403 protein-coding genes, 4 tRNA genes and 10 pseudogenes (1 of these 417 running past the window's edge) are annotated in these 455009 nt (G+C 61.5%); 219 read left to right on the top strand and 198 right to left on the bottom strand.

All coding sequences use genetic code 11. The features are described from left to right. Positions 1-103 precede the first annotated feature (103 nt). Positions 104-754, top strand: coding sequence for a YoaK family protein (locus GKZ68_RS05685; RefSeq protein WP_173111802.1), 651 nt, complete (start codon positions 104-106; stop codon positions 752-754). Positions 755-818: 64 nt separating this feature from the next. Then, positions 819-2447 (top strand): S8 family serine peptidase, encoded by a 1629-nt coding sequence (locus GKZ68_RS05680; protein ID WP_173111799.1) that lies wholly within the window; start codon positions 819-821, stop codon positions 2445-2447. A 4-nt stretch (positions 2448-2451) separates the two neighbouring features. Here the strand turns inward: GKZ68_RS05680 and GKZ68_RS05675 are convergent, their stop codons facing one another. From GKZ68_RS05675 to GKZ68_RS05620, 12 genes are all read right to left on the bottom strand, one after another. After that, on the bottom strand, positions 2452-5067 hold the full coding sequence (locus GKZ68_RS05675) for a DUF5916 domain-containing protein (RefSeq protein WP_173111796.1): 2616 nt from the start codon (positions 5065-5067) through the stop codon (positions 2452-2454). 155 nt (positions 5068-5222) lie between these two features. Next, complete coding sequence (locus GKZ68_RS05670) at positions 5223-5897, bottom strand: hypothetical protein (RefSeq protein ID WP_173111793.1); 675 nt, start codon at positions 5895-5897, stop codon at positions 5223-5225. Between the two features lie 45 nt (positions 5898-5942). Continuing rightward, positions 5943-6812 (bottom strand): DUF4097 family beta strand repeat-containing protein, encoded by an 870-nt coding sequence (locus GKZ68_RS05665; RefSeq protein WP_173111790.1) that lies wholly within the window; start codon positions 6810-6812, stop codon positions 5943-5945. Positions 6813-6913: 101 nt separating this feature from the next. Next, positions 6914-7696 carry a DUF4097 family beta strand repeat-containing protein gene (locus GKZ68_RS05660; RefSeq protein ID WP_173111787.1) on the bottom strand — a complete coding sequence of 261 codons (783 nt, stop codon included), beginning with the start codon at positions 7694-7696 and terminating at the stop codon, positions 6914-6916. Between the two features lie 141 nt (positions 7697-7837). Beyond that, positions 7838-8716 carry a HEAT repeat domain-containing protein gene (locus GKZ68_RS05655; protein WP_173111784.1) on the bottom strand — a complete coding sequence of 293 codons (879 nt, stop codon included), beginning with the start codon at positions 8714-8716 and terminating at the stop codon, positions 7838-7840. 54 nt (positions 8717-8770) lie between these two features. Then, positions 8771-9322 carry an RNA polymerase sigma factor gene (locus GKZ68_RS05650; protein WP_173111781.1) on the bottom strand — a complete coding sequence of 184 codons (552 nt, stop codon included), beginning with the start codon at positions 9320-9322 and terminating at the stop codon, positions 8771-8773. A gap of 192 nt (positions 9323-9514) precedes the next feature. Beyond that, positions 9515-10663: a hypothetical protein gene (locus tag GKZ68_RS05645; protein WP_173111778.1), complete on the bottom strand. Its 1149-nt coding sequence runs from the start codon at positions 10661-10663 to the stop codon at positions 9515-9517. Continuing rightward, positions 10645-11880, bottom strand: coding sequence for a M56 family metallopeptidase (locus GKZ68_RS05640; RefSeq protein ID WP_173111776.1), 1236 nt, complete (start codon positions 11878-11880; stop codon positions 10645-10647). Before GKZ68_RS05640 ends, GKZ68_RS05645 begins: the two co-directional genes overlap by 19 nt. Before the next feature lie 7 nt (positions 11881-11887). Next, positions 11888-12316 (bottom strand): BlaI/MecI/CopY family transcriptional regulator, encoded by a 429-nt coding sequence (locus GKZ68_RS05635; RefSeq protein ID WP_173111772.1) that lies wholly within the window; start codon positions 12314-12316, stop codon positions 11888-11890. Between the two features lie 145 nt (positions 12317-12461). Then, positions 12462-12836, bottom strand: coding sequence for a dihydroneopterin aldolase (gene folB / locus GKZ68_RS05630; RefSeq protein WP_173111769.1), 375 nt, complete (start codon positions 12834-12836; stop codon positions 12462-12464). Positions 12837-12986: 150 nt separating this feature from the next. Beyond that, positions 12987-14033, bottom strand: coding sequence for a DivIVA domain-containing protein (locus GKZ68_RS05625; protein WP_173111766.1), 1047 nt, complete (start codon positions 14031-14033; stop codon positions 12987-12989). A gap of 112 nt (positions 14034-14145) precedes the next feature. After that, on the bottom strand, positions 14146-15096 hold the full coding sequence (locus tag GKZ68_RS05620; protein WP_173111763.1) for a WD40 repeat domain-containing protein: 951 nt from the start codon (positions 15094-15096) through the stop codon (positions 14146-14148). 81 nt (positions 15097-15177) lie between these two features. Between GKZ68_RS05620 and GKZ68_RS05615 the strand changes: the two genes are divergently transcribed. After that, positions 15178-15864: a 4'-phosphopantetheinyl transferase superfamily protein gene (locus GKZ68_RS05615; protein ID WP_173111760.1), complete on the top strand. Its 687-nt coding sequence runs from the start codon at positions 15178-15180 to the stop codon at positions 15862-15864. Positions 15865-15926: 62 nt separating this feature from the next. Next, complete coding sequence (locus GKZ68_RS05610; RefSeq protein WP_173111757.1) at positions 15927-16493, top strand: redoxin domain-containing protein; 567 nt, start codon at positions 15927-15929, stop codon at positions 16491-16493. 28 nt (positions 16494-16521) lie between these two features. Here the strand turns inward: GKZ68_RS05610 and GKZ68_RS05605 are convergent, their stop codons facing one another. Together GKZ68_RS05605 and GKZ68_RS05600 are read right to left on the bottom strand one after the other, a co-directional pair. Continuing rightward, positions 16522-17406: a transglutaminase-like domain-containing protein gene (locus GKZ68_RS05605; RefSeq protein ID WP_173111754.1), complete on the bottom strand. Its 885-nt coding sequence runs from the start codon at positions 17404-17406 to the stop codon at positions 16522-16524. A 117-nt stretch (positions 17407-17523) separates the two neighbouring features. After that, positions 17524-17706 (bottom strand): hypothetical protein, encoded by a 183-nt coding sequence (locus tag GKZ68_RS05600; RefSeq protein WP_173111751.1) that lies wholly within the window; start codon positions 17704-17706, stop codon positions 17524-17526. Positions 17707-17842: 136 nt separating this feature from the next. Between GKZ68_RS05600 and GKZ68_RS05595 the strand changes: the two genes are divergently transcribed. Together GKZ68_RS05595 and GKZ68_RS05590 are read left to right on the top strand one after the other, a co-directional pair. Beyond that, complete coding sequence (locus GKZ68_RS05595) at positions 17843-19165, top strand: family 1 glycosylhydrolase (protein ID WP_173111748.1); 1323 nt, start codon at positions 17843-17845, stop codon at positions 19163-19165. 91 nt (positions 19166-19256) lie between these two features. Beyond that, entirely contained in the window at positions 19257-19994 is a 738-nt protein-coding gene (locus tag GKZ68_RS05590) for an SDR family NAD(P)-dependent oxidoreductase (RefSeq protein WP_173111745.1), read from the top strand. A 275-nt stretch (positions 19995-20269) separates the two neighbouring features. Here the strand turns inward: GKZ68_RS05590 and GKZ68_RS05585 are convergent, their stop codons facing one another. The 4 genes from GKZ68_RS05585 to GKZ68_RS05570 form a co-directional block, all read right to left on the bottom strand. Next, positions 20270-20638 (bottom strand): hypothetical protein, encoded by a 369-nt coding sequence (locus GKZ68_RS05585; protein ID WP_173111742.1) that lies wholly within the window; start codon positions 20636-20638, stop codon positions 20270-20272. Between the two features lie 46 nt (positions 20639-20684). Then, the gene (locus tag GKZ68_RS05580) at positions 20685-22313 is read right to left on the bottom strand and encodes an acyl-CoA carboxylase subunit beta (RefSeq protein WP_173111740.1); all 1629 of its coding nucleotides are present in this window, start codon (positions 22311-22313) and stop codon (positions 20685-20687) included. Positions 22314-22407: 94 nt separating this feature from the next. Beyond that, complete coding sequence (locus tag GKZ68_RS05575; protein ID WP_173111737.1) at positions 22408-23418, bottom strand: MlaD family protein; 1011 nt, start codon at positions 23416-23418, stop codon at positions 22408-22410. Between the two features lie 142 nt (positions 23419-23560). Then, positions 23561-24412, bottom strand: a complete 852-nt coding sequence (locus tag GKZ68_RS05570) for an N-acetylmuramoyl-L-alanine amidase (RefSeq protein WP_254244175.1) — start codon at positions 24410-24412, stop codon at positions 23561-23563. 109 nt (positions 24413-24521) lie between these two features. On the opposite strand from GKZ68_RS05570, the gene GKZ68_RS05565 reads away from it, so the two are divergent. Next, positions 24522-27533 (top strand): putative LPS assembly protein LptD, encoded by a 3012-nt coding sequence (locus GKZ68_RS05565; protein WP_173111734.1) that lies wholly within the window; start codon positions 24522-24524, stop codon positions 27531-27533. Between the two features lie 51 nt (positions 27534-27584). On the opposite strand, the gene GKZ68_RS05560 is transcribed toward GKZ68_RS05565, so the two are convergent. Together GKZ68_RS05560 and GKZ68_RS05555 are read right to left on the bottom strand one after the other, a co-directional pair. Continuing rightward, positions 27585-28121, bottom strand: a complete 537-nt coding sequence (locus GKZ68_RS05560) for a 2'-5' RNA ligase family protein (RefSeq protein WP_173111731.1) — start codon at positions 28119-28121, stop codon at positions 27585-27587. Positions 28122-28244: 123 nt separating this feature from the next. After that, positions 28245-29387 (bottom strand): hypothetical protein, encoded by a 1143-nt coding sequence (locus tag GKZ68_RS05555; protein ID WP_173111728.1) that lies wholly within the window; start codon positions 29385-29387, stop codon positions 28245-28247. Positions 29388-29520: 133 nt separating this feature from the next. Between GKZ68_RS05555 and GKZ68_RS05550 the strand changes: the two genes are divergently transcribed. The 4 genes from GKZ68_RS05550 to GKZ68_RS05535 all read left to right on the top strand — a co-directional run bounded on the left by GKZ68_RS05550 (position 29521) and on the right by GKZ68_RS05535 (position 33895). Further along, the gene (locus GKZ68_RS05550) at positions 29521-31695 is read left to right on the top strand and encodes a hypothetical protein (RefSeq protein WP_173111725.1); all 2175 of its coding nucleotides are present in this window, start codon (positions 29521-29523) and stop codon (positions 31693-31695) included. A 178-nt stretch (positions 31696-31873) separates the two neighbouring features. Continuing rightward, a complete protein-coding gene (locus GKZ68_RS05545) occupies positions 31874-32605 on the top strand; it encodes an intradiol ring-cleavage dioxygenase (protein ID WP_173111722.1) in 732 nt (243 codons plus the stop codon). A gap of 80 nt (positions 32606-32685) precedes the next feature. Continuing rightward, the gene (locus tag GKZ68_RS05540; RefSeq protein ID WP_173111719.1) at positions 32686-33216 is read left to right on the top strand and encodes a hypothetical protein; all 531 of its coding nucleotides are present in this window, start codon (positions 32686-32688) and stop codon (positions 33214-33216) included. Then, on the top strand, positions 33191-33895 hold the full coding sequence (locus tag GKZ68_RS05535; protein ID WP_173111716.1) for a hypothetical protein: 705 nt from the start codon (positions 33191-33193) through the stop codon (positions 33893-33895). The genes GKZ68_RS05540 and GKZ68_RS05535 overlap by 26 nt, the downstream gene beginning before the upstream one ends. 26 nt (positions 33896-33921) lie before the next feature. Here the strand turns inward: GKZ68_RS05535 and GKZ68_RS05530 are convergent, their stop codons facing one another. From GKZ68_RS05530 to kdpC, 10 genes are all read right to left on the bottom strand, one after another. Next, positions 33922-36357: a bifunctional YncE family protein/alkaline phosphatase family protein gene (locus GKZ68_RS05530; RefSeq protein WP_217275316.1), complete on the bottom strand. Its 2436-nt coding sequence runs from the start codon at positions 36355-36357 to the stop codon at positions 33922-33924. Between the two features lie 101 nt (positions 36358-36458). Beyond that, a complete protein-coding gene (locus GKZ68_RS05525) occupies positions 36459-38222 on the bottom strand; it encodes an ATP-binding protein (protein WP_173111710.1) in 1764 nt (587 codons plus the stop codon). A 94-nt stretch (positions 38223-38316) separates the two neighbouring features. Then, complete coding sequence (locus GKZ68_RS05520) at positions 38317-39486, bottom strand: sensor protein KdpD (protein WP_173111707.1); 1170 nt, start codon at positions 39484-39486, stop codon at positions 38317-38319. Between the two features lie 30 nt (positions 39487-39516). After that, on the bottom strand, positions 39517-39849 hold the full coding sequence (locus GKZ68_RS05515) for a YnfA family protein (RefSeq protein ID WP_173111704.1): 333 nt from the start codon (positions 39847-39849) through the stop codon (positions 39517-39519). A gap of 14 nt (positions 39850-39863) precedes the next feature. Beyond that, entirely contained in the window at positions 39864-41036 is a 1173-nt protein-coding gene (locus tag GKZ68_RS05510) for an outer membrane beta-barrel protein (protein ID WP_173111701.1), read from the bottom strand. 59 nt (positions 41037-41095) lie between these two features. Further along, on the bottom strand, positions 41096-43078 hold the full coding sequence (locus GKZ68_RS05505; RefSeq protein ID WP_173111699.1) for a KUP/HAK/KT family potassium transporter: 1983 nt from the start codon (positions 43076-43078) through the stop codon (positions 41096-41098). Positions 43079-43246: 168 nt separating this feature from the next. Beyond that, a complete protein-coding gene (locus GKZ68_RS05500) occupies positions 43247-45235 on the bottom strand; it encodes a KUP/HAK/KT family potassium transporter (protein ID WP_173111696.1) in 1989 nt (662 codons plus the stop codon). Positions 45236-45282: 47 nt separating this feature from the next. After that, a complete protein-coding gene (locus GKZ68_RS05495) occupies positions 45283-46728 on the bottom strand; it encodes an outer membrane beta-barrel protein (protein WP_173111693.1) in 1446 nt (481 codons plus the stop codon). A gap of 89 nt (positions 46729-46817) precedes the next feature. Continuing rightward, the gene (locus GKZ68_RS05490; protein ID WP_173111690.1) at positions 46818-48161 is read right to left on the bottom strand and encodes an outer membrane beta-barrel protein; all 1344 of its coding nucleotides are present in this window, start codon (positions 48159-48161) and stop codon (positions 46818-46820) included. Positions 48162-48197: 36 nt separating this feature from the next. Beyond that, positions 48198-48758: a potassium-transporting ATPase subunit KdpC gene (kdpC, locus tag GKZ68_RS05485; protein WP_173111687.1), complete on the bottom strand. Its 561-nt coding sequence runs from the start codon at positions 48756-48758 to the stop codon at positions 48198-48200. A 31-nt stretch (positions 48759-48789) separates the two neighbouring features. Here kdpC and GKZ68_RS05480 point away from each other — a divergent pair, with 31 nt between their 5' ends. Then, positions 48790-49380: a hypothetical protein gene (locus GKZ68_RS05480; protein WP_173111684.1), complete on the top strand. Its 591-nt coding sequence runs from the start codon at positions 48790-48792 to the stop codon at positions 49378-49380. Here GKZ68_RS05480 and kdpB read toward each other — a convergent pair. The 3 genes from kdpB to GKZ68_RS05465 form a co-directional block, all read right to left on the bottom strand. Continuing rightward, entirely contained in the window at positions 49349-51397 is a 2049-nt protein-coding gene (gene kdpB, locus GKZ68_RS05475) for a potassium-transporting ATPase subunit KdpB (protein WP_173111681.1), read from the bottom strand. The genes GKZ68_RS05480 and kdpB overlap by 32 nt on opposite strands. Before the next feature lie 118 nt (positions 51398-51515). Further along, complete coding sequence (gene kdpA / locus GKZ68_RS05470; RefSeq protein ID WP_173111678.1) at positions 51516-53216, bottom strand: potassium-transporting ATPase subunit KdpA; 1701 nt, start codon at positions 53214-53216, stop codon at positions 51516-51518. 53 nt (positions 53217-53269) lie between these two features. Further along, positions 53270-53383 (bottom strand): potassium-transporting ATPase subunit F, encoded by a 114-nt coding sequence (locus tag GKZ68_RS05465; protein WP_217275315.1) that lies wholly within the window; start codon positions 53381-53383, stop codon positions 53270-53272. A 719-nt stretch (positions 53384-54102) separates the two neighbouring features. Between GKZ68_RS05465 and GKZ68_RS05460 the strand changes: the two genes are divergently transcribed. Then, positions 54103-54414: a hypothetical protein gene (locus GKZ68_RS05460; protein ID WP_173111675.1), complete on the top strand. Its 312-nt coding sequence runs from the start codon at positions 54103-54105 to the stop codon at positions 54412-54414. Positions 54415-54417: 3 nt separating this feature from the next. On the opposite strand, the gene GKZ68_RS05455 is transcribed toward GKZ68_RS05460, so the two are convergent. Continuing rightward, complete coding sequence (locus GKZ68_RS05455) at positions 54418-55791, bottom strand: sigma-54 dependent transcriptional regulator (RefSeq protein ID WP_173111672.1); 1374 nt, start codon at positions 55789-55791, stop codon at positions 54418-54420. A 226-nt stretch (positions 55792-56017) separates the two neighbouring features. Between GKZ68_RS05455 and GKZ68_RS05450 the strand changes: the two genes are divergently transcribed. Further along, positions 56018-57925: an ABC-F family ATP-binding cassette domain-containing protein gene (locus tag GKZ68_RS05450; RefSeq protein ID WP_173111669.1), complete on the top strand. Its 1908-nt coding sequence runs from the start codon at positions 56018-56020 to the stop codon at positions 57923-57925. A 79-nt stretch (positions 57926-58004) separates the two neighbouring features. Here the strand turns inward: GKZ68_RS05450 and GKZ68_RS05445 are convergent, their stop codons facing one another. Together GKZ68_RS05445 and GKZ68_RS05440 are read right to left on the bottom strand one after the other, a co-directional pair. After that, positions 58005-58913 carry an alpha/beta hydrolase gene (locus GKZ68_RS05445; RefSeq protein ID WP_173111666.1) on the bottom strand — a complete coding sequence of 303 codons (909 nt, stop codon included), beginning with the start codon at positions 58911-58913 and terminating at the stop codon, positions 58005-58007. 164 nt (positions 58914-59077) lie between these two features. Next, complete coding sequence (locus GKZ68_RS05440) at positions 59078-59395, bottom strand: cupin domain-containing protein (protein ID WP_173111664.1); 318 nt, start codon at positions 59393-59395, stop codon at positions 59078-59080. A 131-nt stretch (positions 59396-59526) separates the two neighbouring features. Here GKZ68_RS05440 and GKZ68_RS05435 point away from each other — a divergent pair, with 131 nt between their 5' ends. Further along, positions 59527-60867, top strand: coding sequence for a DUF5103 domain-containing protein (locus GKZ68_RS05435; RefSeq protein ID WP_173111661.1), 1341 nt, complete (start codon positions 59527-59529; stop codon positions 60865-60867). A 241-nt stretch (positions 60868-61108) separates the two neighbouring features. Beyond that, the gene (locus GKZ68_RS05430) at positions 61109-61357 is read left to right on the top strand and encodes a hypothetical protein (protein ID WP_173111658.1); all 249 of its coding nucleotides are present in this window, start codon (positions 61109-61111) and stop codon (positions 61355-61357) included. Positions 61358-61431: 74 nt separating this feature from the next. On the opposite strand, the gene GKZ68_RS05425 is transcribed toward GKZ68_RS05430, so the two are convergent. Continuing rightward, complete coding sequence (locus tag GKZ68_RS05425) at positions 61432-62256, bottom strand: polyphosphate kinase 2 family protein (RefSeq protein WP_217275314.1); 825 nt, start codon at positions 62254-62256, stop codon at positions 61432-61434. Between the two features lie 176 nt (positions 62257-62432). On the opposite strand from GKZ68_RS05425, the gene GKZ68_RS05420 reads away from it, so the two are divergent. After that, positions 62433-63434, top strand: a complete 1002-nt coding sequence (locus GKZ68_RS05420; RefSeq protein ID WP_173111652.1) for a membrane-binding protein — start codon at positions 62433-62435, stop codon at positions 63432-63434. 83 nt (positions 63435-63517) lie between these two features. Then, positions 63518-64342: a DNA-formamidopyrimidine glycosylase gene (gene mutM / locus GKZ68_RS05415; protein ID WP_173111649.1), complete on the top strand. Its 825-nt coding sequence runs from the start codon at positions 63518-63520 to the stop codon at positions 64340-64342. 163 nt (positions 64343-64505) lie between these two features. Here mutM and GKZ68_RS05410 read toward each other — a convergent pair whose 3' ends face one another. From GKZ68_RS05410 to GKZ68_RS05390, 5 genes are all read right to left on the bottom strand, one after another. Continuing rightward, positions 64506-64808 carry a hypothetical protein gene (locus GKZ68_RS05410; protein ID WP_173111647.1) on the bottom strand — a complete coding sequence of 101 codons (303 nt, stop codon included), beginning with the start codon at positions 64806-64808 and terminating at the stop codon, positions 64506-64508. Between the two features lie 14 nt (positions 64809-64822). After that, positions 64823-66229, bottom strand: coding sequence for a radical SAM protein (locus GKZ68_RS05405; RefSeq protein ID WP_173111644.1), 1407 nt, complete (start codon positions 66227-66229; stop codon positions 64823-64825). Between the two features lie 16 nt (positions 66230-66245). Further along, complete coding sequence (locus GKZ68_RS05400) at positions 66246-66809, bottom strand: hypothetical protein (RefSeq protein ID WP_173111641.1); 564 nt, start codon at positions 66807-66809, stop codon at positions 66246-66248. Positions 66810-66850: 41 nt separating this feature from the next. Then, positions 66851-67609 (bottom strand): prolipoprotein diacylglyceryl transferase, encoded by a 759-nt coding sequence (locus GKZ68_RS05395; protein WP_173111638.1) that lies wholly within the window; start codon positions 67607-67609, stop codon positions 66851-66853. A gap of 162 nt (positions 67610-67771) precedes the next feature. Then, on the bottom strand, positions 67772-68770 hold the full coding sequence (locus tag GKZ68_RS05390) for an aldo/keto reductase (RefSeq protein ID WP_173111635.1): 999 nt from the start codon (positions 68768-68770) through the stop codon (positions 67772-67774). Between the two features lie 96 nt (positions 68771-68866). Here GKZ68_RS05390 and GKZ68_RS05385 point away from each other — a divergent pair, with 96 nt between their 5' ends. The 6 genes from GKZ68_RS05385 (at position 68867) to GKZ68_RS05360 (ending at position 71656) form a co-directional block, all read left to right on the top strand. Beyond that, positions 68867-69346: a hypothetical protein gene (locus tag GKZ68_RS05385; protein ID WP_173111632.1), complete on the top strand. Its 480-nt coding sequence runs from the start codon at positions 68867-68869 to the stop codon at positions 69344-69346. Positions 69347-69445: 99 nt separating this feature from the next. Continuing rightward, a complete protein-coding gene (locus GKZ68_RS05380) occupies positions 69446-70129 on the top strand; it encodes an SCO family protein (RefSeq protein ID WP_173111629.1) in 684 nt (227 codons plus the stop codon). Positions 70130-70209: 80 nt separating this feature from the next. Then, positions 70210-70644 (top strand): cytochrome c, encoded by a 435-nt coding sequence (locus GKZ68_RS05375; protein ID WP_173111626.1) that lies wholly within the window; start codon positions 70210-70212, stop codon positions 70642-70644. A 39-nt stretch (positions 70645-70683) separates the two neighbouring features. Continuing rightward, on the top strand, positions 70684-71022 hold the full coding sequence (locus GKZ68_RS05370; protein WP_173111623.1) for a hypothetical protein: 339 nt from the start codon (positions 70684-70686) through the stop codon (positions 71020-71022). Beyond that, positions 70965-71576 carry an SseB family protein gene (locus GKZ68_RS05365; RefSeq protein ID WP_173111620.1) on the top strand — a complete coding sequence of 204 codons (612 nt, stop codon included), beginning with the start codon at positions 70965-70967 and terminating at the stop codon, positions 71574-71576. Before GKZ68_RS05370 ends, GKZ68_RS05365 begins: the two co-directional genes overlap by 58 nt. After that, the gene (locus GKZ68_RS05360; protein ID WP_173111617.1) at positions 71516-71656 is read left to right on the top strand and encodes a hypothetical protein; all 141 of its coding nucleotides are present in this window, start codon (positions 71516-71518) and stop codon (positions 71654-71656) included. Before GKZ68_RS05365 ends, GKZ68_RS05360 begins: the two co-directional genes overlap by 61 nt. 99 nt (positions 71657-71755) lie before the next feature. Here the strand turns inward: GKZ68_RS05360 and GKZ68_RS05355 are convergent, their stop codons facing one another. Next, positions 71756-72310: a DUF2062 domain-containing protein gene (locus GKZ68_RS05355; RefSeq protein WP_173111614.1), complete on the bottom strand. Its 555-nt coding sequence runs from the start codon at positions 72308-72310 to the stop codon at positions 71756-71758. Between the two features lie 133 nt (positions 72311-72443). Between GKZ68_RS05355 and GKZ68_RS05350 the strand changes: the two genes are divergently transcribed. Together GKZ68_RS05350 and GKZ68_RS05345 are read left to right on the top strand one after the other, a co-directional pair. Next, positions 72444-73427, top strand: coding sequence for a YihY/virulence factor BrkB family protein (locus GKZ68_RS05350; protein WP_173111611.1), 984 nt, complete (start codon positions 72444-72446; stop codon positions 73425-73427). Between the two features lie 53 nt (positions 73428-73480). Beyond that, a complete protein-coding gene (locus tag GKZ68_RS05345; protein ID WP_173111608.1) occupies positions 73481-74917 on the top strand; it encodes a DEAD/DEAH box helicase in 1437 nt (478 codons plus the stop codon). Between the two features lie 26 nt (positions 74918-74943). Here the strand turns inward: GKZ68_RS05345 and GKZ68_RS05340 are convergent. The 5 genes and pseudogenes from GKZ68_RS05340 to GKZ68_RS05320 all read right to left on the bottom strand — a co-directional run bounded on the left by GKZ68_RS05340 (position 74944) and on the right by GKZ68_RS05320 (position 80375). Then, positions 74944-77132, bottom strand: a pseudogene (locus GKZ68_RS05340) (GH92 family glycosyl hydrolase). 155 nt (positions 77133-77287) lie between these two features. Beyond that, on the bottom strand, positions 77288-77860 hold the full coding sequence (locus GKZ68_RS05335) for a GDSL-type esterase/lipase family protein (RefSeq protein WP_254244174.1): 573 nt from the start codon (positions 77858-77860) through the stop codon (positions 77288-77290). Between the two features lie 74 nt (positions 77861-77934). Beyond that, positions 77935-78375 (bottom strand): annotated as a pseudogene (locus GKZ68_RS21915) (hypothetical protein); the annotation flags it as partial. A gap of 6 nt (positions 78376-78381) precedes the next feature. Further along, complete coding sequence (locus tag GKZ68_RS05325; protein WP_217275313.1) at positions 78382-79170, bottom strand: sialate O-acetylesterase; 789 nt, start codon at positions 79168-79170, stop codon at positions 78382-78384. Then, on the bottom strand, positions 79086-80375 hold the full coding sequence (locus GKZ68_RS05320) for a beta galactosidase jelly roll domain-containing protein (RefSeq protein WP_173111599.1): 1290 nt from the start codon (positions 80373-80375) through the stop codon (positions 79086-79088). Before GKZ68_RS05320 ends, GKZ68_RS05325 begins: the two co-directional genes overlap by 85 nt. Positions 80376-80546: 171 nt before the next feature. Between GKZ68_RS05320 and GKZ68_RS05315 the strand changes: the two genes are divergently transcribed. The 9 genes from GKZ68_RS05315 to GKZ68_RS05275 all read left to right on the top strand — a co-directional run bounded on the left by GKZ68_RS05315 (position 80547) and on the right by GKZ68_RS05275 (position 88496). After that, positions 80547-81857, top strand: a complete 1311-nt coding sequence (locus tag GKZ68_RS05315; protein ID WP_173111596.1) for a sugar MFS transporter — start codon at positions 80547-80549, stop codon at positions 81855-81857. A gap of 25 nt (positions 81858-81882) precedes the next feature. After that, complete coding sequence (locus GKZ68_RS05310; RefSeq protein WP_173111593.1) at positions 81883-82902, top strand: glycoside hydrolase family 43 protein; 1020 nt, start codon at positions 81883-81885, stop codon at positions 82900-82902. Between the two features lie 10 nt (positions 82903-82912). Then, positions 82913-83296 (top strand): low molecular weight protein tyrosine phosphatase family protein, encoded by a 384-nt coding sequence (locus GKZ68_RS05305; RefSeq protein ID WP_254244173.1) that lies wholly within the window; start codon positions 82913-82915, stop codon positions 83294-83296. A gap of 27 nt (positions 83297-83323) precedes the next feature. Beyond that, positions 83324-84361, top strand: coding sequence for a UDP-3-O-(3-hydroxymyristoyl)glucosamine N-acyltransferase (gene lpxD, locus GKZ68_RS05300; protein ID WP_173111590.1), 1038 nt, complete (start codon positions 83324-83326; stop codon positions 84359-84361). Between the two features lie 157 nt (positions 84362-84518). Next, the gene (locus tag GKZ68_RS05295; RefSeq protein WP_173111587.1) at positions 84519-85916 is read left to right on the top strand and encodes a bifunctional UDP-3-O-[3-hydroxymyristoyl] N-acetylglucosamine deacetylase/3-hydroxyacyl-ACP dehydratase; all 1398 of its coding nucleotides are present in this window, start codon (positions 84519-84521) and stop codon (positions 85914-85916) included. Positions 85917-86031: 115 nt separating this feature from the next. Next, positions 86032-86838, top strand: a complete 807-nt coding sequence (gene lpxA, locus GKZ68_RS05290; RefSeq protein WP_173111584.1) for an acyl-ACP--UDP-N-acetylglucosamine O-acyltransferase — start codon at positions 86032-86034, stop codon at positions 86836-86838. After that, positions 86838-87458 (top strand): ATP-binding cassette domain-containing protein, encoded by a 621-nt coding sequence (locus GKZ68_RS05285; protein ID WP_173111581.1) that lies wholly within the window; start codon positions 86838-86840, stop codon positions 87456-87458. The genes lpxA and GKZ68_RS05285 overlap by 1 nt, the downstream gene beginning before the upstream one ends. Positions 87459-87466: 8 nt before the next feature. Continuing rightward, a complete protein-coding gene (locus tag GKZ68_RS05280; RefSeq protein WP_173111578.1) occupies positions 87467-88027 on the top strand; it encodes a Uma2 family endonuclease in 561 nt (186 codons plus the stop codon). Positions 88028-88139: 112 nt separating this feature from the next. Continuing rightward, entirely contained in the window at positions 88140-88496 is a 357-nt protein-coding gene (locus GKZ68_RS05275) for a hypothetical protein (RefSeq protein WP_173111576.1), read from the top strand. An 82-nt stretch (positions 88497-88578) separates the two neighbouring features. On the opposite strand, the gene GKZ68_RS05270 is transcribed toward GKZ68_RS05275, so the two are convergent. The 3 genes from GKZ68_RS05270 to GKZ68_RS05260 form a co-directional block, all read right to left on the bottom strand. Further along, positions 88579-89643, bottom strand: a complete 1065-nt coding sequence (locus tag GKZ68_RS05270; protein ID WP_173111573.1) for an aryl-sulfate sulfotransferase — start codon at positions 89641-89643, stop codon at positions 88579-88581. Next, complete coding sequence (locus GKZ68_RS05265; protein WP_173111570.1) at positions 89574-90107, bottom strand: aryl-sulfate sulfotransferase N-terminal domain-containing protein; 534 nt, start codon at positions 90105-90107, stop codon at positions 89574-89576. The genes GKZ68_RS05270 and GKZ68_RS05265 overlap by 70 nt, the downstream gene beginning before the upstream one ends. 174 nt (positions 90108-90281) lie before the next feature. After that, complete coding sequence (locus GKZ68_RS05260) at positions 90282-91091, bottom strand: DUF4197 domain-containing protein (protein ID WP_173111568.1); 810 nt, start codon at positions 91089-91091, stop codon at positions 90282-90284. 116 nt (positions 91092-91207) lie between these two features. On the opposite strand from GKZ68_RS05260, the gene GKZ68_RS05255 reads away from it, so the two are divergent. From GKZ68_RS05255 to GKZ68_RS05185, 15 genes are all read left to right on the top strand, one after another. After that, positions 91208-92473, top strand: coding sequence for a competence/damage-inducible protein A (locus tag GKZ68_RS05255; RefSeq protein ID WP_173111566.1), 1266 nt, complete (start codon positions 91208-91210; stop codon positions 92471-92473). Positions 92474-92611: 138 nt separating this feature from the next. Next, entirely contained in the window at positions 92612-93961 is a 1350-nt protein-coding gene (locus GKZ68_RS05250) for a phenylacetate--CoA ligase family protein (protein WP_173111562.1), read from the top strand. A 147-nt stretch (positions 93962-94108) separates the two neighbouring features. Continuing rightward, complete coding sequence (gene paaE, locus GKZ68_RS05245; RefSeq protein ID WP_173111559.1) at positions 94109-95185, top strand: 1,2-phenylacetyl-CoA epoxidase subunit PaaE; 1077 nt, start codon at positions 94109-94111, stop codon at positions 95183-95185. Between the two features lie 111 nt (positions 95186-95296). Next, positions 95297-96247 carry a 1,2-phenylacetyl-CoA epoxidase subunit PaaA gene (gene paaA, locus GKZ68_RS05240; RefSeq protein ID WP_173111556.1) on the top strand — a complete coding sequence of 317 codons (951 nt, stop codon included), beginning with the start codon at positions 95297-95299 and terminating at the stop codon, positions 96245-96247. Between the two features lie 64 nt (positions 96248-96311). Beyond that, positions 96312-96599, top strand: a complete 288-nt coding sequence (paaB, locus tag GKZ68_RS05235; RefSeq protein WP_173111554.1) for a 1,2-phenylacetyl-CoA epoxidase subunit PaaB — start codon at positions 96312-96314, stop codon at positions 96597-96599. Positions 96600-96610: 11 nt separating this feature from the next. Then, complete coding sequence (gene paaC, locus GKZ68_RS05230) at positions 96611-97405, top strand: 1,2-phenylacetyl-CoA epoxidase subunit PaaC (RefSeq protein WP_173111551.1); 795 nt, start codon at positions 96611-96613, stop codon at positions 97403-97405. Continuing rightward, positions 97399-97914, top strand: a complete 516-nt coding sequence (paaD, locus tag GKZ68_RS05225) for a 1,2-phenylacetyl-CoA epoxidase subunit PaaD (protein ID WP_173111548.1) — start codon at positions 97399-97401, stop codon at positions 97912-97914. The genes paaC and paaD overlap by 7 nt, the downstream gene beginning before the upstream one ends. An 80-nt stretch (positions 97915-97994) precedes the next feature. Next, positions 97995-98777 carry an enoyl-CoA hydratase-related protein gene (locus GKZ68_RS05220; RefSeq protein ID WP_173111545.1) on the top strand — a complete coding sequence of 261 codons (783 nt, stop codon included), beginning with the start codon at positions 97995-97997 and terminating at the stop codon, positions 98775-98777. Continuing rightward, positions 98778-99941: a 3-hydroxyacyl-CoA dehydrogenase NAD-binding domain-containing protein gene (locus GKZ68_RS05215; protein WP_173111542.1), complete on the top strand. Its 1164-nt coding sequence runs from the start codon at positions 98778-98780 to the stop codon at positions 99939-99941. Next, on the top strand, positions 99938-100378 hold the full coding sequence (locus GKZ68_RS05210) for a PaaI family thioesterase (protein ID WP_173111539.1): 441 nt from the start codon (positions 99938-99940) through the stop codon (positions 100376-100378). Before GKZ68_RS05215 ends, GKZ68_RS05210 begins: the two co-directional genes overlap by 4 nt. Before the next feature lie 6 nt (positions 100379-100384). Next, the gene (gene pcaF / locus GKZ68_RS05205; RefSeq protein ID WP_173111538.1) at positions 100385-101593 is read left to right on the top strand and encodes a 3-oxoadipyl-CoA thiolase; all 1209 of its coding nucleotides are present in this window, start codon (positions 100385-100387) and stop codon (positions 101591-101593) included. 139 nt (positions 101594-101732) lie between these two features. Next, positions 101733-103796, top strand: a complete 2064-nt coding sequence (gene paaZ, locus GKZ68_RS05200) for a phenylacetic acid degradation bifunctional protein PaaZ (protein ID WP_173111535.1) — start codon at positions 101733-101735, stop codon at positions 103794-103796. 132 nt (positions 103797-103928) lie between these two features. Beyond that, a complete protein-coding gene (locus GKZ68_RS05195) occupies positions 103929-104687 on the top strand; it encodes an enoyl-CoA hydratase/isomerase family protein (protein WP_173111531.1) in 759 nt (252 codons plus the stop codon). Positions 104688-105096: 409 nt separating this feature from the next. Then, positions 105097-105765 carry a porin family protein gene (locus GKZ68_RS05190; RefSeq protein ID WP_173111528.1) on the top strand — a complete coding sequence of 223 codons (669 nt, stop codon included), beginning with the start codon at positions 105097-105099 and terminating at the stop codon, positions 105763-105765. Positions 105766-106041: 276 nt separating this feature from the next. Continuing rightward, a complete protein-coding gene (locus GKZ68_RS05185; RefSeq protein WP_173111525.1) occupies positions 106042-106344 on the top strand; it encodes a hypothetical protein in 303 nt (100 codons plus the stop codon). Between the two features lie 64 nt (positions 106345-106408). Here GKZ68_RS05185 and GKZ68_RS05180 read toward each other — a convergent pair whose 3' ends face one another. Both GKZ68_RS05180 and GKZ68_RS05175 read right to left on the bottom strand, forming a co-directional pair. After that, on the bottom strand, positions 106409-106846 hold the full coding sequence (locus tag GKZ68_RS05180; protein WP_173111522.1) for a hypothetical protein: 438 nt from the start codon (positions 106844-106846) through the stop codon (positions 106409-106411). A gap of 85 nt (positions 106847-106931) precedes the next feature. Continuing rightward, positions 106932-107333: a hypothetical protein gene (locus GKZ68_RS05175; protein ID WP_173111519.1), complete on the bottom strand. Its 402-nt coding sequence runs from the start codon at positions 107331-107333 to the stop codon at positions 106932-106934. Between the two features lie 322 nt (positions 107334-107655). Between GKZ68_RS05175 and GKZ68_RS05170 the strand changes: the two genes are divergently transcribed. The 3 genes from GKZ68_RS05170 (at position 107656) to GKZ68_RS05160 (ending at position 110111) form a co-directional block, all read left to right on the top strand. Then, positions 107656-108087: a hypothetical protein gene (locus tag GKZ68_RS05170; protein WP_173111516.1), complete on the top strand. Its 432-nt coding sequence runs from the start codon at positions 107656-107658 to the stop codon at positions 108085-108087. A gap of 162 nt (positions 108088-108249) precedes the next feature. Further along, positions 108250-109743: a dihydrolipoamide acetyltransferase family protein gene (locus GKZ68_RS05165; RefSeq protein WP_173111513.1), complete on the top strand. Its 1494-nt coding sequence runs from the start codon at positions 108250-108252 to the stop codon at positions 109741-109743. A gap of 152 nt (positions 109744-109895) precedes the next feature. Continuing rightward, on the top strand, positions 109896-110111 hold the full coding sequence (locus tag GKZ68_RS05160; RefSeq protein WP_173111510.1) for a hypothetical protein: 216 nt from the start codon (positions 109896-109898) through the stop codon (positions 110109-110111). Between the two features lie 17 nt (positions 110112-110128). On the opposite strand, the gene GKZ68_RS05155 is transcribed toward GKZ68_RS05160, so the two are convergent. The 3 genes from GKZ68_RS05155 to GKZ68_RS05145 all read right to left on the bottom strand — a co-directional run bounded on the left by GKZ68_RS05155 (position 110129) and on the right by GKZ68_RS05145 (position 115743). Then, a complete protein-coding gene (locus GKZ68_RS05155; RefSeq protein WP_173111507.1) occupies positions 110129-112180 on the bottom strand; it encodes a S9 family peptidase in 2052 nt (683 codons plus the stop codon). 281 nt (positions 112181-112461) lie between these two features. Further along, the gene (locus tag GKZ68_RS05150) at positions 112462-115092 is read right to left on the bottom strand and encodes a valine--tRNA ligase (RefSeq protein ID WP_173111504.1); all 2631 of its coding nucleotides are present in this window, start codon (positions 115090-115092) and stop codon (positions 112462-112464) included. Positions 115093-115161: 69 nt separating this feature from the next. Further along, positions 115162-115743 carry a hypothetical protein gene (locus GKZ68_RS05145; RefSeq protein ID WP_173111501.1) on the bottom strand — a complete coding sequence of 194 codons (582 nt, stop codon included), beginning with the start codon at positions 115741-115743 and terminating at the stop codon, positions 115162-115164. Between the two features lie 62 nt (positions 115744-115805). Here GKZ68_RS05145 and aat point away from each other — a divergent pair, with 62 nt between their 5' ends. Continuing rightward, complete coding sequence (gene aat / locus GKZ68_RS05140) at positions 115806-116459, top strand: leucyl/phenylalanyl-tRNA--protein transferase (protein WP_173111498.1); 654 nt, start codon at positions 115806-115808, stop codon at positions 116457-116459. Positions 116460-116615: 156 nt separating this feature from the next. On the opposite strand, the gene GKZ68_RS05135 is transcribed toward aat, so the two are convergent. Continuing rightward, positions 116616-116966 carry a 4Fe-4S dicluster domain-containing protein gene (locus GKZ68_RS05135; protein WP_173111495.1) on the bottom strand — a complete coding sequence of 117 codons (351 nt, stop codon included), beginning with the start codon at positions 116964-116966 and terminating at the stop codon, positions 116616-116618. A 132-nt stretch (positions 116967-117098) separates the two neighbouring features. On the opposite strand from GKZ68_RS05135, the gene GKZ68_RS05130 reads away from it, so the two are divergent. Then, positions 117099-118115, top strand: a complete 1017-nt coding sequence (locus tag GKZ68_RS05130; RefSeq protein ID WP_173111491.1) for an acyl-CoA reductase — start codon at positions 117099-117101, stop codon at positions 118113-118115. 95 nt (positions 118116-118210) lie between these two features. Next, positions 118211-118516 (top strand): hypothetical protein, encoded by a 306-nt coding sequence (locus GKZ68_RS05125; protein ID WP_173111488.1) that lies wholly within the window; start codon positions 118211-118213, stop codon positions 118514-118516. 13 nt (positions 118517-118529) lie between these two features. Here the strand turns inward: GKZ68_RS05125 and GKZ68_RS05120 are convergent, their stop codons facing one another. The 10 genes and pseudogenes from GKZ68_RS05120 to xerD all read right to left on the bottom strand — a co-directional run bounded on the left by GKZ68_RS05120 (position 118530) and on the right by xerD (position 131015). Next, positions 118530-119399: a nucleoside phosphorylase gene (locus GKZ68_RS05120; protein WP_173111485.1), complete on the bottom strand. Its 870-nt coding sequence runs from the start codon at positions 119397-119399 to the stop codon at positions 118530-118532. 114 nt (positions 119400-119513) lie between these two features. Next, positions 119514-120455, bottom strand: a complete 942-nt coding sequence (locus GKZ68_RS05115) for a rhodanese-related sulfurtransferase (protein ID WP_173111482.1) — start codon at positions 120453-120455, stop codon at positions 119514-119516. 102 nt (positions 120456-120557) lie between these two features. After that, positions 120558-121190: a NeuD/PglB/VioB family sugar acetyltransferase gene (locus GKZ68_RS05110; RefSeq protein ID WP_173111479.1), complete on the bottom strand. Its 633-nt coding sequence runs from the start codon at positions 121188-121190 to the stop codon at positions 120558-120560. Between the two features lie 38 nt (positions 121191-121228). Continuing rightward, positions 121229-122542, bottom strand: a complete 1314-nt coding sequence (locus GKZ68_RS05105) for a hypothetical protein (RefSeq protein WP_173111476.1) — start codon at positions 122540-122542, stop codon at positions 121229-121231. Then, entirely contained in the window at positions 122539-123855 is a 1317-nt protein-coding gene (locus GKZ68_RS05100; RefSeq protein WP_173111473.1) for a DUF2851 family protein, read from the bottom strand. The genes GKZ68_RS05105 and GKZ68_RS05100 overlap by 4 nt, the downstream gene beginning before the upstream one ends. 98 nt (positions 123856-123953) lie before the next feature. Continuing rightward, positions 123954-124598: an outer membrane lipoprotein carrier protein LolA gene (locus GKZ68_RS05095; protein WP_173111470.1), complete on the bottom strand. Its 645-nt coding sequence runs from the start codon at positions 124596-124598 to the stop codon at positions 123954-123956. A 119-nt stretch (positions 124599-124717) separates the two neighbouring features. Next, entirely contained in the window at positions 124718-127666 is a 2949-nt protein-coding gene (locus tag GKZ68_RS05090; protein WP_173111467.1) for a DNA translocase FtsK, read from the bottom strand. A gap of 634 nt (positions 127667-128300) precedes the next feature. After that, positions 128301-128471, bottom strand: coding sequence for a DUF6044 family protein (locus GKZ68_RS22585; protein ID WP_367949224.1), 171 nt, complete (start codon positions 128469-128471; stop codon positions 128301-128303). Between the two features lie 23 nt (positions 128472-128494). Continuing rightward, positions 128495-130024: pseudogene (locus tag GKZ68_RS05085) on the bottom strand (DUF6044 family protein); the annotation flags it as partial. Positions 130025-130115: 91 nt separating this feature from the next. Continuing rightward, a complete protein-coding gene (xerD, locus tag GKZ68_RS05080) occupies positions 130116-131015 on the bottom strand; it encodes a site-specific tyrosine recombinase XerD (RefSeq protein ID WP_173111461.1) in 900 nt (299 codons plus the stop codon). 74 nt (positions 131016-131089) lie between these two features. On the opposite strand from xerD, the gene GKZ68_RS05075 reads away from it, so the two are divergent. From GKZ68_RS05075 to GKZ68_RS05040, 8 genes are all read left to right on the top strand, one after another. Further along, positions 131090-131611 (top strand): type II 3-dehydroquinate dehydratase, encoded by a 522-nt coding sequence (locus GKZ68_RS05075; protein WP_254244172.1) that lies wholly within the window; start codon positions 131090-131092, stop codon positions 131609-131611. A 179-nt stretch (positions 131612-131790) separates the two neighbouring features. Then, positions 131791-133887, top strand: a complete 2097-nt coding sequence (locus GKZ68_RS05070) for a T9SS type A sorting domain-containing protein (protein WP_173111458.1) — start codon at positions 131791-131793, stop codon at positions 133885-133887. 48 nt (positions 133888-133935) lie between these two features. Beyond that, positions 133936-135039 carry an aminotransferase class V-fold PLP-dependent enzyme gene (locus GKZ68_RS05065; RefSeq protein ID WP_173111455.1) on the top strand — a complete coding sequence of 368 codons (1104 nt, stop codon included), beginning with the start codon at positions 133936-133938 and terminating at the stop codon, positions 135037-135039. 81 nt (positions 135040-135120) lie between these two features. After that, entirely contained in the window at positions 135121-135576 is a 456-nt protein-coding gene (locus GKZ68_RS05060) for a ribonuclease H (RefSeq protein WP_173111452.1), read from the top strand. 26 nt (positions 135577-135602) lie between these two features. After that, positions 135603-136163 carry a hypothetical protein gene (locus GKZ68_RS05055; protein ID WP_173111449.1) on the top strand — a complete coding sequence of 187 codons (561 nt, stop codon included), beginning with the start codon at positions 135603-135605 and terminating at the stop codon, positions 136161-136163. 277 nt (positions 136164-136440) lie between these two features. Further along, positions 136441-136935 (top strand): GyrI-like domain-containing protein, encoded by a 495-nt coding sequence (locus GKZ68_RS05050; protein ID WP_173111446.1) that lies wholly within the window; start codon positions 136441-136443, stop codon positions 136933-136935. After that, the gene (locus GKZ68_RS05045) at positions 136932-138074 is read left to right on the top strand and encodes an acyltransferase (RefSeq protein ID WP_173111442.1); all 1143 of its coding nucleotides are present in this window, start codon (positions 136932-136934) and stop codon (positions 138072-138074) included. The genes GKZ68_RS05050 and GKZ68_RS05045 overlap by 4 nt, the downstream gene beginning before the upstream one ends. An 8-nt stretch (positions 138075-138082) precedes the next feature. After that, on the top strand, positions 138083-138805 hold the full coding sequence (locus GKZ68_RS05040; RefSeq protein WP_173111440.1) for a tRNA1(Val) (adenine(37)-N6)-methyltransferase: 723 nt from the start codon (positions 138083-138085) through the stop codon (positions 138803-138805). On the opposite strand, the gene GKZ68_RS05035 is transcribed toward GKZ68_RS05040, so the two are convergent. The 3 genes from GKZ68_RS05035 to GKZ68_RS05025 are packed head-to-tail and all read right to left on the bottom strand — an operon-like array spanning position 138800 to position 141866. After that, positions 138800-139495: an ATP-binding cassette domain-containing protein gene (locus GKZ68_RS05035; RefSeq protein WP_173111437.1), complete on the bottom strand. Its 696-nt coding sequence runs from the start codon at positions 139493-139495 to the stop codon at positions 138800-138802. The genes GKZ68_RS05040 and GKZ68_RS05035 overlap by 6 nt on opposite strands. Next, on the bottom strand, positions 139479-140489 hold the full coding sequence (locus tag GKZ68_RS05030; RefSeq protein WP_173111434.1) for a hypothetical protein: 1011 nt from the start codon (positions 140487-140489) through the stop codon (positions 139479-139481). The genes GKZ68_RS05035 and GKZ68_RS05030 overlap by 17 nt, the downstream gene beginning before the upstream one ends. A 3-nt stretch (positions 140490-140492) precedes the next feature. Beyond that, a complete protein-coding gene (locus GKZ68_RS05025) occupies positions 140493-141866 on the bottom strand; it encodes a saccharopine dehydrogenase C-terminal domain-containing protein (RefSeq protein ID WP_173111431.1) in 1374 nt (457 codons plus the stop codon). Positions 141867-142007: 141 nt separating this feature from the next. Here GKZ68_RS05025 and GKZ68_RS05020 point away from each other — a divergent pair, with 141 nt between their 5' ends. Continuing rightward, entirely contained in the window at positions 142008-142532 is a 525-nt protein-coding gene (locus GKZ68_RS05020) for a cytidine deaminase (RefSeq protein ID WP_173111428.1), read from the top strand. A gap of 153 nt (positions 142533-142685) precedes the next feature. Continuing rightward, a complete protein-coding gene (locus tag GKZ68_RS05015) occupies positions 142686-143066 on the top strand; it encodes a DUF423 domain-containing protein (protein WP_173111426.1) in 381 nt (126 codons plus the stop codon). A 72-nt stretch (positions 143067-143138) separates the two neighbouring features. Here GKZ68_RS05015 and GKZ68_RS05010 read toward each other — a convergent pair whose 3' ends face one another. The 3 genes from GKZ68_RS05010 to GKZ68_RS05000 form a co-directional block, all read right to left on the bottom strand. Beyond that, the gene (locus GKZ68_RS05010) at positions 143139-143570 is read right to left on the bottom strand and encodes a DUF1573 domain-containing protein (protein ID WP_173111422.1); all 432 of its coding nucleotides are present in this window, start codon (positions 143568-143570) and stop codon (positions 143139-143141) included. Positions 143571-143730: 160 nt separating this feature from the next. Further along, a complete protein-coding gene (locus GKZ68_RS05005; protein ID WP_173111420.1) occupies positions 143731-145164 on the bottom strand; it encodes an ATP-dependent RecD-like DNA helicase in 1434 nt (477 codons plus the stop codon). A gap of 410 nt (positions 145165-145574) precedes the next feature. Beyond that, on the bottom strand, positions 145575-146009 hold the full coding sequence (locus GKZ68_RS05000; RefSeq protein ID WP_173111418.1) for a PaaI family thioesterase: 435 nt from the start codon (positions 146007-146009) through the stop codon (positions 145575-145577). Between the two features lie 71 nt (positions 146010-146080). Between GKZ68_RS05000 and GKZ68_RS04995 the strand changes: the two genes are divergently transcribed. The 4 genes from GKZ68_RS04995 to coaD all read left to right on the top strand — a co-directional run bounded on the left by GKZ68_RS04995 (position 146081) and on the right by coaD (position 148788). Beyond that, positions 146081-146698 carry a DUF4126 domain-containing protein gene (locus tag GKZ68_RS04995; protein WP_254244171.1) on the top strand — a complete coding sequence of 206 codons (618 nt, stop codon included), beginning with the start codon at positions 146081-146083 and terminating at the stop codon, positions 146696-146698. Between the two features lie 33 nt (positions 146699-146731). Beyond that, positions 146732-147238, top strand: a complete 507-nt coding sequence (locus GKZ68_RS04990) for an NUDIX domain-containing protein (protein ID WP_173111415.1) — start codon at positions 146732-146734, stop codon at positions 147236-147238. Between the two features lie 128 nt (positions 147239-147366). Next, the gene (locus GKZ68_RS04985) at positions 147367-148239 is read left to right on the top strand and encodes a DUF3822 family protein (protein ID WP_173111412.1); all 873 of its coding nucleotides are present in this window, start codon (positions 147367-147369) and stop codon (positions 148237-148239) included. An 81-nt stretch (positions 148240-148320) separates the two neighbouring features. Further along, entirely contained in the window at positions 148321-148788 is a 468-nt protein-coding gene (gene coaD, locus GKZ68_RS04980) for a pantetheine-phosphate adenylyltransferase (protein ID WP_173118177.1), read from the top strand. An 86-nt stretch (positions 148789-148874) separates the two neighbouring features. On the opposite strand, the gene GKZ68_RS04975 is transcribed toward coaD, so the two are convergent. Continuing rightward, entirely contained in the window at positions 148875-149369 is a 495-nt protein-coding gene (locus GKZ68_RS04975) for a hypothetical protein (RefSeq protein WP_173111409.1), read from the bottom strand. Between the two features lie 181 nt (positions 149370-149550). Between GKZ68_RS04975 and GKZ68_RS04970 the strand changes: the two genes are divergently transcribed. Together GKZ68_RS04970 and GKZ68_RS04965 are read left to right on the top strand one after the other, a co-directional pair. Next, positions 149551-151182: an ABC-F family ATP-binding cassette domain-containing protein gene (locus tag GKZ68_RS04970; RefSeq protein ID WP_173111406.1), complete on the top strand. Its 1632-nt coding sequence runs from the start codon at positions 149551-149553 to the stop codon at positions 151180-151182. A gap of 91 nt (positions 151183-151273) precedes the next feature. Then, positions 151274-152077, top strand: a complete 804-nt coding sequence (locus tag GKZ68_RS04965; RefSeq protein WP_173111403.1) for a hypothetical protein — start codon at positions 151274-151276, stop codon at positions 152075-152077. 76 nt (positions 152078-152153) lie between these two features. On the opposite strand, the gene GKZ68_RS04960 is transcribed toward GKZ68_RS04965, so the two are convergent. After that, on the bottom strand, positions 152154-152324 hold the full coding sequence (locus GKZ68_RS04960; RefSeq protein ID WP_173111400.1) for a lmo0937 family membrane protein: 171 nt from the start codon (positions 152322-152324) through the stop codon (positions 152154-152156). Positions 152325-152532: 208 nt separating this feature from the next. Between GKZ68_RS04960 and GKZ68_RS04955 the strand changes: the two genes are divergently transcribed. Continuing rightward, the gene (locus GKZ68_RS04955) at positions 152533-153420 is read left to right on the top strand and encodes a 3-hydroxybutyryl-CoA dehydrogenase (protein ID WP_173111397.1); all 888 of its coding nucleotides are present in this window, start codon (positions 152533-152535) and stop codon (positions 153418-153420) included. Between the two features lie 112 nt (positions 153421-153532). Next, positions 153533-154072: a peptide-methionine (S)-S-oxide reductase MsrA gene (msrA, locus tag GKZ68_RS04950; RefSeq protein WP_173111394.1), complete on the top strand. Its 540-nt coding sequence runs from the start codon at positions 153533-153535 to the stop codon at positions 154070-154072. A gap of 96 nt (positions 154073-154168) precedes the next feature. Here the strand turns inward: msrA and GKZ68_RS04945 are convergent, their stop codons facing one another. Continuing rightward, a complete protein-coding gene (locus GKZ68_RS04945) occupies positions 154169-155029 on the bottom strand; it encodes a 2,3,4,5-tetrahydropyridine-2,6-dicarboxylate N-succinyltransferase (protein WP_173111392.1) in 861 nt (286 codons plus the stop codon). A gap of 110 nt (positions 155030-155139) precedes the next feature. Here GKZ68_RS04945 and GKZ68_RS04940 point away from each other — a divergent pair, with 110 nt between their 5' ends. From GKZ68_RS04940 to GKZ68_RS04915, 6 genes and pseudogenes are all read left to right on the top strand, one after another. Then, positions 155140-156324: a glycosyltransferase gene (locus tag GKZ68_RS04940; RefSeq protein WP_173111389.1), complete on the top strand. Its 1185-nt coding sequence runs from the start codon at positions 155140-155142 to the stop codon at positions 156322-156324. Between the two features lie 124 nt (positions 156325-156448). After that, complete coding sequence (locus GKZ68_RS04935) at positions 156449-157468, top strand: 3-oxoacyl-ACP synthase III family protein (RefSeq protein ID WP_173111385.1); 1020 nt, start codon at positions 156449-156451, stop codon at positions 157466-157468. A 55-nt stretch (positions 157469-157523) separates the two neighbouring features. Continuing rightward, complete coding sequence (locus GKZ68_RS04930) at positions 157524-157877, top strand: four helix bundle protein (protein ID WP_173111382.1); 354 nt, start codon at positions 157524-157526, stop codon at positions 157875-157877. After that, positions 157874-158566 (top strand): metal-dependent transcriptional regulator, encoded by a 693-nt coding sequence (locus tag GKZ68_RS04925; protein ID WP_173111379.1) that lies wholly within the window; start codon positions 157874-157876, stop codon positions 158564-158566. The genes GKZ68_RS04930 and GKZ68_RS04925 overlap by 4 nt, the downstream gene beginning before the upstream one ends. Further along, a complete protein-coding gene (gene mnmE, locus GKZ68_RS04920) occupies positions 158566-159972 on the top strand; it encodes a tRNA uridine-5-carboxymethylaminomethyl(34) synthesis GTPase MnmE (protein WP_173111376.1) in 1407 nt (468 codons plus the stop codon). Before GKZ68_RS04925 ends, mnmE begins: the two co-directional genes overlap by 1 nt. A gap of 197 nt (positions 159973-160169) precedes the next feature. Continuing rightward, positions 160170-161464, top strand: a pseudogene (locus GKZ68_RS04915) (citrate synthase). 74 nt (positions 161465-161538) lie between these two features. On the opposite strand, the gene GKZ68_RS04910 reads toward GKZ68_RS04915, so the two are convergent. From GKZ68_RS04910 to GKZ68_RS04885, 6 genes are all read right to left on the bottom strand, one after another. Further along, the gene (locus GKZ68_RS04910) at positions 161539-161733 is read right to left on the bottom strand and encodes a DUF4177 domain-containing protein (protein WP_173111370.1); all 195 of its coding nucleotides are present in this window, start codon (positions 161731-161733) and stop codon (positions 161539-161541) included. A 74-nt stretch (positions 161734-161807) separates the two neighbouring features. After that, positions 161808-162188: a hypothetical protein gene (locus GKZ68_RS04905; protein WP_173111368.1), complete on the bottom strand. Its 381-nt coding sequence runs from the start codon at positions 162186-162188 to the stop codon at positions 161808-161810. 368 nt (positions 162189-162556) lie between these two features. Beyond that, positions 162557-164515 carry an OmpA family protein gene (locus GKZ68_RS04900; protein WP_173111365.1) on the bottom strand — a complete coding sequence of 653 codons (1959 nt, stop codon included), beginning with the start codon at positions 164513-164515 and terminating at the stop codon, positions 162557-162559. Positions 164516-164698: 183 nt separating this feature from the next. After that, positions 164699-165280 (bottom strand): 7-carboxy-7-deazaguanine synthase QueE, encoded by a 582-nt coding sequence (locus GKZ68_RS04895; RefSeq protein ID WP_173118175.1) that lies wholly within the window; start codon positions 165278-165280, stop codon positions 164699-164701. A gap of 237 nt (positions 165281-165517) precedes the next feature. Further along, positions 165518-166417, bottom strand: coding sequence for a bifunctional 5,10-methylenetetrahydrofolate dehydrogenase/5,10-methenyltetrahydrofolate cyclohydrolase (locus GKZ68_RS04890; RefSeq protein ID WP_173111362.1), 900 nt, complete (start codon positions 166415-166417; stop codon positions 165518-165520). 110 nt (positions 166418-166527) lie between these two features. Continuing rightward, on the bottom strand, positions 166528-168873 hold the full coding sequence (locus GKZ68_RS04885; RefSeq protein WP_173111360.1) for a mechanosensitive ion channel domain-containing protein: 2346 nt from the start codon (positions 168871-168873) through the stop codon (positions 166528-166530). 96 nt (positions 168874-168969) lie between these two features. Between GKZ68_RS04885 and GKZ68_RS04880 the strand changes: the two genes are divergently transcribed. Further along, entirely contained in the window at positions 168970-169290 is a 321-nt protein-coding gene (locus GKZ68_RS04880; protein ID WP_173111357.1) for a DUF805 domain-containing protein, read from the top strand. Positions 169291-169350: 60 nt separating this feature from the next. Here GKZ68_RS04880 and lepA read toward each other — a convergent pair. Further along, positions 169351-171137 (bottom strand): annotated as a pseudogene (lepA, locus tag GKZ68_RS04875) (translation elongation factor 4). A gap of 384 nt (positions 171138-171521) precedes the next feature. On the opposite strand from lepA, the gene GKZ68_RS04870 reads away from it, so the two are divergent. The 6 genes from GKZ68_RS04870 to GKZ68_RS04845 all read left to right on the top strand — a co-directional run bounded on the left by GKZ68_RS04870 (position 171522) and on the right by GKZ68_RS04845 (position 178379). After that, positions 171522-171929: a heme-binding protein gene (locus GKZ68_RS04870; RefSeq protein WP_173111354.1), complete on the top strand. Its 408-nt coding sequence runs from the start codon at positions 171522-171524 to the stop codon at positions 171927-171929. Positions 171930-172052: 123 nt separating this feature from the next. After that, positions 172053-172655, top strand: coding sequence for a Uma2 family endonuclease (locus tag GKZ68_RS04865; RefSeq protein ID WP_254244170.1), 603 nt, complete (start codon positions 172053-172055; stop codon positions 172653-172655). Between the two features lie 447 nt (positions 172656-173102). Beyond that, complete coding sequence (locus GKZ68_RS04860; protein WP_173111351.1) at positions 173103-176528, top strand: methylmalonyl-CoA mutase family protein; 3426 nt, start codon at positions 173103-173105, stop codon at positions 176526-176528. A 48-nt stretch (positions 176529-176576) separates the two neighbouring features. Next, entirely contained in the window at positions 176577-177422 is an 846-nt protein-coding gene (locus tag GKZ68_RS04855) for a TIR domain-containing protein (RefSeq protein ID WP_217275312.1), read from the top strand. A gap of 179 nt (positions 177423-177601) precedes the next feature. Next, complete coding sequence (locus GKZ68_RS04850; RefSeq protein WP_173111348.1) at positions 177602-177934, top strand: type II toxin-antitoxin system HigB family toxin; 333 nt, start codon at positions 177602-177604, stop codon at positions 177932-177934. 4 nt (positions 177935-177938) lie between these two features. Continuing rightward, positions 177939-178379 (top strand): type II toxin-antitoxin system HigA family antitoxin, encoded by a 441-nt coding sequence (locus GKZ68_RS04845; RefSeq protein ID WP_173111345.1) that lies wholly within the window; start codon positions 177939-177941, stop codon positions 178377-178379. A 15-nt stretch (positions 178380-178394) separates the two neighbouring features. On the opposite strand, the gene GKZ68_RS04840 is transcribed toward GKZ68_RS04845, so the two are convergent. Further along, positions 178395-178688 carry an MFS transporter gene (locus GKZ68_RS04840; RefSeq protein WP_173111342.1) on the bottom strand — a complete coding sequence of 98 codons (294 nt, stop codon included), beginning with the start codon at positions 178686-178688 and terminating at the stop codon, positions 178395-178397. A 131-nt stretch (positions 178689-178819) separates the two neighbouring features. On the opposite strand from GKZ68_RS04840, the pseudogene GKZ68_RS04835 reads away from it, so the two are divergent. From GKZ68_RS04835 to GKZ68_RS04805, 8 genes and pseudogenes are all read left to right on the top strand, one after another. Continuing rightward, positions 178820-179737 (top strand): annotated as a pseudogene (locus GKZ68_RS04835) (M20/M25/M40 family metallo-hydrolase); the annotation flags it as partial. Between the two features lie 179 nt (positions 179738-179916). Further along, a complete protein-coding gene (locus GKZ68_RS22580; protein ID WP_367949201.1) occupies positions 179917-180102 on the top strand; it encodes a hypothetical protein in 186 nt (61 codons plus the stop codon). A 72-nt stretch (positions 180103-180174) separates the two neighbouring features. Then, positions 180175-180996 (top strand): polysaccharide deacetylase family protein, encoded by an 822-nt coding sequence (locus GKZ68_RS04830; RefSeq protein ID WP_173111339.1) that lies wholly within the window; start codon positions 180175-180177, stop codon positions 180994-180996. 62 nt (positions 180997-181058) lie between these two features. Next, positions 181059-181931, top strand: coding sequence for an aldo/keto reductase (locus GKZ68_RS04825; protein WP_173111336.1), 873 nt, complete (start codon positions 181059-181061; stop codon positions 181929-181931). A gap of 96 nt (positions 181932-182027) precedes the next feature. Beyond that, positions 182028-183119: a hypothetical protein gene (locus GKZ68_RS04820; RefSeq protein WP_173111333.1), complete on the top strand. Its 1092-nt coding sequence runs from the start codon at positions 182028-182030 to the stop codon at positions 183117-183119. Between the two features lie 44 nt (positions 183120-183163). Next, positions 183164-184291, top strand: a complete 1128-nt coding sequence (locus GKZ68_RS04815) for an OmpA family protein (RefSeq protein ID WP_173111330.1) — start codon at positions 183164-183166, stop codon at positions 184289-184291. Between the two features lie 60 nt (positions 184292-184351). Continuing rightward, a complete protein-coding gene (locus tag GKZ68_RS04810; protein ID WP_173111327.1) occupies positions 184352-184774 on the top strand; it encodes a thiol-disulfide oxidoreductase DCC family protein in 423 nt (140 codons plus the stop codon). Positions 184775-184861: 87 nt separating this feature from the next. Further along, positions 184862-185233 (top strand): FdtA/QdtA family cupin domain-containing protein, encoded by a 372-nt coding sequence (locus GKZ68_RS04805; RefSeq protein WP_173111324.1) that lies wholly within the window; start codon positions 184862-184864, stop codon positions 185231-185233. Here the strand turns inward: GKZ68_RS04805 and GKZ68_RS04800 are convergent. The 3 genes from GKZ68_RS04800 to GKZ68_RS04790 are packed head-to-tail and all read right to left on the bottom strand — an operon-like array spanning position 185183 to position 188440. Then, the gene (locus GKZ68_RS04800; RefSeq protein ID WP_173111321.1) at positions 185183-186115 is read right to left on the bottom strand and encodes a glycosyltransferase family A protein; all 933 of its coding nucleotides are present in this window, start codon (positions 186113-186115) and stop codon (positions 185183-185185) included. The genes GKZ68_RS04805 and GKZ68_RS04800 overlap by 51 nt on opposite strands. Beyond that, positions 186099-187391, bottom strand: a complete 1293-nt coding sequence (locus GKZ68_RS04795) for a hypothetical protein (protein ID WP_173111318.1) — start codon at positions 187389-187391, stop codon at positions 186099-186101. The genes GKZ68_RS04800 and GKZ68_RS04795 overlap by 17 nt, the downstream gene beginning before the upstream one ends. A 44-nt stretch (positions 187392-187435) precedes the next feature. Then, positions 187436-188440, bottom strand: a complete 1005-nt coding sequence (locus GKZ68_RS04790) for a GNAT family N-acetyltransferase (protein WP_173111315.1) — start codon at positions 188438-188440, stop codon at positions 187436-187438. A 109-nt stretch (positions 188441-188549) separates the two neighbouring features. On the opposite strand from GKZ68_RS04790, the gene corA reads away from it, so the two are divergent. Both corA and GKZ68_RS04780 read left to right on the top strand, forming a co-directional pair. Continuing rightward, a complete protein-coding gene (gene corA / locus GKZ68_RS04785; RefSeq protein WP_173111313.1) occupies positions 188550-189773 on the top strand; it encodes a magnesium/cobalt transporter CorA in 1224 nt (407 codons plus the stop codon). Between the two features lie 84 nt (positions 189774-189857). Next, positions 189858-190055, top strand: a complete 198-nt coding sequence (locus GKZ68_RS04780; RefSeq protein ID WP_173111310.1) for a hypothetical protein — start codon at positions 189858-189860, stop codon at positions 190053-190055. A gap of 77 nt (positions 190056-190132) precedes the next feature. Here the strand turns inward: GKZ68_RS04780 and surE are convergent, their stop codons facing one another. Further along, positions 190133-190981 (bottom strand): 5'/3'-nucleotidase SurE, encoded by an 849-nt coding sequence (gene surE, locus GKZ68_RS04775; protein ID WP_173111307.1) that lies wholly within the window; start codon positions 190979-190981, stop codon positions 190133-190135. Positions 190982-191111: 130 nt separating this feature from the next. Between surE and GKZ68_RS04770 the strand changes: the two genes are divergently transcribed. Beyond that, positions 191112-192836, top strand: a complete 1725-nt coding sequence (locus GKZ68_RS04770; protein WP_254244169.1) for a M14 family metallopeptidase — start codon at positions 191112-191114, stop codon at positions 192834-192836. 80 nt (positions 192837-192916) lie between these two features. Here GKZ68_RS04770 and GKZ68_RS04765 read toward each other — a convergent pair whose 3' ends face one another. The 8 genes from GKZ68_RS04765 to GKZ68_RS04730 form a co-directional block, all read right to left on the bottom strand. Beyond that, a complete protein-coding gene (locus GKZ68_RS04765) occupies positions 192917-193390 on the bottom strand; it encodes a BLUF domain-containing protein (protein ID WP_173111300.1) in 474 nt (157 codons plus the stop codon). An 82-nt stretch (positions 193391-193472) separates the two neighbouring features. Beyond that, positions 193473-194240 (bottom strand): hypothetical protein, encoded by a 768-nt coding sequence (locus GKZ68_RS04760; RefSeq protein ID WP_173111297.1) that lies wholly within the window; start codon positions 194238-194240, stop codon positions 193473-193475. An 80-nt stretch (positions 194241-194320) separates the two neighbouring features. Further along, complete coding sequence (locus tag GKZ68_RS04755; RefSeq protein ID WP_173111294.1) at positions 194321-195544, bottom strand: bifunctional 3,4-dihydroxy-2-butanone-4-phosphate synthase/GTP cyclohydrolase II; 1224 nt, start codon at positions 195542-195544, stop codon at positions 194321-194323. 126 nt (positions 195545-195670) lie between these two features. Further along, entirely contained in the window at positions 195671-196858 is a 1188-nt protein-coding gene (locus GKZ68_RS04750; protein WP_173111291.1) for a glycosyltransferase, read from the bottom strand. 54 nt (positions 196859-196912) lie between these two features. Next, positions 196913-198151 carry a glycosyltransferase family 4 protein gene (locus GKZ68_RS04745; RefSeq protein WP_173111289.1) on the bottom strand — a complete coding sequence of 413 codons (1239 nt, stop codon included), beginning with the start codon at positions 198149-198151 and terminating at the stop codon, positions 196913-196915. 113 nt (positions 198152-198264) lie between these two features. Beyond that, positions 198265-199284: a TrkA family potassium uptake protein gene (locus GKZ68_RS04740; RefSeq protein ID WP_173111286.1), complete on the bottom strand. Its 1020-nt coding sequence runs from the start codon at positions 199282-199284 to the stop codon at positions 198265-198267. A 67-nt stretch (positions 199285-199351) separates the two neighbouring features. Then, positions 199352-201415: a DNA primase gene (dnaG, locus tag GKZ68_RS04735; protein ID WP_173111283.1), complete on the bottom strand. Its 2064-nt coding sequence runs from the start codon at positions 201413-201415 to the stop codon at positions 199352-199354. A 238-nt stretch (positions 201416-201653) separates the two neighbouring features. After that, positions 201654-202325 carry an LEA type 2 family protein gene (locus tag GKZ68_RS04730; protein ID WP_173111280.1) on the bottom strand — a complete coding sequence of 224 codons (672 nt, stop codon included), beginning with the start codon at positions 202323-202325 and terminating at the stop codon, positions 201654-201656. A 289-nt stretch (positions 202326-202614) separates the two neighbouring features. Between GKZ68_RS04730 and GKZ68_RS04725 the strand changes: the two genes are divergently transcribed. Then, complete coding sequence (locus GKZ68_RS04725) at positions 202615-203658, top strand: LLM class flavin-dependent oxidoreductase (protein WP_173111278.1); 1044 nt, start codon at positions 202615-202617, stop codon at positions 203656-203658. A gap of 458 nt (positions 203659-204116) precedes the next feature. Here the strand turns inward: GKZ68_RS04725 and GKZ68_RS04720 are convergent, their stop codons facing one another. From GKZ68_RS04720 to GKZ68_RS04710, 3 genes are read right to left on the bottom strand one after another with little or no spacing between them, the layout of a single operon-like run. Continuing rightward, positions 204117-205715: a TolC family protein gene (locus GKZ68_RS04720; protein ID WP_173111275.1), complete on the bottom strand. Its 1599-nt coding sequence runs from the start codon at positions 205713-205715 to the stop codon at positions 204117-204119. 6 nt (positions 205716-205721) lie between these two features. Further along, positions 205722-207101 (bottom strand): HlyD family secretion protein, encoded by a 1380-nt coding sequence (locus GKZ68_RS04715; RefSeq protein ID WP_173111272.1) that lies wholly within the window; start codon positions 207099-207101, stop codon positions 205722-205724. Beyond that, on the bottom strand, positions 207094-208113 hold the full coding sequence (locus GKZ68_RS04710; protein WP_173111269.1) for an ABC transporter transmembrane domain-containing protein: 1020 nt from the start codon (positions 208111-208113) through the stop codon (positions 207094-207096). The genes GKZ68_RS04715 and GKZ68_RS04710 overlap by 8 nt, the downstream gene beginning before the upstream one ends. A gap of 257 nt (positions 208114-208370) precedes the next feature. On the opposite strand from GKZ68_RS04710, the gene GKZ68_RS22365 reads away from it, so the two are divergent. Then, the gene (locus tag GKZ68_RS22365; protein ID WP_173111266.1) at positions 208371-211364 is read left to right on the top strand and encodes a leucine--tRNA ligase; all 2994 of its coding nucleotides are present in this window, start codon (positions 208371-208373) and stop codon (positions 211362-211364) included. Between the two features lie 175 nt (positions 211365-211539). On the opposite strand, the gene GKZ68_RS04700 is transcribed toward GKZ68_RS22365, so the two are convergent. The 3 genes from GKZ68_RS04700 to GKZ68_RS04690 form a co-directional block, all read right to left on the bottom strand. Then, positions 211540-211872, bottom strand: coding sequence for a type II toxin-antitoxin system RelE/ParE family toxin (locus GKZ68_RS04700; RefSeq protein WP_173111263.1), 333 nt, complete (start codon positions 211870-211872; stop codon positions 211540-211542). Then, the gene (locus tag GKZ68_RS04695) at positions 211862-212104 is read right to left on the bottom strand and encodes a hypothetical protein (protein WP_173111260.1); all 243 of its coding nucleotides are present in this window, start codon (positions 212102-212104) and stop codon (positions 211862-211864) included. The genes GKZ68_RS04700 and GKZ68_RS04695 overlap by 11 nt, the downstream gene beginning before the upstream one ends. A gap of 159 nt (positions 212105-212263) precedes the next feature. Further along, entirely contained in the window at positions 212264-214315 is a 2052-nt protein-coding gene (locus tag GKZ68_RS04690) for a S9 family peptidase (protein ID WP_173111257.1), read from the bottom strand. Between the two features lie 103 nt (positions 214316-214418). Here GKZ68_RS04690 and GKZ68_RS04685 point away from each other — a divergent pair. Beyond that, positions 214419-215992: pseudogene (locus GKZ68_RS04685) on the top strand (amidase). A 170-nt stretch (positions 215993-216162) separates the two neighbouring features. Then, entirely contained in the window at positions 216163-218790 is a 2628-nt protein-coding gene (locus GKZ68_RS04680; protein WP_173111254.1) for a M14 metallopeptidase family protein, read from the top strand. Between the two features lie 94 nt (positions 218791-218884). Here GKZ68_RS04680 and GKZ68_RS04675 read toward each other — a convergent pair whose 3' ends face one another. The 5 genes from GKZ68_RS04675 to GKZ68_RS04655 all read right to left on the bottom strand — a co-directional run bounded on the left by GKZ68_RS04675 (position 218885) and on the right by GKZ68_RS04655 (position 222486). Next, positions 218885-220285, bottom strand: coding sequence for a discoidin domain-containing protein (locus tag GKZ68_RS04675; protein WP_173111251.1), 1401 nt, complete (start codon positions 220283-220285; stop codon positions 218885-218887). A 296-nt stretch (positions 220286-220581) separates the two neighbouring features. Further along, a complete protein-coding gene (locus GKZ68_RS04670) occupies positions 220582-221232 on the bottom strand; it encodes an NAD(P)-dependent oxidoreductase (RefSeq protein ID WP_173111248.1) in 651 nt (216 codons plus the stop codon). Positions 221233-221361: 129 nt separating this feature from the next. Then, on the bottom strand, positions 221362-221790 hold the full coding sequence (locus tag GKZ68_RS04665) for an Rrf2 family transcriptional regulator (protein ID WP_173111245.1): 429 nt from the start codon (positions 221788-221790) through the stop codon (positions 221362-221364). Between the two features lie 12 nt (positions 221791-221802). Beyond that, positions 221803-222162 carry an MmcQ/YjbR family DNA-binding protein gene (locus tag GKZ68_RS04660; RefSeq protein ID WP_173111242.1) on the bottom strand — a complete coding sequence of 120 codons (360 nt, stop codon included), beginning with the start codon at positions 222160-222162 and terminating at the stop codon, positions 221803-221805. Between the two features lie 12 nt (positions 222163-222174). Further along, positions 222175-222486, bottom strand: coding sequence for a DUF6728 family protein (locus GKZ68_RS04655; RefSeq protein ID WP_173109574.1), 312 nt, complete (start codon positions 222484-222486; stop codon positions 222175-222177). 3 nt (positions 222487-222489) lie between these two features. Here GKZ68_RS04655 and GKZ68_RS04650 point away from each other — a divergent pair, with 3 nt between their 5' ends. Then, complete coding sequence (locus GKZ68_RS04650; RefSeq protein ID WP_173111239.1) at positions 222490-223839, top strand: dicarboxylate/amino acid:cation symporter; 1350 nt, start codon at positions 222490-222492, stop codon at positions 223837-223839. Positions 223840-223854: 15 nt separating this feature from the next. Here the strand turns inward: GKZ68_RS04650 and GKZ68_RS04645 are convergent, their stop codons facing one another. Beyond that, the gene (locus tag GKZ68_RS04645; RefSeq protein WP_173111236.1) at positions 223855-224592 is read right to left on the bottom strand and encodes a phytanoyl-CoA dioxygenase family protein; all 738 of its coding nucleotides are present in this window, start codon (positions 224590-224592) and stop codon (positions 223855-223857) included. 84 nt (positions 224593-224676) lie between these two features. Between GKZ68_RS04645 and GKZ68_RS04640 the strand changes: the two genes are divergently transcribed. After that, positions 224677-225144, top strand: coding sequence for a nuclear transport factor 2 family protein (locus tag GKZ68_RS04640; RefSeq protein ID WP_173111233.1), 468 nt, complete (start codon positions 224677-224679; stop codon positions 225142-225144). Between the two features lie 5 nt (positions 225145-225149). Continuing rightward, entirely contained in the window at positions 225150-225677 is a 528-nt protein-coding gene (locus GKZ68_RS04635; protein WP_173111230.1) for a hypothetical protein, read from the top strand. 501 nt (positions 225678-226178) lie between these two features. On the opposite strand, the gene ispG is transcribed toward GKZ68_RS04635, so the two are convergent. The 3 genes from ispG to GKZ68_RS04620 form a co-directional block, all read right to left on the bottom strand. Next, positions 226179-228176, bottom strand: coding sequence for a (E)-4-hydroxy-3-methylbut-2-enyl-diphosphate synthase (gene ispG / locus GKZ68_RS04630; RefSeq protein ID WP_173111227.1), 1998 nt, complete (start codon positions 228174-228176; stop codon positions 226179-226181). Between the two features lie 140 nt (positions 228177-228316). After that, positions 228317-229204 (bottom strand): PAS domain-containing protein, encoded by an 888-nt coding sequence (locus GKZ68_RS04625; RefSeq protein WP_173111224.1) that lies wholly within the window; start codon positions 229202-229204, stop codon positions 228317-228319. A gap of 48 nt (positions 229205-229252) precedes the next feature. Beyond that, positions 229253-229612 (bottom strand): hypothetical protein, encoded by a 360-nt coding sequence (locus tag GKZ68_RS04620; RefSeq protein WP_173111221.1) that lies wholly within the window; start codon positions 229610-229612, stop codon positions 229253-229255. A gap of 298 nt (positions 229613-229910) precedes the next feature. Between GKZ68_RS04620 and GKZ68_RS04615 the strand changes: the two genes are divergently transcribed. Next, complete coding sequence (locus GKZ68_RS04615) at positions 229911-230465, top strand: hypothetical protein (RefSeq protein ID WP_173111218.1); 555 nt, start codon at positions 229911-229913, stop codon at positions 230463-230465. Here GKZ68_RS04615 and GKZ68_RS04610 read toward each other — a convergent pair. The 3 genes from GKZ68_RS04610 to GKZ68_RS04600 form a co-directional block, all read right to left on the bottom strand. Then, on the bottom strand, positions 230462-231394 hold the full coding sequence (locus GKZ68_RS04610; protein ID WP_173111215.1) for a D-2-hydroxyacid dehydrogenase: 933 nt from the start codon (positions 231392-231394) through the stop codon (positions 230462-230464). The genes GKZ68_RS04615 and GKZ68_RS04610 overlap by 4 nt on opposite strands. A gap of 122 nt (positions 231395-231516) precedes the next feature. Beyond that, complete coding sequence (locus GKZ68_RS04605; RefSeq protein ID WP_173111212.1) at positions 231517-231930, bottom strand: hypothetical protein; 414 nt, start codon at positions 231928-231930, stop codon at positions 231517-231519. A gap of 143 nt (positions 231931-232073) precedes the next feature. Beyond that, the gene (locus tag GKZ68_RS04600) at positions 232074-232781 is read right to left on the bottom strand and encodes a hypothetical protein (protein WP_173111209.1); all 708 of its coding nucleotides are present in this window, start codon (positions 232779-232781) and stop codon (positions 232074-232076) included. A gap of 274 nt (positions 232782-233055) precedes the next feature. On the opposite strand from GKZ68_RS04600, the gene GKZ68_RS04595 reads away from it, so the two are divergent. From GKZ68_RS04595 to GKZ68_RS04585, 3 genes are read left to right on the top strand one after another with little or no spacing between them, the layout of a single operon-like run. Further along, positions 233056-233469, top strand: a complete 414-nt coding sequence (locus GKZ68_RS04595) for a 6-carboxytetrahydropterin synthase (RefSeq protein ID WP_173111206.1) — start codon at positions 233056-233058, stop codon at positions 233467-233469. Continuing rightward, the gene (folE, locus tag GKZ68_RS04590) at positions 233459-234139 is read left to right on the top strand and encodes a GTP cyclohydrolase I FolE (RefSeq protein WP_173111203.1); all 681 of its coding nucleotides are present in this window, start codon (positions 233459-233461) and stop codon (positions 234137-234139) included. Before GKZ68_RS04595 ends, folE begins: the two co-directional genes overlap by 11 nt. A 58-nt stretch (positions 234140-234197) precedes the next feature. Further along, positions 234198-235118: a TIGR01777 family oxidoreductase gene (locus tag GKZ68_RS04585; RefSeq protein WP_173111200.1), complete on the top strand. Its 921-nt coding sequence runs from the start codon at positions 234198-234200 to the stop codon at positions 235116-235118. A 7-nt stretch (positions 235119-235125) separates the two neighbouring features. On the opposite strand, the gene GKZ68_RS04580 is transcribed toward GKZ68_RS04585, so the two are convergent. Continuing rightward, positions 235126-235635 (bottom strand): HAD-IIIA family hydrolase, encoded by a 510-nt coding sequence (locus GKZ68_RS04580; protein ID WP_173111197.1) that lies wholly within the window; start codon positions 235633-235635, stop codon positions 235126-235128. 22 nt (positions 235636-235657) lie between these two features. On the opposite strand from GKZ68_RS04580, the gene hemG reads away from it, so the two are divergent. The 8 genes from hemG (at position 235658) to GKZ68_RS04540 (ending at position 243280) form a co-directional block, all read left to right on the top strand. Further along, positions 235658-236989 carry a protoporphyrinogen oxidase gene (hemG, locus tag GKZ68_RS04575; RefSeq protein ID WP_173111194.1) on the top strand — a complete coding sequence of 444 codons (1332 nt, stop codon included), beginning with the start codon at positions 235658-235660 and terminating at the stop codon, positions 236987-236989. A gap of 96 nt (positions 236990-237085) precedes the next feature. Then, positions 237086-237871, top strand: a complete 786-nt coding sequence (locus GKZ68_RS04570) for a polyprenol monophosphomannose synthase (RefSeq protein ID WP_173111192.1) — start codon at positions 237086-237088, stop codon at positions 237869-237871. A gap of 66 nt (positions 237872-237937) precedes the next feature. Continuing rightward, on the top strand, positions 237938-238900 hold the full coding sequence (locus GKZ68_RS04565; RefSeq protein WP_173111189.1) for a TerC family protein: 963 nt from the start codon (positions 237938-237940) through the stop codon (positions 238898-238900). A gap of 51 nt (positions 238901-238951) precedes the next feature. Continuing rightward, positions 238952-239908, top strand: a complete 957-nt coding sequence (gene egtD / locus GKZ68_RS04560; RefSeq protein ID WP_173111186.1) for an L-histidine N(alpha)-methyltransferase — start codon at positions 238952-238954, stop codon at positions 239906-239908. 86 nt (positions 239909-239994) lie between these two features. Continuing rightward, positions 239995-241401, top strand: a complete 1407-nt coding sequence (locus tag GKZ68_RS04555) for an MATE family efflux transporter (RefSeq protein ID WP_254244165.1) — start codon at positions 239995-239997, stop codon at positions 241399-241401. A 106-nt stretch (positions 241402-241507) separates the two neighbouring features. Then, complete coding sequence (locus GKZ68_RS04550; protein WP_173111183.1) at positions 241508-242071, top strand: DUF922 domain-containing protein; 564 nt, start codon at positions 241508-241510, stop codon at positions 242069-242071. A gap of 88 nt (positions 242072-242159) precedes the next feature. Further along, complete coding sequence (locus GKZ68_RS04545; RefSeq protein ID WP_173111180.1) at positions 242160-242492, top strand: tRNA-binding protein; 333 nt, start codon at positions 242160-242162, stop codon at positions 242490-242492. A gap of 36 nt (positions 242493-242528) precedes the next feature. Continuing rightward, positions 242529-243280 (top strand): IS5 family transposase gene (locus GKZ68_RS04540; protein WP_217275360.1). Its coding sequence is split into 2 segments (ribosomal slippage): positions 242529-242861 and positions 242864-243280, totalling 750 coding nucleotides; the frame shifts between segments, so codons are not numbered across the junction. A gap of 20 nt (positions 243281-243300) precedes the next feature. Here GKZ68_RS04540 and GKZ68_RS04535 read toward each other — a convergent pair. Next, positions 243301-243687, bottom strand: a complete 387-nt coding sequence (locus GKZ68_RS04535) for a DUF4296 domain-containing protein (RefSeq protein ID WP_173111178.1) — start codon at positions 243685-243687, stop codon at positions 243301-243303. A 48-nt stretch (positions 243688-243735) separates the two neighbouring features. Here GKZ68_RS04535 and GKZ68_RS04530 point away from each other — a divergent pair, with 48 nt between their 5' ends. The 3 genes from GKZ68_RS04530 (at position 243736) to GKZ68_RS04520 (ending at position 246396) form a co-directional block, all read left to right on the top strand. Beyond that, positions 243736-244650 (top strand): DUF58 domain-containing protein, encoded by a 915-nt coding sequence (locus tag GKZ68_RS04530; RefSeq protein WP_173111175.1) that lies wholly within the window; start codon positions 243736-243738, stop codon positions 244648-244650. A 6-nt stretch (positions 244651-244656) separates the two neighbouring features. Continuing rightward, the gene (locus GKZ68_RS04525) at positions 244657-245607 is read left to right on the top strand and encodes a hypothetical protein (protein ID WP_173111173.1); all 951 of its coding nucleotides are present in this window, start codon (positions 244657-244659) and stop codon (positions 245605-245607) included. An 87-nt stretch (positions 245608-245694) separates the two neighbouring features. Continuing rightward, a complete protein-coding gene (locus tag GKZ68_RS04520; RefSeq protein WP_173111170.1) occupies positions 245695-246396 on the top strand; it encodes a Sir2 family NAD-dependent protein deacetylase in 702 nt (233 codons plus the stop codon). Positions 246397-246448: 52 nt separating this feature from the next. Here GKZ68_RS04520 and GKZ68_RS04515 read toward each other — a convergent pair whose 3' ends face one another. Then, complete coding sequence (locus GKZ68_RS04515) at positions 246449-247144, bottom strand: TIGR02117 family protein (protein WP_173111167.1); 696 nt, start codon at positions 247142-247144, stop codon at positions 246449-246451. A gap of 62 nt (positions 247145-247206) precedes the next feature. Here GKZ68_RS04515 and GKZ68_RS04510 point away from each other — a divergent pair, with 62 nt between their 5' ends. Next, positions 247207-247620 (top strand): hypothetical protein, encoded by a 414-nt coding sequence (locus GKZ68_RS04510; protein ID WP_217275310.1) that lies wholly within the window; start codon positions 247207-247209, stop codon positions 247618-247620. A gap of 10 nt (positions 247621-247630) precedes the next feature. Here GKZ68_RS04510 and GKZ68_RS04505 read toward each other — a convergent pair whose 3' ends face one another. The 6 genes from GKZ68_RS04505 to GKZ68_RS04485 all read right to left on the bottom strand — a co-directional run bounded on the left by GKZ68_RS04505 (position 247631) and on the right by GKZ68_RS04485 (position 253214). Further along, on the bottom strand, positions 247631-248620 hold the full coding sequence (locus GKZ68_RS04505) for an aldo/keto reductase (RefSeq protein WP_173111164.1): 990 nt from the start codon (positions 248618-248620) through the stop codon (positions 247631-247633). A gap of 131 nt (positions 248621-248751) precedes the next feature. Further along, complete coding sequence (locus tag GKZ68_RS04500) at positions 248752-249687, bottom strand: DMT family transporter (RefSeq protein ID WP_173111161.1); 936 nt, start codon at positions 249685-249687, stop codon at positions 248752-248754. Positions 249688-249701: 14 nt separating this feature from the next. Continuing rightward, complete coding sequence (locus GKZ68_RS04495; protein WP_254244164.1) at positions 249702-250103, bottom strand: Uma2 family endonuclease; 402 nt, start codon at positions 250101-250103, stop codon at positions 249702-249704. Beyond that, a complete protein-coding gene (locus tag GKZ68_RS21895) occupies positions 250004-250303 on the bottom strand; it encodes a Uma2 family endonuclease (protein ID WP_254244163.1) in 300 nt (99 codons plus the stop codon). The genes GKZ68_RS04495 and GKZ68_RS21895 overlap by 100 nt, the downstream gene beginning before the upstream one ends. A 76-nt stretch (positions 250304-250379) precedes the next feature. Then, positions 250380-250847 carry an SMI1/KNR4 family protein gene (locus GKZ68_RS04490; RefSeq protein ID WP_173111158.1) on the bottom strand — a complete coding sequence of 156 codons (468 nt, stop codon included), beginning with the start codon at positions 250845-250847 and terminating at the stop codon, positions 250380-250382. Between the two features lie 87 nt (positions 250848-250934). Then, positions 250935-253214, bottom strand: a complete 2280-nt coding sequence (locus GKZ68_RS04485; RefSeq protein ID WP_173111155.1) for an aconitate hydratase — start codon at positions 253212-253214, stop codon at positions 250935-250937. A gap of 197 nt (positions 253215-253411) precedes the next feature. Between GKZ68_RS04485 and GKZ68_RS04480 the strand changes: the two genes are divergently transcribed. Both GKZ68_RS04480 and GKZ68_RS04475 read left to right on the top strand, forming a co-directional pair. Further along, positions 253412-254722: a peroxiredoxin gene (locus GKZ68_RS04480; RefSeq protein WP_173111152.1), complete on the top strand. Its 1311-nt coding sequence runs from the start codon at positions 253412-253414 to the stop codon at positions 254720-254722. 180 nt (positions 254723-254902) lie between these two features. Further along, positions 254903-256354, top strand: coding sequence for a M48 family metalloprotease (locus tag GKZ68_RS04475; protein ID WP_173111149.1), 1452 nt, complete (start codon positions 254903-254905; stop codon positions 256352-256354). Positions 256355-256407: 53 nt separating this feature from the next. Here GKZ68_RS04475 and GKZ68_RS04470 read toward each other — a convergent pair whose 3' ends face one another. The 6 genes from GKZ68_RS04470 to GKZ68_RS04445 form a co-directional block, all read right to left on the bottom strand. After that, positions 256408-257322 carry a hypothetical protein gene (locus tag GKZ68_RS04470; RefSeq protein WP_173109573.1) on the bottom strand — a complete coding sequence of 305 codons (915 nt, stop codon included), beginning with the start codon at positions 257320-257322 and terminating at the stop codon, positions 256408-256410. A 65-nt stretch (positions 257323-257387) separates the two neighbouring features. Beyond that, complete coding sequence (gene gldG, locus GKZ68_RS04465; protein WP_173111146.1) at positions 257388-259121, bottom strand: gliding motility-associated ABC transporter substrate-binding protein GldG; 1734 nt, start codon at positions 259119-259121, stop codon at positions 257388-257390. Between the two features lie 2 nt (positions 259122-259123). After that, positions 259124-259849, bottom strand: coding sequence for a gliding motility-associated ABC transporter permease subunit GldF (gldF, locus tag GKZ68_RS04460; protein ID WP_173111143.1), 726 nt, complete (start codon positions 259847-259849; stop codon positions 259124-259126). Positions 259850-259939: 90 nt separating this feature from the next. Next, positions 259940-260299 (bottom strand): hypothetical protein, encoded by a 360-nt coding sequence (locus tag GKZ68_RS04455; protein WP_173111140.1) that lies wholly within the window; start codon positions 260297-260299, stop codon positions 259940-259942. A gap of 99 nt (positions 260300-260398) precedes the next feature. Then, a complete protein-coding gene (gene gldA / locus GKZ68_RS04450) occupies positions 260399-261307 on the bottom strand; it encodes a gliding motility-associated ABC transporter ATP-binding subunit GldA (protein ID WP_173111137.1) in 909 nt (302 codons plus the stop codon). Between the two features lie 72 nt (positions 261308-261379). Next, positions 261380-262087, bottom strand: a complete 708-nt coding sequence (locus GKZ68_RS04445; protein ID WP_254244162.1) for an SDR family oxidoreductase — start codon at positions 262085-262087, stop codon at positions 261380-261382. Positions 262088-262109: 22 nt separating this feature from the next. Between GKZ68_RS04445 and GKZ68_RS04440 the strand changes: the two genes are divergently transcribed. After that, positions 262110-262889 carry a DUF2807 domain-containing protein gene (locus GKZ68_RS04440; protein ID WP_173111134.1) on the top strand — a complete coding sequence of 260 codons (780 nt, stop codon included), beginning with the start codon at positions 262110-262112 and terminating at the stop codon, positions 262887-262889. A 1-nt stretch (position 262890) separates the two neighbouring features. Here the strand turns inward: GKZ68_RS04440 and GKZ68_RS04435 are convergent, their stop codons facing one another. Next, entirely contained in the window at positions 262891-263604 is a 714-nt protein-coding gene (locus GKZ68_RS04435; protein ID WP_173111131.1) for an SDR family oxidoreductase, read from the bottom strand. A gap of 137 nt (positions 263605-263741) precedes the next feature. On the opposite strand from GKZ68_RS04435, the gene GKZ68_RS04430 reads away from it, so the two are divergent. The 9 genes from GKZ68_RS04430 (at position 263742) to GKZ68_RS04390 (ending at position 271981) form a co-directional block, all read left to right on the top strand. Further along, positions 263742-264431: an ABC transporter permease gene (locus GKZ68_RS04430; protein WP_254244161.1), complete on the top strand. Its 690-nt coding sequence runs from the start codon at positions 263742-263744 to the stop codon at positions 264429-264431. 110 nt (positions 264432-264541) lie between these two features. Then, positions 264542-265354: an ABC transporter ATP-binding protein gene (locus GKZ68_RS04425; RefSeq protein ID WP_173111125.1), complete on the top strand. Its 813-nt coding sequence runs from the start codon at positions 264542-264544 to the stop codon at positions 265352-265354. 165 nt (positions 265355-265519) lie between these two features. Beyond that, positions 265520-266269, top strand: a complete 750-nt coding sequence (fabG, locus tag GKZ68_RS04420) for a 3-oxoacyl-[acyl-carrier-protein] reductase (protein ID WP_173111122.1) — start codon at positions 265520-265522, stop codon at positions 266267-266269. Between the two features lie 8 nt (positions 266270-266277). Next, positions 266278-267054, top strand: coding sequence for a DUF4262 domain-containing protein (locus GKZ68_RS04415; protein WP_173111119.1), 777 nt, complete (start codon positions 266278-266280; stop codon positions 267052-267054). A 164-nt stretch (positions 267055-267218) separates the two neighbouring features. After that, the gene (locus GKZ68_RS04410; RefSeq protein ID WP_173111116.1) at positions 267219-267794 is read left to right on the top strand and encodes a YiiX family permuted papain-like enzyme; all 576 of its coding nucleotides are present in this window, start codon (positions 267219-267221) and stop codon (positions 267792-267794) included. A gap of 58 nt (positions 267795-267852) precedes the next feature. Next, positions 267853-269934, top strand: coding sequence for a VWA domain-containing protein (locus tag GKZ68_RS04405; RefSeq protein WP_254244160.1), 2082 nt, complete (start codon positions 267853-267855; stop codon positions 269932-269934). Positions 269935-270094: 160 nt separating this feature from the next. Then, positions 270095-270361 (top strand): hypothetical protein, encoded by a 267-nt coding sequence (locus tag GKZ68_RS04400; protein ID WP_173111113.1) that lies wholly within the window; start codon positions 270095-270097, stop codon positions 270359-270361. 16 nt (positions 270362-270377) lie between these two features. Next, positions 270378-271043, top strand: a complete 666-nt coding sequence (locus GKZ68_RS04395; protein ID WP_173111110.1) for a pseudouridine synthase — start codon at positions 270378-270380, stop codon at positions 271041-271043. 41 nt (positions 271044-271084) lie between these two features. Beyond that, positions 271085-271981 carry an alpha/beta hydrolase gene (locus GKZ68_RS04390; RefSeq protein WP_173111107.1) on the top strand — a complete coding sequence of 299 codons (897 nt, stop codon included), beginning with the start codon at positions 271085-271087 and terminating at the stop codon, positions 271979-271981. Between the two features lie 29 nt (positions 271982-272010). Here the strand turns inward: GKZ68_RS04390 and GKZ68_RS04385 are convergent, their stop codons facing one another. From GKZ68_RS04385 to GKZ68_RS04345, 9 genes are all read right to left on the bottom strand, one after another. Beyond that, the gene (locus GKZ68_RS04385) at positions 272011-275163 is read right to left on the bottom strand and encodes an efflux RND transporter permease subunit (protein WP_173111105.1); all 3153 of its coding nucleotides are present in this window, start codon (positions 275161-275163) and stop codon (positions 272011-272013) included. Between the two features lie 148 nt (positions 275164-275311). Then, on the bottom strand, positions 275312-276412 hold the full coding sequence (locus tag GKZ68_RS04380; RefSeq protein WP_173111102.1) for an efflux RND transporter periplasmic adaptor subunit: 1101 nt from the start codon (positions 276410-276412) through the stop codon (positions 275312-275314). 67 nt (positions 276413-276479) lie between these two features. Further along, entirely contained in the window at positions 276480-277691 is a 1212-nt protein-coding gene (locus GKZ68_RS04375) for a TolC family protein (RefSeq protein WP_173111099.1), read from the bottom strand. Positions 277692-278068: 377 nt separating this feature from the next. Further along, a complete protein-coding gene (locus GKZ68_RS04370) occupies positions 278069-281176 on the bottom strand; it encodes an efflux RND transporter permease subunit (RefSeq protein ID WP_173111096.1) in 3108 nt (1035 codons plus the stop codon). A 35-nt stretch (positions 281177-281211) separates the two neighbouring features. Beyond that, the gene (locus GKZ68_RS04365; RefSeq protein ID WP_173111093.1) at positions 281212-282303 is read right to left on the bottom strand and encodes an efflux RND transporter periplasmic adaptor subunit; all 1092 of its coding nucleotides are present in this window, start codon (positions 282301-282303) and stop codon (positions 281212-281214) included. A 113-nt stretch (positions 282304-282416) separates the two neighbouring features. Continuing rightward, positions 282417-283403, bottom strand: a complete 987-nt coding sequence (locus GKZ68_RS04360; protein ID WP_173111090.1) for a TolC family protein — start codon at positions 283401-283403, stop codon at positions 282417-282419. Beyond that, entirely contained in the window at positions 283328-284152 is an 825-nt protein-coding gene (locus GKZ68_RS04355) for a hypothetical protein (RefSeq protein WP_173111087.1), read from the bottom strand. Before GKZ68_RS04355 ends, GKZ68_RS04360 begins: the two co-directional genes overlap by 76 nt. Positions 284153-284328: 176 nt before the next feature. After that, a complete protein-coding gene (locus GKZ68_RS04350) occupies positions 284329-285759 on the bottom strand; it encodes an ATP-binding protein (RefSeq protein WP_173111084.1) in 1431 nt (476 codons plus the stop codon). Between the two features lie 19 nt (positions 285760-285778). After that, the gene (locus GKZ68_RS04345) at positions 285779-286462 is read right to left on the bottom strand and encodes a response regulator transcription factor (protein WP_173111081.1); all 684 of its coding nucleotides are present in this window, start codon (positions 286460-286462) and stop codon (positions 285779-285781) included. A 103-nt stretch (positions 286463-286565) separates the two neighbouring features. Here GKZ68_RS04345 and GKZ68_RS04340 point away from each other — a divergent pair, with 103 nt between their 5' ends. Continuing rightward, positions 286566-287687 carry a TlpA disulfide reductase family protein gene (locus GKZ68_RS04340; RefSeq protein WP_173111078.1) on the top strand — a complete coding sequence of 374 codons (1122 nt, stop codon included), beginning with the start codon at positions 286566-286568 and terminating at the stop codon, positions 287685-287687. A 23-nt stretch (positions 287688-287710) separates the two neighbouring features. Here the strand turns inward: GKZ68_RS04340 and GKZ68_RS04335 are convergent, their stop codons facing one another. Further along, entirely contained in the window at positions 287711-288046 is a 336-nt protein-coding gene (locus GKZ68_RS04335) for a tetratricopeptide repeat protein (RefSeq protein ID WP_173111075.1), read from the bottom strand. Between the two features lie 149 nt (positions 288047-288195). Between GKZ68_RS04335 and GKZ68_RS04330 the strand changes: the two genes are divergently transcribed. From GKZ68_RS04330 to GKZ68_RS04275, 12 genes are all read left to right on the top strand, one after another. After that, positions 288196-288936, top strand: a complete 741-nt coding sequence (locus GKZ68_RS04330; protein WP_173111072.1) for an electron transfer flavoprotein subunit beta/FixA family protein — start codon at positions 288196-288198, stop codon at positions 288934-288936. Between the two features lie 128 nt (positions 288937-289064). Continuing rightward, positions 289065-290042: an electron transfer flavoprotein subunit alpha/FixB family protein gene (locus GKZ68_RS04325; RefSeq protein ID WP_173111069.1), complete on the top strand. Its 978-nt coding sequence runs from the start codon at positions 289065-289067 to the stop codon at positions 290040-290042. Between the two features lie 232 nt (positions 290043-290274). Then, positions 290275-290913, top strand: coding sequence for a bifunctional nuclease family protein (locus GKZ68_RS04320; RefSeq protein ID WP_173111067.1), 639 nt, complete (start codon positions 290275-290277; stop codon positions 290911-290913). An 82-nt stretch (positions 290914-290995) separates the two neighbouring features. Continuing rightward, positions 290996-292237, top strand: coding sequence for a pyridoxal phosphate-dependent aminotransferase (locus tag GKZ68_RS04315; RefSeq protein ID WP_173111064.1), 1242 nt, complete (start codon positions 290996-290998; stop codon positions 292235-292237). Between the two features lie 63 nt (positions 292238-292300). Continuing rightward, positions 292301-292978, top strand: a complete 678-nt coding sequence (locus GKZ68_RS04310) for a cytochrome b/b6 domain-containing protein (RefSeq protein WP_173111061.1) — start codon at positions 292301-292303, stop codon at positions 292976-292978. Between the two features lie 66 nt (positions 292979-293044). Further along, entirely contained in the window at positions 293045-293629 is a 585-nt protein-coding gene (locus GKZ68_RS04305) for a TetR/AcrR family transcriptional regulator (protein ID WP_173111058.1), read from the top strand. A gap of 496 nt (positions 293630-294125) precedes the next feature. Further along, the gene (locus GKZ68_RS04300) at positions 294126-297131 is read left to right on the top strand and encodes a SusC/RagA family TonB-linked outer membrane protein (RefSeq protein WP_173111055.1); all 3006 of its coding nucleotides are present in this window, start codon (positions 294126-294128) and stop codon (positions 297129-297131) included. Positions 297132-297216: 85 nt separating this feature from the next. Then, positions 297217-298809 (top strand): RagB/SusD family nutrient uptake outer membrane protein, encoded by a 1593-nt coding sequence (locus GKZ68_RS04295; RefSeq protein WP_173111052.1) that lies wholly within the window; start codon positions 297217-297219, stop codon positions 298807-298809. 39 nt (positions 298810-298848) lie between these two features. Next, positions 298849-299946 carry a phosphatidylinositol-specific phospholipase C1-like protein gene (locus tag GKZ68_RS04290; protein ID WP_173111049.1) on the top strand — a complete coding sequence of 366 codons (1098 nt, stop codon included), beginning with the start codon at positions 298849-298851 and terminating at the stop codon, positions 299944-299946. 4 nt (positions 299947-299950) lie between these two features. Then, the gene (locus GKZ68_RS04285) at positions 299951-301408 is read left to right on the top strand and encodes a CehA/McbA family metallohydrolase (RefSeq protein ID WP_173111046.1); all 1458 of its coding nucleotides are present in this window, start codon (positions 299951-299953) and stop codon (positions 301406-301408) included. Positions 301409-301444: 36 nt separating this feature from the next. Further along, the gene (locus GKZ68_RS04280) at positions 301445-303718 is read left to right on the top strand and encodes a GH92 family glycosyl hydrolase (protein ID WP_173111043.1); all 2274 of its coding nucleotides are present in this window, start codon (positions 301445-301447) and stop codon (positions 303716-303718) included. An 11-nt stretch (positions 303719-303729) separates the two neighbouring features. Then, positions 303730-304296: a hypothetical protein gene (locus GKZ68_RS04275; protein ID WP_173111040.1), complete on the top strand. Its 567-nt coding sequence runs from the start codon at positions 303730-303732 to the stop codon at positions 304294-304296. A gap of 218 nt (positions 304297-304514) precedes the next feature. Here GKZ68_RS04275 and GKZ68_RS04270 read toward each other — a convergent pair. From GKZ68_RS04270 to GKZ68_RS04245, 6 genes are all read right to left on the bottom strand, one after another. Continuing rightward, positions 304515-304605: transfer RNA gene (locus GKZ68_RS04270), tRNA-Ser, on the bottom strand. 76 nt (positions 304606-304681) lie between these two features. Then, entirely contained in the window at positions 304682-305761 is a 1080-nt protein-coding gene (locus GKZ68_RS04265) for an asparaginase (RefSeq protein ID WP_173111037.1), read from the bottom strand. A gap of 50 nt (positions 305762-305811) precedes the next feature. After that, complete coding sequence (locus GKZ68_RS04260; RefSeq protein ID WP_217275308.1) at positions 305812-306588, bottom strand: TatD family hydrolase; 777 nt, start codon at positions 306586-306588, stop codon at positions 305812-305814. Positions 306589-306604: 16 nt separating this feature from the next. Beyond that, positions 306605-307036 carry a GNAT family N-acetyltransferase gene (locus GKZ68_RS04255; protein WP_173111034.1) on the bottom strand — a complete coding sequence of 144 codons (432 nt, stop codon included), beginning with the start codon at positions 307034-307036 and terminating at the stop codon, positions 306605-306607. Between the two features lie 21 nt (positions 307037-307057). After that, positions 307058-308170, bottom strand: a complete 1113-nt coding sequence (locus GKZ68_RS04250) for a glycosyltransferase (protein ID WP_173111031.1) — start codon at positions 308168-308170, stop codon at positions 307058-307060. 48 nt (positions 308171-308218) lie between these two features. Further along, positions 308219-308929 carry a polysaccharide deacetylase family protein gene (locus GKZ68_RS04245; protein WP_254244159.1) on the bottom strand — a complete coding sequence of 237 codons (711 nt, stop codon included), beginning with the start codon at positions 308927-308929 and terminating at the stop codon, positions 308219-308221. 81 nt (positions 308930-309010) lie between these two features. Between GKZ68_RS04245 and trxA the strand changes: the two genes are divergently transcribed. The 3 genes from trxA (at position 309011) to GKZ68_RS04230 (ending at position 312722) form a co-directional block, all read left to right on the top strand. Continuing rightward, positions 309011-309316: a thioredoxin gene (gene trxA / locus GKZ68_RS04240; RefSeq protein WP_173111028.1), complete on the top strand. Its 306-nt coding sequence runs from the start codon at positions 309011-309013 to the stop codon at positions 309314-309316. Positions 309317-309403: 87 nt separating this feature from the next. Further along, on the top strand, positions 309404-311752 hold the full coding sequence (locus tag GKZ68_RS04235) for a TonB-dependent receptor (RefSeq protein ID WP_173111025.1): 2349 nt from the start codon (positions 309404-309406) through the stop codon (positions 311750-311752). A gap of 82 nt (positions 311753-311834) precedes the next feature. Beyond that, the gene (locus tag GKZ68_RS04230) at positions 311835-312722 is read left to right on the top strand and encodes a DUF4249 domain-containing protein (RefSeq protein ID WP_173111022.1); all 888 of its coding nucleotides are present in this window, start codon (positions 311835-311837) and stop codon (positions 312720-312722) included. A gap of 14 nt (positions 312723-312736) precedes the next feature. Here GKZ68_RS04230 and GKZ68_RS04225 read toward each other — a convergent pair whose 3' ends face one another. Beyond that, positions 312737-313567 (bottom strand): purine-nucleoside phosphorylase, encoded by an 831-nt coding sequence (locus tag GKZ68_RS04225; protein ID WP_254244158.1) that lies wholly within the window; start codon positions 313565-313567, stop codon positions 312737-312739. A 77-nt stretch (positions 313568-313644) separates the two neighbouring features. Between GKZ68_RS04225 and GKZ68_RS04220 the strand changes: the two genes are divergently transcribed. Further along, entirely contained in the window at positions 313645-314214 is a 570-nt protein-coding gene (locus GKZ68_RS04220) for a hypothetical protein (protein ID WP_173111019.1), read from the top strand. A gap of 10 nt (positions 314215-314224) precedes the next feature. On the opposite strand, the gene GKZ68_RS22360 is transcribed toward GKZ68_RS04220, so the two are convergent. From GKZ68_RS22360 to GKZ68_RS04205, 3 genes are all read right to left on the bottom strand, one after another. After that, positions 314225-316111, bottom strand: coding sequence for a M1 family metallopeptidase (locus GKZ68_RS22360; RefSeq protein WP_173111016.1), 1887 nt, complete (start codon positions 316109-316111; stop codon positions 314225-314227). Between the two features lie 155 nt (positions 316112-316266). Beyond that, the gene (gene sppA / locus GKZ68_RS04210; protein ID WP_173111013.1) at positions 316267-318045 is read right to left on the bottom strand and encodes a signal peptide peptidase SppA; all 1779 of its coding nucleotides are present in this window, start codon (positions 318043-318045) and stop codon (positions 316267-316269) included. 128 nt (positions 318046-318173) lie between these two features. Beyond that, complete coding sequence (locus GKZ68_RS04205; protein ID WP_173111011.1) at positions 318174-319466, bottom strand: replication-associated recombination protein A; 1293 nt, start codon at positions 319464-319466, stop codon at positions 318174-318176. 162 nt (positions 319467-319628) lie between these two features. On the opposite strand from GKZ68_RS04205, the gene GKZ68_RS04200 reads away from it, so the two are divergent. From GKZ68_RS04200 to GKZ68_RS04175, 6 genes are all read left to right on the top strand, one after another. Beyond that, positions 319629-320552, top strand: coding sequence for a DMT family transporter (locus GKZ68_RS04200; RefSeq protein WP_173111008.1), 924 nt, complete (start codon positions 319629-319631; stop codon positions 320550-320552). Between the two features lie 140 nt (positions 320553-320692). Next, positions 320693-321409 carry an SDR family NAD(P)-dependent oxidoreductase gene (locus tag GKZ68_RS04195; protein ID WP_173111005.1) on the top strand — a complete coding sequence of 239 codons (717 nt, stop codon included), beginning with the start codon at positions 320693-320695 and terminating at the stop codon, positions 321407-321409. 15 nt (positions 321410-321424) lie between these two features. Then, positions 321425-322735, top strand: a complete 1311-nt coding sequence (locus GKZ68_RS04190; protein ID WP_173111003.1) for a deoxyribodipyrimidine photo-lyase — start codon at positions 321425-321427, stop codon at positions 322733-322735. A 45-nt stretch (positions 322736-322780) separates the two neighbouring features. Then, a complete protein-coding gene (locus tag GKZ68_RS04185) occupies positions 322781-323416 on the top strand; it encodes a TetR family transcriptional regulator C-terminal domain-containing protein (protein WP_173111000.1) in 636 nt (211 codons plus the stop codon). Positions 323417-323418: 2 nt separating this feature from the next. Next, positions 323419-324729: an AarF/ABC1/UbiB kinase family protein gene (locus tag GKZ68_RS04180; RefSeq protein WP_173110997.1), complete on the top strand. Its 1311-nt coding sequence runs from the start codon at positions 323419-323421 to the stop codon at positions 324727-324729. 80 nt (positions 324730-324809) lie between these two features. Further along, positions 324810-325673, top strand: coding sequence for a dienelactone hydrolase family protein (locus GKZ68_RS04175; RefSeq protein ID WP_173110995.1), 864 nt, complete (start codon positions 324810-324812; stop codon positions 325671-325673). Positions 325674-325751: 78 nt separating this feature from the next. Here GKZ68_RS04175 and GKZ68_RS04170 read toward each other — a convergent pair whose 3' ends face one another. From GKZ68_RS04170 to GKZ68_RS04160, 3 genes are all read right to left on the bottom strand, one after another. Then, complete coding sequence (locus tag GKZ68_RS04170; RefSeq protein ID WP_173110993.1) at positions 325752-326603, bottom strand: hypothetical protein; 852 nt, start codon at positions 326601-326603, stop codon at positions 325752-325754. A 281-nt stretch (positions 326604-326884) separates the two neighbouring features. Beyond that, the gene (locus tag GKZ68_RS04165; protein WP_173110991.1) at positions 326885-328069 is read right to left on the bottom strand and encodes an alpha/beta hydrolase; all 1185 of its coding nucleotides are present in this window, start codon (positions 328067-328069) and stop codon (positions 326885-326887) included. A 76-nt stretch (positions 328070-328145) separates the two neighbouring features. Continuing rightward, a complete protein-coding gene (locus GKZ68_RS04160) occupies positions 328146-328862 on the bottom strand; it encodes a hypothetical protein (protein ID WP_173110989.1) in 717 nt (238 codons plus the stop codon). Between the two features lie 742 nt (positions 328863-329604). Here GKZ68_RS04160 and GKZ68_RS04155 point away from each other — a divergent pair. The 4 genes from GKZ68_RS04155 (at position 329605) to GKZ68_RS04140 (ending at position 335777) form a co-directional block, all read left to right on the top strand. Further along, positions 329605-332619 carry a SusC/RagA family TonB-linked outer membrane protein gene (locus GKZ68_RS04155; RefSeq protein WP_173110987.1) on the top strand — a complete coding sequence of 1005 codons (3015 nt, stop codon included), beginning with the start codon at positions 329605-329607 and terminating at the stop codon, positions 332617-332619. 20 nt (positions 332620-332639) lie between these two features. Beyond that, positions 332640-334253 (top strand): RagB/SusD family nutrient uptake outer membrane protein, encoded by a 1614-nt coding sequence (locus tag GKZ68_RS04150; protein WP_173110984.1) that lies wholly within the window; start codon positions 332640-332642, stop codon positions 334251-334253. 108 nt (positions 334254-334361) lie between these two features. Beyond that, the gene (locus tag GKZ68_RS04145; RefSeq protein ID WP_173110982.1) at positions 334362-335159 is read left to right on the top strand and encodes a SusE domain-containing protein; all 798 of its coding nucleotides are present in this window, start codon (positions 334362-334364) and stop codon (positions 335157-335159) included. A 162-nt stretch (positions 335160-335321) separates the two neighbouring features. Beyond that, positions 335322-335777, top strand: coding sequence for a hypothetical protein (locus GKZ68_RS04140; RefSeq protein ID WP_173110980.1), 456 nt, complete (start codon positions 335322-335324; stop codon positions 335775-335777). 16 nt (positions 335778-335793) lie between these two features. Here GKZ68_RS04140 and GKZ68_RS04135 read toward each other — a convergent pair whose 3' ends face one another. From GKZ68_RS04135 to GKZ68_RS04125, 3 genes are all read right to left on the bottom strand, one after another. After that, entirely contained in the window at positions 335794-337071 is a 1278-nt protein-coding gene (locus GKZ68_RS04135; RefSeq protein WP_173110978.1) for a zinc dependent phospholipase C family protein, read from the bottom strand. A gap of 59 nt (positions 337072-337130) precedes the next feature. Beyond that, positions 337131-338273 (bottom strand): CaiB/BaiF CoA-transferase family protein, encoded by a 1143-nt coding sequence (locus GKZ68_RS04130; protein ID WP_254244157.1) that lies wholly within the window; start codon positions 338271-338273, stop codon positions 337131-337133. A gap of 79 nt (positions 338274-338352) precedes the next feature. Then, on the bottom strand, positions 338353-339093 hold the full coding sequence (locus GKZ68_RS04125; protein ID WP_173110976.1) for a class I SAM-dependent methyltransferase: 741 nt from the start codon (positions 339091-339093) through the stop codon (positions 338353-338355). A gap of 173 nt (positions 339094-339266) precedes the next feature. Between GKZ68_RS04125 and GKZ68_RS04120 the strand changes: the two genes are divergently transcribed. The 10 genes from GKZ68_RS04120 to GKZ68_RS04075 all read left to right on the top strand — a co-directional run bounded on the left by GKZ68_RS04120 (position 339267) and on the right by GKZ68_RS04075 (position 351686). Then, complete coding sequence (locus GKZ68_RS04120) at positions 339267-340892, top strand: DEAD/DEAH box helicase (RefSeq protein ID WP_173118159.1); 1626 nt, start codon at positions 339267-339269, stop codon at positions 340890-340892. Between the two features lie 364 nt (positions 340893-341256). Continuing rightward, complete coding sequence (locus GKZ68_RS04115) at positions 341257-344253, top strand: pitrilysin family protein (RefSeq protein ID WP_254244156.1); 2997 nt, start codon at positions 341257-341259, stop codon at positions 344251-344253. 192 nt (positions 344254-344445) lie between these two features. Further along, a complete protein-coding gene (gene icd, locus GKZ68_RS04110; RefSeq protein ID WP_173110974.1) occupies positions 344446-345711 on the top strand; it encodes an NADP-dependent isocitrate dehydrogenase in 1266 nt (421 codons plus the stop codon). 94 nt (positions 345712-345805) lie between these two features. Then, positions 345806-346522: a hypothetical protein gene (locus GKZ68_RS04105; protein ID WP_173110972.1), complete on the top strand. Its 717-nt coding sequence runs from the start codon at positions 345806-345808 to the stop codon at positions 346520-346522. 291 nt (positions 346523-346813) lie between these two features. Beyond that, entirely contained in the window at positions 346814-347353 is a 540-nt protein-coding gene (locus GKZ68_RS04100) for a YfiT family bacillithiol transferase (protein ID WP_173110970.1), read from the top strand. A 117-nt stretch (positions 347354-347470) separates the two neighbouring features. After that, positions 347471-348829, top strand: coding sequence for a VWA domain-containing protein (locus GKZ68_RS04095; protein WP_254244155.1), 1359 nt, complete (start codon positions 347471-347473; stop codon positions 348827-348829). A gap of 76 nt (positions 348830-348905) precedes the next feature. Next, positions 348906-349478 carry an RNA polymerase sigma factor gene (locus GKZ68_RS04090; protein ID WP_173110966.1) on the top strand — a complete coding sequence of 191 codons (573 nt, stop codon included), beginning with the start codon at positions 348906-348908 and terminating at the stop codon, positions 349476-349478. Positions 349479-349508: 30 nt separating this feature from the next. After that, on the top strand, positions 349509-349964 hold the full coding sequence (locus GKZ68_RS04085; RefSeq protein WP_173110964.1) for a hypothetical protein: 456 nt from the start codon (positions 349509-349511) through the stop codon (positions 349962-349964). Between the two features lie 18 nt (positions 349965-349982). Then, positions 349983-350471, top strand: a complete 489-nt coding sequence (locus GKZ68_RS04080) for a hypothetical protein (RefSeq protein WP_173110962.1) — start codon at positions 349983-349985, stop codon at positions 350469-350471. 33 nt (positions 350472-350504) lie between these two features. After that, on the top strand, positions 350505-351686 hold the full coding sequence (locus GKZ68_RS04075) for an aspartate aminotransferase family protein (protein ID WP_173110960.1): 1182 nt from the start codon (positions 350505-350507) through the stop codon (positions 351684-351686). 80 nt (positions 351687-351766) lie between these two features. On the opposite strand, the gene GKZ68_RS04070 is transcribed toward GKZ68_RS04075, so the two are convergent. Next, positions 351767-352213 (bottom strand): TerB family tellurite resistance protein, encoded by a 447-nt coding sequence (locus GKZ68_RS04070; protein ID WP_173110958.1) that lies wholly within the window; start codon positions 352211-352213, stop codon positions 351767-351769. Positions 352214-352437: 224 nt separating this feature from the next. Between GKZ68_RS04070 and pfkA the strand changes: the two genes are divergently transcribed. Beyond that, a complete protein-coding gene (gene pfkA / locus GKZ68_RS04065; RefSeq protein WP_173110956.1) occupies positions 352438-353409 on the top strand; it encodes a 6-phosphofructokinase in 972 nt (323 codons plus the stop codon). Positions 353410-353484: 75 nt separating this feature from the next. On the opposite strand, the gene GKZ68_RS21880 is transcribed toward pfkA, so the two are convergent. The 4 genes and pseudogenes from GKZ68_RS21880 to GKZ68_RS04050 form a co-directional block, all read right to left on the bottom strand. Beyond that, the gene (locus GKZ68_RS21880) at positions 353485-353808 is read right to left on the bottom strand and encodes a tRNA dimethylallyltransferase (RefSeq protein WP_254244154.1); all 324 of its coding nucleotides are present in this window, start codon (positions 353806-353808) and stop codon (positions 353485-353487) included. Between the two features lie 62 nt (positions 353809-353870). Further along, a pseudogene (locus tag GKZ68_RS21875) lies at positions 353871-354407 on the bottom strand (tRNA (adenosine(37)-N6)-dimethylallyltransferase); the annotation flags it as partial. A gap of 80 nt (positions 354408-354487) precedes the next feature. Beyond that, a complete protein-coding gene (locus GKZ68_RS04055; protein WP_173110952.1) occupies positions 354488-355111 on the bottom strand; it encodes a glycosyltransferase in 624 nt (207 codons plus the stop codon). Continuing rightward, positions 355012-355620: a hypothetical protein gene (locus GKZ68_RS04050; protein ID WP_173110950.1), complete on the bottom strand. Its 609-nt coding sequence runs from the start codon at positions 355618-355620 to the stop codon at positions 355012-355014. Before GKZ68_RS04050 ends, GKZ68_RS04055 begins: the two co-directional genes overlap by 100 nt. Before the next feature lie 103 nt (positions 355621-355723). On the opposite strand from GKZ68_RS04050, the gene GKZ68_RS04045 reads away from it, so the two are divergent. From GKZ68_RS04045 to GKZ68_RS04025, 5 genes are all read left to right on the top strand, one after another. Further along, positions 355724-358528, top strand: coding sequence for a PAS domain S-box protein (locus GKZ68_RS04045; protein WP_173110948.1), 2805 nt, complete (start codon positions 355724-355726; stop codon positions 358526-358528). A 26-nt stretch (positions 358529-358554) separates the two neighbouring features. Then, entirely contained in the window at positions 358555-359310 is a 756-nt protein-coding gene (locus tag GKZ68_RS04040; protein WP_173110946.1) for a response regulator, read from the top strand. Between the two features lie 60 nt (positions 359311-359370). Continuing rightward, positions 359371-359757 (top strand): response regulator, encoded by a 387-nt coding sequence (locus GKZ68_RS04035; protein ID WP_173110944.1) that lies wholly within the window; start codon positions 359371-359373, stop codon positions 359755-359757. Positions 359758-359868: 111 nt separating this feature from the next. Then, positions 359869-360642 carry an MBL fold metallo-hydrolase gene (locus GKZ68_RS04030; protein ID WP_173110942.1) on the top strand — a complete coding sequence of 258 codons (774 nt, stop codon included), beginning with the start codon at positions 359869-359871 and terminating at the stop codon, positions 360640-360642. A gap of 548 nt (positions 360643-361190) precedes the next feature. Further along, complete coding sequence (locus tag GKZ68_RS04025; protein ID WP_173110940.1) at positions 361191-362762, top strand: NFACT RNA binding domain-containing protein; 1572 nt, start codon at positions 361191-361193, stop codon at positions 362760-362762. Between the two features lie 46 nt (positions 362763-362808). Here GKZ68_RS04025 and GKZ68_RS04020 read toward each other — a convergent pair. Next, positions 362809-362890: transfer RNA gene (locus tag GKZ68_RS04020), tRNA-Leu, on the bottom strand. Positions 362891-363104: 214 nt separating this feature from the next. Here GKZ68_RS04020 and GKZ68_RS04015 point away from each other — a divergent pair. The 3 genes from GKZ68_RS04015 (at position 363105) to GKZ68_RS04005 (ending at position 364732) form a co-directional block, all read left to right on the top strand. Beyond that, positions 363105-363575, top strand: coding sequence for a low affinity iron permease family protein (locus GKZ68_RS04015; protein WP_173110937.1), 471 nt, complete (start codon positions 363105-363107; stop codon positions 363573-363575). 84 nt (positions 363576-363659) lie between these two features. Next, a complete protein-coding gene (locus tag GKZ68_RS04010) occupies positions 363660-364121 on the top strand; it encodes a hypothetical protein (protein WP_173110936.1) in 462 nt (153 codons plus the stop codon). A 26-nt stretch (positions 364122-364147) separates the two neighbouring features. After that, positions 364148-364732, top strand: coding sequence for an MOSC domain-containing protein (locus tag GKZ68_RS04005; RefSeq protein ID WP_173110934.1), 585 nt, complete (start codon positions 364148-364150; stop codon positions 364730-364732). Positions 364733-364808: 76 nt separating this feature from the next. Here GKZ68_RS04005 and GKZ68_RS04000 read toward each other — a convergent pair whose 3' ends face one another. Together GKZ68_RS04000 and GKZ68_RS21870 are read right to left on the bottom strand one after the other, a co-directional pair. Beyond that, positions 364809-365912 (bottom strand): RtcB family protein, encoded by a 1104-nt coding sequence (locus GKZ68_RS04000; protein ID WP_254244153.1) that lies wholly within the window; start codon positions 365910-365912, stop codon positions 364809-364811. 45 nt (positions 365913-365957) lie between these two features. Further along, complete coding sequence (locus tag GKZ68_RS21870) at positions 365958-366209, bottom strand: hypothetical protein (RefSeq protein WP_254244152.1); 252 nt, start codon at positions 366207-366209, stop codon at positions 365958-365960. A 1308-nt stretch (positions 366210-367517) separates the two neighbouring features. Here GKZ68_RS21870 and GKZ68_RS03995 point away from each other — a divergent pair. Then, complete coding sequence (locus tag GKZ68_RS03995) at positions 367518-368477, top strand: hypothetical protein (RefSeq protein WP_173110933.1); 960 nt, start codon at positions 367518-367520, stop codon at positions 368475-368477. Between the two features lie 79 nt (positions 368478-368556). Here GKZ68_RS03995 and GKZ68_RS03990 read toward each other — a convergent pair whose 3' ends face one another. The 4 genes from GKZ68_RS03990 to GKZ68_RS03975 form a co-directional block, all read right to left on the bottom strand. Then, positions 368557-369276: a PD-(D/E)XK nuclease-like domain-containing protein gene (locus GKZ68_RS03990; protein ID WP_173110931.1), complete on the bottom strand. Its 720-nt coding sequence runs from the start codon at positions 369274-369276 to the stop codon at positions 368557-368559. A 144-nt stretch (positions 369277-369420) separates the two neighbouring features. Then, positions 369421-370773, bottom strand: a complete 1353-nt coding sequence (locus GKZ68_RS03985) for a DUF4270 family protein (protein ID WP_173110929.1) — start codon at positions 370771-370773, stop codon at positions 369421-369423. Beyond that, positions 370757-371824: a kelch repeat-containing protein gene (locus GKZ68_RS03980; RefSeq protein ID WP_173110927.1), complete on the bottom strand. Its 1068-nt coding sequence runs from the start codon at positions 371822-371824 to the stop codon at positions 370757-370759. Before GKZ68_RS03980 ends, GKZ68_RS03985 begins: the two co-directional genes overlap by 17 nt. 194 nt (positions 371825-372018) lie before the next feature. Beyond that, entirely contained in the window at positions 372019-373233 is a 1215-nt protein-coding gene (locus GKZ68_RS03975; RefSeq protein ID WP_254244151.1) for an FtsX-like permease family protein, read from the bottom strand. 201 nt (positions 373234-373434) lie between these two features. Here GKZ68_RS03975 and GKZ68_RS03970 point away from each other — a divergent pair, with 201 nt between their 5' ends. The 3 genes from GKZ68_RS03970 (at position 373435) to GKZ68_RS03960 (ending at position 376155) form a co-directional block, all read left to right on the top strand. Beyond that, the gene (locus GKZ68_RS03970) at positions 373435-374529 is read left to right on the top strand and encodes an exo-beta-N-acetylmuramidase NamZ domain-containing protein (RefSeq protein WP_254244150.1); all 1095 of its coding nucleotides are present in this window, start codon (positions 373435-373437) and stop codon (positions 374527-374529) included. 139 nt (positions 374530-374668) lie between these two features. Next, positions 374669-375619, top strand: coding sequence for a methionyl-tRNA formyltransferase (gene fmt, locus GKZ68_RS03965; RefSeq protein ID WP_173110923.1), 951 nt, complete (start codon positions 374669-374671; stop codon positions 375617-375619). Between the two features lie 38 nt (positions 375620-375657). Further along, positions 375658-376155, top strand: a complete 498-nt coding sequence (locus GKZ68_RS03960) for a dihydrofolate reductase (protein WP_173110921.1) — start codon at positions 375658-375660, stop codon at positions 376153-376155. Between the two features lie 70 nt (positions 376156-376225). Here GKZ68_RS03960 and GKZ68_RS03955 read toward each other — a convergent pair whose 3' ends face one another. Continuing rightward, positions 376226-381517, bottom strand: a complete 5292-nt coding sequence (locus GKZ68_RS03955; protein ID WP_173110919.1) for a C25 family cysteine peptidase — start codon at positions 381515-381517, stop codon at positions 376226-376228. A gap of 40 nt (positions 381518-381557) precedes the next feature. Further along, the gene (locus GKZ68_RS03950) at positions 381558-382694 is read right to left on the bottom strand and encodes a PorV/PorQ family protein (RefSeq protein WP_173110917.1); all 1137 of its coding nucleotides are present in this window, start codon (positions 382692-382694) and stop codon (positions 381558-381560) included. Between the two features lie 295 nt (positions 382695-382989). Between GKZ68_RS03950 and GKZ68_RS03945 the strand changes: the two genes are divergently transcribed. Both GKZ68_RS03945 and GKZ68_RS03940 read left to right on the top strand, forming a co-directional pair. Next, complete coding sequence (locus tag GKZ68_RS03945; RefSeq protein ID WP_173110915.1) at positions 382990-383325, top strand: PadR family transcriptional regulator; 336 nt, start codon at positions 382990-382992, stop codon at positions 383323-383325. A 75-nt stretch (positions 383326-383400) separates the two neighbouring features. After that, complete coding sequence (locus GKZ68_RS03940) at positions 383401-386046, top strand: PspC domain-containing protein (RefSeq protein WP_173110913.1); 2646 nt, start codon at positions 383401-383403, stop codon at positions 386044-386046. Positions 386047-386064: 18 nt separating this feature from the next. Here the strand turns inward: GKZ68_RS03940 and GKZ68_RS03935 are convergent, their stop codons facing one another. The 4 genes from GKZ68_RS03935 to gap form a co-directional block, all read right to left on the bottom strand. After that, on the bottom strand, positions 386065-386409 hold the full coding sequence (locus tag GKZ68_RS03935; RefSeq protein ID WP_173110911.1) for a translation initiation factor: 345 nt from the start codon (positions 386407-386409) through the stop codon (positions 386065-386067). Between the two features lie 102 nt (positions 386410-386511). Beyond that, positions 386512-387300, bottom strand: a complete 789-nt coding sequence (locus GKZ68_RS03930; RefSeq protein WP_173110909.1) for a DUF3050 domain-containing protein — start codon at positions 387298-387300, stop codon at positions 386512-386514. A gap of 129 nt (positions 387301-387429) precedes the next feature. Then, on the bottom strand, positions 387430-388305 hold the full coding sequence (locus GKZ68_RS03925; RefSeq protein WP_302052007.1) for a diacylglycerol kinase family protein: 876 nt from the start codon (positions 388303-388305) through the stop codon (positions 387430-387432). A 99-nt stretch (positions 388306-388404) separates the two neighbouring features. Continuing rightward, positions 388405-389412 (bottom strand): type I glyceraldehyde-3-phosphate dehydrogenase, encoded by a 1008-nt coding sequence (gap, locus tag GKZ68_RS03920; protein WP_173110905.1) that lies wholly within the window; start codon positions 389410-389412, stop codon positions 388405-388407. Between the two features lie 283 nt (positions 389413-389695). Between gap and GKZ68_RS03915 the strand changes: the two genes are divergently transcribed. Then, a tRNA-Glu gene (locus GKZ68_RS03915) sits at positions 389696-389767 on the top strand. A 513-nt stretch (positions 389768-390280) separates the two neighbouring features. On the opposite strand, the gene GKZ68_RS03910 is transcribed toward GKZ68_RS03915, so the two are convergent. After that, positions 390281-391033 (bottom strand): LytTR family DNA-binding domain-containing protein, encoded by a 753-nt coding sequence (locus GKZ68_RS03910; RefSeq protein ID WP_173110904.1) that lies wholly within the window; start codon positions 391031-391033, stop codon positions 390281-390283. 32 nt (positions 391034-391065) lie between these two features. Next, entirely contained in the window at positions 391066-392181 is a 1116-nt protein-coding gene (locus GKZ68_RS03905; protein WP_173110902.1) for a sensor histidine kinase, read from the bottom strand. Between the two features lie 250 nt (positions 392182-392431). Here GKZ68_RS03905 and GKZ68_RS03900 point away from each other — a divergent pair, with 250 nt between their 5' ends. Further along, positions 392432-394843, top strand: coding sequence for an outer membrane beta-barrel protein (locus GKZ68_RS03900; RefSeq protein WP_173110900.1), 2412 nt, complete (start codon positions 392432-392434; stop codon positions 394841-394843). A 10-nt stretch (positions 394844-394853) separates the two neighbouring features. Here the strand turns inward: GKZ68_RS03900 and GKZ68_RS03895 are convergent, their stop codons facing one another. Continuing rightward, complete coding sequence (locus GKZ68_RS03895; RefSeq protein WP_254244149.1) at positions 394854-395744, bottom strand: carboxy terminal-processing peptidase; 891 nt, start codon at positions 395742-395744, stop codon at positions 394854-394856. A 32-nt stretch (positions 395745-395776) separates the two neighbouring features. Next, entirely contained in the window at positions 395777-396997 is a 1221-nt protein-coding gene (locus GKZ68_RS03890; RefSeq protein WP_173110896.1) for a PDZ domain-containing protein, read from the bottom strand. A 142-nt stretch (positions 396998-397139) separates the two neighbouring features. On the opposite strand from GKZ68_RS03890, the gene GKZ68_RS03885 reads away from it, so the two are divergent. The 9 genes and pseudogenes from GKZ68_RS03885 (at position 397140) to GKZ68_RS22570 (ending at position 405298) form a co-directional block, all read left to right on the top strand. After that, the gene (locus GKZ68_RS03885) at positions 397140-398081 is read left to right on the top strand and encodes an AraC family transcriptional regulator (protein WP_173110894.1); all 942 of its coding nucleotides are present in this window, start codon (positions 397140-397142) and stop codon (positions 398079-398081) included. A gap of 167 nt (positions 398082-398248) precedes the next feature. Beyond that, complete coding sequence (locus tag GKZ68_RS03880) at positions 398249-399100, top strand: aldo/keto reductase (RefSeq protein ID WP_173110892.1); 852 nt, start codon at positions 398249-398251, stop codon at positions 399098-399100. 81 nt (positions 399101-399181) lie between these two features. Further along, the gene (locus GKZ68_RS03875; protein WP_173110890.1) at positions 399182-400162 is read left to right on the top strand and encodes an aldo/keto reductase; all 981 of its coding nucleotides are present in this window, start codon (positions 399182-399184) and stop codon (positions 400160-400162) included. A 70-nt stretch (positions 400163-400232) separates the two neighbouring features. After that, a complete protein-coding gene (locus tag GKZ68_RS03870; protein WP_173110888.1) occupies positions 400233-400862 on the top strand; it encodes a (2Fe-2S)-binding protein in 630 nt (209 codons plus the stop codon). 4 nt (positions 400863-400866) lie between these two features. Next, on the top strand, positions 400867-401757 hold the full coding sequence (locus tag GKZ68_RS03865) for a xanthine dehydrogenase family protein subunit M (RefSeq protein WP_173110886.1): 891 nt from the start codon (positions 400867-400869) through the stop codon (positions 401755-401757). Positions 401758-401788: 31 nt separating this feature from the next. After that, positions 401789-404128: a xanthine dehydrogenase family protein molybdopterin-binding subunit gene (locus GKZ68_RS03860; protein WP_173110884.1), complete on the top strand. Its 2340-nt coding sequence runs from the start codon at positions 401789-401791 to the stop codon at positions 404126-404128. Between the two features lie 121 nt (positions 404129-404249). Further along, positions 404250-404423: pseudogene (locus GKZ68_RS22575) on the top strand (transposase); the annotation flags it as partial. A gap of 29 nt (positions 404424-404452) precedes the next feature. Then, entirely contained in the window at positions 404453-405025 is a 573-nt protein-coding gene (locus GKZ68_RS03850) for a transposase (protein ID WP_254244148.1), read from the top strand. Positions 405026-405097: 72 nt separating this feature from the next. Beyond that, positions 405098-405298, top strand: coding sequence for a transposase (locus GKZ68_RS22570; protein ID WP_173118156.1), 201 nt, complete (start codon positions 405098-405100; stop codon positions 405296-405298). On the opposite strand, the gene GKZ68_RS03840 is transcribed toward GKZ68_RS22570, so the two are convergent. Both GKZ68_RS03840 and GKZ68_RS03835 read right to left on the bottom strand, forming a co-directional pair. Further along, positions 405295-405456, bottom strand: coding sequence for a hypothetical protein (locus GKZ68_RS03840; RefSeq protein ID WP_173110878.1), 162 nt, complete (start codon positions 405454-405456; stop codon positions 405295-405297). The two genes, GKZ68_RS22570 and GKZ68_RS03840, sit on opposite strands and share 4 nt — an antisense overlap. Positions 405457-405976: 520 nt before the next feature. After that, positions 405977-406231 carry a hypothetical protein gene (locus GKZ68_RS03835; protein ID WP_173110877.1) on the bottom strand — a complete coding sequence of 85 codons (255 nt, stop codon included), beginning with the start codon at positions 406229-406231 and terminating at the stop codon, positions 405977-405979. Between the two features lie 1003 nt (positions 406232-407234). Between GKZ68_RS03835 and GKZ68_RS03830 the strand changes: the two genes are divergently transcribed. From GKZ68_RS03830 to GKZ68_RS03815, 4 genes are all read left to right on the top strand, one after another. Then, positions 407235-407687, top strand: coding sequence for a BLUF domain-containing protein (locus GKZ68_RS03830; protein ID WP_173110875.1), 453 nt, complete (start codon positions 407235-407237; stop codon positions 407685-407687). Positions 407688-407849: 162 nt separating this feature from the next. Next, the gene (locus tag GKZ68_RS03825) at positions 407850-409619 is read left to right on the top strand and encodes a PAS domain-containing protein (RefSeq protein WP_367949200.1); all 1770 of its coding nucleotides are present in this window, start codon (positions 407850-407852) and stop codon (positions 409617-409619) included. Between the two features lie 248 nt (positions 409620-409867). Next, positions 409868-411235 carry a Gfo/Idh/MocA family protein gene (locus GKZ68_RS03820; protein ID WP_173110871.1) on the top strand — a complete coding sequence of 456 codons (1368 nt, stop codon included), beginning with the start codon at positions 409868-409870 and terminating at the stop codon, positions 411233-411235. A 19-nt stretch (positions 411236-411254) separates the two neighbouring features. Further along, the gene (locus GKZ68_RS03815) at positions 411255-412319 is read left to right on the top strand and encodes a PmoA family protein (RefSeq protein ID WP_173110869.1); all 1065 of its coding nucleotides are present in this window, start codon (positions 411255-411257) and stop codon (positions 412317-412319) included. A gap of 258 nt (positions 412320-412577) precedes the next feature. Here GKZ68_RS03815 and GKZ68_RS21640 read toward each other — a convergent pair whose 3' ends face one another. The 4 genes from GKZ68_RS21640 to GKZ68_RS03795 all read right to left on the bottom strand — a co-directional run bounded on the left by GKZ68_RS21640 (position 412578) and on the right by GKZ68_RS03795 (position 414979). Further along, positions 412578-412874 (bottom strand): hypothetical protein, encoded by a 297-nt coding sequence (locus tag GKZ68_RS21640; protein WP_217275307.1) that lies wholly within the window; start codon positions 412872-412874, stop codon positions 412578-412580. A 135-nt stretch (positions 412875-413009) separates the two neighbouring features. Then, positions 413010-413342: a Dabb family protein gene (locus GKZ68_RS03805; protein ID WP_173110867.1), complete on the bottom strand. Its 333-nt coding sequence runs from the start codon at positions 413340-413342 to the stop codon at positions 413010-413012. 209 nt (positions 413343-413551) lie between these two features. Beyond that, positions 413552-413947, bottom strand: a complete 396-nt coding sequence (locus GKZ68_RS03800) for a cupin domain-containing protein (RefSeq protein WP_173110865.1) — start codon at positions 413945-413947, stop codon at positions 413552-413554. 162 nt (positions 413948-414109) lie between these two features. Further along, complete coding sequence (locus GKZ68_RS03795) at positions 414110-414979, bottom strand: sterol desaturase family protein (RefSeq protein WP_173110863.1); 870 nt, start codon at positions 414977-414979, stop codon at positions 414110-414112. A 151-nt stretch (positions 414980-415130) separates the two neighbouring features. Between GKZ68_RS03795 and GKZ68_RS03790 the strand changes: the two genes are divergently transcribed. Continuing rightward, positions 415131-415880, top strand: coding sequence for a TIGR04283 family arsenosugar biosynthesis glycosyltransferase (locus GKZ68_RS03790; RefSeq protein ID WP_173110861.1), 750 nt, complete (start codon positions 415131-415133; stop codon positions 415878-415880). Positions 415881-416063: 183 nt separating this feature from the next. On the opposite strand, the gene GKZ68_RS03785 is transcribed toward GKZ68_RS03790, so the two are convergent. Next, positions 416064-416579, bottom strand: coding sequence for a DUF4112 domain-containing protein (locus GKZ68_RS03785; protein ID WP_173110859.1), 516 nt, complete (start codon positions 416577-416579; stop codon positions 416064-416066). 114 nt (positions 416580-416693) lie between these two features. On the opposite strand from GKZ68_RS03785, the gene GKZ68_RS03780 reads away from it, so the two are divergent. Beyond that, a complete protein-coding gene (locus tag GKZ68_RS03780) occupies positions 416694-417152 on the top strand; it encodes a hypothetical protein (RefSeq protein WP_173110857.1) in 459 nt (152 codons plus the stop codon). Between the two features lie 113 nt (positions 417153-417265). Next, the gene (locus GKZ68_RS03775; protein WP_173110855.1) at positions 417266-418558 is read left to right on the top strand and encodes an NAD(P)/FAD-dependent oxidoreductase; all 1293 of its coding nucleotides are present in this window, start codon (positions 417266-417268) and stop codon (positions 418556-418558) included. A 97-nt stretch (positions 418559-418655) separates the two neighbouring features. Here GKZ68_RS03775 and GKZ68_RS03770 read toward each other — a convergent pair. Continuing rightward, positions 418656-418729 (bottom strand) — tRNA-Ile (locus GKZ68_RS03770). A gap of 140 nt (positions 418730-418869) precedes the next feature. Between GKZ68_RS03770 and GKZ68_RS03765 the strand changes: the two genes are divergently transcribed. From GKZ68_RS03765 to GKZ68_RS03745, 5 genes are all read left to right on the top strand, one after another. Further along, entirely contained in the window at positions 418870-419544 is a 675-nt protein-coding gene (locus GKZ68_RS03765) for an HAD family phosphatase (RefSeq protein WP_173110853.1), read from the top strand. A 118-nt stretch (positions 419545-419662) separates the two neighbouring features. Next, positions 419663-420760 (top strand): site-2 protease family protein, encoded by a 1098-nt coding sequence (locus GKZ68_RS03760; protein ID WP_173118155.1) that lies wholly within the window; start codon positions 419663-419665, stop codon positions 420758-420760. 29 nt (positions 420761-420789) lie between these two features. After that, positions 420790-421431 (top strand): hypothetical protein, encoded by a 642-nt coding sequence (locus tag GKZ68_RS03755; RefSeq protein ID WP_173110851.1) that lies wholly within the window; start codon positions 420790-420792, stop codon positions 421429-421431. A gap of 119 nt (positions 421432-421550) precedes the next feature. Further along, complete coding sequence (locus GKZ68_RS03750) at positions 421551-421901, top strand: hypothetical protein (RefSeq protein ID WP_173110849.1); 351 nt, start codon at positions 421551-421553, stop codon at positions 421899-421901. Positions 421902-422072: 171 nt separating this feature from the next. Beyond that, positions 422073-422822 carry an alpha/beta fold hydrolase gene (locus tag GKZ68_RS03745; protein WP_173110847.1) on the top strand — a complete coding sequence of 250 codons (750 nt, stop codon included), beginning with the start codon at positions 422073-422075 and terminating at the stop codon, positions 422820-422822. Here GKZ68_RS03745 and GKZ68_RS03740 read toward each other — a convergent pair. The 6 genes and pseudogenes from GKZ68_RS03740 to pgk all read right to left on the bottom strand — a co-directional run bounded on the left by GKZ68_RS03740 (position 422817) and on the right by pgk (position 433757). Beyond that, a complete protein-coding gene (locus tag GKZ68_RS03740; protein WP_173110845.1) occupies positions 422817-423560 on the bottom strand; it encodes a LuxR C-terminal-related transcriptional regulator in 744 nt (247 codons plus the stop codon). The two genes, GKZ68_RS03745 and GKZ68_RS03740, sit on opposite strands and share 6 nt — an antisense overlap. A gap of 204 nt (positions 423561-423764) precedes the next feature. After that, positions 423765-424706: a PLP-dependent cysteine synthase family protein gene (locus tag GKZ68_RS03735; RefSeq protein WP_173110843.1), complete on the bottom strand. Its 942-nt coding sequence runs from the start codon at positions 424704-424706 to the stop codon at positions 423765-423767. 694 nt (positions 424707-425400) lie between these two features. Continuing rightward, positions 425401-425652 carry a PID-CTERM protein-sorting domain-containing protein gene (locus tag GKZ68_RS03730; RefSeq protein WP_254244147.1) on the bottom strand — a complete coding sequence of 84 codons (252 nt, stop codon included), beginning with the start codon at positions 425650-425652 and terminating at the stop codon, positions 425401-425403. Positions 425653-425682: 30 nt separating this feature from the next. After that, a complete protein-coding gene (locus GKZ68_RS03725) occupies positions 425683-430968 on the bottom strand; it encodes an FG-GAP-like repeat-containing protein (protein WP_173110841.1) in 5286 nt (1761 codons plus the stop codon). 683 nt (positions 430969-431651) lie between these two features. Next, on the bottom strand, positions 431652-432413 hold the full coding sequence (locus GKZ68_RS03720) for a hypothetical protein (protein ID WP_173110839.1): 762 nt from the start codon (positions 432411-432413) through the stop codon (positions 431652-431654). Between the two features lie 154 nt (positions 432414-432567). After that, positions 432568-433757 (bottom strand): annotated as a pseudogene (gene pgk / locus GKZ68_RS03715) (phosphoglycerate kinase). 194 nt (positions 433758-433951) lie between these two features. On the opposite strand from pgk, the gene GKZ68_RS03710 reads away from it, so the two are divergent. From GKZ68_RS03710 to GKZ68_RS03690, 5 genes are all read left to right on the top strand, one after another. Continuing rightward, positions 433952-436687, top strand: coding sequence for a D-alanine--D-alanine ligase (locus GKZ68_RS03710; RefSeq protein WP_173118151.1), 2736 nt, complete (start codon positions 433952-433954; stop codon positions 436685-436687). Between the two features lie 128 nt (positions 436688-436815). After that, the gene (locus tag GKZ68_RS03705; protein WP_173110837.1) at positions 436816-437577 is read left to right on the top strand and encodes a PASTA domain-containing protein; all 762 of its coding nucleotides are present in this window, start codon (positions 436816-436818) and stop codon (positions 437575-437577) included. 82 nt (positions 437578-437659) lie between these two features. Beyond that, a complete protein-coding gene (locus GKZ68_RS03700) occupies positions 437660-439624 on the top strand; it encodes a T9SS type A sorting domain-containing protein (protein ID WP_173110835.1) in 1965 nt (654 codons plus the stop codon). A 171-nt stretch (positions 439625-439795) separates the two neighbouring features. After that, the gene (locus GKZ68_RS03695) at positions 439796-440236 is read left to right on the top strand and encodes a hypothetical protein (RefSeq protein WP_173110833.1); all 441 of its coding nucleotides are present in this window, start codon (positions 439796-439798) and stop codon (positions 440234-440236) included. Between the two features lie 27 nt (positions 440237-440263). Further along, positions 440264-440563, top strand: a complete 300-nt coding sequence (locus GKZ68_RS03690) for a rhodanese-like domain-containing protein (RefSeq protein WP_173110831.1) — start codon at positions 440264-440266, stop codon at positions 440561-440563. A 72-nt stretch (positions 440564-440635) separates the two neighbouring features. Here the strand turns inward: GKZ68_RS03690 and GKZ68_RS03685 are convergent, their stop codons facing one another. The 3 genes from GKZ68_RS03685 to GKZ68_RS03675 form a co-directional block, all read right to left on the bottom strand. Then, positions 440636-442588 carry an ATP-dependent DNA helicase RecQ gene (locus GKZ68_RS03685; RefSeq protein WP_173110829.1) on the bottom strand — a complete coding sequence of 651 codons (1953 nt, stop codon included), beginning with the start codon at positions 442586-442588 and terminating at the stop codon, positions 440636-440638. Between the two features lie 194 nt (positions 442589-442782). Then, positions 442783-443595 (bottom strand): hypothetical protein, encoded by an 813-nt coding sequence (locus GKZ68_RS03680; protein WP_173110827.1) that lies wholly within the window; start codon positions 443593-443595, stop codon positions 442783-442785. 261 nt (positions 443596-443856) lie between these two features. Beyond that, positions 443857-444513: an ABC transporter ATP-binding protein gene (locus tag GKZ68_RS03675; protein WP_173110825.1), complete on the bottom strand. Its 657-nt coding sequence runs from the start codon at positions 444511-444513 to the stop codon at positions 443857-443859. Between the two features lie 180 nt (positions 444514-444693). On the opposite strand from GKZ68_RS03675, the gene sucC reads away from it, so the two are divergent. From sucC to GKZ68_RS03655, 4 genes are all read left to right on the top strand, one after another. Beyond that, on the top strand, positions 444694-445890 hold the full coding sequence (gene sucC, locus GKZ68_RS03670; protein WP_173110823.1) for an ADP-forming succinate--CoA ligase subunit beta: 1197 nt from the start codon (positions 444694-444696) through the stop codon (positions 445888-445890). A 209-nt stretch (positions 445891-446099) separates the two neighbouring features. Further along, complete coding sequence (locus GKZ68_RS03665; protein ID WP_173110821.1) at positions 446100-447080, top strand: aldo/keto reductase; 981 nt, start codon at positions 446100-446102, stop codon at positions 447078-447080. Between the two features lie 125 nt (positions 447081-447205). Beyond that, complete coding sequence (locus GKZ68_RS03660; protein WP_173110819.1) at positions 447206-447703, top strand: hypothetical protein; 498 nt, start codon at positions 447206-447208, stop codon at positions 447701-447703. A gap of 149 nt (positions 447704-447852) precedes the next feature. Further along, on the top strand, positions 447853-448119 hold the full coding sequence (locus tag GKZ68_RS03655; protein WP_173110817.1) for a hypothetical protein: 267 nt from the start codon (positions 447853-447855) through the stop codon (positions 448117-448119). A gap of 75 nt (positions 448120-448194) precedes the next feature. Here GKZ68_RS03655 and GKZ68_RS03650 read toward each other — a convergent pair whose 3' ends face one another. Together GKZ68_RS03650 and GKZ68_RS03645 are read right to left on the bottom strand one after the other, a co-directional pair. Next, positions 448195-448737: a hypothetical protein gene (locus GKZ68_RS03650; protein ID WP_173110815.1), complete on the bottom strand. Its 543-nt coding sequence runs from the start codon at positions 448735-448737 to the stop codon at positions 448195-448197. Between the two features lie 245 nt (positions 448738-448982). Next, positions 448983-449462, bottom strand: a complete 480-nt coding sequence (locus GKZ68_RS03645; RefSeq protein WP_173110813.1) for an organic hydroperoxide resistance protein — start codon at positions 449460-449462, stop codon at positions 448983-448985. Between the two features lie 717 nt (positions 449463-450179). On the opposite strand from GKZ68_RS03645, the gene GKZ68_RS03640 reads away from it, so the two are divergent. After that, positions 450180-452318 (top strand): TonB-dependent receptor, encoded by a 2139-nt coding sequence (locus tag GKZ68_RS03640; RefSeq protein WP_173110811.1) that lies wholly within the window; start codon positions 450180-450182, stop codon positions 452316-452318. A 32-nt stretch (positions 452319-452350) separates the two neighbouring features. On the opposite strand, the gene GKZ68_RS03635 is transcribed toward GKZ68_RS03640, so the two are convergent. After that, positions 452351-454510, bottom strand: a complete 2160-nt coding sequence (locus tag GKZ68_RS03635) for a hypothetical protein (RefSeq protein ID WP_173110809.1) — start codon at positions 454508-454510, stop codon at positions 452351-452353. A 232-nt stretch (positions 454511-454742) separates the two neighbouring features. Here GKZ68_RS03635 and GKZ68_RS03630 point away from each other — a divergent pair, with 232 nt between their 5' ends. Beyond that, positions 454743-455009, top strand: the start of a protein-coding gene (locus GKZ68_RS03630; protein ID WP_173110807.1) for a hypothetical protein. The gene runs 597 nt beyond the window's last position; 267 of the gene's 864 nt are visible here — the first part of the coding sequence; the start codon lies at positions 454743-454745; the stop codon falls past the right edge of the window.

Raw genomic sequence — 455009 nt, 5'->3', positions numbered from 1 at the left:
GGCTAGCCCCACGTGCTAGCCTGCTAGGGCGCATTTCTTTGCGCAATCGTTGTCGGCAACGTTGCCACTGGCGGCCGTAGCGGCGCGGCACTATCCTATTTCTATGCCAGGCACCTCTCCTACTTCCTCGCACCTGCCCCTGGGCGCCCTGAGCTTCACGCTGGCCCTGGTGGCGCTGGCCGGCTACGTCGATGCCGTGGGCTACCTGCGGTTTGCGGGGCTCTTCGTATCATTTATGAGCGGCAATACCACCTCGCTGGGCGTGGCCATGGCCCAGGAAAATGTAGGCAAGGCCGGTGAGCTCGCCGGCGTAGTGGCACTATTCGTGGCGGGCGTGGTGGGCGGCAGCCTGCTGCACCGCTGGGCCGGCTCGTGGGGCAACACCTTGATTTTATTGGCAATAGCGGCCTTACTGCTGCTAGCCTACACCTGGCCGGCGGCTACTATTGCTTGCCTGGTGCTTGCCATGGGCGCGCTCAATGCCTCGGTGCACGAGGTGGGCCGCGTCAAAGTCAGCCTCACGTTTGTGACGGGCACGCTCGTGCGCTTTGGCACAGGCCTGGCCGACTGGCTCAGCGGCCAGGCCCCGGCCCAGGACTGGCTCTGGCCGGTCATGCTGTGGCTGGCTTTTCTGGCTGGGGCGCTGGACGGGGCGGCGGCTTTGCACCAGCTGGGTCCCCTAGCGCTGCCGCTGGCCGCCGGCCTCAGCCTGGCGCTGGCGACCGGGGCGCGCCGCGTGCGAGGCACCAATTAGGCGGGTTACTAACTGGCGCTTAGCTTCGCGGCCGGCTTTTATTCTTATTCCCAAATCACCGCATATGGCTTCAAGTGCTACTCGTTCATTTTTTCTGCGTTTGGGCCTGGGCGGCGTACTAGCCGGGGCAGCCCTCACGGCACGGGCCCAAGCCGTGCTTACCCCCATTCAGCGCTGGCAGCACCTTGACCAGCAGGCCGATGGCGTGCCCGGCATTAGCGCCGACCGCGCCTACCGTGAGCTGCTGGCGGGACGCACGGCCACGCCGGTGCTGGTGGCCGTTATCGACTCGGGTATCGACTCGGCCCACGCCGAGCTGAAGCCTATTTTGTGGCGCAATGCCAAAGAAGTAGCTGGCAATGGCCAAGACGACGACCACAACGGCTACGTAGACGACGTGCGGGGCTGGAATTTTTTAGGTGGCAAGGATGGCCAGAACGTGGGCTTCGAGCGCCTGGAGCAGGTGCGCCTCTACGCTCAGTTGCGCCCGCAGTTTGAAGGAAAAAAGCGAAAAAACGTGGCGCCGGCCGAGCAGGCGCAGTTTGACCTTTACGAAAAAGTAAAGGCCAGCTACGAGAAAACCCGCCTGACCGAAGAAGAGCGCTACAACCGCCTACGCGGAGCCCTAGCCAGCAACACGGCCATCTATACGCAGGTCAAAAGCGAGCTGGGCGTGCCGCTGCTCGACCTGGAAGTGCTGCGCCAGGCCAGCCTCACGCGACCCGACGTGAAGTACGCCACCCCGCTTTACAACTTCTTGCAAAAGAATAACTTCGCTAGCGCCGAGGTAGCGCTCAAGGACTTGCGCGAGGCCGTGGAGCACTACCAGAACCGGGTGGAGAAGAACCTGAACCTGGCCTATAACCCGCGCCCGCTGGTGGGCGACGACCCCACCAACCTGACCCAGACCGGCTACGGCAACCCCGACAGCCAGGGCCCCGACGCCTCGCACGGCACGCACTGCGCGGGCATTATCGGGGCCGTGCGCACCGACCAGCGGGGCGTGGAGGGCGTGGCCGGGGCCGTGCGCATCATGAGCGTGCGGGCCGTGCCTAGCGGCGACGAGCGCGACAAAGACGTGGCCAACGCCATTCGCTACGCCGTCGATAATGGGGCCCAGATTATTAGCATGAGCTTTGGCAAAGACTTCTCGCCCGACAAGGCCACCGTGGATGCCGCCATGCAGTATGCCGAGCAAAAGGGGGTGCTGCTGGTGCACGCCGCCGGCAATGACAGCCGCAACATCGACACCGATACCGGCTACCCCTCGGCCCGCTACCTCAGCGGCGAGCTCATTCCGAACCTGCTCACGGTGGGCGCCAGCAGCCGCACCAACACTGCCGAGCTGGCGGGCAGCTTCTCCAACTTCGGCCCGCAGAGCGTTGACCTGTTTGCGCCGGGCGTCGATATCTACTCCTGCGCGCCCGGCAACACCTACGCTACCCACAGCGGCACCAGCATGGCCGCGCCGGTAGTGGCGGGCGTGGCGGCGGTGCTCAAGGCTTATTTCCCTCAGCTCACGGCCGCCCAGCTCAAGCAGTGCCTGGTGCAGTCGGCGGTGCCCTACCACACCAAGGTGGCGCAGCCGGGCTCCAAAACGCTGGTCGATTTTGCCAGCCTCTCGCGCTCAGGCGGCATCGTCAATCTCTACGCGGCCGTGCAGCAGGCCGCGCTGCTCACGGCTGCCCACTAGGGGGCTAGGCCCGGCGCCGCGCCCGCAGCGTCAGGTAGTCGAGGTAATACAGTACCTTGATGGACACGTTATTATTGTGCGGGGTATTGGCCACGTTGGCCAGGTTGTCGAAGTAAAGCGGCGTGGCCTCGTTGCCGAGCAGGTAGCTGGCGGTGGCGTCTTTATACACCAGGCTCACCTGCGAGCCGGGCGCAAACCACCACACCAGCGAGGCATCCACGTTGAAGGCGTTGAAGCTCGTGTCGTGGTTGCGCTGGTAGCCGGGCAGCTCCTCCTCCGCGCCACCGGGCCGCAGGCGGGCAAAGTCGAAGTAGCGCACCGCGCTCACGTAGTGCCGGATGCGCATCGTAAACGAAATCCGGTTGGTGAAGGTGTAGTTGGTCGTGAGCGTGTTGGTAAAGGTGGTCACGTTGCGCCGGCCCAGCAGCACGTCGGGGCCCAGCAGCGCGCTGTACGTTTGGTCGATGGGCTGGCTTACATCAAAGCCATCATTGACGTAGCCTACCTGGTTCACTTTCAAGCTATAATCAAACGTGTAGCGAAAATTCAGCTTATCGCTCACGCGGTACCGGGGGCTCAGGGTGAGGCCGAAGCCGTAGCGGCGCGGCCGGTCAGGGAGGCGGTCGTCGAGGGCGTAGGGCCGGATGCCCGCGTTCACATCGTAAGCCAGCTTCTTGCGGTAGTCCGACGAGGCAAACGCGCCCAGGTTAAAGCTGGTGGGCACCCGCACGTAGTAGGCCCCGAGCGGCGAGGTGCGCGGCTCATAAAAATCGTGCTTGAAGAGGTCGAGGTTTACGTTGAAGCCCGTCGTCAGGAAGCTCTTGGTGAAGGTGGTGTTGGCGTTGCCGTAAATACCCGCGTTCTGGTAGAGCAGAGGCTGAAACAGGGCCGAGTGGTACACACCCAGCGAAGAATAGAAGTTGTTTACCTTCCAGAACGACTGGTACTTGTTGTAATTCACGGTGGCCGACTGGCTCACGTTGTTGTTGCCAAACAGGATACCCAGGTCGTTGGGGTTGTAGGTATCCGACTCGATGCCGTGGTCCACGTTCCAGGTCCAGTTGCCCGAAATCTTGCCGTAGTTGAGGTAGTATTTGTAGCCGTGCGGGTCGCTCACCGGCGTTTCGGAGTACATATTCAGGCCGCGCCGCTGCGAATAGTTGAGCTGGCCCTGGAAAGCATACTGGTTTTTCTTGTCTACGAAGCGGAAGAGGCCGGCCGTCACGTTGGCGTCGTAGGTGCTGCCGGCGCGCGTCACGTTGGTGTTGATGAGCGACACGTAAGAATTGTGCGGCAGGCTCTGGTCGAGCACCACGATGTTGTAGTTGGTCAGCGGCTGGGTCAGCACGTCGCGCTGCCGGCCGCTGGCCGAGTCCTGCACCGTGGCGTAGCTGGCCGCCGACACGGCATTAAACACCCCAATGCCCAGGCCCTTGCTGGTGCGCCCCGATACCTTGGTGGCATTGAGCAGGCGCGTCACGCCGGGGTTGTGGTAGAGAAATTCGCCCTTATTCAGGGCGCCTCCCTGCCCGGCTAGCCCCGCCACGTCGTTGAAGCCCAGCGGCTGCGCCCCCACCCGCCGCGAGTAAAACAGGCCGCCTTTGTTGAAAAGCTCGGTGCCCTCAGTAAAAAACGGCCGGTTTTCCTGATACTGCACCTCGAAGGGCGAGAGGTTGAGCACCTGGTTGTCGCTGATAGTCTGCCCGAAATCGGGCACCAGCGTGGCATCGAGCGTAAAGCTCTCATTGATACCCCACTTGAGGTCGGCCCCGGCATTGAAGCTGGTGCTGGTGTTGCGCTTGCCTTGCTCGTTGTAGGGGTAGTGGTTGGCGTAGGCACTCACGTAGGGCGTGAGCGAGAGGCGCAGCGGCGGGTGCAGGTTTTCGAGGTTGGTGAGCTCGCCCCACTGGTTCACGAACCCATCCACCTGCGGCTGAATGGGATTCCAGAAGAACTGCTGGTTATCTTTTTTGCGCTGGCGCATGAAGTTCACGCCCCAGGTTTGGACCGGCGCCGGCGCAAAGCGAATGGCCGAGTACGGAATCCGAATTTCGACGCTCCAGCCCTTGCCGCCGGGCAGCAGCGCCACGCGGCTGTCCCACACGGCGTTCCAGGCACCATCCTCGCCGTTGGCGGGCGAGTAGCGGTTATCTATCTGTACGCCCGTGCTTTGCACGATAAAGCCGTAGCCGTTAAGGTGGTCGCGGTAAGGGTCGAGAAAAATGGCGAAGAAATCGGTGTTGCCGCCGTTGTCGCGCTGGGTCAGCTCGCGCTTGATGCTGTCGGGGCTTACTTCAACTAGCTTGGCACCCACGTACAGCGCCGCATCGTCGTAGAGCACGCGCACTTCGGTGGGCAGGCGCTCGGGCCGGCCGGGGCGCGGCTTGAATTCCGTAAACTGCCCGGCTACGGGGGCCGTAGCCCAGGCCGCGTCGTCGAGCAGGCCATCGAGCTTGACGGGGCTAGCCGTGCGCTGGGCCGCCAGCTGGCGGCGCGGGGTGGCCGTGGCCGCCGGAGCGGCAGGCAGGCTTGTTTGGGCGGCGGCCGGGCTAGCTCCGGCCAGGCAACAGCAGCCCAGCAACAGGCCAAAAAGCCACTGCTTAGCTAGAAAAGAAACCATGGTGGGTGGGTGAATTTAACGGGCAGCAGGGCCATAGACACGGGAATAAGCCCGGCCGTTGTCTGGCACCCTAAGTATTTTTTCAGGCGGTTCGTAGTGGGCCGGGCGCCGGGCCGGCCGGCGCGTTGGCTGGGGTCGGGCCCCAGGGCTAGCCCCTATTCCACTACCAGGTTGTAAACCACGAAGTGGGTGATTTTAAATTTCGCAAACCACTCGTTCACTGGCACTTTACTTTGAATCACGTCGCAATACAGGAGGTAATCGCCAGACTTGTAAGGCAGGGTGTAAACTAAAAACGGCACTTTTTTGCCCACCGGAAACGTATGCGCGGCGGTAGGCTGCTGGCCGGGCACGGGCGGCCCCAGCGACTTCAGCGCTTTATAGGTCCACAGATTTGGGCTCAGGCGGTAGCGGGCGCTTTGGCCGGGCAGGGCCGTGAAGGTTTTTTCGACACCCCCGGCGGCGTAATAAAATTGATTGAGCAGGGTGGTTTCGGTGGCCTGATGGGCAAAGGCGTCCATGGTAAAATTGCCTAGCTTATCGAAGCGCGGCTGCCGGGTGGGGCTGCCGGTCAGCTCCTGCTCGGGGCCAGCCACCCCGTTGATAACTTCTTGGTAGGTAAGGTGAAACCGCTGGCCGGCTAACCCGGGGCTGCGCGCTTCGATGTGCCACTTCTCGACATGCAGTACGTTGGCCATCAACTGGTGCAGCTCGGGGTTGTCAGAGCCGGGGCGGATGGTGATAGTCATGCTGTCGGGCCGGGCGGCGCTAGCCTGCGCCAGCGCAGCAAAGGGCAGCCCAGAATCTAGCAGCAGGATAACGCTTTTCATAACTACTTTCTTCCTGCAATATATTTAGCCATCACCGCCCCAGCGCTAGGGTTGCTTGCGGAAGAAGATGTCGCCGCTCACCGATTCGAGCTTCACCAGGGGGCCGCCACCGTGGCCGTAGCTGCCGTGCAGCTGGTAGCCCACGTAGCTGCGCGCTTTCAGGTTGCTGAAGCTCACGGCCGGGTCGGCGTAGACCTCGCCCGAGATGGATTTCAGGCTCAGCTCGGCGGCCTTGGCAGGCGGCCAGCTCAAGTCCACATCACCGCTGACACTCATGGCCTCTATTGCGCTGCCGCTCACTTGGTTGAGCTTCACATCGCCACTCACGCTGCGCACATTAACCGGACCGGTGAGGGCGCTCAGCAGCAGGTCGCCGCTCACGGTCTTGACAGTGATGGCGCCACCCAAGCCGCTCAGGTCCACATCGCCGCTGAGGGTGCTGATGCGCAGGGCCGCGCCGGCGGGCATGGTCACGTCGTAGTCGATTTTGGCGCAGTAGCTGTACTCGCCCTGGTGGTAGCTCACGGTGGGGCGCAGCCCGCCGGTTTTGCCCGAGCGGGTGTAGCCGCCGTGCAGGCCGCCATTCGAGTTGTTGCGGCTACCGCCTTCACAATCACCTTGGTAATGGCTCTGGCGCAGCTTGTCTTCGTCGAGCTTTTCGACTACGCTCAGCTCGCCGTCGCCTTTTTCCAGCGCCAGGCTGTAGAGGTCGTTTTGGGCATTATCGTTGATGGTGACCTTCGCCTGCACGCTGAGGCTAGCCCCCGGCCGCACCCGAATGGTGTGGGCGTATTTGAGGTCCAAGTACACGCCCTGGCCGGCGGCCAGGCTAGCAGTTTGGGTTACTACGCGCTGGGCCAGGGCCGGGCGCAGGCCACCGAGCAGCAGCAGGGCAGCGAATAAAAAACGATTCATGGTGAAGGAGTTAAGCTCTGATGGATAAAGTAGAAAATACCGTCATCGCGAGCACAGCGAAGCAATGACAAGGCCCGCCCCGTTTTTATGGGGAGCCGCTACTACTTGGCCTTGCGCACAAACACGTCGCCGCTCACCGATTTGAGCGAGAAGCTGGCGCCGCCGCCGTTGGCCCGGCCCTCCACGGTTTGGCCGCCCACGTGGCGCAGGCCGTTGCCCCCGTCGAGATTGAGGTCGAAGTCGGTGTAGATTTCGCCCGAAATCGAGCGCATGGAGAGCGTCACTTTGGCATTGGCGGGTAGTGTCACGTCCACGTCGCCGCTCACCGAGGTAATGGCGCTGGGCTGGCTAGGGGTGGCGCTGAATTGCACCTTGATGTCGCCGCTCACGGTATTGGCCACCACCGGGCCGCTCACGTTCAGCAGGCGCATATCGCCCGAGAGCAGCCGCGCTTCGATGCGCCCGCTCAGGTCGCGGATAGTGAGGTCGTCAGAGCCGCCCATGGGGTCCGAGTTGAAGAGCACATCGGTCTGGCGCGGCACACGCACTGTGTAGTGGCCGTCGCTGTGCGAGGCGCGGGCCACCCGCAGGGTATTAGCGCCCTCGGTCGTCACGGCCAAGCCCAGGTGCGTGTTGTCGACCCCGCCGCTGTAGATGGGGCGCAGGCCAATGGCCGAGGACGGGGGCGCCTCAAAATGGCCGGTGCCCCGGATTTGCAGTTCATCGCCGCTGTAGCCTTCCACCGTCACGTCGCTGCCGCGCAGGTCGAGCACCACTTTGCGGTTAGTAGCATTGGGAAATCTCATTTTAAACTCCTGGGCGCGCAGGGCGGCCGGCAGGGCCAGCCCGAGGGCTAGCAGCGGAAGTAGAACAAACTTTTTCATAAGAGGAGGGCGAAAGAAAAAACCAGGCAGCCAGCAAAGCGCGGTGGCACCACGCTCCCCCACCCGCTGCCAAAACCTGCGCGGTGGGATTTTCCAGAGGCGGCGTGCCACGCCGCTTGGCAATCAGGTAGCTTATTGTTATTAAATCAATTGACCCAGGCCGCTCTCGGCTTGCAGGCGCACGGCGGGCAGGGCGTCGCGCTTTTGGGCTAGCTCTTCGAGCTGGGGCACGGCGCGCTTTTCGCGCAGCGTTACGAGGGCATCGATGAGGGTAATCTGCACGTTGGGGTCGGTTTGCAGGGGCAAGGCCTCCACCAGGGCCGGGCCCACGCGCGGGTCGTTGCGCAGGCGCACCAGCGCCTCGCAGGCGGCCAGCCGCACGTTGGGATTGGGGTCGGTATCAAGCGTGTGAATAAGGGTAAGCACGGCCGGGTCGTTGGGCTCCGTCACGAGGGCCGGGGCCTGGCTCACCAGCTGCAAGCGCTGGCTGGCCGTGGCCGGCTGCTGCCGCGCCGCCGCCAGCTTAGTCGACAGCGTTTGTTGCGGTGGCTGGTCGGCCTGGGCCAGCGGGGCGGCCGGCTGGCCACCGCGCAGCAGCAGGCCCAGGATGGCGCCCACCGCCACCAGCGCCACGCTAGCCGCCACCCGGAGCCACTGCTGGTTAAAGCTGATTTTCTGACTATTAGCCGCCTGCTCGGAAGCCGGAGCGGCTAGCGCCTGGCCACCACGCTGGGCGGTCAGCCCGGTGGGCGAAGCTGCGGCCAGCTTCGCCATTTCTTGCTCCAGCAGGGCCTGAAAGTCGTCGCGCATGGCTAGCGGGGGCAATTCGGCGGGCAGCGCGTCGAGGTCGTTGAAGAGTTGGCGCAGCTCGGCTAGCTCGGCCTGGCAGGCGGGGCAAGCCGGCAAGTGCGCCGCCAGGTGCGCCGCCTCGGGGGGCAGCGGCTGGCCGTCGGCCAGCTCGGGCAGCCAGAGCCGCAGCTCGGCGCAGGCGGGGTCAGTTAGGTGAGAGTTGATAGACACTAGCGTAAGGATAAATTGTGAGGCGGCAAAGAGTAGCTATTTCTAATCAACCTGTTAGCTTAAGTAAATCCTTCTTAACGCATCCAGCGCCCGGTGGGCCTTGACCCTGGCCGCGCCGGCGGTGCAGCCCAGCTGCTCGCCGATTTCGGCGTAGTCGAAGCCCTGGAAGCGGTGCAGCAGCAGCACCTCGCGCTGGGCGGCGGGCAGCAGGGCCAGCGCTTCGTGCAGGGCCTGGTGCTGGTCGGTGGCGGCGCGCTGGGCCTGGGCGGCGCGGCCGTGGGCAGCGGTTTTTTCTACTTCTTCCAGGTCGGCGCTGGGGCGCTGGCGCTGGTAGTGGTCGGCCCACACGTGGCGGGCCAGCTGGTAGACCCAGGCCCGGAAGGGCTGGCCCGGCTGGTAGCTGGCGCGGTAGCGCAGCACCCGCACAAACACGTTCTGGGTCAGGTCCTGGGCCAGGTCGCGGTCGCCGTTGGCCAGCCTAGCCAGGAAGCCGAAAAGCGGGCCGTGGTAGCGCTCAAACAGCCCGGTCAGCTGGTCGAGGTCGCCGGCCTGCACCTGAGCCATCAAAGCTTCGTCGCTGAGCGCAGTAACGGTGGTGGCAGGCATAGGGGCGGCGGTAAAAGAAGGGGAAGCGGCAGGTTTTGCAGGGAGTACCGGCGAGGTAGCCATTCGTTACAGCGAGGAGTAAAATATTTTACAAAAAGTCTAAATCCGGCCGCGGTGGGCACAAAAAAGCGGGCTGGCCATCTGTCCTTCCAGATAACCAGCCCGCTCACCATCAGCCTATTGGCTAAGTGGCTACTCCTCGTTCACGTTGATATTAAAAGTTGATGACTTGCCCTTGCCGCTCGCCGGCTGGCCTAGCAGCTGGCGGTAGCGCGCCACCTGGGCGGGGGTCAGGTCTTTGCCATTCACGCGCCCACCCTTGCCGGTGAGCTGGAAGGAGTAGCTGCGGTCATCTTTGCCGATGAGGCCATCTTGGCGCAAGGCCCCGCGCAGCTTTTCGGTTTTGGGGGCGGGCGGCGCGGGCGGGGGTGGCGGCGCCTGGGGCGACATAGGCCCTAGCGGGGCCAGCGGGGCGCGGGGCGGGCGCGGCGGCCGAGACGGCGTGGGCCGGCCGGCGCGCCCGTCAAGGGCACGCAGCTCGTCCTCAGCGGCGGCAATGCGGGCGCGCAGCTCGGCCCGGCGGGCACTCGATTCGGCCCGGTTGGCGTCGCGCTCGGCATCGCGGACAGCCCGTTCAGCATCACGTTCAGCGTCGCGGACAGCCCGCTCGGCGTCGCGCTCGGCATTGCGTTCGGCGTCGCGCTCCAGCTGGCGGGCATCTTCGCCGCCGGAGTTTCTTACCGTCCCGTTTATCTTCACGCTGACATACCCTCGCTTATTGCGCTCCAGATGAAAGACGGGGTGCGAGGCGTGGCCAGCGGCCGCACTATTCACATCGATGTGAAACTCCCGGACCTCGCGGCCATCCTGCAGCACCCGCACACGGGGGTCTTCCTTATCCAGCTTGCGCAGTTCTTTTTCCATTTCCTGGCGCTGCTCGGTGGTCAGGTCGGGGTTTCGCATGGCCTCGGCCAAGCCCTGGCGGGCGGCGCGCAGCGCCTCATTGGTTATCGCATTAGTCGAAAAATTGAAGCTGAACGAACGGGCTTCCGGCCGTTCGGGGCGGTCGGGCATTTCGGGGCGTTCAAGGCGCTCCAGCCGCTCGATGCGTAGGGGCTGGGCCGGCACGGTAACCACCTCCACAGTGCGCACTTTTTTGGCCCGCTTGGCTTTTTTGCCCGAGGCTTCGGTTTCGACGCGCTGGCCGTCCACGGTCAGGTTCACCACGCGGCCTTTTTTGTCCTTCTCAATTACGACGGTGCTGGCCCCTCCCCGACGCGGCGTTGGCCGCACCCGACGAATGCGCACCTCCGGCTCGTCATTCACCATTTCTGCGCGCACTTCCTGCTGAATTTGCTGAGGCTCGGGGCATCGGGCGTCGGCGGCGCAGGGGGCACCGGCGGCAACGGGGGCGCTACGGCCACCCGGCGCCGGGCCGTATCGGCGGGCGCCGTCTGGCCCGGCACCGTTTGGGTTGGGCGGGCAGCCAGCACTACGCCCGTGCTCAGGCCCAGCAAGCCCAGCAGCGTGAGCGAACCAGCCAGCAAACGCTCGCTCATACTAGGCGCTTGGGGCCGGCCTAGCGCCAGGCGGCGCACTCGGGCTAGCAGGCCACCGCGCCCAGCGGCGCCCGCCGCGGCCAGCGCCAGGCGCGGGGCGGCAGTTGGGAAGGCTTCCAGTTCGGCCAGGGCGGCCAGGGCGCGGGCCACGCGCAGGTCATCGCCGCCACAAAGGGCAGCGGCTTGGTCGTCGCAGCAGTTTTCGCGCTCGGCGCGCAGGCAGGTGGCCATAAACCACACGGCGGGATGGTAGAAGAACAGGACTTCGGCCACAGCCAGGCCCAGGTTGAGCAGGTAGTCGCGGCGCACAATGTGCGCCAGCTCATGGGCTAGCAAGGCTTCGAGCAAGGCCGGGCTCAGGCCCGCCACGGCCCCTAGCGGCAGCAGAATTACCGGCCGTAAATGCCCCAGCACCACCGGCCCGGCCACCCGCGCCGATTCGAGCAAGGCCACCGGCCGGCGCACCCCGGCGCGGCTGGCTAGGGTGGCTAGGCGCTGCTGCCACTCGGCGCCCAGTGCCTGGGTACCGGCGCGGCGCAGCCGGCTAGCATAGAGCAGGCCGCCGGCCAGGCGGCCACTCATCAGCACCAGGCCTACTAGCCAGGCTATTACTACCAGTGGCAGGTAGGCTTCGAGTCGGTGGGCATTGGCTCGTAGCAACGTAAGCGGAGTGCCGGGCGCCATAGCGCTGGCGGTTGCCACTGGCTCGGTAAGCGCCGCAGCCAGGCTAGCCGGCGCGGCTACGGTAGTCAAAGCAGGGCTGGCCACCTCTACCCCCGCCACTACTGGCACGGGCGAGCTTTGGTAGTAAAAGCCAAACGTGAGGCTCACTACCAGCACCAGGCTGGCCAGCGCCCCGGCCGAAGCCGCGTAGCGCACCTCGGCGCGCTGGCGGCGCAGCAGCGGCAGCACGCCCGCCAGCAACAGGGCTAGCACCCCACCCTGCCACACCGAGTGCAGTAGCGCGTAGCCCAGCGCCCGCACCAGTGCGGGCGACAAAACTTCTCTAAGCAGCGGGAGCGTCGTCATCAGTAGCAGGGGTTGAAGGGTTAGCATTCTGAATCTCAATATCATTGAGCAGGCGGCGAATCTGGGCCAGCTCGTCGGCCGAGGTCTTACGGTTGCCCAGGGCCTGCATCACCAGCTTCAGGGCCGAGCCGCCGAAGGTGGCCGCCATAAACTTGTCGAGCAGCAGTCCCTGGGTGTCGTGCTCGCGCACGGCGGCCCGGTACACGTGGCTGCGGCCTTCATCGTCGCGGCTCACCAGGCCTTTTTCCAGCATCAACTGCATGATTTTGAGAGTAGTGGTGTAGCCTACCTCACGGCGCTGGCTTAGCTGCTCGTTCACGGTGCGCACGGTAGCCGGGCCGTGTTGCCAGAGCACCTGCAAAATCTCCAGTTCCGAATCGGTAGGTTTGGGGGGCGCTTTAGGCATGGCTAGCGGGGCGAAAGGTTCCGTACGAAATAATTCGTAGGTCAAAGGTTATACGAGAGACTTCGTACTTACAAAAGCAATGTACGAAATAAATCGTATAAAGAGGCAATTCGCTAATAGTCAGGCTGATTATTTTTCAAGCAACCTACTGCTGCTGGCCCTGGCCGCGCTTGCGCACCAGCGTGACGCGTGCCCGATGGCAGATGCCTCCGAGCGGCGGGTTGAATTTTGACACGCTCACCTGCGCCCGCCGCACCTGCGGAAACTCCTGCATCACGCGGTCGAGGATGCGGTGCGCGAGGTGTTCGAGCAGCCGGGCCGGGCGTTGCATCTCTTCGAGCGTCACGCGGTAGAGCACCTCGTAGTTGACGGTTTCGGCCAGCTTGTCGGAGGCGCCGGCGGCGTGCAGGTCGGTTTTGAGGTGCAGGTCTATGCCGTATTTATTGCCGATTTTCTGCTCTTCGTCGTAGTAGCCGTGGAAGGCAAAAAACTCTAAACCTTCGAGTGCAATCTGTCCCATAAGTAGTTTGTCTGAACCGCGGATTTGTCGGATTCGGGTGCCGAAGCCGGTCGTAGCAGGCCGCAAAAGTAAAGGGCTGCCCGGTGGGCAGCCCTTTAGCGCGCAGCAAATTATGGCGACAATACCTGAATAATCTAACGAATTCTTGGTTTAGATTTCGTCAAAAAACGACTTCTCTCCTACCGGCTCGGGCTGGGCCGGGCTAGCGGCCATGCCGGGGTGCGTCATGGGCTCGGGCTGCTGAATTTCGGGGCGGCTGGGACCGATGGGCGAAATCTCGGGGCGGCTGGGCTCCACGTAGGGCGCGGGCGGCTGGGGCACGGTTTCGGGGCCGGGCTGGTCGATGCGCGGGGCGGGCGCGATGCCGGGGTTTTCGGCCGGGGCCTGCGGGCGCTCGATGTCGGGGGTAGGCGACTGGCCGGGGTCGGGCTGCTGGCCGGGCTTGGGGTTGTAGCCCTGGGGCGCGGCCGCAGGGCTAGCGGCCGGCGCGGCGGGGTGGCTGGCCGGCTCCGGGGCCAAAGCAGCGGCGAGCGGGGGCGCTACGGCAGCGGCCGAAGAGCGGGCGGGGACGGTGGAAACGTTCATGGCGGGAGCGGGACTAGGTTCGGGCGCCGGCGCGTCGGCCAGCCGCTTTACCTGTACGCTCGCTGCCCGCGAAAGGATGGCCGCCGGGGCATTTTTGGGGCGGGCGCGGGCGCGCTCCACTTTTTCGAGGGCATCGGAGGCGAGATGGTGCAGGTCGCGCACCAGCGTATCGAGCTGCTGCTCCAGGCGCTGGCACTCCTGGCCGAGGCCGGTGACCTCCTTCTGCATGTCGGTCACCGTCTTTTCGGCCGTTTGGTAAGCTTCTTCCACAATGGCGCGGGCGCGCTGGCGGGCTTCCGAGAGGGTTTGCTCGGCCAGCAGCTGGGCCTCGCGGCGGCGCAGGTCAGCATCGCGCTGGGCCTGCTCAGTGATGGAGTTGCCGGTATCCTCGGCCGTTTTGAGGGTGCGGTAGAGCGACGATTCTACTTCGCGCATCTTTTGCACGTCCTGCTGGGCGTGGTCCAGCTTGAGGCGCAGCTCGCGGTTTTCGTCGCCCAGGCGCTCCCACTGCTGCGACACCATGCTGAGGAAGGCCTGCACCTCGTCCTTGTCCACGCCCCGAAAGGACTTTTCAAACGTCTTCTGCCGAATATCGAGGGCGGTAATTTTCATAAATTCAGTCAATAATTAACAGTGAGCAATGAGCAGATAATCAGCGAGTAATAAGCATAATCCAGTAGCACGCGCCAGCAATTGTCGCAGCACAAACGCATCGGTTCACTGCTCATTGTGCACTGCTCACTGAGATTTGCCACACTGCCAGGCTGCGGTCATCGCTGCACGAAACTAACCGGTGTTGCGCGCCCGGCCAAACCAGCTTATTGACCGACGTGCCGTGGCCGGCCGCGCGCGCCCTATCCAGCACCCGCAGCAGCGAGAGGCTGGCCGGGTCCCAGAGCTTGATGCTTTTATCCAGGGAGCAGCTGGCCAGGTAGCGTCCATCACCGCTGAAGGCCAAGTAGTTGATGGCATACATGTGGGCTACTACGCTATCCAGCAGCGGGTAGCCTTCGGCAGCCAGGTAGCGGCGCAGGTGGGCATCGCGGCCAGCCGCCAGCAAATGCTGGCCATCGGGCGAGTAAGCGAGCGTAAAAACGGAGTTGGTAGCCTCGACCAGCGAGGTTTTAATGGCCAGCGAGTCGAGGTCCAGAATATACGTCTTCCAGTCGGAGCTACCCACGGCCAGCTCGCCCCGCTCCTCGTGCAAAGCCAGGCAGCGCAGGCTCTTATCGCTGATTCGCAGTAGGTTTTCGAGCCGAAAGTCGTCGCCGCGCAGCACGGCCAGCGTGCCGTCGCCGAGGGCGCAGTACAGGCGCTGGCGGCTCTGCGAATACACCATCTCGAAGATGGCGACCGGTGGCAGCGCCGTGGCGAAGGCCAAGGTTTTGCTCGGCAAATCAATCGCCTGCACGCCCTGAAAATTGTGCCCCAGCAGCAGCAGGCCGCGCGTGGGCAGCTCCAGCAGGGCATACACCGAGTTTTCGACCCTGGCCAGCAGCTCACCGTCGGCATCGGGCCGGGCACTGTTCCAGGCCACTACCATGCCATCGGCGCTGCCCGAAAATACCCGGTCGGCGCCGGGCCGCCCGGCCAGCGCGTACACCGCGTCGCGGTGCCCGGCCAGGGTGCCGATGCGGGTGGCGGTGGGGCGAGGCGGGGGCGTGGTAGCGAGCATAGCAAACGGAGCAGCCCGGGCCGGGCCGCCGCAAAGGTCGGGCTGCGGGCCGGTACTACCTTCGCCGCTGCTCGCCCGTTTATGCCGCTTCATTCGATTACGCCCCTAGCCAGCGGCCCGCTACTGGGCCTCTGGCACCTCACCGAAACGCCCGCCGCCCTCTGGCCCCAGCTGGCCGAGGCGGCGGCCTACGCCCCCCTGCTGCCCGCCCGCGCCGATGGCCCGCGCCAGGCGCAGTGGCTGGCCGGCCGGGTGCTGGTGCAGCTGCTGCTGGCCACCCGCGGCGCACCGCTAGCTATGCTGCGCAACGATGAAAACGGCCGACCTTTTTTAGCAGGGCCGCCAGCACTGCCCGCCGTATCGCTGTCGCACTCGGGCGAGTGGGTGGTGGCGCTGCTAGCCCCGCCCGGTGCGGCCGTGGGCATCGACGTAGAGCTGGTGCGCGACAAGGCCCGGCGCATTGCCCGCAAGTTTCTTAATGAGGAGGAACTAGCTGCCAGTGAAACTATTACCCTAGCCGGCAGCCCCGAAGCCGGCCCTTCCCTGGAGCTGTTCAGCCTGCTGTGGAGCGCCAAGGAAACGCTGTACAAGCTGGCCGGCCAGCGGGGCCTTATCTTCCGCGAAACCCTGCTGCTCGACCTGCCGGCGGGCACCTGGCCCCTGCCTGGCACGCTGCCCGCCCGGCTGCAACTAAACGGCACGAGTTCCCGGCACCAGATTTGTTATCTTCGGCCAGCGGCGGGCTACGTGCTCACGTATTGCTGCTAATTTTCACGTACTTCTTGCGCGGCCCGCGCGGCTTATTTCTTTTGGTTCTTTCTACCCTAGCCATGTCTTTTCGCAAACTTCCGGTCTTGCTCGCGGCGGCCCTGTTGCTGGCCACCGTTACGGTAGGCATTGCCCGTGCCCAGGGGACCGTGGGTGATTTTACGGTGCAAAAAACCGGCGGTGGCAGCACCTCGCTCAGTGCCTTCGCCGGCCAAAAAGCAGTGGTTGTGGTGTTTATGAACCCGGCCTGCGCCTACACCCGCCTCTATCAGGAGCGCCTGGCGGCCCTCAGCAGTGCCTACAGCGGCCGGGGCGTGCAGTTTATGTTCGTCAACGTGCCCATCAACCTCGACACGGCCGAAGGTGCCGGCGGCGGCTCGCTAGCCACCTTCACCGATGAGGGCGCCGCCAGCGCCGCCCTGGGCGTGTCAAAAACCACCGAGGCCGTGGTACTCCAGCCCGCGGGCTCGGGCTTCGCGGTGCGCTACCGGGGGGCTATTGATGATAATCCCCAGATAGCCAGCGGCGTGCAGCAGCATTATTTGCAGCAGGTGCTCGACAACGTGCTGGCCGGCCGCGCCGCCGGCGTGGCCGACAAGCGCGCCGCCGGCTGCCTTATTAAACGATAATGCCGCAGCGCGAAGCCGCAGCTTCGCGCTATTCTTCGTCGTCGGTGTCGGGGCCGGGCTCGTCCTGCTCCAGCAGGATGGCTAGCAGCTGGGCAACTTCTTCGGCCTTAGCGGGTTCCTGCAATTTTTCGAAGCCTACTTGCAGGTTGCGCATGGCGCGGCGCACGATGTCGAGGTGGGTGCAGGGCTCGTAAAAGCTGTCTTGCGAGGTGATGCCGAGCTGGCCCACGTAGTGCTCAATATCAGCCTTCGACAGAATGACACCCCGGTTGTAGCAGTTAATGTAGAAGGGCAGCACCGGCTTGGCGTCGGCATCCTTGTAGAGCTGATAGGTCAGCACAAACAAGTTGGGCAGGTTCACGCCAAACACCGGCAGGTCGAGCCGCTGGGCCACCAGCAGGTAGATAACGCAGAGCGACAAGGGGTTGCCACGCTTGGTTTCGAGCACCCGGTGCAGCATCGAGTTGGCCGGCGAGTGAAAGTGCTGGGTGTTGGCGGCAAACTTGTGATTGCGAAAAATAACGTGGTTGAGCACCTGCACCTGGTCGGCGGGGTGCATCTCGGGGCGCAGCAGCGTCCAGGCCTCGAAGCGCAGCTGCTCAATGGCGCGGTTCAGGGCCTGTAAGTCGGCATCGGGGTATTGGTACGAATTCAGCAGCCACATGCCTTCCAGCAAATCTTGGGCGCCCGAGTCGCGCCACACCCGCAGGCGCTGCTGCAAGCCCTCAAATTGCAGATTATGAATAAGGTCTTCGAGGCGACGCTGCTGCTGGGGGTCGAGGGTTTCTTCCCAGGATTCTTCGAGAAAGGGAATGATAGCCTCACCCAGATTCTGAATTTCGCCCTGAATCTGGGGAGCGATTTCCGGGTCGTCGAGCAGCGAGATAAGCGCTTTGATTTCGTTGGTAGTCATGCAGGCAGGAATGGCCCCTGGCGGACGCCGGGGTCGAATTTAACACCCGCCAACGGGTTTTTTGTTCAGCCAAAAGCCCCGCCGGCCGCCACTGGGCGCCTGGGTCGGGCTTAACCGCTAGCAGGCAGCGGGTTGTTTCGGCCGGCACTGCTTCAACACGCTGCCTAGCGCAGTGCCGGTGAGCGTCACCTTGGCGCTGTCGCCGAAGTGGTGGTGCAGCTGCGGAATGGCGGGGCTGGCGAGTTGCTGCCCGCTCTGGTGGTCGACGCTGGGTAGCCCTGACTTAAGCTGGTAAATCAATTTGCAAATGCTTCATAAATACTTCACGCCCAAAAGAAAGCGCCTTTTTTTCGAGGTTTTCCGTAGTGCTAAAAAATAATTCACTTACTTGTAGGTAGTGCCAGTGCCCTACCCTAGCCCACTCTTTTCCTCTCGCATGGCTGCTTCCCAATTTCTTTTCGCTACCGGCATCGAAAACAGTTATCCCACCATCCAAAACGGCAAAGTGCGCCAGGATGAGATGGAAAAATGCGGCCACTACAAGTTTTGGCAGAAGGATTTTGAGCTGGTGCAGGAGCTGGGCATCGAGTACCTGCGCTACGGCCCGCCCATTCACACTACCTGGCTAGGGCCGGGCAGATACAACTGGGACTTTGCCGATGCCACGTTTGGCGACTTGCTGAAGCGCAACATTATGCCCATCGTGGACTTGTGCCACTTCGGGGTGCCCGACTGGCTGGGCAATTTTCAAAATCCCGATTTTCCGGCGCTGTTTGGGCAATACGCCGGCGATTTTGCCCGGCGATTTCCGTGGGTGCAGCTCTACACGCCGGTGAATGAGATGTACATCTGCGCCGAATTTTCGGCCCTTTACGGGTGGTGGAACGAGCAGCTGAGCAGCGACCAAGCGTTCGTGACGGCCCTCAAGTACATTGTGAAGGCCAACGTACTGGCCATGCACGCCATCCTGGCCGTGCGGCCCGATGCGCTGTTTATTCAGAGTGAGTCGAGCGAGTATTTCCACGCTTCCAACCCCGAGGCTATCAAGCCCGCGGAGGTATTGAATGCCAAGCGCTTTCTGTCGCTGGACCTGAACTACGGCCGCCGCGTGGATTCGGATATGTATGAGTACCTGATGGATAGTGGCATGACGCGCGAGGAATACCACTTCTTTCTGGATAATAATCTGAAGCACCAGTGCATCATGGGCAATGATTATTACTGGACCAATGAGCACCGCGTGCGGCCCGACGGCAGCACCACGGCATCGGGCGAAATATTTGGCTACCACGTCATTACCACCCAGTACCACGACCGCTACCAACTGCCCGTAATGCACACCGAAACCAACCGCTGGCAGGGTCCCGAGGGCGACGAGGCCGTGAACTGGCTCTGGAAGGAATGGGCCAACGTGCTGCGCGTGCGCAACGACGGTGTGCCCATCGTGGGCTTTACGTGGTACTCGCTCACCGACCAGGTAGACTGGGATACGGCCCTGCGCGAAAGCAACGGCAACCTGAACCCGCTAGGCCTGTACGACTTGAACCGCAATATCCGGCCGGTAGGTGAGGCGTATAAAAAGCTTATCAGCCAGTGGCGGCAGGTGCTGCCTACCCAAACGGCCTGCCTGCAAATACCGCTCGTGATGCCTCAGGAAAGCAACGACGCCTGGGCCAAGCAGCAGCAAGCTACTGCGCAGGCTGCTCAAAGCCAGCCCGCAGTAGCCGTCGCCAACGCGCCGCTGCAAGACAACCATTAAGCGTAGCGCGGACTCTGCGAGTCCGCGTAATGCACGACTCCAACCACCTCACGCGCGGACTCGCAAAGTCTGCGCTACACCTCCCCTACTCATGCGCTTTCAGGATAAAGTAGTTATCATCACCGGCGGCGCCAGCGGCATTGGCCTGGCCATCGCCAAGCGGCTAGCCTCGGAAGGCGCCCGCATCGTGCTGGCCGACATCAACCAGACCAATCTTGACCAAGCCGCGCCCGACGTGCAAAAATTCGGCGCGCCCGAGGTGCTGCCTACCATCTGCAACGTGGCCGATGAAAACCAGGTAATCGCCACCGTGCAAGCTACCCTAGCCAAGTTTGGTCGCCTCGACGTGATTATTAATAACGCCGGCCTCATGCAGTTCAAGCCCCTCGAAGAACTCGACGGCGAAGACTGGCTGCGGGTGCTGAGCGTGGATTTGCTAGGGGCATTTTACTTCACCAAGCAGGCGTTTCTGCACATGAAGCCGGGCGGCAATATCGTGAACGTGGCCAGCATCCACGCCATCGCTACCGAGGCGCTGGTGGCGCCCTACGCGGCGGCCAAGGCGGCGGTGCTCTCGCTCACGCGCTCGGCCGTGATTGAGGGTAAGCCCAAGGGCATCCGTACCAATGTGGTGCTACCCGGCGCCATCGACACACCCATGCTCTGGAACAATCCCAACGTAAAGTCAGGCGTCGAAAAAATCAACCCTAGCGACGTGGGCAAGCCCGAAGACGTGGCCGCCATGGTCGCCTACCTGGCCTCGGATGATGCGGCTTTCGTGCAGGGCGCCGAGGTGCGCGTGGATGGCGGGCGGCTGGACCACTTGTAAGGAATCTGCCAATCCATAAATTATAAAAAAAGCCGCTTAATAAGCGGCATTTTTGTAGCTCTTTCATATAGGCTACTACTAGCGCGAGTTTAGGCGCAACCGTAATTCGTGCTCGTTGGTTGGGGCTGTGTCTCCCCTAAAAAGACTTTGCTGCACGACCCTAGCGGCGCCGCTTTGCCTAGCAGCTAGCGCGGCAGTGGAGGCACAACTTCTAGCAATAGTATAGGCACGCGTTACACTGCGCTAAACTCGCGCCAGCTGAGGCGAGTTTTGTATTAACGACGTAACGTATCTATAGCTACTCCTGCAAACTCATTTCTTGAACCACAGTTCATACCGAATTTAATAGCAAATTGCTTTTTCTTTAAAATGAAAAAGGGTTCGTCATTATTCTTGATTAGAGTATCCCCTACTTCTAAAGCACTTATCAATTCGATATATACATTGCCATCAGCCACATATTTTTCCTTTGAGTTATTCTCAGGATTATAGCCGTAAATCTCCATGTTTCTGGGGGTACTTCTGTTGCTTTCAACAACTATATTACATGCCCTACCCATGTAGAACTCATTCTTCACTTCATTACAAGTGAAAGTGCATGAGTTAAGCATCAGAAGGGAAAGCATGTAGTAGGCACCTTTCATCGCAGCAACTGGCAGAATGTAATCAGCAGTTAAAAATAATTCGGTCTCACACCTGAATTACCCCCACATTATACGCCTTCTCAATCGGCGCATGGTTCGCGGCAGAAATTCCCTCGGAAATAACCTTGCGCGTTTCGAGCGGGTCAATAACGGCATCGACCCACAACCGCGCTGCGGCATAATAAGGCGATAACTGCTCGTCGTAACGGGCTTTGATGCGGTCGAGTAGTTCCTTTTCGGCTTCGGGGGTGATGACTTCGCCCTTGGCTTTGAGGCTAGCCACCTGGATTTGGAGCAAGGTGTTGGCCGCCGCGGCGCCGCTCATTACGGCGAGCTGGGCGCTGGGCCAGGCCACGATGAGGCGCGGGTCGTAGGCTTTGCCACACATGGCGTAGTTGCCGGCGCCGTAGCTGTTGCCCACTATTACCGTGAACTTGGGCACTACGCTGTTAGCCATGGCATTCACCATCTTCGCGCCATCCTTGATGATGCCGCCCTGCTCGCTCTTGCTACCCACCATGAAGCCCGACACGTCGTGCAGAAACACCAGCGGGATGCGCTTCTGGTTGCAGTTCATGATGAAGCGGGCGGCCTTGTCGGCCGAGTCGGAATAGATGACGCCGCCCATCTGCATGCCGGTTTTTTTGCTCTTCACGATTTTGCGCTGGTTGGCCACGATGCCTACCGCCCAGCCATCGATGCGGGCTAGCCCGCAGATGAGCGTCTGGCCGTAGAGGTCCTTGTAGGGCTCAAACTCCGAGTTATCGACCAGCCGATTGATGATTTCCATCATGTCGTAGGGCTTGGCGCGGTCGGCGGGCAGTTGGCCGTAGAGCTCGCTAGGGTCCAGCCTGGGCGCGGCGGGCGTGGCGCGGCTAAAGCCGGCCGAGGGCTGCGCGCCCAGCTTGTCGAAGATGTTGCGGATGTGGTCAAGGCATTCTGCGTCGGTGTCGAACTTGTAGTCCGTCACGCCCGATACTTCGGAGTGCATGGCCGCGCCGCCGAGCGCTTCGTTGTCAATGGTTTCGCCGATGGCTGACTTCACCAGGTACGAGCCGGCCAAAAATACCGAGCCGGTGCCGCTCACTATCATGGCCTCATCGCTCATGATGGGCAGGTAGGCGCCGCCCGCCACGCAGGGGCCCATAATGGCCGAAATCTGCACGATGCCCAGGCTGCTCATCACCGCGTTGTTGCGGAAGATGCGGCCGAAGTGCTCCTTATCCGGAAAAATCTCGTCCTGCATGGGCAGGTACACGCCCGCCGAATCGACGAGGTAGATAATGGGCAGCTTGTTTTCGAGGCTGATTTCCTGGGCCCGCAGGTTTTTCTTGGCCGTGATGGGAAACCAGGCGCCGGCCTTCACGGTGGCGTCGTTGGCTACCACCACGCACTGGCGGCCCTGCACGTAGCCGATAACGACGACCACGCCGCCGCCGGGGCAGCCGCCTTCCTCCTGGTACATGCCCTCGCCGGCAAAGGCGCCGATTTCGACCTGCGCTGCGCCTTTATCTAGCAAATAGTCAATGCGCTCGCGGGCCGTGAGCTTGCCCTTGGCTTTGTGGGCTTCGATGCGCTTGGGACCGCCGCCAAGGGCCACCCTAGCCAGCTTCTGGCGCAGCTGAAAAGTGAGTTGCTTGAGGTGGTCTTCGTTGCGATTAAACTCGACGTTCATAACCTAAAAACTGGGTGGGAAAGGGTATAGAGCAAGAAAAAGCCCACCCCTGGCGGGGCGGGCTTCAAAGATACTAGGTGCCCCAGCAGCGGGCTTAGTTGGTCATGGCCGGGGTAGTGGTCACCTTTTTGGTTTCGGTAGTTACCGAGCCATCGGGGTTTTTGGTGGTTTCCTTTTTTGTTTTGTCTTTGCCGCCGCCAAATACCGAGAAGTGCACGTAGCGCTTGGGGTTGGCCTTCATATCCGATATCAGCGCATTGGAGCTAGCGGCCGTGGCGTTCAGGTTGTTGTAGAGCGTGGTATCGTTGATGAGCTTGCCGAGCGAGCCGGTTTTGTCGTTCAGGGCCGTGCTTACGCCCTTGAGCGACGTTTGCGCCTCCGTAAGCGTCTTATTCAGGTTGCGCAGGGCCGGCCCAACGGGGGCAGTCTTAATGGAGTCGGAAAGCTGCGTGAAGTTGTTGGCGATGCGGTCGAGCTTGGCGGTGGTCTTGTTGAGGGCCGCGCTCATGTGGGCCAGGTTGCGGGTAATCTCGTTGATATTTGCCTGGTTAGAGGCAATAAGGCGCTGGAGCGCTTCGGTGCTGGCGCGCGCCCCGAGCAGCGTACCCTGAATGTTGGTTTGCGCGTCTTTATTGAGAAAGCCATTAATATGCGCCAGCGTGGCGCCCACCGTATCGAGCACGGGGAGAGCCTTGGCCTGAAAAGCATCGGCAATACCGATGGCCGTAGTAGTGCGCAGCGTTTCGCCGCCGCTGTACTCCTTGGTGTTGCGGCCCAGCACCAGGGTAATGGTTTTGGAGCCAAGCAGGGAGCCACTGAGGCCAGCCTTGGTCGAGTCGCCGAGCGTGACGCCCTTTTGCAGCTCCAGCGAGGCCTTAATGGAGTTGTTAGCGTTAGGTTGCAGCTCCAGGTTTTTTACCTGGCCCACTTTAATGCCGTTGAGAACAACCGGGGCGCCTACATTTAAGCCGTCAACATTAGGATAGATGGCGTAGTAGGTACGGTCGCTCGACAGTAAATTACTACCACGCAAGAAGTTAAATCCGATAGCCAGAGCTACTAGGGCCACTACGGCCAAGAGGCCCACTTTTATTTCTTTAGACACAGGAAAGTAGATTTTTAAGGCTGAAATAGGCCAACTGCTAGAGGGAGAAATGGCCCCGAATGGTTGCGTCGGCAGGCCTGTTAGTGCCCTTAACGGCAAACCGGGGACGGATGTTAGGCTAGCGGCTAAGCCCAGCCGTGACTCACTCGCCCCGCGTACCTTCCAGGTCGCGCTTATACTCGCGAAACGCCCGGTAAATACCGCCCGCAATGGCCTGTTGGCCAGCCTGAGTATCGAGGTAATTTTCCTCGCTGCGGTCGGTCAGAAACCCCGCTTCCACCAACACCGAGGGCATGGTCGACTTCCAGAGCACCAGAAAGCCGGCTTGCTTCACGCCGCGCGAGCTGCGCCCCACGCTGGTGCGAAACTGCCGGTCGATGCGCTGGGCCAGCCGCAGCGAGTTGGTGATATAGGCGCTCTGAAATAGGGAAAATAAAATGTGCGACTGCGGCGAGCGCGGGTCAAAGCCGTCGTAGCGCTGCGTATAATTTTTTTCTTGCAGAATAACCGAATTTTCGCGCTGGGCCACGCCCAGGTTGGCGGTGGTTTTGTGCAGGCCCATCGTCCAGACCTCGGTGCCGCGCGAACCCTTGGGGCCGGCGTTGCAGTGCACCGAGATGAAGAGGTCGGCGTGGTTGCGGTTGGCGATGGCGGCGCGCTCGTCGAGCTCGATAAACACGTTGGTTTTGCGCGTGTAGATGACCCGCACATTGGGCATGTTTTCCTCAATCTGGTGGCCCAGGTCTTTGATAATGGCCAGGGCCACGTCGGCCTCGTGGGCATCTTCCCCGTTGCAGCCGATGTCTTTGCCGCCGTGGCCCGCGTCGAGCACGACGGTGCGCAGGCGGTAGCGCGCCTCGTCGGCGGGGCACGGGGCGGTGGCCGAGTCGGGGGCCAGGGGCTGCGGGTGCCGGGGGCTAGCCAGCGAATCCTGGGCATTGAGCACCGGGCATTGTGCACTCAGCAGGATACAAGTCAGCGCAATAATCCGCACGTCAGTCGTTGGGGAAAAAACCGGCGCACTGGCAACCCTCGGGCGGGGCAGCGGCCTCTTATCTTTGTGTTAAGCCTCAAAAGTACTTCGCTCGGTGGCTTTATTGAATTTGGTTTTTTCTAACGCACTCTTTTCGGGTATTTTCGGTCGGCGGCGCGGGGCGCTGGCGAGCGTAGTGGGCCTGTGCCTCTGGCTGCTGGGCGGCGGGCTAGCCCCGGCCCTGGCCCAGACGACCGACTCGACCCGCACTAGCCGCAATCCGCGGCGGCCGGGCTCGGTGCCCACCCAGCCGGCGCGCGACCTCATTTACGACCGCAACTCCCCGCAGAGCCCGCCGCCACCCGGCGAGCGCAACGTGGGCCAGCCCGCCGTGCCGGGCGTGTCGCGCAAGCCCGCCCCCAGCCTCACGCCCGACAGCTCCGGCCTGGCCGCCGACACCAGCCGCCGCGTGCGCGACTCGCTCAACGTGGTGCTGCTGCGCCGCCGCAGCCAGGTCGAAACCACCGTAAAGTACGCCGCCAAGGACTCGATTCAGTTCGACGTGACGACCAAGATTGCCCGGCTCTACAACAAGGCCAACGTCGATTATGGCAAGATGAGCCTGAAGGCGGCGCTTATCACCGTCAACTACGGCACCAATACGGTGCAGGCCGCCGGCCGCCGCGATACGGTGAAGCACCGCATGGCCGATTTGCCACTGTTTAAGGATGAGGCGGGCACGTACTCGGCCGGTAAAATCAACTACAACTTCAAAACCAAGAAGGGCAAGATTGCCGAGGTAGTGACCCAGCAGGGTGAGGGCTACGTGCACGCCGAGGTAGTTAAAAAACTGCCCGACAATGACTTCTACGGCCTGCACGGGCGCTACACCACCTGTAACCTGGAGCACCCGCACTTCTACATTGAGGCGGGCAAGATGAAGGTGATACCGGGCCAGAAGGTCATAACCGGGCCGTTTCACATGGTCATTGCCGACGTGCCGCTGCCCATCGGGCTGCCGTTTGGCTACTTCCCCACGCCGCACGCGGGGCGCGGGTCGGGCTTTATCATTCCCACGTTTGGGCAGGGCCAGCAGCGGGGCTACTCGCTCACCAACGGCGGCTACTACTGGGCGCCCAACGACTACATCGGCCTGCGCGTAACCGGCGACTTTTACGCCGGCAATGCCGACCGCATCCCTGGCGGCTACGGCATCGGCACCGAGCTGACGTACCGCAAGCGCTATAAGTACCAGGGTAGCTTCCGCTTTACGTTTGCCAACCAGCCGGTGGCGCCCATCCTGAGCACTACCTCGGTAAATAATGCCGATTATCTGTACTCTAACTCGGTGAATACCTTCTGGATAAGCTGGAGCCACTCGCCCACGCCGCTGCCGGGCGGCGGCGTGTTTTCGGCCAGCGTGCAGGCGGGCAGCTCGTCGTATAACCGCGTGAATACCCTGAATGCCAGGCAGCTGCTGTCGGCTACCTTCAACTCGACCATCAGCTACAGCAAGCAGTCGCGCCGGCTGCCCATCAACTACGCCATTCAGCTCTCGCAAAGCCAGAACGTGCAAACCGGCGTGATGGACTTTACGCTGCCCAACTTCAACCTGGGCGTGGCGCGGCAGTACCCGTACCAGCTGTTTACCAAGCAGTCGCGCGGGGCCTGGTACGAGCAGTTTGCCCTCAGCTACAACCTGGTGGCCCAAAACCGCATCAGCAGCCTGGTGCCGGCCCGCTCGCTTTCGGCCGATGTGCCGCTGCTGGGCGGCAGCACCACGGCCTACAACATCCCCGTGAGCTTTGCCAACGCCGGCCGCCTGCTGCGCAACGCCCAGAACGGCATCCAGCACCAGTTCCAGATTACGCTGCCCGGCTTTGCCCTGGTGGGCCGCCACATTCAGGTGCAGCCCTCCATCAACTACGGCGAAACCTGGTATTCCAAACGCCTGACGTACAGTTATCTGGAGCGCGTGCGGGCGGTGAAGGTCGATACCATCTCGCCCGCCTTCGAGCGGGCGTATTCGTACTCGGCCAACGTTTCGGCCAGCACCAATTTCTACGGCACGGTGCAGTTTAAGGGCGACCACTTCGTGAAGGCCATTCGCCACAAGGTGGCCCCCAGCATCAGCTACGCGTTCTCGCCCGACCTGGCCAGCAACTCACAGTACGAGGCGTTTGCGGGCGGCGCCACTACTTTCGGCAGCTTGCAGTCAGCGTATAACAACCGTATTCTGGACCCGCGCCAGTTTACGCGCTACCAGGGCGTGTACCAGTCGCAGGCCAGCACGCAGCTGAGCCAGGTGGCCTTTACGCTGCAAAACCAGATTGAGATGAAGGTGCGCAACAACCGCGACACCACTGGCACCGACCCGTATAAGAAAGTGAGCCTGGCCGACGGTATCGACCTGGCCATTGCCTACAATTTTGGCTCGGGCCGCCGCGATGCGCGTGGCCGGCCGGTCGATTCGCTCAAGCTCTCCAACCTGAGCCTGGGCTACCGCGTGCAGGTGGCCAAGAAGCTGAACGTGGTGGTAAGCAGCGCGTTCTCGTTCTACCAGCGCGACTCCACGGGGCGTCTCCTCAACCGCTACCTGTTTGAGGGCAACAACAAGTTCCGGCTAGCCCGCCTCATCAACGCCAACCTGAGCCTGGGTTACCAGTTTAACCCCGCCGCCCGGCCTAACCGCAAGAGCAACATTCCGCGCGCCGTGGCCCCTGGCAACGACCCGATACTGGGCTCGCCGCTGCAACAGCAGCTGTATGCCGACTACATCGACTTCGACATTCCATGGGATGCTACGGTGAGCTACACGGCCTCGTACACCACGGCCGGCGCGCCCATTAGGCCCACGCTCTACGGGTTCGTGCCGCTGCTCTCGGGCAATTCCGTCACGGCCAGCGGCTCGGTCAAGCTCACGCCCAATCTGCGCCTGAGCACCAGCCTCAACTACGACTTGGTGCACAACACTTTCGTGTACCCGACCGTCAACTTTACCCGCGACCTGCACTGCTGGCAGATTTCGGGCCTCTGGATACCCGTGGGCCCCTATCGGGGCTACAACTTCACCATCGCCGCTAAGAGCAGCTTATTGCAAGACCTGAAGCTAAACCGGAACAAGACGATTCTGAACCGCTAGGCCAGCGAAGCACCTGCGAACGGGTAAGCTCAGCAGGACGTGTTTTTTGGATTACTGCCCAAACTCAAATACCACCTCGCGCACAAACATATCGCCCTGGGGGCGCAGGATGGCGAGGTTACTGATTTCGAGCTCCAGGTTAAAGGTCTGGTTATTCAGGAATTGCAGCACCGGGCCGAGTAGCTCGGGCGTGGTGTCGTGCAGGGCTAGCGACACGTGGGGCAGCCACAGGTCGGGGGCGCTGAACTTATCGGTGCGCGAGCACAGCGGCGCGGCCAGCTCCAGCACGCGGTGGTGCAGCTGGTTGAGGTGGTCGGAGCGCAGCACCGGGATGTGAATCACGGGGTTATCGCCCGGAAACATGCCTAGCCCGGTAGTGTGCGCCACAAACGGCTTGGTGGTGCGCGCAATCTCGTGCAGCCCCTGCTTGAGCAGCTCCAGGTCGGCGGGCTCCACTATCTGGTAGGTGAGGTGCGGCTCGGGAGTTGCCTGCACGTCAGTCAGTCCAAATTCCTTTTCCAGGCTCTTGATAAGCGCGTTGATGTGGTCGGAAGCCGGCGAGGGCAGCAGCGAAGTGATGGCGAGCATTGGCGGTGGAAAACGAAACGAAGGAGGCACGGCGCGGGGCTAGCCAGCGCTTCGAGCCCTAAAGCTAGCAGGTCGGGCAATTGTTGGGCCGCTAGCGCCCAGGCGCCTGCCTGAAATTTGCAATTAAAACGGTAGCTGCCTGAGGGTAAACTGCTCTACTGGGGGCGTTTTGCCGGCCTGTAGCGCGTCGAGGTGCGAGTAGAGCACGTAGCTGGCGGCGGTCGTGCCTGTAGTGGTGCCAGTGGCCGTGCCGACGGTACCGGGGCCGCTAACCACGCGCCGGGCCAGCGTGGTCGGATAAGGCGACACGCCCCCAATGCTAGCCGTGAAAGTGCCCGTGGTGGTAACGGTGGCGAAGTCGTCGGCCGTCGTCACTTTATACACCTTGCCCTGGGCATTGCAAGAGGCCAGCAGGGTAGTATTGTCGAGTAGCTGCAGGCCGTCGTCGCCGCTCAGGTCAAGGCCCGTGGGCAGCGTGACGGTGGTGAGCGTGCCAGGGACCGTAGTGGTGGTGCCAGCCCCGGTCGTGATTGGTAGTTTGAGCAGCTTGCCCTCATCCGACTTGGCAATCAGCAGGTAGCCGCTCGGGTGATACACGATGCCGTTGAGGCCAAACTTGCCGGCCGGCGCGCTCAGGGCGCTGCTGGTAAAAAACACCGAGGCCGTGCCGTTGCCCGAGGCGTCGAACGCGATTTTATAAATAATCGGGGCGTAGCTGTCCGTCACGTAGGCATTGCCCTGGGCATCGACGGCGAGGTCGTTGGCGAAGTGCGCCGGGTAGGCAGCCGGCGCTACGGCGCCCAGGTCGATAAACTGCGTCACCGTGCCCGTGCTGCGGTTGATGATGGCCATGGCCGCCAGCTTGCCTTTGGTGGCGGCGCTGGTGCGGGCCGCATTGTAGCCGGGGTCCGACACGGCGGCCAGCAGGCGGTTGCGCGAGGCGTCGAGGTTGAGGCCGATGGTCGAAACCAGCCGCGCGTCATCGGCAAAAGTGGAGTAGGTGTAGGTACTGGATGCATTCAGGCTGTCGGCCGTTACCTGCCCGATGCGGCCCGCCGTTTGGGAGCTGACCAGGAAGCGCCCGCTCTGGCTATCGTACTGGGTGCCTTCGGGATATAAGCCGGGCTGCACGAAACTGACAATTTTGGGCAGCCCGGCGCTGGTAGCGGCACCAATATCGCTGTCTTTTTTACAAGCTACCCCCAGCACGAGCAAGCTCCCCCACACCCCTAGCCGGGCCCCACCCAAGATGGAATAAAACTGCATAAAACGAAAATAAACGGGCTTAGGAAAAGCTGAAGCTGGCTGCTGTACGGCAAGCGGGGGGGCCAGGGTTGAGCCAACGACAACCTTAGGCGGGGGCTTTGCCGTTAGCGGCGCAGCGCTTCAGCTTAATCCCGTGCCCGAATCAGTCAGGTCTTCCTCTCCTACCCCGCCCCGCCCGTGGGGCCGGTGGGCACTACTCATTCTGGGCGTGCTGCTGCTGGCCGCGCTGGCCTGGCTGCACTGGGGCCTCGACCCCTGGCTGCGCCGTAAGCTGGAGCAGCAGGCCAGCACCCAAACCCACGGCCAGTATGCGCTCACGGTGGCTAGCCTGCGCACCCAGCTGCTGGCCCGCCGCCTGCACCTGGGCGGCGTGGTGCTGCGCCCCGCCACCCCCACCCTGGCCGACACGCTGCCCCGCCTCACGGCCCGCCTGGCTAGCCTCGATGTGAGTGGCGTGGGCCTAGTAGCCCTGCTGCGCGGCCGCACCGTACCCATCGACAGCCTCACCCTCGACTCGCTGCGCGTAGCTGTAGCCGCGCTGGCCAAGCGGCCGGCTCCGCACCCCAGCCCGCCGCTGTATCGGCAGCGGCCGCTGCGGCTGGGCTACCTGGCGCTGCGCCACGCGGGCGGCACCTTTGGGCCGGCCAACGCGCCTCAGGGCCGGCTGGCCTCGGCCAACGTGAGCGCCCGCGACGTGCTCTTTACGGCGGCTGGCGCGGCCGATACCCAGCGGCTAGCCTTTGCGGCGGCCTGGCGGGTGGGGCTGCGCGGGCCCGTGGGCCGGCTGGGCGGGCACACCATCGCGGCGCAGCGCGTAGATTTTTCCAGTGCGCAGCAATTTTTAGGGCTTGATTCGCTGCGCATTACGCCGCCCGCGCCGGGCCAGGGCAAGCCGGGGGCCGTGCGGGTGTTTTTTACCATGCCCCGGCTGCGGGTGCAGGGCCTGCGGGCCGCTACCTGGCAGCACCAGCACCGCCTGCGGGCCGACTCGGCCCGCCTGAGCGGCCCGCGCCTCACGTTTCGGCCGCCGGCCCAGGCACCACCGCCGCTCTGGAAACTATTGGCGGGCGTATTTAAACGAGCCGACTTGCGGCTCTTAACCATTAATAATGGCTACCTGGCCGTGGCGGGCGTGGCCGAGCGGCCAGCGGTGCGCCACATTTTTGGCCAGGGGCGCAGCCTGCGCGTCGACTCGGTAGCCGAGCAGGCTGCCGCCCGGCGCGTGCTCTACGCCCGTGCCTGGGTGGGGCACACTGGCCGCATCACGGGCACGCTGGCCCCGCCGGTGTACCCGAGCAGCATCGAGCACGCGTTTTTGAACACCGATAAGCAGGCGCTGCGCCTCACGGGGCTGGCGGTGCGGCCCACGCTCAGCCCGGCGCAGCTAAACCGGCGCAGCGGCTACCAGCTCACGCAGCTTGCGGCGCACTTACCCGAGCTGCGCGCGGCGGGCTTCGATTTTCAGCAGCTTTCGGCTAATAGTCACCTGCGCATTGCGCGGGTAGTGGCCGAGCGGCCCTACCTGCGCGTGAGCAGCGACGGGCGCGGCCCCATCAACAAGAGCCCCTCGGTGCTCACGCCCGAGGCCGTGCGCAAGCTGCGGCTGCACCTCGATGTGCGCCGCCTCGACCTGCGCCAGGGTACCATTGCCGCCACTTACCGCAGCCCGCGCACGCCGCTGGTGGGCACCTTTGCCATTAACCAGCTGAACGTGACGCTGCACAACGTCAGCAACGACCCGCGCCGCATGAGCCTGGCCCGCCCGCTCACCGGCACGGCCACGGCGCTGCTTCAAAACCGCTGCCGGGGCGAGGTGCACCTTACTACCTCGCTGCTCGACCCGCTCGGCCGCCAGCATTTGTGGGGCCGCTTTGGCGCCGCGCCGCTGGCCATTCTCAACCCCATTATGCGGCCCACGCGCCTGGTGTCGTTCAAAAGCGGCCAGGTGCAGGGCATTTCTTTCGATGAGCGCCTCGACCGCCAGCGCATTACGGGCACCATGCGGGCTACCTACACCGATTTGCGGTTTGAGTTTCTGGGCTATAAGCAAGGGGAGGTGAAAAAGACCTTGCTGGGTCGCGTCAAGAGCGGGCTGGTTAATGGCCTCATCATTCGCGACCAGAACCCGCGGCCCGGCGGGCGCTTCGTGGTGGGCAAAATGACCTCCGACCGCCAGCTGCAGTTTTCGACCTTCACGGCCTGGCGGCAGGGGCTGCTGCGCGGCCTGCTGCACAGCACCGGCGTGCCCGGCAGGCTAGCCCAGAAATACAGCCAGTCGTCGGACCACGGGCCGCTGCCGCCGCCCTAGCGCCGGGCCTATCGGGAAAATCGGATGGCCTGGCTGCCAACATCGCCTAATCAGCCGGAGGGGCTAAAAGGCGGAATCTGTCGAGCTGGGGCTTTGAATGAGCGATTGGTGTGCAAGCCCGGCCGTGCCCCGGCTCACCTTTGGCGTACTAAACGCACTCATTCACTCGCCCCTGCTCATGGAACGGAAGTATTTCTTGAAAAGCCTGCTGGCCGGCGCCGTGTCGGCGCCCGCGCTGCTCGCCGCCTGCGGCAAAGACAATGCGACGCCCAGCACTACCTCCGCGACTACCGGCACCACGACTACCACTACGGGCGGCGCTAGCAGCTCGAATTGTACGGTGGCGCCTACCGAAACCGAAGGCCCATTTCCCACGCACACGCCTTCCTCCTACGTGCGCTCCGACATCACGGATGGTCGCACGGGCTACAAGCTAACCGCCAAAATCACCATCACCAGTAGCAGCGCCGGCTGCGCGGCGCTGGCCGGCGCGCTGGTCGACATCTGGCACTGCGACGCTGAGGGCAACTACTCCGAATACGGCGGCACGAGTATGCAGAGCACCAGCTACACGGGCGTGCACTTTTTGCGCGGCCGCCAGACTACCGATTCGGCGGGCCTGGTCACGTTCACGAGCATCTTTCCGGGTTGGTATTCGGGCCGCGCCACGCACATCCACGTGCACGTCTACAACGCCAGCGGCATCTCGCTCAAGGTGACCCAGATTGCCTTCCCCGAGGGCACCGGCACGGCGCTGGCCCTCGTGAATGGCTACGCCAAGGGCATGAGCGGCTACACGTATAATAAAAGCGACAGTATATTCAGCGACGACACGGCCGGCATCGAAATCGCCACCGTCACGGGCAGCCTCACCGATGGCTTCGTGCTGACGATGAACATCGCGGTGTAAACTCCAACTGGTTTTGCAGTCGTTTGTCACTGTGCGCGTGGGCTCACAATGACAAACGATTTTTTAGCACTGACTGCCCCATGCCTGCCCGCCGCATCACGCTCTGCTACCGCAAAATCATCGATGCCAGCGCTACCCGGCCCTGGGACAAGCTGGTGCTCGACGATAGCTACCGCGAGCTGCGGCTACAGGCGCAGTATTTCAACCAGGAGAAAAAGTACCGCACCTTCGGCGAGCTGGTGCACTACGTGCCGGGTGCCGACCGCCTGCACGGGCTGGTGAGCGGCGCCATTGTCGGCTATTTGCAGCAGTTGGGCGGCGTGGTGCCCGACGTGCTCGACAACCTGGGCCGGCGCTTTTTGCGGTTCGGGAAATTTCAGTTTGAGTTGATTAACTCCGACCTGCTCGACCCCAGCAAGCACCAGGTGGCCATCAATTTCTTCACCGAGGCGCTGCTGTGGCACGATACCGTGGGGCCCTACCTGCTTGCCTCGCTGGAGGCGGCTGGCGACGCCCCGGCCCCGGTGCACACGTTCCGGCTGCAGCCCTACCTGGCCATTCACGCCATCCAAGAACTCGCTACCGATGCCAGCCCCGACGACGCCCGGTAAAATCTTCCTGGCCGACCAGCGGGGCCTTGTCGAAACTAGCGAGTTCCGCCGCTACTGCACGTTCAGTTTTGGCTTGTTTCAGCACGCTCATAAGCAACCGCTGGGTGCCCTGCTGGCCCTCAATGAAGAGCTGCTAGCCGGCGGGGCCACCGTGGCGCTGCCCGTGGCCGAGGCCGCACACGTGCTGCTGCTGCCCATCACGGGCGTAGTCGAGGTATTGCTGCCCAGCGGCGACCCACTGCCCGTCGAAACCGAGCAACTCCAGGTTTTGACGCTGCCGGCCGGCAGTGCGCTGCGGCTGCAAAACCCCTTCCCGCACGACATTATCCGTATTCTGCACGTGTGGCTGCGGGCCGCCGAGGCTAGCGCGGTAGCCATCGGCCCCCTTGCCGCATTCAGCGCCGGGACGCTGGCCAACCGGCTAGCCCTGCTGCTGCCGGCCAGCCCTACCCTGCCGGTTACGGTCAGCCTGGGCCGCTTCGCGGGCCGCCACGAGGTGGAGTACGTGGTGCCACCCGGCCGGCTGTTTTTCGCCTTTGTGCTGGCCGGCGCCTTCGAGGCCGAGGGCCGGCTTTTACACGAAAGCGACGGGCTAGCCCTGTGGGATGCCCCCGCGCCGGTCGAGCTGGAAGCCCTCAGCAACGACGCGCTGCTGCTGGTGCTGGCGGTGGCGCACTAAGAACCGGTCATTTTACGGGCAACTCCCTAGTCGTCGTCGTCCTTGCGCTTGGGGGTGAGCTGCAAAAACGCGCCCCGGCGCGGGGCGGGCATGGTCGATTGCTCGCCCTTCACGGCTTTCCAGACTACTTCGTTCAGGTCCAGGTCGGGCACGGCGTCTTCGTGGGCGAAGTCGAACTTGGCCGAGCGCTCGGCGCTGTGGTTCCAGGCCGTGTTGCGGGTGTCGAGCGGAATCTGATTGGGCTTGGCCTGGTACTTGACCAGGTTGGGCATGGCCTGAAATACGCCGAATAATGGCCGGGCGGCGGCGTCGTACTGGCTCATGGGCGGCAGGCCCAGGATTAATTCTATGGTGCGCATCACGCCGGCCGTGGTGTAGAGTGTGTGGTCGACGTAGCTGTGCTTTACGTGGGGGCCGATGACGAAGGCCGGCGAGCGGTGCGCATCGATGTGGTCGGAGCCGTTCTGGGCGTCGTCTTCGAGCACGAAAACCACCGATTCGCCCCAGATGGGGCTAGCCGCCAGGTGCTCCACGAGGCGCCCCAGGGCCAGGTCGTTGTCGGCCACGGCCGCCCGGGGGCTCACCTTACCCAGGCGCTGGCCGCTGGTGTGGTCGTTGCTGAGGCGGATGGTATTGAACTGCGGCACGGCGTTTTTAGCCAAAAGCGAGTCAAAATCCTGGGCCCACGCGCGCTCCCGCTCCTGGTCGGTAATGTTCATGTCGAAGCCCGGCGACCGGGGGCAGGCGTGCCCGCGCAGTGACTTGAGCGACGTTTTGGCGTAGTCGGCAAACTCGCCGTAGGTGCGGTACGTGAGGCCCGCGCGCTGGCAGTAGTCCCAAATGAAGCCGTCGCGCGGGTAGGCTATTTTGCGGGTGCCCTCAAAGTCGTAGGTGCCGCCGCGCCCGCCGTAGCTGACGGGCCACGACTTCTCCACGTAGTCGGTGGCGTAGGCGGCAGTGCTCCAGTTGTGGCCGTCGGCGCTCACCTCGGCATTCACGTAAAAATTGTCGAGCAGCACAAACTCGCGGGCCAGCGCGTGGTGGTTGGGCGTCACGCGTTGGCCAAAAATGCACAGCGCCGTGTCCCCCTCGCCCTCCTTCACATCGCCCAGCACCTGGTCGTAGGTACGGTTTTCCTTGATGATGTAGAACACGTGCTTGATGGGCGACTTATCGCCCACGCGGCGCGGCACGGGGTTGCCGGCCTCGCCCAGGGCCAGCTTTTCGCGCGCCGGCGTGAAGGGCGTGTTGTCGTACACCTGCCGGGTGTAGGCTTTGAGCCGCGCCGCGTCGGGCGCCGGAATGCACAGCAGCGTACCCTTAAACAAGCTGCCGATGTACTCAAACTCGCGGTGCGCGCCACCCGACTGGTAGCCGCTGTCGTCGTTCTTGCGCAGCGGGTGCGGCCCGTTGGGATTGGCTAGGCTAGTTAGGCCTTTGCCGCTGGCCACCAGTATTTTGCTGCCCTGCACGCGCACGCAGGTAGGGTACCAGCCCGTCGGGATGAAGCCCCGGCTGGCGCTGCGTCCCGGCTGGCTCACGTCGAACACGGCCAGGCAGTTATTATCGGCGTTGGCGATGTAGAGCGTTTTTTCGTCGGCCGAGAGGGCTAGCCCGTTGGTGGTCGAGCCGGTGAGGCGCGTGGGGTAGAGCGAGGTCGAAATGGTTTCGAGCACCTTCCACGTCTTGGCGTCAATCACCGACACCGAGTTATCGTTGGCATTAGCCACGAACAGGTAGCGGCCATTCTTACTCTGAATCAGCTCGTTTGGGTGGCTGCCGGTGGCCAGCTCGCCGCGCACGCGGCCGGTGGCGCGGTCGTAGGCCAGCACCTTATCGCCGCCCCAGAGCGTGACGTAAACAGTCTTATTATCGGCCGAAAGCAGGCAGCCGTAGGCCTCGTGGCCCAGCTTCACCTTGCTCAGCGTGCGCTTGGTCTTAAGGTCCACGACGTAAAGCGCGCTGTCTTCCTTAGTCACGGTGTAGAGGCGCTGCCCGGCCGCATCCACGGCCAGGCCGGTGGGGCTGATTTTGGCTTTGGGCCAGGCTGGGCCAAGGCGCAAGGTGTCGGGCGCGCCCAGCTTGCGGCCGGCCGTGGGATAGCTCAGGATGATGTTATCGTTGCCGCCCGAGGCGTACAGCCGGTCACCTTTCTGGCCGAACGCCAGCCCGTACCACGCCTTGCCGATGGGCCGCTCATCAAGCAGCTTCTCGGTGCCAGGGTCGATGAGCTGGATGCTCTGCTTGCCCTGGCCGTTGTTGGTGACGGCCAGCAGAGTGCCGCCCGGCGCCAGCTGCATGTTCAGCGGCAGGTCGCCGAGCTGCAGGGGCCGGCCGGCCGGCGTTAGGCTCCAGCCATTGGGCAGCAATATTTTCTCGGCGTGCAGGTTATTGGACGGCCGCTGGGCCTGGGCGGCACCGGCGAGCAGGCTTAGAGCTGCCACGGTCAGCAAGCGCTTCATTACGATTCGGGAAAAAATCAGCATGCTGCAAAGGTCGGGCAAACGCGGGAATTTGGCATTATGCGCAGGTTACGTTGCGGGGCAGTACCCCGCGGAGGTCCTTATCCCGCCACCGGTAGCGTGAAGTGAAAGGCGCTGCCACTACCCAGCTCACTCTCGACCCACAGCCGCCCGCCCTGCGTGGTGATAAACTCGCGGGCAATACTCAGCCCCAGGCCCGAGCCGCCGGTGTAGCCGGCCTTGTCGGGCAGCTGGGCGAAGCGCTGAAAAATCCTGTCGTGGTGCTCGGCCGCAATGCCGGGACCCTGGTCCTGCACCGTCACCTGCACAAACTTGCCGGCCACCACGGCGCGTACGCCGATACCTTCACCGGCCGGCGAGTAGCGGATAGCGTTTGCTAGCAAATTGATAAGCACCCAGGTCGTTTTTTCCACGTCGGCGCGGGCGGGCGGCAGGTCGGCGGGCAGGTCGGTTTGCAGCGTGAGCTGCTTGTGGGCCAGCTGGGCCTGCACGGTAGCCTCGGCAAAGCGCACCACGTCGGCGAGCTGAGTGGGCGCAAAGTTGAGCTGAATACCCTGGCCCGAATCGAGGCGCGACACGTCGAGCAGCTCGCTCACCAGGCGCTGGAGGCGCTGGGTTTCGCGTTGAATGCCCACCGTGATGTCCTGGCGCTCAGTGGCGGGCAGATTATCTTTCTGCAATACCTTCAGACTGAGATTGATGCTTGAAAGCGGCGTTTTCAGCTCGTGCGACACGGTGGCCAGGAAGTTCGACTTCACCTGGTCGAGCTTTTTAAAGTCGGATACGTTACGCAGGGTCAGCACCTGGCCCACAAACTCCGTTTTGTCGGTAGCCTCGTTGAAGGAAACCAGGTCTTGCACCGCGAGGCGGTAAAACGCTTCCTCGCCGCGCTGCGCGATGGTGAGCACCGGCATTTCGGCTACCGCCTGCTCGCGCTGGGGCGCGTCGAGCGGCCTGAGCAGGGTCTGAAACAGGTCGTTTTCGAGCCGCACGGTGGCGGCCGGGCGGCCCACCAGCTTCGCGGGGGGCAGGCCCAGCAGCTCGCACATCACGGGGTTAGCCAGCAGCACGTGGCGGCTTTCATCGAGCACCAGAATACCCTCATCCAGGGTATTGACGATGCTGGCGGCGCGGTTGCGGGCCGTTATCAGCTCGGCCGCCGTGGAGCTGCGAAACTCGCGCAACTCACTCAGCATCCGGTTAAACGACTGCGCCACCTGTCCAAACTCGTCCTGGCTCTCCTGCGGAATGGTCGCCGCGAAGTTGCGCGCCGTGGCGTGGGCCAGCGCCGCGTTGAGCTTGCGCAGGGGCTGCACCGCCGCCTCGGGCACGCTGGCCACGAAGCCCAGCCCCAGCAGCACCGCCAGGGTGATGAAGAGGATGAGGTTGCGGTTGGCGCGCTCGGCATGCTGGTCGGCCAGGTCATTTTTGCGCGTCAGGGCGGCGGTATTCATCGCCATCATGCGCAGGGTCTGGCCGCGCAGCGGCTGCCAGGCGGCGGGCAGGGCCTGGCTATTGCGGCTCAGCGCCTGATTGTAGGCGGCCAGACTCTGGGTGAGGCTGTCCACGAGCTCGCGCTCGCCGGGCTCGGTAATATTGCCGGCCTCCCGCGTGAGGCCCTGGCTGAGCTGGCGCATGCCCGCAGGGCTAGCCGGCGCCTGCCCCAGGGCATCGAGCCCACGCAGCATCTGCTGGCCCAATTCTATCGAATAGAAATTGGCCTTCAATATATTGCGCGAGCTCAAGTCGAGCTGCCGCACGGTATAAAACGCATAGCCGCCGATGCTGAGCAGCAGCAGCAGCATGGCCAGGAAGCCGAGGGTAATCTTGGTTTTGAGGGTCATGAGGGGGGCTCGCGCGCTGGCGGGTGCCTCCCCCGCTGGCCCCCTCCTTTTCGCAGAGGGGCCAGGGAAGAGGCGCTACGTTAGGACAAAAAAATCAATACGTTACCAAATACACATCCACATCGCTCCCGTCGCCGGCCACGGCCGTGAGCAGGTCGTGCGTGACGCCGCCGCGGCTGAGCTGCTGCCACAGGCTTTTCTCGCGGGTGATGCCGCACACGAGCAGGGTGGCCGCTTTTTCCTGCGCCACCCGCCGAATGGCGGCCACGATGTCGTCGTCCTTCACCCGCAGAATCTGGGCGCCCAGCTCCGTGGCAAGCTGGAGGTTATTAAGTAGATAACGCTGCGGGGCTAGCCCGATGCGGTCGGCGCTCTCGCGGCCGGTCTGCACGTAGAGCACGTACCAGGCGGCCGCGCCAAAGCGGTCGGCCAAACGCGAGGTCTTGCGGATTATCTCCTTGGCGGCCTCGTTGTTGGTGTTGATGCAGGCCAGCAGGCGGTCGTCGTTGCGGCGCTGCGGCGCCACGGCCAGCGCGCCGCCGGCGTCGGTTTCGACCTGCCGGCCCAGCAGCTGGGCTACTTCGCGCACGGCTAGCCGGCGCAATTGCAGCAGGTTTTCGGGCTGGAAGAAATTGGCCAGCGCGGTGGGCACCTTGGCGGCGTCGTAGATTTTGCCTTCCTGGAGGCGGGCGCGCAGCTCACCCACGGTCAGGTCCACGTTTACCACCTCGTCGGCCTGCCTGAGAAGCTGGTCCGGAATGCGCTCGGTCACGTCGGTACCAGTGATTTTCAGCACTTGGTCGTGCAGGCTTTCGAGGTGCTGCACGTTCACGGCCGTTATCACCGAAATGCCGTTTTTCACCAATTCCTCCACGTCCTGCCAACGCTTCTGGTTGCGCAAGCCGGGCACGTTGGAGTGGGCCAGCTCATCCACAATCACCACCTGCGGGCGGCGCTTCTCAATGGCGTCGAGGTCCATTTCCTCCACCGCGTGGCCTTTATAAAACACCTGCTTGCGGGCCAGCAGCGGCACGTCGGCCAGCTGGGCCACGGTGTCGGCGCGGCCGTGGGTTTCGACGTAGCCGAGCAGCACATCCACGCCGTGCTGGTGCAGGTCGCGGGCCTCTTGCAGCAGGCGATAGGTCTTCCCTACCCCGGCGGCCAGGCCCAGGTACACTTTAAGCGTGCCGCGCCGCTTCTGCTGCACGAGGCGCAGAAAGCGCTCGGCCGACTGGTCGCGCAGGGCATCGTCGGGGGTCGGCATTGCCTGTAGTTAACTGGTTATGAATAATATTTAAGTTCTAGGCGTGTACAGAATGCACGCCGCGCCTACCAGGCAGAGACAAATGCCCAGCCAGTCGAAGTGGTCGGGTACGACACCCTCTACGCGCCAGCCCCAGAAAAATGCCAGCACAATGAACAGCCCGCCGTAGGCCGCGTACACCCGCCCGAACGAGGCCGTTTGTAGGGTCGGCAAGATGCCGTAGGCGGCCAGCAGCCCGAAGCCCAGGGCGCCCTGCCACCACGGCCGGCCGGCCCGCAGCCACTGCCACACCAAGTAGCCACCTCCTATTTCGAAGAGCCCGGCCAGTAGAAACAGCAGCACCGATTTGAGAATGGCCGGCATAGCGACAATGCTTTTTAAAAGGTAAGCCCCAGCATTGTGGTCACGGCCGCATCGGTACGCTTATAGGTTTTATCCTTGAGGTACACGCTGTTGTGGTCTACAAATTCCTTAAACTCGGCCCGCAGGATGACGCGGGGCACGGGCAGGTAGTCGACGCCCAGCGAATAGCCAGTAGTATAAAGGCCGCCCACGCGGGTGGCCGCCAGCACGCCGCTAGGGTCATGAAAATATTCAACGCGGCCTACCAAGCCGGCCCGCTCCCACAGGCGGCGGCGCACGATAAGCGCCCCCCCCTGCCAGGCATCATAGCCGCCCTTGCCGTCGAGCTTCTCTTGCCAGCCAGTATCGAAGGCACCCGCAATTTTCCACTTCCTGGAAGGGTCGTAGGTGACGTAAAAGTCGTGAAAATAGCGCAGCCGGATGCCCACCGAGTCGGGCACATTGCGGCCCTCGCCCACGAAAGTGCTCGAATTGAGCAGCCACTTGGCGCTGGGCCGAAACTGCACCTGCGTACCCACGGCCTCGTTCTGGTTGCGGTCGCGAATAACCTGCCACCCATTAATGGCCAGCACCGTAAACAGCCACTTCTTGCCCCGGTCGTAGGTGAGCTTGGCGCCGGTCTCGTAGTAGGGCGAGTTGTCGGCCATAATGGAGCGCGTCAGCGTAAGGTCGTCGCGCGAGTTGGGGCCTTCCAGGCCAATGTGCGAGAGAAAGATACCGGCATCGAGCCACAGGTTTTTGGCCACCCGCACGCCGCCCCAGGCTTCGTAAATGTTTTTAAAAACACCCGGCTCGGCGGCGTAGTTGGCATCGGGGTAGGTACCGGTCTGGATGGTAAACGTGCCGCGGACCCGCTCGCCGGTGTAGCGCGCGCCGAGGTAGGCCAGGTTCACGGCAATCTGGTTGTGCAGGTTTTCCGAATAAATAAAGCCGGGCCGCTGCAAGCTCGCCGGGTTATTGAAATCGTAGCCGTAGTACACCCCCACGTAGCCAAAAAACTCGGGCTTGGGGTCGGCCCTGGCCGTATCGGCCGCCGCAGCGGCCGTGGTGGCGGCAGCAGTAGCCGTGGGCGCGGCGGGCGGCGCGGTGGTAGTGGTGCTGGTGGGCGCGGGCGGCGGGGTAGTCTGGGCCAGGGCCAGGCCGGGCAGTAGGCCAGCGGCCAGGAAATAGGGTAAGGAGTTGCGCATAGAAACTAATGGAGCAGTGTGCACCTCACCCCCCAGGGAGTGAGGCACGCCTGATGTGGTTATTCGCGGGTGAGGTGCAGCTCGGGGCGCTCGGGAGTAAGCAGGGGAATGTTTTCGATGGTGAGCGAGGAGTTGTCGAGCCCGAAGCTCTCCTGCTGGCTAGCCCCGAGCCAGCGCAGCACCCCCGCCAGGCGCGCCACCAGCCGCTGCCAGCTGCTCAGCGACTGCGCGTAGGGCAGCGTGCGGTTCAGAATCACGAACTGGAAATCGCCCACCACATCCTGTTCGCGCAGCGAGTGGTAGCGCGAGGTGATGTCGATTTCCTTGTTCTTGACCAAGTCCGTCACCACCTGCCGGAACATGTAGTTGATGGCGTGGTCCACCCGGAAGCCCAGGTGAAACTCGATGCGCACCAAGTCGTCGGGCAGCAGCGTCTCGACGTGGTAGGTGCGCGTGTAGGGCTCGTCGGTCGTCACCACGTGAATCAGGTAGTACACGTCCGCCCGCTTCGGGCTCTTCTGAAAGATGCTGTGCGTGATGCCCCGCTCAATCTGGCTAGGGTCCATCGAGTCGGTGAGGTAGACGAGGTGGGTGGCAAACTTGGGCACCGACTCATCGCGGCTCAGCTCCTTGAGCAGCGGCAGCCAGTCAGCCAGCGGCACGTATTTGATAAAGCCTTCGCGCAGGCGCTGGCCCTGAATCCAGCTCACCATCACGGCCAGCAGCACCAGGCTCATGAGCACGCTCACGTAGCCGCCCTCGGGAAACTTGCGCAGGTTGGCAATCAGAAACGAGCCTTCCACCGTGAAATACGTGAGCAGCAGCAGCCCAATCCAGACCGGGCTCACCCGGCGCAGGTGCAGAAAATAGGCCAGCAGCACCGTCGTCATGAGCATGGTGAAGGTGATGGCCAGGCCATAGGCCGCCTCCATATTCGAGCTTTCGCGGAAGTGCAGCACCACGCCCACGCAGCCCGCGCACAGCAGCCAGTTGAGCGAGGGCACGTAGGCCTGCCCGCGCAAATCGGTCGGATACAGCACTTTCACCTTGGGCCAGAAGTTGAGCCGCATCGCCTCGATAATGAGCGTGTACGAGCCCGAAATCAGCGCCTGCGAGGCAATAATGGTGGCCAGCGTGCACAGCCCGATGGCCGGCAGCAGGCCCCAGCCCGGTATCATGGCGAAGAACGGATTGCTGTCGCCGAGCGGCCGGCCTAGGTGCTGGAGCAGCCACGCGCCCTGGCCCAGGTAGTTGAGCACCAGGCAGATTTTGACGAACGTCCACGACACGTAGATGTTTGACCGGCCCACGTGGCCCATGTCGGCGTACAGCGCCTCGGCCCCGGTGCTGCACAGAAAAATGGAGCCCAGCAGCCAGAAGCCCCCCGGAATGGTGGCTAGCATGTGCAGGGCGTAGTACGGGTTGAAGGCGCGCAAAATACTAAAATCGTGAAACAGGAACTGCACGCCCAGCACCGCTATCATACTGAAAAACACCAGCATGACGGGCCCAAACAGCTTGCCGATAATGGCCGTGCCGAACTGCTGAATGGCAAACAGCCCCACCAGAATAACCAGCACGATGGGCACCGTAGCCAGGTGCGGCCGCAGAATGCGCAATCCCTCAATGGCCGACGACACCGAGATGGGCGGCGTGATAACCCCATCGGCCAGCAGCGCCGCCGCCCCCACGATGGCCGGCAGGTAGAGATACTTGAAATTGAGCCGTTGCAGCAGAGCGTAGAGCGACAAGATGCCGCCCTCGCCATTGTTGTCGGCCCGCATGGCGATGAGCACGTACTTGATGGTTGTCAGTAAGGTAAGCGTCCAGATAATGGCCGACACGGTGCCGAGCACCACGTCTTCGGTCACGGGCCGGCCCTCAAACACGCCCCGCACGGTGTAGAGCGGCGAGGTGCCGATGTCGCCGTACACGATGCCCAGGGCGATGAGCGTGCCGGCCGCCGAGGCCCCGGCTTTCAGGGCCTCGTGGCCGCCGGCCTCGGCGGGGGTTAGCGGGGCGGCGGGAGGAGAAGTTTGCATGGTAAGCGTCGTTCGTCGGTGGAAGTCCGGCACTGGCCGGCCGGGCTTCCTACGGACCTCACCGGCGGAGGTTGACGGCGGAAAGGCCGCCACCGGCCGGCGGGGGCCGGCTACCTGTGCCGTCCCGGGCGCGGGTAACCACCGACTGCTACTCTTTTCATAAGTCGTTCATTTTCTGCTAAGATGTAATTCGGGGCGCTCGGGGGTGAGCAGGGGAATGTTTTCGATGGTGAGCGAGGAGTTGTCGAGCCCGAAGCTTTCCTGCTGGCTAGCCCCGAGCCAGCGCAGCACCCCCGCCAGGCGCGCCACCAGCCGCTGCCAGCTGCTCAGCGACTGCGCGTAGGGCAGCGTGCGGTTCAGAATCACGAACTGGAAATCGCCCACCACATCCTGTTCGCGCAGCGAGTGGTAGCGCGAGGTGATGTCGATTTCCTTGTTCTTGACCAAGTCCGTCACCACCTGCCGGAACATGTAGTTGATGGCGTGGTCCACCCGGAAGCCCAGGTGAAACTCGATGCGCACCAAGTCGTCGGGCAGCAGCGTCTCGACGTGGTAGGTGCGCGTGTAGGGCTCGTCGGTCGTCACCACGTGAATCAGGTAGTACACGTCCGCCCGCTTCGGGCTCTTCTGGAAAATGCTGTGCGTGATGGCACTTTCTACCAGCCTAGGGTTGGCTGAGTCGGTGAGGTAGACGAGGTGAGTGGCAAACTTGGGCACCGACTCATCGCGGTGCAGCTCCTTGAGCAGGGGTAGCCAGTCGGCTAGCGGCACGTACCGGGCCAGCTCCCGGCGCAGACGCCGCCCCTGAATCCAGCTCGTCATTACCAGCAGCAGGATAGCTCCCAGCAGCACGCTTAGCCAACCACCCTGGGTAAACTTGCGCAGGTTGGCAATCAGAAACGAGCCCTCCACCGTGAAATACACCACCAGCAGCAGCCCAATCCAAAAAGCCCCGGCGCGGCGCAGGCGCAGGTAGTAGGCCAGTAAAATGGTGGTCATGAGCATAGTCACGGTCACGGCCAGGCCGAAGGCGGCCTCCATGCGGCTGCTTTCGCGGAAGTAGAGCACCACGCCCACGCAGCCGGCGCACAGCAGCCAGTTGAGCGAGGGCACGTAGGCCTGCCCGCGCAAATCGGTCGGATACAGCACTTTCACCTTGGGCCAGAAGTTGAGCCGCATCGCCTCGATAATGAGCGTGTACGAGCCCGAAATCAGCGCCTGCGAGGCAATAATGGTGGCCAGCGTGCACAGCCCGATGGCCGGCAGCAAACCCCAGCCCGGTATCATCTCAAAAAACAGGTTGCGCTCGCCCAGCGGCCGGCCCAGGTGCTGAAGCAGCCACGCGCCCTGGCCCAGGTAGTTGAGCACCAGGCAGATTTTGACGAACGTCCACGACACGTAGATGTTCGACCGGCCCACGTGGCCCATGTCGGCGTACAGCGCCTCGGCTCCGGTGCTGCACAGAAAAATCGAGCCCAGCAGCCAGAACGCGCCGGGGTTGGCCGTGAGCATGTGCAGCGCGTAGTACGGGTTCAGGGCCCGCAAAATGCTCCATTCCTGGTTCAGGTGCGCGAGGCCCAGCACGGCCAGCATGCTGAAAAACACGAGCATGACGGGCCCGAACAGCTTGCCGATGACGGCCGTGCCAAACTGCTGAAACGCGAACAACCCCACCAGAATAACCAATACGATAGGCACCGGGTTGAGGTCGGGCTTTACCATTTGCAGCCCCTCAATGGCCGAGGCCACCGAGATGGGTGGCGTAATGATGCTGTCGGCCAGCAGCGCCGCCGCCCCCACGATGGCCGGCAGGTAGAGGTACTTCAGCTTGAGCCGCCGCAGCAGGGCGTAGAGCGACAAGATGCCGCCCTCGCCGTGGTTGTCGGCCCGCATGGCAATAAATACGTACTTAAGCGTAGTAAGCAGCGTGAGCGTCCAGATAATGGCCGACACGGTGCCGAGCACCACCGCCTCCGTTACGGGCCTAGCCACAAACACGCCCCGCACGGTGTAGAGCGGCGAGGTGCCGATGTCGCCGTACACGATGCCCAGGGCGATGAGCGTGCCGGCCGCCGTCATGCGGGTGTGCAGCGCGGCGTGGCCGCTCGGCTCGGGCGCCGGAACCGGCACGGTAGTAGAGACGGAGGAATTCAGCATGGCAAGCGCGAAAAAGAGCTAAGTCCTGGTTGCGGCCGGGCCGGCCGCTAGAGCCGGAAGTTGACGGCGAAGATGAGCCGGTTCTCGTAGTCGCGCAGGTCGGGCACGTAGGTGGGGGGCAGGGGCTGGTCGGCGTAGCCGCTGGGCGAGGTGGTGCCGCCCGGCCCGGCAAAGTAGGGCACGTCGGCCCAGCGGTGCAGGTATTCGAGGCGAAACGTGACGAAGTCGCTCGGCATCACGTCGAAGGTGGCCGTCACTTCCTTGGCCGTCAGCTTGCTGGCGTCGGTATTGGTGAAGCCCACCACCGAGGGGTTGAAGCTGAGGTAGCGGCTAGGGTTCTTCACAAACCCTACGCGGGTGGTCAGGGCCAGCTTGTTTTTGGCAAACCACAGGCGGTTGGCCAGCGACGAGCCCACCATGTAGTTGTTCTTGGCCAGCACATCGTTGCCGCCGGCATCGGTGCCGGCCTGGAAGCCGTAGTGCGTGTTCAGGCTGAACGCGGCCTGGGTAATGCCGCGCAGCGGGCCTTTTTTATCCTTGTGGTAGTAGCGCGCCACCACGGAGTTGTCGTGGTGAAAGCGCGTGATGTTGGGGTAGGCCGCCCGGCCCACGGCCAGCGAGTCGGTGCCCGGCCGCGAGTCGTTGCCCACGTAGAAGTTGGCCACCAGCTGCACGTTCTCGCTGGGCCGGTAGTAGTTCGAGTTGCCGAAGGCGGGGCGCTTGTTGTAGGTGTTGTAGGTCTGCCAGCCGTTCATCACCCACAGCTCGGTTTTAAACTTCTTACTAGGGTAAAACTGCGCCCGCGCGCCCTGGAAGTAGAAGGGCGTGAAGTCGCAGACCAGCGAGCGCTGGTAGCTCCAGTTTTCCTGGGTCACGTAGCTTTCCAGGCCGATGTAGCTCATGAAAATGCCCAGCTCCAGGTTCAGGCCGTAAGCCACGTTGAAGTGGTAGCCCGCCGCCGCCTCGCGGATGTACTTGAGGTTGTTGGTGGTAATGCCCGAGCCCAGGTTGGCGCCGTTGGCCCCGATGGTGGTGCCCGTGTTGCGCCCGCGCAGCACCGAGCCGTCGGTTTCCTGCACCACGTTCAGCATCGAGCCCGTTTGCAGCCACAGCCGACCAATGATATTCTTATAGTTCGACTCGATGCCGATGCTGGCCAGCGCCAGCGAAAACTCCTGGGCGCGGCCCGTCACGGCCGAAATCGTCTGGGTGTGGTCGAGGGGCCGGGCGAAGTTGTAGTTGTAGTAGCCATCCAGGAAAGACGTGGCCGTGAGCACGGTTTCGCCGTCCTGGTCCTTAAACTGGAGCGGAAAATACTGCTGGCGGTTCTGGCCATTGACCCAGCTCAAGTCCATGCCATCGAACGGCACTCTAGGGGTAGCGGTGTCCGCTTTGGCAGCGGGATTTTGGGCGGTGGCAGTTTCGGTAGTCTGCGCCAGGGCCGGCGCACCGGCGACTAGCAGCAAAAGGGTAGCAAGGGAAAGATTTTTCACTGGGGCTAAGCTAAACGGTAGCAGGTGGGCAAACAGGGGGTAGGAAGAGTGGGGTTGGGGTAAGATGTGGACTAAGTAAGAACGTCATTTTAAAACCTGACAATCACGTCCATCGCGGCCGTGAACTGGTCCTTTTTCTGGCCATTGTCATAAGGCGCCACGCCGTCGGCATAGGCGCGCTCGTATCGCACTTCGGGCCGGATGCGCACCAGCGAGCTGAAGCTGTGCACTGCCCCCACCGTGTGGCTCGAATAGGAAGTGGCGTAGCCTGTGCGGTTGCCCTGGGGGTCCACCAACAGGTCGTTGCGCACTGATAAATAATCTTTTGCCGAGAGCAGCACCTGAAAGTAATTGACGGCCCCCACGGCGTTGGAGCGGCCGGGGTGCAGGGCGCCCGCCCCGGTATTTTCGTAGAAGCGCCGGCCCGGCCCGTCGATAACGGTGCCGCCCGCCAGGGCATCGTACTGCCAGAGGTAGTAGGCCTCCGTCATCATGTGCACGGTGGGGCTGAAGCGGTGGCCCCAGGTGGCCACGGCCATCTGCAGGTTGTCGTGGCCGTTGCGGTACTCGCCGCTGCCGATGGAGTTGATACCCGCGTACACCGAGTTGGTGTTGCTGCGCGACACCCAGCGGAACATCGCCAGCCCGTTGAGGTGGGCCGAATTGCTCCAGATGGCCACGTCGTTGCCGCCGTGCAGGCCCAGCTCCAGCTGCCAGTACGGGCTGAGCCGGATGGTGGCCTGCGCCCCGCTGAACGTGTAGGGGTCCACGGCAAACATAAGCGAGTGCGAGTAGAGGTAGTTGTCGGGCGCCCACTGCGCCTCAATGTCGGCGGGCGAAATGAAGCGCCCCACCTTCAGCAGCACGCCCTGGGCTATTTTGGGCAGGTAGAGCATGGCGTACACCTGGGTAGGGTCGTAGCCGTAGAGATTGTTATGGGTGAGCAGCTGGTCGCTGAAAATACCCTTGGCGACGGTATAGCGGTAGTCGATGCCGTAGATATTATCGACCAGAAAACCCCAGTCGGCGTGGTCGGTCTGCACAGTATTAGGCTGGCGCTCCAGGCGCAGGATTATCTGGTCGAGCACCACCGTATTGGGCACCACGTTGTAGGCCGTAGGCGAGTTTGAGTCGTGCGAGGTACTCAGGTTGCCCCCGATGCTGGCCCAGCCGTAGATTTTGAACCGACTTTTGCTCAGCCCCAGGGCCTTTTGCAGCGGGTACGCGGGCGCCTCAGCCGGCAGCCCGACCACGGGCGCGCCATCCCACTCCGATACCGGAAACGGCCCCGTGATGGGCGACGGCAGGCAACGGCCATTCGAGCCGTCCACGGTGGGCCGGCCGGGTTGGCGCACGGTATCGGCCAGGGCCTGGGCCTGGCTAGCCAGCGGCAGCGCGCACAGGGCCGTCAGCAAATAATAAGCTAAACGCATGATTTTGAAGCAGCTGAAAGAATAACTGGCACTGGATTAGCGGCCCGGCAGCGCATCCAGCGCCAGGTTGAGTTGCAGCACGTTCACCCTACTGGGGCCGAGCAGGCTGGTTTCGGTGTGCTGCCGCACCAGGCTGGCCACTTGCGCCGGGGCTAGCCCGCGGGCCCGCGCCACGCGCGCCACCTGCACCGCCGCGCCCTGGGGCGAGAGGTCGGGGTCGAGGCCAGAGCCGCTGGCGGTGAGCAATTCGGCGGGCACGTCGGCGCACGCTACGCCGGGGTTTTTCACTAGAAAAGTATCGAGCCGGGCTTGCACTTCCTTGAGGTAGTCGGGGTTGCTAGGGCCTTTGTTCGAGCCGCTGGAGCCGTCGGCGTGGTAGCTGGCCGCCGAGGGCCGCGAGCTGAAATACTGCGGCTTGTCGAAGCGCTGGCCCACGTTGGCGAAGCCCACGAGGCGGCCGTTTTGGCGCACTTGCACGCCTTCGCCGCGGCCAGGGGCTAGCCGGGCGGCGGCCCACACCAGGGCCGGGTAAATGCCGCAGCACAGCACCATCATCACGAGGGTCAGGCGCAGGGCGGGAAGGAATTGGGATTTCATGATTAGTTACTGGATTAAGTAAGTTTGACGTATGCTTGACCTGCCGATTCCGAACAACCAGGTGGTTACCGTGCAGGTAGCGCAGACAACCTTTGCCGTTTTATCGATGCCTGGCAAGCAGTTCCAGATTGATTTTATAGACAAGGCCGAGGCATGCCTGAAGCCGGGGCTGCGGGGAGAGTTTAGCATTCACAAGGAGCATCCGCTGCTGCTGAATTACAACAGCCGTTCGACTACCGTGTACATCAGTTCGCGCCCGCAAGACCCCGAAGGCTTATTAGATAGGATTAAAGAACAAATCAAAGCTGGCATTCAGGGCTGGCGCGATTGGCACCGCGTGATATTCGGCAAAGGAGCTTTCGGAGGGGATTATATACTTCGCAAGAACCTGCTCGATGGGTCTGGAATGCTGTTGGAAGACGTGCCTGTTACGATTGCAGAAGCTGTTATTGTGGCTTGTGCAGAGTATGGTGCATCCGCTTATTGCATTGGTGGAATTGGCGATGTCTCACCAATTGCTCCAGTGTTTCACCTGCTTCTTATCGGCAAAGGCTACGTCATTGCCAAAGACTTCTGCGTTAAAGAGTTGCCTAAAGAAAAACCCCCACTACCAAGTCAATGACCTTGATGCCGATGAACGGTACCACTACCCCCCCTAGCCCGTAGATGAGCAGGTTGCGGCGCAGCAGCGCCGAGGCGCCCACCGGCGTATAGGCGACCCCCTTCAGGGCCAGCGGCACCAGGGCCGGGATGATGAGCGCATTGAAAATAACGGCCGAGAGAATGGCCGACTGCGGCGACTTCAGGCCCATGATGTTGAGGGCGCCCAGGGCCGGGATGGCCACCATAAATAGCGCCGGCACGATGGCGAAGTACTTGGCCACGTCGTTGGCGATGGAGAAGGTGGTGAGCGTGCCGCGGGTCATGAGCAGCTGCTTGCCGATTTCGACTACCTCGATGAGCTTGGTGGGGTCGTTGTCGAGGTCTACCATGTTGCCGGCTTCCTTGGCGGCCTGGGTGCCCGAGTTCATGGCTACCCCCACGTCGGCCTGGGCCAGGGCGGGGGCGTCGTTGGTGCCGTCGCCCATCATGGCCACCAGCTTACCGCCCTGCTGCTCATTGCGGATGTACTTCATCTTGTCCTCGGGCTTGGCCTCGGCAATGAAGTCATCGACGCCCGCTTTTTCGGCGATAAACTTGGCGGTAAGGGGGTTGTCACCAGTCACCATCACGGTTTTAATGCCCATTTTGCGCAGCCGCTCGAAGCGCTCCTGAATGCCGGGCTTGATGATGTCCTGCAACTCTACTACTCCCAGAATGCGGTCGTTTTGGCTCACTACCAGCGGGGTGCCGCCGTTGCTGGCCACCGCGGCTACCTGCTGGGTAGTTTCGTTGGGAAACTCTTGGCCGGCGGCGTTGGCCAGGGTGCGGATGGCGTCGGAGGCGCCCTTGCGGATGCGCTCGCCGCCGGCCAGCGTCACGCCCGAGCTGCGGGTTTCGGCCGTGAATTTGATAGCCTCGCTGCCCTGGGCACGCTTTTGCAGGTCGGCCGCATCCTGGCGGCGCACCTGCTGGGCCAGCTCCACGATGCTCTTGCCCTCGGGCGTTTCGTCGTGCAAAGAGCTGAGGGTAGCGGCCTCTACCAGTTCACGCTCGCTCACGCCGGGCGCGGGCCAGAAGTGCGTCGCCTTGCGGTTGCCGATGGTGATGGTGCCGGTTTTGTCGAGCAGCAGCACGTCGATGTCGCCGGCCGTTTCCACGGCTTTGCCGCTCTTGGTGATGACGTTGGCCCGCAATGCGCGGTCCATGCCCGCAATGCCGATGGCCGAGAGCAGCCCGCCGATGGTCGTCGGAATCAGGCACACAAACAGGGCAATGAACGAGGCCACCGCGATGGGCGTCTTCGAATAAGCCGCAAACGGCTGCAGGGTCACGCACACAATCACGAACACCAGCGTAAAGCCGGCCAGCAGGATAGTGAGGGCGATTTCGTTGGGCGTTTTCTGGCGTGAGGCGCCTTCGACCAGCGCAATCATCTTATCCAGAAACGACTCGCCGGGGGCGGTAGTCACCAGCACCACGATGCGGTCGGAGAGCACCTTGGTGCCGCCCGTCACGCTCGATTTATCGCCGCCCGCCTCGCGGATAACCGGGGCCGACTCGCCGGTGATGGCCGACTCGTCGATGGTGGCTAGGCCCTCGATAATCTCGCCGTCGGTGGGGATAATTTCGCCGGCCTCGACCACAAATACCTGGCCTTTCTGGAGCTGGGCCGAACTCACGCTCGTGAAGCTGCCATCGGGCTGGCGCACCTTGGCAGGCGTGTCCTGGCGGGTTTTGCGTAGCGAGTCGGCCTGAGCCTTGCCACGCGCCTCGGCAATGGCCTCGGCAAAATTGGCAAACAGCAGGGTGAGAAACAGGACGATGAACACCGTGAAGTTGTAGCCGAAGCTGCCCTGCGCCGCATCGGGCTTCAGCAGCAGGCCGATGGTGACCAGCAGCATCACCACGGTGCCGATTTCCACGGTGAACATCACCGGGTTGCGGAACATGCTGCGCGGGTCGAGCTTCACGAACGCCTGCTTGGTGGCCTCGGCCACGAGCGCAGGTTGAAAGAGAGATTGGGATTGGGTTGCCATAACGTTATGTCATCCTGAGCTGGCGAAGGACCTTATCACGCCCGCGCCGCTGGATTTAACTGATTTTGGCGAAGGCAGCCGTGATAAGATGCTTCCTTCGTCAGCATGACCGGAAATTTTAATACAGCGTGAAATGCTCGGCCAGCGGACCCAGCGCCAGGGCCGGGAAGAAGGCCAGCGCGGCGATAATCCAAATCACGAAGAAGACCATGATGCCGAAGGTGCCGGTGTCGGTGCGCAGGGTGCCGGCGCTTTCGGGCACAAACTTTTTGCGGGCTAGGATGCCGGCGATGGCCACCGGGCCGATGATGGGCAGGTAGCGAGCCAGCAGCAGCACTACCCCCGTCGAGATGTTCCACCAGGGCGTATTGTCGCCGAGGCCCTCGAAGCCCGAACCATTGTTGGCGGCCGAGGACGTGAACTCGTAGAGCATCTCTGAGAAGCCGTGGTAGCCAGGGTTGGCCAGCCAGCCGGCCAGCTCGGTGGGGTTGTGGGCGTAGAGGTGGGCCGCCAGGGCGGTGCCGGCGAGGATGAGCAGCGGGTGCAGCAGGGCAATGAGCACGGCGATTTTCATTTCGCGGGCCTCGATTTTCTTACCCAGAAACTCGGGCGTGCGCCCCACCATCAACCCCGAGATAAACACGGCCACGATGATGAACACGAAGAAGTTGAGAAAGCCAACCCCTACCCCCCCGTAGAAGGCGTTGGTCATCATGCCGAGCAGCGCATTCATGCCCGAAAGCGGCGTGAGCGAGTCGTGCATGGCATTGACCGAGCCGTTGGAGGTGACGGTGGTGGTGATGGCCCAGAGCGCCGAGGCCGGCGCGCCGAGGCGCATTTCCTTGCCTTCGAGCGAGCCCAGGCTTTGGTCAACGCCCATATGGCTGATGGCGGGGTTGCCGTGCATTTCGAGGTACACGGTGGGCACTTGCAGCAGCAGGTAGCCGGCCGTCATCACCCCAAATACCATCCAGCCCAGCCGGGGCCGGCGCAGGTAGTAGCCGAAGGCCAGGGCCATGGCAATGGGAATGAGCACGATAGCACCATTCTCCACGGCATTGGTGAGGTAGGTCGGGTTTTCGAGCGGGTGGGCCGAGTTGACGCCGAAGAAGCCACCGCCGTTGGTACCAATTTGCTTGATACCAATCATAGCGGCGGCCGGGCCGCGGCTCACGAACGTGCTGTCGCCCTGCACGGTCACTACTGGCTGCTTGGCCTGCCACGTCATGGGCGTGCCCTGAAAGGCTACCACCAGTGCCACCGCCAGCGAGAGGGGTAGCAGCACCCGCGTGATGCTGCGCACGAAATACACGTAGAAATTGCCGAGCTTTTCGCTGGCCCCTTCGCGCAGGGCATTGAAGACGACCACGCAGGCGGCCATGCCGGTAGCGGCCGTCACGAACTGCAAGAACATCAAGCAGAAAGCCTGCGAGAAGTACGTGGCGCCCGACTCGCCCGAGTAGTGCTGCAGGTTGCAGTTGACGAGGAAGGAGATGGCCGTATTGAACGCCTGGTCGGGCGTCATGCTGGGGTTATGGTCGGGGTTGAGGGGTAGGCTGCCCTGGGTGCAGAGCACCAGCATGGCCCAGCCAAACCACACGATATTGATGGCCAGCAGCGCCAGCAGGTGCTGCTGCCAGGTCATGTCGCGCTCGGGGCGCACGCCGCCGAGGCGGTAGAGCAGGCGCTCGAACGGCGCCAGGAAATCGGACCAGCTTTTATCGCCTCGGTAAATAGTAGCCAGGTAGCGGCCGAGCGGCACGGCCAGCAGCACCGTGGTCCCAAAAATGAGGGCGATGCCGAGTAATTCTTTGTTCATGGCAGTAAGTCAGTGGCGGGGGTGGCCGGCGGCTAGCCGGCGGCCCCGGCCCGTTAAAATTTCTCCGGTTTCAGCAGCACGTAGCCGAGGTAGCCAAACGTGGCGAGGGAGAGCAGCAGCAGGGCGAGCATCATGGCAGCAGCGGGGGTAGGGTTAGATGTTATCAAAAAAATCGACTGACTTGTAGAAGAGCCAGAAGAAGCCAATACCAGCCGTAGAGAGCAGCGGAATCAACAGGATGGGTGTCATAATGGGGAGCGAAAAATGAGGTGGCGAAGCACAGCCGGCTTTTTCTGGCAAACCCCGGCCCAGGGCGCGGAACCGACTCCGGAAATCAGTTAAGCAGCTGGCTACTAAGGATAATTTTTTCTAAAATCATGGCCCGGCCCCAGGCCACCCGCGAGCGGGCACTAGCATTTTGCTAGGGAGGCTGTGCAAAACGCTAGCCCGGCGCGGGGCCGGCTAGGGCAGCCTAGTGGCGGGCGGCGGGCAGCAGCCCGCGTGCAGCGCGATAGGCGAATGCAGGTTGGCGGCCAGCTCCGGAAATTCGGCCGTGAGCAGGTCGGCCGTTTCGCGGGGAGTCGTAGGCGTAGGGATTAAGTAGCGGCCAGCAGCTGGCTAGCCCCGGCGGCAGCAAGCCCGGTACCAAGGCGCTTAGGCCGGCGTCGCATCTTCCCCAAAATCTTTTTGAACAGGCGCTTAGCTTTGGCAATGCTTATGCCGGCGGCCCAGCCGGGCCTAGCGTTTTGCTAGGGCCTTGTGCAAAGTGCTAGGGTGGCGCCGGCCACCAAAGGCCGCTGGCGGGCTGTCCGGCGGGTTTTAAGGCGATTGGCCTCGCGTTGGCAGGGGTGCGCGCGGCCCCTACCCTAGCCGGGGCGTTTGTCTTATGTCCGATTTGTGCACCGAAATAACCCACGCCGCCCAGGCATATTACGCTCAAACCAGCGACTTTCCCCTCACGGCCACCGACTTCTACGACTGGCTGGGCACCTTGCCCGCCGCCCGCCAGGCCGACGTGCTGGCCCGCGGCTTCACCACTAGCCAGTCGGAGCCCGATTTTCTGCGCTACTGCCTCGAATGCCGGGGCTACGCCATGCGCCCCTTCATGGCCGAGCACCTCTCGGTGGCGGCCTACGACCGCTGGGCCGCCCACGGCGAGCTCAACGGCGATTTGCCAATGCCCGCCACGCGCCGCTAGGGTCTACAGCCCGTACTCCTGAATCTTGCGGTATAAGGTGGTGTGCGCGATGCCCAGCACCCGCGCCGCCTCGGCCTTGTTGCCGTTGACTTCCAGTAAGATGCGCCGGATGTGCTGCCGCTCGGCGTTGCGCAGGCTGCGCTCGTCCTCGGTGGCCAGGCTGGCGGGGCCGGGCGCGGCGGCCAGCTGCACTTCGAGGGGCAGGCCGGCCACCTCCACCGCCTGGCCGGGCGGCGTGAGGATGGCGGCGCGCTCCAGCACGTTGCGCAGCTCGCGCACGTTGCCGGGCCAGGGGTAGGCGTGCAGGGCGGCCAGCGCCTCGGCGCTGAGGGCCAGCGGCGGGCGGCGCAGCCGGGCGGCAAAATGGCTGAGGTAGAACGCCGCCAGCATCGGCACGTCGGTGCGGCGGGCCGCCAGCGACGGCACCGGCACCACGAATACGGACAGGCGGTAGTACAAATCGGCCCGAAAGTGCCCCTCGGCGGCTTCCTGGCGCAGGTTGCGGTTGGTGGCCGCGATGAGGCGCACGTTGGCACGGGTGGGCCGCGTGTCGCCCACCTTGATGTACTCCTGGCTTTCGAGCACGCGCAGCAGCTTGGCTTGCAGGCTCAGCTCCAACTCGCCGATTTCGTCCAGAAACAACGTGCCGCCGCTGGCTTCCTCAATCAGGCCCTTCTTATCGGCTACTGCCCCGGTGAAGGCCCCTTTCTTGTAGCCAAACAATTCGGATTCAAGCAAATCCTTGGCGAAGGCCGAGCAGTTGACGGCCACGAACGGCTTGGTGGCGCGCCCGCTGGCCCGGTGAATGGCCTGGGCAAACAGCTCCTTGCCCGCGCCGGTGGGGCCTTCGAGCAGCACCGTGGCCTCGGTGGGCGCCACCTGCCGGGCCAGGTGCTTGGCCGCTTCCAGGGCCGGCGCGTGGCCGATTATCGTCTCAAACGTGTGGCGCTGGCCCACCTGCTTTTCCAGCTCGGCCACCCGGCGCTGGAGGCGGGCCTTGGCCACGGCGCGGGCCACCACCACCACCAGCTGGTCGTCCGAGTCGCCCTTGGTGAGGTAGTCGAAGGCGCCGGCCTTCATGGCGCGCACGCTGTCGGGCACGGTGCCGTAGGCCGTGAGCAGCACCACCTCGGCCAGGGGCGCCTGCTGGCGGAAGCGCGGCAGCAGCTCCACGCCGTGGGCGTCGGGCAGCTTCACATCGCATAGTATTAGCACTATATCATCGGCGTAGTCCCGGAGCAGCGCCAGGCCCCGGTAGGCGTCGGGAGCCTGGAGCACGGCGTAGCCTTCCAGCTCCAGCAGCCGCGCCGTGATGCCGCGCAGGTGGCTTTCGTCGTCGATGAGCAGGAGGGTTTCGGAGCTGGTAGCGTGCGGCATGGTGCAAAGGTGGGGCCGGCCGCCGCAACGCGCCGGGGCCGGGTAGCGCGCATTTTTCGGGCCGCGCGCGAACACCCGGCCGGTCTTCGGCTGTTAGGTAGTGCTCCCGGCACCCGCTTGGGCCGTACCTTTGCCCTGCCGCTAGTGCGCGGGCCGGTGGCTGATTTGCGCCCTTCCCCACGCCCTACATCTTACTTCGCTTTTAGCGGCCGCTGCCGGCCCCGCCATGATTTCCATTTCTGACCTCGACTTTCATTTCGGCTCGCGCACGCTCTACGACGGGGCCAGCCTGCACATCAAGCCCAAAGATAAAATCGGCCTGGTGGGCCTCAACGGCACCGGCAAATCGACCTTGCTGCGCCTGCTAGTGGGCGAGTACAAGCCCGACGGCGGTTCTATCTCGATGAGTAAAGAAGTGAGCCTGGGCTTTTTAAATCAGGACTTGCTGAGCTACGACTCGCACGAGTCCATCCTCACGGTGGCCATGCAGGCCTTCGCTGAGGCGCTGGAATTGCAAAAGAAAATCGACGATATCCTGCTCAAGTTCGAGACCGATTACACCGACGACCTCGTCGATAAGCTAGCCAACCTGCAAGAGCGCTTCGAGGCGCTGGGCGGCTATACCATGCAGTCGAAGGCCGAGGAGATTCTCGAAGGCTTGGGTTTCTCGACCGAAGACTTGCAGAAGCCGCTCAAAACCTTCTCGGGCGGCTGGCGCATGCGCGTAATGCTAGCCAAAATCCTGCTGCAACAGCCCTCGCTGCTGCTGCTCGACGAGCCCACCAACCACCTGGACCTGCCCTCCATTAAGTGGATTGAGAACTACCTGGCTGGCTACGAAGGCGCAGTGATTATCGTGAGCCACGACCGCGAATTCCTGGATGGCACCACCAACACCACCGTGGAAGTGAGCGGCGGCAAGCTGCACCCCTACGCCGGCAACTACTCGTTCTATCAGGAAGAGAAGGTGTTGCGCACCGAGATTCAGCAGGGTGCCTACGACAACCAGCAGGCGGCCATCAAGCAGGCCGAGCGCTTTATCGAGCGCTTTAAGGCTAGCGCCAGCAAGGCCAAGCAGGCCCAAAGCCGCGTGAAGGCGTTGGATAAGCTGGAGCGCATCGAGGCCGTAGCGCCCGACGCGGCCAAGGTGAACTTCAAGTTTACGTTCTCGCAGCAGCCCGGCCGCCACATCCTGCGCATGGAGCACGTGGGCAAAAGCTACGGCGACAAGCTCATCTTCCGCGACACGCACGTGCACATCGAGCGGGGCGATAAAATCGCGCTCATCGGCGCCAACGGCAAGGGCAAATCGACGCTGATGCGCTTGGTGGCCGGCGCCGAAACGCCCACCGCCGGCCGGCACCAGCTGGGCCACAACGTGATTATGGCCTTCTACGCGCAGCACCAGCTCGAAAGCCTGACCATCGATAACGAGATTATTCAGGAGATGAACGAGGCCGGCTCGAAGCGCAACGAGATGGAATTGCGCGGCGTGCTAGGCTCGTTCCTGTTCACGGGCGACGACGTGTACAAGAAAATTAAGGTGCTGAGCGGCGGCGAGAAAAGCCGCGTGGCGCTGGCCAAAACCCTAATTTCAGAAGCCAACTTCCTGCTGCTCGACGAACCGACCAACCACCTGGATATGCAGTCGGTGAATATCCTTATCCAAGCTTTGGAGCAGTACGAGGGCACGTTCATCGTGATTAGCCACGACCGCTATTTCGTGGAGCACGTGGCCACTAAAATCTGGTACATCGAGGATTATCAGCTCAAAGAATACCCCGGTACCTACCACGAGTACGAGCAGTGGCAGGACGAGCGCGCCAAGGCTGCCAAGCAAAATGGCAACGCCGCCCCGGCCGCCAAAGCGGCGCCCAAGCCGGAGCCTAAACCCGACCCAACCCCCACCAAAACGCCCTCGCCCGACCAGAAGAAGGCGCTGCGCGAAATTGCCGAGGTCGAAGCCAATATTGATAAAACGGAAAAGGAGCTAGCCGTGTACGAAAAGCAATTGGCCGACCCCAAAATCTACCAGAATGCCGCCCAGCTTAAGGATACCACCCTCAAATTTGAGCAGGTAAAAAAGGAGCTAGCCCGCCTCACCGACCGCTGGGAAATGCTGGCAGAAATGTAGAAAAGCCAGCTGCGCAAAAGCCCCGTTAGAAACTCATAATTTCTAACGGGGCTTTTAATTGCGCCTCGCCTACGGATTTTTATTTAATTTTTTTATCCAGAAAATTAAAAATCGCCTGGTAAGCATCCGCTAGCTCATTAGCATTTGGGCTGTGCTGCCCTTCCGGCACAAACAGCACTTCGTTTTTCTGCGGCTCCTGCTGGAGTAGGGCCACGAATTTCTCGAAGGTTACGGGCGGAACCTGGTCATCCTTACCACCTTGCCAGATAAAAAATGGCGGGTCGTTTTTATCGAAATAAGTAATCGGCTCGAATTTACGGATGTATTCTTTGGGCGCATACTCCGTGGTTTCCGGGAAAAGCGCGACGCCGATGGCATGCATTACCGGCACGTCGTTGCTGGTAAATACCTTCTCCACCACGTCCAGGCCATCGACTGGTCCTGAGAAATTAATTACGCCGGCAATTTTAATTCCGCTGGCTAGCTTGGGAGAATAAGCCGGGTCGTTGGCGGTCACCGCTACCAGGCTGGCAATGTGCGCGCCGGCCGAAAAACCCGTTACGATTACCCGGTCCAGATTTAAGTGATACGTGGAATTATTAGCGCGCAGAAAATTCAGCGCATACGTCAAGTCTTCGGTGGCAATCGGCACGCCTCTTTTAATGCGGTAGTTCATATTGACCACATTCAACCCCTTTTTCAAGTATGGCTGAATGTAGCGCTCCTCCCGTGACTTGTCGCTGACGTAGTAGCCCCCCCCGTGCAAAAAAACGATGGTGTAGTTCTCTTTTTTCAGGCTTTTAGCCGTCGGCGAGAGATAGATATCCAGGGCTTGTTCTTTATCAGTGCCGTAGGCTACGTCTTTTGTGACCGTGTAGGCCGCCTGCACCTGTGCGGGCGTTTTATCGGGCAGCGCAGCTAACTGGGCAAAGCACGGGCTACCTGAGAGCGCCGCAACTAAACTGAGGCAAAGAAGATTTTTATGCATGGGAATAATAGGTAATAACGCGCCCCGCGCCCAGCCGGGGTAAACCTGCCGAATAAAACAGTTGCCCGCAACGACAACGCACCCCGGAGCACGTTGCTTTTACTTACCCCGAATTCCTAAACAATTTTAAACCCGGGCCTACCTGCTTAATGGCACCGGCTAGCCTATTTGCCCGAGTTCCACACCAGAATGGTGCAGCCGCTCGGGCTGCTGGCCCGGTGCTCGGTGCCGGGCGGGTAATACAGGTAGGAGCCCGCCGGAAATTCGCGGCCATTTTCTACGCCGGGGTCGGTATATACCCCAGCTACCACGAATACTTCATCGGGCGTGCGGTGGGCGTGGCTGGGGTAGGTGCAGCCCGCCTCTATAGTGATGAGCACCCGCTTTTCGCCGGGCTCGGCCCGCAGCAGGGTGCGGCTCACCCCTTCGCTGACCTGCTCCCACACCCGGCCCTGCGGCTCAGTGGCGGCTACTGCTTTCATAATAATTGTATTAAGGCAAATATTTTTTCAGCACAACCAATTGGCCAAATGAAGGTTTGGGGTGAGCCGGCCTGCCGGTAGTGGCCAGGCGCCCGGCTACCACCCACGCGGCTAGCCCGTACTTTCGCCTCATGCGCTTTCGCCTTCTCTCCTACCCTGCCCTGCTGCTGGCCGCCGGCTGCGTGCCGCTCGGTACCCCCATTACCAATCCCAACGCGCCCGTGAGCCAGCAGAAGCCGGCCGAGTACTACGCCGACCGCACCCTGCGCTACCAGGACTACATCTACGACCCTAGCGTGCACTCGGTGCAGTGCTACGTGCCTACGGGCCAGGTTAATGCGATTTTCAATCCGCCCATCGTGCCCATCACCCAGGAGCAGCCCGTGACCCTGGAGTTTGACGTGCTGACCGAGCGGGCGCCGCGCCTCACGGCCAAGCTCATTCACTGCGACCTGAACTGGGCGCCCTCGCAGCTGACGGATATGCAGTTTTTGAGCGAGATAAACGAGTTTACGCTCACCAATTACGTAACCTCGGTCAATACCAAGGTGCCGTATTATCACTACACCTTGCAGGTGCCGCGCGTCAAGCTCAGCGGCAATTACCTGCTGGTAGTGCAAAACCAGGCCGGCGTGCCCATGCTGTCGCGCCGCGTGCTGGTGTATGAAAACCAGGTGGCGGCCGTTATTCAGCAGGGCGTGCTGGCGGGTGGCGTCGAGGCGCGCTACGCCTACCAGCAGCTCAATTTTGTCATTAATTACAGCGCCGTGGAACTGGTGAACCCGGCCGCCGAAGTGAAAGTGGTGCTGCGCCAGAACTTCCGCTGGGACAATGCCCACTACAACCTTACGCCCACTTTCGTGCGCGACGCCGAGCGCCGGCTCGAATACCAGTACATCAACTACGAAAACGCCTTTCCGGGCCTGAGCGAATACCGCTATTTCGACGCGCGCTCGCTCCAGGCCAATGGCCTGGGCGTGGCTAGGCTATTGCGCCAGAGCAACCCCACGCAAGTCGAGCTGCTCGAAGAAACCACCCGCAACGGGCTGGCCTACAACCAGTACGTGGACGCCAACGGCCAGCGCGTGTTCGAGAACCGCGAGTTTGGCAACGGGGCCTATAACGGCGACTATGCCCTGGTCACGTTTAACCTGAAAGCCGCGCAGCCGGCGCCCGGCCCGGTCTACGTGTTTGGCGCGCTCAGCGACTGGCAGCTGCGCGACGAGTTTCGGCTCACCTACGACTCGACCCAGCAGCGCTACACCGGCCACGCGCTGCTCAAGCAGGGCTACTACAACTACGACTACGCCGTGGCGCCCAAGCGGGCCGGCGCCGCGCCCGACGAAGTTTACTTCGAGGGCACCCACCAGGAAACCGAAAACCAGTACGACCTGCTCGTGTATTACCGCCCGCCGGGCACCCGCACCGACCTGCTCATCGCCTACCAGGCCATCGACCTCAACAAACTCTAGAACCATAGGCGGCTAGCCTCTGCCAGCCGGGCCACCCCCAATCCGGGTGGCCCGGCTTTTCCGTACATAGGCCGCTGCACGAACAATTGTTAGCCAGCAGCATTAGCAGGCTTGACAATGCCCGCATTGCTTGCTAACTTGCATTGTTTTCACCTTTTTAGCTTATTCCATCGAGCGATTTTACGCACATTTTTTCTTGCCAATATTTTTAGCTTCTCGCTTATTTTTCGTATCTTTGGCTATGCGTAACACCCAGCTCCCGACTCCCCTGCCCGTGCAGCAGTTTGCCCGCTGCATCGACGATACTGCCCGCCCCGCCGGCTACATCGGCGATTGGCCCCAGGCTGGCCGCGTGTACCCCGTGCGGGTGCTGCCCCATGTGCGCACCGGCCAGGCCCACGTGCACGTACTGGGCTTCTATGCCGAGCGCCCTTACGGCGCTTTTGCGGCCCACCGCTTCGAACCGGTGGCCACGCTCTGGATGAATTAGTACTTGCTTTCTCTTACCTGAAAAAGCCCGTTTTGCTTGCGCAAAACGGGCTTCTTTTTTAACTGGCTAGGCCCCTATTCTATTACTTGGGCAGCTACATCGAAGGTGGCGGCGGGCGGCTGCGGGTTCATTTCGGCCAGGGCAGCTACCACGATTTCGGCTACGGCCTGGTCACGGGCGCGCTTATCATTGGCCGGGATGACGTACCACGGGCATTCGGCCGTGGAAGTGGCGGCTAGCGCCTCCTGGTAGGCCACCTGGTAGGCATCCCAGAGCTGGCGCTCCTTGAGGTCGCCGGGCTCGTATTTCCAGCGCTTTTTGGCGTTGTCGAGGCGGGCTTGCAGGCGGGTGGCCTGCTCCTGCTTCGAGATGTGCAGGAAAAACTTGAGTACCCGCGTGCCATTGCGCGTGAGCAGCTGCTCAAAATTGACAATATCCTGGTAGCGCTGCTGCCAGGCAAAGGGCTCGATGAGGCCGTGCACGCGCGTCACGAGCACATCTTCGTAGTGCGAGCGGTTGAACACCCCAATGTGCCCCCGCCCCGGCGTGTGCTGGTGAATGCGCCACAAAAAATCGTGGTTCAGCTCCTCCGCGCTAGGCTGCTTAAAGGCCGAAACCTCGACCCCGGCCGGATTTACGCCCGTGAGCAGGTTGCGGATGGTGCCGTCCTTCCCACCCGTGTCCATGGCCTGAAACACGAGCAGCACGCTCTGGCGGTGCTCGGCATAAAGCTTTTCCTGGTAGTCGCTGAGCTGGGCGCGCAGCTCTTCGAGGCGTTTTTCAGCTTTCTTTTTGTGGTCGAAAGGCGCATTAGTGGCGGGGTCGATGTCGGCCAAGCGCAGTAGAGTGGCGGGCTGCACGCGCACGGCGGGCGTAGTAGCGGAGGTGGCTGATGCCATAGGAGAAGGATGAAAAAAACCGGCCAGTACCAGCCGCATTCTTAATTAAACGAAAAAGGTGCTTCCTAACGTTGTATTGGTAGCACAATAAGCAGCCCGGCGCTCGCCGCTAGTTCCGTTTTTTGGCGCCGAAATTGCCTTACCCCGCTGCTACCTCCCTGTTTTTCACCATGACTATGCTTTCCCGTTCTTTTCGCCGGCTAGCCGTTGTGCTGGGATTACCGGCCCTGCTGCTGGGCGCCGCCGCGGCCCCCGCCAGCGCCCAGGCCCCGCGCGCCACCGATATGCCGGCCAGCCAGGCCGAGGGCATTATCCGTGAGATTACCGACGCCGTGGGCTTGCAGCCGCGCTTCGAACTGCGCGCCACCACGCAGGTCGATAATGCGGCCGCCGTGGTCTACGGCGGGCGGCGTTACCTGCTCTACAATCCCAGATTTCTGGCGGCCGTGAACCGCGCCGGCCACACCGACTGGGCCGGCATCAGCATCCTGGCCCACGAAATGGGCCACCACCTCAATGGCCACACCCTGCGCGCCGGCGGCTCGCAGCCGCAGGATGAGTTGGAAGCCGACGAGTTTTCGGGCTTCGTACTGCGTCGGCTAGGGGCTAGCCTGGCCCAGGCGCAGGCCGCCATGGCCGCCGTGTCGCCCGAGGAAGGCTCGGCCACGCACCCCGGCCGGGCCCCGCGCCTGGCGGCCATCAGCCGGGGCTGGAGCCGCGCCACGGCCCAGATTACGGCCAGCACCAAGGCGGGCAGCGCGCAGCCTTCGGCCCAGCCGGTGGCCCTGGCGCCGCGCCCGGTGCGGCAATCCAGCGCTCCCACGCGCTACGGGATGGCTAGCGACGATGATGCCAGTAGCGCGGCCGAGGCCTTGGCGCGGGGCGCCAGCAATGAGCCCGTGCGCGTAGTGGGCCAGCTTACCTTTCGCGACAACCCCGACGTACCCTTCTACCTCACCAGCGCCCTGAATGTGGTGCGCCTGGCCGATGAAAGCAGCACCGACGAGACTGGCGCCGTGCGCGAGGCTGAAGTAGTGGGCCACCTGCGCCGCACCGGCAACGCCGCCTTCCCGTTTATCCTTGAAGACGGCCAGCAGCGCCCGCTCTACGTTACGCCCCGCGGCGATGTCTACAACAAGGAAGGCCAGCGCGTGGCCAAGCTGCGCGACCCTTCGTAAGACACACTTGCATTTGTTGAAAACGGCAGGCTAGCGCACACTGGCCTGCCGTTTTTATGCCTGATTTTTAATTTTCTCCCGCAATGCCCGAATTACCCGAAGTCGAAACCTACCGCCGCTTTATCGATGAAGTGGCCGTGGGCCAGACCATTACCGGCCTCGAAGTATTTGATAAACACGTGCTAGCCGTGCCCGAAGATGAGCTGCGCGCCGCCCTGCTAGGCCGCACCATTACCGGTACCAATCGGCTAGGCAAAAACTGCTTTTTAGAGTTAGATAACGGCCGCCTGTTAGTGCTACACTTTGGCATGACTGGCGACATCGGCGCCTACCGCGACGCGCCCGATGCCCCACGCTTCACCCGAGTAGCTTGGCAACTCAGCGATACTGGCTTGAATTTAGCCTTTATCGACCCGCGCAAGTTCGGCCGCATCCGCCTGGCCGACAGCGCCGAAGCCTACCAGAAAGCCAAGAAGCTCGGTCCCGACGCCTTGCAAATAACGGCCGCCGAGCTGCACCAGAAACTCAGCCGCCGCAAGGTGTTCGTCAAGCCCCTGCTGCTCAACCAGAGCCTCACCGCCGGCCTCGGCAACTGGATAGTGGACGAGGTGCTGTTTCAGGCCAAAATTCACCCCGAGCGGCTGGGCAATTCCATCACCAAAAAGGAAGCCACGGCCCTGCACGCCGCCATTCAGCTGGTGCTGACCACGGCCATCAGGCACGAGGCCAATTACCGGCATTTCCCGAAGTCGTTTCTCATCCACGCCCGCGAGTGGGACGACTCGGCCACGCCGGGCACCGATGCACACCTGTTTTGCCCACGCCATACGAAAGTAAAAATCGAGAAATTTTACGTGGGCGGCCGGGCTACGTACATCTGCCCGGTGTGCCAGTCGGCACTAAGTTAACTATTTGTCTGTAAATTACTTATATTCGATAAAAACTAAAAAGAACGTCATGCTGAGCTTGCCGAAGCATCTCTACTGCTTCGTTATTAGGTCATTCTAACGATTCGGTAGAGATGCTTCGGCAAGCTCAGCATGACGTTCTTTTTGTGACAGTGTACACATCTTAATTAGCGGGGGGGCCACCATTGATATCTAATAACTCAAAGATGCCTGCACACGAGCCAAACCCGATGATGAGCACCAGCAACATGCTCAGAAAATAAGGCGCGGGACCAGTTTTGCTAGTAGCATTACCCCAATGCCTTAATCCTAACACAAGGTTTGTCACAACCTGTCCCAGGTAAAGCAAGGCAAACCAGAAAATAGCCGATTCTGTAAGATATATTGCCAGCAAACCTTGCAGCAAAGCTATTGCCAATATAATTAATAAATTATTGCGAATTATGCGCTGTGTGGGCTTATCCATTAGCTTTGGATTAGCTAAATAATTTCGATGCGCTCGCCTCGCAACTCCTCTAGCCGCGCCAGCTTCTCCTGGTCGCGGTAAAAAATATTCATCGTTTCGAACGGAATGATTTTCAAATCCTTGCTCACGATGTGCACGCAGGACTTCTTCACGGCGCGCACGTCGAAATTCCAGGCGTCCATGAATTGCAGAATAATTATCCGGAATAAATTATCGTAGCCCAGATTGGGTGCCGACACCTGCGGCAGGCAGCATAATAATTGGTTGATTTCGGGCACCACCGTATCTACGGTATTGGCGGTGCTGAATAATTTAAGCAGGTGCTGGCGCAGGCGCGGGTCGCGCTCATACACGATGGTGTTGCCGCCGCTCTGGAGCAGGTCGGCGGGCTCGACGTAGCGCGTGAGCGGGAACACCTCGCCGTCGAGCTTCAGGGCGTAGGCCATCGCTAAGGCATCGGGGTTGCAGGGCACGGGCAGCAGGTCGGCGGCCGTGAAAACCGGGCTCTGGTCGATGATGCCCTGGCGCACCTCGGTGAGCGAAAACGAGTCGGTTTCGGGGTTGAAATTATCGAGCCGGCCGGCGGCCTGGGTGGGCTGAAACGTGACGCCGCGCACGCAGCGCTGCTTCAGCGCGTAGTCGATGATGTCGCCCATCTCGTCGTCGTTGAGGCCCTTTTGCAGGGTCACGACCAGCGTGGTGCTGAGGTTGTACTTGTTGAGATGAGCAATGGCCTGCTGGCGCACCTCGCGCAGGTCACGCCCGCGCATGGCCAGCAGCACGTCTTCGCGGAAGGAGTCAAACTGCAAGTACACCTCGAACGCGCCCGCGTAGGTGGCTAGCCGCGCCACAAAAGCCTCATCCTTGGCTAGCCGCACACCGTTAGTGTTCACCATCAAGTGCTTGATGGGCTTGCGCTTGCACATATCCAGAATCTCCCAGAACTGCGGGTGCAGCGTGGGCTCGCCACCCGAAATCTGCACCACGTCGGGCTCGCCTTCGTTGGCCACTACCAGGTCTACCATCGCCTCTATTTCGGCTAGGGTGCGGTGGCGGCCGTGGGTGGGGCTGCTTTCGGCGTAGCAGGTGGGGCAGGTGAGGTTGCAGCGGTCCGTCACCTCAATCACGGTGAGGCAGGAGTGCTGCTCGTGGTCGGTGCAGAGGCCGCAGTCGTAGGGGCAGCCGTAGTGCGTGGCCATGTTGAAGCGGCGCGGCGTCTCGCTGGGCTTCACGTAGTTGCGAATGCTTTTGTAGTACTCAATATCGGTGGCGATGCGCACCTTTTGCCGCCCGTGCTCGGGGCAGCGCTTGAGCATGAACACGTTGCCGTCCTCAAAGACGATTTTAGCCTCAATACGCCGCAAGCACTGCGGGCATAAACTCAGGGTGAAGTCGTAGTAGGTGTAGGGGCGTTCGGGCATAGTAGGCCAGAGTTTATTATTTAGTGAGTAATGGCCTTATTCGGTAAGAATTGTCCGGTAAATCAATAGCAATTGGCTCGCTCCAATATGTTGTGCCAACCTCTTGATTTGTCAACGCCTTAATATTTTCTATATCTTCAAACTTAGTAACTTCTGTAAAGGCGAAGCGAATTTCATTTCTTTTGTCTTGAAATTGTTTTGTTACATCCGTCCAAATAACTTCGTCATTCTTCGCAGTTAGAACTACGAACGTATAAAAATCAACCTCTTGACCTGGCGCTAATTTTATTTCTTCAGGTATAGTCTTATCGCAAGTACGCACAGGAAAAGACATTACTATCTTATTGATTGACCAAGTAGCCCAACCACACGACCAGACGAAGAAAGAACGGGTACTGGCCGTAGCATTTTTAACCGTGAGCTTGACATAGGCGCCATCTTGACCATAAGCACAGTGATAAGTGCCACTACCGGTAAACTCGGCCGTGATTAGCAAAGCTGGCTGCTTCTGACACTCACTTTGAAAACTGTTAAAGCAAAACACTATTGCCAACAGCAACTTTACAATTGCAGTATTCATGCTCTATTACTTGCCTGCTAAATAGTATTGCTTGAAACCATTTATATCGGGCGGTACTTTACAGTAACCGGCCGCACCCACAGCCAAACATAATACCCTAGCCCTGCCACGCACGCCCACTGTATCGCCGTGAGACCCAGGCCCGGCAGCGCCACTGTAGGCTTGAAAAATTCTATTAGTAAGCGAAACAGCAGGTACGCGCTCAAAAATAGCTCGAAGCGGCGGCCGTTAGGCAGTGGCTGACGGCGCTCCAGCAGCCAGAGCAGGCTAGCCAGCAGCATCAAAAACCCGATTTCGTAGAGGTTGGTGGGGTGGCGCCGGACGCCATCGCCAAAATCGATGCCCCAGGGCAGGCGCGTAGCGGAGCCGTAGGTGCCATCTTCAAGGCCGCTGAAGTGGCAGCCGAGCCGGCCGATGGCTAGCCCCAGCGCCAGCGGAAACACCATGAGGTCGCCGCTGCTGCTGGTGATGCCAAGGCGTTTTTTCAGCAGCTCCACCCCTACCAAACCGCCCAGGAAGCCGCCCACGATAGTTTTATTGGTGAAATAATAGAGCCAGCCGCCGGGCGGGTGCAGCAGCTCGGCAGGGTGTTCGAGCAGGCCGAGCAGACGCGAGCCGAGCAGCGCGCCGGCCGCGGCGCCCACGAATATCCACTGCCGGCCCTGGTCGCTGATACGGTCGGCGGTGCGGGCGCGCAGGTAAGTGTAAAAGCGGTACCCTAGCGAATAGGCCAGCACCTCGCACAGTAGATGCACGGGTAGGCGGAAGGAGCCCCAGGCCAGCTCAACGGGGTAGTGCATGGGGCGAAGATGGGGACCCTGTCGAAATAATCAGTTACAAAAGAATGTCATGCTGAGCTTGCTGAAGCATCTCGCTCGCATCGTTGGGGAAGCGACCCTAGCGGTGCGGGCAAGATGCTTCGACAAGCTCAGCATGACGTTCTTGTTTGGCTACTATCTCTCTTAACGGCCCACGGCCGCCATCATAGCCTCGGGGTAGCGGGTGCCGGCGGCGGCCCCGAGCGGCAACAGCTCGTCGAGGTGGCGTAGCTCATCAGCGCTAAGCTGCACATCCAGGGCGCCCACGTTTTCTTCGAGGTATTTCACGCGCTTGGTGCCGGGGATGGGCGCCAGGTCGTCGCCCTGGGCCAGCACCCAGGCCAGGGCCAGCTGGCTAGCCGTGACGCCTTTGCTCTGGGCAAGGTCGCGCAGGTGGCTTACCAGCTTGAGGTTTTTATCGAAGTTTTCGCCCTGGAAGCGGGGCGAGTGGCGGCGGTAATCATCTGGGGCGAAGTCTTCAAACTTCTGGATTTCGCCGGTCAGGAAGCCCCGGCCCAGCGGCGAGTACGGCACCAAGCCGATGCCCAGCTCGCGCAGCGCGGGCAAAATTTCTACCTCCACGTCGCGGCTCCAGAGGCTGTACTCGGTTTGCAGGGCCGAAATGGGGTGCGTGGCGTGGGCGCGGCGGATAGTCTCGGCGCCGGCCTCGCTCAAGCCTAGGAAACGCACTTTGCCTTCCTCCACGAGGCGGCTCATGGCGCCCACGGTTTCTTCGATGGGCACGCTGGGGTCCACGCGGTGCTGGTAGTAGAGGTCAATATGGTCGGTACCCAGGCGCTTGAGGCTGCCCTCGGCCGCCTGCCGCACGTACTCGGGCCGGCCGCTGATGCCGCGCTTGGTGGGGTCATTGACATCGCGCACGATGCCGAATTTGGTGGCTAGCACCACTTTTTGGCGGCGGGTTTTGTCTTCGCTGAAAAAGCGGCCGAGCAGCTCTTCGTTGGTGTAGGGACCGTACATGTCGGCCGTGTCGAAGAAATTGACACCCAGCTCCAGCGCGCGGGCTAGGGTGCGTAGGCTTTCGGCGTCGTCGCGCTGGCCGTAGAAATCGGACATGCCCATGCAGCCGAGGCCGAGGGCCGAAACGGTGAGGCCGGAGCGGCCGAGTTGGCGGGTTTGCATTACAAGCAGGAAATGGTGAACAGTGCGCAATGAACAAGTTGGCTGCCCATTGTTCCCGGCACCTTGCGCACTTCTTACCGACCGTACCTTTGCCAGATGAAAAAACTGCTGCTTTTGCCGCTGGGTGCGGCGTTCGGATTGCTAAGCCTGGGCGCGCTACCCGGCTGCGGAAACAAAACAACTACCACGGCCACCACCGAAGCGGCCTCGCCCACCACGCAGGCCCGCGCCCTCGAAGACAGCCTGCTGGCCCACCACGAGCTAGCCATGAACCAGACCGAGCAGCTGTTTGCCGTTAAGGCCCAGCTCACGGCCGCCAAAGTGCCAGCCAAGGCGCCTATTATGGCCAAGATGCAGGCCGCCGACCACGCCATGATGACCTGGATGCACACCTACCAGGCGCCCGACAGCACGGCTCCTGCTCCGCAGCGCCTGGCTTACCTGCAAGACCAGCAAAAGCAGCTCAGCGCCATTGAGCAGCAGTTGCGCACGGTGCTCGACTCGGCCCAGGCTACGCTAACGCGCGTCACCCACACGCCGGCGGCCACGGCCCCTGCCGCGCCTAAATCAAAATAACCCGCCCCCAGGGCTAGCCAGCGGCGAACGCCCGGCCCGGCTACTTGGTTTAGAAAGTGAGCCGGCACCGGCCACTTCGTTGCCTTCTCCCGATACGCTATGTTTTTAAAATACCTGCCCCTCGCAGGCCTGCTCGCCCTGGCGGCCTGCGGCCCCAGCACCCCGGCCACCGACGATACCGGCATTGCCGACGTGCACATGGATGCCCAGGAAGACTCAACTTCGGCCACCCTGCCCTATCTCGGAGCCGAAGGCAAAAAGCCGGTGCTGGCCTTCAGCCTGCCCGACCAGGAAGGCAAAATAGTTTCGACGAAAAGCTTGGCGGGCAAGGTTTACGTGACCGATTTTTTCTTCGCCACCTGCCCCGGCATTTGCCCCAAAATGCAGAGCGAGCTGCTGCGCGTCTACAAGCAGTTTGCCGCTAACCCCAACGTGGTGTTCGTGTCGTTCACCATCGACCCCGAGCACGACACCCAGCCCGTGCTGGCCGACTACGCCCGCCGGCTAGGGGTAAATGCGCCCGCTAGCACCTGGCGCTTTGTGCGCACCCCCGACCGCCCCGCTGCCTACAAGCTAGCCAACAGCTACCTGGCCGCCGCCGAAACCGACCTGAAAGCGCCCGGCGGCATTGCCCACAGCGGCGCGCTGGCTCTCGTCGATGACCAGGGCTACGTGCGCGGCACCTACGACGGCCTCAATGCCGCCGCCGTCAACCGCCTCATCCGCCAGCTGCCCGTGCTGCTGGCCGAAGTAAATGCCCGCAAAGCCACCGCCGCCCGGTAAGTCAAAACAGTTCACCAAAACGCTGGCCCTTACTTCATTATCCTCGCAAAAACCAGCGCCTGCTACTAGCTTAACTTTCTATGCGCCTCCTTTCGCCAGCGGTAGTTCTTGCGCTGCTCGGCCTGCTAGCCTTGCCCAGCTGCTTCACCAATAAGCAGCACCAGGGCGAGCGCCTCTACGGGCAGCACTGCGCCAGCTGCCACGGCGAGCAGGGCCAGGGCATCGGGCAGCTTGTGCCGCCGCTGGCGGGGTCCGACTACGTGGCGCAGCACCCCGGCCAGCTCGCCTGCATTGTGCGGGTAGGGCTGAAAGGGCCGATTACGGTAAATGGCGTGGGCTACGACCAGCTGATGCTGGGCGTGCAGGACACGACCACCCACCACCAGCTGTCGCCCGCCCAGATTACCAATCTGCTTAACTTTATTGAGAGCCACTGGGGCAACCACCCCGGGCCGGCCGGCCGGCGCACCATTGCCGGCACCGAGGCCGAGCTGCGCGCCTGTGGCGAGCGCTAGGCTACCTTTGATTTCCAACGCTAATCTTTTCTTGTTGACATGGGTCTCTTCGACTTTTTAAAAAACAAACCTGAGTCGGCCCCGGCCACCCCTCCCACCCCGGCGCCCGGCGCCCCCCCGGCCGGCGACGCGGCTGCCCCGGCTCCCAAGAGCGGCCCCCGCTACCAGGGCTCCAAGTACGTGGCCCCGGCCGAGCCCACGCCCCAGATTCCGCCCATGCCCCCCATGCCGCAGGGCCAGGGCCCGCTAGCCCCACCGCCGGTACCCGAGTTCCCATTCGAGCCCCAGAACGTGCTGGAGCACTTGCTGTTGCTAGCCCCGTGGATGAGAATGCCCGCCCGGCCTTCTACCAGGCGCTGCTGCAGGAGCATATTCTGATGGTGCTGGCCCCCGACGAAAACGTGGGCACCGGCGAGGTGCAGCTCACCGAAGGTCAGCAGATTCAGCTGCAGGTATTGCAGGATGGGCGCCTGCCCATCTTCACCTCCGAAGCGCGCCTCAGCGACGGCGGCATGGACGCCAGCACTATCGCCTGGACGCCCATTCCCGGCCAGGCGTTTTTTGCCATGACCCAGGGCCAGGACTGCGTGCTGAACCCCTTCTCGCCGGCCGGCAAGCTGCTGCCCGCCGCCGAAATTCAGGCCCTGCTCACGGGCCAGCTCACCCAGGGTGGCGGCCTGCCCAGCGATGCCCAGGTAACGCTGAGCGCACCCGAGCTGCCCGAGGGCCTGGCCGGGTCGCTAGCCCAGTTTGGCGCCGAAAATGCCGACATCAAGGCGATTTACGTGGCGCAGATGCAGCTGGTGGGCGACGACAGCCAACCGCCGCGCCTGCTGCTCGGCTTCGATACCATCAGCCACGACCCGAGTTTATGCAGCAGCTCGGCCCCGCCCTCGAAGGCCGCACCGGCACGTTCCAGCACGTCGATTTGATGCTGCTCGACCCGACCTCCGACCAGGGCGTGAATCCCTACTTCCGGCAGCCCGAGGTGCAGCCCATTTACTCGGCCTAGCCAGTAGCTGAGCACTGGTGTTGAATACGAAAAGCACGTCAGGCTGAGGGCAGCCTGACGTGCTTTTTGCTTGGTTGAAGCTAGGTTATGCCAAGGTTTTTACGCCGCCACGGTCACTTCTTCGGCTTCTTCGTGACGGGTAATAAACCGCTTGAACAAGGGGCGCAGGGCCACGTACAGCCCCAGCACCACCGGCACCGAGGCGACGGCCCATATCATGAGGGCGCCCAGCTCGGCCCGCCACAGCAGGTGCAGCACGTGGCTCCAGCCGTCTATTTTTACCATGTGCCTGATTTGAGCCATGCTCAGGTGCGCTACCTCGCGGCCCTGCCCGAGCAGGGTAGCCCCCCAGCGCAGAAACGGCAGTAGCAGAATGAGTTGCACCGGGCTTAGCACGTGGCACACCAGCTGCATGGCGGCCACGTTGAGTTTCAGGCGCAGGGCCACGGCCGTGCTCACGAGCGTAGTAATGCCAAACGTCGGCGCTAGCCCAAAGGCCACGCCCAGGCCCGCCGTGAGGGCCAGGCTGCCGGGCGCCAGGCCCGCCTTGAGCAGGCTCAGAAATGGGTCGACCAGCCGGCGCTGAATCCAGGTGCGGGGCGGGGGCTCGGGCACGGCCCGCACCCCGGTGGCGGAGATGGAAGTGATAGTCATGCGTAACTAGCCGCGCGGAGTTCGTGTTAGTAGCGCACCCCGCTGCTGGGTAGGCAGCAGGCCGGGCTGCCCGGCGGCCGCCCTTTGTACCCCGCCGGGCGCAAAATGTTGTCGGCCCGGCGTTAAGTTTCTCATGACCAAGGATTCTTCTTCCGTTCAGTCACCACCGTCGCACCGCTTTCCGTGGTGGCTGGAGCTGTGGCTGCTGCTGCGGCGCGCCGCCCGCGAGCTCGGTGCCAACGACCCGCTGCGGCTAGGGGCGGCCACGGCATTCTTCACCTCCTTTGCGCTGCCGCCCATTCTTATCATCCTGGTGCAGCTGCTGGGCTCGCTTTATTCGGCCCACGGCGCCCGCGTGATGCTGCTCACCAAGCTCGGTGAGGTCATTGGCAGCACCGCCACCGGCCTCGTGGCCCAAACCGTGCACAACGTGGCCCACGCCAGCCGCAACCGGCTCATCACCTGGCTAGGCTTCGCGTTCCTGGTGTTTATCGCCACTACGCTCTTTACCGTTATCCAACACTCGCTCAATCAGTTGTGGCGCGTGCGACCCCGGCGGCAAGTAAGCCAGGTGTCGATGGTGGCGCGCGAGCGGCTGCGCTCGGCGGGCGTGCTGCTGGCCACGGCGGGCCTGTCGGTACTGGCTTTTTCGGCCGATGCGGCCCTGGCGCTCTTCGCCGATTTCGTGTCTGATTTTGACCCCACGTTTGCGTTCTACGTTATCTGGGTGCTCAATCTGCTGGTGAGCCTGCTCATTCTGGCCGCGTGGTGCGGCTTCGTTTTTCGCACCCTGAGCGCCGCCAAAGTGCCCTGGCGGGCCGTGCGGCGCGGGGCGCTGCTCACGGCCGTGCTCATCGAGCTGGGCGAGCGGGCGCTGGGCCAGCTGCTGGTGGGCCGCGACCTGGGGCCCATCTACGGGCCGGCGGCCAGTTCGGTGCTGGTGCTGCTGTTCGTGTTCTACTCGGCCATGATTTTCTATTTCGGGGCCGCGTTTACCTGGGCCTACGCGCACCACGTGGGGCTCGATATCCGGCCCAAGAAAACTGCCGTGCGCTACCGGCTGGTGAATATTAACGAGGAGTTTGACAGGCCGAATGAGGAACTACCCAAAAAATAATCCTTTATTCAGCCTGCCAAATTCCTCGTTTCCGAAAGCCGTACCTTTGCCGGATGCAAGCTGACTCTGCCGCTCCGGCCTCGTTTTCCGATTTCAACCTCTCGCCCGAACTCCTGCAAGGGCTGGCCGAGCTGAATTTCACCCAGCCCACGCCCGTGCAGGCGCTGGTGCTCCAGCCCGCCCTCGACTTGCAGGACGTGGCTGGCCAGGCCCCCACCGGCTCGGGCAAAACGGCGGCCTACGGGCTAGCCATCTTATCTCAGGTTGACCCGAGCGCCAAGGCCGTGCAGGCCATTGTGCTGGTGCCCGCCCGCGAGCTGGCGCTGCAAGTGCGCGACGCGCTCAAGAGCCTGGGCAAGTACCTGCCCGCCCCTGGCCTGCGCGTGGCCGCCCTCTACGGCGGCCACGCCATGCGCGATGAGGTGCAGACCTTGCAGCAAACGCCGCACGTACTTGTGGCCACGCCCGGCCGCCTGCTCGACCACCTCGAAAAGCGCAATATCATTCCTAACCAATTGAAAGTATTGGTGTTGGACGAGGCCGACAAGCTGCTTGATTTGAAGTTTCAGGAGGAGATGGCGACCATCATCAGCCGCCTGCCGCGCCGCCGCCAGACGCTGCTGTTCTCGGCTACTATGCCCGACAAGGTGATGGGCCTGGTGCGCGACTACCTCACCCGCCCCCGCATGCTCACGGCGGCCGGCGGCCTCAATGGCGAAATAACCGGCGATGCCTTGCCCGCCTCCCTCATGCTGCGCGGCCACGTGCTCAATGCCGTGGAGGAGAAGCCGGCCGCCCTCTATCACCTGCTGCAACTGCCCGAAACCGGCCAGACGCTCATTTTCGCCAACACCCGCGACAAGGTGGAGGAGCTAGCCCAGTTCCTGCGGGGCCGGGGCGTGGCCGCCGAGGTGCTGCACGGCAAGCTGCCCCAGCCCGAGCGCGACAAAGCCCTGATGAAGCTGCGCAATAACTCGGCCCAGGCCCTCGTAGCCACCGACGTAGCTGCCCGCGGCATCGACGTGCCCGCCCTCGATACGGTTATCCAGTACGACCTGCCGCACGATGCCGAAACCTTCCAGCACCGGGCCGGCCGCACGGCCCGCGCCGGGGTTGCCGGCACGGCCCACCTGCTAGCCACCCCGCCCGAGCAGGCCCGCGTGCAGGCCTGGCCCAGCGCCCAGAGCGCGCAGTGGGCGCGCCTCAAGCCGGCACCTCTCCCGCCCGCCAATGCGGCCAATAAGCTGCCCCGCCCCGAAACTATCACGCTGCACGTCACGGCCGGTAAAAAACACAAAGTGAGCGCCCACGACCTGGTCGGCGCCTTCGTCAACGTGGGCGGCCTCGAACGCCACACCGTGGGCCGCATCGAGGTGTTCGATTTTTACTCCTACGTGGCCGTGCCGCGCAAGCAGGCGCCCGAGCTGCTCGAAAAGCTCAACGGCGCCAAAGTAAAAGGCGTGAAAGTGCGGGTGACGGAGGTCGCATAGCTCTGCGGGAACGCCAAAAGCCCCGGCTACTTCGCCTTCGACATCGAAAACGGCGCGTCGGCCGGCTGAGTGCCGCGCGCCTTATTAGGCTGCGGCGCCATCTCAAAGTTCAGGGTGGCACCTTTCACCAGCTCGGTGTGGCTGAGCCAGTTACGAGCGTATTCCTGGCCATTGACGGTCAGGTGGTTGATGTAGCGGTTTTCGGCGCTGTTGGCGGGCGCATTCAGTACCACGTCGTGGCCGCCGGGCAGGTGCAGCGTGGCCTTGGGGAAGAGCGGGGCCCCCAGCACGTACTGGTCGGTGGCGGGGCACACGGGGTAGAAGCCCAGCGCCGAAAACACGTACCAGGCCGAGGTCTGGCCGTTGTCCTCGTCGCCGCAGTAGCCGTCGGGCGTGGGGTGGTAGAGGCGGTTGAGCACCTCAAGGGTCCAGTACTGCGCCTTCCAGGGCTCGGCGGCGTAGTTGTAGAGATAGATGACGTGCTGGGCCGGCTGGTTGCCGTGGGCATACTGGCCCATGTTGGCTACCTGCATCTCCCGGATTTCGTGGATTACCTCGCCGTAGTAGCTGTCGTCGAACGTGGGCGGCAGCGTGAACACCGAATCCAGCGTGGCCACGAATTTCCGGCGCCCGCCCATCAGGTTCATCAGCCCCTGCACGTCGTGAAACACCGACCACGTATAGTGCCAGGCATTGCCTTCGGTGAAGGCATCGCCCCACTTGAACGGATTAAAAGGTGTCTCAAACGTGCCATTCTGGTTGCGGCCGCGCATCAGGCCGGTTTGCTTATCGAAAAGCTTACGGTAGTTCTGGCTGCGCTTCGTGTAGAGGTCTATCTCCTTCTGCGGCTTGTGCAAGGCCTTGGCTAGCTGCGCAATAGCAAAGTCATCGTAGGCGTATTCGAGGGTGCGCGCCGCATTCTCGTTGATTTTGACATCGTAGGGCACGTAGCCCAGCTTATTGTAATACTCCACGCCGGCGCGGCCCACGGCCGTGAGCGGCCCGGCTTGATTAGCATCTTTAATGAGCGCCTCGTAGAGCGTATTGGCGTCGGCGGCAGCGGCGGGGCGCACGCACTTGAGGTAGGCATCGGCCACTACCGAGGCCGAGTTGTTGCCCACCATCACGTTGCGATAGCCGGGGCTAGCCCACTCGGGCAGCCAGCCGCCCTCGCGGTAGTCGTTGGCGAGGCCGGCCTGCATCTGGGCATTTTCCTCGGGGTACACGAGGTTGAGCAGCGGAAAGAGCGCCCGAAACGTGTCCCACACCCCCGTATCGGTGTAGAGGTAGCCGGGCCGCACCTCGCCGTTGAAGGGGCTGTAGTGCACCGGCTGCCCGGCCGCGTCGAGCTCATAAAACTTGCGCGGAAACTGCAGCGCCCGGTACAGGCACGAGTAGAAGGTGCGCTGCTGCTCGTCGGTGCCCCTTCCACGGCAATGCGGCCCAGCACCTGGTTCCAGGCAGCTTTGCCCTTCTCTTTTATGGTATCAAAATCATCGTTGCCAAGCTCTTGCAGATTGCGCTCGGCCTGCTCGGCGCTGATAAACGACGAGGCTACCCGCGCCTGCACCTGCTCGCCCTTGCGGGTGCGAAAGCTCACGGCGGCCAGGGCGTGGTCGGCCGTGAGCTCGGTGGCGCCGCTGGCCAGGGCTTTGCCATTGAACACCTGGCTAGCCACGAAGTCGCGGTCAAACTCGATGATGAAGTAGTTTTTGAAATTAGCCGGCACGCCCCGGCTGTTGCGGGTGGTGTAGCCGATGATGCGGTGCTGGCCAGCCAGCACTTTCACCATCGACCCCTTGTCAAAGGCATCAATTACCACATAGGCGCTGTCGGTGCGCGGGAATGTGAAGCGGAAGCGCGCCGCCCGCTCGGTGGGCGTTATCTCGGTGGTGAGGTCATAATCAGCCAAATACACGCTGTAATAGTAGGGCCGGGCGATTTCGGCCTTGTGCGAAAACCAGCTGGCGCGGGCGTCCTCCTCCACCTTGATTTTGCCGGTGCCGGGCATGAGGGCAAACTGGCCGTAGTCGTTCATCCAGGGCGAGGGCTGGTGCGTTTGCTTGAAGCCCCGGATTTTGTCGGCCCCGTACTGGTAGGCCCAGCCGTTGCCCATTTTGCCCGTTTGGGGCAGCCAGCAGTTCATCCCCCAGGGCCGCGTAATGGCCGGATACGTGTTGCCGTTGGAAAATTCGGGCTTCGAGTCGGTGCCCATCAAGGGGTTGACCAAGTCGGCGGGGCTGGGCACGGAGCGACTTTGGGCCGGGGCCGAATAGGTGGCGGCGAGCGCGCTCAGGCCCAGCAGGGCGGCGAAGAGTTTAGGCATAGGAGGCAAATAAAATCATCTGTCAGACGTGAGCGGGCAGGCATTTACCAGTGCAGTGTCTGCTTTAGGTAGGCTGTCAGCTCATTACCAATCAGCTCCTGCTCGGCTAGGCTGGGGTGGGCGCCGCAGCCGCTGGTATAGCTGCGGGCAAAGAAAAAGGCGTCGATATTCGGCTCGCCGCCGGCTCGGGCGGCCGCCACTACGCCCGTGAGGTAGCGCCGCAGCACGGCCGTGAGGCGGGCATCGGCCATGGGGCTGGTGAGGCACACCAGGCGGGCGCGCGGGTAGTCGGCGCGCAGCGTTTTGAGAAACGCCAGGTAGGCCCCGCAAAACTGCACCGAGTCCTGCACACCATCATTCTGGCCTAGGCAAATAGTGACCAGGTCGGGCTGGTAGCGGCGCACGTCCCAGGGCCGGCCGCCCACGCGCAGGTCTGTGGTACCAAATTCCTGGGGCATCAGATTAGGCTTGTTGCAGCAACTGTGTACCAGCCCAATGCCCGACTCGGCGGTGAGCTGCCACTCGGCGCCCAGGGCGCGGGCGGTGCGCGGGCCGTAGGCCTGGTAGGCATTGTGCTGGTCGTACCACTCGCCTTTGCCACAGCCAATTTCGGCCATATCGGCGCCGTAGCCGCAGGTAATGGAATTGCCGATAAACTCGATTTTGCGCGCGGGCCGGGCGGGGGCGGCAGCAGCCGGGCGCAGGTCAGGCCCGTGAACTCGACGTAGCCCTGTCCGGCTTCCGTGTCTTTGCAGATGACGAGCGTGTGGGCGGTGTTGGGCAGGTTTTCGGCCACTACCAGGGTGTTGGTGGGGCCGGTGAGCTTGCGGCGCGACTGCCGGCCATCAACCACGAGCTGCACGTAGTTCTGGCTCTTGCCATTCAGCAGCTCATCAGTGAGCTGCACCGTGCACGACGGCCCCTTAAACCGCACCGTGAGGTAGACGCCCGGCGCCCAGAAGCGCGGCTTTTTGACTTCGCTAAAATCGACGCGGCCGGTATACTGAATGTTCGGGTTGTCGGCGGCAAAGAACCGGGGCGCGGGCGCCGCGTAGCTCGCCGCTGGCCCGAGTAAGCTAGCCAGCACGAGAGCAAGCAGCCTGCATGTTTTTAATATTCTTCTATTCAACATAATACGTTATTTGCGACCAGCCGTACTACCCGGCCAGCTATCGGTGCGGAAAGGCAAGGCCGGCAGGCCTTCGCGGTTGGTGAGGTTGCCACTGGGGTTGTCGGCCCAGTCGTAGCGCACGGCCACGGGCTGGGGCACGGCGGGGTTTTGCACCTCTACCTCGTTGCCCACTAGCTTAGCGGTAGCCCAGTGAAATTTATGGTCGGCACCCGCCACGGCAAAGCCCTGCAAAGCGCCGTCGCCCCGCACCGCCAGGCCGGACCCTAGCTGGGTGAATTTCAGTTTAATGGCTGCCCCAGCCGGGCTCATACCGGCATAAACGGGGCCGCTGTATACCAGCTTGCTAGCGCCATAGGCTATGTGCTCGGCGGCCAGGGCCAGGCGGCGGCCCACCTCTTGCTTGTTGTGGGGGTGAATGTCGGCAGCCTCGCCGATGTCGATGGCGGTGGCCAGCCCCGTGTGCGGCACCTGCAAGGCCAGGGCCTGCGCCTCGCGCAGCTCGGCCCAGGCCGATTCGCCAGGCTCGGGCCGGGCGGCCATGTAGCTGGCCAATTGCACGAATAGAAAAGGCAGCTCGGGCTGGCCGAAGTGGCGCCGCCAGTCGGCAATGAGGGCCGGAAACAGCGTGCGGTACTGCTCGGCGCGGTCGGCGTTGCTCTCCCCCTGGTACCAGATAACTCCTTTGAGGGCATAGGGTTGCAGCGGGGCAATCATGCCATTATACAGCGTGGTGGGCGCGTGCTCGGCCCCACCGGGCGCCGGCGCCGCAGGCTGGTCTTGCGGCAGCAGGCCCACCTGATACTGCCAGGGGCCGGCCAGCGGCAGCGTTTGGCTAGCCCGCGCAGGGCCAGCTCGGCTGGCTCGCCGGTAATACCGCCCCCGCCGCCGGTATCGACCACGCGCACGGCAATGACGTTGCGGCCCGGCCGCAGCAGCCCGGCGGGCACCGGGTAGCTGCGCGGGCGGTCGTAGCCGCTGGCGTAGCCCACGCGCACGCCGTTTACGTAGGTGCTGTCGGCGTCGTCAATCTTGCCCAGCGCTAGCGTGAGCGGCTGGCCGGCCAGGCTAGCGGGCAGGTCGATTTCCTTCCGAAACCACACCACGCCGTCGTAGGTGGCTAGCCCCGGCGAACTTTCCCACGCGCCGGGCACCGGCAGGGTGGGCCAGGCACGGGCGTCGAAGGTGGGCGCGGCCCAGGTCTGGCCACCTGGCAGGTAGCCTTTGTCGTACTGCCGGATGTTGCGCAGCAGCTCGCGCTGCCGGGTTTCGTAGGCGCGCTGGTCGTCGGCGAGGCTGGTGGTTTTGTTGGCGAAGCCGGCTATTTGCGCCCCAAACTCGGGGAAGGTGGCTAGCCCCTCGGCGCTCACCCAGCTTTCGGCGGGCGTGCCGCCCCAGCTGCTCACGAGCAGGCCCAGCGGCACCGGGTATTTTTTGTACAAATCGCGGCCGAAGAAATAGGCCACGGCCGAGAGCTGCGCCACCGTGGCGGGGCTGCACACCTGCCAGCCGCTGCCCGCCACCTCGGCCTGCGGGTGGTAGGCCACGGTTTGAGCAACGGTAAAAAAACGAATATTGGGCCAGTTGGCGGCGGCGATTTCCTGGTCGGCGTGCTGCACCGGCTGGTAGCCGCCGGGGTGGTCCTTCACCGGCATTTGCATGTTCGACTGGCCCGAAGCCAGCCACACGTCGCCCACTAGCACATCCGTCAACGTTATTGTATTCTGCCCTTTTACCGTCACAGTATACGGCCCGCCGGCGGGCGAGGCGGGCAGCGTGGCCTGCCAGCGGCCGCTGCCGTCGGGCAAGCTAGCCGGATAGGTTTTGCCCCGAAACGTGACGCTGACTTTTTCGCCCGGCGCGGCCCAGCCCCACACGGGTACCGGCCGCGCCCGCTGCAACACCATGTGCGAGCCCACCAGCGCCGGCAGGCGCACGGCGGCGTGGGCACGCGACGCGACCAGCAGGAGGCTAGCGGCAAGAATTACGCTTTTACGAAACATAGCTGGGTGGGTAGGGTAATTGTCGGCGCGAAGGTCGGGCTGCCGGACGCATAGTACGCGGCGGCATTTTTTGGCGAATATCGCCGCTAAAACGTTTTTTTCAACCCCCAAGCGTCGCGCCTACGGCTACGGCCAATATCTTCGGGGCTCAATTTCTCCTTTTCCCGCCCTATGGCTGCTCCTATCATCTCTTCGCCGGCCGCCGCTACCGGCCCGGCTTTGTCGGCTGGCCCGGCCCCGCGCTACACCTCGGCCCTGAGCGCCGTCACGACGCTCTTCTTTCTGTGGGGCTTCATCACCTGCCTCAACGATATCCTGATTCCTTACCTCAAGGCCATTTTTCAGCTGTCTTTTGCACAGGCCAACTTCATCAATCTGTGCTTTTTCGGGGCTTATTTTCTGATGAGCATTCCGGCGGGCAAGCTGGTGGCGCGGGTGGGCTACAAGCGCGGCATGCTGCTGGGCTTCGCGGTGGCGGCGGTGGGGGCTTTTCTGTTTTATCCGGCGGCGGCGCAGCGCGTGTACGGGCTGTTTTTGGGGGCGCTGTTCGTGCTGGCCTCGGGCATCACCATTTTGCAGGTGGCGGCCAATCCGTACGTAGCCATTCTGGGGCCGGCGCGGTCGGCCTCGGCGCGCCTCACGCTCACGCAGGCCTTTAACTCGCTCGGTACTTTCCTGGCGCCGCTATTGGGTAGTGCGCTCATTCTGAGCCGCCTGCCCAAGCTCAACACGGCGGCCAGCGCCGCCAGCATCGACGTGACGGCGGTGCAGATGCCTTACCTCATTATCGGCACCGCGCTGCTGCTCATCAGCCTGCTCCTGAGCCGGGTAAACCTACCCCAGATTGTGCCGCCCACCGAAGCCGCCGGCACCACCGTAGATGCCGACTCGACCCGCGCCTGGCACTACCGCAACCTGGTGTTTGGCGTGGTCGGCATTTTTGCCTACGTAGGAGCCGAGGTGTCTATTGGCTCTCACCTCGTTAGCTACCTGGCTCTGCCCGATGTCATGGGCCTCGACCCCAAGTCGGCCGGTGACCGGGTGGCACTGTACTGGGGCGCCGCTATGGTAGGCCGCTTTGCCGGAGCGTATCTGCTCAATAAATTCTCACCGGCCAAGCTCCTGGCTTTTAATGCCGTTTGCGCCGTGGCGCTGGTGCTTATTTCGATTAATACCACGGGTGCTATCGCCATGTGGGCCCTGCTGGCGGTGGGCCTGATGAACTCGATTATGTGGCCCGTCATTTTTCCGCTGGCCCTGGCCGGGCTGGGCCGCCACACCGAAGAAGGCTCGGGCCTGCTGTGCACCGCCGTGGTGGGCGGCGCACTAGTGCCACTGCTGTTTGGGGTAGTGGCCGACCACAGCGGGCTGCGCGCTGCCCTGCTGCTGCCCATGCTCTGCTACGCCTACATCGTGTGGTATGGCCTGCGCGGCAGCCGCCGGCCGGCCGCGGCGGTTACGCCGCCGATGACCTTCGTGTAGCCCTCCGCTAGCCCAGCCCTTGCTTATGTCTTTGAAAAAAGCGCTGCTTTCGCTGGCCGGTGGCCTAGCCTGCCAGGCGGCCCTGGCCCAGCGGCCCGCCCAGCCCGCCGCCCGTGCCGGCAACCCCGTCTTTCCTGGCTGGTACGCCGACCCGGAGGCGGCCATTTTCGGCTCGCAGTACTGGATTTACCCCACCTACTCGGCGCCGTTTAACGAGCAGGTGTACCTCGACGCCTTCTCCTCGCCCGACCTGGTGCACTGGACCAAGCACCCGCGCATCATCGACACGGCGGCCGTGAAGTGGGCACACCGCGCCCTGTGGGCGCCCGCCATCGTGGCCAAGGGTGGCAAGTACTACCTCTTTTTCGGGGCTAATGACTATCACCCCGAGAAGCCCAACGAGCCGCCGGGCGGCATCGGCGTGGCGGTGGCTGACCAGCCGGCCGGGCCCTTCAAAGACCTGCTGGGGCACCCGCTGGTGGGCACCATCGAAAACGGCGCCCAGCCCATCGACCAGTTCGTATTCAGGGACGGCGATGGCAAGTATTACCTCCTTTACGGCGGCTGGCAGCACTGCAACATCGCCCAGCTCAAGGACGATTTTACCGGCTTCGTGCCCTTCCCGGATGGCACCACGTTCAAGTCAATTACCCCCGAGAAGTATGTTGAAGGGCCGCTGATGTTCCGGCGCCAGGGCAAGTACTACTTCATGTGGAGCGAGGGCGGCTGGACCGGCCCCGACTACTCGGTGGCCTACGCCGTGGGCAGCTCGCCGTTTGGCCCGTTTCGGCGGGAAGGCAAGATTTTGCAGCAGGACCTGAAGGTGGGCACCGGTGCCGGCCACCACTCCATCCTCAACGTGCCGGGCACCGACCGCTGGTACATCGTGTACCACCGCCACCCGCTCGGCGACCCCGACGGCAACCACCGCGTGGTGTGCATCGACGAGCTGCATTTTGACAAGCAGGGCCACATTCTGCCCGTTAAAATCACGACTCAGGGCGTGGCTGCCCAGCCACTTAAGCCTGCAGCAACTAGTCGCTAGCCCTTATTTTTTGCTTATCGAAAATTTGCCCGCGCACTCACCTGCCGCGCCCCGCCAGCTCCTGTTCGTTTGTAGCCAGAACCGCTGGCGCAGCCTCACCGCCGAGGGGCTTTTTGCCGACCATCCGCACCTGCTGGCCCGCTCGGCGGGCACCGAGCCGGGGGCACGGGTGCGGGTGGCGGCCGGCCACCTGGGCTGGGCCGACGTCATCCTCGTGATGGAGAAAAAGCACGCTGACCGTCTGCGCGCCAAATTTGGGCCCGCGCTGCGCGGCAAGCCCATCGTGAACCTGCGCATTCTCGATGACTATTGCTTTGCAGACCCGGCGCTAGTGGCCCTGCTGCACGAGCGGCTAGCCGCCTATTTTGGCCAGCCGCTGGCCGCTATCCGGTAAGCGCCCGGCCCGTACTTTTGCCGGCCTATGAAGTTCACCGTTGGTCAGATTGCCCAGGTGGTGGGCGGCGCCGTGGAAGGCGACGCCGAAGCCACCGTATCGAGCCTGGCAAAGATTGAAGAAGCCGGGCCCGGCGCGCTCGCATTCCTGGCAAATGCCAAGTACGAGCAGTTTTTGTACACCACCCGCGCTACGGCCGTGATTGTCAGCCCCGAGCTGCCACTGCGCCAAGCCGTGGCCGCTAGCCTCATCCGGGTGGCCGACCCCTACTCGGCCTTCACTAAGCTGCTCGAGTTTTATGCGCAGGCCACGCGCATGGGCAAGCGCGGCGTCGAGCAGCCCAGCTTTCTGGGCGAAAGCTCGACCATCGGGCCGGGCCACTACCGGGGCGCGTTTTCCTACGTGGGCGAGCATTGCGTCATTGGCGAGAACGTGCTCATTTTTCCGCACGCTTACATCGGCGACCGGGTGCGCGTCGGGGCTAATTCTATTATCCACGCCGGGGCTAAGATTTACGCCGACACCGTTATTGGCCAGCGCTGCGTCATCAAGGCGGGCGCGGTAGTGGGTACCGATGGCTTCGGCTTCGCGCCCCAGGCTGACGGCTCGTACAAGGCCATTCCGCAGATTGGCAACGTGGTGCTCGAAGACGACGTGAGCATCGGCGCCAATGCCACCGTGGACTGCGCCACCATGGGCAGCACGCTCATTCGCCAGGGCACCAAAATCGATAACCTCGTGCAGATTGCCCACAATGTGGAAGTGGGCCAGCACACCGTTATCGCGGCCCAAACTGGTGTTTCGGGCTCGGCTAAGGTGGGCGACTACTGCGTGCTGGCCGGGCAGGTGGGCATTGTGGGCCACATTGCCCTCGCCAACCGCACCACCATCACGGCCCAGAGCGGCGTGCAGAAATCAACCAAAGAAGGCCAGGTGCTGCAAGGCTACCCGGCCTTTGGCCTGAAGGATAGCCAGCGGGCCACGGCCGTGTACCGACGCCTGCCCGAGCTGGAGCGCCGCCTCGTGGCACTCGAAAAAAGCCAGCCAGCGCCGGATAAGTCTTAGCTTTGCACCGGCTTAGTTGTCAGTTGCTAGTTGTCAGTTGTTAGTTACCCGTTGTCAGTAGGACTAGAATAGGCTTAAACTACCTGTTTTTCAGCCGACTACTCACTCGACGCTCACTCGCCTGACAACCGACAACTAACAACTGACAACTCGAAAAATGAACGATAAACAACACACTATCAAGGCCCCCGTGACGGTGCGGGGCATCGGGCTGCATACCGGCGCCGAGGCTACCATGACCTTCTGCCCCGCCCCGGTGGGCCACGGCTACAAGTTTCAGCGCGTCGATTTGCCCGGCCAGCCCCTCGTGGATGCCGACGTTGACAACGTGGTGGACCTCTCGCGCGGCACCACTATCGAGCAAAACGGCGCCCGCATTAATACCGTGGAGCACACGCTGGCCGCCCTGGTGGGCCTGCAGCTCGACAACGTGCTCATTCAGCTCAGCGGCCCCGAGCCGCCCATCATGGACGGCTCGTCGTTTGAGTTTATTAAGGCCCTGAACGAAGTGGGCTTTGAGGAGCAGAACGCGCTGCGCAACTACTACGAGATTCCGGATACCATCCGCTACATCGACAACGCGCGGGGCGTGGAAATCGCGGCCCTGCCGCTGGCCGATTACCGCCTCACGGTGATGGTCGACTACAACTCGCCGGTGCTGGGCTCGCAGCACGCCACGCTCACCGACATCAAGCAGTTTAGCGACGAGATTTCCAGCTCGCGCACCTTCTGCTTTCTGCACGAGCTGGAGCACTTGTACAAGTCGAACCTCATCAAGGGCGGCGATTTGAGCAATGCCATCGTGGTGGTAGACCGCGTGGTGAGCGAAGACGAGCTGGATGAGCTGGCCGCCATGCTGGGCAAGCCCAAGGTATCGGTGAAGAAGGAGGGCATTTTGAACAACGTGGACCTGCGCCACAAAAACGAGCCGGCCCGCCACAAGCTGCTCGACCTCGTGGGCGACCTCGCCCTGGTGGGCCGCCCGCTGAAGGGCCAGATTCTGGCCGCCAGGCCCGGCCACGCCGCCAATGTGGCCTTCGCCAAGCGCATCAAAAAGAAGATGCTGGAGGACCGCACCAGCGCCGTGCCGGTGTATGACCCTAGCCGCGAGCCGGTGATGGACATCAACCGCATTATGCAGGTGCTGCCCCACCGCTACCCCTTCCTGCTGCTCGACAAGGTGATTCACCTCGACGCGCAGATGGTGACGGCCGTCAAAAACATCACCATGAACGAGCCTTTCTTTCAGGGCCACTTCCCCGGCAACCCGGTGATGCCCGGCGTGCTCCAGATTGAGGCGATGGCCCAGACCGGCGGCATCTTGGTGATGAACACCGTGCCCGACCCGGAGAACTATTGGCAGTACTTCCTGGGTATTGAGAATGCGCGCTTCCGCAAGAAGGTGCTGCCCGGCGACACCGTCATTTTTCACTGCCAGCTCACGGCGCCCATCAAGCGCGGCATTGCCAAGATGAAAGGCCAGGCCTTCGTAAATGGTAAAGTGGTGTGCGACGCCGAGATGAGCGCCGCCATTGTGCGCAAAGACAACGTCTGATTTCAATTATCAGTGCGCAATGAACAATTAGCAATGCTGGCTAGCTGGTGCTACCTCGTTGCTGATTGCCAGTTGGGCAGTGATAATTGTTCATTGATAACTGATAATTGAAAAAATGCTTTCTCCCCTCGCCCATATCCACCCCGCCGCCCGGCTAGCCCCGGGAGTTACCGTCGAGCCGTTTACTACTATTTACGGCGACGTGGAGATTGGCGAAAACACCTGGATTGGGCCCAACGTGACCATTATGGACGGGGCGCGCATCGGCGCCAACTGCCAGATTTTTCCGGGCGCGGTGGTGTCGGGCATCCCGCAGGATTTGAAGTTTGCCGGCGAAGTGACGACCGCCCACATCGGCGACTACACCGTGCTGCGCGAGTGCGTGACCGTGAACCGCGGCACCGTGGACCGGGGCCGCACGGTGGTGGGCAGCCACTGCCTGCTGCAAGCCTACGTGCACATTGCGCACGACTGCATTCTGGGCGACCACATCGTGATTTCGAATGCCACCCAGATGGCGGGCCACGTGCAGGTGGGCGACTGGGCTATTATTGGCGGCACCTCGGCTATTCATCAATTCACCAACATCGGGGCGCACGCCTTTATCGCGGGCGGCTCGCTGGTGCGCAAGGATGTGCCGCCCTTCGTAAAGGCCGCCCGCGAGCCGCTCACCTACGCCGGGGTCAATTCGGTGGGGCTGCGCCGCCGGGGCTTTAGCGAGGAGCAGGTCAACGGCATTCACGAGATGTACCGCACGCTGTACCTCAGCGGCCTGCCCATGACCGAGTCGCTGAGCCGCATCGAAGTGGAGCTGCCGCCCTCGCCCGAGCGCGACGAGGTGACGCAGTTTGTGCGCTCGGCCGCGCGCGGCATTATCAAAGGGCCTAGCCGCGGCAGCGTGGCCGAAGAAGGCGCCGACTAATGCGGCTCGATGCCCAAAACCTGGGTCGCCGCTACGGCCGCCAATGGATTTTCCGGCAGCTCAGCCACGATTTTCAGCCCGGCACGGCCACGGCCATCCTTGGCCCCAACGGCGCGGGCAAAAGCACGCTGCTCAGCATTCTGGCCGGGCAGCTATTGCCGAGTGAAGGCCAGGTTGCGTACTCGCTGGCCGGGCAGCCACTGCCCGTGGCGGAGGTGCCGCGCCTGCTGGCTTACTGCGCGCCTTATCTGGAGCTGCCCGAAGACTTTACCCTGCTGGAGCTGCTGGCCTTTCACACCCGGCTCAAGCCGCTGCGACCGGGGGTGTCAATCACCGATTTGGTAGACATCATGTACCTGCGCAAGGCGCGGCACCAGGCGGTGCGCACGTTTTCGTCGGGCATGAAGCAGCGCCTCAAGCTGGGGCTGGCCCTTTATGCCGCCGCGCCGCTGCTGCTGCTCGACGAGCCCACCACCAACCTCGACGCCCAGGGCGCGGCCTGGTACCTGGAGCACGTGGTGCGGGTGCGCGACCCTAGCCGGCTGGTAGTAGTATCGTCCAACGTGCCGGCCGAGTATGGCTTTTGCGACGCCCAGGTGCGCATTACCGATTTTCAATAGCTTGCGCCATGCTTAGCGACGCTGAAAAAAACTACCTGGCGGCCGAGCGGCTAGCCCCGGGCCGCCGCGAATACCTCGACGGCCACATTTTTCCGCTGCCCGAGCCCACGCCCGCGCATACCCTCATTGCCGAGAATACGGCGCTGCTGCTGGCTAGCCAGGTAGCGGGCCGCGGCTGGGCGGTGCTCGGCAGCGAGACTCGCCTGCACGCGCTGGGCGCCGGGCTTTTTACTTATCCCGATGTGGCGCTGGTGTGCGGCAAGGTGCTGCGGCTGGCCGATGGCTACCGCGATACGCTGCTCAACCCGACGGTGCTGGTGAAGGTGCTGCCCCACCCCATGCCGCCGCATTTTCAGGAAGTATTTGAGGCGTATTACGCTATTCCGACGGTGCAGCACGTGGTGCTGATAACGGAGTTTGCGGCGCGGGTGTCGCTGGGCTCGCGCACCGAGGAGGGCGGGCTTGACGTGCAAGGCTTTACCGGGCTGGCGGCCGGGCTATCCATTCCTGATTTAGACCTGATGCTGCCGCTGGCTGAAATCTACCACGGCGTGGCGCTGCGGGCCTAGCCGCTTATTTTTAGGGCGGGCGGGCGTAAGGTCCCAACCCATTTCGGCCCCTTCCGTATCTTCGCCCTACGCTCCAAAATCTCATTTTCTACCCTCTACTGCCCTCTTTGCTATGCGACAGTACGATAACCTGGACGACGACGACCTCGACGACGACGACAATCTGGACACCTTCGCCCGCACGGGCGGCGCCAAAACCCGCGGCACAGGCGAAGACCAGCTTTCGGCCAAATACGCCGACTACCTGATGTGGCGCGACACCGGCTCCTCGCACGACGAGGCGCTCGACCTGGCTTCCATGACGGAAGAAGAATTTACGACCGCCGAAGCGGCCGAAGACCCCGACGGCAGCAGCGGCCTGGGCCGCCTCGACGATGAGGACGACCTCGACGCCGATGAGGACGACGACGACTTTGGCGGCGGCTCGCGCAGCCGGGGCCGGGGCGACGACTACGACAGCGACTACTAGACTACCCAAACTTACTCCTAGCAAAAGAGCCTTGCCAGTGCTGGCAAGGCTCTTTTGCGTTTTTACTGCTGGCTAGCCCGGCTCAGGGGTAAAGCCCCATGCGCTGCGAGCGGTGAAAGCCCCAGCCGTTGGCCGCACTCAAGCTCAGCTCGAGCAGCGGCTGCTTGGTGGCGTAGTCTAGCTCGATGATTTTACCCCCGGTGCCCGTGGTATTGGGCACCTCGTAGCCGGGGCAAAACATAATGTGCTTGACGGCCGGCAGGTACTGCACCTTCGACACGATAGACGAATAGGTATCGGCCCCGCGGGCCGCCCCGTAGGTCCAGATTTGGCGCACGGTGCGGGCCACGGGGTCGATGCGATACTCCACGGCCCGGCTGTAGTGCGTGGTGGCTGTGCGCATGAAATTGCGGTTGGTCCCGTTATCAAACAGCAGCAGGTCGCCATTAGGCATCAGCTGGATGGAATGCTGGTACCAGCTCCACTCAAAATCGGGGTGGTTGGCCGAGCCGGCCACCACGGCCGTATCGGCAATGGCCGCGCCGCTGGCGTCGAGGGGCGTCAATAGCTGCTGACGCAGGTCCTGCCCCAGGTTATTGGGACCCCAGCCCCGGTGCGGCGCCAGCAGCCACTTTACCTGGTTGTCGTAGGTGAGCTTGGCCACGCCCTGGTAGCGGCCCGACACGATAATGGTGTTGTCGCTAGGGTCATAGAGCAAGGCATTGACGTGAATCCAGTCGTTGGGGTCGGTTTCCAGGGCGTGGCGATTTTCATTGAAGGTCTGCTTGAGGTCCCACGCGTGCACGAGCTGGTTGGCGTGGCGGTCCACCTCCACCACGTAGTCTTCCATCGTGGGCGAGCCGTCGGGGTGGGTGCTGCCGACTTTATTCACCGACACCAGGAAATTGCCATCGGGCTTCTCATACATTTCGTGGTGAAAGGTGTAGCCCGGCAAATCCCAGCGGTTGATAATCGTACCATACACATCCACCTCGTACAAGCGGCTGGTCGTTTTGTCGCCGAAGTAGTAGTTACCATTTTGCAGCCGGTTGATACCGCAGTCGTAGAACAGCTGCGCTAGCTCGGGACTGCTGGAATAGTCGAGCAGCCAGCGAATTTCGCCGTAATTGTCGAGAATGAGCGGCATGTGCGGGTTGACGGCGCTGAAATTACTGACCAGCGAAAAGTCGCCCCCCAGTCCGCTGGGGGCGTCCCCTCGGCCACGCTGACGGTGGGCATATTGGCCGGCAGGGGGCCCGTCTGAATGGTGAGCGTCGTATCGGCTAGGGTCTGGCCGGCGGGGTTCACCAGCTGCACATCCACGGAGTTAGCATAGTTGGCATACAATCCCAGAATAGGTACCGTGTGGGTAGTGCCCTCATCGCTGAACTGCTGCACCACGTCGGAGGCTGCGCCGTGGCGGCCGTGAATTACCAGGCGCACGCGCCCGCTCATAGGCGCCTGAAAGGCGAGGCGCGCCGAAAGCGGCGCGTAGCCCGAAGGGTTGAGTACGAGCGTGCCCGCGCCCATCGCTAGCCGCACGGGCGTGGCGACCGTCGGTGCTGGCGCTTCGTCTATGTGGCAGCCAGCAGCCAGTAGCAGCAAGCTCATCTTTAATAAAGATGTAAACTTCATGAAAGCAGCAGATTAAGGTGTGGTATTCACCTTTGAGCTGACTGCCGGCCGAAGGTTTAAGGCTGGATGCGCACGAATAAAAAGCCCCGGTAGCGGGGCTACCGGGGCAAACTTCACTATCAGACAGTTAAGCCCGCATGAACTGGCCAATTATTTTCCGCCGAATACGCGCTTGAGCAAGGCGGTGGACTGCGCGGCCGGGTTTTGGCGAATTTTGGCCTCCTGCTGGGCTAGCAAGATGAACAGGCCATCGACGGTTTCCTTGGTCACGTAGTCGGTGAGGTTGGTGCTGGCCGGCGTCATGAGCGGAATCTTGTTGTAGCGCTCAATGAGCTTGGCGTAGGCCGCGTTGGCCCCCACTTGGTCGAGGCTCTGCACGATGCTCGGGCGCAGGGCGGCGTTGAGGGCGGCTTCCGAGTTTTTGCGCAGCAGCTGGGTGGCGGCGTCTTTGCTGCCGCTGGTCACGAGTGAGAGCGCATCGCTGAGCGTGAGCTGCTGCAAGGCATTCAGAAAAATGGCCTTGGCGGCGGGCGAGGCCGCTTCGGCGGCGCGGTTCATCAGGCTGGTGGCCTGCTCTACGGCCTGCTTGCCCAGCGGCAGCGCCCCGAGCGTGGTGGCCACCAGCTGCGCATCGGGCGGAAACTGAATGCGGATATCATCATTCAGGTTGAAGCCATCGGGCTCGGAAGCAAAGCCCACGGCTTTGGTAATGCCGGTGGTGAGGGCTTCGCGCAGGCCGCTGGCAGCCTCGGCCTCGGTGAGTGGGGCCACGGGCGCGGGGGCCGGGGTGGCGGCCGCCGTGGGTTTAATAGTCGTGGTGGTTTTCTTGGCGGGCGTGGCGGCTTTTACCGGCGCTTTCTTCACGACGGTGGTTTTCCTGGTAGTCGTGGCTTTTTTGGTAGTCTGGGCCAGGGCCGGGGCGGCGCTGCACAGGGCCAGCGCCAGAAGTAGATTTTTCATCGGGCAAAAAAGAAAAAAGGGGAGGCGCAAAACCCGACGGCTCGTATAGCTGTCCTGCAAGCACCCCGCCGCAAAGGTCTTTACAAAACCTTGCCAAACTATTCTATTGCTTTTCGATGGACGTTGAAATTATGACAATCGGCGACGAGCTGCTCTACGGGCAGGTCGTGGATACCAACTCGGCCTTCATGGGCCAGCAGCTAGGCCGGCTAGGCCTGCGCGTGCGCCAGATAACGAGCGTGAGCGACCGCGCCGATGAGATAGTGGCCGCCCTCGACCAGGCCCGCCAGCGCGCCAAAGTCATCCTGACGACCGGCGGCCTCGGCCCCACCAAAGACGACCTGACCAAGCACGTGCTAGCCCGCTACTTTGGCCGCGAGCTGGTGGAGCATGCGCCCACGCTGCGCCACGTGGAGGAAATTTTCCGGCGTTTCAACCGGCCGATGCTCGACGTGAACCGCCAGCAGGCCATGGTGCCCGAAGGCACCGAGGTGCTGCACAACGCCGTGGGCACCGCGCCCGGCATGTGGATTGAGGATGGCGGCACAGTGTTTATCAGCATGCCCGGCGTGCCTTTCGAGATGAAGCGCCTGATGACGGACCAGGTGCTGCCCAAGCTGCAAGAGAAGTTTCAACTAGCCCCCATCGAGCACGTGGTGGTGATGACCGCCGGCCTGGGCGAGTCGTTTCTGGCCGAGAAAATTAAAGACTGGGAAAATGCCCTGCCGCCCAACGTAAAACTGGCCTACCTGCCCAGCCTGGGCAGCGTGCGCCTGCGCCTCACCGGCACCGCCGATGGCCAAGCCGACCTGCGCGGCCGCATGCTAGCCCTGCTGCCCGCCCTGCGCGAGCGCATCGGCGAGTACATTTTTGCTGAGGAAGACTCGCCGCTCGAAGTGGTGATTGGCCAACTCCTAAAAGCCAAGAACTGGCAGCTCGGCACCGCCGAGAGCTGCACCGGCGGCGCCGTGGCCCAGCGCATTACCAGCGTGCCCGGCAGTTCGGCCTACTTCCGGGGCAGCGTGGTAGCCTACGATAACGACCTCAAGGAAAGCCTGCTGGGCGTAAACGCGGAAACCCTGGGCCAGCACGGCGCCGTGAGCGAGCCCACCGTGCGCGAGATGGCCGAGGGCGCCCGCGCCCGCCTGGGCTGCGATGTAGCTCTGGCCACCAGCGGCATTGCCGGCCCCGGCGGCGGCACGCCCCTTAAGCCGGTGGGCACCATCTGCATTGCCTGCGCCACCCCGGCCGGCACCGTGAGCCGGCAAATTAACATCGACCGTGGCCGCCAGACGAATATTGAGTATACCACGCAGGCCGTGCTGATTTTGCTGTGGCAGCAGCTGGCCGGGCACAAGGAAGCGGAACTGTTGAAGATATAGAGTATTGCGCCAGGCTAGCCGGGCCGGAGGCTATTTACCCTACCGGTTGGCTAGCTTGTATTTTTTGCACTGGGCAACAACAAACGTTTGTTAGTTTTGCGGCGTTAATCTGGCTACCACTCCCACCCCAGCCCCGCCATGCTCTTCAATCCTGATATCGAACAGCTGCCGCTGCCTAAGCTGCGCGCCCTGCAAAATACCCGCCTCAAGGAGCAGGTGGCCTACCTGCATGAGCGCGTGCCGTTCTACCAGCGCAAGTTTGCCGAGGCGGGTATCAACCCCGCCACGTTTCGCGGGCTGGAAGACTTAACTAAGCTGGGCTTTATCAAGAAGGCCGATTTTCGGGATAATTATCCTTTCGGCCTTTTCGCAGTGCCCGAAACGGAGGTGGCGCGGCTGCACTGCTCCAGCGGCACCACGGGCAAGGCCACGGTGGTCGGCTACACGGCCGGCGACCTCGCTATTTTTTCCGAAGTAGTGGCCCGCTCGCTGGTAGCCGCCGGCTGCCGGCCGGGCATGAAAGTGCAGAATGCCTATGGCTACGGCCTTTTTACGGGCGGGCTGGGCCTGCACTACGGCGCCGAGCGGCTGGGCCTCACGGTCATTCCGGTATCGGGCGGCAGCACCGACCGGCAGCTGCAATTGCTCCAGGATTTTCGGCCCGAAATCATTTGCGCCACGCCCTCCTACGCCCAGGTTTTAGCCGAGGAAATACAGCGGCGCGGCATCGCCCCGGAGGCTATCAACCTGCAGCTAGCCGTGCTCGGGGCCGAGCCCTGGAGCGAGGCCATCCGGACGCAGGTGCAGGACGGCCTGCGCGTGGCCGCCACCAATATCTACGGCCTGAGCGAAATCCTCGGCCCCGGCATTTCGCAGGAAGACGTGGACGAGCGCGGCACTGGCAGCTACATCTGGGAAGACCACTTTTACCCCGAAGTAGTGGACAAAGACACCGGCGAGCCCGTGCCCGAGGGCGAGCTGGGCGTACTGGTTTTCAGCACGCTGACTAAAAAGGCCATGCCCATCTTGCGCTACTGGACGGGCGACATCACCAACATCTACTACGACCACTCGGTGAAGCGCACCCACGTGAAAATGGGCCCGATTAGGGGTCGGGCCGACGATATGCTCATCATTCGCGGGGTCAATTTTTTCCCTACGCAGGTCGAGGATATTATCAGCGGGCTAGCCCACGCGAGTACTTACTACCAGGTAGTAGCCACCCGGCGCGGCAGCCTCGACGAGGTAGAGGTGAACGTGGAAGTGGCCGGGCCCTTACTACGCGAACTGGGGCTAGCCACGGCCCCGCTCACCGCCGAGCACGTGCAGCAGCACGACAGCCTGCGCCAGCTTCAGGGCCAGTTTGCCAAGAAAATTAAGGATAACATTGGCTTGACCATGCGCGTGAACCTGCTGGGCAGCGGCCAGCTACCGCGCAGCGAGGGCGGCAAGCTGAACCGCGTGCAGGACCTGCGCGAGCTGAAGTAAATAGAATGAGGCAGTCCTAAAATAACGTCTGTCATGCTGACGAAGGAAGCATCTTGTCAGGGCAGCAATACGAGTAAGAGCTGCGCATTCGCACAAACCTGACAAGATGCTTCCTTCGTCAGCATGACAGACGTTATTTGCAAGTAAATGAGCCGGTTCCATTCCTTAAAAATCAAGAGCATCACCCGCGAAACGCCCGACTGCGTGTCGCTGACCTTCGAGGTGCCGGCCGCGCTGCGCGAAACCTTCCGCTACCAGCCGGGCCAGTACCTGACGCTGCGCCGCGAGCACGGGGGCGAGGAGCTGCGCCGCAGCTACTCGATTTCCAGCAGCCCGCTCGATGACGAATGGCGCGTGGCCATTAAGAAAGTGCCCGGTGGCCGCTTCTCGACCCTAGCCGTGGACGACGGGCTGCGCCCCGGCGACGTGCTCGATGTGCTGCCGCCGCAGGGGCGCTTCACGCCCACCCTGCACCCTAGCCAGGCCAAGCGCTACGCGCTGTTTGCGGCCGGCAGCGGCATCACGCCCATCCTGAGCATTGCGCGCACGGTGCTGCTCACCGAGCCGGGCAGCCACGTGTATTTGGTGTACGGCAACCGGGGGCGCAACTCGATTATTTTCAAGGAACAGCTTGAAGGTCTGAAGAATAAATTCCTGGGCCGGTTGAGCGTGTACCACATTCTGAGCCGCGAGCAGGGCGAGAGCGACCTGTTTTACGGCCGCATCGACCAAGCCAAAACCGCGCAGCTGCTGCGCCAGCTCATCCCGGCCGCTAGCCTCGACGAAGCGTTTATCTGCGGCCCCGAAGAGATGATACACGGCGTGCGCCAGGCGCTGACCGAAGCCGGCGTGGCACCGGCGAAAATTCACTTCGAGCTGTTTGCCTCGGCCGGCGGCGCTGGTAAAGCGGCCGCCCCACCCCGCCCGCTGGGCGAAGACGACCAGAAAAGCCAGGTGACCGTGCGCCTCGACGGCCGCGCCTACCGCCTCGATATGTCGTACTACGGCGATACGGTGCTCGATGCCGCCCTGGCCGCCGGCATCGACGCGCCCTACTCGTGCAAAAACGGCATGTGCAGCACCTGCCTGGGCCGCGTTACCGGGGGTACCGCCGCAATGGACGTAAACTACTCGCTCTCAGAAGCCGAAACAGCCAAAGGCTACGTCCTCACCTGCCAGGCCCGGCCCACGTCGCCGGAAGTGACGGTAGATTTTGACCAGTAAAAATACTCGCTCGTCAGGCCGACGCAGGCAGCATGACGGGAAATCAGAAAGAAGTTTTCCTTACTTTTGCTTTACCTAAAACTAACACTTGTTAGTTTTCGTTGTCTGCCCATGGAACCGCTAGCCCTCTCTCCCGAAGAACAGTTTCAGGCGCGCATCGACGCCGACCTCCGCATCGAGCCCAAAGACTGGATGCCCGAGGCGTACCGCAAAACGCTCATCCGCCAGATTTCGCAGCACGCGCACTCCGAGCTGGTGGGCATGCTGCCCGAAGGCAACTGGATAACGCGGGCGCCCTCGCTCAAGCGCAAGGCCATCTTGCTGGCCAAGGTGCAGGACGAGGCGGGCCACGGCCTCTACCTCTACAGCGCCGCCGAAACGCTGGGCACCTCGCGCGAGCAGATGCTGGCCGACCTGCACTCGGGCAAGGCCAAGTACAGCAGCATTTTTAATTACCCCACCCTGAGCTGGGCCGACATGGGCTGCGTGGGCTGGCTCGTGGACGGCGCCGCCATCCTCAACCAGGTGCCGCTGTGCCGCACTTCGTATGGCCCCTACGCCCGCGCCATGGTGCGCGTGTGCAAGGAGGAAAGCTTTCACCAGCGCCAGGGCTTCGAGATTATGCAGACCCTCTGCGAGGGCGCGCCGGTGCAAAAGGAGATGGCTCAGGAAGCCCTTAACCGCTGGTGGTGGCCCACGCTGATGATGTTTGGCCCCAAAGACTCAGAATCACCTAATACTGAGCAGAGTATGAAGTGGCGCATCAAGCGCTTCACCAACGACGAGCTGCGCCAGAAATTCGTAGATATGATGGTGCCCCAGGCCGAGTTTCTGGGTTTGACCGTGCCCGACGAGAAAGTAAACTGGAACGCGGCGCGCCAGGCCTACGACTTTGGCGAGGTAAACTGGGACGAGTTTTGGGCGGTGGTAAAAGGCAACGGCCTCTGCAACCACGAGCGCCTGCAAGCCCGCGTGCAGGCCCACGAGGAAGGCGCCTGGGTGCGCGAGGCCGCCCTGGCCCACGCCGCCAAGCGCAGAACCCGCGAAGCCGCAGCGGCTTAATAACCAATGAACCTAGCGGGGTGCCTGAGGTGCCCCGCTAGGTTTGCCAGAAAGTAAATCACCAATGAATAACTCCGAATGGCCTCTGTGGGAAGTCTTTATCCGCAGCAAGCAGGGGCTCGACCACAAGCATGTGGGTAGCCTGCACGCCGCCGACGCGGCAATGGCCATGCAAAACGCCCGCGACGTGTACACCCGCCGCCTCGAAGGCGTGAGCATCTGGGTAGTCGAATCGACTCACATCCACGCCTCTAACCCCGACGAGGCGGCCGAGTTTTTCGACCCGGCCAGCGATAAAGTGTACCGGCACCCTACGTTTTACAACGTGCCGGACTCCATCAAACACATGTAAACCTGCGGCTTATGCTTCCCACCCAGCCTGAACTAACCGCCGCCCCTACCGCCACCGCCAGCCCGCTGTTTCCGTTCGTGTTGCAGCTGGCCGACGCCAGCCTCATTCTGGCGCATCGCCTCTCGGAGTGGTGCGGCCACGGACCCGTGCTGGAGCAGGATTTGGCGCTGGCCAACATCGCCCTCGACCTGCTGGGCGAGGCCCGCAGCTACTACCAGTACGCCGCTGAGCTGGAGGGCCGGGGCCGCACCGAAGACGACCTGGCCTACCTGCGCCCGGCCGTGGAGTACCGCAACCCGCTGCTGGTCGAGCAGCCCAACGGCGACTTTGCCCACACCATCGTGCGGCAGTTTCTGTTCGATAATTTTCATTATCAACTCCTTAAAGGCCTGCAGGCAGGCCCCGACGTCCGGCTGGCCGCCATCGCCGAAAAATCGGTTAAGGAAGCCGCTTACCACCTCAAATGGAGCTCGGAGTGGCTAATTCGCCTCGGCGACGGCACGCCCGAAAGCCAGCAGCGGCTCAATAAGGCGATTGCCACGCTCTGGCGCTTCGCGGGCGAGCTGACGACGCCCACGGCCACCGAAACGGCTTTGCAGGAAATCGGCCTCGTGCCTGATTACGCCGCGCTGCTGCCCGCCATGCAGGCCCATACCGCGCACGTGCTGGCCGAAGCCACGGTGCCACCGCCTGCTACTCCCTTCCCGCAGCTAGGCGGCAAAACGGGCCGCCACTCCGAGCATCTCGGCTACCTGCTCGCCGAATTGCAGTACCTCCAACGCACCTACCCCGGCCTGACGTGGTAACCGACTCTGCCCCAGCCCCCACGGAAGCCCGCATCTGGCAATTGCTGGAAGAGGTGAGCGACCCCGAAGTGCCGGTGCTCAGCATCCTGGACCTGGGCATTGTGCGTGCCGTGGCGGTGGAGGGCGGGCACGTCACGGTTACCATCACGCCCACGTATTCGGGCTGCCCGGCCATGAGCGCCATCGCCACCGACATCCGGCTGCGGCTGCTGGCCGAGGGCTACAACAACCTAACCATTAAGAACCAGCTCAGCCCCGCCTGGACCACCGACTGGATGAGCGCGGCCGGCCGCGCCAAGCTGGAAGAGTACGGCATTGCGCCGCCTATCGACGGCACAGCCACCGGCCACGTCCTCAACCTGTTTGGCCAGGATACGGCCGTGCGCTGCCCGCGCTGCAAGTCGGCGCACACGCATTTGGTGAGTCAATTCGGCTCCACGGCCTGTAAGGCGCTGTATCAGTGCGACGACTGCCGCGAGCCGTTCGATTATTTCAAATGTCACGCCTAGTTAACCTCGCCCCCTAGCCCACTCTCCAAAAAAGTGGGGGGCTAGGGGGTGAGGTGCTCCCCTTACTACTCCTCCCTCCCATGTCTGACACCGCCCTGCAGTTCACCCTCGCCGATGGGGTGGCTACCATCCGCCTCAACCGCCCCGACGTTTTCAACAGCATCAACAAACCGCTGGCGCTAGCCTTGCAGCAGCGGCTGCGCGAGTGCCAGGCCGCTGCCAGCGTGCGGGCCGTGGTGCTCACGGGTACCGGCCGCGCCTTCTGCGCCGGGCAGGACCTAGCCGAGATAACGGGGCCGAATGCGCCCGACGTGTCGGAGATTGTGGAAAAGCACTACAACCCGATTGTCTTGCTCATCAGGGAGTTGGAGAAACCCGTAATTGCCGCCGTGAACGGCGTGGCAGCCGGCGCGGGCGCCAACCTGGCCCTGGCCTGCGACCTGGTAGTGGCCAAGGAGTCGGCAGCCTTCATCCAAGCTTTCAGCAAGATAGGCCTGGTCCCCGACAGCGGCGGCACCTACTTCCTGCCCCGCCTCGTGGGGTTGCAGCGCGCTAGCGCGCTGATGCTCACCGGCGATAAGGTGAGCGCGACCGAAGCCGTGCAGATGGGTATGATTTACAAGGCCTTCGCCGACGAAGCTTTCGACCAGGAAGTGGCGGCGCTAGCCCGTAAAATGGCCAGCCTGCCCACCAAGGGCCTGGCCTATACCAAGCAGCTGCTCAATAGCTCTTTTGGCAACGACGTGGCCCAGCAGCTGCGCGCCGAGGGCGACTACCAGCTGCGGGCCGGCCACACCACCGATTACCGCGAGGGCGTAGCGGCGTTTCTGGAAAAGCGCCAACCTACCTTCACCGGTCAATAAATGATAACCATCGGAATCATCGGCAGCGGCGCGATGGGCGCGGGCATTGCGCAGGTAGTAGCCACGGCGGGCCACCAGGTGCGCCTGCTCGACCAGAACGCCGCGGCCCTCTCCAACGCCACGGCTAGCATCGGCGCCAGCCTGCACAAGCTGGCCGAAAAAGGCAAGCTGACCACCGAAGCGGCCGAAGCAGCCATTGCCCGGCTGCACCCCACGGCCAGCATGGCCGCCTTTGCCGATTGCGGCCTGGTTATCGAAGCCATTGTGGAAGACCTGGCCGTGAAGCAGCAGGCTTTCAAGCAGGTAGAAGCCATAGTATCGGCCGGCTGCGTGCTGGCCAGCAATACCTCGTCGCTCTCCATTACCTCCATCGCGGCGGCCTGCCAGCGGCCCGAGCGCTTTGTCGGCATTCATTTTTTCAACCCGGCGCCGCTCATGCAGCTGGTCGAGATTATTCCGGCCGTGCAAACCCGCGCCGGGCTAGCCAACGAGATAAGAGACCTGGTAGCCGGCTGGGGCAAGCGCCCGGTGCTGGCCCAGGATACGCCCGGCTTCATCGTGAACCGCGTGGCGAGGCCTTTCTACGGCGAGGCCATCCGGATTCTGGAGGAGGGCATCGCCGACATTGCCACCATCGACTGGGCGCTGACCGAGCTGGGCGGCTTCCGCATGGGGCCGTTTGCGCTGATGGACTTTATCGGCCACGACGTTAATTACCGGGTTACCGAATCGGTATTTACGGCCTTTTTCTACGACCCGCGCTACCGGCCGTCGTTCACCCAGCGGCGCCTGTTTGAGGCCGGTTACTACGGGCGCAAGGCTGGGCGCGGCTTCTACGACTACGCGCCGGGGGCTAGCCAGCCCGCGCCCACCCGCGACCCCGCGCTGGGCCAGCGCATTGTGCAGCGGGTAGTGGCCATGCTCATCAACGAGGCGGCCGAGGCGCTGCACCTGCGCGTGGCCTCGGCCGCCGACCTGGAGCTAGCCATGACTACCGGCGTCAACTACCCCCAGGGCCTGCTGGCCTGGGCCGACGAGCTGGGCCCGGCCCAGGTGCTGGCTACCCTCGACGGCCTCTACCACGACTACCACGAGGACCGCTACCGCGCCAGCGTGCTGCTGCGCCGGCTAGCCACCGCCCACCAGCTATTTCTTTCCGCATGAGTGCTTCCGAAAACCCGGCTACCCAGCCCCACTACGCTGTGCAACAGTGGCTTACTGCCCGCGACCCGTTCAGCGCGTGGCTTGGGGTCATCGTGGAGGAAGTGCGGCCCGGCTACTGCCGCCTACGCCTGCCGGTGCGCCCCGAAATGCTCAACGGCTTCGGCATGGTGCACGGCGGCGTCACGTTTGCGGCGGCCGACACGGCGTTTTCCATCGCCTGCAATACCCACGGCCGCCAGAGCGTGGGCCTCACCGTCACCATCGACTACCTGGAAGCCGGCCAGCCCGGCGATACCATCACGGTAGAGGCCACGGAGGCCAGCCTCAAGCACCGCGTGGGCGTGTACGAGGTCAATATTCGCAATCAGAATGGCCTGCGGCTGGCTCTTTTCAAGGGCACGGCCTACCGCACGAGCCACGAGAACACCGCCGCTTAGTTTAGTATGCATCAGGCTTATATCATCGATGGCGTGCGCACGCCCATCGGCAATTTTGGTGGCACGCTCGCCGTTGTACGCCCCGACGACCTCGCGGCCCACGTCATTCGCGCGCTGCTGGCCCGCCAGCCCGGCACCGACCCGGCCGCCGTGGCCGACGTCATCCTGGGCTGCGCCAACCAGGCCGGCGAAGACAACCGCAACGTGGCCCGCATGGCCGCGCTGCTGGCCGGCCTGCCCCATTCGGTGCCCGGCGAAACCCTGAACCGCCTGTGTGCCAGTGGCCTGTCGGCGGGCATCGCGGCGGCCCGCGCCATTCGCAGCGGCGATGGCGACCTCTTTGTAGCCGGCGGCGTCGAGAGCATGACCCGTGCCCCCTTCGTCATGTCGAAGCCTTCCAAGGCGTTTGGTACCGACTCGCAGCTGGCCGATTCGAGCTTTGGCTGGCGCTTCATCAACCCCCTGATGGCTAGCCAGTACGGCACCGATGCGATGGGCGAAACCGCCGAAAACCTGGTGGACCAGTACGGTATCAGCCGCGACGACCAGGACAAATTTGCCCTGGCCTCGCAGCAAAAAGCCGCCGCGGCCCAGCGCCGCGGCCGGCTAGCCCAGGAAATCGCGCCCGTACCCATCCCGCAGCGCAAGGGCGAGCCGGTGCTGTTTGACGAAGACGAATTTCTCAAGCCCGACACCTCGCTGGAAGGGCTAGCCAAGCTACGCCCCGCCTTCCGCAAAACCGGTGGTACCGTCACGGCCGGTAACGCCTCGGGCCTCAATGACGGCGCGGCTGCCCTGCTGCTAGCCTCCGAAGCCGGCATCCGGCAGCACAGCCTCACGCCCAAAGCCCGCATTGTGAGCATGGGCGTGGCCGGCGTAGAGCCGCGCCTCATGGGTATCGGCCCGGTACCGGCTAGCCACCTGGCGCTCAAAAAGGCCGGTCTCACGCTAAATGACATCGATATTATCGAGCTGAATGAGGCCTTTGCGGCGCAGTCGCTGGCCTGCATCCGGGCCTTCGGCCTGGCCGACAATGACCCACGCCTCAACCCCAACGGCGGCGCCATTGCGCTGGGCCACCCGCTGGGCATGAGCGGCGCCCGCCTGCTGAACACGGCCGCCCTGGAGCTGCACGCGCAGCAAAAGCGCTACGCGCTGGTTACGATGTGCATCGGTGTCGGCCAGGGCTACGCCGTGATTATTGAGCGCGTGTAATTGAACTGTCATGCCGAGCGAAGCGAAGCATCTTGCGTGCTGGCGCCACAATGACTAACCCAACGAAGCGAGCGGGATGCTTTGCTTCGCTCGGCATGACGGTTATCATTTATTCTGATTTTAACAACCCCACCCTGCCATGCCGCCCACCCTCGAAAACTACACCCTTGGCCGCTGGACGCCCGGCGGCTCCGACCCGCACGAGCTACTCGACGCCAGCACCGGCGAGGTCATCGCGCTGGCCAATACCGAAGGCTTCGACTTCGCCGCCATTCTCGATTACGGCCGGCGCGTGGGCAACCCTGCCCTGCGCCGCATGACTTTCCACGAGCGTGGCCGGATGCTCAAGGCGCTGGCCTTCCACTTACAGGAGAAAAAGGAGATTTTCTACGAGTTGAGCTACCGCTCGGGTGCCACCCGCGCCGACTCGTGGATTGACATCGAGGGCGGCATCGGCAATTTATTTGCCAACGCCTCGCTGCGGCGCAAGTTTCCCGACAAGCCGTTTTACGTGGAGGGCGAGCCGGTGGGCCTGAGCAAGGGCGGCACCTTCATGGCCCAGCACCTGCTGGTGCCCCGCGAGGGCGTGGCCGTGCACATCAACGCCTACAACTTCCCCATTTGGGGCATGCTGGAGAAAATCGCGGTAAACCTATTGGCCGGTATGCCCGCCGTGGTGAAGCCGGCCGTGCCCTCGGCCTATCTCACCGAGGCCGTAGTACGCGAGATTATTGCCTCGGGCATCCTGCCGGCCGGCGCCTTGCAGTTGGTGGTAGGCTCGGGCCAGGGCATTCTGGACCACGTGACGTACCAGGACGTGGTCACGTTTACTGGCTCGGCCGCCACGGGTGCCAGGCTGCGCGCCCATCCGCGTATCATCAGCGAGGCGGTGCCCTTTACCCTGGAGGCCGACTCGCTTAATGCCGCCGTACTAGGCCCCGACGCCACGCCCGGCACGCCCGAGTTTGACCTCTTCATCAAGGAAGTGCGCAAGGAGATGACGGCCAAATGCGGGCAGAAATGTACCGCCATCCGCCGCGCCATCGTGCCCGCCAGCCTGCTCGAAGATGTGCAGATTGCCTTAGGCAAAGCCTTGGCCCAGACCACCATCGGCCACCCGCAGGCCGAGGGCGTGCGCATGGGGGCCCTCGCCGGCCGCGCGCAGGCCGAGCGCCTGCGTGAGCAGGTGCGCCAGCTGGCCAAAACCACGCCCATCGTGTACGGCGACCTAGATAACGTGGAAATCCTGGGTAAGGAGCGCGGCGCCGACGCGGCCAAGGGCGCGTTTATTTCGCCCATCGTGCTGCGCAACGACCACCCCTTCCAGCACCTCGACAGCCACGAGCTAGAAGCCTTCGGCCCGGTCGTGACGCTCATGCCCTACCACGATTTAGGCGAAGCGGTAAAGCTCGCCAACCTTGGCAAGGGCTCCTTGGTGTGTTCGCTGGCTACCAACGACCCGCGCACGGCCCAGGAGTTTGTGCTGGGCGCAGCCACCCACCACGGCCGCATTCTGGTGCTCAACGGCGAGATGGCCAAAGAAAGCACCGGCCACGGCTCGCCCCTACCTATGCTCGTACACGGCGGCCCCGGCCGGGCCGGCGGCGGCCAGGAAATGGGCGGCATCCGGGGCGTTGAGCACTTCATGCAGCGCGTGGCCTTGCAGGGCTCGCCGAGCATGCTCACGGCCATCACGGAGGTGTATCAGACGGGCGCCAAGACCGTGGAGTACGACAAGCACCCTTTCCAGCGCTATTTCGAGGAGCTGGAAATCGGCGAAACCTACACCACCCACCGGCACACCGTGACGGAGGCCGACATCAGTGCCTTCGCTGGTATTTCGGGCGATAATTTTTACGCCCACGTCGATGCTACCTCCTTGGAAGGCACGCTCTTCACTGGCCGCGTGGCCCACGGCTACTACGTGCTTAGTAAGGCCGCCGGCATGTTCGTGGACCCGCGCAAAGGCCCGGTTTTGCTCAACTACGGCCTCGACGAGTGCCGCTTCACCAAGCCCGTGTACCCCGGCACCACCATCGGCGTCAAGCTGACAGTGAAGGAGAAAATCGGCCAGGAAAAGCGCGACGAAACCGACATCGCCAAGGGCATCGTGCGCTGGCTCGTGACCGTGACCGACGAAACCGGCGACACGGTGGCTGTGGCTACGATTTTAACGATGGTGAAAAAGAAAAACCAGGAGTAGTCTTCGCTTCAATCCAATATAGAACGTCACGCTGAGCTTGCCGAAGCATCTCTCTCGCACGATACCCTAGTGGCGTGGTAGAGATGCTTCGACAAGCTCAGCATGACGTTCTTTTAAAATAATATTTCCCCGATGAGTACACTCACCGCCGGCCACGTCACGGCCGCTACCGATGCCGCGGGCATCGCCACCGTCACGTTTTTCCACCCGGCCCACAATTCGTTGCCCGGCACCATCCTGGCGCAGCTAGCCGAAACTATCACCCGGCTGGGCCACGACGAGGCCACCAAAGTCATCATCCTGCAAAGCGAGGGCGAGCGCACGTTTTGCGCCGGCGCGAGCTTCGACGAGCTGCGCGCCGTGGCCGATGCGGCGCAGGGGCTGGCCTTCTTCTCCGGCTTCGCGCACGTCATCAATGCCTGCCGCACCTGCCCCAAGCTCATCATCGGGCGGGTGCAGGGCAAGGCGGTGGGCGGCGGCGTGGGGCTAGCCGCCGCCACCGACTACTGCCTGGCCACCACCCACGCCGCCGTGAAGCTCAGCGAGCTGGCCGTGGGCATCGGCCCCTTCGTGGTCGGCCCGGCCGTGGAGCGCAAAATCGGCACCTCCGCCTTCGGCCAGCTCGCCATCGATGCCACGCAGTTTCGCCCGGCCGAGTGGGCCGCCGCCCAAGGCCTCTATGCCGAGGTGCTGCCCGACCTGGCTAGCCTCGACGCGGCCGTGCAGGCCCTGGCCCGGCGCCTGGCCGCCTCCTCGCCCGAGGCCATGCGCGAGCTTAAGCAAGTGCTTTGGGCCGGCACCGACCACTGGAACACCCTGCTCGTGGAGCGCGCCGCCATTAGCGGCCGGCTGGTGCTCTCGGAGTTTACGCGGGCGGCGATTGGGTGCTAGCGCCGAAGCAGCCGCCATCGGCCATCGTTTTGGCTAGCTTCCCGGTGGTAAGGTGGCGGGCGGAGGCGTCGAAAATCTTGCGGCAGGTGCCGCAGGTTGAGCAGAGTTCAGAATGGGCGCAGCTTTCCCCCATTTCGCCTTTTTTCATCACGTAGATGCAGGCGGTGCCCCCGATTTGGGCGAGGCTGCGGGAGATAATGCCTACCGTGCGGCCCTGCTTGAGGGCCTTAAAGCTAGCGGTGAGTTTGCCGAAGAAGCTGATGGACAGCTTTTTTCTATGCGCAGGCGGTGGCCACGGTCATTTTTCATGGGGCAACCAGGCCAATTGGCGCAGTTGTTGGAAGGCGCAATCCGGGGGTACTAAGCTGTTCGTATGCCTCGTTGACCGTTTTTTCACCATTTTTCGCTCATGGCAAAACTCCTTTCCCTGGCGGCTGGGGCCGCCCTGCTGGCGCTGGCCGCCCCTTCGGCCCACGCCCAATCTATCCGCTTCGGCCTGAAGGCCGGCGCAAACCTGTCCAACCTCGCGGGCAACGTTGTCAACCAGAGCCAGTACAACAACCGCTTTGGCTTTCACGGCGGGGTAATGCTCAATTTCGGGCTTGCCAACGACCTGCTGTCGATTCAACCCGAATTGCTGTACTCGCAGAAAGGCTTTAAGTACGCCGACCAGTCGTACACGGTGCTCGGCAACACCTACCGCAACACCGGCAGCGTGCGCTACGATTACCTCGACGTGCCCCTGCTGCTGCGCCTCAAGGTGAGCGGCGTGTTCTTCGAGGTTGGCCCGCAGTATAGCTACCTGATGAATATCTCGACCGACCGCACCCAGACCTACAACGGCAGCGTGGTAGGCACGGCCGGCTCGGGCACCAGCAACCTCGACAACGTGAACCGCAACGAGCTGGGCTACGTGGGCGGCGTGGGCTTTCAGTCGAGCCAGGGCTTTTTGCTCGGGGTGCGCTACAACGGTGCCTTCACCGACTTTGCCAAGGACGGCTACAGCAACAATGACTTTAAAAATGCCCGCAACTCGGCGTTTCAGGCCTACGTGGGCTTTCTGCTCAGGGGCAAGTAATTTCTTGCGTGCTCTTAAAGGCCGCTGCCCCAGCCTGGGCAGCGGCCTTTTTTGCCGGCTAGCCCTGCCCTACACTAGAGGCCTAAGCAGCTTAGCGTCAGCGCCGGGTATTCGCAGTTTGCAGGGGGCAATTGGTCGGGGCCACCGGGGCGGGCGTCTAGTTGGGGTTGGCGCCAGGTACTATTTCAATGCTATCGGCAGTTTAGAGGGCAGCAGCAGGGCGCTGCCGGTGGTGCCTGGCACCACGACTACTACCATTTTTTTCTGTCAATGCACATGGTGCGAATTGCCCTTTTTGCCTGCCTGCTGGGGCTGCTAGCCTCCACCACGCCGGCCACCGCCCGGCCACCCCACGCCAGCTGGCCCTTCTGGTTGTCGCGACCCGAGCGCCACGGTCAGCGCAAGCTAGCCGGCGACTTCACCCACATCAACAAAACCTACCGCAACCATAGCCGCAACGGTGGCGGCGGGCTAGTTGGCTTTCTGCATTCGGGCAACCGGCGCTCGGCGCTTGCTCGCCACCAAAGCCGGCCGCACACCCACCGCGGCGGGCGCAAGCGCACCAGCGGCATTTTTTAGCATTTAAAAGAACAAAGGCCGCCATGCACAGCACGGCGGCCTTTTTTTCTGAGCTTACTGCTGGCTAGCTACCCGTTTTGGTTTTGATTTTCACCTTGCCATCTGGCAGCGGCAGGGCGCCGGGGCCACCCTGGCGGCGGCTGGCCTCCAGGGTTTGCAGCTGGGTGAACTGCTCGGGGGTCAGGATGGCCTTGAGCTGGTCGTCGTACTTGGCCCGGCTAGCCTGCATTTGCGTGCGCATCTGGTCACGGTCGGCAGTGCCGGCCTGCACCTGGCCGCGCATGGCCATCATTTCCTGGCTGCGGGCCAGCAAAATGGGCTGCACCTTCGCCGCCTGGTCGGCACTGAGGCCGAGCTGCTGGGTAAGGTTCTGGGTCTGGCGAGCTGCCACTGCTTCGGGCGTGAAATGGGGGCGGCCGCCGGGCTGGTCGGGTATGGTTTGGGCCGAGGCAGCGGTGGCCGCGAGCGCGAGGGCTAGCAGCGGCAGCAGAAGCTTTTTCATGAGAAAATGAGCAGAGAAAAAGTAAGGAAAAAGAAAAGCCGGGGCCGGCCCTACGCGGGGTTAGAGGCCGGCCCAGCTGAAAGGTTTAGTGGCGGTACTGGGCTTCCCAGCGGGCCCGCTCCTGGGGCGTCACGCGGTGCTTTTGGTCATAGCCATAGTTGTGGCCCTGCTCCCAGCGGCGGCGCTCGTCCATCGTCACGCGGTGGTCGCGGTCGAAGCCGTAGTTCTGGGTGCGGTCGAAGTGGTCGTCGCGGCCCTGGTTGTTATCGGCGCGGTCGTTGCGATGCTGGTCCTGGTAGCGGGCCTGGTTTTGATGGGGCCTCGCACGAGGGTCCTGCTGGTTATAGCCAGCGTGGTTATAATCACGCCGGTTGGGGTCTTGCTGGGTACGGTTATCGCGGTCCTGATTCAAAACAGGAGCGGCGAAGGTGCTGGTGCTCGTGAGCAGGGCAGCGCTGGCCAGGGCGGCAAGCAGAAAAACTTTCATGATAGAAGAGAAAAGGAAGCTGTGCAGAAACCTGGCCGCGCCGGTGGCTTAGGCAGCGGTGGTTAGTTGGTAGGGGCTTTGCAAACGAGCAGCCAGAACTATCATTGGCACAGCCAGTTCAGGATGTTACCTCTCAAACCCCGACTAACGCCCCGATTGTGCCGATAGAGCGGCAGGGTATCCCGACGCTAAGCGCGCCAAACGGTTGGGCATCTTCTCCGTTTTGGCTTGTCGTCCTACTCTTTCATAGCTTGTACTGTCTTGTTGCGCTTCCACTTGAGCAAATGGCCGGCATTAGTATACCTCTTTCGAGGCGGCCTCGGTGGTGGCTGCTCGTGCTGTTGCCGCTGCTGGGACTTATCCTGCCAGCTTTGGTTTTCAACGCCGTAATCTCGTCCAAGCCCTTTCCAAATGTGGAGTGGCTGTGGGTCTTACACCCGCTTGTCTTTGCAGGCTATTTTATCGGAGCTATGCGTTGCTGGCGGTAACAGACTACGACGCTGCGTACCTGTACATCTTTCAAAAAAGCAGCACATGGCAAATTTCACTGGGCGACATCTATAAGCTAGCAGCCGCGAGGGGCTGTTGGCAATTGCACTATCTGGATGAGCAGCAACAAAGGCGAAAGCTGCAACTGGTGCCCCTTGGCACCGGCTGGTTTTGGCCCAACGACAACTCACGTATCCAGGGTTTTATTGATGCCGTGCGGCAGCACAATCCCAACCTGGACGTGCGCCGCGGCTGGCCGCGATAAAGTAGCTGGGCTTTGCGGCGGCCCGATGCTGCTGCGTTAATTCAATTGATAACGCCCCCGCCCGGCCCACCGGTGCGGGGGCGTTTGGCTTCTGCCTACCTTTGTAGCCCGAACCTCCCTCCCACCCCACCCTACGTTTTTAAGACCCCCAGCCCCTGAATTATGGCCCGAGTGGAAATGACGATGCCCAAGATGGGCGAATCCATCATGGAAGGCACCGTGCTGAAATGGCTCAAGCAAGTTGGCGATACCATTGAGCAGGACGAGTCGGTGCTCGAAGTAGCCACCGACAAGGTGGATACCGAAGTGCCCGCCCTCTACGCCGGCACCCTGGCCGAAATCCTGGTGCAGGAAGGCCAGGTAGTGGCCGTGGGTGCGCCCATTGCCCGCATCGAAACCGATGCCGCCGCGGCTCCCGCCCCTGGCGAGAACACCGACGACCTCGAAGAAGCCAGCGCCAACCCGCCCCAGCCTGAGGAAGACGTGCGCCCGCTGCACGAGGTCCCGGCCGGCGACGAGGGCGTACCCTACCTGCCCGGCCCCAACAATCCCGTGTCGGCCCCCGAGCCGGCTAGCCCCGCCCACCCCGTGCAGGAAGGCCGCTTCTACTCGCCGCTGGTGCTCAGCATTGCCCGCGAGGAAGGCATTAGCATGGCCGATTTGGAGCGCCTGCCCGGCACCGGCCAAGACGGCCGCGTGACCAAAAAAGACATTCTCGACCACGTGGCAGCCGGCAAGCCGTCGCTGCAGCCAGCCGCGCCCGTAGCGGCGGCGGCGCAGCCCGCAGGCCCGGCTAGCCCGGCTGCGCCGGCCCCTAAAGCCGCGCCCGCTCCTCAGCCGGCGCCCGAGGCCAAGCCCGCCGCGCCCGCACCTAAAGCCGCGCCGGCCCCCGCCGCGCCCAGCCCCAACGGCCAGGCAGCCAGCAAGCCGGCGCCCTCCGTATCGGGCAACCAGGAGCTGATTGAGATGGACCGGATGCGCAAGATGATAGCGCAGCGCATGGTCGACTCGAAGCGCATTTCGCCGCACGTCACGAGCTTCGTAGAGGCCGACGTGACCGAGCTGGTGAACTGGCGCAACAAGCACAAGGATGCCTACAAGAAGCGCGAGGGCGAAAACCTGACCTTCACGCCCATCTTCATCCAGGCCGTGGCCCGCGCCATCCAGGACTACCCGCTGATAAACGTGTCGATTGACGGTGACTATATCATCAAGAAGCGCGACATTAATATCGGCGTGGCCGTGGCGCTGCCCTCGGGCAACCTCATCGTGCCGGTTATTCACAACGCCGACCAGCTCAACCTCAATGGCCTGAGCAAGAAAGTAAACGACCTGGCCAACCGCGCCCGTCAGAACAAGCTCAAGCCCGAGGACCTTGAAGGCGGCACCTATACCCTGAGCAACGTGGGCTCGTTTGGCAACGTGATGGGCACGCCCATCATCATGCAGCCGCAGGTGGCCATCATGGCCGTGGGCGCCATCAAGAAGAAGCCCGCCGTGATTGAGACGCCCCAGGGCGACCTCATTGGCGTGCGGCACTTTATGTTCCTCAGCCACAGCTACGACCACCGCGTGGTCGATGGCTCGCTCGGCGGCATGTTCGTGCGCAAGGTGGCCGATTACCTGGAGCAGTTCGACCCGAATACGGTTATCTAACTACCTAGCAGCTCGAAAAAAGAACGTCATGCTGAGCTTGCCGAAGCATCTCTACCGCGTCGCTAGGGTTAGTAACCTCAACGGCGTGGTAGAGATGCTTCGGCAAGCTCAGCATGACGTTCTTTAGTAAGTACGCATTAGTAGCAACCCGCATGAAAAATATCCTTTTCATCGTTACCCTAGCCATCTCGCTAGGCCTCATTCTCTTCCTCTACTGGCAGCTTACCCTCACGCAAAACGCACTGAAAGACGCGCAGGTGAAGGTAGAAGCCTGCCAGCAGGTCACCTTCCAGCTGCAAGCCCAGCTGAGCGCCGACGAAAAAAGCGCGGCGGCCCACTCGACCACCGCGCCTTCGGCTTCGCGCTAACCGCCTGGCTAGCCCGCTTATATCGTCGCCTTCGACCCCAGTAGCAGAAACAGGAACGCGTACTGACGTGCCACGTCGTGCAAGGCCTTGAAGCGGCCCGAGGCGCCGCCGTGGCCGGCGTCCATGTCGGTGTGCAGCAGCAGCAGGTGATTGTCGGTTTTGGTGGCGCGCAGCTTGGCCACCCACTTGGCGGGCTCGAAGTACTGCACCTGCGAGTCGTGCAAGCCGGTGAGCACGAGCATGTTGGGGTAGCTCTGACTCTTTACGTTGTCGTAAGGCGAGTACGAAAGCATGTAGTCGTAGTATTTCTTCTCGGCCGGGTTGCCCCACTGGTCGTACTCGCCGGTGGTGAGCGGAATGCTGGCGTCCGACATCGTCGTGACTACGTCCACAAACGGCACGGCCGCAATTACGCCCTTGTAGAGGTCCGGGCGCATATTCACTACGGCGCCCATCAGCAGGCCGCCCGCGCTGCCACCCTGCGCGAAGAGCTTGCTGCTGGAGGTATATTTTTCCTTGATGAGGTAAAGCGAGCAGTCGATGAAGTCGGTAAATGAGTTCTTCTTGTGCAGCATGCGGCCGTCCTCAAACCACTGGCGGCCCAGCTCCTGCCCGCCCCGGATGCTGCACAGCGCATAGGCAAAGCCCCGATTCAGCAGGCTCAGGCGGGCCGACGAAAACGTGGGGTCCATCGAGAGGCCATACGAGCCGTAGGCGTATTGCAGCAGCGGGCCGGTGCCATCCTTCTTAAAGCCTTTTTTGTAGACGATGGTCATGGGGACTTCCTTGCCGTCACGTGCTTTCACAAATACGCGCTCCGTCACGTAGTCCTCCTTGTTGAAGCCCCCTAGCACCGGCTGCTCCTTCAGCAGCGTCAGCTTTTGGGTGGCCATGTTGTAGTCGTAGGTGCTGGTAGGAGTCGTAAACGACGTGTAGGTCATCCGCAGCACGGGCGTATCAAACTCGGGGTTGGCGCCAATGAATGTCGTGTAGGCAGTTTCGCGGAACGGAACCACCTGCCCGATTTCGGTGGCTAGGTTAATCACGCGCATTTCGCGCAGGCCCTCGGCGCGCTCGTTCAGCACGAGGTAGCCTTTAAAAAGCTCCATCTGCTCGATGAATACGTCTTCGCGCTGCGGCACCACGTCTTCCCACTGCGCCTTGCTGGTGTTGCCGAGCGGCGTGGCCATCACCCGAAAGTTGGGCGCCTCCCAGTTAGTGAGCACGTAAAACTCGCCGTTGGCGTCCTGCACCTCGTAGAGGTGGTCGGGCTCCCGTTTCAAAAACACCTTGAACTGGCCAGCAGGCTTATTAGCCTCCAGGTAGCGGTATTCCGACGACAGCGAGCTGTGCAGCGTGATGCCTACGTACTGCCGCGACTTGCTACGCTCAATATTGACGCCGAAGGTGTTATCCTTCTCCTCGTACACTAATACGTCGTGGCTAGGGTCGGTGCCCAGCGTGTGGCGGTACACCTGGTAGGCCAGCAGCGTGCCCACATCCTTTTTAGTGTAGAAGACGGTCTTATTGTCGGCCGCCCACACGGCCTGGCCGGCGGTGTTAGCTATTTTTTCGGGATACAACTGCCCGGCAGCCAGGTTCTTAAAACGCAGCGTATAGAGGCGGCGGCTCACGCTATCGGTGCCGTAGGCCAGCGTTTGGTTGTCATCGCTCACTTCCGTGCCGCCGATGGCGAAGTAGGATTTGCCCTGGCCCATCTCGTTGCCATTGAGCATGATTTCCTCGGGCGCCTGCAGGTTGCCGGCCTTGCGGCAGTAGAGCGGGTACTCGCCGCCGGTTTCGTAGCGGGTGTAGTAATAGTAGCCGTGGTCGCGGTAGGGCACCGAGGCGTCCTGCTCCTTGATGCGGCTTTTCATTTCAGTAAAAAGCTTCTCTTCCAAGGGCTTTACCGGCGCCATCTTCTCATCGAAGTAGGCGTTTTCCTGCTTCAGGTAGTCAAGTACCTGCGGGTTTTCGCGCTCATTGAGCCAATAATAATTATCGGTGCGGGTGCCGTGGGGCGAGACAAGCTGCTTGGGCTTGCTGGCAGCAATAGGCGGATTAGACATAGTGGAAGAGGAGGCCGCCTGCCCTTGCGCCGATGCGGCAGCGAGGGTCGCCAGGCAGCTAATCCAAAGTGTAGATACTATTTTCATATGGACAAACTATTGACTAATAACCTCAAAGAAACGTCAGAAACAGCAATTGCACCGCTTTTTTCTACGTCGGATAAACTACGCAATAAGTGCCAAGCCACCTTCGGCTAGCCTATACAACTTACGCAAAACGCCCGTTTCACCTACCGCCGAGCAGATAAAACGGGCGTTCTGGCAAGCTACACAGCGCTTGTTTACAGCGCCTTCAGCGCCTGTTCCAAGGCAGTAATTTTGCCTTCGGCGTCGGCCAGCTTCTGGCGCTCGCGCTCCAGCACGTCGGGTTTGGCGTTGGCCACGAATTTCTCGTTGCCCAGCTTCTTGTTCACCGAGTCGCGGAAGCCAATGGCGTACTCCAGCTCCTTCTCCACGCGGGCGCGCTCGGCGGCGGCATCCACCTGCATATCGAGCGGCACGAAGAACTCGCTGCTGCCCTGCACGAAGCTCACCGAGCTAGCCGGCCCTTCGGTTACAAAAGACAAGTCGCTGAGGTTGGCCAGCTTGCGCACGAGCCCAGCGTAGGCCTCGATGGCAGCCTGGTCGTCGGTTTTCACCGCCAGCTCCAACTGCTTCATGGGGCCGATGTTCTTCTGGTTGCGCACGTTGCGGATGCCGGCCACGATGGCGAGCGCCTTATCCATTTCCGCTAGGGTGTTGGCACTGTGAGCGGGGGCGGTCACCTTGGGCCAGTGGGCCACGCACACGTAGTCTTTGGGGCCACGCTCGGCCAGCTCGTGCCACAGCTCTTCGGTGATGAAGGGCATGAAGGGGTGCAGCAGCTTGAGCAGCGTTTCGAGGAAGCCCACGGTCGCGCGCAGCGTCTCGGCATCGATGGGGTGCTGGTAAGCCGGCTTAACCATTTCGAGGTACTGCCCGCAGAAGTCGTCCCACACCAGCTTGTACACCGTCAGCAGCGCGTCGCTCATCCGGAATTTCTCGAAGTGCTCGTCGAGCACCGCCACGGTTTCGGCTAGCTTGGCCTCAAACCAGCTCACGGCTTGCGCGTTGGCGAAGGGCAATGAGTTGTCAACCTCCCAGCCTTTCACGAGGCGGAAGGCGTTCCAGAGCTTGTTGTTGAAGTTGCGGCCCTGGTCAATCAGCTTCTGGTCGTAGAAAAGGTCGTTGCCGGCGGGCGACGAAAACAGCATCCCGGTCCGCACCGCATCGGCGCCGAAGTCGCGGATGAGGTCGAGCGGGTCGGGCGAGTTGCCAAGCTGCTTGCTCATCTTGCGGCCCTGCGCATCGCGCACAATACCAGTGAGGTACACGTTTTTGAACGGCACTTCCTTGCGGTACTCCAGCCCGGCCATAATCATGCGGGCCACCCAGAAAAACAGGATTTCGGGGGCCGTAACCAGGTCATTGGTCGGGTAGAAATAGTTGATGTCGGCATTGTCAGGGTCATCAAAACCGTCGAACACCGAGATGGGCCACAGCCACGATGAAAACCAGGTATCGAGCACGTCCTCATCCTGGCGCAGGTCGCTGGCTTGCAGCTCGTTGTTGCCGGTTTGGACGCGGGCCAGCTCCACGGCTTCGGCCTCATTCTGGGCCACTACAAACGAGCCATCGGGCAGGTAGTAGGCCGGAATGCGCTGGCCCCACCACAGCTGGCGCGAGATGCACCAGTCGCGCACGTTCTCCATCCACACCCGGTACATGTTCTTGAACTTGGGCGGATGCAGCTTGATGGTGTCGTTTTCCACCACTTCGAGCGCGGGCTTGGCCAGGTGCTCCATTTTCAGGAACCACTGCAAGCTCAGCTTGGGCTCAATCACGGCGCCGGTGCGCTCCGACGTCTGCACGATGCTGGCGTACTCCTCGATTTTGTCGAGCAGGCCGGCTTCCTGCAAGTCCTTCACGATGTTGCGGCGGGCCGCAAACCGGTCCTGACCCACGTACAGCTCCGCTTTCCCGTTCAGCGTACCGTTATCGTTCAGAATATCAATAACCGGCAGGTTGTGTTTCAGGCCTAGCTCGTAGTCGTTAAGGTCGTGGGCGGGCGTCACTTTTAGCGCGCCCGTGCCGAAGTCTACCGTCACGTACTCGTCCTGAATAACCGGGATTTCGCGGCCCAGCAGCGGGATGCGCACGCGCTGCCCGGCCAGGTCCTGGTAGCGCGGGTCGGTGGGGTTCACGGCCACGGCTACGTCGGCCATCACCGTTTCGGGGCGCGAGGTAGCCACCGTGAGGAAGCGGCCGGGCTGGCCCACCACTTCGTACTTGAGGTGGTACATCTTGGCCTGGGTATCCTTCGGAATCACTTCCTCGTCCGAGATGGCGGTGCCGCCCAGCGGGTCCCAGTTCACCATGCGCACGCCGCGGTAAATCAGGCCCTTGCGGTACAAGTCCACGAACACGCGCAGCACGGCCTCGGTCAGCTTGGGCTCCATCGTGAAGCGCGTGCGGCTCCAGTCGCAGCTGGCGCCGAGCTGCTTGAGTTGCTCCAGGATGATGCCGCCGTACTTCTCCTTCCAGGCCCAGGCGTGGGTCAGGAAATCTTCGCGGCTCAGGTCTTTCTTATTGATACCCTGCTCCTTGAGCATGGCCACTACCTTGGCCTCGGTGGCGATGCTGGCGTGGTCGGTGCCGGGCACCCACAGTGCTTCTTTGCCCTGCATCCGGGCGCGGCGCACCAGCACGTCCTGGATGGTATTGTTGAGCATGTGGCCCATGTGCAGCACGCCCGTCACGTTGGGCGGCGGAATAACCACGGTGTAGGGCTGCTTGCGGGGTTTGGGTTTGGCTTGGAAAAAGCCCTGCTCCTGCCAGCGCTGGTACCATTTGGCTTCAACGTCGGCGGGCGAATAAGTTTTGGCGAGGGACATTAGGTTGGGAGTCTGCTACTAGGGGGCAAAAGTACGGCGGGCAGGGTTGGCTCTAAAGGGAAGTAGAGGTTATGGCTTTTTCCACTGAATAGAATTTACTACTTGCATAAATACCTCTCTATTATTTTTATTAATGCTTTCAGAATGGCTTAATCCTGTCCACAATAGAGAAGCAAACTGTTTATCTTTTTTATAAAAAGCAAACATTTCCACCAGTCTCATATTAAGTTCTTTATTTCTACAATTCAACTCAACCATCTTTAATTCACCATCTCTTTTTACAAAGCTTTTTGAACTAATCATCATTATTTGGTCTTGCCCTTCACTCATATTCACAAGTAGTTCTTTTTCTAATTTCGAAAAAGAGATTGCACCCTTTTGCTGTGCTATTTCAATTAAGACGGTTTCACGCAGTACTGTGTCTTTAGAGTGTGTATTAAGGAATAAGTACTTTTTATCTCTATTGGATGATTGCAAACCTTGCGCTGCAAAATTTAGAGAATCCCAAGTAATCGGAATCTGGACGTTAAGCGCTTCTAAATCGTAATTCTTATAATGGCTAACCCCATTTTCTTGCTTTTGCTTATCTCTTGCGCATCCATTTGCAAGACAAAAAATACAGATAGCCAGCAGCTTATAGAGTTTATTCATATTTATTTTGCTTCAATTTATAGACTAGGCGACCCGCGCAAGTTAGACGCAAAAAATTCTTAATGCCTCTCATCTTCCCCCCGCCCTCCGCCGCGCGCGACGACCTCGACGGCCTGCTGCTGCTCGGCGGCCAGCCCACCGTTGAAAACCTGGTGGCGGCGTATGCGCAGGGCATTTTTCCGTGGCCGGTGCCGGGGTGGCCGCTGGCCTGGTTTTGCCCGCCGCGCCGGGGCATTTTGCGGCTGGCTAGCCTGCACGTGGGCCGCAGCCTGGCGCGGGCGCAGCGGCAGTCGCCGTGGCGCATCAGCTTCGACACGGCGTTTGGGCAGGTGATGCGGGCGTGCCAGGCCCAGCCGCGCCCCGGCCAGGATGGCACCTGGATAACGCCGCAGCTGGTGCGCGGCTACGAGGCGCTGCACGCCGCCGGCCACGCCCACAGCGTGGAGGTGTGGGAGGGCGACGAGCTGGTGGGTGGCCTCTACGGCGTGGCCGTGCTAGGGGTATTTGCGGGCGAAAGCATGTTTCACCACCGCCCCAATGCCTCGAAGCTGGCGGTGCTGGCGCTGGCTAGCCACCTGGCGGCGCGCGGGGCTAGCTGGTTCGATATTCAGCAGCTGACGCCGCACATGGCGGCGCTGGGTGCGGAGGAAGTGTCGCGCGAGGAGTTTCTGGCGCTGCTGGCGACGGAGCAGGACCCTAGCCGGCAGTTGTTTTAAAACCTAATGAAAAAGAACGTCATGCTGAGCTTGTCGAAGCATCTCTCCCGCATCGTTGGGTTCGTAACCCCAGCGGCGCGGGAGAGATGCTTCGACAAGCTCAGCATGACGTTCTTTTTTAAGAAAACGCGGACTCGCAGCGTCCGCCCTACATCCTTATGCCGCCTTGTGCAGCCACTGCTGCTTCTGCGCCAGGCGCTCGCGGCTTTCGCGATGGTCGGGGTCATCGACGCAGCAATCGACGGGGCACACGGCGGCGCACTGCGGTTCCTCGTGAAAGCCCACGCACTCGGTGCACTTATCAGTTACGATGTAATAGTACTCGTTGGAAACCGGTTTTTGGGGGTCGGTGCCGCCGGCCAGCTTGCCGTCGATGGTTTGTACTTCCTTCAGCGTGGTGCCATCGGCCCAGCGCCACTGGGCGCCGCCCTCGTAAATGGCGGTGTTGGGGCATTCCGGTTCGCAGGCACCACAGTTGATGCACTCGTCGGTTATCATGATGGCCATTGCCGTCGTCTCCTTATGCTAGTGAGTAATTTTGCTTGGTCAAAGCTGCCCGGCTGTACGTAAAAGCACGAGCCCTGGCTAGTTCGAACCCCCAAAAGTACGGTTCATTCGGCCTCACTGCTACCCTTTCTTATGCTGAATCACACTGCCCGCCTGGCCGCCTTCGCAGCGCTGGGCCGCCGCCTCGCCAGCCTTTCCGACGACGAGCTCACCGACCTGGCGGCCCGCGCCCGCAACCGTAACGGCTGGTTTGACCTGCCCAACGTGCGCGCCGCCATCACGGGCATCGCCCACCTGCTGGCCGAGCCCGAGCTAGCCCGCTGGGCCGGCCGCTACCCCGCCGAGCCCGCTAGCCCCCGCCAGGTGGGCGTGGTGATGGCCGGCAACATTCCGCTCGTGGGTTTCCACGATATGCTGTGCGTGCTGCTGAGCGGCCACACGCTGCTGGCCAAGCCCAGCAAGGACGACACCGTGCTCATGCTCTGGATTGCCAAAGAGTTGACTCAGATTGAGCCGGCTTTTACCGAGCGCATTCAGTTTGTGGAGCGCCTCAACGCCGCCGATGCCTTCATTGCCACCGGCTCGGATAACACGGCCCGCTACTTCGAGTTTTATTTCAAGAATAAGCCCCACCTCATCCGGCGCAACCGCACCAGCCTGGCCATCCTAACGGGCCGCGAAACCGCCGGGGAGTTAGCCGGGCTAGGCCCCGACATCTTCCAATACTACGGCCTGGGCTGCCGCAACGTAAGCAAGCTCTACGTGCCCGAGGGCTACGACTTTGTGCCGCTGCTCGATGCGCTGCAAACCTGGCACGGCGTGCTCAATCACCACAAGTACCAGAACAACTACGACTACAACAAGAGTATTATGCTCGTGAATGCGGTGCCGCACCTCGATAACGGCTTTTTGCTGCTGACCGAGCGCGCGGCGCTCGTGTCGCCCATCTCAGTGGTGCACTACGGTACGTATACGCAGGAAATCGACCTGCTCGACCAGCTCACCGATGTGGCCGCCCAAACGCAGGCAATAGTGTCGGCGGGCGGGCGCTACCCCGGCTCGTTTCCGCTGGGCCGCGCCCAGAACCCCGGCGTGGCCGACTACGCCGATGGCATCGACACGATGGAATTTTTAGCGGCCGAGCTGTAAACCGAGCTGGCTGGAAGTTGGTACACTAAAAGTGCTGCGGCCTGCGTACTATTGGCATTCCTGCGCTATTATTCACTTACCGCTGCTACTGCCCTATGTTTGCTCCCACTACCGACCAGCCGGTCGAAACCGTTGAGAAAGAGTCTATTCCCAGCCTGCGCTTTTCGCAGGAAGACGTCCTGACCGATAAAACCCAGCTGGAGCGCCGTCGCGCCGATGCCGAGCGCGCCGCCCGCCTCGGCAATGCCTACCACGGCAAGCTCGATATTTTCTTTCAAACCGCCGACAGCCAGACCAAGCGTGTGCAAACCACCGTGTGGAGCGCTCACCCTGAGTACCTAACGCTAAAAGCCGGCATCATGCTGCCGCTACGGGCGGTGTTAGGGTTCGACTTTTATTAAGCTGACCCACGATTTAAATAAGAGCCAGCGTGCGGGCAATAAGTCGGTCCACGACTTCTCCCGCATTTTTGGTAAACTCGCCGGTGGCGCGGTTCGCCACAATGGCGTTGAGGCTGAGCACCTCGTGGCCCAGCAGCTGGCCCAGGGCGTAGTAGCCGGCGGTTTCCATCTCGAAGTTGGCAAGGCGGAAATCCCCCTCGGGGCTTTGGTGGCGAAACTCCTGGAGGCGCTGCATGTAGTCGGGCTGGCGCAGGTCGAGGCGCAGGCGGCGGCCCTGCGGGCCGTAGAAACCGGGGCAGGTCACGGTGTTGCCGATGACCAGGTCGGCGGCTAGCTGCTCGCGCAGCAGGTCGGAGCCGCGCACCACGTAGGGTGCAAAGGGCAGGGCTAGCGACTGCTGCAAGTCTTTGGCTACCTGCGTTTCCAGGCCGGTTTCGACCAGGGGATAAAACTGCATGAGCGAGTCGAGGCCTACGGCGTGCTGGGTAGCCAGGAGCGAGCCCACCGGCACATCGGCCTGCAAACTGCCGCTGGTGCCCAGCCGGATGATGCGCAAACTCAGACGCTCCTCGGGTGGGCGCACCGTGCGCGACATAAAGTCGATATTAACCAGCGCATCGAGCTCGTTCATGACGATGTCGATGTTATCGGTGCCCATGCCGGTGCTCAGCACCGTGAGGCGCTTGCCCCGGTAATAGCCCACGTGGGTCACAAATTCGCGGTGCGCGCCCTCAAACTCGATAGAGTCGAAATGCCGGCTTACCTGCGTCACCCGCGCCGGGTCGCCCACGGTCAGAATGATATCAGAAATGTGGTCGGGCAGCAGATTAAGGTGGTAAATCGTGCCGTCGGCGTTCAGGATGAGCTCGGATTCGGGAATCATGTTACTAATAAGGAATACCTGTCGGGCTGAGCCTGCGCAGCACCTTTGCCAGCACAAAATCGTTTGGCGGTGAGCAGATGCTGCGCAGGCTCGGCCTGACAGACGAGCAGGATGCTAGCCCCGGTAGGAAGCCAGACCCTGCGCGGGGGTATAATGGTTGCTTTGCTTGGGGTAAGTGCCGGTGCCGTCGTAGGGGCGCTTGTCGGGGTGCGCGGCGCAGGCCTCGGAGCAGGCACCGGCCAGCTGCTCACCACAGCTTTCGCACAGTGGCAGGTGGGCGTTGCAGTGCGGGTTGGCGCAGTTGATGAGCCTGGCCGAGGGCTGCTGACAGTGATGGCAGCGCGAAATAACGCTGGGATTCACGCGGTTGACATCTACGGCCACGCGGTTATCGAACACGTAGCACTGCCCCTCAAAGTCTTCGCCGCCGGCCTCAATACCATACTTGATAATGCCGCCGTGCAGCTGGTACACATTCTCGAAGCCCTGCTCCAGCAGGAAGGCGGTGGCTTTTTCGCATTTTACGCCGCCGGTGCAGTACGTCAGAATCTTCTTGTCCTTGAACTGTTCCAGGCGCTCGACGCGCTCGGGAAAGTCGCGGAAGTTCTCAATATCCAGCGTCACAGCGTTTTTGAAGCGGCCGAGGTTATACTCGTAGTCTGAGCGCACATCGACCACCACCACGTCGTCGCGGTCTTTCAACTCCTTGAATTCCTGGGGGCTCAGGTGCTGGCCGGTTTTTTCGTGGGGCCGCACGTGGTGCAGGCTGCTGTGCACGATTTCGGGCTTCACGCGCACGTGCAGCTTCTGGAAAGCGTGGCTAGCCACCTCATCAACTTTAAACTCCAGAGCCGCAAAACGCGGGTCGGCCTGCACGGCGGCCATGTAGGCGGCGCAGGCCGCGCGGGTGCCCGACACGGTACCGTTCAGGCCCTCGGCCGCCACGATGATGCGCCCGCGCAAGTCCAGGTCGAGGCACAGGCGGTGGTGCTCGTCGCGGAACTGCTCGGGGTTTTCGAGCGGGGTATAGCAGTAATAAAGAAGGACTTGGTACATTTTTGAGTGATGAGTTAAAAGTTATGAGTTATGAGTTAGCCGTTGTGAGTGGAGTTCTAGCTTGGAAACTCATAACTCATAACTTTTAACTCATAGCTTCGCTCATACTTGCTTGGCCGGGTTGCCGAATACCGTTTGGCCGGCGGGCACGTCGGCCACTACCACCGAGCCGGCGCCCACGCGGGCTTTGTCGCCCACTTTCACGCCGGCCACCAGCACGGCCCCGGCACCTACAAAGGCATTGGCGCCCACGCTGGCTCCTACCCCAATCTGGGCGCCGCTGCCGAGCTGGGCGTAGTCGCCCACGGTAGCCTGGCCCTCGACCACGGCATTAGGACTTAGCAAAACACCCTCGCCGATTTTGGCGGTGGCAGCTACTACCGCATTGGGGCCCACGTAGTTGCCGTGGCCCAGCTCGGCGTGCGGCGATACGCTGGCCCGCTGGTGGATGCTATTGACGGGCACCACCTCATACTCATCGCGCAGCATTTTGGTGAGGCTACGGCGGCTGGCGGCATCCTCAGTAGCTACGAATACTTCGCACTTTTTGCCCAGCAGCTTCAGCAGCTCACCATCGTCGGTATTGCCCATCACGGGCACGTCGAGCAGCTCGGTGTTGTGCAGCTTGGGGTCGTCGTCGAGCAGGCAATACACGACCACGTCATTCGATAAAAAAGCATCCAGCGCGGCGGTGCCAATGGCTTGCGCGCCCAGAATGATAACGGGATTTTCCATAAGTAGACAAAGGTACGACCGAGGCCAGGGAAGGGCCGCTAGGCTACGCCGACCCACTGCCCTACCCTTTTTAACAGGCGGCGGGCGTAGTCGTTTTGGAGCAGTAGCAGCAGCAGCCACGGCAGTAGCGCCGTGCGGTAGCGGCTCAGGGTGCCCAGGTTGGGGGTACTCAGGCCGATGAAGGCGGCCAGCAGCAGGCAATAGATTATAAGCAAGGCTACCAGCGCAGCCGGCAGCCGGCCGGCCCGGCCGCGCCAAACGGCCACCAGCGCTAGCCCCAGCAGGCCGAGTAGCAGCAGGTTTTCCAGGCCCGCGCCCACGTATAGCAGCTGGCTCGACTCACCCAGCCAGGGCCGGGTCAGCACCTGCTCGGCCGCCAGCGGCGCGTGCCGGAGCAACCCTAGCGGCGTGGGCTGCCAGTCGGCATATTCCAGGTGCGGCCGGCCGGGTGAGGTGCGTAGCCCGTGCTGGTAATTGCGGCCAACTTCATCCATCAAAAACTTTATGCTCAAAACCTTATTGCCACCTATTAGGGCCGGCCCAGTCCCCAGCACCAAGAGCACCAGGAGTCCGCCCACCTGGGCCTGCCAGCCGGCCCCTAGCCAGCCGCGCCGCGTGGCCAAGCGCACCAGGGCAAGGGCAAGGAGCCCACCTAGCAGCGGCAAGGCAAAAAACAAACGTATCCGAACCATTACCCATACTAGCAGCAAGCCCACTGCCAGCTGCCCAAGGCGCCGGCCTAGCCGCAGTGGCTCGCCACTGGGTACGCCATAAATGGCGGGCAGCGCGAGGGCAACCACCCCGGCACCCGCCCCCAGCAGCAGCGTTTCCTTGGTGAGGCCACTGGTCCACCATATTACCGTAGGCCAGGCCAGAAAGGCTATGCCCGCAGCAGCCAGCGAGGCTAGCGGAAAAACCTGCCCCAGCCCGCGCACCAGCACCCAGCAAGCCGCAAAGCATGCGAGGCTCAGGTATAGACCAGCCAGCCAGCCACTGCCACCCGCGGCCAGATTGAGTAGGGCCAGCAGCTTGAGAAAATACAGCGTATTCGACCAGGTATAGAACGAAATTATTTCGCCAGCGGCCTGAAAATGATTACTTTGCCAAAGGGTAAATGCTGCGGCAGGCTGTGCCCAGAAATCATCCACGAAGTACCTGCTTTTTTGCAGCAGCAACCGGGCATCGGGGCCAGGATAATTATTGCTGATGGCCGTGAGCAGCAGCCGCCACGCCAGCGCCGGCAGCAGCCAGGGCCGTAAACCAGGGCCAGCCCGCCGGTATTCGCGCCGCAGCCAATACAGAAAGAAGCTTACTAACAGCGCATTAAGCAGAATCATCAGGCCTAACTTCATCGGCTGATGCGCAGGCGGGGCTCGGCGCCGCCTACCAGCCGCGCGCCGATGGCGCAGTGCAGGCAGCGACGCGGCAAGCAGTACCCCTTATGCAGGGCCAGCAGGCCCTGCGAGTCGGCGGCGGTGCGGTGCTCGAAGCCCAGTTCCTGGTAGAGGTCGGTAAACTGGTTGTGCTCGGCGGGCAACTCGGCTAGTAGCGCTACGCTGCTTTCAACTAGCGCGGGCTGGCCCACGTGCCGGGCGTAGGCCACGCGCAGCGGCACGACTACGTTGGTAATAAGCAGCTCGATACTACTCTTACCCAGCGCGGGCACCTTGCCCGGCCGGCCGGGCCGGAAGTGCTGCCGCCAATAGTCGGGCGCGGGCGCGCCGGCAAAAAACTCGGTGAGCGCCGATACGCTTTGGGCCGTGAGCAGCGCATCAAACAGCGCCGGGCGCCGGTGCAGCAGGCCCACCAGCTGCCCCAGCCGCACGGCCGGAAAGTTGGCGGGCCGCAGGCGCAGGTAGTTCCACTCATGGGCGGCTAGCGCGGCCTCGGCCAGCCCGTATTTGTGGCGCAAAAACTCGTGCTCCTGGCGGCGGTCGGCCAGGTAAGCATCGCCCGCAGTTTCTTCGTTTTCAATCAGAAAGCCAGCTTGCCCAAACAGCAGCGCTTCGAGCTGGCGGGCGTCGTGGCGATGGCGGCGCAGCACGGGCAGCGGCACGGCCTTGGCTAGCCTAGCCAGCGGCTCGCTGTTTTTTTGGAAGCCGAAGGCTGCCATCAGCGCGTGGTAGGTGGTGGCCTCCCAGTCGTGGCTCAGGTGGCCGTGCAGCTCGGCAATTGCATCGGCCTTGCGCTCCACTCTTTCTAATAAGGCGCGCTCCGTCATCATGGTGCGCACGAGCTGGGGCACCTGGGCTAGTAGCGGGGCGCAGGGCAGAGCTGCGGCGGGCGGCGCGGCCACCAGGGCCGCGTAGCGGGCCAGCAGGTCGGGGGCCAGGCGCGGGGCTAGCGCCAGGGCCGGAATGAGGCTGTCGTTGGTGCGGCGCACGTCGGCATCGGCCGTGAGCACGACGTGCAAAACCACTTGGTCGTACTTGGCATCTACTTGATGATTATGCCGTTGCCAATCGGAAGCTCGTAAGTGAATCTCGACGGCACCGTTCCACTCTACCTCGCCCAGGCGCAGGCGGGCATTCAGAAAATCGGGGCCGGCATCGGCATTGCGCTGGCCGGGGCGCAGCACCTGAATTTCCTCCCCGGTAGTGGTGCGCAGGTCAGCCTTGTCGAAATACTGGTGCTGCCAGACGTAGTGCAGAAAATCTTCGCGCATAGCAGCAAATGTAAAACGGAGTGGTACTCCGTTTCTGCGCGAACAACTTGCTCGACGAGAAACGAAGTACCACTCCGTTTTACAGCAAAAAGCTGCTCCTAGCGCAGGTCTACCACCTTTACGCCTTTGTGGGCGTTTTTGTCGAAGGCAAACGACGTGGCCGATACCGGCACATTGGGCTTGAAGTTCTTGAGAGTGAACGTAGTGCGGGTACCGTTTTTCTTAAACGTCTTCACGCTGTGGATGGCGTGGTCGGCCGTGCCCACGATAAGTTGCACTTTAAACACGTCGTTTTTGCGGTCTTCCGGCGATAGTTCAATGAGGTCGCTGGTTACGCCGCCATCCTTGAGCGACTTCACGTAGGTGTACTTATAGCCCTTTTTGTACATAGTGTACATCTGGGCCGGTGACATATCCTGGTTGGTGGGGTCCGACTCGGTGATGTTGACCTCGTTCTCGTTTTTGAGGTAGGTCCAGGTCGTTTTGCCGTCGTTGATAATTTCCTGGCCGCTCGTGGCGAGGTGGTATTTCTGGCCGCTCACGGTCGCCTCGCCGCTCAGGTTTTGCTTGAGCTTGGCGGCAGGGTTTTCCAGCGTTTGGGTAAAGCTAGCCTGAAACGACTTGAGGGCGGTGTACTTAGCGCTCACCGCGTCGAGGATTTTGCCGGCTTTGGGGTCTTGCTGCGCGGCGGCGGGCAGGGCCAGGCTAGCGGCCAGTGCCAACAGGGAGAATTGCTTGGTCATGGGGTAAGAAAAACCCGGCTCAATGGGGCCGGGTAATCGCCTATACGCAAAAGCGGGGCCAGAAGGTGAAGGGAGAATTATCCGGTTGATAATTCTCCCTTCACCTTCTGGCAACTTCTTTATTTAGATAAAGTATTCAGCAGCTGCTCAAGCTGATACTCATCGGGAATGAGCACGGCGCGGGCCTTGCTGCCTTCAAACGGCCCCACAATGCCGGCTTGCTGGAGCTGGTCCATGAGGCGGCCCGAGCGGTTGTAGCCCAGCTTCAACTTGCGCTGGATGAGTGAGGTAGAGCCCTGCTGGTGCAGCACTATGCAGCGGGCCGCTTCGGCAAACATCGAGTCGCGCTCGCTAGGGTCCAGCTCTTCCTGGCCGCTGCCTTCGTCGCCATCGGCGCCGGCCACTTCGGGCAGCAGGTAGGCATCGGCGTAGCCCTGCTGCTCCCCGATGTAGTCGCACACGCGGTCCACTTCGGGCGTGTCGATGAAGGCGCACTGCACCCGGATAAGGTCAGAACCAGCCGAAAACAGCATATCGCCCTGGCCAATGAGCTGGTCGGCCCCACCGGTGTCCAGAATAGTGCGCGAGTCGATTTTGCTGGTCACTTTAAAGGAAATCCGGCACGGAAAGTTGGCCTTGATGATACCCGTAATCACGTTCACGCTAGGCCGTTGCGTAGCCACGATGAGGTGGATGCCGATGGCGCGGGCCAGCTGCGCCAGGCGGGCAATGGGCGTTTCGACCTCCTTGCCGGCGGTCATCATCAGGTCGGCTAGCTCGTCGATTACCAGCACGATAAACGGCAGGAAGCGGTGGCCCTTCTTGGGGTTCAGGCGCCGCTCGACGAACTTGGCGTTGTACTCTTTGAGGTTGCGGCAGCCGGCTTCTTTGAGCAGGTCGTAGCGGCGGTCCATCTCCATGCACAGCGAGTTCAGCGTGTTCACCACCTTCTTGGTGTCGGTGATAATGGCTTCCTCGGTGTCGGGCAGCTTGGCCAGGAAGTGGCGCTCAATCTTATTGAAGATGCTGAGCTCCACCTTCTTGGGGTCAACGAGCACGAACTTGAGCGTGGCCGGGTGGCGCTTATAAAGCAGCGAGGCCAGAATCACGTTCAGGCCCACCGACTTGCCCTGGCCGGTGGCCCCGGCCATGAGCAGGTGGGGCATTTTGGCCAGGTCGGCCACGAATACCTCGTTGGTGATGGTGCGGCCGAAAGCCACCGGCAAGTCCATTTCGGTGCGGGCAAACTTCTCCGAGCCCAGCACCGAGCGGATGCTCACCATCTCTTTCTTGGTATTCGGCACCTCGATGCCGATGGTGCCCTTGCCCGGGATGGGGGCGATGATACGAATACCTAACGCGGCCAGGCTCAAGGCAATGTCATCTTCCAGGCTCTTGATTTTGGAGATGCGCACGCCGGCCTCGGGCACAATCTCATAGAGCGTGACGGTGGGGCCGATGGTGGCCTTAATGCTGGCAATGGTAATGCCGTAGTGCCCCAGCGTTTCGACGATGCGGTCCTTATTGGCTTCCAGCTCCTCCTTAGTTACCTGCGCCTTGGCCACGCCGTAGTCGTTGAGCAGTTCCAGGGTCGGGAACTGGTAGCGCGCGAGGTCGAGCGTGGGGTCGTAGTTGACGTCGGGCATGGCATCGGCGTTCTCGTCCTCGTCGGCCACGGCCGCAATGTCGGCGCCGGCGTTGGGGTCGAGGTCGTCGCGGCTAGGCACCGTTATCTCCAGCTTCTGGCTGGGAGCGCTGGGGGCCGGGCGGGGGCTAGCCACCGCGGGCAGCGGGCCATCGGCCAGGTCGGCCAGCGAAAGCGGCGTGGGCACGCTCGCCGCGACCGGCTCGGCAGCGGCAGCTTCCGGCTCGGCTTCCGGCAGCTCGAACGAGAAGGCCGGCCCGCTAGCCACCGTGGCCGCGGCCACCGGCAGCACCGGGGCGGCGGGCGCTACGGCGAGGGCCGTAGCCGCCCCCGCCTCAGTGAGCGTGGAGCCAGCAGCCGCGGGCTCGTTGGCGGGCGCATTCACTACCTCGAAGCTGGTGCGGGCGGGCACCGGCGCCTTAAGGGGGCCAGGGCGCGGGGCGGGCTCGAACTCAGGCTCGCGGGTGGGTAGCGGAATAGCGGCCGTTGGCTCAGGGGTACTGGGGGAGGACGCTTTAGCCGGGCGGTTGGCCACGGGCGCTGGCGTCAAATTGGCTTCCGCCTCGGTTTCGTCGTCCGTTTCCTCGTCGTCGCTGCTACCCAGGTTGAGGTTTAACGTCGTGATATTGAAGAAAAATACCACAAACATGATGAGCCCGAAAGTCAGCAGCAGCACCGTGCCCCAGCCAATGAGCGAGTCGAGCCACAGGGCCAGCTCGTAGCCGGCCCCGCCGCTCAGCCAGTCGAGGCGGTGGGCCTGGGCTGCCCCCGCCTGCGCCGGGTCGGCGCCGGGCTGCGCCAGCTGCACCACTACGTAGCCCAGCAACGCACTGACCCAGAGCATGGTAAACAGACCCAGCGCCAGCACGTAGCTTACCGAGCCTTTGGCCCGGCGAAATACAATCTTATAGCCCAGGAAAAAGACGATGGGAATGAGCGCGTAGGAAGCCAGCCCAAAGCCCCGGTAAATGAACTTCTCGGCTAGCCAGGCCCCGAGTAGGCCTAGCCAGTTGCCCGATTCCTGGCCGGCTTCTTTTATCGGCACGGTGCCGAGCGCGGCCACCACGCTCTGGTCGGCGCGGCCACTCAGCAGAAACGAGGTGAAGGCAATGGTAAGGTAAAGCGAGCCGAGCAGCAGTCCAAAGCCAATGAGCAGGTGAAAGCGGCGGTCGCGCACCAAGGCCGTGAGCTGGCCGAGGCCGGGCACGAGGCGGCGGGGGCCGCGCGGGGCGGCCGGCACCGGGGGCCGGGCGCGGCCGGCCGGGGCAGTAGCTTTGGCCGGGCTGGGCGCCGGGGTGCTGCCGGGGGCCGGGCGCGGCGTATTGCCCCGCGCCGGGCGGGGCGCCCCGGCATCGGCTGGTGGCCCTGGGCGGTTAGCGGCAGCGGGGCCACCGGGCGGGGTACGGTAATTGTTAGTAGCCATGCGTGGGCAAACGGAAAGGTCAAATCTACGCCAGCAATGCCGGTTTTAGGCCCGGCTGCCTTGAGAGAAACCATAACCGGAACCGCAACCGACCAGGGCGCATTTTCGTCTTTCGCTGACTATTCTTTTCCCTTATTTTCTTACCTGATGCAAATTTTACCCCGCGTAGTGCGCCACCCTAACGGGCAGCCGTATTGCACTACTGAATACATGCCAGCCGAGCGCTGGCTGCGCACCACCTGGCAGGGCTTTATATCGCCCGTCGATGCCGAGCAGGGTGCCCTAACGGCGCTGGAGCCGCTGCAAATAGAGCCAGTGCTTTATCTACTCAACGACAATAGCCAGATTCAGGGGCCGTGGTTTGACTCGGTAGCCTGGCTAAAACGCGTGTGGGCCCCGCAGGCCGCCCGCCTGGGGCTGCGCTACGTAGCCCACGTGGCCCAGCCCCACACTGAGGCCGACCTGGGGGTGATGCTGGCGCGCGACCCATTTAAGCAGCATTTTGAGGTGCAGGTATTTTCCTCCGCTGAAGACGCCGCCACTTGGCTCCGCGAATGCCAGCGCCGCAACGGGCTGCCCGCTGTGGCTCCCGCCATCGCCGATACTACCAGCTCGGCGGCCGCAGCCTAGCGGGCTATTGGCCAGCGGCTTCGTAGAGGTGCAGGCGCCAGTAGGCTTCGGAATCGTCGAACACCCCGAGCAGGCGCAGGCCGCTTGCTTCGGGGTGGGCCAGGCGCACGGCCGAGAATACGTAGCGCCCGCCCAGCGCCCGGAAGGCCGCCGCGTCGAAGGCCAGGTGCTGCACGGTGCGCGGGGGCGCTTGCCGATGAGGTAGCTGCGCCCCAGCTCGGCCGCCATCAGGTAGCAGCGGTTGCCCCAGGCGTCGTAGTAGGTAGCCAGGGCGGGGCTTTTGGCCAGCTCGCCGGCCACGATTGGCCGGAAGGTGTGCTTATAGGGCAGCGGGTAGCTGTTCTGGTTGCTGTCGAGGGTATAGAAGTCGTTGAGTTGCGCCACGGCGGGCGGCAGGCCCAGGCTCACCACCCGGTAGGCGGCGGGCGGCTGCCCGGTTTGGCGGAAAATAAAATTCCTAGCCTGCTTGAACAGCTTGGGCGCCATAAACGCAGCGTAGCTGGGCGCGTCGGCTTTGGGCCGGCCCACCAGGATACGCAGATTATTAATGTATTCCGCATTAAGCGGCAGGGCCACCACAAATTGCAACGCTACCAGCCCGTAGGCTAGCCGGCGGCCGGCCGGCGTGGCCGGCAGTTCGCGCAGCGCCAGCGCCAGCAGGCCAAACCACGTTAGCGACATCAGAAAGTGGAACCGCGTGAGCGTGAACGCGTGCAACAAGGGCAGCTGCTTTTGGTAGAGCATGGCCAGCTGCGGCGCAAACCCGCAAAACAGCGACGCGCCCGCCAGCGCCAGCAGCACCCAACCCACGCGGCGGCGCAGCACCTGCCGCCGCGCCGGGGCTAGCCGGGCCAGCGCCACGCCCACCGCCAGCAGCACCACGCCCCGAAAGAAGGGGCTGGCGTGGTATTGCCCCAGCCAGAAGTAGCGCAGCGCTTCCTTCAGCCCCACCCCTACTCCGTGCGGCAGCAGGCGCACAAAATCAAACTCTTCGCGGTGCGACACGAATTGCCTGGCCACCAGCAGCGAGTAGAACAGCGGCCACTCTACCACCCCGTACATGGCCAGCAGCAGGGCTAGCCCCGCCGCGCCGCGCACGGTGCCAGCCCAGGCCGCCCGCCCGCGCCGCGCCAGGTCGAGCAGCAGCAAGCCACCCCACACCACGGCGATGAATGGCCCCACGTACACAAAAATCGACCACAGCGGAAACGCGGCGCACACCAGCCAGGCTAGCCAGCGGTCGCGCCCCTGGCGCAAATCGAGGGCCGCGCGCAGCAGCGCCGGCTGCCCCAGCACCGTGAGGCCGTAGATGCTGTAGAGCGGCAGCGTGGCCCAGGCCAGCGCCACGGCCGCCGCCAGCCCACGCTGCCCCGGCTGACTTAGGCCGTAGCGGCGCAGCAGCCAGTACATGGCCAGCAGCCCCAGCGCCCGCACCAGCACCTGATGCACGAGGTAGGCTGCCAGCGGATTATCCCGGAAAAGGCTGAATACGAGCACCGTCGCGCTCAGGCCGGGCCGCAGGGCGTTGCGCGGAATGCCGTTCATCACCTCAGGCACCACCACGTCGCGGCCGTAGGCGAAGGCCAGGTGCAGCTTGGTGAGCAGGTACACGAGGCTGATTTCGGTGTCCAGGTTGTCGTGGATGAGCACGTAGCCGTGGCGGCCCAGCAGCAGCACGGGTAATAAAAATAGCAATAACCCTAGCAGGGCAAGGCAGATAGGTTTCAAAGCAGTGGCGCAAACTTTGTAGCTCGCGTCCCCGGGCCGTTAAGGTCGTTTAAGAACGCGAACTACAAAGTTCGCGCTACTGACTCGCTACTCAACTTCTGGGGTGAAACTCAGTAATCACCTGCCGCAGGTAGTCGCGGTCGAGGTGGGTATAGATTTCGGTGGTCGTGATGGAGGCGTGGCCCAGCATTTCCTGCACGGCGCGCAGGTCGGCGCCGCCTTCGAGCAGGTGCGTGGCAAAGGAGTGCCGCAGCGTGTGCGGGCTGATGGTCTGGCGCAGGCCGGCCAGCTCGGCCAGCTTCTTGATAGCAGTGAACACCGTGATGCGCGAAAGCTGCCGGCCGCGCATGCTCAGAAATACCAAATCCTCGCAGCCCGGCTGCACGGTGAGGTGCTGGCGCACGCCGCCCAGGTAAAAATGCAGGTGCTTCACGGCCTCGCGCCCAATGGGCACCAGCCGCTCCTTGTTGCCCTTGCCCAGCACCCGCATAAAGCCTTGCTCAACATACAGGTTCGACAGCTTTAAGTCGCACAGCTCGCTCACGCGCAGGCCCGACGAGTACAGCACCTCCAGCACCGCCCGGCTGCGCAGGCCCTCGCTGGTGCTCAGGTCGATGGCGGCCAGCAGGTTCTCAATATCTGGGTACGAGAGCGTGTCGGGCAGGTGGCGGCCGGCCTTGGGCGATTCCAGCGTGTCGGTGGGGTCGATTTTGAGCAGGTCTTCCATGATGAGAAACTCGTAGAAGGCCTTGATGCCCGACAAGGTGCGCGCCTGCGAGGTGCTGGACAGCCCCAGATCGGTGAGCGTGGCCAGAAAATCGCGCAGCAGGCGCGTAGTTACTTGCAGCGGGCCAGCCTTAAGCTTTTCAAACTCCAGCCACTGGTGCAGCTTGCGCACATCGCGGCAGTACGCCTCCACCGAGTTGGGCGAGAGCGACTTTTCGAGGCGCAGGTACCCGTCAAATTGTTTGATTGCTTGCGGCCAGGTCACGGAGGAAATTTGTTTAGCACCTACTTACTGCCCGCAAAGAACGTCATGCGTGGCTGGCGTCCACGCAGTGAAGCATGACGTTCTTTGCCGGCGTACTCAAGCCCCCTACTTCCTTGAATATCCTTATTCTCAACGGCCCAAACCTGAACTTGCTAGGCCGCCGCGAGCCGCACATCTACGGCACGCGCTCGTTCGACGACTTTTTACCCGAGTTGCAGGAAGCCTTTCCCGACCTCACGCTCACGGCTTTTCAGAGCAACCACGAGGGCGCGCTCCTCGACCGCCTGCACGCGGCCGCCGGCTGGGGCGAAGCCGGCTCGGAAGGGGCTAGCCAGGCCGTGGTGCTGAACGCGGGCGGCTTTACCCACACCAGCGTGGCGCTGGGCGATGCCGTGGCCGCCGTGGCCGGCGCGGGCCTGCCCGTGCTGGAAGTGCACCTGAGCAACCTGGCCGGGCGCGAAGACTTCCGGCACACCAGCTACATCGGCAAGCACTGCGTGGGCAGCATCGCGGGCTTTGGGCTCGAAAGCTACCGGCTAGCCCTGCACTACCTGTTGGGCCAGCGGCCCCGGCCGGTAGGCTTTGGCCGGCGCTAGAACCGGCGAAGGAACAACTTATTCAGCGCATTGCCCTAAAGCAGGATAATGTTGTATTTTAACCCATAACATAAGGCAATTATGGGCAGTTCGTTGGTACTTTTGGTAGAAATCCATTTCTGCGAAAAGTACTGATGCCTCGTTTACTACGTTATGCCGGGCCGGCTCTGTTTTCCTGGTTGTGCATCGCTGCGCCCCAGTTGTTGCGCGCCCAAGGCTGCCTGCTGGCGCCCGTGGCGCTGAGCCAGCGCACCCAGCAGGCGGCGCTGGTGGTGGAGGCCCGCGTGGCCAGCCAGCAGGTGGAGGACCTGAACGGCCACTTGGTGACGCGCAACGTGCTGGAAGTATTCAAGGTGTTCCGGGGGCCGCTGCCGGGCGGGCCGCTGAGCTTGCTCACGCCGGGCGGCACGCTGGGGCTGCGGCGCGAGGAAGTAAGCAGCTCTTTGCAGCTGACTGCGGGCCAGCAGGGCATCTTTTTTTTGGAGGCCGACCCTAACCAGCCGGGCGAGCGCCGAGCCTACGCCGGGCCGCAGGGCTTTATTGGCTACGACCTGACCGACCTCACGGCCAGCGAGCCCTTTGGGCGCTACGCCAGCATTGGGCAGGCGCTGTATGAGGCGGTGCAGGCGGGCACCGGCACTGCGTACCGCACGGTGGCGGCCAATACCAGCCTGGCGGCAGCCACCCAGCTCCGCCGCCTGCGCGCGGCGGCCGGGCCGCTGGCTACTACGGCACCCGTTATCAGCAGCTTTTCGCCCAGCGCCGTGACGGTGGGCACTACTACGGCTACCACCACCAGCCCGACCGGGGTGCTCACCATCACGGGCACGGGCTTTGGCAGCACGCAGGGCGCGGGCTACGTGCAGTTTCGCAATGCCGACGATGGCGGGGCCTCGTACATCAAGCCGCTGGCCAGCGACTACCTCAGCTGGAGCGATACGCAGATTCAGGTGCGCGTGCCGGCGAACGGCACTTCGCCCAGCACCCCGAGTAGCCCGGCCGGCACCGGCGACTTTCAGGTGGCTGACAATGGGGGTGCCCTAGCCACCAGCCCCAGCCCGCTCACGGTGACGTATGCGCTGCTCACCACGGTTTCCAACGGCCAGCCCTACCGCATCCACCTCATCAGCCCCGACAACAGCGGCGGCTACACGCTGCAATACGCCGCTAGCTTCCCGGCCGCAGCCAAGGCGCCGTTCGAGCGGGCCCTGCAAAACTGGCGCTGCCAGGGGGGTATCAACCGCACCATCAGCGCCACGGCGGCCCCAAACGACGTGACCAGTAAGGATGGTGTGAACGTGGTGCGCTTCGATGCCACGCTCAGCACGGGCGTGCTGGGCGTCACGTACCAGTACTACTACGGCTGCTCGGTAAGCAACGGCCCGCTCAACTGGCAGGCCATCGAAACTGACTACGCTTATGCGCCGGTGCCCATTCCGGCCACCAGCACCGCGCCCGCCTATACCTGGAACTACACTACCAGCACTCCTAGCGGCCAGCAGTACGATTTTGAGAGCGTGGCGTTGCACGAAGAAGGCCACGGCGCGCAGCTCGCGCACATTATCTCGGCCACCGGCGTGATGAACTATGCCATCGGCAACGGCCAGACGCGCCGCACGCTCGACACGAATAGTGACATCGCCGCCGGCCAGAACGTGCGCGACTACAGCACCGGCGCCACGGCACTCGAGCGCTGCAACTACGCGGCTTTCACGGCGGCCACCTGCCCGCTGCCGGTGCAGCTCGCAGCCTTCTCGGCGAGCTACCAGCCTAGCCAGGGCACCCTGCTGAGCTGGATTACGGCCTCGGAGCTTAACAGCGCGGCCTTTGTGGTAGAAAGCCAGGACGACCCCGCCGCCGCTGCCTGGCAGGCCGTGGCTCAAGAGGCCGCCGCGGGCACCAGCGCCACCCCGCGCCAGTACCAGGCCCGCGATGCCCGGCCGCTGGCCGGCACCCGCTACTACCGCCTGCGCCAAGTAGACCAGGATAGGCAGGTGACTTATTCGCCGGTGGTGAGCGTGTCGGCCACCGCTACTAGGCTAGCCGCTTACCCCAACCCAGCCACCGGCACGGTGCACCTCAGTGGCCCGCTAGCCCCCGGCACGGCCGCCCAGGTGCGGCTGCTCGATGCCACCGGCCGCTGCGTGGCCAGCGCCACCGGCCCGGCCGGGCAGGCAGCCTTCGACCTGCCACTGGCGGGCGTGCCGGCCGGCGTGTACGTGGCAGAGTGGAATAACGGGGTAAGCCTTAGCCGGCAGCGGGTAGTGGTGCAATAAGGCGCGGGGCGGGGTTTTTTGGGCTAGCCCCGCCCCTACCTTTGCCCTATGGCAACCCTCCCGACTTATACCTTCAATCCTGGCCCGGCGGCCGTGTACCCCGAAGTGCGCCAGTACCTGGCCGATGCTTTTGAGGAAGGCTGGCTGTCGGCGCCGCACCGCTCCGAGCGCTTCACGGCGCTCGTGCGCCACTGCCTCGACCAGGCCCGCCTCAAGCTCAACATCCCGCAGGACTATACCATTCTGTTTACTTCTTCGGCTACCGAGTGCTGGGAAATTCTAACCCAGAGCCTGACGCCGCGCCGCTCGTTTCACCTCTACAACGGGTCGTTTGGGCAGAAGTGGTTTGACTACGCCCGCGCCCTGCGGCCCGGCTGCACCGGCCTGCGCTTCGACATCAACGACGTGCCCGACCCGGCCACGCTGCCCTTCACCCCCGAGGAAACCGACCTGGTGTGCCTCACTCAGAATGAAACCAGCACCGCCACCCAGCTGCGCGACAACTTCATTCTCAACACCTTCAACCGGCTAGGCCCCGCGCTGCTGGCCGTCGACGCCACGTCGAGCCTGGGCGGGCTGGCCCTCAAGTTTATCAAGGCCGACGTGTGGTACGGCTCGGTGCAGAAGTGCCTGGGCCTGCCCGCCGGCCTGGGCTTACTGGTGCTTTCGCCCCGCGCCGTGGCCCGCGCCCGCGAGGTGGGCGACAACGCGCACTACAACAGCCTGAACAGCATGGTGAAGCAGATGCTCAACTACCAGACCACGCACACCCCCAACGTGCTGGGCATCTATCTGCTGAGCCGCGTGCTGCAAGCCCGCGAACCCATCAAAGTCGTTGCCCCGCACCTGGCCGGGCGCGCCCAGAAGCTCTACGACTACTTCGAGCAGGTACAGCCGCTGGGCCTGCGCCCGCTCATCGACAACCCCGAGGCGCGCTCCACCACCGTCATCGGCCTGCAAGGCCCGCCCGCGCTCATCGAGGAGGTGAAGCGCCGCGCCCGCGACGAGGCCGGCCTGCAGCTGGGCTCGGGCTACGGCGACCACAAGGCCACGAGCCTGCGCATTGCCAACTTCCCGGCCGTGCCCGATACCGCGTTTGAAGCGCTGGTGCAGTTTTTCGAAAAGATTAGAAATGAAGAGGTAACGAAGTAAAAGTCGTTTGTCATGCTTCGCAAGCTCAGCATGACAAACGACTTTTATTCTTGCCTTTTTCACAGCCTACCCTTTACTACCTTGATTACCCTCTTCACCGACGGCTCTTCGCGCGGCAACCCCGGCCCCGGCGGCTACGGCACCATCCTGCGCTACGGCCCCCACGAAAAGGAGCTGACCCAGGGCTTCCGCCGCACTACCAACAACCGCATGGAGCTGCTGGCCGTGATTGTGGGCCTCGAAGCCGTGACGCGCCCCGAGATTCCCATCCTGGTCGTGTCCGATTCTAAGTACGTGGTCGATGCCGTGGAGAAGAAATGGGTCTTCAACTGGGCCGCCAAGCCCGACTTCGGCAAAAAGGCCAACGAGGACCTCTGGCGCCGCTTCCTGCGCGTGTACCAAGACCGCAACGTGTCCTTCAAGTGGATAAAAGGCCACGCCGGCCACGCCGAAAACGAGCGCTGCGATGTGCTAGCCGTGCAAAGCGCCCTTGGCAAAGGGTTATTGGTTGATGAGGGATATGAGGCGCTGGGGTAGCTTTTCTAATAAATCGCCTAAGTCTAATGAATCCACTCAAGAACACACTACTAGAATTGCAGTACCAGTATAGCAAATTATTCGTACTAAGTATTCCAAGAAGAAAGTTTGATTACGAGATTTCAGATAGCCACTTTAGAGCTTCCAACACATCTAGAAACACTATTATATCCATTGCTTTTACCGCATTCGCAAGCTTGCTGTTACTATCAGGAATAATTGAACTTTGTAGCAAACCCGTACATAATACCACTGAGTTTGCAGTGGTATTTTTTCTAGCTCATCCAGTCATTGGCCTTCTGGCCTTCAGACAATTCTTATGGTTAACAAATGGCACGGAAGAGTTAATTGTTGAAAATCATCTTATTACATTAAAAAGGAAAGGCACCTTTTGGATTAAATCCAACTCTTACCAGCTTGATAGCATTGACTTTATCCGAAAGTCAGCCTGGGATGATTTACCGCTTTATGATAAAATACAGTTCAATATTAGACTCAATTTATTATTAATTTTTAAAACATCAACAGGTGAAATATCTTTTAATTTTCAAGAGAGAGAAGTATTTTTTTTTCAGCAATTTATTTGAAAACGAGAAACTGTTAGTAGTGGACCAGCTTGTAAGACTTAAGCATCTTTCACAGAAGGCACTATAAATTCGCTCTGCAAGCGCAAGTTTAGCGTAGCGTAATTTATATCTACTTTGCGAAATAGATTGTGCATCCCATAGAAAGAGCCAGCCGAGCGACCTGGCCCCGCCTTGCCGCTGACGCGGCAGTGGAGGTACAACCTCCACACTAAAATCAGTCACGAGTTACGCTGCGCTAAACTCGCGCCAGGAAAAACTCGGTAAACTGAGAATATTCATGCAGCCGCGCTTCGAAACCCTGCCCGAAACCCCGCTAGCCGGCCAGCGCCAGCGCCTGTCGCTGCTGGCCGATACCACGGCCGCCCTGTGGCAGAGCTTCGGGCAGCGGCTGCGGGCGCGGCCGTTTGCCCGTAGCGCCGAACGGTATTCGGTGCAGCGCTACGATGCGACGTATTTTCGGCCATTTCGCCCCGAGGCACTTTTTGAGAAGTGGGCAGCCGTGGCCGTAGCACGGGCAGCGGACGTACCGGCCGATTTGGAGCTGCTGGTGCTGCCGGCCGGCCACTACGCGGTGTTCGACTACCAAGGGCCGGCTAGCGGCGGCCCGGCCGTGTTTCGCCACCTGCTGCTGGAGTGGCTGCCGGCCTCGGGCTATGAGTTAGACGACCGGCCCCACTTTGAGGTGCTCAGCGCGCACTATCGCCCCGATGACCCGACGGCCGAAGAACAAATCTGGCTTCCGGTGAAGCCCTGCCTGGCAAGACCTTTATGAAATCATCTTCCCCGCCTACCGCCTACTACCCGGCCCTTACCGGGCTGCGGGCGCTGGCGGCGCTGGCGGTCTTCTGCTTTCATCAACACCCGCCGCAGCTGGCGCCTGTTACGTCGCTGGCCACGGCGGGGCTGGCCGTGCTAAGCGAGCTGCACATTGGGGTTTCTATCTTCTTCACGCTCAGCGGCTACCTTATTACGCGGCGCTATGCCGGGCAGCGGTTTGGGGTGGCCGATTGGGGGCGGTACCTGGGGCACCGGGTGGCACGCATTATGCCCGTTTATGCGGTGTTGCTCACGGCGGTGTTTGTGGGGCGGCTGGTTAAGATTCACCTGCCCTTCTGGAAGTGGCTGGGGCTCTATTTCATACACTTGTCGCTCGCCAATGGCCTGGTGGAGCGCTGGGCGCTGAGCGGCATTGTGCAGGCCTGGTCACTCTCGGTCGAAGAAGGATTTTACGCGCTGGCGCCGGTAGTCTTCTGGCTAGGCGGGCGCTACGGCCCACGCCGCGCCTGGCCGGGGCTGGCGCTGGGGCTGGCGGCCGTGGGGCTAGGCCTCTACAGTATGCTGCCCGCGCTGGGGTCGCCGCTCTTTATGCTCAAGGGAACGATTTTCGGGCGCCTGACCGAGTTTCTAATTGGGGCCGCTTTCGCCTGGCGCCCGCCGCAGCTGCGGCACCGCTGGGCCACGGGCGGCGGGGCGCTGGGCCTAGCCGCGGTGCTGGGCTTGCTGGTGCTGGTTCAGTACCTTATGCATCATATCAGCCTGGATACGTATCCGGGCGTGGCCATCAATAATCTGCTGCTGCCGGTGGCTACCGGCTGGCTGCTGCACGGCCTCGCGCACGAGCGCACCCGCGCCAGCCGCCTGCTTAGCACGCCGGCCTGGCAGCTGCTGGGGCGGGCATCTTATTGCTTTTATCTAATTCACATGGGGCCGCTGGCTAACGGGCTGGAAGCGCGGCTGGCGCCGCGGCTGCCAGCCCTGCTGCTGCCGCTAGCCCTGCTAGGGCCACTGGTGCTAGCGGCCCTAGCGCTGTATTTTGGCCTGGAGCGGCCGGCTCACCGGTGGCTGCTGGCGTGGTTTGGTCGGCGGGGGCTACCTCACCAAGCAGCCACGCCCGCCAGGCACCAGCTTTAGCCTAACATATGCCCAACGATTATTTTCAATTTCAGCAGTTTCGCATCAACCAAGCCGACTGCGCCCAGAAGGTGAGCACCGACGCCTGCCTCCTGGGCGCGGCGGCCGACCTTTCCGGCGCTACCCGCGTGCTGGATATTGGCACCGGCACCGGCCTGCTAGCCCTCATGGCAGCCCAGCGCGCCCCCGAAGCCACGATTGAGGCCATCGAGATAGACCCTGCCGCCGCTGCGCAGGCGGCGGCCAACGTGGCCGCTAGCCTTTGGGCCAGCCGCGTGGCGGTGCATCCGCTGAGCCTGGCGGCCTATGCGGCCAGCCGGCCCGCACCGTTCAGCCATCTCATTTGCAACCCGCCATTTTTCCGGCGCAGCCTGGCCCCGCCCGATGCGGCCCGCGCCACGGCCCGCCACGCGGGCGAAGGCTCGCTCACGTTTGCCGGCATCTGCGCCTTTGCCGCTGACTACCTGCTGCCGGCGGGCACGCTCACGGTGCTGCTGCCGCCGCCCGAGATGCCGCACTTTGCTCAGGCGGCGGGGGCTAGCGGGCTGGCCGTGCAGGCACGGCTGGCCGTGCGCCACCGCCCGGGCGGGCGTCTCACGCGCAGCATCTGGCAGTTTGGGCGGGCGGCGCCGGCTAGCCCCCGCGATGGCAGCATGGCTATTCAGGAGGCCGACGGGCAATATTCGGCGGCATTCCGGGCGCTGCTGGCGGAGTTTTACCTGGCACTATAGCAGCTCGCGCAGCCGCTCCAGCTTGTCGCCGTGCAGAGCCGCCAGCAGGTCGGCTTCCAGAGTGCCAAACTCGGTGGCCTGGTAGTGGCGCTGCACCCGGCCACCCACCAGCACCGTGGCTTCGTCGGCCACCTCGGTGAGCGTGCCCAGAATGTGCGAGGTGAGCAAAATGCCGGTGCCGCGCCCCCGGAGCTGCCGCAAAATCTCTTTCAGCAGCAGGTTGGCTTCGAGGTCGAGGCCATTAAAGGGCTCATCGAGGAGGAGGTAGGCAAACTCCTGCACCAGTACGGCCAGCAGGGCGAGCTTTTTCTTCATCCCGGCCGAGTATTCGGTGGCGTATTGGTCGAGGGGCAGCTCCAGCACTTCGTTCCAGCCGCGCAGGTCGGGCACCGGCCGGCCCCGCGCCTGCAAGCAGAATTCGACGTATTCGCGGCCCGTGAGGCGAGGGTAAAAGTAGGGCTCGTAGGGCACCAGCCCTGTAATATCGCGCACCAGTTGGGCAGCCTCCGTGGTGCACACAGTACCCGCAAAGCCTCCTTCCACCCCGTAGAGGCAGTTGATAAGGGTTGTTTTGCCCGCACCATTAGCGCCCACCAGTCCGTGAATGGTGCCGGGCCGCAGCGTCAGGCTTACGCCGCGCAATACTTCGTGGGAGCCATAGGCTTTGCGCAGGTCAATAATTTCGAGCATGGGGGCTATGCAATTCGCTAACAGATAGTATCGCCCGCAGTCGGCGCCGACTTTGCCACACCAGCATGCCCGCCGCTGCCAGCATCAAGGGCGGGTAGGCCGGGTGCCAAAACAATCCCAGCCCCACGGCCAGCACCAGCCCCTGCGTAGAGCGAATGTGCGCACTAACCGGGTAAAAGGCATATTTACAGAGAATAAGCATCACCAGCAGCCCCAGCCAAACCAGCGCCCCGGCCAGCATCGCCCCCCAGCCAGCCGCACTCAACCCCAGCAATAGCCAGAATGGCGCCGCCGTAGCCGCCGCGTAGCCCAGTCCCAACGCCAGCCGGCGCCGCACAAGCTGCCGCGGCGAGCGGGCCGCCAGGGACAGCATCGTCAGCGGCTCGGGCGTGCCGTAGCAAGCGCCCACTACCAGCAGCCAGGCAAGCAGCCCCCCTACTGGGGCTAGCGGCGATGCCCGCTGCCAGGTGGCCAGCCCTACCAGCAGGGGCCACAGCCCCAAGGCCTTGGCGGCCCGCATCCCGCTTACCCACTCACAGGCTTCGCTGCGAAACACACTGCGCCAGCGGTGCCGGGTGGCTGCAGCGGGCCGGGCCGGGGGTACCCACGCCACGCCAGCCACCAAGGTCAGCGCTAGCACCGCCGGGCCGGTAGCGTGCAACACCACCAGGAGCAGCGCCACCGGCAGGGCTAGCCAAACGTATTCCAGCGCCAGCCACGGCCGAAACCCGGGCGCGGTCATAAGCAAAAACTGCCAGTCGGCCCGGCGCCGGTGGGCCGCCAGCCCTAGCCAGCCCACCAACAGCGGCACCAGCCAGCACCCCGCCGGGTGCGCGGCCAGCACCACCAAGGCTTGCAGCACCCCTAGCACCAGCATAGACACCCCCAACGCCAGCCGCCACCAGCCGATTTCGCGCAGCAGCCGGCCCAGCAGCCGGAGCCGCAGGCGCAGGTAGGCCACTGGTGGAGCCGGTTGGCGCGAAGCGAGGGCCATAATTTAGGCAAAGAATGGCCCGGTATGCGTTTCTTCTTCCGTAAAAGTGATGCCGTAGTCGGCCGCCAGTTCGTGCAGAATGGGCGCGTAGAGGTCGGCCGTGGTCGGAATGACTACGCCCCGGCCGGCTACCTCGCCGCGCACCAGGCGGCGCACGGCCATGCCCAGCGGCAGGCCCACGGTTTTGGCCATGGCGGTGTGGGTGGCATCGTCGCCGAGCACCACCAACGACGACGTGAGTCGGTAGTTTTCAGCGGCGCGCTCGTAGTCAAACTGATGCTGCATCACTATCATGTCGTGGTCGTGGGGCTGTAACTGCCATTTTTCGGCCAGCAGGTGCTCCAGCAGCTGGGCGGGCGTGGCGTTGGCGCGGCCCACGGGGGTTTGCTCAAAAATGCCGAGCCACACCAGCCGCTGCATTTCGGGGCTATTATGGGCTAACCCCAGGTACTCAGCGGTGAGGGCCGATAGCGACCACCCGGGCGCGGGCCAGTGGGGCAGGTAGCCGGCCACCAGCTCGTACCAGGTGAGGGCGGCCGAGTTGGCCAGGTTCACGCTGTCGTCGGTGAGGCCCAGGCGCACCAGCGCGTGCCAGGCGGCGCAGTAGCCCGGCCGCCGCAGCGTGCCCCGCCGGATGCTGGGAATGTCAGCGAGCCCATACGGCACGCGGTAGTTGAGCGAATCGCGGTTGGCATAGCCCTCAAACGTGCCGTGGCCGGGCACGTGCACTTCTTCGGCCCGGGCAAAGAGCTGCTGATACGGAATGATGCGCAAATGACCGGCTTCCAGATACTTGGCCGTGCCTTGGCCGGCCAGCACCACGTTGCGCGGGTTCCAGGTAAACTTGTAGCGCCACGGGTTATCGCCCTCCGAGGCGGGGTCGAGCAGCCCGCCGCAGTGCGAGGTGAAGCCCGTGAGGCGCCCGCCCCGGCCCCGAATGTGCTCGATGGCCCGCATGGCCGACATGTGGTCGAGGCCCGGGTCGAGGCCACATTCCATGAGGAAAACCAAGCCAGCGGCGGCAGCCTCGGCGTGCAGGGCCTGCACCTCGGCACTCACGTAGCTAGCCGTGGCCAGGTGCCGCCCATGCGCCAGACAGGCCCGCGCCACGGCGGGGTGAAACGCGGCCGGCAGCATCGAGATAACCACGTCGGCTTCGGCCACCAGCAGGTCGAGCCGGGCGGAATTCTCCGCCTCGAAAGGCACGGCGCGGGCGTATTGCGAGTGGGCGGCCAGCACCGGCGCCAGGTGGGCGGGTAAGGCATCGGCCACGGTCAGAAACCAGCGCTCGGCCGGGGCGTGGCGCAACAGGTACTGCATAAGCGCCGAAGCCGAGCGGCCGGCCCCGAGCAGCAGCAGGCGGGTGGGTGAAGTCATGCGGGCAAAAGTACACGGCCTGCCGACTGAAGCCGGCTAGCCGGGTTGGGCCAGCTGGCGCGGGGCTCGCCATTTTTATCCCCGGCTTGCCTATCCCCCAATAAGCCCTTACTTTGTCGCCCCGTTTTTATTCCCGCCGCAATGGCCGCTTCTTCCATCGACTCCATCACTACCCGCCGCGAGCTGGCGCTGCACTACCACGAGCTAGCCAGCCCCGACCAGCTCACGCCCGCCGAGCGCCAGGTGTGGGAGGCCGCCCGGGCCGCCACGGCCCATTCCTACGCGCCGTACTCGCATTTTCACGTGGGCGCCGCGCTACTGCTGGCCGATGGCAGCCTCGTGCAGGGCACTAATCAGGAGAATGCGGCTTATCCTTCAGGCCTGTGCGCCGAGCGCACGGCGCTGTTTGGGCTAGCCGGCAATCGGCCCGGCCCGCCGCCGCTCATCGTGGGCATGGCCGTGGCCGGCCGGCCGGCCCAAGGCGAGTTTGGCCCCGCCCTGCCCTGCGGCGCCTGCCGCCAGGTAATGCTCGAATACGAGGTGCGCCAGGGCCAGCCCATCTGGCTGTTACTACCCAGCGTGAGCGGCACCGTGCTACGATTCGAGCGCCTGGCCGATTTGCTGCCCTTCCATTTCTCGGCCGATGCGCTGCCGCCCCAGGCGTAACATAATGGTCTGCAAGACAGCGCAAATCACTAGGAAACATCATGCTGGGCCTGCCGAAGCATCTCCGCTGCGCCGCCCGGGTGTCGTTCAGCAGAGATGCTTCGGCAAGCTCAGCATGACGTTCTTTGTTAGCGCCTTTCAATTACTACGCTTATGTCTCCCCGCCTTATCCTCCAGCTCGCGGCCCTGCTCGGGGCGCTCACCGTGGCCATCGGCGCCTTTGGCGCGCACGGCCTGCGGCCCATGCTCGAAGCCAGCGGCCGCCTCGAAACCTTCGAAACGGCCGTGCGCTACCAGTTTTACCACGTGCTGGCGCTACTGGCGGTGGGCGTGCTAGCCACGGCGCGGCCCGAGCTGCGCGACCCACTTGATACCACGGCCGCGCTGTGGCTAGGGGGTATTCTGATTTTCAGCGGCTCGCTGTATGCCATCTGCTTCACGGGCATCACCAAGTTTGGGGCGGTGGCTCCCATCGGGGGCCTGCTGCTGATTGGCGGCTGGCTGCGCCTGCTGCTGGCCGTGAGCAAGCTTTAGCCTTGTTCTTAAATAGAACGCAAAAAAGGGGCTAGCCACAACGGCTAGCCCCTTTTTTGTGGCTTAAAGCGCCTACTTGGTCGAAGCCGTGGCCGCTTCTTTTACCTCGCCTACGAGCGAAACGGTGGTGCTGCCACCGGCCGAGTTCGAGTCGATGGTCAGAACTTTGGTTTGCATCCCCATTTTGCCGGCCGAGTTGAATTTGGCCGAGATGGTGCCGGTTTTGCCGGGCTGCACGGGCTCCTTGGTCCAGCTAGGGGTGGTGCAGCCGCAGCTTACGCCGATGTTAGAAATTACGAGCGGCTGGGTGCCGGTATTTTTGAACTTGAATACGTGGTCAACTACGTCGCCCTGCTTGATGGTGCCGAAGTCGTACTTCACTTCCGAAAACTCAATCTGGGGGCCGGCCGGCTTAGCGGTGGCTTTAGCAGGCTTGGCAGCCTGGGCGTGGGCAGCGGTACCCGCAAACGTGAGGCCCAGGGCCAGCAGCAGCATCTTGGTCATGACAAAGTAAAAATTGGGTTATTGGGAGAGAAACAAATTTACGCGATAAGTCGGCGTAGGCAAATCTGCAGCCAAATTAGGGCCGCCCACCTAATAGCCGTCGCAGCCGGGCAAACTCTGATTCAGGCAATTGAATTCCACCCGGCGCAAAAAAGCGGGGCTAATCCTCCACAATTTCGCTGGGCGCGATGAGCCGCTGCTGAAAATTAAGCAGAAACAGCCGCTCCGAGGCCCGCGTGATGGCCGTGTAGAGCCAGCGCGCAAACTCGCCGCCCACCGGCTCGTCGGGCTTGATGAAGCCGTGGTCCACGAATACGGCCTGCCACTGGCCGCCCTGCGCCTTGTGGCACGTCAGGGCGTAGGCAAATTTTATTTGCAAGGCGTTGAGGTACGGGTCTTTGCGCATCTCGGCGTTGCGCTCGGCCTTCTTGGTGAGGTGGGCATAATCGGCCAGAATTTCCTGGTACATCTTCTCATTCTGGTCGCGCGGCAGCGAAGGGCTTTCGGTATGCAGCGTATCGAGCAGCAGCTTTACCTCCAATTCGGGCTCGTCGGGATAGTCTACTAAGCGCACCCTAGCCTGGGCAAAGCGGCAGCCAAACACTTCCTCGCGCCGAATTATCTTAGTGATTTCCAAGAAGTCGCCGTTGGCCAGAAAGCCGATTTCCGAATCCTTGGGCAGCCAGAAGTAGTTGTTGCGCACCACCATGATATAGTCGCCGGCCTCAATTTCCTCCTCAGCATCAAATAACGTGCGTCGGATGAGCTGGTTATACTGGTTGGCGTTGCGGTTGGAGCGGCAAATAATGGTGGTATTCTCGTGGCCGAAATTGCGGTAGGCCCAGCGCAGGCCGTCCTCCAGCTTGTCGCCGCCCATCTTAAACATGTCCTTGTAACCCTTGGTGTGCAGCTGAATATTGGGTGCTTCCTCCCGCAATTCCTCGCGCAACTCCGTGGCATTCACCAAGATGCCCGATGCCTCGGCCTGGCGCATTACCTGGCGCAGTTCTACCCCATCGACCCTAGCGCGGAAGCGGTGAGCCAGCAGCTCGGGGTCGAGGGCCGGGCTCAGGAGCTGGCCCACCGGCGGCAGCTGCGCCGTATCGCCGATAAGCAGCAGCCGGTTAGTCGATTTCTCAAACACGAAACCCATGAGGTCGTCGAGCAGCCCGTTCTCCCCAAAAGCCTTTTCGTCGGAAATCATGGAGGCCTCATCCACGATAAAAAGAGTTTCTTCCTGGCGGTTGGGCTGGCGCGTGAAGCTGAGGCGCTCGCTGGGCGCGCCGCTGGTTTGGCGGTATATCTTTTTGTGGATGGTGCTGGCTGGCACGCCCGCGTAGGCGCTCATCACCTTGGCGGCGCGGCCGGTGGGGGCCATGAGCGCATAGCGGCGCTGCATGCGGCCCAGCCACTGCACGAGGGCGCTCACGACGGTGGTTTTGCCAGTGCCCGCGTAACCGCGCAGCACAAACACCTTGCGCCCCGGCAGCTGGTCGCGCAAAAACTCATCGAGCTGCACGAATAATTCGGCCTGGTCGTCGGTCGGCTCGAACGGGAAATAATCGCGGACGGACGGGAATCTGGTTTTTAACACGAGCTGATAATTTAACCCAGTAGCAATAAGTGCCGCAAATGTGCATCGGCTGGCTACACAATCTGCTAGTGCGACATATATCAGCTACTTTGGCTGCATGAAAAAGGTATTATTGTCTGACCTGCTGCTGCTACCCATCATTTGCCTGGCCTGGCAGTGGGCTGCCATCCCGGCGCAGGTACCCCTGCATTTCTCCCGCAACGGTGCCGACGTAGTAGGGCCAAAATGGGAGCTGGGCCCGCTGGCGGCTTTGCCTCTGCTACTATACCTTCTACTACCCTTACTTCGCCCAGCTAGCCCCCGCGAGCCCTTCCACAAGCAGGCTGGAGTTGGCTTGTCGCTTTTAGGCAGCTTAGCACTAAGTGCCTGGTTCATATACCTGTCGGCACCCAACTAGTACAGCCGGCCGCTCATCCAACCGGCTCCAGCACCGCCATTGTGGCCGAGGCCTTGGCGATGAGCACGTCGTCGCACCACACCTCGGCCTCGCAGAAGTGCAGGCGGCGCCCGGCTTTCAACACCCAGCCGATGGCTTTGATGCGCTGGCCCACGCCGGGGTGCAGGTAGCTTACTTTCAAGTCCGAAGTCACCACGCCCGTGCCTTCGGGCACGAGCGTGAGGGCGGCGAAGCCCGCCGCCAGGTCGGCCATCGTGGCCACCAGGCCGCCGTGGGCAAAACCGCGCTGCTGCTGGTGCTGCACCCCTAGCGGCAGTTCGGCCTCGACGCGGCCGGGCTCGATGCGGGTGAGGTCGGCCCCGATGAGGTGCATAAAGTGCTGGCGCTTCAGCTTTTCGCGAATGCGGGTTTCGAGGTCGGCGCCGGCCGGCAGGTCAACAGAATTCATAGTAGCCCAAAGATACCGGGCTGGCCGGCGTGCGTACCTTCCGGCCACATTTTTGCAGCCCGCCCCTTGCTATGGACCATCTATCGACTATGCAGTACCTCGTGGCCGGCGCGCTGGGCCTGGGGCTGGCCGCGTGCAGCGGCTTTCGGGTGTTTGTGCCGCTGCTGGCGGCCAGCGTGGCGCACCGGGTGGGCTGGCTGCCCAGCTCGCCGGGCTTCGACTGGCTCAGCAGCTGGACGGCCCTGGTAGTGCTGGCTACGGCCACGGTGGCCGAGCTGGTGGGCTACTACGTGCCCTTTTTCGACCACCTGCTCGATACGCTCACTACGCCGGCCTCCTTCATCGCGGGTACTTTATTGATGACTTCCTCGCTCACCCACCTCGACCCCACTCTACGCTGGACGCTGGGCGTCCTGGTAGGCGGAGGGGCGGCGGGCGTGGTGCAGGGCAGCACGGCGCTGCTGCGGGCTGGCTCCACGGCCACCACGGGCGGGCTGGCCAACCCGCTGTTTGCCACCCTCGAAAACGTGCTGGCGGTGGCCGGCAGCTTCCTCACGCTGCTGCTGCCACTCGTGATGGCGGGCTTGGTACTGGGGCTGCTGGTTTTCGTGGCTAGCCGGTGGCGGCGCTGGCGGCAGCGGCGGGCGGGGCAGCCCACCGATTCGCCCATTGAGGGCGGGTTTGCGTAGAGGCTTCACACTATTCTGGCTAGCCCCGACTTTATGCCTGCTGACCCTATTCAAGCAACTGATTCATTGTTAACGCCTTATACAAAAACAGTACGCGTGCGGGTGGGCGGTATTCTGGTGCGCGACGGGGCCATACTGCTGGCGGCCCACCGGGGCTTGCTGCCGGCCGGCGCCACGTTCTGGTCGCCGCCGGGTGGGGGCTGGGCATTTGGCGAAAGCCTAAAAGAGGCCTTGCAGCGCGAATTTTTGGAAGAAACGGGGCTAGCGGTGCGCGTGGGCCGGCAGCTGCACCTGCACGAGTTTCGGCGCGATGAGCTGCAGGCGCTGGAAATCTTTTTTGAAGTACTGGCCGCCGACCCCGCCGCCACCCCGCGCCTGGGCCACGACCCCGAGCACGCTGCCGATGCACAGCTGCTCACCGAGCTGGCCTGGCGCACGCCGCGCCAGCTGCTGGCCCTACCCCTAACGCAGGTGCACCCCGTGCTGCGCGGCCTGCTGAGCACCGACGACGTGTTTGCGCCCCAGGTATTATTGAGCTAAAGGCACTTTTGCGACGAATAGCCGGCTAGCTGCGCCCCGGCCGCCGCCGCCGACAGAACCGCTCCCCTAAGCCCCGCCGGCCGCCTATCTTTACCCCGGCCGGCCGCTGGGCGGGCCTGCCTTTGCCCGTGTCTGCTTCTCCTACCCTGCCTGCTACCCCGACGCTGAGTTTGCGCGACGATACCTTCGACGCCACTAACCTCACGGCTTACCACCTCTACGCGCTGGCTAGCCCCAACCGCCTGCGCCTGGCCGCCATGGAGGCGGCTCGCCAAAAAATAGTCGCCTTCGACGACCTGCCGGCCACCTCGCTAGCTGACCTGCCGGCCCTGGCCGCGGGCACTTTACTGGGCCAGGCCGGCTGGGCGCGCCTGCGGCTAGGCTTGGCCGGCGGCGCCACGCCGCTGCTGCCGGCCCCCCTCTACCGCACCGGCGACGAGGCTACCTACCTGCGCCTGCACCACGAGCTGGTTTCCGGCGAGGAAGCCCTAGCTTATACCCTGCCCCTGCCCGCCCCGGCTACCGATATCGTCAGCCTGTTTGCGGCGCCCGGCAGCTTGGTGCAGTGGCTGCAACAGGTACACGGGCCGAGCGCCCGGCTGCTGCCCCAGACCAGCGCGCTGCTGGCCGGGCTGCTGCACCAGCGCGGCCCTAGCGCTGCACCGCGCCAGCTTTACCTTAGCCTGGCCGACCACGAGCTGACGGCCGTGGTGCTGGGTGCGCAGGTCGAATTTTGTAACGCCTTCACGGTGAGTACTGCCGAGGACGTGACGTATTACACTATCCTCGTAATGCAGGAGCTGGGGCTGAATCCTGACCAGGATACCGTCACTATCTGGGGCGAATTAACGAGCGACTCGGCCACGTTTGCGCTGCTCAGCACCTACGTGCGCAATCTGCGCTTTGGCACGCGGCCGTTTGGCTTGCAGTATTTTTATTATTTAAATGAAGTGGCCGATTACCGGCATTTCGATTTATTCAGCTTGGCATTTTGCGAGTAGAATAGGTCATTGATTGGTAATTGCTGACTGGTCTTTGACTAGCAATTGCCCACGGCCAACTACCTAATCAGCGGCAATATGATAAAGAAAATTGCGCTCTTTCCCGGCTCGTTCGACCCATTTACTAACGGCCACCTCGACATTGTGCGACGCAGCGTAGGGCTGTTCGATGAATTAATTATTGCCATCGGCACGAATAGCAGCAAGCAGCGCCAGCTGCCGCTAGCCTGGCTCACGGCGCAACTCGAAGCCTTATTTCGAGATGAGCCGCGCGTATCGGTGCGCAGCTACCAGGGCCTCACCACCGAGTTTGCCCGCCAAACCGGGGCTAGCTACCTGCTGCGCGGCCTGCGCAATACCCTTGATTTTGAGTACGAAAACGCCATTGCCCAGGCCAATCGCCAACTCAGCCCCGGCCTCGAAACGGTATTTCTGACAACTTCGCCTACGCTGGCGGCCGTGAGCAGCACGATTATCCGCGAAATCCACCGCTTTGGAGGCGATGTCAGTCAATTTGTGCCGTTTCCTTTGCCCGCGCTTCCCACCTGATTTTTCGAAAAATTAAATCATTACTCAACAAGAAGGGCCGATTTCCAGCGTTGGAAATCGGTCCTTCTTGTTGAGTAATTTCGGAATTATTCCATTGCCTTCAGCGGGTCGATGGGGTCGGCCTTGAAGTACTGCATGGCGATGAGCGAGGTGATTACGCCCGTCATAGTGCCCATCAGGATAATTGCCAGGAAGGCCACAACCACCGACAAATCGAAGCCGAACAGGTTCTCGACCTGCGTTAGGTCCAGCTTGTTGGGCATAATGGCGGTGAGAATAATAAAGAACAAACCCAGGATAACCGAGGCTACCAGCGCCGAAATAATGCCGGTGCCGTAGCCGCCCAGGTAGGGCATCTGCTCGCCGCGCATGTGGCGCAGGTGCCGGATGGCCAGCACCGAGCCCGCAATCAGGATAACTACGTCGAGGCCACCGGCTTCGACGCGCGCAAAAAAGCCTACCAGCGCCGCTAGCAGCGTGTAGACGCACAGCACGACGCCGGTCATCACGCCAAAGCGGAACCCATTTTGTTCGGGGGTGAGCAGCCGCCCCTTCGGAGCAGCAATGGAATTGGCAGCCATAAAAATGTAAACGTGAGGTGAGAAAGCAGTTGAAACAGCCTACCTCTCTATACTCACTTTTGGCCTTCGGTGTTGTGCTTGGTCGTGGGGCACAAAACAGGGTCGGGCAGCGTTTGGCTAGGGCAAGGCCGGGCGGCGGCGTATTTTTGCACAGTTTTTCGGTTTTTTATTCCTGGCTTAGATGATTTCTACGACCAACGTAAGCTTGCGCTACGGCAAGCGGGTGCTGTTTGAAGACGTAACGGTGAAGTTTTTGCCCGGCAACGTGTATGGCCTCATTGGGGCTAATGGTGCCGGCAAATCCACCTTTTTGAAGATTTTATCGGGTGAGATTGAGCCCAACACCGGCTCGGTAGAGATGCCCGCGGGCCAGCGCCTGGCCGTGCTTAAGCAGAACCAGTTTGCCTACGACGACCAGCAGGTGCTGGCTACCGTCATTCAGGGCCACCAGAAGCTGGCCGCCGTGATGCGGGAGAAGGACGCGCTCTACGCCAAGTACGACGTGGGCACCGCTACCGACGCCGATGGCGAGCGGCTAGGGGTGCTGGAAGGCGAATTTGCCGACATGAGTGGCTGGGATGCCGAATATCAGGCGGCTGAACTGCTGAGCGGCTTGGGTATTACCGAAGACAAGCACGCCGCGCTGATGGCCGACCTGGGGGCTAGCGAAAAGGTGCGCGTGCTGCTGGCCCAGGCGCTGTTTGGCAACCCCGACGTGCTGCTGCTCGACGAGCCGACCAACAACCTCGACGCCGAGAGCGTGCTCTGGCTCGAAAACTTCCTCGACAGCTTCGAGAACACGGTGATTGTGGTGAGCCACGACCGCCACTTCCTCGACGCGGTGTGCAACTACATGGCCGATTTGGACTTCTCGAAAATCACGATGTATCCCGGCAACTACTCGTTCTGGTACGAGAGCAGCCAGCTGGCCCTGCGCCAGCGCCAGGAAGTAAACAAAAAGACCGAGGACAAGCGCAAGGAGCTCGAAGAGTTTGTGCGCCGCTTCTCGGCCAACGCCTCGAAGTCGAAGCAGGCTACCAGCCGCCAGAAGCTGCTGCAAAAGCTTACCTTAGAAGAAATTAGACCTTCGTCGCGCCGCTACCCCTACATCGCCTTCAAGCCCGAGCGCGAGGCGGGCAACCAGCTGCTGAGCGTGGAAGGCATAAGCAAAAGCGTAGATGACCACTCGGTGCTCAAGAACGTATCGTTTACGCTCGACAAGGGCGACAAAGTGGCCATCGTGGGCCGCGACGACCGCGCCGCTTCTCTGCTATTCGACATCATTTTTGGCGAAGCCAAGGCGGATAGGGGCGATTACAAATGGGGCACCACCATCACTCCCAGCTACTTCCCCAAGGAAAACAGCGCCTTCTTCCAGGCTGATAATATGAACCTTGTGGACTGGCTTCGCCAGTACTCGGTGGAGAAAGACGAGAGCTTTGTGCGCGGCTGGCTGGGCCGGATGCTGTTCTCGGGCGAAGAGAGCCAGAAAAAGCCTAACGTGCTGAGCGGCGGTGAGAAAGTGCGCTGCATGCTCTCGAAAATGATGCTCGAAAGCGGCAACGTGCTGGTGCTCGACGACCCCACGAACCACCTTGACCTGGAAAGCATTCAGGCCCTCAACAATGGGCTGAAGGACTTTACCGGCTCGCTCATCTTTGCCTCGCACGACTTGCAGTTTATCGAAACGGTGGCCAACCGCATCATCGAGCTAACGCCCGAGGGCATTATCGACCGGCGCATGAACTACGAGGAATACCTGGCCGACGAAACCCTGAAAGCCCAGCGCCAAAAAATGTATCAGCTGGCTTAAAATCAGGAATTAAGCAGACGTAGTTCGGGGTTTGGTCTAGTAAACCGGGCTTCTTCATTATATCCTTTTGCCTTCCCGCTAATTTCCGTTCATGAAACGTCTGCTTCTTCCTTTTTTATTGGGTGCGGCGGCTTGGCTAGCCCCCAGCCGCAGCTTTGCCCAAGAAAAGCCGGTGCTCAATACCGCGCCTCCCGGTGCGGCGCCCGCCCCGGTTCGCCCCGCCCCTCGCCCCGCCGTTGACACGACCAACGTAGCGCCCACCATTCCGGTGTACACGCCGGGCCAAACGCCGGCGCCCGCGCCGGCCGGGGCGCTGCCGGCCCCTAGCCCGGATAGCCCGTCGGGCCTGGAGCTACCCGGCCGCGAACAGGAGCGCAAAGCTGCGCAGCAGCACGCCGAGCAATATACCAAGTTGTTTATTTACTCGGGTATCGGCCTGGGCTACAGCTCGTACTATGGGCTGAGCAACTTCAACTTCAGTGTTTCGCCGGCCATCGGCTATCGCGTCAACGACCGGTTTGCTATTGGGCCGGGCATCAGCTACGCCTACAACTACTACGGCCAGAATAACGGCAATGGGACGAGCAGCAGCGTAAGCACCAGCAGCTTCGGGGCCAAGGTATTTGCGCAGCTCCGGGTTATCGACCAGTTTTTTATCCACGCCGAATACGAATCGACCAAGGCGCAGTTTTTAGCTCTCGACCAGTACAATCATTACGTGGGTATTGTGACGCGCCAAGTGCAAACACCCTTGGCTGGCGTGGGCTATCGCTCGCAAATCAGCAACCGCGTGGCGGCCGATATTGTGCTGCTCTATAATTTTCAGGATAACTACAATAGTATTTACCCTAACCCGGTCATTCGCTTTAATTTCCTGTTTAATATTGGCCATTAGGCTCTATTTCAGACGCACAAAAAGCCCTCCCTGCAACTGCAGGGAGGGCTTTTTTATGTGAAAACGGCGACCCTACTTATACGGGGTTGCGGCCGCTGATAACGCGCAGTAGAATGGCAATAATAGCAATTACCAGCAGAATGTGAATCAGATTATTGCCGGCCAGGCCAGTGCCCAGCACACCAAAGAAACCGAGTGCCCAGATGATGATGAGAATGACGGCGATGATATACAGCAGGTTGCCCATGAGTGAAAAAGAGGAAAGAATGAAGGTGAGAAGGTACTGCCCGCCAGGTTTAGTAGGCTTGCGGAGGTTTGTACGGCGCGGCTGGGAAAAGGATGAAGTTGTGTACATTTTTTTTGTCGGGCTAGCCTAACGGACGTTAGCCAGTAGCTTTGTTTCGCGGTAGCGGCCCGCAGCAGTCGCCTTTACTTATTTCTTTTCTTCCCACCCGATGAACGTTGCCGTTATTGGCTCGGGCACGATGGGCAATGGCATTGCCCACGTTTTTGCCCAGCACGGCTTTGCCGTAGCCCTGATTGATATTAACCAGCCCGCCCTCGACCGGGGCGTGGCTACTATCACTAAAAACCTCGACCGCCAGGTGGCTAAGGCCACCCTTAGCGAAGATGACAAAGCCGCTGCGCTAGGCCGCCTGCGCACCTTCACGAGCCTGGCCGAGGGGGTAGCCGGCGCCGAGCTAGTGGTTGAAGCCGCCACCGAAAATGTGGACCTCAAGCTCCAGATTTTCCGCGACCTCGACCAGCACGCGCCGGCCGGCGCCATCCTGGCCAGCAACACGTCCTCGATTTCGATTACTAAAATCGCGGCCGTCACCAAGCGGCCAGCGCAGGTTATCGGCATGCACTTTATGAACCCGGTGCCGGTGATGAAGCTCGTGGAAGTAATTCGCGGCTACGCCACTTCCGATGCAGTGACGCAGCGCGTGATGGACCTGTCGCGCCAGCTCGGCAAAACGCCGACCGAGGTGAACGACTACCCCGGCTTCGTGGCCAACCGCATCCTGATGCCTATGATTAACGAGGCCATTATCAGTCTCTTCGAAGGCGTGGCCGGCGTAGAAGAAATCGACACCGTGATGAAGCTCGGCATGGCGCATCCCATGGGCCCGCTGCAGCTAGCCGACTTCATCGGTCTCGATGTATGTCTGGCCATCTTGCGAGTGCTGCACGAAGGCCTTGGCAACCCCAAATACGCGCCCTGCCCGCTGCTGGTGAACATGGTAATGGCCGGCCGGCTAGGGGTCAAATCGGGCGAAGGATTCTACCAGTATACCGCTGGCTCGAAAGAGCTAGTAGTGGCTAGCCGCTTCCGCAAGTAGCGCCCGCTTTAGCCGAACGGTATTGCGTCGAATTACGTTGAATCTATACGCCGGCCACTAGCCGGTTTTATTCAAAAATTCGGCGCAATCCTGCGCTAAGCGCTACTTATTTATGGAACATGCATTGTTTGGGGCCGGCTGCTTTTGGTGCGTCGAGGCCGTTTTTCAGAATCTCAAAGGGGTTGAGAAAGTGGTGTCCGGCTACGCCGGGGGCCGCAACAAAAACCCCACTTATAAGGAAGTATGCAGCGGCATGACCGGTCACGCCGAGGTAATTGACATCACCTTCGACCCGGCCATCATCAGTTACGAGGAGTTGCTCGAAATCTTCTTCAAAACCCACGACCCCACTACCCTCAACCGCCAGGGCGCCGACACGGGCACGCAGTATCGCTCGGTTATCTACTACCACAACGAGGAGCAGCACCGGCTGGCCGAGCAGTGGAAGAAAACGCTGAACGACAAGCACGCCTTCCCCAACCCCGTGGTGACGGAAATCACGGCCGCGCCCGAGTTTTACGTGGCCGAGAATTACCACCAGAATTACTACAACCAGCACGGCCACGAACCCTACTGCCAATTTGTGGCCAAGCCCAAAGTGGACAAGGTGAAGGCATTGTTTGGGGAAAAATTGAAGTCGGTGGCGGCGTAATTGTTATTTAGTACCTGTGAATAAAAAAAGCCCACTGATTAGCGGGCTTTTTTTATTAATTATTGCTTCTTGAAAATAACTCTTTAATGCGCCGATTTATACACTCACCCCAAAATCACGCAGCGCGTCATTCAGGCTCGTCTTTAAATCGGTGCTGGGCTTGCGCTGGCCGATAATGAGGGCGCAGGGCACCTGATACTCACCGGCCGGGAACTGCTTGGAAATAGAGCCCGGAATGACCACCGAGCGCGGCGGCACGTAGCCGCGGTATTCCTTGGGCTCAGGGCCAGTCACGTCGATTATTTTGGTGCTGCCGGTGATGGTGACGCCCGCGCCAATCACGGCCTCTTTGCCGATGCGGCAGCCTTCGACCAAAATGCTGCGCGAGCCAATGAAAGCGCCGTCTTCGATAATAACGGGGGCCGCCTGCACGGGCTCCAGCACACCGCCTAGCCCCACGCCGCCGCTCAGGTGCACGTGCTTGCCCACCTGGGCGCACGAGCCCACGGTGGCCCAGGTGTCGACCATCGTGCCCTCGCCCACGTGGGCGCCGATGTTGGTATAGCTCGGCATGAGCACCACGCCGGGGGCCAGGTAGGCGCCGTAGCGGGCCACGGCGGGCGGCACCACGCGCACTTTCTGGGCGGCGTAGTCGGTTTTGAGGGCCATTTTATCGTGGTACTCGAAGGGGCCGACTTCCTGGGTGTGCATCTGGCGCAGCGGGAAGTAGAGGATAACCGCCTTTTTTACCCACTCGTTGATTTTCCACTCGCCGCCTTCCTCGGTGGGCGGCTCGGCCACGCGCAGGTGGCCTTTGTCGAGGTCTTCGATGACGTGCTCAATGGCAGTTTTGGTTTCGGCCTGGTCGAGCAGCGTGCGGTCGGTCCAGGCTGCTTCAATGGCCTGCTGAGCGGCAAAGCGGTCGAGTACGGGGCTGTGGTGGGTTTCGGTATGCATGCGAAAAGCAGAATAGAAGGTAGAATCAAGGCAAAACTACCATCTTTGAGCCTAGATTAGGCTATCCGTCTTTACCGGCTTTGCGGCAGGCTAGCCGATTTTTTCTGACTTTGATTCTGCTCGCCTCCGTCCTAAAGCCCACCAACGACCCCCGGATGCTGGGCAAATTTGCCCATACCCTGGCCGGGGCCGGGGCGCGGGTAGCCGTAGCCGGGCGAGCCAGTGCGGCTAGCCCATCCGAAACCAGCATTAGCCAGCATCCCGTTTTCTGGGGCACCCGCCTGAGCCTGGGGCGGCTAGGGGCCCAGGTGCGCTACTGGCGCCTGCTACGGCAGCTGCGGCCCCGGCTGGTGGTGGTGCACGCACCCGAGCTGCTGCCCCTCACGCTGCTGTGGCAAGCGCTGGCGCCGGGCCGGCCGTTTATCTACGACATCCGGGAAAACTACGCGCTCAATGTATCGACGCAGGGCGTGTACCGGGGCCTGGCGCGGCGGGCGCTGGCGGCGGGCCTGCGCTGGGTAGAGGGGCGGGCCGCCCGCCGCGCCGCCGCGCTCACCCTGGCCGAAGCCAGCTACGCGGCCGAGCTGCCTTTTTTGCAGCGATTGCCGGCTAGCCGCGTGCTGGTGCTCGAAAACAAGTATCAGCCGGCCCCCGGTGAGCAATTGCCCCGCACTCCGCGCCCGCGGCCGGCGCCCACCGAGCCCATTCGGCTGCTGTTTTCCGGCACTATCTCCGAGCTGAATGGCGTGCGCGAAGCTATCGCGCTGGCTGGTAGCTTAAGGAAAACTTGGCCCGGCGGGGCGGAGCTGACCATTATCGGCTTTTGCCAGCAACCCGAACTATTAAGCCAGTTGCAGCTACTGATTAAGCAGCTGACGGCTAGCGGCAGCTTGTTTATTACGCTGGAAGGCGGGGCCGCGCTGGTGCCCCACGCGCGCATCGTGGCCGCGATGAGCCAGGCTCACCTGGGGCTGCTACCCTACCGGCCCCATGCCAGCACCGAGCGCTGCCGGCCCACCAAGCTCTTTGAGTACCTCGCCCACGGCTTGCCTATGCTGGTGCCTGATAATCCCTTGTGGACTAGCCTAGTGCAGGAGTTCAGAGCGGGCCTCAGGGTCGATTTTGCAGCCCCCGACCAAGCGGCGGCGGCCGTGGCCGCCGCCCTGCCTGCGACGCATTTTTACCCGGCCGGCGTGCCCACCGAGACGGTACTGTGGGCTAGCGAAGGCAAAAAATTGCGGCATTTGCTGGAAAGCCTCGGGCTAGGCCCGACCTTTGCGGCCCCTTTCGCGTAGCCGGGTGGGTGCTGGCTGTTAAGCGGTCGGCACCGTTCGGGTAATTTTCTCTTACTTGCAGGCCGGTACCTGGTTGATATTCGTACCGTTGCGCTTCCCACCCACTCTTACGCTTCTTTCCCCAATGGCTTCTCCCACCACGCTGCGCCACGCCGAAATTGCCGGCGTAGGCCACTACGTCCCCGACCGCGTTGTTAAAAACGCCGACCTTGAACAGCTCATGGAAACCACCGATGCCTGGATTCAGGAGCGCACCGGCATCCAGGAGCGGCGCTGGTTTGAGGAAGGCAAGGACACCACCGCCGGCATGGGCGCCGAGGCGGCCCGCCGCGCCCTGGCCCAGGCCGGCCTCTCAGTCGATGACGTGCAGCTTATCGTATTTGCCACGCTCTCACCCGATTACTTCTTCCCCGGCTCGGGCGTGCTAATGCAGCGCGAGCTGGGTATGACGGGCAACGTGCCGGCCCTCGACGTGCGCAACCAGTGCTCGGGCTTTATCTACGGGCTGTCGGTGGCCGACCAGTTTGTGCGCACCGGCATGTACGATACAGTGCTCGTAGTGGGCTCCGAAATTCACTCCTCGGGCCTCGACAAAAGCACGCGCGGCCGGGCCGTGTCGGTCATTTTCGGCGATGGCGCAGGCGCCGTGGTGCTATGCCCCGCCCGCACCGAGGGCAATGGCATCCTGAGCACGCACCTGCACGCGCAGGGCGAGTTTGCCGAAGAGCTGATTGTGAAGGAGCCCGGCTCGAACCGCGAGGGCCGCGTGGACTATGCCATTGCCAATGAGCAGGATATGTACCCGTATATGAACGGCCAGAACGTGTTTAAGCACGCCGTGGTGCGTTTTCCGCAGGTTATTAAAGAGGCGCTCGACCAGAACAATTACCAGCCGGCCGACATCGACCTGCTCATTCCGCACCAGGCCAACCTGCGCATCACGCAGTATGTGCAGCAGAAAATGGGGCTAGCCGACGACAAAGTTTTTAGCAACATTCAGCGCTACGGCAACACCACCGCCGCCAGCATTCCGATTGCCCTGAGCGAGGCCGTGCAGCAAGGCCGCATCAAGCGCGGTGACCTCGTGTGCCTGGCCGCATTCGGCTCGGGCTTCACCTGGGCCTCGGCCCTGATTAAATGGTAAGTGTTGAATGTTGAGTGTTGAATAATTTTTCGTTGCGCTTATGTCGTAGCCTTGGATGAAAAGTGAGAATTTGATTGCTGACCGCAGCTTTGCTTTTGCGCTGCGCATTATCGAAGTTTACAAGCTTCTAGCTGCTGAGCGCGAATACGTATTATCCAAACAACTGCTTCGCAGTGGCACGAGTACCGGCGCTAACATTGCGGAAGCCAATGCGGCCGTATCCAAGCGAGAGTTTGCCGCTAAAATGGCTATTTCTTTTAAGGAGGCCCGAGAAACTCGCTATTGGTTAAAGCTTATTGCCAAGGGTGGTCTTACCCAGCACGACCTTCGGGCCGAGATTCAGGGAGTTGAACAGCTCCTCAATATGCTCACGGCTATCGTTAAAACCACTCAGGCCAGCTTAGGATGACTAATTCAACATCCAACACTCAGCATTCAAAATTTCCGAGCCACACCGAGGAAAATTACCTGAAAACCATCTACAAGCTGGCCGAGGCCGAACCGGGGCAGGATGTGAGCACCAACCGCATTGCGGCGGCGCTGGCCACCCGCGCCGCCTCGGTGACGGATATGCTGCGCCGCCTGGCGGAGAAGGAACTGCTTGAATACGAGAAATACCGGGGCGTGCGTCTCACGCCCGAGGGCCGCCGGCTAGCCCTGCTCACGGTGCGCAAGCACCGGCTGTGGGAGGTATTTCTGGTGCAGCAGCTCGGCTTTGCCTGGGATGAGGTGCACGACGTGGCCGAGGAGCTGGAGCACGTGCAGTCGCCGCTGCTCATGCGCCGGCTCGATGCCTTTCTGAATTTCCCGACCCTCGACCCGCACGGCGACCCTATTCCGGCCGAAGACGGCGCCATGCGCCGCCCGGCCCACCGCCTGCTCACCGACCTGGCGGTGGGCGAGTGCGGCACCCTAGCGGCCGTGCGCAACACCTCGGCGCCCTTTCTGCAATACCTCGACAAGGTGGGCCTGCCGCTGGGCGCCCAGGTGCGGGTACTGGAGAAAATTGTATTTGATAACTCGCTGGAAGTGTGCATCAACAGCGAGCGCACGGTCGTCATCTCGGCCGAAGTGGGGCGCAATTTGTTTACTGCCTGATGTCGCCGCTCGCTCATTCTGATACCATCGTGGCCCTTTCGACGCCGCCCGGCGCGGGGGCGCTGGCCGTGGTGCGCCTGTCGGGGCCGGAGGCGGTCAGCATTACCCAATCGCTGTTTTCGAAGAAAAACCTGGCTAGCCAGCCGGGCCATACCCTGCACTACGGCACGCTGCGCGAGCCGGGCAGCGGCGAGATGCTCGATGAGGTAGTGGTGGCGCTCTACCGCGGGCCGCGCTCCTACACCCGCGAGGACGTAGTGGAGATTTCGGGCCACGGCTCCGACTTTATCGTGCGCCAGCTATTGGCCGCACTGCTGCGGCAGGGTGCCCGGCTGGCTGAGGCTGGCGAATTTACGAAGCGCGCTTTCCTCAACGGCGCGCTCGACCTGGCCCAGGCCGAAGCCGTGGCCGACCTCATTGCGGCCGACTCAACCCTGAGCCACCAGGTAGCGCTTAACCAGCTGCGCGGCGGCTTTTCGGATGAGCTGCGCGGCTTGCGGGCGCAGCTCGTGCAGTTTGCGGCCCTGCTGGAATTAGAGCTGGATTTTGGGGAGGAAGACGTGGAATTTGCCGACCGCACGGGGCTAGCCCGGCTGCTGGCCGAGGTGCAGGGCGTGGTGCGCGGGCTGCTGCGCTCGTTTGAGCTGGGCAACGTGATTAAGAACGGCATCACCACCGTGATTGCCGGGCGGCCTAACGCCGGCAAATCGACCTTACTCAACGCGCTGCTGCGTGAGGAGCGGGCCATCGTATCGGCCATTCCGGGCACTACGCGCGATTTTATTGAGGATGAAGTGAGTATCGACGGCCTGCGCTTTCGCTTCGTGGATACGGCCGGCCTGCGCAACAACCCCGCCGACGAGGTCGAGGCCATCGGCGTGCGCCGCACCCGCGAGCGCATCGGCCAGGCCGCGCTGCTGCTGTATCTTTTCGACCTCACTGAACTGACCCCTGGCGAGGTGCAGGCCGACATCGCGGAACTGACGGCCGCGCTGCCCAAGCTGGCCGTGCTGGCCGTGGGCAACAAGCGCGACCTGGCCAGCCCGGCGCAGCTGGCGCCTTTTCGGGCGCTCACCGGCGAAAACCAAACCGTAGTAATTATTTCGGCCGGCCAGCGCGCAGGTCTCGACGAGCTGCAAGCGGCTTTGCTGGCCCAGGTGCGCGGGGCGGGGCTAGCCAACACCGGCTCGGCCACCATCGTCACCAACGTGCGCCACGCCCGGGCGCTTGAAGAGGCGCTAGGCTACCTGCGGGCAGTGGCGCAAGGGCTAGCCGAGGGCCGGGGCACCGAGCTGCTGGCCGCCGACCTGCGCCACGCCCTGGCTGCGCTCGGGTCGATAACGGGCGAAATTTCCTCCGATGACCTGCTGACGAGCATCTTCACGCAGTTCTGCATCGGGAAATAATGAGCTAGCCTGATAATCCGCGCAAACGTTCTCACCAGGCTTTGTGGGCCAAACTGTGATACTTAGCGAAACCTGCACCGGCTTAGTGTTGTAGTACAGCTGGCGTGCGCCAAGCAAAAACTTTCGGACTTACCGCGTGGGCCGTAGCTTCGCGCCTTCAACAGGCGGCTACCTCAATCCCCTATCCTACCCATCCAATGGCAGAAACTGCTGAACTTAACCTACCGGGCGGCCAGTCCATTAGCCTGCCCATCTTTGAGGGCACCGAGCACGAAAAGGCCTTTGACATTGGCAAGCTGCGCGACCAGACGGGCTACGTAACGCTCGATTCGGGCTACAAAAACACCGGCGCTACCAAAAGCGCCATTACGTTTCTCGACGGTGAGGAAGGCATTTTGCGCTACCGGGGCTACCCGATTGAGCAGCTGGCCGAAAAATCGAGCTTCCTGGAAGTAGCCTACCTGCTGATTTATGGCAAGCTGCCCACCGAGGCCGAGCTAAAAGATTTTAGCGGCCACATCACCAAGCACACGCTGGTGCACGAGGATATGCGGAAGATTTTCGACGGCTTCCCCAGCGCCACGCACCCCATGGCCATCCTCAGCAGCCTCACCTGCGCGCTCACCGGCTTCTACCCCGACAGCCTCAACCCCAACCAAAGCGCGGCCGATATCGACCTGACCATCGTGCGCCTCATGGCCAAGATGAGCACCATCGCCGCCTGGACGTACAAGAACTCAGTAGGCCACCCGCTGAACTACCCGCGCAACGACCTCGACTACTGCGCCAATTTTCTGTACATGATGTTCAGCTTCCCGACTGAGAAGTATGAAATCAACCCGGTGGTAGTGAATGCGCTGAATAAGCTGCTCATCCTGCACGCCGACCACGAGCAGAACTGCTCGACCAGCACCGTGCGCCTCGTGGGCTCGGCCAATGCCAGCCTCTACGGCTCGGTATCGGCGGGCATCAACGCGCTGTGGGGCCCGCTGCACGGCGGCGCCAACCAGGAGGTGATTGAGATGCTCGAAGCCATCGAAAAGGATGGCGGCGACACCAGCAAGTTCATCGCCAAGGCCAAGGACAAGAACGACCCGTTCCGCCTCATGGGCTTCGGCCACCGCGTGTATAAGAACTTTGACCCGCGCGCCAAAATCATTAAAGTAGCCGCCGACCAGGTGCTGCAGGCACTCGGTATGCAAGACAGCCCGCTGCTGAAAATAGCGCAGGAGCTGGAGCAGGCCGCCCTCACCGACCAGTACTTCATCGACCGCAAGCTGTACCCGAACGTAGACTTCTACTCCGGCATCATCTACAAGGCGCTGGGTATTCCGACCGAGATGTTTACGGTGATGTTTGCCCTGGGCCGTCTGCCCGGCTGGATTGCCCAGTGGAAAGAGATGCGCGAAAATAAAGAGCCCATCGGCCGCCCCGCCAGATTTACGTCGGCGAAACCGAGCGCGACTACGTCGGCATCGGCGAGCGCGCCTAAGCGGCTAGCCCTAGTTTGCTTACCCCTAATTGTCAGTCTGCCATTTGGTAGGCTGCCTTTTTTTGGCCCCTGCCCTACCCTGGTAGCTCGCGCTTGAGCGTGATGAGCAAGCCCCGCGCCTGGTTGTGAGTGAAAATGGTATCAACCACCGACACGACTTCCCAGCCTTGGCTACCTAGCTGGTTAAGCCGGTTCGTTAGCTCCTGATAATCGATGCCGCTGAAAAACCCACTAGTTGTGTCCAGCAGCCGGTATTCAAATGTTCGCATGAGAAATAAGTTGGTTTCAGTGGCCGCCGACGCAGACAGTGCCTACATCGGCGGCGACCGAAATTTATTACGCCTTAGAGGCGGTGGGCCGTCATGTTAGCCCGCAACTGTTGGTAAGCCACGCGCTGGTCCGGGTACAGCAGGTCGTTGAGGGCCTGCTCGTAGTTGAGCTGAGCGGCTGCTAGCTGGGTATCGCGGTCAGCAACGGGCGCGCCTACCAGCGACATTTCCAGCTCGCGGCGCTCATTGAGGTATTGCAAGTGCAGGCGCTTGATGCGCAGGTACTGGCCCTCGTTGAGGTGAATGCGGTGGGCCAGCGCTTGGGTGAGCGTGGTGGCCCGCACCTGTATCGACTTGGGGTATTCCTCGCTGGGCTTTTTGGCGGCGGGCTTCCGGGCGGCCGGGGCGTGCGCAAGGCTAGCCGTGAGGCAGGCGGCAACAATGAGGTGGTGCATGGGTAAAAAAGTTTGAGGGTGAAAAAATGACGGGTACACGGCGCCAGGGTATCGCGGCAGATAGCGGCGGAGCTTGGAACTGTCCCAAACCTACGCGAATTTTCTGCGTAGGATAAAACCTCGTCATTTTAGCACTTTTTTAATTGATAAATTTTTCAACAAACTCGTAACCTACTCATTTTTTGGATATTATTTTAAACTAAAAAAGCTGCGCTTAATCTAAAAAAAATGCCCGCACTTCGGCGGGCACTACACTTTATTTGAAAAGTCCTACACTATTTTGACTTTTCTCAAGCCTTGCTTTAAGCAAAATTGGCGGATTTCGTTCGCTGTCCCATGCACTTAAAGCTTTGCTTTAAGCCAGGCTTTTACAGGACTCGCAGTTCAATTCGGCGGTTTTGAGCGCGGTGCGCCTCTGAATCGTTGGCGACGACGGGCTTGGTTTCACCGTAGCCGTGGGCGCGCAGGCGGCTGGCGGGTACGCTGTGGGCGCTGAGGTAGCTGAGCACCGCCTGGGCGCGGCGCTGCGAAAGGCTGAGGTTGGCGGCGGGCGTGCCCACGTTGTCGGTGTGGCCCGCTACTTCCACGCGCAGGCTAGGGTCTTGGCGGAGGAACTCGACGAGGCGGTCGAGTTCGGTGCGCGAGCGCGGCTTAAGCGTAGCCTGGTTGGAATCGAAAAACAGGTTATTCAACACCGCGCTGCGGCCGCTTTTGGCGGGGTCGAGGTAGATATCGAGCGTGAGCGGGTCAAATTTCTGCCGGTTGGAATAGTCAAAGTTCAGGCTCTTGAGCAGGTAGCCGGGCGCGCTGGCATACATGGCGTAGGCCCGGCCCTCGTTGAGCACGGCCGTATACTCGCCATTCTCAGCATCTGAGTACACCTGCTGGGTGAGCGTGTTGGTATTGAGGTCGAAGAGCTGCACCATCGCGTTGAGCGGCTTCTTGGTCACGGCATCGAATACCCGACCCTGGGTGTAGGTGCTGGTTTCGCGAGCGCGCACGCTAGCCGGCACCTCGGTGCCGTAGATGCGGATGCCGGGCAGCATACCGGGCGGGTCGCCGGGCTTAGGCGGGTCGGTGCGGGTGTAGTAGGCGCGCTTGTTGTCGGAAGAAATGAACAGCGAGGCCTCGTTGGCAAAGGTGTTAAACGGGTAGCCCAGGTTGCGGGGAGTGCCCCACTGGCCTTTGGCATCGAGCTCGGAGCGGAAGATGTCGCTGCTGCCCAGGCCCACCAGGCCATTAGTGGCGTAGTAGAGCGTGGTGCCGCTGGCGTGGATGAACGGCGCCAGGTCGTCGCCGGGCGTGTTGATGGGCGCGCCCACGTTGCGCGCCTGCGTCCAGGTGCCATCGGGGCCCACGGTGCTCACGTAGATGTCGTAGCCGCCGAGTCCACCGCCGCGCTGCGACGAAAAGTAGAGCGTGCGCCCGTCGGCCGAGAGCGAGGGCTGCGAGTCCCAGGCCTTGGAATTGACTAGGAGGCCGAGGTTGCGCGGGGCCGTCCACTGGCTGCCGCGCCGGTGCGAAATGTAGAGGTCGCAGTCGCCCACGCCGCCGGCCCGGCCGCAGCCAGTGAAAACCAGTGTGTTGCCATCGCCCGAAATGGTGGCCGTGCCCTCATTCTCGCGCGAGTTGATATTGGGCGAAATCGACTGCGGCACCCCAAACGTGCCATCGGCCGCCACGGTGCTGATAAAGACGTCCTCATTTTCCTGGTAGTGCTTCTCAGGGCTGCGCTGCACCGTGAAAATGAGCGACTTGCTATCGGCCGTGAGCACCGGAAAATACTGGTCGCGGAACTGGTTGAGCGGTGCCGGCAGCAGCTCGGGGGCCGGGCCGGTGGGGTGCGCCATGGCCTCGGCCGCAAAGTCGCAGTTTTGCAGCTGCAGCTTGGCCTGCGCCACCTGAGCTTTGTTGGTAGGGTTGGTGGCCAGGTAGTTAGTATACGCCGTGCGCACGGCCGGGTAGTCGCCCACTTCCATCGCTAGCTTGCCCAGGAGCAGGTAGTCGCCGGCGCGCGCCGGCTCGACGGGCATCTTACTCAGGCCCAGCTTGTAGGCCTGCAAGGCGTTGGGATGGTCGCCGAGGGTCACGAGCAGCGAGGCCTTGCGCAGGTAGGGGTCGCCATAATCAGGGTACTTGTCGATGAGCTGCTGCCACACCAGCAGCGCCTGCTGCGGCTGGCGGTCCTTAAAATACAGGTTTTGAGCCTTTTCATAGAGGCTGCGCGCCTTGCTATCGGTGATGCTGGCGGGCACTTGCTGGGCTAGGGTGGGCGCGGCGGCCAGCCAAAGCAGCAGGCCGGAAGAGAGCAGAAGTTTGGAGAGCATGGAAAAATGCCGGGTGGAAAACGGCCCGCAGGCGCAATGGGCGGCAAGCGTACTAAACGGCGCGGGGCCGCGACCGTTCAGTTAAAGTATAGCCTGGAACGGCAAAAAGCCCCGGTTTCGTGCCGAAACCGGGGCTTTTTGCCGTATCTCCTACCTTTTACCAGCATAGTACCGCACCTAGGCCTACGGAATGTCGAGGTACTTGTGAGTCTGCAGCGACACCTGCCAGCGCGGGTTGGCCTTCACGTAGTCGATGAGGGCGGGCGTCATGCGGGCGGCGCGGCTCCACTCGGGCTGCAGGTAGAGGCGCGTGGTGCTGGGCACCAGGGCGGCGTGCTCCTCGGCCCACTTAAAGTCGCTGTCGTTGAAGACGATGATTTTCAGCTCATCGGCGCGGGCCAGCACCTCGGGCAGCGGCGCCTTAAACTTTTTGGGCGACACGCATAGCCAGTCCCAGCTGCCCGAGAGCGGGTGGGCGCCGCTGGTTTCAATCCAGGTTTGAAAGCCGGCGGCCTGCAACGCGCTGGTGAGCGGGCCGCAGTTGTGCATCAAGGGCTCGCCGCCGGTGATGACGACGTGGCGGCCGGGGTGCTGGCTAGCCGCCGCCACCAGGTCGGCCACGGCCTGGCGGGGGTGCGCGTCGGCATCCCACGACGCCTTCACGTCGCACCACACGCAGCCTACATCGCAGCCGCCCAAACGAATAAAGTACGCCGCCCGACCAGTGTTAAATCCTTCGCCCTGAATAGTATAGAACTGCTCCATTACAGGAAGAATCGAACCTGATTCGGACGATTGAATAACGGGCAGCGGGGCTAGCAAATCGGATATAGTAGACATAAGCAAACAAAAAAACGGGCGCGACTCACGTCAACGCCCGAGGCGCGACCGGGGACTCCGGTCACTCAAATTTACGCAAGGAAAACAGTAGCGCGAGCTTTGTAGTTCGCGGCCCCGCGCCGCTAGGGTAGTTCTGGGCTACGAACTACAAAGTTCGCGCTACTACTTTGGATACACCGTGCCCTTGGCGGCGCGCAGCGTGTTTAGCAGCAGCATGGCGATGGTCATGGGACCTACGCCGCCGGGCACGGGCGTGATGCGCGAGGCTAGCGGCGCCACTTCGGCAAAGTTGACGTCGCCCTTCAGGCTGAAGCCGCTCTTCTTATTGGCATCCGTCACGCGGGTCGTGCCCACGTCAATCACTACCGCACCGGGCTTCACCATGTCGGCCGTCACGAACTCAGGCCGGCCGATAGCGGCCACAATGATGTCGGCCTGACGCACAATCTCGGGCAGGTTTTTGGTGCGCGAATGACATAAAGTAACGGTGCAATTAGCCGTTTCCAAATTCTTGGCTAGCAAGATGCTAACTGGAGTACCCACAATGTTGCTGCGACCGATAACCACGCAATGTTGACCGCTGGTTTTGATGCCCTGGCGGGCCATCAGCTCCACGATGCCGGAGGGCGTGGCGGGCAGCAGCGCGGGCAGCCCGGCCACCATACGGCCCAGGTTCATGGGGTGAAAGCCGTCCACGTCCTTCTCGGGCCGGATAGCTTCGATGACCTTCTCCGGGTCAATGTGCTTAGGCAACGGCAGCTGCACGATGAAGCCGTCAATGGCATCATCTTCATTCAGGGCCGCTACCTGGGCTAGCAGGTCGGCCTCGGAAATGTCATCCTCGAAGCGCAGCAGGGTACTATCGTAGCCTACGCGCTCGCAGGCCAGCACCTTGTTGCGCACGTAGGTTTCGGAGCCCCCGTCGTGGCCTACCAGAATGGCGGCGAGGTGCGGCACCTTACGGCCGGCGGCCTTCAGGGCTTCGACCTCGGCGGCGATTTCAACTTTGATGTCCTCGGCAGTTTGCTTGCCGTCGATGAGGTGGGGAGTGGTGTCGGGCATGAGTGAATATGGAGAAAATAATGAGTAGGTAGTAGCACGAACTTTATAATTCGCGACTTGAAACGACCACAGCGGCGCGGGGCCGCGAACTACAAAGTTCGCGCTACCACCTAGCGCATGGCAATGCCGGCCTGGGTGAGGCGGTGGTAGATGCCGGCCAGCAGCTCGCTCTTGAGGGCTTCTTCCTGGCGAATGTTATTTATCCAAAACAACGCTTTGAGGTCGTAGCCGGTGGTGGCGACGTTGTTGAGCAGTATTTCAGGGGCGATTTTGTGGAGCGTATTGGGGTTGTTGAGGATTTCCTCGCTAATGAGGCGGCGGGCTTCGTCGAGGTCGATGTCGGGGGCCAGGTTGAGAGCCAGCTCGGTGCGGATGTGGTTGTTGCTGAGCGTCCAGTTAATGACGTGGTTCGAGAGCAGGTCGCCATTGGGCAAGATAATTTCGGAGCCGGCCTGCGAGATGAGCTTACTGGCCCGGATACCGATGTCTTTCACGCGGCCGGTCTGGCCCTTCACTTCGATGTAGTCGCCCACCTGAAACGGCCGCTCGAAGATGAGAATAACGCCCGATACGAGGTTGTTGATAATATTCTGTAAGCCCAGGCCGATACCCACGCCCAGGGCGCCGAGCACAATGGCAATTTTATCGACCGGCAGGCCCGAAGCCAGCGTAGCCAGAAAGATGCCCACCGCCAGAATGGCTAGGCGGATGGCCACCATCCAGGAGCCCTTGCGGTCGGTATCGACGCTAAACTCGTCGTCGGTTTCACCAAAGAAGTAGCCCACGTACTTCTGGAGCTGGATAGTAAGGAAGATAATACCCACGAACAGCAGCACGCTGCCCAGCGTGAAAACGGTGCTGCCCAGCTTGTGCGGCGCCGTGAGCGCGCTGCCAATGACGCGGTAAAAGAGATTATAGAGGTTGAGGTTGGTGGTGAACAGCATCAGCCAGAGCACACTCACTACGGCGGTGAGGCTCTTGCGCAGGCCGCTTTCCATCTTGCCGAAGCCTAGCCGACCATTGAGGCCGCCCGCCTGCCGGCTGCGCTGCACTTGCAAATAAAACGCCTCCGTGACGATGCGCACGAAGGCCGACAGCGCCACCACCTGGGTGAGGCCGAAGATGGCCGTGGTGGTGAACATCTTGGCCAGGCTCACGCGCCCGTAAGCGTTAGCCAGCAGGGCCAGCCCGTTCAGGCCCACGAAGAGCAGCGCCACCGGCTTCACAAAGCCCGCTAGCACCCGGTGCGCCCGCAGGTACTGCCCGAAGCGGTAGCCCAGCGCCACCGCGCCCGCATTGAGCAGCAGCATGGCCCAGCGCGCGCCGAGCCCCGGCGCTCGCTGGGCATAGGTGAAGTTGAGCACGAAGAAGGCCCCCACAATGGCTAGCCAGTACCAGAACAGCGGCCGTGGCCAGCTGCGCCAGCCCAGGGCCGTGAGCGTGAGCAGCAGTAGCACCTGCAACAAGTCGGTATAAGTAGCGGGGGGCTGGAGGTCGAGGAAGGGGGCCAGGCTGAAGACAACCAGCAGCGCGGCAGCCACCGGTACCGGCCGCAGGTAGTGCAGCCGGTGGTCGGTGAGCACCAGCGTGGCGGCGGGCACGGTACCGCTGCCACTCTCGGCCGCCGCCCGGCGCAGAAAGCGAAAATTGCGAAACACCCAGCCGAAGAAGCCACCGGCTACCACCACCATCCACACCCAGTAGTCCCAGTGCTCGGTAAAGTAGTAGCCCACCAGCGAGCGCTGGGCGGCATACGACTGGCGCACCAGGGCACTCGTTTGGTCATCGGCCACGATGCGACCGGGCTGCCACAGCGGCGGCAGCTCGGCCTGGCTATTGCGGCGGTTGAAGCGGCCCATCTGCTCGCGCACCACGTCTTGCAGTTCCAGGCCCAGGATATAGCTCTCCGACACCCGCGTCTGGAAGCCCGTCACGGTGTGGCGGCGGCTAGCCAGTAGCTGGGTGGCCCGGTCTTGCTTGGTGCGCAGGCGGGCCAGCGCCCGGGCGATGGCCGGGGTAGCGGCGGGCTGGGCCGTGGTGGGGGCTAGCTGGGTGGTGAGCGTATCGAGCCGCGCCTGAGTGGTGGCGAGCTGCTGGCTGCTAATGGCCAGGTCGGTGCGCCAGGCGCCGAGCTGCTCCTGCATATCGGCCAGCAGCACGCGGTACATCTGGAGCTGCTTCACGTCCACCACGTTGCCGTACTGGTCGAGGTTCTGGCTAATAGTTTCGAGGTTTTCCTCTATCTGCGGCAGGTCGTCACTCAGGTCCTGCATGTCGGCCCCGCGGCGGGCCGCCCCGTTGATGCGGCTCAGAGTGAAATAAGCTTTTTCGATGCGGCGCGCCAGTGAGTCGGGCAGCAGGGGCGCGGCCGGCCGGGCTTTGGCTTGGGCAGTGGCTTTAGGCGGCGCTTGCCCTGCTGCCACTTCCAGCAGGCTTAGTGGTAAGCATAATAGCACCAGCCAACCACGCAAAGTAAAAACTGCTAAACGCATTCAGGAATTTCAGGTGGTATAGTATCTTGGCCACTAGTATTAGCCGCCTTTTTATTTTCTATGAAGCACTATTTTACAGTTTTAAGAAAATATGCAAGTGTCGAGGGGCGAGCTAGCCGGGCTGAGTACTGGAATTTCTTACTTTTCAATTATACCGTGTCAGTTATTTTGGCTACTGTCGAAGCTCGAATGCATCCCAATTTCATTGTGATAACCTACGCAGTAGCCACGCTCTTGCCGGGCCTGGCCGTTGGGATGAGACGAATGCACGACGTAGGTAAATACGGTATTTATTTCCTGATTCCGCTTTACAACCTGATTCTGGCCTGTTTCGCAGGTACTAAAGGCCCCAATGTTTATGGCCTTAACCCTAAGCCCTAGTAGTATCAGTTTATCCGCCAAAAAAGGCCGGCTCCTTCACAGAAGCCGGCCTTTTTATCATCAGTCAATCTTAAGCACCGCCAGAAACGCTTCCTGCGGAATTTCGACGGAGCCCACTGAGCGCATCCGCTTCTTGCCTTCCTTCTGCTTTTCGAGCAGCTTGCGCTTGCGGCTGATGTCGCCGCCGTAGCACTTGGCAATCACGTTTTTGCGCAGGGCCTTCACGGTTTCGCGGGCGATAATTTTCTGGCCGATAGAGGCCTGGATGGCGATGTCGAACATCTGGCGGGGCAGCAGCTCGCGCAATTTCTCGCAGAGGCGGCGGCCCCACTCGTAGCTTTTCGAGCGGTGCACGATGGCCGAGAGGGCATCTACCTTCTCGCCATTCAGCATTACGTCGAGCTTCACCATATCCGACTCGCGGTAGCCAATCAGCTCGTAGTCGAGCGAGGCGTAGCCGCGGCTGATGGTTTTGAGCTTGTCGAAGAAGTCGAATACGATTTCCGACAGCGGCAGCTCGAAGTTCATTTCCACGCGCTCCGAGGTCAGATACGACTGGCCCTTGATGATACCGCGCTTCTCCATGCAGAGCGTGATAATCGGGCCCACGTACTCCGAGGCGGTGATAATCTGCGCTTTAATGTAGGGTTCTTCGATGAGCTTAATCAAATTCGGCTCCGGCATTTCGGAGGGCGCGTTAATGACGAGCTGCTGGTCCTTGGTGCCGATGGCGTGAAACTGCACGCTCGGCACGGTGGTAATCACCGTCATGTTGAACTCGCGCTCCAGGCGCTCCTGCACGATTTCCATGTGCAGCATACCGAGGAAGCCGCAGCGGAAACCAAACCCTAGCGCCACCGACGTTTCGGGCTCCCACACCAGCGAGGCGTCGTTGAGCTGCAGCTTTTCCATGCTGCTGCGCAGCTCTTCGTACTCGGTGGTATCGACCGGGTAGATGCCGGCGAATACCATCGGCTTCACGTCGGCAAAGCCCTGGATGGCTTCCGGCGTGGGGTTGCCCACGGTCGTAATCGTATCGCCCACTTTCACCTCACGCGCTTCCTTGATGCCCGAGATGAGGTAGCCCACGTTGCCGGCGCTCATTTCCTGGCGCGCCTCCTGGTTGAGCTTGAGCACGCCGATTTCATCGGCGCCGTACTCCTTGCCGGTGGCCATGAAGCGGAGCTTGTCGCCCTTGCGCATGGTGCCGTTCTTGATGCGGAACAAGACCTCAATACCGCGGTAGGAGTTGAACACCGAGTCGAAAATCAGCGCCTGCAGCGGCGCGTTTGGGTCGCCTACTGGCGCCGGAATGCGGTCGCAGATGGCATTCAGGATGTTTTCAATCCCGATACCGGCCTTGCCCGAGGCGTGGATAATATCCTCCGGCTTGCAGCCGATGAGGTCCACAATCTCGTCAGTCACCTCCTCCGGCATGGCGTGCGGGAGGTCGATTTTATTGAGTACCGGAATAATTTCCAGGTCGGCCCCGATGGCGAGGTACAGGTTGGAAATCGTTTGGGCCTCAATACCTTGCGAGGCATCCACGATGAGCAGAGCGCCCTCGCAGGCCGCGATGCTGCGGCTCACCTCGTAGCTGAAGTCAACGTGGCCGGGCGTGTCAATCAGGTTGAGCGTGTACACCTCCCCTTGTAGGGAAACTGCATCTGGATGGCGTGGCTCTTGATGGTGATGCCGCGCTCGCGCTCCAGGTCCATATTGTCGAGCAGCTGGGCCTGCATGTCGCGCTTGGCCACGGTGCTCGTGAACTCGAGGAGCCGGTCGGCCAGGGTGCTTTTGCCGTGGTCGATGTGGGCAATGATGCAAAAATTACGGATATTCTTCAACGGAGGGCGGTTTTATCGCAGCACGAAGATACGGCCAATTACTGGCAAGGCGTATTTCTGGGAGGAAGTTCACCCGCATTCCTTTTCCACCTGAAGCCCATTTTACTTCCGCTGCCTCCACCATTTATCAGGGTCGCATGTGGCCGGTTCGAGCTGCTGTTTCCACCTCCAAAATCTGTTATGCACTAGCCCATGCAATAGCGCTTTTTGGGCCGAAGTCGAACCGATAGCTTTGGCGCAGAAGCCGCGACTCCACCCCTAGCATTCTAGCCAGGTGCTTAGGCCGGCACCAAGCCAACTACCGCCCCGCGCTTGCGTACTGTCCTAGCCACAGGCTGGGAACAGGTTGTTTGGCACTCACCTTTCCAGCTCACATCCAATTTTATGGGTCTTACCCTCAAACAAGCGCAAGGCGTGTTGCAGGCCGCGCACGAAAAAGCCGTGGCTATGGGCGTCAAAATGAATATCGCCGTGGTAGACGCCGGCGCCAACCTGGTCGCCTTCATCCGCATGGACGATGCCTGGCTGGGCTCGCTCGACATTTCCATTAAGAAAGCCAAAACGGCCCGCTTCTTCGATATGCCCACCGGCGAACTCGGCAAGCTGTCGCAGCCCGGCGGCCCGCTCTTCAATATTGAGGTATCTAATGGCGGCCTCATTACCTTCCCCGGCGGCATTCCGCTCATGGGCGACGGCGGCCAGGTGATGGGCGCCATCGGCGTATCGGGCAGCACCGTAGAAGACGACCACACCGTGGCTGAAGCCGGCGTGGCTGGGTTGCCCCACCGCTAGGGTCCCGCTACAGCTTAATTGACTTGCAAAGCGCCGTTGGCCTCCTTTTCTGGGCTAGCGGCGCTTTCCGTTTTGCCAAGCCCGCTACTGTAACTTGCTACCTTACTACCATTGACCTATCCTATGAATCCGCTTTTTGCTGATGAGCCACTGGTGCTCAGCGACCCCTACCTGGGCCGCATGAGCGACGACGAGTTTTTCAACTTCTGCCAGTCGAACCGCAAGTGGCGCATCGAGCGCAACGCGGCGCACGATATTCTGCTTATGGCCCCTACCTACACCCTTACGGGCAAGCGCAACGCCCGCCTTCTTGGTCAACTCTATGCCTGGTGGGAAGAACATCAAGAAGTGGGCGAAATATTCGACTCCAACGCCGGTTTCACGCTACCTAACGGGGCCGTGCGCTCGCCCGACGCCTCGTGGGTTTCGGCCAGCCGCTGGCAGGCCCTGACGCCCGTGCAGCAGGAAAAATTTGCGGCCGTGTGCCCCGAGTTCGTAGTAGAGCTACGCTCTAAAACCGACTCGCTAAAGGTGCTGCTAGCCAAGCTGGAAGAATATCGCCAGAATGGCACCCGGCTAGGCTGGCTGCTCTCGTGTGATGATGAGAAAACGTATATTTTCCGTGCCGGGCAGGAAGGCTACGAAATGCTGGAAGGCTTTGAGCGCGAGCTCTCGGGCGAGGACGTGCTGCCGGGGCTGCGGGTAGATTTGCGGAAGCTGCGGTAGAAATACCTAACCAATAATACTTACGGCGAATGCTTTTTACTGTAGAAAAAAGAAGATTTTACACTACTGTTGCTAGTGACGTATCGACTCGAGACGGTTTGGGATGGGAACTACATGAGTACATTGATGAAAAGCAAATTTTACTGGTTGAATTATTTCGACATGACGATGCACAAAAAATCAGCTTCGCAACTTTTGAGGCCATTGACATTCCTTTCTAAGCACTAGAAATTTTGATAAATGATTTTAACACTACAGGAGGCAGATATTTCCTTACAGGCCCTGACGATACTTATCCTGAAACATTGTAACTCTTGTAATATACTGCGCTAGCGCCCCGGCCGACCCCGCCGGGGCTTTTTCGTACCTTTGGGTAGTTAAAAACTCTGCGCTTCCCGCTAGCCTCCGCCGGAAGCGGAGTGCCGCTCCGCTCTACACCCCTCCCCCATGCATCCCGCCCCAGTTGCCCCCTACAAGCCAAAAAACCACGTTCGCATTGTCACGGCCGCCGCGCTGTTTGATGGGCACGACGCGGCCATCAATATCATGCGCCGCATCATTCAGAGCAGCGGCGCCGAGGTTATTCACCTGGGGCACAACCGCTCGGTGCAGGAAATCGTGGACTGCGCTATTCAGGAAGATGCCCAGGCCATTGCCATTACCAGCTACCAGGGCGGGCACAACGAGTACTTCAAGTACATGTTTGACCTGCTGAAGGAGCGCGGCGCAGGCCACATCAAAATCTTCGGTGGCGGCGGCGGCGTGATTCTACCCTCCGAAATCGCGGAGCTGCAAGGCTACGGCATCACCCGCCTCTACTCGCCCGATGACGGCCGCTCGTTGGGCCTGCAAGGCATGATTAACGACTTGTTGGAAAAAAGCGATTTCCCGACGGGCCAGAAGCTGAACGGCGAAGTTAGCCATATAAAGGAGAAGGATGCCCGCAGCATCGGCCGCTTGATTTCGGCGGCCGAGAACTTCCCCGAGGAGTTTGAGCGCGTGAAAGGCCAATTGGTGGCGGAGTTTCAGCAGCAGGAAAGCGACAGTTCGCAGCTGCTGACGCCCGGCAGAACGCCGGGTGCCCCCATCCTGGGCATCACCGGCACGGGCGGCGCGGGCAAGTCGTCGCTGGTCGATGAGTTGGTGCGGCGCTTTTTGCTCGACTTCCCGGAGAAGACCCTGGCCATCATTTCGGTGGACCCCAGCAAGCGCAAAACCGGCGGTGCGCTGCTCGGCGACCGCATCCGGATGAACGCCATCAACTCGCCTAGGGTGTACATGCGCTCGCTGGCCACCCGCCAGAGCAACCTCGCGCTCAGCCGCTACGTGCAGGACGCGGTGGATGTGGTGAAGGCTGCCGACTTCGACCTGATTATTCTGGAAACCAGCGGCATCGGCCAGTCCGACACTGAAATCATCGAGCACTCCGACGTGAGCCTCTACGTGATGACGCCCGAGTACGGCGCGGCCACGCAGCTCGAAAAGATTGACATGCTGGACTTTGCCGATGTCATCGCGCTCAACAAGTTCGACAAGCGCGGCGGCCTCGACGCCCTGCGCGACGTGCGCAAGCAGTACCAGCGCAACCACCAACGCTGGGATTCGCCGCTCGATGAAATGCCAGTGTTTGGCACCATCGCCTCGCAGTTCAACGACCCCGGCATGAACCGGCTCTACCGGGCCATCCTCACTACGCTGGAGGAAAAGACGGGCGCGCAGTTCGCCTCGCACCTCGAAACCAGCGCCGAGCAGTCGGAAAAGGTCTACATCATTCCGCCTAACCGCACGCGCTACCTCTCCGAAATCGCGGAGAGCAACCGCGCCTACGACAAGCGCGTGGCCGAGCAGGTGAGCATGGCCGAAGTGGCCGGTGCGTTTGCCAAGCTAGAAGTGTACTACCGCGACGAGAAAAAGTCGTCGGACAGCATGGTGGGCGAGTTTGCCAAGGAGAAGGACAAGGCCCTGCGCCGCCTCGACGCCGACGCCCAGGCCATTCTGGAAAACTGGGAGGCTACCCTGCAAAACTACCGCAACCCCGAGTACGTGTACAAGGTGCGCGACAAGGAAATCCGGGTGCAGACGCACACTACGTCGCTCTCCGGCAATGAGATACCGAAAGTGGCCGTGCCGCGCTACCTAGGCTGGGGCGACCGCCTGCGCTGGGCCATGCAGGAGAATTTCCCCGGCGAGTTTCCCTACACGGCGGGCGTGTTTCCGTTCAAGCGCGAGGGCGAAGACCCGACCCGCATGTTTGCGGGCGAGGGCGGGCCGGAGCGCACCAACCGGCGCTTCCACTACGTGAGCAAAGGCCTGCCCGCCAAGCGTTTGAGCACGGCTTTCGACTCGGTGACGCTCTACGGCGAAGACCCCGACCACCGGCCCGACATCTACGGCAAAATCGGCAACGCGGGCGTCAGCATCGCCTGCCTCGACGATGCCAAGAAGCTCTACTCAGGCTTCGACCTCTCGCACCCGGCCACCTCGGTGAGCATGACCATTAATGGCCCGGCGGCGACCCTAGCGGCGTTTTTCATGAACGCGGCCATCGACCAGAACTGCGAGAAGTACATCCACCAAAACGGCCTCGAAGCCGAGGTTGATGCCAAAATCGACCAGATTTTTGCTGCCAAGCAGCAGCCCCGCCCCCGCTACCAGGGCGAGCTGCCCGAGGGCAACAACGGCCTGGGGCTGCTGCTGCTCGGCGTGACCGGCGAAGACGTGCTGCCCGCCGACGTGTACCAGCAAATCAAGGCCACGACCCTGACCCAGGTGCGCGGCACCGTGCAGGCCGACATTCTGAAGGAAGACCAGGCCCAGAACACCTGCATTTTCAGCACCGAGTTTGCGCTGCGCCTGATGGGCGACGTGCAGGAGTATTTCATCACCGAGAAGGTGCGTAACTTCTACTCGGTCAGCATCTCGGGCTACCACATTGCCGAGGCGGGGGCCAACCCGATTACGCAGCTGGCACTCACGCTCTCCAATGGCTTCACTTTCGTGGAATACTACGTGAGCCGGGGCATGAACGTCAATGACTTCGCGCCCAACCTCTCGTTCTTCTTCTCCAACGGCATCGACCCCGAGTACGCCGTGATTGGGCGGGTGGCGCGCCGCATCTGGGCCAAGGCCATGAAGCTGAAGTACGGCGCCAACGCCCGCAGCCAGATGCTGAAGTACCACATCCAGACCTCGGGCCGCTCGCTGCACGCCCAGGAAATCGACTTCAACGACATCCGCACCACGTTGCAGGCGCTCTACGCCATCTACGACAACTGCAACTCGTTGCATACCAACGCCTACGACGAGGCCATCACGACCCCCACCGAGGAGAGCGTGCGCCGCGCTATGGCCATTCAGCTCATCATCAACCGCGAGCTGGGGCTAGCCAAAAACGAAAATCCGCTGCAAGGCTCCTTCATCATCGAGGAGCTGACCGACCTGGTCGAGGAAGCGGTGCTGCTCGAATTTGACCGCATCACGGAGCGCGGCGGCGTGCTCGGCGCCATGGAAACCATGTACCAGCGCGGCAAAATCCAGGAGGAAAGCCTGCACTACGAGATGCTGAAACACACCGGCGAATACCCGATTATCGGCGTCAATACCTTCCTCTCGTCCAAGGGCTCGCCCACGGTCATCCCGGCCGAAGTCATCCGCGCCACGGAGGAGGAAAAGCAGTACCAGATTACGATGCTCGAAGCCCTGCACGCCCGCAACGTCGCCGCTACCCCCGCCGCCCTGAAGCGCTTGCAGCAAATCGCCGTGCAGAATGGCAACCTCTTCGCCGAGCTAATGGAAACGGTGAAAACCTGCTCCCTAGGGCAGATTACGAATGCGCTGTTCGAGGTCGGCGGGCAGTACCGGCGCAATATGTAGGTTTCTAATGTCACTACTTTCATTAAATACTCTCGCAAGCAAAATCAAATGGACATATTTCTTAGCAAGGCAAAAGTCTCGAATGATTTTACCGCAGGCTTGCGAGAGTGTTTTTTCGATAATGATGAAGTTGTAATCTTCGACTTAAATTTATTTCATCGCTTTAAGCGAGTACATCATCTATACGACTCGATTGCAGTAGAAAAAGCACTTTCAAGGCCTGACTACGCACTTGTATTGCTATCATCAGCCTATGTAAAAGACGAGTGGTTGATGGCAGAACTCAATAGTCTATTTACGCTAGAGCAGAATCGTAAGACTCAGTTTGTTATTCCCATTCTAACAGATGATTTATCTGACGACGAGATACCTAGGTACCTTATCGATTCTAAATCGGATGTAGTAGATGTTCGCGATAAAACGAATCAAGAAGGTGTAGCTATAGTTGCAGGTTATATATCAAACTTAGCTCTCAATAACAGACGGGTTTTTATAGGTCATGGACGTTCACAAGCGTGGCACGGCCTAAAAGACTTACTCATTAACAGATTTCATCTTCCTTACGATGAATTTGGCAGAGAGCCAAGAGCGGGAATTAGCACTCAAGATGTTCTGATGACAATGCTAAACGGGGCAAAATTTGCTTTCCTAGTAATGACTGCGGAGGATGAACACGGAGACAACAAATTACACGCTCGCCAAAATGTGATTCACGAAATAGGTTTGTTCCAAGGGCGATTGGGTTTTGAAAAAGCTATTATTCTGCTTGAAGAAGGATGTGCAGAATTCAGCAATATTACTGGATTAACTTACATTCCTTTCCCAAAAGGAAATATCAAGGCTGTTTCCGAAGATATTTGGGCTGTTTTAAAAAGAGAGCGGTTAGCTTTTTAATCGTGCCCTAGCGTGATTTTAGGTGCATCCGTAATTTGTGCCTAGCTAGGAGATAGAGGTTGTACCTCCACTATCTCGCTAGCTACACACGGCGCCTAGGGTATCAAAATCAACTCTACAAAGCAAAAAGCGCTAGGTTCGCATAATGCGAACTTAGGGCTTACTTTTGGTGTAACAGCATGAAAGTACACCTGATAAAGCGCCAAACTGTGGAAGACTATGCAGCTGGCCACGCCCGCAGCCGGAGCGCCTTTGTGCTATGGCTCACGGCGTTGAAATACGCCGATTGGAACACGCCCGCCGATATTCAGCGCACGTTTGGCGCGGCCGACTTGCTGGGCAATGGTAGCAACCGCGTCGTGTTCGATATTGGCGGCAACCATTACCGCTTGATTGCGCGCTACGCTTTCGGGGCGCAGCAGGTGCACTTGTTCGTGTGCTGGCTTGGCACCCACGCCGAGTACGATAAGCTTTGCGCCAAGAATAATCAATACACTATCAGCGCCTACTAGCCTTATGCAAGCCCTACCCTACACCGTTATCAAAACCGCGTCGCAGTACCAGCAGTATTGCACCCGTCTGGAAGAATTAGCCACAGCCGCTGATGCCGCCACCCGGCAAGACGAGCTAGACCTCCTCACGCTGCTCATCGAAACCTGGGACCGTACGCACGCCACGCTTCCCGAGGCTGACCCCATCGAGTTGCTGCGCTCCCTGATGGCCGGCCAAGGCTTGCTAGCTAAGGATTTAGCAACCCTGCTCCAAGTAAGCAAGGGTACAATTTCAGATATCCTTAATCGGCGGCGCGGGTTATCGAAAGACGTTATTCGCCGCTTGGCTAGTCATTTTCAGGTAGCCCAGGAAGCCTTCAACCGGCCTTACGAACTAGCCGTGACGGCGGCACAGTTGCCGCGCGCAACTCACCTCATGTACAAAGGAGTTGGCGTAGCTGCGTAGTTGTTAAACTACCTGCTAACTCGACAGCGCCAGGCCCTGCGTGGAATTGGCCTGGGCGGGCAGTTCGGTACGCACCATCGGCTGCTGATGCAGGGAGCGCCAGTGCAGCGCGCCTAGGCCGAGGGCTAGCACGCCTTGCACCAACACCGTATTTTGCACGCCGATATGCTGGGCCGCTACCCCCACCAGCAGGCTACCTAGGGGCACCATGCCCGTGTAGGCCAGCACGTAGAAGCTGATGACCCGCCCGCGCATGGCGGGGTCGGCGGTGGTTTGCGGCAGGGTGTTGCTGATGGTGATTTGCGACATCAGCCGGACCTTACAGACCAGTGTTGGTAGGTAAGGGTACGTTGCTGGTGCTACCGGCTCGAATGGTATGCGTTAGCAAAAGCTGCGCCTGAACTCGCGCCAGTACCTTGTGAAAACTTCTTTACACTGCCATGAAAAAACTTCTACTCGCCACCGCTATTCTTAGCTGCCAAGCCGCCCAGGCGCAAAAGCTCTCTGCTGCTGAGCGCAAGGTCGTTGCCTCGGTGCAGCAGCACCTACCGCAGACCGAAAAGCTGCTGGAGCAAGTAGTGAACATCAACAGCGGCACGCTCAACGTGGCGGGTGTGCGCGCGGTAGGCACCATTTTTCAGAAAGAATTTGACGCGCTAGGGTTCAAAACGGAGTGGGTAGCCATGCCAGCCAGCATGCAGCGCGCGGGCCACCTGGTAGCCCAACATCAAGGCAAAAAGGGCAAGCGCCTCTTCCTGATTGGGCACCTCGACACGGTGTTTGAGCTGGATATGCCCTTTACCAGGTTCACCCGGCTCAACGACTCGACGGCCACCGGCCAGGGCGTGAACGACATGAAGGGCGGCGACGTGGTGATACTGGCCGCACTGCAGGCCCTAGCAGCCAATGGCTTGCTCAAGGATGCCAGCATCACGGCCTACTTCACCGGCGATGAGGAGCGCGGCGGCGAAGGCCCGGAAGCCCGCGCCGACTTTATTGCCCGGGCCAAGCAGGCGCAGGTAGCGCTAGCGTTCGAAAACGCCATCGACCGGCACACGGTGGCCACGGCCCGGCGTGGCAGCAGCAACTGGCAGCTGAAAACCTTCGGCACGGCGGCGCACTCGTCCACCATTTTTAAGCCGGCGGTGGGCTACGGCGCTATTTATGAGGTGGCCCGCATTCTCAATTCCTTCCGCGAAGCGCTGAGCCAGGAGCAATACCTGACGTTTAATCCCGGCCTCATCGTGGGTGGCTCGGAGGTAAACTATGAGGAGGCGAAAGCCCACGCGGAAGTGACCGGCAAAACCAACATTATTGCGCCCACGGCGGCAGTGGCGGGCGACTTGCGCTTCCTGACCGACGCCCAAAAAGAGGCGGCCCGCGCCAAAATGCGCGCCATTGTGGGGCAGAACCTGGCGGGTACCCACGCCGAAATTGCGTTTAGCGATGGCCTGCCTGGCATGGCCCTACCCCCGGCAACCAGCGGCTGGCCGCCCTGGCCGACCAGGCGAGCCGTGACCTGGGCTTTGGGCCGGTCGTGGCCGGCGACCCCGGCTCGCGCGGGGGCGGCGATATTGCGTACGTGGCGCAGTACCTCGACTGCCTCGATGGCCTGGGTGCGCCCGGCAAGGGCGCCCACGCCCCCGGCGAAACCATTAATTTGAAAGAGTTTCCGAAGCTGGTTGAGCGCACGGCGCTCATGATTTACCGGCTCACGCGGTAAGCGACTACTGGAACGGCCCGCACAGCACGCGGTTGACCCGAGCCAATGCTAGCCATTCCTTTTCTTTGTCTTATGCGCTTCCTTACCCACCTTGCCCTGGCCGCCCCGCTGGTACTGGCTAGCCCCGCCGCCTTTGCCCAAACCACCCCTAGCAGCGTCTGGAATAACAAGCAGTGCGCCGTAGTGCTGACTTACGACGATGCTATTGACGCCGACCTCGACCGCGTAGTGCCGGCCCTCGACTCGGCCAAGCTGCGCGGCACGTTTTATATCATTGGCTCGTCGCCGGTGGTGGCCAAGCGGCTGCCCGAGTGGCGCAAGGCCGCCCAGCGCGGCCACGAGCTTGGTAACCACGCCCTGATGCACCCCTGCGACGGCAGCCTGCCCGGCCGCAGCTTCGTGACGCCCGACAACGACCTGAGCAAGTATACCGTGAGCCGGGCGGTGGCCGAAATCAGGGCTAATAACACGCTGCTGCAAGCCATCGACGGCAAAATAAGCCGCACTTTTGCCTACCCTTGCGGCGATAGGCAGATTGGGGGCGTCAACTTCTACGACCAGCTCAAAGCCGATTTCGTGGCCGCCAGGGGCGTTACGGGCGGCCTGCAAACGGCCGCCCAAGTGGACCTGACCAACGTGGACTGCTACTCCATTAACGGGCAAGGTGCCAAGTACATGCTGGACCTGGTGAAGCAGGCACAGCAGGCGCACACGCTGCTGGTGTTTCTGTTTCACGGCGTAGGCGGCGGGCACGCGCTGAATGTGGACCTGGCCGCGCACCGCCAGCTGCTGCGCTACCTCAAGACGCACGAAAAGGATATTTACGTAGCCCCAATGGTAGAAGTAGCCGAGAAGATTCGTGCCTATCAGCAGGGGCTAGCGGGGCGCCGGTAAAGTAAACTTAGGCCGAAAACGCCTGTTTAGGGCACGTTACTTTTCCACTTCTGGCTAGCCTCATGTCTACCATCACCATTGCCCCCAACTCGGCCCAGCCGCTCACCGTTAATCGCCTCGGCTACGGTACCATGCGCCTCACCGGCCCCCAGATTTGGGGCGAGCCCGCCGACCGCCCGCAGGCACTCGAAATCCTGAAAACGGCCGTGGCCAACGGCGTTAACTTCCTCGACACGGCCGATTATTACGGCGACGACGTGACGAACCGCCTCATTTTTGAGGCACTGCATCCGTATTCGAAAGACCTGGTAATCTGCACCAAGGTGGGCGCCACGCGCCGGCCCGATGCCAGCTGGGTGCCCTTCAACACCCCCGAAAACCTGCGCACCAGCATCGAAAACAACCTGCGCACCCTCAAGCAAGAGCAGGTGCAGCTCGTGCACCTGCGGCTGATGGGCCACAGCACCGTGCCGCTGGCCGAGCAGCTCGGCGCCATGTTTGAGATGCAGAAAGAGGGCAAAATCCAGCACGTGGGCCTCAGCAACGTGACCCGCGAAGAGCTGGAAACCGGCCTGAAGATGGGCGAAATCGCCACCGTTGAGAATATGTACGGCTACGCCCAGCGCACCACCCTGCACGATGCCCACGGCGAAACCCGCGGCGGCGAGGAAGTGCTGGCTTTGTGCGAGCAGCACGGCATTCCGCTGGTGCCGTTCTTTTCGCTTATCCACGGCCTGCCCAAGGCGGGTGATAAGCTAGCCGCGCTGGCCCGCGAGCGCGGCGTATCGGAGGCCCAACTCAACATTGCCTGGCTGCTGCACAAGTCGCCGCTGCTGCTGCCCATCCCGGGCACGTCGTCGCTGGCCCACCTGCGCGAGAACCTGGCGGCGGCCGACATCCAGCTCAGCGCCGAGGACATGGCCTACCTGGGCTAGAAGACGCAGCAGGCCGGGCTTTTTAGCTGCCGCCAGGCTCATCCGCAGGTCGGGTTCAGGAAAAGCCACGAGGCCGGGCGCTAACTTGGCGGCCCAATGCCCGCCACCGCCACCCTGCTTTCCGAACTTATTACCCGCATCGCCGCGCTGCAATCGACCGGCGATGCGCACTACCTGCCGGGGCTTTTCCCGAGCCAGCGCCTGCAAAAATCCCTGCACTACCGGCGCGAAGACTCCAACGTGTTTTTCACGGCGGCCATCGTGTATACGCTGCAAGAGCTGAATGCCCGGCTGCCGGCAGCCGCCCAGGCGCAGGTAGCCGGCATTGTGGCCAAGGGCCGGGCCACCTACCCGCACTACCGCTGCCCCAACGGGCAGCCCACCTACAACTACTACCAGACCCAGCCGCGCAATCATTTCCCCAACGGCTACTTGCTGGGCCGCTTCCGGCAGTTTGCCACCCCCGACGACGTAGACAGCACCTCGCTGGTGTACCTCAGCGACCCTGGCCCGACTCACGACCCGGCCTGGCTGCACGCCAAGCTGCACGCCCACGCCAACACTACAATCGGCTGGGCCACCACGGGGCCAAAGGACTTCCGGCAACGCAAAATCTACTCGACCTGGTTTGGCAAGTACATGCCCATCGAGTTCGACGTCAGCACCTTATCAAACGCGCTGCTCTGGCATCGGCGCAATAGCCTGCCCCTGAATGAGTTTGACCGCGACAGCCTGGCGCTGATTGACTGGGTGATAACCTCGGGCGAATACCGGCGCGACCCGCTGGGCGCGTCGCCCTACTACGCCACGGCGCCGCTTATTGCCTACCACGCCGGGCGCCTGGCAGCCGAGGCACCCGAGCTGGCCGCCACCCGCGCCGCGCTGCTGCGCGACCTGCCGGCGCTACTGGCCGCCAGCCCGCATTTTATGGATAAGCTACTGCTAGCCACCACCCTACTCAGGCTCGGAGCAGCCGCCCCGCCGCTACTCGACGCCCGCTGGCCCTTGGCTGCGGTAGAGCAGCGCACGCGGGGGCTCGAATTCTGCATTGCGCCGCTGCTCAATTATTACCCGCCCACGCGCTGGCTGGCCCGCTGGCGCCTCAGCCACATTGCCTGGGAATGCCCCGCCTACTCGCTGGCCCTGGTGGCCGAGTACCTGGTGCTGGGGGGGCGCCAGGCGAGCTAGCCGCAGGGCTTTTGCGCGGGCCGAAGCCTTCTTATTTTAGCTGCATGAAACTTCTTTTTCGGCTGTATGGGCTGCCCGCGCTGCTGCTGGCCGGCCCCGCGGGGGCCCAATCGCTGGCCGGCGTGTGGCAGGGCGTGGAAGATGAACAAGATAAAAGCCACTACTGCCCCTCGGTGCTGCGCGTGCAGCAGCGCGCGGGCGCCGACCTGTTTGGCGTGCTCTACCAGGAAGATGGCAACTACCCCCGGGCCACGGTTACGTTTCAGATGGAAGGCACGCCTACGCCGGCCGGCCTGCGGCTGGTGCACGCCCGCAAGCTCAGCGAAACCGGGCGCACGCCGCTGCGCTACTGGTGCGAAGGGGCCATCCTCTTTACCTACGATGCCGCCCTGGAAAAGCTGACCGGCCGCGCCGACTACACGCCCTACGGCGAGTGCGACACCGGCGAGTTTACCCTGTATCGCGTCAAGCTGAAATCGGCCGCTACCGTGCCGGCCGGGGCGCTCACTACCCTGCGCGTATCGGGCCGCAACGTGCGCTGGTACGCCGACGCCGACCTGAAGCAGCTCGTCGCTAGCGGCAACAGCTACCCCACGCGCCTGACCAAAACCACCACCTTTTACCTCAAGCAAGGCTACTTCGCCACCGTCGAAAGCCCGACAGTTCCCATCACCATCCGGGTGAGCGGCAAGGCGCCGGCTGGCCCGCCGCTAGCCCGGCAGCCCGCGCCTACCCCGGCCCCCAGCCGCCCCGACACGCTGCGCCCCGTGCCTGCTTCACCCCTAGCCACAGTTCCCACCCCCGCGGCGGCCCCGCTGCCCGAGCTAGGGCCCGCGCCGGTGGTGCTACCCACGGTATTGTTTCGGGTGGGCACCGCCGAGCTGCTGCCCGAAGCCCGGCCGGCGCTCGACCAGCTCGCCGCCGCGCTGCACGCCCGCCCTGCGCTGCGCCTGCGCGTGGCCGGGCACACCGACCGCGTGGGCGAATCCTCTAAAAATCAACTCCTTTCCGAGCAGCGCGCCGAGGTAGTAAAGGCCTACCTGGTGCAAGCGGGCGTGGCCGCCGAGCGCCTCAGCCCCGTCGGCTACGGCGACAAGCGCCCGCTCTATCCCTCGCCCGATGCCCGCAACCGGCGCGTAGAAGTGCAGGAGCTGCCCCCAGCCGGCGGCTAGCCCGGCCAACTTCGGCGGCGCCCGGCCGTTAAGCCAATCGGCATTTATACTTGCGTGCTCATGGCTGCTTCCGCCTCGGCTACTATTCTGTTCGACGGGGTATGTACCCTCTGCAACGGCTTCGTGCAGTTCGTGATTCGGCACGATGCGCGGGGCTACTTTCGCTTCGCGGCCCTGCAAAGCGAGCTGGGCCAGGCGCTACTGGCGGCCCACGGCCAGCCGGCCACGGCCGCCCAGGTGGCTAGCCCCGATTCGGTTATTTTGCTCGAAGGCGGGCAGTTGTATGCGCACTCGGCAGCGGTGCTGCGCATTGCGCGGCAGCTTGGTGGCCCCTGGCGGCTGGCGGCGGCCGTGGGTGGGTGGCTGCCCCGGCGCGGGCGCGATGCGGCCTACCGCTTCGTAGCCCGCCACCGCTACCGCTGGTTTGGGCGACAGGAAAGCTGCCTGCTACCCACGCCCGCGCTGCGCGCGCGCTTTCTGTAGCCCGCTGGCTAGCCCGGCCGCCGGGTTCCGAGGAGGGCTTCGGCCGCCGGGGCAGCCCGGCTTATCTTTGCCGGCCATTAGTACTGCATGACGCTTCCTTATCTTTTTACCCTTCCTGACCACGGCGCGGCCGACAGCGGCTGGCTCACGGTGGCCGAGGCCGGCAGCCTGCCCTTCGCCATGCAGCGGGCCTATTGGATAACGGAAGTGCCGGCCAGCCGGGTGCGCGGCCGCCACGCCCACCACACCCTGGAGCAAGTACTGGTGGCAGTGCACGGGCGCATCAGCCTCACTATCAAGGCCGAAAGCCAGGAGCCAGTGCAGTTTTGCCTCGACCAGCCCAACCAAGCGCTGTACCTGCCCCCGCACTGCTGGCCCGAAATCAGCTTTGGGCCGGGCGCGGTGCTGCTATGCCTGGCCTCGCAGCCCTACGACCCGGCCGACTACATCCACGAGTAGCTGGCTAGCCTGGCGGGCGGCGGCCCACTGGCGGCGGCGCAGGGCGTGGGCCAGCTCGTGGCGCAGGCGGCGGGCCAGGGCGCGGGCCTCGGCGGGCGTGCGGCACAGGGCTAGCGCCTTGCGGCACACCGCCAGGGTCGAATCCAGGTACGGGTCGTGCGTGCGCGTGGCCTGGGCGCTCATGCTGCGCGGGTGCTTGCGCTTGCGGGTCGTCACCACATCCTGGTACTGAAAGCGCCAGTCGCGGCTGGCCCGCACCCAGAAATCAAAGTCCTCGTAGCTGAGCGTGGCGTCGTAGCCGCCCAGCGCCCGCAGGGTATCCCGGCGCATGAGCATAGTGGGCGAGCTGATAAAATAGCGGCTCAGCACCTGCTCAAACACCCAGCCGCTGGCCGGGCGCGGGCGCAGCTGGCCGCGCCCATCGGGGCGGTGGTGCAGGCCTAGCGACTGGCCCGCCTCAGTTATGTGCTCGCAGTTGGAGTACACCATGCCGTAGTCGGGCGGCAGGCGCTGAAACAGCGCTACCTGCTGGCTCAGGCGCTGGGGCAGCAGCACGTCGTCGGTGGCAAAATCGACCACAAACTCGCCGGTGCTCTGCCCCAAAGCCTGGTTGAAGGCCCGGCAATTACCAACGTTTTCGGGCAGCAGCAGCAGGTGCCAGTCGGGGTGCGCGGCGGCATACTCGCGCAGCATGGCCGGGCTGCCGTCGGTGCTGGCATTGTCTACGAGCCAGACTTCCAGGGGCGCATAGTCCTGGGCCAGAATGGAGTCTAGCGCCGCGCGCAGGTAAGGCGCATGGTTATGGCACAGCGCAATAATGGCGACGAGGGGCCTAGCCGCGCCGGCGAACGGGATATCAGGCTGGCTACTGTTGTCTTCCACTGGCTTGGCCAAAATAAAACCACGCGGCGCTGATAAGGAGCATCAGGCTGTAGTGCACGGCGTGGGTGATGACCATGCCAGGCAGCCCAAGCCGGGGCAATATATTAACCAGCAACGAAGTATACAGCATTACGCCGCCGGCCTGCATTGCGAGGTAAGCCAGCGGGCGGGCGCGCACCAGCAGCGTATACTGAAATACCCAGCTCAAAAATTTGGCCCAGTCGCCGAGCAGCTGCGGCGCCAGCAGCGGCGCGGCGGCGGCCAGGCGCGGCGCGAATAGCCAGGTAAGCAGTGGCTGCCGCACCACGTAGAGCACACCCAGCCCGCCGGCCAGCACCAGCGCCAGCAGCCCGGCCACGGTGCCCACGTAGCGCCGCTGTTCGGCGGGTGCCGCAGCCAGTGCCGCCAGGCGCGGGTAAAAGACGGTATTCAGCACCGCGATGGCGACCAGGGTATAATTGTCCGAAAGCTTGACGACCGCCTGCCATAAATCGGTGGCTGAGGGCGCAAAATGCGCCATGAGGTAGGCCCGCACCGCATACTCCACCACCCGGCCGAAGAGCAGGTTGCCCAAGGCCATCAGCAGAAACTTTGTGAGCTCCCGCAGGGCCACATGGCTCGGCCAGAAGCGTCCCGGCCAGCCCCGCAGCAGCCCCGCCCGGCTGGCCAGCCGCAGCGCCAGCCCTCCCGTAAGCGCCTGCCCCACCACGTAGCCGAGCAGCACCCGGCTCAGCGGCTGCCCCAGTGCCAGCAGGGCGGCCACGGCGGCGGGCCCCAGCGCACTCAGTACGGTCGTCAGGACTACGTAGCCCGTGCGCCGGCCCGCCACCAGCAAGGTTACACCCACTAGCGCTTGGAGGGTAATAACCAGCATAGCTCCGGCAAACACCAGCGCCCGGCCGGCTGGCCACGCGGGCCCGCCAAACAAGAGCAGCAGCAGCCCGGCCCCGCCCACCAACGAGGCTATCAGCCAGGCCGCCGCCCCTAGCCACAGGCCAAAGCGTGGGCTGCCAGGGCGTAGCGGCGCCAGATAGGTGGTGGCACCCAGCTGCACGCCGTCGGTAGGCAGGGCCCCAAACAGGGCCATCAGGTTTTGAAGCTGGGCCAGTTGAGTGAGGCCACCGGGGCCGCCGTAGAGGGCCAGCAGCTTGCTCAGCAGCAGCGCCCCGGCGGTGCGCGCCGCCACGGCCGCCCCAGTGCCGGCGGTGCCCCGCACAAAGGTGCGCAGGTGAGCCACCAAGCTGATGGCAGGCGCAGAACGGGGAGCAACTGACAAGCGGGCAAGATTTTGCGGAAGCGAAAAATAACGGTAACTGGGCACTAAAGCCGCTTCCGCCAAGTCAGCCGCCAGCTGCCCACACCGCCAAGGCGCCGCTTAAAATCCAGCAGGGAGGTATTGGGGCGGCCGCTCGGCAGCGTCGAAGTACCTAAATCGACTAAATGGCAGCCCGTGGCTTGGGCAAAGGTGTGCAAGCCTTGGTAGAGCAGTAGCGCCGGGCTCAGTTTGCGCAGCCGCAGGGGGCTCGCCAGGTAAAAATTGTAGAGCACCCCGGGGCTAGCCTGAATGGCCACGGCCAGCGCGGCCCACTCGCCCGACGGCTCGCGCACTGAGAGCAGCACGTGCTGCCGCGGAAAAGCCCGAAACAGAGCCTGCACCCGCTCCAGGGACAGCGATAGCGGGGCCTGCTGCCGCTCGCGGCGGCAGGCCTGCATAAACTCGTAGGCCCAGGGCAACACTAACGGGGGCTCCTGCTCTATGACCAGGCCCGTGTGCTGCAGCTTGCGCAGGGCACGCCGCTCGTTGGGCCGCAGGTGGGTCACGTAGTCGCGCGCGGTGGTTAGGTAATAATTTTGCTCGGCCAGCACTTCTGCGTAGCCCCGCTGGCGCAGCGCCTCGGCCTGGGTGGCAGCCCCGGCCGGGTCGTAGCAATCGGCGTAGCTCCGCACTTCCAGCGTGTGCTGCTGGCGCTGGCGCAGGGCGGCTTCGGCCGCGTCGAGCAGAAGGTGCAGGGCCGCCAGGGGCAGGCCGGGGGCTAGCTGCACCCCACCAAAGCTGGCTTGCCCCGGCGAGCGCGCCAGGCCCGGCCCAGCCCCATCGGGCACCACAAAAAACTGCGCCACGGTGCGGCCCGCGGTGGGGTCTTCAAGGTACAACGCCAGCACCGGCTGGCCGTGCGCCTGCAGCGCCTGGTGGGCCGGTGTCAGAAACAGGAAGGGCTCGAAGGCCAGCGGCAGCCGCGGCGCAGCGGGCGGTTGGCCGGCCGGGGCCTCGGCGGCGTATACGGCCCAGCCTGGCTGCGACGGAAGGAGAGGTTCGATTTTCACTAATGACTGACGAGCCAGGCAAAGTACGACACCAACCGGCTAGCCCTGCTTGCGCGAGCCGCCGGCGGTGGCGTTCTTCGTTCGCTTACTTTCTGCTTTTTCATCTGCAATGAGTCCTTCCAGCCCACCCTCGGCACCTGCTACCAACCAGCGCACCCGGCCCAGCTCCCCCACCCAGCCGGAGCCGGATGCTCCCGGCGGCCTGCCCGCCGACTCCGACCGCGAGGCCCGCCGCCGGGCACTGTACCAAACTGTGGGCCAGCGCCCCGGCACGCTGCACGTGCAGCCCGATGCCCTCAAGCCGCGCCTGTTTTTGATGTCGTATGACGAAAACGTGCACGAGGAAGCTGAATACACCGACCGCTACGACGACCTTATTGCCTACCTGCGCGCCCATCCCGAGCTTAAGCACTGGGTTGACGTGCGCGGCTACGGCGACCTCGACTTGATGGAGCGCATTATGCAGGAATTTGGCCTGCACCCGCTGCAAATGGAAGACGTGCTCGGCGACTACCAGCGCGCCAAAGTGGAGGTGTTCGACGACAACCGCCTCTTCTTAGTGTCGCGCATGACTGAGTTTACGCCCCAGCTCACGGTGCACGACGACCAGCTGTCCATCTTCACCGGGCCTAACTATGTGCTCTCGTTTCAGGATGACTACGACGACTGCCTGGAGGTGCTGCGCAACCGCATCCGGGCCAATTTCAGCCAGCTGCGGCGCAAGCCGGTGGGCTACCTGGCCTACGCGCTCACCGATGTGGTGCTCGACCATTACTACCCCACCATGGCCGCCATCGGCGACTACATTGAGGAGCTGGAAACCAGCATTTTTGACGAGCGGCGCGAGCGGCGGCTGCTCAACCGCATTCTGCGCATCAAGAAAGACGTGGTGCGCTTCCGGCGCCTCGTGTACCCGGAGCGCGATAAGATGTCGGAAATCCTGCGCCTGCCCGAAGAAGTGGTGCCCGAAGACCTCAAGGTGTTTTACCGCGATGCCTACGACCACGCCATTCAGGCCCTGGACCTGGCCGAAAGCTACCGCGACAACATCTCCTCGCTGGCCGACCTGTTTCTTTCGGACCAGAGCAACCGCATGAACGAGGTAATGAAGGTGCTGACTATCATCAGCTCTATCTTCATTCCGCTGAGCTTTGTGGTGGGGCTCTACGGCATGAATTTTCAGCACGAAGACAGCCACGGCCACTTGCTGCCACTCAATATGCCCGAGCTGTACTCGCCGCTGGGCTACCCTATCTTGCTGGTGGTGCTCACGCTCATTGTGGCCGCGCAGCTGTATTACTTCTGGCGCAAGGGCTGGCTCAGCCGCGACTAGCGGGCCAGCCTTTACCGCAGTTTGGCTATATTCACGGGGGCTTCACGGGTAGCGTACTATCTTGATAGAGAATATGTATGCTCTATGAAAACGCCGCTGCTTTTGCTTGGATTTCTGCTGCTGGCCTTGCTGCTGGCGCCGGCCGGGCACGGCGCGCACCACCGGCACCGCTACCCGGCCACCCACCAGCGGGCCCCGCATACCCCGCAGCTGCTGCCGCTGCGCGTAGTGCGCACGCCCGCCGTAGAGCAGCAGCACCGCCAGGTGCGGGCGGTAAAATAAACGAGGGACTTAGGCTGAAGCAGTGCGGCTAGGACACTGCTTCAGCCTAAATCCCTTATTCCGATTCTTTATTCCTTTTACTGCGCGGCCGGGCCGTAGTCTTCGCTGGGCTGGGGCGGGGTGGCGCCGGGGCCGGCCGGGGGCAGGGCCAGCTGCCAGGCCTCGGCCATGCTGGCCAGCCCCTGGTAGTTGGTAAGGTCGTACTGGCAGGGCACTACCGACACGTAGCCGTCGGCCAGGGCCGCCTCGTCGGTATCGAGACCGGGGTCTTGGTTGAGAAATTCACCCAGCAGCCAGTAATAGGGCCGCCGGTAGGGGTCGTGGCGCTGCTCAAAGCGCTCTTGCCACTTGGCGCGGGCCTGGCGGGCTAGCCGGATGCCCCGGATGGGGCCGCTGGCCTTCTTGGGAATATTGACGTTCAGGGCCGTACCCACCGGAATGCCGTGGGCTAGCGCCTGGCGGCACACCTCCAGTACCCAGGGGCCGACGTGCGAAAAATCGGCCTCGTCGCCGTATTCGCACAGCGAAAAGCCGATGGCCGGCAGCCCCTCGATGGCTGCCTCAATGGCCGCCGACATGGTGCCCGAGTACAGCACGTTCACCGACGAGTTGGAGCCGTGGTTGATACCCGACACCACGAGGTCGGGGCGGCGGTCTTTCAGCACGTAGTGCTTGGCGATTTTCACGCAGTCGGCCGGCGTGCCGGTGCAGGCATAGGCCGCCACTTCGGGGCCAAACAGGTCGGACTTATCGAGCCGCAGCGGGTGGCCGATGGTGATGGCGTGGCCCATGCCCGACTGCGGGCTAGCGGGCGCCACCACCACAATTTCGGCCTCCAGCTCGCCCATGAGGCGCACCAGGTGCGCGATGCCGGGGGCCGTGAGGCTGTCGTCGTTGGAAATGAGAATGAGCGGGCGGGCGGGCATACTTACGAATGGATTAAAAAAGACCGTCATGCTTCGACAGGCGCAGCATGACGGTCCAAATTGAGTTGTTTTCCGGCAAAGGTACCTTCGCCCCATGTTTTTCGCTTCGCTCCTGCTTGCCACTGCGCTCATGTCCTCCGCCCCCGCCCCGCCGCTCACCACGCCCTTCGAGCGCGACCCGCGGCACAATACCACGGCCACCTATGCCGAGTGCATAGCCTTTTATAAAGAGCTGGCCGCCGCCTACCCGGCCACCATGCAGCTGCGCGCGGCCGGCCCCACCGACAGCGGCCAGCCGCTGCACGAGGTGGTACTTTCGGCCGATGGCACCTTCGAGCCGGGGGCTAGCCGGGCCAAGGGCCGGCCGATTTTATTTATCCAAAACGGTATTCACCCCGGTGAGCCCGAGGGCATCGACGCCAGCATGATGCTGGCCCGCGACCTGCTGCGCAGCCAGAAATACCGGCCGCTACTGCAGAAAGTCACCGTCGTTATCATCCCGGCCTACAACATCGACGGCATGCTGAACCGCAACTCGACCACCCGCGTGAACCAGAACGGACCGGCCGAGTACGGTTTCCGGGGCAATGCGCGCCACCTCGACTTGAACCGCGACTTCGTGAAGCAGGACTCGCGCAACGCACGCTCGTTCGCGGCGCTGTTTCAGAAGTGGCGGCCCGAGATTTTTGTGGATACGCACACCTCCAACGGGGCTGATTATCAATACACGATGACCATCATCCCGACCCAGCACAACAAGCTGGCGCCGGCGCTGGGCACGTACTTGCAGGACAAGCTGCTGCCCGCGCTCTACCAGGGCATGGACCAGAAGCACTGGCCCATGACGCCCTACGTCGACTTTGAGGGCGAAACGCCCGAGAGCGGCCTCCGGGCTTTTCTGGAAAGCCCGCGCTACTCGACCGGCTACGCGGCCTTGTTCAATAGCATTGGCTTTATGCCCGAAACGCACATGCTCAAGCCCTTCGGGCCGCGCGTGCAAGCCACCTACGACCTGCTCACGACCTACCTCGAAACTGTGGCTAGCCAGGCCCCCGCCCTGCTGGCCGCCCGCGCCGAAGCTGACCGCGCCCTGGCCGCCCAAACGCAGTTTCCGCTGGCCTGGGCGCTCGATGAGCAGCCGAGCGGCACGCTGCAATTTCGGGGCTACGAGGCCGGGCACAAGGCTAGCGGCGTGAGCGGGCAGCCGCGCCTCTACTACGACCGCGCCCGACCCTACGTGCGGCCGGTAAAATTTTACAACAACGCCCACGCCACGGTGGTGGTGCAGGCGCCCGATGCGTACCTCATTCCGGCCGAGTGGACAGAAATTCTTGATAACCTGCGCCGCAACGGCATAGTGCTGCGCGAGCTGCCCCAGCCCCTCACTGGTGCGGCCGAAACCTATACCATTGAAGACTATAAAACCACGCCGCGCCCCTACGAAGGCCACTATCTGCACAGCCAGGTAAAGCTGGCCACCCGGCCGCCAGCCACGGCTACGCTGCCCGCCGGCGCCTACCTGGCCGTGCTGGCCGAGCAAGGCCCCGCCAAGCGCTACCTCGTGGAAGCCCTGGAACCGCAAGCCACCGACTCGTTCTTCACCTGGGGCTTTTTCGACAGCATTTTGCAGCAGAAAGAGCACTATTCCGACTACGTATTTGAGGACCTGGCCGCCGACTACCTGGCTCAAAACCCCGCCGTGCGCCAGCAGCTCGATGCCGCCAAAGCTGCCGACCCGGCCCTGGCCGCCAGCGGCCCGGCCCAGCTGGAGTGGGTGTATCAGCACTCGCCCTACGTCGAGGCGGGCTACCGCCGCTACCCGGTACTGCGCTGGCTGGGAGCAGCCCCTCACTAGCCTTGAGCCAGTGCCCTAGTAAGAATTTTATCAGCAAAACGGCCACCCCGCGCGGAGTGGCCGTTTTAGTTAAGGACTGGCTAGCCGGGCAGCACGGCCACCGGCAGCGGCTGGGCAAAGCTGCTGAGGAAGCGCCGCAGCGTCTCGGGCACGTGCACCACTAAGCTGAAGGGGCTGATGCGGCCGGGCTGCTGAGCTAGCGGCAGGTAGCCGGTAGTGGTGCGCAAATCCTGGGTGGCGGCGGGCACGAAGCCCATGCGCCAGTCGGGAAACATGCGGCCCGCCGCCGGCCCCTCGTGCAGCACAAAGGCGTGCTTGTGGCGCGGGTCGCGGGCAATGCGGGCGTAGAGGGTGTCGATTTCGTCGCGCGGCCCTTCGATTACCTGCACAAATTCTTTGGTGTCGGCGGCGTAGAGCAACAGGCCCGTGAGGCGGTGGTCCTGGTTGTGGGCGCGAGCCTGGCGCAGCAGCTCGGCCAGCGCCTCGGGCGTCAGGCCGTCACCGGTGGCCAGGCTGTGGTAAATTATCTGGTAGAGCGGCTGCGGGGTAAGCATACGAGCAACGAACTTCTGAATTTTGCTTCTTGCCTACGCAGCCACGCCCCTAAAGAGTTCAACCCGCCGCCATTTTTTTGGCCTACTGACTTTGCACAAACCGCCCGCCGCTTAGCTTAAGCACGAGGCTTTTGGCCCCCGGCTTGCGGCGGTAGTCCCGCTCCTTGAGGCGTAGCGCGTCGTCACTAATTTCCTTATTGCGGGTCTGGTTGATGCGCAGCACCTGTCGGCTTGCGTCGAGCTGCATATCCACGTTGCAGAGGCTGAGCGAAGATTTTTTGCCAAAAACCGCGTTGTCGGCCAGCAAGTAATTACCCTTCAGTTCTACTACGTAGGCTTGGCTCACGTCGCACTGGCCGTCACCTTTCTCCATGCCTAGCAGCAGGTAAAGGGCCCGGCCGGGACTGGCGAGCGGGTGAATTTCAGTAAACTCACACTCCTCATCCACGGCGTAGGCAAAGTGCTGACCGGCCGCGTTTTGCCACTGCAACACGGGCTTGTGGATGGTGCCCCGCGTGCCGCCGGAGGAAAGCGAGTAGGTAAACACTTTGAGGTGAGACGCATCGGCCGACTCAGCCGACAGCTCCACCCCGAGGTCCTTGGCCCCGGCCGCCGACACCTCGTGGGCTTTGAGGTAGGTCACCAGCCGGCGGGCCGTGGTCGTGGTCAGCTTATCGAAGTCATCGCTCTCGCCCTCGGTACCCGCCTCGATGGTAGCGAAGTTTTTCTTCAGCTCGGCCGCTGTCGGGGCCGGGCTAGCCGGCTGCTGGGCTCGGGCAGAGGTAGCGAGGCAAGCCAGCAGAATAATACAGTATATTGTTTTCTTTATATATAAAAATAAGCAACGCACCCGGCCCAGCCGGCCGGCCTAGCCACAAAAAAGGCTACCCGGTCAGGGTAGCCTTTTTAGGGCTAGGCAGGCTAGCCAGCTTACGCGGCCGTGTCGGGCTTCATGGCTTGCAAGATGTCGTGGCCCATCTTGTCGCGCTTGGTGGTGAGGTAGCTCTGGTTGTGCTGGTTGGGCGCAATTTCGATGGGCACCGTTTCCACCACTTCGAGGCCGTAGCCGAGCAGGCCGGTGCGCTTCTTGGGGTTGTTGGTGAGTAGGCGCATCTGCCGGATGCCCAGGTCGCGGATAATGGCCGCGCCCACGCCGTAGTCGCGCTCATCGCCCTTAAAGCCCAGGTCTTCGTTGGCCTGCACAGTATCACGGCCGGCCTCCTGCAACTTGTAGGCTTTCAGCTTATTGAGCAAGCCAATGCCCCGGCCTTCCTGGTTCATGTACACGATTACGCCCCTACCCTCACGGTCAATCTGCTCCATGGCCTTGTGCAACTGCGGGCCGCAGTCGCAGCGGCACGAGCCGAAGATGTCGCCGGTCACGCACGATGAGTGCACGCGGATGAGCACTGGCTCGGGGCCGCTCACGTCGCCTTTTACCAGGGCCAGGTGCTGGGCACCGTTCGAGCGCTGAGTGTAGGCGTACAGGTCGAAGTCGCCGTGGGCCGTGGGCATTTTCACCGTTATCTCGCGCTGAATGAGGCTTTCCTGGGCTAGCCGGTACTTGATGAGGTCTTGCACCGAAATCAGCTTGAGGCCCCATTGCTCGGCCACCTTGCGCAGGTCGGGCAGGCGGGCCATCTCGCCGTCTTCCTTAAGAATCTCGACCAGCACGCCGGCCGGCTCGAAGCCCGCTAGCCTAGCCAAATCGACGGCTGCCTCGGTGTGACCAGCGCGGCGCAGCACGCCTTCCTTGCGCGCCTTGAGCGGGAAAATGTGGCCCGGCTTGCCCAGGTCTTCGGGCTTGGTGGCGGGGTCGATAAGCGCCAGAATAGTCTTGGAGCGGTCGGAAGCCGAGATGCCGGTAGTGACGCCGTTAGTCAATAAATCGACCGAAACCGTGAAGGGCGTGGCGTGCAGGGCCGTGTTGCGGCCCACCATCAGGTCGAGGCCCAGTTCGTCGCAGCGCTCGGCGGTGAGGGGCGCGCACACCAGCCCGCGCCCGTGGGTGGCCATAAAGTTGATGACCTCGGGCGTGGCGCAGCGGGCGGCGCAGATAAAGTCGCCCTCGTTTTCGCGGTCCTCGTCATCAACTACAATAACGACTTTGCCGGCGCGAATGTCTTCGATGGCCGATTCGATGGTGTCTAGCATGATTTTTTTCTACTGGTCATGGCGAGCGCAGCGAAGCACTCGCACCTGAACGTACTCGTTCGCGCCCGTCTCGTTCTATTGCGAGTGCTTCGCTGCGCTCGCCATGACAGGCTTAGTTTACAGTCTTTAACAATTATCCCGAAACAAGTTCTCCAGGCGGGCCGTGGCAGCAGCCCAGTCGTAGGTTTCGGCCACAAAGGTGCGGCCGGCGGCGGCTAGCCGGGTGGCGGCGGCCTCGTCGGCCAGCAGGCTAGCCAGGGCCTCGGCCAGGGCCGGCGCGGTGTCGGCCACCAGCAGGTGCTGGCCGGGCGTGCCGCGCAACGCATTATTAGCCAAAGCAGTAGTGACGCAGGGCAGCTGCATGGCCAGGGCTTCGAGCAGCTTGTTTTGCAGGCCGGTGCCCACGCGCATGGGCGCCACAAAAACCCGTGCTCCGGCGTAGGCCGTGCGGATATCGGGCAGCCAGCCGCTCACCGTCACGCCGGGGCGGCGGGCCAGCGCCTGCACCCGGGGCGCGGGCGACGTACCGGCCACCAGCAGGCTGGCGCCGGGGTGGCGCTGCTGCACCAGGGGCAGAATTTCCTCGGCCAGCCAGCAGGCGGCGTCCACATTCGGGTGGTAGCCCATATTGCCGCAGAAGAGCAGGTCGTGCGTTTTGGGGGCTAGCGGCCGGGGTTGAAAATAATCGAGCGCAATGCCATTGGGCACGATAGCAATCGTCTCTTTATCAGCGTGCGGAATGAGCTGCCGGTCCTGGTCGCTGATAATAGTGTGGTGCCGAAACCAGCCAAAGGCTTCGGCTTCGTAGGCGGCCAGGCGGCTAGCCTCCAGGGCCAGCACCGGGCGCTGCCAGGCCGGCGCGGTGGCCGCCCGCCGCGCCATGCCGGCCGAAAATACATCCATGTAATCAAGCGTCATGGGCACCTGGCTGGCGTAGGGCCGCAAGTACTCGGCCATGCGAATGAGCTGGCAGTACACGTGGTCGGGCCGAAAATCCTTCAGTAGCTTATCAACCAGGCGATGGGCCGGCTTTTCGTAGAAATAGCCCACCTGCAAGGGCCGGCCGGCCGTGGCCAGCGCCCGCGCCAGCCCCCGGCCCCGTGCCACGCGGCCCAGCCGGTGCACGTGCAAGCCACCCCGGCACAACGGCCCCACGGCGGCCAGGGCCTCGGCGCTCACGGCCTCGTCGCTGAGGGCCAGCAGGCAAATTTCGTGGCCCCGCCCGGCCAGGTACTGCAGCTGGTAATACGCCCGCAGCTTGTCGCCCTTGTCGAGCGGATACGGAAAGCGGGACAGGAGCACCAGGATTTTCATGCGCGCTGCAAAGGTAAAGCCGCCGGGCGGGCGGCTTCGGCCCTGGCGTTGGGGCTAGCCTGCCGCAGCGGGCCGCCCTGCCCCTACCTGCGCATACAGCGCCTCAAAGCGCTGCGTCACGCGGCGGTTGTCGTACACCTCAGCGGCAGTGCGAGCGGCTTCGGCCCCGACGGCGGCCACCGGCAGGCGGCCGTGGTAGTAGTCGCGCAGGGACTGCTGCCAGGCGGCGGCCGAGTCGCGCAACACAATATCGTGGCCATCGCGCACGGCAATTCCTTCGGCTCCAATGCTAGTGCTCAAAATGCACTTACCCAGGGCCATGCCCTCAATGATTTTGACGCGCATGCCGCCGCCGCTCAGCAGCGGCACCAGCATGAGGTCGTACTGGCGCATGAAGGCGGCAGCCGACTCCACAAAGCCGTGGATGAATACGTTGTCCTGGCCCTTGGGGCGGCTGGTGAGGTGGCCGGGCGGCGCCACGCCGGCTACGTGCAGCTCCAACTCGGGCAGTTCGGCGTGCACGGCCGGCCACACCTCGCGTAGCAGCCAGTCGAGACCCTCCAGGTTGGGCAGCCAGTTGAGCGAGCCTATCATGAAGACAGTGCGCGGCTGCGGTGGCTGGCTAGGGTCGGGCTGGAAGGCGGCCATTTCGACGGCGGCCGGGATGAGGGCAATGGGTTCGGGGCAGCCTAATTCCTTCAGGCGCACTATGTCTTCTTTGGTAATGGCAGCTACGGCGTCGAAGTTGACTAAACATCGCTGCTCAAATCGACGCAACCGTTGCGCTAAGTTTTTCAAATACCAGCGCTTCAGCAGTTTTTTTTCTCCAGCGGCCAGTCGCTCCCAAATAACATATTCTATATTATGAGCCCGCAATACACCTTTCACTCCCACGGAAAGCTCTTGATATCCCCACCACTCGTAATACCAAGCAACATAGGTACCTTCAAACTGTACAACATTAATAGTTTGTGTTTGCAACAGTTCAATCAGGGCGCTTGTAACCTCTTCCTTAATGAACCGGTCAACGTTATAAGGCTGGCTCGAAAACAGCAGGTTTTGCAGCGCTTTTAGCGGCGTGGCATCCGTATCCACATCCACCGTCACGAGCCGAAAATTGGGTCCGAGGTGGGCTAGCACGTCGGCCGGCTGGTGGTGCTTTGGCGTGTTGATGGCCAGCATCGTGACGCGGTGCCCGGCCGCGAGCAGCCCTTTCGTGATGTTATAAATCCCAATCGCGCCGCCGTCGTGCAGCGGAAACGGCACGCGCGGGCTTACCTGAAGAATGTGCATACAGCTACAAAACTAGGGATGGGCTAGCGGTAGCGCGGATTCTGCGAATCTGCGCGTGGTATCACCAAGCCAACTTCCCACGCGCGGACTCTGCGAGTCTGCGCTACCTGTTGCTACTTAAACTGCTGGTGCAGCGCCTGAATCTGGGCCTCGTTGCCGAGCACCAGCAACACGTCGCCGGCGGCCGTGCGGTAGTCGGCAGCGGGGCTCACTTCGAGCTCGCCGCCCTGGCCCCGGCGCAGGGCAATAATAGTGGCGCCGGTGCGCGAGCGCACATCGAGCTCGCGAATGCTCTGGCCGCGCAGGCTGGGCTTCAGCTCATTAAAGGGTAATTCTTCGAGGCGTAGCTTGTTGGGGTCAAGGCCCGAAATCATATCCAGAAAGCGGATTACTTCGGGGCGAATAACGAGGTTGGCCATGTGCGAGCCGCCAATCTCGTCGGGCAGCACCACCGAGTTGGCCCCGGCCGAGAGCAGCTTGCTCACGCTGCTGCGGGCGCTGGCGCGCGCGATGATGACGACGTTGGGGTTCAGCTCGCGGGCCGAGAGGGCCACGAATACATTGTCGGCATCCTTGGGCAGCGCCGTAATGAGCGCCCTAGCGTGCGCAATGCCGGCCTGGCGCAGCGTGCTATCAAGGGTGGCGTCGCCGAAAACGGCCGGAATCTGGTGGCCAATGGCGTCGTTGGCAGCCGCTACCAGCTGCTGGTTTTGCTCGACCACCACGGCGCGGGTGCCGCTGTGGCGCAGCTCGTCGTAGGCCTTAAAACCGTTGCGCCCGAAGCCGCAGACGATGACGTGGTCGCGGAAGCTCTTGATTTCCTGGTCGGCGCGAATCATGCGAAAAAGGTGGCGCAGTTCGCCATCAAAAATGTACGTAGTGAGCACCGACACGAGGTAGGCCACCACCAAAAGATTAAACAGAATATAAAACGACACGAAGATGCGCCCCGTGTCGGAGAGCGGGTGCACCTCCCCAAAGCCGACTGTGGAAGCCGTTATCACCGTCATGTAGAAGGCGTCGATAAACGGGTAGTTTTCGAGCAGCATAAAGCCGCCCACCCCCACCGCGAAGCTGAAAAATAGCAGCCCCAGGGCTAGCCACAGGCGCGAGAGGTTTAGTTGTTTAAGCATTAATTTACTATATGTCCTTGCAATAAATTTCTACAAGAACGTTACTGGCTGCGCTGCCAAACGGCTTCTACGCATGGCGCGCCACTACGGTGCCGAGCATTTGGGCTAGCTGGCCATCGAGCTTGGTGAGCTCGTTGTAGCGCAGCAGGGCGTTAAGCTGCTCATTCTGGTCGAGGCGCGGGTCCTGGAGCTGGGCCAGGCACTGCTGGCGCTCGCGCTGCACGTGGCACTTGTTGAGGCGCAGGATGGCGTTGTCGCAAGCCAGCTGAATGAGGTTCAGCTCGGTGGGCACGTAGATATCCTTGATGCGCCAGTTGGGGCTGAGGTCGTAGCGCTCGGTGGCAAAGTCGGCCAGCAGCGAGCGGATGCCCGCGTCTTCGTGGTGGGCCAGCAGGCGCAAATCGGGCAGCTGGCCCTGCAAAAACTGCTCGCGGCACTCGGCCCACAGCCGGGCGTAGAGCGGGTTACGCAGCGGCGTACCATCGAGTTGGCTCAGTAAATAATGCGCCACCGTGACCTCGGGCTGCACCTCGTGGGGGCCGTAGAGCACCAGCAGGCGCAGCACGGCCTGCTCGCACTGGGTCAGCACGTCGAGCGGCGTGGCTAGCTCAGTGGGGTCCGCGTTGAGGTTGCTGCCGGGGTGGATACCGGCCGTAACCTCGGCCTCCGACCCGCTCGACACGCCGTACATGGCCATCTCGGCCTCTTCTTCGGACGAGTAGCTGCGCGCCGGCGCGGCGGTAGGGCTAGCGGCGCGGCTTTCGCGGGGTTCGTCGGCGGGGCGGGCTTTGGATGGGCTAGCGGTTTTGAGCAGCTTGTTGTATTCGGTGATAATCACCTGCTCCTCAAAGCCGAACACGCTGGCCGTTTGCTGCAAAAACACCTGGCGCTTGAGGCCGTCGGGCACCTTAGCAATGCTTTGCAGCACGTCGCGGATGGCCTCGGCTTTCTTCACCGGGTCCTGGCTGGCCTCGCGGGCTACCAGGGTGGTTTTGAAGGCGATAAAGTCCTGGCTGTGGTTTTCGACGTGGTCGGCAAAGCGCTGGTCGCCCACCTTGCGGATGTAGCTGTCGGGGTCGTCGCCGTCGGGAAAGAGCACCACGCGCACGTTCAGGCCGCCTTCGAGCAGCAAATCGATGCCGCGCAGGCTAGCCTTAATACCGGCCGCGTCGCCGTCGTAGAGCACCGTCACGTTGTCGGTGTAGCGCCTGATGAGCCGAATCTGGCCCTCGGTGAGCGAAGTGCCCGACGAGGCCACCACGTTTTTGATGCCGCCCTGGTGCAGGCTCAGCACGTCGAGGTAGCCTTCCACGAGGTAGCACAGCTCTTCGTGCCGGATGGCCTGCCGCGCCTGAAACAGCCCATAAAGCACGTCCGACTTGTGATAAATCTCCGACTCAGGCGAGTTTAAGTACTTCGCCATCTTGTCGTCGCGCTTCAGGGTGCGGGCCCCGAAGCCCACCACCCGGCCGCTCACGTTGTGAATCGGGAACATGACGCGGCCCCGGAAGCGGTCGTAGCGCCGGCCGGTATCGCGGCCCTGGTCGTCCTCGCGCTTCACCACTAGCCCCGTTTTTTCGAGGTACTTGAGCTGGTGGCCGGCGGCGGTGGCGGCTTTCATCAGGCCCTCAAATTGGTCGAGCGAGTAGCCGAGCTCGAAGGTCTGGATGGTGGTCAGGTTCAGGCCGCGCTCCTTAAGGTAGCCGTAGCCGATGCTCATACCTTCCTGCGACTTCAGTAACAGGCCGTGGTAATAGTCTTTGGCCCAGTTGGATACAATGTACTGCGAGTCGCGCTCGTTCTGGGCTAGCTGCTCTTCGGGGGTGCGCTCCTCCTCTTCGGGCACGGCCACGCCGTACTTTTTGGCCAAGGCCCGCAGCGCCTCGGGGTAACTGCTGCCCTCGATGTCCATCACAAACTGGATGATACCGCCGGCCTTGCCGCAGCCAAAGCACTTGTAGAGCCCCTTGGCCGGGTTTACCGAGAAGGAAGGCGATTTTTCGTTGTGAAACGGGCACGGGGCCCAGTAGTTCTGGCCCTTGCGCTTGAGCTGCACGTAGTCGCCCACCACCTCCAGGATGTCGGCGGTGTGGATAATCTGGTCAACGGTTTCTTTGGGGATGCGGGCCACGGCGGAGGTTTAGAGCTTCAAATTTACACCCTAGCCAGGCCGCTAGGCCATGGTACATTGGCGCGCGTTTGGGAGCACGCTCGGCTAGCCCGTGCTACGCCTGCACGCGCTGAGGCTGAGCACGCCTATGATGCCGGAGGCTATAGCCTTCAGCTTAGGTGTTCGTTCTAAACCAAAAAAGCCGTCCGGTTGCACAGGCAACCAAGCGGCTTTTCTACGTTGAGGCTAGCCAGCCGGGCTAGGGCCGGCGCACCGAGTCGGGGCGACTCACGGCGTCGAGGGCCTGGGCGGGGGTAAATTCTTTCTCGACCGTGGAATAGCCGGGGGGCGAGATGCGGCGGCCGCTGCTAGTGATAAACGTGGGCTTGAGCTTGAGCGTGAAGCGCAGCGGCTGGCGGTCGCGGTCGGTGAGGCCGAGGGCGAAGTTGGCCAGGCTCTCGCCCGTTTGGTCGCCTAGTACCTGGCGCAGGTTGCTTTCTACCTGAATGGGCGCCGTGGTTACGCCGCCATTGGCCGGCACCTCAATACGCTGGGTAGTATGGCCTTTGGCCACTTCCTTGCCATCGATGAGGGCGATATAGTCAAATTCGTTAAGAGCAGCCGTCTCGTTGTTGGGGTTGCGAAACTCCAGGTTGGCCCGCATGCGCAGGGGCAGGTTGCCAGACGTATAGGCCGCCAGCAGTAGCGCCCGCTCGGCGGTGCCCAGGTCGGCGGCCTGGCGCAGGTTCAGCACGTTGACGCCGCCCACGGTAGCCTGGTCAATGGATGCCAGCCGCACGTCCACGTTCTTAAACGCTTTAGCCTGTTGTACTTGTTCATGGATGCCGCACTGGCTCAGGCCGGCTACGGCCAGCACGCCGGCAATGACCTGGGCTGCCCCGCGGTGCCTGGTTAGAAAAGAAGCAAACATAGTCGATTTCAAGAAACTGTTAAAAAAGTGAATGTCCGTCTTCTACTGCAAATAAATCAATTAGTTGGCCCCACTGCCGAATCTTACACGCCGGCGTTTAGTCAGTGCCTGAGCGCGCCCTAAGTTTCATTGCGCGGGCACTCGCCTATCCGCGCCTAGCAGCGCGGCAGGATAGTCGAGCCGCCCACGCCGCCGGGGGGGCGGGGGCATGGCTAGCGGCCACAGGGAGCCGCACTAACTTTTAGCGAACCAGCTTGGTTACAGTAACTCCTATTCCACGTGTTCCATCATGACAAATTCCGCTAAAAACGTCGCTTTCTCCGTGCTGGATTTGGCGCCTATTCTGGCCAACGCCACGCCTACCGATACCTTTCGCAACAGCCTGCGCCTGGCCCAGGAGGTCGAGAAGCTGGGCTACACCCGCTTCTGGCTGTCCGAGCACCACAATATGGCCAGCGTGGCCAGTTCGGCGCCGGTGGTGCTGATTGGCTACATCGCGGGCGGCACTACCACGCTCCGCGTGGGCTCGGGTGGCATTATGCTGCCCAACCACGCCCCGCTGGTGGTGGCCGAGCAAATCGGTACGCTGGCCTCGCTTTATCCGGGCCGCATCGACTTGGGGCTGGGCCGTGCGCCCGGCTCCGACCAGCGCACGGCCCAGGCCATCCGGGGCGGCCGCATGGGCAGCGCGCAGGATTTTCCGCGCGAAGTGCAGCAGCTGCAAACCTACTTTTCGGCCGCTAACAGCACGGCCGCCGTGCGCGCCATTCCCGGCGAAGGACTCGATATTCCGATTTACATTCTGGGCTCCAGCACCGACAGTGCCTACCTGGCCGCCGCGCTGGGCCTGCCCTACGCCTTTGCCAGCCACTTTGCGCCGGGCCAGCTACTGGCCGCGCTAGAGATTTATCGCCAGAATTTCCGGCCCTCGAAGGCGCTGGCCAAGCCCTACGTCATTGCCTGCGTCAACGTGATTGCGGCCGCTACCGACGAGCAGGCCACCTACCTTTCTACCTCGCTCCAGCAGTTTATGATGAGCGTGATTACGGGCCGCCCGGCCCCGCTGCAACCGCCCGTCGAGTCGATGGCCGCGCTCTGGGGGCCCGCCGAGCAGCACGCCGTGCAGCAGATGCTAGCCTACTCGTTTATCGGCAGCCCGGCGACTCTTCAGCAAGATTTACAAGAGTTTATCCACGAAACGCAGGTGGATGAACTGATGGCCACGTCTAATATTTTCGACCAAGAGGCACGAGTACACTCCTACCGCCTGCTGGCCGAAGCGCTGCAGAGCGTAGCGCAGCCGCAGGCAGCCGCCGAACTGGCTTTGCGCTAGGCCTGCTTACGCTGCCTGCATCGCGAAAAAGCAGCTGGATGAGTCAGGGCAAATGGCGCTAACTCATCCAGCTGCTATCCACCTCTAAAAGCGCCGGCTACCCCAGGTAGCCGGCGCTTTCTGCTTTAATCGAGCTTGAACGCTTTGGCAGCAGCTTGCCGGCAGCCTCGGCCGCAATGCAGAGTAATCCATCAATTATTCATTTGAGGCTCGGTTATGTCACCTGCTTACTAAAGCTGCGCGGGCTTGATGCTAATGCGGCAATAAGCCCTACGGCGTGAATCCCAACAAGCATCCCGATGGCCACCTGCTCACCCGCACCGCGCCTCACAACTCGTACGGCACGGGCACCGGCATGCCCCAGGGCGCCGAGATGAATGCCTAACGAGTAGCGCGCGGGCTGGCCAGCCTTTGCAGCAACTGCCGCAAGACAATATGCCGGCCCGCTAGCCCCCGGCTTACTCGCCCCCGGCTACCGAGCGCATGCCGGCGTAGTAGTACAGCTCGGCGCGCGCTTTTTCGTAGCTGGCCCGCAGGCTTTCCTGCTTGATGCGCAACTCGATGAGCTTGCTCTCGCGGGCATTAATGAGGAAGATGGTGCTCTCGCCCAGCTCAAACTTGGCCAGCTCGGCGGCCAGCAGCTTACGCTGGTTGGCTACCGTCTGGGCCTGCAGGGTGAGCTGCTGGTCGTAGGCGCGCAGGGTGTTGTAGACGTTGTTTACCTGCGTGGCGATGGTGCGCTGGCTCTGCTGGCGCTCCAGCACCGTTTCCTGCACTTGAATGCGGGCGTATTGGAGCTTGCCGCGCTCGGCCCGCAGGAAGAGCGGAAAGGCAAAATCGACGCCTACCTTGTGGTTATTCCAGCCAAAATCGTAGTAGCCGGGCACTTCGGGCCGGTAAAAATCGCCCTGGCTGATGAGCGTACCGCTGAGGTTGATTTTGGGCTTGAGCATTTCGCGGCGGTAGCGCTCCTCGATGTTATACTGGGTGATTTTGGCCCCCAGCTTGCGCAGCGTGGGGTGGCTGCTGGCGGCTAGGTTGGCGAGGCGCTGGTATTCCTGGCGGCTCACGGTGTCGCGCGCGGGGGTTTGGGGGGCGGCGTAGGCGGGCAGCTCCACGGGCTGATTGTTCTTGTTCCAGAGGTGATTAGAAAGCACAAGGCGGGCATTTTGCACCTCCACCTGCAGCTGGGCGGCCTGCACCTGGCGGTCCTGCACGGTTATCTGGGCTTCTACTGAGTCGATGGGCGCCTGGTCGCCAAGCTGGGCGCGGCGGGCGGTGGCCTGAAAGCGCCGGTCGGCCAGCGCCACACCCTCCCGAATGAGTTGGGCCTGCTGATAGGCATAGTACCAGGCCCAGTAGTCCTTGGCGGCCTGCAGCCACACCTCGTTTATCTGCTTCACGCGGTCGGCCTCGGCGGCGGTCTGCAGGGCTTTGGCCTGGCGCAGGGTGCTGCGCCGGGCATCGATGAGTAGGCCCGCGCCGATGGGCACCGACACCCCCACGCCGGCCAGCCCATTCATTGGAGTGCGGCTTTCGGGGTTCACGTAGGTGCCCGCGTAGCGGTCGTAGCTGGCCTTGAGGTCAATGCCGCCGGGCCAGATGGGTACCTTCAGCTCGTTATGCCAATTGTTGTAATAATCGGTGCCGCCAAACTGCTTGCGGTGAAAATCGGACCCCAGCTTGGGGTCAAAGCCGCCGCGGGCTTGCAGCACCTGGGCGCGGGCCTCGTCGCTGAGCAGGGCCGCCTGCTTCACGATGGGGTGGTTGGCAAACACCAGCTCGGCCAGGTTTTCGAGCGAAAATACCCTGGCCGTGTCGGCGGGGCGGATGATGTCGAGCTGGGTGGTTTGCAGCGGGGCGCGCTCCAGGCCCGAGCGCCGGGCCGGCAGCGGCGGGTTTTGGGCGCAGGCGGGGCTAGCCAGCAGCAGGCAGCCTAGTAGCAGCCCTAGCACGCCGCCCCACCCCCGGCCCACATCAAGCGGCGTAGGGCCGGGGGCGGGGGTACGCACCAGAGAAAAGCTACCCCGCTCAAAGAAAGCAACTAACTTATTCATAATAAACTACTTGCTTTTCTCCTTTCCTTCGCCCTTCACGGGCGCTACGTCGGGCTCGGTGCTGAGGGTGGGCGGGAAGCCGTTGAGCTGCCGCCAGATTTCGTACCACACGGGTACCGAGTCGAGAATCACCCAGCCCTGCACGCCCGACCCTAGCCGAAGCTGCTTGGGCCAGGGCTGGTCGCCGGGCTGGGGCTGAGTGGGGCGCACCAGCAGGCGGTACTTGCCGCCGGGGCTGCTCACCACGTCAATCACCGTCACCTCACCGCCAAACGTGCCCACGGCCGCCGAGGGCCAGCCCGAAAACTGGATGGCCGGGAAGCCGTCGAACTGCAGGCGCACGGTGCGGCCGGGCTGAATGAGCGGCACGTCCATCGCCCGCACGTAGACCTCGGCCGCCAGCGCCGGCGACTGCGGCTGAAGCGTGGCAATGCTTTCGCCCTCCTTTATCGTCTCGCCGATGCCGGCCTTGAGGGCGCGCACGATGTAGCCGGTTTGGGGGGCGCGCACCACGTAGAGGCCGCGGCGCACTTCCACATTACCGATTTTATTGCGGGTGGCGGCCACCTCCCCTTCGTAGCTCACGCGGCTCGACACGGCCGTGCTGCGGTCCGAATTAGCCTTGGCCAGGTCCTGGCCGTACTTGGCGCGCAGGTTGGCCAGCTCGATGCGGGCGTTGGCCAGGTTTTGCACGCTGCTGCTCACCTTGTTGCGCTGCGAGGTTACCTTGGCCAGGTCTTCCTGCAGCTTGAGGCGGCGCGTTTCGATGTCGGTGAGGGAGAACAAGCCGTTTTTGTAGCCTTCCTCGTAGCGCAACAGCCGGGCCTTGGCCGTTTCGTAGAAGTTAGTAACGGCCACTAGGTCGGCGCGGTCGCTGTTGAGGTAGTTCTGGGCCTGCGCTACTTTGTTGGCGGCCGATTCGAGCTGCACGTCGAGCGTGGCGCGCAGGGCGGCAATCTGCTGGTCGGTGGCGTTTATCTTGGCCTGGTATGCCCCCACGCTGGCGCGCTTGGCGGCTAGCTGCTCGCGCAGGCGCTCGGGCAGGTTGGGGTCAAAATACTCGTCCTTGATTTCGGAGAGCATGAGCAGCGTATCGCCGCGGTGCACGAGCTGGCCCTCGCGCACGTTCCAGTGCTCGATGCGGCCCGCTATCTGATTCTGAATGTTTTGGGGCCGGTCTTGCGGCGTGAGCGCGGTGAGGCTGCCCGACCCGTAAATGGTCTGGCGCCAGGGCAAAAACAGGATAATCAAGAAGACTATTCCAATTACCAGCAAAATGCGGCCTAGCCGGCGGCTGGCGTAGGTGCGCAGCAGCTCGGGGCGCGACTGCCGGGGCACGTGCTCCCACACCTCCTCGGCCACGTGTTGGTTCGAGAGGTTAAGCATGGTCGTAGGCGATGGTATTTTTATGCTCGTCGAGCGGCAGGTCAGTCACGGCGGCCACTTTTTCTACCGCCGTCAGCACGTCAAAAATGGTATTAATGCTCGTCATCAGCTTTTCTATCGAGCCGCTAATCATCACGATAATGACTTCGGCGGCTACGAACTGCCCGAGCGTCATCTGGCGCGATACCACGAAGAGCGTGCCCGCAATGAGCAGGCCCGCCGTGAGGATGGTGCGCAGCGCAATGCCGTAGTTGTAATACGACTTGAGGGTCTGGAAATGCTGGTTGCGCGCGTGCAGGTATTCCGACGTCAGCTCGTCGGCGCGGGCTAGGGTCTTGTGCTCCTCGGCATCGTTGCCACGCACCTCGTCGAGGCGGCCGGCCACTTCTTCGAGCCAGGCCACCAGCTCATACTTGTAGGCCGATTCTTCAATGCTCGTGCGCAGCGCCCGCCGGTAGTTAAGCATATACACGAACCCGAGCGCCAGGATGGTAAACAACCCAAACCCAATGAAAATGGGATGGTAAAAGGACAGCACAATCACGCCCATCAGGATTTGCAGCACCGCAAACATGACATCGACCAGCAGCTTGGTGAGGCCCTTCTGAATAGTCAGGATATCAAAAAAGCGATTGACCAACTCCTTGGGGTCCAGTCCTTCCAGCGCCTCGGGCTTGATGCGCGGCAGCCGGTAGGCATACTCAATGGCCGCCTTGGCAAAAATGCGCTGCTCAATAGCTTCTACCAGCGTAATCTGACCAACTAGCAGGATGCCCCCGAGCAGCACGCCACCCACCACCGCTACTAGTATATAGGTGGAGCTGAACACGGCGCCCGTCGACACGAGGTTAAATACTGCCTGCGTGCCCAGCGGCAGCGACAAGCTGATAACACCCGTGATAACGGCGTAAAAAATGATGTAGCGAATGGTGCTGCGCTCGGTATCGAGCATGTGGGTGAGGCGTTGCCAGGGCGTGGGCGGTGGCAGGCCGGCAGTAGCGTGGTGGGCCATAAGTAGGTGGGGCATTCTTCATTCCGCAGTCGGCCAATGGCGGCCGCCGGCCCGGAAGCGGGCACTGCGTGGTGCTCTTACAAAATGAGCATTTGATGAATTATGCTGCAAATATCAACCCTGGTTACGGCTGAAAAGCCTTTTTAATTTGATTTTTAACGACTTTTAAGCCCGTTTTAATGCCGGGGCTCTCCTACCCTGCCCCGTGGGCTACGTGGTGGGGCTGCGTACCTTTGCGCGAATAACCAGCCTTCGAAATGCCCGCCTACCGCCCCCAAGAGCTTGAAAAAAAGTGGCAAGACCACTGGCAGCAGCATCATACCTTCCGCGCCGACAATAACTCTGACAAGCCCAAGTACTACGTGCTCGACATGTTTCCCTACCCTAGCGGGGCGGGGCTGCACGTGGGGCACCCGCTGGGCTACATTGCCTCCGACATTGTGGCGCGCTACCAGCGCCTGCAAGGCCGCAACGTGCTGCACCCCATGGGCTTCGACTCGTTTGGCCTGCCCGCCGAGCAGTATGCCATCCAGACCGGCCAGCACCCGGCCGTGACCACCGAGCAGAACATCGAAACCTACATCCGGCAGCTCCAGCAGCTGGGCTTTAGCTACGACTGGGAGCGCGAGGTACGCACCTCCGACCCAAGCTACTACAAGTGGACGCAGTGGATTTTCCTCAAGCTGTTCAATAGCTGGTACAACCTCGACACCGACCGCGCCGAGCCCGTGAGCGCGCTCATGGCCAAGTTTGCCGAGAGCGGAAGCGCCGGCATCCGCGCCGCAGGCGAGGACGCCGACCGCCACGACTTCACGGCCGGCCAGTGGCAGAGCTTTACCGAAAAGCAGAAGCTCGCCGCCATCCTCCCCTACCGGCTAGCCTATCAGCAAGATACTTATGTGAACTGGTGCGCCGCGCTAGGCACTGTGCTCAGCAACGACGAGGTGAAGGACGGCCTTTCGGAGCGCGGCGGCTACCCCGTGGAGCGCCGCCTCATGCCGCAGTGGAACCTGCGCATCACGGCCTACGCCGACCGCCTGCTGCAAGGCCTCGACACCCTCGACTGGCCCGACGCCGTGAAGGAGATGCAGCGCAACTGGATTGGCAAGAGCATCGGGGCCGAGGTGAGCTTCCCGGTGCAGGGCCACGAAGGCACTGTTATTAAAGTGTATACGACCCGCGTCGATACCATCTACGGCGCTACCTTCCTGGTGCTAGCCCCCGAGCACGAGCTGGTCGATACGCTCACCACGCCCGCCCAGCGCGCGGCCGTGGATGAGTACATCGCCGCCACCAAGCGCCGCTCAGAGCGCGACCGCATGAGCGACGTGAAAACCGTGTCGGGCGTGTTCACCGGCGCCTACGCCGCTAATCCCGTCGATGGCACGCCCGTGCCCATCTGGCTGGCCGACTACGTGCTGGCCGGCTACGGCACCGGCGCCGTAATGGCCGTGCCCAGCGGCGACCAGCGCGACTACCTCTTCGCCAAGCACTTCGACCTGCCCATCCCGGCCATTTCGGACGCCCAAAAGGACCTCGACCAGCAGGCCGACCCCACCAAGGAAGGCCGCTACATCAACTCGGGCATTGTGAACGGCCTGGGCTATAAGGAAGCCACCGCCACCCTCATCGCCTACCTCGAAGAAAAGGGCCTGGGCAAGGGCAAGGTGAATTTCCGCCTGCGCGACGCCATTTTTGGCCGCCAGCGCTACTGGGGCGAGCCCATCCCGATTTACTATAAAGACGGCACCGCCTACGGCGTGGCCGAGGCAGACCTGCCGCTCGTGCTCCCCGAAATCGACGAGTACAAGCCCACCGAAACCGGCGAGCCCCCGCTAGGCCGCGCCAAAGACTGGAAGTACAAGGGTCAGTACGAGTTCGAGCTGAGCACCATGCCCGGCTGGGCCGGCTCCAGCTGGTACTACCTCCGCTACATGGACCCGCACAACGCCGACCGCTTCGTGGGCGAGGAAGCCGAAAAATACTGGGGCCAGGTAGACCTCTACATGGGCGGCGCCGAGCACGCCACCGGCCACCTGCTCTACTCCCGCTTCTGGTACCTGTTCTTGAAGGACCTGGGCCTAGTGACGGCTAATGAGCCGTTCCAGAAGCTGATAAATCAGGGGATGATTCTGGGCCGTTCGAATTTTGTGTACCGGTTGAATGCTAGTTGGTCTTCTTTCGGAAAGCCCTTTGATACCGAAAATATTAAGCTTTACCAGCCTATTTTCGTTACAAAAAGCTTTTACGAACAGCTCTCAAAACCAATTAAGGACAATAACAATCCTGCTGTTGTAAAACTGCATCAATTGCTTTTAGACCTTGCAAATAAAACTCGCAACAAATTAAAAGAGGAAGGAATTGATACAGGCATTTCTATTAATCCAATGTATGGTGAGGATGGCGAGCCTTTTGTAAGATTCACTCCAATCAATGTTGATGTTAACATCGTTGAGAATGACATTCTTGATAGAGAGTTATTTCGCGAATCACGCAGTGAATATGCTGATGCAGAATTTCTCTTAGAGGATAACGGTGATTATGTCTGTGGCTGGGAAGTCGAGAAAATGTCGAAGTCAAAATACAACGTCGTAAATCCCGACGTGTTGATTGACAAATACGGCGCGGACGCCCTGCGCCTCTACGAAATGTTCCTCGGCCCGCTGGAGCAGTTCAAGCCCTGGAATACCAACGGCATCACCGGCGTAGGCACGTTCCTCAAGAAGTTCTGGCGCCTCTTCCACCCCGAAGACGGCGCGCTGGCCGTGACCGACGAGCCCGCTAGCCCCGCCGAGCTGAAGGCCCTGCACCGCGTCATCCAGAAGGTGGCGCAGGATATTGAAAAGTTCAGCTTCAACACCAGCGTGAGCACCTTCATGATTGCCGTGAACGAGCTCACCGCCCTCGGCACCCGCAAGCGCGCCATCCTGGAGCCGCTCGTGGTGCTGCTCTCGCCCTTCGCCCCCCACCTGGCCGAAGAGCTGTGGGAAGAGCTCGGCCACTACCCCGGCAGCATCAGCTACGCCCAGTACCCCGAGTTCCGCGAGGAGTATTTGGTCGAAGCCAACGTGACCTACCCCGTGGCCATCAATGGCAAGGTGCGCGAGCAGCGCCAGTTTGCCACCACCGCCACGGCCGCCGAAATCGAAACCGCGATTCTGGAATCGGATTTCCTAGCCCGCTTCGGCGACGGGAAAGCGGCCAAAAAAGTGGTGGTAGTGCCCGGCCGCATGGTGAACGTAGTGGTGTAGGGCTAGCGGCCTCAATAGAGAACGTCATGCTGAGCTTGTCGAAGCATCTCTACCGCGGTCGTTGGGTTAGTTGACCCTAGCGGCGCGGTAGAGATGCTTCGGCAAGCTCAGCATGACGTGCTAATTTTTTTATAAAAGGGAAAGCCCCGCAGCAGGCGCCGCAGGGCTTTCCCTTTTACAATAATCCGTTTTCGCGCAGCAACTCGTCGCGCTCACTGTCGGAGATGGACTCCTGCGCCGACTTGTCGTAAATCGTGAGCAAGTACACCGTTTCGCCGACGACTTTCACGCAGGTTATTAGCCTAGTACCGCCGCTTTTGCCTTTGTTTTTGGCGGTGATACTCATGCGCACTTTGTAGCAGTCGCGGCCTAGCGGCTCGCCGGCTTGCGGCTCTTGCTCCAATTCGTCCAGCAACGCGGCAAAATCAGCCTTAAACGTCGCGTATTTCTTACGCAGCCGCTTACCGGGCCGACGGAAGCTATCGGTAATGACTATCCTAAAGCTCATTTAGAAAATCGCGGGCGTCCTGCAGTTGAATTTTGCCCTGCTGATGCAGCTCCACTTCGTGGAGCGCCTCGCGGAAATCATCAATCCACTCCTGCTGCTCGGGCGTGTATTTTTTAGACTGCGCGGGCGATGGCTTGGCCTTGGAGGCCGGCTTTACGGCCAGGTTCAGCTCGCGCAGGAGCTTTTTCACGAAAGCAACCCGGTCGTCGGGCACGGTTACAATCAGGTCCATAGCTTCAAAGTTACGTAGTGGCTTTTCGGCAACAAGCGGGCTAGCCAACGAAGTTTCGGCGGGCAAGTAGCCAGCCAAACCCGTCTGTCATTGCTTCGCTTTGTTCGCAATGACAGACGGGTTTGGCTGGTTTAATTCAAAGAAGCTCATCGGCTGGCTCTACTGCCCGCCCGCCGTGCTGCCCATCGCCGAACCCTTGGGCATCAAGTACTTATTGTACCAGCCCAGGTAGCGCACGTAGCGGTCCTTCACGTAGCTAGGGGTCGTGACGCCGTGAAACTGGCCGGGGTAGATAACCAGCTGCGTGGGCACGTTGAGGCTCTTGAGCGCCTGGTACATCTGCTCGGTATTGAGCAGGGGCACGTTGAAATCCTTTTCGCCGCACACGAAGAGCGTGGGTGTCTTGATTTTATCGGCGTGGAAGAAGGGGTACGACACGCGCATGTACACGTCGGGGTTTTTCCAGGGCGTGCCCAGCTCGGTTTCATAGTCGCGGATGTACTGGTCGGTGCCGTAGCCGGCCAGCACGTTGGCGATGCTGGCGCCGCTCACGGCCGCCTTGAAGCGCTGGTCGCGGGCAATAACCTGGTCGGTCATGATGCCGCCGTAGCTCCAGCCGCCCACGCCGAGGCGGTCGGGGTCGGCTAGGCCCTGGGCCACGGCGTAGTCTACCACGGCCAGCACGTCGTCGGTGTCTTTGTTGCCCCAGTCGGCATAGATGGCCTTGCTGTACTCCAGGCCCCGGCCCGAGCTGCCGCGCGGGTTGGCTACCACCACGGCGTAGCCGTTGGCCGCAAAGTACTGCCACTCAAAGGCAAAGCCGTAGCCGAACTGCGACACCGGCCCGCCGTGAATGCGCAAGATGGTCGGGTACTTGCGCCCGGCCTGGTAGCCCACCGGCTTCACCGTGAAGCCGCTCACTAGCGTACCATCCTTGCTTTTGGCCTGCATCGGCTCCACCGCCCCTAACGACACACCTTTGAGCCAGGCGTCATTCTGCTTGGACAAGGGCAGCAGGCCGCCCTTTTTGTCGAGCGCAAACACCTCGGTGGGCTGTTGTGGCTGACTGCTGAGTACCACTGTGGTACCCTTGCTGGCCATGTCAAAGTCACCGACCTGGCGCGGACCGGCCAGCACTTTCTCGATTTTACCACCGCTAGCCCCTACCCGCATTAGCGACTCGGCGCGGTCGTCTTCGAGCAGAAAATAGACGCTTTTGCCGTCGGCGCTCCACTGCGGCTGGGTGGTGTTGCGGTCGAGGCCGGCGGTGAGGGCGCGGGCGGGGCCGCCGGCCACATCCACCACCATCAGCTGGTGCAGGGCGTACACGAGTTGCTCCTTGGGGCCGCCCTGCACGAAGGCGATATGGCGGCCATCGGGGCTGAAGGCCGGGCGACTACCGTAGTTGGGGGCGCTTTCGGGTACGTCGGTGGCCAGCAGGAGCCTAGCGGTGGCGCCGGCCTGCGCGTTGATAATAAACAGGTCGTAGTTGTCGTGGCGGTCGGGGTCAGGACCGCGCTTGCTGCTGAAAACGAGCTGCTTGCTATCGGGGCTCCAGGCGGGCAGGTTCTCATCGTACTGGCCCGGCGTGAGGTTGCTGAGGCGGCGCGTGGCCACGTCGAACACGTAGAGGTGCTGGCGCTGATTGTTCAGATACCCATCGACGTCCTTCTTAAACTGAAAGCGGTCGATGACGATGGGCGGCGCGGTTTTCTTCTTGGCCTTTTGGGCGGCGGTGAGCGAGTCGGGGTCGGCATCACGGATAATCAGGGCAATGCGCTTGCCGTCGGGGCTCCAGATGTAGTCCGATACGCTGCCCTTGAGCTTGGTCACCTTCTCGGCCTCGCCGCCAGCGCGGTTCAGCAGCCAGAGCTGGGCGTTGCCGTCGTCTTCGTTGCGTCCCGACAGGAAGCTCAGGTACTTGCCGTCGGGGCTGAAGCGCGGGCGGCTTTCGCTGGCCGGATTGGTGGTGACGCGCAGGTTTTGAGAGCCGTCGGTGCGGGCCATCCACACGTCGGCGTCGCGCTTGTCAGTGGTGGTGTCGATGCGCGTCACGGTGTAGGCCACCCAGGCACCATCGGGCGAGAGGTTGGGGTCGGCCACGTCGCGCATGCGGGCCAGGTCGGTGAGGTTGAGCGGGCGCGGCGCCGTTTGGGCCAGGCTAGCCAGCGGCAGACCTAGCGCGGCGAAGAAAGGTAAAAGATTTTTCATAAGAAGCGAAGGAGTAGTTAGTACTTGCAAAAGAACGTCATGCTGAAGGCAGTGAAGCGTCTCTGCCACGCCGTATGGAAATGACTTCAAAAAAGCGCGCGAGATGCTTCACCGCATTCAGTATGACCCTTCTTTTTTAACAGCCTCAACCCGCTACCCTAGCCGCCCCTATCTTGCCGCCATGCTTTCTCCTCTCGAATACGACCAGCTCGATAGCCTGGGCATGGCGGCCCTCGTGGCCAGCGGCCAGCTCACGGCCGCCGAGCTGTGCCAGGCCGCCATCGCCCGCGCCGAGGCGGTTAATCCGCAGATTAACGCCATCATCCTCAAGCTATTCGAGCAGGCGCAGCAGCGAGCCACCGCGGGATTACCGGCCGGTCCATTCGGCGGAGTACCGTTTTTGCTGAAGGACTTTGGGGCGCAGTACGCGGGTGTGCCGCATACTGGTGGTAGCAAGGCCCTGCGCCACTTCGTGCCCACCGAAGATGCCGAGCTGGTGCGCCGCTGGCAGGCGGCGGGCGTCAATATTCTGGGCAAAACCAGCACCCCGAGTTTGCCCTGCTGGCCGTGACCGAGCCCGCGCTCTACGGCCCCTGCCGCAACCCGTGGAGCCTGGGCCACACGCCGGGCGGCAGCAGCGGCGGCGCGGCGGCGGCCGTGGCGGCGGGCATTGTGCCCCTGGCGGGCGCCGGCGATGGGGGCGGCTCCATCCGCATTCCGGCGGCGTGCTGCGGGCTGTTTGGGCTGAAACCCAGCCGCGGCCGCGTGCCTACCGGCCCCGAGCAGGGCGAAAAGTGGCAGGGCGCCGCCGTCGAGCACGTACTTACCCGCTCGGTGCGCGACAGCGCGGCCATGCTCGATGCCACGCAGGGCGCCGATGTGGGCGCACCGTATTTTCTGCCTAACCCCGCCAGGCCCTATTCAGAAGAAGTCACCCGCGCGCCCGGCCGGCTGCGCATCGCCTTCACCCTGGGCCATCCGCTAGGCAGCCCGTTGCACCCGGAGTGCGCCACGGCCGTGCGCGACGCGGCCAGCCTGCTCGCCAGCCTGGGCCACGAGGTGGACGAAGTGCCGCTGCCCTTCGATGGCCGGGCCGTGGCCACGGCCTTTCTCATGCTCTACTTTGGCGAAACCGGGGCTAGCATCGCCGGCCTGGAGAAGGTGCTGGGCCGCCCCGCCCGGCCCGCCGATGTGGAGCCCACTACCTGGCTGCTCGGCCTGCTGGGCCGCACCTACTCGGCCGCCGACTTTGCCGCCGCCCGCCACACTTGGAACGACCACGCCCGCCGCATGGGCCGGTTTCACGAGCAACACGACCTGCTGCTCACGCCTACCCTAGCCACGCCCCCCGTGCGCATCGGCGAATTGCAGCCCAAACCGTTCGAGCAGCAGCTCTTGAAAGTGGTGAATACCTTCGGCCTGGGCGGCCTCATCCGGCGCTCGGGGCTGGTAGAAAAGCTGGCCGAGCAAAACCTGGCCCGGACGCCCTACACCCAGCTAGCCAACCTCACCGGCCAGCCCGCCATGTCGGTGCCCTTGCACTGGACGGCCGACGGCCTGCCCTGCGGCGTGCAGTTCATCGCCAAGCTCGGGGCCGAAGACGTGCTGTTTCGGCTGGCCGGGCAGTTGGAGCAGGCGCAGCCGTGGTTTGGCAAGCGGCCTAGCTTTACTTCCTAAGCTCCTATCTCAAAAAGAGGGTGCTTCCCTTATTTTATATAAAATCGGTAAGTCCCCCTTCTTTTTCAGATGGGTAGGCAGCCCCACAGAGGTAAGGTGAGGTGTCCGCCTTGCATCTTTGCGCCCTACGCTTTGTCCTTTGCTTTCCTACTTTACTCCATTTTCCTTTGATGTCTTCACTACTATTTCGCGGGCAAGTCACGGCGCGCAACCTGGGCCAGCTGGGCCTGGGGCTGCTGCTGGGGCTGGCCCTGCCCCTGGCCAGCGCTGCCCAAACTACCGCGGCTAGCCCCACTTCGGCCGCCGACGCGGCGGGGCCGCTGCTCACGCCCGACCAGTTTTTGGGTTACAAGCTGGGCAGTCAGTTTACGCCGCAGGCCGATGTGCTTCGCTACGCCGCCCACGTGGTGGCCCACTCGCCCGGCCGCATGCGCATCACGCCCTACGGCAAGACCTACGAGCACCGCACGCTGGAAGTAATTGAAATCGGCAACGCCGAAAACTTCGGCCGGCTGGCTGATATTCAGCAGAATGACCGCCGGCTGGCTAGCCTCGAACCTGGCGCTGCCAGCCGCCAGCTGCCGGCCGTGTGCTGGCTCAGCTACAATGTGCACGGCAACGAGGCGGTGAGTTCGGAGGCCGTGATGCAGGTGCTCTACGACCTGGCCAACCCGCAGGACGCGCAGATGCAGGACTGGCTCAAGAACACGGTTATCGTGGTGGACCCCTGCGTGAACCCCGACGGCCACGACCGCTACGCCAACTGGTACAACCGCGTGCGCAACCAGAACGTGAACGCCAGCCCCGACTCGTGGGAGCACCACGAGCCCTGGCCCGGCGGGCGCTATAACCACTACTACTTCGACCTGAACCGCGACTGGGCCTGGCAAACCCAGCAGGAAAGCCGCCAGCGCATTGTGCTGTATAACAAGTGGCTGCCGCAGGTGCACGCCGACTTCCACGAGATGGGGCCGAACAACTCGTACTACTTCTCGCCGGCCGCCAAGCCTTATCACCAAGACATTACGCCCTGGCAGCGGCAGTTCCAGAACGTCATTGGCGACTACAACCGGGCCACTTTTGATAAGAACAACTGGCTCTACTTCACCCGCGAGGTGTATGACCTGTACGCCCCCACCTACGGCGATACCTGGCCTAGCTTCAACGGCGCCATCGGCATGACCTACGAGCAGGGCGGCGGCGGCCCGGCCGGCGTGGCCTACGCCCGCATCGACGGCGACACGCTGACCCTAGCCCAGCGCATTGCGCACCACCACGCGGCCAGCCGCGCCACCATCCAGGCCACCGCCGAGCGCCACGACGACCTGTTGCGCGAGTTCCAGTCGTACTTCACCACCGCCAAGACCAAGCCCGGCGGTACCTACAAAACTTACGTGCTGGCCTCCGGTAACGACCCCGGCCAGCTGCGCATGCTAACGAAGTACCTGGAGCGCCAGCAAATCAGCTACGGCTTTGCACCCAAGCAGCTCAAAACCACCGGCTACAGCTACGCCAGCGGCAAAACCGAGGCCGTGACCGTGCAGCCCCACGACGTGGTGGTGAGCATGTATCAGCCCAAATCGACGCTCGTGAAAGTGCTATTCGAGCCGCGCCCGCAGCTCGAAGACTCGCTCACCTACGACATTACCTCCTGGGCCCTGCCCTACTCGTTCGGGGTGAAGGCCTTCGCCCTCACCCAGCGCCTCGATGCCAGCGGCCCCACCCCTAGCCAGCCCGTGGTGAAGGGCAGCGCGGCTGCCGAGGCCCGCCCCTACGCCTACCTCGCCCGCTGGCACAACCTGCAGGACGTGCGCTTTCTCAGCAAGCTGCTGCAGCAGAAGGTGAAAGTGCGATTTGCCCAGCAGGCCTTTGAGGCGGAGGGCCAGAAATACGCGCCCGGCACGCTCATTATCACGCGTACTGGCAACGAGGCGCTGGGCCCCAAATTCGACCAGCTGGTGCGGGCGCAGGCCGACTCGGCCGGCTCGGTGGTACAGGCCGTGAAGACGGGCTTTTCGACCACGGGCCACGACCTAGGCTCGGGCTCGGTGCACTTCGTGAAGATGCCCACCGTGGCCGTAGTGGCCGGCCCCGGCATCGACGCCACGGCCTTTGGCGAGGTGTGGCACTTCTTCGAGCAGCAGCTTGGCTACCCAATTACGGTGCTCGGCACCGACTACCTGAACCGCGTGGCCATGTCGAAAATCGACGTGCTCATCCTGCCCGATGGTGATTACACCGACATCTACCCCGCCGCAGTCCTCGAAAACCTCAAGGCCTGGGTGCGCGGCGGTGGCAAGCTCATCGCGATGGAAGGCGGCGCCAAGTTCCTGGCCAACAAGCGCGACTTCCTGCTCAAAACTAAAACCGCCGACTCTGTAGCCATTAAAAAAGCGGCCGGGGCCAACCCCTACCTGCCGCTGCGCCGCTACGGCACCACCGAGCGCGAAAACACGGAGGACCAAGCGCTCGGCACCATCTACCGCGTGCAGCTCGACAACACGCACCCGCTAGCCTTCGGCTACGGCGACACGTACTCGGCGCTCATCCGCACGCCGCTCAGCTACAAGTTTTTAGGTAAGGGCGGCTGGAACGTGGGCGTTATCAAGAAGAATGGCTACTACGCCGGCTTCGCGGGCAGCAAGGCTCGAAAAGAGCTAGTTGACACCTTCGTGCTAGGCGAGCAGGACCTGGGCCGCGGCCAGATTGTTTACCTCGGCGACAACCCGCTGTTCCGCGCCTTCTGGCAGAGCGGGAAGCTGTTGTTTGGCAACGCCGTGTTTCTGGTGGGGCAGTAAGCCGTCCCTCACCAACCATGAGAAAGCCCCGCCTGAGTTTCAGGCGGGGCTTTCTCATGGTTGATATTCCTAGCTGCGGGGCATTGGGATAGCTTTACTGCACCTTCTGCACCAGCTGGCGGCGCAGCAACTGGCCGCCAGCTTCTACCAGCAGCACGTAGTTGCCGGCCGGCAGGGCACGCAGGTCAAGCTTTTGGACATTCGGGCCCGGCTGCACCTCAAAATTTTGCTGCTGCACCACCTGGCCAGTAGTGGTAACCAGGCGCCACTGCCCGCCGCTGGCGGCGGCGGCCTCCCACTGCACGGTAGCTTGGTCGGGCGTCGGGTTGGGGTAAATAGTGAGGCTAGCCACGGGCGCGCCAGCTAGCTGCACCGCCACTACAGGGCCGTAGGTTTCGCGGCCATCAAGGTCAATCTGCTTGAGTCGGTAATAGCTGGCACCGTGCAGCGGGGCGGCATCCAGATATTGGTAAGCCTTGGCTATTTGGCTGTTAACCGCGCCAGCTACTTTAGCTATGCTCTTAAACTGAACACCGTCGGTGCCGCGCTGCACCTCAAAACCAGCGTTGTTCTGCTCGCTGGCAGTGGTCCAGCTTACGGTCACGCCAGCCCCGCGCGCCGCCGCCGTGAAGCTCGTGAGCGCGACTGGCAGCGGCGCGGGCGTCCCAAACACCTGAAACTCCCACAGCGAAAAGCCGCCGTTGTTCTGGCCGCCGTCCAGGCCATACATCCGCACGTAGCGGCCACTGGCGGCCACGGCCATCTCGTTGTACAGCACGCGGTTGTTGCTGTACGTAGCAAAGGTCGTCCACGTCACGCCATCGTTCGACGACTGCACGACAAAATTGACGCCGTAGGCCTGCTCCCAGTTCAAGTAGATGCGCGAGATATTCACATTCTGTCCTAAATCCACGCTCAGACTTTGGTTAGTAGTATTTAGGGTCGACCAGCGGGTATTCTCGTTGCCATCAAATGCCAGGCTTGAATCGTAGCCTCCCTCCGTATTCGACGCTGAACCCAACATGCCGCTGGCGAGGCTAGCGACCGAGTTGGAAAAGCTGAATACCTCAAACTCATAGATGGAATACCCATAAACCGTGTTGCGCGCTGTGCCGAGCATGCGCACGTAGCGGCCGCTACTGTTCAGGTTCGGGTATTCGTTCAGGTAGTAGCCACTGCGGTCAGTTGGGGTATTGCCAGTTACGGTTTTTACCGTCGTCCAAGTCAGCGCATCGTTAGACACTTGCAGCATAAAGTCTTTGCCGTAAGCCACTTCCCAGCCTATCCGCACGCGGTCAATCGTTTGTATCGCGCCCAGGTCAACCACCAGAAACTGGCTATCCGCATACTCGCTCGACCAGCGGGTGCGGTAGTCATTATCGGTCGCATTGCTAGCCAGATACGAGCTGTTTTCTACCGAAGACGCCGTGGCCGTTCGGCCCACCGCTAGGTTCAGGTTCTGCGCTCGAAGCGGCGCGTTAGCAGTCCACGCCAAAAAGCACAGGCAACTTAAAAAGTACTGTAAGTGAGTTTTCATGGAATGAGAAGAAGGATAAAATTTATTAAAATTGTACACCAGCTCTCATAGTTCACGATTACTACACCATAAAAATTTCTTTTAAATTTTTAACACATTGCTTATCAATTAAATAAAATAATAATCATTGCATTATTTTACAATTAAACATTTTATTACGATGCTAGCGGAATACCAAAGGAGTTTCAATAATCAAGAAGGCCAGAACCCAAGTAGTGGGCTCTGGCCTTCTTGGTTACTTAGAGTCCAAGAAGTTAGTAAGCGGCCGTAAAGCGCTGGCGGCTAAACTGAGGCTTCTCCAGCTCATCGAGCACGGCCACGGCCAGGTCCTCGCCCGAAAGAATACTGCGGCCCTCGGCGTTGAACACCGGGCTTTCGGTGCCCAGGCGGTAGTGGCCGGTGCGGCCGGTGTCGATGCCGGGGTGCATCTCGATGGCGGGACTGAAGAAGGTCCAGTCGAGCTGGGTGTTATGCTTCAGCTCGTTGAGGTAGTCGCGGGCGGCTAGCGCACCGGGCTTGATGTTGGCCGGAAACTCGGGGCCATCTACCAGTTGCTGACCATTGATGAATAGACTACCGGCCCCGCCGATGGCAAACAGGCGCGGCACGCCGGCCGCCACCGTCGCCTGCTCGATAGCCCGCGAGCCGGCCAGGAAATCGTCGTAGAGGTTGGGATTAGTCCAGCCCGCGCTGAAGGCGTTAAGCACCACATCGTGGCCCGCCAGCTGCTGGGCTAGCTGCTCGGGGTGGTTTACGTCGCCGGTTACCACGGTCAGCAGGTCGCTGGTTTCGGTGAGCTTGGCCGGGTCGCGCACAATGGCCGTTACCTGGTGGCCGCGCGTGAGGGCTTCGCGCAGCAGCCGCGAACCGACAAAACCGGTGGCTCCGAGAAGGGCGATTTTCATAGGTAATAATCTAAAGGTTAAGCACCTGAGACAATAGTATGCGCTGACTCAGGCGCCGCTGCGGCAAAGGTATGAAGCTTTAACTAAATTGTAACCAATACTGTTACAATAAGCCGTAAAAAAAGAGGGCTAGCCCACCGGCTTGCCCATGCCGGCCGCCATCTGGGCCACGCTCACGCCGGCCAACTGCTGCTCGAGCGCGGCCTGGGCGCGGTGCAGGGTGTCTTCGAGGGCCGCCTGAATGTTGCGGCCCACCGGGCATTTGGGGTTGGGCTTGTCGTGCACGCTAAAGAGGTCGCCCTCCACCACCTCCACGGCCCGGTACACATCGAGCAGCGTAATATCGGCGGCGGCGCGTCGCAGGTGGGTGCCGCCCACGGCCGCGCGCACTTCCACTAGCCCCGCTTTTTTGAGCTGCCCCAAGATGCGCCTGATTACCACCGGGTTGGTATTGACGCTGCCCGCCATGCGGTCGGAGGTCAGCAGCTCGCCGGCGGGCGTCACGGCCAGCAGCGTGAGCACGTGCACGGCTACGGAAAATCGGCTGCTAATCTGCATGGGGCTAGGGGGTTACTCGGCGGCTTCCTGTAGCTCGGCCCGCACGGCCTTGGGCAGGGCCGCCACAATGAGCTGGTACGATTCGGTGAGCCACTCGCGCAACTGCGCATCGGTAGCGCCGGTGCCCACGAGCACCGTATTCCAGTGCTTTTTATTCATGTGAAAGCCGGGCCGCACGTAGTCATAGCGCTCGCGCAACTCCACGGCCCGCTCGGGCTCGCACTTCACATTGAAGCTTTCAAACGTCTGCAAGCTGGTGAGGGCGAATATCTTACCGCCCACCTTAAACACCAACGTATCGGGGCCGAAGGGCGTTTCCTCAGTAGTGCCGGGCAGGCTCAGGCAGAAGTCGCGGTAGTCTTCGATGTTCATTTTAGCAGTAGCCTAGCGCAGAAACCAGCGGTACAGCAGCACGCACAGGCCGACCAGAAACATGGCCATGCTCAGCTTATTAATGAAGTGCATGGTACGCAGGTTGAAATTGGTTTTGCGCGCGGGGTCGTTCTTGCGGAAGAAATAGCCAAGCGCGGGGCCGAAATCGAAAAGGTTTTTGCCGTTCATGTCGGGGCGAAAATGGGTGTGCCAAAGTAACACCGGCCGCGCCAGAAAGATTGTCGAAAATCCAGATTTATCGGCCGGGCTAGGGTGCAAGCAATAGCTTTGCGGCCCCCATTCGACCTTGCTGTCCTTTTCCACTTGATGAAACGAATCTCTTCTAATCTCACCGTGCAGGTGCTCACGGCCATCGCGCTGGGCGTGCTGGTGGGTAGGCTGTTTCCGGCCTTCGGGGCAGCGCTTAAGCCGCTGGCCGACACGTTTATCAGCCTCATCAAGATGCTGATTGCGCCCATCATTTTCCTGACGGTGGTGCTGGGCATTGCGGGCATGGGCAGCCTGGGTAAAGTGGGGCGCGTGGGTGGTAAGGCGCTGCTCTACTTCGAGCTAGTGACGACGCTAGCCCTGGCTATCGGCATTGCGGCGGCCAACCTGACGCAGCCGGGCGCCGGCGTGCAGGCCACCGCCCAGGCCGTGCTGCAAGACAGCCAAAAAACGACCGAGGCGGCCAAGTACACCACTCAGGCCGGCGAGCTAAACTGGGTCGAGTTCTTCACGCACATTGTGCCCGACAATGTGGTGGGCGCCTTCGCCAAGGGCGACATTCTGCAAGTGCTACTGTTTGCAGTGCTCTTCGGGCTGGCGCTCAACCGGTTGGGCGAGCCCGCCCAGCCGCTGGTTAAGACCTTCGACCGGCTGTCGCACGCTATGTTTGGGGTGCTGGGCTTGGTGATGAAGCTCGCGCCCCTCGGGGCATTTGGCGGTATGGCCTTCACCATCGGCAAGTATGGGCTAGCCACGCTATTGCCGCTGGGCAAGCTCATGCTGGTGGTATACCTGACCATGTTTTTATTCATTTTCGTGGTCCTGAACCTCATTTTGCGCGCTTATAAGCTGCGCCTAGGGCCGTATCTGAGTTTTATAAAGGAAGAGATTTTGCTGGTGCTCGGCACCTCGTCGTCCGAGTCGGCGCTGCCGCGCATGATTGACAAGCTGGAGCGCTACGGCTGCTCGCGCTCGGTGGCGGGCCTGGTTATTCCTACTGGCTATTCGTTTAATCTGGACGGCACGTCTATCTACCTTTCCATCGCAGTTATCTTTCTGGCCCAGGCGTTTAACATTCCGCTGTCGCTCACGCAGCAGCTCTCGCTCATTGCCATTCTGGTGGTCACGAGCAAGGGCGCGGCGGGCGTCACGGGCTCGGGCTTTATTGTGCTGGCCTCGACCCTAGCCGCCACCAAAACCATTCCGGTCGAGAGCGTGGCGCTGCTGCTCGGGGTCGATAGATTTATGAGCGAGGCGCGAGCCATTACCAACGTTATCGGCAATGGCGTGGCCACGCTGGTTATTGCCAAAAGCGAAGGCGAGTTTGACGAAGCCCGCCACCAGCTCGCCCTGCAAGGCCGCGCCGTGCCCGAAGAGCGGCGCCCCGAGCCCGTGGCCGAAATACCGCGCATTCTGAAGCCCCATGAGGAGGAAGCCCCTCAGGACTAGGCCAATGCCGGCGGACTACTGGCTAGCCACGGCCCGCCGCTCGCGCCAGGCTAGCCAGGCTGGCAGCTCTTCGGCCGAAAACTCGAGGTGAATGACCCGGCGCGGCCGGGCGCTGGTGCTGCGGTGCGAGGCGTGGAGTAGCAGTGGCTTCATAAGCATGGCTCCGCCGGCGGGCACGGGGCACCCTACGGCCGTAGCAGTTTGAGCAGCAATGTCTTCGGCGGGTACTACGCCGTAGCGGTGCGAGCCGGGCACCACTTTGAGGGCTCCGTTGGTGGCGTCGCAGTCATCGAGGTGCAGGCGAACGGTGACGGTGTTTTCGAGCACGGCCGCCGGGGGCTGCACGGCCACCCAGCCGGCTTTGGTGGTCCAGGGGCCGTAGCCGGGCACCTCGGCGCGGCTGGCTACGTTTATCATCAAATCCTGGTGCCAGGCCACGAGCCAGTTGGAGCCCGCCGGCTTGTCGAAGTAGATAGCCTTAGTGAGGTGGCAGCCTGCCGGAAACAGCTCAGCCAGCAGCCCACGTAGCGCAGGCGTATCGAGCAGCGGCCACAGCGCGGGCAACTCGCCCAGCAGGTTGCGAATGGCAAATACGTCCTGGCTACGGCGAAAATTGGGGCTAGCGGCGGGCGCGCTTTCAATGCAGGCGAGTAGCGCCGCCAGCTCGGCCTCGGTGTAGAGCGCGGGCCGGACAGCGTAACCAGTTGCCGCCAGGTGGCCGGCCAGGGCGGAAGAAACAGCAGAAGCATGCATGCGTCCGTAAAGCTACGCCCCGCCCCAACCAGCTTTTGGGCGCAACTTGCGGGCTAGTAGCCTTTCTGCCTTACTCAGCCGCCCATGCGCCCCTGCCCCACCCTGCTCTGCCTGCTGCTGGCCGCCGGTGCCAGCCCCGCCATTGCCCAAAAAGCTGCTCCCGAAACACAGGCCGTGCAGCGAGTCGTCACCACTTTTTTTGACGGCATGCGGCGCGGCGATAGTACGCTGGTGCGCAGCACCTTAGCTCCAGGCGCAGTTTTTCACGGGCTGGGCACCAAGCCCGGCCAGCCCACTACCCTCGAAACGGAGAGCATCAGCGGCTTTCTGAAAGCCGTGGGTACGCCCCATCCGGCAGTGTGGGACGAGCGCGTGCAGTTCGAGCGGGTGCTCATCGATGCCAATCTGGCCAGCGTGTGGGCACCCTACGAGTTTTACCTAGGCAGCACTTTCAGCCACTGTGGCTACGACTCCTTTCAATTGGTGAAGCTAGCCGGCGGCTGGAAAATCGCGCACATCATCGACACGCGGCGCAAGGAAAAATGCCGCTAGCCTCTATGGAACCCAAACGCTACCCCCGGCAGCTTTCGCGCGGTGCCAACAACGCTGTTATTGCCCTTTCGGAAACCGAAGTTGGTAAAATATTCAGCGAAGACACGCGCTCCGACATTGGCTCCGAGGCCGAAAAAATGCGCTTTGCCAATGAAGTAAATGGCTTGGTAGTAAAATTCAACCGCCTGGAAATAAACGAGGCGCTGGGCGCTGAAATGCTGGTAATGGAGCGTATCTATCCCATTGATTTTCGGGCCTACGAAGTAGAGATGCGCGAAAGCTGGTTCGACGTTTTCAGCGAAGAGCTACAAACGCTTCACGCGGCCGGCTTTGTGCATCACGACCTACAGCGTCCATCCAACCTGCCCGGCGAGCGCTTTGACAATGTATTGCTCACAACAAAGGGCCTGCGGCTAATTGATACTGGTATTTCGGTGTTAAAAAGGCAAGTTGGCGAGTCGTTTTTCAACGCTTATGTGCGGCGGGAAATAGAAGAACTGGCGCGGTTTAAGGAGTTATTTTTGAGTCGTTAATTTTCAGACCTCCTAAACAGTCTTCATATTGCAGGGGTCATAAGGCCTGGGCAAAAATTAATATTACCGGCACTATAGTTCCTAGGGAAAAGAAAAGGATGTTGAAGAATCCATCCTTCATCAGTGCCCAATCACGAGTATGCCAAGTGTCTCTTGGTCTGTACCCAAACAACTTTATGAATAACGCCTCCATGCCCTTGTACATTATAAGAGAAAGCAGAGGGAGTTTCAAAATTAAATAGTAATCATCAAGAGTATTAAATTCTGCAAGCGAAAGCAACATTGCCACAAGAAACAATAATGTATCAAAAAACAGCAAGCGCATTATCAAGTATTTTGATGCTAGCCACTCGCGCTTGCACATGAACACCACTTGTGTATTTATACCAAGACTGATGAATAATATGAATAAGAAGCCGTTATCGGGTCCGGGCAGCATTTAATAATATAAGCTCAACTAGTATTCCGTCAGACAATTTCAATAGCTGCTGAACCGACGCACTACACTCCCACTGGCTCGTCCACCACTTCCTTTTCAATCCACTTGCCGTCCTCGCGCATCAGTTCAATCAGCTCGTCGACAGCGCGCTCTTCGGGCACGGCTTTTTTGATGACTTCCTGGCCGCGGTAAAGGGCGATTTTGCCTTTGCCCACGCCCACGTAGCCGTAGTCGGCGTCGGCCATTTCGCCGGGGCCATTCACGATGCAGCCCATGATGCCGATTTTGATGCCCTTGAGGTGGTCGGTGCGCTGCCGAATCATGGCCGTGGTTTCCTGCAAGTCGAAGAGCGTGCGGCCGCAGCTGGGGCAGCTGATGTACTCAGTCTTGCTCATGCGGGTGCGGGCGGCCTGCAAGATGCCGAAAGCCAGCTGGTTGAGGTTAGTGAGCTCGTCGAGCCACTCGGCCTGGGGCAGGCTGCTGGGCAGAAAGCGGGCGCCCAGGGCCAGGCCATCGCCTAGGCCATCGATGAGCAGGCCGCCGGCATCGGTGGCCGCGTCGAGCTGGGTTTGGGCGGGGGCTTGCAGCGGGTAGCAGCGGCAAATGATTACCGGGCATGTTATCTGCTGCTCGATGAGGTCGAAAAAGGCCCGGCGCAGGTCGGGCATGGCGTGGGCGTTGGTGGTTTCGAGCACTACTACTACCGTAGCATCGGCGCGCAGGCGGTTGAAAAGCGGCTGGTCGAGGGCGCTGGTTTCCAGTAGCAGAAAATTGAGCTGCGGATGCAGCTGACTAGGGCTAGCCTGCATGTAGGTGCCGGCCGTTATGAGCGGAAAATGCTGCGGGCGCCGGCCCGCGTCTACCCAGGCCGGATAGGTCACGATTTCCTTCAGGCCATTGGGCAGCATATAAGGCAGCGGCCGCTCGCCCGTAAACACGTAGTCGGCGCCCAGGTCCGACATCTGAAACTTGTCGAGGAAGGGCGAATAGAGGTGGCCGGCCGCGCGCAGGTCGGCATACTCGCGCTGCGGCAGGCGCGAAAAGTCAGCCATTACGCGCGGCACGTTCAGCCCACCAATATTGAGCACCTCGTGCGTAGTCCGGCGATGGTACTGGAAAGGGTCCAGCGGCTCGGGGCCAGTCAGCGGCCTGATGGGCTGGGCTAGCGCGGCGCGACCCACGTAGCGGTCAATCAGCATCTTGGCCACCGGCGCCTCAGCTTCGGGCGCTTCGGTCAGGCTCACGCGCACGGTGTCGCCGAGCCCGTCTTCGAGCAGCGTGCCGATGCCCACGGCGCTCTTGATGCGGCCGTCCTCGGCCTCGCCGGCCTCCGTAACACCCAGGTGCAGCGGGTAAGGCTGCAGGCCTTCCTCGTCGAGCTTCTGCACCAGCAGGCGGTAGGCCTGCACCATCACCTGGGTGTTGCTGGCTTTCATGCTCAGCACCACGTCATAATAGTTTTCTTCTTCGCAGAGACGCAAAAACTCCAGCGCCGACTCCACCATGCCGAGCGGCGTATCGCCGTAGCGGCTCAGGATTCTATCCGAAAGCGAGCCGTGGTTGGTGCCGATGCGCATGGCCGTGCCGTGCTCCTTGCAAATCTTGACCAGCGGCCGGAACCGCTCACGAATGCGCTCGACCTCGGCCGCATAGCTGGCGTCGGTGTAGTCAATTTCCTCGAATTTCTTCTTATCGGCGTAGTTGCCGGGGTTCACGCGCACTTTCTCCACGATGCGGGCGGCTAGCTCGGCGGCGTTGGGCGTGAAGTGAATATCAGCAATGAGCGGCACGTTGCAGCCGCGCGCCCGTAGCTCCTTCTTGATAGCCAGCAGGTTCTGCGCCTCCTTCACGCTGGGGGCCGTGATGCGCACGTATTCGCAGCCAGCCTCCACCATGCGCAGCGTCTGCTCTACCGAGCCCAGCGTGTCCATCGTATCCACGGTGGTCATGCTCTGCACCCGGATGGGATAGTCGCCGCCCAGCGGCACGCCGCCGATGTTCACCACGCGCGCCACGCGGCGCTTATACTCAGTCAGGCTGGGGCAATAAATTTTGTTCATCACGCAGAAAGCTAGGGCCGGCGAGCCAAGGGGGCTAGCCCGCCGTAAAGGTACGGCCGCCGTTTTGCCGGCTCACAGGCAGGCTTGTTACTAAAAAAAGCCGGCCCAGGGCCGGCTTTTCTGAATTCCTTGGTGTTGCCTTACTGCGGCCCAAGCTGCTTGCGCAGGCGCTGCACCTCGTGCTCCAGCTCCAAGTTGCGGAAGGTGACTTTGGCTTCGAGGTCGTTGTACGAGTTTTGGAGCTGCTCTTGCAGCTGGCGCATCTCCGTTATGTCGGTATTGGTGCCTAGCCAGCGCACTGTGCGGCCCTGCTCGTCGCGCACGGGCACGGCGCGGGTCAAAAACCAGCGGTACTCGCCATCGTTGCGGCGCAGCGGGAACGTCAATTCCCACGGCTCGCCCTTGTCCCAGGCCTGCTTCACGAAGTCAACTACGGGCTTGATGTGGTCGGGGTGATGCACTTTTTCCCAGCCCCAGCCTTCCATTTCGGCCAGGTCAGTGCCGGTGTATTTGTACCAGCGCTTGTTGTACCAGTAGATGTGACCATCGGGCCGGGCCATCCAGGCTAGCTGCGAGATGTTATCGGCCAGCGTTGCAAATTCCTCTTCCCGCTCTTTTAGCTTGTTGCTGGCTAGCTTCTGGTCGTGAATGTCGGTGCAGGTGCCAAACCACGTCATGATTTGGCCCGCCTCATTGCGCCGGGGCAGCGCCTGGCCCAAAAACCAGCGGTAATCGCCGGCTTTGGACTTAAAGCGGTATTCTATTTCGTAGTCGTCGCCGGTAGCCAGCGAGTGGCCCCACACCCGGCGGGCTCGCTCCTGGTCGTCGGGATGCAGCAGGTTGTTCCACATATCGGGCCCCACACTGTCGGCCAGCGTGTAGCCGGTATAATCAATCCAGCGCTGGTTGAAATAGGTATGAAAGCCCGTCGGGTCGGTTATCCAGACCAGCTGCGGAATAAAATCGGCCAGAAACAGAAACTCGTCCTCAGTTTTTTGGGGTAAGCCAGGCGCGGCGGGAGTAATCACGGGAAGAAAAAACGGCTAGAGCAACTAAAAACAACTGATAATCAAGCGCTAGGGACGGTCGAGCTGCATTTCGAGGCCCGAGCTGAAATACAGGTTGAGCTGGCTGCGCGCGCCATCGGCGGTGCGGCGCAGGCGCGTCACGAGGGCCTTCATTTCCTCGGTCGGAAAATTGAGGCGCAGGTAGGGCCGGTTCAGCAATTCATCGCGCTGCACGGCCCAACTGCCGGTTTCGTGCAGCGAGGGGGCCTGCAATTGCAGCAGGTCGTCGTTGAGTACCAGGTTGGTGGCTTGGGCCAGCGGACTGTCGGGGTCGGCACGATTAACTACCCGGCGCGCTACCCGCCAAGCACCGGCCAAGTAGCTATCCGGCACTTGTTGGAGGTTGATATCGAGCAATAAATCGGACATGTAGAAAAAGGCGAGCCGGTTGTGAGACAAGTATTCGGAGTAGCTGGCAAAATACGTTTCTCCTCTTTTATCTCATAATTTTGCCAATATCGCTTTCTAACAGTAAAAGTCAGACGCAGGTTTCAGGTCTCCTACCGAACGAGGCCACCAGCTTAAACCCTTGGCACTATCTTATTAAATAGTAGTTTTTTAGCTAAAAAACATTTTCTAGATAAAAGCTTTTAGCCGGCTCATTTATGTCCTTTGCCCGGAGCTGGCCGTATGAATAGGCCGCGCCGCTACGCTGGCTTGCTGCTTTATGAAATACTTTTCGCTTCCCACTGCTTTTCCCGGCCAGGTACTCGATGCGGCCCGCCAAACCAGCCTGCGGGCCTGGCAAACGGGCCGCTTGTTTCGGCGGCTAGCCCAGCGTGCCCTCGACTCGGTGCAGGAGGTGCTGCGGGCCGAAATTCAGAGCGGCCACGCCCGCCTGGTGGCCGACTTTCTGGCTGATAAGGCGTTGCCCGCCGCCAAGGCGCTGCTGCTGGAGCGCATGGCCGCCCGCCTGCTGCTGCGCCTGGGGTTGCGCGGGGCTTTTATGACTAACGTGGCCGGCTGGGTGCTGCCGTTTGTGCTCGAAAAGCTGTTTCAAGCGGCCCGTGCCAGTGGCCTGCTGGCCCGCCTCGAAGCCCACCCCACCGTGGCCGATGCCCTGGCGCGCCTCGATGAGCTGCGCCAGGCCGCCAGCCGTCTGCTCTTCCCCGACGGGGACACCGAAGCCCGCGTGCTTACCGACGAGGAAGCCGCCGAGTTGTTGCAACAGCCGGCTAAACAGCTGCCAGTGAGCAGTGAGCAGTCTGCTGCTCGTTCTTAATACCCGCGCTGCAAAGTCACCAGGTTTTCGAGGGGCCGGCCGGCTTGCAGGTGCGCCAGGTTGCGAAGCAGCTGGGCTACTTTGCCTTCGGCTTCATGGGGCTGGCCACCGCCGGTGTGCTGGGTCAGCAGCACCTGCGGCATAGTCCAGAAGGGGTGGCTAGCCGGTAGCGGCTCGGTTTCGGTTACGTCGAGCACCGCCCCGGCCAGGTGGCCGGCTTGCAGCGCCGCGAGCAGCGCAGGCTCGTCGGTAGTATTGCCCCGACCTACGCTGGCGTAGATACTGCCAGGCGGCAGCGCGGCAAATTCTTCGGCCGCAAAATACTTATCGGCGCTGCCGGGCAGGCAGTTTACCACAATAGTAGTGTGCGGCAAAGCCATTCGCAGGTCGGCCCGCGAGCGCAGCTGCGCCTGCGGGTGGGTGCGGGCTAGCAGCTGCACCGCGCAGCCAAAGCCGCTGAGCTGCTGGCGCACGGCCCGCGCAATGGCGCCGGCCCCCAGGATAATGACGCGCTTATCGCGCAGCAGCCCCATGCGCCCCCGGATGGGAGCTCCCACCCAGCGCCGCTCGGCTTGCAGGCGCAGCAGCTCGGGCAAGGCGCGGTAGAAGGCTAGCAGGCCCGCCACCATAGTCTCGGCGCAGGGCCAGGCAAAATAATCGCCCATGTTAGCCACCGGTGCCGCTACTGCTAGCCCCTGGTAGCGGTCGAACCCTGCCGAGTCGAGCTGCCACAGCCGCAGGTGCGGCAGCTTGCCCGCCAGCCATTCGGGCGGCGGATTACCAAATAGCAGCTCCGTTTGCCGGCACGCGGCGGCTTGCTCAGCGGCGGGCAAATCGCTGGCATAGGTCACTTCACACTCCACGGGCAGCCCCTGCTCAAGCTGCGTTCGAACCGTATCCGACAAGGTGTAATATACAAATATTTTCATATAATAAAATTACCATTGGGTAGCTTTCAGGAACTGGCTGGCTACTCAAAAGCGGTGTCGCGCACCCTAGACAGGCTGCGCAACACCGCTTCAAAAAAGGGAGGCTAGCGATAGGCTGCGTACTACGCCTGGGTATCGAGCCCCTGGTTATTGTGCTTCAGGTCTTGCTCGGGCGTGGTGCTGGGGCCTTGCAGCTGGCCGGCGGCGGCGAGCAGGGCGGCGCCCAGCTTCTCGACGTGCGTGCGGGTGTTGCCCTCGGCAAAGTGCGCCGTGCGGGTAGTTTCGGTACCTAAGTGGTGCAGCAGGCGGCCTACCTGGTCGCCATCGTAAGTGCCGCCGTGCAGCAGCGCCTTCAGGGCTTGCAGGTCGGTTACCAGCTGGTGAAACTCGGCGTTGTGGGTGGCTTTCAGGTCTTCAATCCACCGTTGCAGCTGGTTGTCGATGCCGGCGCGGCTGGCTTCTTCGCTGAGGTCGCCAGTCAGGATTTTAATGGCGCCTTCCAGGTGTACTTGGTGTTGAACTTCGGTCTTTTCCATGATGCGGACTTAAGGGAAATGGGTGGGCAAACCAAAGGGCTTGTCCGGGTCCTCAACGCAAGGCAGTGGGCGCGGGTTAGCCTACGGCCAATAAAAAACCCCGCCGGGGCCCGGCGGGGTTTCGGTACTTATGCAGAAGGAGGTTATTCAATTTTGCTCATGCGCTCTTTCACGGCCTCCAGGGCCACGCGCATGTTCACAATGTCGGCGCGGGCAGCTTCCTGCTCCTTCAGGTTCGAGTCAACCTGATTGTTAAGCTGCTGCAATTCAGCAGCATTGGCAGCCAGCTGCTGCTGAATTTCGAGCTTACGGGCCTTGTTGCGCTCAATATCTTTCTTAATGGCATCGGCCTTGCCGATAACGGCCATGTGGTTGTTTTGCGAGGTCACCAGCGCCTTTTCGGCATCGGTAATCTGCGCCACGAGGTCTTCGCGGTACATCGAGCGGGCAAAGTCCTTCAGGTATTTTTCAGCGGCTTTCCACTGCGTCGGGGTCGAAGCCTGGCCCAGGTAGGCGTTGCCTAGGTCGATGCTCCACCACACGCCCGTGCCGGTGGGCAGGGCATCGACGCGGCTGATAACCCGCACCGGCGTGGGCGAAACATCCGGAATCGTCACGCCGTCCATCGTGATAATGCCTTTGTTGTTCTTCACCTTGCCCGGAAATTGCTCGTTTAGCTGCTTAATCCAGGACGTTTCCACCCGCTTGTTGTCGAGCTGCAGGCTAACCCGCTGGCCTTTGCGCGGAATATTGTTGATATTCTGGTCGGCTTCATCCACCGGCGAGCGCTGGGCTGATGCGTGTAAAGCCCCTAGCAATAGCAAAAAAAGAAGTAGAACGTTTCGTTTCATCGGGTAAAAAAAGATAAGTAGAAGAAGTAAAAACGAAAGAAGTGAACTCAGTATGGTTCTCTCACCGCCCAAATTTAAGCACTTTATCGCAACTGTGTGAGGTGAAAACGCATTTTTTTCGCTGAGTTAATTTTTTATGCGTTAAGTACAACGGCGACCGAAAAAGAAGCGAGCCAAAGACCGAGAAAGTATTACTTTTTTTATTTGTTAAATCCAACAAGCTGCTTACCTGGCGCCGGCTCAACAAAAGCCGATGCCAGCGGTTTTAACCCCCATGCCTCAGCTCACTATCTGCCGCTCCGAACACTTCAACGCGGCCCACCGCCTGCACAATCCGGCCTGGGATGCGACGCGCAACCAGCAGGTGTTTGGCAAGTGCAACAACCCCAACTACCACGGCCACAATTATAACCTGACCGTGCGTCTGACCGGCGACATAGACCCTGATACGGGCTACGTCTTTGACCTGAAGCAGCTGAGCGACATCATCAAAACCCAGGTGCTCAATCGTTTTGACCACCGCAATCTCAACCTCGATACGGAGGATTTTCGGGAGCTTAACCCCACGGCCGAGAACATTGCCGTCGTCATTTGGCGGCGGCTGCGGGCGGCGCTGCCGGCCGCACTGACGCTGGCCGTGACGCTCCACGAAACCGACCGTAATTTTGTGGATTACTATGGAGAATAATTTTGCCGGGCCGCCTGCCGACCACCCTAGCGGGCGCCACCCCGACGCCCACTTGCCCGCTGGCCTGCGCACACCCCTGCGCCCCGACGCCTTTGCCCGCCCCGACGAGGAAAAAATTGGGGCCATCAGCGGCCACTTTCGGGCTATTATGCAGGAGCTGGGCCTCGACCTGACCGACGATAGCCTGGCCGGCACGCCCCAGCGCGTGGCTAAAATGTTTGTGCAAGAATGGTTTAAGGGCCTTAACCCCGAGCACCGGCCCGAGGTACGGCTGTTCGAAAACCGCTACCAGTACCAGCAACTGCTGGTGGAGCGCGACATCACGCTGTTTTCGTGCTGTGAGCACCATTTTGTGCCCATCATTGGCAAGGCCCACGTGGCGTACCTACCTGGTAAGCACGTGGTTGGCCTTAGCAAGCTCAACCGCGTGGTGCAGTACTACGCCCGCCGGCCGCAGGTACAGGAGCGCCTCACGCGGCAGGTGGCCGAGCACCTGCGCCAGAGCCTGGGGACCGACGACGTGGCCGTGCTTATCGAGGCCGACCACCTGTGCGTAATGAGCCGGGGCGTGAACGACACCAGCAGCTCGACGATTACGAGCGAGTACGGGGGCAAATTTTTAGCAGACAGCAATTTGCGCAATGAATTTTTGCGCCAGATTGGGAAATAAGGAGCCCGGGTAACGTAGGTCGGTCGTCAAATCCTAACTATATACGAAGTACGCAGTAATGAAAATTCTCATCACGGGTGGCACGGGCCTGATAGGGCAGCGGCTGGCAGGGCTGCTGATTGATGGCGGCCACGAGGTGGCCCTGCTCACGCGCGACCCGCAGAAGGTTAGTCACTTTCGGCTTTTTGGCTGGGACCCGCAGGGCGGCACCATCGACCCGGCGGCCCTCCCCTACGCCGACTGCGTAGTAAACCTGGCCGGCAGCAGCGTGGCCGAGGGCAAGTGGACGCCCGAGCGCAAGCACGAGATTATTCGCTCGCGCCTCGATGGGCTGGAGTTGCTTTACCGCGAGCTAGCCAAACCCGGCCACCACGTGCAAACGCTGCTATCGGCCTCGGCCATTGGGGTTTATGGCGACCGGGGCGACGAGATGCTGTACGAAGACTCGCCCACGGCGGCGCCGGGTGATGACTTCCTGGCCGACGTGGTGGTGCAGTGGGAGGCGGCGGCCCGGCGCATCAGCGAGCTGGGGCCGCGGGTGGTGCTGCCGCGCATCGGCATCGTGCTCAGCCCCGAAGGCGGGGCGCTGGTGCCCATCGCCAAAACCGTGCGCTACGGCGCCGGTGCCCCGCTAGGGTCGGGCCGGCAGTACATGAGCTGGATTCACCTCGACGACCTGTGCCGCCTGCTGATGCAGATGCTGGAAAGCGCACGGTGGCAGGGCGAATACAACGCCGTGGCCCCCAACCCCGCTACCAATCAAGAATTTACTGAAACGCTGGCCCAGGTAATGCACCGCCCGCTGCTGCTGCCCAAGGTGCCCGCTTTCGGCCTAAAGCTGGCGATGGGCGAGATGAGCGAAATCGTGCTTGGCTCGCAGCGGGTGAGCGCCAACAAAGTGCTGAGCCAGGGCTTTACCTATGAGTACCCGCGCCTGCTGGAGGCGCTAGCCTCGTTCTATGGGGAAGCAGCCACCTAGCATGAGGCTAGCCAGCCGCCAGAATCAACTCGGTAGCTGCCCGTAAATCAGCTACTCGCGGCTCATACGCAACTAGCTCCGAATGGCCCACCAGGATGCCGCGCACCCCCAGCCGGGCGCCGGCCTCTATGTCGCGGGCGCGGTCGCCCACCAGCCAGCAGCGGGCCGGGTCGAGGCGAAAGCGCGCCACGGCTTTTTCGAGCATCCCGGAGTCGGGCTTGCGAAAAATCGACTCGCTGACCGAGGGGTGATTTTCGGAGCAATACAAGGCGTCGAGTTGGTAATCACAGGCTTGCTGCAAAAGCTCGTGGCAGGCCAGCACTTCGGCCCGGGTATAGAGCCCTTTGGCAATACCGGCCTGGTTGGTAACCACAATGAGGTAGTAGCCGGCGGCCTTGAGGCGAGCCAGGCTCTCGGGCACGCCGGGGCAGATGCGGAAGCGGTCGGGCGTCCACACATAATCGCCCATTTCTTCGTTGAGCACGCCGTCGCGGTCCAGAAAAACTGCTTGATTCATGGGGCGAAGGTACTTTTGCCGGATGCGCATTGCCATTCTCGGCGGCGGCCTCACCGGCCTCACGCTGGCTTATTATCTGCAACAAGCGGGCGTCGCCTACGACCTGCTGGAGGCCAGCCCCCGGCCGGGCGGCAACCTGCTCTCGCCCCTAGCACCCGCGGGCTACCAACTCGAAGCCGGCCCCAACTCGCTGCTGCTGAGCGCCGAGCTGGAAGAGCTACTGACCGAGCTGGGGCTAGCCCAGGCTATTCAGGACGCCGCCCCGGTGAGCCAGCACCGCTACGTGCTGCGCGGCGGGCAATACCAGGCGCTGCCGGGCTCGCCACCCGCGCTGCTGGCCAGCAATTTTTTCAGCTTCAAAACCAAGCTGCGGCTGCTGACCGAGCTGCTGCGCCGCCCCGCGCCGCTTGTGCCGGGCGAAACGGTAGCCGCGTTTTTTGCGCGGCACTTTGGGCCGGAGGTGGTGCAATATGCCGTTAATCCTTTCGTGGCGGGCATTTATGCCGGCGACCCGGCAGAACTGCTGCTCTCGCTCACGTTTCCGCAGCTCGCGGCGCTGGAGGCCCAGTACGGCTCGCTGCTGCGCGGGCTGGCCAAAGGACCCAAAACCGGCCGCCGCCGCACCATCACGCTGCGCGGCGGCGTGCAGGCGCTGACCGACGCGCTGGCTGCCCAACTCACGAGCTACCACCCTGGCCAGGAGGTGCAGGCCGTTAGCCGCCTGGCCGATGGCAATTATCAGCTGACAATCAACAACCAACACTCGCCAACCACTTACTCGCACCTGGCCCTGGCGCTGCCTGCCTATGCCGCCGCCAAGCTGCTAGCTCCCCTTTTCCCAGCGGCGGCGGCGGCGCTGGCGGCCGTGCGCTACCCACCCATGACGCTCGTGTACTCGGCCTACGACCGCGCGGCCGTGGCGCACCCCCTAGCCGGGTTTGGGGCGCTGAACCCCAAGGTAGAAGGCACCTATTCGGCCGGCGCTATCTGGACCAGTTCGCTTTTTCCCGACCGGGTGCCGGCCGGGCAGGTGCTCTTTACCAGCTTCGTGGGCGGGGCGCAGTTTGCGCAGCAGGCTCAGGCGCCCGAAACCACGCAGCTCGCGGCGGTGCACCAGGAGCTGAGCCACCTCTACGGCATCAGAGGGGCGCCGCGCTGGCAGGGGCGCTACTACTGGCCCCGGAGCATTCCGCAGTTTGACCAGCACCTGGCCGACGCGCGGGCGGCCGTGGCTCCCCTGGCGGCCGAGGGCATTGTGGCGGCGGCCAACTGGCAGGCCGGCGTGAGCGTGCCCGACTGCGTGAAGCACGCCCGCCGGCTAGCCTTAGAGTTGAGAAAAAAGCAAGCGGAATGAGAAATTACCTTCGGGGTACTTCCTCCTTCCAAATTCTTCCTTCTTAACTCCTATTGGCGCGCAACCCTATTCGTGCGCGCCTTATCTTTGCCTGCGATGAGTAATACGGCCGCCGGATTAGTATTAATTCCGACGTACAACGAGCGGGATAATGTGGAGCTTATTATTCGAGCCGTTTTTGCGCAGCCGAAGAATTTCCACGTCCTGATAATTGACGACGGTTCGCCCGACGGCACGGGCGCGCTTGCGCGCGCCCTGTTGCCGGAGTTTGCCGGGCGGCTTTTTTTGGAGGAGCGGGCTGGTAAGCAGGGCCTGGGCACGGCCTATATTTTCGGCTTTCGCTGGGCGCTGGCGCGGGGCTACGAGTACGTGTTTGAGATGGATGCTGACTTCTCACACAACCCGCAGGACCTGCTGCGCCTGCACGAAGCCTGCGCCGTGCAGGGCTACGACCTGGCCATCGGCTCGCGCTACAGCGACGGTGTGAACGTGGTAAACTGGCCCATGAGCCGGGTGCTGATGTCGTATTTCGCTTCCAAGTACGTGCGCCTTATCACGGGCATGCCCATTCACGATGCCACGGCGGGCTTTAAGTGCTACTCGGCCAGGGTGTTGCGCGCCATCGACCTGAGCCGCATTCACTTCGTGGGCTACGCGTTTCAGATTGAGATGAAGTGGCTAGCCTACCGCCTGGGTTTCCGCATCAAAGAGGTGCCCATCATCTTTACCGACCGCACGCGGGGGCAGTCGAAGATGTCGAAGGGTATCTTTAAGGAGGCGCTGTTTGGGGTGGTGCAGATGAAGGTGAGCAGCTGGATTCACCCGCCGCGCCGCACGGCCGACGAGCCACTGGGCCAGCCGCGCGTGGCGTCGGCGCAGTAGCCGGCCGGCGGTGCCGACCGCCGCGCGGGCTCTTTTTCCGTATCGGATAAAGCAGCTTGCTACCGGATGGAAAACACCCCCCTTTTCTGGATTTTATTTAACTTGTTCGTAATCGGGCTCTTACTGCTCGATTTGCTGGTACTCAACCGCCGCGCCCACGCCGTGAAGCTGGGAGAGGCCTTAGGCTGGAGCGCTTTCTGGATAACGCTTTCGCTAGGCTTCAACTACCTCGTGTACCGCACGATGGGCCACCAGGCGGGCTTGGAGTGGCTGACGGGCTACCTCATTGAGAAGGCGCTGAGCGTGGACAACTTATTTGTGTTCCTGCTCATTTTCACCTACTTCAAGGTGCCGGCCGAGTATCAGCACCGCATTTTATTCTGGGGCGTGCTGGGCGCGCTGGTGCTGCGCGGCGTTTTTATTCTGGCCGGCGGAGCGCTGCTGGCCAAGTTTCATTTTTTGCTGTATGCGCTGGGGGGCTTCCTGGTATACACGGGCGGGCGCATGGCCTTCGGCGGCGACGGCGACCCCGAAATCGACCCCAACAACAACCCGGTGGTGCGGCTGCTGAGCCGGCGCCTGCCCATTACCCGGCACCTCGATGGCGGCAGGTTTTTTACCAAGCGCGACGGCCTGCGCTTTGCCACCCCGCTGCTGGTGGTGCTGGTAATGATAGAAACAACCGACGTGGTATTCGCGGCCGATTCTATCCCGGCCATCCTGGCCGTGTCGCGCAACACGTTTGTGGTCTATACTTCCAACGTGTTTGCTCTGCTCGGTCTGCGGGCGCTGTACTTCGCGCTGGCCAGCCTCATGACACTTTTTCACTACCTGCACTATGGGCTGGCGCTCATTCTGGTATTTATCGGCGGTAAGCTCTTGACGGAGGATATTTTGCGCGTGCGCTTTAACCTGGAGCTACCCATGCCGGTTTCGCTAGGCATCGTGGGCCTGCTGCTGCTGGGCTCGGTCGGCGCTTCCTTGCTGTGGCCCAAACAGCCCACTGAGCCGCCGGCCAGCCCCGACTAGCAGACCGCCCCATCGACGACGCGCCTTGCCTTTTACAAACGCCTACCTATTTTGAATCACCTCGCCGAACACCTGGCCCAGGGCTTTAGCCAAACGCCGAAAACCCTGTCGTCCAAATATTTTTACGATGCCACCGGCAGCCGCCTGTTTCAGCAGATAATGGGCCTGCCCGAGTACTACCCGACCCGCACCGAGCTGGCTATTTTTCAGGAGCAGGGCGCGGCCATAGCGCGGGCGCTGGCGGCCGGCGCGGGGGCTAGCCAGCCGCTGGCCGTGGTAGAACTGGGTGCCGGCGACGGCTTGAAAACCAAGCTGTTGCTGCGCGAACTACTTACCCAACCGGTGGCCCTCACCTACGTACCGGTCGATATTTCGGCTTCGGCTATCGAGGAGCTGGCAGCTTCGCTGCTCGCCGAGCTGCCCGGCCTGCCCACCGAGCCGCTGGCGGCCGAATATTCGGCTGCGCTCACTACCCTAGCCACCCGGCCGGGCGCCAAGGCAGTGCTGTTTCTGGGCTCCAACATCGGCAATTTCACGCCCGACGAGCAGGTAGTTTTCCTGGGCGAGCTGGCCCAGCCCCTCACTCCGGCCGACCGCCTGCTGGTGGGCTTCGACCTGCGCAAGGACCCGCGCCGCATCCACGCGGCGTATGACGACGGGCAGGGCATTACGGCCGAGTTTAACTTCAACCTGCTGCGCCGCCTCAATGCCGAGGCCGGCGCTGATTTTCAGCTCGATGCCTGGCAGCATTTCCCCGATTACGACCCCAGCACCGGGGCCATGCGCTCGTGGCTGGTGAGCCGCCGCGCCCAGACCGTGCGCGTGGCCGCGCTGGCCGGCCAGGCCTTCGACATCGCCGCCTGGGAGGCCATTCACACCGAAAGCTCCTACAAATTCAGTTTGCCCCAGATAGCCGGGCTGGCCGCCGCCGCGGGCCTGCGCGTGGTGGAGGTGTTTCAGGACGCGGCCGCCGACTTTGCCGACGTGGTGCTGGCGGTGGCCGGCTAGGGCCGTAATTTTGTAAAAACCCCCAACGCCGAAACGTCATGCTGCGCTTGTCGAAGCATGACGTTCTTTCTTAAGCCATTATCCTTGTGAAATCCCACCTGCGCCCTACCATCCTGCTCGCCTACCCAGTGGTACTGAGCCAGCTTGGCCACATTCTGGTGAGCGTGTGCGATTCGGTGATGGTGGGGCAGACCGGCAAGCTGCCGCTGGCCGCCGTGAGCGTGGGCGTGAGCCTGACCACCGTACTGATGGTGCTGGGCCTGGGCCTCAGCATGGGCGCGGTGCCGCGCGTGGCCGCCGCCAATGGCCGGGGCGATAACGGGGCGCTGGGCCACCTGCTGGTAGGCACCATCTGGCTCAATACGCTGGTGGGCGTGCTGCTGGCGGGCCTGAGCCAGCTGCTACCCCTGGCCATGCCGCACCTGCACCAGGCGCCCGCAGTGGTGGCCCTAGCCACGCCCTGGGTGCGCGTGGTAGGCCTGTCGCTGCTGCCCCTGATGGTGTTTCAGGGCTTTCGGGAGTGGGCCGAGGGGCTGGGCCTCACGCGCCAGGCCATGCAGCTGTCTATTCTGGGCAACGTGATTAACGCTTTGCTATGCTACGCCTTGATATTCGGCCACTTCGGCGCGCCCGCGATGGGACTGATGGGCGCGGCCTGGGCCACGCTCATTGCCCGCATACTCATGGCGGCGCTCATGGCGCAGTTTGTGCTGCGGGCCGAAAAGCTGCGCGCCAAGCGCCCGGCCGAAGCTGCCACCTGGCTGCGGCCGGGGCTAGCCGAGCTGCGCGGGCAGCTGGCGCTGGGGTTGCCCATTGGCGTGCAGATGATGTTTGAGGTCGGTGCCTTCGCAGCCTCGGCGTTGATGATGGGCTGGCTAGGGGTCACAACTCAGGCCGCTCACCAGATTGCCATCAACGTGGCCTCGGTGACCTACATGGCCGCCAGTGGCATTGCAGCGGCGGCCACCATTCGGGTGGGCAACCTGCGCGGGGCCGGCGACCTGGCCGGGGCGCGGCAGGCGGGCTTTGCCGCCTACTGGCTGGCCTTCGCGTTCATGGGGACGATGGGGCTGCTGCTGGTAATTTTCCGGCACCTCATTCCCACTTTCTACAATACCGACCCGGCCGTGGTGGCCCAAGCGGCTACGCTGCTGGCCATCGCGGCGGGCTTTCAGATTTCGGATGGCCTGCAAGTGGTGGGTCTGGGCGCGCTGCGCGGGCTGGAAGACGTGAAAGTACCCTCGGTGGTGGCGCTGCTGGCCTACTGGGCGGTGGCGCTGCCGCTGGGCTACGGCCTGGGCTTTGGGCTGAAGCTGGGCGCGCCGGGCATCTGGCTAGGCTTGCTCACGGGCCTGAGCGTGGTGGCGGGCGTGCTGCTGCTGCGCTTCCGGCGCCAGAGTGCGCCCGGCGAGCGGCCGCCCGGCCTGGAAAGTCCGACGCAAAAACTCACCGAGGCCGAAGAATTGGTGGTGCTGGGCCAGCCGGCCGGCTAGCCGGCGGAACTCAGAGCAGGCGCTTGGTTGTCCGGTTAGTAGCCGGCGGCTGGCCCATCGGGGCTAGCGCGGCCGCTTTATTTCCGACTCACCGCCTTTTTCATTCATGCCTATTTCTTGGTGGAAGGCGCTCGCCTTCCTGCTGCTCGGGGCCGGGCCGGCTGCTGCCCAGCAAGTAAAACTACCGCCCGGCGCCATTCGCTGGTCGGCGAGCCGGCCGCTCGTGGTAGCCGATTTTAAGGGCCGGCCCAAAACCAGCCAGGGCCACGCCGCCCTTACCTCGGCCAACATTAACACCGGTGCCACCTGCCGGGGCAACGTATTTGCCGGCACGGCGCAGGCCAGCTTCGACCCCGCCAGCTCGTGGGTACGCGAGCCCGGCAGCATGACGCCCGCCCTGCTGCGCCACGAGCAGCTGCACTTCGATATTGCCGAGGTGTATGCCCGCCGCCTGCGCCAGCAGCTGGCCGCCATGCACACCACCTGCGACCGGCTAGGCGGTACTTTCGACCGCATCAGCCAAGCCGCTTACACGGCCTGGCAGCAGGCCGAAGATGATTACGACCGCGACACCAACCACGGCCTCCAGCACGAGCGCCAAGCCCGATGGGAAACCCAGGTGCACCAGCAATTGCGGGAGCTGGCCGCCTTTGCCGAAAAGGATGCCTAGCGGTGAAGTAGCACGGTGCACGTCTGTCAGTGCTTCGCCGGCTCGTAATGACAGCTACATTTTCTTGCTTACCACTTCACCACTAAGTATGATTTCCTACGCCGAGTTTGAGCGAGTAGATATTCGGGTGGGCACCATTGTGGAGGCGCGCGAATTTCCGCAGGCGCGCCGCCCGGCGTATCAGCTGCTGCTTGATTTTGGCCCCGAAATCGGCCTCAAAAAATCGAGCGCCCAGCTTACGCAGCACTACACGCCGGCCACGCTGCTGGGCCGGCAGGTGCTGGCGGTGGTCAACTTTCCGCCCAAGCAAATCGGGCCATTCCGCTCCGAGGTGCTGGTGCTGGGCGCGCCCGATGCCGCGGGCCACACGGTGCTGGCGGCCGTGGCGGCGCCCGTGCCCAACGGCAGCCGCTTGCACTAGGTTGTACGGACAATTATCTTTGCGTTCGTGAGCAATCTGGATGAAATCAGTGACCGTGCTTGGACCGCTTTGGCCCCACATTTATCGGGCAAAGCGGGCGACGTGGGCCGAACAGGCGTCGATAACCGACTCTTTCTCAACGCCGTGTTCTGGGTGGCGCGCCACGGCTGCGCCTGGCGTGCACTGCCGGCCCGCTTTGGCAAACACGACACGTTGCGCAAACGCAGCCGGCGCTGGGCCCAAAAAGGCATTTGGCAACGCTTGTTCGAAGCCGTGCAGGAACCAGACCTGGATTGGGTGATGCTTGATTCGACCGTGGTGCGGGCCCACGCGCAGGCGGCGGGCAGCCGAAAAAAAGCCGCGTCGGCGACGAAGCCCTCGGCCGCAGCCGCGGCGGGCTGACGACCAAAATCCACGCCCTCGTCGACGCGCTGGGTAACCCGTTGCGCGTGGTGCTCGGTCCCGGCCAGCAAGCCGATTGTCGACGCGTAGCGGAACTGCTGCCGGCCGCTGAGGGTACCAGCAACGTGCTGGCAGACAAAGCCTACGATACGGACGCCGTACTCGCCAGCGTGGCCGCCCTCGGTGCCCAAGCGGTGATTCCCAGCAAAAAGAACCGCCTCGTCCAACGCGTGATTGACCGAAATCTGTACCGCGACCGCAACAAAGTCGAGCGCTTTTTTAGTCGCCTCAAGCAGTTTCGCCGGCTGGCCACGCGCTATGATAAAACGGCCAGCAGCTTCTTAGGAATGGTGCATTTCATCTCAGCACTCTTGTGGCTTCGCTAATTGTCCGTGCAACCTAGAGGCTATTGGTGGCGCGGCAGCGGCGTGGCGCCCATTTTCTTCTCGCGGGCGCTCAGCGAGTCGATAACCGTGGCGTAGATGCCATCCAGGTCCTTGCCGTGCATGGCGTAGTAGCGGTAGCTGCGCTCGAAGCTGGAGTCGGCCGCTTTTAGCCCATGCCGCCACAAAACATCGTCGTGCATGGTTTGAAACAAGGCCCGCGCCGAATCGGCCGCCAGCCGGCTCGACTCGATGCGCGATTCGAGCAGGTGAAATTGTATGAGCAGGCTCGTTATCTCCTCCTTCGACAGCAGGTTGGGCGGGGGCAGCACTTGCTCGGGGCGGGCGCAGCTGGCAGCGGCCAGCACAAGGCCCACCCCCAGGAGTAATAGAGTAAACAGCGATTTCACGCCCAAAAATAACCCCGCGCCGTAGCTTCGTCCTTCACCCCGCCCCGTATGCCGCCCGCCGCTAGCCCTACTTCTGCCCTGCCCGCCAGCCTCACGGCGCTGGTGCGCCGCCTGCGCCACCTCGAAATCAGGATGCGCCAGGCGGTGGAGGCCCAATTGCAGGGCAATTTCGGGTCGGTTTTTCGGGGGAATGGGCTGGAGTTCGACGACGTGCGCCTCTACCAATACGGCGATGAAGTGCGGGCCATCGACTGGGCGGTGAGCAGCAAAGGCCACGGCACCTTCGTAAAAACCTACAAGGAAGAGCGCGAGCAGCAGGTGCTGGTGGCCCTCGACGTGAGCGCCTCGCAGCGCGTGGGCCGGGCGGCGGCTGGCAGCCAGTGCAAGCTCGACCTGGGCCGCGACCTGGCCGGGGTGCTGGCCCTCTCGGCCGCCCGCCAGGACGCGGCGCTGGGCCTGCTGGCTTTTTCCGACCAGAAAGAGCTGTATCTGCCGCCCGCCAAGGGCTTGCGAGCGGCCTATGCGCTGCTCCAACGCCTCTACGGACTGCACCCGGCCTCCCGGCACACGGGCCTGGGCGCGGGCATCCGGCTGCTGCTGGGGCTGGTCAAGCGCCGCAGCCTGGTTATTCTCATCTCCGATTTTATCGACGAAAACTACGAGCGCGAGCTCACCATGCTGGCCCGCCAGCACGACCTGGTGGTGGTGCAGCTGCTGGCCCCGCAAGAAGTGAAGTTTCCGGCGCTGGGTATCGTGCCCCTGCGCGACGCCGAAACCGGCTTGCAGCGCTGGGTCGATACCTCGGCCCCGGCCTTTCAGGCGCAGTACGCGGCCCAGACCCAGGCCCGGCACGAGGCCCTGCGCACGCTTTGCCGCCGCCAGCGCGTGAGCTTACTTACGCTGCGCACCGACGAGGACTTTGTGCCGCAACTAGTGGGGCTGTTTCGGCAGCGGCGCAGCTAACGCAGTATGTGGCAGCTACTCAAGCCCCTTCGCCTTTCGCGGCGCGCCTGGCTAGCCGGCTGGCTCCTGGCCCTGAGTGTCGGTGGGCCGGTCCTGGCTGGCCCCAATACCGGCACCGGGCCGACAGGCCGGTTTTCGCGGGCCGTGGTGGAAGTGGGCCAGCCCCTCGACTACGTGCTGAGCTACGCCCACGACCCGGCCGAGGAAGTCGTTTTTCCCGATTCGCTGGCACCATTCGGCACGTTTGAGTACGCGGGGCGGCACTGGCTGCCTACCCGCACCACCAGCGGCCGCAGCCTCGACCAGGCGGTGTATCACCTGCGCACGTTTTCGCTGGCCCCGGTGCAGAGCTTGCAACTGCCGGTGCTGCTGCTGCGCGGCACCGCCGACACGCTGCGCCTGCTGCCAGCCGTGGCCCAGGTGCGCCTGCACCGGCTAGCTCCCACCCTCTACACCACCGATGCAGCCGGGCCGCCCACCCTGCGCACCACCTACCAGGTGCTGCCCCTGGCGCCGGCCTTCAACTATCCATTCTGGCTGGCCGGGCTGGCCGGTGGGCTAGCCCTGGCTGGCGGCGCCTGGGCCCTCTACGGCCGGCGCTGGCGCCAGCGCTACGGCCGCTACAAGCGTCGCAAAAACCATCTTTATTTCCTCGCCCAGTTTGCCCGCAATGCCGAGCGCTTCACGCTCTCGCGCTCGGCGGCGGTGGTCGAACGCACGGTAGTGCTGTGGAAAAACTACCTTTCCAGCCTGGAAGACACCAACCTCAACTCACTCACCACCAAAGAGCTGACTGAGTATTTTCACAACGACGAGGACGTGCGCCGCGCCCTGCGCGCCACCGACCGCGTCGTGTATGGCAACCTACTCAGCGAAGATGCCCAGGAAGTAGATGCGGCCTTTCAGCGCCTGCGCGATTTTGCCGAGCGGCAATACGAGCGAATTTTTACTGCCTAGCCAGTACCAACCAGTTATCATTGCTTCGCAAGCGCGCAATGACAAACGATTATTGCTTAGTAGTCTCATGCTCTGCCCATTTTCTCTATGCCTCACCTTGTAGTACTCACCGGCGCCGGCGTGTCGGCCGAAAGCGGCATTCGCACCTTCCGCGATACGAATGGCTTGTGGGAGGAGCACCGCATCGAGGACGTGGCCACGCCCGAGGCGTTTGCCCGCAACCCGGCGCTGGTGCTCGATTTTTACAACAAGCGCCGCGCCCAGGCCCGCGAGGTAGCGCCCAACGCCGCTCACCTAGCCCTGGCCGGCTTCGAGGCAGCACCGGGCTGGACGGTCAGCATCATCACCCAAAACGTGGACGACCTGCACGAGCGCGCCGGCTCCAGCCAGGTGCTGCACCTGCACGGCATGCTCAATAAAATGCGCTCGGTGCAGAATGAAAACACCGTTTTTGATTGCCCAGGCGACATTATGCTGGGCGACCTGGCGCCCGATGGCGGCCAGCTGCGTCCGCACATTGTGTGGTTTGGCGAAATGGTGCCCGCCATCGAGGAAGCCGCCGAAACAGTAGCCACGGCCGATGCGCTGCTGGTGGTGGGCACCTCCCTGCAGGTGTATCCGGCCGCCGGGCTGCTGCACTACGCCCCGGCCGGCTGCCCGGTCTACGTCATCGACCCGCACCAGCCCGAGGTGAGTGGCCGGCGCGGCGTGCGCTACGTGGTAGCCCCGGCCAGCGTAGGCGTGCCGCAGGTGCTCAAGGAGCTAGCGGCCAGCAATGAGCAGAAATAATCGTTTGTCGTTGCGAGCGCAGCGCAGCAAGGACAAACGGATTTAGCCAGAGTTACTTCCGATACTGATACAGAATACCCGTGTCGAAGGGTGTCCAGAGGCTGGCCTTCTGGCCGCTGACTTTCAGGCCCCTATTGGCCCAGGTGTTGCAGGTGTTGAGTACGCTGTAGCGGCTATTGGCCTCGTAAAAGGCGTCGTGGTCGGCGTAGCTGTGGCCGGGTATCCAGTTGAAATTGCCGGCCGCGTCGCGCTGAAAGCTCTTTTGAATGTAGGCAATGAGGCGGCGGTATTGCGTGGGCGTGAGGCGCAAGGGCACGCACTGGGGGCTAGCCACTAGGTCGGCCTCGTGGTAGTAGGTAGTGTGCATGAGCGTGGTGCTCAGCCAGAAGCCTGCCCGAATAGCCGTGCGCGGCTTCAGCTCGGCCCAGGTGGGCGTTTCGAGGTAAAAGCCCTTATCGCCCCAGCCGATGCCTACGAAGTGATAGGTAGAGTCGTGCGCCTGCGTATTGGAAAAAGGCAGCTGCTCGCTCCAGTCGATGAAACTGCTTTTGACGGGCACCACCAGGTCGGTGTGCACGCCATTGGAGTGGATGAAAAGCGGCACCGTCGCGGCTTCGGCAGTGGTTTCGGCCGCCACCGGAATGCGCGAAAGCACCTGGGCCACGCCCCAGTACGCGGCCACCGCGCCTACCACAGCACCGACCGAATAAGCCGTTATTTTAAGGGTTTTGCGCAGCAAAGGCGACATAAGCAGGAGCTAATTTTACGGGCTAGTACGCAATTCTGCCAAAAGTAACCCGCCCTGTTTCCATGCCCTCGCAGCCCGACGAAGAAATTTACGCCATCCCGGCCAAGTACCGCCAGATGGAAAACACGCATATCCTATTCTGGCTCATCAAGGATATCAGCTGGTGCATGGTCTGGAAAACGCTGGGTATCTTAATGATAGCGCCCACACTGGGCATTGCGCTGGTTATTGCCTGGCGCACCCGCGCCCTCAAGTCGGAGCTGGCGCATAACCTGGCCATCGTATTCTGGATTACGGCCAACTCGTACTGGATGCTGAGCGAGTTTTTTGGCTTCGACACCGTCCGCATCGGCACCCTCACCGATGGCAAGCATCTGGCTATCATTCCCTTCGGCATCGGGCTAGCCATCCTGGCCTACTACTACCTGGTGCAGAAGCCCCGCGAAACGCAGGCGGCGCAAGTGGCTACGCTGTAATGCACGTCAATTACCATAGCTGGTGCACCTGCGACCGAATCATCCGGTCATAAACGTCGCGCACGGCCGCCATCTGCGCAGCAGTAAGGGCAGGCTGCTGCTCCGTTTGCAGATTGGAAGTCAATTGCTCGGGGCGCGAGGCGCCGGGAATAATGCAGCTCACTTCCGGAAACATCAGTATCCAGCGCAGGGCTAGCGGGGCTAGCTGCGGCTGGTCGGGAAATATTTTTTTCAACTCTTCCACGGCGGCTAGCCCCGTAGCGTAGTCCACGCCCGAGAAAGTTTCGCCCTTGTCGAAGGCTTCGCCGTTGCGGTTGAAGTTGCGGTGGTCGTCTTTATCGAAGTGCGTTTGCGGCGAAAACTTGCCCGTGAGCAGCCCGCTAGCCAGCGGCACCCGCACTATCAGGCCCACGTCGCGCCGCGCCGCTTCTTTGAACAGTAGCTCGGCCGGGCGCTGCCGGAACATATTGAAAATTACCTGCAACGTGGTTACATTGGGGTATTCGATGGCCTTTAAGCTCTCCTCTACCTTTTCCACGCTCACGCCCAGGTTCTGGATTTTGCCTTCTTGCCTGAGCCGGTCGAACAACTCAAAAATCTCGGGCCGGTAATAAACCTCCGTAGGCGGGCAGTGCAGCTGAATCAAATCCAGCGTTTCGAGTTGCATGTTGCGCAGGCTGTCTTCCACAAAGCCGCGCAGCGCCGCCGGCTGGTAGGCCTCGGCCGTGTGCGGCTGCAAGCGCCGGCCGCACTTGGTAGCCACGTAGATGCGCTCGCCGGCGCGGCTGCGCACGAGGCGGCCCACGGCCTTTTCACTTTCGCCGTCGCCATACACATCGGCGGTGTCGATGAAGTTGATGCCCGCGTCCACGGCGGCGTGCAGGATGCGGTCGGCATTGTCGTGGCTGAAGGGTTCGCCCCATTTGCCGCCCACCTGCCAGGTGCCGAGGCTGATTTCAGAGATGGAAAAGCCGGTTTTGCCGAGCGTGCGGTGATTCATAGTCAGGAAGGAATTGCAAAGAAGTTGCTTTGCTAACTCAAAACCCACCGCTAGGTTGCACGCGGCAAGTGTGTTTGGTACAAATCAGGAATCCGGCTAGGTTACTTCTAGGCGCACTTGCAAGGCGCAGCTCAGGCGGCTGCGGCTACGGCCACGGGCCGCTTCCAACTCAGCAGCAACACGCCAAAAACGACCAGAATTGTCCCGCCAATCTGGGCCGCAAAAATGGGCTCCCGCAAAAAGAAATGCGCCTGCGCTATCGTCGAAATTGGCCCGATACCGCTAATAATGGCGACATTATTAGCCCCGATTCTTTTTAATCCCTGCGAAATTAAAAACGAGGGCAACACGGTAGAAAAGATGGCTAGCCCCAGCCCATACCCCCACAGCGCCCGGCCCGACGCAAGTAATTCGCCGTGGCCCACCAGGGCAAAGTGCCCAAAAATACCCGCCGTAGCGGCCAACATCGCATACGCCGTAAATTTAGTAGCGCCCACCAGCGGAATAATTTTCCCGCTGCCCGCGATATACATCGAATAGGTAATGGCACACAAAAACACGAGAAAACTCCCCAGGTATAATCCGTGCCGGCCCGGGTCAATAGTTAATTCGCCCGCGTAGGCAATGCCAATGCCGAGATACGTGAGCAGCAGCGCCCATTTTTGAGTACCGGTAATTCGCTGCTTGAAAAAAACAGCGTTAATAAAAACCACGAAGCTAGGATACAGAAATAATATCAATCGCTCCAGTCCCGCCGACACGTATTGCAGCCCCATAAAATCGAGCAGGCTGCTCACGTAGTAGCCCAGCACCCCTAACAGCAGCACCAGCGCCCACTGCGGGCGCGTCATGCGCACATTGTTTTTCTGGCTCGACATAAACAGCGCCACGCCTGCATAAAACGGCAGCGAAAACACCATGCGCAACGTGAGCAGCGTCAGCGCATCGGTGTGCGTAGCGCCAAAAGCCAGCTTAACGAGTATGGCTTTGGTGGAGAATAGAACTGCCCCTAGCAAGGTAATAACGAAGCCGGCCAGGGGCACGGCCGAGCGGATTGGGGTAGGCATTAACACGGTCCGCACTAGCCCCGGCGCAGTGGCCGGAGGTCAAGCACGAAGCCGGGTAGCTCAGGCGCCGCGCTAATTTCTTGATTAAAGTCGGCCACTTCGACCGGGGCTTGATTGGGGCGGTAGATGGTCGCCTTTTCAGCCTCCGGGTCGAGCAGCAGGGCCAGCTGCACGCCGTTGGCCAGGTAGTCTTCCATCTTGCGGCGCAGGGCGGCTAGCCCGTCGGAGGGCGAGCGCACTTCTACCACAAACTCGGGGCAGACCGGCGGAAACTTCTGCCGCTGGGCTTCAGTCAACTGCGCAAACTTTTCCTTGCTCAGCCACGCCGCATCGGGCGAGCGGATAGAGCCATCGGGCAAGGCAAAGCCCGCTGACGACTCGTACACGTAGCCCAACTGGTGCTGGCGATTCCACAACCAAAGCTGGCCGTAAATTTCTCCTGATTTGCGGCTGGATTCTGAACCGGCGGGGGCATGGCAATGATATTGTGGTCGGCGGTGCGCTCCAGGCGCAGCGTAGGGTTGTGCTGGCAGAGGTCGTAAAACTCCTCATCCGTGAGCCGGGCCAGGGCCGGACCTTGCAGCAGCAACTGGTTGTCGAGGTCGGCGAAAGTCATAGTAAGAGCATGTCAAAAATATCTTAAATTATCAATTTAAATAAAATACTATGCATGATTTATCATCTCAAGTAGTTCATGATTTTAAAAGGGGTAGGCTATCGTTTGACCAGTCGTAAAGACCACCTGTTCCATAAATACCCGCAAGCAAAAAACGCTCTAAGAACTCAGCTAAAGAATGTGTCATGAAAAGCTTCCTCTCTTCTGAATCGGGATAAAAAATAGAATAAGGCGAGGATTCATCAAGCCCTACTTCAACGCCCCATAAATCAGAATAGATTAGGTACTCGGCAAAATAGCATTGATTATTCGTCTTGGTCGTACAACTCCAATCGTCCATTATTTCTTCTAATGGAATTATTCTGAACAGGTCTTCATCAGATTGAAATCCATTGCTAAAAGAATAAAAACATTTAAAATCACGTGGCAATACCAATCTAGTTTTTGCTTCAAAAGTATCGAAGAGTTGCTGGATGGCTGCTGGATAAGGGGTGATGTCATTTGGCCCATTTTTTATTCTAGCAATTATCTGCTCTATGTTCATAACTCAGACGCTCCGTTAAGAAATACAACCCAAAACGGCCGCCCCGGTTTCCCGAGGCGGCCGTTAAAGTACCTAGCAAAAGCGAAACTACGCCGCTGCGCCGCTCTCCTGCATCTTGATGAGGTTCAGGGCCGAACCAGCCTTAAACCAGCCGATTTGGCCTTCGTTGTAGGTGTGGTTGACGGTAATGAGGTCGGTGTCGCCGTCGGCGTGGCGCAGGCGCACTTGCAGCGGCTTACCGGGAGCGAAGCTCGTGAGGCCGAGGATGTCGATTTGGTCGTCTTCCTCGATGAGGTCGTAGTCGTTTTTGTTGACGAAGGTAAGGGCCAGCATGCCCTGCTTCTTGAGGTTGGTTTCGTGAATGCGGGCAAAGCTTTTCACCAGCACGGCGCGCACGCCGAGATGGCGGGGCTCCATGGCGGCGTGCTCGCGCGAGCTGCCTTCGCCGTAGTTCTCATCCCCTACCACGATGCTGCCAATGCCCATGCTCTTAAGCACACGGGCGGCCTGCGGCACGGGCACGTAGGGTGAGCCCTGGGTGGCGCTGTCCTTCACGGCGTTAGTTTCGCCGGTGTAGGCGTTGGTGGCGCCGATGAGCATGTTGTTGGAAATGTTATCCAGGTGGCCGCGGAATTTCAGCCACGGGCCGGCCATGCTAATGTGGTCGGTGGTGCACTTGCCGAGCGCCTTGATGAGCACGCGCAGCCCGATGAGGTCGGTACCTTCCCAGGGCTTGAAGGGCTCCAGGAGTTGCAGGCGGTCCGAGTTGCGGTCTACGAGTACCTGCACGGCGCTGCCATCGGCAGCCGGAGCCTGGAAGCCAGCATCTTCCACGGCAAAACCGGCCGGGGGCAGCTCGACGCCGGTGGGCTCGTCAAACTTCACATTGCCGTTTTTGCCGGGCAGCGTGTCGGTGAGAGGGTTAAAGGTCAGGTCGCCGGCGATAGCGAAGGCAGTTACGATTTCGGGCGAGGCCACGAAGGCGTGGGTGTTGGGGTTGCCGTCGTTGCGCTTGGCGAAGTTGCGGTTGAAGCTCGTAATAATCGAGTTCTTGCGCTTGGGGTCGTCGGTGTGGCGGGCCCACTGGCCGATGCACGGGCCACAGGCATTGGCCAGCACTACGCCGCCCATCTCGGCGAAGGTGTCGAGTAGGCCATCGCGGGCCACGGTGTAGCGCACCTGCTCCGAGCCGGGGGTAATGGTGAACTCGGCGGCTACGTGCAGGCCCTTATCCACGGCCTGCTTGGCGATGCTAGCGGCGCGGGTAATGTCTTCGTAAGACGAATTGGTGCACGAGCCGATGAGGCCTACTTCGAGCTTCTCGGGCCAGCCGTGCTCTTTTACGGCGGCGGCAAACTGCGAAATCGGCCAGGCGGCGTCCGGCGTGAACGGGCCGTTCACGTAGGGCTCCAGCGTGTTGAGGTCGATTTCGATGAGCTGGTCGTAGAACTCGGCGGGGTTGGCGTACACCTCGTCGTCGGCGCGTAGGTGCTGAGCTACGCCCTTGGCCAGGTCGGCGATGTCGGCGCGCTCGGTGCTGCGCAGGTAGTCGCCCATTTTCTCATCGTAGGCAAAAACTGAGGTCGTGGCCCCAATTTCAGCACCCATGTTGCAGATGGTGCCTTTGCCGGTGGCGCTCAGGCTTTCGGCGCCCTCGCCGAAGTACTCTACGATGGCCCCGGTGCCGCCCTTCACGGTCAGGATGCCGGCTACTTTCAGAATCACGTCTTTGGCCGAAGTCCAGCCGCTCATTTTGCCGGTCAGCTTCACCCCAATCACCTTCGGGAATTTTAACTCCCAGGGCATGCCGGCCATCACGTCAACGGCGTCGGCGCCGCCTACACCAATGGCAATCATGCCGAGGCCGCCCGCGTTAGGGGTGTGCGAGTCGGTGCCAATCATCATGCCGCCGGGGAAGGCGTAGTTTTCGAGCACCACCTGGTGAATAATGCCCGCGCCGGGCTTCCAGAAGCCGATACCGTATTTATTGGATACCGAAGCCAGGAAATCGTAGACTTCGCGGTTTTCGTCGTTGGCCACGGCCAAGTCTTCGGTGGCGCCATCCTTGGCCTGGATGAGATGGTCGCAGTGCACGGTGCTGGGCACGGCGGCAGTGGCCTTGCCGGCCTGCATAAATTGCAACAGCGCCATCTGGGCGGTGGCGTCCTGCATGGCTACGCGGTCGGGGCGGAAGTCGACGTAGCTAATACCACGCTGGTAGGCTTCGCTTACCTGGCCACCGTAGAGGTGGGCGTAGAGGATTTTTTCGGTGAGCGTGAGCGGGCGGCCAACGGCCGTGCGGGCTGCTTCGATGCGCGAGCCGAGGCCCGCGTACACGGCCCGAATCATATCAAGGTCAAACGCCATAGGAGGGAGAGTGGGTTGTTAGCTTAGGCGCAAAAGTAACTTCTATTTCCTGTCATTGCGAGCGCCGCGCCGGGGAGTTTCGTTTTTGTGGCCTTGCGCGAACGGTGGTTCCCGCAGAGGACGCGGAGGTGCGCTGAGTCGTTCTTTTTAGAACCAATGGGCGGCGGTGCTAGTTTTGGCCGCTCTACCTTGATTTTATGAAATCTCTCAGCTTTGCGCTGCTGGCGGCTACGTTGCTGGCCGGCTGCAATTCCTCCACTACCTCTAACTCGGGCGAAGCGAGCGCTGTCTCGGCTGCCGCGCTGCTCACGCCCGGTCCCTGGCGCGGCGAGCTAGCCACGCAGGGCCAGAAAATCCCGTTTCTGTTTGAAGTCAAGACGGAGGCTAGCCAGCCCGTAGTCTACCTCATTAATAAGGGCCTGAACGGCGAGGAGCGCCTGCGCTGCGAGGAAATCTCGGCGGCCGGCGACTCGGTGACCATTCGCATGCACGTGTTTGACGCGGCGCTGGTGGTGCGTGCTGATGGCAAGGACAAGCTGCAAGGCACTTGGGTGAAGTATGACAGCAAGATGCCGTACCGGGTGCCGCTGGTGGCGACGGCCGGGTCAGAAACTGACACGGTGAAAAGTATTTACAAGCGTATGCCGCTTGTTGGATTTACTGGAAACTGGCGCACCACCTTCCGCGACGACACTGGTAGCAGTTATGAAGCAGTAGGTGTTTTTGCAGAAAAGCAGCGAGCAAATCCTCCGGTTCATCCAGACCAAAATCTGACTGGAACATTCCTGACTACTACTGGCGACTATCGTTACCTCAGTGGCTATTCGGGGGAGAAATCGCTATCCCTTTCGACTTTTGACGGTAGCCATGCTTTCCTATTCACTGGTAAAAAGCAACCTGATGGCACTATAAAAGGCAACTTCTACTCCGGCAAATCGGGCCACGAAACCTGGACCGCCACCCTCGACCCCAAGGCCAAGCTGCCCGATGCCGACACGCTCACCTACCTGCGTAAGGGCGAATCGCGGCTGAATTTCAAGTTTCCGAGTATCGTGGCGGGGGCTAGCATCTCCCCTACCGACCCCAAGTACAAGGGCAAAGTGGTGGTGCTGCAAATCCTGGGCTCGTGGTGCCCCAATTGCATGGATGAAACCAACTACCTCGCGCCCTGGTACGAGCAGAACAAGGCGCGTGGCGTTGAGATAATCGGCCTGGGCTACGAGCGCAGCCCCGACTACCAGCAGGCGGCTAGCCGCCTGCTGAATATGAAAAAGCGCTTCAACATCGGCTACGACCTGGCCGTGGCCGGCGTGTCGAACAAAGACTCGGTAGCCAAGTCGCTGCCGCAGCTGGCGAAGTTTCTGGGCTTTCCGACCACCATTTTTCTGGACAAGAAAGGCGTGGTGCGCAGCATCCGGACGGGCTTTTCGGGGCCGGGTACGGGGCAGTATTACGAGGAGGAAAAGGCGCATTTCAACCGCACCATAGACAAGCTGCTGAAGGAATAAACCCGCCTTTTCACACGCAACCTTCACCTTGTAGGGCCGTTTTAAGCGGCACCATCCGGCCTGTGGATGGTGCCGCTTTCTTTGCTGGCCAGGTGCCAAGTGCAGAACAACGCAGCGGAGCCTACTGCTAGTTGGCCCAACAATTGAATGTGACTGCCCATTACCTACTTTTTCCCCACCATGTCTGCATTTCCTCGCCGTTCTTTGCGCCCTGCTGCGTTGCTGCTGCTCCTGCCGCTCGCCAGCGCCATGCCACCGGAGCCGCGCCAGCCAGCCACCAAGCATGCTACTCTGGCAACGCCTTCGCAGGGCGCCAAACCAGACCCGCAGGTTATTGCGCAATTTGGCCTGTATAATAATCCCAGGCTGCAAGCCTACATCACGCAGCAGGGCAAGCGCATGACAGCCATCTCGGACCGGCCCGGCGACTATGGTTTTACCATTGTCGACTCGCCGGTTATCAATGCCTTTGCTACGCCCGACGGGCACGTGTATTTCACGCGCGGCATCATGGCGTATTTTAATGACGAGGCGCAGTTTACGGGCGTGCTGGGGCACGAGCTGGGGCACATTACGGCGCAGCACGGCAAAAAACAGCAGCGCAACAATACCATTGCCGGCATTGGGATGTTGCTAGGCCAACTTGCGGCTCCCCGGCTTATGCAGTCCATTGGCGGAGTTGTGCAAGAAGGCGTTGGCCTATGGATGCTTAAATACAGCCGGGGCGACGAGAATGAAGCTGATGGCCTGGGCGTCAAGTACTCGACCAAAATCGGGTACGATGCCTCGCATATGGCCGATTTCTTTCAGACGCTGGAGCGTACCGAGCAGCAGAGCGGCAGCAGCGTCCCGCCGTTTTTATCGACTCACCCGAGCTCGGCCGACCGCTACGTGCGCGTAAAAGGCCTGGCGCAGCAAGCCAAGCAGGCCTCGGGCCGGTCTACGTTTGTTGTGAATCGTGACAGCTACCTGCGCTCTATTGAAGGGCTACCGTTTGGCGAAGACCCACGCCAGGGCTTCGTTCAAAACAGTGTCTTTTATCACCCCGACCTGAAGTTCCGCTTCCCGATACCAGCGGGCTGGAAATCGCAGAATTCACCCGACAAGTTTCAGATGGCCGAGCCCAACGGCAAGGCGCTGCTGGTCTTTTTAGGAGTACCCGGTAACTCGTTGGATGAGGCCGGCCAAACCCTGGCTAAGCAAATCGGCGTCACGCCCGGCAACGCGCAGCGCACTACCATCAATGGCTTCCCGGCGCTCGTGTTTGAGGGCGACCAGCAGGCTTCCCAAGACCAACAAGCCACACCGGCCCACGTGCAAAGCTTTCTTATTCAAGACGGCAAGTCAGTATTTGCCTTCGTGGGGCTAGCCACGGCGGCTACGTTTGGCACCTACGCGCCGCAGTTTGCCAGCACGGTGCAGGGCTACCAGCGCCTCACCGATGCCAGCAAGTTCAACCGCCAGCCCGAGCACATTCACATCCGGCAGGCCAAAACGGTCACTACGCTCTCGCAAGCCCTGAGCGCCAACGGCGTGCCCAGCAAGCGCCTTGAGGAAGAAGCCATCCTCAACGGCATGCAGCTTACCGACCGCCTGCCGGCCGGTACCCTCTTCAAGGTGATTGGGCAATAAGCTGTCATTCCGTCAAAAGGCCCGTTCTGCTGAGCAGAACGGGCCTTTTGACTTTACTTACCGGCTAGCTGCGCGCTGGTTTTGAGAGTAAACGTCTGGAAGGTGTCGCCGCCGCGGTAGGTGCGCATGCCGCCGCCGTAGCCGCCGCGCATGCCACCGCCGTAGCCACCCATGCCGCCGTAGCCGCCCATGCCACCACCCTGCGGGCCTACTACGCTCATATCAGACTGCTGGCTGCCGGGCGCAGGCTTGGGCTTTTGGCCGGCCATCCACACCCCCACGGTGGCCACGCGGCCGCCCGCCAGGTCGGGCACGCGGCGGTAGAGCAGACGCAGCGGCACGGCCAGCTCATAAATCAGGTTGTTGCGGGCATCGAGGCCGATAGCGGCCTTCACGCCGATTTTAGCTTCTGAGTCGGTTAATACCGGCTCCTTGCTGCCCCGATAGTTGAGCAATTCCATCTGGTTGGCCCCGGCAATAATGCCCCGCAGGCGGGTGAGATGGTCCTCTTGGCGCTCGGCGGCCGTGGGGCCCATCGCCCCGACGGGCCGCTCGGCCGGCGCTTTAATGGTGCTCAGGTCGATAGGCAGCGGAAACTTGACCCCCAGCTGCTGCTGGTTGCGGCCAGTCGAGTCGAGCCACACCACCATGCCCAGGTACGCCATTTTGGCCTGCGTGGGCATGTCGGCCGCCTTTAGGCGCACATACACCGTGCGGGCATCGTTGAGCACTTCATACTGCAAGTGGCTGTTAGCATCGTACTGCAACGAGTCGGTCCACTCCGTGGCTTTGCCGTCGATAGTGGGCGGCGTGGCCAGGAAGCGGCTCGGCACCTTGCTGGCTACCACGGGTTTGGCCGAACTGGTGCCCGCTGCTTTGTCCGAATCGGTGGGTACCGCTTTTTGGGCGCACGACCCTAGCCACGCGGCGGCCGGCAGGGCTAGCAATAGAACCTGAGAAATACGCATAGTGGAGCAGGAAGAATAAAGCACAAAACTACGGCACTGCGGTAAGCGGCCCATGAAACAGCCAGCTAGGCAAAGCGCGCGTAGCGCCGCTTGCGACGCCAGGCCCGCACCGCGCCAAAGGCCGCCAGCAGCACCAGCGGCGCGCCCAGATTGAGCGCCTGCCAGGGCCGGCGGTGGTCGGCTAGCTGCACCTTATCGAGCGGACGCAGGGTTATCTGCTTGCCGCGCACGGCGATGAGGCCGGTTTCATCGAGCAGATAATCAGTGGCGTTCAGGATTAATTCGCGATTCGCGAATTCTGTATTGGCTAGCCTATCGAAGCCTAGGCGGAAGGGCCGGCCGCTCTTGGGGTCCACATCGTTGCGCAGAAAATCGCCGTCCGAGATGACGAGAATCTTGCTGGGCGCGGCGTTGGGGTTCTGGTCGGGCTGGTACTGCGTCGTACCCGGAATGGCGCGGTTAGCAAACAGCGAGCGGAACGTGCCTTCGAGCAGATAACCCACCGACTGGTAGCTATTTTGATACAGCTTAGGGTTGGGCTCCAGCCGCGCGTCGTTGAAGTTGATGGGCACCGGCGCGGGCAGGCGGCGCGTGTAGCGCGAGGTGGTCATGAGCGACGTTTTGCGAATGCCCACGGCCTTCACGGTGTCAATATTGCCCACAAACTTCAGGTACACCGCATCCAAGTTGCGCGTTATGGGATTAGGGCTGAAGCGGTTGATGAGCGGGTAGAGCTGCCAGGGCAGCGGCTCGATTTTGGGCTTGTTGCCGGTCACGCCCGTCACGAGCGGAATCTGGCCGCAGTTGAGGTCGAGCAGCAGGTCCGGGTTCAGGCGCACGCCGTAGCGGAAGAGCAGGTCGTCGAGGTTCAGGTTGTAGGGCGTGGCCAGGGCAGCGCCGTTGCGACTCACGCTGTCGAGGTCTACGCGCAGGGCATCGACGAAAAACAGTGCCCGTCCGCCGTGGGTGATGAACTGGTCGAGGCGGAATTTATCCTGCTCCGAATACGGGCCGGTCGGCTTGGCAATGACTACGGCGTCGAGGTTGCCGCGCAGGTCTTTCACCTGGTTCAGGTCCACCCGAAACACGTCGTAGTTCTGGCTCCAGGCGGTGAGAATGTCGGCCATCTCCGGGTTAGTCAGCTCGCCGTGACCGGTAATGACCCCTAGCCGGCGCTTGGCCCCGCCGGGCGGCGCCACCTGCCGAATGGCGCTGGCCAGCTCATATTCCAGGCCCTCAATGCTTTGGTTGAGGCGCTCGGCGGGGCTGGCCACCTGGCTGCCGCGCAGCAGCAGCACGTTGCGCGTTTGGCCACCGGCCTGCACCACGGCCCAGGGAAAAATGATTTTCTCGACCCGCTTGCCGTTCTCGTTGGCGCCGAGGTTGGTGGGCTTCAGGCCCTTCTTAAAGAGTGTTTCGTAGAATTTATTGCGCCCAGCCTCGGTACCGGCCGCGCTAGGGTCGATGAAGATAAAATTCAAATTACCCCCGCCGTACACCTGCATCTCGTTCAGGGTTTCGCGCACGCCTTGTTCCAAGCGGCGAAAATTGGGCGGGAAATCACCGGTCAGGTACACCGTGATGGTGACGGGCTGCTTGAGGGTGCTGAGCAGCTTCTTGGTGGCGTCCGACATGGTGTAGCGCTTTTCCTGCGTCAAGTCGAGGCGGAAGAAAAAGCGCTGGGCCACGAAGTTCAGGAGCAGCAGCGTACCAATGATGGCGGCGAAGCGGGTCAAATCCTGGCGCTTGCGCGAGGCGGGGGCCGGCAAAGCGGCAGTGGTCGGAGTAGTCGCTTCCATGGTTACCAGGTGCGGCTGCGGAGGGCTAGCCGGGTGCCCAGCAGGGCCACGGCTACCACGGTGAAGAAATAAAGCACGTCGCGCGAGTCAATCAGCCCCTTGCTGAGGTCGCGGTAGTGCGCGGCAATGCCGAGCTGGCTCACGTAATAAGCCGGTGCACCGTCGAGCACCGAGGCCACCGAATCGAAGCCGGTGTAGACTAAGAAGCAAGCCACTACGGCCAGCACGAAGGCAATAATCTGGTCGCGGGTGAGGGCCGAAGCCAGCACGCCCAGCGCCGCAAACACGGCTGCCAGCAGGGCTAGCCCCAGGTACGAGCCCACCGTGGCCGCCGAGTCGATGTTGCCGGGCGGCGAGCCCAGCTTATACACGGAGAAATAATACAGCAGCGTGGGCACTAGCGCCAGCAGGGCCAGCAGCAGGCAGGCCAGGTACTTGCCGCCCACAATCTGCCCGTCGGTGAGCGGGCGCGTGAGCAGCAGCTCAATTGTGCCCGCCTTTTTCTCCTCGGCAAACGTGCGCATGGTAATGGCCGGAATCAGCAGCAAAAACAGCCACGGCGCCAGATTAAACAGCGATTGCAGGTCGGCGTAGCCATAGTCGAGCACGCTGCTGTCGGGAAAAACCCAGACAAACAGCCCCGTCGCCACCAAAAACACGCCGATGACGACGTAGGCCACCGGCGAGTTGAGGAAGGCGTTAAATTCTTTTCGGAGGATGGTTAGCATCTAATGACGCGGGTAGTGATGTATCAGGTTTGTTGTCATGCTGAGCTTGCCGAAGTATCTCTCTCGCTTCGTTTGAGCAGCAGACCCACGTTATTCTGTGAAAGTGGTATCGCTATGGTAGATTCTCCATACTCCGGATGCTTGTTTTACTGCATAAGTATTAATAGTTGCAGTCGCTTTCTCTCCTTGTACTTTAATGTTAAGTTCGAGCGAGTCTTGGTTGGAATCTGGGGTATTCATCTTGTATTCTTCAGAAAATATTTCTCCCGTATGACTAAGTATTTTCGAAGAAGTTTTAGCACTCTGTTTAGCAGCAAGAATGACCTCTGGATGGTCGCCCAGCATCTGCCTATCTGTCAAATCGTCTAGAAAATTGAAAGAGAAATAAAAAGTTACACATGCTATCAAAAGCGCAATAACCTTTTTAAATGATATACTTTTTAATTTCATATGAATTAACAAAATATAAAAGTTAGTTCAACTCGCTAACGAAGTGGTAGAGATGCTTCAAAAAGCTCAGCATGACGACCATTTTTACTCGTATTAATTTTACTTCGTCAATTCCCCAAACACCGCTTCCAGCGTCTGCTGCTCCTGGCGTAGCCCTAGCAGCAGCCAGCCCTGCTCCACGGCCAGGCGCGACACGGCGGCGCGCACGTCGGTGCCCGGCGCGGTGCGGATGAGCACCACACTAGAGCCAGCCATTTCCACGCCGCGCACGCCCGGCAGGGCGGCCAGCGGCGCGGTAGTTACGGCACCCTCAAACTCGGCGCGGAGCACGGTTTCGCCAGCGGCGCGGGCGGCTAGCTCGGCCACCGGCGCATCGGCCACCAGCTTGCCCCGGCTGATGATGACCACGCGGGAGCACATCGCCGTGACCTCGGGCAGAATGTGGGTGCTGAAAATGACCGTCTTATCCTCGCCCAACTCACGGATGAGCTGGCGGATTTCGCCGATTTGGTTGGGGTCGAGGCCGGTGGTGGGCTCGTCGAGGATGAGCACTTCGGGGTCGTGCACCAGGGCCTGGGCGAGCCCCACGCGCTGGCGATAGCCCTTGCTGAGCGCGCCGATTTGCTTGTTCTGCTCGCGGGTGAGGCCCACTTTTTGCACCAGCTGGGCCACGCGCTGGCGCAGCTCGCGGCCACGCAGGCCGTGCACCGAGCCGATAAATTCGAGGTACTCGTGCACGTACATGTCGAGGTAGAGCGGGTTGTGCTCGGGCAGGTAGCCTACGCGGCGGCGCACGGCCAGCGGGTCTTGCTGCACATCGAAGCCGGCCACGCGCACCGTGCCGGCCGTAGGCGGCAAGTAGCCGAGCGCGATTTTCATAGTGGTGCTCTTGCCCGCGCCGTTCGGCCCCAGAAAACCCACGATTTCGCCCTTATCGGCCCGGAAGCTGATATCGTCCACGGCGTTTTGGGCGCCGTAGGTTTTGATGAGCTTTTCTATTTCAACCATTAAGGCTTGACTTTATAGTTTTAACGTCTGTCATGCTGAACGCAGTGAAGCATGACGTTCTTCTCTAAAACCTTAATTTTTCACATTTGCCGGGCGCATCTGAATCTCCGATACCATCGTGGCATCCGGCGCCTCCAGCGCGTGTACAATGGCGGCGGCAATGTCCTGGGGCTGCATCTTGTGCGGGTCGGGCACCTGGCCGGGCTGGGCGCCGTTGAAGTTGGTTTCGACCGAGCCGGGCAACACGCAGGTGACCTTGATGCCAGCGGGCCGCAGTTCCTTAAAGAGCGCATCGGAGAAGCCGCGCACGGCGTACTTGGTGGCGCAGTAACCGGCCAGGTTGGCGGTGCCGGCAGTGGCGGCCAGGCTAGCCACGTTGATGAGGTGGCCGGCGCGCTGCTTTTTCATGGCCGGCAGCACGGCGCGGGTGCAGTAAAACAGGCCGTTCACGTTGGTATCGAACATGGCGTGCCAATCGGCCGACTTGAAGCCGTCGATGGGGCCGAAGATGCCTAGCCCGGCATTATTTACCAGCACGTGAATTTCGGGGCCCAGCTCGCGCTGGGTGTTAGTAAAGGCTTCGGCCACGGCGTGCTCGTCGCGCACATCGCACTCGAAAAACTGAAACCGGTCGTGGTTGAGGCCCCCGGGCGCGTGGCGGCCCCAGCCGGCCACTGCGGCGCCGCGCGCCAGCAAGGCCTCGGCGGTGGCACGGCCAATGCCGCTGCTCACGCCCGTTACGATGGCTACTTTCCCGCTCAGGTTCATAATTTCAGGCAAAAATTGACGGATGCGACTGCGAATGCTGCCACAAAGTAACGTGCTGGCCGGGCGGCGGGGGCTAGCCGGCCTACTGGCTGGCGGCCTGGCGCTGGCCGCGTGCGGTGCCAACCACGACACCGACTGCCTCAAAAACAACGGCACGGTCATTACCGAGCGCCGCGCCGTAGACCGCCGCCTCAATAAAGTAGTGGTGTACACCAACGTGGACCTGACTATTGTGCCCGACACGGCCACCTACGCCGAAGTGCAGGCTGGCGAGAATGTCGTTCAGGACATTGAGTTTTCGACACCGAGCGGCCCGCGGCAGCTCGTCATCAAAAATACCAGCACCTGCAACTGGGTGCGCAGCTACAACACCCCGCGCCAGGTGCGCCTGCACGTGGCCCGGCCCCATCGCAGCTTCGACATCGAGCAGTATGGCTACGGCCTGATAAACACCGAAGGCCAATGGGCGCAGGACACGCTGTTTTTGCGCCTCTGGAGCACCGGCGATTTTAATATGAACGTGCGCTCAACCTACCTCTACCTCGACAACTACGACGCGGGCGATATTACGCTGCACGGCACCGCCGAGGACTTCCACCCCAATTTTGGCAGCAATGGCTTTCTCTTTGCCAGCGACCTCGACGCGCGCTACTGCTACTTCTACACCTACCGCGAGTGGGTAGGCGATATGCACGTGCGCAGCCATCAAAACCTGGGCGGCACCCTAGCCGGCACCGGCCGACTGTTTTACACGGGCAATCCTTCGCTTGTCTTTGTACAGGGCCCAAACGCGGGCAGTATTTTCAAGGAATAATTTATAGCAAGTCGCCTAGCTGCGGCCTGATAAGCAATTCTTCCACCACGGCCTGGGGCGAGAGCTGGAAAGCTCCCAGCACGGCGGCAGCCACATCGGCGGGGTCGATGAAGCGTTGAGGCGGCAGCCCTGCCCCATCCCAGCTGCGGGTGAGGGTGGCGCCGGGTAGCACGGCCGTTACGCGCAGGCCCTGGGCTTTCACTTCTTCGCGCAGCGTCTTGGTGTAGCCGAGCAAGGCAAATTTGGCTACGCCGTAGGAGCCGCCATTGGGGTAGGGCATGATACTGGCCGTGGAGCAGATGGTGAAGATGTGCCCCCGGCCCTGGGCCAGCAGCGTGGGCAATAGTGCCCGCGTCACGTCGTAGGTACTTAAGAGGTTTACACTCAGCATTTCACGCAGACGTGAGCCATCGGCGGGCTCGTCCTGAAAGCGGCCGGGCACGTAGACACCGGCATTGTTGACGAGGGCGGCCAGCGGCCGGCCTAGCCCCAGCACGAATCCGGCAAAGCGCAGGCAGTCGGCGGGCTGGCTAAGGTCGGCGGGCAGGGTGTGCAGCGCCGCGCCGGGGCACTCGGCCGCGAGCGCTGCTAAATCTTCGGCCCGGCGGGCGCAGGTAGCTACCGTAAACCCGGCGGCTAAGAAACTCAGTACCAGGGCGCGCCCTATACCCTGGCTGCCCCCCGTTATGACTACTAACTCTACTGCTGCGGCCACTATTTTCTGAATTTATACGTAAGAGGCGCAAAGATGCTCCGCCGCCGCTGGCCGGGGCTAGCTGGCCGGCTCAAGCGTCCCCTTTTCCATCCTATATGTTCAAAGTTTTCGGCTCTTTCGTTTTATTTTTGTACAACATGGTGGCGCGTGCAGAGCGCCTCAAAGTGTTGTGGAACCGCTTTTTTGAAGAAGCCACGCTTATCGGCGTCAATTCTATCTTTATCGTGGGCATTGTGTCGGCCTTTATCGGAGCCGTAACCTGCATCCAGATTGCCTACAACCTCACCAACCCGCTCATCCCGAAGTCGACCATCGGCTACATGGTGCGCGAAATGACGATTCTGGAGTTGGCCCCCACCATCACGAGCATCGTGCTGGCCGGCAAGGTTGGTTCATCTATCGCGGGTGGGCTGGGCACCATGCGCATTACCGAGCAGATTTCGGCGCTCGAAGTAATGGGCATTAACGCCACGTCTTATCTAGTGTTGCCGCGCATTCTGGCGGCCATGCTGATGTTTCCGCTGCTGGTTATTCTGGCCATGGCGCTTAGTATTTTGGGTGGCTACCTGGCCGGCACGCTCTCGGGCGTAATGGCCCCGCAGGATTACATTGAGGGCATCCGCACCGATTTCATTCCCTACAATATCGTTTTTGCCCTCATTAAAGCCGTAGTTTTCGCGTTCCTCGTGTCGGGCATCTCGGCTTACAAAGGCTTTTACACTGAAGGTGGTGCGCTGGAAGTTGGTGCTGCTAGCACCTCGGCCGTAACCAACTCGATTATCGCCATCCTGCTGGCCGACTACGTGCTAGCCGCCGTGCTTCTTTAATTTGTGCTGAGCGGCTGTGTCGCTAGCCTTTTTTAGCCGGCGTTAGCGTAGGCAGGGCTGTTCAAACAAGTAGTACAGCAGTTCGTTATCGCTTTCGTATCTCTTCTATTATGATTGAAATATCCAACCTCGAAAAGTCCTTCGATGGCAACCAGGTGCTGAAAGGCATTACCTGCACGCTCGAAACCGGTAAGTGCAACCTGCTACTGGGTGGCTCGGGCACGGGCAAAAGCGTGCTCCTCTCGTGCATCGTGGGGTTGATGAAGCCCGACCTCGGCTCCATCACCTTCGATGGCACGGTATATACCAACTCGAAGGTGGACATTCGCCAGGAAATCCGCCGCAAAATCGGGATGCTGTTTCAGGGCTCGGCCTTATTCGACTCGATGACGGTGGCCAAGAATGTGGAATTTCCGCTTCAGATGCTGACGCCCGATATGAGCCCGGAGGAGCGCCGCGACCGCGTGGAATTCTGCCTCAAGCGCGTGGGCCTCGAAAATGCGGGTAATAAAATGCCCTCCGAAATTTCGGGCGGCATGAAAAAGCGCGTCGGCATTGCCCGCGCCATCGCGCCTAATTGTACGTATTTATTTTGCGACGAGCCTAACTCGGGCCTCGACCCAGCCACTAGTATCAAGATTGACGAGCTGATTTCCGAAATCACGCACGAATACAACATCACGACCGCCATTATCACCCACGACATGAACTCGGTGGTGGGCATCGGCGACCACATTATTTTCCTGCACCAGGGCAAAAAGCTGTGGGACGGCGATAAGGAGCACATCCTGAACGCCGACGTGCCCGAGCTGCGCGAGTTTATTTTCAGCTCGTCGCTGGTGCGCGCCGCCAAGCGCGTAGAGCAGGAAGACGGCCCGCAGGGCTTGGAGCACCTCGCCGCTGAGCCGCTGTCGGAGGTGTAGGCCAGTCAGGGTTCCCGCTTCATAACGCCCTGCTGAGCTTGCGCAGCGTTTCGCCTAAATCTGTTGAAACTATTCGACGGTGCGGGCGAGATGCTGCGCAAGCTCAGCAGGGCGTTCTTTTTTACGCTCTTTCTTGGTAATTTATCTGCCCACTACCTTCGCGGCATGAATCAGACTCTCGCCGGAAAAGTAGCCCTCGTCACCGGGGCCTCAAAAGGAATTGGCCGCGCCATTGCCACACTATTTGCCCAGCAGGGCGCGCAGGTGGCCTTTACGTATTTGTCGTCGGTCGAAAAAGGCCAGGCGCTGGAAGCCGAGCTAGCCGCCCACGGCGGCAAAGTGAAAGGCTACCGTTCCGACGCCTCGGACTATGCCCAGGCCGAAAAGCTCGTGGATGACGTGGTAAAGGATTTTGGTAAGCTCGACGTAGTGGTTAACAACGCCGGCATCACGCAGGACGGCCTACTCATGCGCATGAGCGAAGAACAGTGGGACAACGTACTGAACGTGAACCTAAAATCGGTGTTTAACCTCACCAAGGCCGCCACCAAGCCGATGATGCGGGCTAAAGCCGGCAGCATTATTAATATGACTTCGGTAGTTGGTATTAAAGGCAATGCCGGGCAGGCCAACTACGCCGCCAGCAAGGCCGGCATCATCGGCTTTACCAAGTCGGTAGCGTTGGAGCTAGGCTCGCGCAATATTCGCTGCAATGCCATCGCCCCCGGCTTCATCGAGACCGAAATGACCGACGCCCTCGACCCCAAGCAGGTCGATGAGTGGCGCAAGGCTATCCCGCTCAAGCGCGGTGGTTCGCCCGAAGATGTGGCCAAGGCCACGGCGTTTCTGGCGTCGGATGATTCGAGCTACATCACCGGCCAGGTTCTGCAAGTGGACGGCGGCATGCTAACGTAGGCAAAATTATGGCTACGCCCGAGGAACACGCTGAGCACGATGCCGCCGCTGAAAAAATAATTATCAGCGACGTAGAAAAGTATGGTTTCCACGTCGCTCAGATTAAAAGCGACGGTTACTCTCCCAGCTTTTCCTATACAATTGGGCTATTTAAAACCTATGGATATCCGGAGCTAATTTGCTTCGGCTTAAATTTGGATTTGCTACATTCAGTGCTTTGGTCAGGCAAGAAATTGCTGGACAGGCAACCCCTACCCGACCAAAGCATTGGTTATCCTGACTTTTTGGATGACTACGATGTGCGTTTTTTGACAGTCAACAAAGATTGGTACCGCTATTATTTTGGCTACGGAATCTGGTTTAATCAGGGCCTAGAATTTCCGGCGCTGCAAATTATTTGGCCTGATAAACAAGCGCTGTACCCCTGGGAAGAAGGATTCAACCCTGCCTGGAAAGCTGGCCAACCATTACTTGACCGGAACCTAGATTTTAAATTTCGGGAAGAGCGCAACGTAGCTGTATTCACCACGCGACAGGTATTGGAAGGCCTGCCAATTTTGCGTGTTATTCATGAAGTCAATGGTGATTGGCAATTTCTATGCGATACCACGTATGAAATAGACGACTTGAAAATCGTAGCATTGGAACAGCTGACCAAACGTGACCCGACTATCAACGATTTATTCCAGCTCAATTACGGCTGGCAGGCTCAGCGAATAGTTGAAGCCGCTGAGTGGCAAGAAGAGGAATATCAACCTGAGGAAGAAGAGGAAGACAACGACTAATTTGTCATCACTAGGTAAATTAAAGCATGTTGAAATCTATCCTCATAGCTGTTGCTATTTTGCTTTGGACGCCTATAATTGGGGTTAGCATTCTCAAAATCATTAGCCCTTATTTGCAGCAGCGAGAAATACAAAAACGCATTGCTCACGTCTGGAAATTAAAAATGAAGAATAAAGTAGAAACAATATTAGGTAGCTATCTCCGCGAAGGCGACCTCATCTTTCACACCTCGCTATCGGCCCAAAGCCAAGCTATTCAGCTAGCCACACACTCACCCTACAGCTACTGCGGACTGCTGTACAAAAGCGGTAGCGAATGGCAGGTATTTGAAGCCGTGCAGCCGGTGAAACTGACGCCGCTGAGCAACTGGATAGCCCGGGGGCAGGGCCAGCACTTTGTGATAAAGCGCCTGCGCGATGCCCAGACCGCACTTACGCCCGTCGCGCTAGCTCGGCTGAAAGCAGCTGGTCAGCCATTACTAGGGCGCGACTATGACTTGGCTTTCAACTGGTCGGATAAACAGATTTATTGCTCCGAGCTGATTTGGAAAGTTTACGACCGGGGGCTGCACCGCCAGCTGGGGCAACTGCAGCAGCTGCGCGACTTCGACCTTAGCCAGCCGGCCGTGCAAGCCAAACTGCGGGAACGCTACGGCGCGCAACTGCCGTTATCGGAGCCCGTCATTTCGCCGGCCAGTATCTTTCGCTGCCCCGCGCTGGTTACGGTCGTGAGCCGGTGAGGTAGCCGGCTTTCTTCGTTACTTGCTCTGCGGCGGCCTTAGCCGCACGTTCCTGGTTTTGCTCTCTACTGCCTATTCTCCCTGGTTTATCCTGCTGTGCCTGGCCGTGGGCGCGGGCTACGCGGCGCTGCTTTACTCGGCCCGGGCGCCGTGGAGCCGGGCCGTTAACTACGCGCTGGCGGGGCTGCGCTTTGTAGTGGTAAGCTTTCTGTGCTTTTTGCTGCTCGCGCCGTTTATCAAAACGATGACCACCCGCACCGAGGCGCCCACGGTGGTGCTGGCCGTCGATAATTCGCAGTCTATCAGCTTATTTTCCCCCAAGGCAGCGCTGGGACAGCTCACGGCTGGCTTGCCGCAGCTAGCCAATACGCTGCGCGAAAAGGGCTTTCGCGTTGAAACCCGCACGCTGACCAAGGCCACTACTAGGCCCGACTCGCTGCACTTTACTGCCAGCCGGACCGACCTCAACAAGCTGCTGGCCGACAGCCGCGAGGCCAACGCCGAGCGCAACCTAGCCGCGGTGGTGCTGGTGAGCGACGGCATCGTGAACCAGGGCCAGGAGCCGCAGTTTTCGGAGTTTAATTTCCCGATTTTCAGCGTGGCGCTGGGCGATACTATCGCGAAGAAAGACCTGCGCCTAACCGACCTGGTGTATAACCGCGTGGCCTTCAGCGGCAATAAATTCCCGCTGGAAGCTGAAATCGGCTACGAAGGCTACGCGGGCGGCGCGGCTACGGTGGAGGTGCGCGAAGGCGGCCGGGTGCTGGACAGCCGCCGGCTAGTCCTGCCCGCCGGCCGGCACCGCCTCCGAACCACGTTTCAGCTCACGGCCCCGGCGCCGGGCAAGCGCCGCTACGAAGTGCGCGTGCTGCCCCAGGCCGGCGAATTTACGACCCTGAATAACACACGCACGGCCTTTATTGAAATTGTGAAGGGCAAGCTGCGGGTGCTGCTGGCCGGTGCTGCCCCCCACCCCGACCTCAAGGCGCTACGGGCTGCCATTCTGGCCAACAATAACTTCGATTTAACCCTAGCCGTGGCTGGCGTGGGCCAGCCCTTGCCGGCCACCGCCACCTTCGATGTAGCGGTACTGCACCAGCTGCCGGCGCGTGGCGGCCTGGGCCAGGACCTGCTGGCCCGCGTGCGGGCCGCCAAGGTGCCGGTGCTTTATGTGCTGGGAGCCCAATCGGACTATTCTTCTTATAATCAACTAAATACCGGCCTGAATGTGCAGCCACGCGGCGCCCAAACCGACGAGGTGACGCCGCTAGCCAACCCCAATTTTGGGCGCCTGCCGCTCGAGGAGGAGAGCCGCCGCCGCTTTGCGCAATACCCCCCCGCAACGGTGCCCTTCGGCGACTTTCGACTGGGCGCCGGCGCCGAAGCCGCGCTGTGGCAACAGGTGGGCCGCCTGCCCACCCAGAAGCCGCTCTTGGTGTTTGGTGGCGCGGCGGGGGCTAGCCCCCGCGCGGCCACGCTAGTGGCCGAAAACACCTGGCAGTGGCGCCTGGAGGAAGCAATCGCCTACGACGACCGCCCCGAGGCCTACGACCGCCTTATCAGCCGCACGCTGCAGCTGCTGACGCAGAACGCCAATAAGAAGCGCCTTGATGTGTATCCCACGCAGGATGTCTTTGGTACCCAAGACGATGTAACGCTGAGCGCCGAGACGTACAACGCAGTCTTTGAGCGCATCTACGACCAGAAAATTACGCTCACGCTCACCGACTCGGCCCGCCGGGAGCGCACCATCACCTTCGCCAATGCGGCCGATGGTTCGCCGCTGCACTTGGGCCCGCTACCAGCGGGCCTCTACCGCTACCAGGCCCGCGCCTCGCTCGGCGGCCAGGCCCAGCAGGCGAGCGGCGAGCTACTCGTGCAAAACCAGCCCCTCGAAGCCCAGGAATCGAAGGCCGACCACCGCCTGCTGGCCCAGCTTAGCCGCCGCAGCGGGGGCCGGCTCTACTACCCTAGCCAGCTCGATAAGCTAGCCCAGGATTTGGTGGCGAAGAATTTTAAGCCCGTGCTGAGCAGCGAAGAAGATTTAAAGGATTTGATAAACCTGAAATGGCTGTTTTTCGCGCTGCTGACACTGCTGGCAGCCGAGTGGGCCTTGCGCAAGTACCAGGGCGGCGTCTAAAACCACAGGTATGCGGGTTTACCATTTGCTTCTATATAAGGTATGGCGAGTGATGCAATGGTATCGGCAGTGGGGCCATTTTCGGTGGCGCGAAAGTCTGTCAGAAGCTACGGCCACTCTAATGACGTTTATCTGGTCTAACTGGGTGCTCGTTGGGGTAATGCTGCTCCTGAAAATACCTTATTTCGGCAGCGCCCCTAAATCGGGTATAACCGAATTGTGTGCAGTTAGTGGTGGCTTATTTGGATTCTGGCTGATTTACTGGGCGCATCTGCACCTAATAAAGTCCAGCCAGTATCAAACAAGTGCTGCGACCTTTACAGCCTATGCCGGTGTTCAACGCTGGTTAGCTAACTTCATAGCTATTAGCTTACTGCTTAGTATTTGCCTAAGCCCTTGGCTCGCTGCTCAACAACTACTGAATTAGCTTTTACTTCCTTGGCATGCGCTACATTCTCCTCAACAAGCCATACGAAGTCCTCACCCAGTTCACCGACGAGCACGGCCGGGCCACGCTCAAGGACTTTGTGGCGGTGCCTAATGTGTACCCGGTGGGCCGGCTCGACTTCGACAGCGAGGGCCTGCTGCTGCTTACCGACGACAAGCAGATGCAGCACCGCCTCAGCGACCCGCGCTACAAGGTGCCCAAAACCTACTGGGCGCAGGTAGAGGGTACCCCTACCGAGACCGCGTTGCAGCAATTGCGCGAGGGAGTGCAGATTAAGGAGGGCTTCACGCTGCCCGCCGAAGCTGAGCTATTACCGGAGGCAGCCACGGCCGAGTTGTGGCCGCGCAACCCGCCTATTCGTTACCGAGCCAGCATCCCAACTAGTTGGCTAGCCATTACCATTGCGCAGGGCATGAACCGGCAGGTGCGCAAGATGTGCGCCGCCGTGGGCCTGCCTTGCCTGCGGCTGGTGCGCCAGGAATTGGGCGGCTTGTCGCTGGAAGAACTGGCGCCCGGCCAGTGGCGCGACCTCACGGCCGAAGAGCTAGCCGCGCTGCGGGGGCTAGCCGGCGCCGACGTGCGCCACCCGCGCCCAATGGCCGCGCGCCCCGCCACTTCCTATTCGCCCCCTAACCGCGGCCCGCGCCGCCAACGCCCCTAATGCTACGGCGGTTTCTTTGGGGTCTGGCCCTGCTTTTTGGCTTGCTCAATGTAGTAGTGGCCCTGCACGCCTGGCGCTTCACGCACTTCACCACCGATGCCGGGCCGCGCACTCGCAACCCAGAGCAACTGCCTACCGGCGAGAAAATCCAGATTATTCTCACTGGCTTAAAAAATCCGAAGCCTGTCAATCTGGCGCCGCCAGCCTTTCCCTACGAGACGATAACGCTACCGGGGCCCAACGGCCGGCTAGCCGCCTGGTATGGCCCGGTGCTGCGGGCGCGCGGCACGGTAGTGCTCTGCCACGGCTACACCAGCGATAAGTCGCGCCTGCGGCCCGAGGCAAGCTATTTCCGGCAGCTCGGCTACGCGGTGCTGCTGCTCGATTTTAGCGGTAACGGTGCCTCGGCGGGCTATCAAACCACCATCGGCTACCGCGAGGCCGACGATGTAGTGGCGGCGTACCATTGGGCGCTGGCCCGGCAGCCGGGCCGCCCAGTGGTGCTCTACGGCGTAAGTATGGGCGCCGTGGCCATTTTGCGGGCCGAAGGTGAGTTGGGTCTACGGCCGGCCGCCAACATCGTAGAGTGCCCATATGGCAGCATGCTCCAGACGGCCCAAAACCGCTTCGTTTCGATGCACCTGCCGCCTTTTCCGCTGGCTAACCTACTGGTTTTCTGGGGCAGCGTGGAGAATGGCTACTGGGCTTTCGGACTGAATGCTGGCGAGTATGCCCGCCACGTTACCACTCCTACCCTACTACTGTGGGGCACCGCCGACCCGCGCGTGACCCGCGCCGAAACCGATACCATCTTCGCGCATTTGGCCGGCCCAAAAGAGCGCGTTGATTTCGCGGGTTCGGGGCACGAGCCGTATTGGCACAAGCACCCGCGCCAGTGGCAAGTAGTGGTAGCGCGGTTTTTGGCAAAAACGAAGTAGGGCGAAGCTTCTGCTTCGCCCTACTTCGCTTAGTGCACCAGCACCGCCTCCGGCGGGGTGGCGCGGTCGTCGGTGTAGTGGGTATGCTCGGCGCGGTAGGTGCGCTCGAAAATCAACGGAAAGATGAAGAGCGTCAAAATGGTGCCCGTGAGCAGGCCACCGATAACCACGATGGCCAGCGGCTTCGACGTTTCGGAGCCGATACCAGTGCTCAGGGCTGCCGGCATGAGCCCGATAATGGCCATGAGGGCCGTCATCACCACCGGGCGCACGCGGGAGGCTACCCCTTCGGCTAGGCTGCGGTCGAGGCTCATTTTGGCCAGCATATTTTGCTTGAACACGCTGATGAGAATTACGCCATTCTGAATACAGATACCAAACAGCGCGATGAAGCCAATACCAGCCGAAATCGAGAAGTTGGTGTGCGTGATGAGTAGCATGGCAATGCCACCGATGAGGGCAAATGGCACGTTAAGCAGCACTAAGCCAGCATCTTTCAAATTACCGAAGAGTATAAATAGAATAAAGAAAATGAGCGCCAGCGAAATCGGCACTACCTGGGCCAGGCGCTGGCTAGCCCGGCGCTGGTTCTCGAAGTCGCCAGTCCACTTCATGGAATAGCCTTTGGGCAATACCACCACTTTATTCACCTTTTCCTGCGCTTCGGCGATGGCCGAGCCCAAGTCGCGGCCCCGCACGGAGAATTTCACCGCCGAGAAACGGGTATTATCGTCGCGGTAAATCAAGCTCGGGCCGGTCACTTGCTTCACATCGGCTATCACGTTTAGCGGCACCGTTTTGCCACTTTGGGTAGGCACCATGAGCGCAGAAATTTGGGTTGGACTCTCGCGGAACTGCGACTCGTAGCGCACCCGAATGGGAAACTTACGCTCGCCCTCGTACATCTGGCTAGCCTGCTTGCCGCCCACCGCCATTTCGAGCACGGCGTTGGCATCACTCTTACTCACGCCGTAGCTGGCCATGCGGCGCTCGTCGAGGTCGGCGTGCAGCTCAGGCTGGCCAATGTTGCGCAGCAGGCCCAGGTCGTCGATGCCGTCTACGTGTTGCAACACCTCGTACACTTGGCGGGCCTTACCCTCCATCAGCTTGAGGTCGGTACCATAGATTTTCACGGCAATACTGCCCTTCACCCCCGAGGCTGCTTCCTCCACGTTGTCGGTAATAGGCTGCGAGAAGTTGAAATCTACCCCTGGAAAGCGGTTCAGCTTTTCCTTCATGCGCTCGATAAGCGCCTCCCGGTAAGCCTTGTGCTTCATGTTTTTCTGCACTTCGTCGGTATGTTTTATCTGGACGAGAAACTCATTATTATAGAAGCCCGTGGGGTCGGTGCCGTCGTTGGGGCGGCCGGTCTGGCTCACCACATCACTCACTTCGGGAAAGGAGATGAATACGCGGCGCATCTCATTGCACAGCTTATTCGAAGCATCGAGCGAGATGCTGAGCGGCAGCTGAGCGCGCACGTAAATTGAGCCTTCGTTTAGCTCCGGCAAAAACTCGGTACCCAAAAACTGATACATGGCTACACCGGCCACCACGATGGCCGCGGCGGCCAGTAGGCTAGCCGTTTTGTGGATGTACGTGAAATCGAACACCTTTTTAGCGCCCTTATTGATGCCGCGCACGAAGAAGTTATCTTTCTCGCGCACGTTTTTACGCAGCAGGATGCTAGCCAGCACCGGCACCAGCGTCAGCGTAAAAATGAGCGCGCCCAGCAGCGCGAAGCCTAGCGTCCAAGCCAGCGGCGAAAACACTTTGCCTTCTACTTTCTCAAAGGAAAAAATCGGCAGCAACGCCGTGATAATGATGGCTTTGGCGAAGAAAATCGACTTACCCATATCGCGGCCAGTTTTCTTGATAATACCCAGCTTGGCGAGCTTGTTGAAGCGCTCCATGCCCACCTCGTGGGCCTTGTGGTCGAGCGCCACGAAGAGCCCTTCCACCATTACTACGGCGCCGTCGATGATGATACCAAAGTCGATGGCGCCCATACTGAGCAAGTTGGCGCTCATGCCCTTCAACCGCAGGCAGATGAAGGCAAACAGCAGCGCCAGGGGGATGATGATGCTCACAATCACCGTGGTGCGCCAGTCGGCCATGAACAGGAACACAATCACCGTCACGAAAATCATCCCTTCGGTGAGATTGTGAATTACCGTTTCGGTCGAGAAGTCAATCAGGTTCTGGCGGTTGTAAAACGTGCTGATTTTCACGTCAGGCGGCAGAATCTTATCGTTCAGCAGCTCCACCTTGGCTTGCAGCAGCTTGATGACTTCGGAGGGGTTTTCGCCCTTGCGCATCACCACGATGCCTTCCACCATATCGTCGTTCAGGCCCCGGCCCACGCGGCCCAGGCGCGGCAGCGCCGACTCGGCCACCTGCGCCACGTCCTTCACCAGAATGGGCGCGCCGTTTACGTTCTTGACGACCGTATTATTGATGTCCGAAATGTTGTTGAGCAGGCCGATGCCGCGCACCACGTAGTTCTGCTGGCCCTCGTTTATCACATCGCCGCCCACGTTGATATTCGAACGCTGCACGGCGGTGTAGAGGTCGAGGGGCGTGAGGCCAAAGTCCTGCAATTTGCTGGGGTCCACCGATAGTTCATAGCTCTTCACCTCACCGCCAAAGCTGTTCACGTCGGCCACGCCGGGCACGGCCTTCAGGTTGCGCTCTACCACCCAATCCTGAATGGTTTTGAGCTCGCGGGTGCTTTTGTCCTTGCTGGCCAGGGTGTAGCGAAAAATCTCGCCGGTGGGGCCGTAAGGCGGCTGCACCTCGGGCTCGGCGCCGTCGGGCAGGTCGGCGCCGGCCAGCAGGTTGTTGACCTGCACCCTAGCGAAGGCGTCGTCCACGCCATCGTCAAAAATCACCTTCACCACCGACAGGCCAAAAAGCGTGGTTGAGCGCACGCTGGTTTTCTTCTGCACGGGGTTGAGGGCAATCTCAATTGGCGCCGTTACGAACTTCTCAATCTCCTCGGCCGAGCGGCCGGGCCATTGTGTGATAATGGTGATTTCAGTATTCGTCACGTCCGGAAACGCCTCAATGGGCGTGTTCCGATAGCTCACCACCCCGGCGATAATCGCCGCTAGGGTGAGCAGGAAAATAAAGCCCTTGTTTTTAAGGGAGAAGGCAATAATGCCCTGAATAAATTTACTCACTGCGGCTGCTTATGAGCTATGAAGTAATCTTAAAAACGCCTGTCAGTGCGAGCCGGCGACGCAAGCGCACCGGAATGATGGGCGCACAAGCGGCGCGGGTGTCGGGCGGATGCAACTGCTTCGCCGGCTCGCAAGAGCCGGCGCCCCGTTAGTCATTCAGCTCGTCGTACACGAGCAGCTGGTTTTTCGTCACAATGGCCTCACCGGCCTTCAGGTTGCCACTCACGTAGCTCACATCACCCACAGTTTTAGTTACCTTAACGGGTCGGGTATCTACTTCATTACGATTCTTATACACGAGAACGAAATGCTGGTCTTTGTCAAAAATTACCGAGTTGGCGGGCACCGATAACTCCCGCTGCTTCTCGGTATTTAGGATGCGCACCTGAGCATACATCTCCGGCTTGAGCAGGTAGCCGGGATTGGTAAGGCGGATGCGCACTTTCAAAGCTTTGCTATCGGGGTCGAGCACGTTGAACACCTTGTCCACCACACCCTTAAAGTGTTTATCGGGATAAGAAAGCGTGGTAATCTCGGCCTCATAGCCAAGCTTCACGTTGGCAATATCTGCCTCAAACACGTTGGCCAGCACCCATACCTGGTCGAGGTTGGCGATGGTAAAAAAGCCGTCGGCGTCTACGTTGGCATTGCTGTATTGCATGCCCTGGGTCACATTTTTATCCGTAATAAAGCCCGAAATCGGCGCCTTAATCACGTAGTGTCCGTCCTTCGACACGCCGTAGATGCCGAGCTGCTTGTTGGTTTTGCCCAAGTTACTCTGGGCCTTGCGTAGCTCCTCACGGGCTAGCACCACGTCGCGCTCGGCAGCCAGGCCGGCTTTGTACTGGTCTTGGGCTACCGATAGGTTTTTCTGGGCAATGGCGACGTCGGTACCGGCAGTGCTGTTCTGGTTTTGCACGTCGGCAATTTCTCCCGAGCGCACCACGGCCAGCACCTGTCCCCTCGTCACGTGGTCGCCGAGCTCCACATTGAGCTTCTCGACTATGCCGCCCACCAGCGGAAACACTTTGGCAGTTTTATCACCATTGGTAACTACTTGGCCTGAAAACGATTGCTCACTCCGCACTGGCTCCAAGCGCACGGTGTCGAAAGCCAACTCCTTAAGCGTTTGGTCGGAGAGCGAGAACTTCTTGGCCGTTTTGGTTTCGTCCGCCGCCGCGGTGTCCGGCGACTTGGAGCAGGCACCCAGGCCCAGGGTCAACAGCAGAAAAAAAGGAAGACGATTCATGAAATAGCGGTAGTAGCGAAGCGCGCCCGATAGCCGGAAGCATTGCCAGGCAAGGCGAAAAAAAAAGTTAATCGGCGCGGAAGAACGTGCGGCCGGTAGCCAGGTTGATGCTCTCGAAAGCTCGCATCCGATTAGCCCGTAAAGTATTGATTTGAATTACGTTGTTTTTATACGCCTCGTAAAAATCAAGATACTCTACAATGCTGATAAGTCGCTTGGTATAGCTCTGCTCGATGTTGTCGATGAGGCGCGAAAAAGGCGTGGTGTCGCGGCTGGTGTGCTGGTAGAGCTCATCCTGGCGCAGGGCCACTTGGTAAGCCTCGTGCACATCGCGGCGCACTACCAGCTGCTGCTCAGTAGCATGGGCTTGGGCCTGGCTGATTTGGGCCTTGGCTGCCTGAATGTTGCCTTGGTTGCGATTGAAAATCGGCACGGCCACGCCCAGCGTTATGGAATTGTAATTATCGAAGTATGAGCCTAGCCGGTCGTAGCTGTAGCCCACGGCCAGGTCGGGTGTGGCCACGGCGCGTTGCAGGCGCAGGTTTAGTTCCTGGCGCTGCACTTCGGCGCGGCGGCTCAGTAGGTCGGCGCGGCGCACGAGGGCCGTGTCGGTGAGTTGCTGCTCGGGGTACGGGGCCAGCGAGAGGTCGCGCACGCGGCGGCCATCCACCACGGGCAGGTAGGCCGAGCGGGTCGAGTCACGCAGCAGCACGTGCAGGTCGGCCTGAGCATTGGCTTGGTCGGTGACGAGGCCTAGCCGCTCGCTTTCCAGGGTGAACAAGAAGGCTTTCAGGCGAATAACTTCCTTGAGCGCAATGTTGCCCTTGTCAAATTGTCCCTGGTAAAGCTCCACGGTATGGCGCAGCTGCGGAATCTCAGTGTCGTATACCCGCAGCGTTTGCTGGCGAAAGTAGATGTCGTAAAACGTGGTGCGCAACTGAAAGCGCAGGTTACGCACCAGGTCTTGAAGATTAAAGGTTTCGACCACGGCGGCCTGTTGCTGCACGCGGCCCGCGGCCCGCCGCCGCCCGGCCAGCGCAAACAATTGCTGCGCCTGCACGGCTAGCTGGTTGCGGTTAAGGTCGGGGTTATTGCCCACCGCATTAGGCTGGTGAATAGCTTGTTGCAGCACATTTTGGTCCAGCAGAATAGTGGGGTTGTCAATGAGCCGGGCCTGAATGGCCAGCGCCTGCGCCGCCGTGATATTGTAGCGCTGGGCTAGCAGCTGCAAGTTGTTTTGCACGAAGCGCGCCTCGGCCTCGGGCAACGTCAGGCGCACCGTATCAACAGCCAGGGGGGCGCCGCCTATCGTGGGCTTCTATGCGTAAGCGGCCGGCGCTAATTTCAGCACTAGCCCAGCCAGCAGCAAACTTGCGCGCCGCACTAATCGACCTAAACTACGCATCCCGGTGGTGGGCTGGTAGGGACGTAGCGCGCGCTGACTAGCACTCAAAAAATCTTCTAAAATCACTGTTTTGCTTTAAAGTCTAACTAGGCACTTAAGCAAAGCCAACAGGAAGAATGCAGACATGATTCATCCCATTTACACCTTCATTATAACCTCATTAAGAACAGATTAGAAAATTTATCAAGTACTCAAAAAAAGCCCCCGGCCAAATTGACCGGGGGCTTAATTACTACCTAAAGGTAAGCAGTTTACTTGTGGCGTTCACGTTCTTGCTTGCTGCTGTATACCCACTCGTACACGGCTGGTAAAATCAAGAGCGATAGTAATGTAGCCGTGATGAGACCGCCGATAACGACAATGGCCAGCGGCTTCTGGGTTTCGGAGCCAATACCGTGGCTAAGGGCCGCGGGCAGCAAGCCGAGCGAAGCCATAAGGGCCGTCATCATAACCGGGCGCAGTCGCGAACGGGCGCCATCTTTGATGGCCTGAACCAGGGGCATACCCTCTCGCATATTCTGGCGGAATTTATTAACCAGAATTACGCCGTCCTGGGTAGCTACCCCGAAGAGGGCAATGAAGCCTACCCCGGCCGAAATAGAGAAATTGACGCCCGTGAGCAGCAGCGCGGCAATGCCGCCGATGAGGGCAAATGGTACGTTCAGCAATACCAGCACCGAATCCAGCACGTTGCCGAAAGAAATAAACAGGATGAAGAAGATGGCCAGAATACTAATGGGCACTACGATAGAAAGCTGACGCTGAGCCCGTTCCTGGTTTTCAAATTCACCATTCCACCCCGTGGTATAGCCCTTTGGGAGCTTCACATTGGCCGCAACCAGCTTTTGGGCTTCCGCGATAGTGCTACCTAAATCGCGGCCCCGCACCGAAAACTTAATGGCAATGAAGCGCGCGTTGTTTTCGCGGTAGATGAAGGCCGGGCCGGCCACGTTTTCAATCTTAGCAATTTCCTGGAGCTTGATTTTGCCGCCGCTCAGGTTAGGCACCGTCAGGTCACCAATCTCATCGAGCGTCGAGCGGTAGGGCTGGTCGTAGCGCAGGCGCAGGTCAAACTTGCGCTCGCCCTCAAACACCTGGCTTACGGCCTTGCCGCCAATGGCCATTTCAATCACGGCGTTGGCATCGGCCGCGCTCACCCCAAACTGCGCCATCTTATCGGGGTCGAGAGTAATGTGCAGCTCGGGCTGGCCCAGGTTGCGGAAAATGCCGAGGTCTTCGACGCCCTTCACCTTTTTGAGCTGGGCGTATACTTCGTCAGCCTTTTTATCCAGGAAGTTGAGGTCGTCGCCGGTGATTTTTACGGCCATCGAGCCTTTCACGCCCGACACGGCTTCTTCTACGTTGTCAGAAATCGGTTGCGAGAAGTTAAAGTCAATGCCCCGGTAGTGGGCCAGCTTGTGCTGCATCTCGGCAATGAGCTCGTCCTTCGTGATTTTCCGCTTCCACTGCTCGGCCGGGTACAGGTCCACGAAAAACTCGTTGTTGAAGAAGCCCGTGGCATCAGTGCCGTCATTGGGGCGGCCGGTCTGCGAAATCACGCCGCGCACCTCCGGAAACTGCTCAAAGTCTTGCCGAAACTGCTTCGTAAAGTGGTACGAGTCTTCGAGGCTGATACTCAGCGGCATCGAAGCACGCACGTAGATGGAGCCCTCGTTGAGGTGCGGCAAAAACTCGGTACCGACGAAGTGAAAGGCGCCAATCCCCGTTAGCAGCGCTATTAGGGCCGTGAGCATAGCCGTACGCGGGTTGCCCATCACCTTGTCGAGCAAGGGCGCGTAGTTACGGTTCAGAAACTCGATGAGAGGGTTGTGCCGCTCGCGCACGTTTTTGCGCAGCAAAATCGACGACAGTACCGGCACCAGGGTAAGCGCCAACAACAGCGCGCCCAGCAAGGCAAAACCCAGCGTGTAGGCTAGCGGCGAAAACAGCTTGCCTTCTACTTTCTGAAACGAGAAAATCGGAATTAGGGCCGTGACAATGATGAGCTTGGAAGTAAAGATTGACTTACCCATCTCCGTACCCGTGTGCAGGATTTTGCTCAGCTTCGCCCGCTTGTTGAAGTTCTCCATGCCCTCGTGCTCGGCCCAGTGGGCCAGCATCACGAAGAGGCCTTCCACCATTACCACCGCGCCGTCGATAATGATGCCGAAGTCAATAGCGCCAATACTCAACAAATTGGCGGTCATGCCTTTCCAGCGCATCAGAATAAAGGCGAAGAGTAGGGCTAGCGGAATGACCATCGCTACCGTAACCGTCGTGCGCCAGTCAGCCAGAAAGATGAGCAGAATGACGGTTACCAGGGTAATACCCATCGCCACGTTTTCGCCGACCGTGTGCAGCGTGTGCTCATTGAGCTCGGTGCGGTCGTAGAAAACCTTGATTTTCACGTCGCCGGGCAGCACCGTGGTGTTCAGGTATTCTACCTTGGCTTCGAGCAGCGGCAGCACGGCGCCGGGGTTTTCGCCCTTGCGCATGAGCACGATACCTTCTACCACATCGTCGTGGTCGTCGCGCCCCACAATGCCAAGCTGCGGCAGGTTGGAGGTGTGCACATTAGCAATATTGCGCACCAGCACCGGCACGCCGTTCACATTCTTGATGATAATCTTCTCGATATCAGCCACATTCTTCACAATGCCGATACCGCGCACTACGAACGCCTGCTGGCCTTCGCGCACAATGTCGCCACCCACGTTCACGTTGGCGCGTTGCAGCGCCTGAAACACGTCGAGCGCCGTGAGGCCGTACTTGCTGAGCAGCGGGGGCGTCACGGCTACTTCATAGGTTTTCACCTTGCCGCCGAAGCTTACCACGTCGCCCACGCCGGGCACGGCCTTCAGGTTTTTTTCGATTACCCAGTCTTCCAGTGTTTTGAGCTCGGTAGCTGTCTTTGTTTTCGAGGTCAGAGTAAAGCGGTAAATCTCGCCGGTGGGGCCGGTAGGTGGCTGCACGCCGGGAGTCACGCCATCGGGCAGGTTCACGTTGGCTAGCTTCTGGGCCGCCTCCATGCGGGCGTTGAAGTTGTCGGTACCGTCCTCAAATACGATTTTGATAAATGACAGCCCGAAGAGGTTGATGCTGCGAATCACCGTTTTGCGGCTTATCGAGTTCATCTCCGTCTCAATCGGGATGGAGATGAAGCGCTCCACTTCCTCGGCCGAGCGGCCGGGCCACTGCGTAATAATAACTACTTCCGTATTAGTTACATCCGGATAGGCTTCAACCGGCGTGTAATAGAAGCTCACCGCTCCCGCTACCACCACCAGCGCAGTGATAAAGAACACGATGTAGGGGTGCCTCAGCGAAAAGCCGATGATACCTTTGATGAATTTATTCATGGTTAGCTAGCTGGCAGAAGCTGCCGACTGAAAAACTAGTCCGTCAAATCATTGAAAAGCAGCAGGCTACCTTCGGTTACCACCTGGTCCCCATTTTTCAGGTCGCCCTTCACGTAGGTGTACTGCGAAGTAGAGCGCACTACCTGCACCGGCACCACGCGGTATTTGCCGGGGCCGGCCTGCTTCACCACAAAGTACTTGTCTTGGCTGAAAATCACCGCCTTAGGATTGACGGCCAGCCCTTCGCCCGAGTCTTCAAGGTGCAGGCTCACGGTGCAGAACATGTCGGGCTTGAGCAAGCCGTTGGGGTTGGGTAGCTCTACGCGGGCTTGCAGCACGCGCGTATCGGCATCAACTACGTTGGAGATATTGGTGATAGTACCCGTAAATTGCTTGTCGGGATAAGCTAAGGCATTGATATTCACCTTTGCCCCTATTTTCACCGCCTCAATATCCGTTTCGTAGATATTGAGCAAAATCCACACCCGGCTCAGGTCCGAGATGGTGAAGAGCGGCGTCGAGTTATCGGGGCGCAGCTGCATGTTGGGGTTGATATTGCGGGACACCACGTAGCCGCTCACCGGCGCTTTCACCTGGTACACGGGCTTGGCCGTGCCACTGCTGCTAGCCCCGTAAAGCTTGAGAATCTGCTGGGTACGGTTGAGGGCCGACTGCGCTTTCGTTAGTCCTTCGCGAGCCGCGATAAGGTCTTGCTGCGAGGCGAAGTTGGTTTTATACAGCTGCTCGGTGTTGTCGGCCGTGCGCTTGGCCAGCGCGTAGTCGCTCTTGGCGGCGTTATAATCGTTGAGGTAGCCACTGACGTCGGCGCTTTGCACCGTGGCCAGGGCTTGGCCCTGCGTTACGTGCGTGCCGAGGGCAGCATTCACGGCCAGCACGTTGCCCGAAACTACCGGAAACACCTGGTCTACGCGGCGCTGGTCGTAGCTCACTTTACCCGTAAATCGCAGGTCCTGAGCCAGATTGCGGCTCTTCACGGTGTCGGTGCGATAAGTCGATTCGGTGTCTTTGGTATTGGTAGGCAGCTCGGCTTTTTTGTCGCCGCCGCAGGCAGTCAGGCTCACGACCGGGGCAGCCAGCAGGCCCGCGATAAGCAGGCGAAAGGGCATTTTGGGGAAAGACTTCATTGGGAGTGAATGAAGAAGTAAGACTGACGACTGACGAATTGCTCAGCTGTTTCCTGGCCGCAATTCGTCAGTCGTCAGTCGTCATTCTCAATTAATTAAAACACTTTGGCGTTGGTGGCGAAATTGACTTGCTGCTCGGCTTGCAGCAGGCGGCTGCTGATGTCGATGAGGCCTAGCTGGGCTTCCTTGTAGGCCCGGAACTTATCGATAAAGCTTACCAGGTCGATAAGGCGGCGATTGTAGTCGGCTACGGCGTCGCGGCTCACATTGGCAGTGCGGGCCAGATAGTCGGGCGTGATGCTTCGGCGCAGTGCAATGGCCCGCTCCAGCTGCTGGTAAGCGCCGGTCACATCCTGCTCTACTTGCAGGCGCACCCCGTTCAGGGCAAAGCCCGACTGCTGAATCCCGATTTTAGCCGCTTGGATATTACCCTGATTACGGTTGAAAACCGGCATATCGATGGCCGTTTGTAGGCCGAAATAGTGCACGTAGGTATTGCCCTGGCTGGCGTAGTCGGCGCCCACCATCAGCTTGGGCACGGCCAGCGAGCGCTGCACGGCCAGGTTTTGCTCGGTATAAGTGGTTTGCTGGGTGGCGGCGCGCAGGTCGGGGCGCAGGGCGTAGGCCTGGGTTTCGAGGTCGGCCAGGGTCGGCACGGTAGCCGGCGCGGCCGGCAGAAACCCAACCCCTTCAGGCGATACAAATACGCTACCCCCCGCAGCCAGCAGCACGCGCAGGGTGGATTGGTCCTGCGTGAGCTGGTTCAGCAGGTCGGCGCGGTCGCGCTCCAAGCTTTGCTGTTCCAGCTCGAGGCGCGTCACCTCATACGAGGCTACCACCCCTAGCCGCAGGCGCTCGCGGTAGGCGGCCAGCAGGCGGCCCAGCTGGGTACGCTCCTGCTCGGTGAAATTGAGCTTGCGCCGCTCAGCCGCTACGTTATAGAACGACTGCACGAGCTGAAAGCGCGATTGCCGCAGCAGGTCCTCAAACGCTGCTTGCTGCACCGCTACCCCGGTGCGCGAGAGCTGCACCAGCTTGCTGCGCCGCCCAGAGATGTCGAGCAGCTGCTGAATCTGAGCCACAAAAGTGCCGCCCACCGGGTTCTGCGGGTCGGTCTGCTTTTCGAGCGGGAAGAAGGCCCCGTGTTGGGGTTGTAGGCGTTCACCTCCATCTGGAGGTTGGGGTTATCGCGCAGCAAAGCCTGGCGAATGGCCGCATTGGCCACATCAATATTAAAATGCTGGGCCAGCAGCTGAAAGTTGGCCTGCATAAAACGCGCCTGCGCCTGGTCGAGGGTAAGGCGCATGGTATCGGTGGGTACCGCCAGGGCGGCTGCCCCCGTGGGCAGGCCCATGGTAGTAGGATACTGGCCAAACGATGAGCCTGCGGCGCCCGTGGCCGCTCCCGGCGTAGTGCGGCTGCTGGCCGCGCCGCCCGTAGCCGGCACCGCACCGGGCGTAGCTGGCTGGCCAGCATTGGCGCGGGTCGGGATGCCGGGGCTCATGGGCGCGCTGGAAGCGGGCGCGCCGCCGTTGGGCGCCCCGCTCAGGGCCCCGCCGGGGCTGGTGAGCGGGGCGCCGGGCTGGCCAAAGGTGGGGGTAGCGGCGGGCTGGCCGGGCAGCTGGGCGGGCGTCGTGCCTTTTTGCACGCCCGGCGCCTGGCCGGTAGTTGTGGCCGGGGTAGTAGCCGGCGCCGACGTGGCCGGTAGCGGTGCCCCGGTGGCGGGGCGGGCCACGTTGGGCATCGGCATCTGGGCCCAGCCAGCCAGCGTAGTCAAACTCAGTCCCCCGGCCGTGGCCAGGGTTCGAAAAGCAGATGTTGGAAAGCGCATAACGAGTTCACCGCTGGCCAGGCGCTACGCCACAACATAATTTGTGCAGCACCTTACCAAAGCAGTTGTGAAAAGATGATGCAAAGCTCCGCAAGCTACATTAGGCCCCTATTAGAGGCAAATTAGAAACGCATTAGAAAAATGAATTTTTTGAAAATATTACCTTTTATGTCATTTTAGTCCCTAAAATCTGCCGTACCAAATCTCAGCTCGGCTACTGTGCCGCGGCCTAGCTCGGAGCGCAGCGTGAGCGTGCCGCCGTGCAACAACGTGATGCGCTGGGCTAGCGGCAGCCCCACGCCGTGCCCTACCACCCCACGCGCCGCCGCCGACCGAAAAAACGGCTGAAATACCTGCGCCAAGTCGTCGGGCGTAATACCTACACCCGCATCGGCCACGCGCACCACGCAGCCTTCACCGGCCTGGCAGCGCAGGCTGAGCAGCACCTTTTGGTCATCGGCCGAGTACTTCAGGGCATTGTCCACGAGGTTGCTTAGGGCGCGAACTAGCAAGCCCCGGTGCCCCGCAACAATAAAAGCGGCGGGGTCGTCGGGTAGCTCGGCCAGGTCGCCGAGGTCTACCTGCACCCGCGCTCGCTGCGCCGGGATGACACCCTCGCGCACTTCCCACAACAGCTCGTCGAGGCGCACCTCGTCGGCGAGGGGCACACTACCCTCGGCCTGCGCCATATCCAGCAAGTTATTAATCAAGGTTTTGAGCTGTTGCAGCTCACCCAGTACGGAGGCGGCGCCTTCGCGGTAAGACTCGGGCGAGCGCTCGCGGGCCAGCAGCACCTGCAGCTCGCCGATGCTGGCGGTGAGCGGCGTGCGCAGTTCGTGCGAGGCGTTGCGCACAAACGTGCGCTGGCCCTCGAAGCTGGCTTCGAGCCGCCCAAGTAGCCGGTTGAAGGTGCGGGCCAAGCGCGTGAGGTCGTCGCGCTCGCTGGTGCGCAAATGGCCTTCGTTTACGCGCTGGTGCAGGTCCTGAGCCGTGATGCGGTCTACCTGGTCGTTGAGGGCCGCGATGGGAGCCAACGCCCGGCCGGCAAAGCCCCGGCCCAGGACGTAAATCACGACCAGACTCACCACGAAAATCACGCCCATAATGGTAGCCAGACTTTGCAGCCGGTGCTTGCCATACACGTTTTCGGCCGCCGCCACGATGATGTAATCGCCTTGGTTATCCTGGTAAAATAACCCCGCGGCCTGCCGCTGGCCGAGCTGGAAATAATATTCCTTATTGGTCACAATGCGCGCCAAAATGGCATCGGGGAGGCGCACGCGCTCGTCTTCGGCCACGAAACGGACCCGGCCCGTGGCATCGTACACCTGCAAAATCTCGTTGCTGAGCGACTGAAGATATTTCTTCTCAAAATCGCGAAAGGCGCTGGCCCGCATCTCGTCTTTTTCGAGGTAGATGTAGCCGGTTATCTGCGCCCGCTCGCGCAGCCGCTGCCGAAACTCGCGCTGCGAGGAAGTAGACTGCAATACAAAAATCAGGGCCAGCACCCCAAACAGCAGCACGGCCACCACGCCCACAAACAGCCAGGTCAGGCGGTTGCGAATCGTTACGCGGTACAGGAAGGAATAGCGAGGCGCCGTAAGCATAGTAAAAATACTCCCTGTTCTATTCTTCCCGGAGCACGTAGCCCATACCCACTACCGTGTGAATCAACTTTTTATCATATCCCTTGTCTACCTTATTACGCAGGTAATTCACGTACACGTCAATCACGTTGGAGCCCGTGTCGAAGGAGTCTTCCCAGGTGTGCTCCGCGATTTCGCCCCGGCTCAGCACCCGGCCCTGGTGGCGCAGCAGCAGTTCGAGCAGGTTGAACTCGCGGGCGGTGAGCTTGATGGGCTGGCCAGCGCGGGTCACGGTTTTGGCGGCCGTATCCACCGTCAGGTCGGCCAGGCTGAGCTGGTTGCCTTTCACCGAGCGGCGGTCGCGGCGGCGCGTGAGGGCGCGCACCCTAGCCAGCAGCTCCACAAAATCGAAGGGCTTGACGAGGTAATCGTCGGCGCCACCGTCGAAGCCCAGCAGCTTATCCTGGGTAGTGCCCAGCGCGGTGAGCATGAGGATGGGCAGGGCCTGGTCCTGGGCGCGCACGGCTTTCAGCACTGCCAGCCCGCTCTGGCCGGGCAGGATTACGTCGAGGATGAGCAGGTCGAAATCATGGCTTAGGGCTAGCCGCTGGCCAAAGGCGCCGTCGTAGGCCACCTCAACTTCGTAGCCTTCCTCTTCTAGCCCGCGCCGAATGAAAGCCGATACCTTGGGCTCATCTTCGACCAATAAAATTTTAGTAGCCATGCATTGCAAAGTAACGGCGGGGTTTATAGAGGCTGGCATTGTCAAGACAATACTATATGTAGCCTGACTAACGTTAGTCTATTTTCCTTCTCCCACCTACCCTATGAACAATTACTTACTCGGCTTGCTGCTGGTTCCCGGCCTGGCCCTGGCTCAAACCCAGACTACGGCCACTTATCCCTACCTGATAAAGGGCAAAATCGGTCAGCTCAATGCGCCCGCTAAGGTGTACTTACTGACGGGCATACAACCGACCGACTCAGCCACGCTGCGGCAGGGCCGGTTTGAGTTTAAGGGCAGTACCCCTTTTCCGCAGTCGGCCACCCTGGTGCTGGAGCGTCAGGGCCGGCTGCAATCGGGCTGGCAGAAAAAGATGTTAGGGGGCAAAATGGCAACGGTATACGTCGAGTCGCCTGACCGCATCCACTTGTTTCTAGCGCCTGGCCCAGTGGCAGTTACCAGCGCTGATTCGATGCGCACCGCCCGCCTCACCGGCGGCCCGCTCACGGCCGACTACCTGCGCCTAAATGAGGTAATTAAGCCAATAGCTAAGAAGGTGAATAGTAGTAAGTCGCAAGCGGAATTTGATGCTATCAGCAAGGAATATGCGCAAGCCTACCTGAATTTTGTCAAGGCGCACCCTACCTCTTGGGTAAGCCTGGAAGCTTTGCAGTATGCGCGCCAGATGAATTCGCCCCAGTATGCGGAGGTGGCACCCCTGTATGCGGCCCTCACCCCAGCCCAGCGTGCCAGTCCGCCCGGCAAGTTCTACGGCGAGATGCTAGCCGGGCTCAAAGCCACTGCTATTGGTGCGCAGGCGCCCGCCTTCACCCAAACCACGCCCGACGGCAAGCAAGTGTCGCTGGTCGACTACCGAGGTAAGTATGTGCTGGTCGATTTTTGGGCGAGCTGGTGCACGCCCTGCCGCGCCGAAAATCCCAACGTGCTCAAAGCCTACGAAGCCTTTAAGGGGCGCAACTTTGAAGTGCTGGGCGTGTCGCTCGATGACGAAAAAGGCCGCGAAAAATGGGTGAAAGCCATCGCCGACGACCACATGCCTTGGACGCAGGTATCGGAACTACGCGGCTTCGACGGCACCACGGCTCAGCAATACGGCATAAAGTCCATTCCGCAGAACTTCCTTATCGACCCTAGCGGTAGAATCGTAGCCAGCAACCTGCGTGGCGACGATATTCAGGCTACTTTGGCGCGCTTTATCAAGTAGATAACAAGCTACCTAGACATAGGCTAGTCGTCTTCGTAGTCGAGGCCCAGGCAGCTGTTCAGCGCCTGCTGAATTTCGCTGGCGGCGTGCAGCTGGCCGGCTTTACGACTCACTACCAAGCCTTTGCGGTACACCTGCTCGGCCTCGTCTTTTTTGCCGAAGCCTTCGAGCAGCTTGCCGGCGTGGTAGTAGGTGCCCACGTAGTCGGGGTGCTCGGTGAGGAGCTTCTCGTAAAACTCCCAGGCGCGCAGGGGCTCGCTGGCCCGGTACTCGGTGGCTAGGGCGTAAATTGTGAAGGCATCGGTGGGGTCGGCTTCATAAAAAGCTAACAACTGTTGTAAGCGGCCGGGGGCAGTCATGGGCAGGAGTTTTAACTATCTTTGAGGCGAAATTGCGACCCGTGCGCCGCATTTTGGTTTAGTACAAGGTCGAAAGACCTTTTTGGGCTTGGCAACTGTTATGCAAGCCGACTACTTTTGCATTGTCTTCTCACCCTAACCTTGCTTAGATGAAGTTTCTGGTTTGCATCTCCAACGTGCCCGACACGACCACCAAAATCACCTTTACGCCCGATAATAAGGAGTTTAATAAGGCCGGGGTGCAGTTCGTGATTAACCCCTGGGATGAATATGCCCTCACCCGCGCCATCGAGCTGAAAGAAGCCAACGCCGGCAGCACCGTAACGGTGCTCAACGTGGGCGAGGCCGATACGGAGCCCAATATCCGCAAGGCCCTGGCCATCGGCGCCGACGACGCTATCCGGGTAAATGCCGCGCCGAAAGATGCCTTTTTTGTGGCCGAGCAGATTGCGGCTATTGCCAAAGAAGGTGCCTACGACGTGATTCTGATGGGCAAGGAAAGCATTGACTACAATGGCTTTCAGGTGCACGGCATGGTTGGCGAGCTACTCGGCGTCCCGACCGTGGCGCCGGCCATGAAGCTCGATATGAGCGGCAACACCGCCACGCTGGAGCGCGAGATTGAGGGCGGCAAGGAGATTGTGCAAGTGAATACGCCCTTCGTGGCCTCGTGCCAGCAGCCCATGTGCGAGCCCCGCATCCCCAATATGCGCGGCATTATGACGGCCCGCACTAAACCCCTGAAAGTGGTGCCCGCTACCGGCAATGCCGCCCGCACCCAGGTTAATGAATACGCGCTGCCCCCCAAGAAACAGGGCGTGAAACTCATCGACGCCGCCAACGCCGGCGAGCTGATTAAGCTGCTTCGCAACGAAGCCAAAGTCATTTAATCATCGTCTGTCATGCTGACGAAGGAAGCATCTTATCACGGCTGCCTTCGCTAGCCCTCTCCTACCCTAAACGGCGCCCGCGTGATAAGGTCCTTCGCGGTGCTGAGGATGACAAAAAATTTAAGATTATGTCAGTTTTAGTAGTAGTTGAATGCGATAAGGGCGAAGTAAAAAAATCTTCGCTCGAAGTGGCTACCTACGGCGCGCAGCTTGCCGCGCAGCTCGGTACCAGCGCCACGGCCATCGCCGTGGGCGAAGCCACCGACGCCAGCCTCGCCAAGCTTGGTGAGCAGGGCATCACGAAGGTGCTCTACGACAAGGAGCCGCGCCTGAAGGACTTCGTAAACAATGCCTACACCAAGCTCATTGCTACGGCCGCCCAGCAGGAAGATGCCAAGGCAATTGTACTGGCCAACAGTAACATCGGCGCCTCGGTGGGCTCGCGCCTGTCGATTCGGCTGCAAGCCTCCCTAGCCACCAACGTGGTTGAGTTGCCCAAAACCGACGGCGGCCAGTTCACGGTGAAGCGGGGCGCGTTTTCGGGCAAAGCATTCTCGGACGTGGCACTGAATGGTGAGCGCAAGATTATTGCCGTTAAAAAGAACTCTATCGAAGCCCAGCACGAGGCCGGCAAAACGGCCGAGGTAGTAGCGTTCTCCGCCCAGCTCAGCGACGCCGACTTTGCCGATGCGCCCAAGCAGGTGGTGATGCAGGACCAGGCCGGCGGCATCCTGCTGCCCGAAGCCGAGCGCGTAGTGAGCGGCGGCCGCGGCATGAAAGGCCCCGAGAACTGGCACCTTATTGAGGACCTGGCCAAAGCGCTGCACGCGGCCACTGCCTGCTCGAAGCCGGTGAGCGACGTAGACTGGCGCCCCCACCACGAGCACGTGGGTCAGACGGGCATTACGGTATCGCCCAACTTGTACATTGCCTGCGGCATTTCGGGCGCCATTCAGCACCTGGCCGGCGTCAATTCGTCGAAAGTGATTGTGGTCATCAATAAAGACCCGGAGGCACCGTTCTTCAAGGCGGCCGACTACGGTATTGTGGGCGACGTTTTCGACGTATTGCCCAAGCTGACGGCGGCCGTGAAGGAGCTCGGCTAGGCCAGGCCGCTTTATCTCAGAACGTCATGCGGAGCTTGCCGAAGCATCTTTACCTGGCCCTCAGGAGTACTAACCAGTAGAGATGCTTCGGCAAGCTCCGCATGACGTTCTTTATTTTTCTGTTTTAGGGCAAATTCCCCGCTTCGAGGCGGTCGTTTCCGGCCGCGCTTACTTAATTTGTCGTACAGAACCTCCCGTACCCGTTTCCTGGACCTGACCGTCCCCGCGACCCTTGAAAAAAATTCCCCTCGAAATTCTGGGCCTGTCCTCCTCGCAGTCGCAGTCCGGCTCCTTCGCCCTCATCCTGGGCGAGAAGCACGGCAACCGGCGCCTGCCGATTATCATCGGCATGTTTGAGGCCCAGAGCATCGCCATCCAGATTGAAAAAATCAGCCCCAACCGGCCCCTCACCCACGACTTGTTCAAGGCCTTTGCCGAGCACGTGCACGTGGCCATCCTGGAAGTTGTTATCTCCGACCTTAAAGAAGGCGTTTTCTACTCGCGCATCGTATGCTCCGACGGCGCCACCACGTTTGAGATTGACGCCCGGCCTTCCGATGCCATTGCCATCGGCCTGCGCTTCGGCGTGCCTATCTTCACGGTAGAAAGCGTACTCAGCGAAGCCGGCATCATTCTCTCGGACCTCGACGAGGCTAGCGAGGAGGAGGAAGACGAGGAAGACCACGACGAGGACGAGGACGACAACGAAGGTGAAACCGCCCGGCCGGCGGCCAAAGCACCCGAGGCGCGCGAGCCTAGCGGGCAGGTATCGCTCGATGAGCTGACCAAGATGCTGGCGCAGGCGCTGGAAAAAGAAGACTACGAAAAGGCCGCTAAAATTCGAGACGAGCTGAACAAACGCAACGGTTAGTTCGCCCCGTTATCTCCGAAGTCCCGGCCGAGTTATCGGCTGGGACTTTTTCTTAATTCCTTTCTGTAAGAAGCTATAATCTATGTCGTTATCCGTATCGCAACGTGGGCAGGAAATGCCCGTTTCGCCGTTTCGCAAGCTAGCCCCCTTTGCCGAGGCGGCCAAGCAGCGGGGCCGCCACGTGTATCATCTCAATATTGGCCAGCCCGATATTCCGACGCCACCAAGCGCGGTAGAAGCCCTGCGGCAAGCCGATTTGCGGGTGCTGGCCTACAGCCACGGCGCTGGCACCGACAGCTACCGCCGGAAGCTAGCCGAGTATTACCACCGGGCGGGCATTGCGGTGAAGATGGAGGAGATACTGGTGACAACGGCCGGCAGCGAGGCCATTCTATTTGCCCTGCTCACTTGCCTCAACCCCGGCGATGAGCTGGTGGTGCCCGAGCCGTTTTACGGCACTTACACGGCCTTTGCCATTGCGGCCGGCGTGAAGATTGTGACGGTTACGGCTAGCATTGAAAACGGCTTTGCCCTGCCCCCGCTGGCTGATTTTGAGCAGGTTATTACGCCGCGCACCAAGGCCATTCTGCTCTGCAACCCGAGCAACCCCACCGGCCACGTGTACACCCGCGCCGAGCTAGAAGACCTGCTTGGCCTGTGCCAGCGGCACCAGTTATACCTGCTATCAGATGAGGCCTACCGCGAGTATTGCTACGATGGTGCCCGATCCACCAGCGCCCTTAACCTAGCCGGCGGCGAAGAATACGTGGTGGTGCTTGACACAATTTCGAAGCGCTACAGTGCGTGCGGCGCGCGGGTGGGCTCGCTCGTGACGCGCAACAAGGCCGTATTTGACGCCGCCTTCCACTTTGCCCAGATGCGCATTAGCCCGCCCGGCCTGGGCATGCTGCTGGGCGAAGCGGCCGTAGCCTTGCCCGAAAGCTATTTCGACGAAAACCGGACCGAGTACCAGGCGCGCCGCGACCTGACAGTGCGGCGCCTGCAAGCCATGCCGGGCGTGCAGTGCCCGGTGCCCGGCGGCGCCTTCTACGTGATGGCCCACTTACCAGTGGATGATGCCGAGCGCTTTGGCGAGTGGCTGCTGACTGATTTTGCCTATGAAAATCAGACGCTCATGCTCTCGCCAGCCAACGGCTTTTACCAGACGCCCGGCCTGGGCCGCCAGCAGGTGCGGCTAGCCTACATTCTCAATCTGCACGACCTTGACGCCGCCCTTACCTGCCTCGAGCAGGCCCTGCTAGCGTACCCCGGCCGCACGCTGCAACCAGCAGCCGCCCGCGAAACGGCCAGCGCCTTTTCTTAAGTAATTCTTAAGCAACAGGTAAGCGCGCCGTTACGTCTGTAATGCTTCACGCCACCCTTCTTTATGCAACCTGCCACCGCGCCCCTCGCCACCGCCACCCACGACTACTCCGTGCCGATGCGCATCTGGCACTGGGCCAATGCCGCGCTGGTATCGGGCCAGCTGCTGACTATTCTGTTTCAGCAGGTTATCGTGAATGCTCGGGGGGCAGTGCCCGAATTTCAGGCCGCGCTCGCCAAGAGCGGTGGCAGACTGACCCAGCAGCAGGCCGGCGCAGTGGCCCACGTTATCAGCGAAAAAATCTGGACCTGGCACATCTGGATTGGGATAGTGCTCGCCACCTTTTGGCTATTTTGGACGGTGATGCAGGCGCTTGACCCGGCTGGCCGGCGCTTTGGCGCGCGGCTGATGGCCGCAGCCCGGCGCTACCGGCTAGCAGCCCCAGCCGAGCACGCCGATGCTCGCCACGTGCTGCTGGCCAAGCTCACGTATGCCGCCTTTTATCTGTTTATCACGATTATGGTCGTTACGGGTCTGGCCCTGACCTTCGCCGATGACGTACCGTTTTTGCACGGCATTGAGCACCCGGTTAAAGAAGTTCATAACGTAACGATGTACTTGATTATTGGCTACATCATATTGCACGTAGTGGGCGTGGTGTGGGCTGATATTCAGGATGACCACGGCCTGATATCGCGCATGGTGAGCGGCGAAGACCCGCGCAAGCCCGATAATGTATAACAAACAGTTGTTAGCAGCCGGGGCAGCGGGGTAACTTTGTAGAACCAGCTTCTACCCTTCCCACCCATGCTCAAAACAAAAAAATCGGTCAAGCGCGAGCTGATTCTGGCCGAAGCCGCCAAGCTCTTCAAAGACCGGGGCTACGGCGGCACCTCGATGCGCGACCTGGCCGGGCAGGTAGGCATGGAAGCCGCGAGCATGTACAACCACATTAAGTCGAAAGACGAGCTGCTGGATACCATCTGCTTTCGCGTTTCGGATACTTACATCTCACAGCTACGGGAAATAGAGCAGACGGCTAGCCCATATAGTGATAAAATAAAGGCGCTGGTACGCCTGCACATCCGGCTTATGGTGGAGGACGGCGCGGCCGTATCGGTGGCCAACCACGACTGGAAATACCTGCCCGAGCCGCGCCTCACCGAGTTTAAGCAAGCCCGCAAAACCTACGAAAAAGGCTTTGCGGCGCTTATCGAAGCCGGTATTGCGGCGGGTGAGTTTCGGCCCGTCAATGCCTCGGTAGCCCTGTTTACGGTGCTGTCGGCGGTGCGCTGGGTCGAACTGTGGTACCGGCCGGGCCGCGGCCTCACCGCGCAGGAATTAGAAAACAACATCATCACGGTGTTGCTAGGCGGTCTGGAGCAGCAGTAGCGGGTAGCGACCAAAGCGGATGGCCAGCACTTCCGCGGCCCGGCTCCTTCCTATGCGCCGGCTGCAAGCTGCGCTATCAGTATACTAGCAGCGTTGTAATGGGCAGGAGCAACCCGCAGTTTGTAGGCTCCTTCCTATCCGCCGGCCCCGGTCAGGTGCCTAGCCGACCTGAATACGCTGGGTATCTGCAGCTTTCGCCCACCAGATGCCTAGCGCTTTTTGCGGATTAAACTCTGGTGAAACTCTCATCGTCCGGCCCGCCGGCCTGGCTAGCCCTGGCCGGCGGGCCGCCACACCAGCCCACACGCCACGCCGCCCCCGCTTCCTATTGGAGCGATGCGGCCCCAAAGGGGTGCTACGAGGCAAACGGGAGAACGAACCTGTGCACTGACCCCGCAGCTGCGCTAATCGTAACGCAGCAATCATGTTGAGGTAACTGCCGCGCCGGTGCTTTGCAGTGCTTTAATACAGCACCTACCAAGCACCACTAGCACGTATGAAAAACGGGTACTTTTCCTTCTTATTCTGGCGGGCTACGGCGGGCCTGCCGCGGCGGGCTGTGCTGCCGCTGCTGACGCTGACGCCCGCCCTGGCCCTGGCCCAGCAAACCATCAAGGGCACCGTGACGGACGAGAAGAATGCGGCGCTGCCCGGCGTAACGGTGCGCCTTAAGGACGGCAGCAATGCCGTGGGCACCGGCCCCGACGGCACGTACAGCATCCGCACCACCGGGCCGGCCGATGTGCTGGTATTTTCCTTTGTGGGCACAGTGAGCCAGGAAATTATTGCTGGCACCCAAACGACCCTCAACGTGACGCTGCGGCCCGATGCCCAGCAACTGAAGGACGTGGTGGTGATTGGCTACGGCACCCAGAGCCGGCAGGATGTGGTGGGGGCCGTCACGTCCATCAAGGCCGAGCAGTTTAACCCCGGCGTGCTCACTACCCCCGCCGAGCTGCTGCAAGGCAAGGTGGCGGGCCTCAACATCACCAAGAGCGGCGACCCCAACCAGCGGCCCTCGGTGGTGCTGCGCGGGCCGAGCACCATCCGCACCCTGAACGGCGGCATCACGGAGCCGTTTTACGTGATTGACGGGGTGCCGGGCGCGAGCATCGACCTGCTGGCCCCCGACGATATTGCCAGCATCGACGTGCTGAAAGATGCCTCGGCCACGGCCATCTATGGCACGCGGGCGGCCAATGGGGTTATTATCGTGACCACCAAGCGGGCCAAGCCGGGCCAGACCCGCCTCACCTACAGCGGCTACGGGGCCGTGGCGAAGGTGTCGAAGCGCATCGACATGCTGAGTGGCGACGAGCTGCGCCAGTACCTGGCCACCAACAACGCCCGGCCGCTCACCAAGCCCACCGACGACGACGGCTCGAACACCAACTGGCAGGACCTGATTGAGCGCACCAGCTACGCCACCAACCACAACGTGTCGTTTACCGGCTCGGCCAATGCCACCGACTACGGGGCTAGCGCCAACTACCTGAAAAACAACGGCACGCTGATAAATACCTCGCTAGAGCGCCTCATTACCCGCGGGTTTATCAACCAGCGTTTCTTCAACAACCACCTGCGCCTGGGGGCCAACATCATCAACAGCACCACCACCCAGAACGACATTCCGCAGTCCTACGTGCTGCCGGGCATGCTGTTTTACCTGCCCACGGTGGGCCCCTTCAACCCCGACGGCACCTACAAGGAAAACTACACCCGCACCGGCAGCGGCCCGCTCAACCCGCTCTCGCTGGCCAACAACAACAGCTACGTGACTAACGACAGCAAGACGCTGCTCAACGGCATCGTGCAGGTCGACATTATTACGGGCCTGAAGCTGACGCTGAGCGGCTCGACCCAGCGCGCCCAAACCAACTACAGCAGCTACCTGAATAGCCAGTCGGGCCTGGCCGTGAACCTGGGCGGGGTAGCCCGCCGCGCCGAGTACCAGACCACCAACGACGTGCTGGAGGCCTACGCCAACTACGACAAAACGCTGGGCCTGCACAGCTTTCAGCTGCTGGGCGGCTACTCGTACCAGCAGGACCGCACCAACGACGGCTTCGGCATCACAACCCAGAACTTTGCCAATGATGCGCTGGGGTCCAACAACTTATTTCTATCCAACCCCTCGTCGCTAGCCCAGATTGCCTTCGACAACAACCCGATTTCGACCCTGCGCCTGCTCTCGCAGTATGGCCGCGTGCAGTACCAGTACGCCGACCGCTACCTGGCGCAGGTGTCGCTGCGGCGCGATGGCTCGTCGGCCTTCGGTGTGAACAACCGCTACGGCTACTTCCCCACGGCGGCCGTGGGCTGGCGCATTATCGGCGAGGACTTTATGCGCCGCTACGGGGCCGTGAGCGACCTTAAGCTGCGGGCCGGCTACGGGGTATCGGGCAACAGCCAGGGCTTCGACGCCTTCTCGGCCATCCTCATTTATGGCACGCCGCCCGGCAGCAGCAAGTATCTGAACAACGGCACCATCTCGAACGTGGTGAACGCGGTGCGCAACGAAAACCCCGACCTGAAGTGGGAAAGCACCGCCACCTACAACGTGGGCCTGGATTTTGGCTTCCTCAAAAACCGCATTACGGGCTCGGTAGACTACTACGTGAAGAAAACCAGCGACCTGATTGACGACGTGCTGCCGGTGTCGAGCACCGAGTTTCAGTACACCACCTACACCGCCAACGTGGGCAGCATGACTAACCGCGGCGTGGAGGTGGCCCTGAGCGTGGTGCCGGTGCAGACGGCCGCCTTCACGTGGCGCTCGTCGCTCAATTTTTCGCACAACTACAACAACATCGACAATCTCTCGACTGACCGCTTCACGATTCCCTACATCCAGACGGCGCAGCTTGGGGGCAAGGGCCAGAGCGGCAACTACAGCCAGATTGTGCAGCCCGGCTCGCCGCTGGGCACCTTTAAGCTGTGGCACTACCTGGGCAAAAACGACCAAGGCGTGAGCACCTACCAAAAGGCCGACGGCACCGTCACTGCCACCCAGCCCCTGACCACCGACATGCAGCTGGCCGGCAGTGCCCAGCCTACCCTTATCTACGGCTGGGCCAACACCTTTAGCTTCAAGGGCTTCGACCTGAGTTTTCTAATGCGCGGGGTGCTGGGCAATAAAATCCTGAACGCTACCCTAGCCGGCCTCAACAACCCGGCCGACGCGCGCCTGCAAAACATCCCGCGCTTCACGCTGGGCGAGTCGCCCACCGACATCAACGCCTACCTCATCTCCGACCGCTTTCTGGAGAGCGGCTCGTACCTGCGCCTCGACAACGCCACCCTGGGCTACACCCTGCGCCCCGGCACCGAGTACGTGAAGGCCATCCGGCTCTACGTGACGGGCAGCAACCTGTTTGTGCTGACCAAATACCGCGGTATTGACCCCGAAATCAATATCGGCGGTCTCACGCCGGGCATTGATAACAACAGCTTCTACCCCAAAACCCGCACGTTCACGCTGGGCCTCACGGCTTCGTTTTAAGCACAGCAACTTATCAGTGGGCGGTCATGCTTCGACAGGCTCAGCATAACCGCCTTTTGGTGTAGTGCTTCGCAAATTTAATTTTATGAAAAGCAAAGCTATTCTCCTTACTCTGAGCATACTGGCCGGGGGTGCTTACTCCTGCAAAAAGCTGGATGTGCCGGTCGAGTCGCAGTTCGTAGCCGGCAACTTTCCCAAAACTCTGTCGGACTACAACGCTTCGCTGGGGGCCATCTACTCCAACCTCTCGTCGCAGTTTGCGGTGCCCTACTGGCGCATGCAGACGCTGAGCACCGACGAGGCCATTTTGCCGGCCCGCGACGGCAACTTCGACGACGGCGGGCAGTACCGGCAGCTGCACTACCACACCTGGACGCCCGACCATCCCAACGTGCTCACCATCTGGCAGTGGGCCTACGGCGGCATCACCACCTGCAACCGCCTGCTCAACATCACCAACTCGTTTGGCTTTTCGGATGCCGAGAAGGCCAACCGCCTGGCCGAAATCCGGGCCATGCGGGCGCTCTACTATTTCTTTCTGCTCGATTTGTACGGCAACGTGCCCCTCGTGACCGACTACCCTGTTACGGGTTCGCCGGCCACGCAGCCCCGCGCCAGCGTGTACAAGTTTATCGAGAGCGAGCTGCTGGCCCTCACGCCCAAGCTGCCGGCCAAGAGCAGCAACGCGGCCACCAACACCCAGCAGTACGGCCGCCCCACCAAGGGGCTGGTGTACGCGCTGCTGGCCAAGCTCTACCTCAACTCGGAGGTGTACGGCGGGGCGGCCCGCTACCCCGACGTGGTGCGCATGGCCGACAGCGTGCAGGCCAACCCCAACTATAGCCTCGACGCCCGCTACCGCGACATTTTCCTGCCCAACAACGGGCCGCAGATTAAGGAAACCATCTTCGCCATTCCCTACGACCAGCAGATTCCGGGCAACCAGTTCACGCGCTTCGGCTTTTTCTATTACCTGGTTAATGCCTATGGCTTCAACGTGGGCCTGAGCATTGCCATGAGCACCACGCCCGAGTTTTACGCCCGCTTTAACCTGCCCGGCGACTTTCGCACCACTACCTGGCTAGCGGGCCCGCAGTTTGTGCCCGATGGCAACGGCGGCTTCACCAGCACGCCGGTGTACTACCCCAACACCACTACCCAAATTAACATTAACCCGGTGCTGACGCTGGTGCCGCCCAAGCCCATGGACCTGGGCAACACCATCGCCACCCAGTCGGAGGGCGTGCGCTCCATCAAGTACTATCCCGACCCTACTATCATTCAGGCTACCCGCCTCAACGGCAACGACGTGCCTGTGCTGCGCCTGGCCGACGTGCTGCTGATGAAGGCTGAGGCCATTTTGCGCGGGGCTAGCGCCACTACTGTGGGCAGCGAGCTGCAAACGCCGCTGGTGCTCGTCAACAAAATCAGGGCCCGTGCCGGGGCGCAGCTGGCCACCAGCATCACCCTGGATGGGATGCTCGACGAGCGTGCCCGCGAGCTGAGCTGGGAAGCCTGGCGCCGCAACGACCTCATCCGCTTCGGCCAGTTTGAAACCGAGTACCCGCTGCCCAACGACGTGCTCAAGATGGACAAAAGCACTTTCCGCCGCCTCTACCCCGTGCCCACCATCGAGCTGCGCCTGAACTCGGCCCTGCAGCAGAATACCGGGTACTAGCGGCGCGCTGGTTCCACCTTCTTTTCTCACGAGAAAGCCATGAAAATACTATTGCAACTATCCGCGCTGGCGGGCATCCTGGTGCTGGCCGCGTTTACTAAGCCCGCCGCGCCGCTGCGCCTGAACCAGATTCAGGTCATCGGCTCGCACAACAGCTACAAGCAGGCCATCGACCCCAAGCTGTTTAAGGTGTTGCAAAAAGCCGATTCGGCCAGCATGAGCAAGATTGACTACGAGCACGTGTCGCTCAGCGAGCAGCTCACCAAGGGCCTGCTGGCCCTGGAAATCGACGTGTACGCGGATACCCAGGGCGGTAAATACGCCCACCCCAAGGGCCTGGACCTGGCTCCCGGCCAGGCACCCTACGACGAGGCCGGCCTGATGAAGCAGCCAGGCTTCAAGGTCTTTCACATTCAGGACCTCGACTACCGCAGCAACGCGCTCACCTTTAAGCTGGCCTTGCAGGAGCTGAAAAAGTGGTCGCTGGCCCACCCCACGCACCACCCGGTGTTCATCACCATGAATGCTAAGTCGGAGGCCCTGCCCCGGCCGGGCCTCACGGTGCCCGAGCCCTTTACAACGGCGGTATTTGACGCGCTGGACAAGGAAATTCTGGACAACCTGGGCGCTGACCAGCTCATTACCCCCGACCAGGTGCGCGGCGCCTACCCCACCTTAGAAGCCGCGGTGCTGCACCGTAACTGGCCCACCCTGGCGGCGGCGCAGGGCAAGTTCGTGTTCGTGCTCGATGAGCTGGGTGAGAAGCGGGCGACCTACATCCAGGGCCATCCCTCGCTGAAGGGCCGGGTGCTGTTTGCCGACGCCGAGCCCGGCACACCCGAGGCCGCCATCCATATCATGAACAACGCCAAGAAAGACCTGGCCGCTATCAGAAGCTTGGTAGAGAAGGGCTACATCATCCGCACCCGCGCCGACAGCGATACCCAGGAAGCGCGCCGCAACGACCCCAGCAGCTTCGCAGCGGCCCAGCAGTCGGGCGCCCAGATTATCAGCACCGACTACTACCTGCCCAGCACGCACTTCCGGTCGCCCTACGTAGTCAGCTTCGCGGGGGGTACCTACTTTCGGCCCAACCCGGTAAATGCGGGCGCGTCGGCTTCGGCCGCCGTCAAATAGCCTGGTGAGCGCGCGGATTAAAACGTGGCAGCAGCGGGCCGGCTGGTGGTCTTTGCTGGGGCTGCTCGCACTAGCAGTTCCGGTGGCGGCCCAGGCCCCAGTGGAGGTAGTGCGGCAGGGCCACGTGCCGGCCGATAGCTTGTACCGGCTGTTCTACGTGCCCATTGAGGTGCCGGCGGGCACGGCCGAAATTCGGGTGCGGGAAGACTACGACCACGCGGGCGGCGGCGTGCTCAACATGGGCATCTACGACCCGGCGGGCTATCAACCGGGTACCCTAGCGGGCTTCCGGGGGTGGTCGGGCGGGGCCAAAACGGCCTTTTTTATCAACGGCCAGGCCGCTTCCACGGGCTACGTGCCAGGTCCCGTGGAGGCCGGCACCTGGCGCGTGCTGCTTTACCCCTCCACCATTGCCCCGGCCGGTATCGACTGGAAGCTGACCGTAACGCTGGTGCCGGGTGCGGCGGGGCCGGCGTTTCGGCCCACGCCCGCGCCGGCCGTGGCCAACACCCGGCCGGGCTGGTACCAGGGCGACCTGCACCTGCACACACTGCACTCGGATGGCCGGCGCACCCCGCAGGAGCTGACCGACGAAGCCGTGGCCCAGGGTCTGGATTTTCTCGTCTCGACCGAGCACAACACCAACAGCGCCAACCTAAGTTGGGGAGCTTACGCCCGGCCCAACCTGCTGCTTATCAACGGTGAGGAAGTGACCACCACGGCCTTCGGGCACTGGAATGCGCTGGGCCTAGACTATACAACCCTGATTGACTGGCGCTACGCGCCGCGCGACAGCAGCATTGCCCGCTACGTGGCCCAGGTGCACGCCGTGGGCGGCCTAGCCATCATCAACCACCCTTTCTTTCCCGACACCATCAACCGCTTCCGGTTTGGGGTGCGGCATTTCGACGGCATCGAAGTGTGGAATGGCCGCTGGGATGCCCGCAACGAGCACGCCCTGGCCTGGTGGGATGCCCTGCTGCGCCAGGGCCACTCGCTGCTGGCCGTGGCGGCTAGCGACACCCACACTGCTGCCCCATCACCCAACCAGCTCGGCCGGCCCCGCACGGTGGTACGGGCCGGCAGTTTGTCGCGAGCGGGTATCATGCAGGGTTTGCGCCGGGGTAGGGCCTACCTGGTGGCCGACCGGTCCATCGGGCTAACCTTGACCGCGCGGGCCGGCTCCCACACGGCGGGTATCGGCGATACGCTAGCGGTGGCAGCTGGGCACGCCGTGCGGGTAGTCCTGGAGCTGCGCGGCGCCGCGGCCGGCACGGTCACGCTGCACGGCGAAGGCGGCGTACTGGCCCGCGGGCCGGTGGCGGCCAGCGGCCCCACGGCGCTGCACTGGCAGCTGCCAGCAGCCGGCTTACCCCGGTATCTGCGAGCAGAGGTACGCACCCCAGCAGGCGCCATGCTGGCGCTAACCAACCCGATTTGGGTGCTACCCGCGCCGCGTTGAGGCCCCATTTTGCAGGTCGATAGAAGTTGTTTTGTTATGCGTTTTGCTAAAATATGGCTGCTACTTGGTGGCCTGCTTGCCCACCTGGGCCCGGCCGCAGGGCAGGGCTACAGCCAGTACGTAGACCCGCTCATTGGCTCGGAGGGGCTGGGGCGGGTGTTTATCGGCCCCACCGCGCCCTTTGGAATGGTGAAGCCCGGCCCCGACTGCACCAGCAACCCCAACAGCGGCTGGCTGCCCGAGCCCACCCCCGTCACGGGCTTTGCCCAGGTGCACGTGAGCGGCACCGGCGGCGGCCCCAAGTACGGCAACATCCTGCTGATGCCCTTCAGCGGGCCGCTGGCGCTGGGCGACAAGTCGGCGCACCGCCAGGCCGAGCGCGTGGCGCTGGGCTATTATCGCGCCCAGTTCGCGCAGCCGCATATTCAGGTGGAGATTACGGCCTCGCCCAAGGTGAGCTTCTACCGCCTGGCTTACCCCCCCGGCCAACCCAAGGCGCTGCAGCTCGATGCTGGCTTCTTCCTAGGCGAGCAGCCGGAGCCCGACGCCCGTGAGGCCCAGCAGTTTGTGGGCTCGGAAATTGAAATCGTGTCCGATACCGAAGTGCGGGGCTACAGCCGCATCCGGGGCGGCTGGAACAACGGGCGGGCCTACACCGTGTACTTCACGGCCGTGTTTGACCAGCCGGTGGCCGAGTTTGCTACCTGGAAGGGCGGGCGGCTGCAACCCGGCCAGCGCCTGCAAGCCGACTCGGGTGAGAAAACCGGGGCCTTACTGCGCTTTCAAAACAGCGCCGGCGACTCGTTGAAGGTGAAGGTGGGCATCTCGTTTTTGAGCGCGGCCCGGGCCAGCGACAACGTGCGGGCCGAGCTGCCGGGCTGGAACTTTGCCCAGGCGCTGGGCCAGCTGCGCGCCCGCTGGAACGACCTGCTGGGCCGCGCCGAGCTAAGTGCCGACGCGCCCCTCGACCAGAAGAAGCTGTTCTATACCGGCCTCTATCACACGATGCTCATGCCCGTGGACCGCACCGGCGAGAACCCGCTCTGGAACGGCCCGGCACCATATTACGACGATTTTTACGCCATCTGGGACACGTTCCGGACGTCCAACCCGCTCATTACCCTGCTGGCGCCGGAGCGCGAAACGGCCATCGTCAACGCGCTGCTCAACATTTATCAGCACGACGGCTACCTGCCCGAGGCGCGCAGCGGCAACGCCAACGGCCGCACCCAGGGCGGCTCCAACGCCGAGGTGCTCATCGCCGATGCCTTCGTCAAAAAACTGCCCGGCATCGACTACCGCCTGGGCCTGGCCGCCATGCTAAAGGACGCCACCGTGCCGCCCGGCGGCAATGAGGAGCAGGAGGGCCGCGGCGGCCTACCCGCCTACCAGCGCCTGGGCTACCTGCCCTACGGCGTGCCCCGCGCTGGCAACCGCACCCTCGACTACGCCTACGACGACTACTGCATTGCAGTGGTAGCCAAGGGCCTTGGCCAGCAGCCAGTCTACGAGCAGTACCGTCGCCTAGCCAATAACTGGCAAAACCTGTGGCGCGCCGACTACCGCAGTCACGGGGCCACGGGCTTCATTATGCCTCGCGACGCGGCCGGCAAGTGGCTCGATACCATTGCCTACGGCACGTCCAACATCCAGCACCCCACCTTCGTGTACACGCCGCTCATGCGCGAGTATCCGTGGTACGTGTGCCACTGGTGCGGCTTTTTCTACGAGGCCACGTCCTGGGAATACTCGCTGAGCGTGCCGCACCAGGTGCCGGCGCTCATTGCCAAGTCGGGGGGCAGGGCGGCCTTCCGGGCCCGGCTCGACACGCTGTTTGCGCGGAAATACTACAACGTGGCCAACGAGCCGTCGTTCCTCACCCCCAGCCTCTACCACTGGCTGGGGCGGCCCGATTTGAGTAGCCAGCGCATTCGTCAGATTATTGCCCAGAGCTTCAGCCCCACGCCCACCGGCCTGCCTGGCAACGACGACTCGGGGGCCATGTCGTCGTGGCTGGCCTTCCAGATGATGGGCCTTTATCCCAACGCTGGCCAGCCCTACTACCTGCTCAACGCCCCGCTGGTGCGGCAAACCACCCTGCACCTGACCGGCGGTAAGGACTTCAAAATCACCGCCCATAACCTCTCGCCTACCAACTGCTACGTGCGGTCGGCCCGCCTCAACGGCCGGCCCTTGCGCCAGGCCTGGCTAGCCCACCAAGAGCTGGTGCGCGGCGGCGAGCTGGTGCTGGAAATGGCCGCCCAGCCCGGCGACTGGGGCACCCAAATCTTACCCCCCGCCGCCGACTAGCCTGCGCTCCAATGATGAAAAAGCTCCTGTTCCTGCTGCTGCCTTTACTACTGGCCCGGCCGGCGGCGGCCCAGCTGCTGCAGCCCGCCGTGGGCGCCGGCACCACTTTTCGCTATGAGTTTGACCTGCACGGCCAGCACGCGGCCTTCGAGCTGGCCATTGCCGGCGCTACCGACACGCTGCGCCTGACCTGGCGCATTCGGGGGCTGGCGGGCGGGGCTTACGCCGTGTCGCCCACGGCCTGGCAGCGGGCCAATAAGCTGAATTTTGCCCAGCCTACCCCCGGCCGCACCGTGCGCCTGCCCGATGACCAGACGTTTATGCTGCTCTCCAAAAGTGCCTTCGCGGCGCTGGTGGCCCGGCAGCGCTACGAATACGACCACACCGTGTATGAGCTGCGCGCCGACCTTGCTACCGCCCCGCTGCTGCTGGCCGGGCGGCCGCTCGACGTGCTGCACGTGGTGGCCCAGGGCGACCCCACCGAGCTGTGGATTCTCAATAACCCCGACTTCCCCGTCATTTGCCAGGCGCGGCACAATCCGTTGGGTATTGACTTTGTGCTGACCGGGATAAAATAGCAAACAGAACATAAAGCCAGCTGTATCTTCTCAAGCGTCATCGCCGGCCGGACCGCTGAGGGCGGCGGGAAGACGCCGGCCCCTGGCGGCAACCCGGATGAGGTGGTTAGGCGCATCGGCGGGACCATTGTCGATGGCCTCGAAACCGGGGGCCAAAGCGCACGTGCATCGCCTGGAAAAAAGCAAAAAGCCCCTAGGTATTACACCAGGGGCTTTTTTGGCAGAGAGGATGGGATTCGAACCCACGATAACCTTTTGGGCTATACACACTTTCCAGGCGTGCTCCTTCGACCACTCGGACACCTCTCTGAATGGGGCTGTAAAGATAGGCCGAAAAGCCTGCATTGCCGCGCCAAAAACGTGGCGCGACCGGTTTTTGTATGCGCTACGGAGTGATTTCACCGCGCAAATCCTGGCTCAGCAGCTGGCGCGTGGCGGCTTCGGGCAGGCCCAGGCCCAGCACAAACATGAGCTTGGTAATGGCGGCCTCGGTGGTAATATCGTCGCCGCCAATCACGCCCAGGCTGCTGAGGCGGGCGCTGGTTTCGTAGTGGCCCTGCACCACGCGGCCTTCTTCGCACTGGCTCACGTTGAGGATAACTACGCCGCGCTGCTGCGCCCGCCCCAGGCTAGCCAGAAACCACGGCGCCGTGGGCGCGTTGCCCGAGCCATAGGTTTCGAGCACGCAGCCCCGCAGGCCGGGCACCCCTAGCACGGCCTCTACCACGGCCTCGGTAATGCCCGGAAACAGCCGCAGCACCGCCACTTTTTCTTCGAGCCGGGTGTGCACCCTGAGTCGGCCCGCAGGCAGCAAGCGAATATCATTATCACTGAAAGTCAGGCTAATACCCGCGCGGGCTAGCGGCGGGTAGTTCTCGCTTTTGAAAGCCGCAAATTGCTGGCTCTCAACTTTTTTGGCCCGCGTGCCCCGGATGAGGATGTCGTTGAAGAATACGCCCACCTCGGGCAGGCGCGCGGCGTGGGCTAGGGGGTGGCGGGCGGCGGCTATCTCCAGGGCCGTGAGCAGGTTGCGCGTGGCGTCGGAGCGCGGGCGGCCCACCGGCACCTGCGCTCCGGTAAAGACCACCGGCTTGCCCAGGTGTTCGAGCAAAAAGCTGAGGGCCGCCGCCGAATAGGCCATCGTATCGGTGCCGTGCAGCACCACAAAGCCATCGAAATCGGCGTAGTGCTGGCCGATGAGCTGGGCTAGCCGCAGCCAGTCGGCGGGCGTCACATTGCTGCTATCGATGAGCTGCGGCAGCGTGAGCAACTCCAGCCGGTAGGGCAGCTGGCGCAGCTCGGGCATTTTGCGGTCGAGCTTACCAAAGTGCATGGGCACCAGCTCCCGGTTGCGGTTCACCGCCATGCCTACCGTGCCACCGGTGTACAGAATGAGCAAGCGCGGCGCGTCCGGGTCGGTGGCGGCGGCAGTGGGCAGAGTCAGTAGAGGCAGGTCGGGGAGCATGAGGCCGGGCACTAGTTCGCGCAGGTTTTCCAGGAGTTAAAACGCGGATTTTAATTGGCTAGCCGGAATAGCTCCCGGGCGTTGCGCGTGGTGGCTTCGGCCACGGCTTCGGGCGTTTGGCCCAGCAGTGAAGCTACGCGGTGCAGCACCAGCGGCAGGTAGGCGGGCTCGTTGCGCTTGCCACGGTAGGGCACGGGAGCCAGGTAAGGGCAGTCGGTTTCGAGCACGAGGTGCGCCACGTCGAGGTGCGGCAGCACCTTATCGAGGCCGCCATTCTTAAACGTGGCCACGCCGCCGATGCCCAATTTGAAACCGCCCAGGGCAATGATGCGCTCGGCCTCGGCCAGCCCGTCAGAGAAGCAGTGAAACACGCCGCGCAAGGTGCCGTCCTGGGCTTCGGCCACCAGGGCAAAGGCTTCTTCAAAGGCGCTGCGGGTGTGCAGCACGATGGGCAGGTCGTACTGCTTGGCGAGGGCTAGCTGCCTGCGCAAGGCTTCCTGCTGCTGCGGCAGGTAGGTTTTATCCCAGTAGAGGTCGATGCCGCACTCGCCCACCGCCACAAACGGGCGCCGGCCCAGCCAGTCGGCCACAAGCTGCAACTCCGGCTCGAAATTGGGACCGACCGAGCACGGGTGCAGGCCCATCATAGCGTGGCAGGTGGCGGGGGCCGCGGCCTCCAGCTCCAGCATGGCGTCGATGGTTGAGCGGTCGACGTTGGGCAGCAAAATAGTTTCGACGCCGGCCGCCACGGCCCGGTGCAGCGCCTCGGCCTGGTCGGGCCGGAACTGCTCGGAATAGAGGTGGGCGTGGGTTTCTATCAATTTCATAATCAATTATTTATTACTAAAGCAAGGCCATGCTCAGCCGCAGGTAGGGTATCGTACCCTTGTAAAAAACTTCGCCTTCGGGCGCCAGTCCGAAGCGCTGGTAGAAGGGCAGCGTGTTTTGCCGGGCATCGCACCACAGCGCGCGAGCCCCCTGCTGCCGCGCCACCTCGATAACACGCCGCAGCAGGGCCGTGCCCACGCCCCTCCCCTGCCAGGCCGGGTCGGTGGCAAACTTGCGGAAGCGCGCCTCGCCATCGGGCGCTACGAACAGCGAAATTACCGCCACCAACTCGCCCTCCACGAACGCGCCGAAGTGCTGCCCGGCGGCATCTTCGGGCAGCTGCACGTAGGCCAGCGGCTTGTCGGGCCAGAGCACGGTGTGGCGCAGGGCATACGTCTGGGCCGGCTTGATGGGCTGAATAATAACTCCTAGTTGCTTGCTGGTCATGGCTTTATGTATTACACTGAATCAATTATACTGGCGGCCTTTCCATTCTACCCCGCGCCGGCCGAGCAGGCGGGTCAGCGTCAGATGCGTGGTAAGGGCTAGCGAATAGCTTTCAAACAGCGGCAGCAGCCACCAGGCGGGGCGCGGCAGCCCAGCGCGGCGGCTGGCGGCCAGGGCCAGGGCATAGTGGCCGGCGATTTTCAGCGCGAGCGCGCCCAGCGCCCAGCCCAGGTGCCCCACCAGCGCCAGGCCCAGCACCGCCAGCCAGTAACCGCTAAAAAAAACCAGGCCGGCCTGCACGTGCCCAGGCAGGGCGGCCACGCCGCGCAGCCAGCGCAGCCGCTGCTGCACGAGGGCCCGCCAGGAGGCAGCGGGCAGCGAAGTGGCGCGCACAGCTGGCTCAAACAACTGCCGGAAACCGAAACCCCGCGCATTGACGGCCTCGAACAAAGCAAAATCTTCGGTGACGGAGAAAGGCAGCGCCTCGTAGCCGCCGGTGGCCTGGTAGGCGGCGCGCGTGATGAGCATGTTATTACCCATCGCGGTCATGGGCTGGCCGGCTTCGGTGCCGACCTGAATAAGGGCCAGGGACAGCAGCCAGTCGAGGCGCTGCAAGCGGGCTAGCCAGCCAGCGCCTGCTACCACCGTGAGGCCCGTGACGGTGCCCACGCCGGGGGCGGCGTGCCGCAGCATGGCCACCACCCAGGTGGGCGGCACGGCAATGTCGGCGTCGGTAATCAGCAGGTAATCAGCCTGCGCGGCGCGCGCCAGGTGAGCGAGCACGTTGGCTTTGCCGCGCGCCCGGCCCAGATTATTCCGGATGGTCAGGACTTTGTGCGGCCCGGCGAAGCTAGCCAGGGCGGCTTCGGCCACGGCGCGGGTGCGGTCGGTGCTGGCATCGTCGCCGATTAGGATTTCCAGCAAGTCGGCGGGGTAGTCGAGCGCACACAGGCTAGCCAGGCAGCGGGGCAGCGCGGCCTCCTCATTGCGGGCGGCCACCAAAATGCTCACGCGCGGCTGGGGCGTGGGCAGCGCCACCGGCACCGCCGCGCCGCGCCGGCCGGCCAGCCGCCAAGTGGCGGTGGCCATTACCAACAGCCAGAGTGCGCAGTAGCTCAGAAGAAATATCAGCAAGGAAAAACGAGTAGCGAAGCCGCAAAAGTACCCGCTGGCCGCGGGGCGCTACAACGCGGCAAACTCGTAGCCCAGCTCGCTGTAGTGCGCCAGCAGGCGCGGCAGCAAAAAGCGCAGCGAGCGACTAGCTTTGCGCGAGTCGTGCAGCACCACAATGTCGCCGGGCCGGGTGGCAGCCAGCGTCAGGCCCAGGGCGCGCTCGGGCGCCAGGCCGGGGTCGTAGTCGCGGGTGAGCAACGACCACATAATGACGCGATACTGCACGCGCAGCTGCCGCAATACCGGCCAGGTGAGCCGGCCGTAGGGCGGGCGGAAGAGCGGGAAAGTTGGAGTGGGAAATTGAGAATGAAAAGTTGAGGCTGCGTAACTGCCGGGTACTAAGTCCTCACTCTTTCTTATCCATTCTAAGTTTCGTTCGCACTCGGCCACGCCGGCCAGGTAGTCAGCGCGCGGAGTATTCCAGGCGCTACGGTGGTGCTGGGTGTGGTTGCCGAGGCGGTGGCCGGCGGCCAGCGCGGCGCGGGCAATGTCGGGGTGGCGGGCCAGGTTGTCGCCCACGCAAAAAAACGTAGCGGGCGCCTGGTAAGCAGCCAGCTGCGCCAGCACCCAGGGCGTTTCTTCCGGAATGGGGCCGTCGTCAAAGGTCAGGTAGAGGCGCGGCCGGCCGGCGGGGCTAGCCGGCACCCCGCGCCACTCGCTACCCGGAAACACGGGGCGCAGCCAGGCGAGCGGACGAGTAAGCGGATGGGGCAGCAACAAAATGAAACCGAAACGGCTGGGCGTGGGTACTATAGGAGACTCGGGCGGGCTTTCGCCCACAAACTTACCCTAGCTTTTTTTATGCCTCGCAAGTCCTTTTCCGAACTTATCAACAGCCCCGGCATGCCGGTATTAGTTGACTTTTACGCCGACTGGTGCGGCCCCTGCAAGACAATGGCGCCCATCTTGCAGCAGGTGGCGGCCCAGCACGAGGGCAAGTTGCGCGTCATCAAGATAGACGTAGATAAAAATCAGGCGGTGGCCCAGCAGTTTCGGGTGCAGAGCATTCCCACGCTCATTCTGTTTCATAAAGGCCAGCCGGTGTGGCGGCAGGCGGGCGTGGTGCCGGCTAGCCAGCTCGCGCAGGCCGTGGGCGCTTACGTCTGATAAATAACAGATAACCTCCGGCAGAAAACTAAACCCGGCAGGGCGGCGTTGGCGGAACGCTGCCCCGTGGCGCCGTAATTTGCAGGTATGCTCCGAGTTTTCCGTCCGTACAGGTTTTTTATCTTTTTTATCTTTTGCGACACGCTATCGAACCTGGGCTGGGCGCAGACGCTGCACATTTTTAGCGGCGTAGTGCGCGGCAGCGATGGCACGGTGCTGCCGGGCGCCTCGGTAGCGGTGCCGGCCTTGGGCCTGGGCACGGCCACCGAGGCCGATGGCAAGTTTAGCCTGAGCCTGCCCGAAGGGCCGCAGCAGGTAGTAGTATCGTTTGTGGGCTATACCGCGCAAACCCTTGCCGTCAATCTGCATCGTAATCAGCAACACAGCTTTACCCTAGCGTCGTCTACCGCCGAGCTGAGCGAGGTAGTGGTGCAGGGCCAGCAAACGCTGAAGCAGAAGCTGCAATCAACCCAGATGGGCATCGAGCACCTCACCATCCGCGAGGCCAAACTGTTGCCGGCACTGTTTGGGGAGGTTGATATTTTAAAAACCTTGCAGCTCAAGCCCGGCGTGCAGAGCGGCGGCGAGGGCAGCAGCGGTCTGTTTGTGCGCGGCGGCTCGGCCGACCAGAACCTGGTATTGGTGGATAACGTGCTGGTGTACAATCCTAATCACCTGTTTGGGCTGTTTTCAGTATTCAACCCCGATGCGGTGCAGAGCGTCGATTTGTATAAAGCGGGCTTTCCGGCGCAGTTTGGCGGCCGGCTCTCTTCGGTGGTTGATGTGAAGCTGCGCGAGGGCGACCGCGAAAAGTTTGTCACCAGCGGCGGCATCGGGCTCATCTCGTCGCGCCTCAGCTTCGAAGGTCCGATTCAGCAGGGCAAAGGCTCGTTTATCGTGAGTGGGCGGCGCACGTATTTCGACATCTTTACCCGCGCCCTCAACCGGGCCAATGCGCACAAAGAAGATTACTCGCCCATTCCGGATTACTATTTCTACGACTTCAACGCCAAAGCCAATTATACGCTCGGCGAGAAAGACCAGCTGTTTTTTACGGGCTACCTGGGACGCGACGTTTTTGGTTTTACCTCGCCCAACGGCTTTCAGGCCAGTTTTAACTGGGGCAATACGCTGGGCGCGCTGCGCTGGCAGCACGTGCTTTCGCCAAAGCTGACGATGAATACGACCGCTGCGGTAACCTCCTACAAATACAATTTGGGCAACAGCATCGACCAGTTTTCTTTCAACCTGGGCTCGACTATTCTGGACTACAACCTGCGCACCGATTTAGATTACGTGCCCAACGACCGGCACACCGTCAAATTGGGCGCGATGCTTATTTACCACAATTTCGGGGTGGGCCGCTTGCAGCGCAGCTCGCAGGACAACAGCGTGAATTTTGGGGCCGACGTGAGCTACACCGGCCAGGAAGGCGCCGTGTATGTAACTGATAATATCAAGGTTAGCGACAAGCTGCAAGCCGAGCTAGGGCTGCGGGCCACGGGTTTTCAGAGCAGCCCCAACCACTTTGGTGGCTTGGAGCCGCGCGCCTCGGCCCGCTACTCGCTCACCGATAATATTGCGCTCAAGGGCAGCTACGCCTTCATGTACCAGTATGTGCACTTGGTGTCGAACTCGGGTGCTTCGCTGCCTACCGACATCTGGTATCCGTCGCGGCTGTCGGTGAAGCCCGAACGCTCGCAGCAGGTGAGCACCGGGGCTAGCTTTTTGCTGGGCGGTGGCAAGTTTCTGCTTACCGACGAGGTATACTACAAGTGGGCCAGCAACCAGATTGATTTCAAGGACGGCGCCCAGATTTTTGCGAATAACGACCTCGATTCACAGTTCCTCTTCGGGCGCGGCTGGGCCTACGGCAACGAGCTGTACCTGGAAAAGAAAACCGGCAAAACTACCGGCTGGATTGGCTACACCCTAGCCTGGACCAAGCGCAATTTTCCGCCGCAGCTCGGCACCACGGGCATCAATAACGGCCAGGATTTTTACCCGAACTACGACCGGCGGCACAATATCAACATTGTGGTGCTGCACGAGCTAAATACGCGCATCTCGCTCACCGCCAGCTTTGTGTACACGAGTGGTGCGCCGACTACGCTGCCCTTCGGCCGCTTTGCCTTGCAGGATATTTACCAGGGTGGTATTCAAGCTGTGCCGGTGTATCCCGACCGCAATTCGTACCGCATGATTCCTTATCACCGCCTCGACCTGGGCCTGGTGTATAAGCTGCAGCCCTCGCGCATCGGAGGGCAGCGCGACCTCACTTTTAGCATCTATAATGCTTACAACCGGCGCAATGCCTATTTTATTTATTTCGAGCAAACCCGCGATAAGGCGACGGATAAGGTAACCGGCTACCGGGCGCAGCAGGTGTCATTGTTTCCATTTATTCCCTCGGTAACATACAATTTTAAGTTTTAACCGCTTATTCAAATGTACTCAGCGGATTAAATAGGTACGCCCGCTAAAGCGGGCTGACTTTTTAGTTTTTCCTTTAGTAGTTATGGCTTCAGCAGTTTATTGGTCGGGAAAGAACTTATTGAGAACAGCACTGCTTGGGCTGCTAGCCAGCTGTGGCAAGCTGCAAAACGACGCCAACGTAGTGCTGCCAGCTTATACCAATCAACTGGTGGCTGAATGCTACCTGGAAAATGGCATAATCCCCCGACTAACCATTACTGAATCAGTTCCTTACCTTGACAATGGACAGGCAGTAGCGGCGGGTTCCCAGCTACTGACGCTACCCAACGGCCAGATTATCCAGCTGCCGACCGACGTCACCGTATCGCTGAAGCTGCCTAGCGGGCAGAACATGCCGCTACGTTTTAGCCCCGGCATCGACGTAATTACGGGTAAGTACTATACGCACATTGGCACGGTGCCCATTGTGGCAAAGGCTGGCCAGCAGTTTGGCCTCGACGCGCAGGATAGACGCGGACGGCACGTTACGGGCACGGCCATCGTGCCCGCACTGATTCCGATTGATTCGATAAAGTACAAATTTAATAACCTGACCGGCAGCAATAAGAAGGCGTATTTTCAGACTTCCTGGACCGACCCCGGCGCTACCATCGACTTCTACCGCCTGATGCTGCACAAGGGCAAGCCGGCCAACAATTCGGAAACCGACAACGATATCCGCGATAAGTATTTCAACGGGAAGGCCTATTCGCAGGTCACCACGTATCGCTTTCTGCCCAACGATACCGTCACGGCAACCTTGTACCACGTTGATACCTTGTATTTTGACTTCCGGCAGTCGGTGCGCAACGCCCGTAGCGCCAACGGCAACCCGTTTGCGCAGCCCTCAGCCATTCACAGCACGGTGCAAGGCGGCATCGGAGTATTCTCAGTGCTGGTGAGCGACCAGCGCACGGTTATTTTAAAATAAAAACCAGTCCTACCCTAGCCCGCTAATACTGCCTTCATCAGGGCAGTGAGGCGCGGCTCGGCCAAGGCCGCCGCTGCTAGTATTTCACTGATAATAACAGGTTTAAGCTGGCCTGGGTAACACAAATCGGTGATTACCGACACGGCCAGCACGGGCAGCCCCAGGTGGCGCGCCGCAATTACTTCGGGCACGGTGCTCATGCCCACAGCATCGGCCCCGATGAGGCGCAGGTAGCGGTACTCGGCCGGAGTTTCGAGCATGGGACCGGGTACGGCCACGTAGACCCCACGCCGGGTAGTATGGCCCTGCCCCAGCGCCTCGGCCGCTGCGCGGGCGCGGGCTAGCAGGCCAGCATCGTAAGGCGCGAACATATCGGGGAAGCGCGGGCCCAGCTCGTCAAGGTTGGGGCCGATGAGGGGGTTGGTGGGCAGCAGGTTGATGTGGTCTTCAATCAGCATTAGGTCCGCAAGGGCAAACTCAGGGTTCAGCCCGCCGGCCGCATTGCTCACAAACAACTGCTTGATACCAAGCATCTTGAGCACCCGCACGGGCAATACCACCTGCGGCAACGTGTAGCCTTCGTAGTAATGAAAGCGGCCTTGCAGCACTGCTACCCTTTGCCCGGCCAGGGTGCCTAGCAGCAGGCGGCCGGCATGGCTCTCGACGGTCGAAACTGGAAAATTGGGAATATCGGCGTAGCTGATTTCGTATTCGACTTCGACTTCCTTGGCTAGGGCTCCTAGCCCGGTGCCCAAGATAATGCCGGTAGCCGGCTGAAAATCTTGGCTTTGAGCCTGAATGTAGGCGACGGCTTCTTGAATAGATTGCTGCAACGGTTTGTACAATTTAAGTATCTACGAAAAGAAATTACGCTGGCAGGTTGATGCTACCTTTCACCAGCATTTTCCTGATTTCACAACGCATGAAAACAAACTTACTATTGCTGAGCCTGCTAGGACTCGCCCACGCAGCCGCGGCCCAAGAAATAGCACCTGCCTCAAAACTCCACACTGTGAGCGTGGGCATTTTTGGTCTGGCTCCTACTGCTGGCTTCGAATACGAGCACCGACTGGGCCGGCACGGGGCAGTGGCCTTGCAGGGCTCGCGCTATTTTAATCCCGATTATCTGGGCTACCAGGCGGCGCTGGTAGGACGCTGCTATTTCAGTCAGCAGTCATCGGGCGGGTTGTATCTGCAGCTTTCGGCGGGAGCATTTACGCACCAAGGCCAGGCGCGGCACAGTTCTTACCCTGGCTTACCGCCTCAGAGCGGTACTTACACTACCACGGTGCACGGGCAAGGCGGCGGGCTGGGCCTGGGTTATCGCTGGCCGCTAGGACCACAGCTATCACTTAATACGCTGGTGGGGTTGAAGTTCTATTTTCACGACCTTGGCATAAAAGGAGGTCCGGACTACGTCGGCGACTGGTATGCCACCGGGCAGCCGGGCTCCGTGCTGGATGCGCAAGTGAGTGTAGGCTATTCGTTTTAAAAGCGCTTGCTTACTGCACCGCGAGCCGGTCGTTGCCGGGGTTGGCATCGAGGTAGAGGCCGTGGTCGAAGGTGACGCTTTGCACCGCCTTGCCGGCCGGAATGGTGAGGCTGGCCAACTGCTGGTTGGCGCGCCAGAAGTCGGGCGAGCGGTGCAGGGTTTCGGTGCTGCCGTCGGCGTAGCTCACTTTCAGGTCGACGGGCACGGCGAAGCCACCCACGTTTTGGATGGTTACCACGGTGCCCTGGGCCGTTTTATCGGCCTTGGTGAGCGCCAGGTCGATGTAGCCATTGCTGAAAAACCAGTTCTGAAAAAACCAGGTCAGGTCCTGGCCCGAGGCGCTGCTCATCGAGTTGAAATAATCCCACGGAATGGGGTGCTTGCCGTGCCAGCGGTCCATGTACGTGTGCAGGCACTTCTTGAAAAGCTCATCCCCTAGCATATCCTTGAGCGCCAAGTAACTGAGCGAGGCCTTACCGTAAGAATTGTTGCCGTAGCCGGCCTTGAGCTCGCTGCTGGGGGTGATAACGGGCAGGTCTTCGGCCGTGCTAGGGTCATTAATCCAGCGCGTCACGCGAAACTTGCGGTAGAACTCATCGGCGGCCGCCGGGCCATTCTCGGCCCGCCCGATGAGCAGCTCAAACGTGGTGGCCCAACCCTCATCCATGAAGGCGTAGCGGCTCTCGTTGATGCCCATGTAAAACGGGAAGTACGTGTGGGCGATTTCGTGGTCCTGCACCAGCTGGGCAAATTTCAGGTCCTTTTCGGGGCTATCGTTCACCATCATCGGGTACTCCATGTCGGCAAAGCCCTGCACCACCGTCATTTTCGGAAACGGGTAGGGCACGCCCGGCCAGTTGCGCGAAAACCAGCTCAGCGCGTTCTGGCTGAACTTGACGGACGAGTGAAAGTCCTCGGTCGAGTCGCCGAAGGCGGCCTGCACGCTGGCCCGGCGCTTGGTGGCGGGGTCCACGATTACACTCGCGGCGTCCCAGTCGTAATGGTCGCTCAGGGCCAGCGTCACGTCCGAAATGTCGTTGGCTTTCCAGACCCAAGTGTTGAAGGGCTGCTGGGCGGTAATGTTCTTTCTGGCCAGGTCGGCGGGCGTGGCGATGTGAATAATCTGGTCGCTGGTCATCGACTTTTCCAGCTTTTTGGCAAAAGCGGGCTGCAATACCTGCTTGGGGTTTTGCAGCGTGCCCGTGGCCCACACGAGGTAGTTGGCCGGCACGCGCACGCGCAAGGTATAGTCATTGAAGTCGTTGTAAAACTCCTTGCTATCCAAAAAGGGCAGGCGGTCCCAGCCGTTGTAGTCGTCGTACACCGCCACGCGCGGGTAGAAGTACGCCAGGAAGAAGGTCGTTTTATCCAGCATACCCTCGCGCCCGCTCTGCTGCGAAATCGGGAAGTGCCAGCCGAAGGCTAGCCGCACCGAGTCGTGCGGCAGCAGGGGCCTGGCCAGGGCAATGACCTGGGCGGTGGCGGCGCCGCGCCCATTATACGGCCTAGTTTGCCCGCCTACGGCAAACGAATCGATGGAAACGCCCTCCGTGATATAATCGGGCGAGGCATCGCCTTCCCGCGCCGCGCCGGGCTTGTGAATATTCTGAATAAGCCGGATAGTCAGGCTCTTGAGCGTGTCGGGGCTGTTGTTGAAGTAAGTTATCGTTTCGCGGCCCCGAATGTCGCGCGCCGGCGGCGCGGCCTGCACCGTAATGTCGTAGCGGGCGCGGTTTTGCCAGTACTTGGGGCCGGGGCGGCCGTCGGCGGCGCGGGTGCCCTTGGCGTAGGCGCGCTTGATGTCGCGGGGCTGGTAGAGGGCGGTTTGGGCCTGGGCAGCGTGGGCGAGGCTAGCCAGGGCCAGGGCGAAGGACGCGGTGCGAAAGGATTTCTTCATAGAAACATTTTACAAAAGAACGTCATGCTCATCTGGCGTCCGCTTGTCGGAGCATCTCGCCCGAATCGTCAGGATTAGTAATCCTAGCGGCGTGGGCAAGCTGCTTCGAGCGGACGCCAGGTGAGCATGACGCTCTTTTTTACTTAACTATTAAACTACTTGATTTCCAGCTCATAAGGCAGGCGGGCCTGTACGCCGCGCATCTGCATGAGCTGCTGGTACTGGCGCACGGCCGGATAGAGCGGGCCAAGCTTGGCTTGCAGCAGGCGGGCTTCGGCGGCGGCCTGGTCATCCTCGCCGCCACCGGTGAAGCGGCTGAAGAACTTTTCTACGGCCGATTTCTGGCGCGGCAGACGCTGCACCTGGTAGTCGTCGGCCTTGATGTGGGCGCGGGCGGCGGCTATTTTCAGCGCGTCCTCATACGAGCCCAGCACGTCAACGAGGCCAATTTGCTTGCCTTCGCTGCCGCTCCACACGCGGCCCGAAGCAATGCGGCGCAGGCGCTCGACGGGCATGTGGCGGCCCAGCGCGGCCTTGCTGGTGAAGTCGGCGTAGATGTCGTTCACCTCTAGCTGAAGCTGTTGCTTCTCGTAGGGCGACAGGGCGCGGGTGATGGTGGGCAGGTCGGAGAACTTGCCCGTGGTCACGCGGTCCACGGTGATGCCGAGCTTGTCGGCCAGCAGCGGCTGGATGTTGGGCAGCACACCAAACACGCCGATGCTGCCCGTGATGGTATTGGGGTGGGCCACGATGGTATCGCAGGCCATGGCAATGTAGTAGCCACCGCTGGCCGCCACGTCGCTCATGCTGGCGATGATGGGCTTCACTTTTTTGGTCAGCAGCACCTCACGGTAGATGATGTCGGAGGCGAGCGACGAGCCACCGGGCGAGTTGATGCGCAGCACCACGGCCTTCACCTTGTTGTCGAGGCGGGCCTTGCGGATGGCTTCAGCAAACTTGTCGCTGCCGATATTATCCTCGGAGCCGCGGCCGGTCACGATGTCGCCCTCGGCGTAGATAACGGCGATGCGATTGCCGCTGGTCTTGCCTTCCTTCTCGTCTATTTTGTCGGCGTCCTGGTAGTCGCTCAGGCTCACCACGCTCGGCTTCTTGTCGGCCTTGAGGCCCAGCTTGCCGCGCAGGTAGTCCTGCACCTGGTCGAAGTAGCCAAGCTTGGTAACCAAGTGCAGCCGCAGGGCATCTTTGGCGTTGTGCACCAGCATCGAATCGGAAATAACCTTCAGGCGCGGCGCCGGAATCTTGCGGCTCTCGGCCACCTGGCTCAGCATGTGGTTGTTGAGCGAGTTGAGGTAAGCTACCGTCTGGAAGCGGGCCGAATCGGAGAAATTCTCGCGGAAAAATGGCTCCACGGCGCTCTTAAACGAGCCTACCCGGAAGATATAGGGCTCGATACCCGCCTTATCGAACAGCCGCTTGTAGAACATGACTTCCGAGCTTAAGCCGTTGAATTCCAGCGTGCCCTGCGGGTTCAGATATATTTCATCAGCTACGCTGGAGAGGTAGTAGCTTTTCTCCGAGCTGATTTCGTGGTAGGCCACGATGAACTTGCCCGAGCGCTTGAAGTCGAGCAGCGCGTCGCGTACTTCTTCGAGGCTAGCCATGCCGCCCTGCACCAACTCCAGGTTGAGCAGAATGCCCTTGATATCGTCGTCGGTTTTGGCCCGGCGAATAACATCTTTTATTCCTACCAGCCCCAGCGTAGCACCATTGTTGCCGAGCAGGTCGGCGCTTTGCCGGCGTTCCGAAATAGGCTTATCAAATTTCAATTCCAGTACCGAGTTGCTGGCCACCGACTTATTGGAGCTGCTGCTCCCAACGGCCGCAGCCAGCCCCGCCAGCAGGATAAAACCGAGCACCGAAAACAGCACCAGCCCCACTACGGTAGCCAGCACAAACTTGAAAAATTGACGCATGAAAGGGCAGCTAATTGGTCGGGTAAAGGTAGCAGCCTCTATCGCAGTTTGGCGCAAGGCATTACGGCCCGTAAACTTTTCTGCTGGCTAGCAGCCGAGCAATCGGCTCAAATCCGTAAAATCTGCGATTAGTACCCATACTTTTCCTGCCACCAGCCGCGCAGCCGCTCCCGGATTTTGGCCTCGGCGGGGTTGTCGCCGGGGTCGTAGTAACGGGTGCCGCTCAATGCCTCGGGCATAAACTCCTGGTAAGCGAAGTTGCCCGCGCCGTTGTGTGAGTATTGGTAGGCTTGGCCATAGCCTAGCTCCTTCAGCAGCTTGGTGGGCGCGTTGCGCAGCGGCACCGGCACCGGGTGCACGCCCTGCTGGCGCACCTGGGCCTGCGCCGCCCGGATGGCGGTGTAGGCGGCATTGCTCTTGGGCGAAGTGGCCAGGTAGATAACCGTCTGGCTCAGAATCAAATCAGACTCGGGCAGGCCGATGACCGTGCACGCCTGGAAGCAGCTTTGGGCCAGCAGCAGGGCGTTGGGGTTGGCGTTGCCGATGTCTTCGGAAGAAAGAATGAGCAGGCGGCGGGCGATAAATTTTACATCTTCGCCGCCTTCGAGCATCACGGCCAGGTAGTAGAGCGCGGCGTTGGGGTCGGAGCCACGAATACTCTTGATAAAGGCCGAAATGACGTCGTAGTGCATTTCGCCGCCCTTGTCGTAGCGGGCCAGCGGGCGCTGGGCCGTGCGCTGCACGGCCTCGTCGGTGAGCTGCACGCGGCCGCTGGCGTCGGGTGGCGTGCTTTCGACTACCAGCTCGAGCAGGCCGAGCAGCTTGCGGGCATCGCCGCCCGAGAGGGCTAGCAGCGCGTGGTCTTCCACTACATCGACCGGAATTTTACTGAGCACTTCATCCTCGGCCAGGGCGCGGCGCACGATGGCGCGCAGCGTGTCGGCGCTCAGGGCCTCCAGCGTGTACACCTGGCAGCGCGACAGCAGCGCCGGAATCACTTCAAACGACGGGTTTTCGGTAGTGGCGCCGATGAGCGTGACCGTGCCGTTTTCTACGGCGCCCAGCAGCGCATCCTGCTGCGCCTTGCTAAAGCGGTGAATCTCATCAATAAACAGGATGGTGCCGGCCTGTTTTTTGGCGCGGTCGATGACCTCACGCACGTCCTTCACCCCAGCATTAATGGCCGAAAGCATGGCGAAAGGCCGTTTTAGCTCCTCGGCCAGCAGCAGGGCCAGGGTGGTTTTGCCCACGCCCGGTGGCCCCCACAAGATGAGCGAGGGCAGCCGCCCGGCAGCCAGGTAGCGGCGCAACACGCCGTGCTCGCCCAGCAGGTGGGTTTGGCCGGCGTAGTCGGCCAGGCGGCGCGGGCGGCGGCGCTCGGCCAGCGGGGCAGTGTTAGGAGTATCGAACAGAGAAGCCATGGAATAGAGTAACCGCAGTAGCGCGACTTAACAAGGGCAGAGCCAACTTTGTAGTTCGCATTGCCGCGCCAGCTCAGACGTTCCTGACAAACACTGGCGGGCGGGGCGCAAACGCGAGCTACAAAGTTCGCGCTACCACTGCGCTACTGGCGCTTCTACTTTATGTTCGCTAAAATTCGCCTGCACACGGCTCTGTTTCTGGTTTCGCTTATTTACGCCGGCACCTATAGCCTAGCCAAGGACATTATGCCGCACTACATGCAGCCGCTGGGCATCGTGACGCTGCGCATTGCCGGGGCCGCGCTGTTTTTTGGGTTGATTAAGCTAGCGGTGGCGCCGGGCGAGCGCATTACGGGCCGGGCCGATAATATGCGGGCCATTGCCAGCGGCGTGCTGGGCATTGGGCTCAACCAATTATCCTTTTTTGCCGGTCTCAACCTGACCACGCCCATCAATGCCTCGCTGCTCCAAACTATTTCGCCCATCGTAGTGGTGCTGGCCTCGGCCGTGCTGCTCAAAGACAAAATCACGCTGCCCAAGCTAGCCGGCGTGGCGCTGGGTGCCATCGGCGCGGCGGCGCTCATCCTGAGCCGGCCCAGCAACGGTGCCGAGGCTAAGGACGCGCTGGCTGGCAACTTGTATCTACTGTTTAATGCGACTGTATTTGGCCTGTACCTGGTGCTGGTAGCGCCGCTTATGAAGAAATACCACGCCTTTACGGTGCTGACGCGCATTTTTCTGGTGGGCGGCGTCATTGCCATCCCGATAGGCTTGCCACAGGCTATTCAGGCCGATTACAGCAGTTTTCCACTCTACATCTGGGCCGAAATCGGCTACATGGTCTTCTTCCTCACTATCCTGGCTTATCTCTTGAATAACTGGGCGTTGAAGTACGCTACGCCTTCGTTGCTGGGGGTGTATATCTACCTGCAGCCGGTGCTGGCGGTGCTCATTGCGGTGGCCACGGGCAAGGACCGGTTCACTCTGGATAAAGCCTGGCAGGCGACGCTCATCTTTGTAGGCGTGTGGCTGGTGAGCCGCCGGCCCAAGCCGGCCGCCGCCCCACTGGAGCCCGCCGCGCCGTAGCGCTTGCGCGGCGCGCAGCCCGGCTTTAAGCGGGCTTTTAAGTAAACCAGCGCGCCATCCATTCCCAAGCCGGGTTGGGCTACAACCTTGCCTTAGCTCAGCCGTTAGTCAAGCTCACTTACTTGCTTGTGCGCTGACAAATGACTTTTACTGGTAAAAACATTCTCGTGGTGGGGGCCTCGTCGGGCATTGGGCTAGCCACCGCCCAGCTGCTGCACGCCGAAGGTGCCACGCTGTTCGCCGCTTCGCGCCACCTCTCGCCCGAGCTGGCGGCGCTCGGCACCACACATTTCACTTACGACGCCACCCAGCCCGTAGGCACGGCTTTCGATGCGCTGCCCGAGGTGCTGCACGGCCTCGTGTATTGCCCCGGCTCCATTAAGCTACGGCCTTTTGAGCGGGTGCCAGCCGAGGATTTTCGCGCCGATTTTGAGCTGAATGTGCTGGGGGCGGTGCAGGCGTTGCAAGCCACCATCAAGCGCCTCAAAAAGGCCGAGGGTGGGGCGAGCGTGGTGCTGTTCAGCACAGTGGCCGCCGCCGTGGGCATGAGCTTTCACACCAGCATCGCCACCGCCAAGGCGGCCGTGGAGGGCCTCACGCGGGCGCTGGCCGCCGAGTACGCGGCCAGTGGCCTGCGCGTCAACTGCCTGGCCCCCAGCCTCACCGATACGCCGCTAACCGCCGCCCTGCTCAACACGCCCGAAAAAGCTGAGGCTGGCGCCAAGCGCCACCCTTTGCAGCGCGTGGGCCGGGCCAGCGACCTGGCTGGTATGGCCGCGTTCCTGCTTTCCGACCAGGCCACCTTCATTACCGGCCAGGTGCTGGCCGTGGATGGCGGCATGGGCAAGCTGAAATAATCAGTCGTTTATCACATGAAAATCACGCTCTTCTGGCACCGGCGCGACCTGCGCTTCCAGGATAATGCGGGGCTGGCCGCCGCCTTGCAAAGCGGCCAGCCGGTGCTGCCGCTGTTCATCTATGACCAGACTATTCTGGAAAAGCTGCCCAAGGACGACGCGCGGCTCACCTTCATTTTAGACCAGGTGGAGCGGCTGGCCCACGAGGCGCACGCGGCCGGCGGCGGCCTGCTAGCCCGCTACGGCCGCACGCCGGCCGTGTTCAAGCAGCTGCTCCAGGACTACGACGTGGCCGCCGTGTACACCAACGAAGACTATGAGCCCTACGCCACCGAGCGCGACGCGGCCATTGCGAAGCTGCTGCAAGCGCACGATGTGGAGTTCAAATCTTTCAAGGACCAGGTTATCTTCGCCAAAGACGAGCTGCTAACTAAAAACGGCAAGCCCTCAAAGGTATTTGGAGCGTATTCCAAAGCTTGGCAAGCGAAGGTGACGCCGGACGATTTTAAGCCGCACCCATCGGCCAGGCTTTTTAAAAAGGAGAACCTGGCTAGCCTCAAGCGTGGCGATGCCAGCCGGCCGACCCTACAGGAAATGGGCTTTGAGCGGCACGAGCAGTGGACGCCGCCGGCCCACCTGCCGCCGGCCGAAGTAGTAAAAAACTACGACAAAGTGCGGGACTTACCGGCGCTCAAGCGCGGCACTACGCGCATGTCGGTGCATTTGCGCTTCGGCACGGTCAGTATTCGGCAGCTCATGCACCAGGCGCAGGAACTGAACGATAAGCTCTTAAACGAGATGATATGGCGCGATTTCTTCATGATGCTGCTCTGGCATTTCCCGAATACCGCCACGGAGGCCTACGACCCCAAGATGCGCCACCTCCCCTACCGCGATGACCCCGAGCAATACAAAGCCTGGTGCGAGGGCCGAACCGGCTTCCCGCTCGTGGATGCGGGCATGCGGCAGCTCAACGCCACGGGCTACATGCATAACCGGGCGCGCATTGCGGCAGCCGGCTTGCTGGTCAAGCAGTTGTTTATCGACTGGAGGCTGGGCGAGCACTACTTCTCGGAGAAGCTGCTCGACTACGACATGAGCAACAATGTGGGCAACTGGCAGTGGATGGCCGGCACCGGTGCGGTGGCCGCGCCCTGGTTTCGGGTGTATAGCCCCGACAGCCAGCAAAAGCAGTACGACCCTGAGTATAAATACGTAAAGCAGTGGGTGCCCGAGTTTGGCACCGACCAGTATCCGGCGCCGATAGTGGACCACAAGTTTGGCCGCGAGCGCGCCATCGACCTCATCCGCAAGGGCCGTAAATAAGCCGGCTAGCCCGAACTGCCGGGCAGCGCTCACGGTTATACTTGCATGGAGCCAACCCTGCTAAAGCCCGCCTACCTCGACTACTTGCGCCGCCACGGCCGCGCGCCCAAAACCGTTTTTGCCTTTGCCGACGCACAGGGTATTACGGAGAGTGAATTTTATCGCCACTACGCCTCCTTTGCCGTTATCGACCGCGAGGCGTGGGTCGATTTTGGCCGCGAAGCCCGCGCCCAGGCTAGCCAGGAACCGGCCTGGCAGGGCTACGGCGCCCGCGAGAAGCTGCTGGCGTTTTATTACACGCTGCTCGAAATTCTGAAAAACAACCGCAGCTTCGTACTGCTCACGCTGGGCCGCTCGCAAAAGCGCCAGCCAGCCTTGATACCTAAAGTGCTGAGCAAGTTTGAAGACGAGTTTAAAGAATTTGTGCAGGAGCTTTTGCAAGAGGGTCGCGCCACTGGCGAGGTGGCTAGCCGGCCGTTTTTGCAGGATGGCTACGGGCGCATTTTCTTGCGCCAGCTGCAGTTTATCCTGCTCTATTTCGTGCGCGACGAGTCGGCCAACTTCGAGCGCACCGACGCGGCCGTGGAAAAGGCCGTGACCCTAAGTTTTGACCTAGTGGGCCGCAATACGTTTGACTCGGCCCTGGACTTTGGCCGGTTTTTGCTGCAAAAGCGCGCCTAGCCATGTCCGACCAACCTCAGGAATCGCTGCCCACCTCCAAGGTGGCCCGCGCCGCCCGCTTCGCCAAAACCGGCTTTAAGGTGGGCGCCAACTACGTGCAGCACTACGCCAAGAAAGCCGTGGGCGCCGACTCACCCACCACCGACCTGCACGAGGCCAATGCGGCCGAGCTTTACGGCACCCTTAGCGAGATGAAAGGCTCGGTGCTGAAGGTGGCCCAGATGCTGGCCATGGAAAAAAACCTACTGCCGCCCGCCTACGCGGCGCAGTTCAAGCAGGCGCAGTACCAGACGCCGCCGCTCTCGGGGCCGCTGGTAGTCAAGGCGTTTCGCGATGCCTTTGGGCACTCGCCCAGCCAGATTTTTGATGAGTTTGAGCCCGAGGCCCGGCAGGCGGCCAGCATCGGGCAGGTGCATTTTGCCCGCAAAATGGGGAAGAACCTGGGCGTGAAAGTGCAGTACCCCGGCGTGGGGGCCAGCATCCGGTCCGACATTGCGATGGTGAAGCCGGTAGCGCTGCGCATTATGGGCCTAAAGGAAGAAACGTTGCGCCCGTACTTGGCCGAAGTAGAAGCGCGCCTTATCGAAGAGACTGATTATAAGCTCGAACTGAGTCGGGGCCAGGCCGTGGCGGCCAAGTGCGGCCACCTGCCGCACCTGCAATTCCCGACGTATTATCCCGCGCTATCGGCAGCACGCATCCTGACCATGGACTGGTTGCCCGGCCAGCACCTGGTCGAGTTTCTAGCCGACAACCCCAGCCAGGAAGTGCGCAACCAGCTCGGCCAGGCACTCTGGGATTTTTACCAGTACCAGCTGCGCGAGTTGCGCCAGCTGCACGCCGACCCGCACCCCGGCAATTTTCTGTTTAGCCTCACCGCTGGCGGCACCGTGGGCGTGCTTGATTTTGGCTGCGTGAAAGATGTGCCGTCGCTGGAGCAGCAGCAGTTTTTGGCCTTGTTCGACCCCGCCACCCTAGCCGAGCCCGCCCGCCTCGAAGCGCTGCTCGCCGAAGCCGGCGTGCTGCGCCCCACCGACCCGCCAGCCTTGCGCGCCATGTATTTGCGCACGCTCACGCAGTCGCTGGAGCTGGTGGGCCGGCCGTTTAGGCAAGCCACGTTTGACTTTGGCGACCCGGCGTATATGCGTAGTCTCTACGCGCTGGGCGATGACCTTATGCATGACCAGGACCTGCGCCAGCAGCGCGAGCCCCGCGGCTCGGCCCACTTTGTGTATCTGAATCGGACTTACGTGGGCCTGTTTTCGCTGCTCACCGAACTGGGCGCCGTGGTGCGCACGCAGTACGTGGGCTAGCCCGCCCGGCATTCCGAAAACCTCTGCGAGATGGTCTGGTTAGGGTAGCACCTTTCCGGACCATTTTTCTTTTTACCTACATGAAAAAACTACTTCTGTTAGTAGCCGCCGCCTTTTCGCTAGGCACTGCCACGGCCCAGACTACGGCCACGGTGCTGAGCTGCTGTGCCCGCCCGGCCACGACCAGCGCCACCGAGGCCTTCGCTATGCTGGCCACCGACAAGGACTTCTCGGGCGGCCACGATGCGCCGCTGCCCTACTCCTACGAGGGCGAAGGCCAGATGATTACCTTCAAAACCACCGACGGCCAGACCGGCCACGGCTTCGAGATTAAGAGCGCCAAGCCAAGCAACAAATACCTGTTCGTCATCCACGAGTGGTGGGGCCTGAACGACTATATCAAGAAAGAAGCTGCTACCTACGCCCAGGAACTGCCCGGCGTAAACGTCATTGCGCTAGACCTCTACGATGGCCAGGTAGCCACCACGCCCGAAGAAGCCGGCAAGCTGATGCAAGGCGTGAAGACCGAACGCGCGCAGGCCATCATTAAAGGCGCGCAGCTGTACGCTGGCCCCAAGGCGCAGTTTGCCTCGGTGGGCTGGTGCTTTGGCGGCGGCTGGAGCCTGCAAAGCGCCCTGCTCGGCGGCAAGCAAACCGTGGGCTGCGTGATGTACTACGGTATGCCCGAAAAGGACGTGGCCAAGCTCAAAACCTTGAACTCGGACGTGCTCGGCTTATTTGCGGAGCAGGATAAGTGGATTAATCCCGAGGTGGTGAAGCAGTTTGAAAAAGACATGGCTACCGCCGGCAAAAAAGTAACGGTGAAAGAATATCCTGCCGACCACGCCTTTGCCAACCCCTCTAACCCTAAGTACAACAAGGAGCTAGCGGCGGATGCGCACCAGCGCGCCCTGGCTTATTTGAAGGCTCGTCTCAAGGCATAAAAGCCTCTTGACGTACTAAAAAAGTGCCTGCTTCTTACGCGAAGCAGGCACTTTTGTATTCGGAAACAGGGTCAAGCTTTAGCGCAGCCCTGGGATGCGCGCCGCGAATGCCAGCTCCCGGCCACTGGGCGCGGCGGGCACGCCGGCAAATGGCAGCGGCCGGCCGGCCAGCAGCTGCCGCTGTATTTTTAGGAGTTGCTGGTGCAGCTCCTGCAAGGCCGCACCCAGGTCGGCCCAGCTGCCAGCTACGTAGTAGACAGGTGCTTCCACGGCCAGCAGGCTAGCCTCGGTTGATTCGGGCTGGTTCAGGTGCAGCACAGCGCTGGCTAGGGGTTGGTGAGCCGTCGCTTCGGCGGCGGCGGCGGCGTGCAGGTGGCGGGCCGAAGTCAGCAGGGCCGCGCCGTAAAAGTGCGGCCGCCCGCCGGGGGCGGCCAGCAAGCCCCGCTCGAACGTGGCGCGCGTGAACCGTTGCAGCAGCGCCAGCGCCGCTGGCGAAGTAGCCAATGCCCAGGCTTGCCCCAGAGCTTGCAGCGCGTCGGCGTAGCCGGGCTCCAGCAGCAGCGGCACCCGGCCGAAGAGGTCGGCAAACAGGTCGGGGCCGCCCGGCGGCTGGTCAAACTCGCTGAAGCTGCGCAGCCGCGACACTACCGGCAATTCGCGCCGGGCCAGGGCGGCGCAGTAGGTCGTTTCACTTATGGGTGCGCCGGTGAGCAGCAACGTCCAGCCCGTGCGCTGGTGTACTACCTGGCCGATGTGCGCAAGGTTGGGCAGCGCATCGCGGCGCAAACCCAGCTCGGCGAGGGCGCGGCCAAATACCGGGCTAGCCCAGCGGTGCAGCAGCGCCTGCTGGCGGTCGAACAACATCTTCCAGACCATGCCCGAGGCGGGCGCGGCGGGGTGGTGCGGGCGGGCAAGCAAGTGCAGTGACATAGCGGTAACGAAAAGGAAACACCAAAAAAAAGCCCGATTCCAGGTTTCTGGAATCGGGCTGTAAAGCTGAGCTGAACGGGCAGGGCGGCAGCATTTTTAGTTGCTGAGTGCCCGGGGCAGCTGGCCATGACGCGCGATTCCGAGGCCCGGTTTGGGTCGGTAATTCATCGCGGTAATGACTAGCTGGCGGCGGTTCATACGGTGGCAAATATACGGTTAGCTTCAATATCCGCAACTTTTCGACAGATTATTTTTCAATGTCCCCGCTGCCAGGTTCCTAGCTATTCGGCCAGCAGCCAGCGGTAGGCGGGCCCAAACTCGCGCCGCCAAAACCATTCGGCATGTTTGCCGTCGGCCGGGGCTTTGAATTCAATGTGATTAGGCTGCACTCCCTTAGCCAGCAAGCCATTACGCGCTTCCGTCATGAGTGGCAGCATGGTTTCGCTTTCGCCAGGACCCGCCACGAAGTAGAAACGGCTGGCTAGCGGCACGGGCCGGCGGCGCTCATAGGCCAGCATGGAATCTTTGGCAAACCAGATGGCCGGCGAAAACACGCCTACCCGCCCGAAGAGCATGGGGTATTTCAGCCCCGCGTATAGCGCAATGAGGCCGCCCATGCTGGCGCCGGCAATGGCCGTGTGGGCGGCATCGGGCCGGGTGCGGTAGTGCGCGTCAATATACGGTTTTAGGGTGAGCGCCAAGAAGTTGGTGTACTGGTCGCCTTCGCCGCCTTTCTTATACTCGGCGTTTGCCCAGGGCGAGTATTCGTCGAGGCGATGCGCGCCGTCATTGTCGATAGCGACCACAATGCACTCGGCATTGCGCTCACCCGCCGCCGCCAGCTGGTTTAGCGTTTCATCGACGCCCCACTCGCCCGAAAAGGACGTAGCCTCGTCAAACACATTCTGCCCATCCTGTAGATACAGCACGGGGTAGCGCTTGCGCCGCGCGGCAGCGTAGCCGGGCGGCAGATAGAGCCACACCCGCCGCGCCCGCCCGCCCAGCTGCGGCAGCCGGAATGAGTCGGTGAGAATATGCACGTTGGACGCCAGCGTATGCGGCTTGGGGCCAGCCGGGGCCGTACCGCCGGGGCGCTGGTCCTGCCAGCTGGCAACCTGAAACGTGAGCGTGGCGGGGCTAGCCCCAAACTCGGCGCGGCGATTAGCAACTGCTTGGAAGCTTGCATCGGCTTCGCTAGTGGCCCAGGAGCCGCGCGTAAATTTAAACTCCTGCGCGCCGCTTACCGTGGCCGGCAAAGTGAGCTGGTAGCTACCGTCGGCTTGGCGGGCCAGGGCGAAGCCGGCGGCACTGGGGTCCCAGTTAGTAAATGTGCCCGACACGTAGATAGGCTGGTCAGCCGGCGTGGCAGCGGGCACCGCCGTGAGGCGCAGCGTCGTCTGGGCCAAGGCCGGCACCAGCAGGAATGCGCCCAATAAGGGTAGCGCAGCTTTAGCAAACTTGCTCATTTGGCCTGCTGGCTACAAACCAGATTTTTTAGAATAATGAGCTGACCCAGAAATTTTCAGGAAGTTCACGGCTGGGCTAGCGAATGATATCGCCGCCCGTGCCGCGCTCCGACGAGTCTATTTTGCGCAGCGTATACACGGCCCGCACCGAATCGACTCCGGGCAACCCATTGACACTAAAGTCGATACGCGAGCCTTTTTTCTGAGGACCGCTCACAAAGTGGCGGTATTCCTCGGCCGATTCGCGCACCACATACAAATCGCCGGGGCTAGGCACTTTCAGGCGGGCGTAGGTACTGCGGCCATCGGGGGCCGTTTTGCGCCTTTCGCTGTTGGCCAGCAGGCTCACGCCGGCCAGGCGGTATTTCTGCGCATCGGCCGTACCCTTGGGAGGGTCGTAGTTGCCGAGCCCATCGATAAATACTTCGCGGCGGGCTACCAACTCTTCCAGCGGCGTAGTTTTCAACAGTGCCAGGCTTTTTTCGTCCATCAGCAATTGCTGCACGGCATTGGTGGGGCCGGCCTGCTGATAAAATACCAGTACGGGGTCTTTGAGCTTTATCCTATTGATAACGAGCGGCGGCTTATCATCCTCGGTCGAGGTTTCAACGCGCTTGGCGGCTTCAATAGGTGCCGGCGGTGGCGGCGGCGCCTTGGTTCCAGAACGACCTTTTGTGGTCGTTTTGCCAGGCACGGGCCGGCCAGGGGTCGGCCGCCGGGTTTGGGCGCGGGCACTGGCTGCCAGGAGCAGCAGCAACAAACTCAGCGCTAAAGAATACTGGAATGGTTTCATGAAAGCAGGCGAAATCAGCCAAAAGTACGGAGAGCGCTTCGTAGCTGGCAAATCTTCGTTGTATTAGTGACCGAGCGTTGGGGCTCGCTGATTTCTGCGTCGTTTTAAAACGCAAAAGCTAACTGTTGTTAGTAATGACGGCCGCTTGGCAAGTTTTGCCTGGTTAATTATCGGTTAGCTAGCACAAATTGGCAATTGGAGCGGGCATCTTTCCGAGCTTTATTCTTGGCCGGATAAGTTCTGAACAAATTAAATAGTCCTCACCTGCTTCGCCATTCTAGCCAATCCACAGCTCATTCTTCCAACTGTTTACCTAAGCAATTCATGTAGCAACTTACTAATTTTCATTTTATTAAAAAACACTTAAAACAATGTAAATTTTATTATTTTAAATTATTAGATTATTAAAATTTATTAACTTATAAAAAATATCTGGTCCCGAAGAAAGTCCTGCATCTTTGCCTTCGTAAAAAACCCGGTTTGTGCACACGTGCTAGCCAGGGGTTTTTAGTTGGTTTCTGCTTGGCTACTGGCTTATCTTGCCATGAATTCTAACAATTTTTTAACATTCTGCCATACTCAATCCGCAATCGATTGCAGGGCTTGCACACCCTTTTTCTTCTCTTTTGTTTAGGCTAGCTTCCTTCCTCAACACTGTCCTTTTTGATAGTTGTATTAGCTGGCAAAAAGCCTTTCTCTCCGTTATTTCTATTTCACTTTTCCCCACCCCAGTTTCAAGTTTATGAAACAACCCTACTTGGTGAAACTACGGTTTCTCCTTCTGTTAGTACTAGGCCTGACTACTTCGCTAGGCGCTTGGGCCCAGGCGGGTACCGGCACAGTAAGCGGCCGCGTAACCGATGCCAAAAATGGCGGCCTACCCGGCGTGACGGTGCTTGTTGAAGGCACTAACGTTGGTGGTTCTACTAATGCCGACGGTACTTATACTATTTCGGGCGTGCCGGCTGGTGGCCACACGCTGGTTATCTCCTTTGTGGGCTATGCTACCAGCCGCGTACCCGTGACGGTGCGGGCCGGCCAGACTACGAACGTAGCTGCCCAAAGCCTGGCTGAAAATGCTACAGCTCTCGGCGAGGCCGTAGTAATCGGCTACGGCACGCAGCGCCGCCAGGACCTGACGGGCGCGGTAGAGCAGATTTCAGAAAAGCAGTTTGTAAAAGGCCAAGTGACTAACCCTGAGCAACTGATACAGGGTAAAGTGGCTGGTGTGCAGATTACCACTGGTGGTGGTGCGCCGGGTGCCAGCACCCAGATTCTGATTCGCGGGGGCTCGTCGCTGTCGGCCTCCAACGCGCCGCTTATTGTCATCGATGGTGTGCCGGTTGATAATACCGGCCTAGCTGGTGCTTCTAATCCCTTGTCGCTAATCAACCCTAATGATATTGAGAGTATTACCGTACTGAAAGATGCTTCTTCGACCGCTATCTACGGGGTGCGTGCCTCGAATGGCGTTATCCTGGTGACTACCAAGAAAGGCGTGCAGGGCGACCAGATGCACGTAGCCGTCTCGACCCAGCAGTCGCTGGCCGCCCCGGCTAAGTACGTGCCAGTGCTCACGGCCGACCAATTCCGCTCGGTAGTAAAGCAATATGGCACCGGTAACCAGCAAGCTGTGCTGGGTTCAGCTAGCACCGATTGGCAGCGTGAAATCTACCGCACCGCCTACACTGCTGACAATAATGTGAGCTTAAGCGGGGCGGCAGGCTTTCTGCCCTACCGCATATCGACGGGCTATCTCTACCAGGAGGGCATCCTCAAGCGCAATGACCTGAAGCGCTACAGCGGCGCCCTGAACCTGTCGCCGGTATTGCTTGACGGTAACCTGCGTATCGACCTTAACCTGAAGGGCTCGTGGATTGATAATAACTTCTCGGACCAGAGCGCCGTGGGAGCCGCCGTCAATTTCGACCCTACGCAGCCTATCTACGCAGCAAATTCGCCCTTTGGCGGCTATTATGAGTCGACGGATGCCAGCGGCGCAATATTGCCCCTCGCTACCCGCAACCCGGTTGGCTTGGTTAATCAGAACCGTAACATCAGCACGGTACGCCGCAGCATTGGCAATGTGCAAATCAATTATAAGCTGCCTTATATTAAAGGCTTGAGCGCCAACCTGAACGTTGGCTACGACATTCAGCGCGGGCGCGGCAACACGTTAATTCCAGCCAGCGCGGCGTCTAACTACAACCGCTCCATCATGGTCAACGGCACCACGTATCGCGGCGGGGTTAACAACCAGTATGCACAGGACCTGAACAACACCATTCTGGAAGCCTATCTCAAGTATGAGAACACGGTAGGGCCTGGCCGCCTCGACCTGCTGGCGGGCTATTCTTACCAGAAATTCCAGAATCGCTCCTACGCTTTCGGCGACTACCTGGCCAATGGGATTGAGTACCAGCCCGCCTCGCTGTCTTATTCGGGTGATAATACCTTCCTCAATACCAACGTCCTGCTTAGCGTCTACGGGCGGGCTAACTACAACATCGCCGACAAGTATCTCTTTACGGGTACACTTCGTGCCGATAACACTTCCCGCTTTGCCGAAGGCAAGCGCACGGGCTACTTCCCCTCAGGGGCTTTCGCCTGGCGTATTAAAGGCGAGAATTTCCTGAAGGATAACACGGCTGTTTCGGACCTGAAGCTCCGCTTCGGCTACGGGCAAACGGGCCAGCAAGACCTGGGCCCTAGTTACTACCCCTTCCTGGCTTCGCTTACGCTCAGCAACCTGGCGGCGCAGTATCAGTTTGGCAATACTTTCTACCGCACCCTGCGCTCGGACCAGTACAACCCGAACATTACCTGGGAAACGACTACGACTTATAACGCAGGCCTTGACTATGGCTTCTTCGATGGGCGCTTCTACGGCTCGGTTGACGTGTATCGCCGCGATACCAAGAACCTGCTCAACTACGTGAATTTCCCTGACCTAGCGACGCTTTCTAACGCTGGCAACGCAAACGTGGGCTCGCTCACCAACCGTGGCGTTGAATTGATTACCAACCTGGACCTGGTGAAAGGTGATAAGCTCAACATCACGGTGAATGCTAACGCCACTTACAACCACAACGAGATTACGCAGCTCTCAGTTAATGGCAACGGCGGCGACCAGCTGACGGGTGGTATTGGCGGCGGCGTGGGCAACACGATTCAGATTAACCGCGTGGGCTACCCGGCCAACTCGTTCTACGTCAACCAGCAGGTATACGACCAGAATGGCCAGCCGCTGGAAGGGGTCTACGTAGACCGCGATGGCAACGGCGTCATCAACAGCTCGGACCGCTATATCTACAAGTCGGCACGCCCGCAGTGGATTCTGGGCGGCGGGGCCAACGCCAGCTACCGTGGCTTCAACCTGGCTTTCACGCTCCGGGCCAACCTGGGCAACTACGTATATAACAACTTGCGTTCGAGCAGCTACTACGACCAAAACTCGGCGGGCTTCGTAAGTAATAAGAACCAGGAATTCCTGGCCTCGCGCTTTACCACGGCTCAGTACTTTTCGGATTACTTCGTCGAAAACGGCTCTTTCCTGCGGCTGCAGAACCTGACGCTAGGGTACAATTTTGGCGAACTTATTAAGAAGGGCACCAGTTTGAATCTGTCGTTCGCCGCGCAGAATTTGTTCTTGATTACCAACTACAAAGGGCTTGACCCGGAGATAATTGGTGGCATCGACAACACGATTTATCCCCGTCCGCGCACGTTCACGGTCGGCCTCAACCTCGGCATTTAATTTTTCCCACCCATTTCCTTATGCAACGTAACCTAACCCGCACCCTGGGGATATTATCGCTGGCGGCCGGCTTGTCAGGGTTGTCTTCGTCGTGCACGAAAGACCTGAATCAGGTACCGACCTACTCGGCCACCTCCAACGTCGTGTACAGCGACCCAGCCCAGATTCTGCAAGTGCTGGCCCGACTCTACGCTACGTTTGCCGTGAGTGGGCAACAGGGCCCCGCTGGCAACCCTGATATTTCTGGCATTGATGAAGGTTTTTCAAACTATCTGCGCCAGTACTGGCAGATTCAGGAAGTAACCACCGATGAGGCCGTAATTGGCTGGAACGATGGCAACCTACCCAGCCTGAATACTTTGCAGTGGAATGCTGACAACGAGTTTGTCCGGGCTACTTACGACCGCGTCTTCTACGAAATATCCCTCTGCAACGAGTTCATCCGGCAGACCTCGGACGCTAACTTGTCGTCGCGCGGCATCACGGGTGCTACTGCCAACACCGTGCGTACCTACCGCTCGGAGGCCCGCTTACTGCGCGCGCTTTGCTACTGGCACGCTATCGACTTGTTTGGTGGTGGGCCTTTTGCTACCGAAGCCGATGCTATCGGCACTACGCCGCAGTATAAAAAGGGCGCGGATATGTTTACTTACGTAGAATCGGAGCTTAAAGCACTCGATGGCCTCGATACTTCCAGCGGCGCGCTTCTCGACCCGCGCGCCGTGTATGCCCGCGCTGATAAAGGCGTACTCTGGACGCTGCTTACCAAGCTTTACCTGAATGCCAAGACCTACACGGGTGCTGACCGCTCGACCGACGCAATTACCTACGCCAATAAGGTGCTCGGCGCGGGCTACAGCCTGAGTCCGAGCTACGCCAACCTGTTTTTGGCTGACAATAACACCTCGACGGCGCGTAACGAGATTATTTTCCCTATTACGTTTGATGGCACCCGCACCCAGACTTACGGGGGCATGACCTACCTCGTGCACGCGCCTACCGGCCGGGCCATTACGGCCTCTTCGGTTGGTATTGATGGCGGCTGGTCGGGCCTGCGCACTAAGCCTAGCATTACGGCGCTGTTTGGCTCGACTACGACTAATAATCCGACCGACGTCCGCTCGCAGATGTTTGTCTTCAAGGGCCAGAACCCCAACGTTGATACGCTGGGGCAGTTCACCAGCGGCGTGCTGATTTCGAAGTACCGGAACGTTACTTCGACCGGCACGCCGGGCTCGAACCTTACCTTCCCGGATACCGACTTCCCGATGTTCCGGCTGGCCGACGTAATGCTGATGTATGCGGAGGCTGTACTGCGTGGCGGCACGGGCGGCTCGGCTACGCAAGCCCTAGCCTACGTCAATGCCATTCGGGCCCGGGCAGGGGCAGCCCCAACCACAACCGGAGCCTTTACGCTCAACTCAATCCTTGATGAGCGCGCCCGCGAGCTGTTCTGGGAAGGCCACCGCCGCACCGACCTCATTCGCTTTGGCGTGTATACTACCGGCTACAACTGGGCTTATAAGGGTGGGGTAAAAGCTGGTAAGGACGTAGAGTCGTTCCGCTCGCTGTTTCCCATTCCGAATACCGACCGCGTAGCCAACTCCAATCTGCCGCAGAATCCTGGGTATTAAGGACGCTTTCTCAGGTCCCGAATTTCTTCGCTCAGGCGGCATGTTCGGGGCCTGAAGTTGCGCTTGCACAGAACTCTTCTATTTCTCACCCCCTTGCTTTTAAAGTTTATGACTAGTTGGTTTACTCGCCTGACTGCCGGCGTGCTTCTGCTGGCAGCGGCTAACCTCACCTCCTGTAAAAAGGATGAGTCGCAGGTAGTTATTAAGCCCACGGCTGCTCCGGCCCTTACGGCCTCAACTACAACCCCTAACCTTGCGCTGACGACGACGAACAGCAACGCAACGGCAGCTACTTTCACGTACACGGCTGCTAATTTTGGGTACCAGTCGGCTACGACCTACACGCTGCAGTTTGATAAAAAGGGTGGTAATTTCAGCAGCCCCGTTTCTTATCCTGGCGGGACCGCCGCTGGGGCCATCACGCTCACTACGGCGCAGCTCGTAAAAGTATTTACCAACCTAGGCTATACCTATAACTCCACTTCCCAGGTGGATGCTCGCGTGGTGGCAACGGTAGGCAACGCCAGTGCCCCGCAGCAGGCCTCGCCGGTCGTAACCATCACGGGCACCCCCACGCCGCTCTGCGTTGCCAACACCTTTGGTGGCAGCTGGAGCCTGATTGGTCCGGCCGGCGATGGCTGGTCGAGCGACCGGGCCCTAACGTATGACTGCTACACTCAGACGTTTACGCTGCGCTCTGCGCTGAACGCCGGAGAATTTAAGTTTCGGGCTAATAACGACTGGAGTGTAAACCTCGGCGGCAACGGCGATTTGAGTAAGGGGGCTGCTCTCACTACCAATGGCCCTAACCTTAGCATTGCTACCGCTGGCACCTACACCATTACCCTATCGGTCAACACGGACGCAAGCGGTGCCGTGGTAGGCGGTACGGCAGTAGTCAAGTAACACAAATAGTTTGTTCCTCGGTTTAGTGCGAAGGAGCCACTGTTAGGCACAGTGGCTCCTTTTTTTTACACCCCTCAGCGCACCAACACACATTGTATCTATGTTGGGCAGTACACCGTTACGGGGATTACCTCAGCTTTTACCGTTTTTTCTTTCTGCCTCATGCTTTCTAAAATTTTCTGCGGGCTCCTACTGAGCACTGGTGTGGCACTTTCGGCAATGGGTCAGACTACTGCTTCCGTTACGCCCCACGCTCCCAAAACACCTGCCACGCCGGCTTCGGCCAGCACTTCGGCCCGCGCTGAGGCCCTGACGACCAACATGAGCCAAGCCCTGGCTCTGACGCCGGCCCAGACGGAGAAAGTGCGGGCAATCAACCTAACGTCGGTGCGCAACGTGGAAACGGCCCGGCAGCGCTACCATGATAATCCTGCCAAGCTGAAAAGCTACATCGACGATGTGAGCCTAGCCAGGCTCGACCAGCTGAAGGATGTGCTCACGCCCGTTCAGTTCGCGCGCTACCAGCAGAAGCGCGAGGAAAAGATGGGCATCCCCACGCTGCGCGGCAGCCAGGGCACGCCCCCGCCCGGCCTACCCAGCAACCGAGGTGATGAGTAACCACCGCTAGCCAGTCTTACAGCTTGAGGGCCCGCAGCCGGGCCAGGGCCTCTTCGGTCTTGGCCCGGTTGTCTTTTTCTTTCTCTTCCACATCGACCGGATTGCGGGAGGTGTCGGCAAAAAAGGCCAGGATATTCTGGCGCATGGGCACAGATATTTCCTTGAAGTCGTTCTTGGCCAGTTCGCGCACCCATTCGCCATACGTGCGGTCGGCCAGGCTATACTCCCCGATTTTAGTGGGATGGCCGGTGTCGAAGTCAGTGTTGAGCAGGTCGGGGGCGGGCTTGGTAACGGCCATCTGCTCATTCGTAAACGTGCACAGCGTTTTCATCGTCTGCTGGAAGCTAGCCCGAAACAGGGCCTGAGCTTCGGGCGAGGGAGCGATAAACTTCAGGCTCTTTAGCTTGCCTACTTTGGGCAGAATGTCAATAATGCCCGCCACAATGCGCGCGCCAAGCTTGGGATGCTCATAAACGGTACCATATTCCTTTTCAAACTCATCCTTGCCCTGTTTATAGACGTAATCGCGGCGGCGAATACGACTGTTCACTTTGCGTAGCTGGTGGCGATTGGCCCGCCAGGCTGCGCGGCTAGCCAGCGGAATTAAGTTGCGCACGGCAAAGCGATAAGAGCCCAGCGCCAGGTCAACGTTGAAAATAATCTGCTTCAGTTCCAGGCCATAGGTGCGGGCAAAAGCGCGCTCCAGTGCTTCCTTACTGACCTTAAAGCCGATAAAGTCGTGATAGGCGGCCGAGCGGTACTTGCCGGCCGCCAGCTGCGTCACGTCGAAGGCAAACTCGGTGCGCCCGTGCGCCACCGGGTTTTGCTCGTAGGTAACTACCGGGCCGTATTCGGCCTTCAGCTTGGGGAAAAGCAGCGGCACTGCTTTATTGATACCCAGCTCGTGGCCGTAGATATCGGCCGCGTAGTGGGCTAGGGCGCCGAGGGCAAACGCGTACTCGTTGCGGTCGTGCGCTTCTTTCAACAGGTTCTCGACAAAGTCACCCGAGCGCACATAGTGCGTTAGGTTTGTGAATAGCTTAGAGCCAAACGGATAATAGCCCATGTCCTGAATAATAGAGCCGCCATAGGCATAGGCCTTGGCTTCGCGCAGCTCATCGGGAGTGCCGCCCGGAAATCGCCGCTCGATGGCCGGCCGCAGGCAAGGCAGCCAGCACGAGTCAATATTGGCTTGGTGGCTAAGCACCGAATAAGCCCGCGCCGGGCGCTGCGCCAGCAGCAATAGCCCTAGCAGTAGCGCCCCCAGCAGGCGCGATAAAAATGCAGATTTCATGGCAAAGCGTAAGGAAACTGCTCAACGGCAAAGCCTCCTCCCGCGTTGCACCGCCGAGCTTACCCGGTAGTGGGCTGATAGTCCGGGGCTAGCCCTGGCGGCGGTGCCAGCTGCCCCACTACCGGCCACACCGAGCTGCGAAACGCTACGGTGCGCAACCCCGCGAAAGGGAACGCCGGGCTTTGCGGCGGCAGTAGCATGGCCTGGGCCGCCTCCTGGCTCAGGGCCTCGCCCACCGTGCGCACGGCGCCGGCCGGCACCCCTAGCCGGGCCAGCTCGTGCAGCAGCGTGGCACCGTTGAGCTCAGCAATGCGCACCAGCAGCAGCTCTTCGAGGGCGGCGCGGTGGCGCACCCGCGCCGGGTTGGTGGCAAAGCGCGGCTCATCGGCCCAGCGGGGGCGCATCAGTACCAGGCACAGCTGCCGAAACTGCGCGTCGGTGCCGATGGCCAGCACCAGGCGCTGGCCATCGGCAGTGCGGTACACGGTGCCGTAGGGCACAATGCCGGGGTGGCCCGACCCTAGCGGCCGGGGGTCGTGCCCGGTCACGAGCCAAGTGGCACCCTGGTTGGCCAGCGAGGCTAGCGCGCTGTCGAGCAGGCTCACCGACAACAGCGCGCCCCGGCCGGTTTTCTCCCGCTGGTACAGGGCCGTGAGGATACCTTCCTTGAGCTGATGGGCGGCCAGCAGGTCGATGAGCGCCACGGGCATCTTCTGAGGCGGGTCGGCGGGGCTGGCCGCGTTGAGGTGCATAAAGCCGGTTTCGGCTTGCAGCACGGCGTCGTAGCCCACGCGGGGGCTAGCCGGGCCGTAGCCGGTGAGGTGCGCGTAGATAAGGCGCGGATTAGCGGCGGACAGCGCCGCATAGCCCACGCCCAGCTTCTCGGCATCGCCGGGCTTGTAGCTTAAGAGGAGCACGTCGGCCTCGGTGGCCAGCCGGTGCAGCGCGGCCTGCGCCTCGGGCTCGGTGAGGTCGAGCACCAGTGAGGCTTTGCCCCAGTTGGAAGCCGCAAAATAAGCCGATACCGAGCTGTCGGGGGCATCGCCGGGCGTGCGCCAGGTGCGGGTCACATCGCCCGTCGGGGGTTCAATTTTGAGCACGTCGGCCCCCAGCTCGGCGAAGAATTGGCCCACCTGCGGGCCGGCAAGCACGGCGGCCAGCTCCAACACGCGCAGGCCAGCGAAGGGTAAGTTGGGAGTCATAATTTATAAGCAAATAGGGCGCCCCAGCTGCATCGCCACCTGCGCCCGTGTATTACTATTACAACGGCTACCCTAGCGGCTATACTACCCCGGCGCGCGCAAAAATGGGGAATACAATTTCGCGCTCGTCCGCCCCCCACAGCTGCGTTAGCTCGTCGGCCACCAGCCGCACGGCATCGGCGCCGTCGTGCTGGCGGGCATAGTTGACCACCGCCGACCACGTGCGCAGGTAGTCGAGATACCACGCGGCCGACCACTGCCGGCGCACCTCAAAATGCGCCCGGCGCACCCTGGCGAAGGGAAAAGGCAGCCGCGCATACTCATCGAGCACGTGCCAGCGGTTGGCATCCCAGTACGGCCCCACGGTATCGTCGTGAAAGCGCCGGATGAGTGCATTCAGCTCCGGGCTAGCCGTCTGGCCCAGACCATAGCCCCACTCGGCCAGCACGGTGCCGGGGCCGGCCACCCGCCGCACCTCGCGGTGATAGGCCTCGGGGTCGAACCAATGCACGGCCTGGCCCACCGTGATGAGGTCAAAATACTCGTCGGGGAAGGGCGTGCGCTCGGCGGTAGCCACCTGATAATGCACATTAGGCAGCTTGGGGGCTTCGGCTAGCTGGCTGGCACTAAGGTCCGTAGCCTCTACATCGCGAAAGTACTGGGCCAGCACGGCCGCTACCTGGCCGTTGCCGGTGGCGCAGTCCCAGGCCCGCAGGCGGTTGGGCACTTGGGGCAACAGCCAGGCGTAGAGTTCGGGCGGGTAGTCAATGCGGTAGCGCGCGTAGTGCGCGGCCTGGGCGGAAAAGCGGTCGAGGGCCATGCCGGCGAAGGTAGGCGCAAGCGGGGCACTTATCCGGCTTACCTTTGTTCTAAATCAAGCGGTTTGCTGGCCCGGGAATGCACGGTCAGCCCCTATTTTTCACCTCATTAGCTGACCCGTTGACTTTCCACGATTTTAATCTTCACGACGACCTGCTGGCCGGCGTGGACGCCATGAACTACCTCAACGCCACGCCCATTCAGGAGCAGGCGATTCCGAAGATTTTGGCCGGCAAAGACCTCATTGCCTGCGCCCAGACCGGCACCGGCAAAACGGCCGCCTACCTCGTGCCGCTGCTTGATAAGATTTCGCACGCCAAGCACGGCACCACCTCCACGCTGGTGCTGGTGCCCACCCGCGAGCTAGCCACCCAGATTGACGAGCAGGTAACGGGCTTCGGCTACTTTGTAGAGGCCTCCTCCATTGCCATTTACGGCGGCGGCAAAAGCGAAAACTGGGAGCAGCAGAAGCGCGCCCTCACGAGCGGCGCCGACATTATCATTGCCACGCCGGGCCGCCTCATCGCGCACATGCAGCTCGGGTACGTCAAGTTCGACGACCTAAAGTATCTGGTGCTTGATGAGGCCGACAAGATGATGGATATGGGCTTTGCCGATGACATTCTGAACATCGTGCGCCAGCTGCCTAAGTCGCGCCAGACGCTGCTGTTTTCGGCCACTATGCCGAGCAAAATCCGCGACTTCTCGCAGCAGATTTTGCACGAGCCCGACGAGGTGCGGCTAGCCGTGAGCAAGCCCGCTGCCGGCATCAACCAGCAGTTTTACATGACCTTCGACCACCAGAAGCTGCCCGTGCTGGAGCACCTCATCAAGGCGCAGGACGTGCAGAGCATGGTGCTCTTTACCAGCAAGAAAGCGGCGGTGGCCGGCATCGTGCGCTCGCTCAATAAGCTGGGCTACCCGGCCCAGGGTATCAGCTCTGACCGCACCCAGGAGGAGCGCGAGGCCACCATGCGCGCTTTTAAGAACAAGCAATTTCCCATCCTGGTGGCTACCGACGTGGTGAGCCGAGGCATTGATATTGACTCGCTTAGCCACGTGGTGAACTTCGACGTGCCCCGCGCCGCCGAAGACTACGTGCACCGCATCGGGCGCACGGCCAGGGCCGCTACCACGGGCACGGCCATCACTTTCATTGCCGACCAGGACCAGGACCGTATCGTCAAAATCGAGAAACTCATCGAGCGCGAGATTGAGAAGCAGGCCATTACCGAAGGCCTCGGCTACGGCCCGGCGCCCGAGTTTGACCCCAGGCGCTTTAGCGGCCTGCGTGGCAAAACTGGCCCGCGCGAAGGCGGCCGGGGTGGCAGCGGCGGCCGTGACCGTGGTCCGCGCCGCGACGGCGGCACTGACTCGCGCCCGCCCCGCGCCGAAGGCGACCGCCAGGGTGGCCGCGACCGGGGACCCCGCCGCGACGGCGACGCCAAGAATGACCCGCAGCGCGCCGAGCGGCTAGCCCAGGCTGCCGCCCGCCTCGCCGCCATTGATGCCGGCCAGACGCCCGTAACGGCCTACGTAGCTCCGCCCCGCGAGGCCCGCCCGCCCCGCACCCCGCGCCCCGAAGGCGCAGTAGCGGGCGGCACTGAGGCCCCGCACCCACCACGCGAGCCGCGCGCTGAAGGTGAAGCGGCTAGCCCGCGCGCGCCGCGCGCCGAGGGCGACAAGCCCGAAGGGCAGCGCCGCCGCAAGCGCGGCGGCCGCAACCGGGGCGGTAAAGGCCCGCGCCCGGCAGATGGCACCATTCCCGCCGCTTCGGCGCCCGCCCCGGACGCCGAATAACCCGACTACTCTACGCAAACGCCCGGCTGACGCAGGTTGGCCGGGCGTTTGGCATTAGCACTCATTGCCCAAAACCGGGTGGTAGTTCTTTCTTGGTAGGGGCCAGCGAAAGGACTCGTAGCAGCTTACAGGACCAGCTAAGCCCTTGGAAAAATGAGTGCGGCAGGCTAGCAAAACGGCGCAGCTTTTCGGGGAAGCGGTCGCAACGTTTTCGTGCAAATGCGTGTCTTTTAAGCTGCTAGTACTGCCAGTGCAATCGCGCAAGGTAAGTCAGCGGAATTGATTTTTTTGTTTTTTATTCCCCGCACGAACTTCTACCTTTGTGCCCCTTATTGAAGTCCCCCGCGCTCTGACTAGCCTGTTTGTGAATCGACCGTTGTTGCTCCTGCTGCCCGCGCTGGCGGCCCTCGGCCTCACTACGCAGTGCCAGTCGAGCAAGCCGGCCGCCGTGGCGGCCACCACTGCCCCCGCCGCCAGCCCGGCCCCGGCCAAAGACTATCGCTACGAGACGGCGCCCAACGACCCGCTCGGCGTGCGCGTGTACAAGCTGGATAATGGCCTGACGGTCTATCTGTCAGACTACAAGAACGCGCCGCGCATCCAGACCTACGTGGCCGTGCGCGCCGGCTCGAAGAACGACCCGGCCACCGCCACCGGGCTAGCCCACTACCTGGAGCACATGGTGTTTAAGGGTACCTCAAAGCTCGGCACCAAGGACTGGAGCAAGGAAAAGCTGGAGCTGAATAAGATTGAGGCGCTGTACGAAACCTACCGGGGCGAGCGCAACGACCCGGTGGCCCGCAAGCGCACCTACCACCAGATTGACTCTATTTCGGGCGTGGCCGCGCGCTACGCCGTGCCCAACGAGTACGATAAGCTAATGGGTAGCATCGGGGCCAAGGGCTCGAATGCGCACACCTCGAATGAGGAAACGGTGTATCAGGAAGATATTCCGAGCAACCAGCTCGAAAAGTGGGCCGCCGTGCAGAGCGAGCGCTTTCAGGAAATGGTGCCGCGCCTGTTTCACACCGAGCTGGAGGCCGTATACGAGGAGAAAAACCGTGGCCTGGACTCCGATTTTAGCAAGGAGTTTGAGGCGCTGAACGCTAGCCTCTACCCCACCCACCCCTACGGCACGCAGACGACCATCGGCACGATTGAGCACCTGCAAAACCCGTCGATAACTGAGATTAAGAAGTACTTCGGCCAGTACTACGTGCCGAATAATATCGCGCTCTGCCTGAGCGGCGACCTGGACTACGACCAGACCATTCGGCTGATTGACAAGTATTTTGGCGGGCTAGCCAGCAAGCCGGTGCCGGCTTTCAATCCGCCGGTGGAAAAGCCCATTACCGCGCCCATCGTGAAGGAAGTGGTGGGGCCGCAGTCGGAAAACGTGATGCTGGGCTACCGCTTTCCGGGCAAGGCTACCCGCGACGCGCTGCGCCTGCGGATGCTGGACAAAATCCTGACCAACGGCCAGGCCGGCCTCTTCGACCTCGACCTGAACCAGCAGCAGAAAGTGCTGCAAGCCCAGACCTTTGCCGACCTCAACGACGACTACTCGACGCACGTGCTCTACGGCACCCCGCGCCAGGGCCAGAAGCTGGAAGAGGTACAGGCGCTGATGCTAGCCGAGGTAGCCAAAGTGAAACGCGGCGACTTCCCCGATTGGCTCATCCCGGCCATCGTAAACAATGAGAAGCTGAGCCGCACCAAAAGCTACGAAAGCAACGAGGCGCGAGCCAGCGCCATGTACGAGGCCTTTATCGAGCGCGTAAGCTGGACCGACTACCTCAAGCAGAACGAGGATTTTGCCACCATCACGAAGGCTGAAATCGTCCAGTTTGCCAACGACCACTACGGCCCGAACTACGTGGCCGTGTTCAAGCGCACCGGCGAAGACCCGAATAAGGTGAAGGTGGTGAAGCCAGCCATCACGCCGGTGCCCGCCAACCGCGACGCGGCCTCGGCTTTTTACACTGAGGTATCGAAGCTGCCTAGCACCGAGCTGAAGCCGGTTTTCCTTGACTATAAGAAGGATATTCAAACGGCCGACATCAAGCCCGGCCTGCCGCTGTACTACACCAAGAACACCGAGAACGGCCTGTTTAGCCTGTTCTACGCCATCGACCTCGGTACCAATAACAACCCGCTGCTCGACGTAGCCACAGATTATTTGCAGTACCTGGGTACCGGCCAGTACTCGGCGGCGCAGCTCCAGCAGGAGTTTTACAAGCTGGGCTGCTCGTTTGCCGTCAGCAGCAGCCAGGACCGCGTGCTCATCAGCCTGAGCGGGCTCGACAGCAACCTGGAGCCGGCCATGCAGCTGTTTGAACAGCTGCTCAACAACCCGCGCCCCGACGCGGCGGCCCTCAAAAACCAGGTGGCCGGCATTTTGAAGCAGCGCCAGGATGCCAAGCTCAACAAGGGCGTGATTCTGAATCAGGCCATGCTAAACTACGCCAAGTACGGCCCGCGCAATCCGTTTACGAACATGGTGCCGGAGGCGCAGTTGAAGGCATTGAAGCCCGAGCAACTGACGGCTTTGCTGAAGTCGCTGCCGACGTATCAGCATCGGGTACTGTATTATGGCCCGCGTGAAGTCAACGACAACCTTGGCTATGTGACCACCCCTGGCATTGCCAAGTTAATAAAGACCGTTCACAAAACGCCCGCTAGCCTCAAGCCCGTGCCGCCCGCCAAGGACTTCGCCGAGCAGCCGCTGAAAGATAAAAAAGTCTACTGGGTTGACTACAAGATGGTGCAGGCCGAAATCCTGTTCCTGACCAAGGGCGATACCTACGACCGCCTGATGGTGCCCACCGTGGCGCTCTACAACGAGTACTTCGGCGGCGGCATGGGCAGCATCGTTTTCCAGGACTTGCGCGAGAGCAAGGCGCTGGCCTACTCTGCCATGTCGCGCTACGCGAACGCCGACAAGACGGGCCGCTCGAACTACATCCTCAGCTACATCGGCACGCAGAGCGACAAGCTGCCCGAGGCCATGGCCGGCATGGAAGGCCTGCTCACCGATATGCCCCTGGCCGACGCCAACCTGGTGATTGCCAAGCAGAGTATCCGCAACAGCATTGCCACCGACCGCATCACTCACGAGGGCGTGTTGCTCAGCTACGAGCGCGCCCGCCGGCTAGGCCTCGACTACGACCTGCGCCGCGACGTGTACGACCAAACCCAGAATATGACGTTTGCCGAATTGCAGAAATTTCAGCAGGCCAAGATTCGGGGCCAGAACCAGGTTATTCTGGTTATCGGCGCCAAGGACCGGCTGAATTTCAAGGAGCTGGCCAAATACGGCACCGTCCAGCAACTGACCCTGAAAGAGATTTTTGGGTATTGATTTTAAAGAATGCCGTTTTTCATTGCGAGCCTGCGAAGCAATCGCACCGAAACGACACCCGAACGACAACGTTCTGGTGCGATTGCTTCACAGGCTCACAATGACAGGCGGGGCTAGCCACGAACAAAGCTAGCACTGAACGAGACTTCCCACCTGAACTTGACAACTGACTACTAGACAATCTTTTTCCTCATGGCAGAGCAAAAAATCACCATTAAAAATGGCAAGCTGAATGTACCCGACCAACCGACCATCCCCTACATCGAGGGCGACGGCACGGGTCCGGACATTTGGCGGGCCTCGCAGCGCGTATTCGATGCCGCGGTTGAAAAAGCCTACGGCGGCAAGAAGAAGCTGGTGTGGAAGGAAGTGCTAGCCGGTGAAAAAGCCTACAAGCAACTCAATAACTGGCTCCCGAACGAAACGCTGGAGGCCTTCCGCGAATACCTGGTAGGCATTAAAGGCCCGCTGACGACGCCCGTGGGCGGCGGCATCCGCTCACTCAATGTGGCCCTGCGCCAGGAGCTGGACCTCTACGCCTGCGTGCGCCCCGTGCGCTACTACGACGGCGTGCCCTCACCCGTGAAGCACCCCGAGCTGACCAACATGGTCATCTTCCGCGAAAACACGGAGGACATCTACGCCGGCATCGAGTACATGAACGGCACGCCGCAGGCCCAGAAAATGCTCGAATTCCTGCAAGACGAGATGGGCGTGAAGAAAATCCGCTTCCCCGAGTCGTCGTCGTTCGGCATTAAGCCCGTATCGAAAGAAGGCACCGAGCGCCTCGTGCGCGCCGCCATCAAGTATGCCTTGGAGCACAAGCTGCCGTCGGTGACGCTGGTGCACAAGGGCAACATTATGAAATTTACCGAAGGCGCATTCAAAACCTGGGGCTACGAGCTAGCCGAGAAGGAGTTTGGCGCGAAGGTATTTACCTGGGCGCAGTACGATAAAATCGTGGCCAAGCAGGGCCAGTCGGTAGCCGACGCCCTGCAAAAGCAAGCCCAGGACCAGGGTAAGCTGATTATCAAGGACAGCATCGCCGATGCCTTTTTGCAGCAGATTTTGCTGCGCCCCGCCGAGTACTCGGTAGTGGCGACGCTGAACCTGAACGGCGACTATATCTCCGACGCGCTGGCCGCCATCGTGGGCGGTATCGGCATCGCGCCGGGCGCCAATATCAACTACCTCACCGGCCACGCCATCTTCGAGGCTACCCACGGCACTGCGCCCAAGTACGCCAACCAGGACAAGGTGAACCCCGGCTCGGTTATCCTCTCGGGCGTAATGATGCTCGAGCACCTGGGCTGGAAAGAAGCCGCCGCCCTCATCAACAAAGGCCTCGAAGCCGCCATCGCCAGCAAGCGCGTCACCTACGACTTCGAGCGCCAGATGGAAGGCGCTACCCTGCTCAAAACGAGTGAGTTTGGCGACGAGATTATCAAAAACATGTAGTAGTTTGGCAATCGCCAATTAATATAAACCCCCGCGTTGGCTGAGAGGCTGGCGCGGGGGTTTTCTTTTAAATGAAAAAGATTAGAAATTAATAATGACAGAGGTGCAGTTATTTACATGTGAAAACGATTATGGCGTAGTTTTCGATAACTCTCTTAGTGAAGTTTCAGATTACTTTTCCACAAATTTTGTGGGGTTCGATTTCTTAACTTTAACACAAGACATTGATAGCTTCGCAAGTGACAATAGCTTGTTTTTTGATTTTATAGCTGCTGGTATTAATGCGCAAACATTTCATATGGAATGGGTTGCGCGAGATAATTCAACTTATGATTTTTTGCTGGAACGGACACTTTTACTAAGAGATGGTGTGAGAACGGCAATTCACGATATATTTACTTTACCAGAGAGATTACAGGGACAGGGAAAAGCCAAAGTAATATTACTGGCTTTTTACAAACAGTATGTATCAGCTTCTATTCAACGCATAGAAGTACTTGCAGGTAAATTTATTGGTGGATATGCATGGGCTTTGTATGGATTTGAAGCTACTGAGCCTACAACTGTAGTAGAAATTATAGAGCTTGGTCGGGCTCACCCAGATATAACTCTCGCCCAGTCGTCTCTCCACTTAAAGATTTTTGCCGATTTTTATGCCCAGAATCCGCCGGATGCCCCCTTCCCTATGCGCGACCTAGCAACTTCTCCAGGAGGAAAGTCGTTATTAAGAGGAAGAAGTTGGAACGGTGTATTAGATTTGCAAAACTCACTGAAACGTGAGCTATTCGAAACCTACTTAGGACTCATATAACCTTTTACAATTATGATTGCGCAACTCATTGCTGATGCTCAAGCAGTTAAACAAAAGGAAGAGCCTATATGCACAGTAGCAGCGCGAAAGAGTCGTACCTGGTCCGCCTTAGACGTTGCCGCTCGAGGCACGTTAGAGAGAGAACAAGCGCTATTAACCTACTGTGTTACAGAAGAGGACTTAAAACTTTTCGAGCCGAGATGGCATGAATTGAAAAGCCGATAAATTATGAGCAGCACCCTTACCAGGGTGCTGTTTTTGTTTGCAGCCATATCACAAACTCTCTCCGTCATGACCTCCCCCACTCCCGACGACAACCACCTACGCTTTCCCATTGGCCGGCCGCAGCTGCCTACCGCGCCCCTCACGCCGGCCGGGCGCGCCCTGTATCTGCAACAGTTGGCCGAGTTTCCGGCGCTGCTGAAGGCGGCCGTGGAGCGGGCCGGGCCGGCGCGCCTGGAGCAGCCCTACCGCCCCGGCGGGTGGACGGGCCGGCAGGTGGTGCACCACCTGGCCGATACGCACCCCAACTTATACAGCCGCTTTCGGCTGGCGCTCACGGAGGACAACCCAACCGTGCGGCCCTTTGATGAGCAGGCCTGGGCCGAGCTACCCGATGTGGCCGTGACGCCCCTAGCCGTGTCGCTGGAGCTGCTGGCTAGCCTGCACGTGCGCTGGGTAATGCTGCTGGAGCAGCTGAGCGAGGCGCAGTGGCAGCGTACCTTCTACCACCCGCGCTACCAAACCACTAGCACGCTGGAGCAAGCCTTGGTGCAGTACGCCTGGCACGGGCGGCACCATTTGGCGCACCTGGGGCTGCTAGGGGCGTAAGTTGCCGTGTGGCTGAGCAATAGCAAACCCGCCGCAGCGGTGTAAATTTCGGCGATGCTACTCCCGCCCCGTTTTTCTGTCCGCCGAGCTGCTGGCTGCCTGCTAGCCTGGCTGCTTTTGACCGTTTGCTTCGTTAGCCGGGCGCAAAATGCGCCGCCCGAAAAGCCTAAGGTGACGCGCATCCTGTTTCTGCTCGATGCTTCGGGCTCGATGATGGCGCCCTGGGAGGGCCAGCCGCGCTGGGAGGTAGCCAAGCGCCTGCTAGCCAAGATAGCCGACTCGCTCAATGCCTACCCCAATTTGGAGCTGGGCCTGCGCGTGTACGGCCACCAGCACGCCAACGCCGAGCAAAACTGCGAAGACTCGCGCCTCGAAGTGCCCTTCGCCCCCAAAAATGCCGCCGCCATCAAGGCCCGGCTCAAGACGCTGAAGGCGCAGGGCAACACCCCCATTACGTATTCATTGGAACAATCAGCCAAGGACTTTCCGCTGGATAAAACCTCGCGCAACGTGCTGCTGCTCATCACCGACGGCGTGGAGTCGTGCAAGGGCGACCCCTGCGCCGCCTCGCTAGCATTGCAGCGCAAGCGCGTGTTTCTGAAGCCGTTTGTGATTGGCATCGGGGCCGAAAAGGACTTTGGGCGCTCGCTCGAATGTCTGGGTAAATACTACAACGCGGCCGAGGTGAAGACCTTCCAGACGGTGCTCAACGATGTAATTGCCCAAACGCTGGCCAAGACCACGGTGGCCATCAACCTCACCGACGAGGCTGGCCGGCCGGTGGAATCGAACGTAAACATGACGTTCGTCAACAACGTGACCGGGCAGCCCGAGTACAACTACGTGCATTACCGCGACGCCCAGGGCAAGGCCGACGTGCTCGACATCGACGCCTTGCAGAGCTACGACCTGGTGATAAACACCGTGCCGGCCGTGCGCCAGCCCAACCTGGTCATTAAGGCTGGCAGGGCCAACGTCTTGAATTTCAAGACGCCGCAGGGCACGCTGGTGCTTCAGCCGGCTACTATCTCGCCTAATCCCTACGGCGGGGCAGTGCAGGCGGTGGTGCGGGCGGCGGGCAGCCCAACTACGGGGCTAGCCCTGCCGTTTGGCACGCGCCAGAAAATGCTGGCCGGCAACTACGAGGTGGAAATACTGACCCTGCCGCGCAGCACCCAGCGCGTGAGTGTGCACCAGGGCCAGACGACAACCGTGACTTACGCCGTGCCCGGCACCCTCAATATCACGTCCGACCTCAAAGGTTTTGGCAGCATCTACAAGCTCAACGACGACGAGTCGCAGACTTGGATTTATAACCTGCCCGAGGCCAGCAGCAAGGTGAACCTGGCCATGCAGCCGGGCGCCTACCGGCTGGTGTTTCGCACGGCTACCAGCACCGGCAGCAAGTTTACGGACGTGCGAAATTTTACCATTCGCTCGGCCCAGACGACTTCGCTGAGCATTTTCGGGCGGTGAAATCCGTTTGCCAGCCAGCCATTAAACCCTGGCTTATTTCCGGCGTCCAACCCGCACAATCGCCCCCATCCTGCGCTTGGAAGACCACGAAATCCTCGCCAAGTTTCACGAGCCGGCCAGCCGCAACCTGGCCTTTAACCAACTGGTGCGCAAGTATCAGCAGAAGGTGTATTGGCACGTGCGCAAGATGGTAATCGACCACGATGACGCCGACGACCTCACCCAGGACGTATTTGTGAAGGTGTTTCAACACCTAGGGAGCTTCCGGCAGGATGCCCAGCTTTTCACCTGGATTTACCGCATCGCCACCAACGAGTGCCTAAGCTTTCTGCAAAGCAAGCGGCGCAAGTTTTTGCTGCCGCTCAATGACGTAAGCGCCGAACTAGTTGCCAAAATTGAGGCCGACCCGGCCGTGGCCGGCGATGAGATTGAGCTGAAGCTGCAAAGGGCCATTCTGCGCCTGCCTGACAAGCAGCGCCTCGTATTTAACCTGCGCTACTACGACGAAATGCCCTACGAGCAAATGGCCGAAGTAACCGGCACCAGCGTGGGCGCGCTGAAGGCCAGCTACCACCATGCCGCCCGCAAAATCGAGGAATACGTGACCCAGGCCGACAACCCGGCCATCAACTCCGACGAAGCCGCTTAAACTTAGCCCCCGCTCTTTTATCTAATGTTCATGAAAACGCCTTTTCGCCTTGATGAGCACCCGCGCCGCTGGCCGCAGCCGCTAAGCAGCCCGCCCGCCGGCTACTTCGAGCAGCTTCCCACGCGAATAATGGCCCAGGTGGCCCCGCCGGCCAGCCGCCCGCAGCCGCTAGCCTGGCTGCTACGCGCGCCGGCCTACCTGCGCACGGGGCTAGCCTCGACGCTGCTGCTGGGCACGTTTGCGGCCTCGCTGTGGCTGGGTGGCGCCTCATTGAGCAGCCCGGCCCGCCCCGCCAGCCTCGACGCGGTGCCCCAGGCGCAGCTGGTAGACTACCTGACTAGTGGCGAGACGCACGTGGATATGCTGGACCTGGCCGAACTGCCGACGCACCACCTGGGCATTACCAAACAATACCTGCGGCTCTCCCCCACCGAGCTTACTGAGGCGCTCGACGCACAGCCCACCAATGAGGCCGGGCTTTTGTAAGCGCATTTTTTACTAGCCATGAATACGTTACGATTTTTTATTCTGAGCTGTTTACTGCTAGTGGCCCTGGCCAGCCGCCAGCCAGCGCAGGCGCAGGCACGCCGGCCCGGTGCCAGCATCAGCCAGCTCGACAATGCGAAGATTGCCTTCATCACCTCCCGCCTCACGCTGACCCAGGACCAGGCGCAGCGCTTCTGGCCCGTGTACAACGACTTTGTGACCAAGCGCCGCGAGCTTAATCGCTCGGCCCGCCAACTGCGCCGCGATGCCGACAACCCTGGCCTGAGCGATGCCCAGCTTCGTGACAATTTTACCCAGGACTTTGCCATCCGCCAGCAGCAACTCAATCTCGAAAAAGATTATTTCGAGAAATTACAGAAAGTACTGGCCCTGCGCCAGGTGGCCCAGCTGTATCAGGCCGAGCGCGACTTTACCAAGGAAGTCCTCAAGCGGGTGGCCGGCCAAAACGCCCCGGCCCCGCCGCCCGCCGACCAGCCCGTGCGCTAGCCCACCCCTAGCGGCGGTACCTTTGCGGGCGATATGCTCACCCCCCGCCAGCTTTTTTTACGCCACCAGGCCCAAACTTCAGAATTTCCACTCTTGCTGGAAATTGAGCGGGCCGAGGGCGCGTACATGTATACCCCCGAGGGCCGGCCGATTCTGGATTTGATTTCCGGCATCGGCGTCAGCAACGTGGGGCACCGGCACCCAAAGGTGCTGCAAGCCATTCACGACCAGCTTGATAAGTACCTCCACCTGATGGTGTATGGCGAGCTGGTGCAGGCCCCGCCCGCCCGGCTAGCTCAGGCGCTGGCTGCCACCCTGCCCGCCCCGCTCGACACAGTGTATTTCACCAACTCGGGTACCGAGGCCATCGAAGGCGCGCTCAAGCTGGCCAAGCGCCACACCGGCCGCCCGGGCCTGGTTTCGGCTTTCAACGCCTACCACGGCTCCACGCACGGCGCGCTGTCCATCACCGGCTCCGAGGGCTTTAAAAACAGCTACCGGCCCCTACTGCCCGCCGTGACGCACCTGCGCTACAACGAACTGGCCGACTTGACGTTAATAACCGAGCACACCGCCGCCGTGGTGCTCGAAACCGTGCAGGGCGAGGCCGGCGTGCGGCTGCCGCAGCCCGGCTACCTGCCGGCCGTGCGGCGGCGCTGCACCGAGGTGGGCGCGCTGCTGATTCTGGATGAGATTCAGTGTGGCTTTGGGCGCACGGGCACGCAGTGGGCCTTCGAGCAGTTTGGGGTGGTGCCCGACATCCTGGTGTGCGCCAAAGGCATGGGCGGCGGCATGCCCATCGGGGCATTTATTTCTTCGCCCACTATCATGGCGGGCTTTCAAACTAACCCCATCCTGGGGCACTGCACCACCTTTGGCGGGCACCCGGTGAGCTGCGCGGCCTCGCTAGCCACGCTCCAGGTCATTCAGGAAGAAAACCTGCTGGCCGGCGTAGCGGCCAAAGCCGCACGCCTGCGGGCGCAGCTGGTGCACCCGGCTATTCGGGAAGTGCGCAACTGCGGCCTGCTGATGGCCGTGGAATTTGAGTCGTTTGAAGTTCTTAAGCCGATTATCGACCGCGCGCTGGCCGAGGAAGGTATCCTTACCGACTGGTTTTTGTTCTGCGACAACTCGCTGCGCATCGCGCCGCCGCTCACCATTACCGAGGCCGAGCTTGACGCGGCCGTGGCCGGGCTGCTGCGGGCTATCGGGTAAGGCCAAAAAAGCGGCTAGCCCCATCAAGCGCAGTAAAGTGCGCTTGGTGGGGCTAGCTAAGGCTGGGCAAAAATATAATTTTACCGCACCGGCAAGTTATTGTAATTCAAGAAGGAAAGGCTTTCCTCCTTGATGCGCTCGCGGGGCACGGCATCCTTTACGCCCTGCGAAATCTTGCGTACCAGCACGCCCACAATGGCTTTGCGGAAGCCCAGCTTCTCGGCCATCATAATGCAAAAATCCATTTCGGTTTCGTCCACGATGCCATCAGCAAGCATCATGTCTACGAGGTCGAAAATCTGGTCGAAGCGCTCAGAATCGTTGCCGGGCAAGTCGGCCAGGCAGTTGGTTTGGCCGGCCACCAGCTTGCGCACGTCATTGGCCGACACGCCGTTTTTCTTACCAACGGTGATGATAAAGTTCATTTCCCGGTCGTCCACGTGGCCGTCGGCTTTGGCTAGGGCGGCGAGATTGCAGAGGTGGCCTTTTATTTTTTTGGCCTGCTCGTTTTCGAAAAAACCAAACATAAGCGTGCGGGTTGAAGGTGGGCGATGAGATAGCGAAAAGTAGGCATGAAACGCCTAATAACCAAGAAGCTGCTCTACGTTTTCGCCTACTTCTACGTAATCGCCGAAAAAATGTCGGGCACAAATTGTTCCGCTCTATCGGGCAAGTGCGTTCGGCTACCGACCTTTGCGGGCTTAAAGCCAACCCTGAGTTGGCAGCGGGCGCATTTAGCTGACTTTTGACCATGAAGAGAATTGGAGTTTTTACGAGTGGGGGCGACGCGCCCGGCATGAATGCCTGCCTGCGGGCAGTGGTGCGGGCGGGCGTGTACCACGGCATTGAGGTGTATGGCATCATGCGGGGCTACAGCGGCATGATTAAGGGCGAATTTGTGCGCATGGATTCGGCCTCGGTGTCGAACACGGTGCAGCGCGGCGGCACGATTCTGAAATCGGCCCGCTCGCAGAAGTTTATGACCAAGGAAGGCCGCCAGGAGGCGTTCGACCAGCTCACCAATCACGGCATTGAGGGCCTGGTGGCCATTGGCGGCAACGGCACGTTTACGGGCGCCACCATCTTTGAAAAGGAGTTTGGCATCCCGACGGTGGGCGCGCCGGGCACCATCGACAACGACCTCTACGGCACCGACTACACCATCGGCTACGACACGGCCGTGAACACGGCGCTGGAGGCTATCGACAAAATCCGCGATACGGCCGACTCGCACGACCGCTGCTTTTTTGTGGAAGTGATGGGCCGCGATTCGGGCTACATTGCCATTCCGTGCGCCATCGGCGGCGGCGCCGAAATCGTGATGGTGCCCGAAACGGCCATGAGCGTGGAGGCGGTAATTGAGTCGCTGCAAACCAGCTACGCCCGCCACAAAACCTCCTTTATCGTCATCGTGGCCGAGGGCGAGGAAGAAGGCAACGTCCACAAAGTAGCCAAGCGCGTGAAGGAAGCCATTCCGCAGCTCGACACGCGCGTAACCATCGTGGGCCACATTCAGCGCGGCGGCTCGCCCACCGCCTCCGACCGCCTGCTAGCTTCGCAACTCGGCATCGCGGCGGTAGAGGGCTTGCTCAACGGCATGAAAAACGTGATGGCTGGCATCGTAGACCGCAAGCTCATGTACACGCCATTTGATGATACCATCAATAAGCGCAAAGTCATCAACCAGAGCTTTATGCGCATGGTCGAGATACTTTCCGTATGATTGGCAGATGTGCAAATTGATAACTGTGGCAATGACTACGCCAGCTCATTGCCACAGTTATCAATTTGCACATCTTCACATTTCGGCCCAGGCGTAGCCCGCGTCGCGGCGCAGCCAGGTAAGCTGACGCTTGGCGTAGTGGCGGGTATTGCGCTGCAGCAGGCGCACGGCCTCGGCGTAGTCGTAGGCGCCGTCGAGGTAGCCAAAGATTTCCTGGTAGCCCACCGTTTGCAGTGCCTGCTGGTGGCGGTGGGGCAGCAGCCGCTCAACTTCGGCCACCAGCCCCATTTCCAGCATTTGCAGCACGCGCTGGTCGATGCGCCTATACAGTTCTTCGCGGTCGCGGGTGAGCGCCACTTTCTCGACCCGAAACGGCCTAGCCGCCGCCTTGCCGGCCACGGCCGCCGGCCCCGGTGAAAGCTAGAAAACGGCCGGCCCGTGCCACGCGTGATTTCGAGGGCGCGCAGCACGCGCTGGTGATTTTGCAAATCGAGGCGGGCGTGGGCTATGGGGTCAGTGGCGGCCAGCTCGGCCACGAGCGGGGCTAGCCCCTGCGTGGCGAGCTCGTGCTGTAGCTGCTGGCGCACGGCGGGCAGCACGGGCGGCAGCTCGTCGAGGCCATCGGTAAGGGCCTGCAAATACAGCCCCGAGCCACCGGTAGCAATGACGACCGGGTGGCGGGCAAAGAGCCTGGCTAGCCGCGCCTCCGCCTCGGCGGCGAAGCGGCCGGCGCTGTAGTCTTCGGTAATGCTGTGCGAATCAACGAAGTGGTGCGGCACGCCCTGCCTCTCGGCGGGCGTGGGCTTGGCCGTGCCGATACTCATTTCGCGGAAGAACTGGCGCGAGTCGGCCGAAATTATTTCGGTGCCGAGCTGCCGCGCCAAGGCCACGGTGAGGGCCGTTTTGCCCACGGCAGTGGGTCCAGCCACGGCCAGCAGCACGGGGCGCGGGTCGGCGGCGGTGGGGGCTAGCCGGGCGAGAATATGAGGAGCAAGCATGCTGTTACTTTATTGGGAATTAAGAGGCTGGCGGGCGAAATTCTCCTGGCAATCATTCCGCACGCCAGCTTCCTGCTTCTTTAGTTCAAATTGAGCGCAGCGTACAGCTGCACCAACGTTTTTTCTTCCTGCTGCCAGTTCCACTCCTGGCGGGCCTGGCGGCAGTTGGCGGCCAGCTGCTGGTAGCGGGCACCGGGCCGGCCTCCGGGCAGCAGCCGGGCCAGGGCGGCGGCCAGGGTCGCGGGCGCCAGGTCGGGCACCAGCTCGGCCACCTCATGCCGGGTATTGAGGGCACGATACTCGGGAAAGTCGATGCAGAGCTGCGGAATACCGGCCTGCACGTAGTCGAAAAACTTATTAGCCAGCGAGTAGTAGTAACTCAGACCCACGTTTTCGAGCAGCATAATACCCACGGTAGCTTGGGCGGTGAGCAGGCGCAACTCGGCGGGCAGCACGTAGCCCCGGAATTCGACCTGGCCCGACGTCAGCAAGCCCAGCGACTGGGCCTGCGCGCGCAGGGCCGCCGAGCAGTCGCCCTCGCCGCAGACAATGAGCCGCGCCGGCACCCGGGGCATGGCGGCGAGCAGCTCGGCTAGCCCCCGGCCTACGTTGAGCGCACCCTGATACAGCAGCACCGGGGGCGCGCCAGCCGGCAGCTGCGGGCTACTGATGGCGGGCGCCGCCACCGGCACGTTGCGCACCACTGCAAAGGCGCGCCCCGGGTGCCGCGCCTCGAAGAGGCTAGCCAGCGCTGGCCCCACTGTGTAGCGCAGCCGGGCGCGGGGCACGATAACATTTTCGACCCACTGCCACACGCGTTGCACGCGGGGCGGGCCACCACTTCGGGCACCTCCGTAAACAACTCGTGGGCGTCGTAGATGAACGGCTGGCCCCCTAGCCGGGCGCGCAGCCAGGTGGGCAGCGCAGCATCGAGGTCGGCGCAGGCCCAGGCGGCGGCGCGCTGCCTTAGCAGATACAGCAATAGCCGCAGATTATACTCCAGGTAAAATAATTTGCCGTGCTGAAACCAGCCGCGCAGTCGGTGCTGTTGATAAGGCTGCGGGCCCAGCGGCACCGAATGGGGCCGCTGCCAGCCCACCAGCAACACGGCGTAGCCGGCCTGCGCCAGGCTGGCGCAGATGCGCTGCATGCGCTGGTCGTAGCTCAGGTCGGTGGTGACGGCAAAAACCAGCCGGGTGGGAGAAATAGGCACGGACTAGGTAAAACGGCGCGGCGGCCGTAAATTCCGCCCAAATCTACTTCTACTGCTCCCGCCGGCTATAACTTCCGCCCCGGCAATGCGTTTGTAGCTCTCTATGCCCGCTCAACTTTCGGGGCCGCAACTACCGGCTACCGCGCACATGTTCGACCAGTTGCAGCTTGCCTACGTAGTTTTCGACGTGGGTGGGCGCATCACCGAGGTAAATGACACCTTCGTGCAGCTGAGCGGCTATAAGCGCGCGCAGCTGCTCGGCCATCTCTACCATCGGCTACTTACGCCGCCGGCCCAGCAGGCCGAGCGCCAGGCACACCTCTTAAGCGTGCTACGCGGCGAGCTACCCTGCACCGACCATTACGAGCTGGAGCTAGTGACGAAAGCCGGGGAAAGTGTCCTTATTCAGTGGCAGTCGCAGCTGGTGCGCGATGAGCAGCAGCGCATTACGGGCATGTGGACAATCGGCTACACGCTCAGCAATCCTAGAAAGACTCCCACCCCGGCCCTGGTGCCGGAGCCAATGTATCTGCGCGAGTTTTTCGACAGCTCGCACGACCTCATTCTGCACCTGAGCGCTACTAACCTGCTGCTGTTTGTGAACCGCGCCGGGCAGGAAAAGCTGGGCTATACCGAGGAGGAATTGCTGGGCCGCCCGCTCACCGACGTGGTGCACCCCTACTACCGCGCCAAGCTGCTCTACCAGCTGCGCCGCCTCTACGAAGGCCAGGCCCTCAACAAGCTCGAAACCGTGCTGCTCACCAAGGCTGGCCGGCCGGTGCACCTCATCGGCTCGGTGAGCTGCGAGCAGCAGCCGGGGCAGCTGCCTAGCGCCCGGGCCGTGCTGCACGATATCACCGACCGCATCAAGGCCGAGCGCCTGCAAAAGGTCTACTACAGCATTGCCAATCTGGCTATTTCGGCCCACGACCTGCCGGCGCTCTACGGGGCCATTCACCGCGAATTGGGCAAGGTGATTGAGACCAATAATATCTTTATCGCTCTCTGCGACGACGCGCGCACGCACTTGCAGTTTGTGTACTACGTCGACCAACACGCCTATTTTGAGCAGGGCGACGGGCGGCCGTTTTCGCTGGGCATCACCGAGTACGTTATTCAGCAGGGCCAGCCGCTGTTCTTTACGCAGGCCGACCTGCTGCGCCTCATGCGCACCGGCGAGATGACGGCCTTCGGACGCCTGCCGGCCGTGCTGCTCGCCTCGCCGCTGAGTGTGGGCGACCGCACCATCGGGGTACTAGCCGTGCAGGAATACGACCGCGCCGACCTTTACACGCCCGCCGACCTCGATATTTTGCACTTTATCTCGGGGCAGGTGGCGCTGGCTATTGACCGCAAGCGGCAGGAGGAATATGTAGGCCGCCAGAATGCGCGCCTGAATGCCATTTTTGAGAGCGGCTCGCAGCTTATCTGGAACGTGGACCGGCGCGGGCACCTCGTGTCGTTTAATGGCAACTACGCCACTTTTTACCAGCGCCGCAACGGGGTGCTGCCCACGCCGGGCCTCAACGTGCTGGAAAACGACATTGCCCTGACCGATGAGGCCACGCGTGAACTGTTTCGCAGCAGCTACCTGGCCGCCGCCCGCGGCGAAAGCCAGCAGTTTGAGGTTCACGTGCGGGTGCCCCGCTACCCCAGCGTCTGGCTCAGCGTCAGCCTGGCGCCCATCTACCTCACCGACGGCTCATTCGACGAAATTACCGCGCAGGCCCAGGACATTACGGCGAGCAAAAACTCGCAGCTGGTGCTGGCGGCGCAGGAAGAAAAATTTCGCTCCATCTTCGAGTCTTTTCAAGATGTGTACTACCGCACCGACCGCGAGGGGCGCTTCACTATACTGAGCCCCTCTTTGCGCGAAGTACTAGGCTACAGCCCTTTAGAAGCCCTCAGCTACCGCATCGAGGATTTCTACTGGCAGCCCGAGCAGCACCAGTTATTGCGCCAGACGCTACGCAAGCAGGGCGAGCTGCGCAACTTCGAAACCCAGCTGCGCCACCACGATGGCTACCCGGTGAGCGTACTCATTAACGCCCGCCGCACGCGGTTTGGTACCGAAGGCATTGCGCGCGACATTACCGAAATCCGGCGCATTCAGGATGACCTGAGGCTAGCCAAAGAGCAGGCCGAAGCTGCCTCGGAGGCTAAAACGCAGTTTTTGGCCAACATGAGCCACGAGCTGCGCACGCCCATGAATGGCATTATTGGCATGATTGACCTGCTGAGCCAGACCCCGCTTAGCGGTGAGCAGGCCGACTACGTCGATACGCTGGGCACCAGCTCGGAGGCGCTGATGACCATTCTGAACGACATTCTGGACTTGTCGAAAATTCAGGCGGGCAAGATGCGGCTCAACGAAGCGCCGCTCATGCTGGAGCCTTTGCTCGACCGGCTGCGGGCGCTATTTCTGTACCGGGCCAACCAGAAAAACCTGCGCTTTACCTGCCACCTGGCGCCCGGTACCCCCGCCGCCGTCATCACCGACGAAACGCGCCTGCTCCAGATTCTGGCCAATCTTATTGCCAATGCCATCAAGTTTACGGCCCAGGGCACGGTGAGCGTGGTGGTGTCGTCGGCGCGGGCCGAGGGCGAATACCATACGCTGCGCTTCGCGGTGCAAGACTCGGGTATTGGTATTTCGGCCACCGACGCGGCGCGCCTCTTTACCAGCTTCACCCAGCTCGACACCACGCCCAGCAAAGCCTACGGCGGCACCGGCCTGGGGCTAGCCATCAGCAAGGAGCTGGCCGAGCTGCTGGGCGGTAATATTGGGGTAGTATCAGATGCAGGCGAGGGCAGTATTTTCTGGTTTACCATTCGCTGCCGGGTGCCGGCGCAGGCGCTGCCGGAAGCCCCCCCGCCGTCGTCTCTGCCCCGCCGCCCGCCCTCGTAGGTGCCCTGGCCGGCCCCGCCGCCCGTGTGCTCCTGGTCGATGATAACATCATCAACCAGAAAGTGGCGGCGCGCCTGCTGGCCAAGCTTAATTGCGAGGTGGACATTGCCAGCGATGGCTACGAAGCAATTACCCGCGCCACGGCGCCGGGCGCGGCCTATCAGATTATCCTGATGGACATTCAAATGCCGGGTCTCGATGGCATCGCCGCCACCCGCGCTATTAAGGCGCAGCTGGGGCCGACCAGCCCGCCCATCGTGGCCATGACAGCCTACTCGATGCCCGATGATGCGGCCCGCTTCGTCGAGGCCGGCCTCGACGACTACCTGGCCAAGCCCGTGAAGCACCAGCAACTGGCCCAGATGCTGGCCCGTTGGGTCGCGGCGCCGGATTCGGAAGCGCCCGCGCCGCCGGCAGCCCCCACTCCTGCCCCGGCTATCGTTGACCCCGAGGTGCTAAAGCAGCTGCTTCAGCTAGGGGGCGAAGAGTTTACGGCTGAGCTCTACGGCGAGTTTATTGAGGAAACGACCGATTTGCTGGCCCAAATAAACGCCCACTGGCAAGCTACTGAGATAGAAAAGCTCCACCCACTGCTCCACCAGCTTAAGGGCACGGCCGGCACGCTTGGCCTAACCAAGCTGGCTACGCAGGCATTAGCTTTGGAGAAAGCCATCAAGCAGCAGCAAACTCAGGTGCTGGCGAGTGGGTTGCCCGAGCTTAATCAGATATTTGCACTTTTTATCGCCAATTATCCCGGCTTGCTCACCGCCAGTGCCGCCTAGCTGGCGGCGGCGGCCTGGTATCTTTCCCTTCATTTTCTTGTCCACCCGTATTTTTTCCACATGACCCCCACCGCTACCCCCAAAACCATCCTCATTGCGGAGGATAGCTCGGTTATTCTCAGCCTGACGCGCAAAATCCTGGAGCAGCAGAAATACCGGATTATACTGGCCAAAAACGGCGGCGAAGTAATTCGTCAACTCGAAAGCCAACCCATCGATGGGGTCTTGATGGATATAAATATTCCGGTCAGAAACGGCATCGAATGCACCCGCGACATCCGGGCTCACGCCGACCCGCGCATCAGCCAGCTGCCCGTTATTGCCATCACCGGCAACGCCAATAACTACTCAATGGAGCAGTTTAGGGAAGCCGGTGTAACGGATTATCTTCCTAAGCCACTGGACTTTGATGCGCTAGTGCGGGTAGTGCGCCAGTACGTGGGATAATTTTGATGTGAGAATGTGAGAAAAGAGGAGATGTGCTTTGCGGGCTAGCTTCCTTAGCGCTGCCCCAGCAATCAGCTCATTGTCTGCTTTTGCACATCTTTACATTCTTTTATGACCTTAACCTTTCTGGGCACGGGCACTTCTTCGGGGGTGCCCATGATTGGCTGCACTTGCCCGGTATGCCGCTCGCTCGACTACCGCGACCAGCGCCTGCGGGTATCGGTGCACCTGGCGGTGGCGGGGCGCAGCCTGGTTGTCGACACCGGCCCCGATTTTCGGCAGCAGATGCTGCGCGCTCACATCAGGCGGCTCGATGGTATTTTATTTACCCACGAGCACAAGGACCATACTGCTGGCCTCGACGACGTGCGGGCCTTCAATTTTCGGCAGCAGCAGGAAATGCCAGTTTTTGCCGAACCGCGCGTTATCGAGCAGCTCAAGCGCGAGTATGCTTACGTGTTTGCCGAGCACAAATACCCCGGTGTGCCGCAGGTGGGCCTGCACCCGATACTAGACGACCAGAAGTCTTTCGACGTGTTGGGCCTAGCCGTGCAGCCGCTGCGCGCCCTGCACCATAAACTGCCGGTATTGGGCTTCCGCCTCGGTGGGCTAGCCTATCTCACTGATGCCAACTTCTTGCCCGACAGCACCCTAGCCCAGTTACAAGGCTGCGATACCATCGTGCTCAATGCCCTGCGCCACGAGCCGCACCTCTCACATTTCACGCTGGGCGAGGCCGTGGCTATTCTGGAAGAGCTGAAGCCACGCCAGGCATTTCTCACCCACATTAGCCACCAGCTAGGCCGCCACCGCGAGGTAGAGGCCACGCTGCCGCCCTGGGTGCGGCTGGCATACGATGGGCTGCTAGTGGAGGTACCAGAGTAGATACGCGGCGATTTATACAGCGTGTTTTTTTGCAGAAACTGATGCTTTTTTTCCTTGGCTTACGGAAGAGTTTCATTCACCTTTAGCTCCCGTTGAGCTATTGCAGCAGGTCGCTAGTAGCACGGTGAGAAATGCTCCCGTTACTTTTTTTGGCCGGTCCGTTACGCATGCAGTCTTCGAAGGCCTAGTAGATGGTAATTCATTTACGATGCATCGCATTATTAGTAGTCGCAATTCAATGCTGCCGCACATAACGGGTGTTGTCAGGCTCGACTCTGCGCGAGGCAGCTTTTTGCGCCTGCAGCACCGTCTGCCGTTGCCTGCGTGTTTGCTGGTGTTTGGCTAAGTGCAGATGTAACCACAGTAACGCCGCTACGTGACCATGCCGGTGGTATAACATTTTCCTTAGGAATAGTAGTTATAGGTGTTCTTTTCCTCGCTGTGCCCTCTTGGCTAGAAGTGCGTAAGTCACGCCCGCTACTAATACAGCTATTAAAGCTAGCGGAAATCTGAGCCTACCAGCTTGGCAGGTTGCCTTCTTACCAATTATGCACACCAATTATTATTTCCTGCGCCAGCTAGCCCCGGCTCTCACTGAGCAATTGCGCGGCTACCGCGTGGCAAGCTGCTTTTCGCAGGAAAAGGACGAATTGGTGCTGGGCCTACTGAACGAAACGGGTGCCGAGTTTTGGCTCAAAGCGCAGCTGGGCGCGGCGTTTCCGGCACTGGCGCTGCCCGAAGCTTTTCACCGCGCCCGCCAAAACTCGGTGGACCTACTGCCCGAGCTGCTGGGCCGCACGGTAGCCAGCGTCGTGGTCTGGCCGCAAGACAGAGTGCTACAAATCAATTTTATAGAAGACGCGGCCACGTTAGCGTTTAAGCTTTACGGTCCCCGGCCAAATGCTATTTTCCGGGCTGCGCCGGGCGTGCCGGCCCAGCTTTTTCACCAGCGCTACGCGACCGATGCCGACCTCACGCCCGCGCCGGCCGCCGAAGCTAGCCCAGCCATCGGCGCCACTGGCAAGCTGCCGCCGGCCCTGGCCGACCTGCCGGCGCGCTACCTCCGCGAGCAGCGCGGCTACGACCCGGCGCCCGCCGAGGTAAAGCAGCGGCTAGCCCAGGAGCTGCAAGTCGAGCTGGAGAATCCGCCGCACTATTACCTTATTTACCTCGACGGCCGCACCCGCCTGAGCCTGGTGCCGCTGGGCGAGATTTTGGAAACGCTGCCTGGCACCGACCCCATTGGCGCGCTGCGGCGCTTCGTGCCACTGGCCCTGGCCCGCCGCGCCCTCGAAACCGAGCGCCGGCAGCTGCACCAGCTGCTCACGCGCCGTGCCGAAGAGGCCAGTACCAGCGCCCACCTGGCCAGCCAGCGCCTGCACGCGCTGGCCCACGAGGCTGGCTACCGCCACCGCGCCGACCTCATCATGGCCAATTTGCACGCCATTGCGCCGGGGGCTAGCCAGGTCGAAATTGTAGATTTTTACACCAATGAGCCAGTGGTCATCAAGCTAAAGCCGCTCGAAAAGCCGCAGCGCATGGCCGAAAATCTCTACCGCAAAGCTAAAAACCAGCAAATCGAAGAACGTCAGCTTCAGGCCCGCGTAGCAACCCGCGAAACCGAGGCTCTGCAAGCGCTGGAGCTGCTCGAAGAATTAGAGGCCCAGCCGGCCCTAGCGGAGCTGCGCGGCCTGCGCGCCTGGCGCAAGCAGCACGCCCTCGACCCTAGCCCCGCCTCCGCCAAGGCATCCAGCGAATTACCCTTTAAGGTGTTTGAAGACCAAGGCTTTACCATCTTGGTAGGCCGCAATGCGCAGAACAACGACCTGCTAACCCAGAAGTACGCGCACAAGGATGACCTATGGCTGCATGCCAAGGATGTGAGCGGCTCGCACGTTGTTATCCGGCACCGGGCGGGGCAGCCGGTGCCCGAGCCGGTAGTAGAGCACGCAGCCCAGCTAGCGGGCTGGTACTCCAGGCGCCAGCACGACTCGTTGTGCCCGGTTACGGTGACGCCCAAAAAGTTTGTGCGCAAGCCTAAGGGCGCCCTGCCCGGCCAGGTGCTCGTGGAGCGCGAGCGCGTGGTGCTGGTGGTACCGGCTAATCCATTTGAGAAATAATGGAGCACAAAAAAACCCGCTGCGTAGCGGGCTTTTTCGTTCTGCGTGCGCGCGGGGAGATTCGAACTCCCACACCCGAAGGCACCACCCCCTCAAGATGGCGTGTCTACCAGTTTCACCACGTGCGCAGATAGGCAATCGGTAACTTGTAGGCCTGGACCAGCGGCCGGCTTCGCTGAGGCGGCGAAGCGGGTGCAAATGTACTACGGCGCGCGGCTTTTTCAAATCCTGCAGCTGCTTTCGGCGTAAAAAACTACGGAAGGAAGAGGCTGCGAACTGTCTTATTGCTTACTTGGCAAGGTATTAGCCGCGCAGAATGCGTCGTTTTTTAACTTTTATTACATGGCTGCTTCTTCCCAACCCGCCAGAAAGGCTTCATTTTTCGGTCGCTTTGCCGAACAAACCACTAAATATTCGGGCACTACCGCGGTGTTTGTGGGTGCGGTAGGCATTGTGCTGTTGTGGGCCGTAACGGGACCGGCATTTCACTACTCCGAAACCTGGCAGCTTGTTATCAACACGGGCACTACCATCATCACCTTTTTGATGGTTTTTCTCATTCAGCGCGCTCAAAACAAGGATTCGCTGGTGTTGCATCTGAAGTTAAATGAGTTGCTAGCGGCTACTAAAGGCGCCAGCAACCGCCTCATCAATGCCCAGGATTTTTCGGAAGAGGAAATCCGGCTTATTCACCAGTTCTATTGCCTGCTAGCCGATAAAGCCAAGGCCGACAACGACTTGGGTGAAACTCACTCGGTAGAAGAAGCCGAAGACAACCATCACGAGAAGCTAGCCGCCCATCGCAACGACTAACTGCCGGGCCCGCCCGCCGGCTAGGGGGTCTGTTACCTTTGCGGGTGCCCTGGCTTCGTTATCCGGCCGGGGCTTCTTTTCGGTATGAACCAAGCGCACTGGCATCTGCTTTTTAATCACGCGCCCATTTTTGGCGCTTTGGCCGGGGTGTTGCTGCTCGGCGCGGGCTTGCTAAAGCGGCAGGAAGCCGTGCTGCGTGCAGGCCTGTGGGCGCTGGTGCTGGCCGTGGCGCTAGGGCTGCCGGCCCAGCTGACGGGCCCCGGCGCGGCGCAGGTTGTCAAGGATATGCCGCGGGTAAGCCAGGCGCTTATTCAGAATCATGCGCAGGCGGCGCGGCTGGGCTATTGGGTGCTGGTAGCCACGGGCACGCTGGCGCTGCTGGTGCTGGCGCAGCAGCAGCAAACGCCGCGCACTCGGCAGCTAGCCTGGGGCACGCTGCTCGGAGCCGTGCTGAGCGTTGGGCTGCTGGCCCGGGCCGGCAACCTGGGTGGGCAAATCAGCCACCCCGAAATTCGGGAGGGCTTCGGCACGCCCGACGAGCTGTAATATTTATCGCAAATACCTGACTGAAAATGGCATTTCCTTTCTTTGGCGACGACAAATCGACGGTGGCGCGGCTGCTGGCCACTCTACCTCAGGAGGGCCGGCTCGAATGGATAGGCCTGCGCCCGGCCCGGCGCACTGAGCCAGACGCGGTATTTGAGGCCGAAGTGATTACCGACCGCCACTTGGCCGGCGACCACGCGAGCCCAAAGGCGGGCGGCAAGCGGCAGATTACGCTTATTCAGCACGAGCACCTGGCGGCGGTAGCGGGCTTTCTGGGGCTAGCTGAACCGGTGGCGCCGGGCCGGCTGCGCCGCAACCTGGTAGTGAGCGGCCTCAATCTGCTAGCTCTCAAAGGGCGCCAAATTCAGATTGGGGAGGCCGTTATCCTCGACATTACGGGCGAGTGCCACCCCTGCTCGCGTATGGAAGAGGAATTGGGCCCCGGCGGCTACAATGCGATGCGCGGCCACGGCGGACTCACGGCGCACATTGCGCAGGGTGGCCACTTGCGGGTGGGCGACGTGGTGCGCGTGCTGCCCGGCTCCGCACCGGCCGACCAGCCAGCAAATAAAAAACCCGCAGCCAAAGGCAACGGGCTTTCTGAGCTATGAAAACACGGCTCTGATGAGCCTGCACTACTCTACGCAGTGGTCGGCCCGGCCGGATTTCGCGCTAGCATACTTTTTTCTACGCGCCGTCCATCCGCACGATTTTTGGGGTAAAGGAGCCGAGAATCTCTACCAGTTCGTGCTGGCTAGCCATCACGGTGTGAATGTCTTTGTAGGCCTGCGGCGCCTCGTCGAGCCCCCCACCAATGAGCTCGATGCCGTGGTCGGCGAGGGTGCGGCGCACCTGCGCTTCGCTCAGCTCGGCCTTGGCGCGGGTGCGCGACAGGAGCCGCCCGGCCCCGTGCGCGGCTGATGCCAGCGAAGCTGCCGCACCGCGCCCCCGCACAATAAAGCCAGGGGCCGTCATGGAGCCGGGAATGATGCCGAGCACACCAGCGCCGGCCGGGGTGGCGCCCTTGCGGTGCGTGATGACCTCGCGGCCATCGGCCAAGTGTTCCTTCCAGGCGAAGTTGTGGTGGTTTTCCACTTTCGCCAGGGGCTTCTCGCCCAGCGCCTTGGCCAGCCGGCGGTGAATGTGCTCGTGGCAGGCCGAAGCGTAGTCGCCGGCCAGAGTCATGGCGGCCCAGTATTCCTGGCCGGCCTCGGTATCGAGGCCTAGCCAGGCCAAGTGCTGGGCCTCGGCGGGGAGCTTGCACACGTCTTTGGCCAGGCCGGTGTAGTGCTGCGCCACGCTGGCACCCAGGCCCCGCGAGCCCGAATGCGAAAGCACGCCCACGTACTGGCCCAGTGGCAGGCCCAGCTCGTTGGCCGGGTCGGTAATATCCACTAAGCCAAACTCCGCGAAGTGGTTGCCCGAGCCCGAAGTGCCAAGCTGCTCGGCGGCCGTGGCGAGCTTGTTTTTCAAGAATGGCACGGCCTGAAACTCGTCGCGCTCGAGCACGTCGTGGTTTAGGCGCTGGCCCCGCTCCCACCCCCGGCCACTACCAAAGCGCGTGTTGTCTAGCAGCACTTTGCGCAGTTCCTGGGTGCGCTGGGCAAGGTACTTGGCTGGCAGGTCGAACACCGACAGAGCCATGCGGCAGCCAATGTCCACGCCCACGGCGTAGGGAATCACGGCATTATCGGCAGCCAGCACGCCGCCGATGGGCAGGCCATAGCCGTGGTGGGCATCGGGCATGAGCGCGCCGGCCACCGTCACGGGCAGCTTCATGGCCGTTTCCATCTGATGGATGGCGCTGGCATCAATATGTTCGGCCCCGAAGGTGGCCTACTCCTTGCGCGCTACCAGCTCGACGTGCCGCGACGGAGGCGGCAAGAGCGCGCCGGCCACGTGGCTCCAGGCCAAGTCGGTAAGAAAAGATGAGGGGCTAGCCAGAATGGTTGTTAGCAGCGCTAGCTGGTCGGTTTGCGACAGGCGCTTGAATTCTTTGCGTTGCAGCTGGGCGAGTGCCAGCCCAATGGCACGGCCCTCAGGAAACCCGAGCTGCCGCAAGTCGTTGCCGCGTAATTGTGTGGCCATAAGCAGTTGATTGTGAAATTGAAAGAAAAAATCGCCGCAGCAATGAGCGGACGGTGCACGTGGGCAACGGGACGGGTCGCAGTAGCGCCGACCTACGGCATCCGGCAGCTTTCAGCAAAAGCGGGCACCAGGCGTGAGGCCTGCGATTTTAAGGTGCGCTACCCACTACGCTACCGCTAGCCAGGTGAGCAACAGGATTCGACCCCACGAGATGCAACGCATTGCACCCGATAACTTTATCACGAAGTAGCGCTAGCCTCCGGCACTCACCCACGAAGGAAATGCGACTGGTTTGGAACGGGCCGCCGGAGCAAACTGGGCCCCGGCGGGTAGCCGTTCCGGCTAGCGACTGCCATTAAGGGGTCAGTCGTTTGCCTAAGTCGTGAAGCATGACTATGCTGCGGGTAAAGAGTTAGACAATTATTCGGCCAACTTTGGAATACCGGGCGATAAGCGCATATACCGCCAGCCGCACCACGAACTGCGACCTATTATGAGCTACCAGCGCCCGCAAGCGGGCTAGCCGGGTGCCGGCCTGCTTCTAAAACCGGTCGCTGAGGGCGGCCGTAGCGGCAGCGTATAGCTATTGCGCGACGGGAGCGGTTTCGTGATTGCGAACTGGCGCAGCTTTCGTGGGCAAGTCGCAATTGAAACGCATGGCAAGAAATGCTAATGGTGGAAAACGGGCAAAGGAAAATTTGAATGGTATTTTTTAATTTTAATTGGACGCAAGTATTCCGGTCGAATAAAAAATTATATTTTATTCGATAATAAAATTAAAAGTCTGATTTTATTTGCATAATAATTGCCGATAGTTATCGGCAATTATTATGCAAATAAAAAATCTGAATATGACGCACCGGCTAGCCTTGGGCCGACGGCTACCGGGGCAACTCAAACTGGCAACCGGAAGGCTGGGCGAGCATCGAGGTAATAGCTAAGCAGCTGATAACCGGGCAACAACAAAAAACCCGAGCTTTATGGGCTCGGGCGGCGACAGTTTTAGCGAGGCGCTAAAATCAGGCAAACGTACCAGGCCATACCAGTTTTTCTGGCTGCATCTTATCCGAACTGCGAAAATTGACTGTCAGTCGATACATGGCTGTGGGGGTTTGGTACCGCAAAGATGCGATAATTATTTCGATTGCACAACTAATTGGCAAATTATTTTAAAAATAATTAAAACAAGAGCGCCAATTAATCAAATAATCTACGATTTGCTTTGCCTTTTAACTAATGCAATTACTTGAAAAACCCTAAACGGAAGCATTACCCAGGAGGTATTATTTTGGCGTAATTTTACAACCTGTGCCTAATCTACCTCAACGCCAACGGCTACCCGCACGGGTGGCAGCTGCACCAGCCGGCTCGCCCGCTCAGCTGGCTTTTCGCCACGCACTGCATCAAGTGAATACCCTGCGCGAGGAGTTGCAGCGCCTGCGGGCTAGCCAGGCGACCACCCGGCAGGCCTACTGGCAACAGGTGGGGCCAGTAGCTGCCGCAGCCGTAACCGCCCGCCGTGCCTTATACGCGCCCCTAGAAACCGCCTTAACCAGCGGCTACCTCAACCGGGCTGAACTACAGCAGGTAACGGAACTACTGGTGCACAATGCCCGCAGCCTGCAGGAGCGCTTTGGGGAAGATGAGGCTGAAATATTGGCTCGCTATGCCCCGCCGCCACCGCCACTAGAAGCGAAACCGGACGCCGCCACGCCGCAGGCTAGCCCCGGGCCACCGCCCCACGAGCAAGCAGCAGCAGCCCGCGCCCACCGCCAGCGGGCCCGCACCACGCAAACCCAGGCTACGGAGCATGAAAACCAAGCCTTACTGGAAAACACGAAAGCTGCCTACCGCCAGCTGGCCCGCCTGCACCACCCCGACCGCGCGGCCCGGGCCGATGCAGACACGCAGCAAGCTCAGACGGCACTTATGCAGCGCATCACGGCTGCCTACGCGGCGGGCGACCTAGCAGCGCTGCTTTCGCTGCTCGCTACGACGGATACTGCTACCCCACCCAGTGCCGAGGCCGAGGCCCTGGCGCAGCAACAAGCCCGACTAAGCCAGCAGCTGGCAGCTGCCCGACGGCCCGACGAGCATGCACCCTGGAGCGGCACCGAAAAGCAGCAGCGCACCCGGCTACGCGATATAAAACGCAGCCTGCGGGCCGAAACCGACTACTTAATACAGCTAGCACGGCACTTGCAAGAGCCGGCCAGCTTGCGGCAGGTACTGCGTGAAGTAGCAGCCAACGGCCACGAGGGCATGTAGCATAACCCCGTTACTATCAATCGGCATGCAAGGCTAAATACTATAAAACCACTCCTGCCTCGCGCTGCTATTCACCCCCTTACGCGGACCCACCGTGGCCTAGTGCCTCGGCGGCGGCCTGCACCGCCTGGGCCCGGTAGGCGGGCGCGGTGGCGGGCGCTCGCAGCAGCTTTAGCAGGTGCAGATACTTGCGGCGGCCTTCGGCTAGCATAGTGGCGGGCACCTCAATAGGAAAAACGCCGAACGGCTCAACTTTCTGCACGCCCACCAGCAGAAAACGGTCGGCGTGCAGCGCATCAGTGTAGAACGCAGCTTGGCGGTCGTAGTCGTAGGCCGAGCACTGCCAGCGAAAGTGCTCGGCATCGCGGGCCATCGTGGTTTTAAAATCGATAACGGTGTAGGGCTGGCCGGGCTGGTCGAGCACGAGGTCGGCCCGCAGCTTGCAAAGCGTATCGGTGCTAGGCTCAGTAAAAAGCGCGCTCCGCTCGGTTACGCCATTTTCGAGCAGGCGGCTCAACTCCGTATTAAGCCTTACGCCTTCTACCAGCCACCAGATAAGCGTGTCGTTGAGGCCAGGCTGGCCCGGCCGGTAATCGCCGGGCTCAAGCAAGGCCGTGTGAAAAGCCGTGCCGAAGCTCAGTGCCCCCGACCCCGAATCTTGGCGCGGGGGGCGGCCGTCGAGGGCATCGCGCAGGCGCGAGAGGTCAGAGTTGGCGATGGCGGGCAGGGCGCGGTAGTCATCATACGACACCCGAAGCAGGTCGGGGCGCGGGGCGGGCGGCAAAAACTGGTCGGACACATTAGGCTAACAGTCGTTTGGGCAAAAAGTCTCCCCAAATGCCGGAATCCTGACTGGCAGCGCGCTAAAAAGCCAAAAGCCCCGCAGCGGCTACTGCGGGGCTTTTGGTAGCGTTACCACAAGCTATTTTTAAGCGCCCAACACTTACTGCACCCGGATAAAGTAAACGCGGAAGGCGAGCTTATACTGCGAGTTGCGGGTACTGCCGATAAATACCCGGCTAGGCACCTCGGGCGTAGCCGATGCGAGCAGCAGACCATTATTCGGAATTCTATTCGCCAGCACCGACTGGATATAAGAAGTCATCGACCAATTATACGTGCCCTGCTCAATACCGGTCAGGGTCGAAATACCCGTATTGTAGGTAATATTCGACTGGTAAACGCTGATGGGGTGGTTGTAAGCGTCCGTATAGTAGAGGCTGAGCGCGGGCGGTGCGGGCACAAACGGCATAAGCGTGGCCGTAGGCACCGAGGCCGTAATCTGCGCATTCGTAATCGTCAGGTTGTTGCCAAACTGCCGCAGGTCGGTCAGGTACGGAAATTCCAGGCGGGTTTGCAGGCCCAGCGCGCCTTCGATGATAGTTTGCTCACCCGTCTTAGCCGAAGCAGCAACCCCTAATGAGGCAGTGGGAATGTTCCGCAGGCGGTTTCGGTTGGCGCGTATCTGGAAAAAGTGCCGCGCGCCGGCAGCCAATGAAAAATCACTGGTAATGACCGTAGTTGGGTCGGTCGGCACATGGTAATACAAGCGCATTGCTGCATCAGTCGAGGTGGCGTTCAGGCGAATAATTGCGCCTTCGTCGTTGGCACCCGGCGTGATAACCAATCCCGGCAGGTAGGCATCAAAATCGTCCTGCGTGCTAAGCTGGCCAGCTTTGCCACGGTCTAGCAACTCCTTCCCAAAAGCGTTATCCAATGGTATGCGTAGCGTGGTGAGATTCGGCCGGGCCCGGCCTTTAGGTACCCGGTGATTTAGATTCAGCAAGCTATCAACATGGGTCGAGTCATACCCCATCGGCGTCAGCCGAGGTGCAACATAGGAATACTTCGTGATTGAAATAGGCGTCTGACGGCTCAACCGATGCACCTCTACCAGCGACTGCGTCTTGGTCGTATCGCCGTAGCGGTAGTTATCCGGCTTCAGAATGAGCGTAACGGAATCGAATACGGCCGTGGGGTCGGGCGTGAAGGCCCCCGCCAACCCCAGCCGGAATGCGCTCCGCGCCGTGAGTTTACCCAGCAGCGGGTCAGTATACTGACCCACAAACAGGTAGGTCGAGTTGGAGCTGGGCACCGAGTCGCGCAGCACCGTGGAGGAGCGCACCGTCAGGGTATCAATCAGGAATGCTCCGGTGTCGGCATTGGCGTCAGGCAGGCCCACACCAATGTCGCTCACGGTGTTGGTGCAGCTGGCGGCCAGCGCCACCAAGCCTAGCAGAGCCAGCAGCCGGCCCCAGGCGGCCAGGGCCAGGTGTGGCTTACTGCTGCGTGACATTAGGGTCAAACGTCCAGAAGTCATCTAAGCGATTGCTGCCCGAATTGCCGGTACCCACGTAGCCGAAGCTGCCAATACCAAACCCAACGGCGGCATTGCGGCCCGTACCCAGGAACGGGTTCATTGCCGTCCAGATATCCTGCGTCGGGTCGTACTGGTAGCAGCTGGTAGTTACGGCGCCATTGCTGCCGGTAGTCACGTAGCCGTAGTTGCCTACCGTGAAGGCGACGGCCTGCGAACGCGCCACTTTGCTGTAATCATACGAAGCGGTCGAGTTGCTGATGTTGGCCAGCTGGCTCTTAGTCGTCCAGGCGTCTTTGGCGGGGTCGTAGGCGTAGAAGTCAGTGGTATACTGACCGTTGTTAATCCCCGTGCCCACGTACAGCACATTGTTGATAGTGAAGGCCACCGCATTGATACGCTTGTCGCCGGGGAAGCCAGCGAACGTGCTCCAGGTGTTGGCCGTGGGGTCGTAGCGGTAGAAATCCTTCTCATTGTTGCCATCAAAGCCGCAGCCTACGTAGCCGTAGTTGCCCACGCTACCGGCCACGGCGCCGTAGCGGCCCGCAGTGCCGGGACTAACTGGCAGGTCGGCAATCTGCGTCCATTTGCCTACCGTAGTCACCGTCGTCGTACCCGTCGTCGTCGTGGTGTTTTGCGAGGGGTCAAACTTCCACATATCCTTCAGGTAGTTGGTGCCGTCGTAGCCGGTGCCCACATAGCCAAAGCTGCCTACCGAAAAGGCGGTAGCGTTATAGCGCGCTACCCCTGGAAAAGGCGTGAGGCGCAGCCAGCTGCCCGTGGCCGGATTAAAAGAATAGAAGTCATTGTACTTCACGCTATTGCCATCAATACCAGTACCAACATAGGCCACACCATTGACAACGAAGCTTACTGCATTGCTACGAATCGTACCCGGAAATGAGTTGCCCTTCTGCCAGTTGCCATACACGGTAGTGGTGGTGTCTTTGTGGCAGCTACTCAGGCCGAGGCCACCTAGCACCAGCAGCAGCGCCAGCATACGGCCGGCTAGCCGAGGAAAATTTTTCATGAAAAAAAGAGAGTTATTGTACCCAAGAGAGCGTACCGAGCAGTAAACAGGTTGCACCCGGCTTTTATTTTTGACTAGCCCAATTGGCCCGGCTAAATTACGCCAGGTTCGCCAAACCCGCCCGGTTTTGTCGCTCAACGCCGAGTTTTTGCCGCGCAGTTTCCCCGCATTTACTGGCTAGCTGGCCCGCGCACCTAGTCAAACCGGATGGCGACCATCGGCTTGATGCGGGCAATCATGTAGGTCGGGATGAGCACCGATAGAATGGAGGCGGCCAGCGTAGCCACATTGAGCAGCACCATCACCAGGGGGTCCCAGGCCACGGGTACGCGGTCCATGTAGTAGTTCTCGGGGTCGAGCGGAATGATGCGGAAATAATACTGCAAGGCGCAGAATCCCAGCGCGATAAAGTTGCCAATCACTAATCCCTTAAGCGTGATGGAGATGCCCCGGAAAAAGAACATGCCCCGTATCTGATTGTCGGTAGCGCCCACCGCTTTGAGGATACCAATCATTTTGGTGCGCTCCAGAATCATGATAAAAATGGTGGCGACCATGTTGAAGGTGGCCACAAAAATTATTAGAATGAGGAAAATAATGACGTTGCGATTGAGCAGCTGAAGCCAGTCGAACAGCTGCGCGTACTGGTCGGTGATTTTTTCGATGCGCACCTCGTAGGGCAGCTGCTCGTAGAACTGGTCGAAGGTGCGGTCGAGGCGCGAAAAGTCGCGCAGGCGCACTTCGAGGCCGCCCACCAGCGAGTCGGGCCAGGCATTGAGTTCCTGAATCTGGCGTAAGTCGCCGAGCACGTATACCTCGTCAAACTCGTCGAGGCCGGTCTGGTAGATGCCCGACACCCGGAATTTGCGCACGCGCGGTGGCTGCTGAATAAAGTAGAACAAGGCTGGGCTGCCCACTTGCAGGCGCAGCTTATCGGCGATTTTTTGCGAAATCACGATGTCGTTGCTGGCGGCCGTGTCAGTAAAGCCGATAAACTTGCCGGCCACCATATTCTGACGCATCGAGTTCAGGTCGTGCTTTTCCGACACCCCTTTCAGCACCACGCCCAGCACCTCGTCGGTGGTTTTGATGATGGCCGTTTTGCGGGCGAAAGGCTGCACCGAGGCCACCTGCGGGTAGCGGGCCAGCTGGCGCCGCAGCTCGGGCTCGGAGATGGGCGCCACTTCGAGTGAGTTGTTGGTGTCGTAGCGCGAAAGCTGCAAGTGTGCGCCGAAGGAAAATATCTTATTCTGAATCTGCTCGCGAAAGCCGTGCAGAATCGAGAATGACACTATCATCACGGCGATGCCCAGCGCAATGCTGACCGTGGCAATGCGCGTCACGGAGTGGGTGAAGGAGCCGGAGTCGGCCCCGTCCATGCGGCGCGATATGTAGCGGGCGATATTCACAAGTGCCGTAAAGCTACGCCGCGCCGGGGGTTGGGGCCGGGGCAGCAGCGCGCTTCTTACGCAGCGGGCTACTTTTGGGCTATGATAAAGTGGATTTTTATGGCCGGCGGGCTATTGGGCAATTTAGCAGCAGGAATGGGGAATGCAGAATTTACTTCTAGCAATTCCTCATGCTTTATTCCTCCTTCTAAACTGCCCATAGTGGGTGCCGCCCAGCTGCCGCGCTACCTGCCCGCGCTGCAAGGCAAGCGCGTAGGCCTGGTCGTAAATCAGACTTCGCGGCTAGGCTCCACTTACTTGGTCGATACGCTGAAAGCGCTGCGCGTGAACCTGACGGCCATCTTCGCGCCCGAGCACGGCTTTCGGGGCGAGGCGGCCGATGGCGCCACCATTACCGACGGGCGCGACGCCCGCACCGGCGTACCCGTGCGCTCGGTGTATGGCAAAACCAAAAAGCCCACCCCCGAGATGCTAGCCGACGTCGATGTGCTGGTATTCGATATCCAGGACGTGGGCACGCGCTTTTACACCTTCATCAGCACGCTGCACTACATAATGGAGGCCGCCGCCGAGCAGGGTAAAACCGTTATCGTGCTCGACCGGCCCAACCCCAACGGCCTACTGGTCGATGGCCCGGTGCTCGAAGCCAAGCACCGCTCATTTGTGGGCCTCGACCCGCTGCCCATCTGCCATGGCCTCACGGTAGGCGAGCTAGCCAGGATGATTAATGGCGAAAAGTGGCTGGCCGGTGGCCAGCCCTGCCGCCTGCAGGTAATCCCCATCGCGGGCGGCTACACCCACGCCACGCCCTACGCGCTACCCGTGCGCCCCTCCCCCAACCTGCCCACGGCGCGGGCGGTGGCGCTTTACCCGAGCGTGTGCCTTTTCGAGGGCACCACCGTGAGCGTGGGGCGCGGCACCGACCGGCCGTTTGAGGTGATAGGCAGCCCTAGCCAGCCGGCTACGCGGCCTTTCCAATTCACGCCCCGGCCTAATGCGGGCTCGCCCACGCCGCCACTCAATGGCCAGCGCTGCTACGGCTTCGACCTGCACCAGCCCGCCGCCGGCGAGGCCAGCCAGTTCTTCACGGTAAAGTATCTGCTTGATTTTTACCACCAAAGCACGAATAAGGAGCATTTCTTTACAAAGTACTTCGAGCAGCTGGCCGGCACCGATTCGCTGCGGGCGCAGGTGGTAGCCGGGCGCTCGGAGGCCAGTATCCGGGCCAGCTGGGAGCCGGGGCTGAGCAAGTTCAAGCAGCTGCGTAAGAAGTACCTGCTGTATCCCGAGCGGTAATCTTCCTTTGTCATGCGGAGCTTGCGCAGTCCCTTTTCGCCATTGCGCCGTTTGGCTTACCACCATTCCGCTTCGTTCTGCGGCGACCCGATGCATCGCAGGCTCCGCATGACAGCCGGTTATATAAGTCCCTTACTTTATGCTTTCTCCTCTTCGCATCGTGTTTATGGGCACCCCCGATTTTGCGGTGCCTACCCTCGAAACCCTGCTGGCCTTGCCCGAAGCCCAGGTCGTAGCCGTTATCACCGGCCCCGACCGGCCTGCTGGCCGGGGCCGGCAGCTGCAGGCTTCGGCCGTGAAGCAGGCGGCCCTGGCCCACGGCCTGCCGGTGCTGCAACCACCTAATTTAAAAGACCCGGCTTTTCAGGCAGAATTAAAAAGCTACGCCGCTGATTTGCAAGTAGTAGTAGCCTTCCGGATGCTGCCCGAGGCGGTGTGGCATATGCCCCGGCTGGGCTCGGTCAATATCCATGCTTCGCTGCTGCCGCAGTACCGGGGCGCGGCGCCCATCAACTGGGCCCTGATGCACGGCGACCAGGAAACGGGCGTCAGCAGCTTTTTTCTGCGCCACGAGATTGATACCGGCGACCTCATCTTGCAGGATAAAATTGCCATTGCCCCCAGCGACGACTTTGGCTCCTTGTATGATAAGCTGAAGGTGGCCGGCGCGGCGCTGGCCCGGCGCACGGTGGCGGCCATTGCGGCCGGGGCGGCCCCCAGCACCCCGCAGCCTACCACCCCCGACCTGCGCCCCGCCCCCAAGCTCACCAAGGAAACCGGCCGGCTCGACTTCACGCGCCCCGCCGAGGAGCTGGTAAATCAGGTGCGCGGCCTAGCCCCCGCGCCCGCCGCCTATACCACCCTGCCCGACGGCCGGGCCCTGAAAGTATTTCGGGCGCGGGCCGAAGCCGCCGAGCCCCCTGCCCCGGCGGGTACCTGGGCCACCGATGGCCGCCACCACCTGCGCGTGGCCACGCCCACCGGCTGGCTAGCCCTGCTCGAAGTGCAGCTTGAAGGCAAAAAGCGGATGAGTGTAGAAGAGTTTTTGCGCGGCACTAAGCTGGAACTAGGGAGCGGAAAGGAGGTATAAACACCCCAATTCTACATTCCTACCTATCAATTTTCCTTATGGTTTCCATTATTGTAGCTGCGGCCGAAAACAACGTTATTGGCCGCCAGGGTCAACTGCCCTGGCACTTGCCCGCCGATTTACAGCACTTCAAAAAACTGACGCTCGGCCACCCCATCGTGATGGGCCGGCGCACGTTTGAGAGCATTGGCCGGGTGCTGCCGGGCCGGGCCAACGTCGTAGTAACGGGCCAAGCGGCCTGGCGCGCGCCGGCCGGGGTGCTGCTGGCCTACTCGCTGCCCGAGGCGCTGGCGCTGGCCGCCCGGCAGCCGGGTGGTGAAGAAGTCTGCATCATTGGCGGCGGCGAAATATACCGCGAGGCGCTGCCCGCCGCCGATGTAGTGTACCTTACCGAAGTGCACACTACCGTGCCCGATGGCGACACGTTTTTTCCGCCCCTCTCGCCCACCGAGTGGCGCGAGGAAACCCGTGAGCGCCACGCGCCCGACGCCAAAAACGACCTCGCCTACAGCTTCGTGACACTACGCCGCCGCTAGGGTTAGGGCCCACAAAAAAGGTCGCCCGGCTCAGCCGGGCGACCTTTTTGCTTTTCTGAATGAACAAGGGCTAGCGCAGCAGCACGAGCTTGCCCCAGTCGTTTTTGAAAGCCTGGTCGCCAGCGGTGGTGAATTTCTTGAACTCGCCGGTAGGGTCGTCGATGGCCACGCGGTAGAGGTACGTACCGTTGGCAAGGCGGTCGCCGTACTGGTCGGTGCCATCCCAGGCATAGTCGGTGATGTTGTTGCCGATGTGCAGCGGGCCGAGCTCACTCATGAAAATCTCGCGCACCACGCGGCCCGTCAGGGTCATAATCTGGATTTTCATGTTGCGGGGCAGCTCCGCGCCCGTCACTGTAAACACGAACTTAGCTTTGCTCGTGACGGGATTTGGATACGGGTACACGTTGGAGATTTGCGAGGCATTTACCACCGTGAACTTCACCTGGTAATTGACGGTGCCCGCGCTGGCGCCAGCAGGGTCGCGGCCCTGCACGCTCAGCGTATACACCCCATCGGCCAGCGGCGCGCTCAGGCCAGGCTGATAGTCGAGCTTAGCCAGGCTGCCCGACGTGTTGTCGACGCTGAAGTGCACCTCCGGGCCATTCACGTTCACCGGTACCGTCGCGCCGCCCTGCTTTTGCAGAAACACCGTGAAGTACGACGCATCGGTGATAAGGCGCAGCTTATCCTCATCCTTGAGCTGAATCGTGACCACGGGGCGCGGCGCCACCAGCTCGCCATCCAGAATGTGGCGGCCATCGACGGCCACGTCGAGGGTGGGCGGCACGTTGTTGTCGCGCACCGTGAAGGTGGCCGTTTTCAGCTCGTTATTGTAGTAGTAGAGTTCGGGCTGCAGCTGCGGATTGACGAACACGCGCACGTAAAATCTGCCAAATAAGCCGCGCATATCAATGCTCACGTTCACGGTGAGGGCGCTGTCGCCGGGCAGCAGGTCGCGGGTGGCGGTGAGCAGCGGCAGGGTTTTCACCGGCAGGTTGGTGGCGGCGTTGATGAGCTGCACCTGCGTCTGGAGGCGGCTGGCGAAGGCTTCCTGTGAGATATTGTCGAACTTAACCGGGAACTTGATGAAGCCGGTGCCGGTGGTAGCCTGCGCCTTGAGGCTCACCGAGTCGTAGACGGCCGCCGCTACCAAGTCGCGGCGCACCACGCCCTCGGGCTTGCCCTTGTAGGTAAGAAGCCACTGCTTGAGCTGCGGCGGCACCCGGTTCACGGAGTCGCGCAGGGCCAGCTGAAGCTGCATGTAGGGGTAGGTAGTGGCCGAGTAGCCGGTCAGGTCCACATTCTTAGTCTTGATGTCGGGTTGCAGCACCGTGGCTTTGTTGGTGGCATCGATGCCCACCAGCGCGAGCGTGTAGCTGGCCGTCGGCGTTTCGGGCTTGATAACGTCGAAGAGCGCCTGCCACTTCACGGCCGGGCCGATGAGCGTGCTGGTAATGCTGCCCGCCTGGCTAGGCGCGCTGAGCGAGGTAGTCAAGGTGATGCCTTGCAGGTAGCTAGCCGTGCTCGACGTGGCATTGGGACCAGCCTCGGCCAGCAGCACGCTGCCGCTAGCCTTCTTCTGGCTTACCAGCGCCCAGGGGTCGCCGTTTTTGAGGGTCGTCACCACTTTGCTGCCGAGCAGGCTAGCCACTTGGCGCAGCGTGGCGGCCATGTTGGGGTCGGCGTAGCGCAGGCGGTTTTCGCTCACCAGGGCTACGTAGGCGCCGTCGGGCACCTTGCCCAGAAAGTCGAGCAGCTGCGCCCGGCGGGCGGCGCTATTGTTGAGGTTGTCGAGGGTATCGGCGCCACTGGTAGGGTCGGCCCCGAAAGAGTAGAACGGCAGGCTAGCCGGCCCGCACTGCGAGTACGAGCCCGCCACGGGAATTTGCTTGAGCGTGCGCGGGTCGAACACGGCGAGCAGCAGGTTGGGCGATTTTGCGCCGCAATTGCTCACGTCGGCCACGCTGCTACCAACATTGATGCCGTAGCCACTCACCAGGAAGGTATAGGCGCCGCCGGGCCCGCCGCCACCGCCCGTGCGCAGCGTCAGGGGCTGCTGCTGCGCTGCAAAGCTCCAGTGGTTGCTGGGGGTTGCCACAGCCACGCCTTGCAGCTGGTCGCGGTTGAACTGCCCGTTGTGGCTCTGCGACCAGCCGCCACTCAAGGCATTGGCAATGACGCGGAATGAGCTTACCTGCCAGCTGGCATCTTCGGGCGGCACGGGGGTAGTAAAGCGCACGCGCCAGTACCACACCGTGGAGTCGGCCTTGGCCGCGAGCGCCTTGGGGGGCGTCCAGGTAGCTACTACGCCGGCCGAGATAGTGGCCACTTGCAGGGCGGGGCTCGTGAAGCTAGCCACGGAGTCGACCTGAAAATCGTAGCTGCGCACCGGGCCATTGGGGTCGTTGCTCTGGGCCACCAGGCGGGGCTTATTGCTCGCGATGATGGCAAACTCGGTGGGTGTCAGCAGCGTGAGGCCGCGCTTCAGGAAGGAATATGTGAGCGTGGCCGTGTTATTGGTTTCGTCGAGCTCGGCCACCTTATTGCGGTAGTCAAGCTCCACGGTAAACTTGTTATCACCCGAAAAATCACTCGTGGGATTATTCAGCGTAATCGTATAGGTTGTATCGCGCCGGAACGCCTGCGGGAAGGGCCTGAGGCCGTTGTGGTTGTTAAATACGTAGACCTCGGGGGCTAGCCCGGTGGCGGTTGGGTACGTGCGCGTTACCCGAATCTCAATCGAGTCGCGGGTGATGCGCGCGGGGTTGCTTACCCCGATATTGAGCGTAAACTTGCTCGAAGCGCCCGTCACGGCCACGTCGGGGGCAATGGGGCTGAGCGAGAGCGCGGCGCTGCTCGCCACGAAGTCGGGCTTGGCCGGGGCATACAGGCGCAGGGCGGGGTCGCCCTGCCAGATGGTGCACAGCAGCTGCTCGGTGGCGCGAAGGTTGCCTGCTAGCGGCAAAAACGCCGCCGTAGGCTGCAAGCGCCGGATTACCTCGCGGCGCACTTCGGCAACGGGTCGCCCAAACCAAACGGGGTCATTGAAGAGCAGCTGGTAGCTCAGGTCCTGGGCCGGGTCGAGCAGGTCGGCATACGAGGCGCCGCTTTCCGCCATAATGCCAATCGAGCCCTTGCTGGGGGCCAGCAGCCAGTCGGTGGCGAAGGTGCGGGCATTGAAAAACGCCGCGCCGGCTGAGCAGCCGTTGTACATCATGACCGGGTACTTTTTGGCATTGGTGTAGCCTTGAGTCGGGTCGTTGATGTCGCCGATGTTCAGGTCAAATGTCGTGGTCGAGCCGTGGCCGAAGTACGTAATCAGGCCCAGGCCCGCATTAACTTCGCTGGAGATATTCTTCTCGCCCGCAAACGGATTATTGGGGTCGTATACCCGCTGGTAGGTCGTGACGCTAGCCCCCAGTAGCGGGTGCTCGGCGCGGCGCTTATACTTATTGAGGTAGCTGCCGAAAAGTGCGATTTCTGCTGGGTCGTGGCCGCCGCCCAGGTGCACAAAGTTCTTGTGCCAGGGGTCGGGGTTGAGCTGATTCGGGTTAATCTGGGCTTCGTATTCCTTCAGCTTGGTCAGGTAGTCGAGGGCTTCCTGGGCGGTAGTAGCCACGACGCGGCCAGTGGGCAGCGCCGGCACGTTGTTGTCGTGGGGCCAGTCGCTCGACAGGAAAATATCGGACGATGAGCGGGTTGAGATGGGTACCAGGTCCAGCCCATTTTCGCCCCGCACCCGCGCCGACTGCGAGGCGTCGAACCCGCCACCCAGGCCAAATGTGTAGTCGGGGCTAACGGTAGTCGTCACGGCTGAGCCCGGCGAAATGCCTTTGCCCAGCAGCAGCAGGTACTTGGTCTGGTTGGCTGGCGCCTTGGCCGCCAGCCACAGCGCAAAGTGCCGCAGGGCAATCACCGAGCGCTCGCCGTAGTGAAACTGGTCGTAGAGCTGCGGGGCGGTCACCATCAGCGTATCGTAGGCCCCGCCGGCGGCCGAGGCGCGGTAGCTGGCGTAGGCGAGCGCCACGTTGGGTACGCCCCCGGCCGCCTGCATCAGCTTGGGGTGGGTGATGATGACGAAGGTGGGCTTGACCGGGTCAATGGCGCGAAAGTTGACCCGGCGAGCGGGTGGCGGCACCAGCGTGCGGGCTTCGTCGGCCAGCAGCAGGCGGCGCGTTTGCTGGCTGGTAGCGCTCGGAAACACGTAGCGGCGACCAGTGCTGCCCAGGGTAGCGGCGGCAGTAGGCGCAACGCGCTGCACATTCCAGGGGTCGTGGATGTCAAAGCCACTCACGGTGGGCGGAATATTATCGACTTCGTAGGTGGCCGGCCCGCTCAGCAGCGAATCATTCTGAAAAAACAGTTGCTGCCGGTCGTTAAACCACACGTTTTGCTGCGGCGCCGTCACGCGCCACCACGACAGCCGGTACACATCGACATACCGCTGCGGCGCTTGCGGCGCAATAGCAAAGCTCACCAGCACCGAGCCATTGCTGCCAATGTCGCTGGCTTGCAGCGGGTAGCGGCCGTAGCTATGCTCGTAGCCATAGTAGCTAAGTATACCAAGCGTGCGGGGCGTGGCCCCGCTTGTGGGCGGAACTACCTGCACCGCCGTTTTATGATTGGTATCACGGAACCCGCCCTGTACTACTACGTCTAATGTAGGGCTAGGGACGCCCGGCACCGTAGCCACGGCCCGCAGCGCCGAATCGAGGGGTAGCGCCTGGGATTGGCTAAAATAAAAGCCTTGAAAAAAGCCCTCCCCAGCCTCTATCCACGGCAGAAAAGTATACGTCTGCTCGGTCGGGCCTTCGGCGTAGTTGCTTACTTTTTGGGTCAACAGCGACTGAATGCGCCAGCCGTGGGGCGTGCCGCCGGCAGCCACGGGCTGCGCCATGCGCTTGCCCGGCCGGGTGCCCCAGGTCACGAAATAGGCCGCCGTATCGGTATAAAAGCTATAGAATGGGTTGGCCTGGTCTTTTATATTTTTATAAAACTCCTTGTCGAGCCCGGCATCGTTGCGCTGGCCGTAGAATTCGACAAAACTGGTATTGTCGAGCGTGGTCGAATTACCACCTTGATACACAGCCACTTCTTTGCCGCGCCGCCACACCTGCAGCTGCGTGGGCGCCACCGCGCCCGCGCCCAGCCTGGTCAGGTAGGCGTAGTCGAGGCGGTAGAGGCCGTCGCGCCACACTTTTACTTTATAGTAGGGCTGGCCCTGCACTATCCACTCGTTGCCGTAGGCGCCCGATTGGGCCTGCGCGGTGGTGAAAGCACCCAGCAGCAGGGCTAGCCAGGCCAGGCCCACGGCCCGGCCCAACACCCGTGCCCAAATAGTGGGGTATGATTTATCCATAATGTAGCAATTAGCTGTCTGTCAAGGTCAATAGATAACGCTAGTTGGTATTTAGCACACTGCCCGCGCGGCTGCCCAGGCCGTAGCCGAGGCTCACGATGAGCGAATTGGTTTGGGAAGTCGCGCCTAGCTTCTCTACCGCCAGGCGCGAGAGCGCCAAATCCACGCGCAGCCCGCTGAAGGCCACGCCCGCGCCCAGGCTGTACTGGCCTTTCCATTCAAGGTCATAAGCAAATGTGCTAATTCTCTGATAATTACCCGCTCCTCCACGAAGAAACACCATGTTGCGATAGCCTATTTCAACACCTACACGTGGGTCTACACTTACAGACTTTGCCGAAATGAGTGTATTGCGTTGTCCATCGGTAGTAGCCTCTGCATCTACTGCCACGAGTGCTGTGAATTGTGCTGGAAGCTTGACCTGATACCCCGCACCCAGAATGAAATGAGGTAGCGTAACCTCCGTTGTATTAGAAGGTACTCTCTCGCCGGGAAAGGTTGTATTGGCAAACTTGTCGGCCTCAATGCTCCAAGCATTGAAAGTAGTAGTTATATCGCGAGCAGATAACCCTAACCGCAGGCCACCCCGATTATATTGCACGCCTACATCGACTCCGAAGCCGTATGCATTCGCATAAGAGCCAACATTGCGATAAATTAACTTACCTGTAGCACCTACACTCAATCCTTCAGGCCCTAGCTTGCGGGCATAAGATAATAGCAAGGCGTAGTCAGCTACTGAAAAATAACTAATTTTGCCGTAGTCGATGTAGCCGTACTCATTGATGAGTGAGCGCGTGTCGGCAATATTGTCCACGCCTAGCCGCAGCACCGTCACGCCGATGGCGCTCTTGTCATCGAGCGGCATGGCAAAAGCGGCGTAGTCGTTTTTCACTACCCCCGAAAACAGCTCGGAGTGCATTAGCACACCGTCGTACTTGGCGGTGATGCTGGTAAGGGCCGCCGGGTTCCAGTAGCCGGCGGTGGCATCGTTGGCCAGGCTCACCTGGGTCTTGCCCATGCCCAGCGAGCGGGCGCCGGCGCCCAGGTTCAAAAACTCGTTGCTGTACTTAGGCGTGTAAGTTTGGGCGTGGGCGGCGGGCGTGGCTAGCCCCAGCGCGGCGCCTACGCCCAGCAGCAGCACCCAGCAACGGTAGCTAGCGGAGAGTTGTAGCATAGAGAATGGATAGCCTGAAGAATAATCGGAGCAGCAACGCAAGTTACTGCCAGATAGTGCGTACTGGCTTTCCTTACCTCAGCGCCTGTGCTGTATTTGGCTGATTATGGTGCAGTTGGCGCGATATTTTTGGATGCTGGCCGAAGTGGAATAGGAAAAAATAAATACGTGACCGCTTGAGGAGCGAAAAAAATTTGCGAAAGACAACAAAAATTTTTACACCAAGTATTATGCAATACAAAGTACCAGCTGTACATTTGTACCGTTCCTCACCTACTACTAGCCCATACCGCCCATGAAACTAGAGAACACCCAGGTGCAGATGCGCAAAGGCATCCTCGAATTCTGCATCCTGGAGATAATCGGCCGCGGGGAAGCCTACGCCAGTGACATGCTGGAGGAACTCACCGCGGCCCGCATGATAGTGGTGGAGGGCACCCTCTACCCGCTGCTCACGCGCCTCAAAAATGCCGCCCTGCTCGACTACGTCTGGAAGGAATCGACCTCCGGGCCACCCCGCAAATACTACACGCTCACCGAGGCCGGCCGCCAGTTTTTAGAGGAGCTGCGCCAGACCTGGGAAGAAATGGCCCTCTCGGTGGGCATCATTCGCCAGCCTCGCCGACCCTAGCCGGCCCTGCTTTTACCCGCTAAACCTTCTTTCTCCGACTTCAACCTGCCGCGCTTCGCGCCTGCGGCCTTTCTCATGAAAAAGAACATCAGCATCAATCTGCAGGGCATCATCTTCCACCTCGAAGATGATGGCTATGAAGTGCTTAGCCGCTACCTCCAAGAGGTGAAGGCGCACTTCGCCAGCTACCAGGGCCACGAAGAAATCGTGGCCGACATCGAGGGCCGCATCGCCGAGCTGTTTTCGGCGCGTCTTTCGCCAGTCAAGCAGGTTATCACTCTCCAAGACGTGGAGGAGATGACTGCCAAGATGGGCCGCGTGAGCGACTTCCAGACCTCGCCCGACGAGGACGAAGACACCTACGCCGAGCCGGCGGCTACGGCGGCTGGCGCCGGCCGCGCTTTCACCGGTGGCCCTACCCCGGCCGATACGGAGCCCCGCCGCCTCTACCGCGACCTGGCCCACCGCAAGATTGCGGGCGTGTGCGCCGGGCTGGCCCAGTACTTCCGGGTGAACCCGCTGCTGGTGCGCCTCATTTTTCTGGCCTTGGTGCTGCTGCCTAACGTGTTTGGGGTGTACGACCACATTCCCGGCACCGGCATGTTTCGCCACCGTTTCGACTTTGGCGGCCTGGCCCTCATCGCCTACGTGGTGCTGTGGATAGCCCTACCTAAGCGCGATGATGCCCCCGAACCTATTGATACGCTGGACTTTGGTGGTAAGCTCACCGGCCGTAAGCTCTTTCGCGACGTCGACAATGGCAAGGTCGGCGGGGTATCGGCGGGGCTAGCCGCTTATTTCCAGACCGACGTGGTGCTGGTACGGGTACTTTTCCTGATTGGCTTATTTTTGGGCGGCTCATCGTTTATTATCTACCTGATACTGTGGGCCGTAGTGCCCGAAGCCCGCACCGTATCGGAGAAAATGCAGATGCGCGGCGATGCCGTAACGCTCTCGGGCATTGATAACAACCTGCGCAGCAATGCTTTTGAGGGAGAAATACCGCCGGCCCCCAACCGCCCGCTGGGCACTTACCTCGAAACGGCGGCTAGGGGTGCCCGGCCGGCCGTAAATTTTCTGGGCACGCTCATTCGCTGGGTGGTGGGGTTACTGCTGATTTTTTGGGGTGGCAGCTGGCTATTTAGCGTGCTGACGGTGCTGGGCGCAGCCCTGAGCATTATTCCCTTCACGGCTGTGGAGCACACCAGCAACGGCTTTATGTTTGATGACAGCTTTGGGGCGCTGGTGCGCAACCTGCCGCCCTGGGGCGCGATAGCTGGGGCGCTGCTATTGGGCATTCCGGGCCTGGGCCTCCTGCTGCTGGGGCTGCGCTTACTACTGCGCCGCCCTGTGTTGGGCCGCTCGGCGAGTGGGGTACTACTGGGCCTATGGCTGCTGGGCGTGGTGGGCTCGACGGCCGCTGGCTTGCAGGTGGCCCGCGATTTTCAGGCCAAAGACACTTATACTACTACCGTGCGCCTGCAACCCATCGCGGGCCCCGGCATCGTGCTTGATTCGCGCAATGTGGAAGACCATTTTCAACGGGTGAACCTGGCCCTGGCCCCGGCCGACAGCGGCGCGGCACCCTTTGTAGAAGAAGAATTCCGGGCCCGGGGCCGCACCGAAGAGGCGGCCCGCCTCACGGCCCAGCAAACGATTAACTACAACATCGTTCAGCGCGACTCGACCATCATCTTCGACCAGGGCATTACGCTGAAAAGCAGCGCTGCCTACCGCGAGCAAAAGCTGAACCTGACCCTGCACCTGCCGCTCAATAAAATCTACCGTCTCACGCCGCTCTTTATCGAACGGCTCGATGATGAAGACTTTACCAACGGCCACCGCCCTAGCGGCGACCGCGCCTACCGCGCCCGCTTCACCCGCGAGGGCAAATTTACTTGCCTCGACTGCCCGCCTTCGGCTGATAATGATGACACTAGCGACGGCGACGCGGTGGTGAACCTGGACGTGAACGGCAATAAAACGCAGGTGCGCGTCAATACTGACGGCGACGAGCCCCGCGTGAATATCCGCTCCGAGGCCGACCGCTTTAACACGGACCCTGGCTACTACGGCACCGGCCGCAAGGCCACGAGCAGCAGCGACGAGTTTAGCGAAGTGGAGGTGCACGGCCCCTTTCGGGTAGTGCTGAGCCAGGGCGACAGCTATAAGGCCGAGGCCGCCGGCCGCCCCGCCGACCTGGCCGACGTGCGCCTCGACATTCGGGGCAACCGCCTGGTGGTGCGCAACCGCGCTGGGGGGCTGTTTTCGGGCTTCGACATGAGCCGCCACCCGATTCTGGTGCAAATCACGTTGCCCCGCCTGCGCCACCTGGAGCTGAGCGGTGCCTGCCAGGCCGAGGCCAGCGGCTTCCGCGACGAAGACCTGCGCCTCGAAGCCTCCAGCGCCTCGTCGGCCCGCCTCGACGTGCACGTGCCTAAACTGGAGTTGCAGCTCAGCAGCGCCAGCCAGGTAAACCTCACCGGCGCGGCCAACGAGCTGACCGTGGACGGCTCCAGCGCCAGCCAGCTCGAAGCGCTGAGCCTGAGCGCCACTCGCGCCAACATCGACCTCAGCAGCGGCTCGCAGGCCAAGGTGCGCGCCACCGACGAGCTGAAAGTAGACCTCAGCAGCGGCAGCGTGGTGCGCTACGCCGGCCACCCGCGCACCATCGCCAAAGACCTCAGCAGCGGCAGTTCGCTGGAAGAAGTGAGCGAGTAAAACTGGCCAATGGCCTAGCTAGCCACCAATCTGCTTGGCTTTGTAGCCTTCCTTGAGCAATACTTCGAGCACCTTGGCCCGGAAGTCTCCCTGCACCACAATTTCGCCATCCTTGGCACTGCCGCCCACGCCGCACTTGGTTTTGAGCAGCTTGCCGAGGGTTTGCAAGTCTTCCTCTTTCCCCGCGAAGCCCGTAATGAGCGTCACCTGCTTGCCGCCGCGCTGCTTTTTGTCGAGCTGCACGCGCAAGTGCTGCTGCTGAGGCGGCAGGGTCGCAGCCTCGGCTGGCTCGTCAGATTGATAAGAGAAGTCGGGATTGGTTGAGTAAATCACTCCCTGGCGGCGCGACTGGTCTTTTTTCATACCTACAAAGGTCGGGATGCTGGACTTTTCAACCACGCTCCCAACGCAAAAAGGACGCTAGCCAGTGGCTAGCGTCCTTTTTGTATCACAAACCACCCGGTGCTAAACGGCAGCTTTCTCCTGAGCCAGCGCGGCCGCAATACCGTCCCAAAGCGCCACGCGGGCGGCCATGCCCTGCTGTGCCACCTCGGTGGCTTCGCGCCAGCGGGCCGGGTCGGTGCCGCAAAGGTCGCGCACCATCTGGTGGGCTAGCGGCGCGTGGTGGTCCTCATCAAGCTCGATATGGCGGTTGAGGTAGTACGTAAACGTATCGAGCTGGCCCGGAAAGCGCTGGCCCAGGTCGGCAATCAGGCTGCGAAACATATCGGGTATCACATCCTCGCGCCCGAAGGTGAAGGCCGCCGCCACCGCGTGCGGTTGCCCGCTGGCAATGACGCTAAACGTGTGCTTCACAAACTCTTGCACGCTGGCCGGAGCCTGCGCGGCGGCGAGGGCCGCCGGCACGCTGTCGCCTTGGGCCAGGGCGGCCAGCAGGCGCTCGGCGGGCGCGGTATCGGCGCCGGCTTCGCGCATGGCGCGCAGGTACAGTTCAAAGTGGCTGGTGGGCTGGCCTTCGGGGTCGAGGTCGGTTTCTTCTTCCAGCACAATGTCGTTGATGAGGCGGCGGGTAGCGGGGCTGCCCTTTGGCACCCACGGCAACTCAACGCAGGTCAGCTCGCGCTGCAAGGCTTTGAGCAGCGACATAAAATCCCACACCGCGTACACGTGGTGCGCCATAAATACGCGCAGGTCGGCCAGCGTTTCGATACGGCGGTATACCGCGTGGTCGACCATGCGCTGGCGCGCCGGCCGGAACTGCGCCTGCAATTCCTGAACAAAATCCTGAGACATTTTCCTTGAATTATAAACGGATAAGTGGCTGTTGACTTTAACAAACCAGGGACATTTTAGCTTTTCCAGCAGCAGAAAAAAATGCCGACAGCGACTGGCCCTCCGTAATCGGGCTAGCCGCCAGATTGCCTACACGGCTACCTCCAGGGCTAGCGGCAGCACGCCCACCTCAAACTCCGTGGCGTGGCCCAGGTAGTCGCCGTCGGCGTGGTAGCCCAGGGGCGCGGCGGCCCGCACCAGAGCGTGCTGCGTGTGGCGGTAGGCGGCGCCCCCCGTGCGCGGCAGGGTGCCCAGGGCCATGCCCAGCACTACCCGCACGGCCCGCCAGGGCGGCAGCGCATCAATGAGGCACATATCAAGCAGGCCGTCCTGCAAGTTGGCTTGCGGAGCAATAAAGGCATTGTTGCCGTACTGCGAAGCATTGGCAAAGGCCAGCACGTAGCAGTCGGTGGCTAGGGTCTGGCCGTTGGTATCGACCTCCACCGGCACTGGCCGAAAGTGGCCGTACTCGCGCAGCGTCACCCGCAAATACGTGCTCACCCCGCGGGTGCCCGCCTGCGCAAAATGCTGGCTCACGTGCGCATCAAAGCCCAGCCCGGCCGTGCAGAAAAACGGCCGGCCATTAATGGTGCCCACATCCATGCGGCTGAAAGTAGGCTGGCGCAGCCGCCGCAGCGCGGCCGGCAGGCCCAGCGGCACCCGCAGGTGGCGGGCCAGCCCATTGCCCGAGCCGCGCGGCACGATACCCAGCGCCGCGCCGGGCTGGCCCAGCAGCCCCTGCCCCACCTCATTCACGGTGCCATCGCCGCCCACGGCTACTACTACCCGGCAGCCGGCCTGCGCGGCCTCGCGGGCCAGCTCGGTGGCGTGGCCGGGGCCTTCGGTGGGCCGCAGCAGGTACTCAACTCCCGCTGCGCCGCCGAAATGCCGCTGCAGCAGCGTCGGAAAATCGGCCCGGCGGCCAGTGCCCGCCATCGGATTGAAAATAAAGCAAGTACGCGGCATACAAACGCCGCCCCAACGGCGGCAACTTTCAAGAAAAACAAAAAGGCCTGCCTAGCAGGCAGGCCTTTTGTCAGTAGTTGCGCAGCAAAAAGCTACTGGCTAGCCTACCATTTTCTCACCCAGCTTCTGGATAAGGTCGGCGGTGCGGGTCGAGTAGCCGGTTTCGTTGTCGTACCAGCCCACTACCTTAGCCAGGGTGCCATTGGTCGAGGTCAGCTCCGAGTCGAAGATGCACGAGTGCTTGTTGCCCACGATGTCGATGCTCACCAGCGGGTCGGTGCTGTATTCGAGGATGCCTTTCAGCGGGCCTTCAGCCGCCGCCTTGAGGGCGTCGTTGATTTGCTGCTTGGTAGCTTCTTTTTTCAGAATCACGGTCAGGTCGGTCGTTGAGCCGTCCGGAATAGGCACGCGCATGGCGATACCATCGAGCTTGCCCTTAAGCTGGGGCAGCACCAGGCCCACGGCCTTGGCTGCGCCGGTCGAAGTCGGGATGATGCTGTAGGCCGCGGCGCGGGCGCGGCGCAGGTCCTTGTGGGGCGCATCTTGCAGGTTTTGGTCTGAGGTGTAGGCGTGCACCGTGGTGATGTAGCCTTTCTCAATACCGAAGGCATCATCCAATACCTTAGCCATCGGGGCCAGGCAGTTGGTGGTGCAGCTGGCGTTCGAGATGATGGTCTCGTCACCTTTCAGCGTGTCCTCGTTCACGCCGAGCACTACCGTGGGGATATTGCCGGTAGCCGGAGCCGAAATCACGACCTTCTTGGCACCCGCTGTAATGTGCTGGCCAGCACCGGCTTCGTCTACGAAGCGGCCCGTGCTTTCGAGCACAATATCCACGCCCATATCCTTCCAGGGCAGCAGCTTGGGGTCACGCTCGGCGAGGGCGGCGATGTGCTGGCCGTTTACGGTCAGGCTAGTATCGTCGTAGCTCACCGTGCCGTCGAAGCGGCCGTGCACCGAGTCGTACTTCAGCAAATGGGCGAGGGTTTTGTTGTCAGTCAGGTCGTTGATGGCCACAATCTCCACATTGTCGCGGCCGAGCAGCGACTTGAAGGTGAGGCGGCCAATGCGGCCAAAGCCGTTGATGGCGACTTTAATTTTTGCCATGATGTTGGAAAAAATGGAAGTAGGACGGGCCACTGCCGCGGCCCTAGTGATAACGCGCTGCGAAGGTACGGGTTGAGGCGGCATTGCCACCCTCCGCTTGGTCGTAGCACCCAGTTTCAGCTAAACCAGGCTTTTCCCGTCGCAGTTTTCAGCTAGCTGCACAAATTTTCAAAAATTTTCCACTTGAAAATCAATTCCTTTTTCTAACGGTTGGCATTTTTTACAGCCTAGCATTTGGTTCCAAAGCCAATCGCCGTACCTTTGTATCATCAAAACGAACAACGGTCCGTTCGTCTAGGGGTTAGGACAGTAGATTTTCATTCTACCAACAGGGGTTCGATTCCCCTACGGACTACAATTATCATTAAATAGTGATAAACAAAAAACACCTCTCAGATGCTCTGAGAGGTGTTTTTTGTTTTAAGAGTCCCATTTAGCACCTACTCTGTACCGTCCGAGTAGGGCAGTCTGTACTGCGTTTCTGTACCGCTAGCGGTTTCGTGACGTATCGTCATTCATTATCGGGCGGGAAGTTGATAGGGGTTAGAGCCGCCCCTACGCCTGGTCGTAGGCCCGAGCTACATCGACAGCGTCCTCAAACTGCCCTAAGCCCTTGTTTTGCCGTCAAGCCGAATCTGAGCAGCCCAGCGCCGTTCCCGCTTCTTCCAGCTTACGCCGATGTACTGGCTGCTGGTATTCCCCGCTTTGTTCTTTGCGAGGTTCTGGCAATTCTGCCTAGCGGTTACCCAGCGCAGATTGGTGTAGTGATAGGTGGCCGGGCTGGTGTCGATGTGGTCAACTTTGATTAGGGTTATCCTGCTCACACAGCCAGCGACTACCGGGCCACCCGTTGGGTTGCGCCCCTACCCTACTCTCCCCTACCCCCGCGCACTACCCGATAGAGGGCCTCGCGGTAAGTGTCACTCACCGGAATCAGCTTGTCCTGCACGTAGAGCGTGCTGCCATCGAGCAGGCGCACATGTTCTAGGTTGACGATGAACGACTTGTGCACCCGCAGAAATGGGGGCTGTGGTAGCGTTTCCACCAATTCCTTGAGGGTGTGGTAGGTGGCCACGCGCTGGGTAGGCAAGTGCAGCAGCACGTAGTTGTTGAGGCCCTCCACGTAGAGCACGTCGGCGTGGGCAATGCGTAGGTACTTGTTTTTCGTCTCACCCTTCACGAAGAAATAGTCGGGAGCCACTACGGGAGGTGGGCCGGCGGCCGGTGGAGGCGATGAGGTTTCCACGGGGGCGGCTGCGGCAGCCGGGGCTAGCAGCGCCAGCGCCTTGTGGGCGGCTTTCAGGAAACGCTCGAAGGCAATGGGCTTGAGCAGGTAGTCTACTACGTCGTTCTCGTAGCCGTCGAGCGCGTACTCGGGGTAGGCCGTGGTGAGCACTACGCGCACCTTGTGACCAGCCAGCTTGAGGAATTGCAGCCCCGTGAGGCGGGGCATCTGGATGTCGAGAAATACGAGGTCGGTCCGGCCCTGTTGCACCCAGGTCAGGCCCTCGATGGGGTCGGTAGTAGTGCCGGCCAGCGTCAGAAAGGGCGTTTGGCTGATGTAGTCGGCCAGAATAGCCAGCGCGGGCGGTTCGTCGTCAATTACCAGGCAGCGTATCATGGCTGGCAAAGCTAGGGGTAGCGGGGGCTCGCTTAGGCCGACACCACGGCCAGCGCAGGTAGCAGCGTCTCCATTGGGGCGGTAGCGGCCAGTACGGTGGCTCTGGCTGGCACGTCTAAGCGCAGGTGGGCCCGGAACTGCTGCCCCTCCGGCCCAACTTGCCAGGCATACATGTCGGGGTACAGCAGTTCCAGCCGCCGGTGCAGGTTGGCTAGCCCAATACCGCTGCCGTGGTCAGGTTGGTAGTTATGGCGCTGGTTTTCGACCGTGAACTCTATCGCCCCAGGAGTCAGCACCAGATGCAGGCGCACGGGGGTAGCAGGGTCGTCGAGCACGCCGTGCTTGAAGGCATTCTCGACGAAGGGGATGAGCAGCAGCGGGGCCACGCGGTGGCCGGCGGGGTCGCCCGTCACGGTCAGCGCGGCGTGCAGGCGGCCGGGGTAGCGCAGGCGGTAGAGGTCCAAGAAATTAGCGAGGTACTCTATTTCCTCGCGCAGGTCTACCAGGCCATCGGGCGTGTCGCGCAGCATGTAGCGCATCAGTTCCGAGAGCTTGAGCAGCCCCCCGGCCAGGGCCTTGTCTACGCCGTAGGCCAGCCCGTAGAGCATGTTCAGGGTATTGTAGAGGAAGTGCGGATTAAGCTGCGTTTTGAGGAAGGCCAGCTCGGCGGTGCGGCGGGCGGCGACCAGCTGCTGGTTTTCGCGCTCGCGGTGCAGTACTTGCTCAGCCGCCCACAGGGCAGCCGCTAACACCGAGTTGGGGATAGCGTAGTAGAAGCCGTCGAAGAGGTACATGCTGAGCGAGGTACCAGGCCAGTAGTTCTGGAAGCCCAGCAACCACGGGTATAGCCCTTCTTCGAGGGCCGCCCGCACGCCGGCGAATACGGGGCCGACGGCCCCCAGCCCGAGCACCAGCAGCGGCAGCCGCCCCACGCGCAGCAGGCGCGGAAACACCAGCAGGTAGCAGAAGTAGAACGTCGTGATACGGGCCACGAGAAACGAGGCATCGAGCCACACGTTCTGGGCCAGACTAATGCGAGGGTTGTGGCCGGCGGTTTCGGGCCTAATCAGCCCCCCCAGCACGACGTAGCCAAAGTAGGCCGTCCAGGCCAGTACGTGCCAGCGGAAAAACTTCTTCAGGTAGAGCATAGCGGCCAAGAATAAAGACGGGGCAAAGCTACCCGGCGGCCCCGCGCCCAACCCACTTTATTATGCCACCCCCCCGGCTGGGCGGGTCAGTGGGCCAGCCGCGCCGGTAACCTGGTCGGTGGCCGGGCCAACCGGCTTTTCCTCCCCGATACCCCACTCACCCGGCGTTCGGCGGCAGTGAAATAATGTTTTTCGGGCGAGCAAGACGACCGGGCACCTTTGGGCACCACTTCCCCAACGCCCCGCTGCCATGCGTGCCCATTCTTTTTTCTGCATTGCCCTGCTGCCCTCGCTGCTCGCCTTGGCCGCTACCGCCCACGCCCAAGCCCCGGTGGCTGGCACCGTGCAGGACGGGGCGGGCCACGGCCTGCCCTTCGCCACCGCCGTGCTGCTGCACCTGCCCGACTCGACCGTAGCGGCTTCGCAGACCACTACCGCGCAGGGCGCGTTTCGCTTCGAGCGGGTAGCGGCCGGCCGCTACTGCCTGCAGGCGTTGGCCCTGGGCTACGCGGCCGGCCGGGTGCCGGTGCTGGTGGGTAGCGCGCCGGTGCAGGTGCCGGCGCTCCACCTACAAGCTACTGCCACGGCCCTAAAGGAGGTGGTGGTGCAGGGCCGCCCGCCGCTGCTGGAGCAGCACGCCGACCGCACCGTGGTGAATATAGACCGCCTGAACACGGCCGGCGACAACGCCCTGGAAGCGCTCAAAAAAATACCCGGCATTACCCTCGACCAAGAGGAGCACCTGCACTACCGGGGCAGCGGCAGCGTGCTGGTGCTCCTCGATGGCAAGCCGTCGTACCTCACGGGCGAGGCCCTGAGCCAGTACCTCAAGAGTATTCCCGCCGCCCAGCTCAGCCAGGTAGAGCTGCTGCCCAACCCGCCCGCCTCGCTCGACGCGGCGGGCACGGCCGGGGTCATCAACATCCGAACCAAGCGCAGCATTTTGCCGGGCCTGACGGGCACGCTCACTGGCACGGCGGCCAAAACCCGCTACACGCGTGGCAGCACTAGCGCCAATCTAGCCTACAACGTGGGCCGGGTCCGCACGTTCGGTCGGGTTGGCATAGGCTATTCCGATTTCTATAATCAGCTTACTGTCAAACGCCTGATTCGCGACACCACGTTTACCCAGCAAAATTACTGGCGCCCGCTCACCGGCTACCTGAGCTATGCCGCCGGGGCCGACGTGGCCCTGACCAAGCACCACACCTTGGGTGGGCAGGTGCGCGGCAGCTACTCCGCGCAGGACGCCCAGGTGAGCAGCGAGTCGGTTGTCACCGCCGCCGACGGGCGCCTCGCCGGCTACCTGGCCATGCGCAACCCCCGCGCCAATACCTCGCGCGACCTGGCGCTAAACCTGAATTACCGCTGGGCCCTCGACACGCTGGGGCGCGAGCTGACGGCCGATGCCGACCTGGTGCAGGGAGCGACGGCCGGCCACCAGGACTTTTTGCCCCTCAACTCACCCCCAACCGGGGCAGTTGGGGCCCTTGTCGGCCAACAGCGCAGCCGGCAGGGCAGCGACGTGACCATTCGCGCGCTTAAAGTTGACTACGTGCATCCGCTGCCCGGCCACTGGCGGGCCGAGGCCGGGGCCAAGGCCAGCTGGGTCACCACCAATAGCCGCCTTGCCTTCGAGAAGCTAGGGGCTACTTCCAATGAGTGGCAGCTGGATTCCAACCGTACCAATACTTTTCAGTACGACGAGCGCATCGCGGCCGGCTATTTCACTCTGAGCACCACGCTGAAAAAGCTGGAATTGAAAGCCGGCTTGCGCGGCGAGCACACCCACTCGGTAGGCGAGTCGCCCACGACCGGCCAGCGCGTGGCGCGCGACTACTTCCAGCTGTTTCCGACGCTCTTTGCCAGCTACCAGTTCAGCCCGCACGACCAACTGAGTTTGTCGGCCGGGCGGCGCATCAGCCGGCCTTCCTACCAGAACCTCAACCCGTTTATTAATTATACCGATGCCTATACTGCCATGCAGGGCAATCCCTACCTGGCCCCTTCGCTAGCCCGCTCGTTCGTGCTCAACTACCTGCACCGGGGCTTTCAAGTGCTGAGCCTGAGCTACCTGCTCGAAACGAACGTAGTGAACGAAGTGGCCTACCAGAACGACCAAACCAAGGTGACTACCACCCGCCCCATGAACCTGGACCAGGCGCTCACGCTTACCCTCAGTTCGGGTGGGCACACCGACCTGACCAAGTGGTGGGGCATGGACAACCAGGTGGGTGCCACCTACGGCGAAGTGCAGACGCTGGTAGACGGCCAGGCCGTGCAACTGCGCCAGCTGGGCGCGATGGCCACTTCCAATCACACCTTCAACCTGCCCCGGCACTACCAGCTGCTGGTAGGCGGCGAGTACAATGGCCCCAGCGTCAACGGCCTGTTTGCCCTGCGGGCTAGCGGGGCGTTCAATTTGGGGCTGCGCAAGCAGCTGTGGCAGGAGAAAGCCACGCTCAGCCTGAAGCTTAGCGACCTGTTTTACACGGACGGCTGGTTTAGCTCGCTGCACTACCAGAATATTAATACGGACTGGGTAAACCGCTACGACAGTCGCCGGCTCACGGTGAGCTTCACCTACAAGCTGGGCGGTGGCAAAACGCACAGCGCCCGCACCAGCAGCAGCGCCGATGAGGAAGGCCGCGCCGGGCACTAGACTTCCAGGCTTATTGCGCGTCCTTCAGCACCGCTACGGCCTCGTTCAGGGTCAGGTCTTTCGGCAGGCCCCGGGTGAAGCGCATGGCCCGACTAACCTGGGCTGAGTCGCCTTGCAGGGCCTGCCGGTCGGCAGTCAGCGCAGCAAGGGCCAGGGGCTTAGCCGTGGCTTGCAGCGCTTCGTACTTCTCGGCCTCCGCCTGGAGCAGGTGACGCCGGGCCTGGAACTTGGCGAGTTGCAGCGGCACCACCGTTTCGGCCTGGCGCTTGCGCAGGCTTTGCACGATGGCCGTCAGTTGCCGGAAGCTGGGGTTGGCGGCCACGCGGGCCTTGCTTTTGGCTTCGAGTTTGGCGTAGTCGGGCTGCGCATCCCAGGGGTGGTAGCTAGCCGACTTAATCTCGTCCCACTTCAGGGCGTAGTCAGCCTGCTGCTCGCCCTCGTCGAGGTCCGAAGCCACATCGGGCAGCACGATGTCGGAGGCCACGCCCTTGAACTGCGTGGAGCTGCCCGTGATGCGGTAGAACTTCTGCATCGTGAACTTGAGCGAGCCCAGCGGCTTGAACGTGTTGAGCCCGGCGGGCACCATCTCGTCGAGGTCCACGATGCGTTGCACCGTGCCCTTGCCGTAGGTAGTAGGCGTGCCGATGATGAGGCCACGCTTGTAGTCCTGGATGGCAGCGGCCAGGATTTCGGAGGCCGAGGCGCTGTGCTTGTTCACCAGCACCACCAGCGGGCCGTCGTACTGCACGCGCGGGTCGCGGTCGTTGAGCACGCTCGTGGTGCCGCGACTGTCGTGCACCTGCACCACCGGGCCGCTGGAAATAAAGAGCCCGGCCATATCCACCGCGTCGCGCAGCGAGCCACCGCCGTTTTCGCGCAGGTCGAAGACGATGCCTTTCACGCCCTCGGCCGTAAGCTTGGCCAACTCCTTCTTTACGTCCTCAGCCGACGAGCGCCCCCCTCGTCCTTAAAGTCGGCATAGAAAACAGGCAGGCGTAAGTACCCGATTTTGAGGCCGCTCGGGTCGTTAATAACGGCGGACTGGGCGTAGGTGGCTTCGTTCAGCACCACGTCGCGCACGATGGGAATGACTTTGGTGGAGCCGTCGGCCCTTTTCACAGTCAGGCGTACCTCCGTGCCTTTTTTGCCCCGAATGAGGGTCACAGCCTTATTGGCATGCCAACCCTCGATGCTTACGGGCTCGGCCGCGCCCTGGGCCACGCGCAGAATGGCATCGCCTTTCTTCAACTCGCCCTGCCGGTAGGAGGCTGAGCCGGGCACAATGTCTTCGATGTAAATAAGCCCATCGCGCTCGTGCAGCTGGGCGCCGATGCCATCCATACGCCCGGTGAGCTGAAAATCAAAGTCTTCTTTGCGCTGGGGCGCCAGGTAGTCGGTGTGCGGGTCGTAGGTATTGGCAATCACGTTGGCGTAGCGAGCCAGCAGCTCGTCGGCGTCGGGCTGGTTGGCAAACTGCTCCTTGTAATAGGTGCGCACGCGCTGGCGGGCCTCCACTTCGAACTGGGCCACGGTACGCTCGGCGGGGGCGGCGGGCAGCGGCTCGTGGCGCAGGCTAGCCAGGCGCACCCGGTCCCGACGCTTGTCCTGCTCGTCGAGCAGTTCAGCCACGCGGGCCAGCGTCTCGTACTTGAGCTGCTTGCGCCACTGCTCGCGGCGGTCGGCCACCGAAGCGGGGAAGGCGGTCTTCTCGTAGTCAGTCTGGATGGTTTCGTCAGCGTCGAAGGTGAAGGGCTGGGCGAGCAGCTCGGTCACCAGGGCCTGCACCTGCTGAGTGCGCTCAGTCATGAGCGTAGTGCCCAGGTCCAGAAATTCGCGGGTACCTCGTTTAGTCTCGTCGTCGATGTCAAACTGGTATTTTGCCAGCTGCGCCACGTCGGCTTGCAGCAAAAACTTGCGGCGGTAATCCAGGCGCTTGAGAGCCAGCTCATACACGCGCCAGCTGAAGTTATCATCGAGGCGCTGGGGTTGATAGTGCGCCTGCGAAAGCCCCTGCGCAATAGAGCCTACTAGTATCTGCTCCTTACTCGGCGGGTTCTGAGGACCCTGGCGCTCGTAGAAGCGGTACGAGGCCAAGCCAAAGAGCGCCAGCGTGAGGCCAGCGTAAGAACCAAGTTTGAGCGGAGTAGCAGCCATGAAGCAAACGGGCGAAAAGTTCTTCTAAATGTAACACCCGGCACTGTTCTGGCGTGAAAAGTAGCCCAGAAGCTGGACGGCACCAGCGGGGTATCGGTGACTTACACCGTGAGCCACTGTTTGAATTACATACCTTTGTAGCATGGCATTACGTGAACCTACCATTTCTCCCCTCCCGCCTACTTCGGCCCCGGCACCTCCACAACTCACGGCGGCCACCAGCCGATTTAATGTGTTTGAGCGGGGGCAGTTTTGCCGGCAGCCGGTGAGCTACAGCCGGCGCGACTTCTATAAGATTTCGCTGGTTACAGGCACCGGGCGACTGAGCTACGCCACGCGGGCCATCCTGCTCGACCGGCCGGCCCTGATGTTTTCGAACCCACTGGTGCCGTACTCCTGGGAGCCCATTTCAGCCGAACAGGGCGGCTACTTCTGTTTGTTTACGGAGGGCTTTCTCAGCCCTGACCGCTCGGTGAGTTTACAGGAGTCGCCCTTATTCAAGGTCAACAGTGACCCCGTATACTTCGTGAACGACGAGCAGTTCGGCACCTTCAGCCACCTATTTTGCAAGATGGCGGCCGAGATGGAGTCGGGCTACGTGCACAAGCAGGATTTGCTACGCACCTACGTGCAACTCTTACTACATGAGGCGCTAAAGATGCAGCCGCATACTGCTTATCACCAGCCGCCGAATGCCACGGCCCGTCTCGTGTCCCTGTTTCTGGAACTGCTGGAGCGGCAGTTTCCCATCGACGCGCCGGCCCCCGGCTTACAATTGCGCACGCCCAGCGACTTTGCCAATCAGCTCTCGGTACACGTCAACCACCTCAACCGGGCCGTGCGCGAAACGACCGGCAAAACCACCGGCACCCACCTGGCCGAGCGCGTGGTGACCGAAGCCAAGGCACTACTGTTGCACACCAATTGGGGCACGGCCGAGATTGCCTACGGACTGGGCTTTGAGTATCCGAATTACTTCAACAACTTCTTCAAGAAGCACACTGGCCACGCGCCTACTACCTGGCGCGAGCAAACTACCCTAGCGGCCGGCGAACAGGGCAAGGTGCTGGTAGTAGCGCAATAAACGGTCTCCTGCTCTAACACAAAGCGCTTGTTTGATTTTCTTAGAGATTGGTTTGATTCCTTTAGCGCCGGCGCCTTTAGACAGCCGGACCTTTGTCGAGCCGCGTCGGCCTAAGCCGACGCGGGCACTTTGCACGCTACAAAAGGAAACCGAATCAACCCATCAAGATGCAGGCAGTCACGTTAAATAATGGGGTACAGATGCCCTTGTTGGGCTTCGGGGTATTTCAGGTGCCCGACCCGGCCGAGTGCGAGCGCAGCGTGCTGGAGGCCCTGCGCGTGGGCTACCGCTTGCTCGACACGGCGGCGGCGTACCTGAACGAGGAAGCCGTGGGCAGCGCCATCCGCCAGAGTGGGGTGCCGCGCGAGGAGTTGTTCGTAACTACCAAGCTCTGGGTGCAGGATGCGAGCTACGAGGGAGCCAAGGCGGCTTTCGAGACGTCGCGGCGCAAGCTCGGGCTCGACTACCTCGACCTCTACCTCATTCACCAGCCCTTCGGCGACGTGTACGGGGCCTGGCGGGCGATGGAAGAGTTGTACCACGCCGGTAAAATCCGGGCCATCGGGATTAGCAACTTCCAGCCCGACCGGGTGATGGACTTCCTGGTACACCAGCAGGTGAAGCCGGCTGTGAATCAGATTGAGACGCACCCCTTTCACCAGCAAGTAGATACGCAACAGTTCTTGCAGGACAACGGCGTGCAGATTGAAGCCTGGGGGCCGTTTGCGGAGGGCAAGAACGACTTGTTTCACAACGAGGTACTGGCCGGCGTGGCGGCTAAGTATCAGCGCAGCATCGCGCAGGTAGTGCTGCGCTGGCTCACGCAACGCGGGGTAGTAGCCATCCCGAAATCGGTGCGGCCCGAGCGCATGGCCGAGAACTTCCGCATTTTTGACTTCGAGCTGAACGCCGAGGACATGCAGACCATCGCCACGCTCGACAGCAAAACCAGCGCCTTTTTTGACCACCGCGACCCCAACGTGGTAAAATGGATTGGCGAGCGCAAAATTCACGACTAGCCCCCGGCTACGTAAATCAGGTGCGGCAGCAGTAACCACCTGGCGTCGCTGCTGCCGCACTTTTTACCCCCTTTTTAAAATATGGAAAAGCGTCAATTAGGCACCAGTGGCCTCGAAGTATCGGCCCTGGGTTTGGGCTGCATGGGGCTGAGCTTCGGCCTCGGCCCCGTCACTCCTCCCGCCGAAGCGGTGAAACTCATTCGGGCGGCCTTCGACCGGGGCGTTACGTTCTTCGACACGGCCGAGGCCTACGGCGAGCTCAACGAGATGCTGGTGGGCCAGGCGCTAGCCTCGGTGCGCGACCAGGTGGTGATTGCCACCAAGTTTGGCTTTAAGGAAGGCAACGCCCAGCTCGGGGTAGACAGCCGGCCCGAGCGCATCCGGCTCGTTATCGAGCAGTCGCTGCGGCGAATGAAGACCGACTACATCGACCTGTTTTACCAGCACCGCGTGGACCCCAACGTGCCAATGGAAGACGTAGCCGGCACGGTGAAGGAACTCATCGCCGAAGGCAAGGTGCGGCATTTCGGCCTTTCCGAAGCGGGCGTGCCGAGCATCCGTAAGGCGCACGCCGTGCAGCCGGTGGCGGCTTTACAGAGCGAATACTCGCTGTGGTGGCGCGAGCCGGAACAGGAAATCCTGCCCACGCTGGCGGAACTGGGCATCGGCTTCGTGCCGTTCAGCCCGCTGGGCAAAGGCTTTTTGACGGGCAAGATTGACGAGAACACCCAGTTCGACAAGTCGGATTTTCGCAATAGCGTGCCGCGCTTTTCGCCCGAGGCCCGCAAGAATAACCAGGCGCTGGTGGACCTGCTGGGTCGTATCGCGCAGCAGAAGCAGGCTACGCCCGCCCAGATTGCCCTGGCCTGGCTGCTGGCCCAAAAGCCCTGGATTGCGCCCATCCCCGGCACCTCCAAGCTGCACCGGCTGGAAGAAAACCTGGGTGGGGCCAGCCTTAAGCTGTCGGCCGATGACCTGCGCGAAATCGAGGACGCGGCGGCCCAGATTACCATTGAGGGCGCGCGCTACCCCGCCGCCCTGCAGCAGTTGGTGGGCCGCTAGGCCCTGCTTTCGCGCTGTGGCTTAATTTGTTGTTTCATCCCTTCCCGCTAACCTTTTCCCGCTGACTGCCATGCCTGACCAGCTTTCTTCTCCTGTCGGCTTGCCGCCGGGCGACGACTCGCGCCGCACCTTCATGAAGCAGGCCGGGGGTCTGCTGGGCTTCACGCTCACGGCCCCGCTGGCCGGCCGGGCCGAGCGCCTGACGGCCTACTCCACAGTGCTGGAAGGGCCTAGCCCGGTCAGCCTGCGCATCAATGGCCAGGCCCGGGCGCTGCACCTGGAGCCGCGCACCACGCTGCTCGACGCTCTGCGCGAGTACCTCGACCTGACGGGCACCAAGAAGGGCTGCGACCACGGCCAGTGCGGGGCCTGCACCGTGCACGTGGATGGCCGCCGCATCAACAGCTGCCTCACGCTGGCCGTGATGAGCCAGGGCAAGGACATCACCACCATCGAGGGGCTAGCGAAGGGCGACGCGCTGCACCCCATGCAGGAAGCGTTTTTGAAGCACGACGGCTTTCAGTGCGGCTACTGCACGCCGGGCCAGATTATGAGCGGCGTGGCCTGCGTGCGGGAAGACCACGCCACCACCGACGACCAGGCCCGCGAGTGGATGAGCGGCAACCTCTGCCGCTGCGGAGCTTACCCTAATATTCTGGCTGCCGTGCGCGAGGTGGCCGGCCGACTCACTAAAGGCTAGCCCGATGAACAATTTCAGCTACACCCAGGCGGCTACGACCAAGGAAGCCACCGGCCGGCACAAGGACACGCCACTGGCGGCTTACCTGGCGGGCGGTACTACGCTGCTGGACTTGATGAAGGCAAATTTGGATGAGCATCCGCAGCTCATTGACATCAACCCGCTGCCGCTCAGCAGTATTGAGCAGACGAAAGACGGGCTGCGCATCGGGGCGCTGGCCCGCATGAGCGACGTGGGCGAGCACCCGCTGGTGGTGCAGGGCTACCCGGCCGTGTCGCAGTCGCTGCTACTGGCCGCCTCGCCGCAGCTGCGCAACATGGCCAGCATCGGGGGCAATATGCTGCAACGCACGCGCTGCGGCTACTTCCGCGATGCGGCTTTTCCGTGCAACAAGCGCGTGCCCGGTTCGGGCTGCCCTGCCCTGGTGGGCGACAACCACAACCTGGCCATCCTGGGTGTGAGCGAAAGCTGCATTGCCACGGCCTACCCCGGCGATTTGGCGGTAGCCCTGGCTGCCTTCGATGCCGTGCTGGAGCCCGGCGAGCTCATTGTGGCCGTCACGATTCCGGCCGCCGCGCACGCCCAGCGCTCGGCCTACCTCAAGGTGCGCGAACGCAGCAGCTACGCCTACGCGCTGGCCTCGGCCGCCGTGGGGCTGGAGGTGCAGGCGAGTACCATTCGTGCGGCCCGCGTGGCGCTGGGCGGGGTGGGCGCGCAGCCCTGGCGCTCGCGCGAGGCGGAGAAAGTGCTGACCGGCCAGCCGGCCACCGAGGCTACTTTTCGGGCCGCCGCTACCGCCGCGCTCAAAGGCGCGCAGCCCCGCAAAGACAACGCCTACAAGGTGGAGCTGGCGCAGAACACGTTGGTGCGTGCGTTGCAGCAAGTGGCCGGCTAGGGTCTTCTCACTAATTCAACAAGCAGGTAGTATGGAACTGGAATCGCAATTTTCCGACACCAACCCCAACGCCGGCGTGGTGGGCCAGCCGCTAAGCCGCGTCGATGGCTTGGCCAAAGTGACCGGCCGGGCCAAGTACTCAGCCGAGTACAACCAGCTGCCGGGCCTGGTGCACGCCGTGCTCAAAACCAGCGACGTGGCTAAGGGGCGCGTGACCCGCATCGACACGAGCGCGGCCCAACGGCTGCCGGGCGTGCTGGCCATTCTCACCCACGAGAACCTGCCGAAGCTGGCCAAGACGCCCAACAAGCCTGAGGACCGGCGGTCGTTTGCCTCGTCGCCGATGAGCTTTTTTCCGATGGAGTCAAACCAGGTGTTCTACGCCGGGCAGCCAGTGGCTGTGGTAGTGGCCGACACCCTGGAGCACGCCCAGTACGCCGCCGCGCAGCTCCAGGTCACGATTGTGCCCGAGGTGCCCGTGTCGTCGTACCAGGCCCAGAACGCGGAGCTGTACGTGCCCAAGGCAATACGAGGCTACTCGCCTGGCGTTACGAAGCGAGGCGAGGCGCAGGCGGCCTTTGCCAGCGCCCCGGTGCAGCTCACGGCCACCTACACCCACGCCGCCACCCACCACAACCCGATGGAGCCGGGGGCCACCACCGCCCACTGGGATGCACCCGACCGCCTCACCGTGTACGACACCACGCAGGGTGTATCGGAAACGCAGAAGACCCTGGCCGCCATGCTAGGCCTGACCACCGAGCAGGTGCGGGTTATCACGAAGTACCTCGGCGGCGGCTTCGGCTGCAAGGCCTGGGTGTGGCCCCACGTGGTGCTGGCCCCGCTCGCGGCCAAGGCGGTGGGCCGGCCGGTGAAGCTGGTGCTCACGCGGCCCCAGCAGTTTACGGGCATGGGCTTTCGGGAAGAGCAGGAACAAACGCTGCGCCTCGGAGCCACCCGCGAAGGCAAGCTGCTGGCCCTCATTCACGAGAAAACTTCGACTACCTCACCCTGGGAAGACTGGGCCGAAACCAACGGCCGCATCATCAACATGCTCTACGACTCGCCCACCTTTGAGGGCACGTACCGCATGGCCCACGCCAACGTGATGACGCCCACCTCGACCCGCGCCCCCGGCGACATGCCCGGCTCCTTCGCCATCGAGTGCTCGATGGACGACCTGGCGGCCCACCTCAACCTCGACCCCATCCAGGTGCGTCTACTCAACTACGCCGACCGCGACCCCACCAACGGCCACCCCTGGAGCAGCAAAAGCCTAAAGGAATGCTACCAGCGCGGGGCCGAGCTGTTTGGCTGGAGCCAGCGCAACCCCAAAAACGGCCAGACCCGCGCCGGCAAGCACTTGGTGGGCTACGGCATGGCCTCAGCCAGCTACCCCGTGCACAGCAGCCAGGGCAACGCCCGCGTGCGCCTCTACGCCGACGGCCATGCCATGGTGCAGGCCGGCGCCACTGATCTGGGCACCGGTACCTACACCATCATCACCCAGGTCGCGGCCGACTCGCTGGGCCTCGACCCGCAGAACGTGCGCTGCGAGTTGGGCGACACCATCCTGCCTACCACGCAGTGGTCAGGCGGCTCCACGGCGGCAGGGCGGGTATCGTCGTCGGTGTACCTAGCCGCGCAGGAAGTCTGGCAGAAGCTCATCAAGCTGGCGGTGGCCGATAAGCAGTCGCCCCTCTACCGCGCCGCCCCCGCCGAGGTAGTGATGAAGCAAGGGCGCTTGCAGCTGAAAGCCAACCCGGCCAAGGGTGAAGCTTTTGGCGAGGTGATGAAGCGCGCCAACCTGAGCGATGTGGAAGGCAGCGCCCTGGGCCGCTACGGGGCCGGCTACGAAGCCCCGCAGGCCACGGCCAACGCCAGTATGAACAAGAAGGAAGAAGCCACCGAACACTCCATGCACGCCTTCGGGGCGCACTTCTGCGAAGTGCACGTGGACCCCGAACTAGGCACGGTGCGCGTCACACGCTGGGTCAGCGTGATGAGCGCCGGCCGCATCCTCTACCCCAAAACGGCCCGCTCGCAGGTTATTGGCGGCAGCATCTTCGGCATCGGCGCAGCCCTCATAGAGGCATCGGTGCGCGACCCGCACCTGGCCCGCTACACCAATGCCAACCTAGCCGACTACCACGTACCCGTCAACGCCGACATCCCGGCCATGACGGTAGAGTTCATCGACGAGCACGACCCCTATGTGAACGCCATGGGCGTGAAGGGCATCGGCGAGATTTCCATCGTGGGTGTGACCGCCGCGGTGGCCAACGTTGTGTTCCACGCTACTGGCAAGCGCCTACGCTCATTGCCCATGACGCCAGCTGCAGTACTGGAGGCCATACGGCAATCAGCATAAAAGTGGAAAGCCCACAATCTGACTTATAAGGTGTTAGGAATTGGTAGTAACGCAAAAGAAAACGAGCCAGTAAGCAGCGCGCGGAGTTCTTAGAAGCTGTTTAAGTTAGTAGGTTTGGGGGATGCAGCAAAAGGGGTATAGCTCAGACCTTACGGCCCGCCAATGGCAGCGGATTGCGCCGCTGTTTGTCGTGCAGCGCACCAGCAAGTGGCCCTTGCAAGCCATCGTCAACGGCATTTTCTACGTGTTAAAGAACGGGTGCGTGTGGCGGGATGTCCCCGCAGACCTGCCACCTTGGGCGACGGTGTACTACTCCTTCACCAAATGGAGCGCCGACGGCACCTGGGAACGGGTCAGTGGCTGCCTGAGCATCGCGGCACGGGAACGGGCAAAAAAAACGCCCAACCGACGGCGGCTATCCTCGCCAGTCAACGCGGGAAGAATACGGCCACCAGCACGGCGCGGGTGGGCTACGATGCGGGCAAACGCCTCAAAGGCCGCAAACGCTTTTTTCTGGTCGATACGCTGGGCAACCTGCTGGCCAGCTGCGTAGTAGCGGCGAGCTGCCCCGATGGAGCCACGGCCGCTCGGCTGTGGGAGGCGCTGACCGTGGGCAGCGAAGTGCTCGACCAGGTGCAAATCGTGTTCGTGGACGGGGGCTTCGGCAAGCGCTTTCGCCAGCACCTGGCCCGGCGTGGCGTGCAGGCGCAGGTACCAACGGGGGTGTTGGCCCAGAAAGGCCGTTTCTGCATTCAGGCCAAGCGCTGGGTGGTCGAGCGCAGCATTGCCTGGGCCGGCAACAACCGGCGGCTGGCCAAAGACTATAAACGCAAAACCCAGCACGCCAATGCCTGGCTCTACGTGGCCAATATCCGCCGACTTGCCCGGTTAACTTAAACAGCCTCTTAGGCTCCGGCCCGCCTTATGGTTGACTATCATCAACCCCTTCCTGACTCGCAGTGGTAGGGTATCGCCGCGCTGCTACCTATCCAACGCAAACGCCGCCATTATCTGCGCTTAGCCGTTGACGCACTGCGCACTATCTGTCGCACAGGCTGCCAGTGGCGTTGTCTACACGGCAATTTTCCGCCCTGGTCGGCTGTATACTACTACTTCCGCCGCTGGCAGCTTAGCGAGCGGTGGCCGTGCTTGACGGATGCCGTTAACTAAGCCGACCGGGTGGCGGCCGGCCCGCTGCTCCTTCGCTCCTCTGCCTCGACAGCCAAAGCGTGCGGCGCGCCCCGCACATCTTTGAACACCGGAGTCTGGATGGAGGCAAGCACGTCATTGGCCGTAAACACCAGATTATTAACGATGTGAAGGGTCACATCCTGGCTTGCCGGGTGCACGCGGCCAATCAAAGACGCTTCGCCCGGCACGTGGCCAAGCTCGGCTTTACGCACCCAGTGGGCAGTCGGCCACCTGGCACCTGGGGCTTTGTACCGGTGGCCAAGCGCTGGGTCGTGGAACGCGCTTTTGCTTGGCTCACCGGCTTCCGCCGCTTAGCCATCTACTACAAATTTACCCCGCCGATACGCGCCTGATTGGCCCGCTCGGCTCGGGCCGCTTAGCCATCTACTACAAATTTACCCCGCGTTCTCCTGAAACCTGGCTACTCATTGCCCACTTGACCTTGTGCCTCAACCGCTTGGATACTACCTGATTTCCTAACACCCTTTTAGCTGTCGACTAGCAGGAGGCCACAAGTAATTTAGTTTCTAATAGCCAATAAATTATTTATTGAGCGAGCGCATAAAAGGACTTCATATGGAAATAACTTCCTAATCAAAACCCCCTCCTTCGTTTTGCAGAAGCAGGGGGTTTTGAGCGTTGATACGGTGGGCTTATTTATTCTGCCTTCACGCGGCCGGGACGCTGTTTGGGGGTGCCATCCTTCTTGCGGCCGTAGGGGGCTTCTGCGTCAGTTTCAGCAGCCGCCCGCGCTTTGCGACCCTTGGAAACGTAGTTATCTTCAAGGAGTTTTTCCATTTCATCGAAAACGGCGCGAACCTTTTTGAATTGCTTTTGCAAGTCGCCTATCAGTGCTTCATTCTGTTCGGCTTTGTTCAGCAGCGTTTGAAGTTGGGTGAGGTCTAATGCCATTTTTAAAAGCGTTTGTAAGTAGAAAATAATCTTCCTGCAAAGCTACTGCAAATTATTTACTTCGAAAGCTTTTATAAAGGACCGTGGGGACCTGAACTTTTACACCTGTTTTATGTAACGACGATAATCTTGCTAATCCACGCAGTCTAATTAGGATAGCACCAAAAACAAAAGATGCAGCAGGCTTGTGATGCTCCGGGTGTACCACACCATTCGTATATCATTTTTAGGAAGCGGAGCAAATAATACGCTCTATTCTCAAGATTTATTTTTTTATATTTCAACACGGCAGCCTTTACTCAATCGCGCATTCTTTTACTTTTCACTGCTGGTCGTTAATTACGGCACCACTACACGAGCTAGCGGCCTTGCAGTGGAAGTAGTGAGCGGTAGTGGCTAGCCCGCGACATCGTTGCCTGCAGTAAATAAGGATGATGACGTACTGGCTGTTTTACGCGACCAAAGATGGTAATTTTGCTACGCATACCTTTTGCTTTACGAGGTTCCCCGATACTTTGCGTAGCGCAACTCTGGGCGACGTTAATCAGGATGGGTATCCAACTAGTTGTATCGGCGACACATAAAAAGCGATGGCGAAATTTATGGCCTGCTTACGTAACAAAACGACACGTTTACTTCGATTCTTTCTTATTGAACAGAAAAACCTCAGCACCTATTCGTATTGCACTCGGCGCAATTAAGGCAAATACCTGTTCAGAATTTAAATACGGCCTGAATAATACCGGTAGTAATGATTTCTCAGGCGTACTCTTAAGCAGTGGGGCGAGGCGCTCGGAGAAATTATTGCGCAAAACAGTAAAGAATCATCTGCCTCGGCAAAAAGTTACTTCCAGACTGCTTTCCGCTGGGTACTGGCTTGGCTTTGCTGAGCCGGCAGCTCGCACCGTACACTGCCCCCGAATTTGCTCTAATTATTGGTTTTAGTTCGATTGCCTTCGCACCAGCACCGTGTGCAGAAGTAACGGCCTTACTACTTTTGGGGATGATTCATATTGCCTATATGAGCCGCGCGGTGCGTCCGCTTTCTGACCAGGAACTCCAGGCCCTCCTCGAGCAGTGCCGCCGCGACAACGCCCGCCACCAGGTTACCGGGATTCTCTTTTACAGCCACGGCAATATTGCCCAGCTCATTGAAGGCTCTCCCGAAGTGCTGGAGCCTCTCTTTGAGCGTATTGCCCGCGATGGCCGCCACTCCAACGTTCGTAAGCTCGTGCAACGGCCCATTGCCGCCCGCAGTTTTGCGCAGTGGTCAATGGCTTTTCACCCGCTGGAACCGGCGGGCTTTGAGGCGCTGGAAGGGTTTCTACTGCCCCACCGCGTGCCCCCGCCCCCCAGCACCCTCACGATTGCCGATGCGCTGCTGGTAGACCTCGTGCGGCTAGCTGTATTCGGCAACGAACCCGCGGCTGCCCCGGTGGAGCAGCCGGTGCGCTAGCCTGCCCCCGGCTGGCGAAAGGCCAACTGCTCGCCCCCGCGATGCGTACCTTCGTTTCACGCTATGCCTGAGCAGCACTTACACTCTATTCTGCGGCGCATTCCAGCCGGGGTTGCTACTCTACATGGAGCTGAGCTACGCTTCAGTTTCGTCAATGCCGCCATGCGGGCAGTGTTGGGCCCGCAGGCGCAGGAAGGGCAGCTGCTGGCCGCGTGTGCCAGCCAGCTCCCGGCCGATTTGCACGAAGTTATCCAGCAGGTCTACCAGTCAGGGCAGCCTTTCATTACCAAGGCCTACGGCTTGCCAGCCCCGCCCAATGCGGGCCAACAGACCGTTGTGCGGTACTACGACCTAGCCCTGGAGCCGGTGCAGGAGGCCGGAAAAGCCATCAGCGGGCTGCTCTTATTTGCGGTAGATGTGACGGCGCAGGAAGAGGCGCGGCAGCAGGCACACCACCTTGCCCTGGAAACGCGGCGCCTGGATGCCCGGCTGCGGGTGCTCACCGAAACAGTGCCCCAAATCACGTTTAGCGTCGATGCCCAGGGCCACTACGAATACGTGAGCCCGCAGTGGTACTACTTCACGGGCCAGCCGCCCATTGCGGCTGTCGACGCCATCTGGCCCCTCCTTATTCATCCCGACGACCGCCTGCGCATCCTTTACCAGGCCGAGCAGGCCCGGCGCACCGGCACGGGCTGGAGCTACGAGTACCGCCTGCGGCGGCACGACGGCCAGTACCGCTGGATGCTGAGCCGCGCCTTGCCCGAATTGCACGCGCCGAACGAGCCCGTTTTCTGGCACGGCGCGCTCACCGAGGTGCACGACCAGCGGGAGCTGGCCGAGGCCCTGCGCCGCGGAGAGGCGGAACTACGCTTTCTGGCCGACAGTATTCCCGAGCTTATCTGGACTGCTACCACGGAAGGCTTTATTGACTACTATAACCGCTATACTACCGACTATTCGGGCCTGACGCTGGATGAGCTGGGGCCGACCGGCTGGGTGAGCCTGCTACACCCGGAGGAGCAGGCCGAAGCCGCCCGCTACTGGGTGCAGAGCATTGCCAGCGGGCAAACGTTTGAGGGCGAGTACCGGATGCGGCGGCACGATGGTCTTTATCGCTGGCACATCATTCGGGCGCGGCAGCTGGTCGATGAGCGGGGCCTGCGCTGGTTTGGCACCTGCACCGACGTGCAAGACCAGCACCTGCTGCACCAGGCGCTGCAAACCCAGTACGATGAACTGGCCCGCGCCCACCACGACCTGGACACTTTCGTGTATGCGGCCTCGCACGATTTGCGGCAGCCGGCGCTGAACCTGCGGGGGCTGTTTGAGGAGTTGCGCCGCACGGCTAGCTTCGCCGACCCCGACGAAGCTTACCTGCTGGCCATGGTAGACGATGCCCTGGGCCAGCTCGACACCACCTTGCAGGACCTGGCCGCTACCGTGCGCTCGCAGCGCGCCCAGCAGGAGCCGGCCGAGATACTAGACCTGGCCCTGATTCTGGAAGAGGTAGTGCTCGGCCTGCGTCCCCAGGCGCAGCTGCGCCAGGCCCAGTTTGAGGTGCTGGTAGACGAGGCACCGGGCCTGCTCTACAGCCGCGCCAATCTGCGCTCGGTGGTGCACAATCTGGTAAGCAACGCCCTCAAATTTGCGCATCCTGACCGCCAGCCCCGCATTCGCCTGCGCAGCTACCTCACGGCCGAAGGCCAGCCCGTACTGGAGGTGCAGGATAACGGCCTGGGCATGGACCTAGCCAACCCGCAAGCGCCCGTCTTTCAGCTTTTTGTGCGGCAGCACCCTACTATTGAGGGCACGGGTGTCGGCCTCTACCTCGTGCAGCGCATTGTAACCAGTCAGGGAGGCCACCTGGAAGTGAGCAGCACCGTAGGCGAAGGCACTACTTTCACTATTTACTGGACCCAGCCGGCTTAACCAGCGGCGGGAGGTCAGACTGAAGGGTATACGGCAGGCGGGCCGGGCGGCTGGTAACGTTGTCGAGAACGTTTGCGAAGATAAATACTCCCGCACCCCTCCTTCTTACGAGGCCGCCGCTACTTTACACTCGCTAGCTGCTTTTCTTCGCGGTGCCACGGGGCCGTATCTTGCTGCCAGGCTTTGGCAATAGCCTGTTTGGCGCGCCAAGCCTCATTGCCTGTCTCATCACTTTCCCATTCCCACCCATGTCCACAGAAACTACTCCCCGGCGTCTATTTCTTAAGCAAACGGCCCTGGCCGGCGCGGGCGTCATGCTCTCGCGGGTAGCCTGGTCGGCTAGCAGCTACAAACGCATACTCGGCGCCAACGACCGGGTGCGCGTGGGCGTGGTAGGCTTTTCGGACCGCCACCGGGGCTCGCACATTCCGTGTTTTATGAACCACTACAAGGAGCTGAACTTTGAAGTAGTGGGCGTGTCGGACATCTGGAAAAAGCGCCGCGACGAAGGCGCGGCTATCTGGAAAGAGAAGATGCAGCGCGACGTGGTAGCCTACCGCAACAACGAGGAGATGTACGAGAAGAAGGTGGTGGATGCCGTTTTTGTGAGCACCGCCGACTTTCAGCACGCGCTGCACGCCATCGAGGCCGTGCAGGCCGGCTGCGACGTGTACTGCGAAAAGCCCTTTGCCGAAACCATGGCCGATAACCGGGCCGCCCTCAAGGCCATCAAGGCCTCGAAGCAGATTGTGCAAATCGGCTCGCAGCGGCGCAGCGGGGCTAACTACCTGGCCGCCGAGCAGTTCATCAAATCGGGCAAGTTTGGCCCCCTCAAAATGGTGGAGCTGACCTGGAACGTGAACCAGCCCGGCCGCTGGCGCCGCCCCGACCTCGTGCCCCAGCTCAAGGAGGCCGACACCGACTGGAAGCGCTACCTGATGAACCGCCCCGCCGAAGCCTTCGACGCGCGCAAGTACCTGGAATTTCGCTTGTTCTGGCCCTACTCGTCGGGCCTGCCGGGGCAGTGGATGAGCCACCAGATTGATACCGTGCACTGGTTTACGGGCCTCCCCCACCCGCGCAGCGTGGTGGCCAACGGCGGCATTTATATGTGGAAAGACGGCCGCAAGAACTGGGATACCATGACGGCGGTCTTCGACTACGGCCCGCTGGATGACCTGGCCAATGGCTTCCAGGTCACGTTTGGCTCGCGCATGGACAATGGCGACGAGCACCCAGCCGAAATCTACTACTCCAACGGCGGCGAGCTGAACCTGAACACCAACACCGTCTCGCCGCGCGGCGGCCTGACCCAAAAATTCGCGGCCGACATGAAAATGCCGGCGTTTTTGCTGCCCGAAACCAGCCTGACCCAGTCCACCGAGGCGGTAGCCGTTTCGGCTAATACGGGTGGCGACATGCTGACTTCCAATCACATCCGCAACTGGATGGAGTGCGTGCGCAGCCGCAAGCAGCCCCACGCCCCGGTCGAGGCCGGCTACAGTCACTCCATTGCCACCATCATGACCAATGCCGCCGTGCACACGGGCATGAAGGCTACCTTCGACGAGAAAACCCAGGAGGTGATGGTGGGCGGTAAAGTGTTTAAATACTAACGGGCTAGCCACGATTTTGATGAAAATTCTCGCAGTAACCGGCGCCGCCTTGCTGGTAGGGCTAGCCAGCTTCTCGACGGCCCGCGCCCAGCAAGCCGAGGCCGTGCGCGTGGTGAAAGACGCCAGGCACAAGAAAGTCGACGTGTTTGTGGGTCAGCAGCTGTTCACTACGTTTCTTTACCCCGACTCGCTCGAAAAGCCGGTGCTCTACCCGCTGCGTGCCGCCAACGGCACCATCGTCACGCGGGGCTTTCCGCTGAACCCAAAACCCGGCGACCCTATCGACCACCCGCACCACATCGGCCTGTGGTTCAACTACGAGAACGTAAACGGCCTGGACTTTTGGAACAACTCCTACGCCATTCCGCCAGCAAAGAAAAAGGACTACGGCTGGATTAAAACCGACCGTATCGTGGCTACCAGCAGCGGGCCCACCGGCGGGCTGGCCTACCACGCCAACTGGACCAACCAGCAAAACCAGGTGCTGCTGGAAGAAACCACGCGCTTCGAGTTTAGCGGCACGGCGCGGGCCCGCACCATTGACCGCGTGACGACGCTCAAAGCCGTGCAGGCCGTCACCTTTACCGATGCCAAAGACGGCCTGCTGGGCCTGCGGCTAGCCCACGAGCTGCAAATGCCCAACGACCAGGACCAGAAGTTTACGGACAGCAAAGGCATCGTGACGGTGGTAAAAGGGGGTACCGACCGCGTGCCCACCGGCACCTACCTCACCAGCGCCGGCAAGCGCGGCAATGATGCCTGGAGCACCCGCGGCACCTGGTGCAAAGCCTACGGCAAGCTGGGCGCCGACTCGGTGAGCGTGGCCATCATCGACCACCCGCAGAACCCGAACTACCCTACTTTCTGGCACGCACGGGGCTACGGCCTGTTTGCGGCTAACCCGCTGGGCGAAAAGATTTTCACTAATGGCAAGTCGGCCAAAAACCTCCGGCTTAAGCCGGGCGAGGCCGTGACGTTTCGCTACCGCATCCTGCTCGACGAGGGGGCAAGTACCTTGTCGGCCAGGCAGCTGAATGCGGCAGCTGCCGACTTCGCGAAGAAAAGCTGGGCCGCCAGCAAGTAAGCTAGCCCGCTATGCGCTGGCGGCCGAAGCACTGATGCCGCCCTGCGCAACCTGACTTTCGAAAGTATATGGCCTCTTGTGACGCGGCCCGGCCTAAGGCTCGGCCGGGAGAGCCGGACCGGTTTTGGCCGAGCGCCACTTCATAACGTGGTACACGACGGGCGTAGCACCCACATTCTGGAGCGTATGCAACCGATTGGGGGCCTGAAAGATAACCGAGCCGGGGCCGAGCCGCTTGCGCTCACCGTTCACCAGCGCCTATACCGTGCCTTCCCGCACAATCGTTAGCTCTTCTTCCGGGTGCTGGTGCGGCGGGTGGGCAAACTCGCCCGGCTTGAGAGTGGTGACGTGCTTTTCCAGCGTCTCGGTAGGGCTATCGAATACTTGCCGCTTCTCCCCCACCCTGGTGGGCGTCGCCTTCAGCGCAGTCCACTCATACACGGAAGAGGGCAGCGTACCCAGCGGGTGAGAAGCAGTGGCTACGAGGGCTAGCGGCACGCCCATAACAAGCATCGTACTGCCCATGATACTGAAGTCTCGCTTGGTAAGGCGCATGAGGCTGATAAATAAGGAAAATACTCCGAATAATGAGGAGTTTTTAAAAAAACTATTCTCCGCAGAAGCCTGTGCCTGCAGCCGCTTTGCTGAGTTCTGTTGGCCGTAACCGGCTACCCGTTGCGGCAAAATGGCCTAGAGGGCAGGGCCAACTGAGTCGTAGATGACCACCTTCTCCCAGTAGGGTGCGTACTGCTGCCGAAACTCGTCGTGAATCGGGTGCTGCTGATAGTTGAGCTCGGCGGCGGGACTTTCAAAAAAGCACAGCCACGAGTAGGTGTAGGTGCGCTCGATAACGGCGCGGTCGGTAGCGGCCGGCGTACCGATATGCGCAAGCTGAATGGCCGGGATGGTCCGCAGTTTCTGCAGTCCTTCCAGCAGCTTGGCCCGGTCCGCATCGCTGGCGGTGGCTGGCATATAAAACAAGACGTGGTGCACGAATAGCTGGGGGGAGGCGGGAGCAAGCATGGAGAGAAATAAAAGCGGGTAAAAAAACCGGATAGTCCGAGCGACCCAGCCGCGAAAACCACCTGGCGCAGGGTGCGGCCCACACCCAAAAATTAAAGCCGTTGACGAAGGGCGACCAGCCCGACTGCTGGACGCTAGCGGGTGTGCAAGCTACTGACTGGAGGTGGGTTGGTGTTGCTGTGAGCTTCTGACTATGCCTATAAAATGCGTTACTGCACTGCCCGGTAGTCAGCGTCGCTGACCGGGTCGAGCCAGTTGGTTTCGCCCTGGCTAGCCGCCGGATTAATGGCCAGGTGGGCAAACCAGTCGGTGGCGGCGGCGCCATGCCAGTGCACCACATTGGGGGCAATCACGACGGTATCGCCGGCCGTAAGGCGCCGGGCGGGCTGGCCTTTTTCCTGGTAGTAGCCCGTGCCGGCCGTTATTACCAGCAGCTGCCCGTGCGGGTGCGCATGCCAGTTGTTGCGGCTGCCGGGCTCGAAAAGCACGTCGCCGACGGTACAATCGGTGGGGTTGGCGGCGGCGGCAAGCATTTTCACCCAGGCCGGGCCGGTAAAATACTGGGCTGGGGCCGGCTGGGCAGCTTGTTGGTCGGGGCTGTTCATAATGAATTAAGTGTATTTTCTGCTATACGTAGCGAGCGGAAAAGGAGGAGCACAGCTCTGGGGTGCTTCTTACGATGAGTCGGTAGTCGAGCGCGCACGTATTTTTTCACCGTAGTTCATGCTACGCAGGGGCTGCTGCTGAAGCCCGGCTGGGCCGGCGGCCTAGCTTTCTACAGTCTCGCCAGCGGCCCGCTTGGGCACCGAGCCATCGGGGCGGGCCCAGGGCTCGGGGGGGGCGAGCGGCAGGGCCAGCAGGCGCGCCACGGTTTGGGTGGCGGGGTCGGGGTAAGCGGGCACGCCAATGCGAATGGCCGCCTGCGGCACATTGAGCCGCAGGGTGCGGTGCAGGCGGTCCCAGAGGGTGAGCACCACCCCAAAGTTGCTCTGGGCTTCGCGGTGCACCACGGAGTGGTGAATGCCGTGGGCGCGGGGCGTAACCAGCACCTGCAGCAGCGATGACTCCAGGGCTAGCGGCAGCCGCCAGTTGCTGTGGTGAAAGGCCGTGCAGGCCTCAAATACGGCCTCGTAGGCCAGCACGGTGGCCGGCCGCACACCCAGCAGCGCCGGCAGCCCCGCCCGGTACGGAATGCTCGCCAGCATTTCGCCAAAGTGAAACCGCCAGGCGGTAGTCAGGTCCATATCGAGGTCGCAGTGGTGCACGCGGTGCAGGCGCCACAGCAGCGGCGCGTGCAGCAGCCGATGCCAGCTATACGCCAAATAATCAAGCAGCAGCACCTCAAGCGCAAGCCGCCAAGGGGCCGGCAGGCGGGCTAGCTGCCGCGCCGGATAGGCCGGCGCAGCCAGCTGCGCCAGGCCCACCATTGCGGGCAGCAGCGTGAGCCGCGCGGCGGGCAGCGCGGGCGCGGCCAGTAGCACGTTGCGCCGCCAGCGCTCGGCGCGCGGGCGGGTGCGGCGGCGCAGCGGATGGGCCGTTTCGAGCAGCAGCAGGGCTAGCCCGGCTACGGCCAGGGCCGGGGCCGCCCAACGGTCGAACCGCTTGAGTAGTGGATGGGAAACCGGGAAGAGAGGCATTGTGGTGAATAGTACGTAAGCAAGGGTACTACCGGCTCGCTACGCGGCAAGTTGCCGGGCGTTGCGGGTGCGCTACCCGCCGCGCCCGGCGCCGGCCGCCATACCCTGTGCCGGAGTTGAGGCACCTACCAGCGCTTTATTTTTGCGGCGCATGACTAATCGCGAGTTCCCGCTGGCAGAAACTTCCCTCCCGAGCGAGCTGACGGTCAGCATCATCATTCCTGCTTATAATGAGGCAGGTACCATTTCGCAGCTGCTCCGCTACCTGCACCAGCACCTGGCGGCCGAGCCCCGGCCCGAGCTAGTAGTGGTAGATGGCAGCAGCACCGACGGCACGCCGCACCTGGCCCGGCAGGCCGGGGCTACTGTGCTGGCTAGCCCGCGCAAGGGCCGCGCCGCGCAGCTCAACTACGGCGCCCGGCAGGCGAGCGGCGAGCTGCTCTATTTCCTGCACGCCGACTCTTACCCGCCCCCCGGCTTCCTGGCCGATTTGCAGCGGGCCGTGGCGCAAGGCTACCCGGCGGGCTGCTACCGGCTGGCGTTCGACCACGGGCACTGGTTTTTGCGGCTTAGCGCGTGGTGCACACGGCTGCCGTTCACGGCCGTGCGGTTCGGTGACCAAAGCTTATTTGTGCGCCGCACGCTTTTTGAGCAAATCGGCGGCTACCGCGAAGACCTGCTGCTGCTGGAAGACCAGGATATCGTGGGCCGGCTGCGGGCGCGGGCGCCGTTTCGGCTGCTGCCGGGCGTGGTTACTACCTCGGCGCGCAAGTACCTGGCCAACGGCGTATTCCGGCTGCAAGGACTATTCGCTCTGATTGCGGGGCTCTATTACCTGGGCGTGCCGCAGCCGACGCTGGTGCGCTTCTACCGGCGGCTTATCCGGCTGGGTAAGCTGTAAAGACCTGCTGCAACTGGTTTTGCAGCAGCCCGTGGCCTTCGTAGTCATCGAAGCGATAGCCTGAGCCTGAGCAACTAGCGGCACGGCCGGTGAAAGTACCCGGTTTGCCGGCCGACTGGCCCGAAAGCTCCTCCTACCACACTACGTTACTTATCAAGTAATTAACAAAAATCTGCAAGCCAATTAGTGGGCGCCGATGGGATGCATTTCAACGTAGTGCCAGGCGGCCAGCAGCAGCGCGATACTGCCCCAGACTACCAGCCCGACCACCGCCAGCAGCCCCAGCACCGCCACTGCTACCAGGCCCTTGCCGCTGCCCGGATGCCGGCCTTCGGCGTAGTGGCGGCGCAGCAGGGCCACGTTGCGCTCGTTGCTTTTATAAGCAAAATCGAAGACGTTGCCGATAATCGGAATGTCACCTAGCACGGTATCAAGCAAGATATTGAGCACCATGCGCACCACCACGGCCCCGCTAGCCCCGTGGCGTAGCATAGTCACCAGCAAAGCCACCGATACGAGGGTCGAGGACAGGTCGCCGACCACCGGAATTAGGCCCAGCAGCGGGTCGAGCCCGAAGCGGAAGCGTGTGCCAGGCAGCCGGAACTGACTATCCATGAGCCGGGCCACGTGCTCGACCCAGCGCAGGCGCGCATCGGCATCAAACGTAGCAGGGAGCGGTGGCGGCGGGGCAGTAGGCATTGGGAAAGGCGCAGGTAGTGGGTACTATACGCCGCCGCGCGCCGCAAGGACGCGCCCCCATCAAACCTACCCCACGCTGCGCTGTTAGCATGGCTTTCTCCTTGGCAAAAACAAGTGGCTGGCGTGGGCTCTTCACGGGTGCGGGAATGGCTGCGGCGCTACGGCCCAGCCGAGCTGCTATCACTGCTGGCTACGGTGGGAGCGGCGGCGGCGCAGGCTGGCGGCACGCGCGCAGCGGTGGCCCTGGCTGCCACCTGGGCCGGCAACGGGGCGTATTTTGGCCTGCTATTGCTGCAAGACATCAGCCATACGCGCGCCGCATTGCGCACGCAGGGCCGCCCCTACTTACTCGCTACTTTTGGCCGCAACGTGCGGGCGCTGGTGGTCGAGTTTGGGGTGGCCGAAGTGTTCGATAGCCTGCTCGTTCGGCCCGCGTTCCTGTACTGGCTGCCCCAGTGGCTGCACAGCGTGCCGCTAGGCGTGCTGGCCGCCAAGTTTGCGGCCGATGTCACGTTCTACGTGCCCGCCATTATCAGCTACGAACTGAGTAAGAAGAAGCTGCGCAAGTTTTGACCGGCAGCCCGTGCCCAACACTCCGCCGGAAGCGGCTGTTCAGACTGCTCGCGCGCTGCATTGCCAAGTTTACACTATTTTTTTCTCACCAACCTTTTCCAATTGCTTTTTTAATGGCCGCTAGCCCCCATTATCACACCGATGTGCTTATTATCGGCGCCGGCGCGGCGGGCCTGCTCGCCGCCCGCGAGCTAGCGGCCGCCGGGCGCCGCGTGCTGCTGGCAGAAGCCCAGAACCGCCTGGGTGGGCGCGTGCACACGTTGCAGCCCGCCGGCTTTCGCGCTCCCCTGGAGGCCGGGGCCGAGTTTATGCACGAGCCGGTGCCCCTCACCAAGGCACTGCTGGCCGCAGCCGGCATTTCGTGGCAAGGCACCGCCGGCCAGACGTACCAGGTAAAAGGCGGCCAGGTGCAGCCCGATACCAACTTTTTTGCCCAGCTGCCGACCCTGCTGGCCAGGCTCAGCACGCTGCCTCACGACCTGCCCCTGGCCGAGTTTCTGGCGCGAGAATTTAGCGGCGACGAGCACGCGTCCCTACGGGCTTTCGCTACGCAATTCGCCGAAGGCTACGACGCGGCCGATGCCCAGCGCGTGAGTGCCTGGGCCTTGCGCGACGAGTGGGCCGCCGGCGGGGCCGACGACTCGCCCCGCCCCCTGGGCGGCTACGGCCCGCTGCTGCACTGGCTGGGCGCGCAGGCCCAGGCGGCTGGGGCGGCAATACACTTGGCTACGCCCGTGCAAGAAATTCGCTGGCAGCCCGGCGCCGCCACGGCACTCGCCGAAAATGGGGCCAGCTACCACGCCCGGCAAGTGCTGTGTACGGTGCCGCTCGGGGTGTGGCAGCGCCCGGCCGGCCAGCCGGGCCACCTAGCTTTTGCGCCCGAGCTGCCCACGCACCGGGCCGCTGCCGCGCAGCTCGGCTTTGGGTCAGTTATCAAAGTGCAGCTCGAGTTTGAGGAAGTATTTTGGCACAAGCGGCTGCCCGAACTGGAGTTTTTACTGTCTGATGAGCCGGTGCCTACCTGGTGGAGCCAGCTGCCCGATGCCCGGCCCCTGCTCACGGGCTGGCTAGCCGGGCCGGCCGCCGAGCGCCTGCGCGCCGCCTCCCTCAAAGCGGTGCTGGCACTTGCCCTCTCCTCGCTGGCGCGGCTGCTGGGCACCTCCCCAGCAGCCCTACGGGCGCGGCTCCGGGCCAGCTACGTCCGCAACTGGGGCGCCGAGCCGCATACTTACGGCGCGTATTCGTACCCCACCGTGGGTGCGCCGGCGGCGCGCGCTGCCCTGGCCGCGCCCGTGGCGGGCACCCTGTTTTTTGCTGGCGAAGGCGTGCACGGCGGCATTGCCGCGGGCACGGTCGAGGCCGCGCTGGTGAGCGGGCAGGCGGCGGCGCGCGCCCTGCTAGCCTAGCGGCCTGGTTAAGCTGGTGCTGCATTACCAACAACTGGCGTCGGGTTGCCCAATAAACAAAAAAGCCTCGTTTTCAGCTTGAAAACGAGGCTTTTTGTGGGCCCACTTGGAATCGAACCAAGGACCTGCTGATTATGAGTCAGCTGCTCTAACCGATTGAGCTATAGGCCCGGTGCCCGCACCTAAAGGTTGCGGGCGCGGTAAAGTTACGCTAGTAACGCCAAACTACGTGTGGAATTGGGGCTGGCAAGGCATCTTTTGAGCCCGACCTTTGTAAGCGGCCAGTTCCTTGGCCGCTGTTTTTTCAGAAAATGCTTCCTAACCTGCTTTTTGATTTTGGTGGTGTCATCATCGACATCGATTACGCCCGCACTCCCGAGGCCTTTCGCCGCCTGAGCCGCACTGGGCAGGCCGCTGAATATAGCCAGGCCAGCCAGGCTGCCTTGTTTGACCAGCTCGAAACCGGCCGCGTGTCGGCCGCCGAGTTCAGGCAGGGGCTGCGCCAGCTCTACGACCTCGACGCCACCGACGCCCAAATCGACGATGCCTGGAATGCGCTGCTGCTCGACGTGCCCGCCGAGCGGCTAGCCCTCATTGGCGCGCTGCGCCGGCAGGGGCACCACACGGCGCTGCTCTCGAACACCAACCAGCTGCACATTGCCGAGGTGAACCGCCGGCTAGCCCTTCAATATGGCTTTAAACACGGCATTGCCGATTGCCTCGACCGCGTGTTTTACTCGCAAGAAGTGGGCCACCGCAAGCCGGGCGAGGAGATATTCCGGCACGCGCTGCGCGAAATGAACTGGCAGCCCGCCGAGACGTTATTCATTGAAGACAGCCCGCAGCACATTGCGACGGCCCGCCGCCTGGGGCTGCGGGTGCTGCACCTGGCCCCGCCCCTCACCCTCACCACCGCGCTGCCCGAGGCGCTGCGCATTTTTCCCCGCGAATACCCTGAACCCCTCGCCCCTGCCCCCACTGCCTGAGCCTGAGCAGCGCCCCGACGAGCCGCTGCTGAGCTGGCCCGCCGATGCCGTAGCCAAGCCCGCGCCCGCCCGCCGGGCCTGGGCGCAGCGCCTGTTTCGGCGCTACGAGCGGCCACCCATGCGGCCGGGCTACCGCTACGCACTGCACCTGGGGCTTTTCCTGGCTACGCTCATCACGGCCACCCTGGCGGGGGTGCAGCTGGTGCGCAGCGGGCCGGTAGACTGGCTGGCGCTCGATGTATTTCGGCTGCCGGCGGCCGCGCGTTGGGCGCAGCTGGGCTGGGGGCTGCAGTACGCGGGGCCATTTCTGGGCGTGCTGGCAGTGCACGAGTTTGGGCACTACTTCACGGCGCGCTACCACAAGGTGCGCACTTCGCTGCCGTATTTTTTGCCCATGCCGTTTGGGCTCGGCACTTTTGGAGCGGTAATTCGGATAAAGGAGCGGATATTCTCGCGGCGCGAGTTTTTTGATATCGGGCTAGCCGGGCCGCTGGCGGGGCTGCTGGTGGCGGTGCCGCTACTCATTTATGCCTTTACGCACCTGCCCGACCAGGCCGAGTACCTGCTCGTGACCACGCGCAGCCTGGCCCGCTACCCGGCGCCCGAGTTTACGCTGGCCCAGCCGCTGCTCTACCGCTGGCTCGAAGCCACCTTTGCCGACCCGCACCGCCTGCCGCCGCCCAACCTGCTGCTGCGCTATCCGCTGCTGGTGGCCGGCGAGTTTAGCTTGTTTTTCACGGCGCTTAACCTACTCCCCATTGGCCAGCTAGATGGTGGGCACATCTTGTATGGGCTGCTGGGGCCACGCCGGGCGGGGCGGCTGTCGGCGCTGCTGTTCGTGGCGTTTATTTTTTACGCGGGGCTCGGCATCTTCTCGTTGCGCAGCGGCTGGGAAACCTGGCTCTACGGCGGCGTGCCGTATGCCCTGTATCTGGGGCTGGTATTCTGGCGAATCTTACCGCGCCGCAGCTGGGGGCTGGCGGTGGGTGCCGGGGTGTGGCTAGCCCAGATAGCCGTGACCACGGCCTGGCCCGGCACGCTGGGCCAGCCGGGCTGGCTGGTATTCGGGCTGTTGCTGGGGCGCTTGTCGGGCATCTACCACCCGGTGGCGCCCGACGACACGCCCCTGAGCCCCGGCCGCCGCGTGCTGGGCTGGGTGATGGTGGTGGTGTTTGTGCTGTGCTTCTCATCGTCGCCGCTGGCGATGCTGCGGTAGGGCGTATTTTTGGGGAGGATAAGTAGTTTATGCAGTTTCAACAAAGTCAGCTGACGCGCGCCACGCAGTTCGCCCTGCGCCAGGATGGGCTGTTTGTAAGCCAGCGCGACGCCCGCGGGGCAGTCGATATCGCCGTCGAGATTCCCTATGAAGAGGTATTGCCACTTCAGGTCGAATACCGCAATGCTCTGCCCACGCAGCGGCTGCGGCTGCTCATTGCGTTGGGCGGCTGGCTGATAATTCAGGCCCTGAACCACTACAGACCCGGCCATACAGTGCTGCCCGAAAACTTTTGGGTGTATGTAATTAGCGCGTTGGCCGGGCTGGGCCTAGTGGTGCTCTACGCCTGGCAAAACTGGTGGCACCAGGCAATCGTGCATACCGCCCACCTGCGCGTGGCGCTAGCCGACCATCCGCGCGACCGTCACCAACTGCGTGCCTTTATCAAAAATACCGAAGACCATACCAAGGCTTATCTGCGCCGCGAATACGCGCCTATTAATCCGCTAGGCCTCATCGAGCCCCAGCTGCGCCGCCTGGCCTGGCTGCACGAGCTCGATGTGCTGCCCACGCCCGAGGCGCAGGCGCTGGCCACCCGCCTTACCGGCCGCCTGCCCGGCCGGGGCTTCAAGAGCATGGGCCAGAAGCTGGAGGCGCCGTATGTGAATTGAATTGGTAATTTGGAATGAAGAATTACACTGACGGCAATTCTTCGTTATCTCAGCCAAGCCCGGCCATAACCTGGCGGGCTAACGCGCTCGTACTATGCGGGTACTTTTCCGCCCCCGCCATGAGCATTACGCTAAATCACGCCGCCGTCACCTTTGCAAAAGGGTTGATTAAGGCCGGTAAAATCAAGAACGACCAAAGGCATTGGAACCAGCATAATCCTGGCGCCAAAGAAGAAAATTCCTTCCTGCAAAAGCACGAAATCGACGAGTACGCCCAGTGGCACCTCGGCGAGGATAAAAGCCAAAACGAGGATAATAAGGGCCGCTACAAATTTCCCTACGGCGACTTCAAAACGGTGCACCGTGATGGCCTCATTGCCGCCAAAGAGCGCGCCGCCCAACAAGGCTACCACGACATCGAAAAGGCCGCCGACGAGCTGCTAGGGGCTTTAGAAAAGAAGGCTGCTTAACAACTTGTGGGAGAAGGACCAGGCATGGTTGGCGGCTAGCTTCACGGCTATTAGTTTAGCCCAACCACTTTACCCCTAGCCGCCTATGCAGGCTATTTTCCTCCCCTACCCTCGGGTGTTACGCTAGCTACCTATGAGGCCGGCGACCCGGCCGGTACGCCAGTCATTTTCGTGCATGGCAACTCACTAGCGGCCAGCATATTCATTCGTCAATTTGAGGCTCCTGAGCTACAGCACTTACGGCTGCTGGCCTTGGACCTACCGGGCTGCGGCGCCTCGCCGTGGGTACCAGCCCACTACTACCCACGGCAGTTGCAAGCGGTACTATGCGAGGCCACACGAGCCCTGAGTTCGGTAGCACCCGTGCTGGTGGGCCATTCCTACGGCGGCCACCTGGCTCTTGATGCCATACCCCAATTGCCGGGGCTGCGCGGAGTGCTGGCCGTGGGTACGCCACCAGTAAAGGCACCCGACAGCCTGAGCGCCGCCTTTACTTTTGACGAGCGCGGGCTATTATTTTACCAACAGGAAGTGAGTGAAACCGACTTAACTATTATGTGTACCCACTGCCTGGGGCCACAGGCCACGGCTGGGGCACGGGCGGTAGTATCCGCAGCCCTGCATCAAGCAGATGGCCGGTTTCGCGCCGCAATAAGGGCGGCGCTGGCCGCCGGCGGCGAGATTCCAGACGAGTTGGCTATTATTCGGGATACGCCAGTGCCGCTAGCTTTTGCGGCGGGAGAGGCCGACCACCTACTGCACTTCAATTATTTTGATACCCTAGTCGCTCCCAGCCGCTGGGGGGTGCCCTTGCACCTGGTGCCAGCTGCGGGTCACACGCCGTTTTTGGAAAATCCGGCCGCGTTCAACGACCTGCTGCTGCGCTTTGTGGCAGCTACGCCGCCGCGCTCTGCCCTATAGCAGCCGCAATAGCTCGGGTAAGTCGCGGCGGTTAGCTTTGCGTTTTATATTGCGGCGGTGCGTATTCACGGTATGCACGCTCACAAAGAGCTCATCGGCAATCTGCTGGCTGCTGCGGCCGGCTAGCACGCGCTTCAGCACGGCCTGCTCGCGGCGGCTCAGGGTTTCGCCGGGCGGGCACAGTTCCTGCTCCAGGCGGCGCTGCAGGCGCTCGTCGGTACAGTGAAAAGTTACTTCGTCGGTGTGCTTATGGGCCGTGATGTCGGTATAGATACTGGCAATCACCAGCACGTTGCCCTTTTCATCGGCGTAAAGACCGTAATTCTGGCGCAGGATGCGTATGTAGTGCCCGCGCTGGTGGCGCAGGCGGTAGGCTGTGCTGAATACCTGCCCCAGCGTTTCGGCCCTATAACGCCCCGCGTACTCGGCCGAAAGCATAGTAGCCCGGCCTACCAGCGCGGCGTCGGCGGGGTGAATCTGGTTGTAAAAGTGCTCCAGGTTGAACTCATCAGCGGGGTAGCCAAGTACCCGCTCGATGCCCGCACTCACGAACACGGGCTGCTGAGCACGCACGTCATAGATGAATACGAACTGATTGAGCAGCATCTGGCGCGCTAAATCGCGCACGGCCTCGGCGGTCACCTGCACCGGCGCCGCGGCGTCGCCGTCAGGATAAATAGTGCGCCACACACGGCGTACGCCAGTAAACTCGGGGGTAAGGGGAGGGTTTTGTGGCATGAGCATTATCTGTGAATCGTCAAATCCGGCAAATCTTAACCGCTCTTCGCTCCCCCACCTATAGTCCTGCTATTGTCACAATTTTGCTAACTGATGAATTCGTACTATCTGGTTAGCTCAGCGCCGTTCCAGCATCCGATATTAAACTACTTAACGCTGCCAGAATTTCAAGCAGCGCTTCGTAAAATACGTGTTAGCGCAGTTTCAATCAAACAAGCCGCTTGATAGGTATTTTAATCCTGAGTCACAGGCCACGGTGACTACTGCATGGCCGGGACCTAGTTCTTTGCCAAGCGCGATGGCCGCTGACACATTCAGTCCGCTTGACGTTCCGGCCAGTATTCCTTCTTCTGAGGCTAATAATTTAGCTATCCGGCGTGCCTCCGGCTCCTCTATCATCCGCACGGCATCGTAGGCTGCCTGCTTTAACAGAGGCGGCACAAACCCTACCCCAATGCCGTCCACTTTATGGCTTCCCGGTATTCCTTGGGCTAGCAACGCTGCCGAAGCCGGTTCCAGCACAACTACTTGCGTGGCAGGATTAGCTTGCTTCAATTCCTGGGATACGCCCGTCAGCATACCCGCCGTGCCTACGCCCGCGCAAAACACATTTATAGGCTGGGTAATTTGAGTAAGAATTTCCTTCCCCATTTCCCTAAAACCTGCTAAGGCATCCGTATTTTCAAATTGCTTTGTCCAATAGAAGCCTTCCTGCGTACTTAATTTTTGCACATGCTTAATCATTCTAGGAATTAAATCGGGCGTAATTCCTCTTCCTTCGTTGGATAACAATTCTACTTCCGCACCAAACAAGCGCATGGCTTGCAGTTTCTCTTTCGCAAAGGCATCCGACGAAATGGCCTTGAAACGGTATCCTTTCGCACTACATACAAATGCCAGAGAAGTACCGGTATTGCCCGCCGTGCATTCCACAACGGTCATTCCCGGTTTTAGGACTCCTCTTTTTTCTGCCTCCTGAATAATTGCCAACACCATGCGGTCTTTATAGGAACCGGTAGGATTCAGGTATTCCAATTTTACGTAAATATCTGCACAATCATCGGGCACTATTTTTTCTAATTTTACCATCGGCGTATTCCCAATGGCACTGATAATATCGTTTTTCGCAGTGACGGCGGTGCGCATGGTTTCGTACTAGCTGGTGGGTGGGTGGCTGAATTTATCAGAATGGTCAGGCTAAGCTTATCGAAGCGTCTTTACCGCTTCGTTTGAGCTGATACTCGGCTAGCTCAAACAGCTTACGAGGCTTCCTAAAAAGCGCGGACAACTGCTCGGCAAAAGAACTTGCAGCGAATCAAATTACAGGTTGGTTAACACCATGCGCGGACGGAGCGCCTCCCCCCCGGCCCCTTCTCCGAAAGGAGCGGGGAAGCCAGCCGCTAGCTTCGTGAGTTGATTTGCTTGACTAAACACTCGAAGCCGTGGCTTCTCATCGCCTGCTTATTCTCCGATTAAGGGCAAATGGCCTGCCGTTGGCAGTGGCTTTAAGGGTAGCGCGCGGCCTCGGCCACGGCGCTACCGGAAAGCGCCACGACTGAAATAAAGTGGTCAGTGAAAAGCCACTGTAGCCGGCAGCACCCCCGGGTTGCGGATGGCAAACGAGAAATCGGCGCTGGGCTTGCGTCCAGCCGGAGGGGATGATGGCGTTTCGGTGTCTTTTTTACAGGCCGCTAGCCCCATCAGCAGCCCAAGCACCGCCAGGCATCCGGGCCCCAGTTGTAGTATGAAACGCTGGCTCATATCCTAAACAGCTAAGACAATGACCTAAATGCATCTGCACAGTAGGGTAAACTTAGTTGCCTCACAAGGAGGGCCTAGCCTAGCGAAGCGGCTGGCTGGGCCGTTCAGAAGCCGCCGCGCGGCGGCGCAGGCGGCGTAGGCCATATGCCAAGCCGCCGGCCAGCAGCAGGCTGGTGCCGCCATCGAGGGGCACCGCGGTAGGAGCGTCGGGAGCTTGTGGGGTGGGGCCACCCGTGCCGGGGGCCTGGGCGACCGCCCGGCCCGCGCCAGCCAGGGCCAGCGTAGCCAGCAGCACCCAGCGGCTAGCCATCGCAACACTTATCGTGTTCATAAACAGTTTTTTGAATGAGAATAATGTTCACTAGCGTATGTTCAGACGCTGGGTAGGCAGCTGGGCCAGGGGCTGGGCACGCGCATCGCGCACACTCACACGCAGCAGGTAGAGCCCACTCGTCAGGCCGGCCGTGGGCAGTGGCTGGCTGGCGGCCCCCTGGCGCACGGGCAGCGTATAGTGCCCCACCTGCCGCCCCACCGCATCGAGCAGCACCGCGTCGAGCGTAGTGGCTAGACCAGGCAGACCCGTGGCGCTGAGCGTGGTTTCGGCAGCGGCCGGATTGGGATAGAGGCTAACCAGCGCGCCGGCCAGCGCCGGGGCCGTGGCCAGGGGCCCGGCCGGCCGCAGCAGCAGCGCGAAGCGCCCAGCAGCAGGTGCGCCCGCCGCCACCGCAAACGAGTAGCTGGCCTGCTGGCTGAGATTAGTGAGCGTGCCGGTAAGGGCATCGCGCAGGTAGAGCGTAGCGGCGCCGGCCGAAGTCGTGAAGTTGGCCAGCTCGGTAGCGGTGAGCGTGTAGGTGCCACCGGTCGGCACACTCAGCCACAGCGGCACTACCTCCTCGGCCGGGCCTAGCGGGGCGCGGCCATTGATGCTCAGGGGCTGGGCCGGGGCGTCGGTGCTGGCGCTGGCCAGGTAGTAGCCGCTGGGGTTAGCCAGCTTGCAGGCATCGAAGGCTCCGTCGAAGGCGGCCGTGGCCCCGGCTTCGAGGTACACGAAGGTTTCGTCGAGGGCAGTGGCCGGGCTAGCGGGCAGGCTGCCGGCCCCCAGGCTCAGGCGCAGGCGGGGGCGCAGGTCGGCAGCGGTGCGCTGCAGGGCCGGCTGGCCGGCAAAGGTGGTGGCGCGGTTGGCGTTGGTGAGCGCGATGCTACCCGTAGCGCCCGCCGTGCTGGCCCGCACAAAGAAGCCCTGCCCGGCCGGAATCAGCCCCGTGCCCGCCCCGATGCCGTTGACCAGCGAGCGGTACCGCCCCACGTAGGGCCCGGTGCTTTGGTAGATGTAGATGGCGGGCAGCACCCCCGTGAACTGGCTCCCCGCCACCGTACCCCAGTCGAGCGGCGCCGGGTACGGGTTGCCCACCAGGTGCCAGCCCGCGTCGGCATCCGTGCCCCGCGTGAGGCCGCCGAGCGTTTGCGGGCCGGTGGTGAAAGTGCCCGTAAAATCGACTAGCTCGTTGTTGCCCAGCTCCACGGTGTAGCCCCGGCCCACGGCCAGCGCATCGCTCAGGCTAGCCGGCGAATACCAGCCCCGGTCGAAGGCGCTCAGGGTGGTAGCCGGCGAACTAGCCAGCCGGGTTTCATCGTAGCCAAACATCGTGGGGAAGGGCGTCACGGCCGTGGGCGTTGTGCTACTATTGTACTGCGTGTTGAGCGTGGGCGTGAATGTGCCGGTGGCGAGGTCGCCCACCGTGCTGCCCGTTACCGGGGCGCTGTAGTGGCGGTAACCGCTACTGCCGAGATTGCCGCTGGCGTCGAGGTAGCGCTGCATGGTGCCGGTGCGGCCCTGCACTACGCCGCTGCCGCTGTTCACCACCAGGGCCGTGCCGCTGGCATCGGAAAGCAGCGTGAGGGCCTGGCCGTTGAGGTCAAGGTTGCCTGCACTGGCTAGGGTCAATACCTGCTTCACCTGCACGGGCTGAGTCAGCGTTACGGTCTGGGGGTTACTGATAGTCAGGTTCATCACCTGGCTAGGCAAGGCGTTGCCGGTTGCCTGCGCAGCCGTGCCATTGTAGAGGTAGCTGGCCGCCGCCGAGAAACTGCGGGGGCCGGTGGTTTGCACCGCCCCGGTACCGGCCGCGCTGCTGAGCCCGGCCGGGTCGCAAATACCCAGCGTGGCCCCGGCCGCTACCGTAAAGCTGGCTGCGCCCGTCAGCGGCTGGCAGTTGGTGAGCAGCGTGCCGCTCACCGTCACGGCGCTGTTCACCGTGGTGCTGCCCGTGAGCTGGGCCACGCCGTTGCCCGTCACGGTTATGGAATTGTAGGTGCCGCCGGCTACGGTCGTGGGGCTGGCGTTGGTGCCGGTGCTGACGGTGAGGTCAGGATAAGTAATAGTAAATGCCAGCCCGTTGCTGATGGCGCTGGGTGTAGTCACGGTCACGTTGCCGGTAGTAGCTCCGCTGGGCACCACCACGCCGGTAATCTGTGTGCCGGCCGCGTTCACCGCGAAGCCCGTGGTTACGGTGTTGCCGCTGCTGCCGGCGAAGGTGATGGTGGTCGTGCTCGTCAGGTTGCTGCCGTTGATAGCAATCGTACTGCCTACCTGGCCGCTGGCCGGGCTCAGGCTAGCCAGGCTGGGCACGGCCAATACCGTGAACGCCGCGCTGGCCGTGTTGCAGCCAGCCGCCACCGTCACGGTGCCCAGGCCCGGCGTAGCCCCGGCCGGTACCACGAAGCTGAAGCCGCCGTTTGTGTTGTTCGTCACGCTGGCCAGGGCGCTGGCACCATTCACGGTCAGGGCCGTGATGCCGGCCAGGTTGGTGCCCGTTACCGCCACAGTAGTGCCCGCGGCGGCGCTGCTGGGCGTGAGGCTACTAAGCTGGCTGACGGGGTTATACACCTGCACCGGGCTGTTGCGCTGGGTAGTGGTGCCGTCGCCCACCTCGCCGTAGGTATTATCGCCCCAGGCCCAGAGAGAGTGGCAGCTTTGCTCGGCCAGGCTGTGATTGCCGTGCCCAAGCGCAGCACTAACCCAGTTGGTGGCCGAGCCCACCTGCACGGGGCTGGTGCGCTGGGTGGTAGTGCCATCACCTACCTGTCCACTGCCATTATTGCCCCAGGCCCAGAGTGTCCCGCCAGCCTGCACCGCCAGGGTACGGTAGGCGCCCGCCACCGCGCTCATCCAGGCAGTGCCGGTTCCAATCCGCACCGGGCTTAACCGTTGGTTTGCGAAGGTGCCGTCGCCCACCTGTCCACTGTTGTTGTTGCCCCACACCCAAAGGGTTCCATCGGCCTGCACGGCCGCTGTATAGTCGTTGCCCGCCGTTGCGCTTACCCAGTTGGTAGCGGTGCCTACCTGCGTCGGCACCTGAGCGTTATTTTGAGTGCCGTTGCCCAGCGCACCGGCGCCGTTATACCCCCAGGTCCAGAGCGTCCCATCGGCTTGCACGGCTGCCATGTGCGATGTGCCGCATGTTACGGTTACCCAATTTGTAGCGGTACCTACTTGCGTCGGGTTCGGCGTAATTATTTGTGTTATGTTATTCGTCTGGCCGGCACCCGGAATCGTGATTAATCCCCAGTTCCACATAGTGCCATCGGCCCGGATGGCCGCCGAGTAATTATAAGCGGCCGCCACGCTCACCCAGTTGGTGCCGGTGCCTACCTGTGTCGGGTTGGGTTGCGCCACGTATACGCCGGAGTTTCCGTTGCCCAACTGCCCGCCGTTATTCAGGCCCCATGCCCAAATGGTGCCATCGGCCCGCAAAGCCAAATTATGATAGGCACCGGCCGCCACGCTCACCCAGTTGGTGCCAGTGCCTAGCTGGGTTGGCACCAGCACGTTGGCACTACCATTCGCGCCTGCCTGGCCATAGTTGTTCCAGCCCCAGGCCCAAAGGGTGCCATCGGCTCGCACTGCCACCGAATGGTTGTTTTCCACCGCTACTACCGAGGCCCGCCAAAACACGCCCCCCATGCTCCCGGCGCTGCTGCCGCTGCCAGTCGTTACGGTTACGGGGCCGCTTTGGGCGCCGGGCGGCACCACCACGCCGGTAATCTGGGTACCGGCCGCGTTCACCGTGAAACCGCTGGTCACTACTTTCTGGCCGGCCGCGCCGGTGAAAGTGACGGCGGTGGTACCCATCAGGTTGGTGCCGGTCAGCGTAAGGGCGGTGCCGGGCGTGGCCAGGCGGGGGCTGAGGGCGGTGAGCGTGGGCGGCCCGGCCTGGCCCAGCAGCACCGAGGCGGTGCTGGCCGCATTGTTAGCCGTTGCTATATCGAGGCGGCCGTCGTTATTAAGGTCGCCCAGCGCCAGGCCGTAGGGGTTGGCGCCGGTGGCAAAGCTGGCGATGGTCCCGAAGGAGCCATTGCCCGCCCCCAGCCGGACCGAAGCCCGGTTGAGGCCAATCGAAACGCTGACGGCATCCAGGTTGCCATCACCGTTTACGTCGCCTAGCCGGACATAGCTTCCGTCGCCGGTATAGCTGGTCAGCAAAGTAAAGCTGCCCGTACTAGAGCCCCGGAGCACCGACAGCCCGGTATTGCTGCCAGCAACTACTATATCCAAATTGCCATCGCCGGTCACGTCGCCCAGGGCAACGCTGTTGGCGCTGGAGCCGGTGCTGTAATCGGCTTTGGGGCTGAATTGCAGGTTAGGGCCGTTGAGCAGCACCGAAACCGCGTTGCCCCCGCCAAAGGTGTTGTTGGCCGTCACGATGTCGAGGCGCCCGTCGTTGTTGAGGTCGCCCAGCGCCACGTCGTAGGGCGACCCGCCGGTAGTCAGGTAATTACGTTGGGTGTTTAAGTTGCCGGTGCCATCGCCCAGCAGGTATAGTACCTGGTTACCATTCGGCATGCCGGTTACCACATCTAGGTTGCCGTCGCCATTCAAGTCGCCGAGGGCTACCCCGAAAGGGGCGCTGCTAACGAAGATGTCGCTCCTGGCACCAAAGCTACCCGTGCCCGTACCCAGCAGCACCGACAGGGAGGAGCCGCTAGCATTGGCTGTGACAATGTCCAGTTGCCCATCGTTGTTTACGTCGCCCAGCGCCACCGCAATGGGGCTGTTGCCCACCGCAAAGTCCGTTTTGGCACCAAAACTACCGGCCCCGGCACCTAGCAGCACACTCACCGTGTTGCCAATAATGGAGCCTACCCCGTAATTGGCCACCACCATATCCAGTTGCCCATCGTTGTTTACATCGCCCAGCGCCACGCCGTAAGCCCCGGCCCCAGTCATGTAATCCGTCTTAGCCCCGAAGCTTCCCGTGCCCGGCGCCGTGAGCGTAGTGAACTGCCATACCCGCGGCGTGGCCAGGGGTGTCCCGCTGCTGCTCTGGGCGGCCGTGGTCAGCACCGCCGTAATGGTTTCGCCATACCGATAATTTCGGCCACTAGCTGAGTAGGTGAGCGAGTTGCTGACGACCGTAGCGGGTCTGCTGGCCGTCAGCAGGCCCCCGCGCTGGCTGCTGAATACTTTTAAAGCGGAAGCAGAACCCGCATTCAGCGCCCGGTCGAAGATGACGACAGCGCTACCCCCAGTGTCGTTGCCGAGACTGTTTGCTGCGGGAAACACCGCAGTGACGACGGGCGCCTGGGCCATTGCCACCGGCCCAGTGCTTAGCAGCGCTAAAGCAAGCAGCGTAGAAAGTTTGCTCATAAGTAGGCAGGGTTTGGTAGTGAAAAAATCAACGAGTGAATCGTAGTGGTCATCAGCAAGTCTCTTAGCCTTCGGCCGCCACTAGCGGGCAGCCTAGCAATGTGGCCGGAGTGAGCAGGCCGGTATTCCGGATTGGGGTTAGTGCCAGCGCTGGCAAGGCTAGCGGGCCGGCAATCAATGGCTTGTAGTCGCCCGAAGTAGGCTTTGCCAGTAAGGCACGGCACGCCGACCGGCACTACTAGATGCTGCGGGCAAAGCCACCCTGGCATAGCGCAGGCAGCAATGCTCGCGCTATGCCAGGGTTGTAGGTAAGTTTGTGCATAGCAGGCGCGGATAGAGAAGAGAATCGACTACGCAGCTGTTTTCTCAAGCAGCGATGCCTCGCTAGCCCGCCCCACCCTCCTGGTGAATTGCCAGAGTAAGGCGGCCTAGCGACTGCGTAAAATTCAGCAGCTGCTCTACCAGGACGCAATACTTAAAAATCAGTAATTTACACTCCCGCTACCCGCCGCCGGGCGGGGTCACCATTCCAAACGCAGAGGTGATTATCAACAAAAAAAAGACTGCCCGTTAGGGCAGTCTTTTTTCGATATCTTACTGACTATTAATGATTAATCAGTCTTCGGCAATTGCATAGAGCCTACGCTATGACCTCCTATCGAGCTACCGGCAAGCTCACTGTCTTACTGGAAAGGCTGCGCTTCGGGGCCGAAGGCATTGCCGGCCGCTACGCGGCCGATACCGCCCTCTGAGCCGTCGCCACCTTCGAGCGGGCCGGGGCCGCTGCTCTGGGCTACGTAGGTGCTATCGCTGCGGCGGGCATCGTCATAGCGCTGGGCTAGGCCCGGTATTTCATCACGCAGGTTGTCGATGCGGGCGTCGAGGCGGTGCAACACGGCACGCAGGCCTTTTACTACTTGGCGAACGGTGTCGCCCATGGCCGCGCCTTGCTTTACGTTGCTATTATTGAGTGTGGCTAGGGGGGTGTAGCGCGCAATGGCATCGTCGAGAGCTTGCAGGTGGTCAGCGCTCACACCTTCGGTGGCGAGCAGCGGAGCCACGCCCGCCGCCGCGCCCGCGATAGTATTAAGCGCGTTCAGCAGCTCCTCGCCGTGCAGCGGGTTGAGGCTGCTAGGGGTGTAGCCAGCGGCCGTAGCAATGGCCGGGTTGGGCACACTGAGCTGCAGCACGCGCAGGCCCCGCACAATGCGGCCGGCGGCTACTTCGGCGGCGTGTTCAGCTTCGTCGCGGGCATTGGGCTCGCCCTGGCCGGCGTGGCCGCCGGTGCGGCTGGCTACCTCATCGAAGGCTTGCAGGAAATTATTAAGCTGTTCAAAATCAGCCACCATGGCGGGGCTATGCCTCTCCCACTGCGGGCGCTGGTCGGTGAGCTCGCGGTAGGCTAGGCGCGCCATTTTGGCGTATTCTTCTTCGTGGTTAGTCATGGGAAAAGGGATGGAATGAGGGTATAGGCTATACTGCCTGCACGGTGGCCGAGTTGCTGAAAGCACCCTAGCGCACAAGCAAAACCGTCTGTCATTGCGAGCCTGCGAAGCAATGACAGACGGTTATTTTTCTATTAAAGGAGCGGGCTAGACCCTAGCCCAGGGCAGCTACGCCGGGCAGCTCCTTGCCTTCCATAAACTCGAGTAGGGCGCCGCCGCCGGTCGAGATGTAGCTCACGCGGTCGCCGTAGCCGAGCTGCTGCACGGCCGCGGCGGAATCGCCGCCGCCGATGAGCGAGTAGGCACCCTCGGCCGTGGCCTCGGCAATGGCGCGGGCCACGTACTCGGTGCCGAGCGAGAAATTGCTCATCTCAAACACGCCCATCGGGCCGTTCCAGAGGATGGTTTTCGAGTCGCGGATGATGTCGGCAAACTGCTCGCGGGCGTCGGGGCCGAGGTCGAGGCCCATCCAGCCGGTCGGTATATCGAGGTTAGCGGCTACGTCCACGTTGGCATCGTTGGCAAACTTGTCGGCGATGAGGCTATCACCGGGCAGCACCAAGTTCACGCCCTTGGCTTTAGCCTTCTCAATGAGGCTCTTGGCTAGCTCCACCTTGTCGGCTTCGAGCAGCGAGCTGCCCACGTGCCCACCCTCGGCCACGGCAAACGTGTAGGCCATCCCCCCGCCGATGAGCAGGTTGTCTACCTTATCCAGCATCCGCTCGATAATCAGGATTTTATCGGAAATCTTGGCCCCGCCCATAATGGCCGTGAAGGGGCGCACCGGGTTGTCGAGCACCTTCTTAGCGTTGTCCAATTCGCCTTGCAGCAGCAGGCCGCCCACCCGGTTTTCGGGCGCAAAGTAGTGGGCCATCACGGTTGTGGAGGCATGGCGGCGGTGCGCAGCGCCAAAAGCGTCGTTCACGTACACGTCGCCAAGGCTAGCCAGGCGCTTGGCAAACGCCTCGTCACCAGCTTCTTCCTCGGGGTGAAAGCGCACGTTGTCGAGCAGCAGCACCTGGCCGGGCTGGAGCGCCTGCGCGGCGGCCAGCGCCTCATCGCTCAGCACGTCGCCCCCCACTGCACGTCGCGGCCATATTCCTGCTGGAGGCGCTGGCGCAGGCTTTCGAGCGAGTATTTTTTCTCGTAGCCGCCCTTAGGCCGGCCCAGGTGCGAGAGCAAGACCACCGAGCCGCCGTCGTTGAGGATTTTCTGAATCGTGGGCGTTGCCGCCCGGATGCGGGTGTCGTCGGTGATGCGCAGGTCTTTATCGAGCGGCACATTGAAATCGACGCGCGTCACGGCGCGGTGGCCGGCAAAGTTGTAGTTGGCGAGGGTGTTCACGGGTAAATGTGAAGAAGTGAAAAAATCAGCTGTCCTTGCGGGCGCAGCGCGGCAATCGCACCCGAACGACCTGAGTAGAACGATACGGATGTGCTAGCCACTCGTTCGGCTGCGACTGCCGCGCTGCGCTCGCAAGGACAAACGTAAGCATTTACGGCCCCACCTTCCGCCCCCGTACCTTTGCGCCCAGTATGATGAGAATCGGCATTTTCTTTGGGGGCACCTCGCGCGAGCGCGAGATTTCGTTCGCCGGCGGGCGCACCGTGTTTGACAATCTGGATAAGGGTCTGTTTCAGCCCGTTCCCATTTTTGTGGACAGCCAGGGGCACTTCATCCTGCTCGACTGGCAGTACCTCTACAAGGGCACCATCCGCGATTTTTACCCGCCCGTGGCCGCCCTGCCCGACACGCGCCACCCCTGGCAGGTCTACATCGAAAGCCTGGGCGAGCTGAGCCCCGCGGCCCTCACGGAGCTTATCAGCCACGTCGGCCGCCAGGTGGAGGCCAGCGAGCTGCCCCAGCTCATGGATTTTGCCTTCCTGGCCCTGCACGGCCCGGGCGGTGAGGATGGCGCCATTCAGGGCCTGCTGGAGTGGGTGGGTATCCCGTACTCGGGCTCGGGGATATTGCCCTCGGCCTTCGGCATCGATAAAATCGCGCAGAAGAAATTACTGAAAGCCACCGGGCTAGCCACGCCCGATTTCTACGTGCTTACCGCCGCCGACTGGACCGCCGCAGAACCCGATGCGCTGCTGTCGATGCTGGGCCGCGAGCTAGGCCTGCCGCTGGTGCTGAAGGCGCCGCGCCAGGGCAGCAGCATCGGCATCAGCATTGTGCGGGAGAAAGACCCGGCGCAGTTCAGCGCCGCCGTAGACCGTGCGCTGTTTCGCCGCACGCTCACCAAAGCTGAATGGGAAGCGATGGACGAAGAAGGCCAACGCACATGGGTACGGCAGTTGGCTGATATTCGCGAAGGCATCGGGCTGCCGGTAACTGCGATAGGATTGCCAATGAGTCTTAATAAGGTTTTAGCCGCACAACAAAAGCTTATTTATCATCCAGAAACTTTGCTTGATAACATCAAGGAGAAATTCTATTGGGAGGCTGATGCAATAAACATCCAGAGCACGACTGGCGAAACTCAGGTACTCATCGAGAGCTTCGTGGCCGGCCGTGAGTTCTCGTGCATTGTGGTGGAAGACGAGAACGGCGCCCCGCTAGCCCTCCCTCCTACCGAAATTGTGAAGGGCACCGAAGTCTTCGACTACCGCGCCAAGTACCTGCCGGGGCTGGCCCGCAAGGTGACGCCCATCGACCTGCCCGAGGCCGATATCGAGCGCATCCGGCAGGAGGCGCAGCAGATGTTCGCCACCTTCGGCTTCGAGGTGTATGCGCGGCTTGATGGCTTCATTCAGGCCGACGGCACCATCTTCCTCAACGACCCGAACACTACGAGCGGCATGCTGCCGGCCTCGTTCTTCTTCCACCAGGCGGCCGAGATTGGGCTGAACCCCAGCCAGTTCCTGACCTACATCATCCGCACCTCGCTGAATGCGCGGCGGCGCAACGGCATGAAGCCGGTGCAGCTCGGCGCGGCCCTGGCCACGCTCGATGCCGATATCCAGTCGCGCCAGCAAGTGCAGGACGACCGCATCCGGGTGGCCGTGATTATGGGCGGCTACTCGTCCGAGCGGCACATTTCGGTGGAGAGCGGGCGTAATATCTACGAAAAGCTTTCTTCGAGCGTGAAGTACCGGCCGGTGCCGGTGTTCCTGGCCGGCAACAGCGAGGAGTTCCGCCTCTACGAGCTGCCCATCAACGTGATGCTCAAGGATAACGCGGACGACATCCGCGAGAAAATCGAGCACGCCGAGGCCGGCGAGGCCAGCCACCCGGTGCTGGCGCGCATCCGGCAGGAGGCCCGCGGCATCACCGGCACCTACGCCGGGCAGCCGGTGGCCGCGCCGCGCCGCCTCTCGTTTGCGGAGCTGGCCGCAAAGGTTGACGAAGTGTTCATTGCCTTGCACGGCCGGCCCGGCGAAGACGGGGCCTTGCAGCAGGAGCTGGAGAAATACGGCCTGCCCTACAACGGCTCGGGCGCGGCCTCTTCGGCCGTGACCATCAACAAGTTTGAAACCAACCGCCGCCTGCGCGAGGCCGGCCTGCGCGTGGCCGACCACCGCCTGGCCCAGCGCCTGGAGTGGCTAGCCGACCCCGAGGCCTTCTACCGCAGCCTCGAAAGTCAGTTTGGCTACCCCTTCATCGCCAAGCCGGCCGACGACGGCTGCTCGTCGGCGGTGAAAAAGATTAAGAACCGCGCCGAGCTGGCGGCCTTTAGCGAGCAGATTTTCCGGCGCGAGGAGCCGTTGCTCGTGGGCCCGGCCGAGGTGCTGCACCTGGGCTTCAAGGAGGAATTTCCGCAGAAAGACGCCTTTTTGGTGGAAACGCTCATTGGCCCCGATGGCGCGGCTAAGTTCCTGGAAATCACGGGCGGCTTGCTGACTTCGTATGATGCGCAAGGCCAGCTGCAAATCGAGGTTTTTGAGGCTAGCGAGGCCCTGGCTACCGGCGAGGTGCTGAGCCTGGAGGAGAAATTTCTGGCCGGCGAGGGCCAGAATATTACCCCGGCCCGCTACGCCCAGGACCCGGCCGAGCGCCAGCGCATCAGCGACGAGGTGAAGCGGGTGCTGCGCCGGGTGGCCGAGATTTTGCACATTGAGGGCTACGCCCGCATCGACGCCTTTGTGCGGGTGCGCGAGTCGGGCGCTATTGAGGTGCTTATTATTGAAGTCAATTCCTTGCCCGGCATGACGCCCGCGACTTGTATTTTTCACCAAACGGCGCTGGCGGGCTACACGCCCTACCAGTTTATCGACCGGATTCTGGACTTTGGCAAGGCGCGGCAGGCGAAAACACTCACACGCAATTAATTAAATGCGAACGTCAAGCTGAGTTTGCCGAAGCCTCTCGCATGGTAGACTAATTCAATCGCTCAGCGCTTAAGTTACTAACCCACGCGAGAGGATTCGGCAAACTCAGCACGACGTTCTTTTGCACTATGTCCTTTTTTAAATCCGATACCTGGTTCGACGTATTCAAGCACCTGGCGCTGATTGTGGCGCTGGGCGTGGCGCTGGTGCTGGGCTTTTTCTACGTGTACCTGCCCATTACCACGCACCACGGCGAAACCATTGTGGTGCCTAAAATAACGGGCATGAACCTGGCCGACCTGGAGAATTACCTCGACGAGCACCACCTGGCGTACTTCGTGGATGACAGCAGCTATGCGCCCGGCACCCGGCCCCTGACGGTGCTGACGCAGGAGCCCGCGCCCGGCGAAAAGGTGAAGCAGGACCGCAAAATCTACATTTCGGTGGCCATGCGCCGTCCGCCGGTCATCAAGATGCCCAAGCTGACCGATGGTTCGGTGAAAAATGCCCAGCTTATTCTGGCTAGCTACGACCTCACCATCGGCCAGATAAAGCTGGTGCCCAACGTGGCCAAAGACGCCGTGCTGAAGCAGTCGGTAGGCGGGCGCGAAATAGCGGCCGGCGCGCCCATCGCCAAGGGCACCAAGGTAGACCTGGAAGTGGGCGATGGCCTCGGCAACACCGAGTTTGCGATGCCCAACCTCGTGAACATGCCCGAGGATGAGGCCCGCACCCTGCTAGCCGGCCAGCACCTGGAAGTGGGCGAAGTATTTAAGCAGCCCGCCGAAACCGGCCAGGCGCCCGGCACGGTGGTGCGCCAGCGGCCGGTGGCCGCGCCGGGCGCTACCATTCGGATGGGCCAGCTGGTAGATTTGTGGATAGCGGAGTAATATTTTAGGGTAGTAAAACGTCTGTCATTGCGCGCACTCCGTAGCAATGACAGACGTTTTTTTTAGAATAAGCCAGCCGTTTATGAACCAACTACTCCGCTTACTCGGGCTGCCGGCCGTGCTCCTGAGCCTGATGGCACAGGCGCAAACCACGCCGCTCGTGCTCACGCCCCAGCCGCTGAGCACCGACCCTAGCCGGGCGGCCAGCGCAACGGCCAGCACCGCCACGCTGCGCACGGCGGCGTTGGCGCTGCCTTTTTTTGAGGACTTTACCTTGCCGCGCGATGGCCAGCCCAGCCCTTTGCGCTGGCAGCCCGCCACCACCAGCTACCCCGATGGCAGCGGCCTTACGCAGCATTACGGCGGCGGCGGGGCCTACGTGAGCAATCGCCTGGCCATTGAGCCGCTCACGCGCGGCACCGCCACGCTCGACGGCCTGCGCGCTAATGGCCAGCCCTACACGCCCGGCTCGGCCTCGTTTTACAGCGCCACCGATACACTTACTTCGCAACCTATTGATTTGAGCGGTTATTCGCCCGCCAATAACCTGTACCTCAGCTACGCTTGGCAGGCGGGCACGCTGGCCGGGGCGCCGGTGGCCGCTAGCAGCGGCGCCCCGGTGTTTTTGACGCTGGAGTTTTTGGACAATGTGGGGCGCTGGAATACTATCTGGACTTACAATGCCGAGGGTAAAACCACCCGGTTCTGGCAGAAGATTTTTCCGCTCAACCAAGCCAGCTATTATCACAGCGGCTTTCGGTTTCGGTTTCGGGCCTCAGGCAACCAAGCGTCGAGCCGCGACGCGTTTGGGCTGGATTATATTTATTTGAACGCCAACCGGGCAGCCAACGATACTATCTTTCAAGATATTGCCACCAGCCGGGGCCTCAGTAGTCCGCTCCAAAGCTACACGGCCATGCCGGCCTGGCAGTATGCCGCCAGCACCGCTAGCCCGCTCAACCCGGCCATGACGGCCACCGTCAACAACCTGCTGCCCAGCGGCAACCCTACGCCCATTAGCTGGCTGGGCACGGTGCGCGAGCTGACGGGCGGGGGCTTCGGGGGTGGCACCTGGGTTACCGGTAATCAGCCGCTGCTGGCCGGGGCGCGGCAGGTGGTTATCAGCGGCGATGCGCGCACGGCGCCGCTGCCAGCCGCTACCACCACCCGGCGCTACCGCTACACGCTGGCGCTGCAAACCAACGAAACCAACCCGCTCACGCTGCCCAACGACACCACCTACCGCGACCTGGAGCTGGCTGACTACTACGCCTTCGATGATGGTACGGCCGAGTCTTTTCTGACGTTGCCGGCCCAGAGCACGGGGCCGGTTTCGTACTACGCCTACCCCATCACGGCGGCCAAGAGCGACCAGGTGAAGGCCATCCGGCTAGCCCCGGTTTTCAATAATATCCCCTTGGCGCAGGGCGGCGAAAACTACCAGAACCGCTCGGTGACGGTGGCCGTGTGGGCCGACAACAACGGCCAGCCCGCCAATACGCCCCTGGCCACCCAGACCGCCGTGCTGCCCAACCCCCTGCCCACGAGCGGGCAGGTGTTTATCGACGTTCCGTTTGCGACGCCGGTGCCGGTGTCGGGGCGGTTTTATATCGGCTACGGACAGGCATCTAACGGGCAGTTTCTGCCCTACGGCTTCGATTTGAACAACGCCTCGACGGCGCCGACGCTGTTTTATAACAAGCAGAATGCGTGGTCGGCGCCCACGCTCACCACGCCCGGCACTATTATGATGCGCGCCGTGATGAACAACGGCGTGCTCGCCACCCAAGCCCAGCAGGCCGTGAATGCGCAGTTCAGTCTGTATCCTAACCCTGCTCCGACCGGCATTGCCGTGGCCGTGAGCGGGCCGCCTTTCCGCCGCGCGGTGGTGCTCGACGTGCTGGGCCGCCCGGTGTGGCAGCAGCCCGCCACCGAGGCGGGCCAGCCCACCCTGCGCCTGCCGGCTAGCTTGGCCGCCGGCGTGTACCTGGTGCAGCTAACTTTGCCCGATGGCAGCACGGCTACCCGCCGCCTGGTAGTGGAATAAATTTGCGGGCTATGCTGGTTATCAAGTCACAACAAAAAGCCGACGTAGATGCGGCCCAACGCGCGTACTGGTGGAGCCTTACGCCCCAACAGCGCTTGGCCGCCGCCGCCCGGCTCATGGCCGAAGCCCGGCAGATATACGCCGCCAACCCCGCCAACCCCGCCCGCACGTATGGAGAGCGAGTACTTAAGTCTGCTACGCCTATTCCACGCCGAGGGCGTTGAGTACGTAGTAGTTGGAGGCTATGCGGTTATTGCCCACGGCTTTCCGCGCACCACTGGCGACATCGATATTCTGGTGCGGCCAACGCCGGAGAATGCGCAGCGAACAGTGCGGGCGCTGGAAAAATACGGCTTTACGCAGGGCGAGTTTGAAGAAAATGACTTTCTGACCCTACCCAACTTTCTGTCATTTAGTCGTCAGGATTTATGGATTGACCTGCTGACGCAGCTTAAAGAAGTCACCTTTGAGGAATGCGCGGCCAACGCCTTGGTCACTGACATCGCCGACGTTCCCATCCGCTATATCAACCTGGCGGCGCTGCGTAAGACCAAAGCCGCCACTAACCGGCCACAGGACGCGCAGGATTTGGAGAATCTGCCGCCCGCCTAATTTTTTCTCTTATTCCTCCTTTTTACCATGCCCGACATCACCGCTTCCGAACTGCACCAGCGCCAGCAAGCCGGCGAAACACCCACCATCATCGACGTGCGCGAGCCCTGGGAGTTTGAGGAAAGTCGCATCAGCGGCAGCCAGAACATTCCGCTCGGCACCTTGCCCCAGCATCTCGACGACCTGGAAGACCATAAAGACCAAGAAGTTATCGTGCACTGCAAGAGCGGCGCCCGCTCCTCAGCCGCCAAGGCTTTTCTGACCCAGCAAGGCTTCACCAATGTGCGCAACCTGGAAGGTGGCATTATGGCCTACCAGGGCAGTTAGGTTAAAATGAATGAGTTAGCGTGGAAAATGAGAAATTTTTCATCCGAAGAATTCTTCCTTCCCCATGCTAACTCATTCATGCCGCGCCCCCAGCCGGCCGTCGGCGGCGTAGGTCAGCTGGCCCAGCTCCACCAGTTCGCGCAGAGCGTTTGTTACGGCCGAAGCCTCGGCGGCCGGGTAGCGGGCCACTACCTGGCGCGGCAGCAGCGGCGCGGCGCGCAATAAGTCGAGTAGTCCGGCTTGCAGCCCGGCGGCGCTTTCGGGCGCTTGCCGGGCTTTTTTGCGGGCCAGGCACACGTCGCACACGCCGCAGGCGGGCGCATCGGGCTCGGCAAAGTAGTCGAGCAGCAGTTGCTGGCGGCACTGCGTGAGGCTAGCGGCGTAGTCGATGACGGCCCTGGTCTGATGCTCAGTGAGCCGCTTGGCGGCCTTGAGGCGGCGCTCATCGAGCGGCAGCTGGGCAGCGTCGTAGCGCGGCGTGAGGAAGAGCGCCTGCGGCAGCTCGCGCCGGGGCTGGTAGTGCAATACGCCGGTGCTGTGCAGGTAGCGCAGCTGGCGCGTCACGTCCACAGTGCTTTGGCGCAGATGCCGGGCTAGCGCGCTTTCTGAAATAGCCTGAAATGCCACAAACAGCTCGCCGCCATACAGCCTGAGCAGCGCCTTGATAAGCTGGTCGTGCTGGGCATTGGCCACCTGAAACTGATACAAATCGTGCTGATTGCTAATGAGCTGCACCCTGGCCGGCTGGTTCACGGCCTCGGTGAGCTGCACAAAGCCCTGCTGCTCCAGCATCTTGAGGGCGTGGTGGGCATCGACGGCCTTGAGGCGGTAGGTTTCGGCAAAGGCGCCGAGGTCGAAGTCGAACGCCACCAGCTCGCCGCCGCCCACGGCCGTGCGCGAGTAGTTGGCCAGCGCCTGGTACACCCGGCGCACCACATCGGGCGGCGGGTGGGCAAGCTGCGCTTGCCTACGCAGGCTGTCGGCATCGGCGGGGCCGCTGAGCAGCACGGCAAAGGCGTAGAGGCCGTCGCGCCCGGCGCGGCCCGCTTCCTGGTAGTAGGCTTCGAGGGTGGCGGGCGCGTCGAGGTGAGCCACTACCCGCACATCGGGCTTGTCGATACCCATCCCGAAAGCATTGGTAGCCACGATGATGCGCGTTTTATCGGCTAGCCAGTCTTGCTGAATGCGGATGCGCTGCTCGGCGGGCAGGCCGGCGTGGTAGGCGGCGGCGGGCAGCTTCTGCTGGCTCAGCCAGGCGGCCGTGTCCTCAGCCTGGCGGCGGGTGCGGGCGTACACGATACCCGTTTTATTAGCTCCCACGCCGCGCAGCACCTCCAGCAGGCGGCGCTGCTTGTCCTCGGTTTGCAGCACCGAATAGGAGAGCCTGGGCCTAGCGAAGCTTTGAGTAAAAATGCCGTAGCCGGGCCGGAAGTTGAGCTTCTCCACAATATCCTGCCGCACCTGGCCGGTGGCGGTGGCCGTGAGGGCAATGCACGGCACCTCGGGCGGCAGCAGCGCTCGCAGCTCGGCGATGCGCAGGTAGGGCGGCCGAAAATCGTAGCCCCACTGCGAGAGGCAGTGCGCCTCATCAATGGCCAGCAGGCCCACGCTCATACGCGCCACTCGCGCCCGAAACAGGTCAGTGAGTAGCCGCTCGGGGCTGACATACAAAAACTTCACCTCGCGGCCATACACGCAGTTGTCGAGCGCCTGGTCGATTTCCTGGTGGCTCATGCCCGCGTACACGGCCTCGGCCTTGAGGCCGCGCCTGCGCAGGTTTTCCACTTGGTCGCGCATGAGGGCGATGAGCGGCGTCACCACCACGCAGATGCCCGGCCTAGCCAGCGCCGGCACCTGGAAGCATACGCTTTTGCCGCCGCCGGTGGGCAGCAGGGCCAGCGCATCGCGCCCGGCCAGCACCGCCTCGATAATCTCCTGCTGCCCTGGCCGAAACTGCTGGTGGCCCCAATACTGGCGCAGCAGGGCGAGCGGGTCGGCGCTGGGTATAGTGCGGGCATCGGGCATAAAGCAAAATTACGCTGCCTGTCGTGCTGAGCTTGCGAAGCATCCTATCGAGCTAGAATAAGTCGTTCGAACCTGATAAGATGCCGCCTTCGGGACGCCAGATGGGCATGACAGACGGACGGGATGAAGACGCCAAAAAAAGCCCGGCACCTTACGGCACCGGGCTTCTCTTCAAAAACTTAAGGCTAGCGGGCTTAGGCGGCTACGGCCGTCGTGCCTTCGCGGTCCTCAATGGCTTTGCGCAGCTTGGCAATGGCCTGGGTAGCGCGCTCCTCATCGAGGCGGTTGATGTTGAGTAGCATCTTGGTTTTCTCCTGGCGCGTGATGAGCGGGTGGTTCAGCAGGCGGATAATCTCCTCTTTCTGGCTAGCCGTGGCGTACTGCACCGGGGCCGGAGCAGCAGCTTCGGCGGCCGGGGCTTCGGCCGGCGCGGCGGGGGCCGTAGTGACGGCGCGCATCACGGGGGCAGGCTCGGCCACTACGGCCGGGGCCACGGCGGGCGCGGGCACGTTGCCGCTATACTCCATCTCCTCGGCGGGGGTAGGCTCGTAGCCGGCGGCGCGGATAATCCAGGCCAGGATGTTGCGGTAAGCCTTGCCGATGGCGCGGGTCTGGGCCATGCTGGCAATGGCAAACTCCTGGTAGAATTTCTTGCCGCTCTCCTTGTTCGAGCAGATGGCGAAGCCGGCACCTACCGTCGTGCCGTGCCGCAGGTCAAACAGTGTCACTTTGGCCTGATACTTCAACTCCTGCTCGTTGCTGAGGTTGATGACGTGCTCCACGATGGGCACGATACCCAGGCGCGAGCCGGCATACTGCCAGCCCTCCACGTTTACAAACTCCTTGCCCTGCACATTCGTGGTGAGCTTGTTCTCTTTGATAAACTTGGCCAAGTCCTTTGCCAGGTCGAACGTCTCGTCCGACTTCGCAATGTCATAGCTCTCCGCGCGGGGAGCGGCTTTCTTGGCAACGGTAGCTTCTTTCGGGGCTTTGGTGACTTCGGTCATGGTGTGGGGTGGCCAGCGGCCGGTTATCGTTCTGTAGTACGCATATCAAACTACCCTGGGCCAAAGATAGTGCCACGAAAGCCAATTTTTTTAGTAAATTTTATCGCTGATTATCAGACACTTTAAATGAGGTTTGAAAATTATTTTTGATAGGTTGATTTTCCAACTGCCTTAGCGCTGACTTTCTGCTAAAAGCCGCCTAAAAAAAACGTCATGCTGAGCTTACCGCAGCATGACGTTCTCTTGGGAAAACAGCTAGCCCTACTCCTCCAGAATGTGGCCGTCGCGCATCACGATGGTGCGGTCGGCCATCTGGGCTAGGGTGTCGTTGTGGGTCACGATGACGAAGGTTTGGCCAAACTCCTTGCGCAGCCAGAAGAACAGTTCGTGCAGCTCCTGCGCGTTCTTGGAGTCGAGGTTGCCGCTGGGCTCGTCGGCAAAGATGATTTCGGGCGAGTTGATGAGGGCGCGGGCCACCGACACGCGCTGCTGCTCGCCGCCACTCATTTCGCTCGGCTTGTGGTCGACGCGGTGGTCGAGGTTGAGCAGGCCGAGCAATTCGCGGGCGCGCACCCGCACTTCTTTCTCGGAGCGGTCGGCGAGGTAGGCCGGCAGGCACACGTTTTCGATGGCCGTAAACTCGGGCAGCAGGTTGTGAAACTGAAACACGAAGCCGATGTGGCGGTTGCGAAACTTGGCCAGCGAGGTGCGCCCCAGGCTCGTAACGGACTGCCCATCGAAGAGCACCTCGCCCGAGTCGGGATTGTCCAACGTGCCCAGGATGTGCAGCAGCGTGCTTTTGCCAGCCCCCGACGACCCCACGATGCTCACGATTTCGGCCCGTTGAATGGTGAGGTCGATGCCCTTGAGCACTTCCAGCGAGTTGTAGCTTTTACGGAGGTTAATGGCTTGTAGCAAAGCGAACGAAGGAAAACAGACAGTACTAGGGCAAAGCTACGCGCAAAGGCGGCCGGGCGTTGGGCGATAGCCTTCCTCTATTCTGTCATTGCGAGCGCAACGGAGTAGCGCGCGGCAATGACAAGCGGCATCCCGGCCCTACCTTCGCGCCAGCAAAAAACTCCACCCCTACCCCCTCCGATGAATATTCACGAGTATCAAGGCAAGGAAATCCTGAAAAAGTATGGCGTGCGCGTGCAGGAAGGCCTCACCGCCGACACTGCCGAAGAAGCCGTAGAAGCCGCCAAAAAGCTCACCGAGCAAACCGGCACCAGCTGGTACGTTATCAAGGCCCAGATTCACGCCGGCGGCCGGGGCAAGGGCGGCGGAGTGAAGCTCGCCAAGAACCTGGAGCAGGTAAAAGACATCGCCGGCCAGATTATCGGCATGCAGCTCGTGACCAAGCAAACCGGCGCCGAAGGCCGCAAGGTACACAAGGTGCTCATCGCCCAGGACGTGTACTACCCCGGCGAAAGCCCCACCAAGGAGTACTACATGAGCGTGCTGCTCGACCGTACGTCGGGTAAGAACGTGATTATCTACACCACCGAGGGTGGCATGGACATCGAGGAGGTGGCCGAGTCGCACCCCGAGAAAATCCACAAGGAGTTTGTGGACCCCGCAGTGGGCCTGCAAGGCTTCCAGGCCCGCAAAATCGCCTTCGGCCTCGGCCTCTCGGGCGATGCCTTCAAGGAGATGGTGAAGTTCGTAACGGCGCTATACAAGGCTTACGACGAAACCGACTCGGCCATGTTCGAGATTAACCCGGTGCTGAAAACGTCGGACAATAAAATCCTGGCCGTGGACGCCAAGGTGACCCTGGACGACAATGCCCTCTACCGCCACAAGGATTTTGTGGCCCTGCGCGACCTCAACGAGGAAGACCCGCTGGAAGTGGAGGCTAGCGAAAGCAACCTCAACTACGTGAAGCTCGACGGCAACGTGGGCTGCATGGTAAACGGCGCCGGCTTGGCCATGGCTACCATGGACATCATCAAGCTGAGCGGCGGCGAGCCCGCCAACTTCCTCGACGTAGGGGGTGGAGCCAATGCCCAGACGGTGGAGGCGGGCTTCCGCATCATCCTGAAGGACCCGAACGTGAAGGCCATCCTCATCAACATCTTCGGCGGCATCGTGCGCTGCGACCGGGTAGCCAACGGTGTGGTGGAAGCCTACAAGAAAATCGGCGATATCCGCGTGCCCATCATCGTGCGCCTGCAAGGCACCAACGCTGAAGAAGGTGCCCGCATCATCGACGAGAGCGGCCTGAAAGTGTATTCGGCTACCCTGCTGAAAGACGCCGCCGCCCGCGTAAAAGAAGTGCTGGCAATGGCGTAATTGCGCTAGCTCACTAGCAATAAGAAAAGCCCGTCTGGTAACCCAGGCGGGCTTTTTTGGTTTACTACCTAAACTCAGTGAGCGTCATGCTGAGCTTGTCGAAGCATCTCTACCGCACGATACCCTAGCGGCGCGGTAGAGATGCTTCGACAAGCTCAGCATGACGTGCTGTTTATTCTTTTAATCACTTCCTTACTCCCTTTTCCACGATGGAATTTACCCGCTTAGGAAAAACTGGCTTGCAGGTTTCCAAAATTTGCCTGGGCACTATGACTTACGGCACGCCCACCGAGCGCTGGCCCTGGGCCCTTAAGGAGGAGGCTAGCCGGCCGTTTATTCAAAAAGCCCTGGAGCTGGGCATCAACTTCTTCGACACGGCCGACGTGTACTCGAACGGGGCTAGCGAGGAAGTGGTGGGCCGCGCCCTGCGCGACTTTGCCAAGCGCGATGAAGTGGTGCTGGCCACCAAAGTTTTCAACCCCATGGGGCCGGGACCGAATGATAAGGGCTTGTCGCGCAAGCACATCATGAGCGCCATCGACGCCAGCCTCAAGCGGCTGGGCACCGACTACGTAGACCTCTACCAGATTCACCGCTGGGACTATGACACGCCGATTGAGGAAACGCTGGAGGCGCTGCACGACGTAGTGAAGGCCGGCAAGGCCCGCTACATCGGGGCTAGCAGTATGTTCAGCTGGCAGTTTGCGCAGGCGCTGTACTTGGCCGACAAGCACAACTGGACGCGCTTCGTGAGTATGCAGCCGCACTACAACCTGGTGTACCGCGAGGAGGAACGCGAGATGCTGCCGCTGTGCCAGGACCAGGGCATCGGGGTTATTCCGTGGTCGCCGCTGGCTAGGGGCTTGCTCACGGGTGGGCGCTCGAAGGAGCGTAACGAGACGGAGCGCGCCAAAACCGACGCCTTTGGCAAAAGCCTCTACGGCCGCGACGATGACTTTGCGGTGGCCGACCGCGTGACGGAAATTGCCCGGGAGCACGGCCTGCCCAACGCCCAGATTGCCCTGGCCTGGATGCTGAGCAAGCCCGTCATCACGGCGCCTATTGTGGGGGCCAGCAAACCCGGCCACCTCGAAGACGCCGTGGCGGCCGTGGGCGTCAGGCTCTCGGAGGATGAAATAACGCGGCTGGAAGCGCCGTATCAGCCGCATCCGGTGCTGGGCTTCAGCTAGGCTGGGCTATTGCGTAACAGGCTTCTTTTCAGCAGCGATTGGGAAGAAGCCTGTTTTTTTTTTATTTCCCCGCACGGAGCAGATACAGGAAGCGAATACCTTCGCGCTTCATTATTCTGTTGCGCATGCTATACCGACTGGGGCTACTAGCCACCTTTTTGACTGCTACGGCCGCCCAGGCCCAGATTATTGCCGACCCCGCCCAAGCCCTTGCCGCGCGCGACACGCTGCTGCGGCAAGCCACGCAGCTGCGGCAGCAAGTGCAGGCCCGGAGCGCTTACTTTAGCACCGACATGCATACGCAGCGCCTCCGGCGGCAGGTGGTGCGCGGCGTGGTAGACATAGTAGCCACCGCAGGAGCAGCCACCACGACTCGGCTACAGTGGCGGCACGTGACGCGCTACCGCCGCAATGGCCGCGTGCAGGAGCATTATTATATTAAAACCAGCAGCAAGGTTATTCTGGAAGAATACTGGCTCAACGGCCACGTGCTACGGCTAGCTATCAGTAATCTGGTGCCCGGCGCAGGCAGCCTTTCGCCGCGCCACCTGGGGCGGTATTGGCAGAGTGGCTACGTGGTGCTCGACCGCAAGCAGTACGCCCTGCCCCGGCCCGCCAACTAAGAAGCGCGCTAGCCTTGCCGCTGGCAAAAACCGGGCAAGCTTAAACTTCTGACTCGGTGCGCGTGTTAGGGCTGCTATTCGCAAGCTGGCCACGGGCCAACATTTTGCGGCGTTACTTCGTATTTATTTGCTCCTCATCCCTTTGCCCTATGGAAGTTGCTAGCTACACCCTGGCCGAAGCCACAACGGCGGCCCCCTACCTCGATTATGCCCGCTGCGTCGATGCCGACAACCGGCCGGCCAACCACGGCGGCGACTGGCCAGCGGTGGGCGAGGTATACCCCGTGCGCGTGGTTGAAAGCCGCCTCGAAGGCATTCCGCTGGTGCACGTGCTCACTTTCGATGGCCCGGCGCCCTACTACAATGCCTTCGCACCCCACCGCTTCGAGCTCACGCACCGCATCTACCTGAATTAACAGCAATAATATCAACGCAAAAAGCCCCGGCTAGCTTGGCAGCCGGGGCTTTTTGCATTTGGCAGCCCTCGTTTTTTACTGCACGCTGCTGGTAGTGGCCGAGTCGCCATCGAGGGTATCGTGGTAGCCTAACCCGTTGAGCGTGAATGTGACGGAGGTAGTGCGGTGAATTTCGCGGGCCTCGCCAATTAATTTGAGGTAAGCAGCCCCGGTGTAGGCCGAAGCATTGCTACCGGGGCGAACAGCCCCGGCCGGCTGCTGGCCCGGCTTGCACACGGCATCGCGCATAGCTTTGGCCGTCAGGCTGGTGCGGCGGTCGCTGCCATTGAGCTGATATACTTGCACGGCGGCTACCTGCGGGCAGCCCGCCTGCTCCACCGTTGTCCAGTTAATTTGCACGGGCACAGCCACTTTCTTGGTCTGGCCTACCAGCATTTTGCCGGTATAAGTATGCGGATAGGTGCGGGTGGTGCCCGTTTTTAGAAAAGTGGTGTCGAAGCGCAGCACTTTGGCATCGGCGGTGCCCGAGGCCGAGGGATGGCTCTGAACGGCGGTACCGGCTTCGCGGCACGAGGCGAGCGCGGCGGCAGCGCCTACTACTAGGAGTATTTTTTTCATCATTGATAAGCAAAAGCCGCTAGTGGCAGCTAGCCCAAAGGTAATGGGCTTCTTACGCATGCTGCTACGCAAAAGGTGCGGGCGCCTAAGCTGGCGGCCGGCCTGGTGGCTCTGCCGCCAATGACAAGCGGCACAAGGCAATAGAAGTATGAGGCAGGGTGGCCCCAGCTTATGGTACCCAGCAAAAGGCCCACCTGCTTGGCAGATGAGCCCTTTCGACTAAGTGTAGCTAGCTACCGAGCGTTTTACTTGCCTTCGGCTACCCCGGCATTTTCTTCGGCCTGCACGGGCACGGCTTGGCCTTGGACCCTTAGCTCCACCTCCATGTTGCCGCGCGTGCCTACCGAATAGGGGCAGATTTTATGGGCCTGACGCACCATTTCGATAGTTTTGTCGCGGTCAAAAGACTTCAGGTCTACATCGAGCACGGCGCTCAGACCGTAGCCTTCACCCTCCTGAAACAGTGTTACCGAGCATTTTACCTCGGTGCCGGGGTCGAGTTTATCATTATTACGCTGCGCAATAACGAGCAGCGCCTGCTGAAAGCACGACGAATAGCCGGCCGCGAATAATTCTTCGGGATTGGTAGCGCCTTTTTTGCCGCCGAGGCCTTCGGGCACCGACATATCGAGGTCAATAATACCAGTGGCGGAGCGCACGTGGCCGCTGCGGCCACCCACGGCCGTCGCATCAGCCGTGTAGAGGGTATTTTTAGTAGAGTCCATGTGGAAATGAAAATTAGCAGGGTTAGGGTAGGCTAACCGATTTTTGCCCCGCAGGGTTGTGCCGGGGCTAGCCCAAGGATAGAATTTCCAAAAGTTTGAACTGCTTCTGGCGGCTAGCTTAGGCAGCGCCACCCAAAATGCCCCCGTCGCCGCCGCCCTGCTGAGTGCAACGCAGAAGTTGCGTTAGTCACCCTGACGGCACGGCACCCACTGGCCGGGTTGGCCACACGCTACCCAGTACCGGTGGAACAACCCAGCCGCTAGAAAACGCAGGTGCGCCAGCAGGCGGCGCAGGTCTTCACCGAGCCGAACAGGACCGGCTATGGAACCGCTCTACGCCACTTTCGGTCGGCGGCAGCTGAAAAACCAGCGGCTAGCAGCCCGGTTATTCTTTCAATAAGTGATATGGATAGTACCCTACCAAAAGCCCCCAAAACTACCGGCCGATTCTGTGGCCACTTAGGCTTGGGAAGGAGGTATTCGCCATATATGGGCGATGTTTTCATCTGCGATAACCCCTTTGCGAAAGCAATCAACCTTGCTAGTAAGCAGCAGCTTATCACGTTTGAGGTACCGCCTGTCGTTAAGCAGGAATAAGGGGCCGACTGCAATCGAGGCAGAGCATGAGCTAAGCTAGCCTTGTGAGTGCTCAATCGGCGCCAACGCGAACCCCACTCCTACCTTGGCCGTTTGGCCTAGCAACCTCGCCACGTTTTCATGCTGCCACGTTACCTGCTGCTAGTCTTATTGCTAATGCCGGCCCTGCGCCTAGTGGCGCAACAGGCCTCCAGCCCCCCCGATACGCTTACTGCCCGCGCCCTGCCCGCCGCCACGGTGGTGGGCTACGGCCAGCGGCTGCCGCTGCGCCGCACGGCGGCCGGCGTGGGCGTCATCGACAACACGATTATTCAGCGCTTCAATGAGAGTTCGCTGGCCTCGGCGGTGAATACGCTGCCGGGCGTGCGGCTGGAGGAGCGGGCTACCGGCAGCTACCGCCTCAGCGTGCGAGGCAGCACGCTACGGTCGCCCTTCGGCGTGCGCAACGTCAAAATGTACTACTTCGACATTCCCTTTACGGAGGCCAATGGCACGAGCCCGCTCAACATTCTGGACCCGGCCCAAATTGGGCGCATTGAGGTGCTGAAGGGGCCGGCCGGCAGCGTGTACGGGGCCGGCACGGGCGGCGTGGTGCGCCTCGAAAACCGCCGGCCACTGCTGGGGCAGGCTAGCCAGGGCCGCGCCCAGGTGGGCTACTCGGTGGGGTCGTTCGGGCTGCGGCGCTTCACGGCGGCGGTAGAAACCAGCAAAGCCAACGGCGACTATTTCCGCGCCCAGTACGCGCATCAGCAGCTGCACGGCTACCGCGAGCAAAGCGCGCTGCGCCGCGATGTGTTTGCCCTGGATGGCCAAACCTCACCCACCGACCGGCAGACGCTGGCCGTGCACGCGCTGTATACCGACCTCTACTATCAGCTGCCGGGCGGTCTCACCCGCGCCCAGTACGAGCAGGACCCGCGCCTGGCGCGGCCGGGCACGGCGGCCAGCCCCGGCACGGTGGCGCAGCAGGCTAGCTACGCTTCGCAGACCGGCTTGCTGGGTTTCACGCACGAGTACCGGCTTTCGGACAGGTGGCGCAGCACGGCCACGCTTTATGGCCGCAGCACCAGCGTACAAACGCCGTATCTGGTTGACTGGGAGCGCGATGCTATCCTGGGCGGCGGCGGGCGGGTGGCGCTCCACTACCAGGGACTGCTGGCCGGGCGGATACTGCGGGTGCAGGGCGGCGGCGAGTTTCAGGCGTCGTTTACTGATGCGCGCAGCTACCTCAACGTGGGCGGTGCCCCCACCACGCTGCGCTACAATGACGAGATACGAACCCGCACCGGCTTTGTCTTTGCGCAGGCTGACTACGAGCTGCCGGCCGGCTTTCTGCTCACGGCCGGGGCTAGCTACAACCGCCTGCGCTACCAGATTGCGCGCATCTCATCGGCCGCTACCAACCCGACCGGCTACGGCGTGGCGCGCGATTTTCAGCCTCAGGTATTGCCTCGGCTAGCCTTGCTTAAGGAAATCACCCCGCAGCTTTCGGCCTATGCCAGCGTGAGTACCGGTTTTTCGCCCCCCACCGAGGCCGAGCTGCGGCCCTCCGATGGCACTATCAGCCAAGATTTGCAAGCCGAGCGCGGCACCAGCTACGAGGTGGGCGGGCGCGGCACACTGCTGCACGAGCGCCTCACGTTCGACGTGGCCGTGTTCGATTTTGAGCTGCGCAATACCATCGTGTCGCGCTCCAATGCGCAGGGCATCCAGCTTTTTGCCAATGCCGGCGACACCCACCAGCGCGGCGCCGAGGTGGCGGCCAGCTACCAGCTCTGGCAGCAGGTGGCACCCATGCCGGGCGGGCCCGGCATGGGGCAAACTACCAGGGCGGGCCTGCGCTTGTGGGCTAGCTACGCCTACAACTACTTCCGCTTCGGCAGCTATGAGTCGGCCGCCGGGCAGCAGTACGGCGGCAATCAGCTCACCGGCACCGCGCCGCACACGCTCAGCGCGGGCCTCGATTTTACGCAGCGGCTAGGGTTCTACCTCAGTCCTACCGTGGGCCACCAAGCCACGCTGCCGCTCACTGATGCCAACACCGACTATGCGGCCGGCTATTGGGTCTTCGGCAGCCGCGCGGGCTGGCGCCGCACCCTGGCCGGGCGGCTGGAAGTAGACTTCTACGGCGGCATAGAAAACGCCACCGACCGCCGCTACAGCCTCGGCAACGACCTCAACGCCTTCGGCGGCAAGTACTTTCAGCCCGCGCCGGGCCGCAATTACTACGGCGGGGCGCTGCTGGGCTGGCGCTGGTAGCAGGCCGGCTAGCGCGAAGCCTCAGCTTCACGCTACAGCGTGACGCCGATGCCCGGCCCGAACAACAGGAAAGGCAGGCGCTGCGTGAGCAGGTAGCCCCCGCCCAGATACAGCGGAAAAGTGAGCCGGGCGCCCGTGCGCACCGGCACCACCGAGCCGATTATCACGATGCCTAGGTCGCGCTGCACGCTTTGGTCGTTCGACAGATTGAATGCATTGAGCGCCACAAAGCCGGCCCCGATACGGTAAGGCCGCAGCCGGTTGATGCGGTCGGGCGCGTAGAAGCTAAGCTGTGCCAGCGTGGCCAGGCTGATGCCGCCAAAGCTGGTGTAGCTCGACTGGCCAGCATATTTGGTAAGCAGGCCGGCTGGGAAGCTCACGCTGATATCGAAGTTGACGTGGCGGCGCAGCACCAGCTCTATCTGCTGCGAAAACCCTTTGCTGCCGTACTGCCGGGCGTCGTGGCGCACGGTGATGATGATGCGGTACCAGGCGTCGAGGTCGTAGGTTTTGCGGCCCAGCAGGCTGTTGAGGCTGAAATTGCCGACCTGGCAGTCGTTGCCCTGGTAGTAGGCGTAGCGCGGCGACGACTCGCCGGGGCAAATCACCAGCTGGTCGACCGAGCGCTGGTCGATGAGGTTACCCTTGTCGTCCACGGTGCGCACGTCCATCGTCAGGTACTGGCGGCCGTAGAGGTTGCCGCTCTCGTCGATGGCGTTAGCGTTGAAGCTAAACACCACGTCGGGGATGGTCTTGTCGTAGAGAACGGGGCCGTTGAGCTGCGTGACGGGGTGCGGCCCATTGCCGTAGTTGACCTGCACAAAATTGAGCGGGTGCGGCCGCTGGGCTTCCTTCACACTCAGGCCGTAGTCGGTGGGCGTGCTGCCGTCGAATACCCCGATGCGCTTGCGCACGCTGCTCAGCGGCACCTGCACGCGGTAGATGACTACTTTTTCGGAGCGCGTCGAAGAATCGGAAGGGATAATATTGGCGCCGTCGAAGTGGTAGCGGCCTTTCAGCAGCGACTCGCCTTCGAGGCGCACATCTACCGTTTCGCCGGGGCTCACGGTGGTATTGCCGCCCCAGTCGCCACCCCGGTGCAGCACGCTGATGGCCATGATGCGCGGCCGGGGCGTGATGTCGAAATTAGTGATGTACTTGGCCACGTCGCCATCCTTAATGAATAGGTAGCCGTCGGCCTGGCGGTGGGTATTGTACACGCGCAACTGGCACAGCACCCGGTCGTTGCTCAAATAACTGCGGGTGTAGAGCTCGGCCACGAGCGCGCCGCCGGGTTCCTGCTGCGCCTCAATGCGGTAGGTACGATGCAGCTCAAAGTTGTGGCCATCATCGAGCACAAACTCGGAGCCCTGGCTGCGGCCGGCGTCGTCGTAGGTCACATCCTTGCGCTCGGCCGTGAGAAAGCGCAGGCGGCTGGCCCGCACCACAAAGTCGAGGCGCAGCGGCGGCAGTTGGTAGGTGAGGCGGCCGGCCCCGTCGAGGTGCGGGCGCTCGGCCAGGGCCCGCACCAGCACCGTGTGCGCCCCCAGCGTGTTGGGCACGAGGTGCAGAAACAGCCCGTTCTTCTCGCGCGTCAGCTTGTAGTCGATGTCCTGGTTTTTGGTCCACTCGTTGCTGACGCGCACGTTGGCTACATTATTGGTGCTCACTTCCAGCACTTTCTCTTCTCCGATAAATAACTCGGGGCTAGCCAGGCGCGCATCGAGGGTGGTGCGGGTGAGGGGCAGCAGGCTCACAAGCTGCTGGGCCCGCGCCGGCTGCCCGGCCGAGTCTACGGCCGGCGCAAAAGCCAGCCGCACGAAGGGCGCCCCGGTGAGGTTACGAAAGTGCAGCATGCCCCGGTACTCGCCGCCCGGCCCGGCAATAAGCGAATCCTGGAGCACAAAATCGGGCGAGGGCAGCAGGCGCGGCGGCCGGCGGCCGGGCCGCAGCGGCACTAGGCGCAGCTCGGCCACCTGGTCGTCGTTGTGGTAATAAAAGTAGAGGCGCGGCTCACCGGCTACGGTCAGCATCTGCTCGCCCAGGCTGTAGCGCACAGTATCGAAGGTGAGCGAGAGGCTACGCAGCAGCGGCGTAGTAGGCGCCGAGCCCTGCGCCCAGGCGCGGCCGGGGGCTAGCCCGCTGGCGGCAAGGAGCAGGAGCAGCGTCAGCAGCCAGTATTTTTTCAGCATGATAAAGTACAAGTAGCAGTTGCAAAGGTCCGTCTAAAAGCGGGCTCAGGCCAACACAGCCGCACTTTTTTTGACCTATTCAGCCAGTAGTTAAACTTACGGCCGGCCGGCGCATCCTAGCAGCGCGCTAGCTTTAGCCCGGCGCTTGGCTGGCCGTCGCCAGCTTCATCTGCCGTCCACACTTCTTGGCCGAACCTTGTCGGCTTTTCGACTTTTCTTTCACCTCGCTCTCATGCCCCGCGCATTTTTTGCCAGCCTGCTGCCGGTCCTGCTGGCTAGCCAGTTGGCCTCGGCTGCAGCCCCGCCCCTACCCGATTTGCTGGCCGCCGGGCCCGGCCCGGCGCCGCCTTTGCTCACGCTGGGCTTTACTTCGGCCACACGCACCACGTACTTGCAGCGCGCGCCCATGCCCGAAAATGATAAGGGCTACCTGGGTACTACCCTCACCTACCAGGCGCCCCGGGGCTTCATCAGCTCGCTTTACCTCAACCATTCTTAT

The organism is Hymenobacter sp. BRD128 (genome assembly GCF_013256625.1).
GTDB lineage: Bacteria > Bacteroidota > Bacteroidia > Cytophagales > Hymenobacteraceae > Hymenobacter.
Note: the sequence above shows the minus strand (reverse complement) of the source record. Positions and strands in the feature narration are given on the sequence as shown.

Excerpts from the sequence above, each read along its gene's own strand:
- mutM (WP_173111649.1), top strand. The coding sequence starts at position 63,518 with ATGCCCGAATTACCCGAAGTCGAAACCTACCGCCGCTTTATCGATGAA.
- GKZ68_RS04125 (WP_173110976.1), bottom strand. The coding sequence starts at position 339,093 with ATGGCCCTCGACCGCTTTTCCGCCCAGGCCGCGCACTACGCGCGCTAC.
- sppA (WP_173111013.1), bottom strand. The coding sequence starts at position 318,045 with ATGCGTCAATTTTTCAAGTTTGTGCTGGCTACCGTAGTGGGGCTGGTG.
- GKZ68_RS05250 (WP_173111562.1), top strand. The coding sequence starts at position 92,612 with ATGCTCTTCAATCCTGATATCGAACAGCTGCCGCTGCCTAAGCTGCGC.
- GKZ68_RS04120 (WP_173118159.1), top strand. The coding sequence starts at position 339,267 with ATGAACTACCTCAACGCCACGCCCATTCAGGAGCAGGCGATTCCGAAG.
- GKZ68_RS04180 (WP_173110997.1), top strand. The coding sequence starts at position 323,419 with ATGTCCGACCAACCTCAGGAATCGCTGCCCACCTCCAAGGTGGCCCGC.
- fabG (WP_173111122.1), top strand. The coding sequence starts at position 265,520 with ATGAATCAGACTCTCGCCGGAAAAGTAGCCCTCGTCACCGGGGCCTCA.
- GKZ68_RS04315 (WP_173111064.1), top strand. The coding sequence starts at position 290,996 with ATGTCGTTATCCGTATCGCAACGTGGGCAGGAAATGCCCGTTTCGCCG.
- GKZ68_RS05665 (WP_173111790.1), bottom strand. The coding sequence starts at position 6,812 with ATGAATCGTTTTTTATTCGCTGCCCTGCTGCTGCTCGGTGGCCTGCGC.
- GKZ68_RS04750 (WP_173111291.1), bottom strand. The coding sequence starts at position 196,858 with ATGAAAATCCTGGTGCTCCTGTCCCGCTTTCCGTATCCGCTCGACAAG.
- GKZ68_RS03800 (WP_173110865.1), bottom strand. The coding sequence starts at position 413,947 with ATGAACAGCCCCGACCAACAAGCTGCCCAGCCGGCCCCAGCCCAGTAT.
- GKZ68_RS03820 (WP_173110871.1), top strand. The coding sequence starts at position 409,868 with ATGTCCACAGAAACTACTCCCCGGCGTCTATTTCTTAAGCAAACGGCC.
- GKZ68_RS05370 (WP_173111623.1), top strand. The coding sequence starts at position 70,684 with ATGGGTCTCTTCGACTTTTTAAAAAACAAACCTGAGTCGGCCCCGGCC.
- GKZ68_RS04175 (WP_173110995.1), top strand. The coding sequence starts at position 324,810 with ATGAAAAAACTACTTCTGTTAGTAGCCGCCGCCTTTTCGCTAGGCACT.
- GKZ68_RS04700 (WP_173111263.1), bottom strand. The coding sequence starts at position 211,872 with ATGAGCTTTAGGATAGTCATTACCGATAGCTTCCGTCGGCCCGGTAAG.
- GKZ68_RS04350 (WP_173111084.1), bottom strand. The coding sequence starts at position 285,759 with ATGCTTACGGCGCCTCGCTATTCCTTCCTGTACCGCGTAACGATTCGC.
- GKZ68_RS04580 (WP_173111197.1), bottom strand. The coding sequence starts at position 235,635 with ATGAATCAAGCAGTTTTTCTGGACCGCGACGGCGTGCTCAACGAAGAA.
- GKZ68_RS05075 (WP_254244172.1), top strand. The coding sequence starts at position 131,090 with ATGACGTTCTTTGCCGGCGTACTCAAGCCCCCTACTTCCTTGAATATC.
- gldA (WP_173111137.1), bottom strand. The coding sequence starts at position 261,307 with ATGGTTGAAATAGAAAAGCTCATCAAAACCTACGGCGCCCAAAACGCC.
- GKZ68_RS04325 (WP_173111069.1), top strand. The coding sequence starts at position 289,065 with ATGTCAGTTTTAGTAGTAGTTGAATGCGATAAGGGCGAAGTAAAAAAA.
- GKZ68_RS04100 (WP_173110970.1), top strand. The coding sequence starts at position 346,814 with ATGACCTCCCCCACTCCCGACGACAACCACCTACGCTTTCCCATTGGC.
- GKZ68_RS05105 (WP_173111476.1), bottom strand. The coding sequence starts at position 122,542 with ATGAAGTTAGGCCTGATGATTCTGCTTAATGCGCTGTTAGTAAGCTTC.
- GKZ68_RS04865 (WP_254244170.1), top strand. The coding sequence starts at position 172,053 with ATGAATCCGCTTTTTGCTGATGAGCCACTGGTGCTCAGCGACCCCTAC.
- GKZ68_RS04615 (WP_173111218.1), top strand. The coding sequence starts at position 229,911 with ATGAAATACTTTTCGCTTCCCACTGCTTTTCCCGGCCAGGTACTCGAT.
- GKZ68_RS22365 (WP_173111266.1), top strand. The coding sequence starts at position 208,371 with ATGCCCGCCTACCGCCCCCAAGAGCTTGAAAAAAAGTGGCAAGACCAC.
- GKZ68_RS04545 (WP_173111180.1), top strand. The coding sequence starts at position 242,160 with ATGATTTCCTACGCCGAGTTTGAGCGAGTAGATATTCGGGTGGGCACC.
- GKZ68_RS04740 (WP_173111286.1), bottom strand. The coding sequence starts at position 199,284 with ATGCTTAAACAACTAAACCTCTCGCGCCTGTGGCTAGCCCTGGGGCTG.
- GKZ68_RS04410 (WP_173111116.1), top strand. The coding sequence starts at position 267,219 with ATGAAGAATAAAGTAGAAACAATATTAGGTAGCTATCTCCGCGAAGGC.
- GKZ68_RS05675 (WP_173111796.1), bottom strand. The coding sequence starts at position 5,067 with ATGGTTTCTTTTCTAGCTAAGCAGTGGCTTTTTGGCCTGTTGCTGGGC.
- GKZ68_RS03640 (WP_173110811.1), top strand. The coding sequence starts at position 450,180 with ATGCTGCCACGTTACCTGCTGCTAGTCTTATTGCTAATGCCGGCCCTG.
- GKZ68_RS04645 (WP_173111236.1), bottom strand. The coding sequence starts at position 224,592 with ATGCATGCTTCTGCTGTTTCTTCCGCCCTGGCCGGCCACCTGGCGGCA.
- ispG (WP_173111227.1), bottom strand. The coding sequence starts at position 228,176 with ATGAACAAAATTTATTGCCCCAGCCTGACTGAGTATAAGCGCCGCGTG.
- GKZ68_RS05500 (WP_173111696.1), bottom strand. The coding sequence starts at position 45,235 with ATGCTGAATTCCTCCGTCTCTACTACCGTGCCGGTTCCGGCGCCCGAG.
- GKZ68_RS04025 (WP_173110940.1), top strand. The coding sequence starts at position 361,191 with ATGCACACCAATTATTATTTCCTGCGCCAGCTAGCCCCGGCTCTCACT.
- GKZ68_RS05270 (WP_173111573.1), bottom strand. The coding sequence starts at position 89,643 with ATGCCGCTCATTCTCGACAATTACGGCGAAATTCGCTGGCTGCTCGAC.
- GKZ68_RS05065 (WP_173111455.1), top strand. The coding sequence starts at position 133,936 with ATGGCAACCCTCCCGACTTATACCTTCAATCCTGGCCCGGCGGCCGTG.
- GKZ68_RS04895 (WP_173118175.1), bottom strand. The coding sequence starts at position 165,280 with ATGGAGCAGTTCTATACTATTCAGGGCGAAGGATTTAACACTGGTCGG.
- GKZ68_RS04520 (WP_173111170.1), top strand. The coding sequence starts at position 245,695 with ATGCCTCACCTTGTAGTACTCACCGGCGCCGGCGTGTCGGCCGAAAGC.
- GKZ68_RS04815 (WP_173111330.1), top strand. The coding sequence starts at position 183,164 with ATGAAACTTCTTTTTCGGCTGTATGGGCTGCCCGCGCTGCTGCTGGCC.
- GKZ68_RS03645 (WP_173110813.1), bottom strand. The coding sequence starts at position 449,462 with ATGGACTCTACTAAAAATACCCTCTACACGGCTGATGCGACGGCCGTG.
- GKZ68_RS03795 (WP_173110863.1), bottom strand. The coding sequence starts at position 414,979 with ATGCCTCTCTTCCCGGTTTCCCATCCACTACTCAAGCGGTTCGACCGT.
- GKZ68_RS05280 (WP_173111578.1), top strand. The coding sequence starts at position 87,467 with ATGCTTAGCGACGCTGAAAAAAACTACCTGGCGGCCGAGCGGCTAGCC.
- GKZ68_RS04825 (WP_173111336.1), top strand. The coding sequence starts at position 181,059 with ATGTCTACCATCACCATTGCCCCCAACTCGGCCCAGCCGCTCACCGTT.
- GKZ68_RS03850 (WP_254244148.1), top strand. The coding sequence starts at position 404,453 with ATGGAGCGCCGACGGCACCTGGGAACGGGTCAGTGGCTGCCTGAGCAT.
- GKZ68_RS04220 (WP_173111019.1), top strand. The coding sequence starts at position 313,645 with ATGAAAACAAACTTACTATTGCTGAGCCTGCTAGGACTCGCCCACGCA.
- GKZ68_RS05590 (WP_173111745.1), top strand. The coding sequence starts at position 19,257 with ATGCGCTTTCAGGATAAAGTAGTTATCATCACCGGCGGCGCCAGCGGC.
- GKZ68_RS04080 (WP_173110962.1), top strand. The coding sequence starts at position 349,983 with ATGAATACGTTACGATTTTTTATTCTGAGCTGTTTACTGCTAGTGGCC.
- lpxD (WP_173111590.1), top strand. The coding sequence starts at position 83,324 with ATGAAGTTCACCGTTGGTCAGATTGCCCAGGTGGTGGGCGGCGCCGTG.
- GKZ68_RS03940 (WP_173110913.1), top strand. The coding sequence starts at position 383,401 with ATGAAAAAGAACATCAGCATCAATCTGCAGGGCATCATCTTCCACCTC.
- GKZ68_RS03945 (WP_173110915.1), top strand. The coding sequence starts at position 382,990 with ATGAAACTAGAGAACACCCAGGTGCAGATGCGCAAAGGCATCCTCGAA.
- GKZ68_RS04400 (WP_173111113.1), top strand. The coding sequence starts at position 270,095 with ATGCTGCTCCTGAAAATACCTTATTTCGGCAGCGCCCCTAAATCGGGT.
- GKZ68_RS04130 (WP_254244157.1), bottom strand. The coding sequence starts at position 338,273 with ATGACTCCCAACTTACCCTTCGCTGGCCTGCGCGTGTTGGAGCTGGCC.
- GKZ68_RS05035 (WP_173111437.1), bottom strand. The coding sequence starts at position 139,495 with ATGCTCGAAATTATTGACCTGCGCAAAGCCTATGGCTCCCACGAAGTA.
- GKZ68_RS03900 (WP_173110900.1), top strand. The coding sequence starts at position 392,432 with ATGCGTGCCCATTCTTTTTTCTGCATTGCCCTGCTGCCCTCGCTGCTC.
- GKZ68_RS04670 (WP_173111248.1), bottom strand. The coding sequence starts at position 221,232 with ATGAAAATCGCCCTTCTCGGAGCCACCGGTTTTGTCGGTTCGCGGCTG.
- GKZ68_RS04845 (WP_173111345.1), top strand. The coding sequence starts at position 177,939 with ATGCAAGCCCTACCCTACACCGTTATCAAAACCGCGTCGCAGTACCAG.
- GKZ68_RS04945 (WP_173111392.1), bottom strand. The coding sequence starts at position 155,029 with ATGCATACCGAAACCCACCACAGCCCCGTACTCGACCGCTTTGCCGCT.
- GKZ68_RS04910 (WP_173111370.1), bottom strand. The coding sequence starts at position 161,733 with ATGCGAACATTTGAATACCGGCTGCTGGACACAACTAGTGGGTTTTTC.
- GKZ68_RS03665 (WP_173110821.1), top strand. The coding sequence starts at position 446,100 with ATGGAATTTACCCGCTTAGGAAAAACTGGCTTGCAGGTTTCCAAAATT.
- corA (WP_173111313.1), top strand. The coding sequence starts at position 188,550 with ATGAGTCCTTCCAGCCCACCCTCGGCACCTGCTACCAACCAGCGCACC.
- GKZ68_RS05450 (WP_173111669.1), top strand. The coding sequence starts at position 56,018 with ATGATTTCCATTTCTGACCTCGACTTTCATTTCGGCTCGCGCACGCTC.
- GKZ68_RS05680 (WP_173111799.1), top strand. The coding sequence starts at position 819 with ATGGCTTCAAGTGCTACTCGTTCATTTTTTCTGCGTTTGGGCCTGGGC.
- GKZ68_RS04160 (WP_173110989.1), bottom strand. The coding sequence starts at position 328,862 with ATGAAACCATTCCAGTATTCTTTAGCGCTGAGTTTGTTGCTGCTGCTC.
- GKZ68_RS21870 (WP_254244152.1), bottom strand. The coding sequence starts at position 366,209 with ATGGCCACACAATTACGCGGCAACGACTTGCGGCAGCTCGGGTTTCCT.
- GKZ68_RS05410 (WP_173111647.1), bottom strand. The coding sequence starts at position 64,808 with ATGGATAAGCCCACACAGCGCATAATTCGCAATAATTTATTAATTATA.
- GKZ68_RS05195 (WP_173111531.1), top strand. The coding sequence starts at position 103,929 with ATGAGTACACTCACCGCCGGCCACGTCACGGCCGCTACCGATGCCGCG.
- GKZ68_RS04170 (WP_173110993.1), bottom strand. The coding sequence starts at position 326,603 with ATGTCACTGCACTTGCTTGCCCGCCCGCACCACCCCGCCGCGCCCGCC.
- GKZ68_RS04000 (WP_254244153.1), bottom strand. The coding sequence starts at position 365,912 with ATGGAAACGGCCATGAAGCTGCCCGTGACGGTGGCCGGCGCGCTCATG.
- GKZ68_RS04805 (WP_173111324.1), top strand. The coding sequence starts at position 184,862 with ATGACGCTTCCTTATCTTTTTACCCTTCCTGACCACGGCGCGGCCGAC.
- GKZ68_RS05525 (WP_173111710.1), bottom strand. The coding sequence starts at position 38,222 with ATGACCCTCAAAACCAAGATTACCCTCGGCTTCCTGGCCATGCTGCTG.
- GKZ68_RS05360 (WP_173111617.1), top strand. The coding sequence starts at position 71,516 with ATGCAGCAGCTCGGCCCCGCCCTCGAAGGCCGCACCGGCACGTTCCAG.
- GKZ68_RS05540 (WP_173111719.1), top strand. The coding sequence starts at position 32,686 with ATGCCTGCCCGCCGCATCACGCTCTGCTACCGCAAAATCATCGATGCC.
- GKZ68_RS05350 (WP_173111611.1), top strand. The coding sequence starts at position 72,444 with ATGACCAAGGATTCTTCTTCCGTTCAGTCACCACCGTCGCACCGCTTT.
- sucC (WP_173110823.1), top strand. The coding sequence starts at position 444,694 with ATGAATATTCACGAGTATCAAGGCAAGGAAATCCTGAAAAAGTATGGC.
- msrA (WP_173111394.1), top strand. The coding sequence starts at position 153,533 with ATGGAACATGCATTGTTTGGGGCCGGCTGCTTTTGGTGCGTCGAGGCC.
- GKZ68_RS04595 (WP_173111206.1), top strand. The coding sequence starts at position 233,056 with ATGCCTCAGCTCACTATCTGCCGCTCCGAACACTTCAACGCGGCCCAC.
- GKZ68_RS05380 (WP_173111629.1), top strand. The coding sequence starts at position 69,446 with ATGTTTTTAAAATACCTGCCCCTCGCAGGCCTGCTCGCCCTGGCGGCC.
- GKZ68_RS04960 (WP_173111400.1), bottom strand. The coding sequence starts at position 152,324 with ATGGGCAACCTGCTGTATATCATCGCCGTCATTCTCATCATCATCTGG.
- GKZ68_RS04290 (WP_173111049.1), top strand. The coding sequence starts at position 298,849 with ATGAAAATACTATTGCAACTATCCGCGCTGGCGGGCATCCTGGTGCTG.
- GKZ68_RS03960 (WP_173110921.1), top strand. The coding sequence starts at position 375,658 with ATGGTTTCCATTATTGTAGCTGCGGCCGAAAACAACGTTATTGGCCGC.
- GKZ68_RS05490 (WP_173111690.1), bottom strand. The coding sequence starts at position 48,161 with ATGCGTTTAGCTTATTATTTGCTGACGGCCCTGTGCGCGCTGCCGCTG.
- GKZ68_RS04440 (WP_173111134.1), top strand. The coding sequence starts at position 262,110 with ATGCTGCCACAAAGTAACGTGCTGGCCGGGCGGCGGGGGCTAGCCGGC.
- GKZ68_RS05375 (WP_173111626.1), top strand. The coding sequence starts at position 70,210 with ATGCGCCTCCTTTCGCCAGCGGTAGTTCTTGCGCTGCTCGGCCTGCTA.
- GKZ68_RS04880 (WP_173111357.1), top strand. The coding sequence starts at position 168,970 with ATGAAGCACTATTTTACAGTTTTAAGAAAATATGCAAGTGTCGAGGGG.
- GKZ68_RS03875 (WP_173110890.1), top strand. The coding sequence starts at position 399,182 with ATGGAAAAGCGTCAATTAGGCACCAGTGGCCTCGAAGTATCGGCCCTG.
- GKZ68_RS04850 (WP_173111348.1), top strand. The coding sequence starts at position 177,602 with ATGAAAGTACACCTGATAAAGCGCCAAACTGTGGAAGACTATGCAGCT.
- GKZ68_RS04485 (WP_173111155.1), bottom strand. The coding sequence starts at position 253,214 with ATGGCGTTTGACCTTGATATGATTCGGGCCGTGTACGCGGGCCTCGGC.
- GKZ68_RS04710 (WP_173111269.1), bottom strand. The coding sequence starts at position 208,113 with ATGGCCCACCACGCTACTGCCGGCCTGCCACCGCCCACGCCCTGGCAA.
- GKZ68_RS03865 (WP_173110886.1), top strand. The coding sequence starts at position 400,867 with ATGAACAATTTCAGCTACACCCAGGCGGCTACGACCAAGGAAGCCACC.
- GKZ68_RS05430 (WP_173111658.1), top strand. The coding sequence starts at position 61,109 with ATGCGTAACACCCAGCTCCCGACTCCCCTGCCCGTGCAGCAGTTTGCC.
- GKZ68_RS04145 (WP_173110982.1), top strand. The coding sequence starts at position 334,362 with ATGACTAGTTGGTTTACTCGCCTGACTGCCGGCGTGCTTCTGCTGGCA.
- trxA (WP_173111028.1), top strand. The coding sequence starts at position 309,011 with ATGCCTCGCAAGTCCTTTTCCGAACTTATCAACAGCCCCGGCATGCCG.
- GKZ68_RS05520 (WP_173111707.1), bottom strand. The coding sequence starts at position 39,486 with ATGCCGACCCCCGACGATGCCCTGCGCGACCAGTCGGCCGAGCGCTTT.
- GKZ68_RS03730 (WP_254244147.1), bottom strand. The coding sequence starts at position 425,652 with ATGAACACGATAAGTGTTGCGATGGCTAGCCGCTGGGTGCTGCTGGCT.
- GKZ68_RS05120 (WP_173111485.1), bottom strand. The coding sequence starts at position 119,399 with ATGATTCCCGAATCCGAGCTCATCCTGAACGCCGACGGCACGATTTAC.
- GKZ68_RS04610 (WP_173111215.1), bottom strand. The coding sequence starts at position 231,394 with ATGAAAATATTTGTATATTACACCTTGTCGGATACGGTTCGAACGCAG.
- GKZ68_RS05130 (WP_173111491.1), top strand. The coding sequence starts at position 117,099 with ATGCTGAATCACACTGCCCGCCTGGCCGCCTTCGCAGCGCTGGGCCGC.
- GKZ68_RS05010 (WP_173111422.1), bottom strand. The coding sequence starts at position 143,570 with ATGACCAAGATGCTGCTGCTGGCCCTGGGCCTCACGTTTGCGGGTACC.
- GKZ68_RS04155 (WP_173110987.1), top strand. The coding sequence starts at position 329,605 with ATGAAACAACCCTACTTGGTGAAACTACGGTTTCTCCTTCTGTTAGTA.
- GKZ68_RS05530 (WP_217275316.1), bottom strand. The coding sequence starts at position 36,357 with ATGAAGCGCTTGCTGACCGTGGCAGCTCTAAGCCTGCTCGCCGGTGCC.
- GKZ68_RS05285 (WP_173111581.1), top strand. The coding sequence starts at position 86,838 with ATGCGGCTCGATGCCCAAAACCTGGGTCGCCGCTACGGCCGCCAATGG.
- GKZ68_RS04275 (WP_173111040.1), top strand. The coding sequence starts at position 303,730 with ATGATGAAAAAGCTCCTGTTCCTGCTGCTGCCTTTACTACTGGCCCGG.
- GKZ68_RS04620 (WP_173111221.1), bottom strand. The coding sequence starts at position 229,612 with ATGTCCGATTTATTGCTCGATATCAACCTCCAACAAGTGCCGGATAGC.
- GKZ68_RS03690 (WP_173110831.1), top strand. The coding sequence starts at position 440,264 with ATGCCCGACATCACCGCTTCCGAACTGCACCAGCGCCAGCAAGCCGGC.
- GKZ68_RS04470 (WP_173109573.1), bottom strand. The coding sequence starts at position 257,322 with ATGCGTATTTCTCAGGTTCTATTGCTAGCCCTGCCGGCCGCCGCGTGG.
- GKZ68_RS05020 (WP_173111428.1), top strand. The coding sequence starts at position 142,008 with ATGGCCGCTTCTTCCATCGACTCCATCACTACCCGCCGCGAGCTGGCG.
- GKZ68_RS04105 (WP_173110972.1), top strand. The coding sequence starts at position 345,806 with ATGACAGAGGTGCAGTTATTTACATGTGAAAACGATTATGGCGTAGTT.
- GKZ68_RS05385 (WP_173111632.1), top strand. The coding sequence starts at position 68,867 with ATGAAAAAACTGCTGCTTTTGCCGCTGGGTGCGGCGTTCGGATTGCTA.
- GKZ68_RS04600 (WP_173111209.1), bottom strand. The coding sequence starts at position 232,781 with ATGAAACGAAACGTTCTACTTCTTTTTTTGCTATTGCTAGGGGCTTTA.
- GKZ68_RS03775 (WP_173110855.1), top strand. The coding sequence starts at position 417,266 with ATGGCCGCTAGCCCCCATTATCACACCGATGTGCTTATTATCGGCGCC.
- GKZ68_RS04365 (WP_173111093.1), bottom strand. The coding sequence starts at position 282,303 with ATGCCCTTTCGCCTGCTTATCGCGGGCCTGCTGGCTGCCCCGGTCGTG.
- GKZ68_RS03835 (WP_173110877.1), bottom strand. The coding sequence starts at position 406,231 with ATGGCATTAGACCTCACCCAACTTCAAACGCTGCTGAACAAAGCCGAA.
- GKZ68_RS05510 (WP_173111701.1), bottom strand. The coding sequence starts at position 41,036 with ATGCGCAACTCCTTACCCTATTTCCTGGCCGCTGGCCTACTGCCCGGC.
- GKZ68_RS04990 (WP_173111415.1), top strand. The coding sequence starts at position 146,732 with ATGCCTGCTGACCCTATTCAAGCAACTGATTCATTGTTAACGCCTTAT.
- GKZ68_RS03765 (WP_173110853.1), top strand. The coding sequence starts at position 418,870 with ATGCTTCCTAACCTGCTTTTTGATTTTGGTGGTGTCATCATCGACATC.
- GKZ68_RS05400 (WP_173111641.1), bottom strand. The coding sequence starts at position 66,809 with ATGAATACTGCAATTGTAAAGTTGCTGTTGGCAATAGTGTTTTGCTTT.
- GKZ68_RS05605 (WP_173111754.1), bottom strand. The coding sequence starts at position 17,406 with ATGACTACCAACGAAATCAAAGCGCTTATCTCGCTGCTCGACGACCCG.
- GKZ68_RS04190 (WP_173111003.1), top strand. The coding sequence starts at position 321,425 with ATGAAAATCACGCTCTTCTGGCACCGGCGCGACCTGCGCTTCCAGGAT.
- GKZ68_RS04680 (WP_173111254.1), top strand. The coding sequence starts at position 216,163 with ATGTCTTCACTACTATTTCGCGGGCAAGTCACGGCGCGCAACCTGGGC.
- GKZ68_RS05345 (WP_173111608.1), top strand. The coding sequence starts at position 73,481 with ATGCAAGCTGACTCTGCCGCTCCGGCCTCGTTTTCCGATTTCAACCTC.
- GKZ68_RS04480 (WP_173111152.1), top strand. The coding sequence starts at position 253,412 with ATGAAATCTCTCAGCTTTGCGCTGCTGGCGGCTACGTTGCTGGCCGGC.
- GKZ68_RS03750 (WP_173110849.1), top strand. The coding sequence starts at position 421,551 with ATGAGCATTACGCTAAATCACGCCGCCGTCACCTTTGCAAAAGGGTTG.
- GKZ68_RS05440 (WP_173111664.1), bottom strand. The coding sequence starts at position 59,395 with ATGAAAGCAGTAGCCGCCACTGAGCCGCAGGGCCGGGTGTGGGAGCAG.
- pcaF (WP_173111538.1), top strand. The coding sequence starts at position 100,385 with ATGCATCAGGCTTATATCATCGATGGCGTGCGCACGCCCATCGGCAAT.
- GKZ68_RS05545 (WP_173111722.1), top strand. The coding sequence starts at position 31,874 with ATGGAACGGAAGTATTTCTTGAAAAGCCTGCTGGCCGGCGCCGTGTCG.
- GKZ68_RS05650 (WP_173111781.1), bottom strand. The coding sequence starts at position 9,322 with ATGCCTGCCACCACCGTTACTGCGCTCAGCGACGAAGCTTTGATGGCT.
- GKZ68_RS05460 (WP_173111675.1), top strand. The coding sequence starts at position 54,103 with ATGTCCGATTTGTGCACCGAAATAACCCACGCCGCCCAGGCATATTAC.
- GKZ68_RS04650 (WP_173111239.1), top strand. The coding sequence starts at position 222,490 with ATGAAACGAATCTCTTCTAATCTCACCGTGCAGGTGCTCACGGCCATC.
- GKZ68_RS04235 (WP_173111025.1), top strand. The coding sequence starts at position 309,404 with ATGCTCCGAGTTTTCCGTCCGTACAGGTTTTTTATCTTTTTTATCTTT.
- GKZ68_RS05125 (WP_173111488.1), top strand. The coding sequence starts at position 118,211 with ATGTTTGCTCCCACTACCGACCAGCCGGTCGAAACCGTTGAGAAAGAG.
- GKZ68_RS04380 (WP_173111102.1), bottom strand. The coding sequence starts at position 276,412 with ATGAATCGTCTTCCTTTTTTTCTGCTGTTGACCCTGGGCCTGGGTGCC.
- GKZ68_RS04500 (WP_173111161.1), bottom strand. The coding sequence starts at position 249,687 with ATGCCTACCCCAATCCGCTCGGCCGTGCCCCTGGCCGGCTTCGTTATT.
- GKZ68_RS04530 (WP_173111175.1), top strand. The coding sequence starts at position 243,736 with ATGCCGCCCGCCGCTAGCCCTACTTCTGCCCTGCCCGCCAGCCTCACG.
- GKZ68_RS04745 (WP_173111289.1), bottom strand. The coding sequence starts at position 198,151 with ATGCACATTCTTCAGGTAAGCCCGCGCGTGCCGTTTCCGCTGCACGAC.
- GKZ68_RS04970 (WP_173111406.1), top strand. The coding sequence starts at position 149,551 with ATGATTTCTACGACCAACGTAAGCTTGCGCTACGGCAAGCGGGTGCTG.
- GKZ68_RS04515 (WP_173111167.1), bottom strand. The coding sequence starts at position 247,144 with ATGTCGCCTTTGCTGCGCAAAACCCTTAAAATAACGGCTTATTCGGTC.
- GKZ68_RS05555 (WP_173111728.1), bottom strand. The coding sequence starts at position 29,387 with ATGCAGTTTTATTCCATCTTGGGTGGGGCCCGGCTAGGGGTGTGGGGG.
- GKZ68_RS04305 (WP_173111058.1), top strand. The coding sequence starts at position 293,045 with ATGCTCAAAACAAAAAAATCGGTCAAGCGCGAGCTGATTCTGGCCGAA.
- GKZ68_RS05315 (WP_173111596.1), top strand. The coding sequence starts at position 80,547 with ATGGCTGCTCCTATCATCTCTTCGCCGGCCGCCGCTACCGGCCCGGCT.
- GKZ68_RS05455 (WP_173111672.1), bottom strand. The coding sequence starts at position 55,791 with ATGCCGCACGCTACCAGCTCCGAAACCCTCCTGCTCATCGACGACGAA.
- GKZ68_RS05515 (WP_173111704.1), bottom strand. The coding sequence starts at position 39,849 with ATGCCGGCCATTCTCAAATCGGTGCTGCTGTTTCTACTGGCCGGGCTC.
- GKZ68_RS04280 (WP_173111043.1), top strand. The coding sequence starts at position 301,445 with ATGCGTTTTGCTAAAATATGGCTGCTACTTGGTGGCCTGCTTGCCCAC.
- GKZ68_RS04755 (WP_173111294.1), bottom strand. The coding sequence starts at position 195,544 with ATGCTAGACACCATCGAATCGGCCATCGAAGACATTCGCGCCGGCAAA.
- GKZ68_RS05295 (WP_173111587.1), top strand. The coding sequence starts at position 84,519 with ATGAACGATAAACAACACACTATCAAGGCCCCCGTGACGGTGCGGGGC.
- GKZ68_RS05115 (WP_173111482.1), bottom strand. The coding sequence starts at position 120,455 with ATGTACCAAGTCCTTCTTTATTACTGCTATACCCCGCTCGAAAACCCC.
- GKZ68_RS04690 (WP_173111257.1), bottom strand. The coding sequence starts at position 214,315 with ATGAAAAATCTTTTACCTTTCTTCGCCGCGCTAGGTCTGCCGCTGGCT.
- GKZ68_RS05625 (WP_173111766.1), bottom strand. The coding sequence starts at position 14,033 with ATGAAAATTACCGCCCTCGATATTCGGCAGAAGACGTTTGAAAAGTCC.
- GKZ68_RS04890 (WP_173111362.1), bottom strand. The coding sequence starts at position 166,417 with ATGCCCGACACCACTCCCCACCTCATCGACGGCAAGCAAACTGCCGAG.
- GKZ68_RS04925 (WP_173111379.1), top strand. The coding sequence starts at position 157,874 with ATGACTAATTCAACATCCAACACTCAGCATTCAAAATTTCCGAGCCAC.
- GKZ68_RS04510 (WP_217275310.1), top strand. The coding sequence starts at position 247,207 with ATGCCCTCGCAGCCCGACGAAGAAATTTACGCCATCCCGGCCAAGTAC.
- GKZ68_RS21895 (WP_254244163.1), bottom strand. The coding sequence starts at position 250,303 with ATGACTTTCGCCGACCTCGACAACCAGTTGCTGCTGCAAGGTCCGGCC.
- GKZ68_RS04150 (WP_173110984.1), top strand. The coding sequence starts at position 332,640 with ATGCAACGTAACCTAACCCGCACCCTGGGGATATTATCGCTGGCGGCC.
- GKZ68_RS04935 (WP_173111385.1), top strand. The coding sequence starts at position 156,449 with ATGGCTTCTCCCACCACGCTGCGCCACGCCGAAATTGCCGGCGTAGGC.
- GKZ68_RS05095 (WP_173111470.1), bottom strand. The coding sequence starts at position 124,598 with ATGACCAAGCAATTCTCCCTGTTGGCACTGGCCGCTAGCCTGGCCCTG.
- GKZ68_RS03650 (WP_173110815.1), bottom strand. The coding sequence starts at position 448,737 with ATGAAAAAAATACTCCTAGTAGTAGGCGCTGCCGCCGCGCTCGCCTCG.
- GKZ68_RS04265 (WP_173111037.1), bottom strand. The coding sequence starts at position 305,761 with ATGCTCCCCGACCTGCCTCTACTGACTCTGCCCACTGCCGCCGCCACC.
- kdpC (WP_173111687.1), bottom strand. The coding sequence starts at position 48,758 with ATGAAATCCCAATTCCTTCCCGCCCTGCGCCTGACCCTCGTGATGATG.
- GKZ68_RS05585 (WP_173111742.1), bottom strand. The coding sequence starts at position 20,638 with ATGAAAGGTGCCTACTACATGCTTTCCCTTCTGATGCTTAACTCATGC.
- GKZ68_RS04565 (WP_173111189.1), top strand. The coding sequence starts at position 237,938 with ATGGAAAACACCCCCCTTTTCTGGATTTTATTTAACTTGTTCGTAATC.
- GKZ68_RS03735 (WP_173110843.1), bottom strand. The coding sequence starts at position 424,706 with ATGCGCACCGCCGTCACTGCGAAAAACGATATTATCAGTGCCATTGGG.
- GKZ68_RS05335 (WP_254244174.1), bottom strand. The coding sequence starts at position 77,860 with ATGGCCGAAATTGGCTGTGGCAAAGGCGAGTGGTACGACCAGCACAAT.
- GKZ68_RS04570 (WP_173111192.1), top strand. The coding sequence starts at position 237,086 with ATGAGTAATACGGCCGCCGGATTAGTATTAATTCCGACGTACAACGAG.
- GKZ68_RS04770 (WP_254244169.1), top strand. The coding sequence starts at position 191,112 with ATGTCCTCCGCCCCCGCCCCGCCGCTCACCACGCCCTTCGAGCGCGAC.
- GKZ68_RS03635 (WP_173110809.1), bottom strand. The coding sequence starts at position 454,510 with ATGCTGAAAAAATACTGGCTGCTGACGCTGCTCCTGCTCCTTGCCGCC.
- gldG (WP_173111146.1), bottom strand. The coding sequence starts at position 259,121 with ATGGAAGCGACTACTCCGACCACTGCCGCTTTGCCGGCCCCCGCCTCG.
- GKZ68_RS03860 (WP_173110884.1), top strand. The coding sequence starts at position 401,789 with ATGGAACTGGAATCGCAATTTTCCGACACCAACCCCAACGCCGGCGTG.
- GKZ68_RS04860 (WP_173111351.1), top strand. The coding sequence starts at position 173,103 with ATGCATCCCGCCCCAGTTGCCCCCTACAAGCCAAAAAACCACGTTCGC.
- folE (WP_173111203.1), top strand. The coding sequence starts at position 233,459 with ATGGAGAATAATTTTGCCGGGCCGCCTGCCGACCACCCTAGCGGGCGC.
- GKZ68_RS03925 (WP_302052007.1), bottom strand. The coding sequence starts at position 388,305 with ATGCCGCGTACTTGCTTTATTTTCAATCCGATGGCGGGCACTGGCCGC.
- GKZ68_RS04300 (WP_173111055.1), top strand. The coding sequence starts at position 294,126 with ATGAAAAACGGGTACTTTTCCTTCTTATTCTGGCGGGCTACGGCGGGC.
- GKZ68_RS03880 (WP_173110892.1), top strand. The coding sequence starts at position 398,249 with ATGCAGGCAGTCACGTTAAATAATGGGGTACAGATGCCCTTGTTGGGC.
- GKZ68_RS04135 (WP_173110978.1), bottom strand. The coding sequence starts at position 337,071 with ATGAAATCTGCATTTTTATCGCGCCTGCTGGGGGCGCTACTGCTAGGG.
- GKZ68_RS04005 (WP_173110934.1), top strand. The coding sequence starts at position 364,148 with ATGGCATTTCCTTTCTTTGGCGACGACAAATCGACGGTGGCGCGGCTG.
- GKZ68_RS04355 (WP_173111087.1), bottom strand. The coding sequence starts at position 284,152 with ATGCGCTTTCCAACATCTGCTTTTCGAACCCTGGCCACGGCCGGGGGA.
- GKZ68_RS05045 (WP_173111442.1), top strand. The coding sequence starts at position 136,932 with ATGAAATCATCTTCCCCGCCTACCGCCTACTACCCGGCCCTTACCGGG.
- GKZ68_RS03935 (WP_173110911.1), bottom strand. The coding sequence starts at position 386,409 with ATGAAAAAAGACCAGTCGCGCCGCCAGGGAGTGATTTACTCAACCAAT.
- GKZ68_RS05320 (WP_173111599.1), bottom strand. The coding sequence starts at position 80,375 with ATGTTTCGTAAAAGCGTAATTCTTGCCGCTAGCCTCCTGCTGGTCGCG.
- GKZ68_RS04045 (WP_173110948.1), top strand. The coding sequence starts at position 355,724 with ATGCCCGCTCAACTTTCGGGGCCGCAACTACCGGCTACCGCGCACATG.
- GKZ68_RS04855 (WP_217275312.1), top strand. The coding sequence starts at position 176,577 with ATGGACATATTTCTTAGCAAGGCAAAAGTCTCGAATGATTTTACCGCA.
- GKZ68_RS04840 (WP_173111342.1), bottom strand. The coding sequence starts at position 178,688 with ATGTCGCAAATCACCATCAGCAACACCCTGCCGCAAACCACCGCCGAC.
- GKZ68_RS05535 (WP_173111716.1), top strand. The coding sequence starts at position 33,191 with ATGCCAGCCCCGACGACGCCCGGTAAAATCTTCCTGGCCGACCAGCGG.
- GKZ68_RS05000 (WP_173111418.1), bottom strand. The coding sequence starts at position 146,009 with ATGAATTCTGTTGACCTGCCGGCCGGCGCCGACCTCGAAACCCGCATT.
- GKZ68_RS04780 (WP_173111310.1), top strand. The coding sequence starts at position 189,858 with ATGAAAACGCCGCTGCTTTTGCTTGGATTTCTGCTGCTGGCCTTGCTG.
- GKZ68_RS05015 (WP_173111426.1), top strand. The coding sequence starts at position 142,686 with ATGTCTCCCCGCCTTATCCTCCAGCTCGCGGCCCTGCTCGGGGCGCTC.
- GKZ68_RS04430 (WP_254244161.1), top strand. The coding sequence starts at position 263,742 with ATGGTGGCGCGTGCAGAGCGCCTCAAAGTGTTGTGGAACCGCTTTTTT.
- GKZ68_RS03695 (WP_173110833.1), top strand. The coding sequence starts at position 439,796 with ATGGAGAGCGAGTACTTAAGTCTGCTACGCCTATTCCACGCCGAGGGC.
- GKZ68_RS05505 (WP_173111699.1), bottom strand. The coding sequence starts at position 43,078 with ATGCAAACTTCTCCTCCCGCCGCCCCGCTAACCCCCGCCGAGGCCGGC.
- GKZ68_RS04195 (WP_173111005.1), top strand. The coding sequence starts at position 320,693 with ATGACTTTTACTGGTAAAAACATTCTCGTGGTGGGGGCCTCGTCGGGC.
- gap (WP_173110905.1), bottom strand. The coding sequence starts at position 389,412 with ATGGCAAAAATTAAAGTCGCCATCAACGGCTTTGGCCGCATTGGCCGC.
- GKZ68_RS03710 (WP_173118151.1), top strand. The coding sequence starts at position 433,952 with ATGAGAATCGGCATTTTCTTTGGGGGCACCTCGCGCGAGCGCGAGATT.
- gldF (WP_173111143.1), bottom strand. The coding sequence starts at position 259,849 with ATGCTAACCATCCTCCGAAAAGAATTTAACGCCTTCCTCAACTCGCCG.
- GKZ68_RS04830 (WP_173111339.1), top strand. The coding sequence starts at position 180,175 with ATGCGCTTCCTTACCCACCTTGCCCTGGCCGCCCCGCTGGTACTGGCT.
- GKZ68_RS05145 (WP_173111501.1), bottom strand. The coding sequence starts at position 115,743 with ATGAATAAACTCTATAAGCTGCTGGCTATCTGTATTTTTTGTCTTGCA.
- GKZ68_RS05660 (WP_173111787.1), bottom strand. The coding sequence starts at position 7,696 with ATGAAAAAGTTTGTTCTACTTCCGCTGCTAGCCCTCGGGCTGGCCCTG.
- GKZ68_RS04260 (WP_217275308.1), bottom strand. The coding sequence starts at position 306,588 with ATGAAATTGATAGAAACCCACGCCCACCTCTATTCCGAGCAGTTCCGG.
- GKZ68_RS05355 (WP_173111614.1), bottom strand. The coding sequence starts at position 72,310 with ATGACTATCACTTCCATCTCCGCCACCGGGGTGCGGGCCGTGCCCGAG.
- GKZ68_RS03755 (WP_173110851.1), top strand. The coding sequence starts at position 420,790 with ATGCAGTTTCAACAAAGTCAGCTGACGCGCGCCACGCAGTTCGCCCTG.
- GKZ68_RS05190 (WP_173111528.1), top strand. The coding sequence starts at position 105,097 with ATGGCAAAACTCCTTTCCCTGGCGGCTGGGGCCGCCCTGCTGGCGCTG.
- GKZ68_RS04640 (WP_173111233.1), top strand. The coding sequence starts at position 224,677 with ATGCGCCCCTGCCCCACCCTGCTCTGCCTGCTGCTGGCCGCCGGTGCC.
- GKZ68_RS05395 (WP_173111638.1), bottom strand. The coding sequence starts at position 67,609 with ATGCACTACCCCGTTGAGCTGGCCTGGGGCTCCTTCCGCCTACCCGTG.
- paaB (WP_173111554.1), top strand. The coding sequence starts at position 96,312 with ATGAATAACTCCGAATGGCCTCTGTGGGAAGTCTTTATCCGCAGCAAG.
- GKZ68_RS05635 (WP_173111772.1), bottom strand. The coding sequence starts at position 12,316 with ATGCCTAAAGCGCCCCCCAAACCTACCGATTCGGAACTGGAGATTTTG.
- GKZ68_RS05670 (WP_173111793.1), bottom strand. The coding sequence starts at position 5,897 with ATGAAAAGCGTTATCCTGCTGCTAGATTCTGGGCTGCCCTTTGCTGCG.
- GKZ68_RS04635 (WP_173111230.1), top strand. The coding sequence starts at position 225,150 with ATGGAACCCAAACGCTACCCCCGGCAGCTTTCGCGCGGTGCCAACAAC.
- GKZ68_RS03910 (WP_173110904.1), bottom strand. The coding sequence starts at position 391,033 with ATGATACGCTGCCTGGTAATTGACGACGAACCGCCCGCGCTGGCTATT.
- GKZ68_RS04900 (WP_173111365.1), bottom strand. The coding sequence starts at position 164,515 with ATGCTCTCCAAACTTCTGCTCTCTTCCGGCCTGCTGCTTTGGCTGGCC.
- GKZ68_RS05180 (WP_173111522.1), bottom strand. The coding sequence starts at position 106,846 with ATGAAAAAGCTTCTGCTGCCGCTGCTAGCCCTCGCGCTCGCGGCCACC.
- kdpB (WP_173111681.1), bottom strand. The coding sequence starts at position 51,397 with ATGGCAACCCAATCCCAATCTCTCTTTCAACCTGCGCTCGTGGCCGAG.
- GKZ68_RS05155 (WP_173111507.1), bottom strand. The coding sequence starts at position 112,180 with ATGTCTAATCCGCCTATTGCTGCCAGCAAGCCCAAGCAGCTTGTCTCG.
- GKZ68_RS05160 (WP_173111510.1), top strand. The coding sequence starts at position 109,896 with ATGAAAAATATCCTTTTCATCGTTACCCTAGCCATCTCGCTAGGCCTC.
- GKZ68_RS04295 (WP_173111052.1), top strand. The coding sequence starts at position 297,217 with ATGAAAAGCAAAGCTATTCTCCTTACTCTGAGCATACTGGCCGGGGGT.
- icd (WP_173110974.1), top strand. The coding sequence starts at position 344,446 with ATGGCAGAGCAAAAAATCACCATTAAAAATGGCAAGCTGAATGTACCC.
- GKZ68_RS05405 (WP_173111644.1), bottom strand. The coding sequence starts at position 66,229 with ATGCCCGAACGCCCCTACACCTACTACGACTTCACCCTGAGTTTATGC.
- GKZ68_RS04605 (WP_173111212.1), bottom strand. The coding sequence starts at position 231,930 with ATGGAAAAGACCGAAGTTCAACACCAAGTACACCTGGAAGGCGCCATT.
- folB (WP_173111769.1), bottom strand. The coding sequence starts at position 12,836 with ATGGGACAGATTGCACTCGAAGGTTTAGAGTTTTTTGCCTTCCACGGC.
- GKZ68_RS04820 (WP_173111333.1), top strand. The coding sequence starts at position 182,028 with ATGCCCGCCACCGCCACCCTGCTTTCCGAACTTATTACCCGCATCGCC.
- GKZ68_RS05220 (WP_173111545.1), top strand. The coding sequence starts at position 97,995 with ATGTCTGACACCGCCCTGCAGTTCACCCTCGCCGATGGGGTGGCTACC.
- GKZ68_RS05615 (WP_173111760.1), top strand. The coding sequence starts at position 15,178 with ATGCCGCTTCATTCGATTACGCCCCTAGCCAGCGGCCCGCTACTGGGC.
- GKZ68_RS05090 (WP_173111467.1), bottom strand. The coding sequence starts at position 127,666 with ATGGCTACTAACAATTACCGTACCCCGCCCGGTGGCCCCGCTGCCGCT.
- GKZ68_RS04340 (WP_173111078.1), top strand. The coding sequence starts at position 286,566 with ATGAACAATTACTTACTCGGCTTGCTGCTGGTTCCCGGCCTGGCCCTG.
- GKZ68_RS04870 (WP_173111354.1), top strand. The coding sequence starts at position 171,522 with ATGGGTCTTACCCTCAAACAAGCGCAAGGCGTGTTGCAGGCCGCGCAC.
- GKZ68_RS04070 (WP_173110958.1), bottom strand. The coding sequence starts at position 352,213 with ATGTTTGGTTTTTTCGAAAACGAGCAGGCCAAAAAAATAAAAGGCCAC.
- GKZ68_RS04995 (WP_254244171.1), top strand. The coding sequence starts at position 146,081 with ATGGACCATCTATCGACTATGCAGTACCTCGTGGCCGGCGCGCTGGGC.
- GKZ68_RS04715 (WP_173111272.1), bottom strand. The coding sequence starts at position 207,101 with ATGCTTAACCTCTCGAACCAACACGTGGCCGAGGAGGTGTGGGAGCAC.
- GKZ68_RS03740 (WP_173110845.1), bottom strand. The coding sequence starts at position 423,560 with ATGCCACAAAACCCTCCCCTTACCCCCGAGTTTACTGGCGTACGCCGT.
- paaA (WP_173111556.1), top strand. The coding sequence starts at position 95,297 with ATGGAACCGCTAGCCCTCTCTCCCGAAGAACAGTTTCAGGCGCGCATC.
- GKZ68_RS04415 (WP_173111119.1), top strand. The coding sequence starts at position 266,278 with ATGGCTACGCCCGAGGAACACGCTGAGCACGATGCCGCCGCTGAAAAA.
- GKZ68_RS03685 (WP_173110829.1), bottom strand. The coding sequence starts at position 442,588 with ATGCCCGATGCCCGCACTATACCCAGCGCCGACCCGCTCGCCCTGCTG.
- GKZ68_RS05420 (WP_173111652.1), top strand. The coding sequence starts at position 62,433 with ATGCTTTCCCGTTCTTTTCGCCGGCTAGCCGTTGTGCTGGGATTACCG.
- GKZ68_RS05255 (WP_173111566.1), top strand. The coding sequence starts at position 91,208 with ATGGACGTTGAAATTATGACAATCGGCGACGAGCTGCTCTACGGGCAG.
- GKZ68_RS03705 (WP_173110837.1), top strand. The coding sequence starts at position 436,816 with ATGTCCTTTTTTAAATCCGATACCTGGTTCGACGTATTCAAGCACCTG.
- GKZ68_RS04370 (WP_173111096.1), bottom strand. The coding sequence starts at position 281,176 with ATGAATAAATTCATCAAAGGTATCATCGGCTTTTCGCTGAGGCACCCC.
- GKZ68_RS04015 (WP_173110937.1), top strand. The coding sequence starts at position 363,105 with ATGGCTGCTTCTTCCCAACCCGCCAGAAAGGCTTCATTTTTCGGTCGC.
- GKZ68_RS04075 (WP_173110960.1), top strand. The coding sequence starts at position 350,505 with ATGCTCACCCCCCGCCAGCTTTTTTTACGCCACCAGGCCCAAACTTCA.
- GKZ68_RS04665 (WP_173111245.1), bottom strand. The coding sequence starts at position 221,790 with ATGCAGATTAGCAGCCGATTTTCCGTAGCCGTGCACGTGCTCACGCTG.
- GKZ68_RS03930 (WP_173110909.1), bottom strand. The coding sequence starts at position 387,300 with ATGTCTCAGGATTTTGTTCAGGAATTGCAGGCGCAGTTCCGGCCGGCG.
- GKZ68_RS04140 (WP_173110980.1), top strand. The coding sequence starts at position 335,322 with ATGCTTTCTAAAATTTTCTGCGGGCTCCTACTGAGCACTGGTGTGGCA.
- GKZ68_RS04085 (WP_173110964.1), top strand. The coding sequence starts at position 349,509 with ATGAAAACGCCTTTTCGCCTTGATGAGCACCCGCGCCGCTGGCCGCAG.
- GKZ68_RS04585 (WP_173111200.1), top strand. The coding sequence starts at position 234,198 with ATGAAAATTCTCATCACGGGTGGCACGGGCCTGATAGGGCAGCGGCTG.
- GKZ68_RS03815 (WP_173110869.1), top strand. The coding sequence starts at position 411,255 with ATGAAAATTCTCGCAGTAACCGGCGCCGCCTTGCTGGTAGGGCTAGCC.
- GKZ68_RS04930 (WP_173111382.1), top strand. The coding sequence starts at position 157,524 with ATGAAAAGTGAGAATTTGATTGCTGACCGCAGCTTTGCTTTTGCGCTG.
- GKZ68_RS04475 (WP_173111149.1), top strand. The coding sequence starts at position 254,903 with ATGTCTGCATTTCCTCGCCGTTCTTTGCGCCCTGCTGCGTTGCTGCTG.
- GKZ68_RS03805 (WP_173110867.1), bottom strand. The coding sequence starts at position 413,342 with ATGCTTGCTCCCGCCTCCCCCCAGCTATTCGTGCACCACGTCTTGTTT.
- GKZ68_RS04035 (WP_173110944.1), top strand. The coding sequence starts at position 359,371 with ATGACCCCCACCGCTACCCCCAAAACCATCCTCATTGCGGAGGATAGC.
- GKZ68_RS03720 (WP_173110839.1), bottom strand. The coding sequence starts at position 432,413 with ATGACTAACCACGAAGAAGAATACGCCAAAATGGCGCGCCTAGCCTAC.
- GKZ68_RS04335 (WP_173111075.1), bottom strand. The coding sequence starts at position 288,046 with ATGACTGCCCCCGGCCGCTTACAACAGTTGTTAGCTTTTTATGAAGCC.
- GKZ68_RS05260 (WP_173111568.1), bottom strand. The coding sequence starts at position 91,091 with ATGAAAAATCTACTTCTGGCGCTGGCCCTGTGCAGCGCCGCCCCGGCC.
- kdpA (WP_173111678.1), bottom strand. The coding sequence starts at position 53,216 with ATGAACAAAGAATTACTCGGCATCGCCCTCATTTTTGGGACCACGGTG.
- GKZ68_RS04975 (WP_173111409.1), bottom strand. The coding sequence starts at position 149,369 with ATGGCTGCCAATTCCATTGCTGCTCCGAAGGGGCGGCTGCTCACCCCC.
- GKZ68_RS05435 (WP_173111661.1), top strand. The coding sequence starts at position 59,527 with ATGCGCTTTCGCCTTCTCTCCTACCCTGCCCTGCTGCTGGCCGCCGGC.
- GKZ68_RS03985 (WP_173110929.1), bottom strand. The coding sequence starts at position 370,773 with ATGTCACGCAGCAGTAAGCCACACCTGGCCCTGGCCGCCTGGGGCCGG.
- GKZ68_RS05610 (WP_173111757.1), top strand. The coding sequence starts at position 15,927 with ATGTCTTTTCGCAAACTTCCGGTCTTGCTCGCGGCGGCCCTGTTGCTG.
- GKZ68_RS04955 (WP_173111397.1), top strand. The coding sequence starts at position 152,533 with ATGAACGTTGCCGTTATTGGCTCGGGCACGATGGGCAATGGCATTGCC.
- GKZ68_RS05050 (WP_173111446.1), top strand. The coding sequence starts at position 136,441 with ATGCAGCCGCGCTTCGAAACCCTGCCCGAAACCCCGCTAGCCGGCCAG.
- GKZ68_RS05110 (WP_173111479.1), bottom strand. The coding sequence starts at position 121,190 with ATGGAAAATCCCGTTATCATTCTGGGCGCGCAAGCCATTGGCACCGCC.
- GKZ68_RS04345 (WP_173111081.1), bottom strand. The coding sequence starts at position 286,462 with ATGGCTACTAAAATTTTATTGGTCGAAGATGAGCCCAAGGTATCGGCT.
- GKZ68_RS04765 (WP_173111300.1), bottom strand. The coding sequence starts at position 193,390 with ATGCTTACCCCGCAGCCGCTCTACCAGATAATTTACCACAGCCTGGCC.
- GKZ68_RS04810 (WP_173111327.1), top strand. The coding sequence starts at position 184,352 with ATGGCTGCTTCCGCCTCGGCTACTATTCTGTTCGACGGGGTATGTACC.
- GKZ68_RS03725 (WP_173110841.1), bottom strand. The coding sequence starts at position 430,968 with ATGAGCAAACTTTCTACGCTGCTTGCTTTAGCGCTGCTAAGCACTGGG.
- GKZ68_RS03890 (WP_173110896.1), bottom strand. The coding sequence starts at position 396,997 with ATGGCTGCTACTCCGCTCAAACTTGGTTCTTACGCTGGCCTCACGCTG.
- GKZ68_RS04905 (WP_173111368.1), bottom strand. The coding sequence starts at position 162,188 with ATGCACCACCTCATTGTTGCCGCCTGCCTCACGGCTAGCCTTGCGCAC.
- GKZ68_RS03785 (WP_173110859.1), bottom strand. The coding sequence starts at position 416,579 with ATGCCTACTGCCCCGCCGCCACCGCTCCCTGCTACGTTTGATGCCGAT.
- hemG (WP_173111194.1), top strand. The coding sequence starts at position 235,658 with ATGCGCATTGCCATTCTCGGCGGCGGCCTCACCGGCCTCACGCTGGCT.
- GKZ68_RS03655 (WP_173110817.1), top strand. The coding sequence starts at position 447,853 with ATGGAAGTTGCTAGCTACACCCTGGCCGAAGCCACAACGGCGGCCCCC.
- GKZ68_RS05040 (WP_173111440.1), top strand. The coding sequence starts at position 138,083 with ATGCCCAACGATTATTTTCAATTTCAGCAGTTTCGCATCAACCAAGCC.
- GKZ68_RS05185 (WP_173111525.1), top strand. The coding sequence starts at position 106,042 with ATGGTGCGAATTGCCCTTTTTGCCTGCCTGCTGGGGCTGCTAGCCTCC.
- fmt (WP_173110923.1), top strand. The coding sequence starts at position 374,669 with ATGCTTTCTCCTCTTCGCATCGTGTTTATGGGCACCCCCGATTTTGCG.
- GKZ68_RS03760 (WP_173118155.1), top strand. The coding sequence starts at position 419,663 with ATGCGGCCGGGCTACCGCTACGCACTGCACCTGGGGCTTTTCCTGGCT.
- GKZ68_RS04330 (WP_173111072.1), top strand. The coding sequence starts at position 288,196 with ATGAAGTTTCTGGTTTGCATCTCCAACGTGCCCGACACGACCACCAAA.
- GKZ68_RS05595 (WP_173111748.1), top strand. The coding sequence starts at position 17,843 with ATGGCTGCTTCCCAATTTCTTTTCGCTACCGGCATCGAAAACAGTTAT.
- GKZ68_RS05100 (WP_173111473.1), bottom strand. The coding sequence starts at position 123,855 with ATGCGCGAAGATTTTCTGCACTACGTCTGGCAGCACCAGTATTTCGAC.
- GKZ68_RS03830 (WP_173110875.1), top strand. The coding sequence starts at position 407,235 with ATGATTCATATTGCCTATATGAGCCGCGCGGTGCGTCCGCTTTCTGAC.
- GKZ68_RS04010 (WP_173110936.1), top strand. The coding sequence starts at position 363,660 with ATGAACCAAGCGCACTGGCATCTGCTTTTTAATCACGCGCCCATTTTT.
- GKZ68_RS04165 (WP_173110991.1), bottom strand. The coding sequence starts at position 328,069 with ATGAGCAAGTTTGCTAAAGCTGCGCTACCCTTATTGGGCGCATTCCTG.
- GKZ68_RS05175 (WP_173111519.1), bottom strand. The coding sequence starts at position 107,333 with ATGAAAGTTTTTCTGCTTGCCGCCCTGGCCAGCGCTGCCCTGCTCACG.
- GKZ68_RS05580 (WP_173111740.1), bottom strand. The coding sequence starts at position 22,313 with ATGAACGTCGAGTTTAATCGCAACGAAGACCACCTCAAGCAACTCACT.
- GKZ68_RS05560 (WP_173111731.1), bottom strand. The coding sequence starts at position 28,121 with ATGCTCGCCATCACTTCGCTGCTGCCCTCGCCGGCTTCCGACCACATC.
- GKZ68_RS05055 (WP_173111449.1), top strand. The coding sequence starts at position 135,603 with ATGAATCCACTCAAGAACACACTACTAGAATTGCAGTACCAGTATAGC.
- pfkA (WP_173110956.1), top strand. The coding sequence starts at position 352,438 with ATGAAGAGAATTGGAGTTTTTACGAGTGGGGGCGACGCGCCCGGCATG.
- GKZ68_RS05165 (WP_173111513.1), top strand. The coding sequence starts at position 108,250 with ATGGCCCGAGTGGAAATGACGATGCCCAAGATGGGCGAATCCATCATG.
- GKZ68_RS05135 (WP_173111495.1), bottom strand. The coding sequence starts at position 116,966 with ATGGCCATCATGATAACCGACGAGTGCATCAACTGTGGTGCCTGCGAA.
- paaZ (WP_173111535.1), top strand. The coding sequence starts at position 101,733 with ATGCCGCCCACCCTCGAAAACTACACCCTTGGCCGCTGGACGCCCGGC.
- paaE (WP_173111559.1), top strand. The coding sequence starts at position 94,109 with ATGAGCCGGTTCCATTCCTTAAAAATCAAGAGCATCACCCGCGAAACG.
- GKZ68_RS04730 (WP_173111280.1), bottom strand. The coding sequence starts at position 202,325 with ATGTTTGCTTCTTTTCTAACCAGGCACCGCGGGGCAGCCCAGGTCATT.
- GKZ68_RS04310 (WP_173111061.1), top strand. The coding sequence starts at position 292,301 with ATGCAACCTGCCACCGCGCCCCTCGCCACCGCCACCCACGACTACTCC.
- GKZ68_RS05620 (WP_173111763.1), bottom strand. The coding sequence starts at position 15,096 with ATGCTCGCTACCACGCCCCCGCCTCGCCCCACCGCCACCCGCATCGGC.
- GKZ68_RS05025 (WP_173111431.1), bottom strand. The coding sequence starts at position 141,866 with ATGACTTCACCCACCCGCCTGCTGCTGCTCGGGGCCGGCCGCTCGGCT.
- GKZ68_RS05310 (WP_173111593.1), top strand. The coding sequence starts at position 81,883 with ATGTCTTTGAAAAAAGCGCTGCTTTCGCTGGCCGGTGGCCTAGCCTGC.
- GKZ68_RS04030 (WP_173110942.1), top strand. The coding sequence starts at position 359,869 with ATGACCTTAACCTTTCTGGGCACGGGCACTTCTTCGGGGGTGCCCATG.
- GKZ68_RS05445 (WP_173111666.1), bottom strand. The coding sequence starts at position 58,913 with ATGCATAAAAATCTTCTTTGCCTCAGTTTAGTTGCGGCGCTCTCAGGT.
- aat (WP_173111498.1), top strand. The coding sequence starts at position 115,806 with ATGCCTCTCATCTTCCCCCCGCCCTCCGCCGCGCGCGACGACCTCGAC.
- GKZ68_RS04505 (WP_173111164.1), bottom strand. The coding sequence starts at position 248,620 with ATGAATCACCGCACGCTCGGCAAAACCGGCTTTTCCATCTCTGAAATC.
- lpxA (WP_173111584.1), top strand. The coding sequence starts at position 86,032 with ATGCTTTCTCCCCTCGCCCATATCCACCCCGCCGCCCGGCTAGCCCCG.
- GKZ68_RS05150 (WP_173111504.1), bottom strand. The coding sequence starts at position 115,092 with ATGTCCCTCGCCAAAACTTATTCGCCCGCCGACGTTGAAGCCAAATGG.
- GKZ68_RS04205 (WP_173111011.1), bottom strand. The coding sequence starts at position 319,466 with ATGGCTTCTCTGTTCGATACTCCTAACACTGCCCCGCTGGCCGAGCGC.
- GKZ68_RS03885 (WP_173110894.1), top strand. The coding sequence starts at position 397,140 with ATGGCATTACGTGAACCTACCATTTCTCCCCTCCCGCCTACTTCGGCC.
- GKZ68_RS05030 (WP_173111434.1), bottom strand. The coding sequence starts at position 140,489 with ATGGCCCTCGCTTCGCGCCAACCGGCTCCACCAGTGGCCTACCTGCGC.
- GKZ68_RS03680 (WP_173110827.1), bottom strand. The coding sequence starts at position 443,595 with ATGACCGAAGTCACCAAAGCCCCGAAAGAAGCTACCGTTGCCAAGAAA.
- GKZ68_RS04695 (WP_173111260.1), bottom strand. The coding sequence starts at position 212,104 with ATGGACCTGATTGTAACCGTGCCCGACGACCGGGTTGCTTTCGTGAAA.
- GKZ68_RS21640 (WP_217275307.1), bottom strand. The coding sequence starts at position 412,874 with ATGCGCCTTACCAAGCGAGACTTCAGTATCATGGGCAGTACGATGCTT.
- GKZ68_RS03700 (WP_173110835.1), top strand. The coding sequence starts at position 437,660 with ATGAACCAACTACTCCGCTTACTCGGGCTGCCGGCCGTGCTCCTGAGC.
- GKZ68_RS04185 (WP_173111000.1), top strand. The coding sequence starts at position 322,781 with ATGGAGCCAACCCTGCTAAAGCCCGCCTACCTCGACTACTTGCGCCGC.
- GKZ68_RS05210 (WP_173111539.1), top strand. The coding sequence starts at position 99,938 with ATGAGTGCTTCCGAAAACCCGGCTACCCAGCCCCACTACGCTGTGCAA.
- GKZ68_RS05215 (WP_173111542.1), top strand. The coding sequence starts at position 98,778 with ATGATAACCATCGGAATCATCGGCAGCGGCGCGATGGGCGCGGGCATT.
- GKZ68_RS05425 (WP_217275314.1), bottom strand. The coding sequence starts at position 62,256 with ATGGCATCAGCCACCTCCGCTACTACGCCCGCCGTGCGCGTGCAGCCC.
- GKZ68_RS05390 (WP_173111635.1), bottom strand. The coding sequence starts at position 68,770 with ATGCAAACCCGCCAACTCGGCCGCTCCGGCCTCACCGTTTCGGCCCTC.
- GKZ68_RS03905 (WP_173110902.1), bottom strand. The coding sequence starts at position 392,181 with ATGCTCTACCTGAAGAAGTTTTTCCGCTGGCACGTACTGGCCTGGACG.
- GKZ68_RS05480 (WP_173111684.1), top strand. The coding sequence starts at position 48,790 with ATGCTTGACCTGCCGATTCCGAACAACCAGGTGGTTACCGTGCAGGTA.
- GKZ68_RS03870 (WP_173110888.1), top strand. The coding sequence starts at position 400,233 with ATGCCTGACCAGCTTTCTTCTCCTGTCGGCTTGCCGCCGGGCGACGAC.
- GKZ68_RS04455 (WP_173111140.1), bottom strand. The coding sequence starts at position 260,299 with ATGAAATTAAAAAGTATATCATTTAAAAAGGTTATTGCGCTTTTGATA.
- GKZ68_RS05275 (WP_173111576.1), top strand. The coding sequence starts at position 88,140 with ATGCGACAGTACGATAACCTGGACGACGACGACCTCGACGACGACGAC.
- GKZ68_RS04550 (WP_173111183.1), top strand. The coding sequence starts at position 241,508 with ATGCCTATTTCTTGGTGGAAGGCGCTCGCCTTCCTGCTGCTCGGGGCC.
- GKZ68_RS03825 (WP_367949200.1), top strand. The coding sequence starts at position 407,850 with ATGCGGGCAGTGTTGGGCCCGCAGGCGCAGGAAGGGCAGCTGCTGGCC.
- paaC (WP_173111551.1), top strand. The coding sequence starts at position 96,611 with ATGCTTCCCACCCAGCCTGAACTAACCGCCGCCCCTACCGCCACCGCC.
- GKZ68_RS04660 (WP_173111242.1), bottom strand. The coding sequence starts at position 222,162 with ATGAACATCGAAGACTACCGCGACTTCTGCCTGAGCCTGCCCGGCACT.
- GKZ68_RS04395 (WP_173111110.1), top strand. The coding sequence starts at position 270,378 with ATGCGCTACATTCTCCTCAACAAGCCATACGAAGTCCTCACCCAGTTC.
- GKZ68_RS05685 (WP_173111802.1), top strand. The coding sequence starts at position 104 with ATGCCAGGCACCTCTCCTACTTCCTCGCACCTGCCCCTGGGCGCCCTG.
- GKZ68_RS04230 (WP_173111022.1), top strand. The coding sequence starts at position 311,835 with ATGGCTTCAGCAGTTTATTGGTCGGGAAAGAACTTATTGAGAACAGCA.
- GKZ68_RS04255 (WP_173111034.1), bottom strand. The coding sequence starts at position 307,036 with ATGACCAGCAAGCAACTAGGAGTTATTATTCAGCCCATCAAGCCGGCC.
- GKZ68_RS04200 (WP_173111008.1), top strand. The coding sequence starts at position 319,629 with ATGTTCGCTAAAATTCGCCTGCACACGGCTCTGTTTCTGGTTTCGCTT.
- GKZ68_RS04725 (WP_173111278.1), top strand. The coding sequence starts at position 202,615 with ATGACAAATTCCGCTAAAAACGTCGCTTTCTCCGTGCTGGATTTGGCG.
- GKZ68_RS03790 (WP_173110861.1), top strand. The coding sequence starts at position 415,131 with ATGACTAATCGCGAGTTCCCGCTGGCAGAAACTTCCCTCCCGAGCGAG.
- GKZ68_RS04965 (WP_173111403.1), top strand. The coding sequence starts at position 151,274 with ATGAAACGTCTGCTTCTTCCTTTTTTATTGGGTGCGGCGGCTTGGCTA.
- GKZ68_RS03980 (WP_173110927.1), bottom strand. The coding sequence starts at position 371,824 with ATGAAAAATTTTCCTCGGCTAGCCGGCCGTATGCTGGCGCTGCTGCTG.
- GKZ68_RS05265 (WP_173111570.1), bottom strand. The coding sequence starts at position 90,107 with ATGAGCTTGCTGCTACTGGCTGCTGGCTGCCACATAGACGAAGCGCCA.
- GKZ68_RS04425 (WP_173111125.1), top strand. The coding sequence starts at position 264,542 with ATGATTGAAATATCCAACCTCGAAAAGTCCTTCGATGGCAACCAGGTG.
- GKZ68_RS04490 (WP_173111158.1), bottom strand. The coding sequence starts at position 250,847 with ATGAACATAGAGCAGATAATTGCTAGAATAAAAAATGGGCCAAATGAC.
- GKZ68_RS04720 (WP_173111275.1), bottom strand. The coding sequence starts at position 205,715 with ATGAATAAGTTAGTTGCTTTCTTTGAGCGGGGTAGCTTTTCTCTGGTG.
- GKZ68_RS22360 (WP_173111016.1), bottom strand. The coding sequence starts at position 316,111 with ATGAAGAAATCCTTTCGCACCGCGTCCTTCGCCCTGGCCCTGGCTAGC.
- surE (WP_173111307.1), bottom strand. The coding sequence starts at position 190,981 with ATGCCCGCCCGCCCGCTCATTCTCATTTCCAACGACGACAGCCTCACG.
- GKZ68_RS03660 (WP_173110819.1), top strand. The coding sequence starts at position 447,206 with ATGCTATACCGACTGGGGCTACTAGCCACCTTTTTGACTGCTACGGCC.
- GKZ68_RS03955 (WP_173110919.1), bottom strand. The coding sequence starts at position 381,517 with ATGGATAAATCATACCCCACTATTTGGGCACGGGTGTTGGGCCGGGCC.
- GKZ68_RS04525 (WP_173111173.1), top strand. The coding sequence starts at position 244,657 with ATGTGGCAGCTACTCAAGCCCCTTCGCCTTTCGCGGCGCGCCTGGCTA.
- GKZ68_RS03950 (WP_173110917.1), bottom strand. The coding sequence starts at position 382,694 with ATGCTACAACTCTCCGCTAGCTACCGTTGCTGGGTGCTGCTGCTGGGC.
- mnmE (WP_173111376.1), top strand. The coding sequence starts at position 158,566 with ATGTCGCCGCTCGCTCATTCTGATACCATCGTGGCCCTTTCGACGCCG.